This is a genomic window from Paenibacillus sp. LC231, from assembly GCF_001860525.1.
Lineage (GTDB): Bacteria > Bacillota > Bacilli > Paenibacillales > Paenibacillaceae > Paenibacillus_AQ.
Map to the genome: position 1 here is coordinate 228,706 of NZ_JFOM01000015.1, position 461,373 is coordinate 690,078.

Consider the following 461,373-nt stretch of genomic DNA (forward strand, 5'->3'; position numbering starts at 1 on the left):
ATCAGGCGATCAACGTCTTGGAGCGCGCGTAGGCGAGCTTGCGAGCATGAAGAGCAAGCTGCAGGAACTACAGCAGGAATTAACCCAAGTGCGGGACCAGCTGTCAGCGGAAGAAGCGAAGCTGGTGGGCGTAACCGGCGGAATCAGCCAGCAGCAGGAAGAGAGCTTGAAGGGGAATTTACTGGAGCTTATGAACCAAATGGCTCAAGCCCGGAATGAAATCCGTTACGCCGACCAGCAGCAGGAGGCGCTGGATCGGCGGATGAATCGGGCGCAAGAGGAGTCGGGTAAATGGGAAGCCCTGAAAGAGGATCTGCTCCGCCGCAAAGATAGCATCGATCGAAGTATTGAACGCTTCGGTAAAGAGATTGCAGAACTCCGCAGCGGTTATATCAGCGAGAGTGAGCGATATCAATCCCTGCAGAAATTGCAGGAAGAGACGCAGGGAGCCCTTCGGAAATGGGAGCAGAAGCGGGAGGCGCAAATTTCCCGCCGCGATACCATGAAAGAACTTCAGGACGATTTTGACGGATTTATGCTGGGGGTTAAGGAAGTACTGAAGGCTTCCCGCAAATCCGTGCTCCATGGGGTCCATGGTGCGGTGGCCGAGTTGATTCGTGTACCGGAAAAGCTGGAGCTTGCGATGGAGACGGCCCTGGGCGCATCGGTTCAGCATATCGTCATGGAGAACGAGTCCGTATCCAGGCAGGCGATTGCCTTCCTGAAGCAGCGCCAGTTAGGACGGGCAACCTTCCTGCCTTTGGACGTCATTCGTCCACGGAATGTATCCGCTTCGGATCGGCACTTGGCAGAAGGGGAAGCCGGATTTGTAGGCTTTGGCTCCGAGCTGGTGAAGTATGATTCAAGATACAGCAACATCGTCGGCAGCCTACTGGGCAATGTCGTGATCGCCGAGACACTGGAGCAAGCGAACAAGATTGCTGCAAGATTCTCCTATCGCTTCCGTGTCGTCACACTCGAGGGCGACGTGGTCAATGCAGGCGGATCCATGACAGGCGGCAGTCAGCACAAGAAAACGAACAGCCTGCTGGGACGCAAGCGTCAGCTGGAGCAGCTGGATCAGGAAATCACGGAGACCGAGAAGCAGCTGGAGAAGCTGCAGCAGGGCATTGAAGGCGTCCGGAATCAAATGATCGAATCTCAGGATAAGCTGGACGAGCTTCGTAAAGCCGGTGACGACAAGCGAATCGAGGAACAGCAGGCTGCAGGGGACCGCAAGCAGCTTGAGCATGAGCTGCGCCACGTCCTCGAACAAGCCGAGCTGGCAGGCGAGGAGAAGAGCAGTCAAGAGAAGGAAGCCAAAGAGATTCAGGCAAGCCGTGAACGCGCGCAGAAGCTGTTGTCCGAGCTGGAGGAGGAAGAGAAATCAACCCATCTGGCGATCCAAGCTGCAGAATTTGCCCGTAAAGCTAATGAATCGGCGAAGGAAGAGCTTCAGAGTCAGCTGACCAACCTCAAGGTGCGCGAAGGAAAGCTGGATCAGGAAACCTTCTCGCTGGAAGAACAGCTCAAGCGTCTTCAGTCGGATGTCGACAACCACGAGAAGGAGCAGAAACAGAACCGCACGATGCTGGCCTCCGTTCAAGCCGACCTGAATCAGAACGAAAGCGAAAGCGTAAAGCAGATCGAGGATCTGAACCAGTACAAGCTGAAGAAGGAAGAGGCTACGCAGCAGCTGGAATTCAAGCGGGCTGCACGCACCGCGCTTAGCCGGAAGCTGGAGCTGGAAGAGAGCGAAACCAAGGAACAGCGCACGCAGCTGCGGGCCGTGGATGATCAGCTTCGCCAGACCGAGATTGGGGTAAACCGGCTCGATGTTGAGCTTGAGAATATATTGAAGAAATTAAGCGAGGACTATGAGCTGAGTTATGAGCTTGCCAAGCAGCGGTATCCGATTCCGGAAGACATCACTGGCGCTCAGAACGAAGTGCGTGACTTGAAGAGGTCGATAACTTCCCTGGGAGATGTCAATCTTGGGGCCATCGAAGAGTATCAGCGCGTTAATGAGAGATACCTGTTCTTAAGTGAGCAAAAGGCAGATCTGGTTGAAGCGAAGACAACCCTGTACCAGGTCATTAAGGAAATGGACGATGAAATGTCCAAGCGTTTCAAGCTGACGTTTGATGCGATCCGGCGCGAGTTCGGCACGGTATTTACGAAGTTGTTCGGAGGTGGACGTGCCGACCTGGTCCTGATCGATCCGGATCGATTGCTTGAGACGGGGATCGATATCGTTGCGCAGCCTCCTGGCAAGAAGCTGCAAAATCTGCAGCTTCTCTCCGGTGGAGAGCGTGCATTAACCGCTATGGCGCTGTTGTTTGCCATTCTGCAGGTGAAGCCGGTTCCGTTCTGCGTACTGGATGAGGTCGAAGCGGCGCTTGACGAAGCGAATGTGGTCCGGTTTGCCCAGTATCTGCGGGAGTTCTCTGAGCAAACGCAGTTTATCGTGGTCACCCACCGCAAAGGAACGATGGAAGAGGCCGACGTGCTGTACGGCGTCACGATGGAAGAAGGCGGCGTGTCGAAGCTGGTGTCCGTCAAGCTTGAGAATGAGGAAGCGGAGATTGCCTAATTTAACATAACGACATGGAGGGTACGTATGAGCTTTTTTAAGAAGTTAAAAGAGAGCATTTCCAGCAAAACGGAAAACGTAACAAAACAGTTCCGGGACGGACTCGAGAAAACTCGGAAGGGATTTATCGAGAAAGTGTCGGACCTGGTCATTCGCCGGAAAAAGATCGATGAAGAATTTTACGAGGAATTGGAAGAGATTCTGATTGGTGCTGACGTCGGCGTCAATACGGTGATGGATCTGATGGACGATCTTCGTGCCGAAGTAAAGAAACGGCGGATTGAGGACGCTGCCGATCTGCAGCCGGTCTTGTCCGAGAAACTGATGGGACTCCTTCGTGATGACAGCAGCAATGAGCTGAGGGAGAATCCGGATGGAATTACGGTCATTCTGTTTGTCGGCGTTAACGGAGTCGGCAAAACCACCACGATTGGTAAGCTGGCACATCGTTACAAGCAGGAGGGTAAGAAGGTTTTGCTCGCCGCTGGCGACACATTCCGTGCAGGTGCGATTGAACAGCTGGAGGTATGGGGAGAACGGGTTGGCGTTGAAGTCATTAAACAGCAGCCCGGCTCAGACCCGGCAGCTGTTATGTTCGATGCGGTTCAAGCAGCCAAGCAACGGCAAGCGGATGTTCTGCTCTGCGACACGGCGGGACGCCTTCAGAACAAAACGAATCTGATGGAAGAGTTGAATAAAATCTTCCGCGTTATTCAACGCGAAATCCCGAGCGCTCCGCATGAGGTGCTGATGGTCCTTGATGCGACGACAGGACAGAATGCGCTAAGCCAGGCGAAGCTGTTCGGAGAGAAGAGCGGTGTGACCGGCCTCGTATTAACCAAGCTGGATGGCACGGCTAAGGGCGGCATCGTAATCGCAATTCGGCAGGAGTTGAATCTTCCGGTGAAGCTGGTAGGCTTGGGAGAGAAAATGGGCGATCTCCAGACCTTTGACTCGGAGCAGTTCGTTCATGCCCTCTTTGCGGGTTTGATTAAAGAAGAAGAGAATGCCGCAGAACAACAAGGCTAGGCACTTGTCTAGTCGCTATGTATACAAAAGGACCGAAAGTATAACTTTCGGTCCTTTTCCATGTTCGGTTCAATCTACGGGCACATGCATTTTTATGAAGAGACGATTCGAACGAACTCAATCGAACGAAGCGGGATGATGGCAGTATCTGTAGGAGGACCATAGATGATGGGTGGTACTTTTAAGGTGATGGTTCCCTCGCCCACTTCGGTCAGCGTGCCGATGATCACATCTCCCGACACCGTTACTTCTGTTTCCGAGCCGATAAATCCTTGCAGCCAATCCACGTAGCGCATATCGGTTAACCTCCTTGCCGTAATGAAAGTTTGAAGCTGACATTCCGTATCATCTGAAGGAATTACTGAACGGAAGTAATATTGGCAAATGGAATCAGCACAAGGTCGCCCGATGCTTCACGGAGCTGAACACCATCTTCAGCAGTAGCCAGAACGACTCCTTCCAGCGTAACAAACGTTGTGCTGACCCGTACTTGTTGGCCGGTACGGACTTCGAAAAATTGAATCAGCTCCGGATTAATCGTTAAACCCGTGAGAACCTGACTCTCCAGTGACTCTACCCGTTCGGTTAGTTGACTGGTTTCCTGGCTTAGAAGTTCGACCTGCCGTGTTAACATTTTGACTCTGCCGGCAAGTCTTCTGCAGAACAGGAAGCAACACATAGTCATTCTCCTTTCTGTATTACCAACGGTTGTGCTCCTCGATATGGTTCTTTAAATCCAGAAGCGAAGCGGTGCTTTCTTCCTCAGCTGCGCGGATCATGGGCATAATTCGCTCCACATGACCAGGGCCATATTTAAGGAAGGTTTCGGTTTTATCGATCAGCACATCAAGCGGCTGACGATAATCCGTAAAGTACTGACCGAGACGAAAAGAGCTCAGCAGGCTATGCACTTTGCTCATGGTGCTAAGCGCCAGTACAGGCTTGCCGCCGCGTAAAGCGGCTAGCGTCGGGTGAAGCTTGAATGATATCAGATAGTCCACGGATTGTATGAAGCCGTAGGTGAGCTCGATATCCATGAGAAACGGCAGCGTTTCAATGGAAGCGCCAGGGGTCAGCTCCCTTACCTTCTGCTGCAATTGCAGACAGGTGTTGTAATCGGAGTACGCGTTGCCCGGATGATGAATAACCGGAATAAGGACGGCATGATAACCTTTGGCGATAAGATGCCCCAGCAGTTTGGTCATGTTCTCCATCGGGAACGATTCATAGGAAAACACAACAACGCCAACGGTGGGGCGCTTAGAGAATCGTTTCACCGGGATATCGGGCTGACGATAGCCGAATACCATATCAGGGGCGGTTTCAACATTTCGGTGGAAGCCTGCCCGCCTGGCGATGGCCGACGATCGATCATCCCGGAATACCGCGCGGTTTGCCTTGGAGATTATCTCCCGGTAGGCGGATACCTGCTCCTCAGGCCAGGTGTGTTCCGGGTAGGCGTCCACGATGCCGACACCGTAGACCCAGGTAGGCTGTCCTTTGAGCTGCGGAGGGAAGTAATAGGAATTGAATGAGTAGGGTGTAATTAAATCGCCACCACCGATGATAAAGGCATCCGTCTGGCGGGGATCCAATCGGGAGTTCCATGGATAGACGTGATGATCGTGGAATACCTGGCGAAGGGTGTGAAGAAATAAATCATCACCGAAGTTTCCCATTCCATAGTACCCGGAAGCGGCAATATGCATTTACGTATCACCTCCTTTTCAAGCGTTGTCTAGCTCTTGCCTGTTTGCTGACACCAGGCTTCGAAGAGGCTGCGGTTACGCTGGCTGGTGCTGCTGCCATAAAGGACGCGATGATACAAGACGGCATCGACCTGAACCGGTGAGCTGTGCTTAAGAAGCCTGGCGGTGACATCGATATCTTCGAAGATACGCCCGAGACGATCCTCCCGATTCCACCAGCCGCCAATGGCGATTAAGGATGACTTGCGATACATTCGAGGGACAAGCGGGTGCCCATGTTGGGTCGTTCGATTTAAGGAAGCAGACCAGGACGAATAAAGATGGCCGGAATCAACGTTTCTTCTCCATAGGGGACCGAACTGCCTGGTTCGTTCCCAGCATCCATACCGCCCCGTGGCCATCCTGCCGTCCGGATTCTGGTCAAGCGCGTCAGACAGGAGTTCAATCGCATCCGGTGCCAGCCAGTCATCTCCATCCAATTCCAGAATATATCGACCCTTTGCTTCAAATAACAGCCGATTCATCATGATCGCCTTTCCGCGGTTACGCGATTGGGACAGGACCCGGATTCTGCTGTCAAGATAAGCGCAGGCTTCCTCCAGACTGTCGTCCTCCGAGCCGTCATCGCCTATTAGCAGCTCCCACTTATCGCTTGATTGAGCCAACACGGAACGGATGCTCCACCCTAAAGTGTCCTTCATATTATGAATGCTCATCAGAATGGAGATGACAGGCTGCGGAGGAATTTCAGGGGATAAAGCCCCTTTCGAACTGGCGGTTTTCCCTCGCATTCTTGTTGCGGACAGAATAGGGAGAATATACTCCAGATCCTTTTGATACGGAGGATTTTGCGTCGGGTCCAGATGCATCGTAAGGCTTGGATCGGCGGGCAGCAGATCGTAAGGCAGAAATTTAGCAGCCGGAAGCCTGTTATCCCAGCGGGTGAGAGCAGCAAGCAGCCAGGTTTTTCTCCAATACAGAGGGGCGCCGTTCATGCATATACAGGCAATACGATCTGGAATATGGGGTGGTATCGGAATGGAATGCTGTGCGCTTTTATGGGAAAAAGACAAGGTACCGCTCCATAGAATCCACTCATGATCTATTTGTGAGATTTCCTGAATGATGTGTTCACGGTAGGCTGTCGTATCGATGTCCCTGTAGCCGAATGGCTGGGTACGGATTCTGGCATAGGGTTTCAATGGTGGTTCATGCCTTTGTCCAGGATGGCCTGGCGGATCACTTGATCGGCTTTCAATCCGCGTTCAACCCAGCGATTCTCTCTGGCGTAGGCAATGCGGGCCAATTTATGCTCTTCCGTGTCCGGCTGATGGAGCATGGAGGACAGCTTGCCCAAGAAATCATCATGGGTGGTCGCTGTAGTAACATGCGGCTCCATGGCGATGCATTCCGGCAGAGCCGTCGACAATACCCGGACACCGGATGCCAGATACTCGTATGCTTTGACTGGATTGGTTGCCAGCGTAATCGGATGATATTGGAAGGGGATCAATGCAACGTCTATATGAGTCAGATAACGCTTGAGCTCCTGGTGTGGCTTTTCACCAAGTATATGCACATTGGGGAGCTTCGAATAATCGCCGGAGCTGCCGTAAGGAGCTCCAATGGAAACGAATTGGACGTTCGGAAAACGAAGGGCCGCCTTAGCGAACAGCTCATGATCTACCCAATAAGCCCAGGCGCCGATATAAGCGACAACAGGACCCGGAGGGAGATCGGTGGGTCTTTCACTGAATGGAATATGGAAAAATGAAGAGTCTGCGCCATTCGGGATCAGGGTAAGCGGTTTATCCGGATATGCCAGGGACAACCGGGTGTGAATCACCTCTGCGGTACATACGACATGGTCCGCTTCATCAATCATTTTGGGTTCATATTTTGCCCAATGCGGAAATTCATCACAGCAGTCGTAGATGGTGACGTCGGGTTTGAAGAGTGTGGAAATGCGCGTACGGAGCTTAGACCAGGTCGTCCAGACGACAATCGGATGTTCTTTGCGAAGGGCAGGCAGCTTTTTGTGCAAAAAGGTTTTGGTATCTGTGAACAGGAACACATTCGGTTCAATTTCTTTGAATTCCTTATCCAGCGGTGCCAGGTTTTCGAAGAAAACCTGATGACCAAGCGCGCCCAATTGAGCCATAAGCTGCTGCGGTCTCTGTTTCATATACGACCAGTTCATCGTTCTCGGATAAATGATAACAGCCAAGAGGTTTCCTCCTTTCTTTGTACTCGGGATAATATATGCGTTGCTAGCTTCATAGAATTGGACGAATAAGCCGAATCGCAGAAAAATGGTTGATTTCTACAAGCTTGCTCATGACCGGAACGAATCTATCAACTTTCCATATAATGCTTAAGATATGAGGTTTCAGATCTATCTTCTCATATAAAACGAGGGGGAGTGAAGGTTCGTGAAACATAAAAATGTTCTGGTTATATTCGGAACGCGTCCGGAAGCGATTAAAATGGCACCTTTGGTCAAGGAATTGGAGTCAGCCCCGGGATTAACTCCAATCGTATGCGTAACCGCCCAGCACCGGGAGATGCTGGACCAGGTGCTTCGTTTTTTTGAAATCCAGACGCAAACGGATCTGAATATCATGAAGGAAGGGCAATCCTTATACAATTTGAGCGCTGACCTGCTAAAAGGGATGGAGAAGGTATTCCAAGCGAGAAAATATGATCTAGTGCTGGTCCATGGAGATACCACAACGGCATTCATTGGTGCTTTGGCAGCTTATTACGCAAAGGTTCCGGTGGGACATGTGGAAGCAGGGCTGAGGACGTATGACAAATACGCGCCGTTTCCAGAGGAGATGAATCGCGAGTGGATCGGCAGGGTGGCGGATATGCATTTTGCCCCGACGGCGCTGTCGGCAGCAAATCTCAAAGCCGAGAATCGTTCGGCTCACGTGTATGTAACGGGAAACACGGGAATCGATGCAATGAAGTGGACGCTAAAGGCTCCTTTTAAACATCCGATACAGAACAAGTTACGGCAAGATAGCCGCTTAATACTGATGACCATGCATCGGCGGGAGAATTGGGGAGCACCGATGAAAGGGGTATTTGAGGCTGTGAAGCGGGTGATCCAGAAGCACCCTGACATTGAAGTGATATATCCGGTTCATCCGAACCCTGTACTACAGGAGGCGGTCGCGCAAGAGCTTGAGGGGCACGAGCGAATCCACTTGACCGAACCGCTCGATGTCGTTGATCTCCATCATATCATGCAGCGTTCCTATCTGGTCTTGACGGATTCCGGCGGCATACAGGAGGAAGCGCCGTCACTGGGGAAGCCGGTTCTGGTACTGAGGGATAAAACCGAACGCCCGGAAGGGGTCACAGCAGGTACCCTAAAATGCGTTGGTACGGAGTGTGAAGCGGTTCAGGCAGAAATAGAGCGGCTGCTGACGGATAAGGAAGCGTACCACAGCATGGCCAGAGCCCATAATCCGTTTGGCGACGGCACCGCGTCCCGCCAAATCGTCAGCGCCATCCATCGATTCTTTCAATCGCAGAGGGGCTGATATAGGGGACGGCTTTGATTTTGCATGCCCGAAGGGCGTATAATGAAGTATAAGTCGGGTTCAAAAAGTCAGTTTTTTTGAAATAACCTCTATAAGATTTCAAGCGAAAGGATACCTGTTATGGCCAATACTTACACTTATCCACGCAGAGAAGAGATAGCGAATGCAATAACGCATGGCATAGGAGCGGCGCTTAGCGTTGCTGCGCTGGTGCTCCTAATCGTATTTTCAAGTTTGAAAGGCACAGCCTGGCATGTGGTGAGCTTCACGATCTATGGCTCAACGATGCTCCTGCTGTATCTGAGCTCCACGCTCGTGCACGGTTTGAGAGACGGGAAAGCCAAGGATTTCTTTGAGTTTATGGATCACTCTTCCATTTACTTGTTCATCGCAGGGACTTATACGCCATTCCTGCTGGTTGCCATCCGGGGATCGCTGGGCTGGAGTCTCTTCGGGATCGTATGGGGCATTGCGCTATTCGGTGTCGTGTTTAAAGCATTCTTCGTCAAGAAGTTTCTGTTCCTCTCTACGATATTCTACATTGCGATGGGCTGGCTGATCGTTATTGCCTGGAATCCGTTAACGGCGGTTGTAGCGCCTCAAGGGATGAATTTGCTTGCCATTGGCGGCGTGTTGTACACGCTGGGTACCATATTCTATGTGTGGCGGGGCTTCCCGTACCATCATGCTATCTGGCATTTGTTTGTGCTGGCGGGGTCGATCCTCCACTTTTTTGCGATACTGATATACCTTCTTCCTATCGGTTGAACGGGTAGGAAGAAGGCTTCCTGTACATGAAGAAGGATGACAAGGGAAATGGCTTGACATCCTTCTTTGTTTTTTGTATGATAAGGTTCGTTAAGCGAACTGTAAAGTGTTTTTCCTTGACGAGGGGGTGCCCTTAAATGAGTCAGGAGAATCGGCTCGAGAAGACGAACCGGATCAATTTGCTGTTCGATTTCTATGAGCAGCTGCTGACAGAGAAACAGCAGACCTTTTTGAAATATTATTTCCATGATGATTTTTCCCTTGGAGAAATCGCTGGTGAATTTGAGATTAGTCGTCAGGCCGTCTATGAGCATATTAAGCGCGCAGAACAGGTCCTCGAGTCCTACGAAGAGAAGTTGGGGCTCCTGAGCAAGCATGAAACGCGCATCCGGGAGCTGGATAAGTTTCGGGTAATGGTGGAGCGTAGCGACCTAGGTGAACATGATAAGAATGTAATGACCGATATGGTCGAACGATTAAAAGTATGGGATTAAGTATGAACGGAGGTGGCGGATATGGCGTTTGAAGGATTGACCAGCAGACTACAGAATGTGTTCAGCAAGCTTCGTGGTAAAGGCAAGGTGTCCGAGGAAGATGTAACAGCCGCCATGCGTGAAGTCAGACTCGCGCTTCTCGAAGCCGACGTTAACTTCAAAGTGGTTAAGGATTTCGTATCCAAAGTAAAAGAGAAGGCCATCGGCAAGGAAGTGATGGACAGCTTTACGCCCGGCATGGTGATCATTGACATCGTTAATAAAGAACTGACGGAGTTGATGGGAGGAAGCCAAGCCAAACTGGCGAAGAGCAACAAGCCGCCAACAGTTATTATGATGGCCGGTTTGCAAGGTGCCGGTAAGACAACGACTTCGGGTAAGCTGGCCAAGCTGCTTCAGAAGCAGAACAGCCGACCGCTGCTCGTTGCCGGCGATATTTATCGTCCAGCGGCGATCAAACAGCTCGAAGTACTCGGCAGTCAGATCAACGTACCGGTGTTCTCGCTAGGAGACAAGACAAGCCCGGTTGAAATCGCAAAACAGGGCCTCCAGCATGCCAAAGATAACGGTCACGATTATGTCATTATCGATACCGCCGGCCGTCTTCATGTCGATGAAGAGCTGATGGAAGAATTGAAGCAGATTCACAGCGTAGTGAATCCTGATGAAGTCCTGCTTGTCGTTGATGCGATGACAGGTCAGGATGCGGTGAATGTCGCGGAAAGCTTCAATCAGCAATTGACGCTCACGGGCGTCGTACTGACGAAGCTGGACGGCGATACCCGAGGCGGTGCCGCCCTCTCGGTTAAGGCCGTTACCGGATGTCCGATCAAATTCGCCGCACTTGGCGAGAAGATTGATGCGCTCGAACCGTTCCATCCGGAACGAATGGCATCGCGGATTCTCGGCATGGGCGATATGCTGTCGCTTATCGAGAAAGCACAATCGAACATTGATGCAGACAAGGCCAAGGAAATGGAACGTAAAATGCGTAATGCCGAATTTACGTTTGAGGATTTCCTGGAGCAGATGGATCAGGTCAAGAAGCTCGGTCCCCTGGATCAGCTGATGGATATGATTCCCGGCATGGGCAAGATGAAGCAAGCCAAGGATCTCAAGGTGGACGAGAAGCAGATGGGACGCATTGAGGCTATTGTTCACTCCATGACAACTGCGGAGAAGCAGCAGCCTGACATTATCAATCATAATCGTCGTAAACGGATTGCGGCGGGCAGCGGAACCTCGCTGGCTGAAGTGAACCGGCTCATCAAGCAGTTTGACGAAATGCGCCGCGTGATGAAACAGTTCTCGGATATGATGGGTCCTAAAGGCGGCAAGAACAAGGCCATGAAACAGCTGAAAGGCTTGACTGGCGGAAAAGGCATGAAATTCCCGTTTCGTTAAGTCACGGTGATATCGAATGGACATTTTTTGAAGGAGGTGAATTTTCAAATGGCAGTACGTATTCGTCTGAAACGCATGGGTGCTCACAAGGCTCCTTTCTACCGCGTGGTGGTTTCTGATTCCCGTTCCCCGCGTGATGGCCGTTTTATCGAGGAAATCGGTTATTACAATCCGGTTGCTCAACCGGCTGAAGTTAAGATCGATGAAGAGAAAGCACTGAACTGGCTTCAAAATGGTGCGCAAGCATCTGACACGGTTCGCAACTTGCTTAGCAAAGCGGGCGTAATGAAGAAGTTTCATGAGCTGAAGCATCAGAAATAAGACTGATCGCGAGGGTTATCTATGGAAGAATTAGTTCGCGTTATTGCTAAGGCTTTAGTGGATCATCCAGAAGATGTGACTGTGAAGACCGTTGAGAAGGAGCACTTGATTGTATATGAGCTGTACGTGCATCCTGACGATGTCGGGAAGGTCATAGGCAAACAAGGGCGTATCGCCAAATCATTGCGTACAGTCGTAACATCGGCGGCGGTTAAAATGGATAAACGGGTGACCGTTGATATCATTTCTTAAAATATACGAAAGGGGGTTAGGATGCATGTCCTAGCCCTTTTTCGTACATGCTGAAGAAATCAGCCGGTCATGCTAGTGTGAACGTTCATTAAGTGATGCAGGAGGAAGACCATGTCTGAAAAGTTGTTTACTGTAGGGAAAATCGTGAATACGCACGGCATCCGTGGGGAAGTTAAAGTCATGCCGCATACGGATTTTGCCGACCAGCGATTTGCTCCAAAGAGCCAGCTGTACATTGTCCCTGAGAAGGGAAGCAAGATTGAAGTAACGGTGGATACATCCCGTTTTCATAAAAACATGTATATCCTTAAGTTCAAAGAGCTGCACGGCATCAATGATGCTGAGAAATATAAGGGCTCGCTGCTGAAAATTACACCGGATCTTCAGGAGGAGCTTCCGGAGGACGAGTACTATTTCCATGAGATTATTGGCTGCAAGGTGCTGACCGACGAAGATCCAGCCGAGGAACTAGGTACGATCTCCGAAATTTTGACGCCGGGCGCTAACGATGTATGGGTTGTCAGAACGCCTCAGGGAAAAGAAATTCTCCTTCCGGCCATACCGGATGTCGTACTTGATGTAGACAAGGAAGCGAAGCTTGTCCGCGTGCATCTCATGGAAGGGTTGTTATAGTCCATGCGGATTGATGTGCTGACGCTGTTCCCCGAGATGTTCGATGGTGTGTTTCATTCCAGTATTCTGGGGAAAGCGGCCGAAAAACAAATTGTGAGCTTGAATGCCATCAACTTCCGCCAGTATGCGGGAAACAAGCATGGTCAGGTCGATGATACACCATATGGCGGCGGTGGAGGAATGGTGTTAAAGCCGGACCCGATTTTTGCTGCGGTGGAGGATATTCTTGCTTCCAATGGGAATGAGATCGCGAATCATGATGATGTGGCTAATCCTGCAGGGGAGTTACCGGCGGAAGTCTCCGGAACAGCCAAGCCTCCGCGAGTCATTCTGATGTGTCCGCAAGGAGAGACTTTCACGCAGAAGAAGGCGGAAGAATTATCACAGGAAGACCATCTGGTGTTTATATGCGGGCATTACGAAGGTTACGATGAACGAATTCGTGAGTTTCTTGTTACCGATGAGTTGTCCATCGGAGATTATGTGCTCACCGGTGGAGAGCTGCCGGCGATGGTTGCCATCGATTCTGTAGTCCGATTACTTCCGGGTGTACTCGGCAATGAAACCTCGGCGGTCACGGATTCATTCAGCACAGGTTTGCTTGAATATCCGCACTATACACGTCCTGCTGAGTTTCGCGGCTGGAAAGTGCCGGATATCCTGCTAAGTGGCCATCATGCGAATATCGACGTGTGGCGTCGGGAACAAGCGCTTAAGCGGACATGGGAGCGTCGCCCGGAATTGTTAGACAAGCTTGAATTGTCCAAACAGGATCAAGCGTATATAGACAAGCTACAGCGAGAAGCGGGATACTCATAAGTTTTTTTGCTCAATCGAAGAACAGATCTGTGAGCACAGGTCTGTTCTTTTTTTATTCCTTTAACGAACCGGTTTCACGCTTGCACCAGAACAAAATTCGTATGAATTGAATAGTGTGATAAATAGGCGTTTGCGGATGTATGAGATCGTAAGGGGTGAAATCGATTGAGGCAAGAAAGAAGGAAGCGTAGGGACAGCAAGGCTGTCATTCAGGGACTTACACCTGGACGAATCCGTGTAGGAAGGAACCAAGCCACTCGATTCGTTACATTGATCCGTCAATTAACGTCACTGTTACGCGCGTTTGTGGAACAGCCGGTTAACGAGAATTTCACGCTTATCAAAATACAATTGCAGACCCTTAATGACCTGGTCTCGGGAATGAGGTTTTCGCTGCGAGAACGGCGGGGGCTTAGCCAGGCCGTGCAGCAAATTGCAAGGATTTCCAATGCGGACAATCTGGAAGGCATCTTAACAAGATTGAACGAAGTCATGACGTTGTTTCAATCATATGGAGAACGAATTGGAGTCGGGGGCGAGATTGGTACGGATATCGCGGCTTCACAACAAGGTATTCAATATAGGCTGGAGAATGCGGTTCCGAGTGCGGATGCTGTGCCGCTGGTCAATTTAATGAACAATCTGCCTTTTTATATTATGAATGCAACGACGAATCCAGGGGCAGCGTCGCGCCAGCAGCTTGCAGAAGTACTCCAAGGAATTAACCGGCAGGCTGCGAGATTAGGGAGTACCGGACCGCAGTTAAGTAGGCTGCAAGCAGCAACGGATGGAATTCAAGCTTCGCTTCTGAATGGAGCTTCGCCGGAGCTTTTGAATGAACAGCTCACTAATTATACTAATGCTCTTTCAGGAGCGGTATCGACGTCAAACATTCCAGTGACTGTCCAACAAGCTGCCGTTCAATCTCTGGCAGCTGTATCAAGGACGAGCGCTGTGAGCGTTCAGGGTCTCACAATCCAGGAAACCCTAGAAAGCGTGCCGGGTAACAGTCAGCCGGGCGTAACAGGAGCGACAGGACCAACGGGTGCAGCAGGAGCGACGGGAGTTACTAGACAGACAGGTGCAACCGGATCGACCGGGTTGCCTGGCGTGCCGGGGGCAACCGGACCAACAGGTACGGAAGGACCGCCTGGGGCGCCTGGCGGGATTACAGGAGCGATCGGAGCGACAGGTGTAACGGGTGCGACAGGAGGAACAGGAGCCACCGGAGCAACTGGAGTAACTGGTGAAACTGGTGTTACGGGATCCACAGGTGCAGTCGGAGCGACAGGAGTTACAGGTCCGGCTGGAGCAACCGGGCCCACGGGAGCTACAGGCGTGAGAGGAGTAACCGGAGCTACAGGAGGGACAGGTGCAACAGGTCCGACGGGTGCTACGGGAGTAACTGGAGCGACAGGTGTTACGGGAGCAGCAGGAGCAACGGGCGCAATAGGTGAAACTGGTGTTACGGGAGCGACAGGGGCAACAGGAGTTACGGGAGCAACTGGTGAAACAGGAGGCACAGGTGTTACGGGAGCAACAGGAGTCACAGGCATAACGGGAGCAACAGGTCCGGCTGGCGCTACAGGAGTAACGGGAGTAACAGGAGCAACTGGAGAGACTGGAGCAACGGGCGCAACTGGTGAAACTGGTGTTACGGGAGCGACAGGGGCAACAGGTGTAACAGGAGACGCCGGAGCAACAGGTGCAGCAGGAGCAACGGGAGCAACAGGTCCGACCGGTGCTACGGGAGCAACAGGAGAAACAGGAGAAACTGGCGTGACAGGAGTCACAGGAGCGACAGGGGCAACTGGTGAAACAGGAGTCACAGGAGCAGCAGGAGTAACCGGAGCCACGGGTGCAATCGGAGCGACAGGTCCGGTCGGTGTTACGGGAGCAGCAGGAGCAACTGGAGCGACAGGAGGCACTGGAGCAACGGGGGTAACCGGAGCAACTGGGGTAACGGGAGTAACGGGGGTGACCGGAGCAACTGGGGTAACGGGAGCAACAGGAGTCACAGGTGCAACTGGAGAGACTGGAGCAACGGGAGCAACAGGAGAAACTGGCGTGACAGGAGTCACAGGAGACGCCGGAGCAACAGGTGCAGCAGGAGTTACGGGAGCAACAGGTCCGACCGGTGCTACGGGAGCAACGGGGGCAACAGGTGCCACGGGAGCAACGGGAGTTACGGGAGCGACAGGCGTGACAGGACCAACGGAAGCAACAGGAGCAACTGGGGTAACAGGAGCAACAGGTGCAATCGGAGCAACAGGAGCCACTGGAGAGACCGGTGCAACAGGAGTAATGGGAGCGACAGGTGTGACAGGAGCAACCGGGATCACCGGAGTAACAGGAGCTACGGGAGCAACAGGTCCGATTGGCGCTACGGGAGTAACTGGGGAACCCGGAGCAACAGGTTCGACGGGAATAACTGGTGAAACAGGAGCTACAGGACCAACGGGAGCGACGGGAGTATCTGGAGCCACAGGTGTAACGGGAGCCAGAGGTGTAACAGGAGCCACTGGAGCAACAGGAGAGACTGGTGCAGCTGGCGTGACGGGAGAAACTGGTGCAACAGGAGCCACAGGAGCAGCAGGAGAGACAGGTGCAACAGGACCAACGGGTGCAACCGGAGCAACGGGGGCGACTGGGGAGACTGGTGCAACTGGCGTAACGGGGGCTACGGGAGTAACAGGAGCAACTGGTGAAACAGGTGTTACGGGGGCAACAGGAGCCACCGGAGCCACGGGAGCAACGGGCGCACCAGGAGCCACCGGGGTCACGGGAGCGACAGGTGCCACGGGGGCAACGGGAATAGCAGGAGCAACGGGTGTTACAGGAGCCACCGGAGCAATGGGTCTGACGGGCGCAACGGGAGCAACTGGTGAAACAGGAGTCACAGGGGCAACTGGAGCTACTGGAGGGACAGGAGCAACAGGCCCAACCGGAGCAACCGGTGCAGTAGGTGCTACAGGAGTAAGGGGAGCAACCGGAGCGACAGGGATTACTGGAGCCACAGGTCCGGCAGGCCCAACAGGTCCAACCGGTCCAACCGGGTCTACAACCCTTGTGGGTGGTAGTGTCATCTATGCCAGTAACGGAGTCGCTCAAAATGTGGCTACCAATTCACCGGTTACTTTTTCAACAAGCACACTTCAAGGTGTAACCTTTAACGGTACCACGACGCTGACCATCGTGACAGCTGGCTTCTATTACTTTGACTGGCAGATTTCGCTCGAAACGGGTTCGACAGCGCCTAATACTTTCGGAATCGTTGTTAACGGTAATACGACAAATACGGCGAACATGAACTCGAATTCAACCAACGCCGAAGTTTCAGGATCTGCCGTTATCAATTTAAGTGCAGGCAATACCATTGGGCTTTATAATTTATCGCCGGTCAGTAAATCAATAACTGCACCGCAAACCGCTGCAAGAATTTCTATCTTTAGAATCGGCTCATAGCGTCTGTTGTATACTTCAATGTCATTTTTAAAAATGGCTGATGCATCGTCTCCTTTGGTGGGTAATAAGTATTTGGAGAAACACTTGAGAGACTGGGAGGCATCTTGTGATGACAGAACATCGACAACAACAGGAAGCAAAAATAGAAGAAACAAACCATACAGAAGTCCAATTTCAAACGGTAGACGATATTCTTGAGTACTATGGCAAGCGCCACAAAGGTTTGCACGACTCGAAAGAAAGCGTAAATTAAGTAGTTCAGCCTAACCGCTTCCTCGCATGATTTTTCATGCTGGAAGTGGTTTTTTATGAACGAAAGCTCGGTGAAAAGACTGGTTTAACCATGAGGGTGTAAAGATAAAACACTTGATTCGGACTGCGAAATATGTTATTATTTCTTTTGTTGTGAATACGGTGGTCCGCTGCGGATAATGAAGGAAATACATAAAGTTTCCGGAAGATGCAAGAACACCTGTGTGAGAGGAGGGAGTCATAGATGAATATCGTTCAAGCGATTACTCAAGAACAACTTCGTAAAGATATTCCGAGCTTTCGTCCTGGTGATACTTTAAAAGTACACGTTAAGGTTATCGAGGGAACTCGTGAGCGTATCCAGTTGTTTGAAGGTGTAGTAATTAAACGTCGCGGTGGCGGAATCAGTGAGACTTTTACCGTTCGTAAAATTTCTTACGGTGTTGGTGTGGAAAGAACTTTCCCAATCAACTCGCCTAAAATCGATAAAATCGAAGTGGCTCGCCGTGGTAAAGTGCGTCGTGCGAAGCTTTATTATCTTCGTGAACTGCGCGGTAAAGCAGCGAGAATTAAAGAAATTCGTCGTTAATTACAAGGCGGTAGAAAGGGGCTTGTGCGAATATACAAGCCCCTTTTGTATATCCAAAAATCGTTATCATGCGAAAGCGATCTATAGGGAAGGACGGTGGGTTATGGAGAAAGATCAACACCAGGAGGCCATTGAAACCAACGTGGGGAAACCGGCCAAAAAGGCTAAGAACGAGCTTGTAGAATGGCTGAAGGCTCTTCTCATTGCTCTGGTTCTCGTCGTTCTCATTCGCTGGCTTCTCTTTAAACCGTTTATTGTGCAGGGTCCATCCATGGAACCTAACTTTGTATCCAATCAGAAGCTGATCGTCAACGAGATTTTATATGATATCCGCAAACCCGAGCGTGGAGAAGTTATCGTGTTCCATGTTCCTGATGAGGGCAGGGATTTCATTAAACGCGTGATCGCAGTTGCTGGTGATACGGTTAAAGTTGAAGGCGATAAAGTGCTTGTCAATGGGGAGCCTGTGAATGAAACCTACATACAGGAAGCAATTGATCAAGCGCATGCTGAAAACAGATTATACAATAACACGGACTTCCCGAACTCGTTCGTTCAGGACGGCGTTGTGCCAGAGGGCCATGTGTTTGTGATGGGGGATAACCGCTCCAACAGCACGGACAGCCGTATGATAGGATATGTTCCTTTGGGGGATATTATCGGGCGAGCAGACTTGATCTTCTGGCCGATTAAAGACATAGGGCTCATCAACCATTAGCCATGGCGCTATAGAAACGATGAAAGTTTGCAGAGCAAAGTAGAGGTGACGACGTTGACAATACAATGGTTTCCCGGACATATGACCAAAGCGCGCCGCCAAATTCAGGAGAAGCTGAAGCTGATCGATGCTGTAATTGAACTGATCGATGCGAGGCTTCCGCTCTCAAGCCGAAATCCCATGATTGACGAGATTTTGCAGGGCAAGCCGAGGCTCATTATTATGAACAAAGCCGATTTGGCAGATCCTGAGGTAACAAGGCAATGGCAAGCCCATTTCAAAGAAAACGGCTTAACCGCCTTCCCTGTAGATGCATCCACGGGGACAGGTGTTAAGGATATTCCGAATCAGATCAAGCTGCTGCTGAAAGAGAAGATTGACAAACAAATCGCCAAGGGCATGAACCCGCGAGCTATGCGGGTATTGATCGTGGGGATTCCGAATGTAGGCAAATCCACGCTGATTAACCGGCTTGCCGGCCGGAACATCGCCGAGACGGGAGACCGTCCGGGTGTCACCAAAGGGCAGCAGTGGATTAAGGTTGCCGGCGGTGAGATGGAATTACTGGATACACCCGGTATCCTGTGGCCAAAGTTCGAGGATCAGAATGTAGGGTACCGCCTGGCGGTCACCGGCGCCATTAAAGAGGAAATATTGAATGTAGAGGATATTGCTTTTTTTGCGATCAAATATTTCTCCAACTATTATTGGGAATCGATGAGCGAGCGCTTTGAACTTAAGGAGCGCCCCACGGATCTGGATAACCCGGATGAAATTGTCGCTGTCATGGAAGCGATCGGAAAAAAACGCGGCTGTATCGTAAGCGGCGGAAGAGTCGATCTGGAAAAAGCCTCAAGCATTTTCCTGCGTGAGCTTCGCGCAGGTAAACTAGGGCGATATTCCATGGAATCGCCTTATTGAATCGTTAACGGAGAATGGGAGGATGAACTGCCTCTCACTCCAGCTCAACTCGAAAGAACCGTTCTGCCCGAATACCGGGAGAACGGTTCTTTTTTTAATAAAAGGATAAACATCGGAAGCAGGACCACATTATCGGCAGAAAAAACGTTCTTTCATCGTGCTCCGACCTTCTGTGCAAGTATATCGCAGCGTCTTTCTTGTGGGTAAGCGGGAAGTCCATGATGGAGCTTCAAGCCCTTCTCCTTCTGCAATCCCCTAGTCTGTTTTTTCGGTCGATGCCCTGAAGAGCGGTTTTGTTTGGATATGCGTGACTTGATAGGGTAACGCCGGTTCTTTCACCCGGGACAACAGCATGTTGGCCGCAGCAATTCCCATTTCATCGCTATAGATATGTACCGTTGATAAATGGGGTTCAACGATGCGCGATTCAGGCGCATTATCGAAGCCGCATACGGCAATGTCGCCGGGGATGGCGATATGGTTATTCTTCAAGGCTTTCATCACATTGACCGCAATAAAATCATTGGCGCATACAAAAGCGGACGGCATCTGTTTCATCTGTTTCAGCCGCTTCTCCATCCAGTCGGACTCGGAGAAAAACTCACGGTCCGGGTTTAGAACACATTGTTCCAGATCCAGCCGGATCCCCATTTCGGTCAAAGCCCGATTAAATCCCACCCAGCGTTCATTAAAGCTCTTGCAATGATGGATGTCCCCGATAAATCCCAAAGACATGTTGCCCTGCTCAATGAGCCGCCTGGTCATGTGGCAGGTGCTGTGTTCATTCTCCATCAGTAGTAAATCCGCCTGCAAGTCCGGGTAGAACATGTCAGCGGCACAATCGATAAATACGGTAGGAAGGCCGAGGCTTGTGAGCTCCTTGCTGTATTCCATATCAAATAACTCAATACAGATGATTCCATCCACTTTGGAGGATTCAAAATTGTTCGGCAGCGTCCGAGAATTTCGATCGATGTCCCGGACAATATGAATGGACAGGTTATAGCCTTCCGCGCTGATTCGTTTCTCAAGCCCGCTGATTAAGCGCGAGCCAAAATGGGAGGTGCTCGGAAGATTCGCCGTAAGAAGAGCGATGTTTCCCGGGTTTTTAGTCAGCAGGTTGTCCGTCTCCATGAAGGCAAATTGTTTGTATTTCAGTTCGATCGCTTTTTTGATAACCCTGCTGCGCGTCTCGTCCGGAATACTTTCGCTGCCGTTCAAAGCTTTGGATGCCGTATTTCTGGAGATCCCCAGTGCATCCGCAATATCTTGAATTGTGACTTTTTCTTTCGTCATGTATCTGATTTCACCTCAAATGATCAACTTCATACCAGTCTCGTTGTTTCTTCCAGGCGCTATTGACCTGAATATCTTAAATCAAATGTATAATAGATTAGCTAAAATAGCAACCTCAAATTTACAAATGCACAATCGATTTAACATTTAAACAACCGTGATTTAGTTGAAATCGACTTTGTTATTCCATTACATTTGTTAAAACATCATCTAACAAGGATGGAAAGGGTGGGAATCCGTAATTTTACGTAATGAACGACATGGATTCCCCTTGTTTATGACCAATGGATGAAGTAAACGAACAATGTATATTGTCAATTGCACAAATATATTTTTACAAAAACGATTGACTGAAGTTACAACATTTGATAAATTGTAAAAGCAACATTCAACATAAGTGAAAAATGAAAGCCTTTTCTGTAAGCAATATGTAAACTTCTCTAGAAAGAACGGGGGAACAGGTTTGGAAAATTCAATGGAACCAGCTAACCAGGGGGCAGGGATAATCATAGAACGGAGTTCTGCGGGGCGAATGCTCGCTTTCATCAAGAAAAACTATTTCCTGTACATACTGCTAGCTCCAGCGCTTATATTGACCCTTATTTTCAAATACGTCCCGATGTACGGTGCCGTTATCGCATTTAAGGATTTCAGTCCCATTAAAGGGATTCTGGGCAGCGAGTGGGTTGGGCTCAAACATTTTGAAAAGTTTATCACCTCGCCGAATTTTGACGTCATTTTTATGAATACGCTTAAATTGAGTTTTTTTGGTCTGATCTTTAGCTTTCCGGTGCCGATCCTGCTTGCGCTCATGTTAAACCAGGTTCGCAAAGCGACGGTCAAGAAAAATGTTCAGCTGTTTCTATATGCACCCAATTTCATCTCGGTGGTCGTCATTGTCGGAATGCTGTTTATCTTCTTGTCGCCAACGGGGCCGATCAATCAATTGGTCATTTGGATGACGGGTAATCCGCTTATGTTTATGTCGCAGCCGGAATATTTCAGGTGGATCTATATCCTATCGGATATATGGCAGAGTGCCGGGTGGGCCTCCATCATCTATGTGGCTGCTCTTGCGAATGTGGACCCGGAGCTGCATAACGCGGCCAGCCTGGACGGAGCTAACCTGCTCCAGCGCATCCGTAATATCGATCTGCCCACAATTAGGCCCATTATGGCGATCGTCTTCATACTTGCGGCAGGGGGCATTATGTCGATTGGCTTTGAGAAGGCTTATCTGATGCAGACCTCCATGAATCTTCCCACTTCGGAAATTATCGCTACCTATGTATATAAGGTCGGCTTACAGTCAGGCGATTACGCGTACTCGGCAGCGGTTGGTTTATTCAATTCCATCATCAATGTCATTTTGCTCGTGACGGTGAACTTTATTGTCCGAAAACTCAATGAAGGCGAAGGCCTCTACTAGGAAAGGAGACATATTCATGGCCGTTAAACATTCACGCTTCGACCGCTTTCTGTTGTCATTAAATGCAATCTTTTTAACGCTAGCCGTACTGGTCGTGATCGTTCCATTGGTTTACATTGTCGTTGCTTCGTTCATGGATCCCACCGTGCTGCTGAATCAAGGACTCTCTTTTAAAATTTCCGATTGGAGCCTGGAAGGCTATCAGATGATCCTGTCCAATCCTGCGATGCTTCGCGGATTTGGCAATGCGGTGTTCTATTCAACAGCATTTGCACTTCTTACGGTCACGGTTTCGGTCTGTGCGGGATACGCCCTTTCGGAGAACCGGCTGGCCGGACGACACTTCTTCATGACGCTGTTCATTATCACCATTTTTTTCGGAGGCGGACTGATTCCTACGTACTTGCTCGTGAGGGAGCTTGGCATGCTCAATACGGTATGGGCCGTGATCATCCCGGGTGCGGTGAATGTGTGGAATATCATTTTGTCCAGAACCTTCTTCAAAGGGGTGCCGAATGAATTGAAGGAGGCTGCTAATGTGGACGGGGCTTCCGATATGAAGATCTTTGTCCGGATCGTTCTGCCGCTATCCAAGCCCATTATCTTTGTGCTCGCGCTGTATGCTTTTGTTGGCCAGTGGAACGCATTCTTCGATGCCATGATCTATCTGGACGATCCCAAACTGCACCCGCTGCAGCTCGTTCTTAGATCGATTCTGATACAAAACCAGGCTGCGCCCGGCATGATCAGCGACCAGCTTGCGATGGCGGAGCTGAAACGGCTTTCGGAAATGATTAAATATTCCGCTATCGTGATATCCAGCGTTCCGCTATTGATTATGTATCCGTTCTTCCAAAAGTACTTCGAGAAAGGTGTTATGGTTGGCTCTCTCAAATAGCGGGCCGCCTTCAACATAGTAATCCTAATACATGATTTGGGAGGTCATTGATATGAATAAGAAGGGATTCAAGAAACAAAACCGCAAAAAAGCGGTAACTCTGACAGCTCTGGCAGCCGTGCTGCTCTTGTCCGGGTGCGGCAAGGGCGGGGAAGCCTCAAATGAGTCGCCGGACGGTAAGGTCACCCTGAACGTCCTGACGCAAAGCTCGGCGCTGGCTCCTGCCGACCCTAACGAGAAGCTGATCAACAAGCGGCTGGAGGAGAAAACGGGCATTCACATCAAGTGGAAGAACTATACAAGCGATGTATTTGCGGAAAAACGCAATCTGGCCGTCGCGAGTGGCGATTTGCCCGACGCCATCTTTGATGCGGGGTACGGAGATTACGATCTGCTGAAGTTGGCAAAGGACGGAGTTATCATCCCCGTGGAAGATTTAATCGAACAGCATATGCCCAATTTAAAAAAAGTCCTGGAGGAAGCACCGGAATACGTCAACATGATTACGGCACCGGATGGACATATCTATTCTTTTCCATGGATCGAGGAGTTGGGTTCAGGGAAAGAGCGGATTCAATCGGTGGATAACTTCCCCTGGATTAACGTGGAGTGGCTCGACGCCTTGGGGCTTGAGATGCCAACCACCACGGAAGAGCTAAAAACTGTATTGAAAGCGTTCAAAACCCAAGATCCGAACGGCAACGGACAGGCGGACGAAATACCACTGTCCTTCATTAATAAGCCGGGGGGTGAGGATCTGACATTCCTGTTTGCTTCATTCGGCTTGGGCGAGAACTGGGATCACACCGTCGTTACGGATGACGGGAAGGTCGTGTTTACCGCCGCCGACGAGGGGTATAAGGAAGCCATAGCATTCATTCACGAATTATATGAAGAGGGATTAATCGACATCGAAGCATTCCAGCAGGATTGGAATACCTACCTGGCCAAGGGAAAGGACCACCGGTACGGCATGTATTTTACATGGGATAAAGCTAACATTACGGGCATGAACGAAACGTATGATCTGATGCCGCCGCTTGCAGGGCCAACCGGCGAGATCAATGTAACAAGGACGAACGGAATCGGTCTTGACCGGGGAAGATTGGTCATTACCAGCAGCAACAAGAAGCTGGAGGAAACGGCCAAATGGATTGACGCGATGTATGAACCGCTCCAATCGGTTCAGAACAACTGGGGAACTTACGGTGACGATACGCAGCAGAATATTTTTGAGCTGGATGAAGCCAAAGGGATGCTGAAGCATCTTCCGCTTGAAGGCACGGCTCCGGTAGAGCTTAGGCAAAAAACAAGCATCGCGGGGCCGCTTGCGATCCTGGACGAGTATTATGGAAAATACACCACGATGCCGGATGATGCGGCGTGGAGGCTCAAACTCATGAAAGACGTCATGGTCCCGCACATGAAAGCGGAGAATACATACCCGAAAGTGTTCTTCTCCATCGACGAGTTGGATCGCTTATCCACGATCGAAGCGGACTTGTTCCCTTACCTGGAAAGAATGCGCACCGAATGGTACCAGAATGGAAAGGTAGATCAGGAATGGGATGCTTACCTGAAGGAATTGGATCGACTTGGACTTCAGGAGTGGCTGACGATCAAGCAAACGGGATACGACAGAAACATGAAGTAACCGTGTGGAATGCAGCGGCCGCTCATGCATATCGTTGAAGTACGGCCGTAAACCCACATGATAACGATAATGAAGGAGATCACCGAATGACGAACACGGAACAGCAAAACTATCGAAATGCCTACCATTTTTCACCTCAGAAGAACTGGATGAATGATCCTAACGGCATGGTCTATTTTAATGGGGAATACCATTTGTTTTATCAGCATCATCCATTTGGCACCACATGGGGACCCATGCACTGGGGACATGCGGTCAGCAAGGATCTGGTTTCCTGGGAAGAGCTCCCCATTGCGTTAGCGCCCGATGAGCATGGCACGATTTTTTCAGGCAGTGCGGTTGTGGACTGGAACAATTCTAGCGGATTTTTCGACGAAGGGCCCGGGCTTGTGGCGATTTTCACTCACCATCATGATGCGCCGGGCGCGCAGCAAATGATTCAGTATCAAAGTCTGGCGTACAGCAAGGACGAAGGAAGAACCTGGACGAAGTATGAAGGAAATCCGGTCCTTAGCCATGACAGCTATATTGATTTTCGGGATCCCAAAGTGTTCTGGCATGAGCTGTCATCGCAGTGGGTGATGATTGTGGCGTGCGGACAGACGGTATGTCTCTATCGATCTTCCAATTTAATAGAATGGGTATTTGCCAGCGAGTTTGGAGAGGGCTTCGGATTTCATGATGGAGTATGGGAATGCCCCGATCTATTCCCTCTTACTACGGAGGACAATGAAATACGATGGGTCATGCTTGTCAGCATTGGCGATGATTCGGCTTTTGTCGAGGGCTCCAGAACGCAATATTTCATTGGAGATTTTGACGGAACAGCGTTTATTCCGGATAAGCGCTCCAAGGGTGATGTGCGGTGGCTGGATTACGGCAGGGACAATTATGCCGGAGTAAGCTGGTCCGACATTCCTGCAGCGGATGGCAGAAGGCTGTTCATTGGCTGGATGAGCAATTGGAAATACGCAAACTTGACACCAACGGATAGTTGGAGGGGTGCCATGACCTTGGTGCGGGAACTTAAGCTGGAGATGCTGGAAGGTGAGGTCATGGTAACGCAGCAGCCGATTCGTGAAATCGAGAAGTATCGTCATGAGGTGCTTTCCTTGCGTGATATAGCCGTGGATGAGGCTGCTGTCCGATTAGCGGCTGTAAGGCTGGAGAACTTCGAGATCCTTGTCCGCTTTGATCCAACATCTTCGCTTGGTTTGAAAGTAAGGGCAGGATTAGGCCAAGAAACGTTGGTCGGTTGGGATGCAAGGTTAGCCGAAGTATACGTGGATCGCAGCCGTTCAGGGCAAGCGGATTTCCATAAAGATTTCCCCGGCAAGCATGCGGCACCGTTAAAGACACCGGGCTCTATGCTGGAACTGCGGATCTTCGTGGACCGTTCGTCCGTGGAGCTGTTCGCGGATCGCGGGCAGGCGGTGATCACGGATTTAATTTATCCTGATGCTGCTTCAATGGGAATAACCGTATTTGCCGATGATAACCGGAAGGTTATAGAATCCCTCCATATCTATGAGGTTTCTTCATCTGGTGGCCAGTTAAAGTAATATGAATCGATAAGACACAAGGAGATCCGGCAGTATGCGTATTGGAGCAATGGAAGCGGGTGGCACCAAATTTGTTTGCGGTATTGGAAGTGAAGATGGAATCGTCGAGGACAGTTTCAGCTTTCCGACAGGACAGCCGGAAGAGACATTATCCAGAGCCATTTCCTATTTCAAGGATCATGAGGTAGAAGCCATTGGCATCGGGTCATTTGGCCCCATCGATCTGAAACCGGAGAGCCCGTCATACGGATATGTAACGTCAACACCGAAACCTGGATGGTCGCATACAGATGTCCTCGGTAAGATGAAGTCGCATATGGACATTCCCTATGGCTGGGATACGGATGTTAATGCAGCTGCTTTTGGAGAAGCGACTTGGGGAGCAGCGAGAGGGTTGAGCAGCTGCGCTTATTATACGGTGGGTACAGGTATTGGTCTCGGCCTTTATGCCGAAGGACGACTGGTTCATGGATTGGTTCATCCGGAAGGCGGCCATGTTCCCGTTAAGCGCAATCCCGAAGATGCTTTTGCAGGAGCCTGTCCTTATCATGGCGATTGCCTGGAAGGATTGGCAGCAGGGCCGGCGCTTGAAGCCCGATGGGGGTTGAAAGGACATCTGCTGCCGGCCGATCATCCCGCTTGGGAAATCGAAGCCTATTATATAGCGCAATCCATAACCGGACTGATCCTGACGAATTCCCCGGAGAAGATCATACTGGGCGGCGGGGTTATGCAGCAAGCTCAGCTGTATTCCCTCATTCGTGCAGAGGTGAGGCGCAATTTGAACGGATATGTGCTTGCCGACGAAATTGTACACGATATCGAGAATTATATAGTTCCTCCGGTATTAGGCACCCAGTCCGGTTTATGCGGCGCATTGGCTCTGGGAATCCGGGCATGGCAAGATTCGCAATCATAAACAGGTTCGTCATTAGGAGATCAGCCCGAGTGTTCGGGCTGTTCCTTCCTATATAACGTGTGGTAAAGAATCGAAACGAGGTGGATATATGAAATTACCGCAGAATGTACATACCATGTTGCTGCGCACGATGTCTGCGATCACGATGACCTTATTGCTGGCGACAAGCGTCATTCCGGATTCGGCATGGGCGGCGTCAGCGATCCAAGAAGCGAATGCAGCTTTGAAAGGGAAAGGAGAAAACGACATTTTTGAAAGCGCATCCAATGTAAAGACCAACCTCGAAGGGTGGCAGTTGAAGGGCAATGGCAATATGGAACAAACGGCAGAAGGTTTACGGCTTAGCTCCGATTCAAGTGAGAATGCAGCGGCGATCTCCGCAACCAGAGCAGATGATTTTGTCTATGAAGCCGATGTGATGATTACAGATATGCAAGCAGATGCTTCGCTGGTCTTTCGTTCAAGCGTTGACGGCTGGTCATCGTATATGCTGCAAATCGTACCCAGTGCAGGCTTGGTTCGCCTCAAGGATGCCCGCGAAGGGAACGGAAGATTGAAGGTTGAAAAAGCGCTCTCGTTGAGTCAAGGGGAAATCGTTCACCTAAAGGTCAAGGTGGTAGGCAGCAATATCAAGGTATATTGGGGAAACCAATATGAACCGATAATGGAAGTCGATGATACGGCTTATTCCACAGGACACCTGGGTCTACATGTGTGGGATGGTTCCGCCCTGTTTCAAAATATCAAGGTGAGCGAGTGGAAAGGCAACCTGTTCGGACCGGTAAATACGAGCGGGGACTGGCAGCCTGACATCAAAGGGCTTAAGGGATCGGCATCGGAAGGGCTCGATGCCTACAGAATCTATAAGAATGCGGCTGCGGATTATGTGCTGGAAGGCAATATCACCTTAGGGGGACAGGCTGAAGCCGGGTTCTATTGGAGAGGGAACGATCAAGGAACGGAGGGATACGAAGCCATATTCAGGAGAGAGGATGATCAGGTTCGGGTAACGCTGGAAACCTCGGATGGAAAGGTGATCGGCGCATCGAGCCGTACATACCCAAGCCTGCCCACAAGTGCGCATCATGTGGAAATCCACATCTCCGGAGACAGAATTCAAATCGCTGTAGATGGTTACGAACCCGCTGCGATCCGCGTATCCGACGGAAGTTACGCGGGCGGATCGATCGGGATGAAGGTAAAGTCCGGAACGGCTTACTTTCAGGACGTGTACGTAACCCCGATGGCGGATTATTATACGGAGGAATATCGCCCGCAGTATCACTATAGCCCAATCCGAGGCTCGGCAAGCGATCCGAACGGATTGGTCTATTTCGAAGGGGAGTATCATCTCTTCCATCAGGACGGAGGCCAGTGGGCGCATGCGGTCAGCCGGGATCTGCTGCATTGGAACCGGCTGCCGATCGCACTGCCTTGGAACGATCTCGGACATGTCTGGTCGGGTTCCGCCGTAGCCGATACAACGAACGCTTCAGGTCTGTTCGGGGATTCTGGAGGCAAAGGACTCATTGCCTACTATACATCCTTTAATCCTGATCGGCCGGGCGGGAATCAGAAGATCGGACTTGCTTACAGCACCGATCACGGACGGACCTGGACGTATTCGAAAGAACGGCCGATCCTCATCGAGAACCCGGGCAAACAGGGCGAGGATCCCGGAGGATGGGATTTTCGCGATCCCAAAGTGGTTCGGGATGAAGCCAACAACCGCTGGATCATGGTGGTATCAGGGGGAGATCATATCCGCTTCTATACCTCCGGCAATCTGGTCGATTGGACCTTAACGGACCGTTTCGGGTATGGGGAATATATCCGTGGAGGCGTGTGGGAATGTCCGGATCTGTTTCAGCTTGCCGTGGACGGCTCCGGTCAGCGCAAATGGGTGTTGATGATCAGCAGCGGCGCTAATCCGAACACCCAAGGCTCCGATGCGGAATATTTTATCGGCGATGTGACGCCAGACGGCAAATTTATGAATGATCATACGGCGGGGACCGTGCTGAGAACGGATTGGGGCAAGGAATTCTATGCTTCCATGTCCTTCTCCGACTTGCCGGACAATCGAAGAATCATGCTGGCATGGATGACGAACTGGGATTATCCCTTCAGTTTTCCAACTTCAGGCTGGAAGGGGCAACTGACCATCCCTAGAGAGCTGTCGCTCAGAACGACGAGTGAGGGGATACGTCTGCACCAGTCTCCAATCTCTGAGCTTGAGACCCTCCGGAATACGGTCATCCATGTGAACAACAGGGAAGTGACGGAGACCTCGCAGAATGTTCTAAAGGGAATTCAGGCAGGCGCGTTTGAAATCGAGGCGGAAGTCGAGATTCCTTCGGACAGCAGCGAGCTGGAATTCGGCTTCCGTCTGCGGGAAGGCGGCGGACAACAGACGGTGGTTGGTTATAACAACTCTGCGCATCACATGTTCATTGACCGTTCGGCATCGGGAACCACGGATTTCTCCAGTCTGTTCTCGACCGAACAAAAAGCTTTGCTGCACCCCATAGATGGAGTGGTCAAGCTGCGTATTTACGTCGATGAATCTTCTGTCGAGGTGTTCGGCAATGACGGAAACGTTGTATTCTCGGACGTTATTTTTCCGGATCGGGTCAGACGGGGGTTGAGCTTTTACACCCAAGGCGGCCAAGTGAAGCTGAAATCCCTTCAGGTGCATGAGCTGGATTCCGTGTGGAGGCATCTTGATCTATCGGAACCTGCTTCCCGAATCCTGTTGGATTCATACGAGCTGGACCTGTCCCAGGGAGAGACCGAAGCGTTGTACGCAGCCGTGGATCGTGTCCAGGGCAACGGGAAGAAACCTTTGGTATGGTCATCCAGTCATCCCGATACGGTCCGGATTGTTTCATCCGATGAGACCCATGCCGTATTGAAAGCTTTGAATTCGGGAGAAGCCGTCATTACGGCATCAACCCCAAACGGAAAAATATCAGCGAGCACCCGCGTGTTAGTCTCGAGCGGAACGTTCAAAACGAATCTGACGGGATGGAAACCGGATCTCAAGGCCTCGAAGTGGGTCCTTACCGAGCATGGAATCCGGGGCAGCCATTCAAGCGATGCCAATTATATGGCGCAAGAGAAGGCAGGAGACTTCACGTTCGAAGGAGACATGCGGCTTGGAGAAGCAGGCGGTGCCGGGTCCATGCTGTTTCGGGCAAGCGAGGACGGACGAAGCGGATATTATCTGAATCTGGATCCTGGTATGAAGGCGATTCGGCTCTTCTACATGGTCGAAGGGCGATTTGAGGAACGTCAAGTCCTGGCCAGAGTCCCCGGCTTTATCCAAGGAGGAAGAACCTATCACCTGAGAATTGAAGCGAAAGGTCCGCATATTCAAGTCGACGTGGACGGGAAGACGGTAATCGATGTGATGGACGGGACATTTGCCGAAGGGCATTTTGGCGTCAATGTGTTCGGCGGACAAGCTTCCTATCAAAATGTCTACGTCCGTCATTCGTCTGAAGCTCGTCTGACGAAAACCAGCTTCACGAACGAAGCCGTGAACCAGGCAATCTATACCGAGAAATCCGTAAACGGCGAATCCGTTACCGTGAAGGAATCAACGGGTACGGGGAACCCGTTATGGGTATTGGTACCAACAGGAGAGGACGATACGTATTCCATTCGTACACCAGAAGGGAAGGCTTTGGATGTGGATACCGGGCAGAACCGGATTCAGTTATACACATATCTCGGTTATAACAATCAGCGATGGCGAGTGGAACGTCAGGAAGATGATACGGTAACCATCCGATCCGTGCACGATGGCCGGGCGATTGCCGTAAGGGCTGACGGTTCGGGGCTTGAAATGAATGAGCCTGATGCCGGTTCGGATCGTCAGCGATGGCGGCTTGGCCCTGAAGCCGAGGGAGCGATAATCGAATAAGGGGAGAGCTGCCGTTGCCGGCGGCTCTTTTTTTCGTGGGATTATAACCGACAGTTCGGCGATGCACGAACCAATACCTGCCGGGATGCAGGCCGGGATAAAAGGGTGACGCTCCGTGGCGAGTATGATACTCTAGAAGAGTTACTAGATTGATAGAACAGATAGGATACACCGTGTGCACGAATAGGTAACAAACGGTAATTCGGAACCAAAGGGGTTAAACCTATGACAGATTTATTGATGTACGAGCGTGAGTATTGGAGCCGTTATATACATATTGCAGGCATCGACGAGGTCGGCCGAGGCTGTTTGTTCGGCGATGTGGTCGCAGCAGCGGTCATTTTGCCGGAGGGATTAGTGATTGAGGGGATCAACGATTCGAAGAAACTCAGTGCCAAGAAGCGGGAGACCCTCTATGACCTCATTATGGAACAGGCACTGGCGGTCGGCGTTGGTTTGGTGGACGCGGAAACGATTGACCGCATTAACATCAAACAAGCCGCAAGGCTTGCCATGAAGATGGCGATCGAGCAATTGGCTGTTACTCCCCAGTTTTTGCTTGTTGATGCTGAGAAGGTGGAATGCGATATTCCCCAGCGTGCCATCATCAAAGGTGATGCTAACAGTCAGTCCATTGCCGCGGCATCCATTATTGCCAAGGTGACTCGTGACAAATTGTGCGAAGGGGAATGGGAGACGCGTTATCCGGAATATGGAATTGCCGTACATAAAGGCTACGCTACCAAGTTTCACCGTGAACAGCTGCAGCTGCACGGACCTACCGCGATGCACAGAAGAAGTTTTCTGAAAAATATGGAGATTGAGCAATTGTCCCTATTCTAGATTTCGATGCAGCCCGCCCTCGTCAAAAGGCGGGCTGCTGCCGATATATAAGGTATACAGAAGGTGTGGGAGGAACTATCGTGAACATCGGATCGTTGATTCGCGGACTCCTGGGTGAGCAGAAGCCGGGAGACGCCAAGATGTTGGAACTTAAGCCGGGTCAGGTCGTTCGCGGTGTCGTTATGAACGTATCGGAGGACGGGCAGGAAGCTGTGGTGCAGATCCAGGGCGTTCAAGTGAAGGCGAAGCTGGAAACGCCGCTTCGAGCCGGCGAAACCGCTCTACTGCAGGTTCAGCCGCCAGGAGAGGGAGGGACGGCCGTTCTCAAGCCGCTTAGTCAAACGCCAGGACAGCCGCTGTCCCCGTCTTCCATGGCTGAGGTGCTGGATTTTGCCGGTCTTCCGGATACGAAGGAAAACCGCGAAATGATCAAGGGTATGCAGAGCGCGGGAGTCCCGCTGACGAAGGACAATATCGCCATGTTCCGTGAGGCATTGGCCGTGAAGCCTCCGCAGATTCCCGCGGCGGAATGGGCGGAGTCGGCTGCGATCGCGTTTCACCGCGGACTGCCGATTACCCCCGAAAGCGTGAAGGGACTGCATCAGGCGGTATTCGGACCCCAGCTTCATCAACTGCTGCAATCGTTGGAGCAGCAGCTAGCGTCTGTTTTAAGCACAGGTAGCGGAGGCTTGGTGGATGCGGGGAAACAAGCAGCATCCGCTAAGTCTGCTACGGCTGCTGGCGCGGAGGCCTCCGCTGCGGTACCGCAGCAAGGAGCTGCTGCGAATGGCGCAGCCGGCAGTGCCGCACAGGCCGGCTCAGGTCAGCAGGCGCTGCTGACCAAGCTGCAGGGCCTGCTGCAGCAGCTGCGCGGCGAGCTCGCGCAGCCATGGGCCAGCGGCGGCACGGCAGCGCCTGCCGCCGGCCAACCCGCCGCCGTGCCAATGGGGCCGGCGGCAGCTCCAGGCGAAGGGGCCGCAGGCCCTTCGCCAAAGCCGCCCACCCCTGGCGCGGAGCCGTGGGTGGGGCGGCTCTTGAAGCTGCTCGGTGCGGAGCACGAGCAGCAAGGCCTGCGCGGGGCCGGTACGGGCCCCGCGGGCGAAGCGGCGCGCAGTGGCGGCGCCGCAGCACCAGCCGGGCAGCCTGCGGCGGCGCCCGGCAGCAGCACGGCCGCGGGCGCGGCTCCCGGCGCCGCCGCGCCCGGAGCGAGTGCGGCCTTGCCAGCATCGGCAGCTGCTCCAACGGGAGCAGGCGCGGCTGCCCCGCCTCCTGCTGCAGCGCAGCCAACCGCTGCTGCGGCAGCCCAAGCATCCCTGCCCGCCACTCCTGCCCCTGGGGGCAGTGGCACAGCAGCGAGTATGCCAGGGACACTCGCTACGCCGGGGAATGCGGCGAATACGGCGAATGCGAATCAGCAAGCTGTCCCGAATGCTCAGGCCGGTGCCGTGAATCAGCAGGGCTTGACGCAGCCGGTTGTGCCATCCGGCCAGCAGAATTCTGTCCAAGGCGTACAACAGGCTGTCATGGCCTCAACGCAAACGGGTGAATCGGCGCTTGCCCTGCAAGACACACTGAAGGGAGTATTGCTACAGGTGCTATCCAGCCAAGAAACGCCGCCTGCACTAAAGGAAGCGGCACAGCAACTCGTTCAGCATTTGACGGGCCAGCAGCTCTTGCTAAACACGGATCGCACGGCACCGTTTGCGCAGGTCACGATGTTCATACCTCTGCATGGGGTCGATGGGGAACAGACGGCATCCGTACATATTCAATCCCGCAGAGGCCGCAAAGGCGAGCTGGATGCGACCAACTGCAGGCTTTTGTTTGACTTGGACATGAAATTTCTGGGCCCGACCTTGATCGATGTGCAGGTTGTTGACCGGATCGTCAGCCTCAGCTTTCGGAATGATCAAAGTTACGCCGCGGAGCTGTTTGAAGGAAAAAAAGAAGAGTTGGCTCAAGCTGTTTCGTCTATCGGCTACCAATTGCTCAGCGTAAAAACAGAACCGCTGCCCCTAGTTGCCCCGCCTAATTCAGATATGTCCGTGCAGGGAACGGCAGCAGAATACACCCCGCAAACCTATAAAGGGGTGGACATGCGGATATGACCAAGCAAGAGAAAGAGCAAGGGCAAATAACAGCCATGAAAAAGGCAGTCGCCCTGAAATATACGCCCGGCGAGAGCGAGGCGCCGGTTGTGGTTGCCAAAGGGCAAGGGAAATTGGCGGAGTCTATATTAGACAAAGCTAAAGAGCATGGCGTCCCTGTCCAGGAAGATGCAGCTTTGGTGGAGATTCTCTCCAAGCTGGATCTGGATCAGCAGATTCCCGAGGAGCTGTACCAGCTTGTAGCGGAAGTGCTGACATATGTTTATCGTGCGGATCGTCAAGCGAAAGATGGAGGGATGATGCCATAATGAACTCGCCTTCCGGCAAAAAGGACAGCCGCAAGCAAAAAGGAGCCGCTGCCGAAGAGCTGGCGGCTGCTGCCCTTATTGAAAAAGGATACCGGGTGCTGGACCGGAATTGGCGCTGCCGGTTTGGAGAACTGGACATCGTTGCCGAAACAGGGGGGACCCTTGTGGTGATTGAGGTCAGAAGCCGAAGCGGTACGACCAGCTTCGGCACGCCTTCCGAGTCCGTGAACGCCCGCAAAGTGATGCAGGTCCGAAACACAGCCCAGCAGTACGTTCATCATAAGCGTTATTATGAACGGCCGATCCGGTTTGATGTTATCTCCATTATTCTTCGCCCAGATCTGACGCCCGTCTCGATGGAACATATCGAGAATGCATTTTAGATGGATATGATCCAAAGCATCTATAGGAATACCAAAAAGAAGGTGATAGGAGCCGAGCTCCATCACCTTCTTTGCGTAGGACAGATTATTTATTCAATAGGAGCGAACTTCCATTCCGTTGTTATCCAGATCATATCACTCTCCGGCTCCATTTCACAAATGAGTGGTTTCATCGGCGGTGATATATTGGCGATCCAGCTGACGGTATTGAATTGCCTCTGCGACATGCTGGCTCTGTATCCTATTGGATGCTTCCAAATCGGCGATGGTCCTGGCCAGCTTCAGGATTCGGTCATAAGCGCGCATGCTCAGGCCCAGCGTATCGATCGTCGCTTGCAGAAGCTCAGCCGAGTCCTTGTCGAGCACCGCATGTTTCCTCAGGAAGCTGCCGAACAGTTCGCTGTTCCAGCTGAACGGTAGCCTGCTGTAACGTTCCAATTGAATCCTTTGTGCCGCATAAACTTGATCCCGCATTTGCTTGGAGGATACAGGTGTTGTGCTTCCAGGCCATTCCCTTGGCCGAGGCACGTCCACCTGAAGGTCGATCCGATCCATCAAGGGCCCCGATATTCTAGCGCGATATTGAGCAATTCGTGTAACGCTGCACGTGCAGCGTTGATGAGGGTGATCACTGCCGTAATAACCGCACGGACAGGGATTCATCGAACAAGCGAGCATGAAGTGCGCAGGGAAGGTAAATACCGCTCGTGCCCGGCTGATGGTTACTTCGCGATCCTCCAGGGGCTGTCGCAGCACCTCCAGCACATGCCTCGAGAACTCAGGAAGCTCATCCAGGAAGAGAATGCCTTTATGGGCCAGACTGACTTCTCCCGGCTTCGGAATGGTACCGCCTCCGATGAGCCCGCCGGCTGATATGGTATGGTGAGGGGACCGAAAGGGACGTCTGGTCATTAACCCATCGGATGGCTTTAGCTTTCCGGCAGCACTGAAGATTTTCGTTGTGGTCAACGCTTCTTCGTCCGCCAGCGGCGGCAGTATGGTGGGAAGGCGCTTCATGAGCATCGTTTTACCCGTGCCCGGGGGCCCAATGAGCAGAATATTGTGCATGCCAGCAGCGGCAATGGTCAGGGCGCGTTTGATATGCTGCTGACCGATCACATCTCTATAGTCTTCCAACTGCTTGTCCTGCAGGCCGTCCGTTTGTGTTCTGCTTGGATGCGTGGCCCGATCGTATCTGAGCTTTGCCAGCGAAACGGCAGCGATGGTTGCTCCTCCAGTTTCACGGTTATCGATAACTCCATCTGATCCATCCTCGACGAGCTCATTCAAGTGCCTGAGCCCATAAACTTCGATCCCCCCGATCAATGCAGCTTCCGGGGCATTTTCGCTCGGAAGAAGAACTCCGGCGTATCCTTCTTTTTTCGCTTGCTCCACCATCGGTAACACTCCTGTGATGGGTCTCAGCGTACCATCCAGTGCGAGTTCGCCAAGGATCAACATTTGCCCGGCATTCGAAAAGGTCCATTGCTCGCTTGTCAGCAATATGCCGACAGCGATCGCCAGATCGAAGGAAGAGCCCTCTTTGCGGAGATCTGCCGGTGCTAGATTGACGGTTACCCGTTTTAAGGGATAGGTAAAACCGCAGTTTTTAATCGCTGCCCGAACCCGCTCAATGGATTCGCGAATGGAGGAATCGGGCAGACCGATGATGGAAGTTTGGGGCAGTCCGTTCGCCAGGTCTACCTCGACCTGAATGACAACGCCGTCAATGCCGTGCAAGCAAGCGCTATGAAGTTTTCCGTACATAAATGAAAGCACCTCATTTCTGATATCAGTGGATTGAATCGCAAAAGAACATCCAAGATTCGAAATGGGTGCTTCCTCATTTTCGCTGGGTGACTCTAGTCCGTATTGTAAAAGTTTACCTCCTGGCTGTCAATTCGCACTCCTCTTCAAGATATTCCAATCAAGAGACAAGGGCCCAACCGCGGTGCGGGATCTGAGCGGTGAATGTACCATAATTCAGAAAGTTGTCACTTCTTCAGAATCGGAGCTACAGGCAATTACGGGAAGGAATGTGAATAGTCAATGCACGGGTCCGGCTAGTAGAATCGAAATCATAAAACGACATGCTGCTATAAAAAGTAGCTGGCGTTACATCATCATACATAAGGGAGAGGGTTGCGTGAACATTTGGAACCGGAAGCTCGGGTTGGTGGCATTGGCCGCCGTTATAACCGGCACATTATTGAGCGGATGCTCAAAAGAAAACGCAGTAAAAGAGGAGAATCCTGAAAACGCCGACTTAGGCAAAGAAGTCACACTAGAAATGATGACCTTCTCTCATACGAATTGGCCTTATAAGGAAAACTGGCCGATTTACAAGTACTTAAAAGAAGAGACCGGCATCACCTTCAAGGTACAACCCGTGATGAGCGATTATACCACAACGATGAACCTGGCGATATCCTCTGGCGAGATACCGGATCTTATGATGGTCAACAGCTTGAACGCCGCCAACACGCACGGGGAGAGCGGAGCGTTTGTCGACTATTTCGAGCATTTGGAACAGATGCCGAACTACAAGAAGTTTCTCGAGGACCATCCCGAAGTGAAGGCGGCTATTCTGTCTCCAGAGGGAAAGAACTATTTTATGCCGTTGTATGGACTTGAGCAGCAATCCAGGCGGTCATGGCTTTACAGAGACGATATATTCAAAAAACACAATCTGACGCCGCCGACGACATACGACGAACTGTACACCGTCGCCAAAAAATTAAAGGAATTGTACCCGGACAGCTTCCCGATTGCCGTTTTCAACGGTTTGAGTCCACTGGTCAATATGGCACCTGCGTTTAATACCAACAGCAGCTACTATTATGATTTCGAGAAGAATGAATGGCGCTATGGTCCGACAGAGGACAACTACAAGAAACTGGTTGAGTATATGAATAAATTTTATATGGAGGGCTTGGTTGCGCCTGACTTCATGGCACATAAACGCAAGCAATTTAACGATCTGCTGCTTCAGAACAAATCGTTTATCGCCAGCGATTATATCGGCATCATGGATGAATTACCGTTAATGCTTGGGGATAAGGCAGCCGAGTTTAGTCTTAATTATATGGTTCCTCCTGTTGGAACGCCGGATGGCAAGTCCCACAATATATTTGCCGGATTGCAGTCCGACGGCTTTGCGGTGGCGGCAAATTCCAAAGAGCGGGATCGGCTGCTGAAGTACCTTGATTTCTTGTTCTCCCCCGAAGGAATTGAACTGGCAACCTGGGGCAGAGAAGGCGAGACGTTCACAACCGAGAACGGGGTTCGCAAATTCAACCCGGATTACAAAGAGTTCGGCGACTTGAGAACCAAGACGGGCATCGCTACAATCGGAGCGCATACTGTATTGGATATGACGGCTTACGAGCCCATGTATTCCCCAAAAATGCGGGAAGCGATGAAAATCGCTCCAAACCATGAAACGAAACCCCAGCCAAGGCTTGCGTATACGAATGAAGAAAATGAAGTGCTCAGCATGGTCGGCGAAACGGTGAAAAAATTCCATGAGGAGCAGATCGCCAAGTTCATTCTAGGACAGAAACCGATGGATGATTGGGATGCTTACGTGAATGAAGTGAACAAGCTTGGCGTGCAGCAGGTGCTGGATGTGCATAAAAGTGCTTATGAGCGGACGCAAAAGTTCTTAAACGAAACCAAGTAATTGATATCTGCGCGGCATACGGCAAGATGAGCGCACTGCTTTCTTTTCCCGGACCGGCTCTCGGCTAAGTAATGGCTGGTCCCGGTCCTTATGGGGGAAGCGGCCTGATGGATGAGTTTTGAACTAACGGGTAAAGGAGGATACGTTTTTTTGCAACCACAGAAGAATCCGGGTTTCTTGACGAAAGTGAAGCGGGACAAATACCTGCTGCTGCTGCTTCTGCCCTGTGCTCTGTATTACATCATCTTTAAGTACGTTCCCATATTCGGCATTTCGATCGCCTTTATGGACTACAACCTATTTAAGGGGATCACGGAGAGTGACTGGGTGGGTTTCAAATATTTCAGCATGTTTTTTAATACGCCTGATTTCTGGCCTGTTCTCAGAAATACATTCCTGCTGGGGTTATACAAGCTGATCTTCGGCTTTCCGGCACCTATCATCCTTGCTTTACTCATTAATGAAGTGAGCAAGTCGTTTTTGAAACGGTTTGTCCAAACGGTCAGTTATCTCCCGCACTTCATATCCAATGTCGTTGTAGCGGGGATCGCGGTTATGTTCCTGTCCCCGACAGGCGGGGTAGTCAACCAGCTGCTGAGTGCCGTCGGACTCGAACGAATCAACTTTTTGGTTGAGGCCTCCTGGTTCAGGTCGATCTATGTAACGACCGACGTATGGCAGCATATCGGATGGGGGACCATCATTTATTTGGCTGCTTTGACGGCAATCGATCCGCAGTTATATGAAGCGGCACGGATGGATGGGGCTAACCGGTGGAAGCAGGCGCTGAACATTACGCTTCCCGGCATTGCGCCTGCAATCGTGATTATCCTAATACTTGATATCGGAAAAATACTGGAAATCGGCTTTGAGAAAGTATACCTGCTCGCAACTCCCGCCACTTATGAGACAGCTGATATTATATCGACCTACGTGTACAGGGTCGGCTTAACGCAAGGCAACTACAGTTATGCCACGGCGATTGATCTGTTTACCGGCATCATCAGCTTCATCTTCATTATCGCGGCGAATTCGTTCAGCCGGCGGGTTAGCGGAAGCAGCATCTGGTAAAAGGAGGAACATGATGAAACCGAAATGGAATTGGTTTGACGCGCTCAATGCCTTGATCCTTTCCGGGATCGTGCTCGCATGTCTGTATCCGTTTGTTTATATGCTGGCCGTGTCCCTGAGCGATTCCGCATCCATCGCCTCCGGGGAAGTATGGCTATGGCCGAAGGGTTTCAATCTGGATATGTATCAGTACGTGTTCGAGGACGGTCGGGTTCTGAAAGGATATAAGAACACGCTGATTTACGTGATTTCAGGGACCGCCATTTCTTTGATTGTAACGGCACTAGGGGCTTATGCGCTGTCCAAGACCAAGATGGTCATGGGCAAACCGATCCTGATGCTGATCGTCTTTACGATGTTTTTTAACGGCGGGATGATTCCGACGTTTCTGGTCGTGAAGGAGCTGGGCTTTGTCAACACCATATGGGGCATGGTACTGCCCGGAGCGGTAGGTACCTGGAATCTGCTCATCATGCGGACTTTCTTCATGGGCATGCCTCAAGAGCTCGAGGAATCCGGAAAAATAGATGGACTGTCCGAAATCGGGATTTTCTTCCGGATTGTGCTCCCGCTATCCAAGCCGGTGCTGGCCACCATCGGCTTGTATTATGCCGTCGGGATGTGGAATAACTTTATGGGGCCGCTGCTGTATCTGCGGGATGCCGATATGCAGCCCCTTCAGGTCATTTTAAGAAACATCGTGCTGTCGGGGCAATTGACGGGGACGGATGGTCCGGTTGTAGGCGATATCGTGGTGGTGGAGGATGGCTTGAAATTCGCTACCATTATGGTCTCTACCTTGCCGATCCTGCTTGTCTATCCGTTTATACAGAAGTATTTTGTAAAAGGGGCTTTGATAGGCTCGGTTAAGGGTTAGCGTTAAAGGTAAAGCGGTCGGCCGCTCACCTGTGTGTTATCGGATCCAGTTGGTTTTCCGGTAATCACCCGGTGTTTGGCCGGTTATTTTTTTGAACATGCGGATAAAGGAAGTGACATTACGGTAGCCGATCCGGTTGCCAACTTCCTGAATCGGCATATTTGTCGTCTGCAGCAGTTCTTTCGCTTTTGTTATTCGAATCGCATTCAATTGGTCGCTAAAGTTGCTCCCCGTCTTCTCTTTAATATACCCGGACAGATAAGTTGGCGACATGTTGAGTTTAAAGGCGAGCTGCTCGAGTGATATATCTTCAGCGTAATGGGACTCCAAATAATGAATGACATATTGAATGATATCGTAATGTTCCTCCCGTTTCAGACGGATCGCATGGGCTGCATGGGCAAGCTCGTCGAGCAGGATATCCCGGTATTGCGCGGGTGTTACGCTATAAGCAAGCTTTTGTGCGTAATCCGGAAGGGCGTCGATATTGATTTTCAGCAGTTCTACTGTCCTTCTCATGCGGACCGAGACCGATTTGGCAAAGTGGCTTAGTTGATCGGCCGTGGCCTCTTGCCGCTGCAATCGATCCAGTGCGCGCTCAATGAGCGATTGGCAGCTGCTCTCGTTGCCAGCCTGTAAATTCACGTAAAATTCGTGTTCCTGCTCGGCAGTGAATCCTGTTACATCTTCACGGTGTTCCTTCTCCCAGATAATCTGGGTTTCCTCTATCGGCATGGCTTGCTGCAGGAGCGACATGGCTTCTGCATAAGCCCGGTCAAAATCAGAGGTTTGCTGGAATACGGACGAAACTGCAATATTCACGAGATAGGTGCTTTGATCCTGATCAAAAATCTTTTTGAGCTGATTGAGACACTGCTGCAGCATGTCAGATTTTTCTTGTGTATACACAATGGATAAAAACTGCTTGCCCTCCATCTGAAGGGTATGGGATATGGGAAACGATTCTTGGAACTGCAGCGTGATCATATCTTTGATCTTGCCGGTTGCCCTTGTCATTAAGGCATCAAGCTGACGCGAAGGGACGTGCCGGTACCTCAACTGATAAACGATAACCATAAATGCACCCTCGCCGACCCAAAGCTCTTTGGAAGCGTTGGTATCAAGGGCAATGTTTTTGAACTGGGCCAAATAATGGTAGCTTGTCAGCAGCGGTTTGGTATGGTCCATCCATTCCTTGATGATCTTTCGTTCATGCTGCAAACCCTTCAGATGGTTGGAAATGGCGCTGAATTCGGCAATACTCCCTTGATATAGCTCCATCTCCGCTTGGCCCAGACCCGTAACCATTCTCTTGAGCGGCAGGTTGATTTTTCGGGAGAAAACCCATGATGCCAGAATACCAATAAGCAGGGTAGCTGCAAATAAGAGTACAGCCATCCAGTTCATGCGGCTGATGCTTTGATTGAGTTCCTTATGCGGAATAACAGAAACGTAGGTAAGACCGGAGCGGGCGCCTTCTTCGAAAAAGTAATAGGTTCCCTTCTCCATCATCCATTCCGATTGGCCGTCCCATTCCGGCAGTGGCAGGGATTTAGCATCCGGAGCGGATTCATACAGGGTTGTTCCCTCCGAGTCCACCAGCAGAAAACGGGAATCGGCCATTCCTTTATATGATTCATACCAGCTTTTCATATTTACGAAAGCGATGATGCTCCAGGGGCTTCCCTGTACATTGGTAATGAGCGGCATCAGCTGCAATTCACTCTTCTCGGTCCCGATGGTGAACGTGCGGGTGGGAAGCATGTGCAGAAAACCGTTTGCGTGATCTTTACGCTTCCAGAATTCGTATGAATAGGATTCGCTTTTGTAGTAATGCTTAAACATGCGGTGATCATCGACGATGCCATCCCGCTCAAGCAGGAAGGAATGATTTTGGTAGTAAATCATGACATTATTTAAGTGGTAGTAGGGCTGGCTTACCAGGGTCCGAATCTGATCCATCACCGTATCCACCTGCAGATAATTGATGCCTTTCTTTCCCCCGGAATCGGCCTGCCTGCTGATATTGCCGACAAATTCAACGTGCTGAAGGTTAAGGAGAAGACTTTTCCATGTGGAGTATTGTTTCTCAAAATGATCGACGGTGTTTCGAATCAGGGTCAGATTATATTTGACAATTTCATTGTTAACATTGCGGGAGTAGAAAGTCATCGACCATAGATTATAGGAGGAGAGCAGGAAAATCACGACGAGAAAATACACGAGCATTTTGACAAATAATGAATGCAGCGGAAAAAATGACTTCAACCAACTCATGCTGAATCTCCTTATAATTGCGTTCACTAATCTTTCAATCATTCTACCGGATAGCAGAAAAAGGATAAAGAGTTTTATTTTACGACACAGTTTAATGCGAACAAAAAGGGATTTAATGGTATAATAGTAATCAATGTACTAATTATTATGGGGAGGGGAGAGGGGTTCGGTATGACAATATTATGGGAAAATATCATCATTACACTAGTTGCAGGATTGTTTGGCATTGCCGTTGTCGTATTGGGGATTGTCGGCTTGATAAGCTTTGCACGAAAAAATAAATGAATTTTACATAATTCTCCAATTTATATCTGGAAGGAATCATACCCATGCCAAATCGAGTGGATAAACTGTGAACTTTTTAAGGTAAGCGTTTTAAAAACATGTTACAATAGCTTGGGTTTAATATATAAAGGTTGACAGGGTAATCTTTCATAGATTAGTTCCGTGTTAGCCAGCCTTGTTCCAGTCATGTTGATAGGAGGATTCGAGAATGAATATCCATGAATATCAAGGAAAACAAGTACTGAAGCAATATGGAGTAGCTGTTCCGAACGGCAAGGTAGCGTTTACGGTAGAAGAGGCAGTTGAAGCTGCACAATCTTTGGGAAGTCCCGTAACCGTTGTCAAAGCACAGATCCACGCAGGCGGTCGGGGTAAAGCCGGCGGCGTTAAAGTGGCGAAGAACCTGGATGAGGTTCGTGCTTATGCTGAAGAAATTCTGGGCAAGGTGTTGGTGACTCACCAAACGGGTCCGGAAGGCAAGGAAGTCAAGCGTCTCCTCATTGAAGAGGGCTGCGATATTCGCAAAGAGTATTATATCGGTGTGGTCGTTGACCGTGCTACCGGCCGTGTCGTTTTGATGGCGTCCGAAGAAGGCGGTACCGAGATCGAAGAGGTTGCAGCAGCAACTCCCGAGAAGATTTTCAAAGAGGTCGTAGATCCAGCGATCGGACTTCAAACGTTCCAAGCACGGAAATTAGCGTATTCCATTAATATTCCGAATGAACTGGTAGGAAAAGCCGTTCAGTTCATGCTGGCCTTGTATAAGGCATTTGTAGAGAAGGATTGCTCTATCGCTGAAATCAATCCGCTTGTCGTAACCGGGGACGGAAACGTCATGGCTCTAGATGCCAAACTCAACTTTGACTCCAATGCGTTGTTCCGTCATAAAGACATCCTTGAGCTGCGCGACCTGGACGAAGAAGACGAGAAGGAAATTGAAGCATCCAAATACGACTTGAGTTACATAGCTCTGGATGGCAACATCGGCTGTATGGTTAATGGCGCCGGTCTTGCCATGGCTACGATGGACATCATTAAGTACTATGGCGGGGACCCTGCAAACTTCCTTGATGTTGGGGGCGGTGCAACAACGGAGAAGGTAACGGAAGCCTTCAAGATCATTTTATCCGATCCTCAAGTAAAAGGAATCTTTGTCAACATTTTCGGCGGCATTATGCGCTGCGACGTTATCGCTACCGGTGTTGTCGAAGCTGCTAAACAGTTGGGCTTAACTCGTCCGCTTGTTGTACGCTTGGAAGGGACGAACGTAGACCTCGGTAAGCAAATTTTGGCTGAGTCCGGTCTTAACATCGTACCTGCTGATTCCATGGCCGACGGAGCACAGAAGATCGTCTCCCTCGTTCAGTAATATTTCATTCCTGAAGGGGCATGGCACGATGGGCTTTGAAAGCCCTGCCGTGCGGTTGCTTTCATTTTCAAATAACAATAGGGGATGTGAATCAATCGTGAGTATTTTGATCGATAAAAATACAAAAGTTATCACGCAAGGGATTACAGGTAAAACAGCCCTTTTCCATGCAAAAGGCGCCTTGGATTACGGTACACAGATGGTCGGGGGAACTTCACCCGGCAAAGGTGGAACCGAAGTCGAAATTACGCTTGAGAACGGTGAAACCGTCAAATTGCCGGTTTACAACACCGTTGAGGAAGCCAAAGCCAAAACAGGCGCAACCGCTAGCGTAATTTATGTGCCCCCGGCTTTCGCTGCGGATTCCATTCTGGAAGCTGTTGATGCCGAGATGGATCTGGTTATCTGTATTACGGAAGGCATTCCGGTGCTGGATATGGTCAAAGTATCCCGCTATATGGAAGGCAAGAAGACTCGTTTGATCGGACCTAACTGTCCGGGCGTTATTACGCCGGGTGAATGCAAAATCGGCATCATGCCTGGTTACATCCATACGCCAGGACATGTCGGAGTTGTATCGCGCAGCGGTACCCTGACATATGAAGCCGTTCATCAGCTGACTGCTCGCGGCATTGGACAATCCTCCGCCGTAGGGATTGGCGGCGACCCGGTTAAAGGGACGGAGTTTATCGATGTATTGAGACTCTTTAATGAAGATCCTAACACCAAAGCGGTTATTATGATCGGTGAGATCGGCGGTACAGCGGAGGAAGAAGCGGCTGAATGGATCAAAGCGAACATGACTAAACCAGTGGTAGGCTTCATTGGCGGGGCAACGGCGCCTCCAGGAAAACGCATGGGCCACGCAGGCGCGATTATTTCTGGCGGTAAAGGGACAGCCAAGGAGAAAATCTCTGTACTTGAAGCGTGCGGTATCAAGGTAGCTCCTACACCTGCTGAAATGGGCTCAACCCTGGTTAGCGTGCTTGAGGAGAAGGGTCTCCTGGAGTCTTGCACGACTCACTAGATCCAGATTTTTATGCAATTCTAGCTAAGGCATAACTTAAGGTAAGCAACCTTTTATTTCCTAAACAGGAAATGAAGGGTTGCTTTTTTGTTTTTGATTTTATATTTTAAGGAGGTCCCGTTATGAAGGTGGATAGCTTACTGCTGATCGCATTGCATGAAAGCGAAGGTGTCGGATGGAAGACCATTAACCGAATCATATCGAACGGTGAGCTGCATGAGGGGTTGCTGTCTTATGATGCGAATGATTGGAGGGCATGTGGTCTGTCTGTCGAAAAAGCGAACAAACTGGCCAAGGACTTTCCTTCCGATGTCGAAAGAAAGCAGATTAATCTGTCGAATGCGGATGATGCCGGGTATCGGCAACATGAAGCCGGGGTATGGAATTTGACAAACCGTTCAAAAATACGTATTATAACAGCCCTCGATGATATTTACCCGGACACGTTACGATCTTCGCCACAGGCTCCTTGGGTGTTGTATTGCATCGGCGATCTACATCTGCTGTCGAGGCCTGGGATTGCGATGGTAGGTACAAGAATGCCTACGGCATATGGGCGCAAAATTGCAACGATGCTATCCGAGGAGTTGGTACGATCAGGGTTCATGGTTGTCAGCGGCATGGCCAGAGGCATTGATAGCGTAGTCCACGATACGGCTTTGCGAAGCGGGGGACTGACAGTGGCGGTTCTCGGAGCCGGCGTTGACGTTATATATCCACCGGAGAACCGATCGCTGTATGAGGAGATCGCGGCTAAGGGGCTTATCATTTCCGAATACCCGCCAGGCACCAAGGCGCTACCGGGATACTTCCCGCAGCGTAACCGGATTATCGCGGGACTCACGCTAGGTACCGTGGTGGTGGAGGCGGATGCCCGCAGCGGATCGTTGATTACGGCGGATTTAGCCCTGGAGGCGGGAAGGGACGTGTTCTCCGTTCCGGGACCTGTTACTTCACCCAAGAGCAGAGGGACTTTGGATTTGATCAAGCAAGGAGCCAAGATGGTCACGGAAGCAAGGGATATAATAGAAGAATATGATTCCCTGTTGCCAAAAGTGGCCTCCGGTACATACAATAAGGAGCGGCGGGCCCCTCGTCAGGAGCAGCCGGATGAACTAGCCGGGTTGACAAATGACGAACGACAAATATACCATATGCTCGAACAGGGTCCCGGGTCGCTGGATGATATGATCGAGCGAACCCGGTGGGATTTTGGACATTTGCATTCAGTTCTGTTATCTTTAATCATAAAAAAGCAGATTACCCAATTACCCGGTGCTATATATAAGATCATTTAATGGGAAAGTTTGAATGTTGGAGAGGAGGATGAACCTGTGGCGGATTCACTCGTCATCGTAGAATCGCCTGCTAAGGCGAAAACGATTGGCAAATATCTCGGCAGCAAGTATATCGTGAAGGCTTCGATGGGTCATGTTCGCGATTTGCCGAAGAGCCAGATCGGGGTTGAAGTGGAAAACGACTTCAATCCGAAATACATTACGATCCGCGGAAAAGGTTCTGTCTTAAAGGAACTTAAGGATGCTAGCAAAAAGGTGAAAAAAGTGTACCTCGCAGCTGACCCCGATCGCGAAGGAGAGGCCATTGCATGGCATCTTGCGCATGCGTTGGAGCTGGACGATACTCAAAGCCTGCGGGTTGTATTTAATGAAATAACGAAAACAGCCGTGAAGGATGCCTTCAAGACGCCGCGCAAAATTAACATGGATCTGGTCAACGCGCAGCAGGCAAGACGTATCCTGGACCGATTGGTTGGTTATAAGATCAGCCCTATTCTATGGAAGAAAGTGAAAAAGGGACTCTCTGCCGGCCGTGTTCAATCGGTAGCCGTCAAAATCATTCTCGACCGCGAGAATGAGATAAGCGCTTTCGTACCGGAAGAATATTGGACCATTACGGCCAGGCTGGCCATTAAAGGATCTGCATTCGAAGCCAAATTCACGCAGCTTAATGGCGCAAAGAAAGAGTTGACCAATGAACAGGAAGTAAATGAAATTCTCGAAGCGATTCGGGATGCTTCCTTCCAAGTCAGTGAAGTAAAAGAGCGAGAGCGTCAGCGCCATCCGTCTCCACCGTTTACAACGAGTTCCTTGCAGCAGGAAGCTGCACGTAAACTTGGTTTCCGGGCTGCTAAGACCATGTCGGTTGCCCAGCAGCTGTACGAGGGCGTCGAGCTTGGCAAGGAAGGCACCGTCGGTTTGATTACCTACATGCGTACGGACTCCACGCGCATCTCAGGGACGGCTCAAGAAGAAGCAAAAGAATACATCACCGAGAAGTATGGTGATCCGTTCGTTCCGGAGAGCCCGAGACAATACTCGAAAAAAGCAGCCAACGCTCAGGATGCGCATGAAGCGATTCGTCCTACATCGGTGCTGCGGGATCCTGAATCCATGAAGCCGTTTATGAGCCGTGATCAGCTCCGCTTGTACAAACTGGTCTGGGAGCGTTTTGTGGCAAGTCAGATGTCTTCTGCAGTGCTGGATACGCTTTCTGTGGATATTGCCGCAGGCAAGACCGTCTTCCGCGCAACAGGTTCGAAGGTTCGGTTCCCTGGATTCATGAAGGTTTACGTCGAAGGCAACGACGACGGGACGACAGAGGAAGATAAATACCTGCCGGAGCTTCATAGTGGCGACATTCTGGAGAAACAGGATATTGAGCCGAAGCAGCATTTCACGCAGCCGCCTCCGCGTTATACGGAAGCACGTCTAGTCCGGACGCTGGAAGAGCTCGGCATAGGGCGACCTAGTACGTATGCACCGACACTGGAGACGATCCAGAAGAGAGGCTACGTTGCCATCGAAGAGAAAAAATTCATGCCAACCGAGCTCGGTGAACTTGTCATTGAGCAGATGGAGCAGTTCTTCCCGGAAATTCTCAATGTGGAGTTTACGGCTAACATGGAAGAGGACCTCGACCATGTGGAGGAGGGCTCCGAAGATTGGGTCAAAGTATTGGCAGAGTTCTATGAATCCTTTGAAAAGCGCCTTGAAGTAGCAGAGGAAGAAATGAAGGAAATCGAAATCGAAGATGAGGTTTCCGACGAGATCTGCGAAAAGTGCGGAAAGCCATTGGTGTATAAGCTGGGCAGGTTTGGCAAGTTTCTTGCATGCTCAGGCTTCCCGGATTGCCGGAATACCAAGCCGATCGTGAAAGATATCGGCGTGGCGTGCCCGAAATGCAAGGAAGGCCATGTCGTGGAACGACGAAGCAAGAAGGGGCGCGTCTTCTTTGGGTGTGATCGTTATCCCGAATGTGATTTCGTATCATGGGATAAACCGTCGACGAAGCCGTGTCCGAATTGCAGCAGCTTAATGGTAGAGAAGAAAAGCAAGCAAGGCATCAAGCTTCAATGTACTTCTTGTGATTATTCCGAAATGGTCGAGGAACAAGACGACGCAGCAGATTTGTAAGGCATACAGGGGGTAATGACGTTGACAGATTCACAGAGGGTTACGGTTATCGGTGCAGGGCTTGCCGGCAGTGAAGCTGCCTGGCAGATCGCTAGCCGGGGCATACCCGTTACATTATATGAGATGCGGCCGGTCGTTAAGACGCCGGCTCATCATACGGACAAGTTCGCTGAGCTTGTATGCAGTAATTCGCTTCGGGCGAACGGTTTAACCAACGCAGTAGGGGTATTGAAGGAAGAAATGCGGATGCTGAACTCGCTTGTCATCGGTTCGGCAGACCGCAATTCCGTCCCGGCTGGCGGCGCATTGGCCGTTGACCGTGACGGTTTTTCGGGAGAAATTACGGAAACTCTGCATCAGCATCCTTTAATTGAGGTTGTAAATGAAGAAATTCAGCATATACCTGAAGAAGGCATCGTTGTTATTGCTACAGGGCCGCTGACCTCGCCCGCGTTGTCATCACAGATTCGTGAGCTGATGGGTGAGGACTATTTCTATTTTTACGATGCGGCTGCTCCGATCGTGGAAAAAGATTCAATTGATATGAGCAAGGTCTATCTGGCATCCCGTTATGATAAAGGCGAAGCGGCTTATCTGAATTGTCCCATGACGGAAGAAGAGTTCGACGCTTTCTATGACGCTCTTATCAATGCCGAAGTCGCTCAATTGAAAGAGTTTGAGAAGGAGATTTATTTCGAGGGCTGCATGCCGATCGAGGTCATGATGAAGCGTGGTAAGCAAACCGCCTTGTTTGGCCCGATGAAGCCTGTTGGATTGGTGAACCCGCATACAGGCAAGCTGCCGCACGCTGTGGTGCAGCTCCGTCAGGATAATGCCGCAGGTACCCTCTACAATCTTGTCGGTTTCCAGACTCATTTGAAGTGGGGCGAACAGAAGCGGATTATTTCCATGATTCCGGGACTTGAGAACGCCGAAATTGTGCGATACGGCGTCATGCACCGCAACACGTTTGTCAATTCGCCAAAATTGCTGGAACAAACCTATCAGGTGAAAACGCGGCCTAATCTGTATCTGGCGGGACAAATGACGGGCGTAGAAGGATATGTGGAATCGGCGGCATCCGGATTGATTGCTGGGATCAATGCAGCAAGAGCTGCTCAGGGGCAGGAGGGGATCGTATTCCCTCAGGAATCAACCATCGGGAGCATGGCCTACTACATAACCCATGCAGATCCAGATAACTTCCAGCCGATGAATGCGAACTTCGGTCTTCTTCCGAGCCTTGAGAAGCGCATTCGCAACAAGAAGGAAAAAAACGAAGCGCTTGCAAGCAGAGCTCTAGACGGAGTACGCGTATTTATTAATGCTAACGAACTAAATACAATCTAATCTTATTTTCTTAGGGAGGTCTTGCCATCATGGAAATGACTTTTCACGCCACTACAATTTGTGCAGTACGGCATAATGGCACAGCAGCTATTGCCGGCGATGGCCAAGTTACATTTGGTGAAAGTGTAGTCATGAAGCAGACCGCCAAGAAAGTGCGCCGTCTTTACCGGGGACAAGTTGTCGCCGGTTTTGCCGGTTCTGTGGCGGATGCAATCACGTTATTTGAGAAATTCGAAGGCAAGCTGGAAGAGCATCATGGAAATCTGCAGCGCGCCGCTGTTGAACTCGCGAAGGATTGGCGTCAAGACCGTGTGCTTCGCAAGCTTGAAGCTTTGATGATTGTTATGGATAAAACCGGGATGCTGCTGATTTCAGGCGGCGGCGAAATCATCGAGCCTGATGATGATGTGCTGGCCATTGGGTCAGGCGGCAATTTTGCCTTGTCGGCAGGACGGGCGCTTAAGCGTCATGCCGGACATATGGAAGCGAAGGATATCGCCAGAGAAGCGCTTCAGATCGCTTCTGAGGTGTGTGTCTATACCAACAGCAATATTATTGTCGAAGAGCTGTAAGGATGCCATACAGCAACATATAGCCATATCAGGGGTGGAGGTATTCGCGATGAGTAAAGAATCGATGACGCCAAGACAGATTGTATCCGAGCTGGATAAATACATCGTAGGCCAGAAGGAAGCTAAAAAATCGGTCGCTGTAGCACTTCGGAACCGCTATCGCCGGAGCTTGCTTACGGATGACGAGCGGGATGAAATCGTACCGAAGAACATATTGATGATCGGTCCCACCGGCGTCGGCAAAACGGAGATTGCAAGAAGGCTTGCCAAGCTGGTTCATGCTCCGTTCGTTAAGGTCGAAGCGACAAAGTTTACCGAGGTTGGATATGTCGGCCGTGATGTGGAATCCATGGTACGGGATCTTGTGGAAACCGCGATCCGGATGGTGAAGCTGGAACGTACCGAGAAGGTTAAGGACAAAGCCGAGGAAATGGCGAACGAGCGGATCGTTCAGTTGTTGGCGCCTTCAACCAAAGGGCAGAAAAGTCAGCGAAATCCCTTTGAGATGCTGTTTGGCGGTGCGAATAACGATACCCAGACCGAAGAAGAGGATGCGGACGATAAGGACGTTAGTCTCAAAGAGAAGCGGAGACAGGTGCGCTTTAACCTGCTGTCCGGTAAGCTTGAAGACGAAACGATTGAGATTGATGTCGAGGATGCTGCTCCAAACATGTTCGATATGTTTGCGGGGCAGGGCAATGATCAGATGGGCATGAACATGCAGGAAATGTTCGGCAATCTGATGCCAAAGCGCACAAAGCGCCGCAAGCTGTCAGTGAAAGAAGCCAGGAAAGTGCTGACGCAAGAGGAAGCAGGCAAGCTCATTGATATGGATGATGTCATCCAGGAATCCATTCGTCGGGCAGAGCAATCCGGCATTATCTTTATCGATGAGATCGACAAGGTTGCCAGCCAGGGCCGCCAATCGGGTCCGGATGTGTCCAGAGAAGGTGTGCAGCGCGATATTTTGCCGATCGTGGAAGGCTCAACGATTATGACGAAATACGGACCGGTAAAAACGGACTTTGTCCTCTTCATCGCGGCAGGTGCTTTTCATATCGCAAAGCCATCGGATTTGATTCCCGAGCTTCAGGGGCGTTTTCCGATTCGGGTGGAGCTCAGCAGCTTGTCACTCGACGATTTTGTATCCATTTTGACCGAGCCGAAAAATGCACTAACCAAGCAATACGTCAATCTGCTGCGTACCGAGGATCTTGAGGTTGAGTTTTCTCCGGAAGCAATACGGGAGATTGCCCAAATTGCGGCTTCGGTTAACCAGAACACGGAGAATATAGGCGCGCGGAGACTTCATACGATTTTGGAGAAGCTCCTTGAAGACCTGTCATTTGAAGCGCCTGAGTTGACGTTGGACCGCATGGTGATCACGCCGCAGTATGTTCGGGAGAAACTTGCCGGCATCGCCCAGGACCGGGACCTGAGCCAGTATATTCTGTAGTCGCATGCATATAGGTCTATATGCCGGGTATGCGAAAGTAAATAATTGTCGATATTCATCCCACTCCTTGCAGCAAGTTGTCGAAGCGCTTTCGCATGTTGGAAGGGATCGGGACGGATTTCGTAATTTTTTGTGAATTTTATGGTCCCCATCAGGACCTACCCTTCGGGAAAAATCGCTTAAATTTTACAGATTTAGTGATACGATTTGCAATAATATAGAAAAAAACCGGATAAAAATGAACACAAAGCCCTTCTTTTTGGTAAAAGATAGGGCTTTTTTCTTATTGTAAAAAGTCCCAATCTTTAAGAAACTTAGTTTATGTGACATCATGTTGTCTTTTTCTACTTAAGACCTAGGTTAGTTCATACGGATTATATGATTTGTCGAAAAAAGAGGATTTAGCTAGGAAGAGTGGAATACCTTTCTGCAAAGTCCAGTCAGGAGGAATGAGCTAGTGAATCTGTTGAATAATAGTTCTTTTCAACGGCTTCAAAGCGGTTTGGATGCAGCTAATCTCAGAAACAATGTGATTGCAAACAACATCGCCAACGTGGATACTCCTCATTTTAAGAGATCCGAGGTATCCTTTGAGAGTCTTCTGAAAAAAGAAATGGATGGGGCCCAATTGTCATTACAGGGCAGAAGAACAGATCCCAGGCATTTTGTCATTGGTTCAACCGGGGGGATTCCTGAGGCTTCGGTCATGAAGGATGGCAGCAGCTCCATGAATAACAACCAGAATAATGTCGATGCAGACAGAGAAATGTCGCTGCTTGCAGAGAATCAGCTCCGTTATAATTCATACATACAAGCTGTCAATGAGCAGATTCGAATGATGCGTACAGCTATTGAAGGGAGATAGGGTTCATGAATATTAGCAATAGCTTCGGTATTAATGCATCAGCTCTAACAGCACAACGGCTTCGAATGGATGTCATCTCCTCCAACATAGCCAATGCGGAAACCACTCGCGCGCGAATCGAGAACGGCCAATCCGTTCCCTATCGTCGAAAAACGGTAGTGTTACAGCCGCAGCAGGAATCATTTGAAGGACTACTTAGAGCTCAGATGAATGGTCAGAATGCGGGACAAGGGGTAAAGGTTGCGCAGGTCCGGGAAGATCAAACCCCGCTGAAACAGGTATATAACCCTACACATCCCGATGCGAATACGGAAGGCTATGTCTTTATGCCTAACGTGGACATTACGAAGGAAATGGTGGATATGATAGCAGCTACCCGTTCGTACGAAGCTAACGTTACGGCGATCAATGCTTCGAAAGCGATGATTATGAAGGCGTTGGAGATCGGTAGATAACAAGTGGAAAATACATAAGCCCATATTGTAGGAGGAGAGAGAGAAATGATTCAAAATGCAATGTTCAGTGTTCAGGGCGTGCAGCCGCTTCAACTGCAGGAGCAAGTGAAAAATGGTGCGACTCCATCCGAATCGATTCGCGATTTTGGCTCTTACCTGAATGAAGCACTGAACTCTGTGGCATCACAGGAACAAAATGCACATGTCATGAGCGATAAACTAATGATTGGACAGGTAAACGTAGATCAGGCGATGATATCCGCCCAACAGGCTCTGTTGAGCATTCAGCTCACAACACAGGTCCGAAACAAAGTGGTAGAAGCCTATCAAGAGATCATGCGCACGCAAATCTAAATGTTTCTAGCAAAGTTTCGGATGGGGTGACAATGTGAACGAGAGAATGACCCAGTATCGGGAGAGAATGACCCAGTATTGGAACCAATTCAGCAACAAACAAAAAATAATGTTAATCGCTACAATAGCATTTGTTTTGATTGCTCTAATCGTACTAACGATGCAGTTCTCCAAGACGAAGTACGAAGTAGCATTCCGGGATTTAAATTCCAGCGACGCTGCAGGAATTATCAGCCACCTGGAGACCCAAGGGATTTCCTACAAGCTGAGCGAGGATGGCAGAAGCATCCTGGTTCCGAGTACGAGCGCAGCTAAAGTCCAGATTGATGTAGGGTCGCAAGGACTTGTACAGAATGGTACGATCGGATTCGAAACCTTCGAGAAGAACGCATCAGCCATCGGGATGACAGATAACGAATTCGAAGTGAAATATGTAAATGCACTGAATGGCGAAGTAGAACGACTGCTCGAGAAGATGCAGGGCGTCCAGGATGCAACGGTATTATTGAATTTGCCAAAAGAAAGTGTATTTGCAAAAAACGGAAACGAAGATCAAGCCAGCGCTTCCGTAGTTGTGCAATTCAAACCAGGCTACCGGCCTAATCAAGAAGTCATTGACGGGTATTATAACCTCGTGAAGACGGCCATTCCGAACTTACCGGTTGAGAACATTACAATCACCAATGACGAAGTCGAGCTGCTCGCAACAGCTAAAGGCGGTCAAGGCGGATTGATCGGTAAGGTGGAAGAAAACTTCGCGCTTCAGAAAAAATTCGAAAGCGACGTTAGGCAAAATGTTCAGCAGTTTCTCTCGCAGTACATGGGATCGAATAAAGTCAATGTTCTGGTCGCTTCCAAACTGAACTTTGATCAGGTGCAGAGCAAGGAAAACATCGTAACCCCTGTTGATGAAGAAGAAATGAAGGGGATTGAGCTCAGTGTTCAGGAGATCCAGAAGAACTATTCGGGAACCAGTAGTCCAACCGGCGGAGTGGCCGGTGTGGGCGAAGAAGCTGTTCCGGGATATCCAAGCGATTCTGGAAGCGGGGAAACGAACTCGGAAGAGCTCTCCAAAACCGTTAACTATGAAGTTAACCGGATTACGAAGGATATCATAGCAAGTCCATATACTGTTAAAGATTTAACCATTAATGTCTCGGTTGAACCACCTGCCGGTCAACAAACTTTGGATGACGCGACAAGAACGGCAATACAGAACATTCTGGTTAATATCGTGCGTGCATCGCTCTCGGATACAGGCTCTACTTATACAGACGCTGATTTGTCCAAAAAAGTTTCGGTTATTTCACAGGTATTTAATGTAAATGCGGATGAAAATCCGAAAACCGTTCTTTCACAGCCTGTATTATGGGGGATTGGTATCGCTGCGTTGGCGTTAATTGCGGGAGGAACCTATTTCATAATCCGCAGACGCAGAAAGCAGCAGGAAGAATTTGAAGATGATATTCAGCTTCCGCCAGTTACGGAATTCCCATCGATTAATCTCGAAAGTATAACCAATGAAAGCCAGGTTCGTAAGCAGCTCGAAACCTTGGCGAAGAAGAAGCCAGATGAATTCGTGAATTTACTTCGCACATGGCTAGCTGAGGAATAGAGGTGGAAGCATTGGCTAAGGGAAATAACCAAATGTTAAGCGGACGTCAAAAAGCGGCTATACTGCTCATTACACTTGGCCCGGAAGTGTCTGCTCAAATATTTAAACATCTTCGAGATGAAGAAATTGAACAATTGACGCTGGAGATTGCGAATGTTCGTAAAGTCGACAGTGATGAAAAAGATAGCATTATTCAGGAATTCCATCAAATTTGCCTGGCCCAGGAATACATCTCGCAAGGCGGCATTAATTACGCTAAAGAGATTTTGGAGAAGGCGCTTGGACAGCAAAAAGCGATGGAAGTGATCAACAGACTGACGGCAACGCTTCAAGTAAGACCGTTTGACTTTGCCCGCAAAGCGGACCCAAGCCAAATTCTGAACTTTATCCAGAACGAAAATGCACAGACCATTGCACTCGTCTTGTCGTATCTTCAATACGAGCAGGCATCCGCGATCCTATCTTCGCTTCCGCAAGAGAAGCAGGCCGAAGTAGCGCGTAGGGTTGCAGTCATGGACAGTACTTCACCAGAAGTCATCGCCCAGGTGGAACGCGTGCTGGAACAGAAGCTGTCGGCGACGGTTACCCAGGATTACACGAGTGCGGGTGGCATTGAATCCATCGTTCAAATTCTGAACGGTGTGGATCGCGGTACGGAACGAACGATCCTCGATTCCCTGGAAATCCAGGATCCCGAGCTCGCCGAAGAAATCAAGAAGCGGATGTTCGTATTCGAGGATATCGTCAACGTGGACAACCGTTCGATCCAGCGTATTATCCGCGATGTCGAGAATGCCGATCTTCAGCTTGCACTCAAGGTGGCAAGCGAAGAAGTACGGGACGTCATTTTCCGCAACATGTCCAAGCGTATGGCCGAAACCTTCCGCGAAGAGATGGAATACATGGGACCGGTGCGGCTGCGTGATGTGGAGGAAGCTCAGACTCGGATTGTAAGCACGATCCGAAGACTCGAAGAAGCGGGCGAGGTCATTATTGCCCGTGGCGGAGGAGATGACATCATTGTCTAACTTGATCAAATCGTCCCACTATAAACCGATGGATGTGTTGAAAGAGTTGGATCTTGCTCGTCGTTACGCTTCGCCAACCGAGGAAACGGTAGAGGAATATACTCCCCCGACTGCCGAGCCGGCTGTCGTACAAACACTGGCTGAAGCCGAACGCTTAAAGCATGAGATGCTAAAAGATGCTCAGGAGTTTGCCGAACGACAAATCCGCGAAGCTTCGGAAGAGGCGGAACGGCTGTTGGCCGAAGCGCAGCAGCAGATTGAAGCGTGGTGGACCGACAGAAGGCTTCAGGACGAGGATTTGTCCGAAACGCTGAAGATGGAAGGCTTTAATCAAGGATATGCCGAGGGTTCAGCCAAGGCAGAGCTTGAGATGAAGGAATTGATGGAGCAAGCGACATTACAGGCGAGCGAATTGCTTCAGCTTGCCCATCAAGCCAAGGAAGATCTAATTCAGGAAGCGGAGCCTTTTTTGGTGGAGCTCAGCTGCAGCATAGCGGAGAAAGTACTGGATCGTCAGCTTATGATCGAACCTGATTTCACGCTGGAGCTGATTCGAAAGAATCTGGCACGCAAGCGGGAAAAAGGGGTCATCTCTCTCTGCGTAGCTCCTGAACAGTTCGAATTTGTATACGCGGCACGGGAAGAGCTCGGATTATCGATCGACTCTCAGGCAGAACTTCAAATTTTGCCGGATTCCACGGTTAAGGATCGAGGCTGCGTGATCAGGTCTTCTTTCGGAAGCGTGGATGCCCGGATCGATACACAGCTATCCGAGATCAAAAAAGAGCTCGTGCGGTTCGCTCTTGATGACGAGGAACGGAGAAATCAAGATGAAGAAGCTGAATAGCGCGCGGTACTTGGATCATCTGAAACATCTGGACCCCGTTCGCATCAACGGTAAAGTTACACAGGTTATCGGACTGATGGTGGAGTCCGAAGGACCGGATGCAAGCATCGGCGATGTTTGTTATATCTATCCCACGAAGCAAACCAAGCCGCTCAAGGCGGAGGTCGTGGGTTTCAGAGACAATAAGGTGTTGCTGATGCCTCTCGGCGAGCTTCACTCCATTGGTCCAGGCTGTGATGTAGTCGGTACCGGCAAACCGCTGAGCGTGCAGGTAGGTTCGGAACTGCTTGGCAAAGTGCTCGACGGATTGGGACAACCGCTGGACGGATCCATCATTCCGGCGCGCATGCCGCACTATTCAACCCATAATGTTCCGCAGAACCCGCTTAATAGGCCGAGGGTTCAGGAGCCGATCAGCATCGGCGTCCGCGCGATTGACGGATTGCTCTCCATCGGCAAAGGCCAGCGGGTCGGTATATTCGCCGGATCCGGTGTCGGGAAGAGTACCTTGATGGGAATGATCGCCCGAAACACTTCTGCCGATGTCAATGTCATTGCTTTGATCGGGGAACGTGGACGTGAGGTGCTGGATTTCATAGAACGGGATTTGGGTCCCGAAGGGTTAAAACGGTCCGTCGTAATTGTTGCGACCTCGGATCAACCGGCACTCATCCGCATTAAAGGGGCCTTGATCGCTACAACGATCGCCGAATATTTCAGGGATCGCGGCCTGAATGTGATGCTGATGATGGATTCCGTAACCCGCTATGCGATGGCGCAGCGAGAAGTAGGACTGGCCGTAGGAGAGCCGCCGGCCATGCGCGGTTATACTCCGTCTGTATTTGCCAGTCTGCCGAAGCTTCTGGAACGCGCAGGCACAGGGCCAACGGGCTCGATTACCGCCTTTTACACGGTGTTGGTAGATGGTGATGATATGAACGAACCGATCGCGGATGCAGTCAGGGGCATACTTGATGGTCACATCGTACTGAACCGGAATATCGCAAACAAAGGGCATTTTCCGGCTATCGATGTGCTGGCCAGCATTAGCCGGGTTATGAAAGATATATCTCCAGAGGAACAAATCGATGCTTCCGAGAACGTAAAACGACTGATGGCGATATATAAGGACTCGGAGGATTTGATCAATATCGGGGCGTATCAACAGGGCTCGAATGCCGATATCGATGAATCGATTGAATATATCGGGCGAATATGGGATTTCACGAAGCAAAAAGTGAATGAGAAGACAACATTGAATGAGGTTCAGGAACGTTTGATTTCCGAGTTTTCAAGGAGATGACTTTGAAGAATGAAATTTCATTATGCATTCCAGAAAATCGTAGACCTGAAAAGCAACGAGAAAACGCAAGCCGAATGGATGCTGTCAAGCGCCATCGGGAAGCTGCGGGCGGAAGAGAAAAGTCTGAATGAGCTGTATGAGATGCGGGATCAAATGTATCACGCTCAGCAGGAAGCTGCATCACGGTGCGTGCCGGTCGCTGAGATCCGAAACATTCAGGTATATGCAGAGCACTTGGAAGAATGCATTGAGCGTAAGAGGGATGACATACGGATCGCTCATGTCAATGTAACGAAGAAACAAAAGGTATTGTCCGACAAGATGCTAGACGAAAAAGTGTGGCTGAAAGCAAGAGATAAATCCCAAGAAAAGTTCCGGCATGAAAGTCTCCTTCGGGAACAAAACGAGCTGGACGAAATGGCGACGGTACGTTTTGCGATCAAAGCCCGATAAGGTTTGCAAACACCGAAGGGTTATGACCGCGAAGGAGGAATGAGAGTGGCACGAAAAGACATGCCGCTTGATAAGGAAGAATCAGGCGGAGGATTTGAACGGATACTGTTGATTTTGGTACCTGCTATATTCACGATCGTTCTGCTCGGGGCGCTTGCCGTATTTTTTAGAGCCGATGTGCGGGATGGACTAATCGATGTAGCCAATAAAATTCCGGTCGTCAAGAACTGGGTCCCGGATCCGGTGCTGACCCCGGAAGAACAGAAACTCAAAGAAGCGAAGCAGCAGGAAGAAAGCGCGGAAGCAACGATTGTTGAACTTAAGAAGCAGCTTGCCGAACGCGAAGAAACATTAAATGAAGTAACGGAGCAAAAAGCAGCGCAGGAAAACAAGGTGAAAGAGCTGGAAACCCAAATTGATTCGATGCAAAGTACATCGACAAGCGGTGAGGCCGAGGAGGAAGACGCGTATACCAAGCAAATTCGCGAACTGTCCAAGCTCTACGCCGACATGAGTCCAAGCAAAGCGGCACCGATCATGCAAAACCTTACGCTGGAAGAAATGGTGCTTATGCTTAGTCAGATGAAGAGCAGCAACCGGGTTGCCATTCTGCAAAAAATGGATCCGAAAACGGCCGCGGATGCAACCATGATGCTTAAAGATGCCGAGACTTCTGAAGATATGGCCATCGCGGCTCTGCAATCCAGGCTCAAGAAGAACGAATCGGAGGCAGCGCAGAAGAAGACATCCGACAATCTGGATAAAAATCAGTTGAATCAGACTTTTGCCGGAATGACACCCGCCAACGCTGCCGAACTGCTGATGCAAACGTATAAGATCAGCCCTGCTAAGACCATGACCATTCTGAATACAGTGGATGATGCTACTCGTTCACGGATTTTAAATGCGATGTCCTCGAAAGATGCGGAGCTGGCAGCAAAGATATTGAATCGCCTGATGGGCTCTAAATAAGCTCTGAAATGAATCTCCATCCCCAGGAAAGGAGGTGAAATAAGACGATGACAATAACGGTACAAAACATGTCTTCATCCATAAGCAGTCCCTCGGGAAGCGGAAAGGCAAGCGCGGCGGGTCAGACGACAGCGGGTGTATCCTTTGATGCGACACTGGCTTACCAGATGAATAGCAGCGGGAACAGCGCTTCAACAACATCGACGGAAGTCGCTGCCAAGCTGGAATCCTTGCTAACGCAGTATTCTTCGGAAACCGATACATCGCTTGAAGGCTTGATGGAATTGCTTCAAGGTTTGCTGCAGGAGCTGGACACCATGGACCAGGCATTAATGGAGGATCCATCCCTTTTGCAAGAGCTGCAGAACTGGCTCACGCAAGCGAATGTTATGCTGAGCGGAGCTGCTTCCCAGGCACAAGAAAACGCGGGTGGGAATGAGGTGTCCCCATTGGCTTCCAGACCGGAGACTATTCGATTCGCGGTACAGGATACGATCAGCCAGCTGGCATCGATGCTTCCCAAATCTGGTCAGGTTGACCTCCAGACGGAGGCAGCTGTCAAACAGCTTGTCCAGTCCTTCCAAAGTTTGCTTGGTCAAGGAACGGGGACCGGCGAGACTAAAGCAAGCGGCAGCTTTGATCATATCCTTGCTCAAAAGCAGCCGGATGCCGCTCAGCCTGCCGTATCCACGAATAGTTCAGGACAGTCGGCTTCATCTCAAACAACGGGACAGGCGAATGCCAAGTGGTCATCGCTGACGACGAGCGCTCAAGTAGAGGGTACAGCATCTGAGTTCGTGATGAATGAAGGAGATTCGCTGTTGGAGCAAGGAACGGTCACTGCCGGTCAGCTAGCCCTGCGTTCAGGAACACAAGTTGCAGTAAAACCTGCAGCTCCGCCGGTGCCTGTTGAGAATTTCTCAAGCGAAATGACTTCTTTCATTATTAATAAGCTTGAAATCGTGAAACAAACCGGTTTTACGGAAGCGAGAATCTCCTTGAATCCGGAACATCTGGGACAAGTAGATATCAAACTTACGATGCAGAATGGCCAATTAATCGCCCAGTTCATGACAAGGTCGACAGATGCTAAAGAGCTGATTGACCAGCAAATGGCACAACTTCGCAGCGCATTGATTGCACAAGGACTGCAGATCGAGAAAATTGAAGTTACACAGAGCAGCCAGCCTTCCAATGCGAATCTTTATCAAGACGGCCGTCAGCCTGGATCAGGCCAGCAGCAGTCACAGCATCGCTCGAAGGAGAAGGACAGACCATCCGATGATGTCGTGCTGGCAGCAAATCTGACAGAAGAACTAAACGATTGGATTGCCGAGCACCAAGCCGACGATGAACGGGTACAAGCAGGAACATTTACCGCTACAGCCTAAAGTGAGGAGGTGAGCTTGGATGGCAACAAATCCGGTATCTACGAATAATATGTGGCCCAATTATGCTAAAGGGAATGTCAGCAGTAAAAGCGGGAATGGCCAGGAGCTTGGAAAGGATCAGTTCTTGAGCATCCTGATTACGCAATTAAGGCATCAGGATCCGCTTCAGCCAATGCAGGACCGGGAATTTATTGCCCAAATGGCCCAGTTTACTTCCCTGGAGCAGCTGATGAATATCAATACTCAATTAACGGCAATGAGTCAGTCTTTGGGTGCTGCTTCAAGTTTGATCGGTAAACAGATCAGCTGGATGTTCAAGCCCGAGGATGGTTCGGATTCCGTCATGAAGAGCGGTATCGTAGATTCCATCATTGTTCGTGAAGGCGTACATTATGCCAAAGTCGGCGACAGTGAAGTATCGCTTGACCAGATCGTGAAAATCGAGAACGCCGTAACCGAGAATGATCCAGAAGCGTTGATTTCTGGTCCTGCAGTACCTGACACAAGCAGTCCAGGTCCGACAGAACCTGAAATAACAAATCCCGATCCTTCCGTACCCGAAACAGGCAATCCCGATCCGTCAGCTCCTGAGGCCGTAGATCCTGGACAAGGGGGAGAAGAGCCTGGGGGAGTAGCGCCATGAGTGACCGCATGATGATAGGGCATTTATACCCTGGGAAAATACATCCAGCGGCACTTCATAATGAGCGTAAAACGCAAGCTCACGCTAACCCGCCCGCCGGGACGTTTCAGGAACTTTTAAATGAGAATCTGCTTAAAATCAGCAATCATGCGGCGAAGAGACTTCAGCAGCGCGGCATTGAATTAAAGGGCGATCAGCTTGCGCAGATCCAGAGCGCAGTGGATAAAGCTGCCGCGAAGGGGAGCAAGGAGTCACTCATTCTGATGAATGATATGGCTCTCATTGTGAATATTCCGAATCGGACGGTGGTCACTGCAATGGATGGCAACACGATGAAGGATAACGTTTTTACGCAAATAGATAGTGCAGTAATTATTTCATAAATCTGGCTGGCCCGCGAGGAAGCCAGGCGGCCGCTGATCGACAGAAGCGGTCCATAACTGAAGGAGGAAAATCGATGTTAAGATCCATGTATTCCGGTATTTCCGGAATGAGAGGTTTCCAAACCAAGCTTGATGTCATTGGTAATAACATTGCCAACGTAAACACAGTTGGGTTTAAAGCGGGACGTGTGATGTTTAAAGACGTACTAAGTCAAACGATGTCCGGTGTTACGCCGGGAACCGACGATCCATCCGGTGGTGTAAACGCGAAGCAGGTCGGTCTTGGTGTATCGATCGGTTCCATCGATACGCTGCATACGCCAGGCAGTGCAATGATAACTAACTATCCGACGGATCTGAGAATAGATGGGGACGGATTCTTTATGGTGAAGCTTAGCGAGGATCAAGATGTGCCTTTCTTGACCCGAGCAGGAGACTTCCATATAGACGTAGCGCGTAACCTGGTAACTTCAGATGGGATGCTCGTTCTTGATGCAACTGGTGAACCTATCCAGCTGGAGGAAGATGTAACGGCATTCACGATTGCACAGAATGGCGCCATCATTCAGAAGATGAGTGACGGATCAACGGAAGAGGGAGCCATCATCGGCGTTGCTAAAATTCCGAATCCGGAAGGTTTGGAGAAAATCGGCGGCAATATGTATCGTGTGACTCTTAATGCGGTTCCTGATGGCGATCTGGATGCTGTCATGTTCGAAGCTAATAACGCCGAAGAAGGAACTGGCGCTATTATTTCAGGACAGCTCGAAATGTCCAACGTTGACTTGACAGGTGAATTTTCGGAAATGATCGTCGCTCAGCGCGGCTTCCAAGCCAACTCCCGGATCATCACGACTTCGGACGAAGTGCTTCAAGAAGTTGTCAATCTGAAACGATAAGGATGGATAGGGAGGGGCAATCCCCTCCCTGATTAAACAAGGAGGCTGTCCATGATATCGGTAACGAGGTTAAATGGTTCGCAGTTGTGGCTTAACGCGCTGTTGATAGAAATGGTTGAGGAGACTCCTGACACCTACATTACTTTGATTAATGGAAAACGCATGATTGTGCTTGAAAGTGCAAATGAAATCATCGCTTCCGTTAAGGCGTATCATCACGAGGTAGGAATTCATCAAGCTACCATTAAAGTGCAGCAATTGGAGGAACCTTCATGAAAAAGATGCTCCCCTGGTTAATTACGATCCTGTTATCCATTACGCTGATTGTCCTGGCGATCTTCCTATTGTCGGATAAATTGCTCGGCGATAACGGTAAAAGTCAGGCTTCAGCCAATGCAGCGGCTTTACCTAAATTTTCTGCCGATGAGATCGTGGCGATGACATCGGAAATCGCCGGGATCAAGACGAATTTAGCCGAACCAAGCTATATCGCCCAGATGTCCTTTGCTTTCCAGCTTAATGACAAAAAAGCAAAGGAAGAATTCGAAAAAATCAAGAATATCAAGATTAAACCGATTATTATCAAGACGTTGGCCGATACGAAGCCCGAATTACTGAATGATTCGAAGGGGCGCGAACAATTTAACGCTAAGCTGGTGAATCTGGTTAATAAGTCGTTAACGTCTGGACGTTTAATTCAAATTGAAATGACAGATGTTATCGTCACTGAAATCTAGACTGTTCGTCGGACGACCTGTAAGGGGGTGAGTAGATGGTTGATGTTTTATCGCAGAATGAGATCGACGCCTTATTGGCCGCTCTCTCTTCAGGGGAAATGGATGCTGAAGAACTGAAAAAAGAGGAAACGCAAAAGAAAATTCGTTCTTATGATTTTAAGAGGGCACTCCGGTTTTCCAAGGATCATATTCGGAGCTTGACCCGTATTCACGAGAACTTTGCTCGGTATTTGACCACATATTTCTCGGCACAATTACGCACTTTTGTGCAAATTAACGTGGTACAGGTTGAACAGCTTCCATATGATGAATTTATTCGCTCCATACCCAAAATGACAGTTCTCAATATATTCGAGGCGGAACCGCTTGTCGGGCGCATGGTGCTCGAGGTCCATCCCAACATTGCTTACGCGATGCTGGACCGTTTGCTGGGAGGAACAGGCATTGCTCCTACTTCCATCAGCTCGATGACCGAAATCGAGACGATCATCATGGAACGCATTTTCAGCCGGGCATTCGACAGCCTGCAGGAAGCATGGAAAACGGTGCTGGACATCTCACCGCGGCTTGAAGCATTGGAAACGAATCCGCAATTTATGCAGATTGTTTCTCCAAACGAAACCATTGCGCTAATTTCCCTTAGCACCAAAATCGGCGATACCACGGGGATGATTAATCTGTGTATCCCGCACGTGGTGCTGGAACCGATCATGTCGAAGCTATCGGCGCATCAATGGTTTATCTCGGAGAAAAAAGCGAGTGTTCCAGAGGAAGTAGATGCTCTTAAGCAGCGTGTAAGCAAGGCCAAGCTTCCGATTGTTGCCGAGCTGGGCGTTTCACAGCTTACCGTGTCCGAATTTTTAGGACTGAGCGTCGGCGACGTCATCTCATTAAACAAGCCGATGCATGATGGACTTTCCATTAAGGTTGGGGACAGATTAAAGTTTATTGGCAGTCCCGGAACGATAAAAGACCGGGTTGCTGTACAAATCGATGAAATTGTCATCGAAGGAGCTGAAGAATTTGACGAGTAAAGACTATTTATCCCAGGAAGAAATCGACGCTTTGTTAAAACAGTCGGAAATGGCATCACCAGCATCAATTCCTTCGGCGGCGACTGTCGATGATGTATTAACACCTTTAGAGCAGGACGCGCTCGGCGAGATTGGTAACATTACCTTTGGCAGTGCTGCAACCGCTCTGTCTACCTTGCTGGGCAAAAAAGTGGATATCACTACACCCAAAGTGTCGATCATTAAGCGAAGCGAGTTTGAGGAAGAATTTCCGAAGCCGCATGTAGCGGTACATGTTACTTATGTGGATGGATTTGAAGGAATTAACTCGCTAGTCATTAAAACGCGCGATGCTCAGGTCATTGCCGATCTGATGTTAGGCGGGGAAGGCAACCCCGTGGAAGAGGAACTGAATGAGATTCATATCAGTGCCGTTCAGGAAGCGATGAACCAGATGATGGGCTCTTCCGCAACGAGCATGTCGACGATTTTTAACCGGTTTGTCAATATATCGCCGCCAGGCATTGATATTCTGAACATGGCAAAAGGTGAAGGGGTTAACAACCTTCCGCCGGATGAAACACTGATTAAGATTTCATTCCGATTAATTATCGGTGACCTTATTGATTCAACCATTATGCAGCTGCTTCCCGTTCATTTTTCCAAGGATATGGTGCACATGCTTATCAATGGAACGGAAGAGCCTCAGCCTGCGAAACAGGAAGCCGCGCCGGCGGTGGAAGCACCTGTTAGTACCCAGGAACCGGCTCAAGCACCGGCTAACTCTGTGAATGGCAATGATATGGGCCAAGGATACGACTACGGACAAGGCTACGGCCAGCCAATGCAGGGACAGGGAGGGCCGATCCCGCAATCCATGCCATATGGACAGCCGCAGATGCCTTACCAAGCGCAGCCGCAACAATATGGCGGCATGCCGAATCGCAATGTGAATGTACAGCCCGTACAGTTTGCGAATCTGCAATCTGCGCCGTACACCCAGGTGGATGAAAACAATCTGAACTTACTGATGGACATTCCCCTTAAAGTCACCGTAGAATTAGGGAGGACTCAAAAGCAAATTAAGGATATCCTGGAAATGTCGCAAGGTTCGATCATCGAGCTGGACAAGCTTGCCGGTGAGCCTGTAGATATCCTTGTCAATCATAAACTGATTGCCAAGGGCGAGGTCGTTGTCATCGATGAGAACTTTGGTGTACGCGTGACGGATATCGTGAGCCAATGGGACCGGATTCAAAAATTACAATAGCACAAACATTTTAGGGAGGATTTTTATCAATGGCTAACCGAATTCTGATTGTGGACGATGCTGCATTTATGAGAATGATGATCCGTGACATATTGGTCAAAAACGGATTCGAGGTTGTGGGAGAAGCACAGGACGGTGCGCAAGCAATCGAGAAATTTAAAGAACTTCGTCCAGATCTGATTACGATGGATATTACGATGCCGGAAATGGATGGTATCGCAGCGCTGAAAGAGATTAAAAAAGTCGATGCGAATGCAAAAGTGATTATGTGCTCTGCCATGGGCCAACAAGCGATGGTTATTGATGCGATCCAAGCTGGAGCCAAGGACTTTATCGTTAAACCGTTCCAATCGGACAGAGTCATTGAAGCCATCAATAAGACGCTTGGCGTATAAGGATTCTTCTTATGATGATGGCAGCTTCTGATGGATTAGGCTCAAGTAGTACTACCGGGTATTATTTACAGTTATTTTATGTCTTTATCGTACTTGCCATCATCGTTGCGTTGATCGTGTTCCTGATTCGCTTTCTCAGCAGAAAGAATCAGAGCTGGATGCAGGGCCGCTCCATTCGTACTTTGGGTGCGGTTGGGATGGGCCCTAACAAATCCCTTCAGCTCGTCGAAATTGGGGGCAGCATCTATGTGATCGGAGTTGGCGAAGACGTCCGGTTGGTGGACAAAATTTCTGATCCAGCTGAAGTTGCGCTTATCCAAGCTGCATTTGAACAGGATTCTGGAATACATAATGGGGCACTGCCGCCTTTTATAACGAAACTGGCGGCAAAACTCCGTAAAGACAAACCACCGGAAGAAATGGAATTGGACGATACATCTTCTTTCCATGAAGTGTTCGAGTCCAAGCTGCGCAGCGTACCGAACCGGAAAGAAAAGGTTGAAGAATTGCTGCGGGAGGATCATAAAGATTCATGAATAAAAAGATCTCGTACGCCATCGCGATTTTCATATTGTTTGGATTTCTGTTTTCTCATACGGTATTTGCGGATCCGATTCCAAACATCGATATTCAAATCGGCAATGAGGGAGATACACCGGGGACAAGCTCCTTGTCCTTGATACTCCTGATCACCATTCTTAGCATTGCACCGGCGATACTGGTGCTGATGACTAGTTTTACAAGGATTGTTATCGTGCTTGGCTTTGTCCGTACTTCGCTCGGCACACAGCAAACACCGCCAAACCAAGTGTTGATCGGCCTGGCTCTGTTTCTTACCTTATTCGTAATGGCTCCGACGTTGTCTTCAATGAATGATGTAGCGCTGCAGCCCTATCTGAAAGGTGAGATCACCCAAGCGGAAGCACTGGATAAGGCTCAAGATCCCATAAAGAAATTCATGTTCGCGCACACACGGGAAAAGGATCTATTGTTGTTCATGAATTACACAGGCGCAGAGAAACCCGAATCTTATGAGGATATTCCATTAACGGTTTTGGTACCGGCATTTGCCATTAGTGAGCTGAAGACGGGCTTTCAAATGGGCTTTATGATCTTCATTCCGTTTCTGGTCATCGATATCGTGGTTGCCAGCGTGCTGATGGCGATGGGTATGATGATGCTGCCGCCGGTCATGATCTCGCTGCCATTCAAGATTTTGCTTTTCGTTCTGGTAGACGGCTGGTATTTGGTAGTGAAATCCATGCTGATGAGCTTTAACACGTAGCAATAAGCGGCAAGTAATTCGAATACAGGGGGACTTAGCCGTGAGCGCTGAATTTATTATCGGTCTGGCAGGACAAGCGGTTTATATTGTGCTCCAGGTGAGCGCACCGATGCTGGTTCTCGCACTGGTTGTCGGACTAATCATCAGTATTTTTCAAGCGACAACACAAATCCAGGAACAGACGCTGGCTTTCGTACCAAAAATTATTATTGTACTTATATCATTATTGCTGTTTGGTCCTTGGATATTAACGACGTTAGTGGATTTTACCCACGGAATTTTGGACAATCTCTACAAATATATCGGATAGGCTGAGTGTCCATGGAATGGTTGCAGCAAAGTTTACCTGTTTTTATGCTTATATTTTGTCGAATAACAGCTTTTTTTGTAATATCGCCAGTGTTTACTTCACGCGGTATACCCCCTTCTTACAAAATAGGCCTTTCGGCCATCATCGCCCTGATCGTATATTTTTCGTTCGGGATCGGAGAAGTGGTTCCGCAAGATCTGTCTTACGTCATATTAATTGTCCAGGAAGTATTGGTTGGACTGCTGCTTGGTTTCACTGCTTATCTTATTATGACCGTCGTCCAAACGGCAGGCGCATTTATTGACATTCAGATCGGGTTCAGCATGGCAAATGTCATCGATCCTTTTACGGGGACTTCCAGTCCATTAATCGGTAACTTCAAGTATTATCTTGCTCTACTGGTGTTTCTGAGCATGAATGGCCATCACTACCTGTTTGATGCGATTATGTACAGCTATGATTGGATTCCGATTACGGGGGATGTGTTTGGGAAGATTCATGACGGTAATGTGACGGATTTTCTCGTACGGACATTCTCGCACTCTTTTGTATTGGCACTTCAAATGGCCGCTCCGCTGGTAGCCGCTTTGTTCCTGACCGATGTCGGGCTTGGCTTTCTGGCAAGGACGGCGCCGCAGTTCAATGTATTTGTTATCGGTATAATCGTCAAAATCATCGTTGGACTCGTGCTGCTGATGCTGCTCATGCCGATGCTGGTGTCACTATTTGATCATCTGTTTGCCAAAATGTTTGAAGCACTCCGGCAGCTACTCGGCGTTCTTGGCGACGGGCCGACTTAAGGAGGATGGAGGTGAAGCGGATGTCATACCGGTATCCGGTCGACTTACAGCTGTTCGCTGGCGAAAAGACGGAGAAAGCCACACCGAAGAAACGCCAGGATACACGTAAGAAAGGCCAAGTTGCCAAGAGTATGGAGGTATCGGGTGCATCGGTTTTGCTGGCCGCATTCTTTTGCTTGTTAATTTTCGGCGGGTATATGAGAGACCTCACTGTTCGACTGTTTATTGACATTTATATTAATCGGCTCTCCATGGACGTAACGAAAGACAATGTGATGCAGTTATTCGGGGAGTACGGTGTTCAAATCTTGCTTCTGCTGGCTCCGTTGTTTATCTCGATCTTCGTTGTTGCGCTGATCGCCAATTACTTGCAGGTCGGGTTTATGCTGACGGGCGAGACTTTGAAAATGAAGTTCAGTAAAATCGATCCCATCAAAGGGTTCAAGAACATATTCTCGATGCGTTCCTTGGTCGAGTTTTTGAAATCGGTCATTAAACTGACCATCATCGGCTACCTCGTGTACACCACCTTGTGGGCTGCCAGGGAAGGATTATCGTCCTTGTCGACGATGGGTCCCGACACCATTTTTCATTTCGTGGCGGATATCACCATGTCACTGGGTTTTAAGATTGCCATCGGGCTGATCATTCTGGCCGTTTTGGATTACATGTATCAGAAATATGATTATGAGAAAAACATTCGAATGTCCAAACAGGACATCAAAGACGAGTACAAGAAGATGGAGGGCGATCCGCTGATCAAAGGGAAGATCAGGGAACGCCAGCGTCGGATGGCACTGCAGCGGATGATGCAGGAAGTCCCGAATGCCGACGTTATCATCACGAACCCAACCCACTTTGCAGTGGCGATCAAGTATGACGGGTCCATGATGGAAGCTCCGCAGATCATTGCGAAGGGTCAGGATTTCATGGCCTTGCGGATTAAGGAAATAGCGAAGGAACACGGAATTATAACGATGGAAAACAAGCCGCTGGCACGCGCTTTGTACCAACGGTCGGAAATCGGGGATTCGATTCCGGGAGACCTGTTCCAGGCCGTAGCGGAAGTGCTGGCCTATGTATATAAACTAAAAGGTAAAGTGAAATAATTAGGGACCGGAGGCGTCATTGCAGTGAAAATAAAAGATCTATCTGTCCTTGCGGGTGTCATTGGCATCGTACTCATGATGATTCTTCCGATCCCGGTATGGCTGCTCGATGTACTCCTGATTATCAATGTCTCGCTGGCGCTTATTATTTTGCTGGTGGCCATGAATACGAAGGAAGCCCTGGACTTCTCCATCTTCCCTTCCTTATTGCTCATCACGACACTGTTTCGTGTAGCGCTTAACATTTCGACTACGAAGCTGATTCTGTCGGAAGCTAATGCGGGCGAGGTTGTAGCCACGTTCGGTAAGTGGATAGCGAATGGCGAAATTGCGGTTGGGTTCATCGTCTTTTTGATCCTCGTTGTTGTACAGTTCATCGTGATTACCAAAGGCTCGGAGCGGGTAGCAGAGGTTGCGGCAAGATTTACGCTCGATGCGATGCCTGGTAAACAGATGAGTATCGATGCGGATCTGAACGCAGGTTTGATCAATGAGCAGCAAGCCAGGGAGCGGAGAAGAAAAATCGAGCGGGAAGCCGACTTTTACGGGGCTATGGATGGTGCAAGTAAATTCGTTAAGGGTGACGCCATCGCTACGATTGTCATCATGCTGATCAACCTGATCGGCGGATTTATCATCGGGATCTCGATTCACGGAATGTCATTCGGAGACGCGATGAGCACATACTCCATCCTGACGATCGGGGACGGATTGGTCAGTCAGATTCCGGCGCTTTTGATTTCCACTGCAGCGGGGCTGATTGTTACAAGAGCTTCTTCGGAAGGGAACCTGGCGGAGGATCTGACAGGGCAGCTCTTCTCATACCCTCATCTATTGTACATTGTTTCAGGTACCGTTCTGTTGCTAGGGATTTTCACACCCATTCACCTGATTACGACCGCACCGATTGCGCTCATCTTATTTATTGCGGCACGGAGGATGCAGAACAATCTGGATCGCAAGCAGGTCGAGGTGGAGCAGATGGAGGAGGAACAACAAATCGAAGAGGTTCGAAGTCCGGAAAGTGTGATCAACCTGCTTCAGGTTGACCCGATCGAATTCGAATTCGGGTATGGGTTGATTCCGCTCGCAGATGCGCAGCAGGGCGGAGATTTATTGGACCGGATCATTATGATTCGGAGACAATGCGCACTTGAGCTGGGACTTGTCGTACCGGTTATCCGAATTCGCGACAATATTCAACTAAAACCGAATGAATATGTCATAAAAATAAAAGGGAATGCTGTCGGCGGCGGTGAATTATTATTAAATCACTACCTCGCCATGAGCCCTGGGTACGAGGATGATTCCGTAACGGGGATCGAAACGACTGAACCGGCCTTCGGGCTCCCAGCGCTTTGGATAGATGAAGCCATGAAAGAGCGGGCGGATCTTGCCGGATATACCGTAGTCGATCCACCGTCCGTAGTGGCTACCCATTTGACCGAGTTGATTAAGAGACATGCCCATGAGCTGATTGGACGCCAGGAGACTAAGGCATTGGTTGACAACATCAGAGAAAGCTATCCGGTCCTTGTGGACGAGCTCATTCCTTCCGTGCTGACTATTGGAGAGGTGCAGAAGGTATTGGCTAAGCTGCTCCGCGAAAAAATCTCGATTCGGGACATGGTCACGATTCTCGAGACCCTTGCGGATTATGGACATTACTCGAAAGATCCCGATGTCCTTACCGAATATGTAAGACAAGCTCTCTCGCGGCAGATTACCCAGCAATATGCTCAAGAGGGAGAGGCTATGCGGGTCATCACGGTTGGACCGCAGCTTGAGAAGAAGATCGCCGAAAGCGTCCAGCAGAGCGACCAAGGAAGCTATCTTGCCATGGACCCGGCATCGACACAGAGCGTGTTTCAGAAGCTCAGTGAACAGGTTAACCGGATCATTCAGATGGGGCAGCAGCCTGTTCTGCTTACCTCACCGGCCATAAGAATGTATTTAAGGCAGGTTATTGAACGAAGCATGCAGGATATTCCGGTGTTGTCTTATAGTGAGCTGGAGCCGAACGTCGAAATTCAAAGTGTCGGAGTGGTGAACTTATGAGAGTGAAGAGGTATATCGTCGACACGATGCCTGAGGCGATGCAGCACATTCGTACGGATTTAGGTGCGGATGCCGTCATACTGAGTACGAAGGAAACCAAGGTGGGCGGATTCCTGGGTATGTTTACCCGCAAGAAGATCGAGGTAATCGCCGCAGTAGAGCAAGCGGAGAAATCCAAAGGCTCTGCTCCGATGAAGTCCAAAGTTACGCCTGCCGTACCTTCTGGTGCCGTACCCAAGGCCTATCAACGAACGGCTGAAATTTCAAAGCCTGGTTCACAAGCCTCCACGAATTCCGTGAATAACACGGATACAACCTCCGGCGTACAGCAGGAGGATGACTATAGTCGTTTTGCAGAGATTCTTAGCCAGGTTGCTGCTTCCGAAGAGGCCGTTAACAGGCACAAGGATGAAGCGGGTCATTGGCAACAGCCTGCAGCAGCTGTACAAGCCGCGATGCGAAGCGATCAAGCGGAAACGGCTGCATCAGTTGAATCTGTGAAGTCTGATAAGTCATCTCGTGGGGGACAGGAGGATTCATTAAGTTCCCGTTTGGGAATTAGTGAATCCGAACAAAGAGTCCTTGAAGAGCTTAAGGAAATGAAGGAATGGATCGCGCGATTGTCCAGGCAAAATCTCGAAGCGCAGCAGCTTCCCGAGCCGCTGCATTTCATTCGGGATCAGCTGCTTAAGCAGGATCTTTCGGCCAAGCTGACGGAAGAGTGGCTCACTGCCGCTGAAGAAGCCTGGCAAGCCAGTCATATGCAGATGAGCGAGGCCGAGCTGCAGAACGTGATTTACAAGCAAGCCGAGGCGTTCCTTGAGGGACGTATTGGCGGCGGTGTTCAGCCCGAGACCCGGATTGTATATATTGCCGGTCCGACAGGGGTCGGCAAGACAACCACGATCGCGAAGATCGCAGCAGAGCAGCTGTTCCGTAACCAACGCAAGGTAGGTTTTATCACTTCCGATACGTATCGGATATCTGCCGTTGAGCAGCTGCGCACCTATGCATCCATTCTCAATGTGCCGATGGAAGTCGTGCAATCGCCCGGTGATATGCAGCGAGCCCTTCAGAAGCTGCAGGATTGTGATTTGGTGTTGATGGATACTGCAGGTCGGAACTATCGGAATGAGCTGCTCGTTTCCGAGCTTCAAAGCCTGTTCTCCCATTCCGATCAAAGCGAAACCTATCTTGTGCTCAGCCTGACCTCCAAGAGCAGCGATATGATCGAAATCGCGGATCATTTCAGCAAATACGAACTCGATAAGGTCATCTTCACAAAGATGGATGAGACCGGCAGCTACGGCTCCTTGTTTAATCTGATTGATGCCCATAACCTTCGCTTGTCCTATATGACCAATGGTCAAAATGTGCCGGATGATCTGCTGATGGCCGACAACGAGCGGTTATGCCATCTGCTGCTGGGAGAGATTCGTACATGACGGATCAAGCTCAATCGCTCCGCCAGCTGGTTTCTTCTCAGCAATCAGGGAACAGCGTTAAACCAACATCCCCAAGAACCGCCAAGATTATTACGGTCAGCAGCGGTAAAGGCGGGGTTGGGAAATCCAATTTCACGCTGAATTTTGCGCTGACTTTACAGTCGATGGGCAAAAAGGTATTGGTGTTTGATGCCGACATCGGGATGGCAAACATTGACGTTCTTATGGGCGTGAGCTCCCGGTACAGCTTGTATCATCTCATTCGCCGGGAGAAGAGCATTGAAGAAGTAATTCAATACGGACCTGACAAGCTTCCTTACATTGCTGGAGGTTCCGGTTTGGCTGACATGATGTCCCTGTCTGAAGAGGAAATGAATTATTTTATTTCACAGATTGAAATTATTTCCTCGGAAATGGACTATATCATTTTTGACACGGGAGCTGGCTTGTCCAAGGAAAATATGAGGTTTATTACTTCCGCTGATGAATGCCTAGTCGTCACGACGCCGGAACCGACGTCCATCACAGATGCCTATGCCTTAATCAAGGTGGTGCACGGCACGGAATGTCAGGTTCCGTTCAGCCTGATTGTCAATCGTGCGGGAGATGAAGAGGAGGCACGTGAAGCAGCGGGCAAAATTATTTTGACGGCCCAGCGTTTCCTGGATATCGACATCAAGCTGCTGGGTTCGATTGCCGATGATACGCATGTTGTCCAGGCGGTTAAGCGGCAGGTCCCATTTACAGCAGCTTACCCGCGATGTAACGCCTCTAGTGATATCAGACGGATCGCGCTTCGCTACATGACCGTCCCTGCTGCCACAGAGCCTGAAGCTCCGAAGGGAATCAAAGGATTTATGCATCGGTGGCTCAAACGTACGAAATGATTCTTTGCTTGGATTAATGGAAACTGAGGTGGACATCTATGAAGCCTTTTCGTGTGCTTGTCGTTGACGATTCCGCATTTATGAGGAAAATCTTTTCCGATTTCATCGAGCGTGACCCATCATTTCAAGTTGTCGGAACAGCTGATAACGGTCTTGATGCCGTTCGGAAAGTAAAGGAATTAAATCCGGATGTCATTACATTGGATGTAGAAATGCCGGAAATGAACGGCCTTGATGCTCTGAAGCTGATTATGGAATCGGGTCCCCGTCCGGTCATTATGTTGTCCGGCATTAATGAGCAAGGCATGAAAGAGACCATTCTTGCCCTTGAGGCAGGAGCATTTGATTTTATACGAAAGCCTTCCATTTCTAATGCGCTTGATATTGAGCAGGTGCGTTCAGAATTAATGAAGCAACTGAATGCGGCGATGCAGGCTAAACAGCGGAGGGCATTGTGGGAAGAAGAAGAGCAGAGACGACGGAGTGCGGACATAACGGTTCCTCTTTCGCCAAAGCCTTCTGACAAAACGCTGATCAAGAAGCCGCAGGTGATTGAGAAGAGAACAACGGTCAGCCAGACTGACCAACGGAGCAAGCTAAAGGAGTCGCCCCGTATCCCGCCATCTCGAACTGTGGAAAAGAAGGTGTCTACTGCTGCGGAAGGAGCAGAGCACGCTGGACCAAGGCGAAAACAAGCAGATCGCAAGCCGGTTGCAGACTTTGTTCCAGTCGCGCTTCCAGAGAACGAGAGTCTTCAGCTCCGTGAAGCAAAGATACCGCAATCAATGGAATTGACGGATTTGGTTGCGGTGGGCTGTTCGACCGGCGGGCCAAGAGCATTGAAAGCTTTTCTCGAGCCCATTCCCGGTGACTTCTGTGCCCCGATTGTCATCGTTCAACATATGCCGCCGAGCTTTACCAAATCGCTTGCACAGCGCCTGAATTCATTCAGTCAGCTGGAAGTCATGGAAGCTGAACAAGGGATGGTATTGGAACCGGGCAAAGCCTACATTGCTCCTGGAGGCAGCCATATGAGGGTTTGCCGTTCGGACAGCGGCGTTTACCAAATCAGGATCAGTGAGGATGAGGCCCGCAACGGTCACCGTCCATCTGTAGATGTGCTGTTCGAATCCTTACTGCCATTGACCATGATTAAGCGTCATCCGGTACTGATGACCGGCATGGGAAGCGATGGAGCGAGAATGATGAAGAAGCTTTATGATACAGGAGTGACATCCACCTACGCGGAGAGCGAGCAAACCTGCGTCGTATACGGGATGCCGAGATCAGCTGTTGAGCTCGGATGTGTAAGCCACGTTCTGCCACTACATGATATCGCACCTAGAATGGTTCAAGCTGTAAATAACGGAAAGTGAACTTGAAGAGGAGGTGTCTCTCAATGGACATGAATCAATATTTGACAATGTTTATTGATGAGTCAAATGATCATCTGCAATCATTAAATGAAAACATGCTTCAATTAGAAAGCAACCCGGACGATATCGGGATCGTACAGATTATTTTCCGATCGGCTCATACATTGAAGGGTATGGCAGCAACGATGGGATACGAAGATCTGGCTTCGCTTACCCACCAGATGGAAAACGTGCTGGATCTTGTCCGGAACGAAAAGTTAAAGATGCAGGATTTTATCTTTGACACGCTCTTCAAAAGCTTGGACGCTCTTGAATCGATGGTGCAGGATATCACCAACGGCGGAGACGGGAAAGCGGATGTTTCCTCTATCGTGGCATCTTTGCAGGCGATTGTGCGTGGAGAAGGGGCAACACCTGCTGGGGAAGCTGCCGAAGGGGATAACTCTGTTGCGGCCGTTCAGGGCATTGAATTGGATGAGTTTCAATTCTCCGTGCTTGATCAATCGATTTCGGAAGGACATAAGGTTCTATATATCCAAGTGACATTGCGAGAGGATTGCCAACTCAAGGCGGTTCGTGCCTACATGGTATTCGAAACGCTGGAAAGATCCGGGGAAATCGTCAAGACGTATCCGGACGTTCAAGAGATTGAACAAGGTGAATTCGATCGCGTATTTTCGTTGTATTACATAACGCAAAGAGAAACGCAAGATATTGAAAGCCAGATTCTGGGCGTTTCGGAGATCGAGACTACCACGGTTGTGGCGCTCGATCATGAAACTTTGCAGCAAATGGTACAGGAGAGCGCGGCTACAGCAGAAGCTGTCAAACCGCAAGTTTCAGAAGCATCCCAAGCAGCTGCAGCTTCACCGGAAGGCAAAGGAACTTCAGCGCCTGTCAAAGAATCCAAGGCACCCGCCCGAAATGCTGGGGGAGGTAATCCTTCAAGAACGATCCGGGTTGATATTGAACGGCTCGATGTTCTAATGAATCTGTTCAGCGAGCTTCTGATTGATCGGGTGCGCCTTGAGCAGCTGGCCAGCGAGTCCAAGAACCAGGAGCTGACGGACACGGTTGAGCACATGAGCCGCGTAAGCAGCGATTTGCAGAATATCGTCCTGAAACTGCGCATGGTGCCTGTGGACACGGTGTTCAACCGTTTTCCTAGGATGGTGCGGGACCTTGCCAAAACCTTGGACAAAAAAATTGATTTGATTATTACCGGAGCTGAAACAGAGCTGGATCGTACGGTTATTGATGAGATTGGTGACCCGCTGGTCCATTTGCTGCGAAACTCGGCAGACCATGGCGTCGAACCTGTTGCCGACCGTATCGCTGCCGGTAAACCGGAGACCGGTACCGTGCATCTGCGTGCGTTCCACAGCGGCAACAATGTCTTCATTGAGATTGAGGATGATGGACGCGGTATCTACCGTGACAAGATTCTGAAGAACGCGCTGGCAAAAGGCGTTGTGACGGAGGCCGAAGCAGCGACCATGACCGATGACGAGGTCAATCAACTGCTATTCGCGCCGGGATTCAGCACCGCTGAGAAAATTTCGGACGTATCCGGCCGAGGCGTTGGGCTTGACGTTGTTAAATCCAAAATCGTTGCCCTGGGCGGTAACGTCACCATCTACTCGACGCCGGGAAAAGGCACGAACTTCTCCGTTCAGCTTCCATTAACGCTCTCTATCATAGCAGCTATGCTGATTCGGATGGGGTCCGAAAAATACGCGATTCCGCTTTCCTCCATTGTTGAAACGGGCATCATCAAGCGCGGGCAAATCAAACATGTTCACGGCAGCCGCATGATCCAGTTCCGTGAATCGCTGATACCGGTCATCTCGCTTAGCCGTTTGTTTGAAGTTCCAGATTTTGATGAAGAGCTGGAAGAAGAAACGGAGATCGTTGTGATCCGCAAGGGGGATCGTTTAGCGGCACTCACCATCGATGATTTTATCGGTCAGAGTGAAATCGTCATTAAAAATCTCGGTAAATATCTGCCTGCCATTCAGGGAGTATCCGGAGCAACCATCCTCGGGGATGGACAGGTCGCTCTTATCATCGACGCAAATGCATTTATCAAATAAATCGTTGCTATCAAACACGGCAGGCCACACATTTTGAAGGAGGACTTATTCATGGGAGAAGAAATCAAGGTTATTGTCTTTAAACTTGGCGAGGAAGAATACGGCATCGAGGTAGACAAGGTTCAAACCATTGAGCGAATGATGCCCATTACGCGTGTTCCGAAGACTTATGCTTTCGTAAAAGGTGTTATTAATCTTCGGGGCGTCGTCATTCCTGTAATCAATCTGCGCGGCCGTTTTGGATTGGACGAGGTGGAAGCAACCGATCAAACGCGGGTTATCATCGTAGCTGTCAATGACATGCAGGTAGGCTTTATCGTAGATTCCGCTAGTGATGTCATCGATCTGAATACGGACAGCATTGACTCTCCGCCTGAGGTGGTCGGCGGGATTAAAGCGAAATATCTTCGCGGTGTCGCGAAGGTAGGAGAGGAGCGCCTTCTCGTCATGCTGAATCTGTCCGAAGTGCTGAACAAGAGTGAGATTATTCAGCTGGAAGGCCTTGAGGAGTAGACAGTGGAGCTGTTTAAGCATGGCAAGGAAATCAAAATGGATGTTTTGAAGGAAGTAGGAAACATCGGAGCGGGCAATGCGGCAACCGCCCTCTCCCGCTTGCTTAACAAACCTATTGATATGGCTGTACCCAAAGTTCAACTCCTGCCTTTTGAGCAGATTGCCGAAAGTGTAGGAGGAAGCGAACAGCTCGTTCTTGCCGTATTTTTACGGGTGGAAGGCAGTGCGCCGGGCAATCTCTTCTTTATTATGAGTCCGGAAGCCGGGAAGAATTTACTGCAGAATCTGGCGGGCTTTGAAGTGTCGGATGAGGAACAATTCTCCGAGATGGAGCAGTCCGCATTATGCGAGATCGGAAACATATTGTCAGGCTCGTACTTATCGTCGCTTGCCGATCTGACCAATCTGTCCATGACACCTACGGTGCCGGCCCTCGCGATGGATATGGCAGGTGCCATCTTAAGTTATGGATTGCTGCAGTTCGGAGAAATGGGAGACGATGCCCTCTTAATCAACACGACGTTCCTAGAAGGGCAGAACGAGGTGGAAGGCCAGTTCTTCCTGATACCTGATCCACAATCATTTGCTCAAATTTTCGAAGCTTTAGGAGTGCCTTTAGAGCATGATTGAAGAACAAAGCATAGTGAAAGTAGCCATGGCGGATCTGAACGTCGCAGGTCCGAACGGTATTTTGCGTACAACGGGACTCGGCTCGTGCGTCGGACTGACGTTGTATGATCCGGTGACGAAGATTGGTGGAATGGCGCATGTAATGCTTCCATCTTCAGCGATTGCCAGAGAAGGGCAGCTAAACCTGGCCAAATACGCCGATACGGCTCTTCCGATCCTGTTGAATCAGATGAGGAATTTGGGTGCGTCTCCGGCACGTATGGTAGCCAAAATGGCCGGGGGAGCTCAAATGTTTGCTTTTGCCGGCTCGGGTGACACCATGCGCATTGGTCCGCGTAATGTAGAGTCTTGCAAGGCTGGGCTCGAGCAGATGGGGATAACGCTAATTGCCGAGGATACCGGAGGAAATTATGGAAGAACCGTTGAGTTGTACTGTGCAACGGGTAAGTTTACAATACGAAGCGTACAAAAGGGCATAAAGGAATTGTAGCTAATGGGAAAACTCCGTTTTTATCTGATGACTGGAATTGCCGGTTTTGTGTTCACGTTTATATTCTCCATACGTAACAATCTGTGGATGACTAGCATGTATCGGGCTCTCCTTGCATGTGTGATTTGGTTTCTTCTGGCGTTCCTGCTGAATTGGATGTTTGCTGCCATTACGGGTCCGCGAGCCGTTGTTCAAGGGGACGTCGACACGCAGCGGGAGCAAGACCGAGGAACTGTTCTTGATTTATCCACGCCTGATGAGGATCGGGAATTGATGGATTTAATCCATTCCGAATCCAGCAGCAAAGAGAATGGAGACTTTGTACCGCTAAATCCTCCTAAGCTGGTTTCAACGAAAGAACCCGAAGAACTGGCCAAGGCCGTTCGTCACCTTACGGAAAAATAAGGAGGGTGAAGGCAATTGGACGAACGTAAAGCTTCTGTGCTAAACCATGCGGATTTGTGGAGCGCATGGAAGGAAGATGGAGACCATGAAGCGAAGAAGAAACTAATCGAATATCATCTGCACATCGTTGACTATGTTTCAAGCCGCTTGGCTATCGGTCTTCCGAAGAACGTTTCTAAGGGAGATTTGGCCAGCAATGGGGTAATGGGTCTGATTGATGCCATCGAAAAGTTTGATTACAAACGAGGGCTGCAGTTCGAAACCTATGCTTCTTGGCGTGTGCGCGGGGCTATTCTGGACTCGCTGCGCCAAGGGGACTGGGTGCCGCGTTCCGTCCGCGAGAAAGCGAAGAAGATTGAAACTGCATATCAGCAGTTGGAACAGAAGTATTTACGCAGCGTCAGTGATTCCGAGATGAGTGATTACCTTGATGTGACTGAGAAGGAGTTCCGGCACATGCTGCAGGAAGTAGCGGTCATGACATTGACATCTCTGGAGGATCCGATCCGCGAGGAGGAGTCTGAGACCCGAATGTCGCTCCTGGTTGATGAGAAAGCGAAAAATCCGGATCACAAGGTCCATGAATTTTATCTGCGAGAAGCCCTGATGAAGGGTATCGGTAAATTAACCCCGAAAGAGCGGACCGTAGTTTCCTTATTATATTATGAGGATTTATCACTCAGCGAAATTGCTGAGGTGATGTCGCTATCACCTTCACGAATATCTCAGCTTCATTCCAAAGCGATATTGAGACTTCGGGGCGCGCTCGATAAAGATCGGGATTTGCTGATGCAAAACGATTGACGCTTGCCATTTATGAAGGGGGTTCCTGGATTGTCTGTAGATTATGCATTGGATCAGTACTTTAGCGTTACGCTATCGGATGACAAGGTCGTCGCCTATATACAGTTCACCAAGTGGGAGAAGGATTTCTCTTGCTCTGTAGAAGCTCTTGAACAATTTCTGAGAAGTCACCAGGTACGATATGGACTTCAACATGATACGTTGCGGCGAATCGCAGAACATGCGGAGGAATATCAATATAGTAGAACGCCGATTGCCATGGGAACGGAACCTATGCACGGACAGAACGGCAGAATCGAATTTACCGTTAATTTTGGGAATGAGACGAACCTGAAGCCGCTGGAGATCGAAGATGGCAAAGTGGACTATAAAGAAGTGATTCGTTTAAATAATGTAAAGAAAGGCCAGCTGCTGGCAACCCGAATCCCGCCAACAAAAGGAGTCCCCGGAACTGCGGTGACCGGAGAGGAGATTCCGAGCAAACCGGGTAAGGAAGCTCATTTCAAGGTGGGGAAGAACGTCGTTGTTAACGCCGAGAAAACTGCAATGTACGCTGCCCTTGACGGACTCCTCACCAAAACTGAAAAAGGAAAAATCAATGTGTTTCCGGTATATGAGATTAACGGGGATGTTGATTACAGTATTGGCAATATCGATTTTGTCGGTACGGTGGTCATTCGCGGCAATGTGCTTACCGGATTCAGAATCAAGGCAGCAGGGGATATTCGAGTTACCGGCTTTGTGGAAGGAGCCGAGCTGGAGGCTGAAGGTTCGATCGATATATCCGGCGGAATCATCGGTTACAACAAGGGCTATGTAAAGGCGGGCCAGGATGTCAAAAGCTCGTTCATCCAGGATGGAAACGTCATAGCCGGCGCTAGCGTGTTCGTCTCGCAGAGCATTATGCATTCCAATATCCGCGCGGTTCAGAATATCGAATGCAACGGGATGAAAGGACTCGTGGTGGGCGGCATTCTGCAGGCCGGGGAAAAGGTCGTTGCGCGAACGATCGGAAACAGCATGTCGACGGCTACCGTAGTTGAAGTCGGCGTGCTGCCTGAGCTGCGGAATGAACTGGCGGATCTCAGAGCCCAATTGAAGCAATCTTTAGAAAGTATGGATAAAACCGATAAAGCGCTTTATCTTCTGAATCAATTAGCTTCCTCGGGTCAATTGTCGCCAGACAAGCTAGCGCTGCGGATTAAGCTGAATGCGACCAAGAAATCAAACATGGCAGAACAAGCCGATATCAAGGACCGTATGCTGGAAATCGAGAAGATGCTGGAGGATACCGGCAAAGCAAGAGTGAATGTGGTAAAGACGATCTACGGCGGAGCCAAAATTGTCATAGGGCGGTATACCCGCTTTGTTAAGGATCCCACGCAGCGGGTTTCTTTTTACTATCATGAAGGGGATATCACCATGGTGCCGCTCTTGTAGGTCAAAACATACGTTTTAAATGCTTGTGGACATGATCCTATATTATGAGGTGATTCCATTGAGTTTGAAATCGGTTGAGATGCAAATTGCGGTCCCCAGAACCAATGAAGCGGGCAAGATGCATAATGAAACCCAGCAGCGACCGATGAATGATCAGACACTGCTTGCGGGTGAATTAACGAAGAACAGTCGTGCGGAAGCCCAGCGAAGCACGGAAGTGAGTGAGACGGCGGAGACAGCCGTGCGCGATGACGGTAGCCGTCAATCCTCTGGGCAGCAACATGGCCGGGGAGCGGCAGAATCAAGCGAAACAGTGGAGCAGCCGGCTGAGCATCCTTATAAAGGCAAAAATTTCGATGTTTCGCTCTAGATAATTTATAGGCATAAAGGAGTTAATGGATTTGAAACCATGGATATATATCGTGCTGCTTGGCATTGCCGCCGTGCTGTATGCTTTTATGCTGCCGAAACGCCGTGAAGAGACCGTGTCCAGCGAGCGGGTTGTAAAAGAAGTGGAGAACACGCTTGAAGGATACATGGCGGAAATCCAAAATGAGAACGAACAGTTGGTGGAACTGGTTAGCCAGATGAAAAAAGAACTGGATGCCAAGCAGCAAGCACATCAAGAGCAGGTCAGTGATTTGCGGCACCGCATGCTGGCCATGGAGGAGAAGATGACCGATTCGCAAACGCGTCTTCGACTGGCGGAAGAGAAGCTTGTGCAAGCCGCTGCGGCCGTTTCTTTGTCCGCAGGAGCAGCTGCAGCGACTTCCGAAGCTGAACCTGCACCTCCTGTACATTCCATCAAATCCAGATACGCGGAGCTGTTTGATCTATATGAACAAGGAAAGTCCATCGATATGATTGCCAAGACCACGGGTCTTCAGCGAGGCGAAGTTCAACTTATTATTCAGTTGGCCAAACAGGAGGAGTCCGTGTGATCAAGAACCGTACATTTATGATGGGCCTGGGAAGTGGTCTCGTGATCGGTGCAGTGCTGCTTCAGCTGATGTGGATCGGTCAAGGCACAACTGCATCACAGACGCAGGAATTAACGAAGGAGCAGCTGGTTGCTGCAGCGGAAGCTTTGGATATGCAAGTCGTCGAAGGTTCAGACGAGCTGTTGACGGCGGAGCAGTGGGAAGAGAAGAAGCTTGGCAAGGGCGGCGAGTCCGAAGGAGCCGATCCTGCACAGAAGACGGGAACGGAACAGCCGGAAGCACCGGAGCAGCCGAAGAAGCCTGAACCGGGCGAGGAGAAGAAACAGGAGTCCCCCCGGGTAACGAATCCGGCGAAACCGAAAACACCGGCTAAAGCGGAAGCGCAGATTAAAGTAAACATTCCATCTGGAAACAATCTCAGCGATGTAGCAAACAGCCTTATGAATGCCGGCGTCATTGACAATAAACAGGCATTCATCACTAAAGCTACCGAGAATAAAATCAACACCAAGATCCTGAGCGGTACATACTCGTTTACGGCAGGCGAGAGTTACAATTCGATCATCACGAAAATCACGACAAAACCCTCCAACTAGCACTCCGGTTGAGAGAGGTTTTTTTCTTTATAGGAACTCTTCAAGCTCTTGATTGGCTGGACCTGATGAAGTACATAAAAGACATTGCAACCTGCCCATGGTTATGTTATAGTAATTGACGGTGTTAAAACACACGCCAGAGTGATTTCGTTGAGGGTGCTTCCAGGATTGGGAGTCTTAATGAAAAATGATCTCGGCGGAGGGACACACAAAAACCAAACTTAGGAGGTGCGTGAAGATGGCAGTAATTTCCATGAAACAGCTTTTGGAAGCTGGCGTTCACTTCGGTCACCAGACTCGTCGCTGGAACCCGAAAATGGATAAATTTATCTTCACTGAAAGAAACGGTATCTACATTATCGACCTGCAAAAAACGGTCAAGAAAGTTGAAGAAGCTTTCAACTTCGTAAAAAGCGTAGCTGGAGAGAACGGTACAATCCTGTTCGTCGGCACGAAAAAACAAGCTCAAGATTCCGTGAAGGAAGAAGCAGAACGTTGCGGTATGTACTACATCAACCAACGTTGGCTCGGCGGAACTTTGACTAACTTCGAAACGATCCAAAAGCGTATCAACCGCTTGAAGCAGCTCGAAACTTGGGAAGAGGACGGCACGTTCCAAGTATTGCCTAAGAAAGAGGTTATCCTTCTCCGCAAAGAGAAAGATCGTCTTGAAAAATTCTTGGGCGGTATCAAGAACATGAAGGGTCTTCCAAGCGCATTGTTCGTTATCGATCCTCGCAAAGAGCGCATCGCAGTAGCGGAAGCTCGCAAATTGGGTATCCCAATCGTTGGTATCGTTGATACGAACTGTGATCCGGATGAAATCGACTATGTAATTCCAGGTAACGATGACGCGATCCGCGCTGTCAAATTGTTGACTGGTAAAATGGCCGATGCCGTTGTTGAAGCTCACCAAGGCGAAGAAACAACTGCTTAATCGGGATTAAACGTATAAACCATGAATTAAATGAAAAGGGTGGTTGGTAGGTGTATAACCTCTCACTGCCCTTTTTTTAAGATGTTAGAACGGATAACGTGCGAATATTTGTGAAATCCGGAGCCTGGCATCTCAGGGGAAGAACAACTACTTAATGCGGTCTGGAATCTTGGAGAGAACAAAAGAATGATGGTTTTCTTGAGGACCAAACGCAAAACTTCATCATACCAATTTGGAGGGAATTCTAATGGCAGTAACAGCTAGTGCGGTAAAAGAACTTCGCGAAAGAACAGGCGCGGGCATGCTGGATTGCAAAAAAGCGCTGGATGAAACAAATGGTGATATCGACAAAGCGATCGCAGTACTTCGCGAAAAAGGTTTGTCTGCAGCAGCTAACAAAGCTGGCCGTATTGCAACTGAAGGTGTTGTAGAGTCTTATATTCACGGTGGCGGACGGATCGGCGTTCTCGTTGAAATCAACTGTGAAACCGACTTCGTAGGTAAAACAGATCAATTTAAAGAGTTCGCTCGCGATATCGCTATGCATATTGCGGCTGCTAACCCTAAATATGTTCGTCGTGAAGAAGTGCCGACTGAAGATCTTGAGAAAGAAAAAGAGATTTTGAAAAACCAAGCCCTGAACGAAGGCAAGCCTGAAAAAATCGTTGAGAAAATGGTTGAAGGCCGCATCAACAAATACTATGAAGAATATTGCTTGCTTGAGCAATCCTTCGTCAAAGATCCTGACAAAACGATCAACACGCTGCTTAACGAAAAAATCAGCACGATCGGTGAGAACATCTCCATCCGTCGTTTTGCCCGTTTTGAACTTGGCGAAGGTTTGGAGAAAAAACAAGACAACTTCGTTGAAGAAGTTATGTCCCAGGTGAATAAATAAGCCGAATGGGCTAATATAAGTTATAGAAAAGAGTGGAACACACCTGTGTTCCTTCTTTTTTAAGAGATATAAAGGCATAAGAGAGATAAGATTGTTATAAATTCGGAGTAAGGCACCCTTATCTCACAAGAAAGAATGGACTTTAGTCTTGATTAGACGACCAGAAGTTTCTACTTGAGACGGATGTTTTTACCCGATTTTTATAAACCGTCAAGCAGTGCCGGTGTGTCTGTCTGTCGTTTTTCAAACGGGCGTCGTATACTTAGGCGCCGTCTTAAAGTGGAGGGTTATCATTTGGAACAGCCAGTATATAAACGAGTGATATTGAAAGTCAGTGGGGAATCCCTTTCAGGGCAGAATGGATATGGTATTGATGCTGAGACGATCTCATCGATCGCTGAGCAGGTTCGCGAGGTGGTTGAGCTTGGTGTGGAGGTCGCCATCGTATGCGGCGGCGGAAACATCTGGCGCGGTATCGCCGGCAGCGCGAACGGAATCGACCGTGCGACAGCAGATTATATGGGAATGCTGGCTACGGTGATGAACTCTTTGGCTCTTCAGGATGCCTTGGAGCAGATCGATGTGCCGACTCGGGTGCAAACCTCTATCTCAATGCAGCAAATTGCGGAGCCGTATATTCGCCGCAGAGCCATTCGGCATTTGGAAAAAGGTCGTGTCGTAATTTTTGCGGCAGGAACGGGTAACCCATACTTCTCCACCGATACGACTGCAGCGCTTCGCGCAGCGGAAATCGAAGCAGAAGTGATTCTCATGGCGAAGAACAAGGTGGACGGAGTGTACTCCGCTGATCCATTTAAGGATGAAACTGCCGAGAAGTACGAGCAGCTTACGTATCTAGACGTATTGAACAAAAACCTTGGGGTAATGGACTCTACAGCTTCATCGTTATGTATGGACAACAACATCCCGCTCATCGTCTTCGCTATTACGGAGCAAGGTAATATCAAGCGCGTCGTTCTGGGCGAGAAAATCGGAACGATCGTCAAAGGGAGTGTAGATTAATGCCGCAATCGGTGAAAAAGAATGCAGAAGAACGCATGGAAAAAGCGATCTTGTCTTTGAAGCGTGACCTGGCAACGCTGCGCGCAGGACGGGCAGCGCCAGCGCTGCTCGACCGGATCACGGTTGAATACTACGGAGCACCAACCCCGCTGAATCAGCTGGCTAACATCAGCACGCCGGATTCAAGAACGCTCATGATCCAGCCTTGGGACAAGTCGTCCTTGGCCGATATCGAGAAAGCGATCATGAAATCTGATGTCGGATTGACGCCGGCGAATGATGGTAATCAAATTCGTCTCGTCGTACCTGCACTGACGGAAGAACGCAGAACCGAACTGGTGAAAATGACGAAGAAATTCGGCGAGGAAGCGAAAGTGGCCATCCGCAACATTCGCCGTGATGCCAACGACGACATCAAAAAATTGGAGAAAACAGATATTTCCGAGGACGAGTCCCGGAGACATCAGGAAGATATCCAAAAAGCGACGGATAAATTTATCGCAGAAGTCGACAAAGTCCTCGTTGCTAAAGAAAAAGAGATTATGGAAGTATAAGAGACTTGTGGCCCCTCCTGTCAATGGTGGGGTTTGTCTCTTTTTTTGCAGAAAGATGCCTGGAGGAAATGGAATGATCAAACGGGTTCGATCGTGGTTGAATCAGGAGGACAGTCAGCAGACGCATCAGCTCTCTCCGGACAACATCCCACATCATGTCGCCATCATCATGGATGGTAATGGACGCTGGGCGAAACGGCGCGGTATGCCGCGAATCGTTGGCCATCAGAATGGCATGAAGGCTGTCAAAAGAGCGGCCATTGCCGCCGATGATTTGGGAATCAAAATATTGACGATGTACGCTTTTTCGACAGAAAATTGGACGCGTCCGAAGGATGAGGTCGATTTTCTGATGAAGCTTCCGCAAGAGTTCCTGGCTATTGAGCTGGAAGAGCTGATCGAGAAAAATGTCCAGGTCCGCATGATGGGACATCCGGAAGACCTTCCGTCCCATACCGTGTCTGCGATGGAAGAAGCAGTTGCGAAGACAGCCGGCAATGACGGACTTGTGCTTAACTTTGCGCTCAATTACGGAAGCCGGAAAGAGATCACCGAAAGTGTCAAGGCGCTCGGACGAGAAGTGCGCGACGGGATTCTTCGTCCTGAGGATATTACAGAGGAACTGATTGGCCAGCGGCTCCTCACAGGCGAATTGCCGGATCCGGATTTACTGATCCGCACAAGCGGCGAGCTGCGGCTAAGTAATTTTATGCTGTGGCAGCTCGCGTATAGTGAGCTTTGGTTTACGGATGCCTATTGGCCGGAATTTACCAAAGACCATTTGGTGGAGGCCGTAGCCGATTATCAACAAAGAACAAGGCGCTACGGTGGACTTTCGTAGCCGATGGAGGATGGAACGTTTTGAAACAGCGATTGATTACCGGAATTATAGCGGGAGCGGTCTTTTTAGGATTATGTTTCATAGGCGGTCTGTGGTACCATCTTCTGATTCTGGCGATGGCGCTAATCGGTTATTATGAGTTTGTGCGCATGACCAATACGGCACCGTTCGGGGGAACGGCGTGGATTGGATATGCGGGGGTGCTGTTGCTTGTATTTCCATGGGGTCCGCTTGATTTGAATATTCAGATCCCGTGGGAACATGTACTTTGGCTCCTGCTGCTTTTATTTTTACTGGCGACCGTGACGACGAAGAATGTAATTGATATCAAACGGGTTTCCTTATTGTTTATGGCTTCAGCGTATATCGGAATCGGATTTTCCTTTATTGCCGAATCACGACATGCTCCTGACGGCCATGGCGTATTCTGGACTTTTCTGCTTCTGGCCTCGATCTGGGCAAGTGATGCGGGAGCGTATTTTGTCGGACGCGCCATGGGGCGCCATAAACTGTGGCCTTCCATCAGTCCGAACAAAACAGTTGAAGGTGCGCTCGGCGGTGTGGTCATCGCCGTGTTCACATCTCTGCTCTTTTCATTCTTCTCAGATGGATTCCTGACGGCTGGACAAGCGATTCTGATCGGGCTTTCATGCGCTGTTATCGGTCAACTCGGGGATTTGGTGCAATCCGCCTATAAACGGGTGTATGACATCAAGGATTCGGGTAAACTGCTGCCGGGCCATGGAGGGATACTGGATCGATGTGACAGTTGGATCGTTGTGTTTCCGTTTGTACATATATTGAGTCTCCTGCCTTACTGATGAAAGGAAAGATGTTGCATGAAAAAGATCAGCGTACTCGGCTCCACTGGCTCCATAGGTACCCAGACTTTGGACGTTGTGAGGAAACACCGGGAACATTTTCAGATTGAGGGCCTCGCTGCAGGGAGTAATAAGGACCTGCTGCTTCAGCAGGTCAAAGAGTTTTCTCCTCGCAAAGTGTCCGTTGCCACGAAAGAGCTTGCTGACAGCATAAGGCAAGATCTTCCTGCCGGAACCGAAGTGTTCCATGGTCATGAAGGCTTGATCGAGATTGCGGCAGCGACAGATGCGGAAATGGTGGTTACAGCGGTTGTTGGAAGTTTGGGTCTGTCCTCTACGCTTGCAGCGATTGATGAGGGGAAGACCATTGGGCTCGCGAATAAGGAAACGTTGGTAACGGCAGGTCATCTGGTTACGGCCCGAGCGGCTGCCAAAGGGGTAAAACTCTTGCCGATCGATAGCGAGCATTCCGCCATATTCCAATGCCTGAACGGGGAGCGGCATGAAGATATTGAACGGATCACGCTGACGGCTTCCGGAGGCTCATTCCGGGATTACACCCGGGAACAGCTGGTCAACGTTACGGTGGAGGATGCGCTAAAACATCCGAACTGGTCCATGGGTGCCAAAATCACGATTGATTCGGCCACCATGGCCAATAAAGGGCTTGAGGTGATCGAGGCCCATTGGTTGTATGGTATTCCTTATGACAACATTTCTGTGCTGCTTCACCCGGAAAGCATCATTCACTCTTTTGTGGAATTCCGCGATTCGAGTATCATTGCCCAGCTCGGCAACCCGGATATGCGGGTTCCGATTCAATATGCGCTGACCTATCCGGAACGGTGGACTTCGCCTGCACCAAGGCTATCTTTGGCGGAAGCGGGCAAGCTGCATTTCCGGGAGATGGACCTTGAACGTTTTCCTTGTTTAAGGCTTGCTTATGAATGTGGTAGAATGGGTGGGACAGCGCCAACGGTATTCAACGCAGCTAATGAAATTGCGGTCGCCCGGTTTCTCCGCGGCGAAATCTCTTTTCTGCGAATTGAAGAGATCATTGAGGAAGTGCTGCAAAGCCATCATGTTGCGCGGGAACCGGCACTGGAAACGATTGAAGAGAGCGATCGGATCTCACGTGAATTAGCTTCCCGACTATAGGATTTGAAGTGTTTTTGAAATCTCCCTTGAAAAAAAGCGGACAGCTTGTGATTCTCTTGTGGACGACAGGAGAATAATGATAATCTATAGGGACATACTGCGTTCTCAGAGGAAAAGGGGGATGTAAAGAATTGGAAATGGTTCGGGTCGTTTTTTTAACGGTGCTCATGTTTTTTGTGATCGTTACCGTGCACGAATGGGGTCACTATTATTTTGCCCGGCGTGCCGGAATCTTGGTACGCGAGTTCGCGATTGGATTTGGTCCAAAGCTGTTCTCATATAAACGCCATGAAACGCAGTTTACGCTACGTCTTCTTCCATTCGGCGGATATGCCCGTATGGCCGGGGAAGATCCGGAACTTGTCGAGATTCAGCCCGGTCAGACGATTGCGGTTCGATTGAATGCAGAGAATCAAGTGAAAAAGATTTATCTGGATCAACTCGACAACCGTAAAAATGTCATTCGCGGCGAAGTCCAGTTTATGGATATGGTGGATCGTTTGTCGGTTAGGCTTGATGTGGATGGTGAGTTCCAGCAATTCGAAATCCATCCGCAAGCCTTGACGGTAGCCAAAGGTGTCGAGACGCAGATCGCACCGAGAGACCGTCAATTCGGCAGCAAAACCGTCGGCCAAAGAGCGCTTGCGATTTTTGCCGGTCCTGTCATGAACTTCATTCTGGCCTTCGTGCTGTTTGCCCTTCACATTCAAATGGCCGGCATACCGGTTGAGAACCCAACCTATGTGCAGATTGGCGAGATTACGAAAGGCATGCCTGCAGATGAAGCCGATCTGAAAGAGGGAGACATCATCGAGAGCATTAACGGAACCGCCATTGGTGCCGATTATCAGAAGATGATCGAATTGATTGCGGCTTCCAAGGACAAGCCGATGGAATGGACTGTACGCCGGGGTGAGGAATCATTTGATCTGACCTTAACTCCGCGGACGATGGAGGGACAGGAAGGCGGCAAGGTCGGGATTGTTCCTGAGCTTCCTACCCGATCCGCAGGGATTGGGGAGACAATTACCGGGTCCGGGACCGCAATGGTAGATACAACGAATATTATCTTCCAGGGCTTCAGACAGTTGATTCAGAAGTTCTCCATGGATGATCTTGGCGGTCCTGTACGGACATTCGAAGTGACGGGGCAAATCGCCAAGCAGGGTATCGAACAGCTCACCTATTGGGCAGCCATTCTAAGCTTGTATCTGGGCATATTCAATCTGCTGCCGATTCCGGCACTCGATGGAAGCCGGCTCGTATTCTTAGGAATCGAAGCTTTAAGGGGCAAGCCAGTTGACCCGAACAGAGAAGGCATGGTTCATTTTATCGGGTTTGCGATGCTGTTCCTGTTAATGATAGCCGTAACCTACAACGATATTTTGCGTTTGATCAACGGATAAAAACCTAGGGTACGGCTCGGTGCGCCAGCCGCAACGAAAAGCCGTACCTTTTCTATTGTTAGCAGATGTTCATGTTTAACGATATCTAGCGAATGGAGTTACTATAAATACAGGCGGGCTATAGAGCCGCAGCTTGTTCACACATATCGCCAATAACGCCAGTCAAGCCGTTAAACAGGGTTTAGACCATGCGTTTTACTAATGGGAGGCACACGATTTATATGTCTAAGGAATCGAAGGATAAACAATTCGTGACGGAGATTACCCCGCAAGCGGAAGATTTCTCGCGCTGGTATATCGATGTCATCAAAAAAGCGGACCTGATGGATTATTCTCCAGTCAGAGGCTGCATCGTCTTCAAACCGGACGGTTATGAAATTTGGGAGCATATCCAGGAAGAGTTGGATCGACGCTTTAAGGCAACGGGCCATCGGAATGCGTATTTCCCGCTGTTCATTCCCGAGAGCTTTTTCCAAAAGGAGAAGGAGCATGTCGAAGGATTTAATCCCGAGCTGCCATGGGTCACGGAAGCAGCTGGAGAGAAGCTGGAGGAACGTCTGGCGATCCGTCCGACTTCCGAAACGATGTTCGGGCACATGTATTCCAAATGGATTCAATCCTATCGTGATCTCCCTGTGCTGATTAACCAGTGGGCTAACGTGGTCCGCTGGGAAAAACGCACGCTGCCGTTCCTTCGCACGAGTGAGTTTCTATGGCAAGAAGGCCATACCGCTCACGAAACGGAAGTTGAGGCTAGAGGAGAAACCATGCAAATGCTGGATATCTATCAGCAATTCGTAGAGGACTACCTCGCGATTCCGGTAATCAAAGGGCAGAAGACACCTTCGGAGAAATTCGCTGGCGCCGTGGATACGTTCTCGATTGAAGCGATGATGAAAGACGGACGAGCTGTACAGGCCGGTACTTCGCATTATATGGGGACCAACTTCTCGCAAGCTTTTGACATCCAATATTTGAATCGTGAAAATACGCTGGAATATGCTCATACGACATCCTGGGGCGTGAGCACACGTCTCATTGGTTCGTTGATTATGGTCCATGGGGATGACCGCGGATTGGTGCTTCCTCCTAAAGTCGCGCCAACGCAAGTGATCATGATTCCAATTGGTCCGCCGAAGACGAGAGACGCGGTAGTGGGCCGTACGGACGAACTGTTCCGTGAACTGAAATCCGCAGGCATCCGCGTACGCGTTGACGACAATCCGGATGTGCGTCCAGGCTGGAAATTTAATGAGTATGAAATGCGCGGAGTACCGGTGCGTCTGGAGATCGGACCGCGTGACATGGAGAATGGTGTGTGCGTGCTTGTCTCTCGTATTACAGGCGAGAAGAAAATCGTAGAGCAAGCTAATCTGACCCAGGAAGTACAGAATATGCTGGAGCAGGTGCACCAGGAAATGTTCGAGCGCGCGAAGCAGTTCCGTGAGGATCATTTCTATTCGGTGGAGACACTGGATGAAATGAAGGACAGCATGGAGGAAAAACGCGGGTTTACCTTGGCTGGATGGTGCGGTTCGGAAGCTTGCGAAGATACTGTCAAGCAAGAAACCGGTGCTACGAGCAGAAACATTCCATTCGAACCGGCCGAGAAGAAAACCAAGTGTCTCGTATGCGGTGAAGATGCGAAACATACCGTGCTGTTCGCGAGAGCGTACTAGTAAATCGATAATATGAATGACGGGCAAGTTTGGGTGAGGGAGGAGTTCTTCGTCCAGAACCGGGATTCATCATCTGGAGTAAGCTTCCGGATGGCAGTATGGCGGACGCTCTTACTTTTTGGGGCAGGACGAATGAGTGCTGCCGGCGGAAGCTTTATTCTATTTTTCACATCCGCTTAACGCGGTCTGATTTCTGTGGGTGTACGTCGATAGAAGTTTTTCTTATAGCTTTATGTAATGCAGGGGGAGGGAACCATGGGCACAACAGAAGATAAAAGGAAGCGATTTGAACTGCTGATCAAGCAGGGAGAAGTTCCGGCCAATCTGGTGGAACCCTATTTTTTGGATGGTGTGATCGAGCAGGTAGAGACAAGCAAGGCCAGCAAGGACTGGAGAATAACCGTCCTGAAGGAGACCTTGGTCCCAGCTGAGGTCTATCGCACATTTTGTCTGAGAATTCAGGAGAAGATGGGGCATATCGCGAAGATCAAATTTGTGTTCCGATATGGAAGCAGCGTCCCCGAAGCAGATATCGTGCAAGAATACTGGGGTTTGTTTCTAGAATGGGCACATCGGGAGATCCCTTCGGTCAATGGATGGATGACAAGGGCTAAATACGAGGTGGAAGATGGGCAAGTCCTTCTCTCCATGTCGGATGGCATGTCGCTGGAGCTTGCCCGCAAGAAACAGATCGATTCCGCCATTACCCGCTTTTTCGGGCAATATTTCGATCTGACGCTGCGCGTGAAAATGCAGGTCGGCGATAATGGTCAGGCGGCTTACGAGGAGTTCGAGCAGAGGAAGCGGGAAGAAGAACGCGAGGTCATCGAGCAGATCATGAGCAGCATGGAAGCTGAGCTTGATGCCGAGGATGAGGAAGAGGGCGCGGTTCGGCTGCAGGTTGGGTATGATATCAAGGAACCGCCGGTTCCGCTTCAGGAAATCCAAGACGAAGAGAAGAAAATTACGATTCAGGGGACCATCTTCGGATTGGATCGTAAGGAGCTTCGTAACGGAAGTACGTTATTCACATTCTATCTGACGGATTTCAGCGATTCCTTGCAAATGAAAATGTTTGGTAAGACCAAGGAGGACTTGAAGGTACTGAGCCTGCTTGAGAACGGCAAATGGGTGAAGGCACGCGGGCGTGTGGAATATGACCGGTTTATGCAGGTGCCGGAGCTGGTGATGATTCCGTCCGATCTTAATGAAGTGCCGGCGCCGCCATCTCGTAAGGATAATGCAGCCGAGAAACGGGTAGAATTCCACCTGCATACAACGATGAGCACGATGGACGCAGTCACGCCGATCGACCGATACATCAAGACCGCGGCTGCCTGGGGCCATAAAGCGATTGCCGTTAGTGATCATGGCGGGGTGCAATGTTACCCTGAAGCAGCCAAGAACGCAAAGAAACACGGGATCAAAATGTTGTACGGCGTCGAGGCCAACGTTGTGAATGATGCCGTCAATATCGTGGAACAGGCACAGCCGATTGAACTGAGCAGTGCGACTTACGTGGTATTCGATATTGAAACCACAGGTTTGTCCATCACCGCAAACAAGATTATCGAGCTGGCCGCAGTTAAGATGAACGAGGGCAAGGAAATTGGCCGATACGCCACTTTTGTCAACCCGCATGAGCGCATTCCATACCATATCCAGCAATTGACCAATATCAATGATGACATGGTTAAGGATGCTCCTGAACTGGAGCCGGTATTGAAAGAGTTTGTTGAATTTGTCGGGGACGCCGTGCTTGTGGCTCACAACGCTCGATTTGACATGGGGTTCATTCAGGCAGCACTCAAGAATGCCGGGATGGATACGCTGGGCAATCCCTACCTGGATACGCTGGAGCTGGCACGTCTGGTGCATCCGGGACTTAAGAATCATCGTCTTAACACGTTGGCTGACAAGTATAAGGTACTGCTCGAAAGCCATCACCGGGCGATTGACGATACGATTGCACTGGCAGGAATCCTGAACGGGCTCCTTAGCGATGTGGACAAAACCAAAGGCGTCAAGATGCTGGACCGCCTCAATGATTACGTCGGTACGGATCTGTCCAATACCCGTCCTTTCCACTGCGGTATTTATGCTTTGAATATGACGGGCAAGAAAAACCTGTACAAGCTGATCTCCATGTCGCATACCGAATATTTCAAGCGAGTGCCGTGTATTCCTAAATCCAAGCTTCGAGAGATGCGAGACGGGTTACTGGTGCTTTCCGGCTGCGAAAAAGGGGAGTTCTTCGAAACGGTGCTGAACAAAACGGAGGAGGAAGCCGAAGAGATTGCCGACTTCTACGATGTTTTGGAGATTCAGCCGTTGACGATGTATATGCATTTGGTGGACAAAGGCTTGGTAGGCAGTCCCGAAGAGATCAAAACTGCAATTTCCAAAGTCGTGCGCATCGGCGAAAAACTGAACAAGCCGGTCATCGCCACAGGAAACGTGCACTATCTTGAACCGCGGGATAAGCTGTTTCGGGACATTACCATCCATGGGATTACCGGTTTCAGCCCGCTCAAGGATATGCGCAAGCCTGACGCGCATTTTCGGACTACGGAAGAGATGCTCGAAGAGTTCGAGTTTTTGGGACAGAGCAAATGTTATGAAGTTGTTGTGACGAACACTAGCGAGCTGGCCGACCGCTTTGAAGAGTTGGAATTGTTCCCGGACAAGCTGTTTACGCCGATTCTGGATGGCGCGGATGAAGAAATCCGCAACACCTGCTACGACACGGCCAAGTCCATTTATGGCGAGAATTTGCCGGAAGTCGTAGTGGCCCGGTTGGAGAAAGAGCTTGAGCCGATCATTAAATACGGTTTCTCAGCGAACTATTTGATTTCCGAGAAATTGGTTAAGAAATCAAACCGGGACGGCTATTTGGTTGGTTCACGGGGTTCCGTAGGTTCATCCGTCGTTGCCACATTCCTCGGCATATCCGAGGTTAACCCGCTTCCCGCCCATTACATTTGCTTGAACGGCGACTGCAAGCACAGCGAATGGTTCCTGGACGGCAGCGTGCCGAGTGGATTTGACTTGCCGGACAAAGCTTGTCCGGAATGCGGAAACATGATGAAAGGCGAGGGACAGGATATACCATTCGAAACCTTCCTGGGTTTTAAAGGGGATAAGGTTCCCGATATTGACTTGAACTTCTCCGGTGAATATCAGCCGCATGCCCATAATTTCACCAAAGAGATGTTTGGCGAGGAGAACGTATTCCGTGCCGGTACCATCGGCACCGTGGCAGAGAAGACGGCATTTGGCTTTGCCAAAAAATATGAGGAACACAACAACAAGCGCTGGCGGGGCGCGGAATTGAACCGGCTGGCATCAGGCTGTACCGGCGTTAAGCGGAGCACAGGCCAGCATCCCGGCGGTATTGTCGTTGTGCCGGATTACATCGAAGTGGAAGAGATTACGCCGGTGCAATTCCCCGCGGACGATGTCAATGCAGAGTGGAAAACGACGCATTTTGATTATCACGCCTTTGAAGCGAATCTGCTCAAGCTGGATATTCTCGGACACGATGATCCGACGATGATGAGGATGCTCCAGGATTTGACCGGCGTGGATCCAACGACCATACCGATGAACGATCCGAAAGTAATGAGCATGTTTAACTCAACGGAAGCGCTGGGCGTCAGGCCGGAGCAAATACGCTCGCCGGTGGCCACCTTCGGCGTGCCGGAGATGGGTACCAAATTCGTACGTCAGATGCTGGTGGAATCGCAGCCGTCGAGTTTTGCCGACTTGTTGCAAATCTCGGGTCTGTCACACGGAACCGGCGTTTGGCTCGGCAACGCGCAAGAGCTCATCAAGAATGGTACATGCAACATCAAAACCGTTATTGGTTGCCGCGATGATATCATGTTGTTCCTGATTTATAAGGCTGGCATGGACGCGAGCCTCGCGTTTAAAATTACGGAAAGCGTACGTAAAGGCCGGGGATTGTCACAGGAATGGATTGACGAGATGAAGAAATGCAAAGTGCCGCAGTGGTACATTGATTCCTGTCTCAAAATCCAGTACATGTTCCCGAAAGCCCATGCCGCCGCGTATGTTATCTCAGCGGTGCGGACGGCTTACTTCAAGCTTTATTATCCGATCGAATATTATGCAACGTACTTCTCGGTGCGTGCTGAAGATTTCGATATCGAACTATGCTGTCAGGGTTATGAGGCGATTTATCGCCGGATTGAAGAGATTGAGCAGCTCGGCTTCGGAGCAAGCCCGAAAGAAAAGGGTATGCTGCCGATTCTTGAGATGGCGCTGGAAATGACAGCGAGGGGCTTCACGTTCAAGAACATCGATCTGTATGAATCGGATGCGCTCCGATTTAAGGTGGATGGAAACTCGCTCATTCCGCCGTTCTCTGCGCTTGCGGGAATCGGCGATAATGCCGCCCGCAACATTGCTGCCGCGCGTGAATTTGGAGAATTCCTCTCCATCGAGGATTTCCAGCAAAAATCGAAGGCGAGCAAAACCGCCGTGGAGCTGTTAACCCAAATGGGATGCTTCCGCGGTCTGCCGGAGAGCAACCAGTTGTCATTGTTCTGATTCTTGTCATTCATTCATGGCCGTGACGCCTTGACAGTCAAGGAGTCATACTTGTCACTATTACCAGACTATGTTATAATTTTTTTGGTAATCATGGAGATAAAACCGTTGTGTAAAGAGTGGGGCAACCCACTCTTTACTCTTTGGTATATAGGAAATCAACTTGGAGGTTATGTTCTTTGAGCACATCAAAGATTAAAACGACTGTGGAAGAAATGGTGCAGCCGTATTTGGACGAACACGGCTTTGAACTGGTAGATGTGGAATACGTAAAGGAAGGAAGCAACTGGTTCTTGCGCGTGTTTGTTGATAAAGACGGCGGCATTGACATTGACGATTGCGGTTTAATCAGTGAATACCTGAGCCAGAAGCTGGACGAGAACGATCCGATCCCGACAGCTTATTTTCTTGAAGTCTCTTCTCCTGGCGCGGAACGTCCCCTGAAGAAAAAAGAGGATGTTGCGAAGTCAGTCGGCAAGAACGTGTTTGTAACGGTATACGAGCCGATTAACGGGTTGAAAGAGTTTGAAGGCAAGCTGGAATCCTTTGATAACGAGGAGCTAGTCATTCAAACCGTCAAGAAACAGTACGTGATTCCATATGCAAAAGTAGCCAGTGCCAGATTGGCCATCATTTTTTAAACGGAAGTTTTGAAAGGGGGAACCGATTTTCAATGAGTATGGATTTTATTGAAGCGATGAATGAGTTGGAAAGAGAAAAGGGCATCAGTAAGGATGTGCTGTTTGAAGCCATTGAAGCGGCACTGATCTCGAGTTACAAGCGCAATTTCAACACGGCGCAAAATGTACGGGTAGACATGAATCGCAATACGGGTGTTATCAAGGTGTTCGCGCGGAAGCTGATTGTGGAAGAGGTGCTGGATCCGCGGACTGAAATTTCGCTGCATGCAGCCCGGGAAATCAATCCGCATTTTCAGATTGAAGATATAGCGGAAATCGAGGTTACGCCACGTGATTTTGGACGGATTGCAGCTCAAACGGCAAAGCAAGTTGTTACCCAGCGCATTAGAGAAGCCGAACGCGGCCTGATCTACAGCGCTTTTATTGACAAGGAAGATGATATCGTAACGGGTACGCTGCAGCGTCAAGATTTACGTAACATCTATATCGACCTTGGCAAGATCGAAGCGGCTCTGCCGCTTACCGAGCTTATGCCTAACGAGAAGTTCAAGCATGGCGACCGGATCAAAGCGTACATTACCAAGGTTGAGAATACCACCAAAGGGCCGCAGATTATGCTGTCCCGTACGCATCCGGGCCTCTTGAAGCGCCTGTTCGAGCTTGAAGTGCCGGAAATCTTTGACGGCGTTGTTGAAATTCGCTCGGTTGCGCGCGAAGCTGGATTCCGCTCCAAAATTGCGGTGTTTTCCCGTAACGATGAAGTCGATCCGGTTGGCTCTTGCGTAGGACCTAAAGGCATGCGCGTACAGACGATTGTCAATGAGCTTCGTGGCGAAAAGATTGACATCGTGCGTTATTCCGATCAGGTTGAAGAATACGTGGCCAATGCGCTGAGCCCATCCAAAGTACTTGAAGTTCAAGTATTTGAAGATGAGAAGATGGCGCGTGTAATTGTTCCGGATTATCAACTCTCGCTTGCGATTGGGATCAAAGGCCAGAATGCTCGTCTCGCGGCGAAGCTGACAGGCTGGAAGATTGATATTAAAAGCGAAAGTCAGGCGGAGCAGGAATTTGGCAGACCGAAGTCCCAATCAGGTGAAATGCACCAGGATTCCGTCTCTGTCGATTAATTCCAAATGACAGGGGGTTGTCGTCTTGAAACAGAGAAAGATACCGCTGCGTAAATGTGTAGCGTGTCAGGAAATGATGCCGAAGAAAGAGCTTATCCGGATTGTTAGGACTCCCGAGGATGCTGTCCTGATCGATCTCACCGGCAAAAAGTCGGGACGGGGAGCGTATTTATGCGGCAAAGTTTCCTGCTTCAAGCTGGCACACAAAAATAAAGCACTGGATCGCGCGTTGAAACAACATGTGAAGCCTGAGATCTATGAACAGTTGGCACAGGATTTCATCAAGGTGGAAGATGAATTCCTGGCTGCAAAAGAGAGTGCTGCCGATGATGAATAGGGCGCTTTCTCAGCTCGGCCTGGCCATGAGGGCAGGTAAGGTGGTTACCGGGGATGAGATCGTGCTCAAAGCCATCCGGTCTTCTGAAGCAAAATTGGTTATTCTGGCGGGTGACGCCTCAGTGAATACAACAAAGAAGATCCGCGATAAATGCGGTTCTTACAATATCCCTCTGGTAATCGGATTTGACCGGGAAAGTCTGGGCACAAGTGTAGGTAAACCCGAGCGGGTTGTGCTGGCAGTTACGGATCAAGGATTCGCAGAAATGATCTCCAAGAAACTGGAGACAATGTCGGAGGTGGAGTATATTGAGTAAACAGGAAAACAAAGACAATAAACTTCGAGTATACGAATATGCTAAATCGTTGAACATGAGCAGTAAAGAAATCATCACGATCCTTAAACGTTTGAACGTTCCGGTCAATAACCATATGAGCGTAATGGAAAACGATACGGTGTCCAAGGTCGAGCAGTTCTTTAAAGATATCAAATCGAATGCAGCAGCCAAGCGGGATAGTGGCGACGCTTCCCGAACCGAGAATCGTAAACCGGCGGTTTCCGGAGCCAATGCGGCTGCAACTGTATCCAATGCAAAAACAGAAGGCACTTCCGCTAGCGTAAGTGCAGAAGGCAACCGTAATGGGCAGGACGGTATGCGTAATTCAGGACAGAGAGCAACAGGACAACAAGGTCAAAGCCAGCCCAAAAAACAACAGGAAAAGCAGGTAGGTATGAATAGTAGAACGAATCAAAACACTCAGAATGCTTCAGGTTCCCAGCGTCCCCAAGGAGGACAGGATACCCGAAGAAATCAGTCTGGCTCCGCACAAGGAAGTCAGCAGAACAATCGTAGCCAAGCATCCAGACCAGGCGGCAGCACGCAGACCGGATCACGTCCTCAGGGCGGCGGTCAAGGCGGCGCACGTCCGCAAGGCAGTAATCAAGGCGGCGCACGTCCGCAAGGCAGTAATCAAGGTGGATCGCGTCCGCAGGGCAGCAACAACCAAGGCGGCGCACGTCCACAGAGCAAGCCGGGTGGAACCGGAGGCGGATTCACAAGCTCCAATAACAACAACAGTAACAGCCAGAACCGCGGTTCCAGAAACAACAATAACAATCGTTCAGACTCCAAGCGTTTTGATGACAACAACCGTCAAGGTGGATTCCGTGGCAACAATCGCGGTGGAAAGAACAACCGTGGCCGGAATCAACATAATCAGCAGCCGCCTCGTGAGAAAATCGACAACACGCCGAAGAAAATTATCGTCCGTGGCAACATGACCGTCGGTGAAACGGCGAAGCTGCTTCACAAGGACGCTTCCGAAGTCATCAAGAAGCTGATTTTCCTCGGCGTGATGGCCACCATCAACCAGGAGCTGGATATCGATACGATTCTATTGCTCGCTGGCGAATTCGGTGTAGAAGTCGAAGTGAAAATTCCGGTTGAGGAAGATCGTTTTGAGACCGTTGAAGAAAACGATGCTCCGGAAGAACTGAAAGAGCGTCCACCGGTCGTTACCATCATGGGTCACGTCGACCACGGTAAAACGACGCTGCTTGATGCGATCCGTTCCACGAATGTATCGAGTGGAGAAGCTGGCGGTATTACGCAGCATATCGGTGCTTATCAAGTCGAGATCAATAACAAGAAGATTACGTTCCTGGATACACCAGGCCACGAAGCGTTTACGGCTATGCGTGCCCGTGGTGCGCAAGTAACGGATATGACAATCATCGTGGTTGCGGCTGACGACGGCGTGATGCCGCAGACGGTCGAAGCGATTAACCATGCGAAAGCTGCAGGTTTGCCGATCATCGTTGCCGTAAACAAAATCGATAAACCTGATGCTAACCCGGATAAAGTCAAACAAGAATTGACGGAATACGAGTTAGTCCCTGAAGAGTGGGGCGGAGACACCATCTTCGTTAACGTTTCGGCGAAACAGCGGATGGGTCTGGAGGACTTGCTTGAAATGATTCTTCTGGTAGCAGAAGTGAATGAATATAAAGCAAACCCTGACAAACGCGCACGCGGTACTGTTATTGAGGCGGAGCTGGATAAAGGCAGAGGCCCGGTAGCACGCATTCTCGTTCAGCATGGTACATTGAAAGTGGGCGACGCCTTCGTAGCGGGCAACTGCTTTGGTCGTATTCGTGCGATGGTGAACGATAAAGGACGTCGATTAAAAGAAGCGGGTCCTTCAACGCCGGTTGAAATTACCGGTTTGACTGAAGTTCCAGGCGCCGGCGATCCGTTTATGGTGTTTGAAGATGAGCGTAAAGCGCGTAATATCGCTGATAAGCGTGCGATTACCCATCGTCAATCCGAGTTGAACACAAATACCCGCGTGACGCTGGATGATCTGTTCCAACACATTAAAGACGGTGAGATTAAAGATCTTAACGTGATTATCAAAGGTGACGTACAAGGTTCTGTTGAGGCACTGAAAGGTTCCTTGAACAAAATCGAGGTGGAAGGCGTTCGCGTCAAAATTATCCACAGCGGTGCCGGAGCAATCACGGAATCCGATATTATTTTGGCCGCTGCTTCCAATGCGATTGTTATCGGCTTTAACGTTCGTCCGGACGTTCAAGCGAAGCAAACCGCCGAGCAGGAAAAGGTTGATATTCGTCTGCACCGTGTAATATATAATGTAATCGAGGAAATTGAGCAAGCTATGAAGGGGATGCTCGATCCGGAGTACAAAGAAACCGTGATCGGTCATGCGGAAGTCCGCAACACCTTTAAAGTGAGCAAAGTGGGTACGATTGCAGGATGTATGGTGACATCCGGTAAAATTGCGCGTAACGCAGAAGTTCGCTTGATCCGTGACGGCATTGTCGTTCATGAAGGCAAGATCGATTCCCTCAAGCGCTTTAAAGATGACGCTAAAGAAGTGGCACAGGGTTATGAGTGCGGGATTACCTTGGCAAGCTATAGCGACGTCAAAGAAGGAGACGTAATCGAAGCCTTCATCATGGAGACGGTAGAGCGCTAACGAATGAGGTGATCAGACCATGGCAAAAATCAGAACTGGGCGCGTAGGCGAGCAGATTAAAAAAGAGCTCAGCCAACTGATCCAAACGGAGATGAAAGACCCAAGAATCGGTTTTATTACAGTGACCGGTGTTGATGTTACAAATGACCTGTCTCAAGCGAAGGTATACCTGAGCGTGCTCGGCGACGACGAGCAGAAGGCAGCTTCCTTAAAAGGGTTGGAGAAGGCAAGCGGCTTTCTCCGTTCCGAGCTGGGCAAGCGGATTCGACTCCGGCATGTGCCGGAGCTGATCTTCAAATTCGATGATTCCATTGCGTACGGCAGCCATATTGAGAAGCTGCTGACCGAAATCGTGGATCGCGAAGAGAAATAGAGTAGTTCGTTTTTATAAAGGAGAGGGCGAATGCAGACCTATGAACAAGAGCTGCAGCAGGTGAAGTCATTCCTGCTGGAGCACGATGATTATTTGGTTGTGTCGCATGTTCAGCCCGATGGAGATGCAGTCAGTTCCACCCTTGCGGTGGGCTGGCTTCTCTCATGTCTGGGCAAGAAATTCACGATGATCAATGAGGGGCCCATTCCAAAACGCATGAAAATGTTGTGGCATGCAGAAGACATTCTCAATCTGTCTGAACAGCATCCTGGAAGAACGTTCTCACACGTCATTTGTGTGGATTGTGCGGATTTTGCTAGAGTAGGCTATACGAAACAAGTATTTGCCGATCATGCAAGCATCGTTAATATTGACCATCATCCAACGAATGATCGTTATGGGGCCGTCAACCTGGTCGCGCCGGAAGCGGCAGCAACCGCTGAAATCCTTTATGATTTGCTGAATTTGTTTGAAGTGAACTGGGATGCCGATATTGCAACAGCGATATATACGGGATTGTTAACGGATACCGGCGGTTTTCGTTATTCGAATACATCGCCCAAGGTCATGAGTATTGCTTCGGATCTGTTGTCCTATGGCGTCAACGGTCCCGAGATTGCGGAAACGTTACTGGAGGAAATGACGCTTCCACAGATGAAGGTGCTGGTTCAGGCGTTAAACACGTTAAGTCTGTCGGAGGACGGCAAAATAGCCTGGGTGTACGTAACGCCTGAGTTTATGGAATTATGCGGCGCCGTTAGCGAGGATCTCGAGGGAATTGTCAATTACCCCCGCAACATTCAGGGAGTTGAAGTCGGCATTCTGTTCAAATCGCTGCAGTCCGGAATGGTTAAGGCGAGTTTGCGTTCAGCCGGAAAAGTGGATGTGGCGGCATTAGCGCAAATATTTGGAGGGGGCGGCCATGTGCGGGCAGCCGGTTGCAGCATTGAAGGCTCGCTTCATGACGTCATTCCTAGAGTAATAGAGCAGGTGAGATTAAAGCTATGACACAATTAGAAGGCATCTTGGCCGTTCACAAGCCGGCAGGCTGGACATCCCACGATGTGGTCGCGAAAGTTCGGGGAATGGTTCGTTTGAAGCGAATCGGACATACGGGCACGCTGGACCCCGAAGTAACGGGTGTGCTTCCGTTATGCTTGGGGAGAGCCACACGAGTTGTGGAATACCTGCAGGAACTGCCTAAAGAGTATCATGCGGTCCTCCGACTCGGATATTCGACGGATACCGAAGATATTACCGGGAATGTAGTGGAGACGGCAGATGATGTCCATGTGACAAGGGAGGAAGCGCTTGAAGCGCTGCAATCTTTTACAGGCCAGATCTCGCAGATCCCGCCCATGTTTTCCGCTGTCAAAATCAATGGTAAACGATTATACGAGCTTGCCAGAGAAGGGAAGACGGTGGAACGCAAGAGCCGGACGGTAACGATTCATGAAATCGAAATGACGGATTTTGATGCTGAAGGGGATTATACGGAAATTTCTTTCCGCGTATTATGCTCCAAAGGTACATACATCCGCACGCTTTGCGTGGATATAGGGAAGAAGCTCGGCGTGCCATCTGTCATGGTTAAGCTGGTACGCACAGTATCAGCGGGAATCACGGAGGATCAGTGCTTAACCCTGGAGCAAATTGAGCAGTTCATGAAGGATGATATCCTGCACACCCGGCTTATTCCCGTGGATCAAGCGATTGACTATCTGCCGAAGCATACGGTTTCTGAAGAAAAAACCGATGCTGCCCTGCAAGGACAGCGCTTGTCCTCAAGAGCGGTGGAGCCGCCGGTTGACAGCTCGGAGCCTATTCGTTTGTATGATATAAAGGAAAACTTTCTGGGAATCTATAAGCGGCAAGAGGAGACAGGGGCTATCGTTCCTGTGAAAGTATTTTCCTAAGTACGACTGGATTTAGTGAGTGGAGGTGAGTAAGCATGAGGGTTGTTTCTTTATCCTATCCTGTATCTTCTGATATTGTACGAGAAGCTGCCGAGCCGAAGGTAGCTGCAATCGGCCAGTTTGACGGTCTTCACCTGGGACATGCCAGTGTGCTTTCGACGGCTGTTAATATTGCGCGGGAGAATGGAGTGCCGGCTGCACTCATTACCTTTTATCCTCATCCGAAAGACGTCATTGGTAAAGGGAGCTATGAGGGATATCTGACGCCTCAGCCTGACAAGCAGCAGCTGCTTGAGGCAATGGGCATCGATATTTTGTATGTTGTCGAGTTCAATAAGGAGTTCTCCCAGGTGAGTCCGGAAACGTTTGTTGAAGAAATGCTGTTTCCCTTGAATCTGCAAACGGCGGTTGTCGGATTTGATTTCCGGTTCGGCCATAAGGGCGCTGGTGACGCGGTCAAGCTTCAGGAACTCGGCGAAGGCAGGATGTCTGTAGTTACGGTTCCGCCGTTCCTGGTCGATGGCGAGAAGGTAGGAAGTTCATCCATACGGATTGCCTTGAAAACAGGACAGCTGTCGGATGCAAATCGCTGGCTCGGACGGAATTATCATATCCGCGGCACGGTTATTCATGGGGAGAAGCGGGGAAGAAAGATCGGTTTTCCTACTGCGAACCTGGAATTGACGGATCCGTTCGTGGCACCTGCATTAGGCGTCTATGCCGTCCGTGCTCGCACGGATAAGCATCACGACTGGATTCCGGGCGTCATGAACATCGGCGTGAAGCCGACGTTCCACGAAGGGATTACAGAACCGATCTTTGAGGTCCATCTGTTCGATTTTGAAGGGGATCTGTATGACCAGATCATGACGGTGGATATCGTTCAATATATCCGCAAGGAGCATAAATTCGAATCGGTTCAGGAGCTTGTGGAATGGATTCAGCGAGATGCCGTCGAGGCCCGCAAAATATTGAAAGTCAGTGAATAAACGGTTTGGGACAAATTGTTCGCAAACGGATTTTCTTTTTCAGGTAAAGTATGCTATACTCTTAGAGGTCGCCTGAAGATTGGGCGATTTTAACCTTGGCTTGGATGTTCGATCTCACCGTCGGTACCTGGGCCAATGGCGATTATAATGAGGGAGGTGAACAGGATGGCATTAACTCAAGAACGTAAACAACAACTGATTGACGAGCACAAAACTCATGAGTCCGATACAGGATCCCCAGAGGTGCAAATCGCTATCCTAACGGAAAACATTACGAACTTGACTGACCACTTGCGTACTCACAAAAAGGATCATCATTCCCGTCGTGGATTGTTGAAAATGGTCGGCCAACGCCGTAAGTTGCTTGCATACTTGAAAAACAAGGATGTTAAACGTTACAGTGCTTTGATCGAGAAGCTTGGATTGCGTCGCTAATCATCCATAAGATGTGCCGAAAACAGCCTGGTTGTCCACTGTCCTTCTTGGAACGACAGCGGCACAGCCGGGCTCTTTTCTAAGTATTGTACAATTTACCGTTTTCGAGCTTCCCCACAAAGTACTGCGTACGCTTCATAGCCTAAACTCCACTTTGTGGGGTTATCTTAATATAGATTCTTTATAGATTGTAGGCGTGGTCTGTTCGCTGAATTTCGCTTAATGGTATAACCAGGGGCAATCTATACGGAGAATGTTCTATACGGTTCGGGTTGTTCCTGTACATAGGTTTGCGATTTCGACCGTTTGGATGGCTCTGGTTAGGAAATGTGGACAGTGTTTTGCAAAAGACATGCTGATGGTAGAAGGAGATTTCAAAAAAAAATTTATCCCCATGAGGAGGGATTACATGGAAACACGTGTTGAAATGCAGCTTGGCGGAAGACCCCTCGTGTTCGAAACAGGGCGCCTTGCGAAGCAGGCAAATGCGGCTGTGATGGTTCGTTACGGCGAAACGGCAGTCCTGTGTACAGTGACAGCTTCCAGTGAACCGAAGGATTTGGATTTCTTTCCATTGACGGTCAACTATGAGGAGCGTTTGTACGCAGTCGGTAAAATTCCGGGTGGATTCATCAAACGCGAAGGCAGACCAAGCGAGAAAGCGATTCTTGCCAGCCGTCTGACAGACCGTCCGATTCGTCCGTTGTTCCCTGAAGGCTTCCGTAATGATGTACAGGTTCTGAATCTCGTGATGAGCGTAGATCAGGATTGCGAGCCGGAAATCGCGGCAATGATCGGTACTTCCGCTGCCTTGAGCATCTCGGATGTGCCTTTTAACGGCCCGATCGGCGGCGTAGCGGTTGGTCGCGTTGACGGCAAATTCGTGGTGAACCCGAATATTGCCGAGCAGGAAGCGAGTGATATCTATCTGGTCGTCGCTGGCACCAAAGATGCGATCATGATGGTTGAAGCCGAAGCGAACGAGGTTCCTGAGGAAGTCATGCTGGAAGCGATCATGTTCGGGCATGAGGAAATCAAGAAAATCGTAGCCAAGATCGATGAACTCGTAGCCGCTTGCGGTAAAGAGAAAATGGCGGTTAAACTTCATGCGGTCAATGAAACGGTGAATCGTGAAGTGCGCGATTTCGCCGAAGCTCGTCTTGTTGAAGCCGTTCGCATTGAGGAGAAACATGCTCGCCAGGATGCGATTGACGCTATCAATGATGAAGCGTACACCGTATTTGAAGAGAAGTATATCGAGACGCCTGAGTTGTTGAAGGATGTTAAAGAGGTGCTTCACGATATCGTGAAGGAAGAAGTTCGACGTTTGATCACGCATGACAAGGTTCGTCCGGACGGTCGTGGTCTGTCCGAGATCCGTCCTATCGATTGCGATACCAGCCTGCTGCCTAGAACGCATGGTTCCGGTCTGTTTACACGTGGACAAACCCAGGCTCTTAGCGTATGTACATTAGGTGCTCTAGGTGATGTACAGATTCTCGATGGAATCGATCTGGAAGAGACCAAGCGTTTCATGCACCATTACAACTTCCCGCCGTTCAGCGTAGGGGAAGCTCGTCCGCTCCGCGCTCCAGGCCGTCGTGAAATTGGACACGGCGCACTTGGTGAACGTGCATTGTCGAAGGTCATTCCGAATGAAGTGGAATTCCCGTACACGATTCGCCTTGTGTCTGAAGTTATCGAATCGAATGGTTCGACCTCTCAAGCGAGTATTTGTGCAAGCACGCTTGCTATGATGGATGCAGGGGTACCGATCAAAGCACCTGTAGCCGGCGTGGCGATGGGCTTGATTAAAGACGGAGATCATGTTTCCATCTTGACCGATATTCAAGGGATGGAAGACCATCTCGGCGACATGGACTTCAAGGTTGCGGGGACACCTGACGGGGTTACCGCCATTCAGATGGATATCAAAATCGACGGTATTGACCGCGCGATTTTGCAGGAAGCACTGCAGCAGGCCAAAGAAGGACGGATGCATATCCTTGGAAAAATGGCAGAAGCCATTCAAAAGCCAAGAGAAACGTTATCCCAATATGCGCCTAAGATTATTACGATGCAGATCAATCCGGACAAAATTCGCGATGTAATCGGTGCCGGCGGCAAGATCATCAACAAAATCATCGAAGAAACCGGCGTGAAAATCGATATCGAGCAAGACGGCCGCGTGTTTATTGCATCCTCCAACGATGAGATGAACAAAAAGGCTCTTTCGATTATCGAAGGCATTGTGCGTGAGGTAGCTGTTGGCGAAATCTATACAGGTACTGTTAAACGGATTGAGAAATTCGGTGCATTCGTTGAAATCCTGCCTAACAAAGACGGGCTTGTTCATATCTCCCAGCTCTCGACCGAGCGCGTAGCGAAGGTAGAGGACGTGGTTGCAATCGGTGACGTCATTACCGTGAAGGTTACCGAAATCGATCAGCAGGGACGGATTAACCTGTCTCGCAAAGCGGTTTTGACTGCGGAAACCAACAAGAGCGGATCGTAATCCGCGCTTGGTTTAACAGCATATAGATAGAAGGAAAAGAGGCAGAACCTATTATTCTGGCTCTTTTTTTTAATCATTCGGGCATCACTTTGCGGCACATATTTCCTCCTGAACCTACATAAAATGGGACAAAGCTTCTCAAGGGGAGGGTGGATATGCCCATGAATGGAAAAAAGATGGTCGTGCTGCTGACCGGTGCCGCAATGGTGTCGGCTGTTGCTGTGTTCAGCGGGGCCTGGGGATATGTTTCGGGACTGCAGAATAATAAACCGGAGGCGCAGCTCGCAAGCGGTTCAGAGAGGGCGGTAGACCTGGATTTATTGAGTCAAATCGAAGCCGCTGCGGCGAAGTCACGAATTGAGCCGGTGGATGCCAGGGTGGACTCCGTGTGGAAAGCGATACCCGGTTATAATGGACTCGAAATCGATATAGAGGCTACATACCAAGCTGCATCGTCAAAAAAACGAAAAGCCGGAGAAGCCATCCCGTACGTGTACCGGCAAATACCGGCCAAAGTAACGCTGAATGATCTTGGAGATCAACCAATCTATCGGGGCAACCCCAACAAGCCGATGGTATCTCTGATGATTAACGTGGCCTGGGGGAATGAATTTCTGGTGCCGATGCTGGACACGCTGGATGCGGAGAAGGTGAAGACGACCTTTTTCCTGGATGGGAGCTGGTTGAAGAAGAACCCTGAGCTTGCCGGCGAAATTCTGAAACGAGGTCATGAGGTGGAGAATCATGCCTATACGCATCCGAACATGAGCCGTCTCAGCAGGGATCGGGCGGAGCTGGAAATTGCGAAGACGCAGGACCTGCTCAAAGAAAGTTTGGGTGTAGAGAACAAATGGTTTGCTCCGCCTTCCGGCGATTTTAATCAGCAGACCGTATCCATCGCTAAAGCAAGGGGATTGAAGACGGTCCTATGGACGCTCGATACGGTTGATTGGAAGCATCCTGAACCGGATGCAGTCGTTCAGAAGATCTCCTCGAAGGTGGAGCCGGGTTTCCTGATTTTGATGCATCCCACCGATTCCTCGTCCCAGGCGTTAAAGGGAATGATTGACGGAATACGTGCCAAAGGGCTGGAAATAGGAACCGTTAGCCAGACGCTTTCTCCTGAGCGAATCATGCCGAAAGGAAGTTGAGCCGCATGGTAAAGTTTGATAGAATGAATGGATGGCATGAGGCTGGTAATCAGCTTATGTAAGCCTGGATGGAACAGTTAGGGGGGCCCTCGTGAAAAAAATACAATTGTCTAACGGCCTAAGAGTGGTTATGGAGCAAATCCCGACAAGTCGTTCGGTTTCATTCGGTATTTGGGTGAAGACCGGATCCCGCAATGAATCGGAGGACATCAACGGGATTACGCATTTTATAGAGCATATGATGTTCAAAGGGACGGAGCGTTTTGACGCCCGTGCCATTGCGGAGGAATTTGATGCCATCGGCGGCAACGTCAATGCTTTTACGTCTAAGGAATATACGTGTTATTACGCCAAGGTGCTGGATGAGCATTTTCCGATTGCGGTTGACGTGCTGTCCGACATGTTTTTCAACTCGAAGCTGGATGCGGGCGAGTTAGCCAAGGAGAAGAACGTCATTCTGGAAGAGATCGCGATGTATGAGGATACGCCGGATGATCTGGTGCATGACCTGATGTCGTTATCGGCGTACGGCGATCACCCGCTGGCTTATCCGATTCTGGGTACGAAGGAACGGCTTGAATCAATGGATTCACAAGCGCTTAGAGCTTACATGGATAAACACTATACCATTGAGAATACGGTAATCGCCCTGGCAGGCAACATCAATGATGATGTGATTGAATTATTGGAGCGTCATTTTGGCGGCTTTGCCAATCACGGCAGCTCCGAGCCGCTGGCCGTGCCCGCCTTTTTGGACGGCGTTCAGTTCCGCAAGAAGAAAACAGAGCAGAATCATATCTGTATGTCGTTTCCCGGCTGCTCTATCGGAGACGAGCTTCAGTATGCAATGGTCCTGTTAAATAACGCCATTGGCGGCGGCATGAGTTCACGCTTGTTTCAGGAAATCCGGGAGAAGCGCGGACTGGCATACTCGGTATATTCATATCATAGTTCTCACGCAGATAACGGGATGTTCACCATTTATGCAGGTACAGCGCCCAAGCAGACGAAGGAAGTCCTTCAGCTGACGACGGAAATGCTGCATGATCTGGCACAGAACGGGATGACGGAGGAAGAGCTGCGCAAAGGGAAGGAACAACTAAAGGGCAGTCTCATTCTAAGCTTGGAGAGCACGAGCAGCCGCATGAATCGCTTGGGTAAGAACGAATTGATGCTGGGCCGCCATTTCAGTCTGGATGAAATCATTAAGCGGATTGAACAGGTGGATATGAAGGATGTCGACGCGGTTCTTGACCGTATGTTTGGGACTCCATATGCACTAGCGATGGTTGGAACTTCAGATAAAGCACTGAATGTACTTAGGAGGAATGAATTTGTTGCACTACGTTCAAATCAATAGATTGCCAGGTAATGAAGATGTCAAACTTCCCGTGAAAATGTCCGAGCTGGCGGCAGGCTTTGATCTGCACGCAGCAGTTGCGGAGCCGGTGGTTCTGAATCCAGGCGAGCGCCAATTAATCCCGACTGGTTTTGCGATTGCCATGCCGGCCGAACTTGAAGCTCAAATCCGCCCGCGCAGCGGACTGGCTTACAAGCATGGCATTACCTGCCTGAATTCTCCAGGTACGATTGATGCCGATTATCGCGGGGAAGTGAAGGTGCTGCTGGTGAATTTGGGACAAGAGCCATTTGCGATTGAGCGCAATGAACGCATTGCCCAGATGGTGTTCAAGACCGTTCCGGCAGTAGAATTCATGGAAGTTGACGAGTTGTCCGACACCGTACGGGGTGCAGGCGGATTCGGTCATACCGGCAAGTAAACCCATTCATGATCCGTTATCGGTATCCATCATCGTTTTACTAAAGCACACCGCTCCGGCCTAGCCGGGCGGTGTTTTTTGCGTCAGCGTTCACGCAAAATGGATTCGGATCCGGCTTCGCCCATAATAGCGGTATTTATTGCGTTAAGGCGGTAGTTTAATTGAAATACGCTCACCACCCTATAGGCGGCGGCATAAGATGGTTTATACGTTGGTTAGAAGAAAGGAGCGAGGCCTTCCATGCTGACTGGAGTCCGGACCGTCTTTGTTGGAGGAGACGCAAGGCAAATTGAGGTCATACGAAAATGCGCTGAGATGGATGCCTCCGTCATGATCGCCGGGTTTGAGAAATTGCAGGATTCTTTTCAGGGAGTGACTCGCGAGCCGCTCACGCCAGAGCTGTTATCGAATGCCGATGCTCTGATCCTGCCTGTCGTGGGATGTGATGACGAGGGACGTGTCAGCGCGCTGTTCTCAGAAGGGCCATTGCGATTGCAGGAGGAACATATCGCAGCGATGCCCGGACATGGAGTGATCTATACAGGCATGGCGAAACCCTATTTGCGCTCGCTATGTGACAAATATAAGATCAAGCTGGTAGAGATTTTGGAGAGGGACGATGTAGCCATCTATAATTCCATTCCGACAGCGGAAGGTGCGCTGATGATGGCGATCCAAAACACGGATTTTACGATTCATGGATCAACCAGCATGGTGCTTGGCATGGGACGGACAGGGTTCACCATGGCTCGCAGCCTGCAAGGGCTTGGTGCCAAAATCCGGATGGGCGTACGCAAATCGGAGCACTATGCCAGAGCGGAGGAAATGGGCTGGAAGCCCTTCCTGGTAAGGGATCTGGGTTCTTATGTGTCGGATATTGACTTGCTTTTTAACACGATTCCAACTATGATAGTCACAGCACAAATCATCTCGAAAATGCCTCGGGAGGCAGTCATCATCGACCTTGCCTCCGCACCTGGCGGATGCGATTTTCGCTATGCTGAAAAACGGGGTATCAAAGCCATGCTCGCACCCGGACTACCCGGAATCGTGGCTCCAAAAACAGCCGGCATCATTATGGCCAACACGCTGGTGGAGCTGATTTCTGAAGAAATCAAGATTCGGGGGGATGCGTAGATGAATTGGAATGGAATAACAGTGGGTTACGCCCTGACAGGATCGCATTGCACGCTTGAAGAAGTGATGCCGCAGATCCAGCGGTTCAAAGATGGTGGAGCAAATGTGGTGCCGATTGTATCCAGCACCATCATGACAACCGATACCCGATTCGGCACATCGGAGAATTGGCAGAAACAGTTGAAAGATATAACCGGGAATGATATTATTTCTACAATTGTGGAGGCGGAACCGCTAGGTCCATCCAAGCTTCTTGACGTTCTGGTTATCGCCCCATGCACGGGAAACACGACCAGCAAGCTGGCCAATGCGATGACTGACAGCCCTGTACTAATGGCAGCCAAGGCGCAGATGAGAAATTGCAGACCGCTGGTTCTGGCGATTTCTACGAATGATGGCCTTGGGCTGAATGCGGCGAATATCGCTAAGCTGCTTGTTACGAAAAACATTTATTTTGTTCCTTACGGACAGGATAATCCGCAGCAGAAGCCTAATTCGCTTGTCGCCAAAATGGATTTGATTCCGGAAGCGTGTTATGCGGCTCTGGAAGGGAAACAGCTGCAGCCGATGATCGTAGAATATTCGCATTAACCGCGATTTAGCCTTTTGAACAACAAGGGCATCATAGAAAAGTGTGACAGCCGCGGTTTCATTCATGAAGGGGAGTTTAGACAGATGACCGAGCATCTTTATAATGTGGCCGTTGTTGGGGCAACTGGCGCAGTCGGGCAACAGATTCTCAAGCTGTTGGAGTCGCGTCATTTTCCGATTGCTGAGTTAAAGCTGTTGTCCTCTGCAAGATCTGCCGGTAAAGCATTGAACTTCAAAGGCCAAGCGATCCTTGTGGAAGAAGCAACCCCCGACAGTTTTGCAGGAATCGATATCGCGCTGTTCAGTGCGGGCGGCGATGTGAGCAAGGCACTTGCGCCACATGCGGTACGCCATGGAGCAGTATGCATCGATAACACCAACGCATTCCGCATGGATCCGGATAAAGTGCTGGTCGTGCCGGAGGTTAACCCTGAGAAGATTGACGAACATAACGGTATTATTGCGAATCCGAATTGCTCAACGATTCAGATGGTAGCAGCGCTGAAGCCGCTTCATGACGCATACGGCATATCCCGCATTATCGTTTCAACCTATCAAGCCGTTTCTGGCGCCGGACATCAAGCCATTGATGAAATGCTGCGCCAGAGCAAAGAGATTCTTGACGGCCAAAAGGTGCAGCCTGATATTTTACCTGTTGGATCGCTGCCTGTAAAGCATCAAATCGCCTTTAACGCGATTCCGCAGATCGATAAATTTACAGAGAATGGTTATACCTTGGAAGAAATGAAGATGATCCGCGAGACCAAAAAAATTATGGGCGACGAATCCATCGAAGTGACGGCTACCTGTGTTCGTATTCCAGTCGTTAGCGGGCATTCGGAATCCGTGTACGTTGAATTCAAGAATGACTATGATCTGGAAGAAGTTCATCGACTTCTGTCGAATGCGCCCGGTGTTACGCTGGTTGACGATCCAGCTGCACAATCGTATCCGCTTGCTACGGAAGCCGTGGGGAAACCGGATGTATTCGTAGGAAGGCTTCGCCGCGATCTGGGACATAAGCGTGGACTTAACATGTGGATCGTTTCAGATAATCTTCTGAAGGGTGCAGCATGGAATGCCGTGCAAATCGCAGAAATCATCGTCAACAAACGGAACGGCCAGGCTTAGTAGCCGGCCGTTTCAGTCGGTCGGCCCGAAATTTACGTCTCCTGGGCATATACAAACGGAGGAATATTTTATGCGCATCTTAGTTCAAAAATTCGGCGGCACCTCATTATCCACACCGCAAGCAAGAACCCATGTTATTGGGCACATCCAGCGCGAACTGGCTAATCACTACCAATTGGTCGTAGTCGTATCGGCTATGGGACGCCGTGGGGAGCCTTACGCAACAGATACTCTTCTGGACTGGATCAATCATAATGGAAACGCGCTTCCAGACAGAGAGCGGGATTTGCTGCTCTGCTGTGGTGAGATTATCTCAGCTACAACGCTGTGCAGTCTGCTTCAGCATGAAGGGATAACCGCGACGGTGCTGACGGGTGCCCAAGCCGGATTTCTTACAGACGATCACTTCGGAAATGCACGCATTAAGGACGTAAAACCTGAACGGGTTTTGAAAGAGCTGGAGTCTCATCAGGTCGTTATCGTGACCGGTTTCCAAGGACAGACCGATTCGGGTGACTTTACGACGCTGGGGAGGGGCGGAAGCGATACGTCGGCTACCGCGCTTGGAGCCGCGCTTCGCGCCGAAATGGTTGATATCTACACGGACGTTAACGGTATTCTTACGGCGGATCCCCGCATCGTGGAAGATGCGAAGCCGCTCAGCTATGTAAGTTACACGGAGATTTGCAATATGGCTCATCAAGGTGCCAAGGTGATTCACCCTAGAGCAGTTGAGATTGCCATGCAATCCCAAATTCCGGTCAGAGTGCGGTCAACCTTCTCGGATAATGAGGGAACACTGGTTACCCAGCCGGAAGGTTTCAGAGATATACAATCCGGAATCGTGGACCGCTTTGTGACGGGAGTTGCTTATGTAAGCAATATTACGCAAATCTCAGTGGAGTGCGATCGCATGGAAGGTCTTCAACTGAAGGTTTTCAAATCGATGGCGGAACATTCCATCAGCGTGGACTTTATTAATGTTACCCCTACAGGAGTCCTTTATACGGTATTTGACAGCGATTCGGAGAAGGCGATTGAAGTGCTGCAGAGCCTTGATTTGAAACCAAAAAGCTTGTCCGGCTGTGCGAAGGTATCCGTCATTGGCGGCGGCATCAACGGAGTTCCGGGCATCATGGCCAAAATCGTGGAATCCTTGAGCGAGCACGATATTCCGATTCTGCAATCGGCAGATTCGAACACAACGATCTGGGTGCTTGTGAAGAAGGAAGATATGGCTCAAGCGCTGCGCGCTTTGCATCACAAATTCGAACTTCACCGATAAGGACCCGAGATGATCTGTTCGTTAAACGTTTGATAGGAAATACTATATATAAGATTACTTACGAAGAAAGCTTGCCCGCTTGGGACAGCTTTAAGGAGGAATCATTGTGGATTTCGGAAGATTGATTACGGCTATGGTAACCCCATTTGATCAGAACGGCGAGATCAATTGGGACGAGACTGCGAGATTGATTGAGCACCTGATTGTGGAACAGAAGTCGGACTCCCTTGTTATTGCAGGGACAACGGGCGAATCGCCAACGCTTCGCGAAGACGAAAAGCTAGAATTGTTTAAGTTCGCAGTGAAGCAGGCGGATGGACGGAGCAAGATCATCGCAGGTACCGGCAGCAACGATACGGCACATTCTGCAGAATTGACGAAAAAAGCGGAAAGCTGCGGCGTCGACGGTATTTTGCTTGTCGCTCCGTATTATAATAAGCCGAACCAGGAAGGGATCTACCAGCACTTTAAGGCGATCGCTGAGGCAACTTCCTTGCCTGTCATGCTGTATAACGTACCGGGGCGGACGGGCATCAGCCTAAGCACGGCCACTACCTTGCGTCTGGCTGAAATACCGAACATCGTTGCGACCAAGGAATGTGCTTCGATTGACCAGGTCACGGGCATTGCCGCAGGGGCTCCGGACGGGTTCATCGTATATTCCGGCGACGATTCCGCAGCACTGCCTGCTCTGGCCGTTGGTGCTTACGGGATCGTAAGCGTGGCCAGCCATATCGCTGGTGCCCGTATGAAGGATATGATCCAAGCTTATGTGGAAGGAAACGTTAAGGAAGCTGCCAAGCTGCATCAATCCTTGTTTCCGCTGTTCAAGGGCCTGTTTGAGTGTCCTGACCCGCTTCCGAACCCGGCGGCGGTTAAATTCGCTCTGAATGAGCGGGGCTATCAGGTCGGCGGCGTTCGCCTGCCGCTCGTTTCTCCTAGCGAGAATGAGGCTGCATTTATCCGTAAGATGCTGTCATCCTTGTAACCTGCGCACCCACCATACTCAGCCACTGCCTTCGATGAAGGCAGTGGCTTTCTTCGTTTTAAACCCTTCTGTTTCTGGGTATCCTATGGCTCACGAAGGTGGCTGACTTGTGTTTTCACTTTTTCATCATGTATAATGAATTCAAGTGACTGGGTGCGGTATTTTTTTGAAATTTAATATAACAATGGTACGACGTCCAAAACTATAGGAGGGTTAGATACATTTGTCTAAGAAAATAAGCAACGATAAACTATCGATTTTTGCCTTGGGCGGCGTCGGTGAGATCGGGAAGAACATGTATGTCATTCAATATGCCAATGACATCGTTGTCGTGGATGCGGGATTGAAGTTCCCAGAAGAAGATATGCTTGGGATTGATATTGTTATTCCTGATATTAGCTATTTAACGGAGAATCGAGACAAAGTGAGAGGGATTTTGCTGACTCACGGTCACGAGGACCATATCGGCGGCCTCCCTTACGTATTGAAACACTTGAATGTTCCTGTATACGGAACGAAATTGACGCTCGGACTCGTGGAAAACAAGCTCAGAGAAGCGAACTTGCTTGGTGAGACGAAACGGATTCTGATCCATGCGGATTCGGAAGTACAACTCGGAAACACATTGAAAGCGACCTTCTTCAAGACTAATCACAGTATTCCGGATTCCGTCGGAATCTGTATCGAAACACCTGAAGGCAATGTAGTGCATACAGGAGACTTTAAGTTCGACCATACTCCGGTAAATGACCAATATGCGGATCTGCAGCGTATGGCTGAGATCGGGAGCAAGGGAGTATTGGCTCTTCTGTCAGACAGCACGAACGCAGAAAGACCAGGCTTCACACCTTCCGAGAAGAACGTGGGCATCGTGCTGGAAGATATTTTCCGCAAGGCCGAGCAGCGGGTGGTTGTTGCAACGTTTGCATCCAATGTGCACCGCATCCAACAGGTTGTCAACGCAGCTGAATCCACGGGCCGTAAAATTACGGTTATCGGAAGAAGCATGGTCAACGTGGTGTCCATTGCCGCTGAGCTTGGATACTTGTACATTCCGGACGGCATGCTGATCGAACCTGAAGAGGTTAACAAAATGGCGGCCGATCGCGTTGTCGTATTGTGTACAGGCAGTCAAGGAGAGCCGATGTCAGCGCTCACACGCATGGCGCGTTCCACTCACCGCAAGGTGGATATTCTGCCGGGGGATACGGTTATCATTGCAGCGACACCGGTTCCAGGTAATGAAAAATATGTCGGCCGTACGATTGATGAGTTGTTCCGTCTTGGAGCAGACGTGATTTATAGTGGATCCAATTCGGGCGTCCACGTATCGGGTCACGGCAGCCAGGAAGAACTTAAGCTGATGCTGAATCTGATGAAACCGCAATTTTTCATCCCTGTCCATGGCGAATACCGGATGCAGCGCCGACACGCTCTGTTAGCAGAGTCCGTTGGTGTTGATCCCGATAACATCTTTATTACCGATATCGGTGAAATTGTGGAAATTCAAGGCGGCTCGGCCCGCAAAGCCGGCAAAGTTACCGCTGGCAATGTTCTGATTGACGGACTTGGCGTTGGTGACGTAGGAAACATCGTACTGCGCGATCGCAAGCTTCTGTCCCAGGACGGAATTCTGGTCGTTGTCGTTACCTTGAGCAAGCAAAACGGTTCCATCGTATCCGGTCCTGATATTATTTCGCGTGGATTCGTATACGTACGGGAATCCGAAGGGCTTCTGGATGAAGCCAATCGTATCGTTTCCAGCACGCTTCAGAAGCTGATGAGTGAAAACGTGAATGAATGGGCGTCACTGAAGACCAGCGTAAAAGACGCTTTGGGACGCTTCTTGTATGAACAAACACGTCGCAGACCGATGATCTTGCCGATCATTATGGAAGTCTGATACAAGATAACAACATTAATCAGGCACACAGTCGCCCCTTTTTCGCAGGTAATAATTGGACGGTTCCCGCGAAAGAGGGGCTTTTTATAGGTTAATCCTAAAACTTCTCCGAGTCATTTCGGCAGAAGTTTTTTTGTGGTTTATGCAATGTCGACCTCATGCTGAAGCATCAGATAAGCATAAAATAGTCCCGTCATTTGCCATACTAAGGTTTAGCTATGTGTTGGTTGCAGCAGCTAGACATTAAGATAAAGGCAGGGATGCGCAGTGGACAACGATCAATGGATGACCGGCAGCAGAAAAGGAGAATGGACTGGTGAGACGGAGGCTCCTCAGGTCATCCCCACCGAGGAAGCCAAGAAAGCGGCCGTGACGGAAACCATACAGCAGCTGGGACAGACGGGGCTTCCGACCGGTGGGGAATCGAACGTATTTTGCATGACGATAATTGGACAAATCGAGGGCCATATCGTGCTGCCTCCGCAAAATAAAACGACCAAATACGAGCATATGATTCCACAGCTCGTGGCAGCTGAACAAAACCCGCGGATCGAAGGACTCTTGATCATTCTCAATACCGTTGGCGGTGACGTGGAAGCCGGACTTGCCATTGCCGAGATGATTGCATCGCTCAGCAAACCGACCGTAACGGTAGTCATTGGAGGCGGGCATAGTATCGGCGTCCCGATCGCTGTAGCAGCAGACCACTCGATCATCGCGGAGAGCGCGACGATGACCATTCACCCGATACGCATGAGCGGGTTAGTCATTGGCGTGCCGCAAACCTTTGAATACATGGAGAAAATGCAGGAGCGTGTTGTGCGTTTTGTGACGAGCCATTCGAGGATAACAGAGGAACAGTTTAAGGATCTGATGTTTAAAACCGGTGAATTGAACAGGGATATCGGTACCGCGGTTTCGGGTACAGACGCCGTCAAATATGGCCTCATGAACGAAGTGGGGGGAATCGGGCAGGCATTAAGCCGGTTGAACAGTATGATTGCAGAACGTAAAACGATAAGCCCGGGGGGGATAACGCAATGATATGGTACAGCGTCATCCCTTTGGATCCGGCCGGGCTGCTGCAAGGAGAGCAGGCAGTCGTTACGTCCAGGGAAATTCGGGTTGAAGGAATACTGATGGAAGTTGAACCGATGTCAGAGGACCAGGCGAAAATTGTCCGTTTACTCGATTGTGGGCTTCAAGATTACTTGAATCCACGCTATTCTCCAGGGGCAATGATTCGCTATATTCCGACGGTAGAAAATGAGGCTAAAGGCTGAAAACAGAACATAGGTACGCCACCGAATATTATGCTATAATATGGATTCGGGGGTGACACTTTTGGCAAAACGGAAAAGAAAGAAGAAGGCAGCCTTTGCAGCCGTTTTGAAGTATGAAATTTATGGGATTGTATTGATGACACTTTCGGTCATTGCATTATCCGGAGAAGCACCGGTGGGGCGTTCCCTGTCCAAGATGTCGGGATATCTGCTGGGCAAGTATTATTTTATCATCCCCCTAATCGGCATTTATTACGGGTTAATGGTGATGATTCACCGGAAATGGCCCAAACGCTGGAACAGCAGACGCACCGGTGTCCTTCTCTTGGTGTTATCGCTAACTTTAATGAGCAGTATTGCAGGTTTGGAGTCGAAGCTGGCCCCGATTGGACAATTGAATGCGTCAAATGCGATGAGCCAGATACATAGTGATTTGCAAGGCGAGCTTCTTCATGCCGGGGCAGATGATGGACATCATCCCGTCATGGGCAGAGACATCAGTGGCGGTTACATTGGAGCGTTGCAGTTTGCCTTTCTGTTAATGCTGTTTGGCAGCATAGGGGCCAAGTTGATTGTAATTGTCATGCTGGTTATCAGCTTCATACTGATCACCAACCTGTCCTATGTTGATTTAATGCGGATGTTCCGCGTGAGGGTTGTAAAGGCCGGAGAACGGATTCAGAAAAAAGTGAACAGCCACCAGACCAAATCAAGAGCGGCAGCAAAATCAAGCGCGAAGGAACAACGTATGCAGCTGCCGGAGGATCTGGATGAGGACGATGATCTGGATGATATGGAGGGCATGAGGCTGCCGCGCCGCAAGGCACCGCAATTCTTCCAGCTGTTCGGTTCCAAAGGGGGCAAAAGGGACGAAGCAGTGGAAGAGGCCGGGGATGCTGCGGATGAGGCGTCTCCGGTATTTACGGTTGGTAACGGACATGGTGCTAAGGAGAAAGAGGAGGTCGTCCTGTTCAACAGTCAGGTTCAACCGGAGGAAGAAGCGGACGTGATCTCACCTGCAGTGGAATCCGTGCCTTCATCGCCGATTATTCGCGATTTCTTCGAGCAAGTGAAACAAGAAGGCCGCCTGGATGACGAGTACGATGATCACGAAGCGGTGATACCTTCGGCACAAGAGGAATCTCCGGGGAATACCGCCGCGATTCCTGAGCCCCTCGTTGGCAGCCTTGAAGCTTCAAATGGCGAGTTGAGTGGAGTTACACCTGCTGCTGCGGATAACGGAGGGCAGGAGGGAACAGCACCGGCAGCACCGCCGGCTCCCCCACCCAAGCCGTACAAGCTGCCTCCATTCCGGCTGCTGTCCAAACCCAATAACGGCGGTAAGGGTGGAGACCAGAACGATTATATGCAGACAGCGCGCAAGCTGGAAGCGACACTGGAAAGTTTCGGCGTTCGAGCCAAGGTGCTGGAGGTTGTTCGGGGGCCATCGGTAACCCGCTATGAAATTCAGCCGGACATCGGGGTTAAAGTCAGTCGGATCGTCAATCTGACCGATGATATTGCACTTGCACTTGCGGCCAAGGATATTCGGATGGAAGCGCCGATTCCCGGCAAATCAGCCATCGGGATCGAAGTGCCGAACAACGAAGTTTCACTAGTTACGATGAGAGAGGTTATGGAGACGCCGACGTTCCAGGACGCGGAATCGAAGCTTTCGATTGCATTTGGCCGTGATATTTCCGGCCAGACCATTGTCGGTAACTTGGCACGGATGCCCCATCTTCTTGTTGCAGGTGCAACGGGTTCGGGTAAATCCGTATGTATCAACGGCATTATTACCAGCATTCTGTATAAAGCGAAGCCGGATGAGGTTAAATTCCTGATGGTCGATCCGAAGATGGTTGAGCTCAATGTCTACAACGGGATTCCGCATTTGATGGCACCGGTGGTAACCGATCCGAAGCGGGCATCCTTGGCACTTAAGAAAATCGTGGTAGAGATGGAGAAGCGGTATGAGCTGTTCTCCAAATCCGGGACGCGAAATATTGAGGGCTACAACAATCTGATGAAGGATAATTTGCCGGCAGTGTTGCCGTATATCGTCGTTATCGTGGACGAGCTGGCCGATTTGATGATGGTTGCAGCCAACGATGTGGAAGACGCGATCACGCGACTGGCCCAAATGGCCCGTGCTGCGGGGATCCATTTGATCATCGCGACGCAGCGTCCATCAGTCGACGTTATTACCGGGGTCATTAAAGCGAACATTCCGTCGCGCATTGCCTTTGGTGTGTCATCGCAGGTTGATTCCCGGACGATTCTGGACATGGCGGGGGCGGAGAAGCTGCTTGGCCGCGGAGATATGCTGTTTATGCCGATGGGCTCCTCCAAGCCGATCCGCGTCCAGGGTGCTTTCATGAGTGATCATGAAGTCGAGAATATTGTGGATTTTGTCCGTGACCAAGGACAGGCGGAATATGACGAGTCGCTGGTGCCTGAGATAGAGGAATCCGCCGGCGCGGACGAAGAAGAATTGGATGAGTTGTATGAACAGGCGGTGACTATCGTATTGGAAGCTAAGCAAGCGTCCGTATCGCTGCTGCAGCGGAGAATGCGCGTAGGTTATACCCGTGCAGCGCGTCTCATCGATTCGATGGAGGCACGTGGGGTTATCGGACCTTATGAGGGAAGCAAACCGCGGGAAGTGCTGATGTCCATGGAGCAATATCAACAACAGCAGAATCGAATCAGTTAAGGGAGCCGATCCCACAACTTCAAACAAAGGAAGCGAACAACCAGACTGCTGGGTTGATCGCTTCCTTTTTTGTTGGTTCACGTGGTGCTATTCATTTTGCGGTATTTGCTTGCCGTCAGTTTCATAATTTTCTTAAAGGTTCGGTCAAAATGCGTCAGGCTTTCAAAGCCGATGGATTCGGCGATGTCCACGATTTTCAGGTCCGTATCCGTTAGAAGGCGCTGCGCTTCGCGAATACGGGTGAGGTTCAAATAATTAATGATCGTAAAGCCCGTAATTTCTTTGAATATCCGGGACAGGTAGAACGGGCTGATGTAGAAGGTTTCGGCTAATTGCTGCAGCGTGATTTTGTCTGCATAATGGACGTGAATATACTTAACGACGTCCGTGATTTTCTGATGGAGCGGATTCATGGACGTGTGAGCAGGCAGCGAGGCGGAATGGGTTAACCGAGAGGTTTTAATGAGTAACTCCGTAAGCAGCACCTGCAGCATATACTCGTACGAAGCGGCGCTTTCTCGGATTTCATCGGCCATCTTATTCAAAATTTGCATGATGATTGCTTGCTCTGGAACGGTTAAACGCAGCAGTGGTCTATCCTGATTAAACATGTTCAGCAATCCGGATGCCAGCAAGGGATGGCCTTTTCCCAGAAAAGAATCGCTAAAATTAATGACGATACGTTCATGCTCCGGATCGCCTTGTCCCGAGGTTTTATGAACGTCGAATTTATTGATGAGAATGAGGTCTCCCGCCTGGATGGTGTACAATTTTTCTTTTATAAAATAATGACGCTCGCCTGTAACCAAATAGTAGATTTCATAGGTTCCGTGATAATGGTTATTTCGTTCAAAGGGCTTGGTGCGATGAATGCGATGGTAGTAAAATTCCCCTTCCTCTTCCCCGTAGGTTACGGTGTGGGTATCGCTGGATATCATAATCTGCCCCCGCTTCGCTTCAATTCATTCATGATCAGGTTTATTCTAATACTTCAGTATTATTGTACCAACTTTTATAAAGCAAAACAAAGCAAGATATGTTGAATGAGCCTTCAATTTCGCAATAAAAGTGAAGAAATCCAACTGATGATGCTGTAGCATAGTAGGTAAATCTACAGAAATGGACGGTGTTATCATGAGACCTTTTATGGATGAACATTTTTTGCTCAATAACGAGACTGCACGCACCTTATACCATGATTATGCAAAAGACATGCCAATCATCGACTACCACTGTCATCTGAGTCCGCAGATGATCGTTGACAATCACAGGTTCGAGAACTTGACCGAAGCGTGGATTAACGGCGATCACTACAAATGGCGGGCAATGCGAGCCGCTGGAGTAGAAGAGGCATACATCACGGGCGGCCCGGGTGTGAGTGATTATGATCGCTTCTTGGCTTGGACGCGCACCGTTCCGATGACGATTGGCAATCCGTTGTTCCATTGGTCTCATCTGGAGCTGCAAAGACTATTCGGCATTCAGGATATCATTAATGAACAGAATGCTCCGCAGATATGGGAAGCGGCAAACAAGCGACTGCAGGAAAATGATTTGACCACACGGGGATTGATCGTTTCAAGCCGCGTGAAAGTGGTCTGCACAACCGATGATCCGACGGATAGCTTGGAATATCATATCAAGCTGGCGGAGGAAGGCGATGCCGGTTTTCAGATGCTTCCGTCATTCCGTCCGGACAAGGGACTGGAAATTAACCGGGAGACGTTCCTTCCGTGGGTGAAATTGTTGGCGGACCGAAGCAGGATGGAGATTACGGAGTATTCGGCATTCCTGAAGGCACTTGAGCAGCGGGCAGAGTTTTTCCATTCGGTTGGCGGCCTTGTATCCGATCATGCGCTGGATTACGTGCCCTATGAAGAGGTTACCGAGACCCAAGCGGCTGACATCTTCCTGAAAGCGCTTAATGGGGAGCGGGTTTCCCGTCAGGAAGAGGAACAATTCAAAACGTATACGCTGCTTTTTCTGGGTCAAATCTACGCAAGACTCGGCTGGGTCATGCAATTTCATATTAACGCCCAGCGCAACAATAACACCCGGATGTTCCGACAATTGGGTCCGGATACCGGTTATGATTCCATTCACGACAGTCCAATCGCGGTACCGCTTGTAAAGCTGATGGATCGGCTCGATCAAGAGCGGTCACTTCCACGAACGATTCTTTATTCGCTTAACCCAAGCGATAACGATATTCTCGCAGCACTTATCGGCAGTTTTCAAGGCGACGGTATTCCGGGCAAAATCCAGTTCGGTTCCGCCTGGTGGTTCAACGATACCAAAGACGGTATGGTCGACCAGATGAGCAAACTCGGCAATATGGGATTATTAAGCCGATTTGTCGGCATGCTGACCGACTCCAGAAGTTTCTTGTCATATACCCGTCATGAGTATTTCCGGCGGATTCTTTGCAATCTCCTCGGAGATTGGGTTACACGGGGAGAAGCACCGGATGATCTTCCATGGCTCGGGGGAATCGTCCAGGATATTTGTTACAACAACGCCGAGAGCTATTTTCGATTTGGCCGGACGGAAGGGAGATAAGACATGGATGCGAAGACAGATCGTGGCCGGGTATTGAGGTTGGTAGGACGCGATTCTTTACAGATACAACAGCGACATGACCAGGATATGTTGAACCTTCCCGTTAAAGTGCTGCAAATAGGCGAGGGCAATTTTCTAAGAGGGTTCTTCGATTGGATGATATATGAATGCAACCGGCAGGGTCTGTTCCAGGGAAGCGTGGCCGTCAGTCAGCCAAGACCTGGGGGAGCACGCAAGCTGGAGCAGCTTCGGGAACAGGACGGGATATACGGCTTGCTGACCCGAGGCCTGCAGAATGGCCGGAAGATCGAGGAGGAGTTATGGATCCCGGTGTTCTCGGAGATGATTGACCCCTATGCGGAATGGGGGCATTTCTTGAGTGTGGCCGAGCTGGATTCCCTGGAGATCATCGTCTCCAATACAACGGAAGCGGGTCTCGTATATCAGCTTAGTGACTGGAATCCGTCGGAAGCGCCGATGTCATTCCCCGCTAAGCTTACCATGCTTTTATATCGGCGTTATGAGCGTTATGAAGGCTCGCCGGACAAGGGCCTGTTGATCCTCCCATGCGAGCTGCTGGAACGAAACGGGGATATCTTGCGATCGATTGTACTGCGGCATGCGGAGGATTGGGGACTTTCGCCGGCTTTTCGGAGCTGGGTTGAGGAATGCAACCTGTTTCTGAACTCGCTTGTGGATCGGATCGTAACCGGATATCCGGAAGAGGCCGAGCGCTATTTTGACCAATGGGGTTATGAAGACCGAATGTTGAACACGGCGGAGCCCTATTATTTCTGGGCTATTGAGGGCGACCCCTCATTGGAGTCCAGGCTGCCACTCCAGTCGGCAGGTCTTCAGGTAAGCTGGGTGCCTGATCTGACGCCGTACCAGGTAAGAAAAGTAAGAATCTTGAATGGAACGCATACGCTGATGGCTTCCATCGGCTTGCTTCACGGTTTCACTGAAGTGAAAGAAATCGCAGAGAGCATGGAATGGGGAGAAGATATTCGCAGCGGAATGCTGCAAGAAATCGTCCCCTTGGTGCCTCTCCCGCCGGAAGAGGTTACGGCTTATGCCGAAACCGTGTGGGAGCGATTCCGCAATCCTTTTCTTCGGCATAAGCTCCAGGATATTGCCATGAACAGCATCTCCAAGTTCAAGGTGAGGCTTTTGCCAAGCTTAAAGGAATATGTCAGCTCGCACAATACGCCCCCAAGCCTCATAACTCGGGGATTGGCCTCTTTGATCCGTCTGTATCATGCCATACAAGTAGAAGAGCAGTGGTACGGCACGCGTCTTGATGGTGAACGGATGCTGTTAAGAGATGATCCGGACAGTCTGATGACATTCTATCAAGCGTGGCAAAAGGTAGAAGACCGGGAATGGAGTATACGTCAGCTTGTGGCATCCATTCTTGGCGATCAGGCTTTATGGGGCGAGGATTTGAACCGGATACCCAATCTTCATGAAGCGGTAAGCCGTTATATCGAAGAAATGGAGCTGATCGAGACATGAGCGACATCGTCATACTTCATCACAAGGACGACGTCGGTATCGCGCTTCGTCCCTTGTCGGCAGGAGAACATGCCATCGGGCTGCTGAACGGGAAGGAGCATACGATCGAGGTAACCGAGAATGTGCCAAAAGGTCACAAGGTAGCTCTTCGATTGATAGAGCCGGACAGCCATGTTTTGAAATTCGGCTATTCGATCGGATTGGCGAAGGAAGTCATTTTGCCGGGGAGATGGATCCATACCCACAATTTGAAAACCGGACTATCCGGTGAAGTGGAGTATCAGTATAAGCCTGGTGCAGAAGCAGCGGCTCAGGAATCACCGACGGTTATGGAGTCCCCAACGTTCCAGGGGTATATCAGACCCAGCGGTCAGGTTGGGATCCGCAACGAAATTTGGATCATCAACACCGTCGGCTGCATTAACAAAACCTGCGAGCTGTTAGCGCGCATGGCTGGCCAACAGTTCCAGGGGAGAGGCATTGATGGGGTTTATCACTTCCCGCATCCCTACGGCTGCTCGCAGCTTGGAGATGATCTAAGCCATACCCAGCGTCTGCTCTCGTCCCTGGCCCAGCATGGCAATGCGGCAGGCGTGCTTATTATCGGGCTCGGCTGCGAGAACAACCAGATCGATCAAATGCAGGCCATGATTGGCGAGCAGGAAGGGAAACGGATCCAATATATGCGTGCTCAGGACATGGAGGATGAATTGGAGGAGGGGTTGTCCCTCATCTCGGAGCTCGTGGAATATGCCGAGACTTTCAAACGGTCTGCGGTTCCTCTGTCCAAGCTGAAGATCGGACTGAAATGCGGCGGGTCTGACGGTCTGTCGGGCATTACAGCCAATCCGCTGGCGGGCCGAATTGCGGATACTATCACTGCTCACGGCGGTACTGCTCTTCTGACAGAGGTGCCGGAGATGTTCGGAGCCGAAACGATCCTGATGGACCGGGCCGCCAACGAGCAGGTGTTCCAGGATATTACGTTGCTCATTAACAATTTCAAGCAATATTTTGTATCGCACGGACAAGAAATTTATGAAAATCCTTCTCCTGGTAATAAAGACGGCGGCATCACAACCCTGGAGGAGAAATCGCTGGGGTGTACTCAAAAAGGGGGAAACGCCACCGTATCCGATGTACTCCGTTACGGCGTAAGATCAACGAAGCCGGGGTTAAACCTGATCGAGGCGCCAGGCAACGACCTTGTATCGGTTACGGCCCTGGCTGCAGCGGGGGCCCACCTCGTGCTGTTCACGACGGGGAGAGGGACGCCGTTTGGCGGTCCGGTTCCCACCGTCAAAATCGCCACAAATTCCGAACTGGCCGCTCGTAAAAAGCATTGGATTGATTTTAATGCAGGTGCTTTGCTGGAAGGTAAAAGCATGGATGAGCTTCATGAGGAACTCATGCATCGTATCGTCCGATTAGCCTCGGGCGTTGAACAGACGAGAAATGAACGCAATGGCTTCCGGGAAATATCCATTTTTAAGGATGGCGTCATTTTATAGCGTGTGCTGTTGGAACAAGATTAAAAAAGAGGAGGAGCCTATATGTCCAATCCCATTCAGCAGCAAGAACAGTTGACCATGTCACCCCTAGAACTCGGCACCAAGGCTTGCCAATCGATCATGAAAATGTATTCGCCGGAGCAGCTGCCGCCCGCAGGACGGTGGCATTACCACCAGGGTGTATTTCTGGTTGGAATGTCTCAATTATGGAAATTTAGCGGTGAATCAAAGTTTTTGGATTACGTTAAGGGCTATGTCGATCATTTGGTGGATTCCAACGGGAATCTGCTGCTGGAGCGGGGGGAGCTGGATTCCGTTCAAGCGGGCCTGCTCCTGATGGAGCTGGATGCTGTATGTCCCGAACATCGGTACAGGGCTGCCGCGGATAAACTGCTCCGTCTGTTATCTACTTTGAATCGGACCACCGATGGAGGATACTGGCATAAGGATCGCTACCCTTACCAGATGTGGCTGGACGGCTTGTATATGGGCGGCGTGTTCACGATGAAATATGCCCAGCAGTATAATAAACCCCATTTATTTGATGAAGTGCTGTTCCAGGAGAGGTTGATGCGCTCCCATACCAAGGATCAGGCAACCGGGTTATTTTATCATGCCTGGGACGAGAGCAGGACGATGCCTTGGGCTGATCCGGTTAGCGGGCAATCTCCGGAATTTTGGGGACGCGCCTTAGGCTGGTATGCGTTGTCGATCGTGGAGTTCCTTGATTTACTGCCTGAGGACCATCCGGCGAGGGAAGAACTGGCTGTTGTGCTCCGTGAATTAAGCGAAGCGCTGGTGCGTTATCAGGATCCGCTTACCGGACTGTGGTATCAAGTTATAGATAAAGGGGACCGGGAGGACAATTGGCTGGAAACCTCTTGCTCCAGTCTCTTCATATATACCTTGGCTAAAGGGATTCGACTCGGTTATCTGGATTCATCCTTGATCTCCCATGCAAGACATGGATATAACGGCCTGGCTCAATCCGTATATATGGATGGTCAGGGGCATCTGGTCATGCCTAAGATCTGCATCGGTACAGGTGTCGGCGATTATAAGCATTATGTGGAAAGGCAGCAATGCGAGAATGACCTCCATGGTGTTGGGGCGTTAGTCATGGCGTGCGTTGAGCTTGGCAGGATATAAGGATTAATCCTTGGGCGAGCGTTAAATCTATTCTGAACATTAAAGAGCTGTTCCTCTGAGGAACAGCTCTCTTTGTGCTGCGATGATGTGCTGTCTTCGTTCAGTCCTCTCGCCGAACAGGTGCATAGGAAACTGGCAGGCTTGTCATAATAACGGTAGCGAGGCTTGTTAAACCACAAGAGAAAGGTAGAGCGCAGCATGAAAAACTCAAGAATCTGGATTCTAATAAGCATTGCGATTCTGTTGTCTGCCGTTGTCTTCGCTCAGGGAGGCCTGGGAACAGATCATTCGAATCTTCAGGAAGCTTTGCCAACCTTTAGCCAGCAGACCATCAAATTTGGTTCTACCGGCGAAGATGTGTATGAGCTGCAAGGCCGTCTGAAACACCTGGGCTTTTATCACGGGAAAATTGACAGCGTATTTGGCTCCAAAACCCAAGGAGCCGTTAAATGGTTCCAATCGGAGTTTGGCATGAAGGTAGACGGTATCGTAGGACCGAAGGTCAAGCTTAAACTGTATAATGCAACCAAGGATTTCCGTCCGACTGCTCCGAAGGCTCATGAAGGTGGAGGCGGTGCAGCTGCCGGTGGTGGCGGAGGTTCAGCAAACAATGAAAGCGGCAATAACAACTTAGCCTCATCTGATTCAATGGGCCTTTCAGAGAACGATTTGAGAATCATGGCGAATGCCGTATATGGCGAAGCGCGAGGAGAGCCGTTCGAAGGCCAGGTTGCCGTAGCGGCGGTTATTCTCAACCGGGTAAAATCACCAAGCTTCCCGAATACGCCGCATGGGGTTATATTTGAGCCGAGAGCCTTTACCGCGGTAGCCGACGGTCAAATATGGCTTGAACCGAACGAGCAGGCGAAGAAAGCAGTACAGCAGGCGCTGAGCGGCTGGGATCCGACAGGAGGCTGCCTGTACTATTTCAATCCGAAAACGGCCACCTCGCCATGGATTTGGACCCGCCCTCAAGTCAAAACCATCGGTCAACATATATTCTGTATGTAAGCCGTAAACAACAGCAACCGGGGCCTGTCTTCGGTTGCTTCTTCACTTTGCAATGGGTTAGAATGAAAGTTATCGATGAAGTAAATTTTGGCAACGACAATCCATGATGTAAGGGGATATGGACCTTGACGAAAACGGAATTTGAACACGGTACAGTCGGAGGAATTCGGATTCACGTATTACCGACCAACCGATTCAAGACATTTGCGATATCGCTTTACGCCGGAAGTCCGTTAGCAGAAGAAACCGTGACCACGACCGCGCTTACACCTTTTGTGCTGCGCAGAGGGACCGTTTCCTATCCGGAAACGCGAGCTTTCCGAGAACAGCTGGAGCAGCTGTACGGCGCCGGATTTGGATTTGACGTGTATAAGCGCGGCGATTATCAGATCGTGCACTTTCGCATGGATACGATCAATGACTCTTTTGTTAAGAGTCCGGAGAGCCTGCTGCGCTCTTCATTTGCTTTTTTGGGGGAAGCTTTCACCCAGCCCGTGTTAGAGAATGGAGCATTCCGCAAATCTTATGTACAGACCGAGAGAGACACGGTCCGCAAGAAGTTGGAGTCCATCGTCAATGATAAAATTCGTTACGCTGCGGAGCGCTGCATCGAGGTTATGTGCAAGAACGAACCGTATCGGCTGCATCCGTTAGGAGAACGGAAGGATCTTGACGGAATCACGCCGGAAGGCTTGTATGAGTCCTATCAGAACTGGCTTAATGAATCCGTTCTGGATCTGTATGTAGTTGGCGATACGAGTTTGGATGAGGTGAAGAAGCTCGTAGAGGAGCATTTTAAACTGAACAGAACAGCAAGCAAGGATTATGTTCCTTCCTCCACGCGAACGGCAGCGAGCGGGACGCAGACGGTCGTGGAGAAGCTGGACATTAATCAAGGCAAGCTCAACATGGGTCTGAGAAGCACCATTACTTACGGAGATGATGAGTATGCCGCCGCTCTTTTGTATAACGGGATTTTGGGCGGTTACCCGCATTCAAAGCTGTTCGTTAACGTGAGGGAGAAGGAAAGCCTGGCGTATTACGCGTCGTCCCGTTATGACGGCCATAAAGGAATCGCAACCATCCAGTCCGGCATCGAGGTTCAAAATTTCGAGAAGGCTGTCCAAATTATTCAACAGCAGCTTGATGACATGGCCAAGGGTGCCATTACGGATATCGAAATGACCCAAACGAAAGCCATGATCCGCAACGTGATCAAAGAAATGCAGGATTCGGCCTTCGAGATGATTGCGTATGATTTCAACCGCACGCTGTCGGGCCGGGAACGTACGCCGGATGAGCTGCTGCAGCAGGTGGAAGGCATTACAGTGGATGATGTGAAGCAAGCGGCTTCGGCATTTTCGCTGGATACGATCTATTTCCTGAAAGGTCAAAAGGAGGAATAGCCGGTGGAGAGCATTCATTATGACAACCTGCAGGAAACGCTGTATTACGAAGTGATGGATAACGGTCTGCACGTGTATGTGCTGCCTAAACCCGGCTTCCAGAAAACCTATGCGACCTTTGCAACCAAATATGGTTCGGTGGATAACCATTTTAAGGTTGAAGGCGAGTCTGAAACTCGCGTTCCTGATGGCATTGCGCATTTTCTTGAACACAAAATGTTTGAGGAGCCGGAAGGCGATATTTTTGCCAAGTTTGCCTCGAACGGCGCCTCGGCGAATGCCTTTACTAGTTTTGACCAAACGGTGTATCTCTTTTCTGCGACGGAGAACATCCATGAAAATTTGGAGACGCTGATCAATTTCGTGCAGAACCCTTACTTTACCGATCAGAACGTAGAGAAGGAAAAAGGGATTATCGGGCAGGAAATCAACATGTATCAGGACAATCCGGACTGGCGCGTATACTTCGGTCTGATCGAAGCGATGTACAAGGTGCATCCGGTGCACATCGATATTGCCGGTACGGTGGAATCCATCGGAACGATTACGAAGGAAGATCTGTATACGTGCTACAATGCCTTTTATCATCCGAGCAACATGCTGCTGTTCGTGGTGGGCGGCGTAGATCCCGTTGAAACGATGAACCTGATCCGTTCGAATCAAGCCGGAAAATCGTATGAGAAGCAAGGCTCCATCGAGCGTTTATTCGATCCGGAGCCTCAGGGAGTTGAAGAGAAGCGGCGAGAGAGCCGGCTGGCCGTATCCCTGCCGAAATGCCTGTTCGGCTTCAAGGAGAAGCAGGTCGGTTTAACGGCCGAGGAGCAGCTGCGCCGAGATTTGACAACGAAGCTGATGATGGACCTCCTGTTCGGATCCAGTACGGAATTGTATCAGCAGCTGTATGACGATGATTTGATATCCGACAGCTTCGGCCATGAATATAACAGTTCACCCCAATATGCGTTCTCTACGGTTGGCGGAGACACGAAGGATCCGGACCAACTTCTGGAGCGCATCCGCACTGAGGTGGATAAGTTAAAAGCAACCGGATTTCAGGCATCCGACTTTGAACGTGCCCGCAAGAAGAAAATGGGCGGATATTTGCGCATGCTCAATTCCCCTGAAAATATTGCTCATGAATTCACTCGCTATCAGTTCCGCGGGGCGGATTTCTTTAAGGTTCTACCGGTTTATGAATCCATTACCATAGATGATGTAAACCGCCGTCTGCAGGAGCATATCGACTGGGATCAATTGGCCGTATCGATCGTTGTGAGTCCGTAATGAAGCAAGACATGGGAAGAGAATTGAAACCGATCGGGGAAATGACGGTACTGATCACGGGTGCCAGCAGAGGTATTGGAGCGGCTGTTGCCGAGCGTTTTGCTTCGGTACGCATGAATGTCGTTATCCATTACATGAATTCGCATGAAGCGGCCAATGAAGTTGCCCGCCGCTGTATGGCCTATGGTGCTAAGGTGTTAACTGTATCCGCGGATCTTCGCGACAAAGAGCAAATATTGCGCATGAAAGAGAAGCTTCAGAGTCATGATATGGAGCCGGATATCCTGGTTAACAACGCCGGGGTATCCCATTACGGGCTTCTGTCTGACGTGACGGAAGAGGAGTGGGACACTTTGATGTCCATCAACCTGAGAGGGATGTTTCTGTGTTCCCAGGCGTTTATGGGGCGTATGATCTCCCAGCGATTTGGCAGGATTATCAATGTCTCCTCGATCTGGGGGTTGTCGGGTGCCTCCTGCGAGGTATTGTATTCAACAAGCAAGGGTGGCGTTAACGCTTTTACGAAGGCCCTTGCGAAGGAGCTTGCCCCATCAGGCGTGACGGTGAATGCCGTTGCCCCCGGCGCGGTGGATACGTCCATGCTGGGGCATTTGGAATCGGATGAGATCCGCATGCTGGAGGATGAAATTCCGGTCGGCAGATTGGCGCAGCCGGATGAGATTTCATCACTGGTGTATTTTCTGGCGCTGCCCGAGTCGGGCTACATTACCGGGCAAGTGATCAGCCCGAATGGCGGTTGGGTGACCTGATCGTCATTCGTGGTGCAATTCACCACTCATAAGGTATTGGTTACGGGGACATATTACTATTGTTACTTTAAATCTGAATTGCCACCACGCAAAAGGAGGATTTAATTCATGTCATCCGTAATCAAAAACTTTGATTCCTGGAAGAAATTTCTGGGCGAGCGCGTCGTTCAAGCCGAGAAAGCGGGCATGAGTGAAGACACCATTTCTCAGCTGGCTTATGAGATCGGTGATTTCCTCGATGAGAAGGTCGACCCGCAAAACTCATCTAACCGGGCACTGAAAGAATTGTGGGATGTAGGTAACGAGGAAGAACGCCACGTTATCGCGCGTCTGATGGTGAAACTGGCCAAGAACAACGCATAACCCTCTTGCAAAAAGCCCCCCGCGAACGGGGGCTTTTTGTCAAGAAAAAAGAATGTAATTTTCATGTCATCGTTAATACTTGCCTTTCATTTTTATTTTATATATCATTAACGTGACCCATTTTTCATTTGACCTGTTTTTGCGTGCAATTTTCGCTGGAATTTGTCGAATATTGATGGAAAAGAAGTGCAAAGAGGTGTCTTTGTGGAATCGAATCAATGGTACATGGAATACAAGATACATAAGAACCGGCCTGGTCTGCTCGGCGATATTGCTTCCGTATTAGGTATGCTCGAAGTAAACATCCTGACCATTAACGGGGTTGAAGGCCAAACTCGCGGAATGCTGCTGGAAACGGATGATGAAGAAAAAATTATCCTGATGGGCAAAATGTTAAACAAAATGAAAAATATTACGGTAACAGCCTTGAGACCGCCAAAACTGGTCGATATTTTGGCTGTCCGACATGGACGATATATTGACCGGGACTCGGATGATCGTAAAACGTTCCGTTTTACGCGTGATGAGCTCGGTTTACTTGTTGATTTTTTGGGTGAATTGTTCAAAAGGGAAGGTAATCAGGTTATCGGTCTTCGCGGAATGCCCCGCGTCGGCAAAACCGAGTCCATTATCGCCGGCAGCGTCTGCGCGATGAAGCGCTGGACCTTTGTTTCCTCTACGCTGCTCCGTCAAACCATTCGCAGTCAACTCTCCGAGGACGAGATGAATTCGAACAATGTTTTCATCATTGACGGCATTGTGAGCACGATCCGATCCAACGAACGTCATTATCAGCTCCTGCAGGATATCATGGACATGGAGAGCACGAAGGTGATCGAGCATCCGGATATTTTTGTTCGCGAATCCGAATATTCCTATGAGGATTTCGATATTATAATCGAATTGCGAAACAATCCGGAAGAGGAAATCGTTTATGATACGTTCACGGGCTCTTATAGTGACGATTTATAATATTGTTTTTGACTTTGACCACGAATTTCTAAAGTAGGAGGTGATGGCATGTCCGAACTGGGACAGCAATTAAGGGAGGCGCGTCTACAAAAAGGGATGAGCCTTGATGATGTGCAGGAAATGACAAAAATACGCAAGCGATACTTGGAAGCCATCGAGGCAGGGGATTACAAAGTACTTCCCGGCAGTTTTTACGTGCGGGCATTCATCAAAACCTATGCGGAAGCGGTGGGGATTGACCCGGACGAACTGCTTGAAGGCCATAAACAGGATGTGCCAAAATCCGAACCGGAAGCGACGATGGAACCGGTTATTCAAAAACGTGCCGCCAGACCTTCAGCCGAACGGAACATGAAATGGCTGCCTACACTGCTGATGTGGACATTCCCGATTCTGATCGTTGTTGTCATTTACTTGGTGGCCATTAATTCGAATGAGCCTAAGGATGAACCTCCGGTAAGCAATAATGATCAGACGCAGACGGATCAAGCGCAAAAGCCGGAAGACCCGGGCAATACGGATCCCGCCACGCCAGGTGACGGAGCGCAGGGCGGCGACAACACCCCAGACGGCACGGCTAACGAAGGCACGGACGGAGAAGGGACAGACGCCCCGGACGGAACAGATGGCACAGAAGGAACGGACGTCGATGAACCGGGTGATTCAACGCCTGGAGTAGCTACGGTGACGCAGGACCGGACGGAAGGCAAGAACACCGTATTTAAGGTAACAGGCTCGTCTGTGAAGGTTGAGATTGTAGCAACGAGCGACGGTAAGAGCTGGGTAGAAGTGTATCGTGGCTACAATACCTCCGGGGAGAAGCTGGCTTTCCAAATGCTTGAGAATGGTGATTCTCTGAGCTTTGACCTGGATAGCCAGGGACTTTACGTGAAATCAGGGAACTCCGCTGCAACCACTATTACGGTTGGCGGCCAGCCTGTAACGGATGGAAAATCAACGTCGCGCATCTTGCTGGAGCCGGCTGATGGTTCCGCAAGCACGATGGACAACACGGGTACTACGGATGCCACAGGTACTACCACAGATACTACAGGTACATCGGATACCACAGATATCGAATAATTGCCTGTTCTCCAGGCCATCATAACAGCATGCAGCTGCATGCTGTTATTGCACTTCCTGGAAGAGGTGATGCTCTCGTGACGGTCAACTGGATTATATTCGGATTAGGCGTTATCGTCAGCCTCTTGGGCTACTATTTGATTCCAAGTGACTGGGGATATGGCATATTAGGCTTTGGACTGGCACATATTTTGCTCGGTATATTGAGCATGTTCCGCCGTCCGGTGCATGATGAGAAAGCTAGCAGTTGACGGAGCAGGCTTCGTTTTCGCCGGATGTTGGCGATAAGCGGAGTCTTTTTCGTTCACATTTATCCCGCTGATCTCGTAGAGGATTAGACTTGGCTCACGGTTTTACCTATAATAGAAGCATTATCGCCAAATGAAAGGAAGGATTCACCATGGCTTCAGAAAACTCATTTGATATCGTATCCAAAATGGATATGCAGGAACTTAGCAATGCGGTTAATCAGGCGGAGCGGGAGATCGAGAACCGTTTTGACTTCAAGGGCAGCAAGAGCAGCTTGAAGCTGGACAAGGACGCACTGGTCATTGCATCCGATGACGAGTACAAACTCAACGCCGTTATTGATATTTTGCAAACCAAGATGGTGAAACGGGGCTTGTCGCTGAAAAATGTGGAGTACGGCAAGATCGAGCCGGCTTCCATGGGTACCGTTCGCCAGCGCCTGACCTTAAAGCAAGGAATCGATCAGGAAAATTCGAAAAAGATCAACATCTTGATCCGTGATTCCAAGCTGAAGGTCAAGAGTCAGATTCAAGGTGACCAAATTCGGGTAACCGGAAAAAGCAAGGATGATCTTCAGCAGATCATGCAGCTGCTTCGCAAAGCGGATCTTTCTCTAGACCTGCAATTCACGAATTTTAAATAAACGCCGCCACAGGCTCATATAGGATTGGAAGGACAGGTTTGTTTCTTTTGACAGGGCGTGAGCGGAAATATTATACTAAAAAACGATATATAAGGATTAACGTATACATAGATTACTGGGGGATGAATATGACAGACAGCGCTTCACGCTTCGAACCCTTTAGGCTCTTGGGAAGAGCGACCCTATTGAAGTACAGATGGATAACAGTCGCGGGGTCTGCGAAAATTTCAAGACAACCCGTTGCAAGGGAGGTTGCCCCATGAATTTACCCAATCGTATCACGTTGGCCCGCATTTGCTTGATCCCTGTCATGATGATTTTTCTGCTGGTGGATTTTGATTTTTATCCGGCTCCTATTGTGTGGAATGATTTTGTCCTTCCCTACAACCAATTAATTGCAGCATTGATATTCATACTTGCAGCAAGTACGGATGGGATTGACGGATATTTGGCCCGGAAAAACAATATGGTGACGAACCTGGGTAAACTTCTGGATCCGCTCGCGGACAAACTGCTGGTGGCAGCCATCCTCATATCGCTTGTGGAGATGGGCAAATGCGAATCCTGGATTGCTGTAGTCATCATCAGCAGAGAATTCGCGGTTACTGGCTTGAGACAAATTGCACTCCTGGAAGGTTCCGTCGTTGCAGCAGGTCAATCGGGGAAAATCAAGACGGTGATTCAGATTGTGGCGATTGTCGCGCTTCTGATCAATAATTTCCCGTTTGTATTCTTGGGAATTCCGTTTGATGTCATTGCAATCTGGGCTGCCGCGGTGATTACGATCTATTCGGGAATCGAATATTTTGTCCAGAACAGGCACCTTCTCAAAGGTGCCGGGGCATAACGGCAATAGGAGCAATCCTATTGCTTTTTTCTTCCGCAGGGTAAGAACATAGTGAAAGCGGGTATTTGTGAAGAGATAGCAGACACAGGAGGATGGACGAATCATGAAAGCAGAAATCATTGCAGTTGGAACCGAACTTCTACTTGGACAGATTGTGAATACCAATGCACAGTATTTGTCCAGACAGCTTGCTTCAATGGGAATCGATGTATACTATCAAACCGTTGTCGGGGATAACATGGAGAGACTCAAGGAGGCTTTGCGGCTGTCCAGCAGCAGAGCCGATATCGTTCTCCTGTCCGGTGGTCTGGGCCCCACACAGGATGACCTGACAAAGGATGCGCTCGCATCTTTTCTAAATCGGTCATTGCATATTGATCGGATGGCCATGGATCGGATTGAACGCTTCTTCCATGAACGGGGTTCCGTAATGACCGAGAACAATCGGCGCCAGGCCCTGGCCATCGAGGGAGGGACTCCGCTTCCGAACGAAACAGGCCTCGCCGTCGGGAATGCGGTATCCTATGAAGGGACTCATTACATTGTGTTGCCGGGACCGCCGAAAGAGCTGATGCCGATGTTTGAGCAGGAGGCCAAGCCTTGGCTTCTGCAGCATGTGCTTACGGGAGAGCTTCCCATCTATTCGAAGATGCTCAAATTCGCAGGCATCGGGGAGTCCGCGCTTGATAAGCGCCTGGAGGACCTGATTACGGCCCAGACCGATCCGACGATTGCGTTGTATGCCAAGGAGGGGGAGGTCACCGTCCGAATCTCCACGAAGGCAGCCAGCGAGGCTGAGGCCATGGTGCGGCTGAATGAGCTGGAAGCCCGGATCCAGGAGAGAGGCCCGGAATTTATGTATGCTAACGAGGATGTGCCCATTGAGAAGGTCATCGTGGATATGATGGCGGATCATAGCTGGACGCTGAGCGCTGCAGAGAGCTGCACGGGAGGCCTTGTAGCGGAGACGCTGACCTCTATCCCCGGGAGCGCGTCCATGTTCCTTGGCGGGATCATCTGTTATACCAACCAGATCAAGGAGAAGCTTGTGCATATCCCGCATGCGCTGCTTGAGGGGGATGATGCGCCGGGAGCCGTCAGTGCAGAGGTTGCCCAAGCGCTTGCGGATCATGTCCGGATGGTAACGGACAGCGACTTTGGTTTATCGGTAACGGGCGTGGCAGGTCCAGGGTATGCTGAACGCAAGCCTATAGGTCTTGTTTACATCGGATTGTCTCAACGGGGAAAAGAAACGGAAGTGCACGAGCTGCACCTTCAGGGTAACCGTGAAACGATCCGGCTCCGAGCTGCGAAGGCGCTGCTCTACCGGCTTTGGCAGCGTCTTGTTGCCTCTAAACAGGTTTAGGGTTGCGGAATAGGGATATCCGCTATTCGAAAAAAGTAAATAATTTACACCTTGCTTGGCAGCTCTTCTTGAATTAACGAACAGTTCCAAGTATAATGGGAAATACGGAAGAACCGTGGCATATCGTATGATGTTGCCACGGTTCTTGTTGTTTATACATAAGGCATGGAGCATATACGGGAAGGGGTGCCGAATAAAAAAACGAATGTATGTTCGAAAAAAAGCTTGGCAAACGTGTCAAAACAAGGTATGATATGACTATCAACAGTGAAGGGTTGTGGAACAATTGTCAGATCGTCGTGCTGCGCTGGAAATGGCGCTTCGTCAGATAGAGAAACAGTTCGGAAAAGGTTCCATCATGAAACTGGGTGAATCCACCCACATGCAAGTAGAGATTGTGCCGAGCGGATCGTTGGCATTGGATATAGCTTTAGGAACCGGCGGCTTGCCTAGAGGCCGGATTATTGAAGTATATGGACCGGAATCCTCCGGTAAAACAACAGTAGCCCTCCATGCGATTGCTGAAGTTCAGAAGGCTGGTGGACAGGCTGCATTTATCGATGCCGAGCATGCTCTGGATCCATCGTATGCAAGCAAACTGGGCGTTAACATTGATGAATTGCTGCTCTCCCAACCGGACACGGGTGAGCAGGCGCTGGAAATTGCGGAAGCTCTGGTACGCAGTGGTGCAGTTGATATCATCGTTATTGACTCGGTTGCTGCACTGGTACCAAAAGCTGAAATTGAAGGCGACATGGGTGACTCCCACGTAGGTCTGCAAGCTCGTTTGATGTCCCAGGCTCTTCGGAAATTGTCGGGTGCTATTAATAAATCGAAAACAATTGCCATCTTTATCAACCAGCTTCGTGAGAAGGTTGGTGTTATGTTCGGTAACCCTGAGACGACTCCAGGTGGACGTGCTCTGAAGTTCTACTCGACGGTTCGTTTGGACGTGCGTCGAATTGAGAGCATCAAGATGGGGAACGATGTGGTGGGTAACCGCACACGGATTAAGGTTGTTAAGAACAAGGTAGCCCCTCCTTTCAAACAGGCAGAGCTTGATATTATGTACGGTGAAGGCATCTCTAGAGAGGGAAGCCTGATCGATATCGGAACGGAACTCGATATCGTGGATAAGAGCGGCGCATGGTATTCTTATTCAGGTGACCGTCTTGGCCAAGGACGGGAGAATGCGAAGCAATTCTTGAAAGAGAATCCGGAGATCGCTAGTGTTATCGAGAACAAAATTCGTGAAGCGAGCAATCTGACCACGGCTGTTCCTGAGCCTTCCGAGAAGGATAAGGAACAAGAGGAAATAGAAGAGCAAGAGTTGTTTAAAGTAGAGTAGCACATTGCTGGTTATCGATTACAGTGTTGAGGACCGTCCGGTGTTTGTAACGCCAGACGGTCTTCTTTGCATTTATTCAGACTTCCAGATGCAGTCTTGGTTATTTTACTCAGAAATGGTGCGGTAGTGAGAGGAGCGACATATGGAAGAAGAGAATAAGGAAATGTCGGAGCAGGCAGAAGCATCAGGTATAGGACATTTTCCGGACCATGAGGATTTGATTGTAACGTCAGTTGAAATGCTGAAAAAGCCCAAGCACCGATACCAAATCGCGTTTGGTCCGTACCTCATGACCGTTCATGAAGATGTGATGCTGAAATACCGGATGTTCAAGGGGAATGTTTTTCGCAAGGAAGAGCTTGAAGAAATTATCGTGGCCGATGAACGACAGAGGGCTTATGTAGAGGCACTGAATCATCTGTCCAGGAAACCCAGAACAGCCAAGGAGATCACCCAGCGTCTGCAGCAAAAAGGTTTTGAGCCGAGCTGCATAGAGACGACGCTGGAGCGATTGGAGAAGGACAAGCTGATTGATGACGCATTATACGCCAAGATGTGGACAGAGCAGCGAATGACCAGCCACAAGAAGGGACGGCTGTGGGTCAAACAGGAGCTGAGACAGAAGGGAATCGGCACGGAGCTGATCTCCGAGGCTCTGGGCGAGATCAGTGCAGATGCCGAATTGGAGAGCGCGCTTGCCGTGGGACGGAAAAAATGGCAGCAAACCCATGGAGAGATGCTGGATCGCAAACGTAAAACGGGAGCATATTTAATGCGTAGAGGCTTCGGCGGGGATCAGGTGCGTCAGGTGCTCAAGCGTTTGGTTGACGAGGATCAGGAAAAGGGCGAGTGGGACGACGAGCTGGAAGATTTCGAATAAAGGGCAGTTTGGGTACTTTTTCGCGAAAGAAATGGTTTCATTGGATGAAACTGACGTTTACCCATTGCTTTCCCTTGACAATATCTTTTTATAAATACTAAAATAAATATGAATCTTTTTATCATAAATTAGAATCCTTTTTCCTTCCAAAAAAGTGACTACTTTGTGAAAGATTCTTTAATCGCCAATTCATAGTGAAATGTATTCCGCTGGCTAAGGCGGGATTTGCGTACGTGATACGGCGTGCGCAGTATGGACGGCAGCTTCCACTGCCGGAAAATTTTATGTATGAATGAGTAACCTGACAATTGCACATTTCCCAAGGAATGCCTTGGAGGAACCAACGAGGAGGTGATCAGATGGATTCCATTTGGTGGATCATAATCGTTCTCGTTGTAGCCGCTATATTCTTTGGGTTCGGTTATTTTATTCGCAAATCCCTTGCAGAAGCTAAAATTTCCAGTGCCGAGCATGCCGCTTTGCAGATCGTAGAAAGTGCGAAGAAGGAAGCAGAAGCATTGAAGAAAGAAACGGTTCTCGAAGCTAAAGACGAAGTTCATAAAATCAGAGCCGAAGCTGAAAAAGACACTCGTGAGCGCCGGAATGAAATTCAACGGCAGGAGCGCAGATTGTTGCAAAAGGAAGAGTCGCTGGATAAAAAAATAGAATCTTTGGAACGTAAAGAAGAACAAGTGGCGAACAAAGAGAAACGAATAGAAGAGACACAGCAGCAAATCGATGCCATTTACAAGAAACAAACGACAGAACTGGAGCGCATCTCCAATCTGACGATGGAGGATGCCCGCAGCATTATTCTCAGTAATGTTGAGCAGGAAGTTCGTCATGAAACCGCTCAGATGATTAAAGAAATCGAGCAGCAGGCGAAGGAAGAGGCAGATAAGAAATCACGCGAGATCATTACGCTGGCTATTCAGCGCTGTGCGGCTGATCACGTCGCGGAGACCACGGTATCTGTTGTCACTTTGCCGAATGAAGAAATGAAGGGCCGGATTATCGGACGTGAAGGCCGGAATATTCGTGCGCTTGAGACCCTTACAGGGATTGACCTTATTATCGATGATACTCCGGAAGCTGTTATTCTCTCCGGTTTTGATCCGATTCGCCGTGAAATTGCCCGTACAGCTTTGGAAAAGCTTGTGGCGGACGGACGGATTCATCCGGCTCGTATCGAAGAAATGGTGGAGAAATCCCGCAAGGAAGTGGACGAACGCATTCGCGAATACGGAGAACAAGCCACTTTCGAGGTTGGCGTTCACGGCTTGCACCCAGATTTGATCAAAATTCTGGGCCGACTGAAATTCCGTACAAGCTATGGACAAAATGTGTTGAAACACTCCATGGAAGTGGCCTATTTGACTGGCCTGATGGCCGGCGAACTGGGTGAAGACATCGTGCTTGCGAAACGGGCAGGACTGTTGCATGACATCGGGAAAGCGCTGGATCATGAAGTGGAAGGATCGCACGTTGAAATCGGCGTGGAGCTGGCGAAGAAGTATAAGGAACATCCGGTGGTTATCAACAGCATTGCCTCTCATCACGGTGATTGTGAAGCAACTTCGGTTATTGCCATGCTGGTTGGCGCAGCTGACGCATTGTCTGCTGCAAGACCGGGAGCACGCAGAGAGACGCTTGAGACGTATATCCGCCGTCTTGAGAAGCTCGAAGAAATTTCCGAATCCTTTGAAGGCGTTGAGAAATCCTACGCCATTCAAGCGGGACGTGAAGTTCGCGTCATGGTACAGCCTGAGAAAATCGACGATGCCGAAGCATTCCGCCTGGCGCGTGACATTACCAAAACCATTGAGAATGAACTGGATTATCCGGGTCATATCAAAGTCACCGTCATCCGGGAAACCCGAGCGGTGGATTACGCGAAATAGAGTTTGGACCTTAAAAAGTGGCCGCAATCCGGCCACTTTTTATCTTTCAAGTACCGAAAATACAGTTTTGGACATTTATGAATCGGGAACGGTCCTGCCGGGAATCAGGACAAGCATCCCTGAAGGAGTGATTGACATCAACGTATTATTCATCGGAGACATTGTCGGCAGTACAGGGCGTAAAGCTTTGAAGGCTTCTCTTCCAGAGCTGAAGTCCAAATATAATCCGCACATCATTATTGCCAATGGGGAGAATGCTGCTTCAGGGCGAGGCATTACCTCGGCCATCGCCAATGAATTTTTCAATTGGGGCATTCATGGCATCACTTTGGGTAACCACACCTGGGATAACAAGGACATTTTTGAGTTTATTGATGATGAGCCGCGCATGATTCGTCCGGCAAATTTTCCGCCCGGCACCCCGGGGCGTGGATACACAATCATCAAAGCGAACGGCAAACAGCTGGCGATCGTGAATTTACAAGGACGAACCTTCCTGCCAGCCATCGATTGCCCGTTTCGCGCTGCCGATGACATTGTGGATGAGCTTCGCCAGAAGACGAAGTGCATTCTGGTGGATTTCCATGCCGAGGCGACGTCGGAGAAGATTGCCATGGGATGGCATCTGGAAGGCCGCGCCTCGATGGTGGTCGGAACGCACACCCACGTGCAAAGCAATGACGATACCATACTGCCGGGAGGAACAGCTTATATTACGGATACCGGCATGGTGGGCTCCAAGGAAGGCATCCTCGGCATGCAGCGTGATGCGGTGATGTATAAGTTCAAGACCCAGCTTCCTGCCCGTTTCCAGGTCGACGAAGGTAAATGGCAGTTCCATGCGGTATGCGTGGATATGGATGAGGACACGGGAAGAGCCCGGAAGATACAGAAAATCCGCATGTACGAAGACGAATGGCGGATGGATTAAAAAAGGCGGAATCCGTTTAATTAAATTAGGAACGGATGGTAAAAAGCAGGAATTTTTTCCCCTCTCACGAATAACATCTAGTAAGCGGAAGCAAACCATCACTCAACATTCCCAGGGGAGGTACTTACCATGGAAGTATTAAAAGTTTCAGCAAAATCCAATCCTAATTCAGTTGCAGGGGCGCTCGCTGGAGTTCTTAGGGAGCGGGGCGGAGCGGAACTGCAAGCGATTGGGGCGGGAGCACTGAACCAGGCCATTAAAGCGGTAGCGATTGCCCGGGGATTTGTAGCACCGAGCGGGGTGGATTTGATTTGCATCCCTGCTTTTACGGATATTGTGATTGATGGCGAAGACCGGACGGCAATTAAATTGATCGTAGAACCTAGATAAATTTCGAATGTTGAGGTATTAGCCTGTTTACTCTACTTGGTGTAAACAGGCTTTTTGCTGTGACAAGTTCAGAAGGGAGATGAGCGGCGCGATGCGTACGGTTGATTTTCACTGTGATGTTTTGAGCAAAATGTGGGAAGCTCCCCAAGCCTCCTTTGTGGACGACCCGCATTTGGATGTAACGCTGCAGCGCATGGAGGAGGGCGACCTGGCCCTTCAGGTGTTCGCTGTTTTTTTATCGGAGAAATGGGGTAGACCATCCTTTGAACGGGTGCTGGCACAACTCGATACATATCGCAGCCGCATCGTTAAACCGGGACATCTTAAGCCCCTGCTCTGGCGGGAGCAGCTCCAAGAGATCAGACAAGGGCAGCATGGACGGTTCGGCGTTCTGTCCTTGGAAGGCGTTGACGGGCTGGAGGGGAATTTATATTACGTCCAGCTCTTGTTTGAGATGGGCGTGCGTTTGATGGGGGTTACCTGGAATTATGCGAACTGGGCTGCGGATGGAGCATTAGAGCAGCGAAATGGGGGATTCACGGAACGGGGACGGCAGCTGATAGAGCTATGCCATTCGACGGGCATCATTCTGGATGTGTCTCATCTGTCCCAAGCTGGCTTCTGGGAGCTCGTGGAGCTGACCAAAGGGCCTATCATCGCCTCGCATTCCAATGCGTACTCCGTCTGCCAGCATCCCCGGAATTTGAATGATGAGCAGATAAGGGCACTAATTGCGCTAAACGGAATGATTGGAATCACGTTTGTGCCCTGGTTTATCCGCAGCGGAGTAGATCGTGTGAAGCCGGAGGACATATTGCCGCATATCGAGAAGATTTGTGAGCTGGGCGGTGAAAAGCACATCATGTTTGGTTCGGACTTCGACGGGATTGATCAATGGGTTGCCGGGCTTGAGCATCCGGGCCGGTATCCTGAATTTCAGGAGCTGCTGCTTAAACATTACCCGGAATCGATGGTAAAGGGCTGGATGTCGGAGTATGCCCTCCATTTTCTTGAGCAGAATTTACCTTCATTGTCAGCCCAAGCATAGTAACCTTTCGCATAACGACCATGATTCGAGGATAACTTTGACAATCCTGTTGCAGATTGCTCGTGAATCGGAAGAAGGCGGCCTGAATCACCCGGGTTGCCTTTTTATTTTTGGGTAATAGAGAGTATAATAGGTGATGGCATGTACAGCATATAGAGAAAAACAAGGAGTGAGACAGATGAGTAAAACTGTACCTGTGGGTGTATCCGCCCGCCATATTCATTTAACCCAAGAGCATATTGAGGCATTGTTCGGCCCTGGATATCAGCTGACAGAGTTCAAACCATTGTCCCAGCCAGGACAATTCGCAGCCAACGAAACGGTAGCGGTTATTGGAACGAAGGGACAATTCGATAAAGTAAGAATTTTGGGACCTGCACGTCCTGCAACCCAGCTGGAGATTTCCCGCACGGATTCCTTCGCCATCGGTGTGAAAGCACCTGTACGCGAATCCGGAAACATCGCGGGAACCCCGGGAATTACGATTAAAGGTCCGGCTGGTGAAGTAACGGTGGATGAAGGTGTCATCGTAGCCGCTCGTCATATTCACTTCCATACATCCGATGCGGATCAATGGGGTATTAAAGACAAGGACCTGCTGAAGGTACGCTTAGGCGGCGAACGCGGTCTTGTTCTGGAGAACGTCATTGCCCGCGTATCCGACAATTTTGCGCTCGACATGCATATCGATACCGATGAAGCTAATGCTGCCGGCGCCAAAAACGGAGACACTGCTGAAATTATTGATTAATCTATAGCTTCAGTAAACTTCATGAACATACTGTATGTGTCACGCATGTGCTGCTGTTAAGCGTTTTTAGCGACAGCTGGAAGAGCCTGAGTCGATTCATTTCGATTTCAGGCTCTTTTTTGAAATTTTCTACGGGTTCCATGTTTCGGAGGACCTATTTTGAAGGAGAGAGCGTCTGTTAAGGTTTGGACTCATTAATGCCCAAGGTGGTAGCTTAGGCAATAAGATCATGATATAATTTAAAACAGTGCCTAATTAAGATATTTTGTCATGTAAACCAGAGATTTTGCGGATCTAAGGAGTGACCTAGCATGTCCAAAGAAAGTAAGGACTACTCCAAGTATTTTGATTTTTCAGGAGCCAAAGTTCTCTCCGAAGATGAACACGGGAAGAGAATTCGCATCAATGGCCGGGAAATCAACATCCTTTCGGAGCCTAATCATAGACAGGAAAAACAGCGCGGCAAGCAGAGTGTCGAAGTCTTGTACGATACCGAGCTGCCGGAAGCGTTTCGAACCCTTGGGGCTGGCAAGCATTATATCGTGTATACGTACGGATGTCAGATGAATGAGCATGATTCCGAAACGATTAAGGGATTGCTGGAGCAGATGGGCTACCGGGCAACCGAGGATCGGAAGCAGGCGGACATCATCTTGCTCAATACATGTGCCATTCGTGAAAACGCGGAGGATAAAGTGTTTGGCGAACTCGGCCATCTGAAGCATTTGAAGACGGAAAAGCCGGATATGCTGCTTGGCGTTTGCGGCTGCATGTCGCAGGAAGAATCGGTTGTTAATCGAATTCTCCAAAAGCATGGCTTTGTGGATTTGATTTTTGGTACGCATAACGTGCATCGTCTGCCTTATCTTATTCAGGAAGCGCTCTTCAGCAAGGAAATGGTGGTTGAAGTGTGGTCCAAAGAGGGCGACATTGTTGAGAATCTACCGAAAAAGAGAGAAGGTCTCCGCGGCTGGGTCAACATTATGTACGGCTGTGATAAATTCTGTACATACTGCATCGTCCCATATACCCGCGGCAAGGAACGCAGCCGGCGTCCGGAGGATGTCATCGCTGAGGTTCGTGAATTAGCCCGGCAAGGGTATAAGGAAATTACGCTGCTCGGTCAGAACGTGAACGCATATGGCAAAGACTTTGAAGATATCGATTACCGTTTCGGCGATCTGATGGATGATATTCACAAGATCGATATCCCGCGTGTTCGCTTTACCACATCCCATCCAAGGGATTTCGATGATCACCTGATTGAGGTGCTGGCGAAGGGTGGTAACCTGGTCGAGCATATTCACCTGCCGGTACAGTCGGGAAGCACGCAAGTGCTCAAAAAAATGAGCCGCAAATATACGCGTGAGACGTATTTGGAGCTGGCCCATAAGATTAAGAAGGCGATTCCCAATGTAGCATTCACCACCGACATCATTGTCGGATTCCCCGGTGAGACCGATGAGCAGTTTGAGGAGACGCTGTCCCTGGTTCGGGAGGTCGGCTACGACTCCGCTTACACGTTCATTTATTCTCCTCGAGAAGGAACGCCAGCGGCGGTGATGGAGGATAATGTACCGATGGAGGTCAAGAGCGAGCGTCTTCAGCGATTGAATGCCGCCATCAATGAGTACAGCCGCAAGAGCAACGACAGGCTGCTAGGTTCTACGGTGGAGGTGCTGGTAGAAGGAGTCAGCAAGAACAATGATTCCATGCTGTCGGGACGCACGCGCACGAACAAGCTGGTGCATTTCGAAGGCTCGACGGACCTCATAGGCAGCTTCGTAAATGTCCGGATTACGGATACGAAGACCTGGTATATCAAAGGGGATAGAATCCCGGACACGATTCCGGCCTCGGATGCGGTATAATAGAGGAGCAGGCAGCATTCAAATGCAGCATAGAGCCGCGAACAAAAAACCGGCCGGTGCTGCATATTCCCATATAGATGATGAAGAATTGGAGCGATGAACCTTGGCACATGATCATGTTCGTACGAACACATACGGTATGTCAACTTACAACACGCGTGAATTGATTATACGTGACGATATTTTGGCAAAAGCCGGCGAGCTGGCGGAATTAATATCCACCAGTGAAGAAGTTCAGATGTTTAAGCAGGCCGAAGAGAAGATCCAGAACCATGAACGGGTTCAAAACCTGATAAAAACCATTAAGAAAAAGCAAAAGGAAATCGTGGCTTTTGAAACGTTCCAGAACAAGGATATGGTCGCCAAAATCGAACGGGAGATCGAAGAACTGCAAGAGGAGATTGACGGTATTCCGCTCGTGATGGAGTTCCAGCAAAGTCAAAGCGACATTAATTATCTTCTTCAGCTGGTCGTATCCGTGATTCATGATACGGTTTCGGAAAAAGTGAATGTGGAAACAGGAAAAGATACGCCGCCAAGCAGCTGCGGATAGATGAAACGAGGTGCGGAATGGTTCCGCACCTTTTCTATTCTTGTTATTTCATGTACAGAATGAGAATGAATAGGGCATAGTAAACTTATATAAAGGATGGGGTCAGGAAATCCTTGACATCATTTTTAAATATGTCATAATGAAATTATCAAAATAATAGTTATGGTGATGGAAATGACGGATCGCGAACAGGCTCCAAAGAGCAGTGCCAAGAAATACAGAACACCGGATGGTGTGCCCGCTGATATCGTGATGTTTACCTTAACGAAGCGGGAACGGAAAACCTTCACCAAGACATTGCCCATACGAGAGCTTAAGGTGATGCTGATCAGGCGTAGGTCATGGCCATGTGCGGGTATGTGGGCACTCCCCGGCGGATTTTGCCGTGAGAGTGAGTCGATCTACGATGCCGCCAAACGGGAGCTGAAAGAAGAGACCGGGGTGGATGGCGGCCATTTGGAGTACTTGGGCGTGTACAGCGCACCGGGACGGGATCCAAGGGGCTGGATTATCAGCCATGCATTCTACGCGCTGGTAGAAGAATGGATGCTGGAGCACCGCCAGGCTGCCGATGATGCGGAAGAGGTAGGTCTGTTTACGGTCGCGGAAGCTTTGGAAGAGTTGGAGCTTGCTTTTGACCACAGGGATATCATCATGGATGCGTACCGCAAGATTCAGCAGCAAATGCTGCAGACGACGATTGCGCGGCAGTTTTTACCGGAGCATTTTACACTGAGCGAGTTATATCAGGTCATCCAGACGGTTGTGCCCGAGTTCAACGAGCCCAATTTTATCCGTAAAATCACATCGACCCGCAGCAGGCAGGGGATACTGGAAGAAGCACGGGATGAGAACGGCAAGCCGCTAAACTCCAATCAATATTCCCAGCGGCCGGCCCAATTGTATCGGTTTACGGATCATGCACCATTGCTATCGATTTATACGTAGGATGGGATTCACAAGCTGTTATTTTATCGATCACATTAATCATGTCGTAGAGGAGTGTGTCAGATGAAAGCCTTGATCGTGATAGATTTCACGAATGATTTCGTGGATGGCAATCTGCCGGTAGGGAAGCCCGCCATTGACATTCAGAAAAACATCGCGGAGTTGACCAAGTTATACAGCGATCGTGGTGATTTTGTTGTCATGGCCGTGGACCTGCATGAGAGCAATGACGCATATCATCCCGAAACCAAGCTGTTCCCTCCGCATAACATTCGGGGAACCCGGGGTCGGGAATTATACGGTGAACTTCAGCGGGTGTATGAGGAACGAAAAGATGCGATCTATTGGATGGACAAAACGAGATACAGCGCATTTTGCGGTACGGATCTGAACCAGAAGCTGCGGGAACGCGGGATTACCGAAGTCGATCTCATCGGAGTTTGCACTGACATCTGCGTGCTGCATACCGCAGTGGATGCCTATAATTACGGATATCGGATTACCGTTTATGAAGATGCCGTCGCAAGCTTTAATCCGGAAGGGCACAAGTGGGCTTTAAGTCACTTTCAAGGCGGTCTCGGGGCATCGGTAGTGCGAAGTAAGGAACTTCTTAATCAATAGACAGCTTGAACCACCCGGAAGCCTAGATGAACCGGGTAACAGTGGAGGATGATCGTGATGCTGACAGCAGGATTAGCACTACACACGGACAAATACCAGATTAACATGATGTACGCTCACTGGATTAATGGCTCTCATCGTACGCGTGCGGTGTTTGAGGCGTATTTCCGTAAGCTGCCATTCGGTAACGGATATGCCGTTTTTGCCGGTCTAGAGCGGATTGTACATTATATTGAGTCCTTGCGTTTCTCGGATGAGGATATCGCGTATTTGGCCAAACAGGAAGAGAAGTATAAACCTGAATTTCTCGAAGAGCTTCGCCGATTCCGTTTTCTAGGGAATATTCATTCCATGAAGGAGGGGGCGCTGGTATTCCCGAATGAGCCGCTCATTCGAGTGGAAGGCACCATTTTCGAGACACAGTTGGTCGAAACGGCACTCTTGAACTTTATGAACTTTCAAACCTTGATCGCTACCAAAGCGTCCCGTATCCGGCAGGTTGCCAGCGGCGATACCTTGCTGGAGTTTGGTACAAGACGTGCACAGGAAGCGGATGCGGCGGTATGGGGGGCGCGTGCTGCGTATCTGGCCGGTTTCCATGCCACGTCGAATATGCTGGCTGGCGAGAAATTCGGCATCCCGACAAAAGGCACACATGCGCATTCCTGGGTGCAGACCTTCCGGAGCGAGCAGGAGGCCTTTGATATATTTGCCGAGGTTATGCCGGATCAAGTGACGCTGCTGGTGGATACCTTCGATACGTTAAAGAGCGGGATTCCCCATGCCATCGTAACAGCGAAGAAGCTGGAGGCCCAAGGGAAACGGATGAATGCCATTCGTTTAGATAGCGGGGATTTGGCGTACCTGTCGATTCAGGCAAGGAAGATGCTGGATGAGGCCGGTCTTCATTACGTCGGTATCGTGGCATCGAACGATCTGGATGAAGGCACCATTCTGGATCTCAAGGCGCAAGGGGCCAAAGTAGATACTTGGGGCGTCGGTACCCAATTGATTACGGCAGCCGACCAGCCTGCGCTTGGGGGCGTTTATAAGCTGGTGGAGCGGGAGGTTGACGGGAAGATGGTACCGACCATCAAAATCTCGGGCAACCCCGAAAAAGTATCTACCCCAGGCAAAAAAGAGGTATACCGCATCATATCCAAGGGCAGCGGCAAAGCGATCGCCGATTACATCTGCTTCCCGGAAGAAGAGATGCCGCCGGAAAACGGGAAATTAAAGCTGTTTAATCCGCTGCATCCTTACATGCGCAAGAATGTAAAGAACTTTGAAGCGGTGTCCATGCTTGAACCGGTGTTTGTGAATGGCGAACTGGTGTATGAGCTGCCGAAGCTCGAAGAGATTCGCAGCTATCATGATGCTCAGCTGGATCAGTTCTGGCCGGAGTATCTGCGGAAGCTGAATCCGGAAATTTACCGTGTGAATCTGAGTGAAGAGGTCTGGGAAGTGAAACAGCGGATGATGGCCGAGTTCATGGAACAGCATGAAGATTAGGTTATAAAATACAGCAATGAAAAAGACGCTTTCCCAATCTTGCCGCTTGGCAGGAGAAGGGGCGTCTTTTTGTACTCGGCTATAACTCAAGTCGATCCACTATACTTCCGTTGACGTCACGCGCGGTGAGGTGAACCTTGTCCTTGTTCTCTATCGTGTCGGGCTGGCGTTCGTAATACCAGATGTACCAATCTTCACTGACATCAGGCCTCAGTTGTTGGTAGGGTATGGTATGTGCCGGCTGACCATTTACATGAATCTGAATGGGTTCTGTGCTTCTATACAGGCCAAACACGAGTGATGAATCCAGGTTTGTCTCCGAGAATACGGACGGAGAAGCGGGATTCTCAGGAGAAGGGTATAATGTAGTTACGGCGGACCTATACCATCCGAACCATCCTTTGGTATAGGTGGATAATTGCAGTCCCAGTCCAGGTGTACCCACGAAAGCATAAACATTCTCAGAGGTTAATTCGGATTGTATGATTTCAGCATGATCTATGCGGAAAGGTGCTTCAAGAAAAGCATGTTTCTCGTTCAATACCGCCGCTTCTACCGAGCGATGTGTGTTTGTGTATTCGTAGATCCCTGTCATTAAAATGAAGAGGAAGCCGATTAGTACGTACACTTTGAGACCAGGCCAGGTAATTAAAGGGAAAACCCAGAAGACTAGTCTAAACAGCGTAAGAATGAGACCCAAACTCAAAAAGAAAACGAGAAACGAGCCGGCAATGCCCCCTGATTGTGTATGAATACCAAGGAATCCAAAAACCTGGCTGATCGGTTTATGGACGACCGGTAACAGAAGTAGTGTTACCAGCGTGAGCAAGTACGAGAAGCGGAAGGATCTACGTTTAGATCCATAATTAAAATGAGTCATAACGTGGATTTCAACTCCTGCGGATCATTTTTTTGTAAAAGTATTCTTTTTCCATAATAACATAATTCTGATTATAAAGATGATACTGGGTCATTTCTCGGGAAAGCGCATAAGTCGCCATATTCCGAGAGCATGTATAAAGCTTCGACATATTCATAGTGTAAATCCGGATTGTTTTATAGCACCTAAACTAACCCAAGGAGTGATATGTGTGGACAACGAAACCAATTTTCAGGCCTACGTGCTGCGTCAAGATGAGCAAGGAGTTCGCGGCAGTGTGGAGAACCTGAGTTTGAAGCAGCTGCCCGAAGGTGACGTTATTGTGCGGGTATTATACAGCGGGGTTAACTATAAAGACGGGCTGGCCAGCATACCGGATGGAAAAATCGTTCGCAGGTATCCGTTCATACCAGGCATTGATCTGGCAGGAACGGTTGTGCATTCCGCTCATGCTGATTACAAGGAAGGCGATTCCGTTCTTTGTACCGGTTATGAATTAGGCGTATCTCATGAAGGCGGGTTCAGCCAGTATGCACGGGTTAAGGGAGAATGGCTTGTCTCGCTGCCGCAGGGCTTGTCTCCGCGTGATGCGATGGCTATCGGAACCGCAGGTTTTACGGCTGCATTATCGATAGAGGCCTTGATACGGAATGGACTGCGACAGGAACAGGGGGCCGTTCTAGTTACCGGGGCAACAGGGGGAGTGGGCAGCTTCGCAGTGTCCATCCTGAGTCAATTAGGCTATCGCGTGACGGCATCTACAGGGAAATCCAGTCAGAGGGATTGGCTATTACAGCTGGGAGCTCATGAAGTGATATCAAGAGAGGAAGCCGCGGCGGCCTCCAAAGGGGCCATCTCTGCCGAGCGCTGGGCAGCGGTAGTAGATCCGGTCGGAGGAAACCAACTGGGTTCACTTCTGAAAAGCGTAAAATATGGCGGAGGCGTCGCTGTTTCCGGTATGACGGGTGGCGGTGCTTTTGATTCGACGGTGTTTCCGTTTATCCTTAGAGGCATCAATCTCCTCGGAATCGATTCGGTATACTGCCCTATGGCCTACCGCCGATCGGTATGGTCGAAACTGGCGGATGAATGGAAGCCGGCATCCGTGCTACAAGAAGGAATTACAGAATACAGTCTACACGATCTGCCTGAAGTGCTGAACACCATTCTGCAGGGCAGAGCGGTTGGAAGAAGCGTTATCGCTCTATAATATTACCTTGATTTCTCATACGCATAATGTTCCTCATCCTCAGGCATTCTAAGGGAAGGCAACCTCTGACACCTAAGGAAGGGTGAGTGAACATGAATTATCGCAGAATCGTTACCGTTTTATTGCTTTGTTCCATTCTTGCCATATCGGTCGGTTGTTCCAGGCAGATAGCAAGGGACGAGATGCGCCTATATAACATGAGGGCTTACGAGGAAGGTTCCAGAGAGGCCCGGATATCGGGACGGGGTTTGAACGGAAAATTCCTTGAGGATCTCCAAGCCTCGTTTAACCAGGTGGGCATGCCGTTGACCAATGAAACCTATGCGGAGGACAACGTCGGCAATATTACGTATCAATACCGGATCAATTATGATGCAAGCCAGTTTATCACCGTATATGTCTATCAGGATCAAGCGGGCAGGGAAAAAGGGATCAAAGAGATATACGGCGTTACAGAAGGGGATGCCAATGCGGCCGGCGGACATAACCTGATCGTGAGCGACAAGGAAACGTCCATCGTATATACGTCGACGGGCGACAAAACGGATAACTATTATGATCAGGTCAAAAAAATAGCGCCCTCCCTGCTTGCCAAACATCAACGACGTGCCAGCAGTTAGGATACTGCCAAGGCCGGATGCCCATATGCATCCGGCCTTTTGCATGGTCCCTTGCGTTGATTATGATCTGTGTTTATCCAGCTCATATTTGATGTGCCGCAGCTCAGGCAGCAGAATCCGGTTCATCGCAAGCTTGACGGCTCCGCTCGAACCCGGCATGGAGAAGACGGCCGTGTGGCTTAGCGTGCCGCCGATCGCACGGCTCAATATGGCCGCAGACCCAATATCCTCCGTAAAGCTTAGGAAGCGGAAGATTTCGCCGAATCCGGGGAGTTCCTTATCAAGCAGTGAGGATACGGCTTCGTAGGTGGTATCCCGGCTCGATATGCCTGTTCCGCCTGTTAGCAGGACGACATCAATCTCCGGATTGCTGACCGCAGTATAGATCGTTTCGCGGATCGTTTCGTAGTCGTCCTGAACAATGCTGTAAGATACAACGGCATGCCCGGCTTCTTCAAGCAAGCTCATCATCAGTTTGCCGCTCTTGTCCGTGTCCTTGGTCCGCGTATCCGAAACCGTAATCACCTTACAGTTCACAGAAGCGGGGGATTGGTGTTTATGCTCTTGCGATGAATTCATAGAAATGACATCTCCTGTTATAGTTAGTGGCGGCGCGCTTGCAGTAGACGGATGAAATGTAGTACACTCGCTAGCATAATCATGATGCACGCAAAGGAGTATGGAACGTGGAGCACGTAACACCCATTTATATTTTATCAGGTTTTCTTGGCAGTGGAAAAACGACATTGCTTAGCCGACTCATTACCTCCTTCAAGCAGCAGGGATTGCGGCCGGCCATTGTCATGAATGAGATCGGCGAGGTCAACATCGAAGGGCTTGTCGCCGGTGAAGAAGTACCGACGGCGGAGATGCTGAGCGGCTGTATTTGTTGTACCATCCGATCCAATTTATCATCTGAAATCGCGATGCTAATCCAGCGGGAGCAGCCGGATGTCATCGTCATTGAAGCGACGGGGATCGCCAATCCGATGGAAATCCTGGACGCGGCGGCGGAAGCTTCTTTATACATGAGAATCGATGTGAAAAAACTGATCACTGTCGTGGATGCCGCGCATCTGCTGCATTTGAATATAGAGCAGAAAGGGAAAACCTATCGTTTGATGCAGGAGCAGATTCGAGCAGCCTCGGCACTTGTCCTCAATAAGATGGACCAAGTGACGGATCAGGGCAAAGAGACGGTTCAGCAGCTGGTCGAGCGCTGGAATCCGTATGCTCCGATCATGCCTGCGGTGCGCTGCGACATAAAGCTTGAAGATCTGCTGCAGAGCGATCCCCAGGACCGGGATGAGCATTCGATTGCACATAATCGAGAGGGCAGGGATGCCCATGAGCATACAGACAAGAACAAGCAAGCCAACAGCCATGAGCATGGTCATGCTCACGATTCTCATGATCATGTAATGTCCTACACATACTATTTCAGCCATCCGGTAAACAGTGTGGAATTCGAACGATTGATAGCCGGGCTGCCACGGGATGTGTACCGGGCGAAAGGCATTCTCACCTTCAGCGATACGAACAGCCGTTTTTTGTTCCAGTACGCGTTTCGCGAATCCGATTTTATGAAGATTACGCCCCAGGGCCAAGTGCCGGATGTGGTGGTGTTTATTGGGGAGCACTTCCAGAAGTCGCTGCTAAGAGAGCAGCTTGAAAAGCTCGAGGGGAAGACAAGCTGGGCATAAGTCAACCATTTGCCTAGTTAACTTGGGCAATTATACCTTGGGTCTTCTGGCCGGTGTTTGATTCAGAGGGCAGTCGAACGTTTAATACAAAGGCATAGCGTAATAACTACAAGGAGGATCTATCCAATGTTAAATGAACTCAAATATAAAGAATGTATCGAAGCATGTCTCCAATGTATGAACGCTTGCAATGTATGTTATGTGTCCTGCCTGAAAGAGTACGAACTGGCCATGCTTCGCGATTGTATAACCCTCGACAGAGAGTGTGCCGATATATGTGCGTTTGCGGCTCAAGCCATGTCACGAAAAAGCCCTTACGTTAAGGAGATTTGCGAGCTGTGCATCAAGGCATGCCTCGCTTGCGCGGAAGAGTGTGGGAAGCATGAGCACGAGCATTGCAAACAATGCGCAGATGCATGCCGGAAATGTGCCGAAGCATGCCGCGAAATGCTGAGCCACGTTTAAGTTAAACAAACGCAATTGTGCGATATCATTAGGCCTGATTTCCCATGAGGAGATCAGGCTTTTCATTTGCAGACTGAGGAAGGGGTTTTACTAACTCCGAAATTTCCCCTATGATAGATGTGTTAGAGGGCAAGTACAATTATTGGTAAAAGAATGAGGTTGTAACATGAATAATTCCGTTGGAAAGAACAATCGGCATGTCCGAAACCTGAATCGTATCGGCATTATTGCGCTGCTCCGCGACTATGGCAGTTTAACGAAAGCGGAAATCGCAGCCAAGATGAATTTGACGTTTACCGCCGTTAACAATTTGGTGGAAGAGCTGATGAGGGATCGGCTGATTGCTGAAGCCGGGTTTTATGACGAGTCCAGCCGGGGCAGGAAGCCCAAACTCCTCTCCTTGAATTCCGGTGATATTTACGCGGTCGGCGTTCATATCAGCGCCTCCTCCGTAAGAGCGGCAGTCATTAATTTGCAGGGGAAAGCGATGATGGAGAAACGCTCCATCTTCGAAGATAACGCGAATCGCGGCAGCGTGGTGAATGTCATTATTTCCACGATCCAAGCCGTATTGGACGAGTCGGGCCTGAAGTCCCAAATCATCGGCATAGGCGTGGGAGCTCCCGGACCGCTGGATCCGGTCCAAGGCAAGATCCTGTCTCCGCCGAACCTTCCCGGGCTGCATCAGGTGCGATTAAAGGGACTGATCGAGGAGAATACGGAGCTTCCGACCCAAATCGAGAAGGACGCTAACGTGATGGCACTCGGTGAGTTATGGTATGGAAACGGCAGGCATTTCAGCAATTTGGTATACGTGGATGCTGATATCGGAATCGGGAGCGGATTGATCTTCAACCAGAAAATATATCAGGGGTACCCTTTTGGAGCCGGTGAGATCGGGCACTGCACGATCGATATTGACGGTCCGCGCTGCAATTGCGGCAATTATGGCTGCCTGGAAGCGATCGCCTCCGGCATCGCCATCGTCCGCAGGGTCGGAGAAGAGCTGCGGCGCGGAGCTGCGAGTTCTCTTAAATCCTCGTTTGATGGCAATGATCACGGATTGGACGTCACCGATGTGATTACGGCCGGTCTGGAAGGAGATCAATTGGCTGCCAACATGCTGAACGAATCGGCTCGTTATGTCGGCATATCTCTGGCGAATGTCATTAATCTGCTTACCCCGGAGACCATTATCATCGGTGGAGTCCTTGCGAACCGATACCCGGATTTCTTCAAATATGTCAAAGAGACATCCTATAACAGAAGCCTGTCCAGCTTCCACAATAAAATCGTGCTACAGCCATCCGAGCTGGGAGAGTTTGCAGGGATCATCGGTGCCGGAACGATCGTGCTCGAAAAATTTCTGAACGAAATGAGCGAGTAGAGGGGAATGATTACCCTCACCCCCCTTTATTATTAAAGATAGTTTAATAAATTTAGTGAAATCATTAAAAAAATATAGACATTTTATAATGTAAGCGTTTATAATTCCGATATGACTCCTTAATTATTGAATAAGGTTTAATAATTAATGATCGAATGTTCAAATGTTCACTACTACTCATACAGGGGGCCACGATGATGAAGAAGATAAGGCTTGGCACTATGCTTTTAACCTTTGTACTCTTAATGTCAACTGCTTTAGTAGGCTGCGCAGAGACGGACACGAATACATCGGCGAATCCGGCCGATGCCGGGAAAATCACGCTGGAGTTATGGGATTGGTGGGGTGACGGTACGCATAAGGCTGTCATCGAGCAAATTGTAAGTGATTTCAATACTTCCCAGGACAAAATCGTTGTCAAGCATGTCCATTATCCTTGGGGTGATGTGTGGACAAAGGCGTTAGCGGCAACCGCGGCAGGCAATCCTCCAGACATTGTCATTCAGGATATTAACAGCGTTCCAACCCGGGCGGACGCCAAGCAATCGATGGATTTGCAGCCTTATATCGATAAGGAGCCGGGCTTTAAAGATAAATTCTATCCTCAGCTGTGGGATGCAACCGTTCATGAGGGCCATTCCTACGGCATTCCGTTTACCACGGATACAAGGCTCCTGTTCTACGATAAAGATATGTTCAAAGAAGCGGGCCTGGATCCGGAAGCTCCTCCGTCAACATGGGACGAATTGATTGAGACCGCCAGAAAGCTCGATAAGGTGAGTGACGAGGGAAATATCGAGCGCCTGGGATTCTACCCGTTAACCCATGTCGATTGGGACTTCTGGGCATTGAATGCGTCCGGGGGACAGTCTTTCCTCCAACCTGACGGAACTGTAACCGTGAATACGCCTGAGAAGCTGGCAGCCGTGAAATGGGTGAAGGAGAACTATTTTGATTATTACACCAAAAGAAAACTGGATGCGTTTACAGCCGAGTTCGGCAACGGGATGACCAATCCGTTCGTATCCGGCAAGGTAGCGATGATTGCGCAAACGGCTACCGAGTTCACCAAGGTACGCGATTTCGCGCCGGATAAAAATTACGGCATGGCCTTCATTCCCGAGTTCAAAGAAGGCTCAGGGTACTGGTCCTGGGGCGGCGGCTTTACAGCTGAAATTCCGGTCGGGGCCAAGCATCCGGATGCCTCGTGGGAATTCGTCAAGTATTTGACGGATACGAAGGCTCAAACATATTGGGCGACGCAAGTATACGACAGCGTAGCCAACATCGAAGCCGCGGAGAGCAAGGAGGCGCTCTCTCATCCAGTATTCCAAAAAGCGACCGAGAACATGGAGTGGACCGCGCTGACGCCGTTCCCCGTATTCGCGCCAAGCCACATGGACCTCGTGAAACCGAAGGTGGAGGAAGTATGGATCGGCAAAAAGACGCCGGAAGAAGCCATGGCCGAAGCCCAGAAAGCGGTCGAGGATCTCGTGCAGCGAAATAAGAAGTAAGCATCATAACCGTATGATCCGCAAAAGGGCGCGACTCGGTGTTGCACCCTTTTGCGGATATACCACTAACTAGAAGCGGGAAGTGATGAAAATGCGGAATAAGGCAAGAATCGGCTTAAGAAGCAATTTGGAGGGTTACTTGTTTATCTCGCCGTGGTTGTTGGGGTTCTTCGCTCTAACCGGCGGACCGTTGCTGTTTTCCCTGTATGTCTCATTCACCAACTACAATATTACTTCCAGGCGGGACTGGATCGGCCTCAGCAATTATTCCGAAATGTTCTTTCAGGATACTCTCTTCTGGAAATCGATCTCCAACACGCTGTGGTACGTAGCGGTCGGGGTTCCGTTCTCGGCCATCGCGGCCATCGCCGTATCCGCGCTGCTGAGCCAGAAGGTTTGGGGCGGCGGATTTTTCCGGATGCTGTTCTATTTGCCGACCGTACTGGCGGGCGTTGCGATGTATATGCTGTGGATGCAAATGCTTGGTCCCCAGACCGGCCTGATCAATACGGTTCTCCGTTTCTTCGGGATCGAAGGCCCTTCGTGGCTGACGGATCCGGCATGGACGAAGCCTTCGCTCGTGCTGATGAGACTGTGGGGAATCGGGACCAGCATGCTGCTTTACCTATCCGCCATCCATTCCGTTCCGAAGCAGCTGTATGAAGCCGCAGAGATCGACGGGGCGGGAAGAATCCGCCGTTTTTTCAAAATTACGATTCCGATGATTACACCCATCATATTCTTTGACGTCGTCACGACGATGATCGGCGCGTTCCAGGTGTTCCAGGAAGCTTACGTCATGTCAGAGAACGGGGCAGGCGGCCCGGCCTCCTCCCTGCTGTTCTACAATTTGCATTTGTTCAACGAGGCGTTCGTGGACTATAGGATGGGATACGCTTCGGCTATGGCATGGTTCCTGTTCGTCATTGTCATGATCATCACGGTCATCAACATGACCGCTTCGAAATATTGGGTTCATTACGAAGGCGGTGACCATCGATGAGCACTCCCCATTATTCCGTACCTGCACCAGAAGCAGCCGCCAAGTTGAAACGGCTGTCGAGCGTGAAAAAGACCAACCGCATGCTGAAGGCGGTCAACTTTATTCTGCTGTCGTTATTCTCGTTAACCGTACTGCTGCCCATGTGGTTCATGTTCATTACAGCGGTAAAGACATCTCAGGAGGTATTCGCCTATCCCCCGACATGGTGGCCTACGGAATTTGTATGGAGCAATTTCGGTGAAGCCTGGCAGGCGGCGCCGTTTAGCGGCTACCTCGGCAATTCGGTCATCGTCGCCGCCTTTGCGGTGGTCGGATCCGTCTTGTCCAACTCGCTCGTTGCATATGGGTTTGCAAAAATGAGGTTTGTCGGACGAAATTTCTGGTTTGCGGTCATCCTGGCCACGATGATGATCCCGGGGTTCGTAACGATGATCCCGCAGTATATTCTTTATGCGAATATTGGGTGGGTAGGTACGTTTCTGCCGCTGATCGTTCCGCCGTTTCTGGGCTCCGCGTTCTTCATCTTCATGCTGAGGCAGTTCTATATGACGATACCTACGGAACTGATCGAATCGGCTTATATTGACGGGGCCAACAATTTTTATATCTGGCGAAAACTGATTGTGCCCATGTCCGCACCGGCTTTGACCACCGTCGGAGTACTGGCTTTCAACGGCAGCTGGAACGATTTTCTCGGCCCCTTGCTGTACTTGACGGACCCGGCAACCTTTACGCTGCCCATCGGTCTGAAGGTATTCATCGGACAGCTGAACACGCAGTGGAACTTTCTGCTGGCCGCATCCTGCATGGTGCTGCTTCCGATTATTATCGTGTTCCTGCTGTTCCAGCGCTATTTCCTAGAAGGCATGAATCTGAATGGGGCCCTGAAGGGTTGAGCCATCTAGATGACGGTTTTCGCAGCCGTAACCCCCATGCTCATGTCCATGGGCATGGGCATCCAGATGTCCATCCGCTCTTTTCCATGCGAACGGGAACGTTCCCAAAAATAAATATGCAATGCCAACTATGGTATCGACAAGGAGGCACGAACGTGAACAAATTAGCCATTATCCATACGACGGCGGTCACGATCCCGCTGTTGAAAGAGCTGGCTTCGGAAATACTGCCCGGCTGCACACTCCTTCATTGGCTGGATGATTCGATCCTGTCGCAGTTGAGGGAGGGGGATGAGGCAGCCGTCCAGACCGTGGCAAACAAATGGTCCACCTATGCCCGGTATGCGGAAGAAGCGGGGGCCGAATGTATACTGTCCGCCTGTTCCTCCGTTGGCGACATCGCCGAGCGGGCCGCGGGAACGGTCAGCGTGCCCGTGGTTCGCATTGATGATGCCATGGCAGATCTGGCCGTATCGAGGGGCCGGAGGATCGGGGTCGCCGCAACGCTGGAGACGACCATGAGGCCCACCCTAAATCTGCTTCACAGAAAGGCCGCCGATCAACAGGATTCCATCCAGCTCATTCCGCTGGTCGTTTCCGAGGCTTACGCCAAATTGATGGACGGGGACCAGAAGGGGCATGATGAGCTTCTTGCGGAGCAGCTCCAGCAGCTGGCGCAGCAATGCGAAGTCGTGGTGTTGGCGCAGGCATCGATGTCCAGGGTCATACCGGCCTTACCGAAGGAAATCGGATCGCGCATATTAACCAGCCCAAGGTTAGGGATGGAGCGGCTAAAGCAGCTTTATTTTACCTAGACAAAAAGGATAGGGAGAGATGAAATCATGACTCGTACAACCAAGCCGGACAACGTACTTACGCTGAAAAAAGCATTGGAGATTGCCGAGGTCAACCGGTTTGCCATCGGTTCCTTCTCGCCACGCTATACGCCCATGATCGCGGCCGTGCTACAAGGAGCCCAGAAGAGCGGCTCACCGGCAATCGTGCAAATTTCACATAAAGAATTGATCCGTTACGGCATAACACCGGCCGAATTCGCGGATGAATTTTACGAGCGGCTGAACACGGACCGCATCACCGTTCCGGTCGTTCTGCATTTGGATCATACCAAGGAACCGGGACCGATTCAGGAAGCGATAGAGGCAGGTTTCACATCCGTCATGATTGATGCTTCGGAGAAAAGCCTGGAGGATAACATCGCCATTTCCCGGGAGGTGGCGGAGTATGCTCATGCCAAGGGCGTATCGGTCGAGGCCGAGCTCGGCATGATCGGAACGACGGATTTCGTGGAGACGGACAAGGATGAGGAGCTGTATACGGATCCCGAGGAAGCGGCTTATTTTGTCCGGCAGACCGGTGTGGATGCACTTGCGGTTTCGTGCGGTACAGCTCACGGTGTCTACATGGTAAAGCAGCCCAAAGTGGACTATGAAAGGCTCCGGGCGATTCGTACCCTGACTCCCGTACATCTGGTCCTGCATGGGGGTTCGGGTGTGCCGGCCGATATGGTCCAGAAGGCGGTTAAGCTGCCGGATGGCGGTGTCAGCAAGGTGAATATCGCCACCGATCTGGAGCTGGCGCTGCTGGACGCTTTGAACCGGAAGGAACGGATGACAAACAAGGAATGCCTTCGGTTAAGTCCAGCCCAGCTAGCTTTGGGGCGGGAGGCCGTTGCGGAGACGGTGGTGGAGAAAATTCGCCATGTTCTGAACAGCGAGGGTCAAGGACATCATTTTTAGTAGGCTCATTTGCTGAAATCCGGATGCGTTTGAATTATAGATACACATTCAAATCTTTGAACTTACAGGAGGTTCACACATATGAAGCAAAAGCAGAAGCTCCACATGATTGGCAATGCCCATCTGGATCCCGTGTGGCTGTGGCAGTGGCAGGAAGGTTTTCAGGAGACAAAGGCGACTTTCCGTTCGGTGCTCGACCGGATGAGCGAGTATGACGATTTCGTCTATACGTCAAGCTCGGCTGCCATGTACGAATGGGTGGAGAACAACGATCCCGCCATGTTTGAAGAGATTCGGCAGCGCATCTCGGAAGGCCGCTGGGAGATCGTGGGCGGCTGGTGGATCCAGCCGGACTGTAACATTCCGAACGGGGAATCCTTTGTCCGCCAAGGTCTGTACGGTCAGCGATATTTTCTGGAGAAATTCGGCGTGACGGCCAAGGTCGGCTACAACGTGGACAGCTTCGGCCATAACGGCATGCTGCCGCAAATTTTGAAGAAAAGCGGGATGGATTCCTATATTTTCATGCGTCCGATGCCAAGCGAGAAGGGATTGCCCGGCCGGTTATTCCTATGGGAGTCCAGCGATGGGAGCCGGGTTACCTCTTACCGCATTCCGTTCGAATATTTGTCCTGGGGCAAGGATTTGGAGCGGCACGTCAGCCGCTGTATGACAGAGCTTAAGGATCCGCATAACGAGATCATGGTGTTTTACGGCGTGGGCAATCATGGGGGCGGACCGACGAAGGAAAACATCGAGAGCATCCGGAGGCTGAATGACGACGAGTCTTTCCCGGAGCTGGTATTCTCTACGCCGAATCAATATTTTGCGGAGATGGAGAGGCTGGAGGTTCCCCTGCCTGTCGTTCATGACGATCTCCAGCACCATGCCAGCGGCTGTTACGCGGCCCATTCCGGCATCAAGCAATGGAACCGGCAAGCCGAGAACAAGCTGAGCGCTGCAGAGAAATGGTCCGCTCTCGCGGAACGTCTGTTGGGTCAGCCTTATCCGCACGATTACGGAACCGCCTGGAAGAACGTATTGTTCAACCAGTTCCATGATATTCTGGCTGGCACAAGCCTGGAATCCGCTTATGAGGATGCCCGGAACATGCATGGGGAAGCCATGTCGATTGCCGAGCGCAATCTGAATTATGCGATACAGAAGTTCTCATGGAACATCGGCATCGAGCATGAGGAGGGAATGAAGCCGTTCGTGGTTTTCAACCCGCATGCCTGGGCAAGCAGTGTCAATGTCGAGGTGGAGATCGGCGGCTTGAAGGAAGGGGCCGTTTTGGTGGATGAAACGGGAAAAACGATCCCTTATCAGACGGTGCAGCCCCATGCCACGTCCAATGGACGCTACCGTTTGAGCTTCGTGGCCGAACTGCCGTCCATGGGATACCGCGTGTATAAGCTGCTTCAGCTTGCCGGTAGCACCGACGTCAAACCGGAAGGCTTGAAAGCCAGCGACTTCGCGATGGAGAACAAGCGCTTCCGGCTGGAATTTGATCCGGCAACCGGATGTATCAGCAGCCTCTACGACAAGAAGGTCGGCTTTGAGCTGTTTAAGGGTCCGGCTGCTGTGCCGACCGTCATGAAGGACGAGTCGGATACATGGAGTCATGAGGTGCTGCACTTCCAGGACAAGATCGGCGAATTTCGGGCCGTCTCGGTGAAGCGAGTGGAGCATGGTCCGGTGAAGTCGGTCATCCGGGTGACAAGCGAGTACGGCGCTTCGCGTCTGGTGCAGGATTTTACGATGTACAAGGAGCTTGATTACATCGATGTTAAGGTGCACGCGGACTGGCGCGAGCAGTTCAAAATGCTCAAGCTGGTCTTCCCGATGAATCTGATCTTTACCCGCCACAGCTATGAAATTCCGTTCGGTTACATCGAACGCGAAGGAAACGGGGAAGAGGAGCCTGGCCAAAGCTGGGTCGATTTCAGCGGTATTGTACGTGAGGACGAAAGCGTCTACGGGATGTCGCTGATGAATGACGCGAAGTACAGCTACAGCATCCATAACAAGGAGCTGGCCCTTACCGTACTCCGGAGTCCAATATATGCCCACCATGATCCGCATGTGCCGAAGCGCGACGGGCACTATTCCTTCATCGACCAAGGCATTCAGCAGTTCCAATACCGGCTGCTTCCCCATGCCGGAACATGGGAGCATGCCGACACCGTCAAGCGGGCGCTCGAGCTTAATCAACGGCCGACGATTGTCATCGAGACCTATCACGATGGCGAACTGCCGCAGAAGGACTCACTGCTGGAGGTGGATCAGGACAATATCATCGTGAGCGCCGTGAAACAAGCGGAGGACAATGATGATTTGGTGATCCGTTGTTACGAAAGCAACCGGGTCGGAACCGAGGCCGTCATTCGACTGCCGAAATGGAACCGCAGCATCGATGCGGCATTCGGGCCAAGCGAGATCAAAACCTTTCGCATCCCGAAAAATCCGGAAGAGCCGGTGAAGGAGACCAACCTGATGGAATGGGATCTGGAGGAAGGCTCCGGATTGAAATAAATCGGTTGTCGGTGGCTGAATTCAACGGATAAGGAGAGGGTTTGGCATGCTCATGATCGGCATTGATATCGGAACGACCAACAGCAAGGTCGGTGTCTTTGATGATACGGGCAGGATGCTGTCCCAAGCGAGCCGTCAAACCAAGCTTTATGTTCACAGGGATGCCAGTACCTACTTTGACCCGCTCCGCATATGGACCGACGTGGCGGACATGATCAAGGAAGCCGCCGGCAAGGTGGAAGCGGCAAGGATCGTTTCCATCGGAATCACCAGCATGGCGGAGAGCGGACTGCTGCTTGACAGGAGAACGGGAGAGCCCATATCGGAGATCGTGCCCTGGTCGGACAGAAGCTCCGCGCCTCAGGCTCAACTGCTGGAAACGGAGGATGATCCGTTAGCGAGGTTTCTCGCCAGCGGACTGCATCCTTCCTTCAAGCTGAGCCTGGCAAAAATCCTGTGGCTGAAGCAGCGCGATCCGACCGTAATGAGTCATGCGGTATGGCTATCGGTAGCCGGCTACATCGCCTACCGGCTGACGGGCGTGATGGCCTTCGATTATTCGCTTGCGGCCCGGACCTATGCCTTCGATATCCGGACCAGGACGTGGGATAAGGAGTGGCTAGGCCATTTGAAACTGCCGCTGGACCTGTTTCCGGAGGCATTTCCAAGCGGTCATGCGATCGGGCATGTGACCGGCGCTGCGAACCATCTCGGCCTGCCGCGCTCGGCGCTCGTATGCATCGGCGGCCATGACCATCTCTGCGCCTCGCTGGCGGTGGAAGCGTTAAGACCGGGAGACGTGTACAGTTCCATGGGCACCGCAGAAACGCTGGTGGGCGTTATGGAGGAACGAGGGCTCAAGTCGCGCGATTATGATTCAAAGCTTGCCTTCGGACTCCATCCGGTGGAGGGGCGCATGTTCTGGATGGGCAGCAATTCGGCCTCCGGAGGTTCTGTGGAATGGGCACGCTCGATTATGGGCCATCCTCGTCTCACTTACGAAGCGATGGAACAGGAGGTGGTCGGCTGCGGGCCGGGACCGACCGGAATTCTGTACTTTCCGTTTCTGACAGGAAGCGGTCCGCCGGAGCCCGATGCGAATGCCAAAGCTGCGTTCATCGGATTAACCCAAGGCCATACCCGCGGTCATCTGTGCAAAGCGGTGCTGGAAGGGACCTCGTACCAGATGGAACGCGTACGCGAAACGGCAGCGGGCTTGCTGGAAGGGCCGATGGGACGGATCCGCGTGACGGGCGGTGGTGCAAGGCTTGCTTCTTGGCTGCGAATAAAAGCGGCCGTGTCCGGATGTATGCTGGAGGTACCGGATATCCGGGAGGCGTCCATGATGGGAGCGGCGCTGCTCGGCGGCACGGGATCAGGTATCTATTCCTCGCTCCGGAAAGCAGCGGCCAGCGCAAATAACGCAAGGAGCTCTAAGTATATCCCGTTTCGGGAGGAGGAGCATTCGGCTTACCGTGATATTTACGAATCTCAATATATTCCGATCAGCCATCATCTTAGATTACGGAAATGAGCTGGATGAGGAGTGAAGGCTAACATGAATGCAATCATGGAAAATATGCAGCGCAAATACCCGGAGCTTGCGGGCTGCGCGCATGATGTTCTGCGTGCTTTTGAAATTATAAAATCTGCTTTTTATAAAGGGAACAAACTGTTGATCTGCGGCAACGGGGGAAGCGCTTCGGATTCGGAGCACATCGTCGGCGAATTGATGAAGGGGTTCCGGATGACGCGTCCGGTGCCCCTGGCGTTTCGAAGGAAACTAATCGAGGTCGACCCGGAGCAGGGGGATTATATGGCCGATCACCTGCAGGGAGCGCTCCCGGCCATATCGCTCGTCAGCCAACAGGGTCTGATCAGCGCGTTCAGCAATGACGTGGAGCCGTCCATGGTGTATGCCCAGCAGGTATACGGGTACGGCAAACCTGGCGATGTTCTGCTGGGACTCAGCACTTCAGGCAATTCCGTCAACGTAATTCGGGCGGTCCAGGTGGCCAAGGCAGCGGGGATGAGCAGCGTCGTCATGACCGGCAAAAGCGGGGGAGTCCTTAAAACGATCAGCGATGTCACGATTGCCGTTCCTTGGGAAGAGACCTCGGACGTTCAGGAACGGCATCTTCCGGTTTATCATGCCTTATGTCTGATGCTGGAGGAGGCGTTCTTTGCATGACCTATTTGTCCGGTTTCGATATTGGAGGGACGAAATGCTCCGTGTCCGTCGGCAGGCAAGAAGCTGACGGAACGCTGACCATCCTGGCCAAAGAACGCTTTCCGACGCCTCATGAACCGGAGGAAGCACTAACCATCATGATGAATGTGCTTGAGCAATTGCTGCAGCAATTGCACCTGCCCGGCGTTGAGGCAATCGGCATCAGCTGCGGCAGTCCGTTGAACAGCGAGCTCGGGCTTGTCCACAGTCCGCCGAATTTGCCGCATTGGAATGGGATTGATGTTGTGAGTCCGGTCAAACAACGTTTCCGGGTACCGGTCGGCCTCCAAAACGATGCCAATGCATGCGCCTTGTCAGAATGGAGATGGGGCGCCGGCCGTGGCACGAAAAACATGCTGTTCCTGACATTCGGAACAGGCATGGGAGCCGGCTTGATCTTGAACGGTCGGCTGTATACGGGAACGAACGATATGGCCGGCGAGATCGGCCATATCCGGCTGGAGCATGACGGTCCGGTCGGGTATGGCAAAGCGGGATCCTTTGAAGGCTTTTGCAGCGGCGGCGGGATCGCCAGACTGGCTGCAACCCATGCGGAAGCGGTGCTGAACGCCGGAGGTACGACCTCCTTTTGCAGCGATAAAGAACAGCTGGCTTCCATCACGGCCCAGTCGGTCGGCGAAGCGGCCCAGGATGGTGACCCAACGGCCCTGAAGGTTTTTCACCTCGTGGGAGAAGAACTGGGGCGGGGACTGTCCGTGCTGGTGGATATTTTGAATCCCGAGATGATTGTCATCGGCAGCATCTACGGCCGTCAGCAAAAGCTGCTGGAGCCTGTGGCGCTTGAAGTTCTGAAACGGGAAGCGTTACCTGGGGCTTTGTCGGTATGCAAAGTGGTTCCGGCAGCGCTGGGCGAACGGGTCGGAGATTATGCGGGCCTATCGGTCGCCATGCATGCACTGTCCATGCTGGCAGATGCGGAGACAGTTAATCCACGATGATGAAGCAAAGAGGGGGAATATCGGAAATGTCCGCAACCTACACGAATGCAACCAGGCAAGAGCTGCCTCAGCGCAGGTATGTGCTCGATCTGATCCATCAAATGGCGGTTTCCGTCCATGACTATGAACGAGGAATGATTCCCTTGGAGCTCATCGGCGTTCAAGAAATCGGATTCGATCATGACGCTGGTGTGCACAGAGAAGGGAATATACCGGTAACGGTTACAAAAGACACAAGCGTCTCGGAAAAGAGCGTACAGGACGAGGCGGGATCGAATTATACTGCCACGAATCATTCGGGAGCCGCAAACGCAATATGTTGCAACACGGATGGTGGAAGGCTGGACGGTTGTCTTCTCTATGCTTATCGCAGTGCCGATGGAACCGCCTCGGCGGATATTCGAATCGTGATAAAGGAAAAGAGCGTGCTGGCCTATGTGGATGCCAAGCTGGCGAATGATAGCCTGTTTGGCAAACAAAGCTATTTCAAACCGGAAGCGGCCGTCACTATAAGCTTTGGCCATCCCGTTCATGAGGGGTATATGGCGAATTACCGGCATAAGGACTGGTGGACACGTCCGCATTTCGGACCGGGATGGGATACGCTGCCTCGGCGTACCCAGTCGCTGGTGTGGAGAACGGCCCCGGACCAGTACCTGTATCTGCTCCCGGTCTGCGATGACCGATGCCGAACGGATCTGCAAGGGGATGACAGCGGGCTTCAAGCCGTAGTATCGCCTTTGATCCTCGGTCATGATTCGATCAAAGCGCTGGCGTTTTCGCTATCGTGGGGAACGGAGCCTTACGAGGTTGCAGAGAAGGCTTCATCAGATAGCCTTCATGCGTTGAACCGGGAGCATCGTAAAGGGAAGGCATACCCGCCGTTGATGGAGTATATCGGTTTTTGCTCCTGGGATGCCTTCTACCATGAGGTTCATGCGGGCGGAATACTGGAGAAGGCCGAGGAGCTGAAGCTCCTGAAGCTGCCGGTCAGGTGGTTCATGATTGATGATGGCTGGCTCGATGTGTCGGAGATGCGGCTCCAGTCGCTGAAGCCGGACGGGAATAAGTTCCCGGAAGGTTTTCTGCCGGTTACGCGTCAGCTCAAAGAAGATTATGGCGTGGACTGGGTCGGAGTATGGCATACCATTGCCGGCTACTGGGGCGGCATTTCCCAAGGAAGCGACTTGGCGGCGCGGTACGGGGAGTTCCTGCACGAAACTCGGAATGGGCGGCTGATTCCATCTCCGGAACAAAGCAAGGGCTTCGGGTTCTGGGATGTTTGGCACCGTGAGCTTAAGGAACAGGGCATCGATTTCGTCAAGGTTGATGGCCAAAATTCCATTACGAACATGACCATGTACAACATGACGGCCGGCGAAGCAGCGGCAGGAGCCCATGAGGCTTTGGAGGCTTCGGTGTATCAACATTTTGAGGGGAACATCATGAACTGCATGGGCATGGGTTCGGAGAACGTATGGCACCGACCCGTCTCTTCCATGTCCCGGAACAGTGACGACTTTGTGCCGCAGGAGGCAGGCAGCTTTAAGGAGCATGCGCTTCAGAATGTATACAATTCCTATTATCATGGACAGTTCTACTGGGGAGATTGGGACATGTTCTGGACATCGCATGAGGATGCGCTGCAGAGCGCCGTGCTCAGGGCAATCAGCGGTGGACCGGTCTATTTCAGCGATCCCGTTGGGACCACCGACCCGGCTAGGGTATGGCCCATGATCTATCGGGATGGCCGGATCGCGAGAGGAGACCTGCCGGCCCAGCCGACAGTGGATTGCCTGTTCCGCAACCCGAACACGGAGCCGATTCCGTTAAAGGTATGGAACCGGGTCGGACCATCGGGCGTCATCGCCGCTTTTAACATCACGCTGGATGACGCGATTGTGAAGGGCACCGTCCGTCCAAGCGATGTACCGGGCCTTGAGGGCGAAGCTTTTGTACTGTTTGAACCGCTTACGCGGAAGGTGCGTACGCTCCAAAGAGGAGAGGAGCTGAGCCTGCATTTACAGCCGGGTGAGGTTGCGGTTTACAACGTGATCCCGGTTCGGAAATTCTGCACGCCTATCGGTTTGACGGATAAGTTTCTATCCACTCACGCTGTGCTGCAGATTGAAGAGCATCCTCAGAAAACGGCGGTTCGCTTGGTTGAAGGCGGCATCTTCGGGTTTACAGCGGACCCTGCCCGCTCCGTTAAGGCTATAGTCAATGGCTTGGAAGCCAGGGTGGTTCGGAGCGGGGAGCTGTGTGAGATTGATTGCTGCGAAATAGAGGGAGAGCCTGTCATCGAGATTTTCCAAGAGTTCAAAGTTTAAGGCCGAATGCGCCTTGGAGAGGTCGCAGTTGCTATCTGGCAGCCAGGACGGATCAGTTAGAAAACGGCCTTTCCTCGGCGATCCCCGTTTTGGGAACGTTCCCAAAAATTTGCTATTGCATGAGTCTGTTCAGCCATCACTTAGAAGAAGGAGCGTTTATCGCTATGGTTCCTACGATTCATGACGTGGCCAAACTGGCGAATACCTCCAAGAGTACGGTATCCCGCTACTTAAACGGCCAAAAGGTTAAGAAAACGACGCAGGCTGCACTCGACAGGGCGATACGGGAGCTGAATTTTCACCGCAACGCCCACGCCCGCCGTTTGGTAACCAGCAAGACGTTCACGATCGGCATCGCCATCGACGACATCTCCAACGTGTTTTACTCCGGGATGATCAAGGGGATCGAGGACGCTGTCAAAAAAGAAGGCTATAACTGCATCTATTACAGCTGGACATCGAATTTCAACCGGGAAATATCGTTTTTGGATCTGCTGTATGAAGGACAGATTGACGGGTTGATTCTCGTCAGCTTCAGGCGCAGGCAAGAGGAAGAACTGCAGAAGATCCGGGAGTCTCCGCTGCCGGTGGTGCTTATCGGCGACCGTGGCGGGAAGGACGGCATCTTCTCCGTCGACGTCGATAATGCGTTCGGCGTGTCCGAGCTGGTTGCTTACCTGCATTCGATCGGACATCGGAACATGGCTTATATTACCGGACCCGATCATGCAGCTGCCAGCAAATACAGACTGAAGGGATACATCGACACGCTTGGGGCGTTGGGAATTCCGTATCGCCCGGAATGGGTGGTGACATCTGATTGGAGCAATCAGGGAGGGTACGAGGCGATGCTGGAGATCAACGGTTTTGAGGGGATTACCGCCGTTCTCGCCTCCAATGACGAGACCGCCGTCGGCGCCATGCGAGCCATCCAGGAAAGCGGCCGCAGCATGCCGGAGCATATGTCGATTGTCGGATTTGACGACATCTCCATCGCGCAGTGGGTATATCCGGCCTTGACGACAGTTCGCCAGCCATTTTTTGAAATCGGTAACAAGGCGGCGGCCGGCCTGTTCGATAAAATTCACGGCAGGCCGCATGCGGAGAGCGCAAGTCATTTATTAAGACCGAAGCTTATTATTCGGAATTCCTGTGCGAACACGTAAAGGGAGGCACGCCCGGTGAAGACGAAAATCAATAAATCGAATTACGGCTACCTGTTTATTTCACCTTTTTTTATTGGATTCATTATTTTTGGTCTGGTGCCGATTTTATACACCTTGTATCTCAGCTTCACGAAATGGGATGGCTTTGACGATCCCGTGTTTCTGGGCATTGCCAATTATGAGCGGATCCTCCAGGACAGCTTCTTTTATCAGGCGATCGGAAACACGCTGATCATCTGGCTGATGTCGATCATACCGCAGCTGACAATTGCGCTTATATTGGCCATGATCCTGAACGAGAAGTTCATTCGCGGCAAGCATTTTTTCCGCGCGGTCTATTTCTTTCCCCACATCATTACGCCGGTTACGCTCGGCGTCATGTTCAGTCTGATGTTCGACTGGCAGACGGGAAGCATCAACAAAATCATCATGGCGATGGGCTTGGTGGATGATCCGGTCAACTGGTTCAACCATCCTTGGCTCGCCAGGATGATTGTCGCCGGCGTCATCTGCTGGCAATATTTCGGTTACAACATGATCGTCTTTATCGCAGGTCTTCAATCCATTCCGTCCGAGGTGTACGAGGCCGCGGAAGTGGATGGGGCGACGAAGTTCCAAACGGCGCTTCGTATCACGTTCCCGATGCTGCGCCCGGTCTTTCTGTTCACGCTTATTACGTCGGTGATCGGTGGCCTGCAGCTGTTCGATGCGCCGCTGATGCTCGGATCGGGCCCAGGCAACGCGACCCGGACCATGGCGATGTATCTGTACGAAACAGCTTTCCTGAACTTCGATTACAGCTACGGGGCAACGATTGCCTACGCGATCTTCATCGTGATTATGCTGTTCTCGCTGATTACGGCTCGGGCTGCGAGACTGAAGGACTAGGGGGTGCCAGAACTTATGAGAGCTGCAGCGGTTAAACAAAACAACGTCAAGATGATTTTGGGGCGAACGGTGCTCTACCTTTTTCTGCTTGTGATTGCCCTGACCTGTCTCATTCCTTTTTACAGCATGATCATGACCTCGACGCATGCCAATTCGGATATCGCCAGAAGGTTGCTGGTCGTACCGGGAGACCAGTTTCTAGTCAATTATGAGCGGCTGATCGATACGGTCCACATTTGGCGCGGGTTTGCCAATTCGATCATCATTTCCGTAGTATCCACGGCCATTGGCTTATATTTTGCGGCATTGGGCGGCTACGGATTTGCCAAGTACAACTTCAAGCATAAGAACATTCTCTTCGTGGCCGTACTGGGAACGATGATGATTCCGGGACAGCTTGGCATCATCGGTTTCTACAAGCTGATGGATACGTTCAATATGCTGAATACGTACTGGCCGTTGATCTTGCCTTCCATTTCAAGCGCATTCGGCATCTTTTTCCTGCGTCAGATCGCGGACTCTTCGGTGCCGACGGAGATTATGGAATCGGGCCGGATCGACGGCTACGGGGAACTGAGAATTTTCCACCGCCTTGTCATTCCGTTGATGATCCCCGGCATTGCCACGCTCGGCATTTTGAATTTCATCGGCAGCTGGAACGAATTCCTGACCCCGATGATCATTTTGTTCGATAATCAGCTGCAAACGCTTCCGGTGATGATTGCCAGCGTTAAATCCCAGTTCACTTCCGACTTTGGCGCGCAGTACGTCGGCGTTGTGATCTCAACCATCCCGATTCTGATCGTATTTTCGATCATGTCGAAGAAAGTAATCAGCGAAATCGCGGCGGGAGCCGTAAAGGGGTGACGGCCGCAAGGAGTCTGAAAGGAGGGATGCCCTGGCCTAGGCCTGCTTGTCGCTTCTTTATGAAATCATTTCGGATGGGTTTAATCGAGGTTTGTCTAGAAACGAATGAAATGTATAGGGGGAGATTGTTTTGAAAAGGAACAAGTTAATCGGCATGCTGCTGTCCGCCATTCTGTTAACCGGACTTCTCGCCGGATGCTCCGGCGGCAGCGAAGCAAGTCAGGGAGGATCATCTCCGGCCAAGAACGAGAACGGGGAGCTTCAAGGCAAACTGGTGATATGGACATTCTTTGATCAAGTGCAGGACATGGCGGACCAGTTCGAGGTGAAACATCCGGGAGTGACCGTCGAGGTGAAGATGTTCCCGGGCGATCAGTACCAGACGAAGCTGCTGACGGCGCTGCAGACCGGCAAGGATACGCCGGATATCTTCGATTTGGAGCGGGGATACATCGGCAAATTCATCGACTCCAAATTCACGACGGACTTATCGGCGTTGGGCATTGATGAGCTTGTCAAAGATAATATTCCATACGTAACGGAGCTCGGAAGAGGGTCGGACGGCAAAATCCGCGCGGTATCGGATCATTCGTCACCGGGCGGATTCTGGTATCTGCGCGAGACGGCACAGGAATACCTTGGTACCGACGACCCTGACGAAATCAGCGGGATGGTCGACAGCTGGGACAAAATCATCCAGCTTGGAAAGCAGGTCTATGAGGCGAGCGGTGGCAAGATTCACCTGATCGCAAACGCCGGAGACGTATTTGATATTGCTGCCTATAATCTGGAACCATGGGTGAAGGATAACAAGCTTAACGTGGATCCACAGTGGCAGGAATACTATGAGATTCAGAAAGAGATTCGTCAGAACAACGTGGACGCTAAGCTGCCGTTCATGTCGGCGGGATGGGGTAATGCCTTGAATGACGGCAGTGTCGTGCTGACTTCCATGCCGGCATGGGCGGGCTTTATGGTGGATAACAAGGATGGCAAGGCCGAAGGGAAATATGGGGTAGCCAAGACGCCGTTAGGCTTCTACAGCGGAGGCACTTACCGCAGCATATATTCCAAATCCGAGAATCAGGAGCTGGCCTTTGAATTTATTAAATACATCGCTGGACCGGAGTGGCAGCAGCACAATCTGGAGAAGACAGGAAATATGCCGGCTTCCGGCAAAGTTTACGAAGACAACCTGGAACAATTCAAATCCCCGCTGTTCGGTGATCAGAACATACTGGCTCCGTACTATGAAACGGTTAAGCAAATGCCGGGACATACCGCAGACAAGTATGGCGAGGAAATTCTGAGCAAGTGGAGAAAGGTTGCTGGTGAAGGGGTCACCAATAATCGGAGTTATGACGAAGTATTGTCCGATTTTATAAAGGAAGTAAAGAATTCTTTCCCTGAACTGAAAATCGATTAAGCACGTCACATATCATATCTGCGGTTGATGGGGGAGGCTGCTTCCTTCGCGAGGCAGCCTTTTCCTGTCCTTTTTCGTGAAGGATAGACCTTGGATGTAGGAAGAAGACATTGTATAGAGTGGAAGGAGACACCTTGATGAACAGCTTGCAGGAATATGTGCAACAAATCCGTATCATTGACGGGCATGAGCATTTGGCTACGCCGGCCATTAGAAAAAAGGAGAATACCGGTATCTTTGGCTTGCTTCATTACCTGGACTCGGATCTGATTACGGCCGGCATGCCACGGGATATTTTAAGCCCAAGAAGCAAAACCAGCGACGAAGAGAAAGCTGCCGTCTTCCTGAAATATTGGGACCGTACGAATAATACGACGTATGCCCGGATGTTGAAGACCGCCTTAGAGGATCTGTACGGATTCAGGGATTGGAGCGTACAGGGCATCCTGGAATTGGACGGGAAGGTGAAAGCCGCCTCTGCCAACGATGATTGGTACCGCAAAGTGCTGAACGAGCAATCAGGGATCGACGTGGCGTTTACGCTGATTCAGACAACCGAGATGAACACCGAGCTGCTGAGGCCGATCATGTTCCTGGACTTTGCCTTTAAACTGCGAACATTAAAGGATATTCAGGCGGTGGAGCGTTCCGCTGCCGTTACCGTGCATACCTTGGAGGATTACTTGAATGCGGTGGATTCCTTGCTATATAGATACGTTCAGGAAGGGATGGTTGCCACGAAGCTGGGACATGCGTACTGGCGCAGCCTGGCTTGCGGCAAACCGACTCGATTTGAGGCGGAACAAGCTTTTAACCGAATGATGGTCGGGTCGCTGGATGAGCCGCTGAGTCAAACGGATTGTTTGCCTCTTCAGGATTACCTGATCCATTTCATCGTCCGTCGGTCCATTGCCTATGAATTGCCGATTCAGATCCATACCGGCCATCACGAGACCAGCGTCTCCGGCAACGGGAATATCATTACAAATTCCAGGGTGACAGGCCTGCTGCCGCTTCTGCTTGAATACCCGGAAGCCAAGTTTGTGCTTTTGCACTGCGGCCTTCCATACCAGAATGAATATTTGAGTTTAGCGAAAAATTTCCCGAACGTTTATGCGGATTTCACCTGGGTTTACATTATATCGCCGACGGCGGCCAAGCAAATCTTAAGCCAGATGATCGAAATGGTGCCGGGCACCAAAATTCAGGGCTTCGGCGGTGACTACAATTTCGTTGAAGGCACTTATGCCCATCAGAAGCTGGCACGGCAGATTGCCGCGGATGTTCTCCAAGAGAAAGTCCGTGAAGGCTCGCTAAACGAACGGGAAGCGATAACGTTTGCGGATCGAATATTCCGCGATAATCTGATGGAGCTTTATCGACTCTAGCGGCTCTTCCCCGGCTGGATGATGGAACTATAACGAATGATGGAGGCGATATGAATAAATGGAATGGACGACGCAGAATAGAAACGGTGGGACGGAGCTTCATATTCTTGGGGGACAGGCGGGTTCAACCTGTTCCATGCGTTTTGCCGCGCTGTTAAGTTTGCTGGACGATTCCGGTCATGCCGTGGATATTCCCGTTGACCGTGTGATTCCGACGAAGGACGGGTTTCAGGTTGAAGGTAAGCATGAAGATTTCGAGATTGTAAGCCGCTGGGTATTGATTCACGATATCACTTCCTATTACGACGTCCATCTGGAGATGTGTTATACAGGCAGCGTTGAGAAGGAGGCCGGACTTCGAATTGGCTGCGATCTCCTCGGCGGAGGCAAACCTGACTGGATGATTCCCGGAGCCTTTTATAAGGAGAACCGATTTGAGCATAACTTCCGAAAATACCCCAGGTATGATTATCACGGAGGAAAGGCTGCGGAGATGGTATCGGATCATTGGTCATTTCGGAGCGACAGGGCGGCGCTGCCTGCCGTGTTCGCTTGGAATGACGGCATGTGCGGGGCGCTCTGCACGGACGAAGTCTCGGTGATCGGACTCAGTGGTCTCGGCTTCAGAGGGAACGCGGAAGGGACCCAGATTTGGCTCGATTTCCCTTACCGTGAAGAGCCGGTCACCTTCGTCGGAGAGCCGGTTCCGGATCCGGCGGATGTAAACATGCATTCCTTCAAACCAGGCGAGCAGATCCGATTGAAGTTCAAGCTGTATGCTGGAGCGTCGGACCCGCATGCCTACGATCCGTTTGTACGTCAGATGTACAAACTGCACCAGGAGGACCACACGTTGAATCCATGGATCGGTTTGAAGGAAGCAGGCGAATTGACAGCACATGGCCTGTATACGTGGCATTATCGCGAAGAATACGGAATCTTGAACGAAACGGCGGCATTTGACCGGGAATTTAACAACAACGTCAAGCAGCAGGGAGACAGACCCCATATGCATGTCGGATGGGTCAGTGGCGCGCCTTATGCTTATGCATTGCTTGCCTATGGGCGAAAACATGGCATATCTAGATATATTCAGGCCGCGCATTCGGTGCTTTCCAAGGTTGCCTCGGGGATTGCGCCAAACGGTACGTTCTGGGCATCCTGGATAGTCGGCAAAGGCTGGACTACCGGATGGAATCCGAAATCGGACTGGCTGCAGGCGCGTACGATCGCCGAAGCGACGCTGTTCATGATCCGGGCGCTGGTCTTGGAGCAATCCTATGGAGATCAGCACAAGGATTGGGAACAAGCGGTTCTGTCCAATCTGGATTTTGCTGAAGCGCACCAACGGGAAGACGGCAATTTCGGCTCGTATTACCACTGCGAGAGTGGTCGGGTAGAGGAATGGGACGGCGCAGGAGGAATGCTGTGGATTGCCGCATTGCTCGAAGGAGCCCGGCTGTTCGGTAACAGCGATTATAAGGAAGCCGCCGTCGCAGGTGGAGCCTATTATGAGAGCTTCATCATCAATGAATATATTTACGGCGCGCCGGAAGACGTGCATCTGACGCCTACGTCGGAGGATGCTTACAATGCAGTGGTCTCCTACGTTCTTTTGTATGAGCACGACAAGCAGGACAAATGGCTGGACTTGGCAAAAAGCGCTGCGGATTGGATGATGACCTTTCGTTGGACGTACAATCTCGATTTTCCCAAGTTTTCGTTTCTGGGTCAGTATGATTTCAAGTCCCGGGGCGCGGACCAGGCGTCAACCTCGAATCAGCACCTGCACAATTACGGATTGTTCTGCGTTCCGGAGATGCTCAGGCTATGGAGGTACAGCGGGGATGATTATTACAAGGACCGGACGAGAGATCATATTGCCTGCTTCCTTCAGTTCGTGGCCAGGGAAGACGGTGATTTTAACGCATATAAAGGGATGGTTACCGAGCGGTTTTACAACACGAATTGTTTCCAGCCCAAAGGCATGATGCTGACGTTATCCCATGCCTGGTGCGTGGGACTTGTATTGTATGCTTCACAAGAAGCGATGGCATACGCGGCCGATCTGGATCTGCCGTTGTGAAGCATCTGTCTGACCAAGACATGATAACTAGGGGGAAGAGCGTGATGAACGTGTTCATGAATCCGGAAACCTTGCCTGTTCTAGGCAGGAGTGATGTGGTTGTCATCGGCGGGAGTTTTGCGGGCATCGCTGCGGCAATCCGTCTGGCAAAGGGGGGCAAGCAGGTCGTATTAATCGAGTCCCGAACGTACCTGGGAACGGAAATGACAGCCAAGCTGATGCCTTGGATCGAGCTTAACGGGGATACGGATTCGGCATTACCCGAACTCATTAAAGCTGTGATGGCTCAGCAGAATATGGGAGCGCTGCTCCATGAAAGTTATGCGGGCAGCATCAGGGAGGGGCAGGGGCTGGATGATCAGGCAGCAAGCATTTCTTGTATTCCTATGCACCCAGACCGATTAAAACGGGGCTTGGAGGATCTTCTTCTTGAACGTGGAATTGAGTTCGTATATTCCTCCATACCGATTGCGCTGCATCATGAACATGGCCGCCTGAACGGCATCGTGGTCGCCAACAAATCAGGCCGGCAGGTGATACGCGCCGAATGCATCGTGGATGCCACCGAGACGGCCATCACGGCTGCGCTGATGGGAGAACCGCTTGCCCGGTTTCCTCATGGATCGTCGGCATGTTATTATAGGACCTTGGAATTTACAGGAGCCGTGGATGTGCGGTCAGGTGAGATGTTAATACCGGAAGAGCTAGGCTTTCTGGATAACACGATCCGTGTTCGCTTCGGCTGCCGGGGAGAAGGCCATGTTTACGTTACGTTCGGTCTGTCGCTCCAGAGCGGCAACACGATGAAAGCGGACCGCGACAGGGAAGTGTCCGCACGATTCATCGGCATGAAAGTGGCTTCGTATTTGACGAAGCAGGTACCGGGTTTTGGCAAAGCCGTATTGAGCTTTGCTTCCCATGAATTATCTGGTCCTTATGCTTTCGGTCCGGCGGGAGATTTGCACGGATGGGAAGCCACTTCCGCCAATGAATCCATGCAAGGCCCTTGGCCCGGCCTCCTGTGCTTGTACAGGGATGTCTATGTGAACGGAAATGCCCGCTTGTTGAATCCCGTAAGCGCAGCTGCATCAGGAGAGGCGGCGGCTCTCTTGCTGCTGGAAGGAGAAACGTATGCCCTTGGAAGGACGCTGCAAGAAGCCGAAACGGTTATCACCGAAAGCGGGGCTGATCCGGAAAGAGCTTGGATCAACCGGTCGGCCAATTCCGAAGAGGGTGAAAAGAACGATTATGAAATATCGTCCATTTCCTCTTTTCGGAAGGAATGGGCAGGAGAAGAAGCGGAGGTTGCAGCCATGGGGCTGCCTGTGCTCAAAAAAGCAAACGTGCTGGTCGTCGGAGGAGGCTCCAGCGGGGCAAGTGCTTCCATAACGGCTGGCTTTGAAGGTATGGATACCGTTTTGGTGGAGCTTAATCCCGGTCTCGGAGGAACGGGAACCTATGGCGGGGTTGACAGCTACTGGTTTGGCCGCCGGGGCGGCTATGCGGCACGAATTCATGAAGCCGTTCAACAGGTACAGTCTTCCATCGGGTATAGGGGCCATAAATGGAATATCGAAGCCAAGGCATTTGCGCTGCTGCAGCTGACGGAGGAAGCGGGAACGGATGCGCTGTTCAATTGCACGACCTGGGGTACGGTGAAGCAAGGGAACCGGGTATGCGGAATTGCAGCCGCCACGCGCTGGGGACCTGTTGTACTGTTGGCTGACGTCGTGATCGATGCTTCGGGCGACGGGGATGCAGCCGCTTTTGCCGGCGCGGAATATGTGTACGGCTCCAGCAAGGATCACACCGTGATGTGGTATTCCTTATCCCAATACAAGGCGCCTTCCAAACTGCAGAACAATTTTACCAGCATGGTCGATGTTTCCAGCATTCTCGACTATACCCGGGCTATCCTGGCCGGGCGGCGAAGGGGCGAAGAATGTCATGATCACGGCATCTACGTAGCAACAAGGGAGAGCCGGCATATCGTGGGCGATGCCGTGATGCAGCTTCCAGATCAGCTGCTGCACCGGCGTTGGCCAGACGTTATTAATGTTCATTTCAGCAACCATGACATAAAAGGGGTAAGCGGAGCGGATTGGGTCAACATCGGATTGATCCCTCCGAACCTTGAGATCGAGATCCCGTACCGTATGCTGCTGCCGAAAGGGCTGGACGGCATTCTGGTTGCAGGCAAGGCGGTTTCGGCGACGCATGATGCTCTGCCTGCCATACGCATGCAGTCCGATCTGGAGAATCTGGGCGCCGTTTGCGCGCTGGCAGCCGTACAAGCGGTTGGCTGTTGCCGGTCGCCAAGAGAGATTGACATCAAGCTGCTGCAACAACGTCTTGGCAAGGAGGGGCTCATACCGGAAGACGCCGTTACCCGAAAGCTCTCCCCTTACAGGTACACGGATGAAGAATTGTCCCAACTCGTGGACTCCATCGAAGGTGATGTGCCGCTCTATGAATATTCGAATATGCGAATGAACGAGATCTATCGGGGACGCCTGCCGTTTGTCGAGATATGCTCGCTGGGACAGCGGAGCATTCCCTATCTGGAATCGGCCTTAACGAAGGCGTCCGAGCGCAAGAAAATCGTGCTCGCTCAGGCTCTGTCCATGCTGGGTGCAAAGTCGGGAGTCCAGGTGCTGATGGATGCGATTACGAAAGAACTCCAAGGCGGCCGGCTGCCGATGCGTACGGCAGAGATCATGTATGTGCAGCTGCCTCCGGACCACGGAGCAATGCCCGAAGCCGCCAATTGGTTATACTCCCTTGCAGCGGCAAGGGATCCTCGCAGCTTGACGGTATGGCAGCGGGTTGCGGGGTTGCTGCATCCCGGTGAGGAGGATTTCAAGGATACCCTGCAGGGAATCTACTATTATATTGATGCGATATGCCATGGAGCCGAACGGCTAGGGTCAAGGGATGCCGTCCCGGTGTTGTTAAAGCTCCATAACATCCCCGAGCTGCGGGGACAATCCTGCAAAAGGGGAGCGCAGCCCGATTACTTTTTGGAGAGGCGCTCGATGCTGGAGCTGGCGATTGGAAGGGCTCTGGCCCGATCGGGAAGCATGGCAGGATATGAAATTCTGATCGATTACCTGGATGACAGCCGGTCGCTGTTAGGGAGAGGCGCTCTTCTTGAGCTGCACAGACTCAGCGGCAAACGATATGGGAAGTTGGCGAAGGTATGGCTGGAATGGTTGCACCGGCAGGAGAGTCGTCTGACGCCGCAGCCGCTCGCGATATTGCTGGATATCGAGTGTAACAGCGAAGACATGCTGCGATGCATCGATTAGCGCGCGGGGTCAAGCAGGAATACGTTGAAGTAGGAGTTATGCCGATGAAATATATTGGTTTGGATATCGGAACAACGAGCATTTGCGGTGTGGTATTCGATGCCGGACTTGGCGAAATATTGTCCACCGCAGCTGAAGCCAACCGGGCCGCACGAGACGGGGCTTACCCGTGGGAACGGCTTCAAGATCCCGAGGCGATTTGGCTGCAGGCAGAAGCGGTAATGAGACAGCTGCAGCAGGAGCATCCGGATATTGGCGGCATTGGCGTAACAGGCCAAATGCATGGCATCCTATACCTGGATGAGCTTGGCAGAGCGGTCAGTCCCTTGTACACATGGCAGGATCAACGCGGAGCGGAGCGCCTTACACAACAGACTTACGCCGAGCGGCTGTCCGAACTCACAGGATATACGCTGTCAACGGGGTACGGCGTTGTAACGCATTTTTTCAACTGGATGAATCATCTAATCCCGTCGTCTGCATGCCGTGTCTGCACGATCCCTGATTATATCGTGATAAAGCTGACCGGTCGTCAAAATCCGTTGATGGATCCGACGCATGCAGCGGGGATCGGCTGCTATTCGTTGCAAAAACAAGACTTTGATGCTGAAGCGATGGAGCAAGCAGGGATAAATCGTAGCTGGTTTCCTTCCGTTCGGGCTTCGGGAACGATGGCTGGATCAACGTCCGGCGGAATTCCGGTGTTTGTATCGCTGGGTGATAACCAGGCCAGCTTCCTGGGCAGCGTAAAAGACATTCACCGCACGGTACTGCTGAATATCGGAACAGGGGGGCAGCTTTCGATCCATGAACCGACGAATGGCCCCGATGTCCCGGAAGGGTTGGAAGCCAGACCGTTTCCAGGGGGCGGCAGGCTGCTTGTCGGCTCTTCCCTTTGCGGCGGAAAAGCTTATGCAATCTTGGAGCAGTTTTTTCGGAAAGTTATCGCCTCCTATACCGGTGAGCCTGTGTCCGCGGGGCAGGTCTACGCCTGGATGGAGCGACTGGCAGCCGAAGATAGCTTATGTGGTGGCGACAGCTTGTCCGTGAATACGCAATTTCTCGGGACAAGGCAAGAACCCGATCGGCGGGGTCAGATTGTCGGCATTTCTGTAGATAACTTTCTCCCCGAATTGTTGGTTGTAGGCTTCCTCCGGGGTATGGTGGAGGAACTGCATGCGTATTTTGAGCGACTGCCGAGAGCTATTCGTCATAACGTCACTTCTCTGGTTGGAGCCGGAAATGCCATCCGCAGCAACGATAGGCTAAGGGACGAAGCAGTCAGGCAGTTTGGTCTTCCCGTGCATGTACCGACTCATTCCGAGGAAGGCGCGGTAGGCGCTGCGCTAACCGCGGCCGTCGGATCAGGGGAGGTTGTCTCGTTTGAAACCGCGGGTCAACGGCTGGGTTGATTCATTAAGGACGCATCGGGCGGCCGGCAGCATATATTGAAAGCTGGTTGAACATGAAGAGCGACATGATACAAAAGGCGGCCCGCGGGGCCGCCTTTGCATTTTATTATGGATTCGAATCACGAAGGAGTCCTTGAAAGCAGATGCGGGCCATGATATTGTCATGTGAGGTACAAATCCGTTGTACGCTGAGCTTGAGATGTTGTGTTTACAGGTAAATTAGCACTACAATACATACAAACACCAGATTATGTGAACAGGAGTTGAAGTGTTTGCAGGAGCTGCTGGAATTAAACGGAGTACATAAGCGTTTCGGCAAGTATGCCGTCCTGCATGACATCACCTGGAGCATCTCCCGCGCTGAGTGCGTTGCGATAACAGGAAGCAATGGCGCAGGAAAGAGCACCATGCTGCATGTGATAGCAGGGCTTGCTAATCCGTCGGTAGGGTCACGGATCGAACATGGAACATCGCTGCGTGTCGGCTATGTACCGGAACGTTTTCCTGCGCTGCGGTTTCGCCCTTCCGAATATTTGCGCCACATGGCTGGCATTCAGGGCATGGACAAACAAGAAGCAGCGAAGCGGATCGATGCCATGCTGAATGTGTTTCGATTGCAGGACATGAAGATGACGCTATGCTCCAAGGGGATGCTGCAAAAGGTCAATATCATGCAGGCTTTGCTTCGCCAGCCCGATTTATTGGTTCTGGATGAACCTCTGTCGGGATTGGACGAGCCCTCTCAAATGGAGATGATCGGCATTCTAAGTGAAATCAAAAGACAAGGAACAGCGATCGTGATGTCCGTTCACGAGCCGCTGCTTATTGCTTCGCTGGCCGACCGGGAGACGCAACTCCGCGAGGGTCGGATCGAGCGGGACGGCATGCTGGAAACCGATACGGAGATGGGACGGATGAAGCTGGAATTCACACGTGTTACTCAAGACAAAATGCTGGAACTGGAACGCCGTTCAGGGTTCCATTATTGGATATCGAGAGGAAATCCTGCATCGATGGTAGTCTCGCGGCAGGTCGCGGATGAAATGCTGCTGGATATTCTACAGTCAGGCGGATCGCTGACACGGCTGGAGCCTTGGAGCATGGAGAAGGCAGAGCAAGTGCAGCCAAACCTTGGTCAATCCATGGAAGGGGAGGGAGCATAATGGGATCATTGATTCATTACATGCTTGCCAGTTATACGAGATCCTATCGGTATTTCGCGCCGATGGCCTTTATGCTGATATCGGTAGTGTTTATCTACTCTTACCGGCCTAACCCGATCATGGACAGCTATGCCGTAACGGCAGCATTTCTGTTTGTCGGCTCCGCTTGGCTTGGTTTGAACTTTCTCAACCATGATCAAGGGCGTCAAACGATGCTGCTGATTGTTCATAGCGGGAAGGCCATACGATATTATGCCGCCCAGTATTTAACCGTAACGCTTCTATCTATCCTGTTCAGCTTATTTGCTGTCCTTTACCCGATCGTGTATGGAATGTTCGATAAGCCGATTACATTATCCCAGTTTGTTTTGGGTTATCTGGGACATGCTGCTTTGTCCTTGCTCGGCATTTCAATTTCGGTATTTTTTCAGTTTGGCTTTATGGAGAACCAGGGAAGAGCGGCAGGTTTGCTGTTAATCGTTATCGTTATTTCCATAGCCGGACAATCCATCGTTCAGGATGATTTGGCTTATTTGAGAATGATTCCTTATGTGCTGCCTCCCGTCTCTGTAATGATTGATATGCTCATTCATGCTGACGAGCGTTCCCGGGCCATGTTATTCATGACCCTTACATATACGTTCATATACAGCTTCATTTTGCTGGCTGTTTATCTATGGATGGCCTGCCGCAAGGATGCGGCAACCGTGATCCGAAAAGTAGGTTGAAGTAGGAGGTATCTTCCTTTACCATAGGGATATACACAAATAGAAACGGTAAAGACAGCCAATACTAGAGGAGGATACCATGAAACAATCTCGACTGATGGACAGCGACCACTCCAAAGAGCTGTTTGCCTATTTCGGATTAGCGGTGTATTATTCACAGGCGCTTGAGCAGCAGCTGGCGAATCTGTTGATGCTGATCAAGCTTTCCCAGGGGAATGTGCCTTCAGAAGAAGATTTCACCCAATTATATCAGCGGAAATTAAGCAGCTCTCTGGGCCAATTGGTACACGAGATCCAGCATTACTTTCCATTCTCCGAAGAAGAAACACTTCAATTAAAAGAGGTCTGGAAGCAGCGCAACTATATCGTTCATGATTATTTCAAAGAGCGGATTCATGAGACATTCAGCCCGGCTGGCCGATCCCGAATGATTCGGGAGCTGACCGCTTTTAAGGACCAGGCCCAAGCGCTGGAGCAGAAGCTGCAGGGTTATTCCCGCGAAATGTATGTGAAGCTTGGCCTAGACAGCGAAAAAAGCGTGTAAGTGCGTGTTCAAAAAGGTCGATTTTCAGCACCGAGGCTTATGCTTCCGATGTGCGTTTTTTCAAAACGCTTCAGTTGGATGAAGCTAGGGAGTGAGGAGTGGAGCTACACGTTTTCGCAGAAAACGACTTCGAAAGCATCCGCTGTTTTGGGTACGTGAGCACCTGAAATGTTTCCGCAGGAAACATGCTTCGGAAGCTTATACTTAGGCTCGGCTGAATTCAAGATTCGATGCCGAGCTGCTTCCTGATTCGCTTCGTGTTAGATATAGAATTTATGAGTTATCAGTGGAGCTGATGAAATTCTATATCGCAAGAAAACCTACCTATGCATCGCGGTCGCTCATCCTTGAAGTGGCCTCGATAGAGGTTTTCTTATCAAAAGCGGACTTTTTGAACAACCTCTATAAAAGAAATTAGGGCTGAGATGAAACATATTCCAGCACCTCTGCGTCAGAAAGAATAGGAGGTGTAATTATGAAAAAAACTACGAAATTGTTAACTGCATTGCTTGTCACTTCGTCATTGCTCGGTGCCGGCGCCGCCTCTGCTTTCCAGGATGTTCAAGAGGGGAAGCCTTTGCAAATGGTGAAGGAGCTGCAAGCGAAAGGTATAATCCAAGGGGTTAGCGCAGACAAATTCGCTCCGGCCAAAACAATAACGACCGCACAAGCGGTGCAGATGATTGTGAATATCGCCGACCTGAAGGTACAACCGAACTTTACGGGCCGTTCGTTTGACAGTGTGCCGAAGGATGCCTGGTTTGCTGAAGCTGTGAATATAGCGGCTCAGAACGGATTGTCCGTATCCGCAGACATGAAATGGAATGAGCCGATAACGCGTGAAGGGTTCGCGACATTGCTCTCGGAAGCGATTCAGAAGACCGGGAATTATCCCGTGGTTATGATGTATTTGCATGTAGCCGACGAGGATCTGATGAAAGAGGAGAGCCGGGGAGCGGTGCAGTTCCTGCTGTTAACCAAGATCGCTGAACTCGACGTTAACGCCAAGTTCCATCCAACGAAGAATTTAACGCGAATAGAAGCGGCAGAGCTTGCTTACCATTCGTTCCGATTCATTGAGGAGCATCAGAAGAACATGATACCCCAGAAGCCGGGACAATCTGAACCGGATGTAAGTACAAAAGTTGTTAAGGTGGATGAATCGCAGAACAAAGTTACGGTAACCAAGGAAGACCTGCCGAATCCGGGGTACGGCATTAAAATTACGTCGGTCGACTATGTTAGCGATACCGAAGCCGTGATCCACTACAAAGTTCTTCAACCCGATCCGGACAAAATGTACCCGCAAGTCATCTCGAAATCTTCCGATGACGTGCTCGTGCCTTCCAAGTACACCAAAATCACGGTCAAAGCAGAAGGTACAGAAGGTACTCTTGATTCGACAAAGTAATTTTTGCAATATACTGCCAGCATACCATGTTAAAAAGGCTGTTCCCAAGCGAATGTTACATTCGACCGGGGGACAGCCTTCTTGTTTAATCCTACATTTATCTAACGCAGCTGGTACTACACATGACCACCGGCCAGCTTGCTGTTGGAGGTGGCAAGCACCGTTTCCTTGGTCTCTGCAATCGAAGCCGTGCTGCCCTGCTGGAGCTGGTACATTTTAAAATACCTTCCGCCCAGGGCCATCAACTCGTCATGGGAGCCCTGCTCTACAATTTCTCCACGGTGAAGGACCAAAATCTGATCGGCGCTGCGAATCGTGGATAGGCGGTGAGCGATGATAAAGGTCGTGCGCCCACGCTTCAGTACCTCCAGGGCTTCCTGGATTAAGGCTTCCGTCTCCGTATCGATGTTAGCGGTGGCTTCGTCGAGAATCAGTATGGCCGGATTGAATGCAAGAGCCCGGGCAAACGAGATTAACTGGCGCTGTCCTGCCGACAGCGTACTGCCCTTCTCCAGTACCGGCTCATCAAAGCCTTGCGGAAGATGAGCGAGCAGTCGGTCGGCCCCGACGTCGCGAAGCGCCTGCTCCACCTGTTCCCGCGTGATCCCGGGATCACCGAGGCTGACATTCGAAGCAATCGTGCCGGTGAACAGGTACGGGTCTTGCAGCACGATGCCCATATGCTTGCGGAGCCATTGCTTCGGAATATCGGTAACGGGCTGCCCATCAATGGTAATCGTGCCTTTCTGCGGGTCATAGAAACGGAACAACAGATTGATGATGGAACTTTTGCCGGAGCCGGTATGACCGACAAGCGCCACGGTTTGGCCCTGCTTCGCTTCAAATGTAATGTCTTTTAGCACATAGTCCTTCTTGTATGCGAAGGAGACATTCTGAAACTCCACATTTCCTAAATACCGCGGCATGCTGCCGTCCGTTACTTTTTCGCCCGTTTCATCCATCAGCTCGAATACCCGTTTGGCGGAGACGATGGAGGTATCGAGCGCGGCCAGCTGGTTAACCATGCCCGTAATCGGCTGGAACATGCGGCCAAGCAGATCAACGAAGGCGTAGAGGACGCCGATCGATACGATGCCGGCACCGTTCAATGATGCCGAACCGAAATACCAAAGAACGACCACAAAAGATACGTTACGCAGCACATTCACCAGATTGTGCGTGGTGAAGGAGTTCAGATTGAGCATTTTGTTCTGATGGGCCATATAGTCCGCATTCAGGGACTCGAACTCTTCTTGGGTCGCTTTTTGGCGGCGGAATACACGAATGATGGCCATGCCCTGAATGGATTCATTAATAATGGCGTTGATCTCGCTCAGCCGGGAGCGGATGACCGTATTGTATTTGGTTGCGAATTTACGGTACAGGATGGTCCATACAATCAGCATTGGAATAACAAACAAACTGATTAAGCCCAATCTAACGTCCAGAAGGAACAAGGCAACATAGACACCCGTGATATATACGGCGCCAGAGCTGAAGTTGGATAATACCGCAACAAACAGGTCCTTTACCGCTTCGGTATCATTGGTTACCCGGGAAACGACTTTGCCCGCCGGTAAATTATCAAAGAAGTTGACGGGCAGCCGCTGAATATGGGCATATACATCGGTACGCAGCTTCTGAATGACCCGGTTGGCTGCCGATTGCAGCCAGTAGGTTCTGCCGAATACCGTAATCATGGAGATCAGCAGACAGATCAGGAACAGGCCGACGAGCTTGTAAATGCTGGGCAGCTCGGGTTTATAAAATTCAAACAGCTGTTCTTTGGTTAATTTGACGGCCGGATATTGCAATTCTTCTGAGGCATAGGAAATCGTCAATACACCGTCCTGGAAGGAACGGTTTCCTTCCGTTCGGGCTACCGGCTCATTAATGAAATAGAAGCTGCGGCCTGCCTGGACGAGGCGTACTTCCTGTCCTCGCGTCTCGCCTTCTTGAAAGCGATCCTCCCGTTTATAATAAGTTCCATTATAGGATGCAGCACCTTGGGCTTGCGTCGTCTCATAATAGGGACGCTCGATGCCCAGGATATGCTCGTCGATCATCGTTTTTGCGATGAAGGGCCCAGCAAGCTCTGCGGCAACACCGATGGCCAGCAGAATCAAGGCGGTAATGAAGGTGCCCTTGGCCGTTAAGGCATAGCGGAACAGCCGTTTGGCAATTCCGGATTCATTCGAGATGGTTGTATCGTTTGGAGTCAATTAAGACACCTCCTCGGAGGTCAGATTGTTTTCTACCTGCTGGCGTTCGAATTGCTCACGGTACCAGCCGCCGAGCTCCAGCAGTTCATCATGGGTTCCCTGCTCCGTGATTCGGCCGTCCTCCAGCACCACGATGATATCGGCATGCTGAACGGCCGAGAGTCGATGCGTGGAGATCAGCGTCGTTTTGCCGGCGCGTTTGCTCCGGATATTATCGATGATTCTGGCTTCCGTCCGGGCATCCACAGCGGACAAGGAATCGTCCAAAATTAAGATGTCAGGGTCGCTGATAAAAGCTCGGGCCAGTGAGACCCTTTGTTTTTGTCCGCCGGATAACGCCACCCCTTTTTCGCCGACAATGGTATCCAGGCCATCGGACAGGGTAACCAGATCGCGGTCAAAAGCGGCAGTTGTAATGGCATCCATTATCAGTTCGTCGCTGGCATCCTTTTTGCCGAATTGGATGTTCTGGCGCACCGTCTTGGAGAACAAAATCTGCTCCTGGGGAACGTACCCGATCCAGCTGTGGAGCTGATCGGTCGCCAGCATTTCCATGGGGATGTCGGAAATGAGGATTTCGCCGGTTCCGGTAGGGTACTCATGGAGAAGCTGCTTCAAGAGCGTCGATTTGCCGCTGCCCGTGCGCCCTACGACGCCGAGCGTCTGACCTTTTTCCAGTGTAAAGTTAATATTTTTCAAATTATCTATTGTAGAGGTCGGGTAACGGAAAGTGACATCCTTGAATTGAATGGTATCCGGAACCTTCACGTCTACAGGGTTCGCGGCGTCGGTAACATCCGGCGGGGTCTTTAAGGTTTCGTTGACCCGATCCAGTGAAGCGTTTCCGCGCTGCATAATGTTGATCAATTCCCCGATGGCGAACATCGGCCAAATCATCATCCCGAGGTACATGTTGAACGATACGAGATCTCCGAGTGTGATTTGATTCTGGAACACGAGGTACACGCCGTAGGCTAAACCGATGACGTAACTGAGACCAATGGAGAAATTGATGGTCGGTTCGAATAAGGCGTCTACTTTCGCTACCGCCAGATTTTTACGATATACGTCATCCGTAATGTCCTGGAATCGCTGCTGATCGGCGCGTTCTTGTACATATGCACGGACGACGCGCACACCGGCTACTGACTCCAGAACCTGATCGTTCATGTCACCGAAGGCATCCTGCGCCAGTGTGTAGCGCTTATGAATGGCTCTTCCATAGATGACCATGCCAATGGCAATGATCGGCATGGGCAGAATAGCCGCCAGCGTCAGCTGCCAGCTGACAATGAAGCCCATGGCGAAGAGGACGACAATCAAGTATATGGTAGAGTCGGTCATGACGAGCATCCCGAAGCCGGCAGTTGCTGCCACGGAGCGAAGATCATTCGTGGCTTTTGCCATGAGGTCTCCGGTACGGTTGCGTTCGAAAAACGGCGGAAGCATCCGCAGCAAATGGTTCATGTACCGGGTACGGAGCAGGCGTTCCACGAGGTTCGCTCCTCCGAATAAACGGTGCATCCATATGTAAGTGGCGCCGTATACGACAGCAACGATGCCGAGAATCATGAGCAGATATTGAACGAGGGAAGTCCACGTTATGGAACTGCTGACGATATCGTCAATGGCGTTTCCGAGCAGAAGCGGCGGCAGTAGCTCAACCAGTCCGCAAAAGATGAGAAGCGCAAGGCCGATCAAGTAACGCTTTTTTTCTTGCTTGAAAAACCAGCCTAGATTTTTAAGTACGGCAAACACATTATCCCTTCCTTTCGTAGGTCGTTCTGGCATCATATCATCCGCAAAAACCAAAAAAAGCACATCATCCGACGACGGACGATATGCTTCATTAATTTTGAACTTATCATACGCACGGTGATCCTGACTTCCGTGCAACGGTTAGCAGCTTCGTTCAGATCATTCTGGCAACGAATGAACGAGGCTTGATGATGATGAGACAGCACCATTGGGGAGTCGATCCATATTTAATTGTAGGAAATGATGATCAAGATGATCTTGATCCATTGCAAACAGTTTCAACATGTCACTCACCCTTTCTTCGTAATTTACATTTTATTCAAATCGATCTCGTATGGACTGAATTTTATCACCATGAACTGGAATGTGTCAAACTTATTTTTCAGGATCACTCGCAAGATATTCGATAGTGAAGGTAGGTTAGAACCTTATGTCACTATTTTATTATCAAAATGATTTGTATCCTAACGTATGTATGCGTTATGATAATATTGCAGCTAAATATGGATACCGTCCCTAAGATCTCCGGTCTGCTAACAGATTGGGGTCAACATATTATGACGTCTAAGGAGGGTGTACGATACATGCAAATTCAAGTCAGCGATCAGGCGGCACGTTGGTACAAGAAGGAACTTGACCTTCAGGCAGGCACGTTCGTTCGCTTCTTTCCACGATATAGCTCAGGCGGAGGCCTCCATCCTGGCTTTTCGCTCGGTATTTCGGTAGAAGAACCAAGAGAAGCGGGACTGACGGAGTGTTCCGAAGAGGTAACATTCTTTATGGAAGAACAGGATCTGTGGTATTTGAAGGGATATACGCTACGCGTGAAATATGAGGAATCCTTGGATGACATTTCGTATATTTATGAAGAAGAGGGCGCAGTAAATTAACCTGATGAGAGACTGCAGCGCCATCTAGGGAAAGGAGGTTCCCAAGATGAGCGTATATCACCGTGATATTCGCCAATACATCGGCAAACGTTCGGTGGTTCGTGTGAAAGCGGCGGTTCTTGTGCTGAACGATAATGGAGAGATTCTGCTCCTGAAACGGCAGAACAAGGACGAGTGGGGACTTCCCATCGGAACCCTGAAGCCCGGCGAAGCTCTTGAAGACACAGCGTCCAGAGAGCTGTGGGAGGAGAGCGGCCAGACAGCGGATGATATGCGACTCTTGGACCTTGTATCTGGTCCGGAGTATATGAAGAAGCAAATTGGTGGAGATGAAGTGTATTATGTGATAGGTGTGTATGAGGCAACCGGTCTGCACAGTGCCATTCATTTGTCCCCTAATACGGAAGTATCTCTTAAATATTTTGATTTTCAAGCATTGCCCGCAATGGATGCGATCACGGTCCGCTTGCTGGACAAGATTAAAAAGAACAGCTGAGGCTTCGTTAGTGGTGGCAGTTTTATACGCTTTAAATTCCCCGCATGGGGAATTTTTTTCGGTCAACATGAGGAGTCCCTGCCCCATTCAAACCGGGGGGAAGGGACTCCTTTTGCCATGCGAAGGTGTGTACATACGCTCATTCTGACTGCCCGGACAGCGGGACCTCCAATGCAAAGTCAAAATCGTCGATATCATATACCTGAACGGGAAGAGCGCTCTCGACGATACGCTGAATCAGTTCGTATTGATCGGTCAGTATGGGAGCCTCGGCTCTTTGGGATGCCAGGAGCAGCTCAGTTTCAACAGGATCAAAGGATTCCCCATAAGGTGCGGTGTCCATGGTGTTCATGACCGAGACCCGGGTAGTTTCACTAACGGGAATGGTAGGGCTCTTGGACCAGGGAACCTGCAGGGCACGCTCAATTTTCTTTTTGTTCAGCGGCTCTTCAAAATAGGAAATCAATTCGCCGATCTTTATCTTGACGTGCTGGTCATCAGCACTGCTATTCATGAGATGTTCTTCGGTGGTATGAAGCTCATATAATTCCAAAATGGTTGTGTACGGAATGATATACTCGACGGGTTTCGGTGGTACTAACAGCTGACCGTAAATAGCCAGCATGACGGCCTCCGTCACGAAAATTCTGGTCATGACTAAATCCTCCTGCAAGACATGATACAATTCATAAGTTTAGAACTAATAAAGCATTGAAGTTCATAAATGTCAACTGCTCTTCGCCTAACAACCGCGTGGATCTTACTTAACAATAACATCCATCGACGTACTTTCACAGAAGACAGACCGCGGGTTAAAGGTGTTATTCTTGCGATTATTGAATGGATTCAGCTTCGCAGAAAACTCGTAAATTCTATAATCTAAAGAAAGGGGCTTTAATTACCTTTGAAATCATGGAAAATCTATTATCCGTTTGTTAAGCCGTACATGAAGTGGATCATTCTGACCCTTATTATCGGCATGATCAAATTTGCAATCCCGTTATTGCTGCCCATGATCATGAAATATGTCGTGGATGATCTGCTGATCAACCAGCAGATGACGATCGAACAGAAAATTCAGGATCTGATGTGGATTCTTGCCGGGACGCTGGTGCTGTTTGTCGTGGTGCGTGGTCCGGTGGAATACTTGCGGCAGTATTTTGCCCAATTCATTACCAGCCGTATTTTATTCGATATGCGTAACCGGTTATATGCCCATTTGCAGCGCTTATCTCTCCGCTACTATCAGAATACCAAGGTAGGTGAGGCGATATCGCGCTTTATCAATGACGTGGAACAATCCAAGAACCTGGTGGAAGTCGGCATGATGAACATCTGGCTGGATATGTTTACACTGCTGTTCGTGTTAATTGTCATGTTCTTCATGAATCCCGTATTGACGCTGGTTGCCATTTCGATTCTTCCTCTATATGGACTAGCGGTGAATTTGTTGTATAAGCGGCTTAAACGTCTGACTAAGGACCGGTCGCAGGCTCTCGCCGGTATCCAGGCGTATCTGCATGAACGGATTCAGGGGATCTCGGTTATCCGCAGTTTTACTCTGGAGCGTTACGACCAGAAGAAGTTCGAAGGGATCAACGGCAATTTCCTGAAAAAAGCGATGGCCCAGACCCGCTGGAATGCGCTCACCTTTTCCATTATCAACACGCTCACCGACATTGCGCCTATCCTGGTTATCGGTTATGGGGGATACCGGGTAATTCAGGGAGATCTGACATTAGGTACGTTTGTTGCCTTCTTTGGCTATCTCGACAGGCTGTATGCGCCCCTTCGCCGTCTGATCAACTCGTCAACGGTGTTAACGCAGGCTTCAGCGTCGCTGGAGCGGGTCAAGGAGCTCATGGACGAGCCGTATGACATTGTGGACCGTCCGGATGCCAAAACGCTTAAGACAGCGGGACAGATCGAATTCGACCGTGTCTCCTTTAAGTACAACGACGCTGCCGGTTGGGTGCTTCAAGATATAAACTTAACCATTCGGCAGGGGCAGACGGTTGCGTTTGTCGGCATGAGCGGCGGCGGTAAATCGTCTCTGATCGGACTGATTCCGAGATTCTACGATGTACAGCAGGGCGCGGTGAAGATTAACGGTCATGACGTCAGGGATTTGACGCTGGACAGCCTGCGCGGATCGGTGGGCATGGTCCTGCAGGACAACTTCCTGTTCAGCGGCACCGTCCGTGAGAATATTCTGTTCGGCAATCCGGAGGCGGATGAAGAGAGAATCGTCGCCGCTGCCAAAGCCGCCAATGCGCATGATTTCATCACCCAGCTACCGCAAGGCTATGAGACGGAAGTGGGTGAACGCGGCGTCAAGCTCTCAGGAGGACAGAAACAGAGACTGGCGATTGCGCGTGTCTTCCTTAAGGATCCGGACATTCTGGTGCTGGATGAAGCGACGTCGGCGCTGGATTTGGAGTCCGAGCATCTGATACAGCAGGCGCTGCAATCCCTGTCCAACAACCGTACCACATTAATCGTGGCCCATCGCCTGTCAACGATTACGCACGCCGATCAAATCGTTGTGCTGGAGAATGGCAGAATTACAGAGCAGGGAACGCACGGCGAGCTGATGAATCTGGATGGAAGTTATGCCAGACTGTATAACGTGCAGCATCTGGAGACTTAATACGAAAGACCCGTCCTTCTGTGGCATGGTGTTGGGCCATGCTTCAGGGAACGGGTCTTTATTTTAGGGTAAAGGCTTATTTCTCGATATTCTTGAACACCGTGTCATAGGTCATCTGAATATACTCAAGCGTCTGTCCGTGCAATACGATATTGTTCACTAAGGTGATCAGCAGGAACAGGATCATGATGCCGGTCAGAGCTTGTTGAATCCGGAGGTTCTTCGTTTTGGCAATAAACAGCGCTGCAAGCACAAACACGGCAAACAGATAATGTCCTGCGTACAAGTACAGATCGTAAGCGTAAGTAGCCAAACCGAACCCAACGATGATGTGCAGCAGAATCGCGAACAGGATATAGATGGCAAATGCCCAGGTATCGCGGGATCGGATGCCCTTAATGAAGGACAGAATCGCAAGAATAAGCATCCCGATCCCGACGATATGGACATGAATCGGATACGGCTTGGCCAAATTCGTCACGAATGCCGCGATCCCCGGGTCAATCATGGCAAGCTCCGGCGACAGGATCGGGCTTACAAACAGCATGTAGAAGACCCGGGAATGGTGCTCGAATGAAAAAGGAGAAACATAGCTGAGCGCACCGTTTTGTACGCTTGAAAACACGTTCGCGATCCAGGATTTACCTGAGAACAGCAAGTGTTGAAGCAGGGTTACGATAATCACCATCCCCAGAAAAGCCAGTATAATGAGGATGAAGCGTTTAAAGGCATCCTTCCAGCGTCGATCGAACAGGCTGATCAGGAGCGCACCTGCGAACGTTGCCACATTCGTAGACGTGATGCCGAAATTAATCAGGGCTAGGGAGGCATTCGGCATGACGGCATATCGATTCGTAAGCCGGCAATAGTGCAAGTAAGCGGCTGATAAGATGATCATGAACTGCGCATAAGCATAGGAATCCGGTATGAACGCCGTGAACAGCGTATAAGAGCTGATACCGAAGAAAGCCGCCGTTACGAAGGACAACAACCAGCCGGCTCCGCTTCTTCGGACGATATAGTAGACCAGCGCAGCGCTTAAGGCATTCAAGACCGATTGAATCAGAAGATAAGGGAGGTTCGCACTCCCGATCATCGTCGTTAACGGACTGGTCAGGAAATTAATGAATGGATGGATGATCGAGATATTCTCCGGTCCATATTCCATGGAAGGATCGAAGTTGAACAGATTCAATGTGAAAGGCGCACCATAGAACGGGCTGTGCGGCATCAAACCGGCTGCATGATCCTTGATGTAGGTCACGAACGGAAGGTTCATGAAAACATACCATAGGACAAGACAGATACTTAGGCCGATCGCTGTGTAATTATCTTTTTTATGTCGGAATAAATAACTGAAAAAAGTCATGTTTTACGCTCCACCAATCTTTCCATTATATATGTACTGTGAATAGGCTTAAGCTGCGTTCGCTTACCAGATCAGCAGAAGCAATCCGGAAATAATAAAAGCGACGCCGGCGATTTTGCGGATCCCGATGGTTTCCTTGAATACCCATTTGGCAAACAACAAGGCCCACAGGAAAGTCAGTGCATTGGCAGGCATAACCAGCGTATAGGGAAGCTCCCCTAGAAGGTATATGTTTAACAAGGCTCCCAATCCGTAACTAAGGAAACCGATCAGCAGCAGCTTGATTTGTTTGTTTGCGGTATACCCCTTGAAGAATACGCTCCCCAGCGAGCCAAGCAAAGTCATCAGAAGCAGGAGCAAGTATAGGAATCCGTCATTTTTCATAGGACGTTAATGTCACCCCGATTCCGAGCAGGGCGACGGCTGCCAGTTTTTGCAGGGTTAACGGTTCATCCAGAAAAAAGTCACCATAAAACAGAGCCACAATATAGCTGATGCACATTAGGGGATAGGCAACGGACAGTTTCTCCAATGAAAACGATTTGATCATGAGTATGGCTCCGAGGCCGTAACAGATAAAGCCGATTCCCATGTACAGCAAGTTGTCGTGTCCCCATTTCCAGAACAGCTGGCCGGTAGCCGTCAAAAAAGCCGATAAGACCATGAACAGCTTGCCCAAGTGGCGCGGGGCGCTCTGCGCTTTTATCTGTTCCATGTTAATCCCTCGCATCCCTGAGCGGATTTGTGGTTGATCAAATATTTATGTTTGACGAGCCCGAACATCGGGAGGTCGGACAAGGAGTCGGAATAAGCGCAGGAAGCTGCATAGTCAATGGTCAGCTGCCGCTCGTTCAAGTACTGCTGAATCCGGTTCACTTTTTCCTCCCCCTTACAATTGTTCCCTTCGATCATAGACGTAAAGCGTCCGTCCTGTACGGAAAGCTTGGTAGCGATCACCGTGTCGACACAAGCAAGCTCTGCAAAGTATCTCATGTAAGCATCGGGGGACGCCGTTACAAGGAGCACATGATAGCCCTCGCTTTTTTTTCGTTGCATTTCCTTCAGCGCAGCCGGGAAGATCGCAGGTTTCAATTCCGTTTCGTAAAAATGTTTCAGGTCGGCTTCATCCATATGGCGCATCGCATGAAAATAAGCGCTCTTTGCTTTTTCAGCTCCCAGAAGACGGAGCTTGTACAGAACGGAGTGAAGCAGGACTTTCAGTATGACGGGGGCCGTGGACGGTTTTTTTCGTATGCCATACTTTAAAAATTGAAACATGGAGTCCGAGTGGATGACCGTTTTGTCGATGTCAAAGATTGCGAATTTCTGATTCATATCATTTCCCTCAATTTACCGATTCTGTATTATTCAAAGTATACCAAAATTCCGATGACGCAGATGACATAAAGGATCACGGTGACCAGGATGTGAGCGTCCTCCAGGAGCACCCGGTCCGGAGCCCCGCCTTTTTTCTCGATGTGAATCAGATAAAGATAGCGGAACATCCCGTAAATAACGAGCGGTATGGTCCACATGAGATGAACGGTTCTGCCGGACGTAAAAGTAAACAGCGAATAACTGATGATGGTTGCTGTGGTGACAATGCTGCTCATCTGATCCAGCAGATCGAACGAATATTGATCGAGCACCTTGCGGTGAGAGCCCTTGTCATGCTGCAGCAGATGAAGCTCATGCCTTCTCTTGCCGATCGCCAGGAAGAGCGATAACAGCATCGTACAGAGAAGAAACCATGGCGTGAACGGGACGTGGATGACCAGTCCGCCTGCGATGGCGCGCAGCACAAACCCGGCCGCGATAATCATGATGTCAATGATGACAACATGCTTCAGCCGGAAGGAATAAGCTACGTTCATGGCAAAATAGAGCACCAATAATACGGTAAACAGCGGATTGAGCAAATAAGATATGACCAGCGAAGCTGTCAGCAGCAGCGCGCCGAATCCAATAGCCAGCTTAGGAGGAAGAGCTCCCGAGGCCATCGGTCGGTATTTTTTCACCGGATGATTGCGATCCGCTTCGCGATCGGCATAATCGTTCACAATGTAGACGCAGCCGGACACGAATGACAACAGAAAAAAACCGATCAGGGTGTCGAAGAGCACGCCGGGATTCACCCCTTCAAAGGAGAAGAGGGGGGCTGCGAATATGAGCAGGTTTTTGGTCCATTGCTTTGGCCTCAGCTGCCTGAAGAGCAGCAAGGGAAGCTGTTTAAGCGGAGCAGCGACCGATTCGGTATTCGTTGAAGACAATGGTGTTACCTCCTGATACATCATATTTCATAAAGGATTGCGGGAAATAGCGCTAAAACACGATAGCTATCATACCATAAAATAGACTATATATGGTAATGGTCCGTTGGTTGCGAAGCTTACATATAGAACAAATAAACCTCCCCAAGCGTTCACAAACCGGCAGGGAGGTTATGTTTCTACTTAATTAATTGTAAAAAAAGAAGGCAGTATTCGTTTCATCATGATTTGCCGATCAGCAGGGACAGCAGACCAGCCGCAATGAGCGGCCCGACGGGTACGCCTCGGAACAGGGCTACCCCAAGCACCGTGCCAACGAGAAGACCCGCAACCACGGTGGGATTGGTTCCCATCAGAGTGGCCCCCCGGCCGCCTAGATATGCGACAAGCATGCCGACGGCGATGGCCAACAGCGATTTCCAGTTCAGGAATGATTCGCCGATCGTTTGCAGACTCATCTTTCCGCTGGCCAGCGGTGACATGACACCTATGGTGAGAATGATAATGCCGAGTGTCAGACCGTATTTCTCCAGCCATGGAAATGCTTGCTGAAAGCCGGTTACCCGGATGAGAAGCAATGCCAGCATCGCAATGGTCACGGCAGAATTGCTGCTGATAATACCAAGTCCCGCCATAGCCAGCAGGATGAGTGAAGTTACGTCCATGGGGAATCACTCCTTATGTTTAAGATATCAGAAAGTTTAGACTACGAGACGTATGCCTTCCTGATATCGTAAGAAAAACATCATCAAAAAAACCGGTCCGTCCTCTGGGAAAGCACGTTGGTAATCGTTTAAGCGTTCGAGACCAGATGCTCGGCAATCAGACGACCATGTAGTCTGCCTGTCTCAATGAACACCTCATTGGCGTTGCGGCCGGATGCAATGACGCCTGCGACATAGAGTCCCGGAACGTTGGTCTCCATCGTATCCGGATTATAAAGCGGCTTCTCCATGTCTTCATTCAGTTCAACGCCGGAGGAGGCAAGCAGCTTTCGGTCAGGACGGAATCCGGTCAATGCCAGTACAAAATCATTCTCAATGATTGTTTCCTGGCCTTGATTCGAAAGAACGGTAACGGAAGATTCCGCGATTTGTACGACACGCGAGTTCAGGTGAAGCTGGATATGACCTTTTTGCACCATGCTGTCAAACAGAGGACGTACCCAAGGTTTGATGTTTTGTGAAACTTCCTCACCCCGGTATACCATCGTCACCTCGGCTCCGACACGGATAAGCTCCATGGCAGCATCCACGGCGGAATTACTGCCGCCGATGATCGCGGTTTTCATTCCTGCATATGGATGGGCTTCCCGGAAATAATGGGTTACTTTCTCCAAGTCTTCTCCAGGAATGCCAATATAATTCGGATGATCAAAATAACCCGTAGCAATGACTACGTGTTTAGCTTCTCGTATGGACTCTGCACCACCGCGGCGCTGGGTCTTCACCTGAAAGCTCCCGTCGGGCTGCTTGGTTATGGTGAGTGCTTCTTCGTATGGGGAGATTTTCAGATTAAAGTGTCTGGCAACTCTGCGATAATAGGCCAGCGCCTCGTGCCGAAACGGTTTATCATTCGATATGGCGAACGGAACATCTCCGATTTCAAGCATTTCGGCCGTACTGAAAAACTGCATATGTGTTGGATAGAGATAAATGGAATGAACTACATTGTGTTTATCGATGATCTCGCAGCTGAGGCCCTGATTGCGGCATTCAATGGCAGCTGAGAGACCGCATGGGCCTGCGCCGATAATTAAGACGTCGAGCATGGTGAACCTCCTTATGTATTAACCTTGCGTTTAGATCAGCATTATAATCCTACAGCAAATAAGAGGATAAATCCAGATTAGGCGGTATGGAGCCTGGCTGAATTGACTTCAAGCAGAAAGTATTTGACAAACACCATTAATTTGATTACCATCTAATTAGATAAATATTAAATTAGACGGTTATGAAACTTGTGATTAGGAGGGAGGAAGAAAAAAGATGGAAACGACTGCTAGCGAAGCTTATAAAACAACCGTTCTCCGGAATTTTATAGCGAAAGACGGAACGCTGCGCTCCATTCCGGCCCAGTACAAGAAGAAACTCGTCATATTGGAATACCTGGTTGAGCAGCTTGAAGCAGGGAAGGAATATCCGGAAAAGGATATCAATGCGTTTATCAAGCGTTATTATGCGGATTATGCAACCATTCGGCGGGAATTTATCATTCATCAATATATGAGCCGTGATCATGAAATCTATATTCGTAACCCGCGCGAGTTATGGACCCAATGGGAAAAGGTTTAAATGGGATTATCACAAAAAGCCACCTTTCACTGCCTAAGACAGTTGAAGGTGGCTATTGTATATAACGATCCGTGTTATTATTCCGTATAAGTTCGATTAGAAACCGGCAGCAGCCTTTTTAACGAGCTCAAGACCGTTCTGAACGATCATTTCTGCTTCATTAGGGAATTGGTTGTGGCCTTCAATGATCAGGGTTTCGATATCCTGTACGCCCCATTGACGAAGATTGCCCATCACGAAGTTAACAGCCATCTCAGCCGCAGCCATAGGTCCTTCGGAATAGTTGCCGCCGCGCGCATTCAGGATGACGACTTTTTTGCCAGTCACGAGACCTACAACGCCTTGAGGGGTATATTTGAACGTTTTGCCTGCTTGGTTCAGATAGTCGATATACGTATGAAGAACGGCAGGTACGGTCATGTTCCACAATGGGAAAGCAAGCACGATTTTGTCTGCAGCAAGAAACTGGTCAAGATATTTGCTCACATTCGAAGCAGCCGCCTGCTCTTCCGGTGTAGCTTCCAATCCTTGGGCAGCTTTAAACATACCGTTGATGGCAGTGCTATCATAATAAGGAAGATTCTCTGCAAATAGGTCAAGCTCCGTGATTTGGTCTTCCGGATGGCTTTCTTTGAAGGACTCCAAAAACGCGTGGTACATTTTTACGCTGACCGATTGTTCGATGGCTCTGTTGTTTGCTTTGATGAATAGTACATTAGACATGTATGAAAACACTCCTTGTTGTTAGGTTTACTTTATAAAGTATAGTATATTTCATTTTTATCGTTTGTCAACAACGTCTCAATGTACGATATCGATATTACCGGAGTACGTTTCCACTTGGATGGTATCGGTTGTTTCTTTCAGTGACTCCGGCGCCGAGACGGATCCCGACAGTGTCTTAAGGTCATAGAAACCGCGGAATGACGGGTCAGGCTGCACTTTTACGTTGCCGGATCTGCACAGGATATTAACCGATGAAACGCCAAGCAAACCTGCGTTTACGTTACCGGAGGTGACCTCGATGTCCAAGGGACCTTCCATATTTTTCAGCACGACATTTCCCGAATGATTGACGAGCCGGGTGGATGCCCGAATGTCAGAACCGCGAATACTTCCCGAAATGTTCTCAACGCTTAACTGCTCGGCTTGTATTCCGCTCATGTTAATGCTGCCTGACTTCACGGAGATGTCAACCACCTTGGAGGAAGCTCCGCTTACCTGGATGTTATCGGAGATGGTCGACAAATCGAGTTCGTCCAGTTGCGTGCTTGATGGAAGCACGATGGTCAGTGTTCCTTTTGGTGAACGAAAGTCCACACTCATCAACTGGAAAGTAGAAGGTGTAGTCAGATCCAATTCCACCTCAGGGCCTGATGGATTAAAGTTTTTAAGAATATCGACATGCTCCGGTTTTAATTTGCCGTCAAACGCGATATATCCGTTCGAATCGCCGCTGTCCTCAAACGCGAAGCTGATATTCATATTGCTGGCAATCGTTAATTTCTTCAAATTTACGGCATCCTGAAGATCCCATCGATTTTGATAGCTGACAAGCTCTTCACCGAATTTAAACTTGTTCGCAGCCATGCCGACGATTCCTACCAATATAAGTGCGATTGCTAAACTGAACAACCATTTTCTGTTCACTGTGCGTCACGTCCCTTCAATAAACGCGTATTCCATCTGGAGTACCTCAAGGTTAACGATAACAACCCAACCATGGCTGAGCGTGTGGCATATCCGAGGAAGATGCCGATTCCGATCAAAGAAATGGATAAGAATAATTTGGCCGGATAAAACGTTCCGTTTACGATATAGTCAAGCAGAACGAGCACCGGGCTCAGCAAGGTTGCCAGGGCACCCAGAGCAATAGCGACGCCTCCGGACCATAATGCCGCAAGGAAGGGGACCGCCACCAATGCACAGAAGAACAAACCGACTCCTACTGCATATTTTCCAAAAGAAGACGGTCTTCGGATCGCTGCGGGAGCAGGCATATCCATATCCACATACCGGTCGCCTAACGCTTCCTTTGCCATTTCAAAAGGATCTCCCAGTTCACGGGCGATTTCCTCTTCAGTTCGTCCATTCTGCATGCCAATGACAAAATGGGACGCCACATCATGAATGAATTCCCGCCGTTCGTCGGGAGGAAGCGCGGCAAGACGCGATTCCAAAATTGCAATAAACTGTTTTTTAGTCATACAAATTTCCTTCCTCTATCAGATTGGTCACATTGCCCACAAAAGCTTGCCATTCCTTTACCAAGGCTCTCATATAAATCACTCCGCTGGGCGTCAGCTTATAATATTTACGGGGCGGACCCTCGGTCGATTCCTGGAGATATGTCGTACAATAGCCTTCATTAACAAGTCGGCGAAGGAGAGGGTACAACGCCCCTTCGGCTACCTCAATATGCCTCGATACCGCTTGAGCCAACTCGTAGCCATACTGGTCCTTGCGATGGATTAACACAAGCACGCAGAGTTCAAGAACGCCTTTTTTGAATTGAATACTAACATTCATACGGCAGATACCTCCTTTCATAAGTCCATGTTCATGCTGTAAACATGAGGTAGTGATTAATATTCAGTAGTGGTCTACAATAAGATATCACTAAGTACTGATTAATGCAAGGTACTGAATATAAAATGGGTTATTACCAGAGCATCGTCGAATCATAAGAAGCTTTGTGGAACGTAAGAAAGTCTCGTTTAATCTTGAAAAGGTGCGGTTAATAGAAGTTATCAGAACATAGGGTCGTTTTTCCAAGATATGAATGGAGGGATGAACAGTATGTCCATCGATCGGTTTATATTAAAAAAATTGGACAGTTGCCAGGAGATCACAACGCGGAGAAATCTCGTAAAATTGTTTCAAATCCGAATTCAGAGAGCGCAGATAGCCCAGGATCGTCATTACGGGTTATAATGGAGTTAAACAAAAAAAGGGCTATCCCTCTTTTTTAAAAGAGAGATAGCGCAAGAGAGTCGTTTTCGCTTTTGCTGTGAAGAATTGCCTCGGATCCCTCGATTTCAATGCTGATCAGGGAGTTGAGGCATTTTTGCAGCGCCTTTTTGCCGGTTTGAATTTTATGGTCAAGCGCGCTGGTTAGCAGTTTTAATACTTTCTGTACCGGCTGCTTGCTATCCGTTGTAAAGTATACGGGAACCGGCTTATTTTGGAACATGATAAGTGTTTTCATATCAATCACCTCACGAAAGATTTTTCATGATATTTGCATTATAAATTGCCAATCTTAAAATAACCTTAAATTCATAGAATTAATCAGCATCATTTTTCAGAGCGTGACATTTTTGTGAACGGCGTTATTATACCGACGAAAAACCCGGATTTACCCTATAATCAATATATAAATAGTCCCTCAGGACTAACAAACCCGCATGAAAAATAGGAAATAGGAAATATGACACAAATTGACAGAACTGACCCTGGGATGATATTATTACAATAATGTAACTATTTTTTGTAACTATTGAAATAGGTGATTGGACTTTGCATATGGAATTAACATAAGGATTACCATGTTTGGGAAGGCAGGTTGACTAGATGATACTCACCGTGATCAGCGGTCGAAATGAAGATGATTGGTTTGATATCGACGTACCCGATGAGTGCTCCATTGAACGGTTGAATGAGCTGCTGGGGCTACGTCTTTTTCGTGAACCCTCGGGTGAAGGGATTCAATATATATTAGAAGCAAAGTTCCCGGAGGGCTTGTGGTTTACGGTAGGCGGCCATTCTAACCTTGTTGAAGCGGGACTTAGGGAAGGCTCTTATATTCGTTTGCAACGGGCATTCTCAACAACCACCGAGGAAGCTCCTGTCTATGGCAGAAGATCGTTGTTTCAAGAAAGCTGAGATTGGGTAAGTAACCCATTGGTTTTGAATGAAACAGCCAAATACATAATTGTACATTTCAGATGCTCTGGATTAGGAGGAAGTGACTTATGAACGTGTTGTACCAACGTTCGCCGCGTATTAGACCGGCTTTACCGAATGAAGACATGGAGATTCTGAGACCGCCGTCCGAGCCGAGCAAACCGTCGTTTTCGATGATTGCCATCATTATCCCGATTATTATGACGGCTGCGACGGTTGGTTTCTATGTTTATATGAACGTAAGCGGCAAAATGGGGAATCCCAACTACATGATGTTCCAGATGCTCTCCGTCTTTATGATGCTGACATCCTACACGCTGCCGTTCTTCATGTATTTAAGCAACAAGAAGACCTATCAGAAGAATCTGGCCGAACGTAATCAGAAGTACCGGGCACAGCTTGATCTGCATCGGGAAGAACTGAAGGAGCGGCAGGAGGATCAGGTACACATTCTGTTTGAAATCCATGGCGATCCGGACGTGTGTTACAACGTCGTGAAGAACCGTAGCAGCAGCTTATGGGAACGCTCCCCGGAAGATAAGGACTTTCTGGAGATTTGCGTGGGCAAGGGAGAGGTTCCGTTTTACATTAACGTAAAGCCTCCCCGCGCGGATGGGTATGACAAGGACCCTTTGATCGAAGCAGCTGAATTGCTGTCTTCCGAATTTCAGTCCGTCGACGACGCATCGATTGCGCTGCCGTTATTCGAATCCAAGGTCATAGGGATCGTAGGCGGAAGGGAGCGCGTATTAAATATGCTGCGCGTAATGATGGCCCAAACGGCGGTGCGGCACTCACCCGATGAAGTGAAGATCGCCGCGTTCTACGAAGAGAAAGAAGCGAGCGAGTGGCAATGGCTGCGCTGGCTCCCACATACGTGGGATGATGATCGATCCAGCCGCTATCTTGCGGATCGACGGAGCAATGCCCATCAGCTTGCCGATGAAATATTTACTCACCTATACCGGCGTAAAAATAATCGCGCCGAGCATGGGAAGAAATCGATTGAGACACCGGCATACGTGGTGATTTTATCCGCTAGCCAATTAATCGAGGAAGAACCGCTGCTGCCTCTGTTGATGGAAGATGCCGAAGCGACCGATGCGGTTACCATCATCTTGTCCGACCGCAAGGAAAGCTTGCCGATGCACTGCCAGCTTATTGTTGAGGTTGACCGGGAGCAGGCGGCGTATACGATTAAGAAAGCAGATGGCACGGTCTCCAAGCAAACTTTCCAATCCCATCATATTAGCAGGGAGCAAATTGAAGCCTTGGCCCGATACATGGCGCCGATCCGGCTGAAACGATCCTCTGCGTCGGATATCCCAAGCGTTTTGGCACTCTTCGAGATGATGGATATTCAAAAAATCAACGATTTGGATGTACACAGACGCTGGCAGCAGAACCGATATCCGGATTCATTACCCGTTCCGATGGGGGTCCGGGCGGGCGGAAAGAAGATTAATTTGAATCTTCATGATAAAATAGAGCGTCAAGGTCATGGACCGCACGGTCTGATTGCGGGAACGACCGGTTCCGGGAAAAGTGAGGTTATTCAATCCATTGTTGCCTCCCTGGCATCCGAATTCCACCCTCATGACCTGGCATTTATGCTTATTGATTACAAGGGCGGCGGCATGTCGAACACGTTTGTCAATTTGCCGCACGTTGTAGGAACCATAACGAACCTGGATAACAATCTAATCGAGCGCGCGAAGGTGTCGCTGAAAGCCGAGCTGGTCCGCCGCCAGAAAATATTGAACGATGCGGGAAATCTGCAGCATATCGACGAGTACTACAAGCTGCTGCGCAATCGGCATGGCGAACCGCTTCCGCATCTCGTTATTATCATTGATGAATTTGCACAGCTGAAGAAAGACCAACCGGAATTCATGGATGAATTGATTAGCATTGCCGCTATTGGACGAACACTCGGAGTCCACCTGATTCTTGCGACTCAGAAGCCGGCAGGCGTCGTGGACGATAAAATTTGGAGTAATTCGCGCTTTCGGATCTGCCTTCGGGTACAAAGCGAGGGCGATAGCCGTGATATGCTGAAGATTCCGAATGCAGCCTGGATTAACAAGCCCGGACGAGGCTATTTTCAGGTGGGCAGTGATGAAGTGTTTGAAGAAATGCAATTTGCCTGGAGCGGCGCTCCTTACATTGAAGAGAAGGATACGCCTGGCGCAGTGGTTATTCGCGAGGTGCGAATCAACGGGAAGAGTGAGCCTCTGCTTGCATCTAATCCTTCCCTGGGAGCGCATCTGGAGGTACCCAAACAGCTCCAGGTGTTTATCGACCATGTAGCGGAAGTTGCCGAAGAGCAAGGAATCGAACGGCTACAGGGGCCTTGGCTTCCACCGCTTCCGGAGAGCTTGGATCTGGAGAGCATTCAGTCCGGGACCGAGCTGCAGAAGCAGGAGCTGTTCGGCGATTCGGCGCTTGTGTCCTACGTTGGGATGGTTGATGATCTGCCAAACCAATGCCAGAAGCCGTTGATGCTTAATCTCGAGCAAGGCCACTGGGCCGTGTACGGCATGCCCGGACTTGGAAAGACCACCTTTATTCAAACGATGCTGATGTCGTTAGCCAGTCGGTACACCCCGGACTTTTGGCATGGGTATATAGTGGATATGGGCCGAATGATGCGGGACTTTACAGGGCTGCCTCATATCGGAGGAGTCATGACGGCGGAGGAAGAGGATCGCATCAAGCGCCTGTTCCGTTTTCTGACGAAAACGGCGGCGACTCGCAAGGACATGATTGCCGAAGCGGGTGTGAAGACTGTTGCATCCTATCGCCGGGGCAACACAGAACCCGTTCCGCAACTGGTCGTGGTTATTGACGGTTATCTGAATTTCCGGAACTCCTATCCGGATGAGAATGATATGCTTGAATACCTGCTGCGAGAAGGCGGCAGTCTGGGAATAACGTTTGTCATTACGGCGAACCGGATTTCGGATATGTTCGAGAAGGTTCGAAGCAACATTTCGCAAGCAGTGTCGTACGAACTGGCCGATCCTGCTGATTACTACTATGCGGTAGGGCGTCCAACAAGAGCTCCCAGCCAGCTTCCTCCGGGAAGAGGTCTGGTCAAGGGGCAGGTGCCGCCGCTTGAATTTCAGACGGCCTTGCCGGCTTCAGGCCAGGAAGAGGGGGACCGCTCCGCAGCGCTCCGCGATATGATTCGCACTCACCGGGCAGCGTGGCACGGGGAGGAAGCGCCGCGGATTGAGTCACTGCCGGACAAGATTCCGCTTCATCAACTGCTGAAGGTACAAAAGCCTTACGAAACAGCAGGTATGGCGAAGTATCGGGTTCCTGTCGGGGTGGCTACGGACGATCTGACTCCTTTTGCTATCAATTTGGAGGATGGGCCGCATTTTATTGTGGCGAGTCCGATGGAAGGCGGTAAAACGTCATTCCTTCTTAGCTGGATGTTATCACTTGCATATCATACATCGCCGGATGAGCTGGAAATCTATACGGTAGATACGCGCTATGGAAGCAGCGGTCTGAGTCGGATGAATCATCTTCCGCATGTCCGTGGACATGCGGAGAATGAGGAAGACCTGGCTCCGCTCATTTCAGGTCTTTATGAACGGGTTCAAACCCGGTCGAAAGACAGTGAAGACCCGACGATCCTGCTTATGATTGATGACGCTGACGTGCTTAGCAAGCAGCTTTCCGATTTCACCTTGAAAGACCAGCTGTCAGCCATCGTCAGACAGGGGAGGGATCGCCGGGTACACGTTATCGTTGCCGGTGTGCCGGCCGATTTCCCGACGTATGGCGTCGATTGGTTTACTGATATCAAGGCTGCACAAAACGGATTTTTATTCGGAACATTGGATTCCAACGATTTATCGTTCTTCAGAATTCCTTTTTCCGAATCTGCTAATAGTCCTGGAGGACTAAAAATACTCCCGCCAGGACAGGGGTACTACGTAAAACGCAAATTTTCCAGAATAAAAGGCGCAGTTCCGTTTGATGACGAATGGAACGCCCAAAGATGGGTCACAGAAATTCGCGACCGATGGCATGTTGTAGTTTGAGGGGAGGTGGCTCATAATGTTGACAATTCATGCTTCCAAACAAGAAACGATCACGCTGAATGACAAGGAATTTTTCTTCTTGGCTGGAATTATCGGATCGGACCGATTACTTGGTGTTGAAGATCCTTTTGTAGGATACTTAACGGAAGAAATCGCGGTTGAGTGGGAGAAAACCAAACAATCGCTCCTAAGCAAGCAATATTTGATTCAAGAGGAAGGCGGGGAATTGTCGATTCCACCCGAGGTCTTCTCAAGAGTGGCTATTGCCGGACTTGCGGAACGTGCGTGCTGGTTGAAATATGAAAATCAGGATTCGGCGTTTGAAGGATATCTGCATGTTACTGACGAACGGGTAATACAAGTATGCAGAAGCGGCGAAGACAACCGATGTTACCTGCTAAGCGAACTTGGCACGATCGAACAAACCTGCGATCAACTGGTGCAGGATCTGGCCCTAAGCGACCAAAACTGGGGGGATATTCCGGCACTGCTCCTTAGCCGGAAAGAATTCGGAGATATTTACACCTCCGTTTCCGAACAGAACAGCGATGATATCGGCGATCGCTTGGCCAGGTTGACGGATGATGCGGAAGGTTCCATCGCTTTAGCGAAATGTATGAAAAACAAGGTGTCTTCGGGGGAACTCCAGCTGTCGATTTGGAACGGAAACAGCTGGGAAAGTCAAAATGCAGCATTTATAGTGAACGAGTCCATGAATTGGCTGCTGCGTATGAGCCTGGAGGGAGACCAGGACTGGTTAACCGCAGCGCCAGCGACCAAAGAGCAGTTTCGTCATATGCTACTCATGTGGCTGAAACAGTAACAGAGCCTGTATGAAAGGTGAGGACCAATGCGTATTTCTGTCGAGCCGGAGTCTCTCCGGACGTTAAGCCGTCAGCTGCAGCATAGTGGCGATGAATATTTAGCGATTACGAGAACGCTCAACCAAGCTATGGAATCACTCGTTTGGGAGACGTCTCTCAAAGCGGCGGTTATTGATGAGTGGCAGTCTGCCCGGAGTCTTGGAGAGCATCTGGGAGCTCTTCTTGCTCAGCTGGGCAAGCATCTTCAAAGCAAAGCCGATCAATTTCAAGAAACGGATCATCAGTACCATACGATTTTGGAGCATGCCATCGTAAGTACAGTATCACCGACGGCTCTGTTTGCCGCTTCCGGCATGGAGGGGCGCTCATCCATATTACCGGAATATGGCAATTCATCGACGGTTATATCGAACCCGAGTTCGGTAGCCGCTGCCGTGGGCATGACCAGTGGAGACAACGGGGATTCGGCTAAACAAGCCGCGTTAGCCGGGCAAAGCTGGACCTTTACCGATCCGTCTTCGTTTGGCATTGCCAACTAAATCCCTATTCCTTTCGGGAAAATCGGGATGGTAAATGTTTCAAATTGGGACGTATAGGGTAACTGGAAATTAGGTCTGAGGACGCTTTGATAAACTGAGGCTCATGGGCTAAGATGTCAAGTGTCACCAGAAAACGAATTTCTAGGAGGTTACATAAATGGCAGGACGTATTTTAATTACGCCAGAACAAGTTGAACAAGTAGCAAACCAATTTAAACAGAGCGGTGATCAAAGTCAGCAAATCGTTAACAGCCTGACTCAATCGATCAACGGCATGGAAGGTCAATGGGATGGTATGACGAAGCAGCGCTTTTTCCAGGAATTCCAGGAAGCAAGCCGCTTGATGAACTCCTTCGTTCAAACGCTTGACAGCATCAGCAATGAGCTGAAAGCGATCGCTCAGAAATTCCGTATGGCTGACGAATCCCGTTAATATCCATTCGGAGACTTTTGCTTTATAATAGTTTAATAGGCAGAATAAACCGGGTGGTAGACAACCCGGTTTTCTTGCAATTTTGGATGTTTAGAATATAACCATGTGGTTAATAGAGTTATATAGTTAGGTAACGGAGTTAAGAGAGGATGACGTTCATGACATTTCAGCCAAACCCGGGCGATGGGATTGTTGTAAATGGAACGGCTTATACAGTGGGGCAGCATCCCGCAGCGCCAGGCGTAGCCTATGCCCAAGCTGGGCGTCAGGGAATCGTCTACCAGTTGATTCCTGTGGACGGGGAACTGCATGAAGCCAAAGCACTAAAGGTATTTTTTCCTAAGTTCAGAATTCCGGCTATGGTGTATCAATCCGAACATATGGGGAATTATCGCGAGATACCGGGTTTGCAGGTAAGCAGTCGAGAGGTGCTCACTCCCGAAAGAAACGGAGATTTGATAGCGGAATATCCGGATTTGCTCTACGCGGTCATCATGCCATGGATTCATGGATGTACTTGGTTTGACGTTATAAGCGATCAGCGTAATCTGGGACGTTCTGATAGTCTGATGCTTGCCAAGGCATTGGCAGCCATCGGCTCAAGCATGGAGCAGCGCGGATTAGCCCACTGTGACCTGTCTGCGCCTAATGTCATGCTTCCGTTTTTTTCGGAAGTGAAGCTGCCGGAAGGCGCTGCCGCCGTTGAGCTTGTCGATGTGGAGCAGATGTACAGCCCCAAAATGGATCGGCCTGATGTTTTGCTTGCTGGCTCTCCTGGATATGCGGCTCATCGTACGGTGCATAGCGGGTTATGGAGTTCATATGCCGATCGTTTCGCAGGTGCTGTTATCATTGCGGAAATGCTGGGATGGAGCGATCCGGCTATCGTGAATCGGGCATGGGGCGAAAGCTATTTTGATCAGCATGAAATGCAGACCCCGTGCGAGCGTTATTTTTTACTGAAAAAATCGCTGGGTCAGCGTTGGGGCACACGGATTGCGGATCTGTTTGGCAGAACCTGGGACAGTCAGGATTTGAGCAGCTGCCCTACCTTTGGTGAGTGGCTGATTGCTTTATCATCCTTGAGTGAAGAAGAAGTAGTCGAGGAAGCCCAAGCTCCTGTAGCCGCTGCTGCTGCCCATGATGATAAGGCTGATGAAGCCCGTTCTGAAACCGTCCAAGAGGTGCCGGCTGAAATTATGGCATCGCTTGGCATAGAGCCGGGCACCCGAGAGGTCAACGACAATGTGGTTGGACGCTTGTTTCATCAAGCCCGTGATCTGGAGGATGCGGGTAATCTTTCCGGCGCGTTGGAAATATTCCGCTCCGCGTATCATTTCGTAAAGAAGGACAGTCCGCTTGAAGTGGAGCTTGCCGCGGCTATACAGGGGCTCGAAGAGCAGCTGCGTCCAGCTGAAGAATCATCCAACAAAGGCATAAAAGCGCTGTTGTTATCCCGTAAATTCATGCTCTCAACCGCTGCGGCCATCGTCATATTGGCAGGTTCTGCGATTACGGTGAATCAGATTCTGGCGGAGAAGGCAGAGAGCCGTCAGTTGGATGCTCAGAAATTAGCCGAGCAGCAAGCGCAGGAGAAGGAAGAAGCAGCGCGTAAGCAAGAGGAAGAAGCACGGAGGCAGCAGGAAGAGGCTGCCCAGAAAGAGGCAGAGGCTAAGAAAGCGGAAGAGGAGCGCAAGAAGGCTGAGGAGGCCAAAAAGGCTCAAGAAGCTGAGCAGGCACTGAAGGAACAGGAGAAAGCTGAGCTTCAGGCCAAGTATGAGAAGCAGGCGAAGTATGAAGCTTATCTGGCATCACTTGAAGAGAAGAAAAAGAAGCAGGCATTGCAAGAGAAATATGATAATCAGGCCAAGTATGAGGCGTACTTAGCTCAGCTGGAAGAGAAGAAGAACAGGCAGGCACAGGAAGAGGCGGCGGCTAGGGAAGCTGCCAAGGCGGAGGCGGAGCGCCAGGCGCGAGCCAGAGCTGCCCAACAAGCCCAAGCCGCAGCGCTTCAGAAACAGCGTTCCCAAAACGTTGTAGAACTGGTTGCCTTATACAATAAAGCGTATAATGCGCAGGTAGCCGGGAACAAAGACCGTGCTAAGAACGCCGCACGTGAATTCATACAGTTATATAACAAGGATAAGGCCTATTATAAAACCGTTGGTAAAATGAGCAGCCGCCTTAGCAATCTGCAGCAATTCATAAGTGACGACAGCCACTGGATACCTAAACTGTAAGGAAGTAAACATGACGAAAATGCAGGGGTGAATGTTATTCACGATGAACTATACCATTCAAGCATCACAGCGCACGCCAGCGCTTATTATATATCTGATTGATATCAGCGCGTCCATGAACATGCTGATGGAGGACCGGAGGCGGATCGATGTCGTTTACGAGGCCTTGTCCCTGGCCATTCGGCAAATGGTATTTCGGTCCACGAAGGGCAATCGGCTGACGCCTAGATACCGGATTGCCATCCTTGCTTACAGCGATGATGTCTATGATTTGTTAAACGGGATTAAGGGCATTGACGAAATTGCGGCGATCGGATCGCTTCCGGATTTAACGCCGAAGCGTTTCTCCGATTCGGCGAAAGCGTTCCTGCAGGCCGAGAAAATCCTGCAGTCGGAGATTCCGAACATGCAGGATTGCCCTGCCCCGCTTGTGTGCCATATGACGGATGGCGTGGCTACGGGGGAGGATCCGGAACCGATTGCCCGCCGCATCATGAACATGAGTGTTCCGGACGGCAACGTGCTTGTGGAGAATATATTCATATCCGATCATCTGATGAACCAGCCGATATCCGAACCGCGCCGCTGGAAAGGGATTTTGGCCGATACTTCGCTTGAGGATGAACACGCGCGCAAACTTAAAATGATGTCTTCCGTTCTTCCCGAAAGTTATCGAGAAATGCTGGTTGAGGCGGATTATCAACTGAGCCCGGGAGCTTTGATGATGCTTCCAGGCACTTGCTCTGAGCTGGTGTCCATCGGGTTTCAGATGTCAGCTGCCACGCCGGTAAGGTAAGAGGGTCACAAAGATGAAGCGATCATACGCAAGAAGCATGGAATCGTTGGGAATTCGTAAACGGAAGGCTCAGGCAGCATCGTTTTATTACGAGAGCAAGCAGACCGTGGAAGAACCGGTTACGAAGATTAAAGATTTGTTCACATGTCGTTATGCGTATGGCAGAGCGGCAGAATCTGTCATGCTCTCCGAGATGGGTCAGGATTTCATTGCTTTGAAGATGAATGAAGATGTGTGCCATTTTGTATTGTGCGATGGTGTCGGATTGAGTTATCGGGGCGATGTGGCCTCACGTCTGCTTGGCCAAGGGTTAATGAATTGGCTGGAGACGGTTGAGGAACTCACGACCGCATCGCTTGAACGCAGACTGAAGGAGCTTACGCAGGAAGCCGATCGGGAAATGCGGACTCATTCCCTGAGTTCCGAAACGCCCAAGCTGCTTCGCGAAGTGCTGGAAGAGAAGCAGCGCAAGGGAAGCGAAGCTATGTATATTTGCGGCCGCATAGAGCTCTCCTCGGGTTTTCGCCGCAAAGGAAGATTGTGGCTCGCCTGGCAGGGTGACTCCAGGGTACGCTTGTGGCGTAAGGAAGACGAGATTACCTCGGTATTCGGAGATCGTTTCCGGACGTCGGAACGTTGGTCTTCCCGTAGTGGTCCGATCGGAGGCAGTCCTCATGTGTTTTCGTGCAAATTAGATCCGGAGACCGAATATCGGCTTCAGTTATACAGCGATGGGCTCAACGATCTGGATCCGATGAAGGAGCCGATTCCTGATGAGCAAGTGCAAGTATTAATGAATGCTCGCCATACAGACGGTCTGGAAGATGACGCTTCGTTTCTGGAGATTGTATGGTAGGTTTCTAATAATGTAAGATTATGGTAAACAATGGTCGGACCCAAGAGGTCCGGCTTTTTTGTGCAAAAAATTAGAAATCATGATTATAAAACAACTCCTTTTGGGTAATCTTGTGACAGATGAACGCATAACGGATTACGATAATAAGGAGCGTGTTGATAATGAATGAAGGACACGGACGTTTTCATGGGAGAACAGCGATCATTACCGGAGCCGGATCAGGCATAGGGAAGGCAGCCGCCATTCAGCTGGCGAAGGAAGGCGCAAATGTTGCTTTATTCGATCTGTTGGATGACCGAACGAATAAAGCGGAATCGGAGATCAACTTGATTCGCGAAGGTTCCGCCAGAGCCTTTGACGTAGATACTACAGATCCTGACCGGGTGGAGAAGGCGGTCCTCGAAACGGTGGAGATTTTTGGCGGTGTTGATATTGTATTCGCCAATGCAGGGATTAATGGCGTGATGACGCCAATTGACGAAATGAAGCTGGAGGAATGGACCAAGACGCTGAACGTAAATTTGAACGGGACGTTTCTGACGGTCAAATATGCGATTCCGCACCTCAAGAAAAGGGGGCAGGGCAGCATTATCATTACCAGCTCCGTCAATGGTACCCGAACCTTCTCCAACTTTGGGATGAGCGCATACAGCACAACCAAAGCGGGACAGGTGGCTTTTGCGAAGATGGCTGCGCTGGAGCTGGCGAAATTCAAGATTAGGGTTAATGTCATCTGCCCCGGCGCCATATCCACCAACATTGATCAAAGCACGAAGAAGCAGGGAGATCTGGAAGAGATCGTGATTCCGGTTGAATATCCTGAAGGGAGCCAGCCGCTGTCTGATGGACCGGGTACGCCTGAAGAGGTCGCGGATTTGGTGGCGTTTCTCGCTTCCGATCAATCAAGACATATTACAGGGGCACAAATCTTCATAGATGGAGCCGAATCCCTGTTGTAAATGAGATCGGGAGAGTTCTCGACAGTTTCCTGCATTCAGAACTTGGAATATAAACTGCGCTGCTATATGATGAAGAGGACAAAGGGAAAAAGGAGGAGGCTGTGTAATCATGAGCATCTTTTCCAGATTGGCTGAGCAGAAGATCGAAGAAGCGATCCGCAACGGAGAGCTCGATCATATGCCATATGCCGGAAAGAAACTTCCGATCGACGATCTTTCGCACATTCCGGAGGATCTGAGAATGTCTTATCGCATCATGAAAAATGCGGGTTATGTCCCTGAAGAAGTTACGCTTCGCAAGAAATGCGTTCAGCTGTATGACTTGCTCGGTGCTGCCCGCAGCGACGGTGAGCAGGAGCAGCTTCAACGCAAGCTTAATGAAAAGCGTCTAAAACTGCAATTGCTGATGGAACAGCGCGGGCTTAGCGGCAATAGCGCGTTTACGCAGTATGAGTCCAAAGTTAGGGAACGATTAACCCATGAGAAATAACAGAACAGCGCCAGCCTTTCTTCTCTTAGAGGATGAAAGTGCTGGCGCTGCTTGTTTATCAGGATACGAAGGAAATGAAATTTAATAACGCTTATGAATCCCTTATTTCGATGCGTGCATCTAGGATTCAAACAGCTGATTTTTGACATGATCCGTCATTTTGATCGGGACAGAAGATACTTTCGATAAGTCAAACACAGGAATTAAATCGACAGGTCGAACGGGTTCCGGATTGTCCAGGAGACCGGCGGTCCAAGCGAGCCAGCCGATGATGCGCTCGGGCAGGATGCCCTGGCCGCGAAGAAAGGAGAGGCTAAGCCCGCGGGTCCTCTTGGCGAGCCTTCTGCCTTCCGCATCGACCATTAGCGGGGTATGTGCAAACTGTGGCGGCTGATAGCCTAACGCATGGTATAAGAGCAGCTGACGTGGCGTGGAGTCCAGTAGATCGGCTCCTCGGAGTACATGGGTTATGCCCATTAAAGCATCATCCACAACCACCGCGAGTTGATATGAGATGATATCGTCAGCCCTGCGAACCACAAAGTCTCCTCCGTCAGATAGTCGATGGCACTGCACCCCGGCGATGCCGTCGACGAAGGAAACGATGTCTTCCGGTACCTTCATCCGCAGCGAAGGCTTCTTATGAAGCTCTCGAAGCGCCGCTTCCTCTCGAGTCAAGTCTCTACAAGTTCCCGGATAACGGAGGCCTTCCGATGCAATGCCGTGCGGTGCGCTGGCTGCGGCCGTAATATCGGCCCGACTGCAATAGCAGGGGTACAGGTTATTGGCTTCCTGCAGCTTGGTGATTTCCCGCTCATATAACGCTTGGCGCGCCGCCTGATGATAGGGTCCGTAGTCTCCGGCAACACCGGGACCTTCATCCCAATCCAAGCCGAGCCATTCCAGATCTCTCATAATCTCGACGGCAAGCTCCTGCCGGGAACGCTGGACATCGATATCTTCTATACGGAGTATATACTGTCCGTTCATACTCCTCATTTGCAGCCATCCAAGTAAAGCGGTCAACGCATTGCCGATGTGCATCTTTCCTGATGGCGTAGGGGCAAAGCGGCCGCGAAATGTGGCATGCTGCTCCATACATTTCACCTTCCGACTACATGAATCTTGATGTTGACATGGGAATGATGTTCCTATTGTATCGCAATTATATCGATACTTTCCAGCCGTGGCGACAAGCAGCTCCCCTTGACGTACATCGGCTGTTTTATATAATTAAGGGATTATATTGATATTTGATAGGATAACGGAGATGTATCCATGACTGAATTACCGATTCACCGAATACTTCCACAATTGAAAATGGCTTTATCTGCTGGAACCCGTGCGGTTTTGATCGCTGAACCGGGGGCGGGTAAGACAACCCAGGTGCCCTTGGCACTTCTGAATGAACCGTGGCTGGAAGACAAGCGGATCATCATGCTCGAGCCCAGAAGAATTGCAGCTCGCTCGGCTGCGAGTTATATGGCATCCTCTTTGGGAGAGGCCGTTGGTGAGACGATCGGATATCGCGTCCGAATGGACAGCAAGATCGGTCAGAACACTCGGATCGAAGTTGTGACGGAAGGCATCATGACGCGTATGCTGCAGGATGATCCGGAATTAACCGGCATCGGTATGATTATATTTGACGAATTTCATGAACGGAATTTGCAGGCTGATACCGGCCTGGCTTTTGCGATGGAATCCCAGTCGGTGCTGCGGGAAGATTTAAGGCTGCTCGTCATGTCTGCTACCCTAGAGGCTGAGCCAGTCGCGAAGCTTCTTGGCGACGCACCGGTCATCGTTAGCGAAGGGCGTGCTTTTCCAGTGTCTACTCACTATTTGCGCTCATTCTCTCTTGACGAGCTGCATAAAGGTGCAGCGAATGCCATCACGCGCGCGCTCTCCGAACAGGAAGGCGATATCCTTGTATTCTTGCCGGGTGCCCGCGAAATCAGGAGAACCGCTAATGAATTATTAAGAATAGGTTTAAGCCAAGATGTCGTCATTCGGGAATTGTACAGCGCGCTTCCGGCAGACAAGCAGGACGAAGCGATCAGACGCGATTCGAACGGCAGGCGTAAAATTGTACTCTCCACAAGCATTGCCGAGAGCAGTATTACCATTGAGGGGATCAAGACGGTTGTTGACAGCGGTTATATGCGCACGGAGGTGTTCTCGCCCAGAACCGGACTGCCGCAATTGATTACGAGACGGTTATCCAGGGCATCCGCGGATCAGAGAAGGGGAAGGGCCGGGCGCGTATCGGCTGGTGTATGTTATCGCTTATGGAGCGAGGAAGAGCATCGTCATCTGTCGGAAAGCACCATTCCGGCGATCCGCGAATCCGATTTGACGCCGCTGGCCTTGGAATTGGCGGTATGGGGAACGCGTGACCCGGAGGAGCTTGCTTGGCTTGATGCGCCGCCCCGACTAGCTCTTGCGCAAGGACAAGCGTTATTGAAGCAGCTGTCGGCTCTGGACGATTCAGGCAGTATCACACAGCATGGCCGAGCGATGGCGCTTCTTGGGCTTCATCCGAGGCTCGCTCACATGCTGCTGAAAGCACAAGAAATAGGTGAAACATCGCTGGCTATCCGAATTGCTGTACTGCTTCAAGAGCGTGACATCATGAGCAGAGGTGAAGCCATCAGGGATCAGGATTTGCGCTCACGTGTGGAGCGGCTTCTCTTGATTGAACGACAAGGTCAGCGATCGGCTGAACAAGACATGACAAATGAAGCCGTGCTGCAGCGGATGAAACAAGAGATCAGAAAACTGCATGCACAGCTGAATATTGCATATACGACTAGCGGGGACTTGAATCTCTGCGGCCTTTTGCTGTCGTTCGCCTATCCGGATCGGATCGCGAAGAACAGGGGAGGAACCGGTTTTTTGATGCGCAGCGGCAGAGGCGTGAAATTGGTGTCGGTTCAGCCAATGAGCCGCGCACCGTATATTGTGGTCGCTGCCGTTGATGATCAAGGCCCGGACGGGAATGTTCAGCTTGCTTCTGAAATGGATGAATTATGGCTCGATAAGTATTACCATGACGAGATGGAACAGCATAAAGAGGTTGTATGGGATTCAGCTTCCGGCAGCATCAGGGCGAGACTGAAGCTGATGCTTGGAGCCCTCGTTATCAAGGAACAAGCCTATTCGAATCCGACAGGAGAGGAAATAGCGGAAGCCATTCTGCAAGGGATCAGGTTGGAGGGTCTTGGATTGCTGCAGTGGAGCAAGGCGGCATTGCAGCTGAGAGAACGACTGGCCTTCATGTTCCGGCATGATCCCGAGGGGGAATGGCCTGATGTTTCGGACGAAGGCTTGCTGAATCAGGCGGAGGAGTGGCTGCTCCCATACTTGGAAGGGCTGCGGAATCGAAATGATATGAGACGACTTGCTCCGGGAACGCTCTTGGAGCATATGCTGAGCTGGGAGCAAAAGCAGAAGCTTCAGAAGGAAGCGCCGACTCATATTAGGGTCCCGAGCGGGTCCTTGATCCCAGTTAACTACAATGACCCTGAACAACCGTTCCTAGCCGTTCGACTGCAGGAGATGTTCGGACTTCAGGATACGCCGCGAATTGCTGGCGGACGGGTTGCGTTGACCTTACATTTGCTGTCGCCGGCTCAAAGGCCCGTTCAGGTTACCTCGGACCTGTCCAGTTTCTGGCGCAGCGGCTATTTCGAGGTGAAAAAAGACTTAAAGGGAAGATATCCTAAGCATTATTGGCCTGATGATCCCACGGAGGCGACTGCAACCCATCGGACTCGCCCCAAGGCTTAACACGGCAGCGTCACGTTTAATTTCCCCCTCCGTCGGGTAATGTTAATTATGAACGACCACCGATGAGGAGGGTTTATCATGGAGAAGAAAATTGTTGGAGTATTCCGTTCGGAACAGGAAGCAGCCCAAGCAATCGAGCAGCTTCAGCGGCATGGGATTCCGAACGAGGCCATTTCCATTATAGCGAAGGATCAACGCGAAGCAGACATGATAGCCGAGCAGACGGGGACGCTGGCGCCTGAAGGGGTAGCTGCAGGCGCAGCAACAGGCGGCATTCTAGGAGGTACGGCAGGTTTGCTGGCAGGACTCGGGGCTTTGGCTATTCCCGGCATCGGCCCGATACTTGCCGCAGGACCTATAGCGGCGACGCTCGCCGGCGCAGCAGTCGGTGCGGGAGCCGGGGGGCTGGTCGGTGGTTTTGTCGGCCTTGGCATCCCGGAAGATGAGGCAAAAGAATACGAATCCTATATAGAGCAAGGACGGATTCTGGTGCTGGTGGACGCCGATCAAGAAAACACAGGCATCTACGATATATTCCGCGATAATGATTACAGAAACGAGGGCCGTGCGGGAGCAGTTGATCTGGAACGGGACGACACGCTTCCGCCGCGCGGCACTACGCTGCTGTAAGGAAAACAAAACCCGGTTCCGATGGGAACCGGGTTTTTTAATAGAGATCAATCGCATTCTGTCTTGGGTAAAGGTACGATCGACAGGTGTGTTTCTTGATACATAGCCCAATAGAACGTACTTAATAGTGCTGGTAACATCAGAATCAGTAAATAATTGGATTACCCGATCAGGGGCAGTGTCCCTTACAATGAGGTGTGCGCACGAAGTCAGACGAAGGGGGGAGCAGTATGCCCAAAGAAAGAATACCGGAAATCGAGCGCTTACGGGGAATTGCATTTCTAGCCGTGGTCTTGCAGCACTCCATCGCACATTATTCGGTCGCGCCGGGAATGACGACAGGTGATGGTTTGATGATGGCAGTTCTTCTGATGGCGACGAAATTTGCTGTACCCGTCTTTATTTTTATTACAGGCATGGTGCTGTTTTATAACGATAAAGGTCAGCTGCATTACGGAAGGTTCATCAAGAGGCGTTTTGGCGACATCTACGTTCCGTTTGCTGTATGGACCTTGATTACTTTATTAATCAATCATAGGTTTAATCCTGCTGTCATTGAGGATTGGAAATATCTTGGAGAAGTATGGCTAACCGGGAAATCGAGCTCGCATTTTTGGTACATCATTATGCTGTTTCAATTCTATCTGCTGTACCCGTTGTTCCGCTCCGCTATACTAGGAATCAAAGAAAGATGGGGCTGGCAGACGCAGCTTACGATATTGATCTTATCCGGACTATTGTACGTGGGTTTGACAGGAATGATTAACGATATTGGCCAATGGATGGGGAGCTTGAATATCCCGGTATGGAGTGAGCTGTTCACAACCTACGCAGATCGGAACGCACTTTATTACTTCTTCTATTTTGCGCTGGGGGCGGCAGCCGGTTTATACCATGACTCTTGGAAAAAATGGATTCAAAAGGCACGGCCGGTCATATGGCTGGTCTTCGCATTTTTGTTCGGATGGATGCTCATGCAAGCCGTCCATGAAATCCGTTTTGCTGCGAATGGCGCGATTACGTTCTATTCCTTATCGCTGCTTGGCCCGATGATGGCACTTTTCCTGATTAGCTCTATATTGGTCATGTACGATGTGGCCGGCTGGATATGTCGTCATGCCGGAGCGGGTGCGAATGCGCTTTTGTCCTCCATGGGGCTCTATTCCTATGGTGCTTACCTGATGCATCTATTGACACTGCGTATAAGCTATGCAGTCGATGAATCTTTGCTGATCAGCATGCACCCTCTGGTTCGGATCCTCTCTTCATGGATTATCAGCGTGGCCGTGGCTTATGGTGCCACTCGCATGCTAGCCAAGCTGCCGTTCGGGAAGTGGCTTGTCGGAATCGCGGGAGCAGGAAAAAGCCGCGGGGTTCGCCCATACGGCAAATCGCGACCAAGCACAGACACGTCCGCCGGAATGTGAAGAAATTAAACCCACCCTTCAGGGTGGGTTTTTTGTTTGAAACAATCTGAACGAGCCACGCCAACAACCCATAAAACAGCAGATGAAAAATCATATACTATATAATTTCATCATATGAAAAATTCACAATAGAATAAAAGCTGACGTTATTGCATCACATTTATTCAATTAACACCCGACCACGTTTCAATCTACACCTTCTTGGTTTAAAAAGAGGGGGATACTTCCTATTGTGCAAACTGGGAAACTGTGGGTTATAATTAGGTATATTATGGGACAAGTAGCTCGTGAAGGAGGAGGCGTCCAGATGGCATTTATGATCGCCCAGCGTGCTTTTATCAAAGTGTATCTCATTACCATGGTGGAGCAGCAGCGCGGATATGGATATCAGATGCTGGAAGAACTGCGGCAAGAATTCAAGAGCCATGGGTACTCACCGCCGCAAAGCGAAATTTACCGGGCTTTGCATGAGCTGGTGCAGGAGGGTGTGTTATACCGTACCAAGCAGCTGAAAGGGAATGATCCGCGGGTCGATTTTCAAGAAATCGTTCTTTACCATTTTACCGATGACGGTGCGGAGAAAGCCAAACTCTACAAAAAACAGGTTAAAACAGATTTGGATCGGTGTTTAGGGATCCTTCATAAAGCCGTAAACGATAATTTTTAGCAAAATAATCTGAATGGAATGCAGCCAAAGGAGGAATGACCTCGTGAGCAAGAAACTGCGCTTTGGAATTATGAGTACTGCTCGGATTGCAAGAAATTCAATGATACCAGGCATATTGAAATCGGAACGCTGTGAGGTCGGGGCGGTTGCTAGCCGCAACGCAGAAAAAGCAAGTGAGCTCGCCGAGCGATATCATATCGGGAAATACTATGGTTCTTATGACGAGCTTCTGGAGGATCCGGACATTGATGCGGTATATATTCCTTTGCCGAATCACCTTCATAAACCTTGGACCATCAAAGCCGCACAGGCCGGCAAGCATATCTTATGCGAGAAACCGGCAGCCCTGACCGAAGCGGATGTCCGTGAAATGGCTGAGGTTGCTAAAGCACACAACGTGCTTTTTGCGGAAGCCTTTATGTACCGATATCATCCGAAACACGCGCGTGTACGCGAAATCATCGAAAGCGGCGAAATCGGGCAGCTTCGCGGGATTCACGGATCGTTCACCTTCAACAATGCGGAGGATAAAAGCAATGTCCGTTACAGCAAGGACATGGGCGGAGGCTCAATCTATGACGTGGGATGCTATCCCATCTCGGCGGCGCGAATGATTTATGGGCAGGAGCCCAAGGCAGTAACGGCCCATGCTTTTTTCTCTGAGGAGCATGACGGCGTGGACATGATGGTCCACGGGATGGTGGAATTTGAAGATGGATTGGGGCTTACGTTTGAGTGCGGGATGTGGACCTATTCCAAATGCTCTTTAGAGATTGCAGGTACCGATGGCAGGATTGAGCTTCCTTCAGCTTTTGGATGGGAGAGGATGGAGGACATGGCCCAGATCTGCGTTCATACGGCCAGGGGCTCCCGCGAGGAGAAGGTAGGGATTTATAACCACTTTGCACTGCAAGCGGATGCTATGGCAGCGGCCGTAATGGACGGCACGCCGCTGCCCTATGGTCCGGAAGATGCCATCAGCAATATCAGGGCCATTGAAGCATGCCTTCAAGCAGCCAGATCCTCATCGCGAGTGATCATTAAATAAAGAAGCAACTCTGTCATCGTTAGATCGAATAAATCGCCCTGTTGGCGATTTATTTTTTTTGCCTATTGCATTCCTCTTCGAAATCATTAAAATAAACTTAACGATAAAATAATTTTAACGTAATTATTATTTTAACGCACTGAAAAAGTTTAATGTTGTTATCCATTTAACGAAGAGGAGAAGGAAACCATGCAAAATGCCGCTGTTTTGGAAAAGCAAGGCTTTGGTCAGCTCTTGAAAATCCGCCCCTACCTGATTTATTTATCTGCCCAGGTCATTACCCGATTCGGGGACTCCCTGGACTCCATCGCTTACAGCTGGATGGTCTATATGCTCACAGGTTCTGAACTATTAATGGGTACATTGTTCGCCTTTAACTTTCTGCCTGGATTGCTGTTCAGTTTGTTTACCGGGACCTATGTCGATCGCTGGCCGAAGAAACTGGTGCTTGCCTTAACCTATCTCAGCCGCGGCATTGTGGTTTCGCTAACGGCCTTTCTGTATGCTGTGGGGTCTCTAGAAGTATGGCATTTGTTCCTGTTCACGTTTCTAAATTCAACCATGGAATGCTTCTCCAGACCCGCCGAGACTTCCATTGTCCCCCGGTTGCTTCCCAAGGATAAACTGCTCGCAGGCAATTCCTTCTCAACTTCCGTAAGTCGGAGCGCTGAATTAATCGGTTTATCCATCGCTGGTGCTCTCATCGCTTTGGTCGGAATTTCGGGGACGATCCTGATCGATGCCGTAACGTTTCTCATTGCTGCCACCATTATCGCGTTTATGCCGAATCCGGAGGCAGCCGAACAGGCTGAAGCCAAGGAAGCCTCCGCACGGCCTACGACAGAGACGACGAGAACGGTGTTCGGCGATATTAAAGAGGCTCTTCTTTTTGTTAAGCAGCATACGCTGCTCCTCATAACAACGGTGCTCGCCATGATCAACAATTTCTGTTTGGCACCGCTGAATGTACTGCAGCCGGTCTACGTTAAAGAGACCTTGGGTGCCGGAGCCGGAGGTCTGAGCGTACTGGGAACGGCCCTCCTGATCGGCATGATTTGCAGCGGGCTATGGATTGGACGTTACGGGAACAGCTTCAAAAAGAGCACCTTGATCATGTCAGGATCTATCCTGCTCGGAATCGGTTATTTTGCGTTAGGGATTCCAGGACATCTGCCGGCATGGCGGGTGGAGTCTGCAGCGTTCTGCATGTTCATTACCGGTTTTGCCGTCTCTATGCTTACCGCACCTATCTCGACGTATCTGATGGAAGTAACGCCGAGGCATATGCTCGGCAGAATAGGTGCCCTTATGACGGTAGCTTGCACAGCTGCCATTCCTGTGGGGAGTTTGATTACTGGATTTGTAGCGGAGCATTACTCCCCTCCCATTCTGTTTTCGATCATGGGATTCATCATGATGCTCCCCTTGATATTCCTCATTCGGAAGAAGAGTTTCCGTGCCATTTAAATCCTCAGCGTTTTGTAATTTCGACATTCTCGGCCTATAATGAAAAGAAGTGAAAAATAACATGAAGCTGAGGTGTACGGTGTGGAAACGAAGGAACTGACTACACTGGAAGAGATCAAAATATATTCAGATCCATATCGGCTCCAGATTTTGAATGTATTGAATAAGATGGACCGTCCGGCAACGGTAAAGGAAGTCGCGGACAAGATCGGGGATGTGCCGGCTAAAGTTCATTATCATATGAAGAAGCTGGAGCGAATCGGACTGGTCAAGATCGTATCCACGAAAGAGATCAACGGTATCATCGCTAAATATTATGAACCTTTTGTCGGTACGGTAAAGATCAAACGAGGGGCAGATTCCGACGAGCCGGTCATCAAGGAATTAATTCGATCCGAAACGAACAAATTGTTATCTGAGTTGTTTGACCAGAATAGAGACCGTTTCTTCAAAAATATGAGTCAAGAGGGCGAAACGACCTCCATGTTGACTAATACCACCTTGTATATGAGCGAAGATGAAGCGCGCGAGTTTTTTGTTGAGCTGGATAAAATGCTGACCCCTTATAAAAAGAAACGCGGGGAAGGTTACGACGAATATGAGTTTTTTGCTTCCAATGTTCGGACTCGTAAAGAATCCTGATCACGGAAAACAAGCTGGTACCTAACGTGCAGGTACCAGCTTTCCCTTCTATTTTGCTGTACTGGATCATACATTCTTCTTATAATCGTCTTGTCCGGGTTTAATGGACATGCCGGGCGACGTCGACGTTCCGTAATCTTCAACGGCATCCCACGCGCCTGCGTCATCAAATTTGCCGTCGGCCGCTTGGCGGTTGACGCCAGCTCCGGAGGGGGGCGGTGTCATGACATCCTCTTCTACCGGCCGGTTGTTGTTGATATCTTTCCGCGGTGCATGTTCGAGACAATGTGCCGTATATGGCAAAGCTTCCAGCCGCTCATACGGAATTTCCAGGCCGCACACGGCACAGGTTCCGTATTCGCCCTGGTCCATTCGCTGCAAGGCAGAATGGATTTGCTCCAATTCATGCTCTAGGGTTCCCTGGATGGCCAGATCACGCTCGCGTTCGAATACCTCAGTCCCTACATCTGCAGGATGGTTATCGGCAGCACTCAGCTCCCCTGTAGATTCCCGTAGAGAGTAATCCCTGTTGGTTTCATCGCGGGACTCCAGCTGCTCTTCCAATCGTTCTTTATCACTGAGCAACCGCTGTTTAAGTTCGTTGTATTGTTGTTTTGTCATCGTTGTCATAGAAAAGTCGCTCCTCTCTGGGTTGAGTACGTAATATAGCTTCTTATGTACAATCAATACCCGAAATGGATTGGTAACAATCACATGAACCATGGGAACGGCAGCCTCTCGTTTTTGGAACATTCTCCAAAAAAGCCCCGGAGTGTTTTAATCCCAGTGCTTAATATGATATAAACAAAGATAGAGAGAGAAGGCTGAAAAAGTAGGGCTGCACCAATATTTGGAGGTAAATCATTATGGATGAACACATGAAACGCCGATTGGATAAACAGAAAAAGCTATTTCGGCAACTAGGCATTCAACTGGACGCTTTGTCTATCCATGAAAAGAATTTTTCGAATAAACTGCGGGGTTATGATCAGGAGGAAGTGGATTCCTTTCTGGACGAAGTGATTCAAGATTATGAGCGGTTTTATGCCACCATCTCCGATCTTATGGATAAATGGCAGGAGCAGCAGATCACCATTCGCGATCTCAGGGCTGGCGTTAAGCCAGAGGCAGAACGTCCGGCGCTGAACCCGGAAGAGATTGAAGAAACGGTGGCGAAGCTGGAAGCCGACCTGCGTACCCTTAAGAAACAGATCCGCCCTGAACAAAGATTTTATATTGATTGATGTTATACGATCGAAATCATTACATAAAAAGCATCTCTACAACAATAACCACACATGGCCGATCACCGGCTGCGTGTGGTTTTGTTGTTTGGATGCCCGGTTATGAGTAAGGGTGGGGCCGGCAGAGGTCCGCCTGAAACGTCGCTCTCCGTCATTTTATGTAACGGGACAGGTGTTATAAGCGCCTTCGAATGAGGTTTCATGTTCAGGCCATTGCATTGCAGCGCTTCACTTCCCATGAGCGTATTAGCCCAGACTGGCGCAATGTCCATTTGATGTGGGTGCTCGGTGTTATAGATCAACAGCAAGATCGTTCCAGGGGTTAGCGCAGTTACCCAGTGACACCAACCAATGGGAGCGTGAACCACCTGACCGGGTACTACCTGATATACAAGATTCTGATGAGTGTCCGGATCAATTAGGGAATAACTGATTTCACCGTGAATGACATAACACAATTCGTCCGTGTCCGGGTGGCTATGGGGAGAGAGACCCTTACCGCGTTCAAGATGGGTTTCTGACATCATCATGCCTTGCAGAAGGGGCAGCTCCAGCGACGACACATTCGCAACTCCGTGGCCCGCTAAACGCTCTGCCTGTTTCCTGGAATGATAAACATGCCTTGTCAATGCAGTATCCCCGCAAGCGCGCTTAAGGTCATCATATAAGGTACTCTCCTTTTTTAAGAATGAGAACGAAGGATGTTGTACAAGCGTGTTCCTTTATAATATATGCCCAAACGTTTCTAAATCTGACTGCCTACGACTAAAGAATCATTGATGGCTTCAAAACTGGTTTTGCTTGTAAACCATTTTCATAACAATTACTATGAGGATAGGAGCAGACTTAGACTGATAGATGACAAGGGAGGTTAGCCATTTGTCTAACAACCTGAAATTCAACATCCGCAGCAAGATCGTAGTCGGATATTTAATGATATTATTATGTCTTGGAGCTTTTCTCTGGATTGTATCAGACCGCATCTCTTCCCTGCAGCAAGAGGCGGATTTTATAGAGAAGCACGATATCGAAGTACATAATCTCACGCACGAAATTGAGAAGAATTTACTTGAAATGGAGACCGGTCAGAGGGGGTATGTCATAACAGGGGATGATACCTACCTGGAGCCTTTCAATCAAGCGCTGTCGTCTTGGCAGATTAACTATAACAAGCTATACAAGCTTGTTAGCGATAATTCGGAGCAAGCCAATCACCTTGAAAATATTAAGGAGAATATCAAGGAGTGGATTACCAACGCCGGTCAGCCTGCTGTCCAATTGAAGCAGCTCGGACAGGATGAGGAGGCTCTTCATTTCTTTATTAACGATCCCGGTCAGCAGGCCATGAACTCGATTCATGAGTTGTTCCTCTCGTTTCGAAGCAAGGAGAGAGAACTGACAACCAGCAGGATCGAAGAGATGAAGGAGAGCAATACCCATTTATTGTATACGATGTATCTCCTGTGGGCGGGAGCAGCGCTGATTACCATTTGTGCAGCTTTGGTGATATCAAAGAGCATCGTAAGGCCGATCACGCAGGTAACTCATATCATCTCCGATATTGTCAAAGGAGGGAACCTTTCCCAGCGGATTCACGTGCGATCCAATGATGAAGTCCGCCAGTTGGCGGATACAACCAACGAACTTCTTGCACAGGTCGGCAGGCAGAACTGGGCGAAGGATCATATTTCGGTTATGTCGACGCTTCTCCAATCATCCGATCGCGTGGAGACGGCCGTACAGTTTTTCATTCATAAGCTGGCTTTGATCATGAAGCTGCCGTACGGCGCCGTTTTTATAAACCGGGGCGGATCGGAACTGGTAAAGGCCGCTGCTTTTGCCGATCCGGATGGTGAGCCTTGGAATAAGGTCAGAGATCGTTTTTTACCAGGAGAAGGTTTGGTGGGACAATGCATGCTGGAGCAGCGCATGATTATTCTGGACGATATACCACCTAACTATGTGCGGATTGAATCAGGGCTGGGTGATGCTGAGCCTACCACGCTGATGCTGGCGCCTGTTATGTTTGAAGGACAAGTTCTGGGTGTGATTGAATTGGCCAAGTTTAAACCGTTTGACGAGCTGGAAATTCAGCTGATCGAACAACTGAATTTTCAGCTTGGGGTAACATTGAACTCGATTCAAAGCAAGATGGAAATCCAGCAATTGTACCATGAATCCCAAACGCTGAATGAGGAACTTCAGAGTCAGACCGAAGAACTGCAGGCGCAGACCGAGGAGCTGCAGACCCATTCTGCGGAAATGTATATGCTGAACGAACGATTAGGAGCCCAGAAGGAAGCCGCATTAATCGCGGCCAGCGAATTGGAAAAATACGCGAAAGAGCTGGAGAAGAGCTCGAAGTACAAGTCTCAATTTCTGGCCAATATGTCCCATGAACTGCGGACACCGCTGAACAGCATGTTAATTCTTTCCCAGATTTTAGCTGAGAACAAGCAAGGGAACCTGACGGAGGAAGAGCAGCATTACGCTTCTGTCATTCATAATTCAGGCAGTGAATTGCTGAATTTAATCAACGATATTCTCGATCTGTCTAAGGTTGAGGCCGGTAAGATGCAGATCGAAATGGACTTGGTTAATTTGACGGAGCTTCCAGAACTGATGGAAGGCTATTTCTCCAAAAGCGCGGAATCCAAAAATCTGGAATTTGAAATTGAGATGGCCGACGACTTGCCTGACATGATATACAGCGATGGAATGCGGCTTCACCAAATTCTGCGTAATCTGCTCTCGAATGCGATTAAGTTTACGGAGAGCGGCAGCGTTAAACTACGGGTGAAGAAGATGAATTCCATTGTAACCTCGGATTTCGTGATCAGTGGAGACGTCATTGCTTTTTCCGTTGAGGATACTGGCATCGGGATTGCTGCAGAGCATCTTCAACCGATCTTCGAAGCGTTCCAGCAAGGCGAAGAGACTACAGCCAGAAGATTCGGGGGGACTGGTCTCGGCTTATCCATATCGCTGCATTTGGCGAAGCTGCTTGGCGGGTATATTACCGTGGAGAGCGAGGAAGGAATCGGGAGCACGTTTGTTTTATATTTACCGCTGCTAACGGAATACGGCTCCAATGAAAGTTTGTTTATGCTGCCTGAAGTGGCTGCCTCCTCGAGCAGCGCCAGTTGGAGTGATCTCCCAATGGAGGCATTCGACATGGAAGTAACCAGCCGATTGGAGCACAAAACCGTATTGATCGTGGATGATGATATTCGGAATGTATACGGTTTGACCAACGTATTGGAGAAACTCCAGATGACCGTGCATACGGCCCAGAACGGTTTCGAATGCTTGGAGCTGTTATACAAGCATCAAACCATCGATGCGGTGCTGCTGGATATGGTCATGCCGGAAATGGACGGAATCGAAACGATGAAGCGGATTCGCGAGAACCCGGAATGGGCGGAACTCCCCATTATCGTGATGAGCTCCAACACCATGAGGGATACGGATCAGTTTATTGCAGACGGTGCGAATGGATATCTGCACAAGCCCATTCATATCCAAGAAGTGATCCATGCGTTACAACAATGGATTGGGGCTTGAGGAGATTTTTTTACCCGTTGCGGTAGCCTAGCATATTGTCGTTATGTCGTATGTTGACGAATGCAAGCCAATTGTTTTATGATGGATTCATAGCAGGAACATAAGACGGCGTGTTACCTTAACAGGGCATGAGCCAAGAAGAGACAGCTTTCATTTGGGGTCTTTTCTTGGCTTTTTTAATGTTTAGGAGAATCGGTATGCAGCATTACTTCGTATATGAATCCTTCGCCGTTTCTCTGATTAAACTTAAAGGAAAGGGGGAAGTTAATGAGCGGGATCGAGTTGTTTACAGTCGTACGTGTTATTGGTAACAATGTCGTGATGGTCACAGGCGGCAAGAAAGAATCGGAATACGTCATCCTGGGCAAAGGGATTGGCTTTGGCGCCAAAGCAGGCGGAACGATCGCTTCGGACGATAAGCGGATTGAGAAGCTCTTCAGGCTCGAGGATCGGGAGCAGTGGAGTCAAGCTCACCATCTGCTGGAAGAATTTGATCCACTGGTGATGGAGATCACGGATCAGATACTCAATCTCATTGGACAAGAGTTTCCGGGCACATTAAATGACAAGGTGTACCTGGCGCTTCCAAGCCATATTCAGTTTACGATATACAGAATCCGCAAAGGCATGGATATTATTAATCCTTTCCTTGAAGAGACCCGGATCAGCTTCCCAAAAGAATATGATATCGCAGCCAAAGCAGCGGAATTAATCGGTCAGACCTTCGATATCGAAGTTCCGGAGGATGAGATCGGCTTCTTGACCTACCATGTGTATTCCGCCGTCAGCCATGTGCCCGTAGGCCATCTGGTGAAGGCTTCGAATGTGGTGGGAAACCTGGTAAGGTATATTGAGGAGGAGCGGCAGGTCGCTTTTGACCGGGGAAGCATGGATTATGTCCGTCTTCTGATGCATTTGAGGTTCTCGGTAGACCGGATGCTGAATCAAGACATCCAAGTGGATAATCCGTTCGCGGATCAGATCCGTTCCAAGTTCACGAATGAATATGGTCTGGCTACACGTCTCGCAGGCATGATGGAGAAAGAACTCGGCAAGAAAGTACCTGAAGCGGAGGTTTGCTTTCTAGCGATGCATCTATATCGGCTCTTCACAGGCCGGCTACAACAAAAGAATCAACCCAGGGAGGAATCATAACATGTTTGATCGTTGGAAAAAGAAAAAAACAGCTACTGCTATTCAACTCACAGCACCATTGTCGGGTAAAGCCGTGCCTTTATCGCAAGTACCGGATGAGGCATTTGCTGCTGGTCATATGGGCAAAGGCATAGCCATCGAGCCTTCAGAGGGCAAATTAATTGCGCCTTTTGACGGGACGGTTGCGCATGTCATCAAATCCAAGCACGCCGTGATGCTGGAGGATCCGGCGACCGGTCTGCAGTATTTGTTCCATATCGGGATTAATACAGTCGGTTTGAAAGGCGAAGGTTTCACAAGCCATGTCCAAGCAGGCGATCAGGTGAAGTCGGGTCAGACGCTCATCGAATTCGACATGGCCGCAATCCAAGCCGCAGGTTATCCGACGATTACCCCGATCATCGTGACCAATGCGGATGAGGTGGCTTCCAAGGTTGACGGTCAGACCGGCAGTGTCGTGATCGGCCAGGATCCTGTCATGACCATTGAATTGAAATAGATCAATTCTATAGGCGCGAATGATTTAAATATTGGTTATTGACAAACAGGAAGTCGTGAATTAAGATAACAACATCAAATGAATACGTTTTAAGGCGTGTTACCATAAATATGGGCATGAGCCAAGAAGAATCGGACTATAACTTTTATAGTCACCGTTCTTCTTGGCTTTTTTTGTTGGTATGTAATCATGATGGCATCCATGCCGCCTTAAAATGATGAATATATGTACGACCAAGGAGGAGGATTTTCTAAGTCTTTTTTGTTCCTTGAAGGAAGGGAATAAATGGTTATTCATTCGACGCATTATGTAAACGGTTTCAGTAAAAAGCTAAATTATTGAAGTTGAAAGGATGATTGACATGCTGGCTAAATTGCAAAAGCTGGGTAAGTCCCTTATGCTGCCGGTGGCCACCTTGCCTGCTGCTGGGATCTTGCAGGGGCTTGGAATGATCGACTATCAAAAAGATATACCTTTGGGTGCCCTAGGCGCTTTTCTAAATCAATATGTAACTCCGTTCATGACCTCTGGTGCCCTTGCGATTCTGGATAATCTGCCGTTTATCTTTGCGATCGGCGTTGCAATCGGGTTCGCCGGAGACGCCGTTGCGGCTCTATCTGCTCTTATTGGGTACATGGTGCTAACAAGAGTGCTGGAACAAGTACCGCTGCAGATGCCGTTTATACCGGATGACGTGAAGCTCAATATGGGCGTTCTTGGCGGTCTCTTTGTCGGTATGTGGTCCGCATACCTGTATAATAAATTCCACAAGATAAAAATGCCGGATTGGCTGGGCTTCTTTGCGGGTAAACGATTCGTTCCGATTATCACAGCAGCCTCCACGATGGTGCTTGCGGTTCTGATCGGTATGATTTGGAGCCCAATTCAAGATGGCATTTCCGTCTTCGGCAACTGGGTTGTCGGCCTTGGAGGCATCGGATCCTTCATATTCGGTACGGCCAACCGCTTGCTGATCCCTCTGGGTCTTCACCATGTATTAAACTCCATCGCATGGTTTCAGATCGGCGATTACACGAATGCCGCGGGTGAAGTCGTACACGGTGACCTATGGCGTTTCTTTGCTGGAGACCCGACGGCTGGTATGTTCATGTCCGGTTTCTTCCCGATCATGATGTTTGCGATGCCGGCTGCGGCGCTGGCCTTTATGCATACCGCCAAGCCGTCCAAACGCAAGCTCGTCGGATCCATCTTTATCGGTTCGGCAGTGGCATCGTTCCTGACGGGAATCACCGAACCGCTTGAATTCGCGTTCATGTTCATTGCACCTGTATTGTATGTGGTGCATGCGATTTTAACAGGGCTTTCCGGATTGATCATGTATGTCCTGGATGTGCATTTGGGCTTCTCGTTCTCGGCGGGCTTGATCGACTACCTGGTGAATCTGAAGCTGTCTACCAATGCTTGGCTGCTTCTCCCGGTTGGATTGGCTTTCGGTGTCGTTTACTATCTGCTGTTCAGAATCCTCATCATCAAGCTGAACTTGAAAACGCCTGGACGTGAGGAAGATGACGACGTGGATACGATTTCTGACGATGCTGATACAGATGCCCCATCCCCATCCGGCGCAGCATCCAATGAGTCCAAGGCGGCCAAGGTGCTGCAAAACATCGGCGGAGAAGATAACATTGTCAGCGTCGATGCTTGTATCACACGACTCCGTCTGGTTGTTAAGGACGAGAAGGCTGTGAAGGATTCGGAGCTCAAAAAGTTAGGAGCATCCGGTGTCATGCGTCTGGGTCAGGGCGCGGTTCAGATCGTATTCGGACCGCAGGCGGAATCCATTAAGGACGACATCAAGGAAATTATGAAGAAATAAAGAAACAACAAAAAGAAGCAGGCTGATAAAGGTCTGCTTCTTTTTGTTGTTTTCACATTTCAGGTATATGCAGCAGTTCATAGACCCGCGTTCATCGGTTCAAGCTTTTGCGCTGTCCCCAATATCGGAGGTTGACGTCAACTTCAAGCTCAAGAGGCGTTTCATCATTGATTTCCTTTTTCTGATCCACTAGTTTCTTCCAGAGCTTCGGATCCGTTCGGTACAATTGGAGACATAACTCATACGGATCCGCTTGTATCAATGCTGCTTTATGGAAGGTATTATGCATTTCTTTTCGCAGGGTCTCTTCTGTTAACCGCTTCATTTCATTAATTCCAACCTTCTTGTACATTGTCTGTACCGTCCCGGTTACGTTAAGCTTGATTCGATATGAAGCATTGTTGGGTTTGCGGATAACTTCAATCGAAGAGTGCGGGTTCTCCAGTCTTATACTCCCGATGGCTTCGCCATCCGCCTTAACGATGACGGCAGCGTGAGTATTAGCCGATGCTAACCAGCGGGTCCCCAGCAGATCGGAACGTTTAAGCCAGCCCATCAATTCCTTGTTCTTGATCAGAAATCCGCCGTTGACTTCCAGAATCGGATGCTGCTTCAGATTTTCCGACCAGTTCTGCGTTGAAATATGAAGGGAAGGCAGCATAACGGTGGCGGCTTTTTCCCGGTAGAGACGAATAAAGTTCACGAATTGAATCGGACGAATAAACGAGAATTGGACATAGCTTTCCCTGGGTTCATGAAGCAGCGAATGCAGGGGGGAGAGCTGAAAGAACGGAGACACCGTAAAGAGATCCTCCATCTTATCCTTGGTGCCGTAAAGCCATTTCGTATACCGGATTTCCTGCGAACGGTTGGTCAGGTCGAACACTTGGGACAACTGCTTAGGTTGTAATACGGATTCCGTAAGCACCAAGGCCGTGACATGGCCCCAGGAGACCCGCTGCTGACTCGATGTATACAAATCAATAAGGGCCTCAGTCAATGTGGTGCCGGTTCCTCGGCCGACCCAAATTGGCGCTTTTTCAGTTGGCTTGCTGCTTTCTTGCTTGGCAATCGTGGCAAAGTCGAGCATCTGCACATAGATGATATACTTATTGTCCTTGTAATCGATACCCAAAGCGGTGATATAGTTGATATCCTGTACTTCTTTGTTGTCCCAACAGCCGGAGAGCAGCAAAGACAGCATACTCAGGAGCATCAATATCCGTTTCATAGCGCGCCACCCTTTTTTCGCTTACCCGGAAATCGCATGAGGTTTCCAATGATTTTGGAAATGGAGAACGGGGAGAAGGGAGCAAGGTACGGCTGTCCGAAGGGATTATGGTTGGCTGCATACTGAACGATTAAGAAGAGCGATATGAAGAAGCCGAATAACCCAAACATCGAGGAGATGGTTAGGACAAAAAAGCGAAGGATCGTCTGCGTGACAACAAAATCCTGGTTGGAGTGGGTGGAGCCCGCAACGAAGGAAAGTGCACCAATCACCGTCAACGTCGGGGAAAAGAAACCGCCCCGAATGGCTGCGTCGCCGATAATGATACCGGATACAACCGTAATGGTTGACGCGATGGGAGAAGGCATCTGCATGCCGGCTTCTCGCAGCAGGCTGAGCAGAAACAGGATGATGAGCATCTCAAACCCTGTTGGAATAGGAAGCCCGAGCCTGGTGTTTGCCACGGTTGCCAGCAGCGGAAAGGGGATTTGATCCTGATGAAAGGACAACAGCGTTATATAAAATCCTGGAAGGAAAACTGAAAGTATGAAGCCAACCATTCTCAGAATTCTCCAGGGCATGATGAAATAAAACGGCATTTGCGGATCCTCCGCGGCAAACAGAAGTTGCATGAAGCTGGCAGGCGTTATCAATAGCACGGGGCTTCCCTGCATAATAATGATTAATCGGCCGCGAGTTAACGAGTCGTAAGCCAGATCCGTCCTGCCCGTATAATCGAACATCGGGAGCACCGTGAAGCGATACGGTGATAAATGCTCGGCAAGCTCGCCGATGCCCACGGGAGGGTCACCGGAGAAATCATTGAGTTTATCTACGACTGCCTTGACAGTCTCCGGTATCACCTTGTCCTTTAAGTACATGATGCCGACAGAGGTTTTACTCTTGTCGCCCAGCTTAAAGGAGGAATAGACAAGGCCGGGAGATTTCAGCCGTTTGCGAATAAGCGATACATTGATATCCAAATCCTCGACAAATCCGTCACGAGGTCCTTTGACAGAGGTTTCTGTGGCACTTTCTTCAGGTGCACGTCCAATACTTTTGCTTGCGCTGTAAGAATAGAGCATGTTGTCCTTTGGAAAATACAACGCAACATAACCAGAGTAAACAATGTCATCGACCGACTCCATGTTGGACTCGTATATGTCAAGGGTAAGATGATATTCCAGATGTTTTGGATCGAACGGTTGTCTTTGGGAAACCGCCATATTCCATTCTTTACTGATAACAGGCAGCAGAATTTTGGACAGCAGTTGTGAATCGCACATTAACGGACTGTAAACTAGGATCGCCCATGGCAATAAATCGCCTTCCTCACCCGGATAAGACGTAATGTATACGTCATCGGAATCGGTATAACGGTCTCGAAGTTGTTGCTCTGTCAAGGTCATGACTGAGGTTCTCCTTTCGCTGAAGTGGATTTCTGTTGTTGCTGTTGTTGCTCGGGCTTGCGGATCAGGAAGAATAGCAGCAGGCTTAAGATGGTAATATAGATGGCGGACACGGGCAAAAAATAGTCGGCCATCGCATAATACATTTTGAGATTGCTGATCGGGGAGGCGCACAAAATAATGAGCAGCGTGGAAACGGCTAATATGCCGACACTTTGTTTGGACTTGGGAAGCAGGGTTTCGCAGAGCATAAAAATCGAAACCGATATCGAGATGTAAGCACCGCTAAGCCATTGAAAAATGGATAAAAAATCGACATGCTCCACGAATTTGCCTAACTTAACGAGACGCCACTGTTCATAGGCAGGATACCGCTGAAGCTTCATTTCTTCCGGACCAAATTCGGCAAGACCTCCGACGGTGGGTCCGAACGTAAGGAATATGAGGACGATATGGATGAGTAGGATCGTAAGAAAACTAGGCTTTTTCTGAAGATGGGGACGCAAGAATAATATCAATATAAACTGGGATAGCCCTCCGAACATAACGGGGATCCCGCTAATCACCGGCAGGAAGCCGTCCTCCAGCACGGGCAGCAGATAGTTATAGTTTTTTACTTTAACGTTGGATAAGGATACGAAGATCCCCAGCAATACAACAAAAGGAAGCAATATGCCGGCGGACACGCCGATGGTCTTTATGCCGTGATTCATAGTGACAAGACATAACACCATGAGTATCAATGCCGTTGCAATGACGGGAGTTTGGATCATATAGGAGGACTTCGTCCAATCGATAACTTCCTTCAAGGTATAGAAGGCAAAGGCGAAAAAATACAAACCTGACATACTCATCACCAGCAAGCGGAACCCTCTGCCGCTGCTTTCGTCTAACGCCTGCGTAATGGAACGATTGCCGATCTTATTGATGATCCCGTAAATAAGCAGAACCCAGGGCAAGAATAATACGGCGGACACCATAATGGTGATCCAGGCATCCCGTCCGGATTTCTCCAGAAGCACAGGTATGATCATGACATGATTGGTCAAGCCGGCAGTAAGCATCATAATCATAAACGCCTGATTCGTTGGAATACCGCGAACTCCTGACATGTGTGATCCCCCAATTCAGCTTTCTTCCCGTTTATGGTTCACGGAGAACAACCATAATATGCGAAAGAACCCAGCAAGAGGTTAGGACATAGCCTTCTGTTTTTCGAAAAAGGTATTTTTAGGTCAGCCGCCTTGTACATAAAGCACGGACGTTCCCTTCATAATAAGGAAAGTTTTGAACGAACCCATAACAATATTCTGGAGGATTGAACCGTGAACAAAGGGGCGAAGACGGAGGCAGGGAACTTGAAATGGTGGCAGCTATCGCTGTTGGGGGTTGCATCAACGATCGGCACAGGGTATTTTCTCGGATCTGCATTAGGTATCCGGCTGGGAGGACCGGCTTTTCTTCTATCGATAATACTGGCGGCGACAGCCACCTTCTTCGTATTTGATGTGCTGTCAAGGATGACGGCCGAGGACCCGCAGAAGGGCTCGTTCCGAACCTACGCCAAAAAAGCCTATGGCCGATGGGCAGGCTTCTCTACAGGATGGATGTACTGGTGCTCCGAAGTGTTGATCATGGGGAGCCAGATGACGGCGCTTGCGATTTTCTCGCGTTTTTGGTTTCCTGGCATTCCGATGTGGATATTTGCGTCAGGTTATGCCGTATTGGGGCTGTTTGTCATATGGATCGGGAACAAAGGCTTTGACCGGCTGGAGAATGTATTGGCTGTAATTAAGATCGCCGCGATTGTCATGTTTCTCGTCATTGCTGCTGCCGCCCTGATGGGGTGGTTAAAAGGAGGGTCGAAGCTGCAGGTTCCAGGCAGCCTGAACGCAATTTTTCCGGCAGGCGGCATGGGCATGTGGTCGTCCCTGATTTTTGCGTTTTATGCCTTTGGCGGAATCGAAGTCATGGGGGTTATGGCGATTCGCTTGAAGAATCCGAAGGAAGCGCCTAAAGCAGGTAGAGTGATGATTCTGCTGCTATCCATCGTATACGTTCTTTCTATTGGGATGGCGGTGATCATGGTGGCCTGGAATCAATTCTCCACGACGAAAAGTCCCTTTGTGGTGGCGCTAAGCTCCTACCAGCTTCCTTTTATCCCGCATATATTTAATGCTGTATTGATTATAGCCGGTTTCTCGACCATGGTTGCTTCGCTGTATGCTGTGACGACGATGCTGGTTACATTATCCGAGGATAAGGACGCTCCCAAGTTGTTTGCCATGAAAAAGTTTAAGCGGGATACGCCTATATATGCACTATCCCTTACAGCTGTCGGATTGATTGTATCCATTGTGTTGTCACTGCTCATGCCAGGCAAAATTTATGAGTATTTGACCACCGGTGCAGGACTTATGCTGCTGTATAATTGGTTCTTCATCCTCATATCGGCGGGCCGGCTTATAGAGCTTACGGTTTGGGGCAAGATCAAACGATATATCGGAATGCTTCTGATTGCGGCTGCTGTAAGTGGAACCGCACTGCACCCCACGAGTCGGCCGGGGCTCTGGATCAGTCTTGGGTTTATTCTGGTAATCGGTCTGGTGGTACTATGCATGCGCTCCGTGTGGAAGAAATCCGGGCAAGGCCATGCCAGAGAGGCGGACAAGCCCAAGCTTCGTCCTAAGCCGGCCCGTTAGAATATGAGCGGATATAGCAGGGCAAGAGCTCGGATTCCAAAATAAACGCCGAAGATGATCAACGAGATTCCGGATAGAATGGAGACCAGGGAAAGGGCTCTATTGCTCAAATATCGGCGGAATACGCTGCCAAGCGCAGCCATGAACAAATCCCATATCACGACTCCAGCGATAACGGCCACGCTGTAGAGGAACAGATTTCCGGATCCCTCATCCGCCGCAGTTTTGACAAGAATGGAGCCGTAAATGCCAAGCCAGAATAGAATCGTCATCGGATTGGATACGGACATGAGAAATCCGGAGAGCATACTTCTCCATAATGAATCTTCACTACTCTCTTGGCTGATCGTCACTTTTTGGGCATTCAGGATGCTTTCCAGCCCGGAGTAAATAAGAACAAAGGCACCAAACAGCCAAAGGAAGGTCTGCATAAACGGCGTACTCAGAAAGTGAACAACGCCCAGGTAGACCAAAATCATATAAAGGATATCCGCCAGGACCGCGCCGATGCCAAACAACCATGCATGCCAAAAACCTTTCTTGATCCCCTTGTCGAGCTGCGCTGCATTGACCGGGCCTACGGGGGCTGATAGAGAAAGGCCCAGAATCATGTAGCTAATAAAAATACTCATTGACTTCCACCTCTCGTCATGAACATGGATAAGTAAGAAAGCTTGTACCCTCATGCTCGTACATTGTATTCAGCACATGGACAAACTAAAACTTAAGATTGGAAATTTTTTTCTGTCAGGTAACTGACCAGCAAACCGCGCAGCTCACTCTGCGCGGTTTTGTTTGGATTCGATTATTTGGTAGGATATAGATTGGTATTAGAAAGCAGATTTCTCAGCATTTCATATCATGAAGAAGGGGGCCATCAAGATGAGTCATCCATTTCGGATTACGGTATTGTCAGACACTCATATGCCAAGAAAAGCGAAAGAGCTCCCAGCCTCGCTGCTTGAAGATATAAGGCATTCGGATCTTATCCTTCATGCTGGTGACTGGTCCAATTGGGAGCTCTATGAACAGCTTAGTCAATATGCCACGGTGGAAGGTGTAGCCGGAAATGTGGACGATGAGCGGATCATCGAACGGTTAGGTTACAAGAAGCTGGTCGAAATCGAAGGCAAACGCATCGGTATGGTGCATGGGCACGGACAAGGAGGAACAACGCCCTCTCGCGCAAGGAAGGCTTTTGCGGACACGGAGGTGGATTGTATCTTGTTCGGTCACTCCCATATCCCGTTTAAAGAACATGTGCAAGGGGTGCTGCTCTTCAATCCCGGTTCCGCCACGGATAAAAGGCGGCAGCCCCGGTACTCCTATGGAAGGATGCTCATCGAGAACGGAATACTGGAGGCGCATCATGTTTTTTACGATCAGAAGTAAGCATATTTGAAGGCAATGGTAAAATCAGTAAGGTGTTGCCTACTTTTGAAATATCCCGCTTGAGGTTAATTAATAGAAGTCCCCGATATGGTAAATCATGTGGATGAGAGGATTGTTATGTTAAAGGAAGAAAAGTATGAGCATGTAATTCAGGTGGGCCTGTCCGGCTGGGGAGATCATGACAAGCTGTATGATGAAGGGGCGAGGCCTTCGGACAGGCTGGAAATGTACAGCCGGCATTTTCCCCTCGTGGAGATGGACAATTCGTTCTATGCCATACCGTCAGCGGAACAAATGAATAAGTGGGCAGCTGCCGTCCCAGACCACTTCGGTTTTATTGTAAAAGCTTATCAAGGCATGACAGGTCATGCACGCGGCCAGGGCAAGGACAGATATCCTAGCGTCAAAACGATGTTTGATCATTTGCTCACGTCAGTTGAGGAGTTGCGGGCTGCGGACAAATTAAGGACCGTTCTGTTTCAATACCCGCCCTGGTTCGGGTGCGAACGCAAACACGTGGACATTCTGAAGCGGACGCGGGAGTGGATGAAGGATGTGCCCGTAGCCCTGGAATTTCGGCATCAGAGCTGGTATGCGCCGGAGTTTCGGGAGAGGACGCTTGAGTTTATGCGAAGCGAGGGCTGGATTCACAGCATCGCCGATGAGCCGCAAGCAGGTATTGGATCCGTACCGGTCGTTCTTGAGACAACGGGTACAGAAGCTGTGATGATCCGGATGCATGGACGAAACGCCGAAGGGTGGCACTCCAGCGGTCAACCCAACTGGCGCGAGGTGCGATATTTATACCGTTACAGCTTAGAGGAATTGGAGCAGTGGAAGGGATGGATCGAGCAATTGCTTGAGAAGTCGAAGCAGTGCTGGATCATATTCAATAACAATTCGGGAGGCGATGCTTCCGATAACGCCAAACAGCTTCTCCGGCTGCTGGGGATGGATACCGGACCTGAACCGCTGCGGCAGATGGACTGGCTGGAAGTGGATACTTTTTCAGAATAATGACTTTAATTGGAACCCTATACAGAGAAATGGGTGGTTCATGGACAAATCGTCAAAAAATTGACGCAAATTCATCTGTTTCTGAGATCATTATTATATATAAAGGGTATTTTCGGTATTGAGGCCAAGTGTATTATAATGTAATCGTAAGAAAACGTTTATTTAATGTAAAATGCAGTACGTAAAATGTAAAATTAGAAATTCCGTCCTTGAGCAATCAAAATAATCTGACGGAGGGAGTCAGCGATGAAGACCCTTGACAGAATGACAGATGGACCTTGGCAGAAATATCACGGTCCGAACTTGGGGTACATTCAAGATCAGTATGAGAAGTTTTTGCAAGACCCGCAATCTGTGGAGCCAGGATACCGTGAGCTGTTCGCCAGCTGGGGACCGCCTCCATCTTTGGAAAACAATGAAAAGAAAGCGGATTCGCAGGGACAAGGTGTTAGCTACGACCCGCAATTGTTGAAAAAAGGGGTAGCTGCCGGCAAACTGGTATGGAACATTAGAACCTACGGTCATCTGGCCGCCGACATTGATCCGATTGGAATTGGAAACGAAGCTGACACGCGTCTGCTTCAACCAGAAAGCTACCAACTCAGCCAAGCGGATTTGGCAGCCCTGCCTGCAGAGATCGTCTGGGAGGAGGCTCCTAGCGATATCAAGAATGGCTTAGAGGCAATCCAGCGGCTGTTACAACTATATACAGGCTCCATTGCCTATGAATTTAGCCATGTTCACGATGAAGAAGAACGCAAATGGCTCAACGAGCAGGCAGAATCGGGACGTTATTTGTCCGCCATGAGCGTAGAAGAGCGCAGGGGGCTTTTGAAAAAGCTGCTTGAGGCCGAGCAATTCGAGGAATTCCTGCACCGCACGTTCGTAGGTGCGAAACGCTTCTCGGTTGAGGGCAACGAAGCACTTGTACCGCTGCTTGACGAGATTGTTCGCCAAATGGCCGAAGTGGATGTCAATTCCATCCTCGTGGGGATGGCACACCGCGGTCGCTTGAACGTCCTCGCTCATGTACTGGGCAAGGATTACAGCAAGATTTTCTCGGAGTTCATGCACTCTCCGAATAAACATCTCGTTCCATCCGAAGGCTCTATGGGCATTAACTATGGCTGGACAGGTGACGTGAAATATCATTTGGGCGCGGACCGTTATCTGAAGAAGGATGAAGCACGGCAGGTTCGGATTACCCTTGCAAACAACCCGAGTCACCTGGAGTACGTCAATCCGGTGGTTGAGGGCTTTGCTCGTGCTGCTCAGGAGGATCGCAGTGAAGCGGGTTATCCGAAGCAGGATGTAAACAAAGCGCTGAGCATTCAGATTCATGGTGATTCCGCGTTCCCTGGCGAAGGGATCGTACCGGAAACCTTGAACTTTAATAAACTGCCGGCATTCCGTACGGGCGGATCGATTCACATTATCGTGAATAACCGTATCGGATTTACGACAGAAGGCAAGGATTCCAGATCCACTCATTATGCGAGTGACTTGGCAAAAGGATATGAGATTCCGATTATCCACGTGAACGCGGATGATCCGGAAGCATGTATCGCGGTTGCTCGTCTAGCCAGCGATTATCGCAACAAGTTCAAGAAGAGCATTCTGATTGATCTTGTCGGTTACCGGAAATATGGCCATAACGAAACCGATGATCCTGAAACCACCCAGCCGCTGATCTACCAGAAGGTGAAGAACCATCCAACTGTCAGCACGATTTATATGAAGAAACTGGTGGATGGAAACATTCTGACCCAAGAACAAGTGGACGGTCTGAAGAATAGCGTTCTGGAGGTCCTGAAGAATTCTTACGAGAGCGTGAAGTCGAAGGATCCTGTTGATCAGATCCTGCTTGGACTAAACGCTACGGACGGTAAATCCAAGACGGAAGCAGCTACGAATGTATCTGCAGAAGTGCTGCGCGGGATTAATCGCGAGCTCCTGCAGTGGCCGGAAGGCTTTACGGTATATCCGAAGCTTCAACGTATTCTCGAGCGCCGCAGCAACTCGCTCGACGAGGGCGAGAAGGTGGACTGGGGCCATGCCGAAACGCTGGCTTTCGCTACGATTCTTGCCGACGGCAAGCCGATCCGGATTACGGGACAGGATGCCGAACGTGCAACGTTTGCCCATCGTAACCTCGTGCTTCACGATGCGGTTAATGGAGAGACCTTCTGCCCGCTGCACCGGTTGCCGCAAGCTAAGGCATCGTTTGCGATCCACAACAGCCCGTTGACCGAAGCAGCCGTCGTTGGATTTGAATATGGCTACAATGTGTACTCTCCGGAGACTTTAGTGATCTGGGAAGCGCAGTATGGTGATTTCGTTAACTGTGCCCAGGTTATCATTGATCAGTTCATCACAGCCGGCCGCTCGAAGTGGAGACAGAAGTCCAGCTTGGTTATGCTGCTTCCTCACGGGTATGAAGGAAATGGTCCTGAGCACTCCAGTGCAAGACTGGAACGCTTCCTCCAGCTGAGTGGAGAAGACAACTGGACGGTTGCGAATCTGACTTCCGCTGCTCAGTATTTCCATCTGCTGCGCAAACAGGCTTCCTTGACGGAAACGGAAGATGCCAGACCGCTGGTGATTATGGCACCGAAGAGCTTGATTCGTAATCCGCGCGTGGCATCGCCTGTGAACGCGTTCAGTGAGGGCGGTTTCCAGAAAGTGATGGAGCAGCCGGGTCTTGGCCAATCACCGAAGAAGGTGGAGCGCCTTGTTCTGTGCTCGGGGAAAGTTGCCATCGATTTGGAGGATGCGCTGGATAAGCAGAAGGATCAGGATCAGTCCTGGATTCATATTCTTCGTGTGGAACAGCTGTATCCATTCCCTAAAGAAGAAATTTCCCGTGTGTTGCAGAAGTATCCGAACCTGAAAGAGATTCTGTGGGTTCAGGAAGAACCTCAGAACATGGGCAGCTGGAGCTTCATGGAACCAAGAATTCGTGAAATTGCACCTAAAGGCACAGAGGTCCGTTACAGCGGACGTCCTGAGCGTTCCAGCCCTGCTAGCGGCTATCAGGATGTTCATGCTTATGAGCAACAGACCATCATTTCTTTTGCCCTTAATCGTAAAACTATAAATCAAGAGATCTCATTGGGGAGGTAGCGGCTGTGAACGAAATTACTGTACCAGCTATGGGCGAATCCATCACCGAAGGAACGATATTCAAATGGCACGTTAAAGAAGGGGATAGCGTTAACATCGGTGATGTGCTGCTCGAGTTAGAAACGGATAAGGTTAATCTTGAAATTAGCGCAGAGTCTGAAGGCGTTGTGGAAAAAATCCTTCGTCAAGAAGGGGAGAATGTAACGATCGGTGAAGTCATCGGTCAAATTTCTCCGCAGGAAGGCGTTGCAAGCGCACCGGCAGCGAAGGCGGCTGAAGCTCCAGCATCCGCACAAACGGAGGCTGCTCCGGCACCCGCAGCAGAAGCACCGAAGCCGCAAGCTCCGGTACCGGCTCAGAACGAGGAAGGAGCGGGTCTGACTGCATCGCCATCCGCACGCAAACTGGCTCGTGAACGCGGGATTGATCTGGACCAGGTACAGGGCCGCGATCCAATCGGTCGGATTTACCATGATGATGTGAAGAATCATAATGAAGCCAAGCAGCCTGCTGCACCAAGCAAGCCTGCAGCTTCCACTGCCGCACCGGCAGCACAAGCTCCGGCCGCTGAGTATGGCAAGCCGGTAGAACGCACTCGCATGTCCCGTCGTCGTCAGACGATTGCGAATCGTTTGGTCGAAGCGCAGCATACGGCTGCCATGCTGACTACCTTCAATGAAGTGGATATGACAGCGATCCTGGATGTGCGCAAGCGTCGTAAGCAAGCTTTCCAAGAGAAGCATGACGTAGGCCTCGGTTTCATGTCCTTCTTCACCAAGGCGGTTGTAGGTGCGTTGAAGAGATTCCCGCATCTGAATGCCGAGATCGATGGCGATGATATTGTTGTGAAGAAATTCTATGATATCGGTATTGCGGTGTCCGCGAAAGAAGGACTTGTTGTTCCGGTCGTGCGCGATGCAGATCGTCTTGGCTTTGCTGAGATTGAGAAGGAAATCGGCAATCTGGCTGCGAAGGCTCGAAATAATGCGCTGTCCTTGTCTGAACTGCAAGGCGGTACATTTACGATTACGAATGGCGGCGTCTTCGGCTCGCTGTTGTCTACGCCGATCCTGAATACGCCGCAGGTGGGTATCCTCGGCATGCACAAAATCCAGCTTCGCCCGGTAGCGATTGATGCTGAGCGTATGGAGAATCGTCCTATGATGTACATCGCATTGTCTTATGATCATCGGATCGTTGATGGTTCCGAAGCGGTTCGCTTCCTGGTAACGGTTAAAGAGCTCCTTGAAGATCCAGAGTCGCTGCTTCTGGAAGGCTAACTATCCAAGCTTTGCGACACAATCATAATAAGAAGGCCGCATGGACATTGCCATGCGGCCTTCTTATATAAGCGATTATGATTTTGATTTATCGTTATCGTTCGGATCGGGGAGATCCCGAGGGTTCCAATTTTCAGCCTGAGGCTCCACATCCTGATGTTTCTTCACCTTGTCTCTTTGTTCCTGAGAGTCATTCTCCGTATTCTCCTGATTGCGTACTTCCTCGCTGTTGGGTTGTTTCATGGGAATACCTCCTTCAGTCGATATAATACATACATACCCGGTATGGCAAAAGACAAACAGGCAACGGACATCAAGTCATTTGATTTTCATGGGGGTTAAAGTTAACATGGTAACTGATAGTCCATTACATAAATCATGATCATTATAGATAAACGAGAGGAGAGTTAGGCTTTATGGCGAATCCATCCCAGCGTACGCTGCTGTTTACAGGTGCGTATGCGGAAGACAACCAAAGCGGAGTATGCGTATATGAATTTAACGAGGATAGCGGCGAATTGAAGCTGCTTGATGAGGTGTCCGGCATTAAGAATCCGACCTTCCTGAACGTGGACCCGGAAGCCAGACGTTTATATGCCATTGGCGAAATTTCAGAGGATGGCGGTAAGGCTGGCGAGGTCATCAGCTTTGAGATTGACCCTATTGCCGGCAAGCTGACCGAAGGCAGCCGTGTTCGCAGTGTGAGCAGCTCTACTTGCCATATCCAGCGAGATGAAGCGAGTAAGTATCTGATTGTTTCGAGTTATCATGGAGGGTTGGTAGGCCTTCATGCAATCGGTAAGGATGGACAAGCCGGTGAACTGCTGGATGAGAAGAAACATGCCGATCTCGTAACTGTGCAGGGAGATCAGCAATCCAGAGCGCATTCGGCGTTTTACAGTCCGGATGGTCAATACGTGTTCGTACAGGACTTGGGACTGGACAAAATTCTCGCTTACACGGTAAATGAGAATGCCCAAAAATTGAGCTTTCATGGCGAAACCCAGCTGGAAGCGGGCGTAGGCCCTCGTCATCTGGCGTTCCACCCAAGCGGTGCTTACGCATATGTCATCAACGAGCTGAATTCCAGTGTCACGGTGCTTCGCTATATCCAAGACGAAGGTCGTTTTGAGGTGCTGGAGACGATATCGACACTGCCTGCGGATTTTGACAGGGAGAGTTACTGCGCCGAAATCGCCGTGTCGGCGGATGGCAAAACGGTATATGGATCTAACCGCGGACATGACAGCCTTGTTGTATTCAGCGTGCATGAAGATACCGGTCGCTTAAGCCCGGTCCAATATATTTCGACAGAAGGCGGGCACCCGCGTCATTTTACACTCATGCCGGGGGGCAAGTTCTTGGTTGTTGCCAATAGAGATGGGAATAATCTTGTATTATTTAAGGTGAATCCGGAGGATGGCAAGCTTGCCTTTACAGAATATACGGTTTCGCAGTCCAAACCGGTATGCGTAAAACCAGCGGTATTCCAGCTTTAGGTTCGAAAGAACAAGTAATCGCATAGCGAATGAACTTAGAGATCGTTCTTACGGCTCAAGTGGTAAGCTGTTTGCCATGATGAGTCGAGGAGCGGTTTCTTTTTTACCTGACAGGAGATTTCGAGCAGAGAAGAGATTGATTACGTACACGCATCATAACAGCTCGAGGTACCAAGATTCAGACACGGACTCGTTGGGTTATCTATAATCAGGAAAACTTAAACGAGGAGGTTGTGGCAATGTCAACTAATCAACGTTTGGATGGTAAAGTAGCCATCGTTACCGGTGCTGGTTCCGGAATCGGCCAGGCCGCAGCCCTTCTTTTGGCGGAGCAAGGAGCTAAACTGCTGTTGATCGATATTGATCGTGAACGCGTGGAGAAGGTTAAACAAACGATTGAACAAGGCGGGGGCGAAGCGTTAACCGGCAACTGCGATATTTCCAAGGCGGAATCGCTGAAAAATTGCTTCAGCCAAGCTGCTGAGAAGTGGGGAAAGATGGATATCGTGTTTGCCAACGCTGGGATCAACGGGACCAAGGCCCCGATCGAGATCATGGAGCTGGATGAATGGGATGCTACGATCAATACCAATCTAAGAGGAACGTTTGCCACGGTTAAATACGCGATACCCTATTTGAAGGAGCATGGAGGCAGCATCATCATTACGAGCTCCATTAACGGTAACCGGGTGTTTACCGGCTTTGGTTTCTCAGCCTACAGCACCACGAAGGCCGGGCAGGTGGCTTTCATGAAGATGGCGGCTCTGGAGCTTGCACGTTATAAAATCCGGGTGAATGCCATTTGCCCCGGCGCGATTGCCACCAACATTGATGAGAGCACCATCGCGAAGCCAGAGCTGGACGAGGTGACGATCCCTATTGAATATCCGGAAGGAGACCAGCCCTTGGCGGATGGACCGGGACAGCCCTCACAGGTTGCCCAGCTTGTAGCATTTCTTGCATCCGATGATGCTTCCCATATTACCGGCACTGAAATCTACATTGATGGGGCGGAATCCCTCATTCATTGATCATCTACAAAGACCGATTTGACAAATTCGGGCGTTTTCCTCATAATGAATGAACGTATTGTCAAATTGAATAGTGGTGATGAAGATGGGCATGGGGATTGTCGTTGTGGAAATATGCGACAGCAACTTGATGAGTGCTTTGGAACTTGAGCATCTTGAGGAATTGTATCCCGAAATCGCTGTCCTGCGGGCTGATTGCATGAATCTTTGCGGTCTGTGCAAGCTGCGGCCATATGCACTGGTGAATGGTAAACGTGTATTCGCGGCAACGACGGAAGAATGCGTCGAGAAGATCAAAGCTGCTATCGAAGCTGAACTGGCTGTTTTCCATGATATTTAATACGTCTGAATGTAGACGAGATTGTATAGTAAAGGGCAAGGTGCGAGTGATTCGCACCTTGCCCTTTCGTTTGGTTATAGCATTTTATGGGGCTGGGTTGGCTCAGGAAGCATTGTGGCTTGCAGCAACAATCTCTTCACACTCCCCAGAGCAGCAGCTATGATGAAGCTCCTCACACTCTTCGCAGCATACATGCTGCAGGTGGCAAGCGTCATTATCGCAATTGATGTACCGGTCTTCGGGCTTTCCGCAATGGTGGCATTTACCAACGATGACATCCTCGTCCGTTTGATTGATCGGCACGGCAATACGCTCATCAAATACATAACATTTCCCGTCGAACAGACGGCCTTGGACTTCAGGGTCTTTACCGTAGGTGACAATGCCGCCCTCAAGCTGGGCAACGTCTTTGAAGCCTTCCTTAAGCATGAAGCCGGTCAGCTTCTCACAGCGAATGCCTCCTGTGCAGTAAGTCAGGATGGTTTTATCCTTGTGCTCGCTCAGATTCTCGCGAATCCACTCCGGAAACTCACGGAAGGATTGCACCTCTGGACGTATCGCATTGCGGAAGTGGCCGATATCGTATTCGTAGTCATTCCGCCCGTCGATGACGATGACATCATCACGCTGCAAGTGTTCAAAGAATTCCTGAGGAGACAAGCGTTTTCCGCTAATCTCGTTAGGGTCGAGCTCATCTTCCACCCGGAAGGTAACGAGTTCTTCGCGGTGACGGACAAACATCTTTTTGAATGCATGCCCTTCGGAAGGGTCAATCTTAAATACCATGTCCGCAAATAGCGGGTTAGCGTGCATATCCTGCATATATTGCTCAGTTTGTTCAATTGTGCCGGATACCGTGCCATTGATGCCTTCGGAGGCAACCAGAATCCGTCCTTTGAGTCCGAGATCTTTGCAGTATTGCAGATGCTCGTCTTTGAACGCTCCAGGGTCCGGGATTTGAACAAATTTATAATAGAGAAGGATCTGATAGTTCTGTTGCTCTGACATGATTTAATCACCTGTTCTTTTTATATATTCAGCCATACGTGTACCTATAGAATTGTAGTGAATTCACTCCACATAGTCAACTTAAATGTATAGAAAGTTTGGCATGATATGTGAAATTAAGGGGTTTCATGAACGCATGAAAGCGGTTATGATGAAGGGGTGAGCAGGAGAACACTTTCATTATTGGAGGCGTTGAACAGCATGGTACATATCGAACAGAATGCACTCGTATTGTTTCAGGGCGACAGTATTACCGATTGCGGTCGAAATTACGAGGAGTCGGACAGTTTGGGGAACGGATATGCGCTGATGGCTGCTGCCCGGCTAAGCATGGAGCTGCCTTTGAAAAGGCTGCGTTTTGTAAACCGCGGAATCAGCGGTAACCGGGTCGTCGATTTGCGGGGGCGTTGGGAGGAAGACTGTATTGATCTGGATCCGACATGGGTATCCATCCTGGTTGGTATTAATGAGACCGGCAGGAAGTATAACCGGGGGGAAGCAACGTCGGTGGAAGCCTACTATGAAGGGTATCGTGAACTGCTTATCCAAACCCGCGAGTTAACCGGCGCGAATTTTATTCTCATGGAGCCGTTCTTGCTGCCTGTTACGGAAGCGAAGAAGGAGTGGCGGGAGGATCTGGATCCCAAGATTCAGGCCGTTCGGGAATTATCGCGAGAATTTGAGACGTTATACGTTCCGCTCGACGGCATTTTTGCTGCAGCCAGCTCCAAGATCGAGATGGCTTATTGGGCATCTGACGGTGTTCATCCTTCACCGGCTGGTCATGCGCTCATGGCCGAAGCGTGGTTAGCGACGATGCAGGGCCGATCCATTTTGTAGACGTCGATATTTTTTCTACTATATAAATAATACTTCATTTGGCTGACATCCCCGGAAGCGTGTGACATCCGGGGATGTTCTTTATGTAAACCATCATACGCTTTATAAAATCTTGATTGACGAAAACAATTAGGTACATATAAAATGTTCATAATAGACCGTTGTTCAATTGGAACGACCTATTTTTTGACTTTAATGCTTTCGTCGATGAAAGCGGGGAAGCGTTGTCGCTTTATGTAGAAAATTATGGTTTAAGAACGAAGCGGTTAATCAATGAGAGGGGAATCATGATGAAGAGAAAAATGTGGTTATCACTAACACTCTCCGCACTGCTGGTTACGGCGGTAGGATGCGGGGACAAGCCGGAAGGCGGCGGTACGACTCAAACGGGAAGCGGCGGAGAAGCGGAGAAGAAATCCTATAGCATCGCTATTTCGCAGATCGTAGAGCATCCATCCTTGGATGCAACGCGGGAAGGCATTCTGGCGGCTTTAAAGGAAGCCGGAATTTCCGAGGAAGACAATACGCTGAAAATCGACTACAACAATGCGCAAGGCGATCCAGCGAACAACCTGTCGATCGGTCAGAAGCTGAAGGATACGAAATCGGATCTGGTGGTCGCTATCGCAACCCCGTCCGCACAGGCCGTGGCTGAGAACGTAAAGGAGAAGCCGGTGCTGTTCGCAGCGGTGACGGATCCGGTTGACGCGAAGCTGGTGAGCGACCTTCAGAAGCCGGGTGGCAACGTCACCGGGGCATCGGATACTAATCCGGAGGCAGCTAAACAGCTGATGGATTTCATCAGCACTAACTTCCCGGACGTTAAGAAAATCGGCCTAGTCATTAATGAAGGGGAAGCCAATGCAGTGGTGATGGCAAAGACGGCTGAAGAGGCGCTTGCCGAGCACGGCATCGAGCTGGTTAAGGCAGCTGTCACAAACACTTCGGAAGTGAAGCAGGCCGCAGAGTCGTTAGTCGGCAAGGTAGATGCATACTATATCACGTTGGATAATGTCGTGGTCAGCGGCGTTGACGCGATTATCCAAACGGCACAAAAGAATAAAATTCCGTTCTTCTCCAGCGACCGCGATACGGTGGAGAAGGGGGCTTTTGCAACCGTCGGATTTAAGTATTACGACCACGGCTATCAAGTTGGACAAATGGCTGTAGAGATCCTGAAAAACGGCAAAAATCCGGCGGAGATGGAAGTGACGAAGCCGGATAAGTTGGATCTGATCCTGAACACGAAGGTTGCGGCTGACTATGGTATTGAAGTGACAGACGCCATGAAACAGGAAGTCAAGGACCCGGACAACAACATCATCGAGTAACGGTAAGGCGCGGAGATAACAGCCCGCGCCTTACTTCTTAATCCTTAAGGAGGTCAATGACATGCTGGATTTCGTGATGAGGCTGGATGGTCCGATTGAATTGGGGCTGCTGTATGCGCTGATGGCACTTGGCGTATATATTACGTTCCGGATTCTGGATTTTCCGGATCTGACGGTGGATGGGAGTTTTACTACAGGTGCAGCGATTGCAGCGATTCTGATTACCAACGGTGTGAATCCATGGCTTGCGACGCTGGCTGCATTTGCCGGAGGCATGTTAGCCGGTATCTGTACAGGCCTGCTTCATACCAAGGGCAAGATCAACGGTTTGCTCTCCGGCATTATTATGATGATTGCCCTGTATTCGATCAATATGAGGATTATGGGTAAGCCTAATATTTCGTTAAGCCAGGAAGCGAATATCTTCGGATCCATTGATCCGATCTATATTATGTTGGTGATCGTAATTATCGGAAAACTGCTGCTGGATGCATTCTTCCGCACGGATCTTGGTCTTGCACTGCGTGCGACAGGAGATAACAAGCGGATGATCCGCAGCTTTGGTGCCAACACGGACACCACAACCATTCTGGGGCTCAGCATCTCGAACGGCTTGGTTGCCTTATCCGGGGCGGTGGTTGCCCAGCAATCCAGTTTTGCCGACATCAGTTCGGGTATCGGAATGATTGTTATCGGTCTGGCATCCGTTATTATTGGCGAAGCCGTGCTGGGGACCGGTTCGGTATTCCGGACGACGCTGGCTGTAGTCTGCGGTTCGATTATTTATCGGATTGTCGTTGCTGCTGCTTATGAGATCCCATGGCTCGAAGCGTCGGATTTAAAATTGATCACAGCGATCATCGTCATTATCGCTCTTGTGGTTCCGACCATCAATCGGGCGATGAAACAGCGTTCACAGGCACGGAGGCGCTCAACCGAACTGTTAGCTACGCAAGGGAAGACCAATGGAGGTGCGCTCTGATGCTGGAAATGAACCGTGTGTCCAAGCTGTTCAATCCGGGAACCGTGGACGAGAAGATTGCCTTGATGGATATCAATCTTCACTTGAAGCCGGGGGATTTTGTAACGGTTATCGGAAGTAATGGTGCAGGCAAATCCACGCTGATGAATATTATTTCCGGGGTAATGAAGCCCGATGCGGGCGAAGTACGCATTGACGGCACTTCAATTGGCCATCTGCCGGAATATCGTCGCAGCCGCTGGATCGGCCGGGTATTTCAGGATCCGATGGCGGGGACAGCGCCGCATATGACCATTGAAGAGAATCTTGCGATGGCTCATCGCCGCGGCCAGTCCCGTGGACTCAGCATTGGCGTTACAGCTTCCAAGCGCGCGGGCTTCCGCAAGCATTTAGAGCGGCTCGGCATTGGTCTCGAGGATCGGCTCCGAGCCAAAGTAGGGATGCTCTCCGGAGGGGAACGTCAAGCGCTAAGCTTGCTGATGGCGACCTTCACTCAGCCACAAATCCTGCTGCTGGATGAACATACGGCAGCGCTTGATCCGGCACGTGCGGAGCTGATCATCCGAATAACCGATGACATCGTACGCGACATGAAGCTGACCACGCTCATGGTCACACATAACATGGAGCAAGCAATCCGTCTAGGCAATCGCCTCATTATGATGGACAAAGGACGTATCATTCTGGATGTGAACGAAGAGCGCAAGAAATCGCTGACGGTGGAGCAGCTGCTCGGGGAATTTGAGCAGATTAGCGGTCATAAGCTGTCGGATGATCGTTTGGTTCTTGGGTAAGCATCTTGCGTTGAGACGGGAATCATTCTATGAATATAACGCTAAGCCTTCAATCTTGACAGGCTTAGCGTTTTTTTATACGCTAATTTTTTCCTGGTCAGTTATCTATCGAGGCCGGTTAATCATATGACTGGTTTCAGTTCCATCGCTTTTTGCAAGGATTCCTGATAACGTGTTAATGTTGGGTGAGCCACATCTTTAATCGGGAATAACATCAAGATTGTGTTTTGAAAATGCCTGACGACCGCTAAGCTTGAGCTAGCGGACATTTGAATGTAGGAGGCTTATTTCTTCATGGTCGTTCGTAAAGATGATCTGCAGATGAAAATATTATTAGTGGAAGATGATAAAACGATCGCGTCCGGACTGGAATATTCGCTGCAGCAAGATCGCTTTTCTACCGTTCTTTGCTATGATGTCGAATCTGCAAAAAAAGTGCTTACTGAACATATAGATCAATTCGCTCTATGCTTATTTGATTTATCGCTTCCGGATGGAAGCGGTTATGAATTGTGCAAAATGGTGAAAGAACGACGAGATATTCCGGTCATCTTTTTAACGGCGATCGACGATGAGGTCAATGTTGTTATGGGGCTTGATATGGGAGCCGATGATTATATTACAAAGCCTTTTCGTATTCGCGAGCTTCTCTCGCGGATCAAGTCCGTCCTGCGTAGATACCATAAGTCCCCTCAAACCCAAGGGATCATTAACCTGAACCAGGTTCGCATGAATACGCTGGAAGGAAAAGTGTATAAAAACGGAGCCGAAATTTCATTGACCGCTTTGGAGTATCGCTTATTGTTGATTTTTGGTAACCATATTGGGCAAGTTCTGTCAAGAAATCAGCTTTTGGAGCAGATTTGGGACGTGGCAGGCGACTTCGTGAACGACAATACGCTAACGGTATATATCAAAAGGCTACGGGAAAAGCTGGAGGATGATCCGCAGCATCCCACGATGATCAAAACGGTACGCGGTTTAGGATATAAGGTTGGTGATTAGATGCTGCGTAATCGAGAGGTTCAGATTTTATTGTTGATTATGGGTTCCATCAGTTTAGCGGGGGGCGTTGCGGCTGCTTTTATTTCGTCTGTAGCTGCGGCGCTCGTTTTCATCATGTCTATTTTACTTATGGGAAGCAGTCTGTTATTCACGAGATGGAGATACGGCGAACTTGAAAAGCTGTCCGTCTATTTGCGTGAAATTAGCAGCGGTAATTATTCACTTGACGCTCGCGATAATCAAGAAGGTGAGCTTAGCATTTTAAAGAATGATATTTATAAAGTGACGCTTATGCTATCAGAGCAGCGGTCGCTTCTGCAGCGAGACAAAACGGGGCTAACGGATGCCATTTCCGATATCTCGCATCAGCTTAAAACGCCCCTTACCTCCATGACGGTGATGGCGGATTTATTAAGCAAACCCGACCTGCCCCCAGCGAAAAGAACGGAGTTCACTCGCAATATCCGTATTCAGCTTGAACGAATCGATTGGCTTGTTTCTTCCTTATTAAAGCTATCGAAAATCGAGGAAAAGACAATCCAGTTCAAAAAAGATCAGGTATTCGTTAATAAGCTTATACAAAAGGCATTAGAACCGGTGTTGATTCCGTTGGAAATCAAGGACCAAACGGTAACCATCAAAGGCGATGAAAACGTCTGTTTTGTCGGTGATTTCAAATGGACGGCCGAAGCGCTCATTAATATATTGAAAAACGGTGTCGAGCACACGCATGAAGGCGGACGCATAGCCATTTCTTTTTCCGAAAATGCGCTATTTACGGAAATTATCATTGCCGATAACGGTAAAGGAATTCCAAAAGAAGATTTACCTTATATTTTTAAGCGTTTTTACAAAGGGAAAAATGCGAGCGAGGGAAGCATCGGCATTGGTCTTGCGATGGCTTACAGCATTATTGCAAGCCAGAACGGAGTGATCGATGTGACAAGCAGCAGCGACAAGGGTACGCAATTTCGAATTAAGTTTTATAAACAAGTGATTTAACCGTATGTGACTAAATTGTCATCTTGGCAGTCACTTGAAAGTCATTTTGGACAGGTAAAATGATATCCATCAGCAACGAGATGGAGGGTTTGCATTGGAAATTTTAAAAATCGAGCATTTGTCTAAAATATACGGCACAGGCGAATCGGCGGTAAAGGCGCTTGACGATATTTCATTTTCGGTTCAAAAAGGCGAATTTGTCGCGATTATCGGCCCGTCCGGATCGGGGAAATCCACGCTGCTGCATATGCTGGGCGGTGTGGATCGGCCGACTAGCGGCAAAGTCCTCGTAGAGGGTACGGACATGTATAACTTGGACGAAACGCAGTTGGCCATCTTCAGGCGGAGACAAATCGGACTGATCTACCAGTTTTTTAATCTGATTCCCGTCCTGACGGTGGAAGAGAATATTACGCTCCCGCTCTTGCTTGATGACCAAAAGGTAGATCAGAAGCAGTTGGATGGTCTGGTGAAGACTCTGAATCTGCAGCATCGTTTAAACTATCTGCCCAATCAATTATCAGGCGGACAACAGCAAAGGGTGTCGATCGGCAGAGCGCTCATTAGTAATCCTGCCATTATGCTGGCGGACGAACCCACTGGGAATTTGGACAGCAAGAATAGCAGCGAGATCATCGACTTATTACAAATGTTGAATAAAACCTATCGCCAGACATTGATCGTGATCACGCATGACGAACGAATCGCTTTGCAAGCGGACAGGGTCATTTCGATTGAGGACGGAAGAATTGCCAAAGACGAGGTGATTCGTCCTTGAATATTGTCAATAAACTTACCGTCAGACATTTGAGGCAAAACAAGAGACGAACGCTTGTAACCATCATAGGTGTCATGTTGTCAGTTGCCATGGTGACGGCTGTTGCTACGCTTGGTTTTTCTTACTTGGATTTAATGAAAAGGCAAACCATCGCGGATGAAGGGGAATGGCATGTCTTATATCAGGATGTCAACAAGGAACAGCTTGCAGCGATAAAAAACGATGACGCAACCAAGACCCTTGCAATCACCAAGGATCTTGGCTATGCCCCATTCGAAGGGGGACAAAATACAAATAAGCCGTATTTGTTCATCAAGGCGTATGATGCACAAGGTTTAGCGCAATTTCCGATTGAATTGAGCAAGGGGCGTCTGCCGCAAACAGACAAGGAAGTTGTAATTTCTGAAGCTATTGCGATGAATGCCAAGGTGAAGTACGAACTCGGAGATCGTCTTACCCTTCGCGTCGGCAAACGATTCGAGGTAGGGAACGATCAACCGCTGGGTCAAACGGAATCGCTGCGCATGGTAGATAACGAAAAGAACGAAACGCTGCAAAATATAACGACAAGGGATTACACGGTCGTAGGCTTCATCAAATCTCCCGTATGGGAACCGGCGTGGGCCCCGGGGTATACGGCCATTAGCTATGTCAATGAAAACCTCATCGGGGCAAACGATCGAGTCAATGCGGTGGTCGTCTTGCAAAAAGTCAATCAGTCTTTGTTCGCTCATGCTGAAAATTTGGCAGAGAACAACCATATCGAAACAGTCCAATATCATCACGATTTGCTTCATTATTATGGCGTCTCCAAAAGCGAAGCCTCGTACAGCACGATGTTCTCCTTATCGTTGATCCTGATGGCGGTTATTATGATCGGCTCGGTTTCGCTGATCTATAATGCTTTTGCGATTTCCGTCTCGGAACGTTCCCGTCATTTAGGGATGCTTGCAAGCGTGGGGGCTACGAAAAGGCAGAAGAGAAATTCGGTGTTTTTTGAGGGGGTCATTATTGGCTTGATCAGCATTCCCGTTGGAATCCTATGCGGTCTTGCCGGGATCGGCATTACTTTTCAGTTTATTAACGCTACAATTCAAGGAGCATTAGGAATTACTGAAAAGCTAACGGTAATCGTCACGCCGTTATCGCTTTTGATTGCCTGCACTGTTTCGATGTTCACGATTTTCATTTCGACGTATCTCCCGGCCGTCAAAGCATCCCGGATTTCCGCCATGGATGCGATTCGTCAAACTACCGATGTGAAGCTTACGGGCAAAAGCGTGGAAACGCCGAAATGGATTCGAAGGCTCTTCGGAATCGAAGCGGAGATCGGATTGAAAAACTTGAAAAGGAACAAGCGGAGATACCATGCCACCGTGTTTTCGCTCGTGATCAGCATCGTTTTGTTTTTAACGGTATCATTTTTTACCGGTAATCTGAAACAAACCTTGGCTATGTCGCAGGAAGGCGTCAACTATGATATCGAACTATCTTACGGCAATGAAAAAAGAATAGACGATCGGTTGGTTCAATCCATTGCATCCCTTTCGGATGTGTCGGAATACAGCGTAATACATGAGTTGTACAGGAACGCTTGGATCGAAGAAGCGTCCATCGCCGATGAATTGCAGGAGGCGGTCAAGAAGGATCGGAGTATGCTGAAGGACGGAAAATATCCTTATGATATTAAAATCGCTGCATTAAACGATTCGAACCTGCGGGCTTATGCCAAAGCAGTCGGCGCAGATTACGAGCTACTGACGGATCCGGATCATCCCGCCGCCATCGTGATTGATACGATCGATTATAAAGATATGGAGACGGGAAAATACGTCCAAACGAAGGTAATTCATGCGGGTGTCGGGCAAAGTCTCGATTTGACGACGATCCATGAGGAAACGGAGCAAGAAACGGATGTAAGTAAAGTGTACATTGCGGCGTTGACAGATCGATCTCCGATGGGGTTGAACTTAGTCGGAACAGGCGGGCTAAATATAGTCGTTTCGGAACAGGTCCTGAATCAACTGGCAGACGATAAGAGCGGGGAGTTCGTTCAAACCTTTCTCTATCTGAAAAGTGCGGACCCGCTGAAAACGCAGCAGGAAATCGAAGATATGAAAGAACCTAATCTGTATGCGTATAATGTGTATCAATCCAGAAAACAGGAAGAACAGATGATACTATTGATGTCCGTCTTTTCTTATGGCTTTATCGTATTAATTTCAGTGATTTCGATTGCGAATATTTTTAATACGATCTCAACGAGCATCTCCCTTCGAAAGCGGGAATTTGCGATGCTGAAATCCGTTGGAATGACGCCAAAAGGCTTTGCGAAAATGATGAACTACGAAAGTGTTGTTTATGGGGCCAAATCACTGCTGTTCGGGCTTCCTATCAGCTTCATCGTGATGTATGTGATCTATAAGGCATTTGCGAACAAATTTAGCTACGGATTCGTCCTTCCCTGGATGAGTATTCTGTCTGTCATTGCCTCCGTATTTGTCATTGTCGGTTCTGCCATGCTATATTCCAGCGCGAAAGTAAAAAAGGATAACATTATCGACGCGTTAAAGCAGGAGAGTATATAAAAATGACCGACTCTGACTTGAAACTGCAAGGAAAGACAGTGTCAACCATCATTAGAATAAAGTCATAAGGGGGACCTCGTCTTGGGGATCGATGCAATCTATACGAATCTACGTATTTTAATGCTGCCGGTCATATTAATTATCGGGATCGAATTCGTTCTAATCGGGTTATATTATTATCTTTATTATAGAAAACAACAATCAGAGAGAAAGCCAAGGATTCATATGAAAAAGCTTTTTCTTGGCGCCTTGTTCATCGGATATGTTGTATTTGTGCTTGAGCTAACCATGCTCGGGCGCGGCCATTCCCATTTCTTGCAGATAAATCTCCATCCATTCAGCGATTATATCGAAGCGTGGAACAAATATTCCTTACGTGATCTTCAGAACGGCATATTTAATATCATCATGTTTATCCCTATGGGAATATTGCTGCCCTTCATCAGCCGAAAATGTAAAGCGTTTAAGTGGCTTCTTCTAGTCGTGGTAGGTTCTACGCTCTTTATTGAAACCTATCAGACGCTGTCAGGTGCAGGGCTGTTTGAGCTTGCTGATATCATGAACAACACGCTTGGTGGTATTTTTGGATATCAGTTATACAGACTTACTGCTTCCATTGTTGACAACAAAAGAGTAAAAATGAAAAGTCTGCTGGGAAACCTGGCGATCCCTCTAATCATGGGTTTGTTTTTTATCGGTATGCATATTGTGTATTCCCAACAGGAGTTCGGCAATCTGGCCATAAACTCGTATACCAAATGGAACATGACAGATGTTCAAGTGACAACATCCCTTCAGCTAAGCACGGCACCTGCAGTCGCTCCCGTATACAAGAAAATCATTCAGCGGGATGGTGTAGAGACCCTGCTGCAGCAGAAGTTAGGATTATCTGAGTTGAAGGTTAAGGATCTGGGCGGCGTACGTGAGGTTCTAATGGAAGACAAATCAGGAACACCATATACCTTCTATCAATCCCAAGAGGGGAACTGGTCGTTAATCGAGAACAATTATACAGAAGAGCGGGCTTCATTCGCTGACCAAGAACCGATGCTCTCAAAAGCCAAAACCATAATAGCCGATCTTGGCCTACTCCCTCAAGAGGCTCATTTAACAGCATTGGATAGCGGAGAATTTCAATGGTCCCTCCCGGATAAAGCGGGGTTAAACGGAAATTATTGGACTGGCGAACTGTTACTCGGTCTTAAACAAGATGGCAGTATCTATTCAATAAATGACGGGATACAAGAGAATCAATTCATTAAGGAAGTAGATATCCTGTCTCCTGCAGAGGTATATGAGCGTATCAAGGATGGAGAATTTCCTCAAATCAAAAGAAATGCAATATTAAAGCCTGATCAACTCGTCATTAAAAAGGGTGACCAACTAGATATAACAGGAATCGAGCTTACGTTTATATATGACACGAAGGGCTTCTATCAGCCTGTATACAGAGTACACGGTGTATTTAATGGGGATTCGGATTGGTTCACCTTAATTCAGGCAAGAAGGAGCTAGGAGAGGATATAGTAAGTAACGGCCCTGACTTGATTGATGTCAGGAAGGTTTAATCCAACTTTCAAAGCGCTTCCGAAAATTTCGGAGCGCTTTTTCTCATCGTAGTGATCCATATGACGATATATAAATAGTAAAGAAAAGTGCTGAATTTGGCATTTTTAAATTGTATTGGTTATTTTTTGTAAAAAAATGACGTAAATAAGTATTGACCGCTGGAATATTAATCAATATGATTACTGTATAGAGAAATATACTAATATTTGGGTTCGATCCTAGAGGGTGGTGTTAGCTTGGAAAGGACAGCCACGATTCGCGAACAAATGGAAGAGTTTCTACATAAGCACGAAATGACGATTAATCGATTTGCTGAGATATCGGGGGTCAATAGCGGCACACTCAGCAACATTCTGAATGGGAACCGTCCGATTTCCATGCAGCAGTTGGACCGGATTACGTTAGGTATGGGTCTGGAAGAGGGTTATTTTTACGAGTTGTATATAGATGAATGCATCTTTCATGCTACGCCGGATTGGCGTCGGCTGGGTCCGTTTCTTCACCGATGCGCGGAGCTGGGGAAGCTGAATTGTCTGGACAAGGCTGTCCGGATGACGATGGATAATATCTCTTATTCCCCCTTACTCTTTGAAACGGCAGAGCTTTTTTTCAAAGAGGGAAAGCATGAGGCGGCTGTACTGCTGTATAAAAGTGTGGCGGAGAGTGAACGATTTCAGCATTCGGAGCGGTTGGCCCTTTGTCAGTATCGGTTGTTTACGCTTGGGCTTACGGATGATCAGGATGCAAACTTGCAAGCAGCTGTTTATTTTGAGCCGTTTGTGGATCGGTTGGATGAGATGTATCAGTTGGATGCATTAAGACAATTGATTAATATAAATGTATCGCTAAATCGATGGGATAAAGTTGAAGAATTAGCTAAAAAAATGGGTAGTAAAGCAAAGATTCAGTATCAGAATGATGTGAAAATGTATGATCTAGAGGCAGGAGAGGTGAAACCTTTAATTTTCTATATTTTGTACGCTCAATTAATTCAAGCAAATGTTTGTCGAGAAAGAGGAAATTATGAGCAAGGATTATACTATGTATCATTATATATGAATCCTGACTGGGTTACTGAGCCTTCTATAGATGAACTTCGGGTTATCAATCAGTTTAAGGACTGGGGAGAGGCTAATAAATATCTCTACCAGCTTATGGTTGGACAAGTTGAGGTTTTAACTGATTACGTAGAATACATTTCGACTAGAGAGAATGAAATTTTCACTGCACTGTGTAATATAATGATCGCTGCCAACCGTTATGACTTGAACGTAGAACAAATATTGGAACGTTTTGAGGTGTATTTAATACTTAAAGATCAATCAAGTAATATAGGCACCATTAATCGACAAGTTAATACTGAAAGATATACCCGACTTTTGTCTGAATTAGGAATATATTATTTGAATTCAAAAAATTACGACAAAGGTTTACAATTTATATTGGAAAGTTTAGACAAATCTATTACAATAAATAGTAACAGGGGTATGCTAAGATGTATGGGATTATTTGAACAGTTTCGCGATTTTTCTTCGTATGAATGTCAGAAACGCTATAAAACTTTAGTAAGTGAGGTGCAGGATTTAAATGAAAAGAAAATTGGCTTGTCTACTAGCTACATTTAGTATTGTAATGCTAATAACATTACCCGTTATTTCAAACAATGCGGATCTGTTAGATCCGACACATCGGGCAACATTATCACATGATCATGGTGTCGGAAGCTAATAAGTTAGGATACGGTGATAATACTGATACTAAAGATATCTTAAAGAAGATAGTTCCTGAAAAACGAGGGACTATCTTCTTTTTATTAATGTATTTTTCGAATTATAAAAAAAGAGCAATTCATTATCACTATTGACCTAACGATTGTAAAATAATAGCATGTAATTAATTATTTACTATACTAATATTTGGTTTTCCATCTGGGGGTGTTGTTATATGGAGACGACAGCCACGATTCGCGGAGAAATAGTTAGATATTTGCAGAATCATCGTATGACAATCAACCAATTTGCCAGGATATCGGGTATTAACAGCGGGACACTTAGTAATATCCTGAATGGGAATCGTCCCATGTCCATGCACCAGTTAGACCGGATAACCGAAGGGATGGGTCTGGAAGAGGGGCATTTCTACGAACTTTACATAACGGAAAGCATTTTTCATACGACTCCGGATTGGCGAAGGCTTGGACCTTTTCTTGAGCGATGTGCAGAACTGGATAAATTGGATTGTTTGCATAGAGCTGCACGAATGACGATGGAAAACATTAACTACGCACCGATGCTTTTTGATATGGCGGAGACCTTATTCAACGAGGAGAAGCGTGAAGCCGAAGCTTTGTTATACGAGTGCGTTGCCGAGTGCGAAAAATTTCAGTATTCCGAACGGTTAGCTCTTTGCCAGTATCGACTATTCTTAATCAGGTTAGGTGAGAACCAAGAGGAAAATTTACAAGCAGCTGTATACTTTGAGCCTTATATTGATAGGTTAGATGAAATCTATCAATTGGATGCGTTAGTTAAGCTTATTAATTTAAATATATCTTTGCAGCGAATGGATAAAATCGAAGCTCTAGCCAAAAGAATGGAACATCAAGCCAGAATTCATTATCAGCAAAATAGAGATACGTTTGAATCGCTTGAATTTCCAAAGAGACCTCTTCTTTTTTATTTACTATATTCGTACCTAATTCAGGCATTTGTGTATCAAGAACGAGGTGATTACGATCATGCTCTCCACTATGTATCATTGTATGATAAACCAGATTGGGTAATAAATCCGAGCCAAGAGGAATCTCTGATTTTGGAGCAGTTCAGCGAATGGGCTGAGGCTAATCGATATATGTATGGTTTAATGAGTGGGCAGCCAGGTTCTCTGAATCAGTATGTAGATTATGTTGAATCAAGAAATGATGAGATCTTTCTAGCTCTATGCAATATCATGGTCGCAGCTAATCGTTATCAACTTCAGGTTGATCCAATTTTGGAACGCTTTAAAGAGCATCTGCATTATAGATCGCAGCAAAATCAACTTGGAAAGGTTAGCGATCAGGTCACATTAAACCGATACACCCGCCTCCTCGCCGAGTTAGGGATATACTATTTAAATGCTAAACAGTATGATTGGGGGTTATCCTACATCCTGGACAGCCTCGAGTATTCGATCAGAACCAAAAGTGATAACGGGATGCTGCGGTGCATGGGGATCTTCGAGCAGTTCCGTCAGTACGCATCCGAGGAAATACAGAAACGTTATAATGAATTCATTCGTGATGTCCAAAAATTATCCGTGTATGCTTGGAGCCCGCTTGTGTAGGGCTCTATACGTGCGTCTACAGGTTAATGTACAACGCTGAATAGGCGACAGACTGGCCCTATAAGCTGCCATGAAGCTTCCCGAGGCTATAGCCTAATATCCGGGTTTGTGATAAACTCGGATAAGTTTATTTTTACATATCGCTTGAAAGTAAGGAGTTCATGTCATGACATCAAGAACATCAATAGATCAAAACACAACTTCCGCCGGGCGTACATGGATGATGTTTGCAGGTATTATCCTGATTGCCATTAACCTGAGAGCGGCGATTACATCGGTTGGCCCGCTGATCGGGATCATCCGCGACGATACGGGAATCTCGAACACGTTGGCGGGTATGCTCACTACACTGCCGCTACTAGCCTTTGCTTTATTGTCGCCAATGGCACCGGCCATGGCTAAAAAATGGGGGCTGGAGACTACTCTTTTACTAAGTATGGTGGTGCTGACATTCGGCATCGGCATCCGCTCGATATCATCCCCTTATACGCTGTTAATCGGTACCGCATTTCTCGGAATGGCTATAGCCGTTGGGAACGTGCTGCTTCCAAGTCTGGTCAAGCGGGATTTCCCCCGGCATATCGGATTGATGACGGGGACATACTCTGCTTCGATGAACCTGCTCGCCGCGATCGCATCCGGGATCAGCGTTCCGCTGGCTACCCAAGCTGGGCTTGGTTGGCAAGGGTCCCTATTAATCTGGGGTTCGTTATCCGTCTTGGCTCTCATCGTATGGATCATCCAGCGCCGGAGCTCCGGAAGAACCGCTGAGGTAAGTTCGGCTGCTACCAAACATCAGAGTGTGCTGAGGTCACCGCTTGCTTGGTACATTACTTTATTCATGGGTCTTCAATCGTTTACGTTCTACGTGAACATCTCATGGCTGCCCGAGATTCTGAGAAGCCAAGGCATGGATTATAGTGCCGCGGGCTGGATGCTCTCGATTCTCCAATTTGTCAGCCTGCCATTCTCTTTCATTATTCCTGTTCTGGCTGGCCGGAATCCCAATCAGCGCATGCTGGTGACGATCTCTGCCTTGTCTATGCTGACCGGATACGCAGGCTTGTTTTCTGGTCTGACTTCATTAAATCTGCTATGGGTGATGCTGGTAGGTATTTCAGGCGGGGCCAATTTCAGTTTATCTCTGATGTTCTTTACCCTTCGTACGAAATCGGCTCAAGAAGCTGCCGCTTTATCCGGTATGGCCCAGTCGCTGGGTTATTTATTGGCTGCAGTAGGTCCGCTGCTCATTGGTTTCCTGCATGATGCAACAGGGGGATGGAAGGTGCCTCTGGCGGTACTATCCGCCATTGTCGTTGTATTGTTCATTTTTGGTTTTGGCGCTGCGAAACCAGGGTATCTCTCCGTGCCGAACGAAACGAAGCCGGAGGTTTAACGTTATATCAGTCACATTATAGTGACGCATACATTGAATAGGAACATAAGAGCGAACCATGGACATAAGTTCAGTTGGGTCGTTCTTTTTTTAGTACATGTACCGGAATTTCACACGATATCACTCAAAATTCTTTAGATTTTACATAGCGTTTACATAAATGGGTAGATTGATCATGAGAGTTTGGTATACTCTGAAATTTGATAAAGATGACCTGTATACTTAAGGGTTAACGGGTTTACGATTTCTATTACATGACACTAAGCATATGGGGAGCGATGAATATTGAATCCGGAGACAGACAAAGAACAAGTTCAAGTTCAAGTTGGCAATAGGCAGCCCTCTGGTAGGTGGCGTGCCCTCGGCGAAACCTGGTGGACCGCTCTGCAACTGGGGCTTACATCGTTTGGCGGACCGATCGCACATCTTGGATACTTCCACCAAACTTATGTGCGCCGCAAGCAATGGTTGGACGAAAAAAGCTATGCGGATCTGGTGGCCCTGGCCCAATTTCTTCCCGGTCCCGCCAGCAGCCAGGTGGGTATTGGAGTTGGGATGATGCGAGCGGGCATCTGGGGCGGCATCGTCGCCTGGCTTGGCTTCACATTACCGTCCGTGCTCATGCTTATGATCTTCGCCTATTTGATGCAAACCTTCGATCCCGGCTCGGCAGGCTGGATTCAAGGGCTGAAAATTGTCGCAGTGGCCATCGTGGCGCAGGCGGTTCTGGGTATGGCAGGAAAGCTGGCCTCAGGCCCTGTAAGGGCGGCTATAGCTTTAATAGCCATGGCAGTCGTTCTGCTGTGGCAGAGTCCCATTTCTCAAGTGACGGTCATTGCTCTTGCCGGCATATCAGGACTGTGGTTGTTCAAGCGTCAAGCGAACGAAGAAGCAGCACCCGAGATAAAGATGCCGATCGGACGGAGAGCCGGACTCTTTTGCTTGGGCCTGTTTGTTGTGTTATTAGTGGGTCTGCCGCTCCTTAAAGGGCTGACCGATAACGGTTGGGTAGCCATGGTGGACAGCTTCTACCGAGCCGGATCGCTTGTATTCGGCGGAGGGCACGTCGTTCTCCCGCTGCTGGAGAGTGAGACGGTGCTGAACGGATGGATGTCTAAAGAGGATTTCCTGACGGGTTACGGAGCCACACAGGCAGTACCCGGTCCGTTATTTACTTTTGCCGCTTACCTCGGGGCCTTGATTCAGGGGATTCCTGGAGGTATCGTGGCTACACTGGCTATCTTTTTGCCTGGATTTCTGCTTATCGTAGGGGCCATGCCTTTCTGGAACAGCATCCGCAGAAACCCTAAGCTGCAAGGCTTGCTGACAGGCATGAATGCGGCAGTGGTCGGGATTTTGCTGGCTGCTCTGTACCATCCCATCTGGACATCCTCCATCCACAGTCCGCTTGAATTTGTGATTGGTGCGGGTCTGTTCGGGATGCTGATGTTCTGGAAGAGCCCTCCGTGGCTTGTTGTGATTGCCGGTGCATTAGCCGGACAGCTTCTCCTGTAATTCATTGGTTTGGACCTCGGCGCTGTGTGCCGGGGTCTATTTGATTTTTCAGGAGTAAATCACGGCAGATTGGTTAAATAATTAGGGTGTACCTCTCTTCTTGAAGTATATCTTGAAGCAAAGAGTTCCTGCGCTTAATTCGATATAGAAATGAGTGGATAAACCTACATGTTGGATACCGAAGTGAAGGATTGCATTATCATTGGCGGCGGAATTGCAGGTCTGCAGGCGGCTATACAGCTGGGGCGGTATTCTGCCTATGATGTCCTGGTGATCGACCGGGGAACGGGGCGGTCCACCATCTGCAAGAGCTACCGCAATATCCTTGGATGGCCGGATGGGGTCTCTGGTGAAGAGCTCAGGGGGCGGGGGCGCCTGCAGGCGGAATCTGTCGGCGTTACGTTTGCAGCCGATGATATCCGGAAGGCGGAACGGGATGAATCGGAGTATTTTGTGTTAATTGGTAAAGATGGAGTTCATTACAGGGCCAAAACCTTGCTGCTCGCAACAGGCGTGATGGACCGTTTTCCCCAGCTGCCAGGCCTGATGTCTACGCTGGGCACATCCGTTTTTGTATGCCCTGATTGCGATGGATATGAAATTCAGGATCGCAAGACCGTCGTGATGGGATCAGGAGATCCCGGTGCCAGTATGGCTGTGCTGCTATCGGAGCGAACCCGGGATATCATCTACATCAATCATGAGGGGGAGCCGGCTTCTTCCGAGCATATGTCCCAATTGGCGGATCTCGGGATTCCGTATATAGAGAAAAAGGTGTTGGCAATTCGCGAGGAGGGCGGCATCCTATCGGCCGTTGTGTTGGAGGATGGGAGCATCGTGCCTGCGGAGCGGGGGTTCCTATCTTTTGGCGGGAATATGATCTATTCCGAATTGGCCGAGCAGCTGGGGGCAGAGCTGGAGCACAACCGTCATGTCAAGACCGATCCAAGGTCCAAAATGACGAGTGTCGAGTCACTCTGGGCCGCGGGTGACCTGGGCGTCCATTCCGAATTAACCACCGTGGCGATGGGGGAAGGCGCAACGGCTGCGATCTGGATTAACAAGACACTGAAGAAGATGACTAGCGGAGCCGTTACATGAGGTTATGAAAAGAGAACAGAACAATTCGAAAACTCGGTACGATCCAGTCGATGAAATAATATGAATAACCGCCTGATCAACACGGCAAGTCGTGAGAATGGCCGTGGGACCCAGGCGGGTTTTGTAGTCTTCTGAAAGAGTAAGCCGATCCGCGTTTACAGACCGAAGCGGGTGATATGTTCTTCGAGCCTATACTTATGCAGTAATTCGGTTTGCTTGGGACCGATCAGATCAAAATGCGGGTAAGGCAGACGGTAATGGATATATTCCGGATTAAGTCCGTTGGATACACACCAGTCTTCCAGGCGCTGGATGTTCGAGCAGCCTACTTTGGTTACGGTATTAAACTCCGGAAACCGCTTGTCGTACCAATAATGAGTCAAAAAAGCGATGTCTCCTTGTGCGACCCTCTGCTTCCATTGCTGCAATTCCTGTCTCGAGATGCCGAATGCCATGTTTGTCTCATCCTTATAAGTGTATTCATGCTTCTCATTATATCAGCATATACTTGACTGCACCTACTTGTTTTCCTAGGATGGCGCTGCCATATACAAGCGTTACATTTTACCGTTGATCGGATGGATATCGAAGAGGGGGATACGATATGATACTGGAATCAGCGATACTTTATATCAAACCGGGGCTGGCAAGCGAGTTTGAAAGTGCTTTTCGGGAAGCTTCCGGCGTTCTGTTATCGAAAAAGGGATATGTAAGCCATGAGCTTAACAAGTGCGTGGAGAACCGGGATGAATATATATTCCTTGTCCGCTGGAGCGGGATTAAGGATCACCTGATCGGCTTCCGCGGGCATCCGGACTATAAGCTGTGGAATGCGTCTCTGGAGCCGTTTTATGCAAGGCCGCCTGAGGTTAAACATTATATCGATATCCGGATCGATCGTCGCGAGCAGGCTGAAGCGGAGCTGACCAAACTATTGATTCCAGAAAGCAGGACGGATTTGACTTCTTCCCAGGAAGAAAGGACGGCAGAATAATCAGATTTTTAAATATCGGATGATCCGTCCATAGGGTGCACTTTCGGAAGCTGTCCTTGGACAGCTTCTTGCCGTATTTGAAAGGACGGGGGAGCCGAATATCCGGCAATTGATCTTATTTTGTCCCGAATAACAGGAATTATGGGATGTCATGACGAACTTTGTTGTAAAGTTAAACTACATAAGGAGTGGTTACAATTACTATAGATTATCATGGCGTTCGCCGTCTTGCCGACGACATTCGAGCAAACGTTTCCAAAGTTATGGTAGGTAAAGAGCAGCTGATTGACAGACTATTTATTGCCATGGTCACTTCTGGTCATGTTCTGTTGGAGGATGTGCCGGGCACAGGCAAGACATTGCTGGCCAAATCCATCTCGAAGTCGATTGATTGCACGTTTAAGAGAGTACAGTTCACGCCGGATTTGCTGCCGTCGGATCTGAGCGGCATCTACTTCTATAATCAACAATCCGCGACGTTTGAATTCCGTCCGGGTCCTCTGTTCACGAATATCCTTCTAGCCGATGAAATCAACCGGGCGACACCTCGTACGCAGTCCAGTTTATTGGAGTGCATGGAGGAACGCCAGATCAGCATTGACGGTGTAACCCATCAGCTGAAAGAGCCGTTTTTGGTGATCGCGACGCAAAATCCACTGGAACAGCAAGGAACGTTTCCACTGCCGGAGGCGCAGCTGGACCGCTTTCTGTTCAAACTGAATATGGGATACCCTAGCTCAGAGGAAAGTGTGAATATTCTGAAGCGATTTAAAGATGATCAACCCTTGGAGTCTCTAATGGCGATTGCAACGTCTGAGCGGATTGTACAAGCCAGGCATATCGTCAGCAAAGTACATGTCAGTGATGTGATATTATCCTATATCGTTGCGCTTTCCGAGCATTCAAGACGGGATGAGGCGGTTGCCTCGGGCGTAAGCCCAAGGGGCTGCCAAGCCTTATTGAAGGCGGTGCAAGTACAAGCCGTCCTCAAGGGCAGGGAGTTTGTTACCCCTGATGATGTGAAGGAATTGGCTGTGCCGACATGGGCGCATCGGCTGAAGCTTCGAGGGACGCTTCACAGCCGCGGCGGTGCGGCCGCGGCGGAAGAAGTGATCGAACGGCTGCTGCAGCAGGTTCCCGTACCGACAGAAGAAGGCATTTCGTCGTAGGGGGCGGATGGCGATGGGAGCCTATTGGATATTGTTAATCGCCGCTGTGGTCATCGTTGTGCAGGGCAAGATTTTCAAACGGACGGCACTCAAAAAGCTGAACTACAGCCGTTCCTTCAAGGTGTCGACCTGCTATGAGGGAGATTCCGTGGAATTGATCGAAATCATTGAGAACCGCAAAGCGCTGCCTGTGCCCTGGTTAAGAGTAGAATCCCAATTCCGCTCGGGGCTGGCATTTGATAATCAATTGAACCTGGATATCAGTGAGGGGCAATTCAATCAGAACCACAAGAGCTTCTTCAGTCTTCTGCCATGGACCAAGATCCTTCGCAGACATCGGATTACCGCTAAGCGCAGAGGTCTGTACAAGCTGGGTACGGTATCGATGACGACGGGGGATCTGGTCGGAATGGAGTCGATTGTCCAGAGCAAGACGTTGTCCGGTGGCATTATCGTGTACCCGATGCCGATGGATGTGACGGACATGGCCCTCCCGGTCCAGACCTGGATGGGCGAAATGCTGGTGCGAAGATGGATCTTGGAGGATCCTTTCCTGATATCAGGCGTACGCGAATATCGGGACGGCGATCCGCTGAAGGATATTCAATGGAAAGCGACCGCACGGACGGGCATCTTGCAGGTCCACAGGCGGGATACCACTGCGGACAGCCGACTCTTGATCTATCTGAATATAGAGGATCATGAGCAGATGTGGAGCAAAGCGACGCGGCCCGAGCCGATCGAGTATGGCATCCGACTGGCAGCGGGCATTACAGCTCATTTATTATCGCAGGGCATGGAGATCGGAATGGGAACAAACGGAACGCTTGGCGAGGATTCAACCGATGAAGCATTCGTCCCGGTTGCAGGCGGCATGACACAGCAGCATCTGATATTTGAAATGCTGGCGAGACTGGAGCTTACTCGAAAGGCTTCTTTTCATGATTATTTGGCCTCTGAACTGTCCCGGCATGAAGAGGCTAGAGATATCCTCATTCTAAGTACTTACGTCAGCCCCAGGCTGGAAGAGATGTTTCAGCGTTTTCGGGACCATGGGCACACGATTCAGGTATTTCCTCTCGGTGAAGCGCCGTCTCCTGCGAAGGAGGTGTCTGCATGACCTCTCGAGACACTGGATTTATAAAAACGTTCTTGCAGGGATTCGTGGAATGCGTGCTCTATTTTCCGGTACTCTTTATTCCGGCATTCTATCTGCTGCCTGAATCGCACCGATGGGTATGGCCTGCCCTAGTATTAGGCGGGTACTTACTTGGCTACACAGGTGCGCGATGGTTCAAGCTGGACCGTCAGTTTAAGGCAACCTTATGGGCGTGCCTGGTTTCCATTACGGCAGCCATCACATTTGTAGGCGTTGATATTACCCTTGCTTATTTCATCCCCCTTATATTTATTTCCAGTTATCGTGGCAGCCGAATGGAGCAGGCAAGCTGGAATCTGATGTTTCCGGGGACGTATTTCTTAATAGGATTGATTTTGTTCGGGGTCAGCAGTTTTATATTAAGTTTTATGGATTCATTCCAGGGTGGTATATCCTCTCTGACCTGGATGGGGGCAGCGGCGTTAGGATTGACTCTGTTGCTTGTCAATCGGCAGTTGGTGTTGGATGAAACACTGCCAGGCAACGATCAGCCCGTGTTGGAACGGCGGGTTCTGCGCTACAATCGCTGGTTTATCCTCGTATTGCTGCTTCTGGTTGCGGTGGTCGCCTTCTTGCCGCAGCTGCAGCAATGGGTTTCTGATATGGCGAGAGGGATCGCTGCATGGATCTCCGGATGGTTCAGCTCCGGTGCGGAGCAGACTCCGGAACCGCCTTTGTCGTCGGAGCCTCCTCCCGAAATGTCGTTTCTTGATGAAGAAACCAAGCCGCCGAGCCCATGGATGAAAGTATTGGAGCAAGTGCTGATCTATGGCGTGTTCACCGTGATCGGGATCGGAATGATATATGTTTTGTTCAGGTTTAGCAAAGTACTGCCTAAACTATATAGAAGATTCTCTGCATGGATGAACAGGAGGATGAACAGACAGAACGTTCAGCCCTCGTTAGGTTATGAAGATGAAGTGGAGAATATTGACCCGGCATCCAAACGACTAAAACGGATGTTGTCCGGTATTCGTATCGGCGGAAAGTTTCGGGCGGGAGAAGGATCGGAGCATTTGAATGAGAAAATTCGCCGAATGTATCGGATGATACTTTCCCGAAGTATCAGGGAAGGCTATAATTGGAAAGCATCGCTAACGCCGCGGGAAACCGAAAGCGATCTTAAGGAATGGAATGGAAGGAAGGATCGTATTCCACAATCCTTGATTGAGCTTTACGAGGAAGCCCGATATGGTACCCGTACCATTACGGAGGAAGAAGTTGAACGGATACAATTGGATAGGAAGCATACATGAGGAGTGAACATCTTGTCGGTACAAAAAGAAAGCAACGCTGCTATTCACTACGGAGATCCCGCGGTCACCGGGGGAGTCTCCGTCTTTGATAAGGAATTTGACAAGCAATTTTATTATGATGGAACGGATCTGGGTTTAACCTACCAACCTGAAGAGTCCACGTTTCGACTATGGGCACCGACGGCTAGCGAGGCATACGTTCTGCTGTATCCGGATTGGCAGGCAGCAGAAGCCCGGCGTTTCGCGATGACTCGTGATGTGAAGGGAACTTGGCTGCTGAAAGTAGGAGAGAATCTTCAAGGCAAGTTCTACACCTACCAGGTCCTTATCGGGGATCAATGGAACGAAGCTGTCGACCCTTATGCTGGCGCCGTAGGCGTCAACGGGGATCGTGCTTACATCTTGGACATGGCCTCGACCGATCCTAAGCACTGGACAGAAGACAAACCGCCGCTTCATAGTCCTCTAGATGCCGTGATCTATGAGCTGCATGTTCGTGATTACACCATTCATCCGGACAGTGGAGTGAAACATAAAGGCAAGTTTAAAGGTCTGGCGGAGACAGGTACCCGAGGTCCCGGAGGGATTCGTACAGGGCTTGATCATATTGTTGAGCTTGGGGCTACGCATGTGGAGCTGCTCCCGATCTACGATTTTGCGACGGAAAGCGTGGATGAAACCAGGCTTCATGAGCCGCAGTACAATTGGGGATACGACCCGAAGAACTACAATGCTCCCGAGGGCTCGTATTCTACGGATCCGTATGTGCCGGAGGTTCGGATTCGTGAATTGAAGGAGTTGATTCAGACATTCCACGATCAAGGCCTACGGGTCATCATGGATGTGGTGTATAACCATGTATATGACGGGTATCTGGTCAATTTCACGAAGCTGGTACCCGGTTATTACCTGCGTTATACGAAGGACGGCAAATTTTCCAACGGATCCGGGTGCGGTAACGATACGGCATCCGAGCGTCCGATGATGCGGAAATTCATTGTGGAATCCGTTCTGCATTGGGTGAAGGAGTACCGGGTTGACGGTTTCCGATTCGACCTGATGGGATTGCTGGATGTGGAGACGATGAATGAAATCAGGACGCGCCTGGACGAGATTGATCCGTCGATCATCACGATCGGCGAAGGCTGGGTCATGAATACCGAGCTGGATGAGAAGAAGCGAGCGAATCAGCAGCAAGCAGCCATGATGCCTCGAATCGCGCATTTTAACGACGGTTTCCGTGATGCGGTTAAAGGAGATATTTTTCATTTTGAATATAAAGGCTTTGTGAGCGGCGGCAGTGGATTACTTCATAAAGTGAAGCAAGGCATCGTGGGCGGCATTCCGTATTCCAAAGATGTTAAGGCGTTTGCTTCTGAGCCGGATCAGTGCGTAAATTACGTGGAGTGCCATGATAACCATACCCTATGGGACAAAATTATGCTGTCGACCAAAGGGGAAAATGATGCGACACGTCGCGATATGCACCGGCTGTCATCGGCCATGATTCTAACCAGTCAAGGAATCCCTTTCCTGCACGCCGGTCAAGAGTATTACCGCTCCAAGAACGGAGTGGAGAACAGCTATAATGCTAGTGATGAAGTGAATCGGCTGGACTGGGGTATGGCATCGGAGCACCAGGATGGAGTGAAATACATTCAACGGCTCGTTCAGCTCCGGAAGAATCATCCGGCATTCAGATTGAGGGATGCCGCGTCGATTCGTAAGCATTTTCGGTTTGAACCATGTCCTGAGCATGCTGTCGCTTTCACGCTTCGTGATCATGCGGGCGGTGATCCAGAGAAACATATCTTTGTGCTCTATTATGCCGGACGGAAAGAGTCCTCCCTTGCTTTACCTGAGCTGGGCGAATGGAAGATTCTGCTTGGCGAAGAGCATATTACGCGTTTAACCCGGGATTCCCTTGTTGTAGAAGGGATCGGTGCGGTTATCTTATCCTGTTAAATCTATACCGGCAGCGAATATTACCAAGAAATGAATAATGCCTGATTCTATGATCATCTGATATGCTGATGGTATCAGATGATAGAATAGAATCGAGGTGTCCCTTTGAAGAAATATTTCCTGTCACTTTGTTTGCTGTTGTCATTTTCATCGTTTTTTGGCCATTTTCAGGCATCAGCGGCTCAAGCTCCAAGTCCGACCGATTTTCACGATATCTCGGCAAGCTTTGCCAAAGACGCGATCCAGCGTCTGGCCAAGAGAGGTATCGTAAGCGGGGATGGCACAGGAGCTTTTTTGCCGCGAAATCCGGTTACCCGGGCTGAATTTATTGCCATGATTGCCAGAATGCTCAAGATGGAACCCGTTCCAAATGATTTGTCCGCGTTTCGGGATGTTTCCAAATCCGCATGGTACTACGGCTGGATTCATGCAGGACTTAATCTATCCATTGTTGAGGGGAATGGTTACCGGTTCTACCCGAATGCTTCCATAACAAGGCAAGAGGCTGCCGTGATGGTGATTCGTGCTATGAAAGAAAATGGATACTACAACGGAAATACGACCAACTATTATACGGATTCTGCTTCCATCGCGGAATGGGCTTGGAATGCGGTGGGTAAAGCGACGGATACAGGCTGGCTGCAGGGAAGCAAGGGACAGTTCAGACCACAGGACGCAATCACCCGGGAAGAGACGGCAATGCTGCTGGACCGGGTCTTGCAGTCGGGAAATGTGCTGACCCAAATTAACCTTCAAACTCCTGCAAATGTTCATATGGGCTGGTTGTATAATGGTACGACCCAGCAATACATCACCTATGCCAAACGGGCCGGCTTGAATGTTCTGGTACCGCGCTGGTACTACATGGAGGCAAACGGTAAGGTGACGGACCATACCGACAAGGAGCTGTTGAATTGGGCTCGCAACAACAGTCGGCAGGTGTGGGCTATGGTGGGGAACCGCGGGAATGCGGAAGGAACTCACCAAGTACTGAGCAGCGCTCAGGCCCGGAAGTCTGTCGTTGATCGTATTGCAGCGAATGTATCCCGGTATCGATTGGATGGGATCAATATTGATTTTGAGAACGTCATGCCTCAGGACCGGCAGAATCTGACGGCCTTTATCACGCAATTATCCATAGAGATGAGGCGGCTCGGAGCCAAGCTATCCATCGATGTTTCACCTGATCTGAATACGGATTGGACGGCTGCATTCGATTACGCAACCCTTGGCACACAAGTGGACTATATGGTGCTCATGAGTTATGACCAGCACTGGGGCGGTTCACCCAAAGCGGGCTCCGTTTCCTCGCTCCCTTGGAGCGAATCCGGACTGAGCAAGCTGCTGACCCAAGTTCCGGCGAAGAAGAGCATCATCGCGTATCCGCTGTACACGAGAGATTGGAAGATCGCTTCGTCGGTATCCTCGCAGGACATCAGTTTGGCTGAGCAAGGACATCGTATTCGCCTGAACAAGGCTTCATTCACATGGAATGAGAGCGTGGCGCAGTATGAAGCAGCTTATAACAGCGGCGGCATTCCGCATCGTATATGGACCGAGGAATCACGCTCTTTATCGATGAAACATCTCATGGCCGCCAAATATCAGATTGCCGGTTATGCCTACTGGTATCCGGGCGCTGAGACGACGGACGTATGGCAGGCCATTCATAACGCGGAGCGTTATGCTTATTATTCGTTCCGGATCTAAACATCAGACATGTTGGAATTAAGACCAGCCTCGAAGAGTGAGGTTGGTCTTTTTTTTACTTGTAAAAGGGTCATTCCGTGATACAATAGTTGAAATTTAGATAGAATATATTTCCTGTAGGAGTGATCACATGACCGTTCATGCCGAGGAACGTTTGAAGCAGCTGGGTATCAGCCTGCCTAAAGCAGGCTCGCCAGCAGCCAAGTATGCCAACTATGTTATCGTTAACGGGTTGATGTATGTTTCAGGTAAGGGTCCCTCAGGACAGCCGAGAGGGAAGCTCGGAGAGCATTACACAACAGAGCAGGGGTATGAATATGCCCGTCTGACCGGGATTGAAGTTCTGGCCGTATTAAGAGAAGGGCTGGGATCACTTGATAAAGTGAAGCGCGTGGTCAAGGTGCAAGGCTTCGTTAACGCAACAACCGACTATGAGGAGCATCATAAGGTGTTGAATGGATTCTCGGACTTGATGCTTGAGGTGTTCGGGGATCAAGGAATTCACGCCAGATCCGTATTCGGAGCCGTATCCTTACGGGATCAGCTGCCTGTCATTGTAGATTCGATCTTTCAAGTGGAGGAATAGGCATGGGACTCGTATTATATTGGTTATACGATAACGACAAGCCCATAGGATATGGTAAGCTGAGACATCGCTTGAATAACAATCTGCTAGAGCTAGGGGGACATATCGGGTATGTCATCCGGCCGTCGGAACGAAGGAAAGGATATGGCACGCGGCTGCTGGCGGAGTTGGTCAAGAAAGCCAATGAGAAGAACATAAGCCGGGTCCTTCTGACCTGCGATGAAGCCAATCTGGCTTCCCGCAGCATCATTGAATCGAATCACGGTGAGTTAAGTTCCATTACGAACGGGACCTGTAAATACTGGATTGAAACGGCTGCTGGGCACAACTAGGCCGAAGAAATGCCAAACAAATCATGTGCTTGGAGAGAAATAAGTAGAAGGAGAGGAGCGCTCATCAATTTCTACTTATCTCTTCAACCAGTCGAACATTCGGTTGATCGCCGCTGCATGCTGCGGCGATGGGAAATGATGCCCAAGCCCTTCGTACAGATGGGCTTCCGGCTGGTGCCCCTGTTCTTGAAGCTTGTCCAGCATCCGGTAACTATGCTCCACCAGAACCTGCTCGTCCCGCGTCCCATGGACAAGCAGGACGGGACATCGGATACGGTCTGCATAATGGATCGGTGATCGAAGAAGATACTGCTCAGGTACTTTGGCAGGCGTTCCGCCAATGACGCGTTTCATCATTCTGCGCAGATCTATCCGTTCTTCGTAGGTTTGTGCCAGATCGGAGACGCCGCTCCAGAGAATCATTTTGGATACATGTGGTGACAGAGCGGCAGCCACGGCAGCATTGATTGCACCGCGGGAAAAGCCCAACAGATGAATACGACGGTTATCTATCCAGGAAATGCTCGATAGCCATTCAATTGCGGAGATCACATCCATCGTATCGGCACCGCCGAATTCATCCCTGCCCTCGCTGCCTTCATTCCCGCGATAGGCCGGAGCAAACACGGCATATCCTTGCGCAGCGAATTCTTCAACCCACTTCAACCTTACAGCGCCAACCCGTCCAATGCCGCCTCGGCAATACAGGACCAAAGGAAGCTTAGGCTCAATTACTGGCTTAGGTGGTTCGTGTGAAAAAGGATCCAAGTTCAAGGAGCATGCCAGCGTGCCGGTTATTGTAACGCCGTGAATTGCGTTGAACGCTTTGGACATCTCATGGGCGACCGAACGGGGCAGTTGCGGCGGCAGACCAAGATACCCCATGACATGCAATCCCTCTGAGACATAGTCAATATGATAGATCATCGATGTGCTTCCTCCCGTGCTTACATCATCATGTTGTATCGAATAAGGGCGCTATTATCTGATAGTTGGGATCAAGTAAGTATAGTATGTTCTTTCCGTTGAAATCAAGAATAGGATGTAAGAAATTACAATTTGCCAAACAGCTTAATATCTGATAAATTATTATCTCGGGCATATCCATTGCTCATTGTCATGGCGGTCGTGGCGAAGGGGTTAACGCACCGGATTGTGGCTCCGGCATTCGTGGGTTCAAGTCCCATCGATCGCCCTCAAAGTAAGTATACATAATGAGAAGGAGAGCCGAGAGGCTCTCTTTTTTCGTGGTTATCACCAAGCAGATATAGATGCCAGGTCCTTCATAAGATGATATAATAATGTGCAAATCGAGGTGAATGAACATGGCAAAAAAGAAACAAAAGTCCCCCTTGCCGCGAACCGAGGCTGCCGATAAACCCGCGACTTTAAAGGATATGCTGGACCCTCAAGTTCTGGCGAAGTTGAAGGCAACAACCGAATCCTTGAAAGCCAATGAAGCCGAGCGGCTTGAGAAGGAAAGGCAGGAACGGGAAGCTGTGCGCAAGGCTGAACAGAAGCGGCGCGACAATGATTTTGAATATTTACTGGAACATAGCGAGATGGATTGGAAAAAATACAAGTGACAGGCAGCGTTATGCTGTCTGTTTTTTTATTATCGCGGTCTGTCTTCTGTGATCGTACGGCGGGAACGGGAGATGTTGTTCTGTAACGCAGGACCTTTCAACTTACTTGGATCGGTTGTATAATAATGGAACCTATACATTGGACATACATACGGAGGAAGATGAAAGGATGGATATGGAGCATAGGCAGACTTTAATGATCGGGATTGGCGGAGGTTCGGGGAGCGGCAAGACAACGCTAAGTCTTAAGCTCAAGGAGAGGTTAAGCGAGTACCGGGTGGCGATCTTCCATATGGATAAATATTATAAGTCCATTAGACCCTTGGCCAAAGCGCCCTTCACCAATCAAATATTTGAGGATTTTAACCATCCGGATGCAGTCGATATCGAGCGTCTGACCGAGGATTATAATCACGCCGTCCATAATGGCAAATACGACATAATTGTCATTGAAGGATTTCTCCTGTATCAATTCGAATCCCTTCGGAACTCACTTGATTTGAAGCTGTTCGTAGATTGTCCCGCGGATGAAAGAATGCTTCGCAGAAACCGGTGGTTTATAGAAAAGGGGCATAGCGAGGAAAGTGTGCTTCAGGAATATTTGCAGCTTGTGAGATACAGGCACGATGAATATGTTGAGCCTACCCGTTGGCATGCGGATCTGGTGTTGAATAGTTCCCTGAAGGGAAATCATGGTTTTGAGGTTGTGACGGATTGGATTCTTGCCAGATTAGAGGAGAACACCAAACCCGCTTAGATAACCGGCGTGTTTGTACTCGGTATCCTGAACATTCTTGCAAGACCTTTCCATATTCATGTGAAGTGTTGATGTCATGCTGAAAGCGGGTTACAATAAGTAAGTTAGCATTAATGCTCGCTAGGAGGCGAAAAGAATGAAAGTAGAAATATGGTCGGATTTTATGTGTCCGTTCTGTTATATTGGTAAACGCCGTTTCGAATCGGCTTTGGAGCAATTCCCTAATAAAGATCAAGTTGAAGTGGTTTATCGCAGCTTTGAGCTTGACCCCGGTGCATCGTATAAAGCCGGGGTTTCCATGGACGAGATATTGGCATCCAAATACGGCATGAGTATCGAACAGGCCAAGGCTGCGAACGCCAACGTGACCCAGCAAGCGGCAAGCGTCGGGCTAACTTATCACATGGATCGCGTCATCCCGGCCAATTCGTTTGATGCACACAGCCTGGTTCATTTTGCATCCGGGCATGGTAAAATGAAAGAAATGACGGAGCGGTTGTTCCGTGCACACTTTACAGACGGCGAGAATCTTGGTGATAAGAATCGATTGGCCGATCTGGCGGCTGAAGTCGGCCTTGACCGCAATTTGGCTGCGGCCGCGCTCGAGAGTGACGATTTCCAGTCCGAAGTAAGGGCAGACGAAGCAGCTGCAGCAAATTTGGGAATTCGGGGAGTGCCATTCTTCGTGTTGGGAGGCAAATACGCCGTGTCCGGTGCGCAGCCACTGGAAGTGTTCACAGACGCTTTAGATAAAGCTTATCGTGAAGCGAATCCGCTAGTGATGGTGAATGACTCCGACAGCAGCGACGGCATGTGCGCCGATGGCTCTTGCGATCTGCCGGGCAGCGCGAAATAAAACATACACAGCAAGTAAGAGCCCGAAGCATCAGTAAGCGATCTTCGGGCTCTATTTATCCAGTTAAGAATGCACTAGTTATAATACATAGGAGGCAATATGCGGCATCTTCCATCTGAGGAACTTATCCAACGAATTCAAGCTTCGGAAACGGATTATATGTTGAATCGAATGAAAGCAATCGAAGGTCGGACCGGAAATCCCGAAGGGATCGAAACGAAGCGCTTCGGCCATGCGCTGTGTTTGTACAGCAAGACGATGCCTTGGCTTTCTTTTAACACGGTGAAAGGACTGCGTTCAGAGGATCTATATAACTTGGACGATATCATCGACTTTTATCAATCGAAGGATCGCAAATTCCAGTTCGAAATCGTACCCGGCCTGGTAAATCAGGAATTCCTGGCTGCGCTTGCCGAACGCGGATTCTATCAATCTGCTTTTCATAATTCAATGTATATGAACCCGCAGGAGCTGGAGGGGGTGCAAGGTAATGGAATTGTGATCAGAGCAATAGACAAAGATGAATTTGAGGATTATGCTAAAGTTCATTGCCGTGGAACAGGATTGCCTGATCAAGGAATTCCATCTGTAGCCTCGAATAACCGTGTATTGTATTCACGGCCGGGATGGAGCTTCTATATGGCTTATGTAGAAGATGAGCCGGCCGCAGCTGGCGTTATGTACGTAAATCAATCGACAGCGTCACTAACATTTGCCGCAACACTCCCGGAGTATCGTAGACAAGGCTTGCAGCTGGAGCTGCTTCGCAGGAGAATACGGGAGGCGAAGCTTGCAGGGTGCGATCTTGTTGTCTCGCAGTGCGCTTTCTTATCACAGAGCCATCGTAACATGGTATCGGTCGGCATGAAGCTGGGCTATGTTCGGACGACGTGGACCGAGCGCTAACCTGTAAGTTCAGAGGAGTGAGGCAGGTGGAGACAGCTATGCAAGAAAACATGGATTTTCTTAACTTGGAATACTTACGTCTGGGCTCCGATAAACAGAAGCAAGCAGCCATGGTTATAGACGAGCTTAGACTATGGGATCATCTGAAACCCTATAACCCGATATTGGTGGGCACGATTCCTATCGGGATTGACATCGAATCAAGCGATCTCGATATCATATGCCATGTGACGGATTTTGCCTGCTTTGAACGAGAGCTCAAGACGCGTTATATCGAAGATGTTACGAATTTCACGTGCTCATCCCGTACCGTCAACAACGTGGATCGATCGGTAGCGCGATTTCGGTACAAAGGATGGGAATTCGAGGTTTTTGCACAGCCATTACCTTCAACGAGTCAGAATGGTTACCGTCATATGATTGTCGAATACAAGCTTTTGAAGCGGCTCGGTGAAACTGCAAGACAAGGGATTATCGAGCTGAAGAGGTCGGGTTATAAGACGGAGCCTGCCTTTGCGAAGCTGTTGCGTATCACGGGCGATCCTTATGAGGAGCTGCTCCAGATATATCATTGGCCGGAGGATCGACTTGATGCCTATATTAAATCTTATATGGACAAGGAGAATGGATATGAGTGACAAACAGCAGCTGCTGAATGAGTATTCCGCGTGGATCGGCAAAGTGAGAGAGTTCGCGGTACAGGAAGAGGGATTCTGGAGCACCCCGATGGCAGAGGGGAAATGGACCGTACGTGATGTGGTGTGCCATATCATGCGGTGGGATGAGTATTTTTACAATGAAGCCATTTCCAAAATTTCCACAGGGGATGTTTTGACTGTCCGCCATATAGATTATGACACTTTCAATGAAGAGTCGAGGCAATATGCCAAGACGTTATCGACAGAAACGCTGGTGGATCAGACGATAGCCGCAAGGGAGAAACTGATTCGAGCGATCGAAGCCTTGCCTGAAAGGGCATACGAGATGCGGTATACGGACGGGGACGGGCATCCCTTTGAGGTGGCGCAATTTATGCGGGATTTCATCTGGCATGACAACCACCATCTGGCTCAGCTGAATCAGGTGCTTCAGGTCGGCTAGTCGGCAAACTTAGCAGAAATGGGTGAAGTCATTGATTGGCTACTTGGACATCATGTCTTACTTTACAGAGAGCAACCTGGAATGGTTATTGGACCAATTTAGAGCATTAGGCCCGCTGCCGGGCATCCTTCTGACGTTCCTGAAATCCTTCATTCCACCGATGCCCACGATCGTGATCGTGGGTGTGAATGCGGCGGTGTATGGGCTTTGGGCAGGGTTTCTTTACTCCTGGATCGGTATGGTGGCAGGATGTTTAACGACCTTTCTCATCGTGCGCAAAATATCCGGTGCACCCCTGATCGAACGCTGGGCAAAAAAACCTAAAGTTCAGCGTGGTATGCGCTGGATTCAGCGCAACGGTTTCAGTTACGTTTTCCTGCTTGGCATACTTCCCGTTGGACCGTTTGTCGCGGTCAATGTGGCCGCCGGGCTGGCCAGAATGAACCTGATGTCCTATCTGATGGCTGTCACCTTGGGCAAGGGGATTATGGTGTTCTGTGTCTCTTACATCGGTGCCAACCTGTCCGATTTTATTGCGGAACCTTTTAAATTGTTCGGAGTCCTTGCCTTTATCGTACTGTCCTTATGGGTCAGCCGGAAGCTGGATTCATACTTTATAAGAAAACAATCGGTACACGATCAACAAGCAGAGCTTGAGTCCAGTTGAATAGCATGATTGAAAAGGAGCAAGCGTTATGACCAAATTGGCCTCATCCATTCTGGAAATGATTCGAATGATGATCATTATGATGATCTTTGTCATGGTTCTGGGCAACATAGAACATCAAATACTGAAGAGCTGGATACCCTGGAATGGACTATATTGGCTGTTCCTGTTCGCGGGGAATGTATTGTGGTTTCTTGTACTCTACCGGAATCGCCTGCAGTTCAGCGGTTGGTATCGTTCAGCCGCGACCCAGCACAAGCTGTCCAGAAATACGACGAGGATTGTCATGGCGATGGGCATGGTCCTTATCGGTTCGCCCATAATGATCACGTGGTTCATTGAAATAGTTTTAATCCATTGGTCATAGGTTAAAACGTTCGGATATAAAGGGGCAGTTCCAAAGGTGTATCGACCTTTGGAACTGCCCTTGTTTGATAATTACAGCCTTTTTCGTTTATACAACGTCACGAAGAGACAAGAGAGAAGCAGCAGTACGATTGATACGCCGGCGTACAAGGCCTCCTTGGCACTTCCTTGTTCCTCGGCAGCCCTGTTTGACCCCTCGCCCGGCCGGCCCATTCCTGGGCCTCCCTGCATTTGACCGCCAAACTCGCCGCCGAATCCGTTCCCCATCTGCCCCTGAGGGAAATCCTGCATCTGGCTTTGCCCATTCTGGCCGGGAGTCTGAGGCATGGTTGGTTGATTGTCATCGGAAGGGGGCTGCTCCGACGATTGGGTTTGATCTTCAGGGAGCTCCGCTGCATTTGGTGATGGTTCCGTAGTTACGGCTGGAGCAGAATCAATCGCTGTTTTTTCGTTGGAACTGCTAGTGCTCGATCCGACAGCCGATACGACGGACAAGGAAGGTTCATCCCCTTCAAGCACGGTGTCATGATCTTCCTCAGCTTTGCCGGAGGTAACGTTGACGCTGCTTCCCGACGCGTCGTCAGAAGAATCAGGGGCAGCACTGTCATTGTTGGTAGGCGTGTACCCGCCAGAGATGCCTCCGGCCGGGGCATCGTTAGGGGGAAACGATCCGGCTCCATTCGTCTCGCCGCCAGGTCGCATGCCGCGACCACCGCCGGGACCCATACCACCACCGCTGCCGCTTCCATCGCCAGCGGAGGGGAGCGTTCCATCCAGCTGCTGCTGGAGGTTATCCATTGATTCTTGAACGTATGAGGTGAGTGTCGGGATGGATTGCTCATACTCCTCATAGGAATAGAAAGGTCGTGGGTCTTGCTTTACGTGCTCGGAAATCAAGTCTTGTAATTGCGCAACTCGTTCATTGAATGTTTCCTGCTGCATGTAGCCCTCCAGCATCTCCGAGAGGATGGCGTGATAGCGTTCCTTATATTCGTCAACCTCGAGCAGCTTGGCAATCAGGGGCCGTTCCGCCAAAGCCCCCTGGGTTGGCTCGTCAATGAGGATGCTGGAGCCCCCAAGCCCCCCGAATGCCATATTATAATCCCAAGGCAGGACGGAGAAAATGCCGTTGTTCTCATATAAATAATAGTTCTGTTTGTTCGATCCCAGATAACTGTCCATATTGGAGGCAACCACATTCAAGGCAACGTACTTGAGCACATTATCGACATCCAGCACCTTCTCATAATCGGTGCCGTTATTAAGCTCATCCAGCATGTCGATCAATATATCGTCATTGGATGATTTGGATTTCATGACAAGCCCGGTGTAGGAATCGGGATCATTGCCAAGCCACGTCAGATCGCTGCCTGCCCCGGTCATTTCTGCCTTGTACAACGCGCCGTAGGAATTATCGAAACGACGCTGCAGATAGGAGTCGCCAATCTGTTCAATCGCGAGGTAGAACCCCCATAATTCATCGTTAACATATACGTTGACGTAGGAAAAGCCGGGCGTCGGCAGTCCTACGGAATCCGCCAGCTCGTAGGTCAGGAATTCCCGCATATACGAGGCGTCGCTGTAGTTGTTGTTCAGATTGATTTTGCTGATTCCATTCAAGGTCTGATTAAGGTATTCGTCAAAGGATATTTTGAAGCTGTAGCGGTCGGAGTCCGAATTCACCACGCTGCGCAAGCTTAAATTGCCTTTGGTGCGAATGCCGACATGATCAAATTGCATGCCGTTGTAATTGACGGATGCTTCTTTATATTCTTCAGCGCTGGCGTTGTCCAGCATATCCTGAAAATCAGCTTCGTCAATCGTGATTTTTACATCAATAACCTTATCTTTCGGAAAAACCGTTGAATCCATTTGCTGCTCCTGCTGAGCATCGCTCTCGGTGCTGCTTACCGTCCCGGCAGCCGTGGGTGTCCACTCGCAGCCTGAGATTAGTAGGATTATGGCCATCATGAGGAACAGTTGGCCCGTCATTCTTTTTTTTATCATCTCTGACCACCGCCTGACTTAGGATACATAGTCGCCACTGTAACTGATCAGAACTGCGTTATGAACACCTGGCAGCTGGGACAGCTTGTTCACGAACTGGCCTTCGGCGTCGCGCAGCCTTACTTCCAGTGTCAGCTCGATGCTGCCTGGGGTCACGGTTTTTTGCTTCAGATTATAACGCTTCACGGCTTGACCGATTTGCTCTTTTACGGCTTGCTCGCTCTGTTCATTCTCGCAATGAATCACGAGCAGATAAGGCGTATCCACCGTTGCTTTTTTAATGAAGAAGAACAGGATCAGACCGACTACGATGGAGCCCATGGCAGCCAGCGTGTAGAACCCGGCTCCGGTTACGATCCCGGCAACTGCGGCCCAGAACAGGAAGATCAGATCGGTTGGGTCCTTGATGGGCGTACGGAAACGGACAATGGAGAGTGCGCCGACCATACCGAGTGAGAGCACGAGATTGGAGTTAATGGCTATGATGACAACGGCCGTGATCATGGTCATCCCGATCAGAGACACGTTAAAGCTTTTGGAATACAGCACGCCGCTGAAGACTCTTTTATAGAGCAGATAGATGAATAACCCGATAACAAAGGCAACGGCCAGCGTAATCAGAATTTTGGCGATGCTGATATCGGATACGAAATTTTCCATCACGGATTTCTTGACGATATCCGAAAAATTGGTGGTGCTCGTATTGCTTGAAGTCGATGTGGTATTCATGAATTATTGATCCTCCCATGTGTTATATTTCAGAAATTTACGGCACATCACGTATTTGGAGGCCGATTGACGGCCCAGTCCTTCCAGCTGCAGTGCGATTTTGATGTAATCCGGGATGTATTCGTCATATTTGACCTCGAGTATAATCAGATTCTCATCGATCGCCCGGATGGGCAGCAGATTCCGATTGAACAGATCCGTGGAGTGCAGGCCGGTTCGAAGCTCCTTGTCAAACGTAATCCGGACATTTCCGTTGGCGCAGACATACGGCTCGCGGACATAATCGACAATGACCTTGGGCCGCAGCAGCTTATGCTTCATCTCGTGATACAGCTCCATCATCAATGGCTTGTCCGGCTGATAGAGACATTCGTATTGACCGGCCATGATCTGATCGGCCGTCTCCCTTGTGAGCGGCTCCTTCAGCTTGGCAATGTAATCCCGGAATTTGATTTTTTTCTCAAAATGAATGGTGCTGTCGGTTACGTTGTAGATACGGATGCGGTATTTGACCCGGTCCCGAACCCCAGCCAGCTTCTCGTATAAGGCTTTGTTGTTGATATCGTCAAAGTACAAGCTTCGAATGTGATATTCCCCGCCGGGGCCTGCGTGCTGATCGTAGGTCACCAGATTTCTTAATCGTTGACGGATGATTCGGTACTGGTGAATATTCACAAAAAACTTAAGCTCGTTCCGGTATTTCAATTGGGTTGTCATGATTCCACCTCGTTTCTCTCTATCATTCGTGTGCTTGATTGCTTACGAAATCTATCCTATCAATCGTTCCTGATAGCTTTCTTAAATACGGCTGAATGTAAACTGAATGTTTTCGCTATGTAAAAATCGAAGTGTCGAAGCAGGATGAATTTCATGATTCGATGGATCCGACTTGTTCGCTGAAGGCAAGCTAAGAGGTCCCGCTGCTGTAACAATTGTGGTAGGATGAAACTATATTCGCGAAGAGAATGGACGATGCGTCATGATATATTATGTGGTAGCGCTTTGGAGCGCGGCGGCTGTGCTGCTGTTCAATCAGCCTCGGAGCGAGGTGAACCGCTGGGCTGCTTTTTTTCTGTGGAGCGCAGGAATCGGCGGCTTGACAGATTTGCTTGTGCCTGCGGGGTTTATCGCGGGGCGGTACGAGCCGTGGATTCAATTTCTCAACCATACGTTGACACCGTACGGCGTGTTAATATTTTGCATGGTGTATACCCGGAGGCCCGAGGATCATAAGAGAATGCGCGATTTCAAATTAGGTTTGTTTCTGCCGGTGCTCGCGATGCTGGCCCAGGTGCTTTTGACGGAAGCTTACCGAATTCATTATGGCTGGTTATTCGTGTGGACGGTTCCCTATTATGTGGCCGCATGTGCCTTGCTAATTCGCGCGTTGTCGCACGAGATGAATCCGCAAAAACGCAAAGGCATGTGGATCACCACCTGGATTATGGTGCCTACCCTGCTCGGCGTGATGCTGCTGATTAATGTGGGAAATCTGATCTCGCCCGGTTATGATTCATTCCGGTACGTGTCCCTGTTCATTCTGTATTCGCTGGGCGTTGCCGTCATTTGTACCTTAGTGTACGGCGTCCTGGGTGTACGCCTGAAATTCGAGCGCGATCCGCTGGATCGCACGATGCAGGCTGTCAGCTCGGGGACATCGATGCTGAATCATACCATTAAGAACGAGATCGGGAAGATTGCGATGAGCACGGAAAATGTAAAGCGGCTGCTGCCACAGGACAACGGCGTTGCCATCGAACAGCTTGAAGTCATAGCGAATTCATCCGAGCATCTGCTTGCCATGGTGGGACGCATGCAGCAGCAGATGAAGGCGTTTAAGCTGGTGGAACAGCCAGTCCGCGTGGATCAGCTGCTTGCAGAACTGCAGCTCCGCGAGCAGGATCTGCTGCGCAGGCATGGCGTCGAATTGAACGTAATCTGCCGCCAGCGGCCGTGGCTGCTCGCGGATACCGTCCATTTGAAGGAAGCGATCAGCAATCTCATTCGCAACAGCGTGGAGGCAATGCCTGAGGGTGGGCTGATTACGATAACGATAACGGCTGACCGCAAAGGAGCGGCGATTACCGTTAAAGATAACGGGACCGGCATTCCAAGAGCGCAGCAGGAGCTTGTGTTTGAACCTTTTTACAGTACCAAGGGCCACAAGAAAGATAACTTCGGGCTTGGTTTGTCGTATGTTTATAACGTGATGAAGAAAAGCGGTGGTTCCGTAAGTCTGGAGAGCCGCGAATCGGTTGGTACGGAGATTTCGTTATATTTTCCGCGTAGTAAAATCATTCGTTTATCCGGGAGGGAAGAAGCTTGAACCGCATACAAATCTTCTTGGTAGAGGATGATCCGGATTGGGTTAAATCGATGACCGTTTTTCTGAATGCGCAGGAAGACATGATCGTTGTCGGCACGGCCGAGTCGCCCGAACAAGCGATTGCGATGGCGCAAATTCTCTCCTTTGACATCGTGCTTATGGATATTCAGCTGACTGCAGGCCGACTTGACGGGATATACACAGCCGCGGAAATTCTTGAGCGTAAACCGCAGGCCAAGGTCATCATGCTGACCTCGCTGGGGGACGAGCTGGTGATCATGCAATCCTTTACGGCTGGAGCCGTCAATTATATTGAGAAGCCGAGGTTTAAGGAGCTTCCGGCAGCGATCCGAAGCGCCGTGCTTCATCCGGGGTCGATGGAGGTGCTGCTCAAGGAATTTGCCCGCCTCAAGCGCGAAGAGCAGCTTCGCGGCTTAACGCCTGCGGAGCGTGAGGTGTTTGATCTGTTGGATGAAGGGTACACCCATTCCCAAATGGAGCAGAAACTGTTCAAAACCGAGAGCACGCTCAAGAACCAGATCAATAAAATTTTAAAAAAGCTCGGGGTAAGAAGCAGCAAGGAAGCCGTGGAGAAGGTCCGCCGGAAAGGGATTGTAAGAGAGAACGACAACTAGCACAGGTGCGGATTAAGACTGGATCATATCGAAGGATCGGAAGAGGTACTACGAAACGTAGTACCTCTTCTTGGTATGTTCTACAAAAGTGAGGTCTAACGGCGAGTCCCCGGCGGCTGTAAAATGACTTGTAGATAGAGAGGTGTCCGGCTTTAGAAACTAGGGGACATCCCGAGGGGAGCTAAGCGCATGAAGAGAAATCCGATCTATGTTGAACTCGATATCCAGACGGATATGGATAAGCTGTGGACGTTGACGCAAAAGCCTGAGCTGCATCAACAGTGGGATCTGCGATTTTCCGAGATTCATTATGTACCGGAGGCTGATTCGAATATTCAGCGGTTTTTATATAAAACCCGCATTGGGTTCGGACTGGAAGTGACAGGGGCGGGAGCCACGAAAACGGCTGTTCACCCGAAGACGGGGAAACGGATCTCGGTGCTGCGATTCGGCTCGGATCAGCGCAGCTCCCTCATTCGGGAGGGAAGCGGCTATTGGAAGTATGCGGACAAGGGGAGCGGGGGCATACGTTTCTCTACCCAATACGATTACAAAACGCGGTTCGGCCTGGCGGGCGCCTGGTTTGACCGTTTGTTGTTCCGGCCTTTATTCGGCCTGGCGACGGCTTGGAGCTTTGATGTGCTGCGATTGTGGGCAGAGAAGGATATTCCGCCCTCGGTAACGATCCGGAAGGCATTCATCCATGCCTTGAGCGTGATGATGCTGGTCGTTCTATGGTGTTATGAGGGGCTGGTACCGAAGCTGTTGTTCCCGGAAGCCGGGGAGCTTGATCTGTTGAGGCAGTCGGGCTTGGCTGGAGAGCTGGAGGGGGTGGTACTAACCCTACTCGGCATTGCCGAGATCGGGTTCGGCTTATTGACGCTGCTCTTTCACAAGAGTCGGTTGTGGTACAGGCTGCTGATGAGCTTGCTTGCGATCTTGATGCTTGGCGCATGGATAACAGACCCTCAGTTAATGAAGGCCCCGTTCAATCCGTTAACGCTTAGTGGATCCATGATGGGGTTTTGCTTGATGGCTTCGCTGTCCGCTGCAGATTTACCAAGCGCCTACCGCCCGGCACGAAAACCCGTCCCCGGGGATAAATCCCGCAAAAAAGGAGGGGAAAGACGTGACCTCGATCTATGAACAAGCGCTAGGCTCGCAATTTCAAATGCTCCATCCCAAAATTCGGGAGCGGTTCGGGTTTGACAGCAAGGATCACATCGCTTCGATTGGCGAAGGCGTCATGGAAGAGATCTGGTACGCGCCTTGGGCTGCACTGCCTCTCTATATCGGCACGATGCGGCATATTATGTTTCCGAATCGAGGGAAAGGGATCCCGTTTCGGATTGAGAATTATGCTTATCGTGACGAATGGGGAAGAGAAACGGTTACTTGGTGTCGCAGCTTTGATTTTCCGGGTGTCCAAAGGCGGTTTGATGCCACGATGATCTATAGTACGCAGCGGAGCCGAGTTGTGGATTATTTAGGGAATAAACAGCACTTGGCGGTCGATCTCCGGATAGCCGCGGGGGAGAGCAGCGGCATTTGCATTCAATCGGGGGAGCAGAGATTTTATGAGGGGCTCTTGCAGTTTCGATTTCCCCGGTGGTTCACCGGAACAGCCGATGTAAACGAATGGTATGATGACGGGAATCAACGATACCGGATATCCGTTGAGGTGCGCAATCCGATATTGGGGCCTGTCTTCCGGTATAAAGGAAGTTTCCAGGCCCGGACTATTGCTGTAGCCGATGGAGCTGTTCCGCTCCATGTGAAACCTCTGCGGGTTGAGGCTAGAGAGTAGCGGCGGTATCGGAGGAGGAGAGACTGCTGCTCTTACGCTCACGGAACATTCGGTAGTATAGAAACGAAGATACAACATAAAGCGTTCCGGTAATGCAAAATGTGATCGCATACCCCCAATAGCTGCCGTAAGTGGTGACGAGTTTGGATTGTACGGGTCCCATGGTGGCCCAGCCCAGCATGAAGGCCGTTTGCGTAACCGAATTGGCGATTCCTCTTCGGTGATCCGGTACACGGTCGATCAGAATCGAGGATTGTATCGGATTGGCGGCATTCATCAAGGCTTGGCGGAACAGGAAGCCGACCGATGCAATGAGGAGTACGTTCGTGAACCCGGTTAACAGCAGGAAGGGCAAGGATAGGACTTGAAAGAGCACAACGGCCCTGACGGCTCCCACCCGATTCACCAGCGTTGGTCCGATCAGCATCGATACAATCGTCATGACTTGTCCGAGTGATATCAGAATGCCGACTGCCGATAACGATACCGAGAAGCGGTTGGTAAAGTACAAATTCAAATAAGGCACGACAAGCCCTGAGCCCAGGCCGATTAATAATTGGGCAAGCGCGAACTGCCCGATGATTTTGTAATCCCCCAAACCGGAGGCGTTTACTGCTCTTCCTGCCTGAGCCGGTTGATGATCAGGAAGCGGTGCATCCAGTGCCTGTATGTCTTCGGCCTTCTGATCGGCTGTGAATAAGAGCGGGATAAATGCCGCCAAGGTAGCCAGGCCGCCTATGAATAGCGCGGTTTTCAAGCTGCCGATCTTATTCATACCAACGGCCTGCAGGGCATCCGCCAAGAATCCGCCTCCCATGCTGCCGAGCACTTGAGAAGCAAGGACAAGCGAGGCGTGAATGCTGAAGATCCGCATGCGAGCCGATTTCGCCGTGTTTTCCGCTAGAAAGGGGATAGCCAGCACCTGAAAAAAGGATGCGAACAGACCGGTATATACCGCAAGACCAAGCAAGCTGAACTCGCTCTCCAGAAAAGAGCGCGCGATCAGCCCCGCACCGCTTAACAATGCCCCCAGGACGAGGATTCGCTTACGGCTGCCGCGGTCTCCGATCAGGCCAATCGGAATGAACATTAATGCCGTTGCCAGGGATTGAATACTGACCACTGTTCCATTCATGGAGTCATTATACCCAAGACCTTGTATGTACAAATTGTAGAGCACGCTAAACATGCCGGTACCGATCTGATACAGCACGTTGGCTAGAAAAAACAGCTTGATGTTGCGCGGCCAAGAACGCATTTCTTTTGCCGACTGTTGGATGAAACTCATGATGATACCCCCTAAATTTTACAGCAGCAACCTCTATTCTAGCAGGTTCTACAGAAGGGAGGAAGAAATAATATATCGAAATGAAGTGTGATTGACATGTTATAGACAAAAATATAAAATGTCTATATAAATTACTAATTGAAAAGTGGTGTTTGCATTGGATCCGAACGAGCGTTTCTGGAATGCTTCTATAGATGAACTTAAGCAAGGTTATATCGACGAAGGTCCCGTATGGGTATGCCTCCTGTGCGGCAAGACGATCGAGAAAGGGATCATCTATCCGGACCAGGATGTGTTATATGAGTCAGAACGATACATGACCATTCATATCCGCCGGGAGCATGGCTCCGTATTTCAGTATCTGTCAGGGCTCGATAAGAAGCTGACTGGATTAACCGAGCATCAGAATCGATTGCTGCAGCTCTTCTATCAAGGCATGAACGATAAAGAGGTGCAACAGGAGCTCGGCATAGGCAGTGCTTCGACGATTCGCAATCACCGGTTTGCCTTGAAGGAGAAGGAAAGACAGTCCAAAGTACTGCTGACTTTAATGGAGCTGCTGAAGGAAAAGGATGACCATGCACCGGCATTTGTGGAGATTCCCAAGCGGGCCAAGATGGTGGATGAGCGCTACAATGTCACCGAAGAAGAGCGGCAAGCGATCCTGGCCAAGGTGTTTCCTGAAGGGACCGATGGTCCGCTGAAGACATTTAAGCTCAAAGAGAAGCAGAAGTACGTCGTGTTGCGAGAAATCGCAGCTCGTTTTCAACCGGACGTCAAATATACGGAGCAAGAAATCAACGATACGATCGGGAGGGACCATCCCGATTATGTGACGATTCGCCGGTATTTGATTGAATATGGTTTTTTGGATCGCAAGGATGATGGAAGCGAGTACTGGTTAACGACGTAAACGCTAAGATTAGGAGGGTTTAACGCGATGAATCGCAGACAGGAACTAAATCAAATGTATAAGGAAATCAAGATCGAAGCAGGCGTGTATCAAATTCGAAACACAAAGAACGGCAAAGTGTTTGTGGCCGGAACGAATAACTTGAAGACCATGAACGGCAAACGATTCGAGCTGCAGATGGGAACGAGCTACAATAAGACGCTTCAGCGGGAATGGAATGAGTATGGCGAGGATGCTTTTGTCTTCGAGATTCTGGAGACCATAGAACCGAAGGAGGATCCGTTCTATGATCTGAAGGGCGCGGTCAGCAAACGGGAGGCATATTGGATTGAACAGCTGGAACCTTTTGGAGAAAAGGGATATAACGCAGAGCGAAAATAAGGCTTTTGTGTGGCGAACCGATGTGCAGCCATGAAATCACAATCCTTTCGTTTGCAATACGCTGTAAGGGTAAGATATGATGAATTTAGCGGCTTTAATCGCTTCCTTTCCTACTTCTTACTACACGAAAGCGAGACGTGAACACGATAATGAGATCCATAGCATGGGTAACCGACAGCACGAGTACGATTGATCCTGACTTCGCCAAGGAAAATCATATTTATATTGTACCTTTGAGGTTGATACTTGGACAGGAGGAGTACAGGGAAGGAATTGATATTTCAGCTGAGGCCTTTTATGAAAGAATGAAAGATGAACCGAAAGTCAGCAGTTCACAGCCTCCAATCGGTGAATTCATCGAATTATATGAATCCTTGAAAGTGAAGTATGATGATATCATCGCCATTCACTGTTCATCCGAGCTCAGCGGTACCTTGAATTCATCTATGCAGGCGGCAGAGATTGCCGAGGTACACGTGGTTGGCATCGATTCCCAAGCGGGAGCGTTTCCGGTACGCGAAATGATCATGTCCGGGATTCACTGGCATAGCCAGGGGGATACCGTGCAGGTGATAAAAGATAAAATCCAGTCCATGGTGCAAAATATGTCGTTCTACCTTATTCCGGCAAGCCTGCACCGGCTTCATAGCAGCGGCCGGGTATCCGGCACCCAGCTTCTTCTCAGCAACCTGCTCCGAATTCATCTGCTGCTCCGTTTTGATGAAGGCAAGGTCATTGTGGAAGAGAAAATCCGGACGTTCAAGAAGGCCAAGTCACGAATGCTGGAGCTTATGAAAATGGATTTGCAGAAAATTAAAAAGGTCTGCATCATGCACGCCAACAACGTAGAAGAGGCCGAGGAAATCCAGAAGGAAATCAGCGGAGCTCATCCGGCGTTGAAAACCGAAATTATGACCTTTATTCCCGTTGCGGGCATCCATGCCGGCGAAGGCACCATTGCCATGGCGTGGATTAAATATCATCCTGCTTATTCCTAGTTATAGTACAGATCCTGCCTGCAGATACTATCTGCAGGCTTTTGCTTGTGATTCGATTCGATATGACCTTTGATGGTTGTATATGTAGTAGGAGTTGATTCCAAGGAAAGGAATGACGTTAACATGAAGGTGATTATCACGCAAGCTGAGGCGATGCAAAAGAATATATGGGATGATATCATGCTGATGTTCGGAAGAACGGATGAGGATGAAGTGTGGGACACAGAGCAGTTTATATTAACAGAGGGGCAAGCCCGTAAGCTGGGCCTGCTTAAATAGGCGAAGAAGGGTCGCTGTTGACGCGGCTCTTTTGTACTTCAAGCGGGCAGCTTCAGCTGGTTTGGACTGTATCGAAATCATGTTATGATGGAAGGACTCTGTGGAACAGAGGACGAATATATGTAGTGTGAATTTGAAGGAAGGTGACAATGTTGAGGCGTAAGACAAAATGGATGTGCTTAACGATGCTGGTTGTCATCTTGCTATTGGCTGTGGCAGGTTGTCGGGGCGGAGCCGAACCGGGCAACCCCGGGGACAACGGACAAGGAGCTTCGCCGTCGGAGGAAATACAGGACCCGCAGACTCCGTCTCCAGCTGATGAAGACGGGACACCTGCTCCATCTGGCAGCTCGGACAACAAAGGCGAGGAAGGGAATTTGCCCGAGAACGGGACTGAAGATGCGGTAACGGAGCTTCTGAATAGCATGACCGTCAAGGAGAAGATCGGTCAGCTGGTGCTGGTTGGAATCGAAGGGACTACCATGGATGATACTTCGCGCAGATTGCTGAAGGATTACCATGTAGGCGGTATAATCCTTTTTAAGGATAATATCGAGAACGCCCGGCAGTCGGTAGACCTGCTGAATGAGCTGAAAAAAGCAAATGCTGCGAATCCGGTTCCGCTCTGGCTGAGCATTGATGAGGAGGGCGGACGGGTTACCCGTTTTTCTGATGAATACGTGAAGCTGCCGTCAAGCGGTAAAATTGGGAGGAGCGATGATCTTACGCTGACCAAGCAAGTTGGCGGTCTTATCGCGCAGAAGGTGTCGGGAGTCGGAATCAATATGGTTTTTGCTCCGGTGCTGGATATTGATAGCAACCCGAACAATCCGGTCATCGGCGATCGATCCTTTGGCACAACGGCCGAAACCGTAAGCACGCATGGAATCGCCTCAATGAAGGGGATACAGGAGAATGGTGTCGTTCCTGTAGTGAAGCATTTCCCTGGGCATGGCGATACTTCGGTCGATTCCCATCTTGGGCTGCCCGTTGTTGACCATGATCTGAAGCGACTGCATGAATTGGAGCTGGTACCGTTTCAACAAGCGATTGATGAAGGAGTCGATGTGGTCATGGTTGCGCATCTGCTGATGAAGAGCATCGATCCGGATACGCCATCCTCCTATTCGAAACCCGTTATCAACGATTTGTTAAGGGAAGAAATGGGGTTTAAGGGTGTCGTTATAACGGATGATATGACAATGGGGGCGATTTCCGGCAGCACAGACGTAGGAGAGGCTTCCGTGAAGTCCGTCGTAGCAGGGAGCAACATGATTCTGATCGGACATGAATATGCATTGGAAGAAGCCGTCATTCAGGCATTAACCGAGGCTGCCCATAGCGGCGTGATCCCGGAGGAGATGCTGAACGACCGGGTGAGGGCAACGCTTGAACTAAAGCACAAATATCAGCTGAGCGATGAGCCCGTGAAGGCTCCCGATGTGAAATCGCTGAATCAAGAAACGAAAGCGGTACTAGATCAGCTTAAGTAAACGTAGCATATGTAGTGTAAGAAGATGAAGCATATAAAAACCCGATCTCAGCCTGAGATCGGGTGAACAGAACTAGAATATATTAGAAGTTGATATAGTGTGAAAAATATGCTAGAATGAAGGATAAATAACTATTGGCTTAATGTCATAATAACCTAATGCTAGATTAGCATGAAAATATGGGATTGTCAACAGGGGGGCATAGAATGGAGAACCGTCAAAGTGCGGATTTTGCATTGGAACGAGAGGTTACGGAAACAGAGAAAGCGGCTAATTCTCCGACAGAGGATTTTTCGGTTCATGACGATCTCTCACTTCCACCAGGCATCAAGATTAGCGATCCGGTTCGCATGTACCTGAAAGAAATCGGTCGTGTTCCCCTCCTTACAGCCGATGAAGAAGTGGAACTGTCCAAACGAATAGAGGAGGGAGATGAAGAAGCGAAACGCCGTCTGGCCGAAGCGAATCTTCGTCTCGTTGTAAGTATAGCAAGACGCTATGCTGGCCGGGGAATGCAGTTCCTGGATCTGATACAGGAAGGCAATATGGGCCTGATCAAAGCGGTGGAGAAGTTCGACTACTCCAAGGGATTTAAGTTTAGTACGTATGCCACTTGGTGGATTCGCCAGGCGATTACCCGCTCGATTGCTGACCAAGCAAGAACCATCCGGATTCCGGTGCATATGGTAGAGACGATTAATAAGCTCGTACGTGTCTCCAGGCAGCTCCTTCAGGAGCTGGGACGCGAACCGACACCGGAAGAAATCGGTAAAGAGATGGATATCTCGCCGGAAAAAGTACGTGAGATCCAGAAGGTATCCCAAGAACCTGTGTCTCTGGAAACGCCGGTCGGCGAGGAAAGCGACTCCAACCTGGGTGATTTCATTGAGGATCAGGACGCATTGGCGCCGGCAGATGCCGCAGCGTTTGAGCTGCTGAAGGAACAGCTGGAGGAAGTGCTGGATACGCTCACCGAGCGAGAAGAGAATGTGCTCCGGCTGCGCTTTGGACTTGAGGATGGACGGACCCGCACCCTGGAGGAAGTAGGCCAGGTATTCGGCGTTACGCGTGAACGCATCCGGCAGATCGAGGCGAAGGCGCTTCGTAAATTGCGTCATCCGAGCCGCAGCAAACGTCTCAAGGATTTCCTTGAATAAATCCTGGGGGACAAATAAAGAGATGATGAATGAATCCTTGGTTACGGTCTACGGGCTGTAATCCAGGGATTTTTTGCTATTTCGCCAGGAGTCTGCTCCAGATTGACACCACCTAAGCAGTTGGATCATAATGATGTAACATCCCCACATTTAGTAAGGAATGTTGTGCCTAATGTGAAGAATAGGGAGTGACATGTCTACGATGACTTTACATACATCTGCTATCGACCGAATGTGCAAGCGCAATGTGGAGCTGTCTGCTTTTTCGACGTATGGGATCGGCGGCTCAGCCAATTATCTGGCCATGCCTGAAACGGCAAATGACCTGGCGGATCTCCTGCAGGACTGCAGGAAACGCGGGATGCCATGGTACATCTTTGGAATGGGCTCCAATATTCTGTTTCCGGATGAACCGAAACATGACCTGGTGTTTATATCGCTCAAAAACCTGGTGGAGCTGCGGGTGTCGGCTGATAAATGGTACGTTTCATCCGGCGCGCCGATGTCGTTGTTGTCCTTGATGGGGTTAATGGGTGGAACGGATTTGCTTGATTTTACTTTTTTGCTGCCAGGCTGCGTAGGGGCCGGCATCTATATGAACGCTAAATATAATGCACATCAAATCTGCGATATTCTGGACACCGTCTATTATATCGATACGACGGATCCGAGCTTAAAGGTACGGTCCATTCCCGTAGCGGACTGTTTATTTGCATACAAGCAATCCATCTTCCAGCAGCATCCGTGGATCATAGTAGGGGCCGATCTTAATATTCCGGTCAGTTCGGAGGAACAGATCAGCATGACGTCTGAACTTCTCACGGAGTGGAAGACTCGCGGAAGCCATCCATCCTCATTGCCATCGTTCTTCTCATTCTTTCTGGGCGAGGTGCACGCGCTGGCAGGAAGGGGAATAGAGACGCCACAGTCGATGCTTGACATCATCAAGTACCGGACGAGTAAACGCCATTTCGACTACCCGTCCTGCGGTTCCGTATTCAAAAATAATTATGATTATGGAGTAGCCGTCGGCTCGCTCGTGGATCAGCTGAATATGAAAGGAACCGAATATGGCGGCGCGATCATCTCTCCGCATCACGGCAACATGATTCTGAACCAGAAACATGCGAAGGCAACCGATATCCTCTACTTGATGAATCTGATCTCGGAGTCGATTAACAACCATTTTGGATTCGTTCCGGAACCGGAAATTGTATTGGTATAAACACGGTCTGAAAATAATCTCTGTAAAGGAATTGGAATAAGTAGAATTTAACGATATAATCAGATAGGTGATCATCTGTTTATTGATATAAACGATGAAATTTATGTTGCGAGAGGGGCATTATATATGGCAAAAACATTAATTTTTGGACACAAAAATCCGGATACGGACACAATCTGCTCTGCTATTGCTTATGCTGATTTGAAGAACCAGCTCGGCCTTTCCGCCGAGCCCGTGCGTCTTGGAGACGTTAACGGTGAAACGCAATATGCGCTCGATTACTTTAAGGTCGAAGCTCCTCGTTTCGTTGAGACGGTTGTAAACGAAGCCCAAGACGTTATCCTCGTGGACCATAACGAGCGTCAGCAAAGCGCAAGCGACATTGATCAGGTTCGCGTGATTGAGGTTATCGATCATCACCGCATCGCGAATTTTGAGACAAGCCACCCATTATACTACCGTGCGGAGCCTGTCGGCTGCACAGCTACCATTCTGAACAAGATCTACAAGGAAAAAGGTATCGCCGTTCGCAAAGAAATTGCTGGCCTGATGCTGTCCGCCATCATTTCGGACTCCCTGTTGTTCAAATCCCCAACCTGCACAGACGAAGATATCGCAGCAGCTCGCGAGCTGGCTGAGATCGCTGGCGTGGATGCAGACAGCTATGGGTTGGAGATGCTCAAGGCAGGCGCCGATCTGAGCGACAAAACCATCGCGCAATTGATCTCCCTGGACGCCAAGGAATTCCAAATGGGCGGAGCCAAAGTGGAAATCGCACAGGTTAACGCGGTGGATACCAATGATGTATTGTCCCGCCAAGCCGAACTCGAAGATGCAATTCAAGCGATTATTGCCGACAAAAACCTGGACCTGTTCGTCTTCGTAGTGACAGATATTCTGAACAACGATTCGATCGCTCTTGCACTCGGTAAAGAGTCCAAGGCCGTTGAGAAAGCCTACAATGTGTCCCTGTCGGAGAACAAGGCTCTTCTTAAAGGCGTGGTTTCCCGCAAATCGCAGATTGTTCCTGTCCTGACCGAAGCATTCAATCAATAATATTTGTGTGAATCTAAACAAGCCTGACCATCGACTGAGGAATCAGCGGGGAGGGCTTGTTTTTTATTTGGGACGTTTCCCGGTTCGACATAGCGTACGATCCTTCATCGTCCCGTATTTAAGCGCTTACGAAGATTGAAATATTGTAACGAATTTACATCAAATTGACATCCATTTTACCTAGTGGGTCCTTATAATAAAGTTATGAATGATAAAATACATATACGTTTCAAATATCCAGGAATTGGGTTACTAATATTTAATGCGCGATAAGCCGGGTTGGGTTCACGAGCTGAATCCATTTAATAGAAGATGAAGAGGGAGCGATGAGAAGATGAAGAAGTCGGCTTGGAAATTGGGAGCAATGATGCTGCTGGTACTGATCATGATGACAACCGTTGGCGTAGCCTCAGGCAACAATTATGAGCCGGTTCCGAAAGCTTCGAATCAGGAAGCTGTCTATATTAACGGGCTTGAGATCAGAGACGGCAAGGTCTATCTGCAAGTAGATCCGATTGAATGGTACGAGGGCGAGGAAGCAAATCAGGTATTCCGCGAACAGGAGCAGGACCCTGAGATGACGGAAGCACCGGATGGTTATTATATCGTAAATGGTACGGAAGAACAGATTGAACTTCCTGTGGCAGATGATGCCGAAGTGCTGCTTCAGTTGTACGATCATACCGGAAGGTATGAGGATGCTCAGATTTCCTGGAACCAGATGGTGAGCCTGGACAAATTCACGAATATCTACGAAAAGGATGATATCGTAGACATGAAATGGTTTCCATTTCATATCACCGTCGAAGATGGCGTCGTAGTGAAGATGATCCAGCAATACGTGCCTTAAATGGATGTTAAATAGAATAAACGGACGATAAAGAGCCGCTTCATGGGTTATTCCCCGATGGAGCGGCTCTTGTGTTTAGAGATAAGAAAGTATAAACATCCGAGGCTTAGCATCCTTATCTCGCAAGATTAACTTCCGCATAAATGCGGTCTGTCTACTGGGAAAGTACGTCGATAGACGTTTTTCGTTTTCAATGACAAAAGGTTATGCGTTAAGCGGGCACTTTACCGGCTGTGTTTCATCGGTTTGAGTTTACCATTCACCACATCGCTCACGAACGGAGCAATTCTGGATTTGCGCTCCTCGTATTCTTCCTTCGTCAGTTTGCCTTCGGTCAACTTCTGATCCAGGCGCTTGGTGAGTGCCTGAACTTGTTGATCAATGACGGACTGGACAGGCACGTCTTGCTCCTTCGCGATCTGTGCCAGCGATTTTCCGGATTGGAGCGACTGCTTGAGTGCTTCCGGCGTCGTCCTCAGAAGTTTGGCCAGCTCGTCGCTATCCGAGATCAGCCGGCCATGACGATGATGCATCCGCTGCTTCTGCCACCCGCCTTTGGCATCAAGCAGCTTGTCCGCGGCAGCGGAGTAATCGATGGATTTGCCCAGCTGCTTCGGATGCGAGGAGATTTTATCCTTCAACAGCTCAACGATCTTGGCTTTTACGGCCTCTCTGGATACACCTTGTTCCTTGGCTATTTCCGCGAGTGTCGAGGTTTTGAGTTTATCTCGAAGAACTTGCGGTTCCAGCTTCAGAAATTCGGAGATTGCCTTGAACATATGACCGGGTTTATGTTGCCCGCGTTCGTCCTGGGAAGAAGGAACAGCCGATGATTCTGTTTGCTGTCCGATCGGTTCCGCCGAGACCGAGACGGGAAGATAAGCGAGGCCCATGACTACAGCGATGGCGACAAGCACCAGCCGCTTCACTGACTTCAAGTGGGTTGTCATTGTTGTTTACCGCCTTTCTTGATGTTGGTCTTACAGTCCATCATTCTTTCCCGCTAAACTGAATTCATCCTTAAAATAACCTTAAAATAGGATGAAAATACATAAATTTCATATCATGCGATGAAAATTGACCATTCTATGAAACTATCGACTCTTCTCTGCTAATATGGTATCATGGAGTCTTGATAACGTACTAAAGCGAAAAAGCAGTATTTGCATCTGATGCGAATTCCTTTGCATCCAGAATATAGCTGCGTTTAATGTCTACAAGGGGGATTTTTTGGTGAAAAAGATAGCATCAGTATTAGCAGGTTTCATGCTGTTATTAACCGTAGTCGGCTGTTCAAGCTCAGCAAGCGGCGGCAATGAGCTGGTTGTCGGGATCGATGACAAGTTCGCGCCCATGGGCTTTCGTGACGAGAGCAATGAAATTGTCGGCTTTGATATCGATTATGCCCGTGCAGCCGCTGAGAAGATGGGCAAGGAAGTCAAGTTCCAGCCGATTGACTGGAAATCGAAGGAGTCCGAACTTAGCAGCGGCCGCATTGACTTGATATGGAACGGCTATACCATCACCGATGAGCGCAAGGAGAAAGTGTTGTTCACCAAGCCTTATCTGGAGAACAGTCAGGTCGTCGCCGTGCTGGCTGATTCGGATATAACTTCGATCAGCGATTTGGCAGGCAAAGAGATCGGTTTGCAGTCGCTGTCCTCGGCTGCCGATGCGTTAAGCGCCAACGAGATTCACACGCAAGTGAAGAAGATCATTGAATTTCCTGACAATATGCTGGCTCTGAGCGATTTGAAGAATGGACGCTTAGAGGCTGTGGTCATAGATGAAGTGGTGATGAAATACTTCATGTCCAAGGAAGAGGGAATATACAAGATTCTCGAGGAATCTCTGGCACCGGAGCAGTACGGGATCGGGGTTAAAAAAGGCAACGAGGAGCTGCTTCAAAGCCTGCAAAAAGCACTGGACGAAATGAATGCCGATGGTACGGCAGCCAAGATTTCCGAGAAATGGTTTGGCGAAAACAAAGTGTTGAAGTAAGACGTTCCACAAGGATGGTTATTCATCCTTCCATAGGTATTCCAAGAAACCGGACTTTGACCAAAGGCTCCGGTTTTGTGTTCCCTGCCTTGGGTCTACGATATTTTTGAAGAACTTCAAGCAACTCAAGAAGTTTTTCCATTAGGAGTTAAGCGTATATGAGTATGGATTACATTGTTCAAATCGGCAAACCGATGCTGGAGGGTGCACAGACAACGATACTGTTGTTTTTAATTGCTATCGTGGTCTCCATCCCGCTCGGGTTTGTGTTCACGTTAATGGTTCGAAGCGCAATCAAGCCGCTGGCTTGGTTGGCCAATGCCTATATTTATGTGTTTCGTGGTACCCCGCTGCTGCTGCAGCTGTTGTTCTTTTGTTTCGGGCTCCCAGTGCTGCCGGTGATCGGAGAGTATCTCGTTCTGGACCGTTTTGTAGCCGCAAGTCTGGCATTTGTGCTGAACTATGCCGCTTATTTTGCGGAAATCTTTCGGGGAGGCCTCTTGGCGATTGACAAGGGTCAATATGAAGCGTCCAAGGTGCTGGGCCTGAACCGCTGGCAAACGACCACGAGAGTGATTCTGCCCCAAATGTTTCGCGTAGCTCTGCCGGCGGTATCCAACGAATCCATTACGCTGGTAAAAGATACGGCGCTGCTGTATGCCGTAGCGGTTCCGGAGTTACTGCACTTCGCCTATACGGCGGTCAATCGCGATGTTACGATTATGCCGTTTTTCATTGCAGGCGTAATATACCTGCTAATGACGCTCGTGTTAACCATGTTATTTAAGTTTCTGGAACGCCGATTTAAATATGAATAGAAGGACTGTCGTGTAATGGCAATTATCGAAGTAACCCATGTAAAAAAATCCTTCGGCCAGCTGGACGTGCTGAAGGACGTCAGCTTTGAGATTCAGAAGAATGAAGTGATTGCCGTCATCGGACCTTCCGGATCGGGGAAGAGCACCATGCTCCGGAGCCTGGTGCATCTGGAGGAGATTAATGGCGGATCGATCAAGCTGCAGGATCAATATCTCGTGAAGGATGGCGTATATGCCAGCCCGCCGGGGATCAAAGCGATCACATCCCGGATGGGCATGGTATTCCAGCATTTCAACCTGTTTCCTCATCTCACGGTACAGGAGAATCTGGGACTGGCACCTAAACATGTGAAGAAACAGTCAAAGGAAGAAGTCAGGTTAAACAGCGCCGCTCTGCTGAAGAAGGTCGGTTTATCTGATAAAGCAGATGTATACCCCGGGAATCTGTCGGGCGGACAGAAACAGCGTGTGGCCATTGCGAGAGCACTGATGATGAATCCGGACATCATGCTGTTTGACGAACCGACATCGGCGCTGGATCCCGAGCTGACCGGCGAGGTGCTGGCGGTTATTAAGCAGCTGGCCGAGGAGCATATGACGATGGTGATCGTCACGCATGAGATGAGTTTTGCCAAAGAAGTGGCGGACCGAATTATCTTCATGGATAACGGACAGGTCGTCGAATCCGGCACGCCTGATCAAATATTTAATCAACCGAAGGCAGAGCGAACCCGGGAATTTTTAATCCGGGCGACGCGTTGAAGAGAGACTGGCTCAGAGCCCGATCGGAAGATCGGCTTGGGCCGGTCTTTTTTTTGGTGAAAAATAAGGCTATTTCGTGAAAGCGTTTAAATTACGGGTTGACGGAATCCGGTTTGGCCGATATCATTGTTTTAAAGATTATTAAACTGTTTCATATAAACATCTATAAAACAACGGTGAGGAGCGGAATAAGTCATGAGTCATGTTATTACCATTCATTCGGATTTATCCAAAGGCAAGATCAACCGCAATATTTATGGTCATTTTTCCGAACATCTGGGTCGCTGCATTTATGAGGGCATATGGGTGGGAGAGGATTCACCGATTCCGAATACGGAGGGGATCCGCAATGATGTACTGGAGGCGCTGAAACAGCTTAACATACCGGTGCTGCGCTGGCCTGGCGGTTGTTTTGCCGACGAGTATCACTGGAAGGACGGCGTCGGTCCACGAGAGAATCGGAAGCAAATGGTCAATACGCACTGGGGCGGCGTTGTAGAGAACAACCATTTTGGCACCCACGAATTCCTCCGTCTTTGCGAGCTTCTGGGTTGTGAACCATACATATCGGGCAATGTCGGCAGCGGCACCGTGCAGGAAATGTCGGAATGGGTTGAATATATGACCTTTGATGGCGTGTCGCCGATGGCCGCATGGCGCCAGGAGAATGGCCGCGAGAAGCCATGGAATGTAAAATATTTTGGCGTCGGGAACGAGAACTGGGGCTGCGGCGGCAATATGCGGCCGGAGTATTATGCGGATCTGTACAGACGCTATCAGACTTATGTTCGCAACTATGGCGATAACAAGATTTACAAGATTGCCTGCGGACCGAACGTGGATGATTACCGCTGGATGGAAACCGTGATGAGAGAAGCACATCCTTTCATGGATGCCATCAGTCTTCACTATTACACCATTCCTGGCGAATTCTGGACAGGCAAAGGCGCTGCTACCGGATTCAGCGAACAGGATTGGTTTACCACGATGAAGAAGGCGCTTCATATGGATGAATTGATTACGAGACATTCGGCAATCATGGACCAGTATGATCCTAACAAGCGGATCGGCCTCATTGTAGATGAGTGGGGGACCTGGTTTGACGTAGAGCCTGGCACCAATCCGGGCTTCCTGTATCAGCAGAATACGATCCGTGATGCTCTGGTGGCGGGTTTAACGCTGAATATCTTCCACGAGCATAATGATCGGGTGGTCATGGCGAACATTGCGCAGATTGTCAATGTGCTGCAGTCCGTCATTTTAACCGAAGGCGAGAAAATGATTCTTACTCCGACTTATCATGTGTTCGATATGTATAAAGTTCATCAGGACGCAGAACGTTTGGCTACCAACTACAGCGGCGCTGATTATGAGATGGACGGCGAGAAGATTCCGCAAGTATCCGTAACGGCCTCGAAGGATCAAGCCGGCAAGATCCATGTGAGTCTGTGTAATGTAAGTCATGCGGAGCAAAGTGACGTGACGATTCAGCTTCGGGGATTAAGCGGAGCGGTGTCCAAGATCGTAGGCCGGCAGCTAGCCTCCGATTCGCTGGACGCTCACAACACCTTTGAATCGCCGGAGACTTTGAAGCCGGCTGATTTCCATGCTTTTGAACAGGAAGGCGACGTTCTGCGTGCCAAGCTGGCACCAATGTCCGTTACCGTCCTCGAGATTACGGCAGGATAAACGAAGGGGATGTCGGATAATCGGTGCAAAGGTTGTCATGACGATTACCGGGTTAACGAGGAACAAATTACGCGCGTCCTATCTTCTCCAATGTTTACGTCTGACCGTTGCGTGCCGGATGGTGAGTATGATGCCCGTCTGCGTGCGTGCTTCTCTTGTCCAAAGCTGCAAGGGGACACGACATGCACGCTGTGCGGCTGCATCGTACAGATCACTGCAAAGCTGAAAGACAAGCGATGTCCTTATCCGGGGCAGGACCGTTGGTCGGTTGCCCATAGCGCTTCATAGCCGAGTTATAGTAAGTCTGCTCTCATGGATGGATCATGGGAGCAGGCTTTTTTTAGTATGGGGGAACTTCCGTTATCTTTACAGAAACTCTCAACCTATGTTATGACTATTAGAAAAAAGATCAGCAGAACAGGGTGTGGACATGAAACGAGGAGGCTTTCTATACTACTGGACCGCGCATTCAAGCATTTCGCTTGCAGGCGTTGTCTACATCATGGTACTGACTACCTTTATGTATCAAGAATCCGGATCGGCCTTTATTGCCGCGTTATTCCCGCTGTTTAACGCAGTCGCACGGTTAGTCGCCGGCCTTACGGCTCCGCTTGTGATGGAGAAATTCGGCTTCTCCAAGCTTCTGGTGAGGCTTCAAGTCATGAAAGCCCTGTTGTTAACCGCATTGGTTATCGCATTTCCCTATATATCATCTCAGGTTTCCGTGCTGTGTATGTTTATCTTGTTCATTGCTTTTACCGAAGGATGGGGAAACCCGCTCATTCAGTCCATGGTTCCGAGAGTAGTTGCACCTGACCGGCTGGTTAAGGCTAACAGCTCTCTATCCGTGACCAGTCAATCCTTGCAGATTGCAGGATATACCTTCACGGGCTTTCTCGTTGTACAGTTTGGACATATGCCGACGTTAATCATGAGCTGCGTACTCATCTGGGTATCCGTGTTGTGCCTTTGGATCGCAGCACGCTCCATGAAGGAGAAGGAACCGGCTGCGGCGGGAGGAGCGAAACCAGGCTGGGAAGTGATTCGTGAAGGCTGGTTCTACCTGTGGCGAAATCCGACATTAAGAATCGTCACGATGATGGATATGATTGAAGGGATCGCGGGAACCATCTGGGTGGGGGCGATCACGCTGGTGTATGTCAAGGAAGTGCTGCATCAAGGCGAAGCTTGGTGGGGATTCATTAATGCCAGTTATTATATAGGCGCCATTGCGGGTGGGCTGCTGATGCTGCTCCTGTCTTCCTTTATCCAGAAAAATCTGATTCCATGCATGGCGGTAGGATCAGCGGTGTTCAGTTTGCTTACCCTGTGGTATGGCCTAAACAGTATCCCGATCATGGCATTGATCCTATGCATTTCAATGGGACCAGCCTATCAGCTGCGGGATGTGGCGCAGCAAACCGCGCTCCAATCCAGTGTGGATCAAGAGCTGCTGCCGAAAATCTACGCTTCGCGTGATATTTTGCTGTCCACGGTAACGAGTTTATCGATTGCGTTCATGGGTCTAATTGCGGATACACTCGGTATTCGCATGGTGTACATTGCAGGCTCCATCTGTATTGCGATATCCGCAGGGTTGTCGTTCGCGCTTCTGAGACTGCAGAGGAAATCGGCTTTAACGGCAGAAACGGGCGGCAGCAGCTTTTCATAACATGTAAAAAAAGAGCCGTACCACTGGATCAGGATCTTGGGAGACTGATCGTCAGGTGCGGCTCTTTTTATGTTCTAAGATATCAGAAAGTATAAACTTCGGAGGATGTGCTGCCTGATATCGCAAGAAAAACTACCGTTAAACGCGGTCTGTTTTATATGAGAGTACGTCGATTGACATTATTCTTACATAAGGTCGTCGCCTGGATTACCGGCAAACCTTTGCGTATCCTTTAGGCTTTGTTTTTCTTGCTAAACAACGAATCGACCGAGAGCAGGCTGCTGCCGCTAAGGGCAAGATGAACGGCCATAGCCAACAAGGCAATATCCAATTCATAGCCACCCAGGAAGCCCATGCCGAGCTTGGCCTGAAAAATAGCTACGACAAGCACAACGCCAAGAACAAGGGAGGCAATTCTCGTTCCCAACCCAATAATCAATGCAATACCACCCACAATTTCGATAATGGCCACAACGGTCGCCATGAATGCGGGGATTCCCAAACTGGCGAAAAAGCCCTCGATGTTGCCGATGCCGCTCTGGAATTTATCCAAACCGTGAGCCAAAAAGATGACGCCCAGAATAACCCGAATAATGAAAGTACCCATAGAAGAATAGCTACGCATGAATGGTAACAGCTCCTTATTTTTAAGTGGTTATCAACTAACTTTTATATAGCTGAAACTATAGAATGTATCATACTCAATTATGCTTTTGATTGTCAAGTAACTTACTAAAAATAATCAGGTTTCACGACTTAGTGTCTGGGACGGTATTCTGTCGGCGACTGCCCGGTCCAGCGGCGGAATTGCCTTGAAAAATGGCTGGCTGAGCGAAAGCCGAGTTTGTCGGCAATCGCCGTCATTGGCAGATGGGTCGTGACCAGCAGCTCTTTGGCCAGGGTGAGCTTTTGTCGGCTGATATATTGTCTTGGCGATATTCCGTAAACTTGGCGAAACAACTTGCTGCATTGGCTGCGGCTTAAATTCAGCTCTTTGGATACGGCTGCGACAGAGATCTCTTCTGTGAGCCCTGATGACAGCTTCTCTTCAATGGCATGCGCCGCATCGGCTGCAAGCAAGGAAGACGGCTTGTGGGAGCCTGATACTGCCTGTGTCAATGAAGGCAGCTCGACCTCATCCTGCACCTTCAGGAGAGAAAGCACATCGTGGATGATGAGCAATGTATAGGATTGGAGCAGCAGTCTGTCTTCAAAAGTGAGATTGTATTCAGCCCTCGGGTTCTCAGGTTGAAGCGAATGGGCTTCCGGCTGACTGCGTCGAACGATTCCCTCCAGCTCTTGAACGTATGCCTTCAGATTGCTGTGCGCGCTTTCCTGCTGGAGAATGTGGCGGTAAGGGGCAGCGGATAATGAGCTTCGAATTTCCTGATCATCGAGATCAAAATGAACATTAAAGTATCCATATGGTCCGCTCGCCAGATTCGTGGTTTGATGGGGGACTCCGGATTTGATCAGAAGCCATTCTCCTTGCCGCAGCGTAAAAGACTCCCGATGAATTTCCTGCAGGACCTCGCCTTCCAGACAGTACAGAAGCTCAAACAGGTGATGATGATGCCTCGGATAACTCCAGCCGGGCGGCTGGGAATCAAAATGGCATCCCGTTACTTGAAGCGTGTGAATTATATTGGGAAAGCGAAAAGCGGTATCCATAATGGCCATGCTCCTTTTGCTTCGAAAATTCCAATGATTATGCCATATATTGTATCATAATAGGTTCTTCTCGATTCTGAATATTCGGCACAAAAGGTATAAAGAATGCTCCATTTGGAGATTGAGCAGCACGAGCTTTTGATAGATGATGACAATAGCAAGCAAAATGATACGAGCAGGGAGGAAACAGGAAATGAAAGCTCAATTGAAAGCGGTTAATCAACAGTTCGTGCTCGGGGATGAGCCGATCCAGATTCTGTCGGGTGCCGTACATTATTTTCGGATCGTACCGGAGTATTGGGAAGACAGACTAATGAAGCTGAAAAGTTGTGGATTAAACACCGTGGAAACCTATATACCCTGGAATTTGCACGAACCCAAGGAAGGACAATTTACGTTTGATGGCATCGCCGACTTGGAAAGATTCGTCCAAATCGCCGGTGATCTCGGGCTGCATGTGATCCTTCGGCCAAGCCCTTACATATGCGCAGAATGGGAATTTGGCGGGCTGCCGTCCTGGCTGTTGCAGTATCCAGATATCCATCTGCGATGCATGGATTCGTTGTATCTGGAGAAGGTTGACCATTATTATGATGAACTGATTCCGCGGCTGGTTCCGTTATTAACCTCCAATGGAGGCCCGGTGATTGCAATGCAAATCGAGAACGAGTACGGGAGCTACGGAAATGATACGGCATATCTGGAGTATTTGAAGGATGGCTTGATCAAGCGGGGCGTAGATGTATTGCTGTTCACCTCGGATGGTCCCACCGACGGGATGCTGCAAGGGGGAACCGTTCCAGGCGTGCTTGCCACCGTTAATTTTGGTTCAAGAACGGAGGAGGCATTTGCTAAACTGCGGGAATATCGGGCCGAAGACCCTCTGATGTGCATGGAATACTGGAATGGATGGTTTGATCATTGGCTGAAACCTCATCATACCCGGGACGCGGAAGATGCTGCCGCCGTATTCAAAGAGATGCTGGACTTGAATGCATCCGTGAACTTCTACATGTTACATGGTGGAACAAATTTCGGATTTTATAACGGGGCGAATTATCACGAGAAGTATGAGCCGACGATCACCAGCTATGATTATGATGCCCCACTCTCAGAGTGCGGGGATGTAACAGCTAAGTACGAGGCTATTCGCAGCATGATTGCGAAGCATCAGGGAAAAGAGCTCTCTGATTTTCCAAGTTTGCCTCAGCCCGTCAAGAAAAAAAGCTATGGCTCGGTTCGCATGACGCATTATGCCGACTTGCTGGAGCATCTGCCGACGCTATCCGAGGCGGTGAAACGTACAACACCTGTACCGATGGAACTGCTGGGTCAAAGCTATGGCTTCATCGTTTATGCAACGGATATTTCCGGACCTCGCCAGGGAGAGTCGTTGCATCTGCAAGAGGTGCATGACCGGGCACAGGTATTCCTGGACGGTAAGTATCAGGGGACGGTTGAACGCTGGAATCCCCAAGCCCTCCAGTTCGATGTTCCGGCAGCCGGCGCCAAGCTTGAGATCGTTGTCGAGAATATGGGGCGTATCAATTACGGCCCGAAGCTGAAGGACTATAAAGGAATCACTGAGGGAGTCCGGATGAACAACCAGTTCCTGTATGACTGGAGCATCTATCCTGTGCCGCTTGACAATCCCAATGCGGCACCGTTTCAACCGCTTACGGGTCCGTTTGAACAGCAGGATCGCCCTACCTTTTATCGGGGTGAATTCTCGGTGGATGACATTGGAGATACATTTATCCGCTTGGACGGATGGGGAAAAGGGGTTGTTTGGGTCAATGGCTTCAACCTGGGGCGTTACTGGGAACAAGGACCGCAAGCAGCGCTTTACCTGCCTGGACCCCTGCTGAAGCAGGGCCGCAATGAAATCTTGGTGTTTGAGCTGCATCATACCGAAACAGCAAGCATCGAACTTGTTGATCAACCCGACTTGGGTTAATTAGGGTGTGGGTAGGCAAACGATCATAATCAATAAAAGGGAGCCCTCTTGTACTTATAAGAGGGCTCCCTTAGTGTTCAATGAATCATAGGATTAGACCAACTGCTTACGGACTTTTAAATAACGGTACAGAAGGATGCCAAAGAGCGAGCATAGGATGGCACACAATCCGATGAAACCATAACCCGCCTGAAGCCCGCGCAGCAGCCCGAGCTCTGTTCCGCTGCCGTACATTTGCTTGAAGCCGTTCGTGATCGCTCCGATCGCGTAATTGCCGATAACGCTGCCGATTCCCATCATGGTGACGATGAACGTAATCGCGGTGTCGCTCTCTTTCGGATATCTTTTGGCAATGAGCGCCATGACCGTCGGATAAATCGGAGCAATTCCAATGCCTGCTGCCGCGAACAGGAACGCATAGGATTCTCCGCCAAAGATTGCAATAAACGTGCATACGCCAGTCAACGCGGACAGGATGATGATGGACAGCGTGAAGCCGATCCGGTCCGTTATCGGGCCGAGCAGCAGGCGTGCTGCCGAGAAGCAGAGGAAGAAGGCGGACAGCATCCCGGCAGCAGCCGTAGGTTCCCATTTGTACGATTTTTCAAGAAAGTTTACGAGCCAACCGCCAACTGCCATCTCCGATACGACACCGAAGGATAGAATCATGACGACCAGCCACAGTGCAGGATCTTTAACTAACAACTTAAGCGGGGTTCGTTCCGTTTCGGATAGATCGTCCCCGGGAAACTTGCTCATGAGTGCCGGGATCATTGGCAGCACGGATAACATCAGCATGGCCAGATACATGCCCCGCCAGTCCAGCGTGTAATTAAACACGGTTACGGTCATGAGGCCGGATGCAATCATCGGTGCCACAGTTGAGCTGATTCCGTAGAAGAAATGGGACAGGTTCATCATCGTGCCTGTGTTTCGCACAAAGATCCGGGCAGCCAATATGGCGAGGCCGATCTCCAGCATACCGTTTCCAATGTACATAAAGAAATAGGATGCGGTAAACATCGGGTAGCTGTGCGACAGGAAGATCAACACACCCGAGATAGCCATCGAACCGAAGGCGGCCATACTGACCCACTTGATCCCGATCTTCCGCGTTAACAGCGCAGTGAAAGAGCAGGCAATCAAGTACCCGAGCGCGTTCAGGGATAGCAAGGTGCCGATCTGCATTTCATCCAGGTGGAAATCGAATTGGATCCTTGGAATGGCGGGTCCCTTAATGTTTTCCGATATTCCAAATATGATAAAGCCCAGAAAGATGGTTGCCAGATGAAGGGTGTAGTCTTTGCTGAATTTAGGTTTTGCTTTCGTTTGAAGGTCTGTATTCACGGTTATTCCCCAATCGTCATCGTTGAATTTTACATTGCACTTGTATCGGATATCATCATATCCAGAGCAAGCCGCTGCAGGCCGGCTATATAGTCATGCTCCCACTCGCGAAGCAGCATTTCGGGCAGATGGCGCTCGGGTACGTAGGCGGAAGCCCGGTCTTTAATGGAGAGCAGGGTGGAGGGCAGGAGGTTATGCTCACACCACAGAATGGCATCCGGATTGAGAATCGCGGTGAAGGCGGCGCTTAATCGGCTTAACGCATCAATTTGCTCCTCATCCGGCTCGATAAGACTGCTCATGACGGCACTTTTACGCTCCAATACATCTTGAAAATTGTTGTCTTTGCTCATCGGTACATAACCGATCTCACCCGTAAAGAACGACTTGCCCCGAACGACGTTTCCATTGATCAGCAGCCCCGCCCCCGGTCCATTGTGTCCGAAATACACGTATACAAGAGAAGCCTCCTCCGTACGGCTCAGATTCTGATAGCCAAGCACGGCCGCATTCATGTCATTCTCCACGATGACAGGAATGGAGAACAGGTTCTCCAGGTAAGATTTGAGGTCGTAATCCTGGAATGTCCCGTACAACGGCACGTGAAAAACGACGCCATCACGAACCGCAGCCGGCATGCCGACCGCAATCGAGCGGATTTTCGGATAACGGTGGATCCAGCTTCTTAGCTGGGAAGCCAGCGCTTCCGGTCCAAGCTGGAGTATGCCGTCTTCAGTTTGTCGTTCGACCAGATCGCCGTTCCAGTTAAAAATGGTGTATACGCTCCGCTCCTTCTCATAATAAACGGCGAGACCCAGCATATAGTCCGGGTTAAAAGCGTAGCGGTTTGCACGTCTCCCGCCGCTGGACTCATCCAGCCCGAGCAGGGTAACTTCGCCTTCCTGCGCCATCTGTTCCAGCACTTTGCTCACCGTTGGAAAGCTGATGCCGAGCCTGTCACTAAGCTCCGCTTTGGTTCCGCTGCCGAGCTCCAGTAGGGAAGCGCGGAGCGCGCGCCGCACGGCGTATTTCATGGATTGCGGTGTGGGTAAAGGTTCTTTGCGCGTATCCATCACCACTCCCCTTCCTTTTTAAATAGGTTTAATAAGTATCTGGTGAAGATTATTGCACATCTGAAATAAGGGTGCAAGAACAATTTTGCTGGTTAAGACGGTTGACAACTGCAAGGCTCCATGAGAAAATGTACGCGCGTACATAAATTGCAGGAGGCTTGATGAATATCGCTAGTCGTAAAGAGGTAGCACAGCTTGCCGGCGTTTCGGAAGCGACGGTATCCCGTGTATTGAACGGGGTCGGACCTATCAAGGAAGAGACCAAGCAGCGGGTGCTGGAAGCGGCGGATCGGCTTGGGTATACCCCGAGTGCGCTTGCCCGAAGTTTTGCCCGCCGAAGAAGCGGTAACCTGGGCGTTGTCATGCCCTACCTGCCGAAAGCCCGCATCTTCTCCGCTTATTATTTTTCCGAAATATTAAGCGGCATTGGCAGTAAGGCGCTGGAAAGCCAATATGACCTATTGATGCTGTTCCGTGAGCCCGGCGGTTCAATGGACTACTTGAATCTGTTCCGCACCCAGAAGGTAGACGCTTGCATTATTCTTGGTGCCCGGGATGATGAAGGCGAACGTGCGGCCATCAAACAGCTGAGCGAAGCGGATCACCCTTATTGCCTGATTAATCAATACTTTGACGGCGAGGCGTTTCACGTTATGGATGCCGATCATGTGGATGGCAGCTATCAAGCCGTTCATCACTTGACGCAGCAGGGATTTCGGAACATTGCTTTTCTTAATGGGCCGCCTCAGTATTCCAACAGCCGCGATCGGTTGAAGGGGTACAGCCGGGCACTGAATGAAGCGGGAATCGTGCTGGATGAAACTTTGCTGTTCGAAGGTAACTTCAGCCGCAAAAGCGGTTATGCCGCTGCCGAGCAGGTCGCCGGGAAGCTGGACTGTATTGAAGCCGTATTTGCCGCCAATGACCGCATGGCGATTGGACTTCAGCAGGGGCTGCGTGCGCTAGGCATTTCAGAGGAGCGAATGCCTGCTTTTGTCGGGTATGACGATTCGGAAGCCGCCGAGCTGTGCACGCCGCCGCTTACCAGCGTGAGGGTTCCGTTCTATGAACTGGGATGCCTTGCAGCGGATCATGTGCTTCGTATGCTGGACGCCTCCGATCTGCCAGAAGGCAGCGAAACGAACGCAGTGCTCCATCGCCAGCTGCCAACTCGCCTGGTAATCCGTGCATCTTCGCTTCATCGAAATGAATAACTCTTATTTAAGGAGGAATGAAGGATGAAACAATTACGTGTCGGCATGATTGGTTATAAATTTATGGGGAAAGCCCACAGCAATGCTTACCGGAGCCTGCCGATGTTTTTCCCGGAGGCGCTGAAGCCTGAAATGGTGGCGATCTGCGGCCGCAATGTGTCGGCCGTGCAAGCAGCTGCGGATCAATTGGGCTGGAGTGAAAGCGTTACCGATTGGAAGGAGCTTGTCAATCGGGAAGATATCGATCTGATCGATATCAACGCCCCAAGCGATGCCCATAAGGAGATTGCCATTGCCGCGGCGAAGGCGGGGAAGCATATATTTTGCGAGAAGCCGCTTGCCTTGACCTTGGCGGATGCCAGAGAGATGCTGCAGGCGGCGGAAGAAGCGGGAGTTACCCATATGGTTGGGTTTAATTATAGATTTTCGCCAGCTGTAAGACTGGCCAAGAAGCTGGTTGAGAGTGGAAGATTGGGTCAGATTTATCATTTCCGTGCTTGGTTTTTGCAGGATTGGATCATGGACCCGCAATTCCCGCTGGTATGGAGATTGCAGAAGGAAGTGGCCGGATCCGGATCGCATGGGGATCTTGGTGCCCACCTGATCGATCTCGCGCATTATCTGGTCGGTGATATGCAGGAAGTGATCGGAATGAGCGAGACCTTTATCAAGGAGCGTCCCATTGCCAGCGAGATGACCGGGTTAAGCGCAAAAGGAAGCACAGGCGGTCCCATGGGGAAAGTGACGGTAGATGACGCCACGTTGTTCATGACCCGCTTCGAGAACGGGGCGCTTGGCAGCTTTGAGGCGACGCGCTTTGCCGCAGGGCACCGCAGCACCAATTCCTTTGAGATCAACGGCAGCTTGGGCAGCGTCAAATTCGATTTTGAACGAATGAATGAGCTGGAGGTTTACTTTACGTCCGACGATGAGGATGTTCAGGGCTTCCGCCGCGTACTGGCAACCGATCCCGTTCACGATTATATGGAGGCATGGTGGCCGCCGGGACATACGATCGGTTTCGAGCACACCTTTACGCATGAAATCCTGGAGCTATCGACCGCTATTTCCGAGGGAAGGCAGCCTGTGCCGAATTTCGAGGATGGCGTGAAATGTCAGGCTGTGCTGGAAGCCGTGGATAAATCCATTGAAGAACGCCGCTGGGTGCGGTTGTCGGAAATGTAATCAAGTCATTTGGCCAATTCTGGCCGGACACATAAAAAAGGAGTGCTACACATGAAAAAGGCTTTGATCGTATGGGGCGGCTGGGACGGACATGAACCTGAGCAGGTTGCCGGCATTTTCGCGGAATTGCTTCGGGCTGAGCAATATGAGGTTGAGGTATCCGACACGCTGGATGCTTTTAATGATGCAGAGAAACTTCAGGCCTTGGATCTGATCGTGCCGGTATGGACGATGGGAGAAATATCGAAGGAGCAGGTGGGCAACGTATCGCTTGCCGTGCAGAAGGGAACCGGCTTGGCGGGCTGTCACGGCGGCATGTGCGATTCGTTCCGCAACAATGTGGATTGGCAGTTCATGACCGGAGGTCAATGGGTTGCGCATCCGGGTAACGATGGCGTGAAGTACCAGGTTGAGATTAAATCGAGCTCCAGCCCGCTGGTGGAAGGGATGCAGGATTTCACGGTGGTCTCCGAGCAGTACTATCTGCATGTGGATCCGGCCGTTGAAGTGCTGGCAACCACTCGCTTTCCGGTTGTGGCCGGACCGCATCTGCTGAACAAAGCGGTTGATATGCCGGTAGTATGGACGAAGCGCTGGGGATATGGACGGGTCTATTACAATTCCCTCGGCCATCATGCCGACATCGTCGATATGCCGCAGGTGAAGGAAATGATGCGCAGGGGACTGCTCTGGGCTGCTGAAGGAAAAGCATTATATTCGGGTTCGGACATGAGTGTGTTTACGGAAGGTCAAGGCTACACAGGCATGGGAGACAGCCAATAAGGCAGAAGGAGACTTGGATCATGAAGAAAGTAAAGGTTGGCATCATTGGCTGCGGAAAAATCAGCGGCATCTATATGGAAAACTGCCATAAGTTCGATATCCTGGAGCTGACGGCGTGTGCGGATATCGATCGTGCCCGTGCCGAGGAACAGGCTGCCAAGTATCATATTCCGAATGTATACACTACCGATGAGCTGCTTGCAGATCCCGAGATTGAGCTGGTCATTAATCTGACGATACCTGCACTACACGCGCAAATTATGCTGGATGCACTGCAAGCCGGCAAGCATGTGTACGTGGAAAAGCCCCTTGGGGTAACCCGTGAAGAGGGTAAAGCGGTGCTGGATATGGCTGCGTCCAAAGGACTACTCGTCGGATGTGCTCCAGAGACATTTCTTGGAGCCGGTATCCAAACGGCACTGAAGCTGATTGAAGACGGGCGCATTGGCAAGCCGATTGCAGCGACCGCATTTATGATGAGCCGCGGACATGAGCATTGGCATCCCGATCCGGAATTTTATTACGCCGCCGGTGGTGGTCCGATGTTCGATATGGGGCCTTACTACCTGACGGCGCTGGTTCAGCTTCTGGGACCGATCCGTCGTATTAGCGGCATGACCGGAACGGCCCTTACGGAGCGGACGATTACCAGTGAGAAAAAACAGGGTCAGAAAATTCAAGTGGACATTCCTACTCACGTGGCTGGACTTATGGAGTTTCATAACGGCGCGATTGGCACGCTGATTACGAGTTTTGATGTATTTGGAGGCAGCACGCTTCCTAATATTGAAATCTACGGCACTAAGGGCACGATGCTCGTCCCGGATCCCAACGGCTTTGGCGGCTCGGTTCAATATCGATTGACCGGAGAAACCGAGTGGACGGAAGAGCCGCTGCTTCCCGGGTATAACGAGAATACAAGAGGGATCGGCCCGGCGGATATGGCCTACGCCATCCGCAGCGGAAGAGCTCATCGTGCGAGCGGCGAGCTTGCCTATCATGTGCTTGAAGCTATGTGGGGCTTCCATGATGCTTCCGATGAAGGCAAGCGCTATGAGATGGTCAGCACCTGTGACATCCCGGCGCCGCTCCCGCTTGATTTGCAGAAATACACCCTTGATCAATAAGTAGGATGATTTAAGAAAGCGGCTTAACCCGAAAGGTCCAAGCGGACCACGGAGTAAGCCGCTTTATGCTGTGCACGTATATACGTTCCCCTGTAAACGAACGATCCTGATTATATGTGCCAAGTATAACTTAAGGTCATTCTTTCACGACAAGACCGAATATTTTGGTTAACGGGATGGCTTGATGCGGCGATATGATGCATCCTTGAAGATCTTCCAGGGTCACGCCAATGTTATGAAAGTCCGTTCGGCTTAAGTCGATTCCCGCAAGCTTCGTGCCGGAGAACTGCGACTGGTCGATCTGGCAATCCACAAATTCCACCTTGCTTAATTCGGAATGATAAAAATCCGATTTTATGAGCGAGGTGGATTGGAAGGACACCTGCTTCATGTTAGCAAAACGGAACGTAGCGTAGTCGCCCGTACAATGATCGAATACGACATTACGGATGGTAGCTGCCGTCAAGTCGAGCCCCAGAATTTTGCAATGATTGAATTGTACGCGGTACATAATGGCCTCACTGAGATCGACGTTGGACAAGTCGCAGTGGTTAAACACAAGATCCGTTAGTTCGGCATGGTGGAGCGTGACGTGCTGGAACGTAACATTATGGAATATCATTTGATCGAATTGAACCTTGTCGGCTGAAATATAAGACAGGGTCTCGTCCTGACAAGAGGACTGAATGAATGAGGATTCATCGTCAACACCGGCATCGGATAGAATCATAGGCTCAAGCTGCTTGGGGAGCTTGGGTTTCACGATTTTGACTGGGGATGATGGAGTGGCTGTATTGTTGTTAGAATTGCTTTTGCTATTGGATGACATGAATTCTCCTCCAAAAATAGAAATAAGTATAGAGATGATCCTATCGAGTCTATCTACGTTCTTTCTCCGATGACAGACCGCGTATAGCGGGAGTTTTGAAATGACCCGGTTTTGTTGTATAGAAGTATATCATGTCCTTATCCGATTGTCCGGTCCCTGGAATTGATGGCTGCGTCCAAGGTTCCGCCGAGCCGATTCGGAGACCATGCCAGCAGACTGACACGACCATTGCCCGTCAGATCGCCAAGGAAAGGTGTCATCCGTTCTCCGGCAACCCAGGGCCCAAACCGTTCTTCCTGCCGCCCGAAGGCGGTCCCGGAGCTATATAGAACGAACCAGTTCCCTGCGGTGTGTTCAACGAGAATCAAATCTTTCAGCCCATCCCCATCCACGTCGCCAAGTATCATGGATATGGATGAACCCATTGGACTCTTGGAGGAATACCAATCTCCCGCGTCCACGAGCTGTTTCCCGGTGCTTAACCAGACCTGGCATGTGCCTGAGTCGGAATTCCACACAACCAGGTCATCCAGCCCATCGCCATTCACATCTCCTATGGAGAGTATCATGCCTTCACCCCGTACGGAAACCTCATGCTGAATTAGGGGAGAATTAAAATCACGCCCGGAGCTATAAGCAATGGCGGCTTTCCCTGTAACAGGGTCCCATAAAAATAAATCATGTCTGCCGTCCCCGTCAAAATCTCCCGTAAGAGCTTTCCAGTCCACGGCTCCAGATTCACAGAGCCAATGACCCGAAGGTACTAAACGGCTGCCTGAGCCCAATGCAACCTCACATATCCCAAGCTCCGCATTCCATACAGCCGCATCGATGCTGCCATCTCCATCATAATCGCCAGCCATCGCAGTTCCACCCGGGTATAGCGGCCAGTCTGCCAACATGGGGCGTATATATCGTATGCCATTATGGATTTTCATGGGGAACCCGACCTCAAGAGCAGCGTCGTACCATAGGTTGTTGGTCTCGTCCCGGACGATCCATCGATCCGGCAGCGCTTGTCTCTTGGCTTGCAGAAACTTAGGGTCTTTCATGGCCATCCTGTCCAGCAATCGGGTTTCCCTGAAATCCGGTATGAAGGGCATGATCGAGGTTATGGACACAAACGTTTTAGACTCTCTCTTGAAGGCTTGAATGATTCTTCTGAGCGGTGAATGCTCGTCATAATGCACAGTGCCATCAGCAAGGAAGCGGATATAGGGAAATTCGAGATAGGGGTGGTAAAAGAATGAAGCCAGTTCGCGAGGACCTGTGAAATCCTGCAATGTCCGTTCCATCCGAGTGACTTCTTCCTCGATCTTATCACCTGCCACATAATAAAGCGGAGTGGGAACGTAGATCGTCCCGTTCGTTAACGGATCGTCCGGGATGTGCTGTAGTGCGGCTGTCCTTGCATCCGGGCTGGAAGGCGGTGATTCATAGAGGATGCCGTTACAGATCTCGATAATATGCCTCTGGACAGATGAAGCGGTATAATGAGGAGTTTCATACCAAACCGCCGGAAGACCAGCTCTTTGAAACATCTTATGAGCCTGCTGTATCCGCTGATAAGCATAAGATTGCTGCAGCTGACGGAGCGAATGGACCGTTTCGGGCGGGTCATCTGGAGGACAGTCGGCGCTGCATTCGGAATAAGCAAATTCGAATCCGTCGCCGCTAACCGATCCCCCGTACTGATGCGTATATCCATGAATACCAATCGAGGCGCCAAGGTCTACCATCGTCTGCAGCAGCCGGACAAATCGAAGGGAAGCTCCATCATGCTGATCATCTATCGACCGATCCACATGATGTGCCGGATCTACATACCGCGGAATGACGGCCAGATGAAAGGGAATCTGCAGCTGATGCAGGAACTGTGCGATTACCAGCAGCTTTGCCTGTTGTTCTTCCGTCTCATACCAGCCGCCCGGACCGATATCTTCAAGCCGTATCAATGCCTTATTCAATCAAGATGCGCTCCTTCCAATGCCAGCTGTTTTCGAGATAGCGATATCCGGATATATTTATGCCGGGAATGGGCATTTCGTCATCGGGGATGAAGCGTTCACGAAGAAAAAAGAGGATCGCGGAGCGTGTCCGAGAATATATAGGGATTAAGATATGGACAGGAGGAAGTTCATGCATATTAGACACGCAAATGAACAGGATGCAGCAGGCATCGCTAACGTCCATGTGAACAGCTGGAAAACGACATATAAGGGGATCGTGGAAGATCGCTTTTTAGAAAATTTGTCTGCTGCGGATCGGATTGAAGGCTGGCGCCGTAAGCTTGCCAATATGCCGGAGGACGAACAACTTCTGGTCATTGCCGATGAAGATGGCAAGGTATACGGGTTCATGTCTTACGGCATGGAGCGTGAGCAGAAGATTTCTGATGAAGGAGAACTCTACGCGATCTATCTCCTGAAAGAGATTCAGGGGATGGGCTGGGGACGGGAGTTGTTTGCGAGGCTGAAGGAGTTTCTGCAAAAGAATGGGTATCGTTCTTTACTGGTCTGGGTGCTGGAAGGTAATTCCGCTGAGCATTTTTATAAACATATGGGAGGCCAGGAACGGAGACGAAAAAAAATTGTAATCGGCGGAAAAACGCATACGGAAGTGGCTCTGCTGTGGAGTTCCATTGACCGGATTGGCTCCTTCTCCTAAAAAATGCCCCGCTTGAGTTTACATTAGAGAGGGAATCTACTATGATGAGGATATACCCCGGTGGGTAATTGTTTTGCCGACCTGAGGAGGTTTGCATTTGAGTATAATTCCGATAGGTTCTTTTATGATGAGGGCCGACATCGTGATTTTTCTGATCTGTGCGGCAGCCGGATTTGCTGCGCTTCGAATTCGTTTGCGTCAGACGCCGCAGCGGGAATGGATCCTGGACACTTATTTATCTGTACTTATCATCGGTTTTATTTCATGGAAATTCGGGATGCTGGTGTTCGATCCGATCCGCACCATTCAGCATCCCGCCTCGCTTATTTACATGACCGGCGGCACGAAGGGAATATGGCTTGGGGCCGTTCTAGCCCTGGTCTACGCAGCTCTGCGCTGGAACAAAAAAAGGGAGAATTCAGGATTGCTGCTGAAGTCCGCACTGTTGTCGGCATTTGCAGGCGGATGGGCCGGGTATGTATTCCAGTGGTTGTGGGCGGACGGGGCCGCTGTAAACTCTTCATTATTCTATATGCTATTATTCGGCATATTGCTCACGATGAGCTGGCTTCAATTCCATTTTCCGCTGTCCCGCTTTCTTACTCTGGGATTAGGAAGAAATGGAGCGGTGCTGCTCATCATGGGGGCTCTTTTCGTGTGGGTAATCTATGACTTTGCTTTCACCTCGGGCAGCGAGCGAGAAGCGAACATATCTCCGAATGTGGAAGGCAATCCAGAAACCATTGCTGAAGGGTTAAAGCCCGGACTTCGCGCACCGGATTTTTCGCTGATGAATCGGGAAGGGCAGGAGGTCAAACTGTCCGATTATCGGGGGAAAACCGTTCTTCTGAACTTCTGGGCCTCCTGGTGCCCGCCATGCAAGGTAGAAATGCCCTATATGCAGGATTTTTACGACAAATATCAGGATGAGAATGTAATCATTCTGGCTGTCAATATGACGCATTTGGAAAATAGCATGAGTGAGGTGCAATCTTTCGTCGAGAAAAATGGCTTAACCTTCCCTGTCCTATACGACCAGAGCGGAGCAAGCACGAGACGATATGAGGTGGTGGCCTATCCGACCACCTACGTCATTAAGCCGGATGGTGTGATATCAGAGCGGTTCCAAGGCGCTATCGATGAAGATTTAATGGTTAGGGCCTACCGTAAGGCTAGTGATAAGTAAGGTTCAATTGCGGATTTTTGGTGACGTGGACATCTATCTCTGCCGCCTTCTCTCCACGGGGAATATAATACACAAACGCTGGGGAGGGGGAGATAGAGTGCAGCCAATACCAATTTCGGCAGAAGGATGCAAAGGTTACGTCGGCAAAACCGTTTGCGCTGTCATGCGTGATGGAACGGAAGTCGTGGGGACCATACGCGGTGTACATGATCGAGGCCTTGAACTCGAATTTGCGAACCCATCCGCATATATATTGTCCACAAAAGGCAAGAAGGGCAAAAAATCTTCGAAGTCTACTAAAGGCGGTGCGCACACGTCCGCATTCGGACCTTACGGTTACGGCGGATACGGCTGGGGAGCCAATGTGTTTGCTTGGGAAGCCATAGCGCTGTTGTTCCTCATTCCGTTTTTGTTTATTTAAGCGGTCAAAAAGGCTTTAGATTACGGGCGCAGTGTTTTTATAGAAGAGACAGGCGGGGAAATCCCCGGTACTGTCTCTTTTTTTTTAGATATCAGAAAGTATAAACTTCGAAGCATGGGCCTTCCTGATACCGCAAGAAAAACATCCTATAAACGCGGTCTGTCTTCTGAGAAAGTTCGTCGATAGACGCTATTCTTTCTTGTGCTAGCCTTATACATTACGAGTGGAGTGGGCATTGTGGATGGGTTCAACGGATGTATTCGATTGACTGAGCAGCCATATAACCGGTGTGAATGAGACAAGAAAACAGCTGCCCGCCAGAATCGGAAGCAAAGACCATTCGGCGATGGAGTATCCAAGAAACGTCTGCCATCCGATGGCGATTAATCCGAGCAAATACGCCAAGCCGCTAATATGGATCAGTATCGGTTTAACCGCAGGATTGACGGATTTTCTGATGGACAGCCACGCCATAAAAGGGATCGCCTGCAGAGCATGGAACCCTAGACCGTGCAGCCAGATGATATTGCCGTCGATCCCGGTATAGCGTCCCGCATTGATGGAAATCCATATGCCGGCTGCAAAAGATACCAGCACCGCGATCATGGCATAACGAATGCCGAGTCCGAGTTCCGGATGGGCTTGCATTACACGCTTGCGGAAGTACTGGGCGCCAAGGATCAGGTAGAATACGATAAGCAGAATCGCAACAGCAGGGAAAATAGCCGAGATGACATGATCAAAGGTCGAGCCGTTCTGTACGAACCGCGGATCGACACCGCGGAAGTTTTGAACGGTTTCGGCGAAGTAGGAGAACAGAACGAGCGGAATATAACACCAGCGGTAGATCGATTTGCTTTGAGGCCTCATACCGGAAACCGGTAAAATGATGGCGGTTGATATGATAAAGATCCCCAGGGCCGCGTTGAAGGAAAACGCTTTGGAGATATCTCCATCAGGCGAGACAGGTCCTCCATTCAGCAATACCCATATCCCGCATATTCCGGCTAACAAAAACCCGAGCAGCCCCGTCAGCAAAAGCCAAGTCTCCTGCTTATACAGCTTGATCGCCCGGTTCGTCGCTTCACGTGCAAGTTGATTCATATGAATGACACCCTCTCCGTAAAGATGAATTGTCTATAATCTACAGGAGAATGGGGGTGACTTTAACGGGCTGGGGATGTAAGGGGACCCTGTACGCCGGAATGATTTCAAGGCTGGACTAAAGCCGGGGATGAAGCGAGTGTTAATCAGGACGGGAGAGAAACGGAGCCAGTTCTTTTTTACTAGATTAGGCACTAAGAAATGAACCTCTCGCTTGATTGCCCCTTTCCTGTATACCTACTAAAATTGAAAAATGTGGTTATTCACGAGTTCGACCGGTTAATGGGTTTATGGAATTGAAATTTGCATTTAGACTGCCTGAAGAGCAGAGGCAAAAAAGACAGAAGGGGCGTCCGTATTTATGTCCAATCGAATTTTAGTTACACCCGAGCAGTTGGAGCAGGTATCCACGCAATTTGCGCAGTCAGGGCAACTTAGCAGCGATATGGTGGAGCGGCTCCAGCGAAGCATTCATGAAATGGAAGGCCAGTGGCAGGGGATGACCCGTGAGCGGTTTTTCGGGGATTACCAGCAAGCCAGGGCAACCATGATCAAATTCGTAGAGTGCTTACAATCGATATCCACCGAACTGAAGCAAATTTCCGTCAAATTCCGTTCCACGGATGAAATGGTGAACGGTGCTTCCGCTGGAGGAGCAGTTGCCGGTGCAGGTATTCTGGCTGGAGCAGCCTCCGGAACCGGAATCGCCACGGCAGCTGCAGCAGGCTCTGCAACCATGGCTTCCGGTGTTTCTGCAAAATCTTCAAGTAACCCGCTGGATGCAGCACTTAAAGGTGTAAATGTGGAAGGCAGCGTAATCAAGCATGAAGAGAATGGGTTATTTGCCAAAGCCATAACAGGCAGCGCAGGGGCCAGCCTTACCGAGGGAGCGCATGCCAGCGGGGCCGTTGTAGAAGCAGGCTATGCTAATGATCATGTCGAAGGATCGGTTAGCCTGGTTAAGGCCGAGGTTGAGGCGGCCGTTAAGGATGGCACGCTCAGTGTTGGGGCTGAAGCTACATTAAACAAGTATGAAGGCGGCGTGAATATTCCGCTTCCATGGACGGATAAGGAGCTGCATATTGGGGGTTCCGCTTCACTGGGCGTACTCGGCGCATCCGCTGAGGTGGGGAAAAGCGGTTTAAAGTTCCACGTGCCGTTAGGACCTGGAGCAAGCCTTGTCGGGCTCGGAGGAGCGATTACGGTAAAATAGAAGGGGGAGCACCGCCGATGAGCGATAAACAAAAACGGTTCAAATACATAATGGTGATCATTGCTGTTGTCGGTGTACTGGGCACCGTGATTCCCAATCTGCTTGACACAAGTTACGCAGCTGCGGAAAAAGCAGTCATTTGCCTATCCTTTCTCATTGGAGTACCGCTCGTTGTGTCGATTGTATATTGGATCGGTAAAAAAATATTGAAGGGTTGATTAACATGGAACAGCAAGTGCAAACGGAACAGAAGCTGCTGCCAATCGGATCTGTAGTCAAGTTCAAGGAATGGGACCAGACGCTGATGATCTATGGTCGAATGCAGAACGACTCCAAGACATTGAAGCGTTGGGATTACGTGGCCTGCTTCTACCCTCACGGGAATCTGACCGCGGATTCCAATATCTTTTTCAACCATAAAGACATTTCGGAAATTGTATTTATGGGTTACGTCAATGAGGACGAAATTGCGTTTCGTGATGCATTGATCGAAGGAATTGCGAAGGCGGATCAAATGGCAGCCGCAGGCCCGGACAAATCATAGGTTTATCATATAGCAGCATAGCAGCTCTGTTCAGAGGTAACTCTGGCAGGGCTGCTTTTTTGTTTGTAACAGATTCACAGTGCGTAATCAAAAATAAACAAATATAAATCTGTGTTTATTTTTGAGAATATACTATTCAAAGATAAACGGGCGTGATATTATGAGAAACAAATGAAAGCAAATTCATATGGTCAATCGGAGGGGAAACTTCATGGTTCAAAGCTTATGGGAACAGTCAAAGGCACAGCAGGCACAAAATACATTGGATGAGCTGGTCTACCGTTCGAATTTAATCGGGTCCGACCGGCGTGTATGCAACTGGGGCGGCGGCAATACATCCAGCAAAACAACGATTCAGGATTTTCGCGGCAAAGACATAGAGGTTATGTACGTAAAAGGCAGCGGATCGGATCTGGCTACCATGAAAGCGGGCAATTTCACAGGCTTGCGGATGGAGGACATCCGCCCATTATTCGAAAGGGATTCGATGCCGGATGAAGAGATGGTGGCTTACCTGGGTCACTGCATGGTCGATTCGAAGCACCCGCGCGCATCCATTGAAACGCTGCTGCACGCGTTCTTGCCGTTTCGACATGTGGACCATACACATCCGGATGCCATTATCAGCTTATGCTGCGCTCATAACGGCAAAGAATTAGCCCGGGAGATTTTTGGCGACCGATTTGTGTGGGTACCATACGTTCGCCCTGGATTTACGCTGTCTAAGATGATTGCCGAAGGGGTGTTGGCTAATCCGAAAGCCGAGCTTGTGCTTATGGAGAAGCACGGGCTTGTCACTTGGGGCGATACATCGGAAGCCTGTTACGCACAAACGATTCGAATCATTAGTGAAGCGGAAGCCTTCATCGAAGCGCGAGTGAATAACGACAAGCTGTTCGGTGGCCGGAAGTTCGCCCCACTGGCCTCGGAAGTGCGCCGCAGCATTGCCGCCGAAGTGATGCCCGCGGTCCGCGGTGCCGTCAGCGATGTGAAGAAGATGATCCTGTCCTTCGACGATCAAGAGGATGTGCTGGACTTTGTCGGCGGTATCGATTCGCCGAAGCTGTCCCAAGTAGGCGCAGCTTGCCCCGATCATCTGGTTCATACCAAGGTAGTTCCTCTCTTCATCGACTGGACACCTGATGCTGAAGATGTCGAAGGCCTTAAGGCAAAGCTGATCGAAGGCATTGCAGCATACAAAGAGCAGTATCAAGCTTATTTTGATCGCAACCATCATGAAGGCGATATCATGTTCGAGGCGGCTCCGCGCGTCATTCTTATTCCGGGCATCGGCATGATCAACACGGGCAAGAGCTGGGCGATGTCGCAAGTCAGCGGCGCCCTGTATCACCGGGCGATTGCGGTCATGCGCGGCGCGACGGCCCTGGGCGATTTTGTATCCCTGAGTGAAAATGAATCCTACAACGTGGAGTATTGGCCGCTGGAGCTGTATAAATTGAGTCTCGCACCAGCCGAAGCGGAGTTTTCGCGCCAGATCGCTTTTATCACCGGGGGAGCAGGCGGTATCGGAAGTGCCACGGCCCGCAGGCTGGTAGCTGAAGGCGCACATGTCGTTTTGGCGGATTTGAACCTGGAAGGCGCACAGCAGGTAGCCGAGGAGATCAATGCAAAATACGGGGAGAATCGGGCATTTGCTGTTAAAATGGATGTAACCGACGAAGAGGCCGTGAAACGCGCCTATCGAGAGACCTCCATCACTTATGGCGGTGTTGACATTATCGTCAACAATGCGGGCCTTGCGACATCCAGCCCGTTCGACGAGACATCGCTGAAGGAATGGAATCTGAACATGAACGTGCTGGGCACAGGTTATTTCCTGGTTGCGCGGGAAGCCTTCTCGTTGATGAAGACACAGGGCGTTGGCGGAAGCATGGTGTTTGTGGGATCGAAAAATTCGGTCTATGCCGGCAAAAACGTGACTGCATACAGCTCCGCAAAAGCACTGGAGGCTCACCTGGCTCGCTGCATTGCTGCGGAAGGCGGAGAATACGGCATTCGAGTCAATACCATTCTTCCGGATGCCATTCTGCAAGGCTCCGCGATCTGGAATTCGAACTGGAGAAACGAGCGGGCAGCAGCTTACGGGATTGAACCGGATCAGCTTGAAGAGCACTATCGTAAACGCACGACGCTTCTTGTCAACATCTATCCGCAGGATATTGCCGAAGGCATCGCTTACTTTGCATCATCAAGATCTTCGAAGACAACGGGCTGCATGTTGACAATTGACGGCGGAGTGCCTGCTGCGTTTACTCGCTAAATCGAATGAAGATATGACGCATCTACCGCAAGAAATCAAGATTTCTTATTAAGATGGGAAGCTGGGTCAGAGATGACCTAGCTATCCTTATCATACGGGAGGTTATGGGATGAGGCAGGATGTTGCAAGGAACTTTGAAGAAGCGAAAAAGCTCTATGGGCAGCATGGCATCAACGTGGACGAAATTTTGACGGAACTTGAACGCATCAAAATCTCCATTCACTGCTGGCAAGGAGACGATGTCCGGGGATTCCTGTTCCGCGATCAAGAGCTGTCCGGGGGCATCTCCGTGACCGGGGAATATCCAGGCGCTGCAGGAACGCCGGAACAGCTGCGGGCCGATCTGGAAAAAGCGATGTCGCTCATTCCGGGATCCCACAAGGTGAACCTCCACGCGATCTACGCGGATACCGACGTGACCGTTGATCTGGATCAGCTGGAGCCGAGGCACTTCCAATCTTGGGTGAACTGGGCCAAGGAGCAAGGAATCGGACTCGATTTTAATCCGACCTGCTTCTCCCATGACAAATCGAAGGATGGGTTTACGCTGAGTCATGCCGATCCGGCAATCCGTCAATTCTGGATTGAGCATTGCAAGGCATCACGAAGAATCGGGGCTTACTTCGGCGAACAGCTGGGTCAAACCTGCGTGACGAATATCTGGGTTCCGGACGGTTATAAGGATATGCCGGTAGACCGAATGGCGCCGAGGCAGCGGCTGAAGGAAGCGCTGGATGAGATTTTTGCTGAAGATATTAATCCGCAATGGAACCTTGATGCCGTCGAGAGTAAACTGTTCGGACTGGGCTCAGAGGCTTACGTTGTGGGTTCGCACGAGTTCTACATGGGATACGGCATTCAGAACAACAAGCTGATCTGCCTGGATGCGGGTCACTTCCATCCAACCGAGAGCATTGCCGGCAAACTGTCAGCGCTTGCCCTTTTCACCGATGGACTTCTCCTTCATGTCAGCCGGCCGATGCGCTGGGACAGCGATCATGTCGTCGTCATGGATGATGAACTGACCGAGATTGGACGCGAGCTGGTGCGCAATAACCTGCTGGATGTTACCCATATTGGACTGGACTTTTTTGATGCCAGCATTAACCGCATCGCCGCGTGGGTTATCGGTACCCGAAATACGATAAAGGCGCTGCTGCGTGCCAAGCTGGAACCTGTCGATCGGCTGAAGCAGGCCGAACTTGAAGGCGATTACACGACCCGCCTGGCGTTAACGGAAGAGTTTAAATCCTATCCGTTTGGAGCGGTGTGGGATTATTACTGCGAACGTATGGGCGTACCTGTTAGAGAAGAGTGGCTGTCCGAAGTGAAACAGTATGAACAGGATGTATTGCTGAAACGTACGCAAGCATGAGAAGAGATTGAATATCACTCGGGCTCGTGCTTGAATCGTTGATTATGATCTGACAAGGAGGCTGGGGAGCGTTGAGCGTTCTTGCATTTGATTTGGGCGCAAGCAGTGGCAGGGCCATGCTGGGCCAATGGAACGGCCGAACCATCGACGTAACGGAAATTCACCGGTTCCCGAACGATCCGGTTCGAATCGGCGACCGTTTCCAATGGGATATATTGCGGATCTACCACGAGATGAAGCAGGGCTTGCTCCGATTGAAGGGACAGCATAGCCTGCCGACGAGCATCGGGATTGATTCCTGGGCCGTGGATTTCGGGCTCCTGGATCGGAACGGGGAGCTGCTCATGAATCCGTATCATTATCGGGACACGCACACGGATGGCGTGATGGAACAGGTCTTCCGGGATGTGCCGCCTGCCGAGATCTTTGATCGGACGGGGATCCAGTTCCTCTCATTCAACACGATCTATCAGCTGGCTTCCTTGCAGCGGAAGAACCCCTACTTGCTTCAAGAAGCCGAGCGTTTTCTTATGATTCCCGATTTGCTGCGCTACTTCTTGACCGGCGAGATGGCGAATGAATTTACGAACGCTACTACAACGCAGCTGTATAACCCGCTTTCGGCGAGCTGGGATGATCATCTCTTGAAATCATTGAATATTCCTCATAAGTTATTTCATCCTGTTTCTCAGCCCGGTACGCATGTTGGGGCTCTGAGATCTTCCGTCACGGAGGAACTGGGGATCCCGCCGATCCCGCTCTATACGGTTGCAGAGCATGATACGGCTTCCGCCGTGGTCGCGGTTCCGGCTATAGAGCGTTCGTTTGCTTACTTGAGCTGCGGAACCTGGTCGCTGATGGGAACTGAAGTCGATCAGCCTGTCATTCATGAACGGGCCAGAGAGCTGAACTTCACGAATGAGGGAGGAGCCTACGGCACGTACCGACTGCTCAAGAATATCATGGGACTTTGGATTCTGCAGGAATGTCAGCGGACCTGGGGACGAGAAGGGTTAACGTACTCCTATCCCGAATTGGTTAAGATGGCGGATGCGGCGCCGGCATTTGCTTGTTTTATTGATCCCGACGATCCCGTATTCCTCCCAGCCGGTGATATGCCGAAGCGTGTAGTGGAATATGCGGCGCGCACAAACCAGAGCGTTCCGCAGGATGCAGGCGCTCTTGTACGCTGCATTATGGAGAGCCTGGCCATGCAGTACCGTTATGTGCTGGAGTTGACCGAGGAATTGTCGGGGCAAAAATTTCAGGGCTTGCATATGGTGGGCGGTGGCATTCATAATGAAACATTATGCCAGTGGACTGCGAATGCGATAGGGAAACCCGTATGGGCTGGACCTGCGGAGGGCAGTGCCATCGGCAATATGGCCGTGCAGTGGATTGCGCAAGGCGAGTTGTCCGATATATGGGAAGCACGCGCAGTCATTAGAGAGTCCTTCCCGGTCAAGACCTACGAGCCGAAGGAAACTTCCTTATGGGAGGAGGCCTACGGGGTGTTCGGTCAGCGGACCGGGAAGAGATAGAATATACGAACAGTAAGGATGGGCGGTATGATGCTGGTTGCAGAACGATATGAGAAAATAGTACAGTTGGTCAACGAAAGAGGGAGCATCCGAGTCTCCGAGCTGAGTCAGCTCTGCGGTGTAACGGAAGAAACGATTCGCCGCGATCTTGACAGGTTGGAGCAAGCAGGGCGCCTGCGCCGTTCCCATGGCGGAGCGGTTAGCGTGAAGGATCAACCGGAAATTCAGCGGTCGCAGCCGGAAATACCGTATGCTGAGCGGGAAATCATGCATGCGCTGGAGAAGCAGCGGATCGCGGAGGAAGCGGTCAAGCGAATCCATCCGAATGATCGCATCTTGCTGGATGCAAGCTCTACGGCTTGGTACATGGCAAAAATCATACCGGATATTCCGATTACCGTGCTGACGAATTCGATTAAGGTGGCCGCTGAGCTGAGCACCAAGGAAAGGGTTCAGGTGATTTCCACAGGCGGCATTCTGGCTCATCGTTCCCTGTCCTTTGTCGGTCCGCTTGCGGAACGCTCGCTGGATGCTTACTACGTGGATAAAGCCTTTCTATCCTGCAAGGGTGTGCATATCGAGCGGGGCCTTAGCGAATCCAATGAGCTTCAGGCGAGAATCAAGCATAAAATGATTGGAATGACAGATGAGACCATTCTGCTCGCCGATGCCAGCAAATTCGGCACGCAGGCTTTTGCGCAGGTTGCCGATCTATCCCAAGTGAATCTGATCATTACCGATCGCCGATTGACGGAAGAGGAAGCAGCACCTTATCGAGCTTTGGGCATCAAGATCGAATCTGTATAGAGCAAACTTCGATAACATATCAACATGGAATCCCCCCGTTCCGGGGGGTTCTTGCTAGAGGCCGATTCTTCGGTCCATATCCTGATGATTAGCGGGGTGAAGATGTTGAAGATTTCATTATTTGTCACTTGTCTCAGCGATGCCTTGTTCCCACGGGTAGCTGAATCGATGGCAAGATTGCTGGCAAGGTACGGCGTGCAGCTGGAATTTCCGGAAATCCAGACCTGCTGCGGCCAACCGGCCTACAACAGTGGTTATTGGGATGATGCTCGCATCAGTGCCAAGACGATTCTGGACGCTTTTGACGATAGCGACTTTGTGGTGTCTCCTTCCGGCTCCTGCACGTATATGATTCATCATTATCCGGATTTGTTCAAGGACGATCCCATATATTTGGATAAAGCGAAAGCGCTTCAATCCAAATGCTATGAGTTTACGCAATTCCTGGTTGACGTGCTGGGCGTGACCGATGTTGGCGCCGTCTATCCACACAAGGTAACCTATCATCCCTCCTGTCACGGAAGCCGCCTGCTCGGGGTGAAGGAGCAGCCAATGAAACTGCTTAGCCAAGTCAAGGGACTGGAACTTGTTCCCTTGCCATTCGCCGAGGATTGCTGCGGGTTCGGCGGAACGTTTGCCGTGAAAATGGCGGATATTTCAGGCGCGATGGTAACGGAGAAAAGCGATCATGTGCTGGAGACCGAGGCATCCGTGCTTGTCGGTCTCGATATGGCCTGCCTTATGAATATTGCCGGCAATCTGCGCCACCGGGGCGAGAAGGTTCAGGTCAAGCATTTGGCCGAGCTGTTGTATGAGGGGGTGAGCGTACATGAGCTCAGCTGAATCGAAAGCGCAAACGGTTAAGGAACGTGCAGGTTACGCTCTCAATAATGATTTTCTGCGCAATGCGGTGAAGTTTACGACAGAGCGGCTGCGGCTCGGCAAGAAGCTCGCGTCGGAGGAGCATGGCAACTGGGATGCGTGGAGGGAACGGGGACGCCAAATCCGGCTCCATACTATCGCTCACCTGGATTATTATTTGAATGAGTTTGCTGAGCAGGCCAGGGCGAACGGAGCCCATGTCCATTTTGCGGAGACGGCGGAAGAAGCCGTCGCGATCTCCCTTGAGATTGCGGAGCATAAGTCGGCCAAGTCCGTCGTGAAATCAAAATCAATGGTGTCCGAGGAGCTGCATCTGAACAAGGCGCTCGACTCGATCGGAGTGGAGGCCGTCGAAACGGACCTCGGCGAGTATATTATTCAGCTCGCGGATGAGACGCCTTCTCATATCATCATTCCCGCCATCCATAAGAACCGTTACCAGATTGCGGAGCTGTTGTCCGCAGAGGCAGGCGAAACGCTGCCGCCCGATACGGCGATTATGGCAGGTTTTGTCCGCATGAAGCTGCGAGAGAAGTTCCTTGAAGCGGACATTGGCATGACGGGGTGTAATTTTGCGATTGCCGAGACGGGCTCGATGGTGTTGTTCGAGAATGAAGGCAATGCCCGCATGGTGACGACGGTGCCAAAGACACAGATTACCCTGATGGGCATGGAGCGAATTATTCCGTCATGGGCGGATCTCGAAGTCATGGCTACCTTGCTGCCGCGTTCGGCGACCGGTCAGAAGCTGACGGTATATATGTCCGGTATCAGTGGTCCGAAGAGAGAACTGGATGCCGATGGACCGGACGAGATGCATATTATCATCATTGATAACGGCCGTTCTCTTCAGCTCGGGGACCCCGAATTTCAGGAGCTGCTTAACTGTATACGCTGCGGCGCCTGCCTGAATGCCTGTCCCGTATATCGCCATATTGGCGGGCACGCTTATGGGGGCACGTATAGCGGCCCAATCGGTGCCGTATTAACGCCTGCCTTGAACAAGAACGTCGCGGAATGGGACGATATTGCGAACGCATCCAGCCTGTGCGGCGCTTGTTATGAAGCATGCCCCGTGAAGATTCCGCTGCATGATATGCTGGTATCCCTGCGCCGCCGGAAGATTGAAGCCGGACGCGGTGACAAGCTGGAAGCGATGGGCATGAAGGGCTTCTCGGCGATCATGGGGAATGCCAAGCGTTATCGCAGCGTGGTATCCCTCGGAAAGTGGGGCCAGAAATTAGTGGTTCAAGGCGGGGAGATTCGAACGCGGATCGGACCTTTGAAGGGGTGGAATTCATACAGGGTAACCCCAAGTCTCCCCAAGCAATCCTTCCGTGACCGATGGTCGGAGATGGAGCAGGATATTCGCGGAACCTCCGGGACAATGGACCCTGAAATCGCCAACCGATTGAAGGAGCGGCTTCAGCAGCAGAAGTTCGGAAAGGGGGAGAAGGCCCATGACTAATGAAACCGATCGCAGCTGGCTGAGCCGTCTTGAAGAACAGTCCCGCAAAAAGCAGGAGCAGTTCATGGATGGAATTGCCGCGAAGCTGGGCAGAAGCCGGGTTCGCACCGCTCCGGAGCATCCTTTCCGCGGTGCCCCCGATTTCTGGAATGAGTTTGAGTGGCCGCTTGAGGAGAGGATTACGCAGTTTACCGCCAACTTTGAAGCGGCAGGAGGCCATGTGGTAAGGCTGAGCCACCGCGAAGAGGTCAGCCGGTTTATTAGGGACAAAGCGATGGAGATGAGTGCGGCTACGATTCTTCGTCAGCAGGAAGACGCGCTGGACCGCCTGGGGCTGGAAGAGAGCTTGCCGGAGGCGCTTGTTCTCTCCTGGAATGAGGCAGCGGACACGGACTGGAGGGCTGTCGCTGCCAGAGCTGATTTTGGTGTCGTCATGGCGGATTATGCTGCGGCTTACACCGGTTCGATTACGGTGAAATCGACCCCGCATAAAGGACGTTCGGTCAGCCTGCTGCCGACCGTGTTGATAGCCATTATTCCAATAGAGCGAATGGTTACCCGACTAGGCGAGATTCTGGTTCAGTTTGATCAGGCCGGACGCGAGCAGCTGCCGGCGGGAATCCATTTCATCTCGGGCCCGAGCCGTTCCGCCGATATCGAGAACGATCTTACGATTGGCGTTCACGGGCCAGGCATCGTGTACGCCCTGCTGGTCGATTCCTATGAGAATTAACGAATAACACAGGTTACAGGATTAGCCCCAAGCAAGAGCAGTTACGGCATGCTCACTGGCTTGGGGCTAATTTTAGATAAGGGAATATTTAAGTTTGCAGTGAAACTGATAATCGATAAGTTTCCTCTGAATGCAGTCTGTCAACTGTGGAAGCACGACGATAGATGTTTTTCTTAAGTATGGGGTTATTTGCCCCTGCGTGTCAGTTCGGCCAGCCGATCCCATTGCTCATGGGTCACTTCCGCCAGGTCGTTGAATTGTCCCGCACCCTGCAGCCATTCACCGCCATCGATGGTGATCACGTCACCATTAATATAACCGGCATAATCGGAAATGAGATACGCGGCGAGATTAGCTAATTCCTCTGCATCCCCTACGCGCTTTAGGGGGATGCGGTCGATCATCTTTTGCTCCAGCTCCGGCGTGGGCGATAATCTTGACCATGCGCCTTCAGTCGGGAATGGACCCGGGGCGATCGCGACTTGTCGGATCCCGTAAGGGGCCCACTCCACCGCGAGGGAACGTGTCAGCGCAAGCACGCCCGCTTTTGCGGCTGCAGATGGGACCACATAGCCAGAGCCTGTTGAAGCATATGTTGTGACGATGTTGAGCATCGTTCCGCTTTTGCCCTGCTCAATCCAGCGTTTGCCGACTTCAAGGGTTGCGTAGAAGGTGCCGTGCAGCACGATGTTCAGCACGGCATCCACAGCCCGAGGAGAGAGGCGCTCGGTGGGGCTGATGAAGTTCCCGGCTGCATTGTTGACAAGCACGTCAATACCTCCATAATGCTGCTCTGCCGCATCAACAAGAGCCGATATCTGCGCAGGGTCTCGAACGTCGCAGCTTTTGTACCATACCTCGCAGCCTTGCTGTTTTAATTCTTCAGCGGTCTGCTGAAGAACTTCCTCCCGGCGTCCGCATATGGCGAGTTTAGCGCCAAGCTGCGCGAACTTCTCTCCCATGGCCCGACCAAGGCCCGTGGCCCCTCCCGTAATCAATACGACTTTATTTTGAAGCAAATCGTCCGTGAACGGTCCCATCGATGGTTCTCCTTTCAATCAAATATGGAATAACGGAGCGGATTCTCGAAACGCGTCCTATATTCAGCAGGCTGCATCAACCATTTCAAAAAAATGCAACCGCTTACTTCCAGCGTAACATGGTTAACACTTCCAGTCATCACATTCTTGTTTCAGAATGCCCTTGCTTGGTTAGGTTAATAAGAAATGCAGGTTAAAACGATACATAGTCGTAAATTCTACATCTTATATATCACACTGCCACCTGACCCTGGGATTTTGATTACATCACGAGATGAGGAACTTGACATGATTCTGAAATCACTGACGGAGCGGCTGATTCTTAAGACGATAACGGGCAGCACTTCTGTGGATATCACGAACCTGGATACAGATTCAAGAGAGATCCGGCCTGGCGGCCTGTTTGTCTGTGTTCCAGGCTTTCACGTGGACGGTCATGACTATGCCCTGCAGGCGATACGTAACGGCGCTGTTGCCATTGTGGCTGAACGGGAGCTGCCGGGACTACCAGGAAACGTTACACATATAACGGTACCGGATACCAGAAGAATTCTGCCGATTCTTGCAAACGCCTTTTTTGGAGATCCCACGCAGCGATTGAAACTGATCGGAATTACCGGGACAAACGGCAAGACAACGACAACCCACATGGTAGAAAAGATTCTGAACGACGCTCACCGCAAAACGGGCATTATTGGCACACTGTATATGAAGATCGGAGATCATATGGAGAAAACGCTGAATACGACGCCGGATACGATTCAGCTGCAGCGTTATTTTCATACGATGGTCACCCATGGCGGAGACTATGCCGTATTGGAGGTGTCCTCGCACGGATTGGATATGGGGAGAGTGCGCGGATGCGATTTTCAGACTGTTGTCTTTACGAATTTGTCGCATGATCATCTGGACTTTCATCAGAATATGGAGAGCTATCGCAATACGAAGGAGCTGTTGTTCACCCAGTTGGGCAACAGTAATCGTGACATGCTGAAGAAGGCGATCCTGAATGCCGACGATGAAGCATCGTCCTATTATGCAAAACGGACATCCGCACAGATCGTAACCTATGGCATTCGTAACGAGGCCGATGTTCGGGCAACGCATATTCAAAACATGCCGGAGGGCTGCAAGTTTCATGTAGAAACGCCATGGGGACACGGCGACTTCAGTCTGAAGGTGCATGGTGTTCACAACGTGTATAACGCGCTTGCCGCCATGACCACTTGCTTGCTGGAAGGGATACCGCTTGAAGAAATCTGCAGAAGTCTTCAACATTTTGCAGGGGTTGATGGACGATTTCAAGAAATAGAGACGGGACGAAGATTTCGCGTGGTTGTGGATTATGCGCATAATCCGGATGGACTTAAGGCAACATTGCAATCGGCCAAGGAAATAACAGCGGGCAAAATGATATGCGTGATGGGCTGCCGGGGCGAAAGGGATCGGTTGAAACGTCCGATCATGGCGGACATTGCAGCTTCATATTCGGATTATGTGTTGTTCACGACGGACAATCCATTCTCGGAGGATCCGGAGCAGATTTTGGCTGAGATGCTGGGAGGCTTAACCTCACATGAGGCAGGGAATTGGGAGGTTATCCTGAACCGTAAAGAAGCCATTCAACGAGCTGTGGAATTGGCCGGTGACGAGGACAGGATCATTATTACCGGACGAGGACATGAGACCCGGTATGTAGCAGGCAGCCAGATCGAATCGTTTAGCGATGAGGATATTGTGATGCGTTCATTACAGGACATGGGGCAAGGCATCCAGATGATGACACCGGAGCTATAAAATTACCCGGGAGGTGCTGGATTTTGAAACGAAAGGGACTTGGCGCTGCGTTAACCGCGGTTGTGCTGCTTCTTGCTGCTTGTACACAGACACCCCCTGCTAAGGAAGAAGGGAGGCAGGAAGACCACCGGGAAGAGAAAAATGATTCCTCGTATCATGTGCTTGCAGAGCAGTTGAGGACACCTTGGTCGATCGATTTTGACGGTGATACGATATATGTCAGCGAGCGGGAAGGAAACATCGTTCAGATCAAGGACGGCACATTAACCAGGCAGTCGGTACAAACGGAGAAGCCGGTTGCCCATCAAGGAGAAGGCGGATTCCTGGGCTTTGCGTTAGCCCCGGATTTTCAGGATTCCGGCAAGGCCTTTGCCTACCACACCTATGATCAGGATGGAAAGGTTATGAACCGGTTGGTTCTTTTGAAGCAGGACGGGAATCAATGGACAGAGTCGCAAGTCTTCCTGGAGCGTATTCCCGGCTCTAATGTGCATAACGGAGGCCGAATTGCAATCGGACCCGACGATATGCTCTACGTAACGACAGGAGATTCGGGAGAAGGAGAGCATGCGCAAAATCAGGAAAGTTTAGCAGGCAAAATCTTGCGATTGACGCTGGATGGCAAGGTCCCGGCGGATAATCCGACTGCAGGCTCTTATGTCTATACGCTAGGGCATCGGAATTCGCAGGGCTTGGCCTGGAATTCGGAAGGTGAATTGTACAGCTCAGAGCATGGACCGTCAGGTACGCCTGGCGGACACGATGAGATTAATGAGATCACGGCTGGCAGCAATTACGGCTGGCCCGAGATCTATGGCGATGATAGGTTAGAAGGCATGAAGCTCCCGATTTACCATAGCGGCGAAACGGCAATCGCACCTTCCGGCATCGCATTTGATGAGCAGGACCGCTTGTACATGGCGACTCTTCGCGGCCAGATACTGTACCAATTTCGGCGGGAGAACACCTCGCTTGAGGTCGTATTGGAAGGTGAAGGCAGATTAAGGGACGTCAAAGTCCATGACGGCAAAACCTATGTCATTACCAACAATACGGATGGCCGGGGTGTGCCTTCCGATCAGGATGATCGACTGCTGGTGCTGAAATAATTCAAAGAATTGTACATGTCTTGCGATTTAAGAGAATAAATATAGGACAAGTACACTAAGAAAAACGTCTATCGACGTACTTTCTCAGAAGACAGACCGCATATAGCGGAAGTTTTTCTTGCGAGATAAGGTGGGTAAGCCTCTGAAGCCTATACTTTCTTATCTCTTAACAAAAATGGCCCCTTCCCGTATGGAAGGAGCCTGATTCGGCAATAACAGATATTATGTTTGCTTGGCTTCGGTTTGTTTTCGAATACGGTATACACATTTTTTGTCGCCCTTGGCAAGGCATTCGGTCCGTTCCACATCCGCTTCCAGCAAAGATTGAAACAGGTCAAGCTCACAGCGGCATGCGTGTTGGAACCGGTTGGCTACCTGGGATATAGGGCAATTCAGTTCCTCGAGGAGATATTCTTCCTCGGTGACTTTTTTGTAATCCACCATATATCCGTTGTCATTCTGAATCTGAGCAAGGGCAGCAACCCGATCTTCTAGAGCATCGGCTTTCACCGTAGGCGTATACTTGTTCAGCAATGTATCCTTACGCTTGTCGAACAGCCGTGAAATCATTTCGTCACCGGCCTCATCCTGCAGCTCGTTCAGCAGATCGAGTGCAAGCGCATGATAGTTCTTAGGGAAAAAATCCTCTGCGGATTCCGTAAGACTGTATAAGGAAACGGGTCTTCCCATCGGCTGTTTCACGGTTCGATAGGTGATGTAACCCTCACTCTTCAAGCTTTCCAGATGGCGCCGGACGGCCATGCCTGTTATTCCCAGTGCCTCGGTTATGGATTTTGTGCTGAGTTCACCATTTATTTTTAACATTTGCATGATATACTCGCGGGTACTGTATGCGACTTCTTGATCCACTATAATCACCGCCTTGTTTCTCGATGAATGCTTTCTTTTTCAACTAAAAAGGTTAAAAAGCAATATGTCTCATCTTATGTCTTTACCTTCTATAAGTCAACCGGAATGGCAGTTTTTGAGGCTATCAACACGCGGTTTATTGACAATTGGCATGATTAACCACATAATTATTATATATGTTGGTATAAAAAGTATAGAAAGCAAGGAATGGATAAAGATCGAGCTTTTGCAATGATAGCCAGTCGAAAGATTATTACAATCGGGAAGGTGGAATGACGGATGTATGTTATTGGGTCAGCTTGTATCGAAGAGAAAGCGGGAGAATGCGTTGACGTTTGCCCTGTGGATTGTATAGAAGAAGGAGATGACCAGTTCTACATCGATACCGATATTTGTATCTCCTGTGGGGCTTGCGAAGCGGCTTGTCCGGTGGCGGCCATTTTCTATTTTGAGGATCTGCCGGAAGACCAAAAGCATTATTTCGATAAAGCGGTTGAATATTACAAGAACAAGTAAGGCGCTCGGGCGCTCCGGTTTGAGTCGCTCCGGTTTGAGGCTATCCGCTCTGTTGTCCGCCCGTTTCGGGAATGGAATAGGCAAGGTAGAAACGGACTCCCAAAGGATCCGTGCGCTCCGGTTTGAGTCTATCCGCTCTGTTGTCCGTCCGTTTCCGGAATGGATATAGGCAAGGTAGAAACGGACTCCCAAAGGATCGGCTATCCTCAAACCTCCGCTGGGTGGTAAAGAACAAAAGGAAAGATCAAAAGACTAAAGATAAGAGATTAAAGATTCAATGATTAAATTTAGAAGAGCAAGGATTACAAGTTGTAAATCTATATGCGATCAAATAAAAGCGGCTACGATTAATAGTCGGAAAATAGAGCGATGTTCAAGCTGCGCTCATGCGTTAATCAAAATACGTGTTCTCCATACATAAGCCATCCGGGATATTCGAGGCCCCTCGAATTAATTTCTCGGGTGGTTTAATTCGTTATGGGCGGATCAAGCAAGGAAGCACCTGAAACCTAGGACCCTACCGAAATTATGGCATATTTCCATCCTTTTGAAGCCATCCGGGATGAAGAATGTTCCAATCATTCTTTTCTTGGGTGGCTTTATTCATGAGTTGAAAGGGCGGTGTTATCTACATTTTAGAAGTTTCTGCGTCAAGTTGATGTCATATTGTGCGCGCAGCGTGGTCATTTGTATGTATACACGAGATTGAATTTCTTTCGCAAAATAGTGAAACACTTACATTTCCAGAAACAAAAAAATAATAATTTAAATGTGTCATATATATTGACACATTTACAAAACACGTTTTATTATTAATATCACTGGAGAATAAAAATAATAAACTTGATAATAATCACGGTTTTTTGATGATTTCGGATCGTTTTATTTGAAAAAATGATCTTATTAATCTACTGGTGAAATTAAATAGGGGATGTCTTCATGAAAAAGCATGATCAAGACTTTATGAAGCGGCAGAACAGACTCACAGTATTCCAAATCATCAAGAACGAACAGCCGATTTCAAGAGCAGCTATTGCCAAACAGACGGGAATGAGTCCGACAACGGTCAGCCGGATCGTATCGGAGCTGACGGAAGAAGGGTACGTTCACGAAACCGAAGAACAAGCCTCGGCCGGACGCGGAAGAAAGTCCTCCTTAATAAGACTGCTGGATACGGCGGTCATCTCGATTGGCGTTGAGCTTGATCGCCATCAAGCCAATATTGGATTCATCGATGTTCAGGGAAGCGTATTGTGCAGCGGCAGTTTTCCGAGATCGCCGGAAGATACGGCAGAAGCCACAGTAGCCCGAATTGCGGACACCATTGAAGAACTCATCTCGGAATGCGATATCGATCGCAGACGGGTGGTAGGGATTGGCGTGGGACTGCCGGGCATTATCGATGTTGATGCCGGAGTGGTCAATTTCTCGGTACAGCTTGGTTGGAAGAATGTGAGGCTTGCCGAGAGACTCAAGGAATTAACCGGGCTTCAATCGGTCGTAGACAATGAGCTGAAGGTAAAGGCATTGGCGGAGCAACTTAAAGGATCGGCATACGGCTCCAACCGGACGGTCCTCCTTGGGTTTGGTAATGGCGTAGGCTCAGCACTGATCCTGGAAGGGGAGATTTACCGCGGGGTGACCAACAGCGCAGGGGAAATCGGACACACGACGGTGGACCCTGAAGGTATGATGTGCGACTGCGGAAAAGCCGGTTGCCTCCAAACCTATATCAATATACCGTCCTTGTTGTCGGAAGCCAGCAAGATTAAACACGTTCGTACGATTGAGGAACTGTTCGCAGAAAGACGGGCTGGAACACGATGGGCGACCTATTTAATCGATAGAGCCCTTGCGTATATGGCGATTACGATTAATAACGTCGTCAGCATGTACAATCCGGACAGCGTCATATTGAGCGGCGAGATCCTGGACAAGTTCCCTGAAGTTTACGAAGAGATCACCGATCTGTGCTACTCACAGTATATCTGGGAACCGCTTCAGGATTCCTTTACGATTGTCCGCTCCGAGCTTCACGAGCATGGGGTCATCATCGGATCGGGACTTGTCGCGCAGGATCGTTATTTTCAACTGAATTAATTCATCTGGAGATCGGGGGAGCAACATCATGGGATTTGTGCCATTGGTAGAGGAATATCGCGGGAATGTACTGGAGAACATCCACTACGGAGCGATCAGTGTTGTAGACGAGAACGGTAATGTGGTTTACGCAGCGGGTGATCCGCATCATATGACTTTTCTGAGATCAGCGGCTAAGCCGTTTCAAGCCATACCTGTGATGAAACGCCGGATTGACGAAGTGTATGGACTAACTGGGGAAGAAACGGCATTGTTTGCTGCCTCCCACCGTGGTGAAAGCTTCCACATTGATGCACTGGAATCTATTTTGAAGAAAACCGGGATTCAGGAAGAAGCGCTTCACTGCTGCGCAACTTATCCACTGAACGAGGAAGCCAAGGCGCAGCGCCATCGTGATCATGAGGACAAACGTCGGATCTTCCATAACTGCTCGGGCAAGCACAGCGGCTTGATTGCCCTAAGTAAGCATATGGGCTGGGACGAGAGCACGTATTACAAGCCGGAGCATCCGGTTCAGCAAGAGATCATTGAGACGCTGGCTTATTTTGCCGAGGTTCCGGTTTCCTCGATCCCGCAAGGCATTGACGGCTGTGGCCTTCCCATCTTCGCGCTTCCGCTGGACCGTATCGGATACAGCTTCCTTAAGCTGGCTTGCCCGGATTTGATCGAGGACGCAGAGACGGCGGAAGCAGCTGCCAGAATGGCAAAACGGATGAATGAGTATCCGGATATCATTGCAGACACCAAGTTTGTGTGCTCAGCCTTGCTCCGGGACCACAATCTGACTGCCAAGGGCGGCGCCAAGGGCGTGTACGGCATCGGTCTTCGGAAAGAACGCTTGGCGATCTCGCTTAAAGTGTCCGATGGCTCCGAGCAAGTCTGGCCATGCATCATCGCTTCTATTCTGGAGCGCCTGGGTTACAGCGATCAGTCTACGATCGACCGCTTGTATGCGCTGGTTCCGAATGAGATTTTCAATGATGGCGGTACGCTGGTTGGGAAGCGACGCGCGGTGTACGAATGGAATGTTTAAGCTGTGAGGAACTCAAGGCGATCGGCAGGAAGTTATATGCTGAAGCGGCGAGTGAATCTATAGATATTCACTACATCAAAGGGGGAGTAAAACAATGAGATTCAAAGGTAGAACATGGTCACTGCTCATGCTGCTGCTCGCATTTACGATGGTTGCGGCAGGCTGCGGCGGAAACAGCGGAAGCGGCAAAGGGGCAAGTGAAGGCGGCGGAGAGAGCAAGCCGGTGACAAAAGATAACAAAGATGTTGTCATTGCGATTAACGCCAACTTCATTACGCTTGACCCTCACAATGCCGGAGACACGCACTCCATTTCCGGTGCACGCACGATGTACGAAGGTTTGATGGGCTTCAACGAGAAGATGGAACTCGTTCCTGTACTGGCTGAAGACTACAAGATCAGTGAAGACGGCCTGACGTACACATTCAATCTGCGCCAGAACGTGAAGTTCCATGATGGAACGGATTTCAACGCAGAAGCCGTAAAAGCCAACCTGGATCGCATCATGGATGAAAAGAACAACCTTAGAATGCGTAAAAGCTTCTCTGCCGTCGCCGATGTTCAAACTCCGGATGACCACACGGTTGTCATCACCCTTAGCCAGCCGTACAACGCTTTCTTGAACAAGACCGCGATGGCGCTGATGATCAGCCCGAAAGCGCTCAAAGAAAGTGCTGACATCACGAAGAATCCTGTAGGTACGGCAGCATACAAGTTCAAGGAATGGATTCAAGGTGACCGCCTTGTTGTTGTAAAGAATGAGGATTACTGGCAAGAAGGTCTTCCGAAGGTGGACAGCATTACGTTTAAACCGGTACCGGAGAACGGTTCCCGGATCGCGATGCTGAAAACGGGCGAAGCGGACTTTATTTATCCTATGCCAACGGAGCAAGTATCTGAAGTAGAAGGCGATTCCAATATCGTCATTGACAAGATCGATTCCACGATCGTTCGTTATATCACCCTTAACACCATGAAGAAGCCTTATGACGATCTGAAGGTTCGTCAAGCCATCAACTATGCAATCGATAAAGATGCTTACATTAAAGTTGTTAAATCCGGACTGGGCTCGAAGTTGAAGTCTTCCATGTCTTCCATGACACAGCACTATTCCGAGCAATCCGGTTATGATTACGATCTGGAGAAAGCAAAATCCCTCTTGGCGGAAGCAGGCTATCCGGACGGATTCGAAGCAGAGCTCTGGGGAGAGAATGATTCCGAAACGATGAAAGGCATGCAGTTCATTCAGCAGCAGCTGGCTCTTGTCGGAATCAAAGTCGACGTGAAATCGATGGAGGGTGCAACCCTGTCCGATCAGATTAACTCGGCTACGCCGGAAAACGCAAAAATTCAAATGTGGTATGTAAGCTGGTCACCTTCGTCTGGTGATGCTGACGGTGCAACCAAAGGTCTGTTCAGCAGCGAGTTCTTCCCTCCGGCTGGTTCCAATACCGCTTACTATAAGAACGACAATGTAGACCAATGGATCAAGGATGCCAACGCATCCGTCAAAGCTGAGGATGCAAAAGAAATCTATGCCAACATCCAAAAGCAAATCTGGGAAGATGCTCCTTGGGCATTCCTCGGGGTCGATCAGGTCATTACCGGCAAGAGAGCTTATCTTGAAGGCGTTAAAGCCCTTCCGGACGGATCGATCAGTGTGATCAACGCAGAAGTCAAATAATCAGGCAGCGAAGAGCTTGCTAAACGTATACCTTGTGGTGGGCCGCCTCTTGAATCAATAAGGAAGCGGCCCATCGTATTTTAAAAGCAGGCATGTTGAAAGGAGGCACATCCTTTGGGAAGATATGCAATTCAGAGGCTGCTGGGTGTTATCCCGCTGTTGTTCGTTGTATCCATTCTTGTATTTATGTTCATTCACCTTATTCCTGGAGATCCGGCACGACTTGTTGCAGGTAAGGATGCCACCCTTGAGGAGATCAACGGGATTCGAGAGCAGCTAGGCTTAAACTTGCCGTTATGGCAGCAGTATGTGAACTACATGAGTGATCTGCTGAAGGGTGACTTGGGTGTATCCGTTACTTCCAATCTGCCGGTAACGGACATGTTGGAAAGCCGGTTTTTCCCGACCATTGTCCTGACCTTTACCAGCCTTGGCTGGGCATTGGTTATCGGTCTGATCATTGGTATCATATCTGCCGTCAATCGCGGAAAATGGCCGGACTATATCGGAATGTTGACTGCGATATCCGGTATTTCCCTGCCAGGATTCTGGCTTGGTCTTGTACTGATTCAAATTTTCTCCGTTGAGCTGGGTTGGTTTCCAACAGGCGGTGTTGACAGCTGGCAATCCTATATTCTGCCTTCTTTTACGCTAGGGGCCGGGATTATGTCCATGCTGGCAAGATACTCCCGTACGTCGATGCTCGAAACGATGCGCGAGGATTATGTCCGGACCGGACGCGCGAAGGGTCTGCGGGAATTCGTCGTTGTCGGAAGGCATGCGCTGCGCAATTCCTTGATTCAGGTCGTAACCGTTGCAGGGCTGCAGTTCGGATTTTTGCTGGGCGGTTCGGTTATGGTTGAGACCGTATTCAGTATTCCGGGCATGGGGCGTCTCTTGGTAGATTCCATCGCGTTCCGGGATTACACCGTGATTCAAGCGCTTCTATTGCTGTTCGCAGCCGAATTTATCCTGATTAACCTGATTGTTGATTTATTGTACGGTGTACTGAATCCAAAAATCCGGTATGCATCGAAATAGGAGGGGGAACCCATGAGCGACAATTCAACAGTGACGGTCCATTCCTCCGTACCGGAGGATATGCTTGCGAAGAGTCAGGCAACTGGCAAATTCAGAGCGTTTACATCTAAATTCATGAAGCAAAAGCTTGCCGTAATATCAAGCGGATTTATCTTGTTACTACTTGTGCTGGCGGTGATCGGTCCGCATATCGTTCCGTATCCTCCGAATGAGCCCAACTACGATGCGATGATGCAAGGCCCGTCGGCTGCCCACTGGGCGGGCACGGATGAGTACGGCCGCGATATTCTGAGCCGCTTGATTGACGGAACCCGGTTGACCATGGCGGTCAGCTTAAGTGCTGTATTCATATCCGCAGTTCTTGGCACGATTCTCGGCCTGATCAGCGGCTATTATGGCGGCTGGATCGACCGTCTCATTATGCGGGGCAGTGACGTTATGTTTTCCTTTCCCGACCTGCTGCTAGCCATTGGAATCGTAGCGATTTTGGGGCCGGGATTATCCAATGTGGTGATCGCGGTGGCGGTCTTTGGCACACCGTCGTTTGCCAGAATCATCCGAAGTGTAACACTCTCCGCGAAGGAGTCTTTATATGTAGAGGCGGCAAGATCGATGGGGGCCAAGCATAACCGGATTATATGGAAGCATATTTTTCCCGAGACGGTTCCCAGCATCATCGTCAACGTGTCGATGCGAATCGGCGGCGCCATTCTGGCAGCTTCTTCGTTAAGTTTCCTCGGACTCGGGGCCAAGCCGACAGAACCGGACTGGGGCGCTATGCTCAGTATGGGACGCGATTACTTAAGCATTGCACCGCATATCGTGTACTACCCGGGACTTCTGATATTCCTGACTGTGCTTGCATTCAATCTGATCGGTGACGGACTGAATGATGCCCTTGATCCGAAGACCAAAAACTAATAGGGGGGATAGATCGTGACGCAAACATTGCTTGAAGTAAAGGGTCTCAAAACCGAATTCAAACGCGATGGCTCATCGGTGCTTGCCGTAGCAGGGGTCGATTTTCACATCAATAAAGGCGAAGTGCTTGGACTCGTGGGTGAATCCGGATGCGGCAAAAGCGTGACCTCCCTGTCCATCATGAGACTTCTTAAGGATACGCCCGGCCGAATATCCGGGGGCTCAGTAAGTTTTGAGGGCAAGGATCTCGTACAAATGTCGGAAAAAGAAATGCGCCGTTATCGCGGAAACGAGCTGGCCATGATCTTCCAGGAACCGATGACATCCCTGAATCCCGTCCTTCGTATCGGGAAACAGCTGGAGGAATCCATCATGCTGCACTTGGGATATAGCCGCAAGAAAGCGCGGCAGCATGCCATCGACTCGCTCAAACTAGTCGGCATTCCGCGGGCGGATGAGGTCGTGGATGACTATCCGCACCAATTGTCCGGCGGTATGCGGCAGCGGGTCATGATTGCGATGGCGATGTCCTGCAATCCGAAGCTGTTGATTGCCGATGAGCCGACCACGGCCCTTGATGTCACGATTCAAGCTCAGATCCTGGATCTGATGAACCGACTCAAGACCGAGCAGGAAATGGGCATGCTGCTCATTACCCATGACCTTGGCGTCGTGGCCGAAATGTGCGACCGGGTGGTTGTCATGTATGCAGGCAGGGTCGTGGAAGAGGCAACGGTTGAAGAGCTGTTCGAGAATCCTCAGCATCCATACACCAAAGGGCTCATTCATTCAGTGCCTAAGCTTAGACAAAAGGTACGCCGTTTGGAATCCATTCCAGGGAATGTGCCGGATCTGCGGAACATGCCGCAAGGCTGCAAGTTTGCTCCGCGATGTCCGTTCGTAATGGAGCAGTGCCTCTCCCAGGAGCCGGAGCTTCTCCCTGTCGCACATGATGAACATCGCAAGAGCCGCTGCTGGCTGACACAGGAAGGTCACACGAAGGGAGGAGAAACCGCATGAAAGAAACACCTCTATTAGAAGTAAAGAATTTGCAGAAATCATTCACGGTGAAAAAAGGATTCTTCGGTACATCCAAGCAGCTTCGTGCCGTGGATGGAATCTCCTTCGCGATCCATAAAGGCGAGACCTTCAGTCTGGTTGGCGAAAGCGGCTGCGGCAAATCGACCACCGGCCGCCTGGTGACCCGTCTGCTGACGCCGAATAGCGGCGAGGTGCTGTTTAACGGAACGGATATTAGCGGATACAACGAGAATCAGATGCGCCCGCTGCGCAAAGACATGCAGATGGTCTTTCAGGATCCGTACGCCTCTCTTAATCCAAGGATGAAAGTCAAAGAACTGGTAGCGGAGCCCTTGCTGATTCATACCAAGCTGAGCACCAAAGAGCGGGACAAACTGGCCTGCGAGCTTCTGGAAACGGTCGGATTAAACAGTTTCCATGCCGAGCGTTTTGCTCATGAGTTCAGCGGCGGTCAGCGGCAGCGGATCGGCATTGCCAGAGCGCTGTCCGTGCGTCCGAATCTAATTGTTGCCGACGAGCCTGTGTCCGCGCTGGATGTTTCCATCCAATCGCAGGTGCTGAACCTGCTGCAGGATCTTCAAGAGGAATACGGCCTGACTTATCTGTTCATCTCCCATGATCTCAGCGTGGTTGAGCATATCAGCGACCGAATCGGCGTCATGTATTTGGGAGCGCTCGTGGAGACCGCCGATAAAGATACGCTGTATGATCGCCCGCTGCATCCTTACACTCAAGCGCTGCTATCTTCGGTACCCGTTCCGGATCCGAAGCAGAAGAAGGAACGGATCATTCTGAAGGGTGATCTGCCTAGTCCGGTGAATCCTCCGACAGGCTGCCGCTTCCATACACGCTGTCCTTCCTGCATGGAAGTGTGCAAACAGATTACGCCGGTCTATCGTGAGGTTGAGCCGGGCCATCAGGTGGCATGCCATTTATATGACGATGAAATCACGAAAAACGCTTAACAAACGCTTAACAGCGATGATTCTCTTATAGAGGAGGGAAGGCTCGATGAACATCACAATAGATGAAGCTCACCTGGCAGATACTTCGATTTATGTGGTTTATGAGGGCGAGGAGTCTCATTTTCGTTTAACGGAATCTCGAAAGCAGCGCATGACGCTGACGTGGTTCTTTGGCCGCTCCGATCAAGAAGCGGATGATCTAATTGTCGGCATGGGGCAGCGTTCAAATCTGACGTTGGAGCAAGTGCGCAGAACAGGCGCATCAGCTGCGAGAGCATTGCTCAAGGAGAATAAAACAAGCGCAGCGCTGATTCGCCCCTCAGTCCGCGGCGTCGGGGCATCTTCCCGGATTTCGATAGAGGATGAACTCCAGGCGTGGGTTGAAGGCTGGATGTATGGACTATATCAATTCAATAAGCATCGCGGGGTCACGGCCAATCTGCAATCCCTGTCTCTTCATCTTCGACTGGAAGACTGGGAGGGGCTCTCCCGTGAAGATCTGGAAGCCATTATACAGACGGCAGAAATCCGGATCGAAGGGACGCAGTTCACCCGTGACCTGGTGAATGAGTCTCCGGAAACGTTAAATCCGGAAGCGTTCGTAGCGGTTGTTGAGGACCGTTTCAAGAAGGCACCCGTTCAGCTACATGTGTATCGCGGACAAGAGCTCCATGATCGGCAGATGAACGGTCTGATCGCCGTGGGAGCCGGCAGCAAGCATGAGCCTGCCATGATTGAGATTGCCTATAATGGGGCGGGTTCCGAGAAGGAGAGCCCTCATATTATACTCATCGGCAAAGGTGTAACCTTTGATATGGGCGGTATGAACGTTAAAATCGGCCGAGACATCAGCGATGCTCGTATGGATATGGGAGGCGCTGCAGCGGTCGTGGGTGCCATGGATATTCTGGTATCGCAAAAAGCTCCGGTACGCGTAACGGCGCTGATCGCCGTTGCGGATAATTTATCGGGACCGGATGCGATGCTACCATCTTCCGTCGTTCATTATCCGAACGGTTTAAGCGTTCAGGTCGCCAATACGGATGGGGAGGGCAGATTGATCATTGCCGATGCACTGCTGCATGCAGCGAATCTTGGCGCAGATAAAGTGATTGATATCGCAACCCTCACCGGTAATGTCGGAGCCGCATTGGGCTTGGAGATTGCGGGCATCTGGGGCGACCCACAGATTACGGCCGATTTGGTTGAGATCGGTGAGCGTAATGGAGAGCGCGTATGGCCTATGCCGCTGATGGACGAGTACGAATCAGAGCTTAGAAGCGATTATGCCGATCTGAAAAATGTCGGTACGTCCACTTTGGCTGGTGCTATAACGGCTGCGCTGTTTATCCGTCATTTTGTGGCGGATTCCATGGAATGGGTGCACATCGATATGGCGGGCACGGTCCAGTATAAACGGGAATTCCCTCATTCCGCAGCGGGTGCTACCGGATACGGCGCGAGATTGCTCGCGGATTATGTGGAGAAGCAGTTTTCCCATGCATAAAGAATCAACTTCAATAAGGAGTGACGATGATGCTGCTTGAAATAATCGCAACATGCGTGGATGATGCCATCACAGCAGAGCAGAATGGCGCGGACCGCCTGGAATTGATCACGGCGATCACCGAAGGCGGGCTTACGCCGGGAATCGGGCTTGTAGAAGAGGTTGTGAAAGCCGTTCAGATTCCTGTTCATGTCATGGTCAGACCTCATAGCAGATCCTTTGTGTACAACGAACATGATATAGCTACCATGATCGCGGAGGTGAAGGCGATCCGCAAGGCAGGCGCAGCTGGCGTAGTAATCGGCATGTTGACTCCGGAAGGAAAGATTGACGAGGTCTCCTTAGTCAAAATGCTGGAATGGACAGGGGATATGCAGGTCACGTTCCACCGGGCTTTTGATGAATTGGAGGATCAGTTCGAAGGGCTTCGTACATTGCAGAAATACCGGTCGGTTACCCGCGTCTTAACGTCTGGCGGACCGCAGTCTGCACCGCAAGCCATCCCGAGAATTCGGGAGCTCGTAGAACATACGGCAGGAAGCGAGCTTAAAATATTGGCAGGCAATGGCCTGAAGTGGGAAATCATACATGATTTTATCGACCAGACCGGCGTGAGCGAGGTGCATTTCGGCTCCGCTGTCCGGTATGGCCGATCAGGGCTGAAGCCCATTGATCCGGTTGAGCTGCGATCATTGGCTGACAGCTTACATCAATAGAAGTAGCAAACCTATCGGAAACAGGTGAACAAAAATTGCAAACCGTATTGAATAAACAGCAAGAATTTGTGGTTGGCGTTGACCTTGGGGGTACGAAGATCGCGGCAGCGCTCTTTGATTCCGAAGGACAGCTGCTGAACCGGGAGCAAATGGAGACGGCAGGCGCCCGTACGGCCGAAGAAGTGGTTACGAGAATTACGAATATGATTCGCAGCGTCTCGGGCGGCCAATCGCTCCGAGGGATTGGCATGGCTTCGCCGGGAACGGTTAACAGCCGGGAGGGCATTGTCATTCACGGGACGAATCTGCCGCAATGGACGAATGTTCCCCTCAAAGCATGGATGGAACGTGAGCTGCATACGGAAGTTCAGGTGCTGAATGATGCTAATGCAGCCGCATGGGGAGAGTATGTAAGAGGTGCTGGAAGAGGGGCGACGAACATGGTGTACGTGACGCTGAGCACCGGTATCGGCTCAGGCATCGTGCTGGATGGGAAGCTGTTCCTGGGCAGCAGTTCCTTTGCTGGGGAACTGGGACACCATATCATTGATCCCAGCGGTCCGCAGTGCAATTGCGGCAGCCACGGCTGTTGGGAGGTATTTGCTTCTGGAACAGCCATCGGACTCGCAGCATCCCAGCGAATGCTTACCCAGCCAAGTGTCATCTCAGAACTGGCTGCAGCTGATGCGGGAGTGAACGCCAAGCATGTATTCGAGGCCAAACGTCTTCAAGACCCCGTTGCAGTGGAGGTCATTGATCGTGCCATCTATTACATGGCGCTTGGACTGGTTAACGTCATTCACAGCTTTAACCCGGATCGCATCGTCATTGGCGGGGGTGTGAGCAGAGCAGGTGAGCTGTTGTTCCCGCAGCTGCGGGAAATGACGGATAAGCTGGTCATGCCGTCCTATTTAGGGACGTACGAGATCGTTCCTGCAGGACTTCGGGACGATGTTGGTCTGGTTGGAGCTGCGGCTTTGTTCCAGTAGCATAGGCCTGAAGAGAATGATACGAATAGGATCAATGATAAATAGATACCAGAAAGAGCGCTCGGAATGACGACGTAGTATCAAGTTACCTAGCTAAAGAGAAATCAACAAAAGCCGCCCTTCTGAGGGCGGCTTTCCAATTATTTATAGAGAGAGCGGGAAACGGAGCGATCATTTATTTGCGTCATAAGTCCGTAACAAGTAACAAGTGATAGGCGTGAACCGTAAACCGTCATCCGTTTGCGCTGGAGTCGATTTTTTTGGTTTCTGGTTAGGTTTGTTTGTATCCGACAAACAATAAACGGTTGCTCGCACTTTCCCGCCCGCCGGCGGAAACCGCCGGCTCCAAACCCGCACGTGGGGTGACCTGCAGGCTTGGAGCCGGCGGCTGTCGCTATTCCATGTACTTGGATGCGTCAAACGTAATCAGAGACGTATGATTGGCATGCTCAATCAGCGAAGAGAGCTTGGTTACCTCGCGTTCCTTCTTGCGGGCTTGCGCCTGATATGCCTCCGGATCATATAAGGCGACGTTGAACAGCGTTATGGCACCGTCTCCGCTGCCACGGCTGCTCTGGCGCTCCAGCTTCTTGCGGGAGCCGAGATGGGCAAGCTGTCCGATATCGCTGCGTATTTGTTTGGCCAGCTCGATCGCTTCCATGATCGTAATGTCGGAGCCGTTCCAGGGAATAGTCTGCGTGGTATTGGAGATTGCCATCAGCAAATCCAGCTTCCTATAATCCGCTGCGGCCGCTTCGATTTCTTCCGTAATGGCATCCACGCTGCGCGTAGGGTATTCCGCCGTCTCCCCTTTTTCAATGATCGTGCTGCTATTGTTCAAGCGTTCCGACATCAACTGATTGATGAGACGGTTAATTGCTGCCCGGACAGCTAGTGCTTCTGCCATCGTTATTTGACTCATAAGTGAAGGATCACCTCTTTAATTTCATTTCTATTATGTAAACGTAAAGATTTGTAAAAAGTTGCTAGATTAATAAAAAAAGCAGCGCGAGAAGAAAAACAGAGTTACATAATTGTCATGACTGAGTGAGAGGGTTAACTAATATCCGACCGAAATTCTTCATCTTTACGACAGCTCCGAACATAAAACGATAGATTTTTAGGATATGATTGACAGCATCCTTGCTTGTATACTATATTAAGAGAAGGTTACAAAACGTTAATGAATTTTGCCGAATTTCGTTTGTGAAAACGGGGGAACCGTCTTGGGTGAATTACTCTTGTATAGAGAGTATAGGGAACCTTCAACCGAACCCTTAGCTAACTCCGTAGGCATCGAAGGAGAGAACATATTTTGAAGAAGTTTGTCATCACCTTGCTAGGGTCTGCAATTATTTTTTCTTCTGGTGCCGTTTCAGCATTTGCTGATCAACAACCGAATTTTCAGTATCAAGTGAAGCAATTGGTAGGAACTCCATACAAATGGGGCGGAACAACTACCAGCGGGTTTGATTGCTCCGGATTTATACTGTACATGTTTAGAAATTTCGATATTGATCTTCCGCGCACTTCCCAAAGCCAGGCTAAAGCGGGCGAACATGTGGATCGTGAAGATCTGCGGGTTGGAGATTTGGTATTCTTCAATACAAGCGGTAGCGGAATTTCCCATGCAGGCGTTTACATTGGTGACGGACAATTTGCACATGCTTCCAGCAGCAAGGGAGTCAGAATCAGCAAGCTTAGCGATTCCTATTACGAGCCGCGTTATGTCACGGCACGTCGTGTTTTGAGTCAAGAAAACTATGCGAAGCTGGTAGGAAGCGCAAGCTAATTGGATAACGCAGCCATTTAGGGTACGATACATAACCAGAAAGCCTGACAAAGGGATGACCTTGTCAGGCTTTCTTTTTTTAGATATTGGAAAGTATAAACTTCGAAGCTTGTGACTTTCTGATATCGCAAGAAAAACTTCTACTAACTGCGGTCTGTCATCTGTGAAAGTACCTCGATAGACGTTTTTCTTACTATAAGTCGATCATCCCACAAGGGGTGTTCGGTTACTCCTTAACAACAGAGGCATTCACGGCAGCTTCCATTCCATTGTTATAGAGGCGGAACAAGCCTAGGCGCCAGAAAGCAGCACCTTTCAGGTCATAACGTTTGGCCAAGCCGAGTTTATCGTCCACGGAAGTGGCGGTTTCGCTGCTTAAACTGATGCCAAGCAAGAGCTTCTGCTTCGGGACGCCTGCTTGGAGTGCCAACTGAATCGCTTGGTCCACGAGACTGTTCGGTTCGGGAACCTGAGATTTGGTTCCGACCGGATTGTACTGATAAGCCATAACAATCAAGTCATCAGCGATGGAGGCCAGCGTCTTGTAATCATATCCTTTATAAGCGCTGTTCAATGGCGGCACCGCTAAAGACAGGGCAACGTCATTCGGCAATGCCACTTTCAATTGCTTGACGTAATCATTGAGCAGCTTCTGCTGCTTCACGGCATCCAGTTTAAATCCGAGCCCTTCAAAATCAAGCACAACTCCGCCGAATCCGTTCTCCGCTACCGCGGCTGTGATGCCTTCAATGGACTTTTGGCGCAAACTGCTGTCGCTCAAGACTTTGGTTAATTCGCCGTTTCCATCCAAGGCATAGACCATGAGGTACGGTTTAATCTCCTGGTCTGCAGCATCGGCAACAATTGATTGCGGCGTAACGTCGCCGGCCGAAGCGGGAAGGCGGTACTCATCCCCTTGAAGCGTGAACTGACCCTCGCGATCGATACGGCTCCAGCCAAAGGCGACAGAATTCATGGATTCCACGAGATCCCGTTCTTGGAACGATTGTAATGCATAGAAAGCTCTCAAATGCATGTCGCGCTGCGGCGATACCAGGGAGACTGTACGAGTCGCCTGGTTCCAGCCCACATCAACGCCGAATTGGCTGCTGAACGAGCTGAGCGGGATCAGCACACGGCCTTCCTTTTGGACTGGCGGAGCTGCAAGCTTCACTTTTTTACCGTTGACGGTTGCGTTCGTGCTCCCCACTTGAAGTAATACTTCGGTCGATTGGCCTTTCACGCTGCCAATGGCCTTCACGGTTTGCGTCTTGCTATTCCACGTGATTTGAATGCCCAGTGCTTCTCCAACCGTCCGGAATGGAACGTAGGTGACCCCTCTGTCAACCCGCGGAGCCGCATCGAAGGTTAGCGTAACGTCATCCAGCTTTACCGATATGGCAGGCTCTGCATGTACCTGGCTAACATGGGGGGTGGTGCCGAGCAGGGATAAGGCAAGAACGGCAGCAGCAGCTGTTTTTCCTATTTGTTTGTGCAGCATGCTTATGTATTTCCTCCGATCCATTAAAATAATAGAATGATTTCATAGAATATGGAATTGGGTCTAGCATACGTTAGTATAGCAAAATTTTCATAGAGTTCCAATTCCATGATGTCAATGTCATAGAATCGATAAGAGTAAGCATGTTGAATTTTTAAACTTTCCAGTATAATAAATGAAGGATTTGATACATAACCTGATGATGACATGCATAGGGGGATAATACGGGTGTTTAAATTCTGGAAGAAGAAAAAGGGCGGGGATAGCGGAGACAAAGCCTCGATCCCTGCAGCGGAAGAGATGATGGAAGCCGTACCGGATCCGATCATTGAACTTGCAGGCCGTGAGGTTCGCCGCAGCGTGGCGCCTGTTCTTGGCATGACGGTGCTTGATCTGGCCGAGCGGAATGAGGTGGACTGGAACTCTTTTTGCAAAAGAGGAACTTGTGCGCGCTGCCGCTGCATGGTGGTGGAGGGAATCGAATATTTGTCCGAGCCCAGTCTGGCCGAAGAGCGGCGCCTGGATCCAGAAGAAATCGAAGAAGGCTACCGACTGGGATGCCAGAGCAAGATCGAAGCTGTCGGTCCCATCAAAATCAAGCATGCCCCATACTTTTGACGACATCGAAGGCAGATTGCCGTTCATATTTAAAAAGCAGGCAGCCGTACCACAACGGCTGCCTGCTTTGCGGGAAAGATAAAATTGCAATCCCTTACTCCGTACCCAGTTTGCTCTGTTCCCGGAACGAGCTCGGCGTTTGACCGGTAATTTTTTTGAATAACATCGAGAAGTACTTATCATTGCCGTAACCGACTTGTGAAGCAACCTCATGTACCGGCATTTCGGAATCCGCCAGCAGGCGCTTGGCCTCTTCAATCCGGCGGGATATCAAGTAATTGAAGGGGGAATCTCCGACTTCTTTTTTGAACAGATGGGATAAATAATGCTGACTGACATACATGGTATCGGCAATGTCCTTGAGACTGATGCTCTGGGTATAGTTGGTGTCGATAAAGTGTTTGGTCCGCAGCGCGATTTCGTTCTTGCCCTTCAAGGACTGGAATTGGTGTTTAACGTCCACAATGCGATAGATTACGGTAATCAATGACATCAGCAGGTTGGTGCTCAGCGTTTCATACCCCAGCACCTGCGAATCGCATTCACGGAGGATCTCGGAAAGATAGCTCTCCACTTTATAGGCGTATTTCTCACAGGATATGACTGGCTCCACATAGGCCGGGAGCAGCATTCCCTGGGGAACCCCTTCAATGTGAAGCGAATCCACGCCGCAGTAGATCACCTTGAAAGGTCCGTCCGTGATGGATCTTTCCTCATGAGGAATGCCGGGGTTATATATCGCGACATCGCCCTTGTGGAGTTCGTATATTTTTCCTGCAATCGTGAATTCTCCGCATCCTTCTACAACATAGATGATCTCGCAGAAATCATGAATTTGTGGCGGTCCATAAAAGAAGTCCTCGTCCACGACCTGCCCGGCAAAGAGCAGCTCCGGATTTTTGATGAAGCGGAAATGATCGCTTTTGCTATGCGAGATTTCAATCTTTGGCACGGTCTTGTCCCTCCTGGAAAGCAACATCCTCTACCTATTATAATGCAAAACGCCCTTTCATGCGGAAATCGTTTACATCTGCTATTCGGGATGGTTCACTGTCTTGCTGAAATTAGGATCCGATATAACAAAATAGTGGGTTATCTCTTGCACCGAATCATCTTACAATGATGTCATAATCCTTATAGGGAGGCGTGACATACATGACAATTGAAAACGATTACAGATGGCGGGACGGATTTCCGAGAATCGGGATTCGCCCTACGATAGATGGAAGACGGAGAGGGGTTCGCGAATCTCTCGAGGAACAGACCATGAATCTGGCAAAGGCCGTCGCCGAGATGTTGACGAAGGAGCTCAAATATCCGAACGGCGAGCCGGTTGAATGCGTGATTGCGGATACGTGCATTGGTGGAGTGGCCGAAGCGACTGCAGCCGCCAAAAAATTCAAAAATGCCGAAGTCGGCCTAACCATAACCGTTACGCCTTGCTGGTGTTACGGCACCGAGACGATGGATGTCGATCCTTCGCGTCCAAAGGCGGTATGGGGCTTTAACGGAACAGGGCGTCCAGGCGCGGTTTACCTGGCTGCCGTACTGTCGGCCCATGCCCAGAAGGGGCTTCCTGCATTCGGCATCTATGGCGAAGACGTTCAGGATGAAGGGGATACCCGTATTCCGGACGACGTTCAAGAGAAACTTCTGCGTTTTGCACGGAGCGGTTTGGCTGCAGCGTACATGCGCGGACAATCGTATTTGTCCATGGGCTCGGTGTCGATGGGTATCGCCGGCTCGATCGTGGACGACAGCTTCTTCCAGGAGTATCTGGGCATGCGGAACGAATATGTAGATATGAGCGAGTTTACGCGCCGCTTGGAAGAGGGCATCTATGATCCTGAAGAATATGAACAGGCGCTTGCTTGGGTGAAGGAGAACTGTACGGAAGGACCGGATAACAATCCGGATCATCTCCAGAACAGCCGGGAGCGCAAAGATCTGGAGTGGGAAACCGTCGTCAAAATGACGCTGATCACCCGCGATTTGATGATCGGTAATCCGCGCCTGAAGGAGCTTGGCTTTGAAGAGGAGGCGCAGGGCCACAGCGCTATCGCTTCCGGATTCCAAGGTCAGCGGCAGTGGACGGATCATTCCCCTAACGGTGACTTCCTGGAGACGATCCTCAACTCCTCCTTCGATTGGAACGGCAGACGTTCGCCGTATATCGTGGCAACCGAGAATGACAGCCTGAACGGAGTCGGCATGCTGTTCGGATACCTGTTAACCAATACGGCACAGATTTTCGCGGATGTGCGTACTTACTGGAGTCCGGCTTCGGTAGAACGGGTTACCGGCTATAAGCTTGAAGGAAAAGCAGAGAATGGCATCCTGCATCTGATCAATTCCGGCTCGGCTGCACTGGATGGAACGGGTGAGCAGGAGATTGACGGCAAACCGGCAATGAAGCCATTCTGGGAGATCACGGATGAAGAGGTCGAACGCACGCTGAAGGCCACGCAGTGGAGACCGGCTAACTTGGAGTATTTCCGGGGCGGCGGTTACTCGACCGACTACTTGACGCGCGGCGGCATGCCGATGACGATGTTCCGTCTTAACCTGGTAAAAGGGCTTGGTCCCGTGCTGCAAATTGCCGAAGGCTATTCCTTGGATCTGCCGGCGGAGGTACACGACACGCTCGACAAGCGTACAGACCCGACATGGCCAACGACCTGGTTTGTGCCGAACCTTACGGGACAGGGTGCGTTTTCAAGCGTTTATGAGGTCATGAACCAGTGGGGCGCTAACCATGGCGTAATCAGTTACGGACATATCGGAGCGGATCTCATCACCCTAGCCTCGGTCCTGCGTATTCCGGTCAACATGCATAATGTGCCAGCCCAAGAGGTGTTCCGCCCACGCGCATGGGGAATGTTCGGAACGACCGATCCGGAGAGCGCAGACTTCCGCGCTTGTCAGAATTTCGGCCCTCTATATAAATAAGGTTAACGAGAGGAGTAGGAGAACATGCTGAACATGGAAACGAGAAATGAACTCTGCAAGTATGCCAAAAAAATCGTCGACAGCGGACTCGTTGTAGGACCGGGAGGAAACATCAGCGCGAGAGCCGGAGACAAAATGTATTTGTCCCCGAGCGGTTTTGCGCTGGAGGAGATTGAACCGGAGCAATGGATCGAAGTCGATATCCCGACCGGCGATATTACCGATATAGGATTACGGCCTTCGTCCGAAGTGCTGATGCACCTGTATGGTTACCGGAGCAACCCCGATATCGGGGCGATGGTGCATACACATCCATCCCACTGCATTGCCTTTACGCTAGTTGAGAGGGAGCTGCCTGTGATGTTTCCGGACCAGGCGGCATTGGTTGGACGTACGGCATACATCCCTTACATCATTCCTACGACAGATTTGCTGGCAGATGCCGTCGCGGAGAAAGTAACGACGGCCAGTTCCATCCTGCTTGGTAACCATGGACTGGTTACAACCGGCCGGAATCTGCGTGAAGCGTATTACCGAACCCAGGTAGTTGAGGAGAGCGCCAAAATTTATCTGAGCGCTAAGGCTGCCGGCACACCGGTGCCGCTGACAGATCAGGAAGTGGATGATATCGCTGCGCTGGAGAGCGAAGATTATCGTATTCAGCTCCTGCAGAAGATGAAATAGAAAGATTGTGGGTCAGATCCGGTTGTTCAAACTCGGATCGGTATAGTACTAAGGTGAGAAAGGATGCGGCTTATGAGCAATTCATCCGCGGTGCTTGCGTTTGACTTGGGGGCCAGCAGCGGCCGGGCGCTGCTGGGCGAGATCAGCTCTGCTGATCATGAATCGCCCGGCATGCTGAAGATTACCGAGATTCACCGCTTTGCCAATATACCCGTCCAGATGGGACAGCATTTGCACTGGAATTTCCCGATGCTGCTGCAGGAGGTTAAGCATGGCATCCGTAAAGCGTTCCAAGCCGGCTATCAACCGGTTAGTTATGGCATCGATTCATGGGGCGTCGATTATGGACTGATTGACCGTAACGGGGAGCTCATCGGAGTTCCTTATCATTACCGGGATCTGCGGACGGAAGGCATGGTGGAGGAAACCTGCGAGCAGGTCGGGAGAGAACGTCTGTTTCAAGAAAGCGGACTGCAATTCATGCCGTTTAACACGATCTTCCAGTTAAATGCGATGCTCAAGTCAAACTCTCCGATGCTTGATATTGCAGATAAGTTCCTACTCACTCCGGATCTTCTGAACTATTATCTGACGGGGGTCCAGGCGTGCGAGTTCACCATGGCCACCACGACTCAGCTCTATCATGTTACAGAAGGCAAGTGGAATGAGCCCTTAATGGAGGAGCTGGGGCTTTCCGCATCCCTGTTCATTGAACCCGTACAACCGGGAACCGTGATTGGAAGGCTGCAGGATGCCGTGGCGCAAGAGCTGGGCGTTCCGGCGATTAAAGCGATTGCCGTGGCATCACATGATACGGAATCCGCCGTGGTAGCCGTTCCTGCAAACACCTTCCGATTTGCCTATCTTGTATGCGGTACCTGGTCGCTTCTCGGAACCGAGCTTCCGGAGCCGCTTGTCCATACGGACGTGCTGGAAGAAGACTTCTCCAATGAGGGTGGAGCTTATCAAACCTTTCAATTGCTGAAGAATATCATGGGTCTTTGGATTCTTCAGGAGTGCAAGCGTCAATGGGAGAATCAAGGATTGACGTATTCATTTGCAGAGCTGGTCGAACTTGCTCAGGACGCGGAATCGTTCCGCAGCTTCATAAACCCGGATGACCTGCGCTTCATGAATCCGGCGGATATGCCGGCTGAAATCCGGGATTATTGCCGGGAGACAGGGCAGCCCATTCCTCATAGCACCGGAGAGTATGTCCAGTGCATACTGCAAAGCTTGGCTATGAGATACCGGGAAGTGCTTGAGCGAATGGAGGTTCTGACAGGGTACCATTACGATGGGCTCCATATGGTTGGCGGCGGCATTCAAAACGAGCTGTTGTGCTGTTATACGGCCAATGCCATGGGCCGAACAGTGTGGGCCGGACCGATTGAGGCAAGTGCCATCGGGAATATGCTGGTTCAATTTGTGGCGAACGGCACATTGCGCAATCGGGAAGAGGGAGTGGAACTCGTCAAGCGGTCTTTTCCGCTTGCCTGGTACGAGCCTGAGTCCAACGAGGATTGGGAGGCAGCATTCCAGCATTACAAGTCATTGTCGAACAACAGCAGATACAACCGTAAGGTTAAGGAAATCTTAGAGAATGACGTCTCCTAACATATCCAAGCCTTATATCCAAATTCGATAGAGAAGGATGTCATATCATGCTAAAAGGCATATCTCATGTGCTCTCGCCTGAGCTGTTGAAGATTCTGATGGAGATGGGGCACGCGGATGAAATTGTGCTCGGCGATGCCAATTTTCCGGCAGCCAGTCATACACAGCGGTTGGTCCGGGCAGACGGACACGGAATTCCTGCGTTATTAAACGCGATATTGCCGTTATTTCCGCTCGATACGTATGTTGAGTCCCCGGTAGCGCTGATGGCTGTGACGCCAGGGGATACCGTAGAAACTCCGATCTGGAATGAATACCGTGAGATCGTGAAGCAGTTTCATCCCGTTCCCGTCCAGTTTGATGAGGTAGAGCGATTCTCGTTCTATGAGCGGGCGAAGAATGCTTATGCCATCGTGTCGACCGGCGAAAAAGCGCTGTACGCAAATATTATCCTCAAAAAGGGCGTAGTCGTTTAGAATAATTGATTCAATAGTTAAAGATAAGATCGCTGCGGCGGTCTTTTTTTCGGTTTCAGTTTGGGCTTTCATTAATATTGCTTCATTAATGACGCTTTCCAGACGGACCATGGACAAAACCATGACATGAAAGGGCTACAAAAAGAAGAGACAACCTGAGATCGACAAACAATCGAAAGATTTGCTGATACCTACATTCCAGCCATTTTGGTTATGTTTACAACACTGATTCAGGTACTTAGGTGATGGCACCATAAAGACAAACAGGCAGCCGGTTAGACCGGCTGCCTAGGAACTTCAAGAATTTCAAGAACTTTCAGAAAACTACCGGTTATACCACCACTGCTGTTCCGCTGACGGCCACCATCAGCATTCCCTCACGAATGACCTCATAGTCGATGTCCACCGCTACAATAGCGTTGGCCCCCATTCGCTCAGCCTTGTCTTTCATCTCGGTAAACGCTACATCCCTTGCTTCCTGCAGCTTGTTCTCGTAGGCACCAGAGCGCCCACCAACAAAATCGGTAATGGAGGCCATAAAGTCCCTCACTACATTAGCGCCCATAATGACTTCGCCGTTCACAATGCCGATATACCTTTTAACCGGGTAACCTTCAATGGTAGATGTCGTTTTAATAATCATTTGATCTTCCTTCTTTCAAATAATTTTTAAATGCGTTTACGAAATAAAAGCACCTTTCACCTGATGCTGATGCTGATTTGGATTGCAGTACTAGGAAGTATACGATCATCTACCAGCGTGAGTGCTTTCTTTTAGTACGCCGACAGAAGAGGATTGGTTTCATGAATGGGCGTAAGAAGATAATTATAAGATGGAAAATGCTTATTGAAGTTGCAAAACAGGTGGTCGAATAGGCGGTTGTTTCCTAATATATAGTAGTCACGCAAACAAATCTTGCATTGAAACCTGTAAGCCTGGATAAAGTTTGGATTCCGCAAAAGAGTCTTGGGCTTGGGAGAAGTAGTTCACATCCGCGATCTCGCCGTCGGACAAGGAAAAGAGGATAACTTGAGCTTTCATCGGATCAACGATCCAATACTCTTTTACGCCGCACTGTCGGTATAGATCAAGCTTCGGAATCATGTCCTTGCTGCGCGTAGACGGAGACAACACCTCGATGACGAGGTCAGGCGTACCCATATAATTCCCCTTCTCATTGATTTGATCTTTATCGCATATGACGACCAGATCCGGTTGCACGACACAGATATTTGTCTCCTCCTTCTTCAATGTAATATCAAGGGGAGAAGTCAGTGGTGTACAGGGTTTTCCTTTAAACCAATTGTAAAATGTGCCATGCAGTTCATTAACTGCATGTTGGTGGTTGTATGAAGGGGAAGCCATGTTATACACGACTCCGTCGATCAGCTCGTGGCGCTGTTCCGAGCCTTCGGTTAGTTCCAGGAAATCCTCGTAAGTGACTTTGTCATTGTCGGCTGTATACTTCACAGCCCCTTCTCTCAGGACAAGTTCTGTGCCAGCATAGACTATTAATTTGGCAACATCTTTGCCGTTTCTCGTCACGATGATTTCCTCGCCTGCCTCAGTAAACTTAAGATACTTTCCGAAATTGTTTTGCATATCGGTGGAAGGGACTCTCATAAAATTCACCTCGGTTTAGCTAATTTTATTATATCATAGCTAAATATAAGGTGCGTTTCAATTAAAATAGCTAATTTATTAGTATAATTAATGTGCTGACTTGGGTGAAACCCGGCTACATGAAATCGTTCGAAAGTACATCAAGCTGGAAATGACAAGCTGCCCAGACATATAACTTACTTATTTCAATGACAAAATATATTACAGCTCACACCCCGCTGCCCGGCTGCAGCGGGGAGCTTTGCTCACCGTTCAAGCCCCCACCTGAACGGTGAGATACAAAACCTCCAGCAAGATCGGTGTGCCGGGCAGGAGCATATCACCGGGAGAATGCAAGGTTAGTGCTTCCGGCGTGAGGGTGTAGATTCGGCCTTCCTGAATCATGCCGTTGATATAAACCGTTGAGGAGGTATTCGGACCGACCGCAATGCTCTGAAATGTATGATTTCCGTCATCATCCGTAAATTGATCAGCAGATACGACAAAGGGAGCATCCAGATTAACCTCGGACATCAATACATAAAAGTACCGAAGCGTGGTCGGCAGTACAATGATCTCCGGCACGATTACGCTTCCGGGTAATCCTTGGATGCCCTGTGGACCAGGGGGACCGGGAGGACCCGGAGGACCTTGAGAACCTGGGATGCCCTGCACCCCGGGAATGCCTTGAATCCCCGGAAAACCAGGCAGCCCTTGGGGACCCGTCTGACCCGGAATGCCAGATGCTCCGGCGGGGCCCGGTAGACCTGGCGCGCCTGGAGGCCCTTGAATGCCAGGATCACCTTGCAGACTTGGATTACTTGGCTGTCCAGGCAATCCAGGTAATTCAGGTAATCCTTTAGAGCTCCTTATCGGTTGTGTTTCCGACCATTCAGATGGAATGATGGCCGGATAATCGGATCTGGTCTTGCGCGGTCGGAACCTTTTTCTATTGCTAGGTGATACGACACGTTTACATTGGCGCTTCTTGAGGTTTCTGTGTTTGTGATGCCTAGAGGATTTTATTATTGGAGACCGCTTCCGTTTAATCACGGGAGTTTTCAGTCTTATCACCGCCCCGGATGAATGTATGTACTTAGTTTATGTCATCGGTGGGGGAGTCGAGTGGACATATATCCTTTGCTTACGGATATATTGACCGGATCATACGTCATTCTCTCATTTATTTTTGCTTGAATAGGGAGAATGCCGGGATCAAAACTTAAAAACTATCATTTAATGATAATATGGCAAAGAGTCATAGTTGCAACATCCCTAATTAGGAGGAGTGATGATATGCCCGTTATTAAACCTATCATTACCGCTATCGCAACGGTTCCCGTTGCAACTGGCGGAACGATCACCACAACGGTAACGCCAGCGGTAACCCGTTATTTTGCACTGATCGCCGAGGGTATGATTGGAGCAGACTCGATTACCATGCCGGCAACGAGTTTTGTCGATGATGCCGAAGCAGCCGTGACAGCATTCCCCGCGTTGACAGGTTCAGAATACTTTAATGTGTATATCAACGGCATGCTTCAACAACTTTCCTTATCGACATTAACAACTGCCAGCTTGGTGCTCGATACGACGGATGTTCCGGTGGGCATACCGGTGTTATTGGAAATCGCCAGTTTCACGAACACAGCATCCGCTATCACGACACAGCCGACGATATCAGCGCCGGTCATTACGATCATAAGTTAATCGTCAAGGAAAGGGTTGCCCTGATCAATAAGATTAGGGCAATCTTTTTTAAAAAAAGGAGCGGATCAAGAAGTCATTCTTGGTCCGCTTTAAAGTCTGATAACATGCAGGTAGTGCTCGCGAGTACGCATTAATAAGAGGGATTTTGTTCCTATATCCCGAATTACATATAGGATCCTGAAACGTTTGGAGGCTAAAATATGAAACATTAATCCCCACCATCTACCGTAAGTTCAGAAAGATAAGTCAGGGGGACTATATATATGATCAAGGATAAAAAAGCATGGATTGTGGAAGCAACCATTTCGGATATGCAGCATGCAATGGCAGAGGGGTGGATGACTTCAGTAGAGTTGGTTCAATTGTATCTGGAGCGGATCGGGTTATATGATGGAATTCTCCGATCAATCCTTGAGGTAAACCCTGAAGCGCTGCAAATTGCCGAGGAGCTGGACCTGGAGCGCAAGGACCAGGGTGCAAGAGGATTGCTTCACGGGATTCCAATCCTGCTTAAGGACAATATCGACACCGGAGATCGGCTGCATACGAGTGCCGGCTCCATCACCCTTGCGGATTCGTTTGCTGCCAAAGATTCCTTTGTTGCTGCGAATCTGCGTAAAGCGGGTGCTGTTATTTTGGGTAAGAGCAACATGACCGAATGGGCGAACTTTATGTCCCCGACCATGTGGGCAGGATATTCGTCAAGAAACGGTCTTACATTAAACCCATACGGTCCAGGGGAAATGTTTGTTGGTGGTTCAAGTTCAGGCTCTGGTGCTGCGGTGGCGGCGAATTTGGCCGCAGCGGCCATTGGGACGGAAACATCAGGATCGATTATCAGTCCTTCCAGCCAGAACAGCCTGGTTGGCATTAAGCCGACGATTGGACTGGTAAGCCGTTCAGGTATCATACCTATCACTCACACACAGGATACGGCAGGTCCAATGACCAGAACGGTGCAAGATGCAGTGATTCTGCTTAGCGCGATCGCGGGAGCTGATGATCTGGACGAAGTGACCAAGATCGATTCTCAAAAAAGGGTGGAGGACTACACGGAGTATCTGGATTCGAGTTATTTGAAGAAAGCCCGAATCGGGATCCCCCGATACTACTATAAGCACCTGGATCGGGATAGACTAGATATTGTAGAGTCCGCCATTGAAGTGCTGCGGAATCAAGGAGCTACCATAATTGATCCGGTGGAGCTGCCTTGCCAGGATACCAAATGGGACGCCAATGTCCTTCGCTATGAGTTCAAAAAATATGTCAATGATTATTTGGAGAACGTAGATGCGTCTCTGCCTGTTCATTCGCTAGCCGAGGTTATCGCTTATAATGAGGCACACGCCGAGGTTGCCTTGAAATATGGACAGGGCACATTGATTTGGGCCGAGGAAACGAGCGGCACATTGACCGAAGCAGAGTATCTTAAGAGCAAGCAGAAGAATAAAGAAATGGCGGGAGCGAGAGGGATTGACCATGTTTTGCAGGCGTATCAGCTGGACGCCCTGCTGTTTCTGGGTAATGAATATGGACCGGATTTGGCTGCCCGGGCAGGGTATCCATCGGTAACCGTTCCTGGCGGCTATGCCGAGAATGGCGTCATTGCGCCGGGAGGATATATTACGAAGGGGCCACAGGGCATTACGTTCATCGGGACGGCATATAGCGAGCCCGTGCTGATCCAATTAGCCTACGGCTTTGAGCAGGCTGCCCAGCATCGCGTGCCACCGAGGTTTTCATCCCCGTCATCAGAGTAAAAGAGAGGTGAAGTTCCATCATGCCGCGTAATTTGGAGTATGTTCCTTACGGTTACGAGCCCCCAAAGCCGACAACCAAAGGAACCTTAATATTCTACGACCTCTTCGAGCAGGTTCAGGAGGATTTGGAGCAGGCCGCTGCCATTTTAGAAGAACGGTCATTTGTAAAACTGGTGTTGTATCCGCTGCATGAAGAGACAGCGAAGCGGATGTTCAAGGAGCCGGTCAGCCCTTATTACAAGCGGGAGAAACAGCTTCAGGAATGGATCGAAGATCATGCAGGATCATCGGTTGTGATTGAACCTTTCGAGTCGAAACGAAAAAAATACACGCCGATCGATACCGCGCTTCGTCATCTGGCAGAGAAATACGGAAGTCCCCATTTTCTTGTTCTGACACCTGAGATGGCAAATGCGTTTGCCTCCTTTTCCTCCTTCGAGGAATGGATTGTGAAGCTGAGGCTAATCCTCTTGTCGGAGCCGCCGTATCTGCACCCGCGATTGGAGAAATTTCGCCATCGTTGGGATGTTGCAGGGGATAAGGGGGAAGAACGTTAGGGTATAACAAATGCCCGACTGTAGATTCGTCTACAGTCGGGCATTTTCTGTTATGTGGTTCGTTCATATAAAATGGAAAGGACTGCGCCCCAAGGGAACAGTCCTATGTTAATCCGTGAGCAGACCGTTAAATCTCATCGATTTTAGGTCCCTACGCGGGTAAGTTTACTTATGATCTTGCGCACGCTTTCTCCAGACAGGAAGTAGGTCCGTTCCAATTCCTCAATGGACCGTCCTTTGCAATAAGCGCGATACATTTCTTTATTTCGACTTTCGATGCGTTGTTTGGAACCGCTTAACTCTCCCCAGCCGGCTCTTTGCTCGCTCTGTTTCGGTATGTAGAGTAATTCTCCATCTATATACTGTTGAATTTGCTGCAGCAGCTCGGGGGGAAGCACTTCTCTTCCGTTCTTGTAATGGCCCATCGATGCCCTCCTCTTTCTGTATACATATTTAAGCTATCGCTGAGTTTCAAAACAATTGCATTGATCATGCTTGCCCTCCTCCTTTCGTGATATTGGTTTTTTTGGATTTTTTGAATTATTGGATTTAAAAATAGATATAGGGAGCCCGCAGCGGGCTCCCATTTTAACGGATATTCGCTTTACGCGAATACCACCTCACGGATCTGAATCATTGCAATCAGCCTCCTTTCAGCTCATTTCGTCGGCCCCGACTTCTATATTAAGCCATATGTAGGTGGGAATTTGCAAGAGATAAAACAATATTAATTGTTTTTTACCAAAATTCATGGGGTGAATGATTTGAGAAACGTCCGAAGGGCTCCATAGGCGCATTTTGATGGTGTGTGACAGGATTATATAATATAGTTACTTCAGAATGCAAAAAAGAAGGAGCTTTCATGTATGTCCAATCACGATCCGCATATTCAGGAGTTAATTACGCTGAAGACGATCGCAGAAACATTGAACGAGTCCAATGAGCTTGGCCCCATGCTGGACGTTGTTATTGCCAAGCTGTTGGAACTAACCGGACTTACGACCGGTTGGCTGTTCCTGGTGGAAGATCGGGGAACGCATGAATTCGTAGCCAGCCGGAATTTGCCGCCTGCCCTGAGCCGGAACGATAACGAACCTATGAGATGCGGCAGCTGCTGGTGCCTGGAGCGTTACGATGACGGACGTCTGAAAAATGCCGTGAACATATTGAATTGCAAACGTCTGGATAACGCCGTTCGGTATCAGTGGGGGGATACGGAAGGCATAACCCACCATGCAACCGTTCCGCTGCGATCCGGCAGCCGCAGGTTCGGCGTACTGAATGTGGCTGCACCCGGGAAGCTGCATTTCACTAAAGAGGAATTGGCGCTGCTGGAATCGGTTGCCTACCAAATCGGCAGCGCCATTGAGCGCATGCGGCTATATGCAGCGGAGCAGCGCCGAGCGGATTTGTTTGCCCGGCTTGGGGAATATAGCAGCGCACTCGGTGCTTATGCTTCCCAAGCGGTTAACCGAGCTGAATTAACGAAGCAAGTCATGAGTTTAATGGGCCGTTACTTTGACTGGCCGGTTGCCGCATTGCTGGAGCCTGTCGGCAGCGAAATGACGCTGCGTGCCCTCTACAGCAGAGGGCAGACGACGCTGCCCCATGCCGAATTTTCGCTTGCTGAAGCCGCACGAATCCGTGCTGGCAAGGGAGAGGTCAATCCGAACCCGGTGAGTGCAGAAGACGCACAGCGGCTTGCAGATCTTTTGGTTGAACAGGGATGGATATCCTCCATCTCCCGAGCGGTTGCGGTTCGGCTGGCGGCTGCCGGGGACACCTCATTTGGACTGCTTTTGGTAGGGTTCGATCATTACGGCGATTCGTACCGGGCGGATATCGAGGTGATCGAGGCACTGGCTGAACATATCGGCATGACCCTTCAACGCATCCGTCTGGAGGAAAACCGGCGGGAGCTCGCAAGAATGGATGAACGAAATCGTCTCGCTCGGGACCTGCACGACTCGGTAAGTCAAACCCTGTTCTCGCTGGTGATGATGTCCAAGGGAGTGGGGGGAATGCTTGCCGCAGAGCCGCATGAGCAGACAAGTGTGCTGCAGGACACCATCCATGATATACAGGTTCTGTCGCAAAGCGCGCTTAAGGAAATGCGGGAGCTGATCATGCAGCTTCGCCCACCCGGACTTGAAGAAGGGCTTATGACAGGCCTGAAACAATACGGCGAACGATTGAAACTTCATGTAAGCTCACATATCAACGGGATACGGGACCTGCCCCGGATCGTGGAAGAAACATTGTGGAGGATTGGTCAAGAGGCGCTGAACAATGTAAGCAAGCATGCGGATACAAAGGAAGTAACGGTAGTATTAACCCTCCGGGAAGATGAAGTTGAACTTCGGATCGAAGATCATGGCCGCGGGATTTCCAAGCAACGATTGAACGAGCTGACAAGACATTCGATTGGGTTGTCCAGCATGCGGGAACGGGCGGAATCGCTCGGAGGACAATTCCGTCTATACAGTGTGTACAGAGAGGGAACCATTATTGAGGTTTCGCTGCCCTTAAGGTTGAGATCAATAGAGAATGGGGGGATCACCGATGATCCGATTGTTGATCGCTGACGATCATGCCATGGTACGACGGGGATTGCAGGTTTTTCTTGCTACGCAGCCGGATATCGAGATGGTTGGCGAAGCCGCGAATGGCGAGGAAACGTTAGAGAAGGCCAATCAGCTAAATCCCGATGTCGTGTTAATGGACCTGAATATGCCGATTCTCAATGGAATCGATACGACCGCACGGTTAAAAAAAGAACAGCCTCATATTAAAGTCATCGTGCTGACCTCGTTTATCGATTATGACCATGTGCTGCCAGCCATTCGGGCGGGCGCACGCGGCTATCTCCTTAAGGATATTGAGCCTGAGGATCTGGTGGCTGCGATCAGACGCGTGTATGAAGGCCAAGTTGAACTGCATCCGGATGCGGCAGGCCTGCTCATGACGCATGTTACATCACCGGCGGGGACGGATGAGACCGGCGGATCCGGCCATCAGGAAGAGACTGCGCAGGTGGATAAACTTACCCGCCGGGAGCAGGAAGTATTACAGCTGATTGCATCAGGGATGAATAACAGGGAAATCAGCGAAGCGCTTTACATTACCGAGAAGACAGTTAAAACCCATGTCAGCCATCTGCTCGATAAGCTGGGGGTTGCGGACCGGACTCAGGCGGCCATTTATGCGCTCAAGCATGGCATCGTATAAGGATTGCTGTATCCGTCGTACATAACGATCATATCTAAGACTATAGTTGTAGAAGCTCTCAGCCGAAGGCATGAGAGCTTTTGCTTGTAAAATCACTCTTAATGTTGACGATTTCCGTGGCTTGCCTCCTCTACAATGTACTTAACAAAACCTTTGATACCCATAAGGGAGGAAGTACTATGAAAATCGTGATTATAGCTGGCAGCAATCGCAAGGAAGCCACAAGTACCGTTCTGGCCAAAGCCCTGGAAGCGCAAATGAATACGTTGTTCGTGGAAGTGAAGCTGTTTAATCTGTATGAAACACCGCTTCCTTTCTATTCACCAGACGAGATATTCAACCGCCATGATGGCGTGCGCGAGCTGCAGCGTCTGTTGATGGAGGCGGATGGCATTATTTTGACGACACCAGAGTACCACGGAGGGATGAGCGGAGTCTTGAAGAACGCATTGGATCATTTGGGACAGATGCATTTCTCAGGTAAACCGGTTCTTTCGGTAAGCTCTGCGGGAGGGGCGGTCGGCGTGAGTTCACTGCAGCAAATGCAGGCTACCATCCGTAATTTGCACGGGATCAATAGTCCGGAATGGATATCCATTGGCGGTTCTCAGCGGACCATTTACGAATCCGAAGCGGCAGAAGGCACGATTGTACTGGATTATCGGGCTAAAGAGGCGCTGTCCATCTTTATGGAACTGGTCAAGAAGATCAGCGGTAAAGAGGAGGTTGAGACCTCATGATCACTCATTTTGCCGGACTGAAATTAAAGACGGTATCCATTCAGGGTGTAAAACAATTCTACCACGGGTTACTTCATTTCCCGGTAGCAAGCGAAAGCGAGGTGGAGATCGTATTTCAGCCTACACCGGATTTCACGCTCGCTTTTGAAGAAGCGTATGAATCTATAGCTCCTGCTCATATCGCGTTTGAAGTGCCTTATTCACAGTTTGAATTCATGGTCCAGAAGCTTGCAGAGCAGGTACCTTTGTTGAAATGGCCTGACGGTGAAGTGGTTGAGCGCTTTGATTCCGGCGTGAACGTATACTTCAAGGATGGCGATGGGAACTTGCTTGAGTTTATCGCACACGAAGATCTGAAGGAAGGGGTGCTTGCGCCGAACGGCACCTATGGCATCCTGTACTTGCGGGAGGTGGGATTGCCTGTGGAGGATCCGGTAGCCGCAAGATTATGGATGAAGCGGACGCTCGGATTAACAATCGCCAAGGAGTCGGAGCAATTCGCTTTTGCCATTGGAGGAACGGCTCATGCCGTTGTTGTATCAACAAAGCGCAAATGGATTCCGATCGCCATGAATGCGCTGGCACCATCCTTGGAGATCACTTACGGAGTAACGGACGAACGGTTTCTGGACCGGGTTCGCTCCACTCTGGATCGGCGGATGATGGTTTCGGATAACGAGGATGGTTTGCATTTCAGAATGTATGGTTACAGCATCCGAATGAAAATAACAAGCTTGCCCAAAGACATTGCAGCCAGGCTGAATCTGCCGAGTGCAATCGAAGGGAAGGAGGTGAATTCGGTCATTAGTGACCGGTATTTGGAGGATGGTCTTACGGCCTTGAGCCGCGGCGGCGAGGTTGGGTGGTTTGAAGGACATGTTGGCGGGGCGTATTTGGCGGCTTATTACATGCAGAAGGAGTTTGATTTGCCGCAAGATGTACTGCAGGGCCTGGCCGCCAATTGCCTGCATTTGCGTATTCAGCATGAAGATTGGTTTGAACCCTATCCTCCCGAGCCTGCGCAGCCTGAATTAATGAATCAACTCATTGAAGGACTGCTGCCTAACCTGACGAATCTGAGTACCTCCGGACACGGGGTGACCCTGGCCGTCTTGGGACTGAAAGCATTACGGGACCGTCCGGACTTTCTGACGCCATCTATCGTGCGAGGCATTCTCAAGCTGATGGAAGATGCAGCAGTAGAACACAAGCTTGCAAGGTATTATGGCATTGAAGATTATACGCAGCTGGATCTCGCGGAAATCTCACTTTCGGAAATACCTCCTTACCGGAATGCATCCGATTTGGCAAGCCGTGCACTTTCCGAGCTGGAACTCGTGCTGCCGGATCAGCACGTTGATGGCAAATATTATTTTTTTGCCGGTGAGCTTGAGCATGGCATTACCCACGCACACGCACTGATTGAGCTGGAGCGGCTCGGATACGGTCAGCTTGCCAAGCTTGGGCAAAGCAATCACCGGCTGCAAATGAAACTCAACCGTTTAAAGCCACAATTGCTTTCGAATCAGGGAGTTGATGCTGCCGAAGGTGCGTCGATTACGGATTCAGCCTATTGGAGCAAACGGTATGAAGATCCGCATGCCATCAAAGTGCCTTATGCCGCACTGGCTCTGCTCCAATATGTACCGCCGGAACAGAGAGAAGACATGGAGCGCAATGTGTGTAAACTGCTCTCGTTGATGAAGTAGGACAAACGAGATTTTGACATTGGTAAAATATGGTGTTAGGCTGTGTATAGTTGTGAAAAAATGGAATGAAATGTGCGCAGAAAGCATAGAACTGGAGGGTATTATGAACGTTGCAATCGTTGTAGGAAGCATTAGAAAAGAGTCGTACAATATGAAACTGGCGGAATATTTAAAGCAGCGCTACTCGGATCAGATCACGTTTGAAATTTTGGGGCTGCGCGATCTTCCGTTTTACGATCAAGACATTGAGCTGGACCCTCCTGCGGCCGTCAAGGATTTCAAGGAGCGGATTGCTGCCGCTGATGCGGTGTTGTGGATCACGCCGGAGTATAATTACTCCATACCGGGCGTGCTCAAGAACGCGCTCGATTGGTTATCGCGCGTTGATAAGGTTATGAACGGGAAGCCTTCATGGATCATGGGGGCGTCGATGGGACAGCTTGGAACGGTGAGAGCTCAGGAGCATCTCCGGGATATTCTGTTTTCTGTCGGCATTACTTCGCCGCTGCTCCCTAACAATGAGGTATATATCGGGGCAGTACATGAGAAGATGGATGAGTCCGGCAAGCTGATTCATGAGCCGACAATCGGTTTTCTCGATATCGTGGTGAACAATTTCATTACGTGGATGAACACCCGTAAATAAATATAAACTCATGGAGCCCTTTGGCAGTTGCCTGCCAAAGGGCTTTTCCTGTATATTGACCTCGTAACACGATATAACCTAAGCAAATGGGAATTGCTTTTGAACGGGGGAGGCTTTGATTGTATACGATTCTTATTGTGGACGACGAACCGATTGTAAGAGAAGGGATCCGAAACCGGATTCAGTGGGCAGATCATGGCTTTGAGTGCATCGGGGATTGCGAGAACGGCAGGGATGCATTGGAGGCTGTAACCCGCCATCAACCCGATGTGGTGTTAACGGATATCAACATGCCGTACATGGATGGCCTGGAGTTGTCACGACATATTACGGATCGTTTTCCCAAGACAAAGATCATCATCCTTACCGGGTTTGACGATTTCGAATATGCCCAGCAGGCGGTGAAGCTGCAAGTCACGGATTTTATTTTGAAACCGGTTACGTCAGCGGAGTTAAGGGAGATGCTTGGTAAACTCAAGCTGGAAATGGATGAGGAGCGCGGACATACGGAGCACTTGAAAAGGCTCAAACATCAGTTGAATGAGAGTTTGGTCCTGCTTAAGGAACGATTTCTTGAACGACTGGCGTCGTCGCCGATGAAGCGATCCGAGATCGAGAGCAAGCTTGCATATTTTGATATTCGGCTTCCGGGGCCTCTTTATATCGCGATGGCAGCGGATATGGATGAGCTTCGTACGGATGAGCAGCATGTCGATAATGAGCTGTATGCATTTGCTTTATACAATATCATGCAGGAGATTTTGGCGGGTGAGCCCGGTACAGCTATTTTTAGGTACAAGGAGAACAAAGTTATGACCATCCTGTCGGGCTCCGGCGAGGAGGAGCTGCACGCTCGGGCGCAGGAGCTGGCGGAGGACATTCGCGCATCTACAAAGCAGTTCATGAAATTCACGGTTACGCTCGGCATCGGAACGATTTGCCGCGAGCTTCAGGATATCCGATACTCCTGCAGGGCTTCGGAAGCTGCACTGGAATACCGTCTCCTGATCGGCCGCGATCAGGTGGTTCATATCACGGATCTTGAAAAGCGGGGGGACGCTCCTCTCCAGGATGGGATCGAAACCGAGTCAGCGCTAATCTCCGCAATTCGGGCCGGTACGGACTTAGAGGTAAAGGCGTGCATCCGGCGGCTGATCAGCGAACTTGGAAGCGCTTCAATTTCAATCGAGCTCTGTTACGTGCGGGTCCTTCGGGTCATGCTTGCCGTGCTTCAAACTGTGATGGAAATCGGCAGCAATGGGAACGAGCTGATCGGCAAGGAGAAGAGGCTGCTGTCCGATCTGTATTCTTTTCGGTCCTTGGAAGAGATCGAGCGCTGGTTTAACGAGGTGTGCGAGCAGGCGTTAAGGGACGTTGCCAAGGCGAGAAAGGATATTACCCGCACCCAGATGCTGGAGGCGGTCGATTTCATCCAGCGGCATTATGAGGATGCCGAGTTATCGATCAAGACCGTATGCGGCCGGATCTTCATGAGCACGAGTTATTTCAGTGCTTTATTCAAGTCGCATACCGGGAAGACCTTCGTTGAATACGTAACGGAAGTCCGCATGGAGAAAGCAAAGGAACTTCTGAAGCATTCCTTGTTGAAAACTTATGAAATAGCGGCGAAAACCGGTTATCAGGATCCTCAATATTTTAGCGTGCTGTTTAAGAAATATACCGGAGATACCCCAACGGAGTACCGGAATAAAATGACGTCAGGCGGGGTAAGGCCATGATGGCTCCGCAGCGTATCAAAAGCATTCAGTCCCGCATTGCCAGCTCATTCGTGATGCTTGTATTGTTTACGGCGCTGCTGTTGATCTTCATCTCCTACCGGCTGTCCGAATCGGCTGTTCGCGAAACGGCGGAGAGTTACACCTCCGAGCTGATCAATCAAGTGAATGCGAATATCCAAACTTACATCACCGGGATGAAGGACATCTCACTGGCGACGATGAACAACCCGAACGTGAGGGAATACCTCGTCTCGGCAGATGAACTGCAGCCTGCGGAACTTGCTATATTGAAAGCGAAGATATCGGAATATTTCCACTCGATTCGGGTTTCGCGCAAAGATATTGCGTCGATTAATATTTTTGGAGCCGGCGGCTCCTTTATCTCCGATCGGGCGGAAGCCGAACCGAATCCTTATATTGTGTTATCGGAGCAGCCCTGGTATCGGCAGGCGAAGGAAAACAAGGGACAGACGGTGATCTCCTCGTCGCATGTACAGCCGGTTATCAAAGGAGAGTACCGCTGGGTTGTATCACTAAGCCGCGAGCTCAGCGGCATGAATTCTTCCAACGGGCTCGGCATTCTGTTGATCGATCTCAACTTCAAGGTGATTAACGATATGCTCAGCAAGCTCGATCTGGGGAACCGGGGTTACGTGTTCGTGATTGACCGTCAAGGCCGGATTGTGTATCACCCGCAGCAGCAGCTGCTCTACAGCAATTTGAAGACGGAGAGATTAGAGCAGGTGCTTCAGGACAAGCAAGGAGGTTTTGTCGTGAAGGAGGGCGGAGCAAGCCGGATTTACAGCATCAAGGACACGGATTTCGGCTGGAAAATCGTCGGCGTTTTTTACGAGAATGAGCTGGTGGACAATAAGAAGCAGATGCAGCTTTCTTTTGCTATAGCGGGGGTGTTATGCCTTGGGGTCGGCGTGCTGTTCTCCGTCGTTATCTCCCGCAACCTGACGCGTCCCATCAAGAAGCTCCAGGATAAGATGATGGAAGTGGAGAAGGGGAATTTCGATATCCGGGTTCCTGTAGGGCATTCCAGGGAAATCTCCGGCCTGGCCCGCAGCTTCAATGTGATGGTGCTCAAGGTCAAGGAATTGATGGACCAGATCGTGATAGAACAGGAAATTAAGAGAAAAAGCGAATTGAATGCCCTGCAAGCCCAAATCAATCCCCATTTCCTCTACAATACGCTGGATTCCATTATATGGATGGCCGAGAGCAAGAAGCATGATGAGGTGATTCTGATGACATCGGCTCTAGCAAGGCTGTTTCGAGCTTCGCTCAGCAAAGGGAGGGAAATGATCCCGATTGCTACCGAGGTGGAACATATAACGAATTATTTAAAAATACAACAAATGCGATACCAGGATAAAATCCGGTTTACTCTGGATATGGACCGCGAACTTTATCCTTATCTGACGTTGAAGGTGCTGCTGCAGCCTCTGGTGGAGAATGCCATTTATCATGGCATCAAGAACAAGGAAGGGCCGGGCACGATCACGATTACGGGGAGACTTCAGGATGATCGGATTCGGTTTCAAGTGATGGATGACGGCATCGGCATGGATCGGTCCAAGGTTGAGACATTATTAATCTCTACAGGGAGCCAACATTCGAGAAACAGCGTTGGGATAGCGAATGTCCACCAGCGGATTCAGTTATATTTTGGAGCGGAATATGGTCTTAGCTATACGAGCGAGCCCGGAGCGGGGACAATCGTCACGGTGCTTATTCCGGCCGTTCATCCGGATGAATGGAGGAGCATGAAGGGGGAGGTGCCATGAAGTCGTACATGAGACCGCGATATGTTTTACTGCTGCTGATTCCGGTATTCATTCTGGGTTATGCCGTTTATCAGTGGTCCAAGGATGACCCCGGTCCCAAGAAGATTATCGTCGGCGTTAAAGCACTGGACGAAAATGAATTTTGGCGGGTGTTGATTGAAGGGGTGCACACGGCTTCCCGTGAATTCGGCGTGGACGTCTCGGTGGTAGGACCGACTCAGGAAATCGAAGTAGACTTGCAGATTCAATTGCTGGAGGAAGCCATCAAGCAGAAGCCGGATGCGATTGTTTTGGCCGCCGGCGATTATAACCGCTTGGTTCCCGTTGCAGAGTCGATTCGTAAGGCTGGCATCCCGCTCATTATGATTGATTCCGCCGTGAATGGTGAATATGCGCAGAGCTTGATCGCTACCGACAATGTGAATGCGGGACAGAAGGCCGGCAGGGAGCTTTCGTCACGGCTGCCGGAACAGGCCAAGGTTGCGATCATCAGTTTCGTGCAGGGCACCTCGACGCAGATCGAGAGGGAACAAGGGGTTCGAAGCATTCTGGAGCAGCGCAGCGGCACAGAAATCGTGGGCACTTACTACAGCGAGGGCAAGGAGGAGCGTGCCTATGACATCACGAAGAAACTGCTGTTGGAAAGGCCTGACCTGAATGGAATCGTGGGGCTGAATGAGCCTTCTACAGTCGGGGCAGGAAGAGCGATCCGAGAACTGGGGCTGGCGGGCAAGGTTAAGCTGGTCGGATTCGACAGCTCGGTGAAGGAAGTCAAGCTGCTCGAAGAGGGGGTTCTTCAATCCACCATTGTTCAGAAGCCCTTCAACATCGGCTATTTGGGCATCAAAACAGCCATATCCATCATCGAAGGAGACAAGGTGTTACGCAACGTGTACACCGATTCCGTTGTCATCAACAAAGACAATATGTATACCGAGGAGAACCAGAAGCTGCTCTTTCCCTTTGTGGAAGAGTAGCTTCTTCCTTTATGGGGTCCTGTTAACAGATCATAGATTATTCAACATGGATCAGAGAATATTCCATTCCTCCATCGGAGACCGATTTGTACAATGATTCATAAATGGTGCCAGCTAGAGAGGTGAGGGTCTTTGAGCGAAGTATTGATACAAATGGAAGGAATCACGAAGGAATTTCCTGGCGTGCTTGCATTAAATCATTGCCGATTCGAGCTGCTGCGCGGTGAAGTCCATGCGCTAATGGGTGAGAACGGCGCCGGCAAGTCAACGATGATGAAAATATTGACCGGCGTTTACCAGAAGGACGAAGGTACGATCAGGTACAAAGGGCAGCCCGTAGAGTTAACGAATCCGAAAGCGGCTCAAGACGCCGGGATCAGCATGATCCATCAGGAACTGAACTTGGCGCCTGATCTGACGGTTGCTCAGAACATATTCATCGGGCGAGAGCCGCGCAGAAAGCTCAGGTTGTTTCTGGACAATCAGGCGCTAAATCGGCAGGTGAAGGAACTGTTCGAGCGGATGGGGCTGGACATGGATCCATCCATCAAGGTTTCGGAACTAACGGTTGCCAAGCAGCAGATGGTGGAGATTGCCAAGGCATTGTCTTATAACGCCGACGTGCTGGTCATGGATGAGCCTACTGCAGCTTTAAGCGAAACCGAGATTGAGGATTTGTTCCGCATCATTCGTCAGCTTCGAGAAGGTGGAGTTGGAATCGTTTACATTTCCCATCGGATGGATGAGATCAAGCGAATTACGGATCGCATTACGGTGATGCGTGACGGACAGTATATCGATACGGTTTCAACGGATGAAGTCACCACACAGGACATTATTTCCAAAATGGTTGGCCGTCAGATCTACGAGACCTCGAAACCGGAGAAGAGCGCAGGTGAACGTGAGACGATATTGGAGGTTAAAGGACTGAATCAAGGCCGAATTTTGAAGGACATTAACTTCACTCTGAAAAAGGGAGAAATCCTTGGCATTGCAGGCCTGGTTGGTGCGGGGCGGACCGAGCTTGCCCGAGCGATCTTCGGTGCCGACCGCATTCAATCCGGCGAGATCCATGTTCATGGCCGCAAGATAACGATCAAGGGCCCCCATGATGCGGTGCGCCAAGGGATCGGTTATTTATCCGAGGATCGCAAGCGCTATGGATGTGTCGTCGATCTGGATGTGAAGAGCAATGTGGCTATCGCCTCATACCGTAACTTCCTGGGGCCAGCCGGCTGGATGAATACGACCAGGATTCGCAAGCAGGCGGAGGATATGGTCGAACGATTGAAGGTCAAAACACCGCATGTGGACCAAGAGGTCAAATTCCTCTCCGGCGGTAATCAGCAGAAAGTCGTTATCGGCAAATGGCTGACCCGAGATTGCGACATTCTGATCTTCGATGAACCGACGCGCGGGATCGATGTAGGGGCCAAGAGCGAAATCTATCGCTTGCTGAACGATCTTACGGCACAGGGTAAATCGATCATCATGATCTCCTCAGAGCTGCCTGAAATTTTACGGATGAGTCATCGGGTTCTCGTGATGTGTGAAGGCCGGATTACGGGCGAGCTGGATCAAGCAGAGGCGACCCAAGAAAGCATTATGCATCTGGCTACAGCAAGGATGTAAGCCGTTATCCATACACGTTAGGAGGAGTAAGCAGATGAACATTCAAATCAAATCGGGCGCACTTCAGCAAGTGCTGGCCTTAGCCAGCTTGGTTGTTCTCATACTATTCTTTACATTCTCATCCAGCAATTTCTTTCAATTCTCCAATATCGTGGGCATTCTTCTCTCGACCGCGGTGATCGGCGTTCTTGCCTTAGGATCTACCTTTGTCATCATTACCGGCGGCATTGATCTGTCTGTCGGAACGGTCATGACACTAAGCGGCGTTATGACCGGCGTCTGCATCACCTTCTGGGGATTGCCGGTTCCGGTCGGCATCCTTGGGGGGATCTTGACGGGCGCGCTGTGCGGGCTGCTATCCGGTACGGCGGTGGCGAAGATGAAGATCCCGCCTTTTATCGCAACGCTGGCGATGATGATGATCGCTAAAGGACTGGCACTGATTATCTCCGGAGCCAAGCCGGTCTATTTCAACGACGCCGAAAGCTTTGCCGAGGTGTCCCAAGGCAGCGTGCTGGGCTGGCTGATACCGGGCCTCGATATTCCGAATGCGGTCGTTATTTTCTTCATCGCAGCGGTTGTGGGCTACCTTATCTTATCGAAGACCATCATCGGCCGGTATAACTTTGCGCTAGGCAGCAACGAAGAGGCGACCCGATTGTCGGGTGTTAATGTGGGCTTCTGGAAGATCGTCATTTACACCCTAACCGGCGCCTTTACCGGTTTGGCGGGTGTCATGATGGCATCGAGGCTGAACTCGGCGAACCCGGCGCTGGGGGCCGGTTATGAGCTGGAAGCCATCGCGGCGGTCGTGATCGGGGGTACTTCGCTCAGCGGCGGGAAGGGTACCATCATCGGCACGGTCATCGGCGCATTGATCATGAGCGTGCTGACGAATGGATTACGTATTCTGTCCGTGCCGCAGGAGTGGCAAACCGTTGTCGTAGGATTCGTCATTATACTCGCGGTGTATGCGGATATTTTGCGCAGACGCAAAGCGTAAGTCCTCTGTTAGAACTGCGATCCGCGCTCGGTTAGCCGTGTGCTAGCTTAATCTGGATAGAAGCTTCCTTGGATGGAAGTTCTATAGATGTACTATTTTGATAAACAAGGGGAGATGGAGATTATGAAAAAGCTTTCCGTATTGGCTCTGATTCTCATGCTGACTGCAAGCCTGCTGGCGGCTTGCGGTTCATCGGGCAAGAGCGCTTCAGGAACCGACAGTCCAAGCGAGGGCGGATCCGGCTCAGGCTCCGGTTCGGCTGCCGAAGGGGAAATCTATATTCCGATCATTTCCAAAGGCTTTCAGCATCAGTTCTGGCAGGCGGTAAAAACCGGTGCCGAGCAGGCAGGGGAAGAGCTTGGCGTAAAGATTACCTTTGAAGGACCAGAGACGGAATCCCAGGTGGATAAGCAGATCGAAATGCTGCAGGCAGCACTCGATAAGAAACCAAGCGCGATCGGTTTTGCTGCACTGGATAGCCAGGCCTCCATTCCTTATCTGAAAAAAGCCCAGGAAAACAACATTCCGATCATCGCCTTCGATTCGGGCGTGGAAAGCGACATTCCGGTAACGACGGCATCGACGGACAATATGGCTGCATCCGCGCTTGCGGCGGATAAAATGGCTGAGCTCATCGGGAATGAAGGCAAAATCGCCATGGTGGTCCATGACCAGACCAGCGTGACCGGGGTTAGCCGCCGTGACGGCTTCAAGAAGCAGATCGAAGAGAAGTACCCGAATATCGAAATCGTTGACATCCAGTACGGAGGCGGGGATCACTTGAAGTCGACGGACTTGGCCAAAGCGATGATGCAGGCGCATCCGGATTTGAAAGGGATATTCGGGGCGAATGAGGGTTCGGCGGTCGGGGTCATTAATGCGGTAACGGAGATGAAGAAGGAAGGTCAGATTATCGTGGTCGGGTTCGATTCCGGAAAAGCGCAGATTGACGCAATCAAGAATGGAACGATGGCGGGAGCCATCACGCAGAATCCGGTCGGCATCGGATATGAGACGGTAAAAGCCGCCGTGGCGGCCATCAAAGGTGAGAAGGTTGAACCGCAGATCGATACGGGATTTTACTGGTATGACAAAAATAATATCGATAGCGACGAGATCAAAGCTGTGATCTATGAGTAAAATGAAATGAAGGGGAGCCCTATAGAGGGCTCCCCTTAACGTGACATCCGCTTACGCAGATGCCACCTCCATATTCTGAATCAATTCGTTCAGCCTCCTTTCCGATCATTTGGTCCAGCCGGACATCTATATTAAACCACGGCCGGCGGCAGGACTGAAGTGAATAAACAGGCTTAATTGTTTTTTATCAGGAATTCTTGTCATGAATGATACCGGGTTTATGTTAACGGATCTGCCCCTCGTTCCATATCCGCTTCCAAATCTCTTGGGCGGTCTCATCCGGAGATAAATCGGAGGTATCCAGCCACATGCCGATTCTCGGCGTTTCGTCGTTCAAACGCCGGTTCAGCTCATGGATGGTCCATACCCCGTAGCCTTTTTTGTTACGAATCTGCTCGCGTGCGCTGATGGCATTCTCAGATGGGTTCAGCACAACGACGTAAACGGGAAGGCCGTTTAGCATTTCGGTTATTTGCAGCAGCGCGGGGCCGAGAATGACGTCCTGGAGGACGACATGAAAACCCGCTTCAGCATAGGTTCTGGCAGTGGAGGCCGATAATCTGTAGCGCAGGGCGAGCTGCCGTTTTGCTTCGTCTGAAGCATCCGGAAGCATTTCTTCCCTGCCCTTAACAATCATTCTCCGATACGCGTCTCCCCTCAAGTGGACTCCGCGTTCAAATTTCTCGGCCAGCAGCTGGGCTACCGTCGATTTACCGGAAGCCATGACACCAGAGACAATAATAACGGCTGGTTCACATGAATGTGACATAATCATATCTCCAATGCTATCGGATTGTAAATGAAAGGGAGCCCTATAACGGGCTCCCCTAAACGTGACACCCGCTTATGCGGATGCCACCTCCATATTCTGAATCAATTCGTTCAGCCTCCTTTCCGATCATTTTGTCCGGCCTGACAACTATATTAAACCACAGCCGAATGCGAGCCGAAAAGTGAATAAATGGGCTTAATTGTTTTTTACCAGCGTCTTGGAGCAGTATGCATTGCTAATTAAACGGAGCCCATAAACCCTTGTCCCGCCGTATTACTTACTTCCACGTAAGTATCTCACTTCTAAGTACGTACTTCCGGAAAGTAAACTATCTGCTCTACAATGGGCGTAGTCATTAACCATTACGTTCATAAGGAGAGAATAACAATATGGAACTTCAATTGGCATTGGATTTAGTAAATATTCCTGAAGCAAAACAAGTGGTGGCTGAGGTAGCCGAGTTTATCGACATCGTGGAGATCGGAACGCCGGTTGTCATTAACGAAGGACTTCATGCCGTAAAAGCAATCAAAGAGGCTTTCCCGCAGCTGCGTGTGCTGGCCGATCTAAAAATTATGGATGCGGGCGGTTATGAAGTAGCGAAGGCATCCGAAGCCGGTGCGGACATTATTACGGTGTTAGGCGTATCCGACGATGCTACGATCAAAGGCGCGGTAGCGGAAGCCCTCAAGCAAGGCAAGCAAGTGATGGTCGACATGATCAATGTGAAGGACATTGAGAGTAGAGCAGTGGAGATTGACGCTTTGGGCGTGGATTACATTTGCGTTCATTCCGGCTACGACCACCAAGCGGAAGGCAAGAATTCATTCGAGGAATTGGCTGCGATCAAACGTGTCGTGAAGCACGCCAAGACGGCGGTTGCGGGAGGAATCAAAATGGAGACGCTCCCTGAGGTGATCCAAGCGAATCCTGATCTCGTGATTGTCGGAGGGGGAATCACAGGTCAATCCGATAAAAAAGCGGTTGCGGCCCAGATGAACCAGCTTGTTAAGCAGGTCTAAGTTACGATGAGTCAAAAGATATTTCAACATGCAGCTCTCATTGCCGAGGAGATCTCGGCATCCGTGCAGCAGATCAATGCTGGTCAGATTGAGGAGTTGATTGCACGGATCGTGCAATCCGATGCCATTTTCTTAGCGGGGGGCGGCAGATCCGGTCTGATGATTCGAGCTTTTGCCATGCGATTAATGCAGATGGGGTATAAGGTTCATGTCGTGGGCGATACGGTAACTCCGGCCATCGGCGCGCGGGATTTGCTAATTATCGGTTCAGGCTCCGGCGAAACGCAGAGCTTGGTGTCTATGGCTCAGAAGGCCAAGGGTATAGGCTCTGCCGTAGCGGTGGTAACCGTGAATCTCGAATCACGTATCGGTAAGCTTTCGGATGCGATCGTTCGGCTACCGGGCACAACGAAGGAGCAGAATCAAGGATCTCTTGTCACCGTTCAACCGATGGCCTCTTTATTTGAGCAAACGATGCTGATCGTCTTGGATGCCGTCATCTTGAGATTGATGGAGATGAAGGAACTTCACTCGGAAAATATGTTTGGGCTGCACGCCAATTTGGAATAAGAAGTCAAGGTGTGGGTATAGTTGCCGCTTTGATGATATAACCGCGACCGTTGTATACTGTAGGGAAGAAGGGGTGATGCATTATGGCAAGTGAAGTCAAGCAGCGAATCAATCTGAAGGAAATAAACTGCCATAAGGAGTTAACCCTGGCGGTCATCGGCGGCAAATGGAAGCTGATCATCCTATGGCATCTTGGTTTAGAGGGCGTTAAGCGCTTCGGTGAGCTGAATCGAATGATTCCTCATATCACGCAAAAAATGCTGACCAACCAGCTTCGTGAATTGGAGGAGGATCAGCTCGTTCATCGTGTGGTTTACCCCGAGGTTCCGCCTCGGGTCGAATATTCGCTCACGCCTTACGGGGAGAGCTTAATGCCGATCTTGAAGCTGATGTACGATTGGGGAAAAGATTACGGCGAACAGGTCGTCTGGAAAGACGGCGAGCTGTCTGAGCATAAAGACGATGGACAGGCAGCGGAGCAACCAGTCGCACAGAAGCTGTAATTTCTCGAACCATGCATGCGAATGCATTAGCAAGGCGATCGGGCAGGGGGTTTTTCGAGTAAGAAGGTGCTGAGTTCTAAAGCATTAAAAAACGGCGAGCCAATAGGTTCGCCGCCGCTGGTTTGTGCTTCCTTGATCCATGTTATTATTGCTGGCTTTCAAGGTATTGCGCGAGTTGATTAAAAGTTCCGCCAAATCCTTGTTTCACCATCGGAGCCATTCCATCAAATGCTGCTTGTTCTTCTGCAGTTGCGTTGACAGGGCCTCCCTGCATGGTATGATTGGTCGACCTTTAACAATCCGCTGCCATGGATGGCTATCGAAGAGCTATCGCTGTAAGGTTTAGGATATGTTCCCCCTTTTGAGTAGACTGTGCTGAAGAAGACGCTACAGACCATACAGTTTACTTAAAGGGGGCTTTTTTATGGGAGAGTTTATAAGATAGAATCCGAAGAAAATAGGGATATAATTAAAAAAAGCCAAACTCGTCTGAACGAGTTGGCTTTTTAAACGTGACTGCAGTCTGTTCATTATTTGTTTATCGGTTGGCCTGCATATGCTTGCACATTTAGCGGAGCTGTCAGGTATTTTGGAGCTTTAGCTACAAATGCCTGAAAATGGCTGCTCGCATTGTGGAGCCCCACAGCTTCCTGGTCTTTCCACTGTTCAATCATGAGATACGTGTTATCCTGCTCCGTATCTTTAAGCAGCTTATAAGATTCATTTCCTTGTTCCGCGCGGGATGCCTCAATAAGATCTTTTACGGATTCCAGAAATTCTGCCTCTAGTTCACGGTTTACTTTCATTTCTGCATGAATAATAATCATCGCTATGACCTCACTTCCACTCTGCAATACGATCAATAGGAAGACGGGTCGTCAAACGCGCTTCTTTGGCAGCTTTACCTACAGAGATGAGCATTACCGGCACATAACGTTCTTTCTCCATACCAAATGCCTCTGCAATTCGGGATTTGTCGTATCCGCCAATGGGGTTCGTGTCATATCCACGGGCACGAGCAGAAAGCATAAGCTGCATGGAAACCAAGCCGCTATCGATAAGGATCATTTCACGGAAAGACTGTGCCGGAATACGTGCGAAGAGATCGGTATAGTTTGCCATCATCTGATCTTTAATCTCTTGTGGCAGATAACCGCGTTCCACGGCGCTACCCATAATTTCATCTGCATTGTCGAATGCGTTCATATCTCCAAATACAGCAATGACAGCGGAAGAAGTTGAAACTTGCGTTTTGTTCCCTGGTGCAAGCTCTTCAAGCGTCGCTTTACCTTCTGGGCTATCAACGACAAGAAATCTCCAAGGCTGAAGATTAACGGATGACGGAGCCAAAGTCGCTTCTTCCAAAATTTCAGTCATTTCTTCACGGCTGATTTTGACCGATGGGTCGTATACCCGCACAGAGCGACGGGAAGTAATAATTTCTTTATAATTATTGTTTAGGGAAGTTACAGTCATGATATTCTCTCCTTTAATCTCTATAAGTTAATTGGTCTTACTTGGTTCTTTCATTAGTTGAATCTTGCTGTTCAATTTCTGTAGAGTTTGAACAAACGCAAGTCGTTCTGATTCCGTGAGGTCTGCCTGCAGTTCCTCCATAAAACGATCTTTCTCTGCCTTAAACGCTGCTACTTTACTTTTGCCCACTTCAGTTAGCTGAACCAACGTAATCCGGTTGTCATTCTCACATCTGGTTCGGAGAAGTATTCCTTCCGCTTCCAACTGCTGAACATGACGGGTCACCGCAGCTGGATCAATAGACACTGCCTTCTGCAAATCCGTTTGGCTAATTTGGCCCCCCGTTAATTTGCATAAGAGTTCGAGCCGATTGGGACTAACTCCAGCACATCGTTCAAACCGGGTCGAAATATGCTTGTTTAAATGCATTAGCAAGTACAGCAAGTCTTCCGTATGGCACGTAGCGATTATAAAGACCCCCTTCAATTCATTGACTCATCAATGTTTGATGGGTCAATCATATACCTTTGTTTTCTGAAAATCAAGTCTTTTGCATAAAAAATTGAATCGGATTTCATGTATAATAGGAAGTAGATTCCTAATTCATAGATTTGAGGAAAGATTAGTTTTTCATGGAGAATGTAATGCTAACGCATGAACAACATAAATCAGGAGGACAAGGTTATGGCAAAAGCAAGAGTTCCAAAGAGACCCACTAGAGATGAGTTTGTACTGGAAGAGCTCGGAAATCAGCTTACGGAAGCTTACCAGGAGGAATCGGTCATCGTACTGACGGTCTGGGGATGGGAAGAAGCAGTCCGCGGACAAATCGATCAAATGGACTCCCGCACAGGGAAGGTGCACATGAAAGAAAATGGCGTCATTAGGAAGGTTCCCTTTATGGATATTATGGAAGTGAATTATCCCAGGGACTAATCAGAATTATACTGAAAAAGGAGATCCTGCGAGGATCTCCTTTACTTTATCTCTGTCTAATTATAACCATCCATTCAGCTGTCATTGTACCACGCCACTGAGCAAGCTTTCCCACTCCTGAATAATGCGATTTTTATTCAGACGATGGCCGATCAGCGTAAGATATCCGCGTTGCAGCTGCAGCGTGCTTGGCTTACATTCAAGCTCTGACCCCGCCCACTGAACTAGAGAGGGACCCGTCGAGAGATGGATGTAACCTTTGGTCCGAATCAGGCTGGAGCCCAGTGCACCGAGAAAAGTTTCGATCGCGCTCAACTGAAGCGGGAAGGGGGATGGAGCAGATAAGGTCAAGGTATCCATGCCCGTGAAGGATGTGCTGCTGTGTCCGGACTCTTCTCCGTGCAGATGGCTATGGTGGTCATTGGCAGATCTCTCTGGCTGGTGGTGCGCATGCTTGCTGTGATTTTCAGTCAACGGTTTGTCTTGCGAATGATCCGCAAGATCTCCTGGCTTCCATTGCGAAGTTGGAAACGAATGGCTCGGGTCCTTAGAGGCCTCAAGCTGAAGCTGAAGCGTCGAAAACACTTCATTTTCATCCAAACGGCTGTAGTCGGTTACGGACAGGCTTGCCGTCGTGTTTATTTTTCTAATGGAGGTCATGACTTTGTTGATCTGTTTATCGTCGCAGTCCCCGGCCTTGTTAAGGATGATCATATCCGCGAAGCTGATTTGTCCCCGCAGGGTACGCACCAGCTCACGACTGGATGCAAAGAAGCTGTTGTACTCGAGAAATTTGCTGCAGTCGGCCAAGGCAATTTTGTGCTGGATTGAGATTCGATCAGCCAGGGACGGATCCTGCAGATCCTCAAGAATCTGTTCAGGATTCGCCACGCCGGTCGTTTCGATGAATATGAGATCCGGCTTCTGATCTAACAGGGTTTGCAATGCTTGACCCAGCTCGTCTCGCCGGGTGCAGCAGATGCATCCGTCGAGCAGCTTCTCAATCGGAAGATCGGGGATTTGGTTGGAGACCGTATCACCATCCACATCTTGTTCGCCCATCTCATTCATAAGCACGGCGGTTCTCCACTGCCGCTTGGCGGCATATTCCAGCAGTCTGAGCAGCAGCGTGGTTTTGCCGCTTCCCAAAAATCCGCTAATCAATACAACGGGTATCTTGTTCATTAATTGATTTCCTCCTTGGTCTCGTTATCATTCGAATACAGCTGGTCAAACTCCGCGACGGAGTCCGGATTCGTGAAAATGTAAGGGGATGCCGGCTGCTCGACCGGCTGAATCTGCTTCGCTTGAATTTGCAGCGTCTCTTTACCATTCAAGGTGGCGACCTGGATCGTGCCATCAATCTGGACCCACGTATCATTAGCGAACGACGCAGCATTCGTGCCCCGCACAAGAACCCCGAACGGTACGGCGTCTGCCGTGCAGCACATCACGAGGAATCGGCTGACGGCAAAGGTATCCTCATTCATATGTCCGTCGCGGAAGACGAATCCTTGCACCGAGATGGTTTTTCCTTGAAAATGCTCTTTGTACATATCCATGGCCCCGACGGTTTCCGAGAAAATGTCCGGTTCCACCTTAATGACGGGCAGCGTATATAAGCGCTTGGCAAGCTCTGCAAACTCCACACTATAGATGTCCTTGGCAACGAATCGTTCGTTCAAAGCGATATTTTCTTCTGCTCCTTGATCCATGCCGGGTAATCGCTTATCCGTGCCTGAAAAGGCGGACGTGTTGCGGTCATCGGTTTTACGCCGTACATCGGGATTCGGATAGGTGTAGATCATTCCTTTTTTGGCTGCCATATCGCTGCCCAGGGCTTGGTCCGGCAGGAGCAGGCCAAACAGCAGCGGCACCGTGAATAACCCGTATACAGTTACGTTTTTGACAAGGCCGGCAGGCAGGGGATGCTCGCAATCACACACCTCTCCGGAATCGCCCGCAAGGGAATGCCACATCATCCCGAATGCAATGAACAACAACGGAACCGGGCAGAGAAGCAGCAGGGTCTGCATATGAGGCGCTAGGTAATATTCGAGCGAATCTGAAGCATTCAGATGCATGATATAAGCGGCGAGAGCCGCAACAAGCAGCGACCGGAGCGTATAGTGAATCCGTATCCTCAAACTGGACTTCATCCTCCCAATCACCTCCAATCTCAAGCGGATACCTGATGATCCTAAACGGTCCCGGTAGTCTCGTTTGGTTTTTCGTCAATCTTTCATCCTTAGGCAGCTATCCACCCAAAAGAGCGTTGACGGCTACAGAGCCGATGAAGACAAGCGTCATCACCAGCAGGCTTAAACCGATGACGAATTTAGTCTTGAAGGTAGCCGACAGCATGAGCAAGCTTTTGAAATCCAGCATCGGGCCGAGCACGAGGAAGGATACGAGCGGACCTACGGTGAAGGTGTGCGTGAACGCCGATGCCACAAATGCATCCGAAGTCGAGCAGAGGGATAGAATGAAAGCAAACCCCATCATGAACAGGTAAGAAGCGGTGGGACCGTTCCCCAATGCCAGCAGCTCTTCTCTAGGAATGAAGGATTGGATGCAGGCTGTCAGGAATGCGCCAAGAACCAGGTATTTGCCCATTTCGATCAATTCGTCTCCGGCGTGGACAAACAGGCTTCTCCAGGTTTTGGGATGCTCGTGCAGCTTGCGTTCACCAACGGCGGAATCTTGTTCGGAAAACTCTTGTAAGGAACGCTTGAGCGGGTTGTTCCTTGAAAAAACATAGACAAGCAAACCTACCGTTACCGCGACTGCAAAAGCCAGTCCCATCCGGCCGATCGTCACTTCGGGATGCGAACGGAAGGCCATGATCGTCGCAGCGAACACAATGGGGTTCAGGATAGGTCCGCTGAGAATAAAGGTTACAGCGATGTAGGCAGGCATCCCCTTAAGCATCAGCCTTCGGACGACCGGGATCATCCCGCATTCACAGATGGGAAACACGATCCCCAGCATGGAAGCGAACAGGACGCCGATGACCGGATTTTTGGGCGTGATCCGACGCACCCACTGTTCTTTAACGAACAGCTGAAGAAGGGACGACAGCAGAACTCCAAGCAGTACAAAAGGAAGCGCCTCAAGGAAAATGCCTGTAAAAACCGTTTTTACCTGCTGTATGTCACGGCTAGATATTAGACTTGTATCGTTCTGCAGCCTTATCGTCAAGACCGGTATCACGAAGACAAGCGGAATCATGAAGGGCAGCATTTTGAAGATTACCGGATATTTCATTCAGGCCTCCTGGAGCGAATTGTTCTTAAGACATTCTATGCTTGTACCATCGGCAACATACTAGATTCTTGCAAATTAATCAAAAAGATTACGATTTAATACGTGAACTTCATGACCGGTAGCGCGAAGTCCAAAGTCGTGATATATTTAAAAAAAGTTTTCTGTGTGTTACTGGCGTAGCTTGGGGTACCAAGAGGGAGCACATAGGATCATATGCCGTACGCCTGGGCAAGAGGTAAGGAGACGATCAGTCGCCTTGCCTCTTTATGTTTTTAATACAATGGCGAAGGAGCGGATTAGCATGAGTAAGGAACCCGTAATTTTGGATGGAAAAAAGGTATCCGATGATATTAAGGCAAAGCTGGCGGTGAAGGTACAGGAATTGAAGCAGCACGGGATAACGCCTTGTCTGGCAACGATTCTGGTTGGCGATGATCCTGCTTCTGCGACCTATGTGCGGATGAAGGGAAATGCTTGCGAGCGGCTTGGCATCATATCCAAGAAAGTGGTGCTGGAGACATCGACCTCGACCGAGGAGCTGATCGCCGCGATACAAGAGCTGAACGAGGATCCGAATGTCCACGGTATTCTGCTGCAGCATCCGGTGCCGCATCATATCGATGAACGGGCGGCTTTTGATGTCATTGCCATTGAAAAAGACGTGGATGGAGTAACCACGCTCGGCTTCTCGCAAAATGCGTTTGGTTTTGCCGATTATCCTTCTTGTACGCCTGCCGCGATTATTGCGATTATGGATTATTATGATCTGCCGATCGAAGGGAAGCATGCCGTGGTGGTCGGACGCAGTCCGATTCTGGGTAAGCCGGTATCGATGATGCTGCTCAATCGCAATGCTACCGTTACGATCTGCCACTCGAGAACGAAGAACCTCGGGGAGCTTGTGTCCCAGGCGGATATCGTGGTTGCGGCCGTAGGCAAACCTAATTTCATTCAAGGGAGCTGGATTAAGCCGGGTGCCGTTGTATTGGATGCCGGCTACAATAAAGGGAATATCGGCGACTGCGATTATGAAGCCTGCGCGAACGTGGCATCTGCGATTACACCGGTACCGGCAGGTGTCGGCCCCGTTACGATTGCTACATTGCTGAAGCATACCGTCGAGTCGGCCGGGCGAACCGTGCAAGCCTAAAGGAAAGCCACAGACCATTTGCATATGAATGAAGGTGCGCCCATGAAATGCTCGATGAGGTTCGCTCGGAAGTGAAATAAGCCCATAGAAGAAGTCCGTCTGCACAAGGCGGACTCTTTTGTTGTCGTTAGATAAGAAAATGACGGCAAATTGCGCTTATGTAAAATACCACAGAAACCGTGCTCCAGCGCGGGTTTTTATGCACTATCGGGAAGTGTTCGAACGACCTTGCTGAAATAATGGCTTGCTCTGAAATGCTTTTCATCATTTACAATATGGTTACTGGCTAGAATCTACGGAAGAGGGGCGAGTTTCATTGAATAAGAAAATCATATTTTTTGATATCGACGGGACGCTGCTGGATCATGAAAAGAAAGTTCCGGCTACAACGAAAGAGTCCATTCAGGAGTTAAAGGATGCCGGGCACATCGTCGCTATAGCGACAGGGCGCGCTCCCTATCATTTTGAAGAGCTGCGGGAGGAGCTCGGTATCAATTCCTATGTTTGTATGAACGGTCAGTATGTGGTTCATGAAGGCAAACCGATCTATGGAAATCCATTGGCGCAAGATGCCTTGCAGAAGCTGACGGAGCAGGCCGTTGAGTTTGATCATCCGATCATATATGCCGGCAGTGAAGCCATGAAGATGAACGTAACCGAGCACGTTCATATCGATTCCAGCTGGGGGGAACTGAAACTCACGATCCCTGAATATGATCCGGAATATAACTTGGGCAGAGATATTTATCAGGCCATTGTATTCTGCACGGAGGATGAGGAAGCGGCTTACGTGAACAATTTCGCAGGCCGGTTCGATTTCGTTCGATGGGGTCCTTATGGAATCGATGTGCTGCCGTCCGGGGGATCCAAAGCCGAAGGGATCAAACAATTGATTCAGCTGCTGCACATCGATCTGGAAGATACTATTGCCTTTGGCGATTATCTGAATGATCTGGAGATGCTGTCGTACGTGGGCCACGGTGTGGCGATGGGCAATGCGCCGGAAATCGTCAAGAAGGCGGCCAGGCATATAACCAGGGATGTTGATCAAGACGGTATACAGTACGGCCTCCGTCTGTTGGGTCTACTGGGTAAGGAACCGCAGGAAATCGTGTAGTTATTTTACGATAAAAAGTCATGAGCGTGTCAGTCTTCGTTCCTGAGGGACGATAAGGACTGACATGTTTTCGGTTTGAAGTGCATTTCGAGAAGCGCAGTTTTGACGATGGAATGAGGGAACAACATCGCTGTGAGATGAGAGCATTTAAGAAGGTTATCTTATGACCTGGGACAATCCCGGCCATAGGATAACCTTTTTTAGATGAAAGTGCAGGTCTTCACGCAGCCTGCTTCCTGGTTTAGCAGCCTTACAACAAGTATAATCAAAAAATAATTGTAAATAATTATTAATTGTCTATATACATTAGTGTGCGTCGTACAGTATAATGATTACAGGAGTTGATGATATGTCAGAGGATCAAGATATTCTGAACAGTTTGGTGCAGGAGCTTCGGCGAGGAACGATCATACTTGGTGTCCTCAGCCAATTGTCGGAACCTCAGTATGGATACTCATTGGTGACCATATTGCAGGAGAAGGGTATCAGCGTGGAAGCGGGTACTCTGTATCCCTTGCTGCGGCGGTTGGAGAAACAAGGCTTGCTGGATAGCGAGTGGGACACGAATGAAGCTCGTCCGAGAAAATATTACATCATAAGTCAGACAGGGAAAGAAATATATCGGCAGCTTTACCATGAATGGAAAGTTATGATGACAAGTCTTGAAGGGCTTGTTGATGACAAGGGGGACGTTTAGTAATGGATCTGATTAACAGGTATATTTATGCAGTGACGCAGAAGCTGCCCGAATCACAAAGAGCCGATATTGAAAAGGAACTTCATGGACTCATCGAAGATATGCTGGAAGACAGGGGAGCAGGCGTCGGGATTGCAAGCACTGAAGATATAGAACAGGTGCTGCTCGAGCTTGGGCCACCCGGAGACATGGCAGCTAGATATAGAGGAAGAGAACGGTATCTCATTGGACCCGGTTTGATCGACAGTTATTGGTCTGTCCTGCGGATTGTATTGTACTCGGTCGTCATCGCTCTTGGCATCGCGTACATGGTTGATTTCTTTACAAGCTCGGATCCTACCGCCGAGAAGCTTCTGGAGTACTTTGTCTCCTTGCTGAGTGTGGCTATTCACGGGTTCGCATGGGTTACCGTTATTTTTGCCTATATCGAATATCGCGGTGCTCGGCAAGTTTCTAAGGACGCTTGGAAACCATCGGATTTGCCTGTAATTCCGGAACCAGCCGTTCGGATTAAACCGATCGAGCCGGTGCTGGGCATTCTATTTTCCGTGCTGTTCTTCGTCCTGTTCACGTTTTCCCTTAATCTGATCGGTGTTCATCGATTTGATGAAAACTCGATCGCCATTCCGGTGTTTGAACAGGCTTCCTTTGCCAAGTATTTGCCGCTGATATGGCTTCTTACCGCCTTCAGCATATTCAATGAAGCAAGGAAATTAATCACAAGAAAGTGGACGCCGCAGCTTGCCGTCATGCATGTCATATTTAACGTTGCTTCCGTTATCGTTGCGGTGATTCTGTTCTCCGATATGGCGATTTGGAATCCGTCTTTCATGGAGCAGCTAGCACAGACGGGTTTCGTAACACCGGGAAGTGAATCGTACGACATCGTAAAATCAATTTGGGATCGATCCAGAGATGGTCTTATTTACGTCATCGTGATCATTACCCTTATTGATACCGTGTCCGTTCTGATGAAGAGGTTTCGGCGGAAGGAAGGAAATACAGCGTTAACCAAATAAAGACATAAGTGTTGAAGTAAAGGGTGTCCCAAAAGATCTTGGATCTGGCGGGATGCTTTTTTTTTGCTATTAGGAGGACAATCCGTATACGAATCGTTCCAGGAACGACACGCAGCTTGTTGGATAAGCATAGGATAAGGAACGAAGCAAATAATTTTTTTGACAAAAATGTGAATGATATGTGTCAAAATTATGTACAATGGTGTTATAATAAGGTAAGAGTTAAATGAAAACCCTTACAGAATGAACGGAGCTGATTATGATGAAATACGCAATCCATTACTCTACGAGAATGAAAGACGTTATTTTATTTTCCTTTGTCATTAGCATTATCCTGTTTCAGGTAGCTACCTTGACCCAATATTCCTATCCTGTCCTATTCTATATGCAGATGGCGGTGAATGTCGTTGTTGTTGCGGCACTAGCAATTGAAGGGTATGCCCGATTGGTGAAACGGGAAGTGAATATTCAGGAGAATTCGGATATGATTACCATCAATGGCGTAGAGATTCATGCCGATCAGATTCGTGAGATCAAGGTTTCCGGATGCCATAAAGCCGCATTCCAGATAAACCTCAAGAACAAGAACGTGAATCCGATGTATTGCTGCTTTAAATTTGAAGAGAAAAATTGTGAAGGAATTCGGAGTCTCACGCGTTGGGCCGAGCGGAACCAGATTTCCGTGCGTAAGGTAGGACCGCAAACCCGTTCCGGGTTGGTACTCACATCAAACCACTAGTTAGCCTAAATTATATTATGAATAGAAGCATCTGAACCTTGAAGAATGGGTTCAGGTGCTTTTTTGATGTAGTTGTAGAGGAAAGGGGGGGGCGGGCATTTGTACCTATAGGAACTGAAATTTTAACCCATGTTAAGATCCTGTTTCAATGCAGGTTAATTTCGTCAGAGATCCAGCTAAGAATGAGAGTTACTTCGCGTTTGGAGAGGAGATTCAGGTTTGGCGATATCAAGGTAAGACGAGGCCAAGCTGTATACGGCGGGGTTTGAACGCTGGATAAAACCAAAAGCATGGGCCTGAATTCTCAGTTCCATGCTTTTGTTCGATTCATTATAAACAGGCGTTGTCGTAAAGTTTGTAACTTAGCTGCTGCAGCCGCCGCCACAGCCACTCCCGCAAGAGGATCCGCTGCTGCAGGATGAACCGCTGCTGCAAGAGGATCCAGATCCGTCGCCTGAGGATCCATCACCCGAATCGGATCCGCCGGACCCGCATGCCGAGGCGTAGGTGCATGAGGAGCTGCTGTTATTTTTATGAAGCTCGTGCTCATCAGGGATCATGTGGTCACCAAATTGTTCCGGTGCGTTCCAGGCAAAAAAGACGGCCGCTGCCAGGAGCATATCGCTATTTTGGAAATTGACCGACTTCTCTTGTCGCGCCGGCTTCTCTTGGGCGGTTCGAACCCGATCCTGCAGATCCTGGATGATCGCATCAATCGCCGTGCGGGCTGCAGGAATCTTCTCATAGGTCCAGGCATTAAAGCGCTTCTGGCCATGATTCACGGTGAAGTGGCGGGAAGTTACGGCCTCCAGTTCTTCGCGCGGCAGCGGGACGCGGAAGAAAGCCCCCCATAGCTCGGCGCTGTATTCATGCCAGCCGAATAATTGTACATATACCGTATCAAACCACGCACGTTCATTCGGAATAGGCACATGCTCGATTCCGGTGTTTGGAGCGTGGTGAAGCATTTTGCCAAGAAAGCGTTCCGAGAATTGCTGGTACTCGTATGTATACATCAGCATTTCATGCCATACTTCATCCACGTCTTTGCTGAACATCGGGACACGATCCAGCACCGCGCACATGATAAAGAACCGTTTAAGCTCCTGCCATCTCCATTCGTACTCCTGTTCGGACAGATTCGGATGCTCACTCATCACTCGTTGCTTCAGCAAGTTTTGATAGGTGTAGGGGAGCGCAGCCTCCAGTCTGCCGACAAGCTCACTCGCCGGGCTTCCTGCCTTGACGATCGGCGGCAGCTCGGGTAGTTTCCCGCGTCCGTGCTTATTGCCTTTTGGGAGCTGCTGACCGCTGTGTTTACGCAACGAGCGTTTCACGAAATAAGAAATAATCCATACATCCACCGCAACAAATAAAATAATCAGAATCCAGGTTGTTGTGTTCATTACATGTTCCTCCTTCTTTATCGTGTTCGGAGGTCGGCTTATTATTTCTCTCCTGAGTAAATTATGGCAAATGTGATGCGTGTTGGCAATTGAAATTGGAGAAGATCATAACTTGAATTTAGGGGCTTCTTTATGATACATTCCGTGTGTGTCAAGCGAGTGTTTGATCATGGAGCCATGATCTCGAAGGATGGCAATTTACGTTTACTTTAGGAGCATACATATGTTAACAGGTTGGAGACTATCCGTATTAGGTATTCTTGTTGTAGGCATTACCGGCATCGTTGCGTCTGTTACCGGTCTGATCGAGCCCGGCCGGGCGATAGCGCTTTTCGTTGTATTCGTACTCTTTATTGGGGCGCTGGAGCTGCTGGAACGAATCAAGAGCCGCAGAAAGAAGAAGGGGGAAGTGCGATCTTCCAAATAAAAATGCACAGACAGCAAGGAGGGAGCTTGTGAATTGGGTAGCTGTACAGCCGTACTACAAAATCAACCGAGTGGTGGATGGTATCGAACAACGGACGGAAGAGCAGGGGCGGGAGATGTTCCTGTACGAGGATCGAATCGTAACGAAATACCGGGAGTTCCCGATCAAGCAGGTCTTTGATCTGTCGTATCGGCCTATGGGAGACGGCGGTGGTTTCTTATATTTGCACACCCAGCAAGGCGTGTATTCTTACACGGTGAAGGATGATCCGGGTTCTTTCATATCGGCATTTAAAAATCTCTAATGGCATGATCCATAAATAAAACTGGTCTCAGGTCCAGTTCATATCCTCGCCTGCAGCATGTTTGCGAAAGCCACGTTGTCATATAAGCTGATACTATATTCTAGGGACGGATTAGGGGGACAGGAGTGGATACGCTATTAGATTTTATTGAACAGATCGGGCACTACGCATTATTCCTCGTATTGTGCCTTGGCTTGGTCGGTCTTCCTGTGCCTAATGAAGTCGTGGCAATGACAGGCGGAGCGTTAGCGGCATCCGAGATTTTAACGCCGGTTCCGTCTTTTATCATGACGTTTCTTGGCGTGTGTTCGGGATCGACGGTAGGTTACATGCTTAGCCGCTTTACCGCGAGCAAGCTGTTAAACCGTGTAGGGGAAAAGTCGAAGATACGCCAGTTTCTCGATGTATCCGAACGTCTGACCCGTCAATATGGCAATTACGCCATATGTATCAGCGCTTTTTTGCCCATTCTGCGCAACGTCACTCCTTATGCGGTTGGCATGAAGGGGATGCCGTATCGCAGATTTGCGGTGTATTCGTATTCCGCCTCCTTTGTATGGACCATCGGTTATTTCTCTTTGGGCATGTTTGTCGGAGATCAGGTCGTCGATCATATTGGAGCCCTGATTGACCGGTATGGATATTATGCGGCGGGAATTGTCGCGGTGCTGGCCATCATTCTGATCATTTCATGGGTAATTCGAAGAAATAAACGAAGCAAGGAGAATAAAGAAATTCAGTTTCACGGATAAATGCCGTATGCCTGTTTAATTAGGGCTCATCCGGCAGGGGCTCGGGTGACGTTCGAATGATTTTTACGTATTCTCGGGGTAAGAACCATGGGGGTTCTTGAATTTGATAAACTCTGGTTGTCGAGTTGTCTTGTTGATATCCGGGATGCGTACGTATATTCGTTAAGATGGCGGCTGCCAATATTGCAAGAAAGATGAAAGCGCAGACAGCCGCTTTTTTGATCATCATGGGAATCACTCCTTTACATACAGTGATTTCCCAAAGGTCCTCTTTTCATTCCAAGATACCTTTGACAAAGCTTTGATCTCAAGATATACTGATTTTCAGTGTGATTCGAAAAAATACCATATGGTTTTACCTGGAGGAGCCTGCCATCAACGGGCTCTTTTTGTGTTTTTTTGGAGTTATACCTAAATAATGGGGAAATACTACTTATGAAGGAAAAATCGGACTATAGGAGGAGTAGACTTTGTCTTTGCTGCACATCGCCGTCATGGCACCTTTTATTGTAGCGCTTGTGGTTATGTTGACCTACAAGCTCATTGGCCGTGTCCACACCGGATGGGTCATTTTGCCGGTACCGGTTGTCCTGTTCGCCTATTTTTTAGGACTTATCCCAACCATTCAGGGAGGTGAACAGCTTCAAGCGGTCCTGGAATGGATTCCGAGCGTGGGAATAAACTTTACCGTTTATTTGGATGGACTAAGTTTAATTTTTGCACTATTAATATCTGGTATTGGTTCACTCGTTGTACTGTACTCCATCTTCTATATGGATAAGAACAAGGAAGCCGTCCATAAATTCTACATTTATCTGCTTCTGTTCATGGGCGCCATGCTTGGTGTCGTGCTCTCCGATAACCTGATGGTGCTGTACGGTTTTTGGGAACTGACAAGTATCTCGTCTTTCCTGCTGATTGCATTCTGGCATCATCGCGACCGCTCCAGATACGGAGCTTTAAAATCCATGCTGATCACCGTATTCGGCGGACTTGCCATGTTTGCAGGGTTTATTCTCCTTTATGTCATGACTGGCACCTTTAGTGTGCGGGAGATCGTAGCTAATGTGGGGAGCATTTCGGGAGACGCGCTGTTTATTCCGGCCATGATTCTGATCCTGCTGGGAGCATTCACCAAATCCGCTCAGTTCCCGTTTCACATCTGGCTGCCGGATGCGATGGAAGCACCGACTCCGGTTAGTGCTTATCTTCACTCCGCTACGATGGTTAAGGCCGGAATCTATCTGGTGGCCCGTTTTAGTCCGGTGTTTGCGGGTCAAGCTTCCTGGTTCTGGATCGTTGCGATTACGGGCTTGACCACGCTGATCTATGCTTCGATCCGAGCGATCAAGCAGACAGATCTGAAGGCACTGCTGGCATTCTCCACCATCAGCCAATTGGGACTGATTATGAGCTTGCTGGGTCTTGGCTCTGCCGCAGCTTATTATGGAGGCGGCGTGGACACGCTGCTCTATACGAAAGCAACGACAGCGGCCATCTTTCATCTGATGAATCATGCGATATTTAAGGGCGCTTTGTTTATGGTCGTCGGCATCGTGGATCATGAAACGGGCACCCGTGACCTGCGGAAACTCGGAGGTTTAATGTCGCTCATGCCGATTACGTTCACCGTGGCCGTCATTGGCGCATTTTCCATGGCCGGTCTGCCTCCGTTTAACGGATTCCTGAGTAAAGAGATGTTCTTTACGGCGGTCCTTCAAGCGTCTCAGATGAATTTCTGGAATGCCGAGACCTGGGGTGTGCTGATACCGGTCGTTGCCTGGATCGCCAGCGTATTTACGTTCCTGTACAGCATGATCCTGGTTTTCAAAACCTTCACCGGCCGCTACCAGCCTGAAAAGCTGGAGAAGAAGCCGCACGAAGCACCGCTGGGGATGCTGATTCCCCCGGTTATTCTGGCATCGCTGGCCATCGTGTTCGGACTGTTTCCGAACCTGCTGTCTCATGCACTGATTGAACCGGCGATGGCCGCCATTCATCCGGGGCTGCTCGTGGCAGAGGACCGGTTCCACGTGCATATCGAGATGTGGCACGGCTGGACAATGGAAATTTACATGACCATCGGAATCATTGTTCTCGGTACCGTTCTGTACAAGCTTCACGGCAGAGTGCGTATCTTGAACACAACGATTTTCAAGCGATTTACATTGAACAATCTGTATGACGGGGGATTGCGCGTTCTCGAAAAAGGCGGCAAATCGCTGACCTCAACCTACATGACAGGTTCGCTGCGTCACTATGTGATCTATATCTTTGTGTTTTTCATAGCCGTTCTTGGCGGAGGTCTCCTGCTGGTTGATCATATCGGATTCGATATGACGGACTACGCACCGATGTCCTTCTATGAGGCCGTTGCCATACTCGGCCTGGTCATTCCGGTCATTGTGCTCCCGTTCGTACGGACACGATTGATGGCGATCATATTAACCGGGGCTGCGGGTTATATGGTGACCTTGTTCTTCGTCCTGTTCCGGGCTCCGGATTTGGCGTTGACCCAGATGGTTGTCGAGACCGTTTCCGTCATGCTGTTCCTGCTCTGTTTCTATCATCTGCCGAAGCTGAAGCGGGAGAAGGTGTCAATGAGCCTGAAGTGGAAAAATCTGCTGATATCTATAGGCGTGGGTGCTGTCGTAACCTTGATCGCGCTGGCCGCAAGCAGCGGCAGAACCTTCGACTCCATTGCGGATTACTTCATTAAAGAGAGCTACCGCTCGGCCGGCGGTAAAAATATCGTCAATGTCATTCTGGTGGACTTCCGCGGATTTGATACCTTGCTGGAAATTATGGTTCTCGGCATTGCGTCCCTCGGAATCTATGCCTTGATAAAAGTTGATTTGGGTGAAGGGGTTATCGGTGAACGGGATCGTTATGAAGGTGCGTATTTGCCTAATAGCAATGATGTTATCCTGCGAACCATATCCAAGGTGGTCGTCTTTATCGTCGTAACATTCTCGTGGTTCCTGTTCAACTCGGGACACCATGAGCCGGGCGGAGGATTTATCGGGGGGCTGATGACTTCAGCCGCACTGGTTCTGTTATCAATGGCTTTTGGCATGGACATGACCCGCAAAATCGTGCCTTTCGAATTCCGGAAGGTTACGGCTGCAGGCCTTGCCATCGCCCTGCTTACAGGGATTGGTTCCTTTGCCTTTGACGCACCGTTCTTAAGTCATTCCTTCGATTATTTCAACCTGCCATTGCTCGGGGAAACCGAGCTGGCTACAGCGGTTCTCTTCGACCTCGGCGTCTATTTAGCCGTCGTTGGCGTGACGATGACCATCATCAATTCGATTGGGAGGGATAACTGACCATGGAACTATATATGTCACTTGCCATCGGAATTATATTCGCGGTTGGGATTTACCAGATCCTATCCAAAAGCTTGCTGCGGATCATTCTCGGTACATCACTGTTAACCCATGGTGTCCATCTGCTGCTGCTCACGATGTCTAGGCTGAAGACCGGTGCTGCTCCGCTGCTTGGCGAGAAGGCTTCATCCTATGTTGACCCCGTTCCACAAGCGTTGATCCTGACGTCCATTGTCATCAGTTTTGGCGTCACATCGTTCTTCTTCGTACTGGCGTACAAAGCGTATCAACGCTTGGGCACGGACAACATGGAGGAGCTAAGGGGGATGGATGATGAATAATGTAATTGTTCTGCCTCTCCTTATTCCGTTAGTTACTGCCGTTATTCTTATTTTTTGCTCCAAATACGTTCGTGTTCAGCGCTGGATCAGTGTGGTCAGTGTCATACTGAACCTGCTTGTGGCGTTGTTCATCGTGAATCAGGTAAACAACGAAGGCATCCAAACGCTTCATATGGGCGGATGGCTGCCGCCTTATGGGATCGTGTTTGTAGCCGATATGCTCGCGGCACTGATGGTGCTCACGACGTTGATTGTGGCTGCTGCCTGTCTGTTCTATTCCTTTCGGAGCATCGGGGAAGAGAGAGAGAAGCATTACTTCTATGCCTTTTTTCAATTTTTGCTGGCTGGTGTGATCGGATCGTTTCTGACAGGGGATCTGTTTAACCTGTTTGTCTGCTTTGAGGTCATGCTGATCGCTTCCTATGCACTGATTGTGCTGGGGGGCACCAAGCGGCAGCTGAGAGAAACCCTGAAGTACATGCTGATTAATATTATTTCATCCACCTTGTTTGTTGCAGCCGTTGCTTATTTGTACGGCACGGTCGGCACGCTGAATATGGCGCATCTGTCCCTGCGCGTGGCAGAAGTACAGCAGGATGGAATATTATCGGTCATCGGCCTGTTGTTCCTGATTGTATTTGCCTTGAAGGCGGGCTTGTTCCTGTTCTTCTGGCTGCCCGGATCCTACAGTGCACCACCGGCGGCAGTTACAGCTTTGTTCGGCGCGCTGCTTACGAAGGTTGGATTATATGCGATTATCCGTACCTTTACACTGATCTTCCATCACGATACCGGCGGCATCCACGCCGTCATCGGCTGGATGGCCGCGGCCACGATGATTTTGGGAAGTTTGGGCGCAGTTGCGTATAAGGATCTTGGACGAATCCTGAATTATAACATTATTATCAGCGTCGGCTTTATCGCCTTCGGCATAGCGTCAGCATCTTCAGATTCCTTGAACGGGGCTGTATTCTACTTGATGCATGACATGATTGCAAAGGCGCTGCTCTTTATTCTTGGCGGAATCATCATTGCCAGTGCAGGTGCTAACAAGCTGAGTGATATGGGCGGCCTGATGAAGCGCCATCCCTTGGTGGGGTGGATGTTCTTTATCGTTGCATTGGCTCTGGTCGGCATCCCGCCCCTTAGCGGATTCCTTGGCAAGGTTCTTATCGTCCGCGGTGGTTTGAGCGAGGGGCATTATTGGTTGACGGGACTGGCACTGGCATCAAGCCTGGCGGTATTGTATTCCCTGATCAAGGTATTTATGGGGGCATTCTGGGGCGAATCACCCGGGCATACGGAATCGCAGCCAGTCAGAATCCATCGGACAGCTTATGTGGCAGCTATTGGACTAACGGTTATGGTGATTGTCCTTGGGGTGGGTTCGGAGTGGATTTATTCCTACACCTCTCAAGCAGGCGCCGTATTATCCGATCCATCACTATACATTAACGCTGTACTAAAGGAGTAGTGGATATGGGCCATCAAATCCTGTTAAATATCATCATTGCCGTTGTCTGGATGTTCCTGAACAATAACTGGTCCCCCCAGCATTTGATAGTCGGCTATCTGATCGGTATGTTGCTGATTTATCTGTTGCGCCGCTTTTGGCCAAACGATTTCTATTTGCGTAAGCTGTGGTCTATTCTGATGCTGCTGCTTTTGTTTCTAAGAGAGCTGTTTAAATCAAGTATCACCGTCATCGGTCAGATTATAAGACCGAAGCTGAATGTCCGCCCCGGCATCTTCGCCTACGATACGGAGCTTAAGTCCGACTGGGAGATTACGGTCTTATCGTGCCTGATCTGCTTGACGCCAGGAACGCTTACCCTGGAAGTCTCTCGCGATGGTCAGACGCTGTATATCCATGCGATGGATATCGAAGATGTCGAAGAGCTGTCGAATCAGATCCGCGGTACCTTTGAACGCGCGATCAAGGAGGTGACCCGCACATGATCCATGGCATGCTGATAGCCTCATTGGTGATTTTGTCGCTTGCTATTCTGGGCTGCCTGTACCGATTAATCAAGGGACCTTCCATGAACGACCGGATCATGTCGCTGGATACGATCGGAATTATCCTGTTGTCCATGATCGCTGTCCTGTGCATGCTGTTCCGGACATCCGTGTATTTTGATATCATTCTGCTGATCGGAATTCTTACGTTCATCGGAACAACCGCGCTTGCCAGATATATTGAGAGGGGTGATGTCATTGAACGCACAAACGATGAGTCAGATCGGTGAGTTTCTGATCGCGCTGATGGTGCTGCTCGGCGCTTTGCTGGGTGCATTGAGTGCATTCGGCCTTATTCGTCTGCCGGATGTTTACATGAGGTCCCATGCAGCTACGAAAAGTGCCACGCTGGGCGTCCTCTTGATCCTTGCCGGCGCATTTCTGTATTTCACCTTCTACCTGGAGCATGTCAGTGCCAAACTGCTGCTGGGAATCGTATTCGTATTTATTACGGGGCCGGTAGCGGGTCACTTGAACGGGAGAGCGGCGTATCGATCAGGCGTGTCCATGTGGGAGAACAGCGTTCACGATGACCTCAAGCCTGAACTGAAGCGCGAACGTGAGCGGATGCGAGCTTCCCGGAAGGGGGAGCATTCCGAGAAGGGATGACCGTCAACCGTAAACAAGGTCCCGATTGAATGATCGAGAAGATGAGATGGGCTTTCCAAGCATATGGGAAGCCCATTTCGTGTTTCATGTTTGGCTCACGGGTATCATCTCGTGGTAAAATTGACCAAAACAGGTTCGAGGAGCCTTTGGAAATCACGCTAGGAAAGCTGATTCTGAACAAGGAGAATGTGTACAGATGGTATTGGATACAGATCAAACGAAATTAAGAGAGCTGTCTTCCTTTCTTGCCCGAATGAATGGAGATCGTCATCATCATGTCGGATATTGCGGCGAACAGGAAGGGGAGGTCTACAGCACGCTGCTGGAAAATTTTTCGGAAAATGGCCGGCTGAGCAGCCAGCGATTTACCGTGATCTATGATCAAGATCAGATGGTGGGCGCATTGGGATTCGATGTGGACGAAGAAGAGGGAACTGCTGAAATATGGGGACCTTTTATCGATGTGGAAGGCGAGCTTTGGCATCGATTGGCGAAGGAGCTATGGGTTGATGGAACAATGAAGCTGAATGGCAGCGTAACACGCTATTTCGGATTTTATAATGTAGCTCATCCGTCTGCTGCGAGGTTTATGGAGGACAAAGGGGGAAGAAAGACAGGTGTGCATCATGTACTGAAAATCCAAAAATCCACCTTGTTAGCGAATGCCGCGCCTGGATTGCAGGATATCACGCCCGAATATTGGGATGAGTTCGAGAATCTGCATGGCACCGCCTTCCCGAATACCTATCTCAGCTCGGAGTCTATTTTGCAGAAGCTGGATGAGTATCACCGGCTCTTCATATTTACGGAAGAAGGCCGTTTCGTCGGGTATGTTTATGTGGAGGGAGACCCCGATTTCCAGGAAGGAAATATTGAATACATCGCGGTATCCGAACAATTCCGGCGCAAAGGCTATGGCGGGCTCCTGATTGATCAAGCTCTCCATTATTTATTCCAAGTCCTGCAACTGGAAGAAATCTCGTTATGCGTGAACCAAGACAATGCAGGAGCGCTCCAGCTGTATCATCGTGCGGGCTTTGAGACGGTGCATAAACTGGCGGCTTACGTATTGGAGTGAACATAATGGTTTCCATCACGACCCGCCCATGCATAACAAGACCCGCCCATCCCAGCAACCGGGATCGGCGGGTCTTGTTTATACATCTAACGCTTCGTCTTTTTGCTGCTGATCACGACACTTCCCGGCTGATCTTCATGATGGTAACGGTTTTCCATCTTTTTGCCGGCCAGCCACAGCAGCCAGAGGACGATGGCCGCGATAAGAATGCGCCAAGGCTGCTGGATAAAGGCTTGCCAGTCATGTCCAATGAATGCCACCATAAAAATCATCACGGATTTACCTGCCATAACGGCTATCGTGAACGTCGTTGCCGATATCGTGCTGATGCCGGATGCGATATTGATCAGTGAGGAAGGCGTAAAGGGGAAGCAGTACAGGATGAAGATCGGCGTAAAGCCCTTTTCTTCAATCCAATGGAAGAAGCGCTGGGATCCCGGCATTCTTTTTTGGATAAGCAATCCAAGCTTGCCTCCCAGCTTACGAACAATCCAGAACACCGTAACGGATCCAAGGCAAACGCCGATCCACGACAGCAAGAATCCCCACCATAATCCATAGGCTGCGGAGTTCCCCATCACCAGTACGATAAGAGGCAGAAAGGGAAGGAACGCCTCTATAAATGGAAGCAAAATACCCGGGATGGGACCCAGCTGCGAGTACTGCTGAAGCCATTCCTGCACTTGATCCATGTCAATTTCTTTCATATGGGTCCACAAGTTCTGAAGCCATTCCAACATGATGAGTAAATCCTCTCCCTGCCTAGGGTAAAATTATGTATTTTCCGGTCGATCACGGATGAAATATATTATAGCATAACCAGAATCAATATTATAAATTGCAAGTATTGAACCGGGGAGGGATACAGGAAAAACTCAAACTCCCCTAAAGCCATGGTGAGTTTGAGCTATATCCTTTATCGGTTCTTATACAGATTGGGCGGGCAGCGCTTCCTTGGTTTCAGGATTCGAATCCGGCGGGAGATCCGGCTCGATCCCGTTCCAATCGATTCGGTTCTTGCTCCGCAGCGACCAGACGATCAATAGGATGATCCCAATAATGACCGAACCGATCGTTACCATATAATTGCCCCAGACCGAAAGGTATTCGATCTCGATGAATGCATATTGGGAGGGTACCACAACGTACCGGACCATCTCCAGCCAGGCCAGGTGAAAGCCGATGCTCATCCACAAATTGTTGGATACGATGCGGGACAGCTGCAATACCGTACCAAAAGCAACTAAATTGATGATATACTCCACCGTAATCAAATCCCATGTCCCTATTCCTATGGCCACCATGAATGCCGTTACAGCGATAGGCGCAAGCACGAACATTACGACCTGAAGGACCAAAGCAAGCCAGCGCGGAAAACGGGTGTTTAAGTTCCGGTACACATAACCGCGGAAGGTGATTTCTTCTGGAAAGGCTTCATAAAAAAATGCAATCGGGACATTGATGAGGATAACGAGCATCGTAACGATTGGGAAATGGAAATCCACGATCCGGAGCCATCCGGCGGCGCTGCCGATCAGCAAGGCTGCTGCCGTGACCAGGGCAAGGAAACCGATGCCGAGAAGGAAATAACGAAAACCGGAAGGAACAGAGCTAAGACCAAGTCCGTTCCAGGGCCGCTGATCGACATAACGCCTAAGCAGATAAATCAGCGGCACGGATATACTTGTTGTAACGACGGCAAGGAGGATTTGGAGCCCGAGCGTGGGGATCTCGTATGAACCCGCTACCGTGGCTATCACAACTGCTAGTCCGAGCCCTGCAACAAAAGCCAGCCACCCAAGGACGACACGCCAGAACAGGTTTAAACGGCCCTCCCGATCACGGAATGCCCGAGAGACACCATGCTTAGCCTTCGATTCAGTTAATGTGCGAATGACGAACTCGCTCCTCTCTTAAGAACACGCTGCCCGTGTTCCTATTCTTTTTGACATTAATATATATAGTATTGCTTCTATCAAGGTGTTCCATAGAAAGAACCTATTTTTACGAAGGTAGGCATTAAAGAAGCAAATAAAAGAGGCTGAAATGTTGATTATGGTACGTTGTATTAAAAAAAACCGGAAGTGTATAATGGGATTATGCCGAAAATCGTAGATCATGATAAACAAAGACAACGGGTCGCTGAGGCTGCCCTGCGGGTGATTCAGAGGGGTGGACTCGAAAAAGCGACGGTTCGCAATATCGCCGAAGAGGCGGAGTTATCCGTAGGTTCGCTGAGACACTATTTTACCAGCCAAGCTGAGTTGTTGGCTTTTTGTATGAACCTGATGATCGAGAGGATTGAAGAACGCTTTTCTACTTTATCCTTGAAGGGACCCGTGTTTGAGGATGTAAAACAAGTATTGATGCAATTTCTGCCGATGGATGAGGATAGGACGATGGAAATGGAGGTGTGGATGTCGTTTGTTGCCAAAGCGCTAGTCTATCCCGAGTTAAGAATAATGACCGATCATATGTATGATGGATTAACCAAGGCGTGCCACTATGCGGTGGATACCCTGGTCGCACATAAGCTGGCTAAACCGGAGCTGGATCTTGATTATGAGAAGGAGCGCATATACGCATTGGTAGATGGATTAGCGATTCATCATATCATGAAGCCACAACAACTTGCCAAAGAAAAGATCGAGTGGATTCTCGAGCAGCATCTGCGTTCCTTATGTCTGGATGACAAGGCAATAGACTAAAAGACCCATGTCACTTAGCGTGTCAACATTGACATGCCATTCCTTTTTTTAATACAATGGTTCTTCGACAGGCACTTCGTGTGAAAAAAGATACAAAAGGAGAATGGCATGGTCAAAAAACACAAAAATCTGACAGTCGGCGAAATTCTGAAACGGTTCATCTTTATTACCATCGGTGCAGTTCTGATGGCCGTGGCGCTAGAAATATTCCTGGTGCCCAACGAAATTATCGACGGGGGTATTACCGGTATTTCCATCGTATTATCATCGATTACGCCCATCAAACTGGGTGTGTTCCTCTTCATTATCAACTTGCCGTTTCTGTTCATCGGTTATAAGCAGATCGGCAAAACGTTCGCATTTTCCACACTGTACGGGATCGTGGTATTGTCGGTGGCGACAACATTCCTGCATCATGTAGACCCGTTTACGAACGAGAAAATTTTGGCGGTGCTGTTTGGTGGTTTGATCCTTGGTCTGGGTGTAGGTCTTGTTATCCGTTACGGCGGAGCTCTTGACGGTACGGAGATCATTGCTATCCTGCTGTCCAAAAAGCTGCGCATGCCGGTCGGGCAGATCATCATGATTATCAACGTGTTTATTTTTATTACGGCAGGGTTTGTATTCGGTGCAGATTCGGCCATGTATTCGATTTTTTCATACTACATAGCGGCAAAAGTGATGGATATTGTGGTAGAGGGCTTGGACGAGTCCAAATCCGTTACGATTATATCCAATGAATATGAAGAAATCTCAAGTGCCATCATGCAGCGTCTGGGCCGCAGCACGACGATGATTTATGCCAAGGGCGGATATTCGAAAGAGGATACGCAGATGATTTATTGCGTCATCACCCGGCTGGAGATTGCGAAGCTGAAGACGGTTGTGCAGGAGATAGATAAGAACGCATTTATTTCGATTCAAAATGTCGCGGATGTGCTGGGTGGGAGTATGGCGAAGTCAGATATTCACTAGGTGCACGTACATGCTTTTGATGTGATAGGTTGATTAACGAATGGCGGTTTTTTGCAGATCCTTTTCTGCAGAAGGCCGCCTGTTTATTTAGGAGATAAAAACAAGTAAACCATTAAAGTCTTACCATCCTTACCTCGCAAGAAACATCTGCTATATGCGGACTGTATGCTGAAAAAGCACTGATCGAGGAGAAGGGATTGCCTGAGTGTCTGATCGAAGCTCCATGAAAGCCGTCAATCTAAAAGCGCTCAGGCCATCCATCTATCATTTCCGTACTTCAAAAAATTCGCATTCATCCCGCTTATGATAGCCGAGCGAACTGACGCTGGATTGCGTAATGACGGTTTCGTCGGTGAATCGGATGACGAGACTGCCGGAGTCAATCAGATGATTATCCTTGAAGATGCGTATACGGATCTGCTGCTCCATAACTTCCTGAAAGTCCTGGTCGGTTAATAGCGGTCTGACTATCGGCATGGGTCATCCTACTCCTTACGTTTTGAATGGTGGGTTGTTCGTAAAAGTCCTATGATAAAGGGGGATTGGTATGACATTTGCGGCAAACAGGGAAGTAGGTATCATTCCCTCCGATCAGGATCTGCTCGCCGGCATATACGGGTTTACCGTCAATGACGCGAAGGTTCATGATCGCTTTACGCTCGCAGAACCAGCAGATCGTCTTCATTTCCTCGATTTTATCGGCGTAAATCAGCATCCAGCGGCTGCCTTCAAACAACTCGTTCCGGAAATCATTCTTCAAGCCGAAGCCCATGACAGGCACGTTAAGCTCATCTACGATCCGTACGAGCTGCAGGATGCTGTCCTTGGACAGGAACTGGCATTCGTCAACCAGAACGCAGTATGGCTTAGTCTGATGCTCCTTCACAATCCCGTAGATGTCGGTCGTATCGGATATAGGTATCGCTTCGCGTCGCAGGCCGATTCGCGAGGATACATACCCAACGGCATCCCGGTCATCGATAGCGGATGTAAAAAGGAGCACCGGTTTGTTCTGTTCTTCGTAGTTATGGGCGACTTTCAAAATTTCGATGGATTTACCACTGTTCATGGAGCCATACTTAAAAAATAATTGAGCCATGCTTTCGTTCCCTTCCTATAAGTGCAATGTTGCTTCTTTGAGTGTAGTGGTACAAATTCGTTATTCTTACTATATAAGATATGACATGCAGAGTATATTGTCGCATTATTGGGCGTCTTTTGTCCATTGCCTGTATGGACTATATTCTGACATATATGACTTAATCGCGGAATGAAAAAAAAGGGACAGGACTTCGCCGCGAAATCTGGCGAGGTTACTTCGTATCATGGCACCAGACTTAATCAAAAAAAGGTATAATCTTTTTCAATTACGTTGTCAGAAATGACGAACTTCTCTGGTCATATAAGTAGTCAACGATACGAAAGAGGGTTTGAGCAGTTGGAAACGACAGCGGACAGAACGGTCCAGTGGGATGAGATGGAAGATCAGGAGTTGGTGAAATATGCCCAGGCAGGGGAGCGGGAAGCATTCGGGGAGCTTGTTCGGCGTCATCGGTCCAAGGTTTATGGCTATGCCAGAGCTATAACCCGGGAGTCCTACCTGGCAGAGGACGTTGTACAGGATGCATTGGTCCGGGCATTTTTGCACTTGGGCAAACTGGTCGATACCCGGCGTTTCCTGCCCTGGGTGCAGCGGATCGTACGGAATCAGGCCTATACCCGGCTTAAGGGAAGCTCCGCGATGAAAGAACAGACATTCACTGAGCTTGAAGGCAGGGGAAGGTATGATAGTGCCGGGAGTGCAGATCAGTGGAATAATCTGGACAGCATTCTGGGAAGGCTCCATCATTCTTCAGCCAAAGCGGCCGCAGGATTCAACGTACCGGAGGAACGAATCGTCCAGCAAGAGACGCTGCGTGTTATAACGGACATCATTCAACGCCTGAAGCCACGCGAACGGCTTATTTTCGAATCTCATTTTTTCGATCAGCTGTCCCCGCAAGAAATTGCTGACTTGTTCCAGCTCTCTTCGGCCAATGTGTATCAGATTATTTCGAGATCACGGAAGAAAGTGATCCAAGAAAAAATTCGCGTCACCGTTGACTCTTATATTAAGACGAGAAGGGACTTGGGAATTATGAATAAGAAGATTCTACAGTACGAAGGATCGTTGAAAGAAATCAAAACTTGGACAACCGCAGCGGATGCCATGTATAAAATGCTGCAATTTACAGATCGGAAGCTATCCCTGCCGATGGTTATGGGGCTTACAGGTCATGCATTCCGAATTAACATCATTCCGGATCAGGTTCACATTGCAGGTCCGACCGCGTATTTTTTTGGTGAAGTATTATCCCGGGGTCTTCATAATATCGGCTTCCATTCCAAATTCATCGACGGCATGTCGGACGGCATCGGTACCAATGCCAATCTGCTGGATCCATCTGCCTTGGAGAAGAGTGCCATGAGCAAGCGCAGCATTCATCAGGAGCTGCCAAGGGCCCTTGATTTGATTCATAGCTCGCTGGACCGAGGATACCCTGTGCTGGCATGGGATATTTTCTTTCCCGAATTTGGTACGCTGTATGGCTATGACGATGAAACCAGAACCCTCTACGGGGAAGTATGCGGAAAAGCGGATACGCTCCCTTATGAGAATCTCGGAAGGAGTGTGATGGGAGAGCTGTTCGTTCTGGCCATTGAGGGATCGGTCGATTTAACGCTTCAGCAGCAGCTTCGACTTGCGCTTGATACCGCCATCGATCAATATGAGGGGAAAGAAAGCGTGGTTCCGACGGCAGTGAAGGGGATTGCGGCATACGATGCTTGGATCGAATCGCTGCAGGGGCGGAAGATCGAACCGAACGGCCATGCATACAACATCGAGGTATTAAGAGATGCCCGGTATTACGCTGCTGAGTTCTTCAAGGAACTGATAGCAGCATGGCCGGATGCGAATACCGAAGGACCGGAGCTCACGCAGCAGTTTAAAGAAGCCAGCGTGTTATATACGGGAATGTGCGAGAAATTCAGTGTCCTGCATCAGATGTTCCCATTTCCGGTAGGCGGAGAGCCTAATTCGGAGGATCAAGCAACGACGGCGATAACACTGGTAGAGGATATTAAAGCTCTGGAGATCGAAGCCGTTGCTAAATTGAAAGAGATTTTTGCAAAGTTGTCTTCTTAATTAGTGGTTGGTATTTACAATGTTGAGGTTTTGTCTTAAGATAAGACCATAATTCAATATCAAACAGAGTCAACTCCACTTTTTACTGTTTTCTGGATTCCAAAACAGTGAAAGTGGGGTTTTTGTTGCGTAAGGGGGAGTTTCACGTTGTTGCATTTGTTGAAAAATTCATTCTTCGTATTTTTGGGAGCATGCTGTTTCGGAATTCTGTCAACGGTTGTAAAGCTTGCTTACCAGGAGGGGTTCCTATTTCAGGAGGTAATGATCAGCCAATTCGGGACAGGCTGGCTCATGCACATGTCTTACAGGCGTCACATATTACCTTGCCCTTCAGAGCATTCCGGCATCGATCGCCGTCGTTCTGTTATTTCAATTCACCTGGATCGGCGTCATTATCGAAGCTGTTGTGAAACGGCAATGGCCGGATAAGTCCACGGTCATCTCCGTTATCATCCTGTTCGTCGGGACGATGATGGCCGGGGGGATGTTGGGTGCAGGCGAGATTCAATTGAATTGGAAAGGGACATTATTGGGGCTGACCGCGGCTTTGATGATGGCTTTGTTTGTCTTCTTCAGCGGCCGGGTCGAGACGCAGATGTCACCCATTACGCGGAGCTTTTATACCTCAACGGGTGGCCTTATTCTGCTGACGATCCTGTTCACGCCGAAAGTGTATACGGAGATATCCCTGTTTGACAACGGATTATGGCTGTTCGGCTTAATCTTAGGCGTATTCGGCGTTGTTCTTCCAGTTCTGCTATTCGCACTCGGTGCGCCCAAAATCAGTACGGGATTGGCAACCATTCTTGGGGCCGGAGAGCTGCCCGTTGCCGTTATTGCTTCGGTGCTGGTGCTGAGTGAGCAGGTGACTGCGCTGCAATGGATCGGGGTTATCGTGATCCTGCTGGGCATTGCGTATCCGCAGATAGCGGCGCAGAAGCGGGGCGGGGTGCCAGCGGTACAAAGATAAGATTCTGAAGAACATAATAACGCTGATAGGAATGTAGGGGCTGCTTGCAGTCCCTTTTTGTGTGGGGAAACAGGTCCATGTATCAATCATCTAATGATCTCAATTCCAAAATCGACCAGCTGCTCTCTTCCCATGATGTTCATGCACACTTTAGCGCGCTTTTTATGCTTATCGACTTTTTTTATAAGGCTTTCCATTCCCTTCAACGGACCCGATTTAACGATGACATTGGACTCCTGGAACGTGACTTGGGAATACTCGATAACTTCACTATCACTGATCAGTTTGAGAACGATCAGCATTTCATCTCTGGGGATCTCTTTGAAAAAATAAGACTCGTCCGGTTTATGAGAGGGCAGGTGGACTTGCTGCGCATCCGATGGGAGGAATCCCTTATCCTTGTTATTAAGATAGTTTAGTGAGCTGTAAATGAAGGGATTCTCTTTTAATGTATAATATATGGAAAAATTCATTTTTGTTTCAACAAACACATAGCCGGGGAAAAGTGTTTTTATAGCATGGTATTCCTGGCGGTCTTTCTTCTCTGGTACTTTTCTTCTGGGAATCACGCTGGTTAGCAAACTATTATCGAATCTGGCATCAAGCCATTTTTTAATGGAAGACTCGTATCCGGTTTTAACAAATAAGGCATACCATGACATAAATTGCTCCCCCACTTCCTTTTGATGAACAGATAATACCAAATAACTCATGAAATTAATGTCGAAATAGGGAATTTAAAGAAAAAATAAACAACTAAACATATAAGATTAATAGTTTACAAAAAAATATTTATATAATAATATATTGGTAATGAATGACTTAAATTAACAAAAACTTAAACTGGCTTAATCGACGTTTCGGCGCGTTAAGAACATTTAAGGGCCATAATGATACGCGTATTTCGTGTGAATGCTTACGAAGACTCCAGTTAGTTGGAGGACCTCGTAGGCATTTTTATGTTCAATTTCAAAAAAATAAGCAAACGCAGGATAGCTTGTGCCTTAGCAGCTAAAGGCAAGTATAAGGATCCTTAGACAGTCTCTATTATGAGTTAAAACCATCAGACAGGAATTAAGTGGGAGTTAAATACACTAATAATTATCTATTTGGGAGGATGGTACAAGCCTATGCTAGCCTATGTATTTCCCGGCCAAGGTGCCCAGAAAAAAGGAATGGGCGAGGAGCTTTTCGACGAGTTTGAAGAGTGGACTGCACAAGCGGATGATATTCTAGGATATTCGATCAAACAATTATGCTTGGAAGATCCTGATTTTAATCTGAATAAGACTCAATATACCCAACCGGCATTATATACCGTAAATGCTTTAAGTTATTTCAGCAGGATTAAGCATTCGGCCATAACGGTAGATTTTGTTGCGGGACATAGTCTGGGGGAATATAACGCTTTGCTGGCCGCGGGGGCCTTTGATTTTGCTACAGGTTTAAGACTTGTACAAAAGCGAGGGCAGTTAATGAGCCAGGCTGCGGGTGGCGGCATGGCGGCAGTTATCGGGCTAACCGAGGAACAAATGGCAGAGGTGCTGCAGGAACATAGACTTGAAAGCATCGATATTGCCAATCTGAATAGCCCTCATCAGATCGTAATATCCGGAGCGAAGGAAGACATGGATCTCGCCAAGCAGGTCTTTGAATCGCTTAAGGATGTCATGATGTTTATCCCTTTGCGAACGAGCGGTGCCTTTCATTCTCGTCATATGGAGGGTGCGGGCAGAGAATTTGAAGCTTTTCTCCAGAAGTTCACGTTCCATGAATTGCGTATTCCGGTTATCTCCAATGTGTATGCCAGGCGGTATCAGACGGCCTCTATCAAACGGAATCTGGTTCAACAGATTACAAGCTCCGTTAGATGGACGGAAAGTATTCGATATTTGATGGGGCTTGGTGTTATCGATTTTGAGGAGATTGGTCCGGGAAGGGTTTTAACCGATTTAATAGGGAGAATCAAGAACGAAGCAGAACCTCTAATTGTGGATGAACCTGCGCTCGTTGCTGAAACCGTGATTGAAACCGTGTTTGAGGAGATGAACGAAAGCCATTTAGAGATACCTAACAAGTCTGAATCTATAGCTATCGAACAAGTGCATACATTCGAAATTAAACCAGATTCGCTGGGAAGCGCAGCATTCAGGAGAGATTACAATCTTAAATTCGCCTATATGACAGGCGCTATGTACCGGGGAATTGCCTCCAAGGAAATGGTTGTAAGAATGGGCAAGGCAGGAATGATGGGTTTTTTTGGAGCTGGAGGTTTAAAATTACCCCAAATTGCAGAGGCGATTCAATACATACAGCAAGAACTTTCTGAAGGTCAAGCTTACGGCATGAACTTGGTGCACAATCCTTCTGAGCCGGAAATCGAAGAACAAACGGTGGACATTTTCCTTCAGAGCGGTGTAAAGGTTATGGAAGCAGCTGCTTTCATGAATATCACTCCAGCCCTGGTCAAATACCGAGCCAAAGGTTTAACCCGCGATGCCGATGGAAGGGTTGTCTCGATAAATAAAATGATTGCCAAGGTATCGCGGCCGGAAGTTGCCGAAGCGTTTCTTAGTCCAGCCCCCGAGCGAATCATTGCAAAACTGCGCGCAGAAAACAAGATTACGCCGGAAGAAGCTCTTATGCTCAGAGAAGTACCGGTTGCTGATGATATTTGTGCCGAGGCCGATTCCGGTGGTCATACAGATGGTGCCGTGGCCTATGCCTTAATGCCAGCCATGATTAAATTACGGGATGAGATGATGCAAAGGTATTCATATCCTACAAGAATTCGGATAGGTGCCGCAGGTGGGATCGGCACCCCGGATGCCATATCGGCGGCTTTTACGTTGGGTGCGGATTTCATTGTGACAGGCTCGATTAACCAATGCACTGTCGAGGCCGGGACTAGCGACGAAGTAAAGGATTTGCTCCAGCAAATGAATGTTCAGGATACGGAATACGCGCCTGCCGGGGATATGTTTGAGATGGGGGCTCGGGTGCAGGTGCTGAAAAAAGGACTTTTCTTCCCGGCACGCTCCAATAAACTGTACGATTTATACCGTCAGTACAATTCTATTGACGAAATTGACGAGAAGACAAAGGCGCAGATCCAAGAAAAATATTTCAAGCGCAGCTTTGAGAGCGTATACGAAACGGTCCGAACGCGCTACCCGCAAGTCGTCGAGAAGGCAGAACGGAATCCAAAATACAAGATGGCTATGATATTCAGGTGGTATTTCAGTTACAGCACGCGCTTGGCTCTGCAAGGGGATCAGGAGAATAAAGTAGACTATCAAATTCATTGCGGGCCAGCCTTAGGCGCGTTTAATCAATGGGTAAAAGGAACGAAGCTCGAGGATTGGCGGAACCGGCATGTAGATGAGATTGCCGAAACACTGATGACGGAAACGGCTGCACTGTTGAACCGGAGATATAACAGCTTTCGAATGCCTTCGAAGGAACCTGACATGCCAGATCTTCAGGACATTCGAAGCGCTCAAGAGGTTTATTAAAAGTGAGGTGTACCATATAAATGAAAAATGAAATCGCGATTATCGGTATAGCTTGCCGGTTTCCGGGAGCACAGAACTATGAAGAGTTCTGGGACAATCTGAAAGAAGGCCGTTCAAGCATTCAGGAGATTCCCAAGGAGCGCTGGGATTGGAAGGAGTATTGGGGCGATCCGCAGGCTGACAACAAGAGTAACAGCAAGTGGGGCGGCTTTATTCAAGATGCAGACGCCTTTGATCCGGGCTTTTTCGGCCTTTCGGCAAGGGAAGTAGAAGCGACCGATCCCCAGCAGCGGATCATGCTGGAATTATCATGGTCCTGTTTAGAAGACGCCGGGATCCTTCCTTCCCAGATATCAGGGGATAAAATCGGCGTATACATGGGGGTTTTTAATTTTGATTATAAAGGGTTACAAGAGCAGGCGAACCAGATAATTGAAACCTATCATTCCATAGGAACGGCATCTGCCGTCATAGCGAACCGAATCTCCCATTTCTTTAACTTGAAAGGTCCGAGCTTTCCGATAGACACAGCATGCTCAAGTTCCTTTAACGCGATTCATTCGGCGGCCCAGTCCATACTTCTCGGGGAAAGCAATATGGCTCTCGCAGGAGGGATCAGCCTTATTCTTACCCCCTCACGTCATATCTCCTTTTCCAAAGCAGGGATGCTGTCCCCGACCGGCTCATGCAAAACCTTCGACGATAGTGCAGATGGCTATGTGCGCAGTGAAGGGGCCGGGGTCGTGTTGATGAAACCCTTAGAACAAGCCCTTGAAGATGGGGACTCCATCTATGGCGTCTTAAAGGGAACTGCCGTGAACCATAGTGGAAGAACCCATACACTTACTTATCCCAACCCTGAAGCCCAGGCAGATGTTATAGCTGAGGCCCATAAGAAAGCGGACATCCCCGTGGAAAGCATCAGTTATATTGAAGCTCATGGGACGGGAACTCCAAAAGGAGATCCGATGGAGTTTCAAGGATTGCTAAAAGCTTTTCAACTACGATCAAAAAAGGATCAAATGCTTTCCAATAATTATTGCGGCCTGGGTTCAGTGAAAACAAATATCGGGCATTTGGAATCTGCCGCTGGGATTGCCGGACTAATCAAGGTCCTGATGTCCATGAAGCATAAACAGCTGCCTGGACTGCAAAATTTCAAAACATTGAATCACCGTATTTCAATGGAAGGAAGTCCGTTCTACATGGTAGACAAGCTGCAGGAGTGGAAGCTTCTGGAGGGGGAAGATGGACAGAGCTTTCCGAGACGTGCAGGTATTAGTTCTTTCGGGTTCGGAGGAACGAATGCGCATATCGTCCTCGAAGAAGCACCCGCGTTAAAGAAAAAAAACGCCAAGAAGCTTCCCTATTACCTGATCTGCTTATCTGCTAAAACAGAAGAATCATTGCGGCAGGGGGAGCGGAATCTAGCACAGTGGATCGATAGGAATGGGCGTGGGATCAGCCTGACGGATGTAAGCGCAACTCTCTTGCTCCAGCGGGAGCATTTCGGAATAAGATCTGCCTATGTGGTTAAGGATGTGCAGGAACTTCGGGAGAAATTAAATCAGGTGTTAGAGAATAGTAAACCGGATGGCTATTGTAAAGATCAAATTCCGTTAATCGGGAAGAAGCAAGAGCCGCTCCTTGAACATCTGGGTAAAGTGTTAATAACAGAATTACAGTCCCTCCGGAGGAGCGATGTACAGGAATACGGCAGCAAATTGGAGGCATTAGCAGAATTATATGTAAAAGGACAGGAAGTGGATTGGAAGGCCATATTTCCGAAAGGAAGGATACAGCATGTGCATTTGCCCACCTATCCTTTTGCAAGGGAGCGGTATTGGATCCCAGTGGAAGGGGTCTCGGATCAGGCTGTTACAGCTGAGAGGGCTGAGACCTCCTATGTTCATCCGCTGCTGCATCAGAATACATCCGATTTTTCAGAACAACGCTACAGTTCTACCTTTACGGGTGCAGAGTTTTTCTTGAGGGACCATCTTGTGAAGGGTCGCCAGGTGCTGCCGGGCGTAGCGTACCTCGAAATGGCACGGGAAGCGGTTGAAAAGGCATCCGTGATTTCATCTAATGCTGATTCAGCAATTCGTCTTCAACATGTGGTGTGGGCCAAGCCGGTCATCGTTGGGAAACATCCGGTTCAAGTCCATATTGCGCTTGTTCCAGGCGAAAACGGTGACGTTAGCTATGAAGTTTACAGCCAAACAGAAAAGGGACGCGGGGAATCGATTATACACAGCCAGGGTTATGCTCAGATTTACACAGATCTGGATGGCGAAACGACCCGCGTGAATATGGATCGATTGAAGGGACAACTAACCAGGGCAAACGATACGGTGAAGTATTTTTATGAGACTTTTCTGCGCTTGGGAATCCATTATGGTCCAGCCCACCAAGGGATTGAAGAGGTATACAGCGGAGGTGGCCGTGTACTGGTCAAGCTGGTGTTACCCTCCTTGATCGAGAGTACAGCAGATCGATATATTCTGCATCCCAGCCTGCTGGATTCGGCTTTACAAGCCGCAATGATTCTGATGCTTGGTTCGGAGAAGCAAGGCACTTCCAACGGTAAAGTTTCATCACGGCTTTTTCTCCCGTTTGCACTTGAACAACTCGATGTGTTACAGAGATGCTCTTCAGTCATGTGGGCACATGTTCAATACAGCGATCAAACTACCCCTGGAGGACAGTCAAAGAAAGTGGATATTGACCTGTTTGATGAGCAAGGAACGTTATGTGTGAGGATGAGAGAATTATCCTGGAGAGAACGAAGTGAAGAGGAAAGCTTGCTCCAATCGCAGACGGATTCGGACACGCTCATGATGCACCCCATTTGGAAAGAACAGGATATTTCCAGGGATATGAAATACGCGAACGATCAAGACTATTGTATCGTGCTATGCGAAATGGACGACGTGGTGAAGAAGCGCATGGAAACCGATGTTGACGGGGCACGTATTCTATCCTTGCAATCCAACCGGAACGGGATGAAGGAGCGGTTTCATGACTACTCGGTAAAGCTGTTAGAGGAACTTCAAAGCATTCTTAAAGGCGGAACGAGGACAAAAGCGTTTATGCAAGTCGTATTCTCCAGGCAAGGAGATCAGCAGCTAATGTCCGGTTTGGCGGGACTTCTTAAGACGGCCAGACTCGAGAATCCAAAACTCGCGGCCCAGATGATTGAGGTCGATTCGGGAGAAACACCAGAAGAGCTTGCATTCAAGCTGAAAAGCAATCTTCACACCCGGGATTTCCATATTCGGTACGAGGCAGGGAAGCGATTGGTCAAAGGCTGGGATACGGTTGAAGCTTTGCAGGCAGAAGTTAGCCATCCGTGGAAAGACACAGGGACGTACTTGATCACGGGTGGGATGGGCGGTCTCGGTCTCATCTTTGCCAATGAGATTGCCAAACACTCGAAGGGTGCGACGTTGATTCTAACCGGCCGTTCTGCGCTCAGCAACGAGATGGTGACTCAACTGGAGGAAATAAGAGTACGTGGAGTACGAGTGGAATACATGCAGGCAGATGTCACGAGTAGCAAGGAAGTAGATGACCTAATCCAGCGTGTTACAGCTGAGTTTGGTGGTCTTAATGGAATCATTCATAGCGCTGGAGTGATTAAAGACAGTCTCATTCTTAACAAAACTGTCGAGGACCTGCAGGCTGTATTGGCACCGAAAGTGGAAGGGATCGTAAATTTGGATCAAGCGAGCAAGGAATTGAGGCTTGATCTATTTGTCGTTTTTTCATCGATCTTCGGCGTCGTGGGCAACCCGGGTCAGGCGGACTATTGCTCGGCTAATGCCTTTATGGATGCTTATGTCACGTACCGAAACGAGCTTGTGCGTTCGAAGGAGCGAAGCGGGCACACCCTGTCCATGAATTGGCCATTATGGAAAGACGGCGGGATGCACGTCGATGAAAAGACCGAACAGATGATGATGCAGCAGTTAGGCATGGCGGCTATCGATACAGACTCGGCTGTCCTTGCTTTCTATCAAGCGTGGGCTTCCCGTAAAGATCAGGTTCTGGTCATGGAAGGTGATTTGGAGCATTTTCATACAAAACTAACAGAAAAACAGATTGTGGAAGATACGCCAATTGAGGCGAATCAAGGGATAGGACATGAAGATCATGAGCCCTTCCCGGGTATGAGCGAGGACGATTTTACCGAAAAAGCAGTTAGCTTCGTGAAAAAACAAATCTCGACCGTGTTGAAGCTGCCCGTACAGCGCATTGAAACGGATGCCCCGATGGAGCATTACGGCATTGATTCCATCATGACCACCCAATTGACGAATGAATTGGAGAAAACGTTTGGCTCGCTGTCCAAAACGTTGTTTTTTGAATACCAGAATATCCGGGAATTGACCGGGTATTTCATTAAATCCTACCGTGATAAGTTGGTGAGCGTGCTGGGAGAGGGTTTGTCTGCAGAACCCCTAGTTCAGCTAGCCGCGCCTTCCGCTTCAACGAAAGGGCCGGATGTATCTCATCCTGCAAGCCTTAGACGTTCGCGTTTTGTGCAGCCAACCATGAAGCAACCGGATGAACATGCAACCCAGGCGATGGATATTGCCATTATTGGGATGTCCGGGCGTTATCCCGGCGCCGATAATATTCGGCAGTTCTGGGACGTACTGAAGAATGGCAAGGATTGCATTACGGAAATACCGAACGATCGCTGGGATTACAATTTATATTATGACGAGGATCGCAACAAACCAGGAACAGCCAACAGTAAATGGGGGGGATTTATCAGAGGGGTCGATCGATTTGATCCCTTGTTTTTTAATATATCCCCTCGGGAAGCGGAGATGATGGATCCGCAAGAACGCCTGTTTCTGCAATGTGTCTATGAAACCCTTGAAGATGCGGGATATACCCGGGAAACCCTGGGTTTATACAGCGATTTTGGCTTGGAAGGCAGTGTAGGCGTTTATGTCGGTGCCATGTATCAGGAATATCAGCTCTATGGTGCTCAGGAGCAAGCAAGGGGCAATCCCCTGGCACTACCCGGACTGCCGGCATCCATTGCCAATCGGGTATCTTACTTCTTTAACTTCCATGGCCCAAGTATGACCATAGATACGATGTGTTCTTCATCCTTGACGGCCGTTCATCTGGCTTGTCAAAGCTTGCTGAGGAGAGAATGCAAGGTATCGATCGCGGGCGGGGTTAATGTCTCGATTCACCCCAATAAATATCTGTATCTGTCACAGGGGAAGTTTATTTCCAGCAGAGGAAGATGTGAGAGTTTTGGCGAGGGAGGAGAAGGATACGTGCCTGGTGAGGGAGTGGGAGCCGTTCTTCTTAAACCGCTGTCCCATGCCATTGAGGATCGGGACCAAATTTATGGAATTATTAAGGCGACTGCAATCAATCATGGGGGGAAGACCAACGGATACACGGTACCCAATCCCAAAGCCCAGTCAAGCGTAATTGGGCGAGCTCTCAAGAAGGCGGGGATTGAGCCGCGTGCGATCAGCTATATGGAGGCGCACGGAACGGGAACCTCGCTGGGGGATCCGATTGAAATTACGGGATTACACAACATCTTTCAGGAATATACAGGGGATAAGCAGTTTTGTGCGCTCGGTTCTGCTAAATCGAATATTGGGCATTGTGAGAGTGCGGCTGGAATCGCAGGCTTGACCAAAGTCCTGCTTCAGCTTAAATATAAGCAGCTGGCGCCTTCATTGCATTCGCGAGTTCTGAACCCAAACATCGACTTTAGCCAGACTCCATTTATTGTTCAGCAAGAGCTCGCGGAGTGGAAAAGACCTGTCCTCGAGCTGAATGGAGTAATGAAGGAGTACCCAAGAATTGCAGGCATATCGTCCTTTGGTGCGGGAGGGTCCAATGCCCACATCATCATTGAGGAGTACATCCCTGGAGACAAAGAGTCTCCTCCCATCATCCGGGAAGGGCTCAATCCGGTCATCATTGTGCTGTCGGGCAAGAGCGAAGAACAGCTGAGGTTACAGGCGCAGCGTCTTCTCGCGGATATCAGCGACCAACCGCTTGAAGAATTCAGCCTGATTGACATGGCTTACACTCTACAAGCAGGACGGGAAGCCATGGAGGAACGATTGGCTGTGATTGTATCCACGATGAAAGAGCTGAGCGAGAAACTAAAGGAATATATCCAAGGCCGCGATCATGTGGACGGTATCTATTATGGTCAGGTTAAACGGAACAAAGAAGCGTTAGCTGTATTTGCAAGAGACGAAGAGCTGCAGGAAGCCATTGCTAAATGGATTCAGCGTAGAAAATATGACAAGCTCGCAAGTCTCTGGGTTAAAGGTTTGGATGTGGAATGGAGCCGGCTTTACGGGGATACGAAGCCACGTCGAATCAGCCTGCCAACCTATCCGTTTTCCGAAGACCGCTACTGGGTTCCCGAACCGAGTAACGGTCAGGCGTGGAGTAATCCGGAGCCGAAGCGAGAACGGGCCGTCCCTAACCAGAAAAAAAGTCCAGTTGAACGTAACGTGTGCTATTTGAATAAAAAGTGGGAACTGGCTGCCATAGATGGTTCTGCTGACCGAAACATGTCCGTAACGAATGCCATTGCGATATTGACTACGCAGGAAACGATGGAATTAGCTATGCACATATCCAGCTACTTTAAGAGCGGCCGGATCATTGATATTCAGGATATGGCACGCGAGTTTCATCAGACTGAACAGGTTTGGAAGCAATATGGCGGATGTATCGACGTTGTAGGCTGCGGCTTGAATACAACAGGGCTGACCGGATGGATACCCTGGCTCCAGAAATGGATTGAGCATGCTGACGCAGACGGCCTGACACTGCTTGGGGTAACGAAATGCCTGGAGTCATTCCAGAATGCTGAAGTCAACATGTCCGGTGCCGAACGCGCCGGACTGTACAGAATGCTGCAAAGTGAATACAGCCGCCTGAACTCCCGGCATGTGGATGTGGATGCTGAGACGGATGTTCAGATCATTGCTGAACAGATCGTTAGCGAATATGCTGCTGAAAGTCGGGACACGGAAATCTGTTACCGGAGCGGTAAGCGATATCGGGCTTCGCTGGAAGAATTACAGGGGATACATCCCGATCAAGAAGCGTTCGCTTTCCCCGAGGACCATGTGCTTTGGATTACAGGAGGAACAAGGGGGATCGGTTACCTATGCGCCAGACATTTTGTACAGAAATATGGCGTTAGGAAGCTGGTTCTGACCGGACAGGAGATATTGCCTTCACGTGAAGAATGGAGTTTCTATAAAGGGCAAAATACGCCGATAGCACAGAAAATTCAGGCGATTCAGGTATTGGAAGAACTTCAGGCAGAAGTGAAAATCTTGTCGGTCTCATTATCGGATGAGCAGGCTGTTCGGCAGAGCATGGAGTCGGTCAAAAGGTTGATGGGGCCAATCGGAGGCGTTATTCATTGTGCGGGACGAATGGATACCCATAACCCAGCGTTTATTAGAAAGCCCGTTGAAGGAATCGAGCAAGTATTTGAACCGAAAGTATCTGGCCTTCGGGTACTCTACGAGTGCTTCCGAAATGAATCTTTAACGTTCTTTCTGCTCTTCTCATCGGTTTCGTCCACGATTCCTGCTTTAGCTTCCGGACAGAGTGATTATGGAATGGCGAATGCCTATATGGACTATTTTGCGGAGAGAGCAAAACATACGGTACCCATTACCAGCATTCAGTGGCCTAGCTGGAAAGAGGCGGGAATGGGCGAAGTGAGAAGCAGAGCTTATGAGCAGACGGGTTTGTTGAGCATAACCAATGAAGAGGGCTTACAGCTGTTGGATCAGATTCTTTCCAACCGAATACAATCAGTGGTTTTACCGGCGGTGGTCAATCCCGAATTATGGAATCCCGGCAAGCTTATGCAGATTGCCAGCGAGGGGAGCCTGCAAGGCAGGATGAGGCAAAGCGGGCCAAAGCCGGAGTCCAATTCGAACAAGAGTCCCAAATGCTTGTTGAATCAGACGCAAGCATGGCTTACGGAGCTGCTGGCTGAAGAATTGAAAATTACTGTTTCGAAACTGGAGCCCGATATAGCATTCCAAGATTATGGAGTAGATTCAATCATGATCGCTCAATTGCTTCGCCGAATTAATCAGCTGGCCGGATTGGATTTGGAGCCTACCCTGCTATTTGAATATCCGACCATAGAATCATTGGCCGGATGGATGATCCATGCTCATTCTGCTGCGGTATCGCAGGTGCTGGAGACTTCGAATATTGAAGAATCCATGTCGGAAGTAAAGGTATCATCCCCTCGGGCGCCGATGGCTTCGTTAGAAAGCGGCGCGTCAAGGAAAGGACTTCAAGGCAAACCTGCCACGGATATAGCGGTGGTTGGATTGTCATGCCGATTCCCTGGTGCCGATTCACTTGAGGACTATTGGAGGATATTGTCCGAAGGGAAATCGGCCATTCGGCAGGTTCCGTATGAACGGTGGGGGCACTCCACCCCATATTACGCTGGCATACTGGATGATATCTCAAGCTTTGATCCGTCATTTTTCCTGATCCCGCATGAAGATGCCAGAGCCATGGATCCGCAGGCGCTGTTGGTGCTGGAAGAAAGTCTGAAGCTGATATGTCATGCCGGTTATTCGCGACAAGAGTTAAAGGGCAAGTCGATGGGGGTCTATATTGGAGCCAGAACGCAGCATCAACCGGAGGAATCCGACCTATTCCAAGCGCGTAATCCCATTGTGGCGATTGGTCAGAACTATCTGGCCGCCAATATTTCGCATTTCCTTGACCTTCGCGGTCCAAGCGTTGTAATGGATACGGCATGTTCTTCGGCGCTGGTAGCGATGAACATGGCGGTACAAGCTCTGCGAGCAGGTGATATCGATTCGGCGATTGTCGGAGGCGCTAGTCTGCTAACCACTGACCGTGCACACAAGATTTTTGCAAAGCGCGGGATTTTAAGTCCGGTGCAGGACTTCCATATGTTTGACAAACGAGCTGAAGGTATCGTGCTGGGAGAAGGCGCAGGTATGGTTCTCTTGAAGACGGTGGAGCAAGCTCTTGCTGATGGCGATCAAATCTATGCTGTCATTAAGGGCTTGGCGGTTAATAATGACGGACGAACGGCGGGGCCGTCAACTCCGAATATTCAAGCGCAAAGGGAAGTATTACAGACTGCCTTGCGCAAGAGTGGAAGGCAGCCCGAGGAGATCCGTTATATTGAAACGAATGGCTCGGGTACCACGGTGACCGATTTGCTGGAGCTTAAAGCGATTCAGTCGATTTATCGGGAATCGAGCACGGTTCCGTTGGGGCTGGGATCGATGAAACCTAATATCGGACATCCACTTTGTGCAGAAGGCATTGCCAGCTTTATTAAAGTGGTGTTAATGCTGCATCACGGGCAATTCGTTCCTTTTTTATCTGGCGGAGAAGCCATGGTTCACTATGATATGGAATCATCCCCGTTCTATTTTAGCAGAGAAAAAACCGAGTGGACGCATACATCGAGAGTGGCGGCAATTAACTGTTTTGCGGACGGAGGAACTAATGCTCATGTGATCCTAGAGGATGGCACAGATGAGTCACTTCAACGTGATCGAAGGCAGCCTTTACCGGTTCCGGTTTTAAATAGGCGGCAGTTATGGGAGACACAAACTCATTCTAAAATCGGATCAAGCGGCAGTAAAACAGCAGCAAACGTTCCGCAGGGCATTTTTTGGGAAAATTTCGACTAGGAGGGAGTAAACGTGATGTACGAACAGTTTAACCTGTCCGCCAAGAACCCGATTATTAGCAACCATAAGGTATACGGGCAAGAATTATTACCCGGACTGGCCTATATTGACCTTATCTACCAAGTGTATAAGAAGCATCACTATGCATTCGACAAACTTGAGCTTCGCCATTTAAGTATTTATAAACCGCTCATAGTCGGACGGGATGTTACGGTAAGGCTTGGCATTCAATGTGATGAGGTTTCTCCTGGTATATGGAAGATTCGGTTGGAAGAACAGAATCGGCGTAACGGTGTGGAAGAACCAGAGCAAACGCTTTATGCCACGGCCGAGATGCATGCAAGAGATCAAGTCTCATACTCGGAAACATTGGATTTAGGCTTCGTGAAGGAGGCGGCAAACCGTGTGCTCCCCATCCATGACATTTATGAACAGTACCGAAGCCAGGATTTGGTGCATACCGGATTTATGAAGGCTGAAGGCCAGATTTATGAGATGGATACAGCAGCCATTCTGGATCTTTCTATTAGTCAGGAAGCGCTGGCCAGCTCGCAAGAGTTTTTATTCCATCCTGCCCTGATTGACGGCAGTGGCGTAGGGGGTGGAAGAATATATACTCCTTCGGCTCAAGTGGAACAGCGCTTGTTCTTGCCTCTGAGTTATGCTGTTTTTAATGCATCAGAACCGCTCCAGCAACGGTGTATTACAAGGGTGCAGAGCGCATCTGTCGTTCATAAGAAGGAGCTGATGTTCTGGACGATGGAGTTTTTTAACGGGGACGGAAAAATAAAAAACTTATCTACGAAGCTGGTTCGCGATGCCGGGTTAATCAATCCGGATCGAAAATGGTCCCTTTCATCATCTCCGATCATGGAGCAGCGCAATCCACCTCGGCTCAGCTCCAATAAGCAGGTTCACATAACGGGTGCCAACGAAACGGCACCTGTTATTTCCATCGAATGGTTTCTGCGGCAACTCATGGCGAACACGCTTAACTGTAAGGTGGAAGATATCCATCCTGAAACCGGATACTACGAGATGGGACTGGATTCCGCCGGTTTGTTAGGGATTGTGAGGGAAATTGAGACCAGCATCAATATCGCCTTATCACCGACTTTGTTGTTCGAGTACACAACCATTGCTGAGCTTACTTCTTACCTCGAAGAAAACTATGCCTCAAAATTCAACCAATCCGAGGTTGCTTCGGTAATATCCTTACCTGATAACGCTACAGATTTGGAAATTGAGAGTTCGTCTAAGCACTCGTCTCCCGGTTCCACTCTTTCTGACCATCCAGCAACAGAAGGAGACATTGCCATTATCGGTATGTCCGGTCGATATCCCCAAGCAAGAAACCTTCACGAATTTTGGAGGAATTTGCAGGAGGGAAAGGACTGCATAAGCGAGATTCCACAATCCCGCTGGGACTGGAAGACGATGGACGGTATAAAATCAGCTGGTGGGAAAGCAATGTCCAGATGGGGGGGATTCATTGATGATCCGGATTGTTTTGATCCGAAATTCTTTAGAATATCCCCTCGTGAAGCAGAAACGATGGATCCCCAGGAAAGGTTGTTCCTGGAAACTTGCTGGGAAGCCATTGAGGATGCTGGATATACACCTAAATCATTAGTTCCGCCCCGAGGTAAAAATAACAGGCGGAAGGTAGGCGTCTTCGCCGGGGTGATGCATAAGGATTATTCGCTGGTGGGCGCAGAGGCTTCTTCCCAAGGGGAAGCATTTCCGCTCTCACTGAATGCAGGCCCCATTGCCAATCGGGTTTCTTATTTCTGCAATTTCCATGGCCCCAGCATGACAGTGGATACGCTATGTTCATCTTCCCTCACTGCCGTTCATCTGGCGATGGAGAGTTTAAAACGTGGAGAAAGCGAAGTTGCGTTGGCCGGTGGGGTAAATTTATCTCTGCACCCGTCGAAGTATATGACTTACGGATTGTGGGGGATGCATTCAAGTGACGGTTATTGCCATACCTTCGGCGAAGGAGGAGACGGCTATGTTTCAGCTGAAGGTGTTGCAACGGTCCTCTTAAAACCATTAAATACGGCAGTCCGAGACAATGACAGAATCTATGCGGTTATCAAAGGCAGTGCAATCAACCATGTAGGGACTGTGAGCGGCATTATGGTACCTGGCCCAGTGGCACAAGGGGAAGTGATCGCCGATTGTCTTGAACAATCGGACATAAACCCGCGAACAATCGGTTATGTTGAAGCTCATGGTACAGGCACCTCGCTGGGGGATCCTATCGAGATCGAAGGATTGATGAAAGCCTTCGAGTCGTATACCCAAGAGCGGCAGTTTTGCTCCATTGGTTCAGTAAAGTCCAATATCGGCCATGCGGAGTCCGCCGCGGGGGTTATCGGCCTTCAGAAGGCTGCGCTCCAAATCTATCACAAAACGCTGGTTCCTTCCCTGCATTCCGAGCAATTGAATCCCTATATTGATTTTGAACATTCTCCATTCTATGTACAGCACACCAAGGAGGAATGGAAACAACCTGTGATCATGGAAGGCATGCGCAAGGTTAGCTATCCGCGGAGAGCTGCGTTAAGTTCTTTTGGAGCCACTGGTTCCAATGCCCATATGATACTAGAAGAATACATAGGTGCAAAAGTACGCGGTACAACGAAGGTGAACCATGGATTTGACCGACCTGTGATTGTTCCTGTTTCGGCTAAAAATGAAGAAAGGCTCAAAACCTACGTTAAAGAGCTGCTCGATTATCTGTTAGGCTTGCCTGACAGCGAGCCGGTACAGGAGGATAAAGAACCGCGATATACAGCCGACCTACAAGGTAAATTAAGAGAACTATTAGCTGATATCCTGCATGTTCACGGAGCACTCATTGAACCAGATGTTCCGTGGAGTGAATACGGAGTCGAACCTGTTCATATTCGATTATTAAATGAAAAAGTTCAGGATGAATTTCTTCTTGAGATCGATGATCAGGAATGGGGGCAGAGAAGCACAATTGCTTCTGTAACTGCTCATCTTCTGAGTGAGCACCCAGAAGTGATGGGGGCTCATAACGTTGGAACTGAGTATGATGACGGACCCGATGATCAAGACAAGCGGGGACAGAACCGCTCGATAATCCCCATCGAAGATGTGGCTTATACACTGCAAGTCGGACGCGAAGCCATGGAAGAACGAGTTGTGTTTGTCGCCCAGGATATCCTCGAATTGATTCAGGGGCTTGAAGCTTTTCTGGAGAATAAAGAACTTAAACATGGCTTTAGAGGCAAGGCCAAGTTCAGGAAGGAGATAGTTGTATCTTCCTCAGCAGGTAATATGAATAAGCAGTCCGTCAGCCAATGGATCCAAGAGGGGGATTGGAATAAACTGGCGGAAGGATGGGCTTCGGGCATGGAGTTAGATTGGAATTTATTATACGGCGAGAGCATCAGGCCTTCCCGGATCAGTTTACCGACCTACCCGTTTGCACGGGAGCGTTATTGGGTACCAGCTGCCGGAAAACCGATCGTTGCTGCGGCTGCGGAAGCAGGCATACACCCTTTGCTGCACAAAAACATATCCGATTTTACCGAGCAGCGATTTAGCAGCACTTTTAGGGGAAATGAATTTTTCTTAACCGATCATGTCGTGAGGAAGCAGAAGATATTACCGGGTGTTGCCTATCTGGAGATGGCGCGTATGGCAATCATGGAATCCCTAGGCAGCCGAGCGGATTATCAGACGGGAATTCGGCTGAAAAATGTGGTTTGGATTCGGCCTGTTTCCGTTGGGGAGAACTATGCAGCAGTGAATATCCGGCTGCTTCCCGCTGAGCATGGAGGGATCGTTTACGAAATATACAGTCATGTTCAAGAGAGCACAAATGCAGAGCCTGTTGTACACAGCAAAGGCAGTGCGGAGCTGCTATCAGCTGGAACGAAGGATGTCTTGAATATTGAAGATTTGAAGAGGCAGTGCGGCGAACAGTGCTTGTTATCCTCCGAATTCTACGAGGTCTTTCATGAGATGGGGATGGAGTATGGTCCGGCCCATAGGGGAATAGAGAAAGCATATGTAGGAGCGGGACAAATATTGGCTAAGTTATCCTTGCCATCAACCGTTTCCAATACCTTGATGGAGTATGTTCTTCACCCCAGCCTGATGGACTCAGCTTTACAGGCCACGATCGCTTATGCTATGAATTCTGGCGGCATGTCCCCGGTTTCGGTGAAACCGGTGATGCCTTTTGCCCTTCAGGAACTGGATATTCGGGGAGGATGTACGCCGAATATGTGGGCATGGATACGAAACAACGATAAGGATGAAAAGACAGGCATAACTCCCAAGCTGGATATCGATATTTGTGATGATCAGGGCAATATTTGTGTACGTATCAAAGGATTCTCAACAAGGGTGCTGGAAGGGGCGCTCGAGGCTAGCAGTCGGTCTAATGAGGTTCAACAAGAGTCAATGGTTCAACCGCCTGTCGGAGATATTCATCTTGTGCCAGCCTGGGAGGCCGTCCCGGCAGAGAAAGGCACAAGGCAGGCGCATGACTCCGATCACGTAATATATGTCGGTGAGGAAAAGAATAGGAGCATGATCCAACAGATGTACCCGCGGGTGCATTTTTTTGAGATGAATTCAGCAGATACGATTTCAGAAATCACTGCAAAACTAGAAGCTTTCGGCATAGTTGATCATATTGTGTGGGTAGCTCCTGCAGATCCGTCAACTTCTGTAGAAGATGAAAAACTGATGGAACGACAGGAGCAAGGCGTTATCCCATTGTTTCGTGTGATTAAGGCATTCATTGGATTGGGTTATTCTGCCCGCAGCTTGGGATGGACAGTGATCACATTTGACACGCAGGAGGTTAACGAGTCTCGCAAGGTCGATCCTTCGCATGCCGGAATTCACGGTCTGGTAGGTTCGATGGCAAAAGAATATCCGAGCTGGAATATCCGAATGATCGATTTGGAGGCAGGCTGTCAGTGGCCTGTATCCGATATATTCGCTCTCCCTGCTGATCGGCGTGGACACCCTTGGGTGTACCGGAAACAGCAGTGGTACCGACAGCAGCTCATACCATGGAATACTTCTGCAGCGGCGGAATCAGGCTTCAAGCATGGTGGCGTATATGTCGTAATTGGAGGAGCTGGCGGTATCGGTAAAGCGTGGAGCGAATATATGGTTCGTGCTTATAGAGCTCACGTGGTATGGATCGGCCGCAGACAGATGGATGAACATATCGGGGCAGATTTGGAAAGGCTCGCTCGTTTTGGACCCAGACCCGTCTATATCTCAGCAGATGCAACCGACTATGAAGAACTCCGAGCAGCTTATGAAGGAATCAAGCAGACCTATTCGCGAATTAACGGCGTCGTGCATTCGGCGATGGTGCTGTCGAATCGAAGCCTTCTGGACATGGAAGAGGATCAATTCAGAGCAGGACTCTCTGCCAAGATTGACGTGACCGTACGGATGGCCCAGGTTTTCCGTAAGGAGCCACTGGATTTTGTTATGTTCTTCTCTTCCTTGATCGCGTTCATTAAGAATCCAAAACAGAGCCACTACGCATCAGGCTGTTCATTCAAGGATGCGTTCGCACATCAGCTTTCGCATGAGTGGCCGTGCAAGGTGAAGGTGATGAATTGGGGGTATTGGAGCAGCGATGACGCTTCTTCTTCAGAGGATGTACAGCAGCTGTCCCGGATCGGGATGGGGCTTATTGAGCCTGAGGCTGGCATGGAAGCTTTGGAACGATTGGTTTCCAATCCGATTCATCAAATGGCGATGATAACAACGACCAAACCACTTATCGTTGAAGGCATGAATCCTAAAGAGCGCATCGAGATCCGATCGGATAGCACACCGGCTCTGATCAACAAAATAAGGAATTATAACTCGGGACCAGCAGACCCGTTTCAGAACATGAATGAAGCGCAGAATTTAAATCAGGAAATGATCATCCTTCTATCAAGAATGCTGCTAAGTGAGCTATCGTCAATGGATTTATTGGAAAAGAATACGAAATCTGTAGAGAGCAACGCCCGTCATGGAATAATCCCAATGTACGAAAAGTGGTTTGAGGAAAGCATTCGCGTCCTTGTGCAGAATCATTACCTCTATCAGGATGGCAAAATGTACAAAGTAACGGATCCGTTATCCGTTGATAAGGCCTTGTTATGGAAGGAATGGGAGCGCAAAAAAGTGGAATGGCTGGAAGATCCGAGTTTAAGGGCATGGATGACACTAGCCGAAGAGATCATGCGTGCATTGCCTGATATTCTGACAGGTAAACGTCTGGCTACCGATATTATGTTTCCGAATTCGTCCATGAACCTGGTGGAAGGCATCTATAAAAATAATCCCGTCGCCGATTATTTCAATGAAGTTCTTGCCGATACCTTATTGGCGTATATGGAGGAACGGATCAAGGAATCTCCTGCCGTAAAAATCCGGATTATTGAAATTGGTGCCGGTACGGGAGGTACAAGCAGCAGGCTTTTCCAAAAATTAAAGCCTTACCATGATCATATCGAGGAGTATTGCTACACCGATATTTCCAAAGCGTTTTTATTATTTGCTGAGAAGGAGTACGGCCCGCACAACCCTTTTTTGACTTATAAAATATTGAATGTTGATGCGCCCGCTGCCGGCTCGAACACTTCTCCGGGTGAATTCGATATTGCAATTGCAACAAATGTGCTTCACGCGACCCGAAATATCCGCCAAACTTTACGCAATACCAAGTCCGTTCTGAAAAAGAACGGTTTGATTCTAATCAATGAGCTGAGCGATAACCGAATATTTACACATTTAACCTTTGGACTTCTGGAAGGCTGGTGGCTTTATGAAGATGCACCTTTACGCATTCCCGGTAGTCCTGGTCTGTATCCCGAAACCTGGAAGGACGTGTTGGAGTCTGAAGGGTACGAATCGGTTTTCTTCCCGGCAAAAGAGTCACATGAATGGGGACAGCAGATCATTGCGGCAGGTAGTAACGGGGTGGTTCGAATAAAACAGGTACCCCATTCAGACAGAGTCGAAACGGAGGTCAAACGTTCGTCTAATGCCAAACCATTCGATACGAAGGACAGGTACGAATCAATTGCCACAGTAGAGGAGCAGCCTAGAGTAAAGAACGCAGCCGCTAAACAGGCGAACACGGTTATGACCGAACAGATGCTGGAAGAACATGTGAAGGAGACCATCATTGAGAAGCTTTCCGAGGCATTAAAAGTAGATAGGAACGAAATCGAATTGGAGGAGTCCTTTGCCGATTATGGTCTGGATTCTATTATCGGGGTTCATCTGGTACAAGTTCTTAATCAAGCCTTACGCATCGAACTCGATACCACGAGCCTCTTTGATTACAGTTCAGTTAAGCAGCTTACAGCTTATATTTTATCGGATCACAGGGATGCAGTCACTGGCCTGATTCGGGAAAGTTTAAACAAAAGAGTCGTCTCTGAAGACAATCGGTCGGTTATATCTGAATTAGATGAAATATCATCTTCCAGCCGGTTTATCGACAAGGGATATTTACCGATCAATCAAACTGCTCATTTCGTTAAGCATGAGGTCGCTCCTATAACACCGATGAACAAAGAATCGATTGCCATTATCGGAATGAGTGGAAAGTATGCTAAATCAGCAAACGTGAACGAACTATGGACGCACTTGTCCAGTGGGGCAGAACTTATTGGAGAGTCTCCGCGTTGGGATCTCTCGGCACATTATCAGACAGAGGCCCAGTATTGCGATCGCGGAGGTTTTGTAGAGAATATCGATCAGTTTGATCCATTCTTTTTTAATATTAATGGTCTGGAAGCCAACTATATGGATCCTCAGCAAAGGATATTTATGGAGGAGTGCTGGAAGGCACTGGAGGACTCAGGTTATGCCGGATCCAGGATTCAGGGCCGCGAGTGCGGCGTTTATGTCGGCTGTCTTGGGGGTGCGGGCGATTATCAACAGCTATTTGGAGATGATGCGCCGGCGCAAGCATTCTGGGGCATAGCAGGGTCGGTCATTCCGGCACGGATTGCATATTATCTCGATCTCAAGGGGCCGGCCATCGCCATTGATACGGCCTGTTCCAGTTCGTTAGTCGCTGTCCATATGGCATGTCAGGGGTTATGGTCAGGCGAGACGGAAATGGCACTGGCAGGAGGTGTGTTTATCCAGTCTACGCCTTGGTACTACTTGAGCACTAACAAAGCGGGAATGCTCTCGACAACGGGCCACAGTTATACTTTTGATGAGCGTGCTGACGGATTTATTCCGGGTGAAGGGGCCGGCGTTCTTGTGCTGAAGCGTCTTCAGGAAGCGATACATGACGGGGATCATATTTATGGAGTCATCCGTGGATCGGGAATGAACCAGGACGGAACGACGAACGGTATAACGGCGCCAAGCGCCATCTCTCAAGAACGCCTGGAACGAAACGTATACGATGCCTTTCAAATTGATCCCGGCGACATACAGGTTGTTGAAGCTCATGGAACGGGCACGAAGCTGGGAGATCCGATCGAGTATCAGGCACTGACGAAGGCTTTTAGAAAATACACCGACAACAAGGAGTACTGCGCGATCGGCTCAATCAAGACCAATATCGGGCATGCTGCTCATGCGGCTGGTGTCGCGGGTATCATTAAGGTTTTACTGTCTTTGAAGCATAAGCAAATTCCGCCTACGCTAAATTTTGAAACAGGTAATTCGAATATACAGTTCGAAAGCAGTCCCTTTTATGTAAATACGAGCCTCAGGGAATGGGAGACAGGACGGAGTGGCAAAAGACGCGCAGCGGTGAGCTCCTTCGGATTCAGCGGCACGAACGCCCATATCGTGATCGAGGAGGCGCCGGAATTAACAGGACATCATACCGACAAACCGGGATATCTGATAGTGTTATCTGCACGTACGCTTGAGCAGCTGCGCAAGCAGGCGAATCAACTGCAGGATTACTGCCAGGATAACAGGCAAACGGACTGCGGAAACCTTAGCTATACCTTGTTGGCGGGAAGAAAACATTTTAACAACCGGTTAGCCTGCGTAGTTCGGAGTTTGGATGAGTTAATGACGTTTCTTGGTAAATGGCTGGCCAGAAGCAAGGTACCGCAGGTTTATGTTTCGGAACTGAATGAGAATGATCGCCGGGAACAGCCTTCCTTAAAGCGATACGGAAACCAATGCATCCAGGAATGCCATTCGGTTGAACCCACCGAATATGTAGAGCGGCTAACAACCATTGCTGAGTTATATATTCAAGGATATGGGCTTGATTATGAAGCGTTGTTCACGAATGAACGCTATACCATCATATCTTTGCCAACCTATCCTTTTGCGTCTGAACGCTATTGGGTACCGAATGATAAAAGCAAAGGCAGCTCCTCTAAATCAGCCCCACGAGGGCAGGACATACTGCACCCTCTGCTTCATCAGAACACATCGGACCTTTCCGGAGTCCGCTACAGCTCGACTTTTAACAGAGGCGAACCATTACTGGCTACAACGGATATCCCGGGAAGAAACACGCTCTCAGGGATGATATATCTGGAGATGGCTAGGAAAGCAGCGGAGTTGTCGGGAGGAGTTTTCCTTGGCCCCGATGAAGGGATCCTAATCAAGGATGTAGTTTGGTCCCAACCGGTTGAAATTGTGAAAGAAGACTTGCAGCTCCATATGGATATCTTCCCGGATGAGGGAGACCTTTCGTATGAAATCTACAGTACAGCGGATAAGAACAGCATGGATCCAGTTATACACAATCAGGGACGGGTGTCGACAACTGCTGTACAAAGCACAGCATCGCGGGCTGAGATGAGTCTTGTTCAGGCACAATGCAATGTGAAATATTTCTCGAAGAATGAATGGTACAAGGTACATGTGGAAGCAGGAATAAGTCATAGTCCTCAACAGCAGGTGGTAGAGGAGATGTTTATCGGACATCACCAGCTGCTCGCGAAGCTTTCTATGCATAATGCTATGCGGGATTCATTCCATCATTTCATATTACATCCAAGTATAACCGAGGCAGCTATGCAAGCGCTGATAGGCCTCTTGCCAGATTGGGATGAGCAAATGGGTAGCGGTATCGTGAGTTCTGCACAGCCAATATCCTTACAGGAGGTTCATATGATCGGTAAGCCAACGCCATTGTCATGGGCTCACGTACGAAACAGTGCGTATGGCTTTCAAGGGAGTAATATCAAGGTTGATATTGACTTTTACGATCATCACGGAGCATTATACGCAACCATGCGAGGACTTACAGTACGATTGGAGAGCAACGGACAGCATGCCGTAAAACACGCCAAGGTTGGAGGAGGATTACAAATATGAGAAATCAGGATACTCTTTCAAGTTCAAAAAGATCAGTTTCTGCTCACGCGGTCCAGTTGTTTACACCGATCTATAAAGAATCAGAGACCATGAATGGTGACCATCCTCCGAGTTATGTCCGACATCTAGCAATCTTTTGTGAGATGGACCATTTACCCTTCGAAAGTCTGCAGAGCATGCTCACAGGCATGGAGTGCCTGATGCTTCAATCACCTCCTTCCCTGGAGATTAATCAACGCTTCCAATCTTATGCACAGCAGCTTCTTGACCTCGTAAAAAAGATAATGGAACAGAAAGTGAACGGCAAGGTGCTTATTCAACTTGTGGTGCCAGTTCAGGGAGAGATGAAGCTGTTCACCGGACTTTACGGACTCCTAAGAACGGCCCATATGGAAAACCCGAAATTATGTGGTCAACTGATAGAAGTTGAACCGGATGCAGAGCCGTCAAAACTCGTGCAGAGGCTTAACCAAAGCAAGGGGGCGGAAGTAGATAGCATACGCTTCAATCAAGGAAAAAGGTGGGAGGCCGCGTGGAATGAAGTTATTGTTCCGCCGGGGGAGGCGAGCATTTCATGGAAAGACAACGGGGTTTATCTGATTACCGGGGGCGCAGGTGGACTCGGACTCCTGTTTGCGGAAGATATTATTCGGCGAGTTAAAGCTCCAGTATTGATTCTTACCGGTCGTTCAGGACTATCTATGGATAAAGAAGCCAGACTTCATGAGTTGAGAGCGGAAGGAGCAAGAATCGAATACAAACAAACGGATGTGTCTCTTAAGGACCAGGTAGAACCACTGATTCATGACATCCTGAAGGAATTTGGAAGCCTGCATGGGATCATCCATGGCGCAGGCGTCGTTTGTGACAATTTCATACTTAAGAAGACCGGGGATGAATTGGAGCAAGTGCTGAATCCCAAAGTGTCAGGGACTGCATATCTAGATTCGGTCACCAAGGATTTGCCGCTGGATTTCTTTATTTTCTTCTCGTCGATCGCAGGCTGTTTCGGTAATCCGGGACAAGCGGATTATGCAGCTGGGAACGCATTTATGGATGCCTATGCGGAGTATAGAAACGGTCTCGCAGCATTCGGACTGCGCCAAGGCCATGCGTTGTCCATCAACTGGCCATACTGGAAGGATGGTGGGATGGAAGTTGATGAAATAACGGAGAAATCGATGATGCAAAGCTGGGGGATGACGGCACTGGACACGAAAAGCGGTATACTGGCCATGCATCAAGCCCTGGCTTCCGGTCATGATCGAGTCCTCATCCTGTCAGGTGAAGTAGATAAGATCAGAGAGAGGCTGCTACCAGGTCCCACTCCTAAATCACCAGCTTCTGAACCAACGAAGCGTCACCAAGTCGATGAGGGTTTGTTAAGGGACAGAACAGGCCGTCAACTCAAAGTCCTCTTCGGAGAAGTGACACGACTCGAGGTTACCCAATTAAGTGTTAATGAACCCCTTGAGCGTTATGGAATCGACTCCATCATGATCAACCAACTGAATGCAAAAATGGAAGGGATCTTCGGGGAGCTTTCCAAAACGTTATTCTACGAGTACCAGACATTAGGTGAAGTCCTTGATTATCTGATTGCCGAACACACGGAACGATGTGTATCGTGGACAGGGCTTGGAGAGCAGCGTGATGAGGGATCTGCAGGTCCATCGGTAGATTCGCGTTCGAGTGAACCTTTTCCGGTTCTCGTTTCATTCCGTAAAGAGAAGAACCGTTCCACTCGATCTCCAATCCGTCAACCTGAGCATAAATCGCGAGAACCCATTGCAATTATCGGTATAAGCGGACGGTATCCTTCTGCCCGCAATCTCAACGAATATTGGGAAAATCTTAAGGCAGGCAGAGATTGTATTACCGAAATACCTGATGACCGCTGGCCAATGGAAGACTTCTTCGATCCGGATCCACAAGAAGCGGCAGCGAAAGGCAAGAGTTACAGTAAATGGGGAGGCTTTTTAGAGGGCTTTGCGGATTTCGACCCTTTGTTTTTCAACATTTCTCCCCGTGAAGCCATGATGATGGACCCACAAGAGCGCTTGTTCATCGAATCCTGTTGGGAAGCGTTAGAGGACGCGGGTTATACACGGGAGCTGCTGGCAATCAAGCATAACCGCCGGGTAGGCGTTTTTGCCGGAATCACGAAGACGGGTTATGATCTGTACGGCCCGGGTTTGTGGGAGCAGGGGGAACATGTTAACCCATACACCTCCTTTAGCTCAGTTGCCAACAGAGTTTCGTACTATCTGAATTTACAAGGACCGAGCATGCCGATTGATACGATGTGCTCTTCCTCTCTAACCGCGATTCACGAAGCCTGTGAGCATCTTCATCTGGGTGAGTGTGAAATGGCGATCGCGGGCGGTGTGAATCTGTACTTGCACCCCTCCAATTATCATTGGCTGAGTGTACAACAAATGCTCTCGAAAGATGGCAGATGCAAAAGCTTTGGCCAGGGCGCGAACGGTTTTGTTCCTGGCGAAGGCGTGGGTATCGTACTTCTGAAACCTCTTTCACGTGCAATTGCGGATGAAGATCAGATTCATGCAGTGATTAGAAGCACCAGTACGAATCATGGCGGTAAAACCAACGGCTATACGGTTCCCAATCCTGTCGCGCAGGGGGAACTCGTCCGTGCTGCACTGGACAAAGCAGGCATAAATGCAAGAGCGATCAGTTATATCGAGGCACACGGAACAGGAACCGATCTTGGCGACCCCATTGAAATTACGGGGCTTACCCAAGCATTCTCCAAAGATACACGGGATACAGGGTTTTGCTCCATCGGTTCAGCCAAATCTAATATCGGCCATTTGGAAGCGGCAGCCGGCATGGCCGGTCTTACCAAAATCGTTTTGCAAATGAAGCATAAGATGCTGGTACCCAGTCTGCATGCCCAGGAACTGAATCCGAACATAAACTTTGCCAACACTCCTTTTGTCGTCCAACAAACGCTTCAAGAATGGCAAAAACCGATGATTCATATGGATGGAGAGCGTGTAGAGTTTCCTAGGATAGCGGGTGTCTCTTCCTTTGGAGCAGGCGGTTCTAATGCCCATGTTATCTTGGAGGAATATACGCCTGAGGAGACGTATCGCCGGGCCACGTCTTCTCAAGATGGTCTTCCTGTAGTTATTCCGTTGTCAGCCAAAAACCAACCATGCCTTATCGAGAGAGTGAAACAGCTTTTGGAGATTATGGCTAAGGAGAATGTATCGGATCGCCAGCTGCTTGATATGGCGTACACGCTTCAGGTTGGGCGAGAGGCCATGGAAGAACGGATTGCAGTCGTTGCGGAATCGATACAAGATCTTCAAGCAAAGCTAACGCGTTATGTGACGGGCCACAATGATATGGATGGACTTTACAGGGGGCAGATGAAGCCGGGTAAAGAGCAACAGCGTATAGAAGAAGCGGATTCATCCATGGAGAAGCTGGTCCTGGAGCGGAATTTTCATGGCATCGCGATGATTTGGGTTCAGGGCCTGCCCGTGGATTGGAATATCCTGTATAGGAATGGCGTTAAACCACGCCGGCGCAGTCTTCCCGTCTATCCTTTTGCGAGGGAACGATATTATATTGCAGAGAAACAACTGAATCATGAAGGAGTTGTTTCATCAACCCGGAAGTCGATCGAGGGCACGGCGGATGCGAATGAGTCTGTAAGGATGGAGATGGATGGAAGCTCCATGGAAACAAACCACGCGGCAAGTCATCGAAGAGCTGTATCAGGTAAAGGCCGGCGAAGAGAAATGAGAGACATGAGCACGAAGCAGTGCATTGAATGGGATCTGAAGGAGCAGATCGGTCTATTGCTCCAAATTCAGCAGGGTAGGCTGGACAGTGAAATCAATCTTGCTGACTTTGGCTTTGACTCTATAAGTTTAACTCATTTGGCGGCCATGCTGTCTAAACATTATGGGGTAGAACTAACGCCTTCGGTATTCTTCAGTCATTCCACGATAAGTAAAGTAACGGAGTATATGATGAAGGAGCATCAAGAAGCACTTGCTGAGTTCTACTATGAGGCTGATGAGCACAGGCCTGCAAAGATCGTTCCCAAAGCAAGCCCAATCGCACAGTTAAAGGTGAAGCTAAGCAGCAATTTATCTAGTGATGCCCATGAGCCCATCGCCGTTATCGGCATGAGCGGACGATTCCCGCAAGCGAGAAATGTTGAAGAAATGTGGACGATTCTGACCGAGGGAAGGAACGCGGTGAGAGAAATTCCCGCAGACCGGTTCGATTGGCGTCATTACTACAGTGCTTCAGGGAAGGCTCCTCACAAGACAGACAGTAAATGGTGTGGTTGCATCCCGGGTGTTAGTGAATTCGATCCGTTATTCTTCGAGATTTCACCTAAGGATGCGGAATCAATGGATCCGCGGCAGCGCTTATTGCTGGAAGAAGCCTGGAAGGCGTTGGAGCATGCTGGCTACGGAGACAAAAAAATCAGAGCTGGAAAAATTGGCATGTTTGTGGGTGCTGAGCAAGGGGATTACCAGCAGCTAGTTAGAGGAGAGGCAGGGATTACCTCCAACCACAATGCGATTCTGGCGGCAAGGCTGTCTTATTTTCTGAATTTGAATGGGCCTGTACTTACGGTGGATACGGCATGTTCTTCTGGGCTGGCCGCAGCACACCAAGCCTGTCTCAGCCTTCGCAATGATGAGTGTGATACGGCCATGGCAGCGGGTGTCAATCTGATGCTTACTCCTGATCCGTATGTAGGAATGAGTCAAGCTGGGATGCTCTCCAAGGACGGTACCTGTTTTGCTTTTGACAAACGGGCGAACGGGCTTGTCCCCGGCGAAGCGGTGACCGTGGTTGTGCTTAAGCGTTTATCCAGGGCAGAAGCCGATGGGGATTCGATCCTGGCGGTGATCCGCGGCAGCAGTATGAACTATGACGGCAAAACAAACGGAATCACAGCTCCGAGCGGAGTTGCGCAAACCGAGCTTGTAAAAGCCGTTTATGAACAGTCCCGTGTTAACCCGGAGGATGTCGAATATGTCGTAACACACGGGACCGGAACGAGACTGGGGGATCCGGTAGAGGTAAACGCTCTTCAAGATGCATTCAAAGCCTATACGGATAAACAGGGATATTGCGCGATTACTTCGAATAAAACGAATTTTGGGCATACCTTCGCCGCTTCAGGGTTAGTGAATATGATCAATCTGATACAAGCTTTCCGTCATGAAACGATTCCAGCAAGTCTGAATTTTGAGCAGGAGAATGACTTTATCCATTGGACGGAAAGTCCTTTTTATGTCAACACAACAAACAAACCTTGGCCAGCCAGTGGCAATAAAAAGCGTCTGGGTGCCGTAAGTGCGTTCGGGATGAGCGGAACGAATGTTCATATGGTTTTGGAGAGCTACGTCTCAGCTTCAGTAGAAGAGCCAGCAGGCATTGCCCCTTATCATTTGCTTACGTTCTCTGCCAAATCGAAGGAAGTTTTGGAAGAGAAGATTCAAGATATGGTTGTCATGCTAGAAAAAGCGGAGGTATCACAGGAATCGTTAAGCAGAATAAGTTATACCTTGTTGGAAGGACGACAGCATTTTAACCATCGTATGGCAGTTGTAGTTCGGGACAAACAGGATGCTGAATATATATTATCGGCAAACGGGGACAACATACGGCTGCCCAATCGCTGTGCTGGTAAAGTTCCTCGTGATTTTGAAGGCCAAGTTTTGATCCAGCAGTACGTCAACGATCTACTGAGATCTGCCCAATCTCTGAAGGAAGATCCGGATAAATACCGGGAAACACTCAATGCATTAGCCGATTTGTACTGCCAAGGGTATGAGATCAGCGGTGATGATTTATATGACAGTGCACTGGCCCAGTTGATAGAGCTTCCGACTTACCCATTCGCCAGAGAGCATTATTGGGTATCTGTCCAAGACATGACCACTGGCGTTCCAGAACCGAAACCCGGGCGCTTCCGAATCGTAAACAGGCCCCAAAGAGAAGCACATTATGGGCATTCTATGGGACAAGATCAGCTTCGAATAACAGAAAGCGCAGCGCCGCAAGAAGGTTACGAATTGTTGACATTCGAAGAGGTCTGGGAAGAAGAGGCTTTAAAGGATATCCAGAACGCCAATATGAAGACGCTGGTTTGTTTCCTAACCGAAGAGGAGAGCAAACAGATCGTTACGGATAAAGCTACAGCCTTGGGTGGAGACACGCAGGTTATTTTTGTTTCGCGAAGTACCGTCTTTGACAAGAAATCCAGGCATGATTACAGTATTCCCGCGGCGACTAGGGATTCATATCTACAGGCGCTGTTGAGTATCCGCAATGATTTCAAAGAAATCGATGCCGTGCTGTATTTATGGCCTATTGAAGATGCTGCATACATCAAAGATTATTCCAGCATCGTTCACATGGTTCAGGCTATCGCTGCCGCAAAATTAAAACCGAAGCAGCTATTGCTTGCCGGTCAATTCGCGAATTCGATCGAGCGATGTTATATGGAATCATGGATTGGCTTTGAGCGATCTTTAGGTCTCGTACTGCCAAATGTTAGCGTAAGTGTCGTTTCTATTGACTTGCAGGCCCGGGAGCAAACGGAGTCTCTGTTAGTCCCGATTGGGAAGCTGTGGGCGGAACTTCGAGCAAACCCATCAGGAAGTGTACTGTATCAGGACGGAAAACGGTATATTTGCCGAGTCAAGCCCACCGTGCTGGAGGATAATTCTATCACGTTGAAGCAAGGCAGAACCTATCTAATTACTGGCGGATGCGGCGGCTTGGGGCTTCTTTTTGCCAGACATATCGCAAGCCGATACGCTGCAAATTTAATACTTACAGGGAGATCCCCAATGAATGATGAAATTCGGGCCGCCATCAAGGAGCTGGAGGACCTGGGCAGTCAAGTTCTATATGTCCAATCCGATATTTGTCATGTAGAGTCTATGCGTAAAGGTTTGATTGCTGCAAAGGCTCGTTTTGGACCTATACATGGGGTTATCCATGCCGCAGGCATGTCAAGCCGTCAACATATACTTGAAAAAGAGCTGGATGACTTCCATAAAGTGCTCGCTCCTAAAGTGGAAGGGACACTAGCACTGGATGAAATACTTCAGGAAGAGCAGCAGTTGGATTTTATATGTTATTTCTCATCCACCTCGGCTGTGATCGGCGATTTTGGTTCTTGTGATTATGCCATCGGAAACCGGTATCAGATGGCATATGCGCGACATCGGAACGAGCAGAACCGGGCTGGCCGCTCCATCGTGATCAATTGGCCGCTTTGGAAGGAAGGCGGGATGGGCTTTCAGGATCAGGATAATACCGAGATGTATTTGAAATCCAGTGGTCAGCGCTTGCTGGAGACCGAAGAGGGCTTACAGGTATTTGAGCGCATTCTTTCTCACAGCCTATCGCATCATCTGGTGCTGGTTGGTCAGCGGAGCCGGGTGCATCGATTCCTGGGGCTTGCCAACAACGAGGAATCATTGGCAGCGAAAAGACAAACACCAAATAACGTAAATGCGAATGCTGCTCCCGGCAGGGGATGGCGGAATGAAATGAAGGGGTTGAGCCTTGCGCAGTGCCTGGAATGGGATATGAAGGAAATGATAAGCCAGTTGCTTAAAATTCCTCGCGATAAGCTGGATTTAGACGAAAATCTGGCGGAATTCGGCTTTGATTCCATCAATCTTGCACAGTTCGCAACTGTGCTGACTGAGCATTATGGCTTGGAGATCACACCTTCGTTGTTCTTTGGGCAATCCACGATCGGTAAATTAATCGATTATTTTATGGAAGAGCATAATGAAATGACGACAGAATTTTATCGAGAAAGTCAGATTTCAGATATGAAACCGCCAAACTTCCCGGACACAACAGCAGCTGAGCCAAAAGCATTCAAGAGAGTGAGGGTGCAGGAACGAATGGCTTCATCATCATCAAACCTCCATGAGCCTATTGCAATCATTGGCATGAGCGGACGATTTCCGGAAGCCCGAAATATCGATGAGATGTGGACGATCCTGGCGGAAGGCCAAAGTGCCGTGTCGGAAGTTCCTGCAGAGAGATTCGACTGGCGGCGATACTATGGGGATAGCGAACAGGAAGCGGAGCCAATCTATTGTAAATGGTGCGGAACCATTCCGGGCGTCCGCGAATTTGATCCGATGTTTTTTGAAATTTCGCCTAATGAGGCAAAAACAATGGATCCGAGGCAGCGGTTATTACTTCAGGAATCCTGGAGGGCGTTGGAAGATGCCGGGTATGGGGAGGATAAGCTCGGCGGATGCAAGATCGGGATGTTTGTTGGAGTCGAAGATGGCGACTATCATCTGCTTGTGAAAGACAAAGGGAATATAACCTCCAACCATAATGCTATTCTGGCAGCGCGATTATCCTATTTTCTGAACTTGAGCGGGCCGAATATGGCTATTAATACAGCATGTTCATCGGGATTGGTTGCAGCTCATCAAGCGTGTATGAGCCTTCGTAATGGAGAGTGCGATACGGCCATCGTGGCTGGGGTCAATCTTCTGCTTACACCCAATGCATACGCTGGCATTAGTCAGGCAGGCATATTATCTGCAGACGGCAAGTGTTATGCATTTGACCAACGGGCTAACGGAACGGTTCCTGGTGAAGCCGTTGCCGCTTTGGTATTCAAACGCTTGTCACAAGCCGAAGCGGATGGGGATCCCATCCATGCGGTTATTCGCGGCAGCGGAGTTAACTATGATGGGAGAACCAATGGGATCACAGCTCCTAGCGGAATTGCCCAGACCAATCTGTTAAAAGAAGTTTACCATCAATATCAGATCAATCCAGCAGAAATAGAGTACATTGTAACCCATGGCACCGGGACAAAATTAGGCGATCCTGTAGAAATCAATGCCTTGAACGAAGCGTTTAAAGCGCATACCGAGAAACAAGGGTACTGTGCGCTTACTTCTTCTAAGACAAATTTCGGCCATACCTTTGCGGCTTCCGGACTGGTTAGTCTGATTAATCTCGTGATGTCCATGCGTCATGAAACGATTCCGCCAAGTCTTAATTTTGAGCAAGAGAACGATTATATCCGCTGGGCGGAAAGCCCGTTCTATGTAAATAAGAAAGCGAAGGCTTGGGGACAAGTTAACGGAGCATCCCTAAAAGGTGCCGTTAGCGCTTTCGGAATGAGCGGGACTAACGCGCACATGGTTGTCGAGAGTTATTCGAGAAAAAAAGTTGCTGAATCCACGGAGCGACCGCCGTACTATATACTGGCACTTTCAGCCAAAACGAAGGAAGCGCTCGAGGAAAAAATCCGGGATATGCTTCATGCACTCGTTAACGAGAAGTGGGATGAAGAGGATCTTCAGCATATCAGCTATACGCTGCTTAATGGCCGCGTTCATTTCAGTCATCGCTGCGCCGTTGTCATACAGGATTTAGGCGATGCTGTGTATGTAATGAAGCAGGCTGGGAACAGCGAGAAAGTACCGAATCTTTTCGAGGGCAGGATTCCCCGCGATTTTGTCGGACAAAAAGCAATGCAGTCGTATATACAGGAACTTCTTGCGAAGAGTCGTAGCCAGCATCATAGCAGAAGCCAATATCAAGAGACGCTTTATGCCCTGGCGGACTTTTATTGTCAGGGTTATGAAATCGAGTGGGGGCAGCTCTTTGGCCAAACTCGGCCTTACAAGGTTAAGCTGCCGGCGTATCCCTTTGAACGGGGAAGCTATTGGGTGAATACGGTTGAAGCAGACATTGGTGAGCAAACAATCAGGAGGGTCGATGACACAGAACCTCATCCTGCAGCAGAAGTCGAGGTGAGTCCGTTAGTTGGCCGCATATATGATGGGGAGATTAAAGCTAATGTTGAGGTTCCACATCATTCTGCCGAAATGGATTCAGAAGCGCTGGTGTCGTCAGTTTCTGCTCAACTAAGAACTCTGTTGATGGAGGTAACCGGGATTCCCCATGACAAATTGGAGAATGCAGCTTCCTTTGAAGAATTGGGACTGGATTCCCTGATGATTCATGCGTTAAATAAAAAAATCGAGTTATGGATTGGACAGTTGGACGCCACTCTTTTTTATACGTACAACAGCATCCAAGCATTAGCCGCTTATTTGGCACAGGAATATCATGAAATGGTTTACAAGCAAGTGGAGATGTCTGTGAATGGGGCATCTCTGAAAAACTTAAAGCAGGTTGAGCAGGTGGAACCGGCCCCAAAACAGTCTCTTCAAGCGTCTAATTCAGCAGCGATACCTTCAAGCCGCACTATCATATTAACGGATCGGCAGCCAAACGCCTCGAACGATATTGCCATAATCGGGTTAGCTGGCCGTTATCCGAAGGCAGATACGCTGCAGCAGTTCTGGAATAATCTTTACGCAGGAAAGGACTCGATCGAAGAGATTCCGTCGAGCCGCTGGTCATTAGACGGCTTCTATGAACCGGACCGGATCAAAGCGGTAGCGAAGGGTTTAAGTTATAGCAAGTGGGGAGGCTTTTTGGACCGCGTTGAATATTTTGATCCATTGTTTTTTAATATCTCGCCGAGAGACGCTATGTACATGGATCCGCAGGAACGCTTGTTTCTTGAGGCTGCCTGGGCATGTATGGAGAATGCGGGATATACCCGGGAGTCGCTGAAGCAGGAAGGGTATGGAAATCAAATCGGAGTTTTTGTCGGTGCTACTTTTAACAACTATCAGTTGTTTATGGCCGATGCAGCTGGGCAAGCCAATAGAGAGATGTATTTGGCGACTAGTCAGATGTTCTCGATAGCAAACCGTGTGTCTTATATCATGGATTTTACAGGTCCAAGTATGACGGTGGACACAGCATGTTCTTCATCCCTGTATGCAGTTCACTTGGCTTGTGAGAGCATCCGAAATGGGCAGTCCCGGATGGCAATCGCCGGCGGTGTAAACCTTTCGCTCCATCCCAGCAAGTATATTACATTGTGCCAGGGACAATTCAGCGCTTCCGACGGCAGATGCCGCGCTTTTGGCGAAGGGGGGACGGGTTATGTGCCGTCTGAGGCGGTAGGCGCCGTCTTTATGAAACCTTTGCAGGAGGCAATCAGAGATCAGGACTCTATTTATGGGGTCATAAAAGGGACCGCGGTTAGCCATGCGGGCAGGACGAACGGTTATACGGTACCAAGTCCAGTGTCTCAATCTCAGGCGATTGAAAAGGCGCTTATCCAAAGCGGAATTGATCCAAGAAGCATCAGTTCCATTGAAGCTCACGGCACCGGAACGTCGCTCGGGGATCCGATTGAGATTAAAGGCTTGACGGATGTATTCGGCAAATATACCGGAGATACAGGATATTGCTCCATTTCTTCTGTCAAATCAAACATTGGACATGCAGAGGCAGCGGCTGGGATTGCGCAGCTTACCAAAGTACTGCTTCAGTTGAAGCATCAAACTTTAGTGAAAAATGTCATGCACGGACATGAATTAAACCCTAATATTGACTTTGATCGTACGCCATTTGTTGTGCAACGTGATACCGCTCATTGGAAACGTCCAATAATTGACGGACAGGAAGTTCCTCGCCGTTCCGGTATTTCGTCCTTCGGAGCAGGGGGAGCTAACGCGCATATCATAGTTGAAGAGTATGTCCCGGTGAACGATCAACGAGCTCGCATTGCCGTCAGTTCGCAGAGTCCCGCGTTGATCCTTTTATCGGCTAAAAACGAAGACAGGCTCCGGGAACAGGCCAGGCAGTTATTGTACGCTCTCACGGAAGAACAGTTCTCGGATGCTGCGCTTCCTGATATTGCCTATACACTTCAAGTGGGGCGAGAAGCCATGGAAGAACGATTGGCCTGGATTGTGGGGTCCATGGACGATCTTAAGCTGAAGTTGGAAGGATTCATTGAGGGGCCTGGTCATATCAAGGATATGTTCCGGGGACAGGTCAAACGCAATAAGGAGACGTTGTCAGTCTTCGAAGCGGATGAAGAGTTTCAGGAAGCCGTTGTCAAATGGATCCAACGCGGAAAATACGCCAAACTTCTCAATCTTTGGGTAAGAGGATTGGGCGTCGACTGGAACCAGATTTACGGAGGCGTAAAACCGTGCCGCATCGGCTTGCCAACTTATCCATTTGCTGGGGAACCTTACTGGATTCCGGAGACCGAGAAGGATGCCGAAGCAACAAAATCTGCTGGAGATCCGGCCATATCTGTTATTCATCCTTTACTTCACCGGAATATCTCCGATCTTTCGGGGCTGCGTTTCAGTTCGGTTTTTACTGGAAACGAGTTTTTCCTAAAGGATCATGTTGTGAAGGGCCAGCGAGTTCTGCCTGGAGTGGCTTACCTTGAAATGGCGCGAACGGGGATAGAACAAATGGCCGGGGAAGCGCTGGAGCAGGGTCGTACAGGGATCCGGCTTAAAAATGTCGTATGGGCTCGGCCCATTGTGGCGGTAGATCAACCGGTTCTAGTCCATTTGGATCTATACTATGAGGACAATGGTGAAATTGCCTATGAAGTATACAGTGAGCAGGAAGCGGAACCGGTGCTGCACAGTCAGGGAAGTGCGGAAGTATGCAGCTTGAATGATCATGCTTCGTTGGATATTGAATCGCTTCTGGCTGAATGCAATCTGGACATCATTTCATCAAGCAAGATTTATGAAACCTATAGCGCAATGGGTATACATTACGGTCCAGCACATCAAAGTATACAAAAGGTCTATCTGGGCAGTGGCCAGGCGTTAGCGAAGCTGTCTCTTCCACCCGGGGTGACCGACGCAGCTTCTCCTTTTACGCTGCACCCCAGCCTAATGGATTCTGCTCTGCAGGCCACCATATCCATGATGATGAGCTCTGATTCAGCGGCGAGCGTTTCGTTGAAGCCGGGACTTCCGTTTGCTCTGCAGGAGCTGGAGATTTTCGGCAAATGTCCTTCCGAGATGTGGGCACGAATCCGTTACAGTGCCGGAAATAAACCAGAGAGTAAAGTGCAGAAACTGGATATCGATCTATGTGATGCTAAGGGTAAGGTTTTTGTAAAAATGAAGGAGTTTTCAACTAGGGTGCTTGACGGCGAAGTGAAATCATCGATGGTTTTGGAAACGCCGGGCACCCTCATGCTGGAGCCGATCTGGAGGGATCAGCCAGTTGCTCGGATTGGCAGTAGCCCGGAGTATGCCAAGCACTTGGTGTTCCTGTGTGAGATCGGTTCGGGCATGCAGCAGAGTTTAAACGATCAATTGAGCCGGGCCCACTGCATTACGCTGGAATCCTATCAGGAACGAATAGAAGAGCGGTTTATAACGTATTCAGCCCGAATCTTTGAGGAAATTCAAGCGATCCTGAGAGACAAACCCAAAGATAAAATCCTTATCCAGGTGTTGTCACTCTCTCAGCAGGATCAACTGTTGTTATCGGGGATCTCCGGCTTGCTGAAGGCTGCACAGTCGGAAAACTCCAAGCTTGTATGTCAATATATCGAAATAGAATCCATTGATTCTGATATAACGGGTGTACTAATAGAGAACAGTCAATATCCAGTGGATCAACGTATTCGGTATCGGGACGGCCAACGTTGTGTTGCCGGTTGGGGTGAACTTCATGCTGACGTTATGAAGGCTGCTGCTCCCTGGAGAGACCGGGGCATTTACCTGATTACAGGTGGTGCAGGAGGTCTTGGCATCATCTTTGCCAAAGAGATTCTCAATAAAGCGAAAGAGGCTGTATTGATTCTTACCGGACGCTCGTCACTGCATGAGGGTCCGCATGCCGAACTGGATGAATTGCGGGCTCTTGGAGCCAAGGTTGATTATCGACAAGTCGACGTGACAAATAAGCAGCAGGTTACCTCCTTGATTCAGAGCCTTCATGAGGAATACGGAAGGCTGAACGGCATCATTCATGCGGCGGGTATTATCCGGGATAATCTGATTCTTAGAAAAGATGTCGAAGAACTGGAAAACGTGATGGCACCCAAAGTAAGGGGACTCGTATATCTGGACGAAGCCAGCAAAGACATCCAACTGGATTTGTTCATTGCGTTTTCTTCTGTCGCGGGGGCAACGGGTAATCCGGGACAGACGGATTATTCCGCTGCTAATGCTTTTATGGATTCCTACGCGGAGTATAGAAATGCGCTTACGGCTTCCAGGCAAAGGCATGGGCGCATGTTATCCATCAATTGGCCGCTCTGGAAAGAAGGCGGGATGCGTGTTGACGAGGAAGTCGAAAAAATCATGATGAAGAGCCTCGGTACTGTCCCAATGCAGACATCGACAGGTATCCAAGCGCTGTATCAGGGGTTTGCCTTGGGAAGGAACCAGGTGGTAGTAATGACGGGCATGATGTCCCGAGTGAAGTCTAGAATGCTGCCGGCAGCCCCGACAGTTCAGCATGAGAACATGCCAGCAATCGTTGTTAAGTCAGATGATACCAACTTGCCGGCAAGGGTAGAAACTGCCTTGGTCCAGACCGTATCCAAGCTGCTAAAGGTCAAGCTGGAAGACATCGATATGCATTCGGAGTTAAGCGAGTATGGCTTTGATTCGATCTCGCTAACGCAATTTGCCAATCAGTTGAATGAGGAATACCATCTTGAATTGACGCCTACCGTGTTTTTTGAATATACAACGTTGGACAGCTTTGCCGAGTATTTGTTAGCGGAACATCGTGCCGCCTTTGATGTAACGGCTGCATTAACCGCTCAGCAGGATATATTCGTGCCGAAGACAAGGGGGGTGGAGGAAGAAGCAGGGATTCCCTTGAAAAAATCACGTTCTAGGTCGGTAAGGATGACAGTCCGGCCTGAGTCGCCGTCTTCGGAACCAGAGGACAGCGATTTTCAATCTGAGCCAATTGCGATTGTGGGCATCAGTGGACTGTTTCCGATGGCAAAGGATGTAGATGAATTTTGGAAGAATATCGTGGAGGGCAAGGACTGTATAACCGAAATACCAAAAGAACGCTGGGATTGGAGAGAATGCTTGGACAATCCTTCTAAAGACGAAGAGCAAACCAGTCTGAAATGGGGAGGCTTTATTGAAGGAGTGGAAGAGTTTGATCCGTTATTTTTCGGTATTTCTCCGAGAGAAGCCGAAATGATGGATCCCCAACAACGTCTCCTGCTGACTCAGGTTTGGAAGGCGGTTGAAGATGCCGGCATTTCGCCGAGCAAGCTCTCGCAACATCCTACAGGCGTTTTCGTAGCTGCAGGTCCAGGCGACTATATGAATGTCACTTCGATTTCACAAGGGAATCCACAAGCGATGACGGGCGTGGTCCCATCTCTGATTCCGAACCGTATTTCATATGCATTAAACCTGCAAGGACCCAGTGAATACTATGAAACGGCTTGTTCTTCTACATTAGTTGCGTTACATCGAGCGATTCGTTCCATATATAGCGAAGAATGCGAACAAGCAATTGTAGGCGCTGTAAACCTGCTGATTTCCCCTATAGGTTTCATAGGCTTTGATGCTATGGGATATCTTAGCCCGGATGGAAAAGCTAAATCCTTTCAGTCTAACGCGGACGGATTTGTCCGGAGTGAGGGTGTTGGAGCAATCATCATCAAGCCGTTGTCGAAAGCGATTGAGGACAATCATTTAATTTATGCTGTAATCAAAGGGACCGGTGTGTCCCATGGGGGCAAGGGAATGTCATTGACCTCACCGAATGCGGCAGGGATGAAGGCAGCCATGGCCCAAGCATTTAAAGGCACGGGAGTTAGCCCCCGGACGATATCCTATATTGAAGCCCATGGTATCGCGTCGCCTATCGCCGACGGTATCGAAGTCAATGCATTGAAGACGGGTTATCAGGAGATAGCTTCTAATGTTCCATCTTCATCTGATTCATTAGGAGAGAGTGCTTGTTATATCAGCACGCTGAAGCCTTCGCTGGGTCACGGCGAAGTTGCCTCAGGCATGGCTTCGTTGATCAAGTCTATTCAGGCGATAAGACACAAACTTATCCCTGGAGTGAAACGATTTACGAGTCCAAGTCAGCATATTTCGCTGGAAGGAAGTCCGCTTCGAATTTCTGCAGAGCATCATGAATGGGAGCCGTTAACCGATGTGCATGGTAAGGTGCTGCCGCGACGTGCGGCGATAAACAGCTATGGCATCGGCGGTGTGAATGCTCATGTCATCCTGGAAGAGTATGTTCCGGTGCCTGCCGGTAAGCATCAGGAACCTTCGAGGAAACCTCAGATCGTAGCTCTTTCAGCAAAAAGTACAGAGCGACTGGAAGAATATGCTCGGCACATGCTTGAATATGCAGAACGTGCACCGGAATTCTCTTTATCGGATTTCGCATACACCTTGCAGATAGGCAGAGAACAGATGGAATCCCGGCTAGCTTTCGTTGCAAGCAGCCGCGAGGAGCTGATTCGTGGTTTCAGGCATTTCCTGAAAACATCGCAAGTCGTCCCGATGGCGAAAGATTCGCATCCTGTCATTTTTATAGGAGAGACAGTTAATTCCAAGTCCAAAATGGATTCGGATGCTGTACTAACATTATTTGCGGATAACAGCCTGACGGATATCGCTCTCCAATGGACTAGAGGCGGCGTATTTCCTTGGGAAACACTTCACGATGCAAAAGAAGTTTGTAGAATGTCACTGCCTGTCTATCCATTTGAGAGAAGAAGGTGTTGGCCCGATCTTGATGGCGATAGTGCACGAGAGCTCCATGCGGGACAGGTTAAACGTGCAGGTTTACCCCACCGTTTAACTGATATCACAGCGGTAATGGCTGAGACGGACCCGATTGTGAGCAGCCGTGTTATCGATATCGTATCGAAAATACTGGGACTAGCCCCCCATGAGTTGAGTCCAGACCTGCCTTTGGATCAATATGGACTTGACTCCATTCTATTGATGCAGCTCTTGCAACAATTGCAGAATCAGCTGGCCTCGGCGGTGGATCTCGTTAAACTTCAGGAATGCAGGACACTCCTGGATATCATTACCATGATCGAATCGCTGAGCAAAGTGGATGGATCACGCATCATCAGCCGACAAAGCAAGTCCGAAGTCCCCGGGAGTTGGCCGCAGTTTCCCGAGCTAATCCTTCTAAACAATGGCGCACAAGGATCGCCAGTATTTTGGTTTCATGGCGGCTTGGGTGGCGTGGAAATGTATCAAAAACTCGCGCAAAAGAGCAAGCGGCCATTTTACGGAATCCAGGCAAAAGGGTGGTTAACTGATCGATCTCCATTAAAAGGCGTGGGGTCGATGGCTGCGTACTATGCGCATATTATTCAATCCGTTCAGCCTAATGGGCCATACGATCTGGGAGGTTACTCTTTAGGCGGGGTACTTGCGTATGAAGTGACACGTCAATTGCAGGAGCTTGGACATATGGTGAATTCAGTTGTGATGCTGGATTCACCATATGGAAAAGAGTTTCAGCAAGGAGCCGTTTCCAGAAAGACGGCCGTATTGCAAGCCGTTAATTTGGCCCTTGCTTCAAAGAATTTTCAAGAACCGGATCAATTTATGCAGACGCTTATCCATCGGAATGAATTGGATCTGAATGTTCAGGAAGAGGAATTGTTTGAACAGTTAATTAAGCTTGGAAACACACGAGGACTCACCAAGACGGAAGATCAAATCATGTCGATGATTGAAGCGAATATCAAAATACAGCATGCATACCAATTTGATCAGTTTTCGGTGATGCCGTTATCCGCCCCCGATGCGGTAACCTGCTACTATTTCCGCAATAAGGGTGGACTCCTCTTTGGAGAACTGGAACCCTATTTCTCTACAACCGAAGATTCTTCCGCGCTGGACCATGCAACCTACTGGGAGGAATGGGAACGTCAATTTCCTAATCTGCATGTAATGGATATAGATCCTTCCAATCATATGGTGCTGTTATCAGAAGCCAAATCCTATGAAACGATTTTTGCGTTTTGCGAAGAGTTATACTCTGAACATGGCATGACCAAAGAGTTTCTCCGTAAGTTTAAAGAGAAGGCGAAGGAATTACACGGAGTCAAGGCATGAACGAACGAATCCCGGTTAAGCTGCAGTAAACAGCGCTTAGCCGGGAGTTTTTTTAATGCCTGATGTGATAGGGGAGGAATCATGGTTAATTACGAAGTGTTTGTACTGCGAACGGTTTCGCATCCCTTTATTAATTATAGCTATATTGTTCTTGATAAAAGCAGCCGCTCTGCCATTATTATTGATCCTTCATGGGAACTTGATACCATCATAGGCAAGCTAAACGATTTAAACGCAGATGTAAGAGGGGTTATGCTGACCCATTCTCACTACGATCACGTAAATTTGGCATCCGTGTTAACCGAGATTTATGAATGTGAGGTATTCATGTCGAGCGTGGAAATTGAAGACTATGGTTTCAATTGCCGAAATTTGACAAGTTTATCCGATAATGAGGTCGTCATGTTCGGAGAGACGAATGTGACAAGCTTGTGGACGTCCGGGCATACTTCGGGAAGCATGTGTTTTTTGCTTGAAGACTGTATTTTTACGGGAGATACACTTTTTATTGAAGGCTGCGGGGGATGCAATTTCAAAGGCGCATCCGCTGAGGCGATGTATTATAGCATTCAAAAAATTAAATCGTTTGCGGCTCCGGACCTGCGGGTATTTCCTGGTCATTCCTATGGAACCCCTCCTGGTCAAACGATAAGTATGTTGTATGATCAGAACATCTATTTTCAATTGGATTCGCTCAAGCATTTTGTCAATTTCAGAATGAGGCCCAATCAAGAAAGGCTATTTAATTTTCGATAAAATGGGAGTGAATGAAAGTGGGGAAATCCATCGTATTTTTGTTCTCGGGGCAAGGATCCCAATATTACCAAATGGGCAAGGAGTTATACCGGGATCAGCCGGTATTCCGTCATTGGATTCAGAAGCTGGATCAATATTATTATCAAATCTCCGGGAAATCGGTAACCCGCGAGCTTTACGAGAATGATTATCCAATCAGCCGGCCCTTTGATTCATTACCATTCACGCATCCCGCAATATTCATGAGTGAGTATGCCTTAGCTCAGGTGTTTATGGAATATCAGATATTCCCTGATTATGTGTTAGGCACAAGCTTGGGGGAGTTTGCTTCCTGCACGGTCGCAGGTTCCATGGATTACCATTCAGCGCTGGAGCATGTGGTTAGTCAAGCTGAAATCATTCAGAATCATTGCAAACCCGGGGGCATGATCGCTGTTCTTGATCAGGTATCCCTATATCGCAGCGAACCGACACTTTATCAGAACTGTGAAATTGCATCGGTTAATTTTGATACGCATTTTGTCATTTCTGGAGGAGCTGCGGCTCTTTCCGAAGTGGAGTCTTATTTAAGAGATCGTAATATCATGGCTCAGCGATTGCCCATTCATCGTGGTTTCCATTCCAAGTGGATTGACTCGGCAGGCTCATATTATAAGCGTCATGTAAGCTCTTTAGCTTTAAAGCCCCCCCATACGACCGTAATTTCATCATTTAGTGGGCAGAAGGTGGCTGCTTTCGAACCCGAATACTTATGGAATGTGGTGAGGGAACCGATCCGATTTCGAGATGCATTGAAATCTTTGATGCCCCTAAAAGATAAGATTTTTGTAGATTTAGGCCCTGGAGGAACTCTTGCCTCCTTTATTAAGCATAATCATCAATTGGTTGGCTCACATGAAATTCAAAATATACATTCTGTTCTAAGTCCTTTTCATAAGGATATCCACAGATTGGAACAAGTCATATCGAAAATAAAAATGGAGCGAGTAACCATATAAATTATATTGAGAATTCGATGTCGAAACCATGAGTATTTTGCGATTGCCCGAGAAATAATAACACGTTCATGAACCGTATAGATAATATAATACGAGCCATAAACGCCTTGCAAGATATGGTTTATAATAACGATATCAAGCAGCACGATGCTGGCATAGGATAAAGGACGTTGCGACCTTCTGGTTGCAGCGTCTTTTTGACGTTACAACACTAAAGTTGCAGTTGCACCTCAATATCAACTACTATTTAAAGAGGGGACAGAACTTCTGGAATGTTAGCAGCGTGTTTTGTTTTTATTTATCACTCGAGTCATCACGGCTCTGAATCACACAATCGAAAGGAAGTATCCCATGAATTCTTTGCAAATCGAACAGCTCAAAATCATTCGGAATGAAATTACCCGATTCATGATGAAATACAAATTCGCGTTAGATGAGATCGAAACCAAAATGGAGATATTAAAAGAGGAGTTCCAGGCTCTTCATGATTATAGCCCGATCGAACATACGAAATCCCGCCTGAAGTCACCGGAGAGCATCATGAAGAAGCTGCTCCGAAAAGGCGGAAACATCTCTCTTAGCTCCATAGAAGATAATATCAAAGACATCGCGGGCCTAAGAATCACCTGCTCATTCATAACCGACATTTACAAAATTAGCGACATGCTGCAGAAGCAGAGCGATTTAACGGTGTTAAACGTCAAGGATTATATCAAGAACCCGAAGCCGAACGGATACCAAAGCCTGCATCTCTTAGTCGAAGTGCCTGTGTTTTTCTCCGACCGGGTGGAGAAGGTATGCGTTGAAGTCCAAATTCGAACCATTGCCATGGATTTCTGGGCGAGTCTGGAGCATAAAATATTCTACAAATATAATAAGTCCGTTCCTCAGCATCTGCTGGAAGAGCTTAAGAAGGCTGCGGATACGGCTAACGCGCTGGACCGCCAGATGGAGCAATTGCACCACGAGGTGCAGGCCATTAAGGACTCGGACAGCGATGATTCGCTGCTGGAGGAACTGAAGAGCATTCAGATCAACAACCGCAAGTATGAGCTTCCGGCGGGCTTGCTTGAAGTATTGACCGAGGATAAATAAAGTTCCTGGCGCAGCAAAAAAAGAATGATACAACTGTTTCACCATCCATGCACCGGGTATATATATCCTAAGTGGGAAGTGGAAACACACATCAACACCAGACGGATAACAAGACGTTAAGTCGGAATTACCGAAAGGATTTGATACCCATGTACAACATGACGAGGAATAAGGACGACACAATCTGAATTATTCCAAAGTACACCTTAAGCAATGGAACGATGGCGTTAGAATAGATAAGACCGCTTCCCACGAAAAAAACTCTGCGAGTGATCTCGCGGGGTTTTTTGCTGTCAACAACCATCCAAGCATGCTCCTGGACTCCGTACGTGCACTAAGGGAGCAGTACGCGTGATGTACTGATGGTGGGTTTTCTCGCGGGACGGGAAGTCGGTAGTTAGGTGAACGGTTCTGTTCACAATATTGAGGGAATGGCGTCCCTCGGAAGCACGCGCTCTATGATATACTTAGAAATTGGATACAATGGTAACAATCATGATTAAGAGGTTATGAACCTACATAATAGAGGTGTATGTACAGTGACAACTATCGTAGTCATCGGCGGCGGCATTACCGGACTTTCGACCTTATACTATCTGCAAAAAGAGTTGAATCACCATCAACAGAATATGGAACTGGTGCTTATCGAGGCAAGTGAAACGCTGGGAGGCAAAATCCGCACCGTTCAGAACGGTGAATTTATTATGGAAACCGGAGCGGATTCGATCGTATCCCGGAAAACGAATGTGGCACCACTTCTGGAGGAGCTTCAGTTAACAGACCAGGTTGTGTATAATGCCACGGGAACTTCTTTCATATATACGACTGCAGGTTTGAAAAGAATCCCGGATGAGAGCTTATTCGGCATACCGCTTAGCCTGAAATCCTTGGCCGAAAGCGAGCTGGTGTCTGCCGAGGGGAAGGTGGCGGCGCTCAAGGACTATTACACGCCGAATGAAACGTTTACCAAGGATGATTCTTTGGGGGAATTCCTTGAAGCCTTCCTTGGCAAGGAAATCGTTCAGAATCAGATCGCTCCGGTCATATCGGGCGTCTATTCCGGAGAGCTTCATGACCTGACCATTGCATCCACGTTTCCCTATTTGCTGGAGTACAAAAATGCGAACGGCAGCATCATGTGCGGTTTGGCCGAGAATAAACAGAAATTCCTTAGCACGGGCAATAAGAAATTTCTTTCCTTCAAAGACGGAGTCTCGGTTGTGATTGACGCACTGGAACGGACCGTGATTCAAGCAGGCGCGAAGATATACAAAGGCGTTGCCGCAGAGAAGCTGGAGAAAACAGCCAGCGGCTACGGGGTGATGCTGGCAAATGGCGAAAAGCTTGAAGCTGATTTTGTTGTTTTAAGCACGCTGGGATCCGCCGCGAAGGATTTGCTACAAGATCCGCTGCTTAATGAGGACTTTGACCAGCTGTATACCAAATCGCTCATCAGCGTGTATCTTGCCTATGATATTCAAGATGAAGAGCTTCCCTATGATGGAACGGGATTCATTACGGCCAAGGGAACCCGGTTGAAGTGTGATGCTTGCACCTGGACGAGCCGGAAATGGGAGCATACCTCCGAGAACAAG

396 protein-coding genes, 1 tRNA gene and 2 riboswitches (2 of these 399 cut by a window edge) are annotated in these 461,373 nt (G+C 49.6%); of the genes, 325 read left to right on the top strand and 72 right to left on the bottom strand.

From position 1 onward, the window contains the following. Both smc and ftsY read left to right on the top strand, forming a co-directional pair. Window positions 1–2,593, top strand: partial view of a chromosome segregation protein SMC gene (gene smc / locus AK95_RS11185; protein WP_071220045.1) — the 3' portion only. Its footprint begins 977 nt before the window's first position; only the last 2,593 of its 3,570 coding nucleotides appear in the window; its start codon lies beyond the left edge, outside the window; the stop codon is at window positions 2,591–2,593. Between the two features lie 27 nt (window positions 2,594–2,620). Continuing rightward, window positions 2,621–3,622 carry a signal recognition particle-docking protein FtsY gene (ftsY, locus tag AK95_RS11190; protein ID WP_071220046.1) on the top strand — a complete coding sequence of 334 codons (1,002 nt, stop codon included), beginning with the start codon at window positions 2,621–2,623 and terminating at the stop codon, window positions 3,620–3,622. A gap of 92 nt (window positions 3,623–3,714) precedes the next feature. Here ftsY and AK95_RS11195 read toward each other — a convergent pair whose 3' ends face one another. The 5 genes from AK95_RS11195 to AK95_RS11215 form a co-directional block, all read right to left on the bottom strand. After that, window positions 3,715–3,918: a hypothetical protein gene (locus AK95_RS11195; RefSeq protein ID WP_071220047.1), complete on the bottom strand. Its 204-nt coding sequence runs from the start codon at window positions 3,916–3,918 to the stop codon at window positions 3,715–3,717. Between the two features lie 62 nt (window positions 3,919–3,980). Beyond that, on the bottom strand, window positions 3,981–4,301 hold the full coding sequence (locus AK95_RS11200) for a hypothetical protein (RefSeq protein ID WP_071220048.1): 321 nt from the start codon (window positions 4,299–4,301) through the stop codon (window positions 3,981–3,983). Window positions 4,302–4,320: 19 nt separating this feature from the next. Beyond that, a complete protein-coding gene (locus AK95_RS11205; RefSeq protein ID WP_071220049.1) occupies window positions 4,321–5,331 on the bottom strand; it encodes a polysaccharide pyruvyl transferase family protein in 1,011 nt (336 codons plus the stop codon). Window positions 5,332–5,360: 29 nt separating this feature from the next. Then, window positions 5,361–6,533 carry a glycosyltransferase family 2 protein gene (locus AK95_RS11210; protein ID WP_071220050.1) on the bottom strand — a complete coding sequence of 391 codons (1,173 nt, stop codon included), beginning with the start codon at window positions 6,531–6,533 and terminating at the stop codon, window positions 5,361–5,363. Further along, window positions 6,530–7,558, bottom strand: coding sequence for a glycosyltransferase family protein (locus AK95_RS11215; protein ID WP_071220051.1), 1,029 nt, complete (start codon window positions 7,556–7,558; stop codon window positions 6,530–6,532). The genes AK95_RS11210 and AK95_RS11215 overlap by 4 nt, the downstream gene beginning before the upstream one ends. 205 nt (window positions 7,559–7,763) lie before the next feature. On the opposite strand from AK95_RS11215, the gene wecB reads away from it, so the two are divergent. The 13 genes from wecB (at window position 7,764) to ylqF (ending at window position 19,518) form a co-directional block, all read left to right on the top strand. Then, window positions 7,764–8,882: a non-hydrolyzing UDP-N-acetylglucosamine 2-epimerase gene (gene wecB, locus AK95_RS11220; protein WP_201259376.1), complete on the top strand. Its 1,119-nt coding sequence runs from the start codon at window positions 7,764–7,766 to the stop codon at window positions 8,880–8,882. Window positions 8,883–9,002: 120 nt separating this feature from the next. After that, entirely contained in the window at window positions 9,003–9,650 is a 648-nt protein-coding gene (trhA, locus tag AK95_RS11225; RefSeq protein ID WP_071220052.1) for a PAQR family membrane homeostasis protein TrhA, read from the top strand. A 137-nt stretch (window positions 9,651–9,787) separates the two neighbouring features. Continuing rightward, window positions 9,788–10,144 carry a putative DNA-binding protein gene (locus tag AK95_RS11230; RefSeq protein ID WP_071220053.1) on the top strand — a complete coding sequence of 119 codons (357 nt, stop codon included), beginning with the start codon at window positions 9,788–9,790 and terminating at the stop codon, window positions 10,142–10,144. 21 nt (window positions 10,145–10,165) lie between these two features. Further along, on the top strand, window positions 10,166–11,548 hold the full coding sequence (ffh, locus tag AK95_RS11235) for a signal recognition particle protein (RefSeq protein ID WP_071220054.1): 1,383 nt from the start codon (window positions 10,166–10,168) through the stop codon (window positions 11,546–11,548). Window positions 11,549–11,596: 48 nt separating this feature from the next. Further along, window positions 11,597–11,869: a 30S ribosomal protein S16 gene (rpsP, locus tag AK95_RS11240; RefSeq protein ID WP_006211361.1), complete on the top strand. Its 273-nt coding sequence runs from the start codon at window positions 11,597–11,599 to the stop codon at window positions 11,867–11,869. 21 nt (window positions 11,870–11,890) lie between these two features. Beyond that, window positions 11,891–12,121, top strand: a complete 231-nt coding sequence (locus tag AK95_RS11245; RefSeq protein ID WP_006211360.1) for a KH domain-containing protein — start codon at window positions 11,891–11,893, stop codon at window positions 12,119–12,121. A gap of 111 nt (window positions 12,122–12,232) precedes the next feature. Then, a complete protein-coding gene (rimM, locus tag AK95_RS11250) occupies window positions 12,233–12,754 on the top strand; it encodes a ribosome maturation factor RimM (RefSeq protein ID WP_071220055.1) in 522 nt (173 codons plus the stop codon). A 3-nt stretch (window positions 12,755–12,757) separates the two neighbouring features. Further along, the gene (trmD, locus tag AK95_RS11255) at window positions 12,758–13,573 is read left to right on the top strand and encodes a tRNA (guanosine(37)-N1)-methyltransferase TrmD (RefSeq protein ID WP_071220056.1); all 816 of its coding nucleotides are present in this window, start codon (window positions 12,758–12,760) and stop codon (window positions 13,571–13,573) included. Window positions 13,574–13,738: 165 nt separating this feature from the next. Beyond that, complete coding sequence (locus AK95_RS33825) at window positions 13,739–17,038, top strand: collagen-like repeat preface domain-containing protein (RefSeq protein WP_162487567.1); 3,300 nt, start codon at window positions 13,739–13,741, stop codon at window positions 17,036–17,038. Between the two features lie 109 nt (window positions 17,039–17,147). Then, window positions 17,148–17,291, top strand: a complete 144-nt coding sequence (locus AK95_RS34490; RefSeq protein ID WP_162939111.1) for a hypothetical protein — start codon at window positions 17,148–17,150, stop codon at window positions 17,289–17,291. A gap of 243 nt (window positions 17,292–17,534) precedes the next feature. Next, window positions 17,535–17,879, top strand: coding sequence for a 50S ribosomal protein L19 (rplS, locus tag AK95_RS11265; RefSeq protein WP_015736355.1), 345 nt, complete (start codon window positions 17,535–17,537; stop codon window positions 17,877–17,879). Window positions 17,880–17,982: 103 nt separating this feature from the next. Further along, on the top strand, window positions 17,983–18,597 hold the full coding sequence (gene lepB / locus AK95_RS11270) for a signal peptidase I (RefSeq protein ID WP_036663956.1): 615 nt from the start codon (window positions 17,983–17,985) through the stop codon (window positions 18,595–18,597). A gap of 54 nt (window positions 18,598–18,651) precedes the next feature. Continuing rightward, window positions 18,652–19,518, top strand: coding sequence for a ribosome biogenesis GTPase YlqF (ylqF, locus tag AK95_RS11275; RefSeq protein WP_071220057.1), 867 nt, complete (start codon window positions 18,652–18,654; stop codon window positions 19,516–19,518). 255 nt (window positions 19,519–19,773) lie between these two features. Here the strand turns inward: ylqF and AK95_RS11280 are convergent, their stop codons facing one another. Beyond that, the gene (locus tag AK95_RS11280; RefSeq protein ID WP_071220058.1) at window positions 19,774–20,814 is read right to left on the bottom strand and encodes a LacI family DNA-binding transcriptional regulator; all 1,041 of its coding nucleotides are present in this window, start codon (window positions 20,812–20,814) and stop codon (window positions 19,774–19,776) included. A 532-nt stretch (window positions 20,815–21,346) separates the two neighbouring features. On the opposite strand from AK95_RS11280, the gene AK95_RS11285 reads away from it, so the two are divergent. From AK95_RS11285 to AK95_RS11330, 10 genes are all read left to right on the top strand, one after another. After that, window positions 21,347–22,243 (top strand): ABC transporter permease, encoded by an 897-nt coding sequence (locus AK95_RS11285; RefSeq protein WP_235613102.1) that lies wholly within the window; start codon window positions 21,347–21,349, stop codon window positions 22,241–22,243. Between the two features lie 16 nt (window positions 22,244–22,259). Then, window positions 22,260–23,141 carry a carbohydrate ABC transporter permease gene (locus AK95_RS11290; protein ID WP_071220059.1) on the top strand — a complete coding sequence of 294 codons (882 nt, stop codon included), beginning with the start codon at window positions 22,260–22,262 and terminating at the stop codon, window positions 23,139–23,141. 52 nt (window positions 23,142–23,193) lie between these two features. Continuing rightward, on the top strand, window positions 23,194–24,795 hold the full coding sequence (locus AK95_RS11295; RefSeq protein WP_071220060.1) for an ABC transporter substrate-binding protein: 1,602 nt from the start codon (window positions 23,194–23,196) through the stop codon (window positions 24,793–24,795). An 86-nt stretch (window positions 24,796–24,881) separates the two neighbouring features. Further along, window positions 24,882–26,357: a glycoside hydrolase family 32 protein gene (locus AK95_RS11300; RefSeq protein ID WP_071220061.1), complete on the top strand. Its 1,476-nt coding sequence runs from the start codon at window positions 24,882–24,884 to the stop codon at window positions 26,355–26,357. A gap of 34 nt (window positions 26,358–26,391) precedes the next feature. Continuing rightward, a complete protein-coding gene (locus AK95_RS11305) occupies window positions 26,392–27,276 on the top strand; it encodes an ROK family protein (protein ID WP_071220062.1) in 885 nt (294 codons plus the stop codon). An 88-nt stretch (window positions 27,277–27,364) separates the two neighbouring features. Further along, window positions 27,365–31,204, top strand: coding sequence for a GH32 C-terminal domain-containing protein (locus AK95_RS11310; RefSeq protein WP_071220063.1), 3,840 nt, complete (start codon window positions 27,365–27,367; stop codon window positions 31,202–31,204). Between the two features lie 225 nt (window positions 31,205–31,429). Beyond that, window positions 31,430–32,047: a ribonuclease HII gene (locus AK95_RS11315; RefSeq protein WP_074961831.1), complete on the top strand. Its 618-nt coding sequence runs from the start codon at window positions 31,430–31,432 to the stop codon at window positions 32,045–32,047. Window positions 32,048–32,127: 80 nt separating this feature from the next. Next, complete coding sequence (locus tag AK95_RS11320; protein WP_071220064.1) at window positions 32,128–34,155, top strand: hypothetical protein; 2,028 nt, start codon at window positions 32,128–32,130, stop codon at window positions 34,153–34,155. Then, window positions 34,152–34,463, top strand: coding sequence for an EscU/YscU/HrcU family type III secretion system export apparatus switch protein (locus tag AK95_RS11325; RefSeq protein ID WP_071220065.1), 312 nt, complete (start codon window positions 34,152–34,154; stop codon window positions 34,461–34,463). Before AK95_RS11320 ends, AK95_RS11325 begins: the two co-directional genes overlap by 4 nt. After that, on the top strand, window positions 34,463–34,846 hold the full coding sequence (locus AK95_RS11330; RefSeq protein ID WP_071220066.1) for a YraN family protein: 384 nt from the start codon (window positions 34,463–34,465) through the stop codon (window positions 34,844–34,846). The genes AK95_RS11325 and AK95_RS11330 overlap by 1 nt, the downstream gene beginning before the upstream one ends. Window positions 34,847–34,999: 153 nt before the next feature. On the opposite strand, the gene AK95_RS11335 is transcribed toward AK95_RS11330, so the two are convergent. After that, window positions 35,000–36,613, bottom strand: coding sequence for a YifB family Mg chelatase-like AAA ATPase (locus AK95_RS11335; protein ID WP_071220067.1), 1,614 nt, complete (start codon window positions 36,611–36,613; stop codon window positions 35,000–35,002). Window positions 36,614–36,992: 379 nt separating this feature from the next. Between AK95_RS11335 and AK95_RS11340 the strand changes: the two genes are divergently transcribed. From AK95_RS11340 to AK95_RS11350, 3 genes are all read left to right on the top strand, one after another. Beyond that, window positions 36,993–38,528, top strand: a complete 1,536-nt coding sequence (locus AK95_RS11340) for an ABC transporter substrate-binding protein (protein WP_235613085.1) — start codon at window positions 36,993–36,995, stop codon at window positions 38,526–38,528. Between the two features lie 111 nt (window positions 38,529–38,639). Next, window positions 38,640–39,599: an ABC transporter permease gene (locus AK95_RS11345; protein ID WP_071220068.1), complete on the top strand. Its 960-nt coding sequence runs from the start codon at window positions 38,640–38,642 to the stop codon at window positions 39,597–39,599. Window positions 39,600–39,612: 13 nt separating this feature from the next. Further along, on the top strand, window positions 39,613–40,476 hold the full coding sequence (locus tag AK95_RS11350) for a carbohydrate ABC transporter permease (RefSeq protein ID WP_071220069.1): 864 nt from the start codon (window positions 39,613–39,615) through the stop codon (window positions 40,474–40,476). A 36-nt stretch (window positions 40,477–40,512) separates the two neighbouring features. On the opposite strand, the gene AK95_RS11355 is transcribed toward AK95_RS11350, so the two are convergent. Further along, on the bottom strand, window positions 40,513–42,753 hold the full coding sequence (locus tag AK95_RS11355; RefSeq protein WP_071220070.1) for a helix-turn-helix domain-containing protein: 2,241 nt from the start codon (window positions 42,751–42,753) through the stop codon (window positions 40,513–40,515). A gap of 493 nt (window positions 42,754–43,246) precedes the next feature. Between AK95_RS11355 and sucC the strand changes: the two genes are divergently transcribed. The 77 genes from sucC (at window position 43,247) to AK95_RS11740 (ending at window position 123,241) form a co-directional block, all read left to right on the top strand. After that, window positions 43,247–44,407, top strand: coding sequence for an ADP-forming succinate--CoA ligase subunit beta (sucC, locus tag AK95_RS11360; protein WP_006211339.1), 1,161 nt, complete (start codon window positions 43,247–43,249; stop codon window positions 44,405–44,407). Between the two features lie 97 nt (window positions 44,408–44,504). Beyond that, window positions 44,505–45,434, top strand: coding sequence for a succinate--CoA ligase subunit alpha (gene sucD, locus AK95_RS11365; protein ID WP_071220478.1), 930 nt, complete (start codon window positions 44,505–44,507; stop codon window positions 45,432–45,434). Window positions 45,435–45,556: 122 nt separating this feature from the next. Next, a complete protein-coding gene (gene dprA, locus AK95_RS11370; RefSeq protein WP_071220071.1) occupies window positions 45,557–46,732 on the top strand; it encodes a DNA-processing protein DprA in 1,176 nt (391 codons plus the stop codon). Window positions 46,733–46,768: 36 nt separating this feature from the next. Continuing rightward, window positions 46,769–48,868 (top strand): type I DNA topoisomerase, encoded by a 2,100-nt coding sequence (gene topA / locus AK95_RS11375; protein ID WP_071220072.1) that lies wholly within the window; start codon window positions 46,769–46,771, stop codon window positions 48,866–48,868. Between the two features lie 15 nt (window positions 48,869–48,883). Continuing rightward, entirely contained in the window at window positions 48,884–50,218 is a 1,335-nt protein-coding gene (gene trmFO, locus AK95_RS11380; RefSeq protein WP_475484346.1) for an FADH(2)-oxidizing methylenetetrahydrofolate--tRNA-(uracil(54)-C(5))-methyltransferase TrmFO, read from the top strand. A 29-nt stretch (window positions 50,219–50,247) separates the two neighbouring features. Next, window positions 50,248–50,790, top strand: a complete 543-nt coding sequence (hslV, locus tag AK95_RS11385; protein WP_006211334.1) for an ATP-dependent protease subunit HslV — start codon at window positions 50,248–50,250, stop codon at window positions 50,788–50,790. Window positions 50,791–50,839: 49 nt separating this feature from the next. After that, window positions 50,840–52,246, top strand: a complete 1,407-nt coding sequence (gene hslU / locus AK95_RS11390) for an ATP-dependent protease ATPase subunit HslU (RefSeq protein ID WP_071220074.1) — start codon at window positions 50,840–50,842, stop codon at window positions 52,244–52,246. A 457-nt stretch (window positions 52,247–52,703) separates the two neighbouring features. Further along, window positions 52,704–53,111: a flagellar basal body rod protein FlgB gene (gene flgB / locus AK95_RS11395; RefSeq protein WP_071220075.1), complete on the top strand. Its 408-nt coding sequence runs from the start codon at window positions 52,704–52,706 to the stop codon at window positions 53,109–53,111. 5 nt (window positions 53,112–53,116) lie between these two features. Next, on the top strand, window positions 53,117–53,566 hold the full coding sequence (gene flgC, locus AK95_RS11400) for a flagellar basal body rod protein FlgC (protein ID WP_071220076.1): 450 nt from the start codon (window positions 53,117–53,119) through the stop codon (window positions 53,564–53,566). Between the two features lie 45 nt (window positions 53,567–53,611). Then, window positions 53,612–53,920 (top strand): flagellar hook-basal body complex protein FliE, encoded by a 309-nt coding sequence (gene fliE / locus AK95_RS11405; RefSeq protein WP_071220077.1) that lies wholly within the window; start codon window positions 53,612–53,614, stop codon window positions 53,918–53,920. A gap of 34 nt (window positions 53,921–53,954) precedes the next feature. Further along, window positions 53,955–55,535, top strand: coding sequence for a flagellar basal-body MS-ring/collar protein FliF (gene fliF, locus AK95_RS11410; protein WP_071220078.1), 1,581 nt, complete (start codon window positions 53,955–53,957; stop codon window positions 55,533–55,535). A gap of 11 nt (window positions 55,536–55,546) precedes the next feature. Then, window positions 55,547–56,563 carry a flagellar motor switch protein FliG gene (fliG, locus tag AK95_RS11415; protein WP_071220479.1) on the top strand — a complete coding sequence of 339 codons (1,017 nt, stop codon included), beginning with the start codon at window positions 55,547–55,549 and terminating at the stop codon, window positions 56,561–56,563. Continuing rightward, window positions 56,556–57,410 carry a FliH/SctL family protein gene (locus AK95_RS11420; protein ID WP_071220079.1) on the top strand — a complete coding sequence of 285 codons (855 nt, stop codon included), beginning with the start codon at window positions 56,556–56,558 and terminating at the stop codon, window positions 57,408–57,410. The genes fliG and AK95_RS11420 overlap by 8 nt, the downstream gene beginning before the upstream one ends. Beyond that, window positions 57,394–58,713 (top strand): flagellar protein export ATPase FliI, encoded by a 1,320-nt coding sequence (gene fliI, locus AK95_RS11425; RefSeq protein WP_071220080.1) that lies wholly within the window; start codon window positions 57,394–57,396, stop codon window positions 58,711–58,713. Before AK95_RS11420 ends, fliI begins: the two co-directional genes overlap by 17 nt. Window positions 58,714–58,722: 9 nt before the next feature. Further along, the gene (gene fliJ / locus AK95_RS11430) at window positions 58,723–59,166 is read left to right on the top strand and encodes a flagellar export protein FliJ (RefSeq protein ID WP_071220081.1); all 444 of its coding nucleotides are present in this window, start codon (window positions 58,723–58,725) and stop codon (window positions 59,164–59,166) included. Between the two features lie 39 nt (window positions 59,167–59,205). Continuing rightward, on the top strand, window positions 59,206–60,138 hold the full coding sequence (locus AK95_RS11435; RefSeq protein WP_071220082.1) for a MotE family protein: 933 nt from the start codon (window positions 59,206–59,208) through the stop codon (window positions 60,136–60,138). A 47-nt stretch (window positions 60,139–60,185) separates the two neighbouring features. Then, the gene (locus AK95_RS11440; RefSeq protein WP_071220083.1) at window positions 60,186–61,529 is read left to right on the top strand and encodes a flagellar hook-length control protein FliK; all 1,344 of its coding nucleotides are present in this window, start codon (window positions 60,186–60,188) and stop codon (window positions 61,527–61,529) included. Window positions 61,530–61,548: 19 nt separating this feature from the next. Then, a complete protein-coding gene (locus tag AK95_RS11445) occupies window positions 61,549–62,172 on the top strand; it encodes a flagellar hook capping FlgD N-terminal domain-containing protein (protein ID WP_071220084.1) in 624 nt (207 codons plus the stop codon). After that, window positions 62,169–62,555 carry a TIGR02530 family flagellar biosynthesis protein gene (locus AK95_RS11450; RefSeq protein WP_071220085.1) on the top strand — a complete coding sequence of 129 codons (387 nt, stop codon included), beginning with the start codon at window positions 62,169–62,171 and terminating at the stop codon, window positions 62,553–62,555. The genes AK95_RS11445 and AK95_RS11450 overlap by 4 nt, the downstream gene beginning before the upstream one ends. Window positions 62,556–62,629: 74 nt before the next feature. Continuing rightward, window positions 62,630–63,454 carry a flagellar hook-basal body complex protein gene (locus tag AK95_RS11455; protein WP_071220086.1) on the top strand — a complete coding sequence of 275 codons (825 nt, stop codon included), beginning with the start codon at window positions 62,630–62,632 and terminating at the stop codon, window positions 63,452–63,454. Between the two features lie 51 nt (window positions 63,455–63,505). Beyond that, window positions 63,506–63,730, top strand: coding sequence for a flagellar FlbD family protein (locus AK95_RS11460; RefSeq protein ID WP_009594749.1), 225 nt, complete (start codon window positions 63,506–63,508; stop codon window positions 63,728–63,730). Then, window positions 63,727–64,191, top strand: a complete 465-nt coding sequence (locus tag AK95_RS11465) for a flagellar basal body-associated FliL family protein (protein WP_071220087.1) — start codon at window positions 63,727–63,729, stop codon at window positions 64,189–64,191. The genes AK95_RS11460 and AK95_RS11465 overlap by 4 nt, the downstream gene beginning before the upstream one ends. A 35-nt stretch (window positions 64,192–64,226) precedes the next feature. Further along, window positions 64,227–65,225 (top strand): flagellar motor switch protein FliM, encoded by a 999-nt coding sequence (gene fliM, locus AK95_RS11470; RefSeq protein ID WP_071220088.1) that lies wholly within the window; start codon window positions 64,227–64,229, stop codon window positions 65,223–65,225. Beyond that, complete coding sequence (gene fliY, locus AK95_RS11475; RefSeq protein WP_071220089.1) at window positions 65,215–66,474, top strand: flagellar motor switch phosphatase FliY; 1,260 nt, start codon at window positions 65,215–65,217, stop codon at window positions 66,472–66,474. Before fliM ends, fliY begins: the two co-directional genes overlap by 11 nt. Before the next feature lie 29 nt (window positions 66,475–66,503). Continuing rightward, window positions 66,504–66,869 (top strand): response regulator, encoded by a 366-nt coding sequence (locus AK95_RS11480; protein WP_006211317.1) that lies wholly within the window; start codon window positions 66,504–66,506, stop codon window positions 66,867–66,869. 11 nt (window positions 66,870–66,880) lie between these two features. Beyond that, entirely contained in the window at window positions 66,881–67,405 is a 525-nt protein-coding gene (locus tag AK95_RS11485; protein ID WP_071220090.1) for a FliO/MopB family protein, read from the top strand. Then, entirely contained in the window at window positions 67,402–68,154 is a 753-nt protein-coding gene (gene fliP, locus AK95_RS11490; RefSeq protein WP_071220091.1) for a flagellar type III secretion system pore protein FliP, read from the top strand. Before AK95_RS11485 ends, fliP begins: the two co-directional genes overlap by 4 nt. A gap of 40 nt (window positions 68,155–68,194) precedes the next feature. Continuing rightward, window positions 68,195–68,464: a flagellar biosynthesis protein FliQ gene (gene fliQ / locus AK95_RS11495; protein WP_071220092.1), complete on the top strand. Its 270-nt coding sequence runs from the start codon at window positions 68,195–68,197 to the stop codon at window positions 68,462–68,464. Between the two features lie 11 nt (window positions 68,465–68,475). Then, window positions 68,476–69,264, top strand: a complete 789-nt coding sequence (gene fliR, locus AK95_RS11500; RefSeq protein WP_071220093.1) for a flagellar biosynthetic protein FliR — start codon at window positions 68,476–68,478, stop codon at window positions 69,262–69,264. Between the two features lie 20 nt (window positions 69,265–69,284). Further along, window positions 69,285–70,373 (top strand): flagellar biosynthesis protein FlhB, encoded by a 1,089-nt coding sequence (flhB, locus tag AK95_RS11505; RefSeq protein WP_071220480.1) that lies wholly within the window; start codon window positions 69,285–69,287, stop codon window positions 70,371–70,373. A gap of 24 nt (window positions 70,374–70,397) precedes the next feature. Then, window positions 70,398–72,431 (top strand): flagellar biosynthesis protein FlhA, encoded by a 2,034-nt coding sequence (gene flhA, locus AK95_RS11510; RefSeq protein WP_071220094.1) that lies wholly within the window; start codon window positions 70,398–70,400, stop codon window positions 72,429–72,431. Continuing rightward, the gene (gene flhF / locus AK95_RS11515) at window positions 72,428–73,876 is read left to right on the top strand and encodes a flagellar biosynthesis GTPase FlhF (protein ID WP_071220095.1); all 1,449 of its coding nucleotides are present in this window, start codon (window positions 72,428–72,430) and stop codon (window positions 73,874–73,876) included. Before flhA ends, flhF begins: the two co-directional genes overlap by 4 nt. Continuing rightward, the gene (locus AK95_RS11520) at window positions 73,873–74,763 is read left to right on the top strand and encodes a MinD/ParA family protein (RefSeq protein ID WP_071220096.1); all 891 of its coding nucleotides are present in this window, start codon (window positions 73,873–73,875) and stop codon (window positions 74,761–74,763) included. Before flhF ends, AK95_RS11520 begins: the two co-directional genes overlap by 4 nt. 38 nt (window positions 74,764–74,801) lie before the next feature. Further along, entirely contained in the window at window positions 74,802–76,139 is a 1,338-nt protein-coding gene (locus AK95_RS11525; RefSeq protein ID WP_071220097.1) for a protein-glutamate methylesterase/protein-glutamine glutaminase, read from the top strand. A 23-nt stretch (window positions 76,140–76,162) separates the two neighbouring features. Then, window positions 76,163–78,232, top strand: coding sequence for a chemotaxis protein CheA (locus tag AK95_RS11530; RefSeq protein ID WP_071220098.1), 2,070 nt, complete (start codon window positions 76,163–76,165; stop codon window positions 78,230–78,232). A gap of 51 nt (window positions 78,233–78,283) precedes the next feature. Then, window positions 78,284–78,745, top strand: a complete 462-nt coding sequence (locus tag AK95_RS11535; RefSeq protein ID WP_071220099.1) for a chemotaxis protein CheW — start codon at window positions 78,284–78,286, stop codon at window positions 78,743–78,745. A gap of 36 nt (window positions 78,746–78,781) precedes the next feature. After that, a complete protein-coding gene (locus AK95_RS11540; protein WP_251035541.1) occupies window positions 78,782–79,375 on the top strand; it encodes a chemotaxis protein CheC in 594 nt (197 codons plus the stop codon). After that, window positions 79,368–79,865, top strand: a complete 498-nt coding sequence (locus AK95_RS11545; RefSeq protein WP_071220101.1) for a chemotaxis protein CheD — start codon at window positions 79,368–79,370, stop codon at window positions 79,863–79,865. Before AK95_RS11540 ends, AK95_RS11545 begins: the two co-directional genes overlap by 8 nt. Window positions 79,866–79,868: 3 nt before the next feature. Further along, window positions 79,869–80,270, top strand: a complete 402-nt coding sequence (locus tag AK95_RS11550) for a hypothetical protein (protein ID WP_071220102.1) — start codon at window positions 79,869–79,871, stop codon at window positions 80,268–80,270. Between the two features lie 15 nt (window positions 80,271–80,285). Then, window positions 80,286–81,074, top strand: coding sequence for a FliA/WhiG family RNA polymerase sigma factor (locus AK95_RS11555; RefSeq protein ID WP_071220103.1), 789 nt, complete (start codon window positions 80,286–80,288; stop codon window positions 81,072–81,074). 30 nt (window positions 81,075–81,104) lie between these two features. Then, complete coding sequence (locus tag AK95_RS11560) at window positions 81,105–82,514, top strand: DUF342 domain-containing protein (protein ID WP_071220104.1); 1,410 nt, start codon at window positions 81,105–81,107, stop codon at window positions 82,512–82,514. Between the two features lie 58 nt (window positions 82,515–82,572). Then, window positions 82,573–82,884: a hypothetical protein gene (locus tag AK95_RS11565; RefSeq protein WP_071220105.1), complete on the top strand. Its 312-nt coding sequence runs from the start codon at window positions 82,573–82,575 to the stop codon at window positions 82,882–82,884. 25 nt (window positions 82,885–82,909) lie between these two features. Further along, window positions 82,910–83,455, top strand: a complete 546-nt coding sequence (locus tag AK95_RS11570; protein ID WP_071220106.1) for a hypothetical protein — start codon at window positions 82,910–82,912, stop codon at window positions 83,453–83,455. Then, window positions 83,452–84,051, top strand: a complete 600-nt coding sequence (locus AK95_RS11575) for an endolytic transglycosylase MltG (RefSeq protein ID WP_071220107.1) — start codon at window positions 83,452–83,454, stop codon at window positions 84,049–84,051. The genes AK95_RS11570 and AK95_RS11575 overlap by 4 nt, the downstream gene beginning before the upstream one ends. Before the next feature lie 238 nt (window positions 84,052–84,289). Continuing rightward, a complete protein-coding gene (gene rpsB / locus AK95_RS11580; RefSeq protein ID WP_071220108.1) occupies window positions 84,290–84,988 on the top strand; it encodes a 30S ribosomal protein S2 in 699 nt (232 codons plus the stop codon). 247 nt (window positions 84,989–85,235) lie between these two features. After that, window positions 85,236–85,886 carry a translation elongation factor Ts gene (tsf, locus tag AK95_RS11585; protein ID WP_071220109.1) on the top strand — a complete coding sequence of 217 codons (651 nt, stop codon included), beginning with the start codon at window positions 85,236–85,238 and terminating at the stop codon, window positions 85,884–85,886. A 294-nt stretch (window positions 85,887–86,180) separates the two neighbouring features. Then, entirely contained in the window at window positions 86,181–86,909 is a 729-nt protein-coding gene (pyrH, locus tag AK95_RS11590; RefSeq protein ID WP_006211297.1) for a UMP kinase, read from the top strand. Beyond that, window positions 86,909–87,463: a ribosome recycling factor gene (gene frr, locus AK95_RS11595; RefSeq protein ID WP_071220110.1), complete on the top strand. Its 555-nt coding sequence runs from the start codon at window positions 86,909–86,911 to the stop codon at window positions 87,461–87,463. The genes pyrH and frr overlap by 1 nt, the downstream gene beginning before the upstream one ends. A 73-nt stretch (window positions 87,464–87,536) precedes the next feature. After that, a complete protein-coding gene (locus tag AK95_RS11600) occupies window positions 87,537–88,304 on the top strand; it encodes an isoprenyl transferase (RefSeq protein ID WP_071220111.1) in 768 nt (255 codons plus the stop codon). 20 nt (window positions 88,305–88,324) lie between these two features. After that, a complete protein-coding gene (locus AK95_RS11605; protein ID WP_071220112.1) occupies window positions 88,325–89,125 on the top strand; it encodes a phosphatidate cytidylyltransferase in 801 nt (266 codons plus the stop codon). 18 nt (window positions 89,126–89,143) lie between these two features. Next, a complete protein-coding gene (locus AK95_RS11610) occupies window positions 89,144–90,283 on the top strand; it encodes a 1-deoxy-D-xylulose-5-phosphate reductoisomerase (protein ID WP_071220113.1) in 1,140 nt (379 codons plus the stop codon). 137 nt (window positions 90,284–90,420) lie between these two features. Next, window positions 90,421–91,689, top strand: coding sequence for an RIP metalloprotease RseP (gene rseP, locus AK95_RS11615; protein WP_397376666.1), 1,269 nt, complete (start codon window positions 90,421–90,423; stop codon window positions 91,687–91,689). Window positions 91,690–91,910: 221 nt separating this feature from the next. Further along, window positions 91,911–93,368: a proline--tRNA ligase gene (gene proS, locus AK95_RS11620; protein WP_071220115.1), complete on the top strand. Its 1,458-nt coding sequence runs from the start codon at window positions 91,911–91,913 to the stop codon at window positions 93,366–93,368. A gap of 255 nt (window positions 93,369–93,623) precedes the next feature. Then, on the top strand, window positions 93,624–97,940 hold the full coding sequence (locus AK95_RS11625) for a PolC-type DNA polymerase III (protein ID WP_071220116.1): 4,317 nt from the start codon (window positions 93,624–93,626) through the stop codon (window positions 97,938–97,940). Between the two features lie 179 nt (window positions 97,941–98,119). Continuing rightward, window positions 98,120–98,581: a ribosome maturation factor RimP gene (gene rimP, locus AK95_RS11630; RefSeq protein ID WP_071220117.1), complete on the top strand. Its 462-nt coding sequence runs from the start codon at window positions 98,120–98,122 to the stop codon at window positions 98,579–98,581. A gap of 32 nt (window positions 98,582–98,613) precedes the next feature. Further along, a complete protein-coding gene (gene nusA / locus AK95_RS11635; RefSeq protein WP_071220118.1) occupies window positions 98,614–99,711 on the top strand; it encodes a transcription termination factor NusA in 1,098 nt (365 codons plus the stop codon). Between the two features lie 25 nt (window positions 99,712–99,736). Then, complete coding sequence (rnpM, locus tag AK95_RS11640; protein ID WP_053492673.1) at window positions 99,737–100,048, top strand: RNase P modulator RnpM; 312 nt, start codon at window positions 99,737–99,739, stop codon at window positions 100,046–100,048. Continuing rightward, window positions 100,041–100,364, top strand: a complete 324-nt coding sequence (locus tag AK95_RS11645; RefSeq protein WP_181469797.1) for a YlxQ family RNA-binding protein — start codon at window positions 100,041–100,043, stop codon at window positions 100,362–100,364. The genes rnpM and AK95_RS11645 overlap by 8 nt, the downstream gene beginning before the upstream one ends. Then, the gene (infB, locus tag AK95_RS11650; RefSeq protein ID WP_071220120.1) at window positions 100,357–103,047 is read left to right on the top strand and encodes a translation initiation factor IF-2; all 2,691 of its coding nucleotides are present in this window, start codon (window positions 100,357–100,359) and stop codon (window positions 103,045–103,047) included. The genes AK95_RS11645 and infB overlap by 8 nt, the downstream gene beginning before the upstream one ends. Before the next feature lie 19 nt (window positions 103,048–103,066). Continuing rightward, on the top strand, window positions 103,067–103,420 hold the full coding sequence (gene rbfA, locus AK95_RS11655; RefSeq protein WP_071220121.1) for a 30S ribosome-binding factor RbfA: 354 nt from the start codon (window positions 103,067–103,069) through the stop codon (window positions 103,418–103,420). Between the two features lie 30 nt (window positions 103,421–103,450). Next, entirely contained in the window at window positions 103,451–104,428 is a 978-nt protein-coding gene (locus tag AK95_RS11660; RefSeq protein ID WP_071220122.1) for a DHH family phosphoesterase, read from the top strand. Further along, window positions 104,425–105,336: a tRNA pseudouridine(55) synthase TruB gene (truB, locus tag AK95_RS11665; protein ID WP_071220123.1), complete on the top strand. Its 912-nt coding sequence runs from the start codon at window positions 104,425–104,427 to the stop codon at window positions 105,334–105,336. Before AK95_RS11660 ends, truB begins: the two co-directional genes overlap by 4 nt. Window positions 105,337–105,371: 35 nt before the next feature. Next, window positions 105,372–106,325, top strand: a complete 954-nt coding sequence (locus AK95_RS11670; RefSeq protein WP_071220124.1) for a bifunctional riboflavin kinase/FAD synthetase — start codon at window positions 105,372–105,374, stop codon at window positions 106,323–106,325. A 165-nt stretch (window positions 106,326–106,490) separates the two neighbouring features. Continuing rightward, window positions 106,491–106,760, top strand: coding sequence for a 30S ribosomal protein S15 (gene rpsO, locus AK95_RS11675; protein ID WP_006211281.1), 270 nt, complete (start codon window positions 106,491–106,493; stop codon window positions 106,758–106,760). 409 nt (window positions 106,761–107,169) lie between these two features. Next, the gene (gene pnp / locus AK95_RS11680; protein WP_071220125.1) at window positions 107,170–109,275 is read left to right on the top strand and encodes a polyribonucleotide nucleotidyltransferase; all 2,106 of its coding nucleotides are present in this window, start codon (window positions 107,170–107,172) and stop codon (window positions 109,273–109,275) included. 155 nt (window positions 109,276–109,430) lie between these two features. After that, window positions 109,431–110,426, top strand: coding sequence for a polysaccharide deacetylase family protein (locus AK95_RS11685; RefSeq protein WP_071220126.1), 996 nt, complete (start codon window positions 109,431–109,433; stop codon window positions 110,424–110,426). Between the two features lie 91 nt (window positions 110,427–110,517). Next, window positions 110,518–111,786 (top strand): M16 family metallopeptidase, encoded by a 1,269-nt coding sequence (locus tag AK95_RS11690; protein ID WP_071220127.1) that lies wholly within the window; start codon window positions 110,518–110,520, stop codon window positions 111,784–111,786. Next, window positions 111,761–112,207 (top strand): dUTP diphosphatase, encoded by a 447-nt coding sequence (gene dut / locus AK95_RS11695; protein WP_181469793.1) that lies wholly within the window; start codon window positions 111,761–111,763, stop codon window positions 112,205–112,207. Before AK95_RS11690 ends, dut begins: the two co-directional genes overlap by 26 nt. Before the next feature lie 240 nt (window positions 112,208–112,447). Continuing rightward, window positions 112,448–113,344: a dipicolinate synthase subunit DpsA gene (dpsA, locus tag AK95_RS11700; RefSeq protein WP_071220128.1), complete on the top strand. Its 897-nt coding sequence runs from the start codon at window positions 112,448–112,450 to the stop codon at window positions 113,342–113,344. Further along, window positions 113,345–113,935 (top strand): dipicolinate synthase subunit B, encoded by a 591-nt coding sequence (locus AK95_RS11705; RefSeq protein ID WP_071220129.1) that lies wholly within the window; start codon window positions 113,345–113,347, stop codon window positions 113,933–113,935. A gap of 84 nt (window positions 113,936–114,019) precedes the next feature. Further along, window positions 114,020–115,066, top strand: a complete 1,047-nt coding sequence (locus AK95_RS11710; protein WP_071220130.1) for an aspartate-semialdehyde dehydrogenase — start codon at window positions 114,020–114,022, stop codon at window positions 115,064–115,066. A gap of 70 nt (window positions 115,067–115,136) precedes the next feature. Then, window positions 115,137–116,351, top strand: coding sequence for an aspartate kinase (gene dapG / locus AK95_RS11715; protein WP_071220131.1), 1,215 nt, complete (start codon window positions 115,137–115,139; stop codon window positions 116,349–116,351). A 106-nt stretch (window positions 116,352–116,457) separates the two neighbouring features. Then, window positions 116,458–117,339 (top strand): 4-hydroxy-tetrahydrodipicolinate synthase, encoded by an 882-nt coding sequence (gene dapA / locus AK95_RS11720; RefSeq protein WP_071220132.1) that lies wholly within the window; start codon window positions 116,458–116,460, stop codon window positions 117,337–117,339. A gap of 223 nt (window positions 117,340–117,562) precedes the next feature. Next, window positions 117,563–119,242 (top strand): ribonuclease J, encoded by a 1,680-nt coding sequence (locus tag AK95_RS11725; RefSeq protein WP_071220133.1) that lies wholly within the window; start codon window positions 117,563–117,565, stop codon window positions 119,240–119,242. 285 nt (window positions 119,243–119,527) lie between these two features. Then, window positions 119,528–120,286 (top strand): ClpP family protease, encoded by a 759-nt coding sequence (locus AK95_RS11730; RefSeq protein WP_397376667.1) that lies wholly within the window; start codon window positions 119,528–119,530, stop codon window positions 120,284–120,286. Then, window positions 120,283–120,525 carry a YlzJ-like family protein gene (locus AK95_RS11735; protein WP_071220135.1) on the top strand — a complete coding sequence of 81 codons (243 nt, stop codon included), beginning with the start codon at window positions 120,283–120,285 and terminating at the stop codon, window positions 120,523–120,525. The genes AK95_RS11730 and AK95_RS11735 overlap by 4 nt, the downstream gene beginning before the upstream one ends. A 61-nt stretch (window positions 120,526–120,586) precedes the next feature. Then, window positions 120,587–123,241: an FtsK/SpoIIIE family DNA translocase gene (locus AK95_RS11740; protein ID WP_071220136.1), complete on the top strand. Its 2,655-nt coding sequence runs from the start codon at window positions 120,587–120,589 to the stop codon at window positions 123,239–123,241. Window positions 123,242–123,318: 77 nt separating this feature from the next. Here AK95_RS11740 and AK95_RS11745 read toward each other — a convergent pair whose 3' ends face one another. Continuing rightward, complete coding sequence (locus AK95_RS11745) at window positions 123,319–124,179, bottom strand: helix-turn-helix transcriptional regulator (RefSeq protein WP_071220137.1); 861 nt, start codon at window positions 124,177–124,179, stop codon at window positions 123,319–123,321. A 196-nt stretch (window positions 124,180–124,375) separates the two neighbouring features. Here AK95_RS11745 and uxaC point away from each other — a divergent pair, with 196 nt between their 5' ends. The 27 genes from uxaC to AK95_RS11875 all read left to right on the top strand — a co-directional run bounded on the left by uxaC (window position 124,376) and on the right by AK95_RS11875 (window position 152,723). Next, window positions 124,376–125,800, top strand: a complete 1,425-nt coding sequence (gene uxaC, locus AK95_RS11750; RefSeq protein ID WP_071220482.1) for a glucuronate isomerase — start codon at window positions 124,376–124,378, stop codon at window positions 125,798–125,800. A gap of 3 nt (window positions 125,801–125,803) precedes the next feature. Continuing rightward, window positions 125,804–127,315: a tagaturonate reductase gene (locus AK95_RS11755; RefSeq protein ID WP_071220138.1), complete on the top strand. Its 1,512-nt coding sequence runs from the start codon at window positions 125,804–125,806 to the stop codon at window positions 127,313–127,315. Beyond that, window positions 127,312–128,826 carry a UxaA family hydrolase gene (locus tag AK95_RS11760; protein ID WP_071220139.1) on the top strand — a complete coding sequence of 505 codons (1,515 nt, stop codon included), beginning with the start codon at window positions 127,312–127,314 and terminating at the stop codon, window positions 128,824–128,826. Before AK95_RS11755 ends, AK95_RS11760 begins: the two co-directional genes overlap by 4 nt. Window positions 128,827–128,868: 42 nt before the next feature. Then, window positions 128,869–129,975: a glycoside hydrolase family 88/105 protein gene (locus tag AK95_RS11765; RefSeq protein ID WP_071220140.1), complete on the top strand. Its 1,107-nt coding sequence runs from the start codon at window positions 128,869–128,871 to the stop codon at window positions 129,973–129,975. Between the two features lie 198 nt (window positions 129,976–130,173). Then, entirely contained in the window at window positions 130,174–130,986 is an 813-nt protein-coding gene (gene sleB / locus AK95_RS11770) for a spore cortex-lytic enzyme (RefSeq protein ID WP_071220141.1), read from the top strand. Window positions 130,987–131,111: 125 nt separating this feature from the next. Continuing rightward, a complete protein-coding gene (gene yfmF, locus AK95_RS11775) occupies window positions 131,112–132,392 on the top strand; it encodes an EF-P 5-aminopentanol modification-associated protein YfmF (protein ID WP_071220142.1) in 1,281 nt (426 codons plus the stop codon). Window positions 132,393–132,395: 3 nt separating this feature from the next. Then, window positions 132,396–133,676: an EF-P 5-aminopentanol modification-associated protein YfmH gene (gene yfmH / locus AK95_RS11780; protein WP_071220143.1), complete on the top strand. Its 1,281-nt coding sequence runs from the start codon at window positions 132,396–132,398 to the stop codon at window positions 133,674–133,676. Beyond that, window positions 133,676–134,446 (top strand): elongation factor P 5-aminopentanone reductase, encoded by a 771-nt coding sequence (ymfI, locus tag AK95_RS11785; protein ID WP_071220144.1) that lies wholly within the window; start codon window positions 133,676–133,678, stop codon window positions 134,444–134,446. The genes yfmH and ymfI overlap by 1 nt, the downstream gene beginning before the upstream one ends. A 108-nt stretch (window positions 134,447–134,554) precedes the next feature. Further along, window positions 134,555–134,809 carry a DUF3243 domain-containing protein gene (locus AK95_RS11790; RefSeq protein WP_009589302.1) on the top strand — a complete coding sequence of 85 codons (255 nt, stop codon included), beginning with the start codon at window positions 134,555–134,557 and terminating at the stop codon, window positions 134,807–134,809. Between the two features lie 204 nt (window positions 134,810–135,013). Beyond that, window positions 135,014–135,781: a DUF3388 domain-containing protein gene (locus AK95_RS11795; protein ID WP_071220145.1), complete on the top strand. Its 768-nt coding sequence runs from the start codon at window positions 135,014–135,016 to the stop codon at window positions 135,779–135,781. 48 nt (window positions 135,782–135,829) lie between these two features. After that, window positions 135,830–136,864, top strand: coding sequence for a helix-turn-helix domain-containing protein (locus AK95_RS11800; RefSeq protein WP_071220146.1), 1,035 nt, complete (start codon window positions 135,830–135,832; stop codon window positions 136,862–136,864). 77 nt (window positions 136,865–136,941) lie between these two features. After that, complete coding sequence (locus AK95_RS34115; protein WP_146746999.1) at window positions 136,942–137,115, top strand: DUF4175 domain-containing protein; 174 nt, start codon at window positions 136,942–136,944, stop codon at window positions 137,113–137,115. 149 nt (window positions 137,116–137,264) lie between these two features. Then, entirely contained in the window at window positions 137,265–137,756 is a 492-nt protein-coding gene (locus tag AK95_RS11805; protein WP_071220147.1) for a YajQ family cyclic di-GMP-binding protein, read from the top strand. Between the two features lie 259 nt (window positions 137,757–138,015). Beyond that, window positions 138,016–138,603 carry a CDP-diacylglycerol--glycerol-3-phosphate 3-phosphatidyltransferase gene (gene pgsA / locus AK95_RS11810; RefSeq protein ID WP_071220148.1) on the top strand — a complete coding sequence of 196 codons (588 nt, stop codon included), beginning with the start codon at window positions 138,016–138,018 and terminating at the stop codon, window positions 138,601–138,603. Window positions 138,604–138,706: 103 nt separating this feature from the next. Then, window positions 138,707–139,969 carry a competence/damage-inducible protein A gene (locus AK95_RS11815; RefSeq protein ID WP_071220149.1) on the top strand — a complete coding sequence of 421 codons (1,263 nt, stop codon included), beginning with the start codon at window positions 138,707–138,709 and terminating at the stop codon, window positions 139,967–139,969. Between the two features lie 286 nt (window positions 139,970–140,255). Beyond that, window positions 140,256–141,317 (top strand): recombinase RecA, encoded by a 1,062-nt coding sequence (gene recA, locus AK95_RS11820; protein WP_071220150.1) that lies wholly within the window; start codon window positions 140,256–140,258, stop codon window positions 141,315–141,317. A gap of 142 nt (window positions 141,318–141,459) precedes the next feature. Continuing rightward, window positions 141,460–142,197 (top strand): regulatory protein RecX, encoded by a 738-nt coding sequence (locus AK95_RS11825; RefSeq protein ID WP_071220151.1) that lies wholly within the window; start codon window positions 141,460–141,462, stop codon window positions 142,195–142,197. A 359-nt stretch (window positions 142,198–142,556) separates the two neighbouring features. After that, the gene (gene rny / locus AK95_RS11830; RefSeq protein ID WP_071220152.1) at window positions 142,557–144,098 is read left to right on the top strand and encodes a ribonuclease Y; all 1,542 of its coding nucleotides are present in this window, start codon (window positions 142,557–142,559) and stop codon (window positions 144,096–144,098) included. 136 nt (window positions 144,099–144,234) lie between these two features. Next, complete coding sequence (locus AK95_RS11835) at window positions 144,235–145,029, top strand: TIGR00282 family metallophosphoesterase (protein WP_201259382.1); 795 nt, start codon at window positions 144,235–144,237, stop codon at window positions 145,027–145,029. A 129-nt stretch (window positions 145,030–145,158) separates the two neighbouring features. After that, entirely contained in the window at window positions 145,159–145,419 is a 261-nt protein-coding gene (locus AK95_RS11840; protein ID WP_006211249.1) for a stage V sporulation protein S, read from the top strand. Between the two features lie 91 nt (window positions 145,420–145,510). Next, a complete protein-coding gene (locus tag AK95_RS11845) occupies window positions 145,511–146,467 on the top strand; it encodes a dipeptidase (protein ID WP_071220153.1) in 957 nt (318 codons plus the stop codon). A gap of 178 nt (window positions 146,468–146,645) precedes the next feature. Next, window positions 146,646–147,218: a phosphate propanoyltransferase gene (gene pduL, locus AK95_RS11850; RefSeq protein ID WP_071220154.1), complete on the top strand. Its 573-nt coding sequence runs from the start codon at window positions 146,646–146,648 to the stop codon at window positions 147,216–147,218. Between the two features lie 311 nt (window positions 147,219–147,529). Next, window positions 147,530–149,089: a tRNA (N6-isopentenyl adenosine(37)-C2)-methylthiotransferase MiaB gene (gene miaB, locus AK95_RS11855; RefSeq protein ID WP_071220155.1), complete on the top strand. Its 1,560-nt coding sequence runs from the start codon at window positions 147,530–147,532 to the stop codon at window positions 149,087–149,089. Window positions 149,090–149,192: 103 nt separating this feature from the next. Continuing rightward, the gene (locus AK95_RS11860) at window positions 149,193–149,642 is read left to right on the top strand and encodes a YlbF/YmcA family competence regulator (RefSeq protein ID WP_071220156.1); all 450 of its coding nucleotides are present in this window, start codon (window positions 149,193–149,195) and stop codon (window positions 149,640–149,642) included. A 162-nt stretch (window positions 149,643–149,804) separates the two neighbouring features. Continuing rightward, the gene (locus tag AK95_RS11865; RefSeq protein WP_071220157.1) at window positions 149,805–150,590 is read left to right on the top strand and encodes an NUDIX hydrolase; all 786 of its coding nucleotides are present in this window, start codon (window positions 149,805–149,807) and stop codon (window positions 150,588–150,590) included. Window positions 150,591–150,653: 63 nt separating this feature from the next. Continuing rightward, entirely contained in the window at window positions 150,654–151,211 is a 558-nt protein-coding gene (locus tag AK95_RS11870; RefSeq protein ID WP_071220158.1) for a cysteine hydrolase family protein, read from the top strand. 57 nt (window positions 151,212–151,268) lie between these two features. Further along, window positions 151,269–152,723, top strand: coding sequence for a nicotinate phosphoribosyltransferase (locus AK95_RS11875; protein WP_071220159.1), 1,455 nt, complete (start codon window positions 151,269–151,271; stop codon window positions 152,721–152,723). Window positions 152,724–152,802: 79 nt separating this feature from the next. Here the strand turns inward: AK95_RS11875 and AK95_RS34760 are convergent, their stop codons facing one another. Further along, window positions 152,803–153,264 (bottom strand): hypothetical protein, encoded by a 462-nt coding sequence (locus AK95_RS34760; RefSeq protein WP_235613086.1) that lies wholly within the window; start codon window positions 153,262–153,264, stop codon window positions 152,803–152,805. Between the two features lie 550 nt (window positions 153,265–153,814). Between AK95_RS34760 and AK95_RS11885 the strand changes: the two genes are divergently transcribed. Then, the gene (locus tag AK95_RS11885) at window positions 153,815–154,813 is read left to right on the top strand and encodes an NADPH:quinone oxidoreductase family protein (RefSeq protein WP_071220161.1); all 999 of its coding nucleotides are present in this window, start codon (window positions 153,815–153,817) and stop codon (window positions 154,811–154,813) included. A gap of 92 nt (window positions 154,814–154,905) precedes the next feature. Beyond that, the gene (locus tag AK95_RS11890) at window positions 154,906–155,433 is read left to right on the top strand and encodes a hypothetical protein (RefSeq protein WP_071220162.1); all 528 of its coding nucleotides are present in this window, start codon (window positions 154,906–154,908) and stop codon (window positions 155,431–155,433) included. 60 nt (window positions 155,434–155,493) lie between these two features. Here the strand turns inward: AK95_RS11890 and AK95_RS11895 are convergent, their stop codons facing one another. Next, window positions 155,494–156,012, bottom strand: a complete 519-nt coding sequence (locus AK95_RS11895) for a MogA/MoaB family molybdenum cofactor biosynthesis protein (RefSeq protein WP_071220163.1) — start codon at window positions 156,010–156,012, stop codon at window positions 155,494–155,496. A 107-nt stretch (window positions 156,013–156,119) separates the two neighbouring features. Between AK95_RS11895 and AK95_RS11900 the strand changes: the two genes are divergently transcribed. The 25 genes from AK95_RS11900 to AK95_RS12020 all read left to right on the top strand — a co-directional run bounded on the left by AK95_RS11900 (window position 156,120) and on the right by AK95_RS12020 (window position 188,599). Then, window positions 156,120–157,136 (top strand): CobW family GTP-binding protein, encoded by a 1,017-nt coding sequence (locus AK95_RS11900; protein WP_071220164.1) that lies wholly within the window; start codon window positions 156,120–156,122, stop codon window positions 157,134–157,136. A gap of 126 nt (window positions 157,137–157,262) precedes the next feature. Continuing rightward, window positions 157,263–157,601 carry a four-helix bundle copper-binding protein gene (locus tag AK95_RS11905; protein ID WP_071220165.1) on the top strand — a complete coding sequence of 113 codons (339 nt, stop codon included), beginning with the start codon at window positions 157,263–157,265 and terminating at the stop codon, window positions 157,599–157,601. Between the two features lie 166 nt (window positions 157,602–157,767). Continuing rightward, on the top strand, window positions 157,768–158,988 hold the full coding sequence (locus tag AK95_RS11910; RefSeq protein WP_071220166.1) for an ROK family protein: 1,221 nt from the start codon (window positions 157,768–157,770) through the stop codon (window positions 158,986–158,988). Between the two features lie 194 nt (window positions 158,989–159,182). Next, window positions 159,183–160,502: an ABC transporter substrate-binding protein gene (locus AK95_RS11915; protein WP_162487569.1), complete on the top strand. Its 1,320-nt coding sequence runs from the start codon at window positions 159,183–159,185 to the stop codon at window positions 160,500–160,502. An 85-nt stretch (window positions 160,503–160,587) separates the two neighbouring features. Continuing rightward, window positions 160,588–161,505, top strand: coding sequence for a carbohydrate ABC transporter permease (locus AK95_RS11920; protein ID WP_083397595.1), 918 nt, complete (start codon window positions 160,588–160,590; stop codon window positions 161,503–161,505). Next, a complete protein-coding gene (locus tag AK95_RS11925; protein WP_083397596.1) occupies window positions 161,502–162,401 on the top strand; it encodes a carbohydrate ABC transporter permease in 900 nt (299 codons plus the stop codon). The genes AK95_RS11920 and AK95_RS11925 overlap by 4 nt, the downstream gene beginning before the upstream one ends. A gap of 155 nt (window positions 162,402–162,556) precedes the next feature. After that, on the top strand, window positions 162,557–163,216 hold the full coding sequence (locus AK95_RS11930; protein ID WP_083397597.1) for an aspartate/glutamate racemase family protein: 660 nt from the start codon (window positions 162,557–162,559) through the stop codon (window positions 163,214–163,216). A gap of 27 nt (window positions 163,217–163,243) precedes the next feature. Beyond that, window positions 163,244–164,158 (top strand): class II fructose-bisphosphate aldolase, encoded by a 915-nt coding sequence (locus AK95_RS11935; RefSeq protein WP_071220169.1) that lies wholly within the window; start codon window positions 163,244–163,246, stop codon window positions 164,156–164,158. Window positions 164,159–164,239: 81 nt separating this feature from the next. Beyond that, complete coding sequence (locus AK95_RS11940) at window positions 164,240–166,693, top strand: alpha-mannosidase (protein ID WP_071220170.1); 2,454 nt, start codon at window positions 164,240–164,242, stop codon at window positions 166,691–166,693. 46 nt (window positions 166,694–166,739) lie between these two features. Continuing rightward, window positions 166,740–168,227 carry an FGGY-family carbohydrate kinase gene (locus AK95_RS11945; RefSeq protein ID WP_071220171.1) on the top strand — a complete coding sequence of 496 codons (1,488 nt, stop codon included), beginning with the start codon at window positions 166,740–166,742 and terminating at the stop codon, window positions 168,225–168,227. A gap of 24 nt (window positions 168,228–168,251) precedes the next feature. After that, the gene (locus AK95_RS11950; RefSeq protein ID WP_071220172.1) at window positions 168,252–168,884 is read left to right on the top strand and encodes a D-sedoheptulose-7-phosphate isomerase; all 633 of its coding nucleotides are present in this window, start codon (window positions 168,252–168,254) and stop codon (window positions 168,882–168,884) included. After that, the gene (locus AK95_RS11955) at window positions 168,881–169,882 is read left to right on the top strand and encodes an ROK family protein (RefSeq protein WP_071220173.1); all 1,002 of its coding nucleotides are present in this window, start codon (window positions 168,881–168,883) and stop codon (window positions 169,880–169,882) included. Before AK95_RS11950 ends, AK95_RS11955 begins: the two co-directional genes overlap by 4 nt. A 26-nt stretch (window positions 169,883–169,908) precedes the next feature. After that, window positions 169,909–172,212 carry a Sip1-related alpha-galactosidase gene (locus AK95_RS11960; RefSeq protein WP_071220174.1) on the top strand — a complete coding sequence of 768 codons (2,304 nt, stop codon included), beginning with the start codon at window positions 169,909–169,911 and terminating at the stop codon, window positions 172,210–172,212. 164 nt (window positions 172,213–172,376) lie between these two features. Next, entirely contained in the window at window positions 172,377–173,378 is a 1,002-nt protein-coding gene (locus AK95_RS11965) for a LacI family DNA-binding transcriptional regulator (RefSeq protein WP_071220175.1), read from the top strand. A gap of 15 nt (window positions 173,379–173,393) precedes the next feature. Continuing rightward, a complete protein-coding gene (locus AK95_RS11970) occupies window positions 173,394–174,266 on the top strand; it encodes a carbohydrate ABC transporter permease (protein WP_071220176.1) in 873 nt (290 codons plus the stop codon). 15 nt (window positions 174,267–174,281) lie between these two features. Beyond that, the gene (locus tag AK95_RS11975; protein ID WP_071220177.1) at window positions 174,282–175,133 is read left to right on the top strand and encodes a carbohydrate ABC transporter permease; all 852 of its coding nucleotides are present in this window, start codon (window positions 174,282–174,284) and stop codon (window positions 175,131–175,133) included. Window positions 175,134–175,263: 130 nt separating this feature from the next. Next, the gene (locus AK95_RS11980; protein ID WP_071220178.1) at window positions 175,264–176,559 is read left to right on the top strand and encodes an ABC transporter substrate-binding protein; all 1,296 of its coding nucleotides are present in this window, start codon (window positions 175,264–175,266) and stop codon (window positions 176,557–176,559) included. Window positions 176,560–176,696: 137 nt separating this feature from the next. Beyond that, the gene (locus tag AK95_RS11985; protein WP_071220179.1) at window positions 176,697–177,947 is read left to right on the top strand and encodes an amidohydrolase family protein; all 1,251 of its coding nucleotides are present in this window, start codon (window positions 176,697–176,699) and stop codon (window positions 177,945–177,947) included. Window positions 177,948–178,005: 58 nt separating this feature from the next. Further along, a complete protein-coding gene (locus tag AK95_RS11990; protein WP_071220180.1) occupies window positions 178,006–180,033 on the top strand; it encodes a YyaL domain-containing protein in 2,028 nt (675 codons plus the stop codon). 44 nt (window positions 180,034–180,077) lie between these two features. After that, on the top strand, window positions 180,078–183,341 hold the full coding sequence (locus tag AK95_RS11995) for an FAD-dependent oxidoreductase (protein ID WP_071220181.1): 3,264 nt from the start codon (window positions 180,078–180,080) through the stop codon (window positions 183,339–183,341). A gap of 44 nt (window positions 183,342–183,385) precedes the next feature. Next, complete coding sequence (locus AK95_RS12000) at window positions 183,386–184,753, top strand: sedoheptulokinase (RefSeq protein WP_071220182.1); 1,368 nt, start codon at window positions 183,386–183,388, stop codon at window positions 184,751–184,753. A gap of 272 nt (window positions 184,754–185,025) precedes the next feature. Continuing rightward, a complete protein-coding gene (locus AK95_RS12005; protein ID WP_071220183.1) occupies window positions 185,026–185,916 on the top strand; it encodes an ATP-binding cassette domain-containing protein in 891 nt (296 codons plus the stop codon). After that, window positions 185,916–186,644 (top strand): hypothetical protein, encoded by a 729-nt coding sequence (locus AK95_RS12010; protein ID WP_235613087.1) that lies wholly within the window; start codon window positions 185,916–185,918, stop codon window positions 186,642–186,644. Before AK95_RS12005 ends, AK95_RS12010 begins: the two co-directional genes overlap by 1 nt. Before the next feature lie 79 nt (window positions 186,645–186,723). Then, window positions 186,724–187,188, top strand: a complete 465-nt coding sequence (locus AK95_RS12015; RefSeq protein ID WP_071220184.1) for a hypothetical protein — start codon at window positions 186,724–186,726, stop codon at window positions 187,186–187,188. A gap of 475 nt (window positions 187,189–187,663) precedes the next feature. Next, the gene (locus tag AK95_RS12020; protein WP_071220185.1) at window positions 187,664–188,599 is read left to right on the top strand and encodes an S-layer homology domain-containing protein; all 936 of its coding nucleotides are present in this window, start codon (window positions 187,664–187,666) and stop codon (window positions 188,597–188,599) included. A gap of 116 nt (window positions 188,600–188,715) precedes the next feature. Here the strand turns inward: AK95_RS12020 and AK95_RS12025 are convergent, their stop codons facing one another. Both AK95_RS12025 and AK95_RS12030 read right to left on the bottom strand, forming a co-directional pair. Then, entirely contained in the window at window positions 188,716–190,821 is a 2,106-nt protein-coding gene (locus AK95_RS12025; RefSeq protein ID WP_071220186.1) for an ABC transporter ATP-binding protein, read from the bottom strand. Then, the gene (locus tag AK95_RS12030; RefSeq protein ID WP_071220487.1) at window positions 190,822–192,579 is read right to left on the bottom strand and encodes an ABC transporter ATP-binding protein; all 1,758 of its coding nucleotides are present in this window, start codon (window positions 192,577–192,579) and stop codon (window positions 190,822–190,824) included. A 584-nt stretch (window positions 192,580–193,163) separates the two neighbouring features. Here AK95_RS12030 and AK95_RS12035 point away from each other — a divergent pair. Together AK95_RS12035 and AK95_RS12040 are read left to right on the top strand one after the other, a co-directional pair. Then, window positions 193,164–193,469, top strand: coding sequence for a HesB/YadR/YfhF family protein (locus AK95_RS12035; protein ID WP_071220187.1), 306 nt, complete (start codon window positions 193,164–193,166; stop codon window positions 193,467–193,469). Window positions 193,470–193,515: 46 nt separating this feature from the next. Further along, window positions 193,516–193,965 (top strand): NUDIX domain-containing protein, encoded by a 450-nt coding sequence (locus tag AK95_RS12040; RefSeq protein ID WP_071220188.1) that lies wholly within the window; start codon window positions 193,516–193,518, stop codon window positions 193,963–193,965. 139 nt (window positions 193,966–194,104) lie between these two features. On the opposite strand, the gene AK95_RS12045 is transcribed toward AK95_RS12040, so the two are convergent. Beyond that, window positions 194,105–194,620 (bottom strand): ADP-heptose synthase, encoded by a 516-nt coding sequence (locus AK95_RS12045; protein WP_071220189.1) that lies wholly within the window; start codon window positions 194,618–194,620, stop codon window positions 194,105–194,107. A gap of 249 nt (window positions 194,621–194,869) precedes the next feature. On the opposite strand from AK95_RS12045, the gene AK95_RS12050 reads away from it, so the two are divergent. Next, the gene (locus AK95_RS12050; RefSeq protein ID WP_071220190.1) at window positions 194,870–196,615 is read left to right on the top strand and encodes an ABC transporter ATP-binding protein; all 1,746 of its coding nucleotides are present in this window, start codon (window positions 194,870–194,872) and stop codon (window positions 196,613–196,615) included. Window positions 196,616–196,691: 76 nt separating this feature from the next. Here AK95_RS12050 and AK95_RS12055 read toward each other — a convergent pair whose 3' ends face one another. The 7 genes from AK95_RS12055 to AK95_RS12085 all read right to left on the bottom strand — a co-directional run bounded on the left by AK95_RS12055 (window position 196,692) and on the right by AK95_RS12085 (window position 202,025). After that, window positions 196,692–197,984: a DUF6080 domain-containing protein gene (locus AK95_RS12055; protein ID WP_071220191.1), complete on the bottom strand. Its 1,293-nt coding sequence runs from the start codon at window positions 197,982–197,984 to the stop codon at window positions 196,692–196,694. 63 nt (window positions 197,985–198,047) lie between these two features. Next, entirely contained in the window at window positions 198,048–198,368 is a 321-nt protein-coding gene (locus AK95_RS12060) for an EamA family transporter (RefSeq protein WP_071220192.1), read from the bottom strand. Then, window positions 198,358–198,699 (bottom strand): EamA family transporter, encoded by a 342-nt coding sequence (locus AK95_RS12065; RefSeq protein WP_071220193.1) that lies wholly within the window; start codon window positions 198,697–198,699, stop codon window positions 198,358–198,360. The genes AK95_RS12060 and AK95_RS12065 overlap by 11 nt, the downstream gene beginning before the upstream one ends. Then, a complete protein-coding gene (locus AK95_RS12070; protein ID WP_071220194.1) occupies window positions 198,687–199,319 on the bottom strand; it encodes an HAD-IB family hydrolase in 633 nt (210 codons plus the stop codon). The genes AK95_RS12065 and AK95_RS12070 overlap by 13 nt, the downstream gene beginning before the upstream one ends. A 29-nt stretch (window positions 199,320–199,348) precedes the next feature. After that, a complete protein-coding gene (locus AK95_RS12075; RefSeq protein WP_201259385.1) occupies window positions 199,349–200,275 on the bottom strand; it encodes a decaprenyl-phosphate phosphoribosyltransferase in 927 nt (308 codons plus the stop codon). Window positions 200,276–200,475: 200 nt separating this feature from the next. Next, the gene (locus AK95_RS12080; RefSeq protein WP_071220196.1) at window positions 200,476–200,919 is read right to left on the bottom strand and encodes a DUF441 domain-containing protein; all 444 of its coding nucleotides are present in this window, start codon (window positions 200,917–200,919) and stop codon (window positions 200,476–200,478) included. Between the two features lie 128 nt (window positions 200,920–201,047). Continuing rightward, window positions 201,048–202,025, bottom strand: coding sequence for a YpdA family putative bacillithiol disulfide reductase (locus AK95_RS12085; protein WP_071220197.1), 978 nt, complete (start codon window positions 202,023–202,025; stop codon window positions 201,048–201,050). Window positions 202,026–202,242: 217 nt separating this feature from the next. Between AK95_RS12085 and AK95_RS12090 the strand changes: the two genes are divergently transcribed. After that, window positions 202,243–202,548 carry a DUF2087 domain-containing protein gene (locus AK95_RS12090; protein WP_071220198.1) on the top strand — a complete coding sequence of 102 codons (306 nt, stop codon included), beginning with the start codon at window positions 202,243–202,245 and terminating at the stop codon, window positions 202,546–202,548. Between the two features lie 96 nt (window positions 202,549–202,644). Here the strand turns inward: AK95_RS12090 and AK95_RS12095 are convergent, their stop codons facing one another. The 5 genes from AK95_RS12095 to AK95_RS12115 form a co-directional block, all read right to left on the bottom strand. Beyond that, window positions 202,645–203,271, bottom strand: a complete 627-nt coding sequence (locus AK95_RS12095; protein ID WP_071220199.1) for an FMN-dependent NADH-azoreductase — start codon at window positions 203,269–203,271, stop codon at window positions 202,645–202,647. A gap of 78 nt (window positions 203,272–203,349) precedes the next feature. Then, on the bottom strand, window positions 203,350–204,198 hold the full coding sequence (locus AK95_RS12100; RefSeq protein ID WP_162487570.1) for a DUF4097 family beta strand repeat-containing protein: 849 nt from the start codon (window positions 204,196–204,198) through the stop codon (window positions 203,350–203,352). Beyond that, on the bottom strand, window positions 204,195–204,755 hold the full coding sequence (locus AK95_RS12105; RefSeq protein WP_071220201.1) for a DUF1700 domain-containing protein: 561 nt from the start codon (window positions 204,753–204,755) through the stop codon (window positions 204,195–204,197). The genes AK95_RS12100 and AK95_RS12105 overlap by 4 nt, the downstream gene beginning before the upstream one ends. Continuing rightward, window positions 204,748–205,077 (bottom strand): PadR family transcriptional regulator, encoded by a 330-nt coding sequence (locus AK95_RS12110; protein WP_071220202.1) that lies wholly within the window; start codon window positions 205,075–205,077, stop codon window positions 204,748–204,750. The genes AK95_RS12105 and AK95_RS12110 overlap by 8 nt, the downstream gene beginning before the upstream one ends. A gap of 439 nt (window positions 205,078–205,516) precedes the next feature. Continuing rightward, window positions 205,517–205,756 (bottom strand): hypothetical protein, encoded by a 240-nt coding sequence (locus tag AK95_RS12115; protein WP_006211206.1) that lies wholly within the window; start codon window positions 205,754–205,756, stop codon window positions 205,517–205,519. A gap of 365 nt (window positions 205,757–206,121) precedes the next feature. Between AK95_RS12115 and AK95_RS12120 the strand changes: the two genes are divergently transcribed. From AK95_RS12120 to AK95_RS12165, 10 genes are all read left to right on the top strand, one after another. After that, window positions 206,122–206,433: a hypothetical protein gene (locus AK95_RS12120; protein ID WP_071220203.1), complete on the top strand. Its 312-nt coding sequence runs from the start codon at window positions 206,122–206,124 to the stop codon at window positions 206,431–206,433. An 89-nt stretch (window positions 206,434–206,522) separates the two neighbouring features. Then, window positions 206,523–210,512, top strand: coding sequence for a type VII secretion protein EssC (gene essC / locus AK95_RS12125; RefSeq protein ID WP_071220204.1), 3,990 nt, complete (start codon window positions 206,523–206,525; stop codon window positions 210,510–210,512). 16 nt (window positions 210,513–210,528) lie between these two features. Further along, window positions 210,529–211,335, top strand: coding sequence for a hypothetical protein (locus AK95_RS12130; RefSeq protein ID WP_071220205.1), 807 nt, complete (start codon window positions 210,529–210,531; stop codon window positions 211,333–211,335). Window positions 211,336–211,362: 27 nt separating this feature from the next. Then, window positions 211,363–211,875 carry a WXG100 family type VII secretion target gene (locus AK95_RS12135; protein WP_071220206.1) on the top strand — a complete coding sequence of 171 codons (513 nt, stop codon included), beginning with the start codon at window positions 211,363–211,365 and terminating at the stop codon, window positions 211,873–211,875. A 157-nt stretch (window positions 211,876–212,032) separates the two neighbouring features. After that, window positions 212,033–212,308, top strand: a complete 276-nt coding sequence (locus AK95_RS12140) for a WXG100 family type VII secretion target (RefSeq protein WP_006211202.1) — start codon at window positions 212,033–212,035, stop codon at window positions 212,306–212,308. A 158-nt stretch (window positions 212,309–212,466) separates the two neighbouring features. Beyond that, the gene (locus AK95_RS12145; RefSeq protein ID WP_071220488.1) at window positions 212,467–214,548 is read left to right on the top strand and encodes a hypothetical protein; all 2,082 of its coding nucleotides are present in this window, start codon (window positions 212,467–212,469) and stop codon (window positions 214,546–214,548) included. Window positions 214,549–214,591: 43 nt separating this feature from the next. Continuing rightward, complete coding sequence (locus tag AK95_RS12150) at window positions 214,592–215,344, top strand: vWA domain-containing protein (protein WP_071220489.1); 753 nt, start codon at window positions 214,592–214,594, stop codon at window positions 215,342–215,344. 13 nt (window positions 215,345–215,357) lie between these two features. Next, window positions 215,358–216,200, top strand: a complete 843-nt coding sequence (locus AK95_RS12155) for a hypothetical protein (RefSeq protein WP_071220207.1) — start codon at window positions 215,358–215,360, stop codon at window positions 216,198–216,200. Window positions 216,201–216,361: 161 nt separating this feature from the next. Then, window positions 216,362–217,159, top strand: a complete 798-nt coding sequence (locus tag AK95_RS12160) for an SDR family oxidoreductase (RefSeq protein WP_071220208.1) — start codon at window positions 216,362–216,364, stop codon at window positions 217,157–217,159. A gap of 109 nt (window positions 217,160–217,268) precedes the next feature. Next, entirely contained in the window at window positions 217,269–217,649 is a 381-nt protein-coding gene (locus tag AK95_RS12165) for a DnaJ family domain-containing protein (protein WP_071220209.1), read from the top strand. 120 nt (window positions 217,650–217,769) lie between these two features. Here the strand turns inward: AK95_RS12165 and gluQRS are convergent, their stop codons facing one another. Further along, window positions 217,770–218,747 (bottom strand): tRNA glutamyl-Q(34) synthetase GluQRS, encoded by a 978-nt coding sequence (gluQRS, locus tag AK95_RS12170; RefSeq protein WP_071220210.1) that lies wholly within the window; start codon window positions 218,745–218,747, stop codon window positions 217,770–217,772. A gap of 180 nt (window positions 218,748–218,927) precedes the next feature. On the opposite strand from gluQRS, the gene hrpB reads away from it, so the two are divergent. The 7 genes from hrpB to AK95_RS12205 all read left to right on the top strand — a co-directional run bounded on the left by hrpB (window position 218,928) and on the right by AK95_RS12205 (window position 227,319). Continuing rightward, window positions 218,928–221,438, top strand: a complete 2,511-nt coding sequence (hrpB, locus tag AK95_RS12175; protein WP_071220211.1) for an ATP-dependent helicase HrpB — start codon at window positions 218,928–218,930, stop codon at window positions 221,436–221,438. A gap of 78 nt (window positions 221,439–221,516) precedes the next feature. Then, the gene (locus AK95_RS12180; protein ID WP_071220212.1) at window positions 221,517–222,068 is read left to right on the top strand and encodes a general stress protein; all 552 of its coding nucleotides are present in this window, start codon (window positions 221,517–221,519) and stop codon (window positions 222,066–222,068) included. A 230-nt stretch (window positions 222,069–222,298) separates the two neighbouring features. Continuing rightward, window positions 222,299–223,495 carry an acyltransferase gene (locus AK95_RS12185; protein WP_071220213.1) on the top strand — a complete coding sequence of 399 codons (1,197 nt, stop codon included), beginning with the start codon at window positions 222,299–222,301 and terminating at the stop codon, window positions 223,493–223,495. A 307-nt stretch (window positions 223,496–223,802) separates the two neighbouring features. Then, a complete protein-coding gene (locus tag AK95_RS12190) occupies window positions 223,803–224,162 on the top strand; it encodes a replication termination protein (RefSeq protein ID WP_071220214.1) in 360 nt (119 codons plus the stop codon). Between the two features lie 43 nt (window positions 224,163–224,205). Then, window positions 224,206–225,210 (top strand): Gfo/Idh/MocA family protein, encoded by a 1,005-nt coding sequence (locus tag AK95_RS12195; RefSeq protein WP_071220215.1) that lies wholly within the window; start codon window positions 224,206–224,208, stop codon window positions 225,208–225,210. A gap of 189 nt (window positions 225,211–225,399) precedes the next feature. Further along, complete coding sequence (locus AK95_RS12200) at window positions 225,400–226,677, top strand: MFS transporter (protein WP_071220216.1); 1,278 nt, start codon at window positions 225,400–225,402, stop codon at window positions 226,675–226,677. A gap of 81 nt (window positions 226,678–226,758) precedes the next feature. Then, a complete protein-coding gene (locus AK95_RS12205) occupies window positions 226,759–227,319 on the top strand; it encodes a winged helix-turn-helix domain-containing protein (protein ID WP_071220217.1) in 561 nt (186 codons plus the stop codon). A gap of 66 nt (window positions 227,320–227,385) precedes the next feature. Here the strand turns inward: AK95_RS12205 and AK95_RS12210 are convergent, their stop codons facing one another. Beyond that, entirely contained in the window at window positions 227,386–227,949 is a 564-nt protein-coding gene (locus AK95_RS12210; RefSeq protein WP_071220218.1) for a TraR/DksA C4-type zinc finger protein, read from the bottom strand. Window positions 227,950–228,185: 236 nt separating this feature from the next. On the opposite strand from AK95_RS12210, the gene AK95_RS12215 reads away from it, so the two are divergent. Next, entirely contained in the window at window positions 228,186–228,563 is a 378-nt protein-coding gene (locus tag AK95_RS12215; protein WP_071220219.1) for a DivIVA domain-containing protein, read from the top strand. A 62-nt stretch (window positions 228,564–228,625) separates the two neighbouring features. Here AK95_RS12215 and AK95_RS12220 read toward each other — a convergent pair whose 3' ends face one another. Continuing rightward, window positions 228,626–229,192: a cupin domain-containing protein gene (locus AK95_RS12220; RefSeq protein WP_074961832.1), complete on the bottom strand. Its 567-nt coding sequence runs from the start codon at window positions 229,190–229,192 to the stop codon at window positions 228,626–228,628. Window positions 229,193–229,442: 250 nt separating this feature from the next. On the opposite strand from AK95_RS12220, the gene AK95_RS12225 reads away from it, so the two are divergent. From AK95_RS12225 to nagE, 4 genes are all read left to right on the top strand, one after another. Next, entirely contained in the window at window positions 229,443–232,127 is a 2,685-nt protein-coding gene (locus AK95_RS12225) for a CHASE3 domain-containing protein (RefSeq protein WP_071220220.1), read from the top strand. A gap of 267 nt (window positions 232,128–232,394) precedes the next feature. Beyond that, the gene (locus AK95_RS12230) at window positions 232,395–233,282 is read left to right on the top strand and encodes a PRD domain-containing protein (RefSeq protein WP_071220221.1); all 888 of its coding nucleotides are present in this window, start codon (window positions 232,395–232,397) and stop codon (window positions 233,280–233,282) included. A gap of 1 nt (window position 233,283) precedes the next feature. Then, window positions 233,284–233,781 carry a PTS sugar transporter subunit IIA gene (locus AK95_RS12235; protein ID WP_071220222.1) on the top strand — a complete coding sequence of 166 codons (498 nt, stop codon included), beginning with the start codon at window positions 233,284–233,286 and terminating at the stop codon, window positions 233,779–233,781. Between the two features lie 361 nt (window positions 233,782–234,142). Then, window positions 234,143–235,618: an N-acetylglucosamine-specific PTS transporter subunit IIBC gene (gene nagE / locus AK95_RS12240; RefSeq protein WP_071220223.1), complete on the top strand. Its 1,476-nt coding sequence runs from the start codon at window positions 234,143–234,145 to the stop codon at window positions 235,616–235,618. Between the two features lie 91 nt (window positions 235,619–235,709). On the opposite strand, the gene AK95_RS12245 is transcribed toward nagE, so the two are convergent. The 3 genes from AK95_RS12245 to AK95_RS12255 are packed head-to-tail and all read right to left on the bottom strand — an operon-like array spanning window position 235,710 to window position 239,370. Further along, the gene (locus AK95_RS12245; protein WP_071220224.1) at window positions 235,710–236,849 is read right to left on the bottom strand and encodes a Ger(x)C family spore germination protein; all 1,140 of its coding nucleotides are present in this window, start codon (window positions 236,847–236,849) and stop codon (window positions 235,710–235,712) included. Further along, window positions 236,846–238,258 carry a spore germination protein gene (locus tag AK95_RS12250; protein ID WP_071220225.1) on the bottom strand — a complete coding sequence of 471 codons (1,413 nt, stop codon included), beginning with the start codon at window positions 238,256–238,258 and terminating at the stop codon, window positions 236,846–236,848. The genes AK95_RS12245 and AK95_RS12250 overlap by 4 nt, the downstream gene beginning before the upstream one ends. Continuing rightward, entirely contained in the window at window positions 238,255–239,370 is a 1,116-nt protein-coding gene (locus AK95_RS12255) for a GerAB/ArcD/ProY family transporter (protein ID WP_071220226.1), read from the bottom strand. Before AK95_RS12255 ends, AK95_RS12250 begins: the two co-directional genes overlap by 4 nt. A gap of 213 nt (window positions 239,371–239,583) precedes the next feature. On the opposite strand from AK95_RS12255, the gene AK95_RS12260 reads away from it, so the two are divergent. Continuing rightward, window positions 239,584–240,960: an amino acid permease gene (locus tag AK95_RS12260; RefSeq protein WP_071220227.1), complete on the top strand. Its 1,377-nt coding sequence runs from the start codon at window positions 239,584–239,586 to the stop codon at window positions 240,958–240,960. Here the strand turns inward: AK95_RS12260 and AK95_RS12265 are convergent. Beyond that, a complete protein-coding gene (locus AK95_RS12265; protein ID WP_071220228.1) occupies window positions 240,957–241,592 on the bottom strand; it encodes a LysE family transporter in 636 nt (211 codons plus the stop codon). The genes AK95_RS12260 and AK95_RS12265 overlap by 4 nt on opposite strands. A gap of 250 nt (window positions 241,593–241,842) precedes the next feature. Between AK95_RS12265 and AK95_RS12270 the strand changes: the two genes are divergently transcribed. The 4 genes from AK95_RS12270 (at window position 241,843) to odhB (ending at window position 247,772) form a co-directional block, all read left to right on the top strand. Further along, window positions 241,843–242,352 carry a metallophosphoesterase family protein gene (locus tag AK95_RS12270; RefSeq protein WP_071220229.1) on the top strand — a complete coding sequence of 170 codons (510 nt, stop codon included), beginning with the start codon at window positions 241,843–241,845 and terminating at the stop codon, window positions 242,350–242,352. Window positions 242,353–242,469: 117 nt separating this feature from the next. Beyond that, window positions 242,470–243,369 carry a DUF72 domain-containing protein gene (locus tag AK95_RS12275; protein ID WP_235613088.1) on the top strand — a complete coding sequence of 300 codons (900 nt, stop codon included), beginning with the start codon at window positions 242,470–242,472 and terminating at the stop codon, window positions 243,367–243,369. 246 nt (window positions 243,370–243,615) lie between these two features. Beyond that, window positions 243,616–246,492 carry a 2-oxoglutarate dehydrogenase E1 component gene (locus AK95_RS12280; protein ID WP_071220231.1) on the top strand — a complete coding sequence of 959 codons (2,877 nt, stop codon included), beginning with the start codon at window positions 243,616–243,618 and terminating at the stop codon, window positions 246,490–246,492. A gap of 5 nt (window positions 246,493–246,497) precedes the next feature. Beyond that, window positions 246,498–247,772 carry a 2-oxoglutarate dehydrogenase complex dihydrolipoyllysine-residue succinyltransferase gene (gene odhB, locus AK95_RS12285; RefSeq protein WP_071220232.1) on the top strand — a complete coding sequence of 425 codons (1,275 nt, stop codon included), beginning with the start codon at window positions 246,498–246,500 and terminating at the stop codon, window positions 247,770–247,772. A gap of 75 nt (window positions 247,773–247,847) precedes the next feature. Here odhB and AK95_RS34495 read toward each other — a convergent pair whose 3' ends face one another. Then, window positions 247,848–248,015 carry a hypothetical protein gene (locus AK95_RS34495; RefSeq protein ID WP_201259378.1) on the bottom strand — a complete coding sequence of 56 codons (168 nt, stop codon included), beginning with the start codon at window positions 248,013–248,015 and terminating at the stop codon, window positions 247,848–247,850. A gap of 173 nt (window positions 248,016–248,188) precedes the next feature. Between AK95_RS34495 and AK95_RS12290 the strand changes: the two genes are divergently transcribed. The 3 genes from AK95_RS12290 to AK95_RS12300 all read left to right on the top strand — a co-directional run bounded on the left by AK95_RS12290 (window position 248,189) and on the right by AK95_RS12300 (window position 250,642). Continuing rightward, complete coding sequence (locus AK95_RS12290) at window positions 248,189–249,271, top strand: lactonase family protein (protein WP_071220233.1); 1,083 nt, start codon at window positions 248,189–248,191, stop codon at window positions 249,269–249,271. Between the two features lie 239 nt (window positions 249,272–249,510). After that, a complete protein-coding gene (locus AK95_RS12295; protein WP_071220234.1) occupies window positions 249,511–250,302 on the top strand; it encodes an SDR family oxidoreductase in 792 nt (263 codons plus the stop codon). Window positions 250,303–250,393: 91 nt separating this feature from the next. Continuing rightward, a complete protein-coding gene (locus tag AK95_RS12300) occupies window positions 250,394–250,642 on the top strand; it encodes a YuzB family protein (protein WP_015736210.1) in 249 nt (82 codons plus the stop codon). A 102-nt stretch (window positions 250,643–250,744) separates the two neighbouring features. On the opposite strand, the gene trhO is transcribed toward AK95_RS12300, so the two are convergent. Then, window positions 250,745–251,650 carry an oxygen-dependent tRNA uridine(34) hydroxylase TrhO gene (trhO, locus tag AK95_RS12305; RefSeq protein WP_071220235.1) on the bottom strand — a complete coding sequence of 302 codons (906 nt, stop codon included), beginning with the start codon at window positions 251,648–251,650 and terminating at the stop codon, window positions 250,745–250,747. A 201-nt stretch (window positions 251,651–251,851) separates the two neighbouring features. Here trhO and AK95_RS12310 point away from each other — a divergent pair, with 201 nt between their 5' ends. The 14 genes from AK95_RS12310 (at window position 251,852) to AK95_RS12375 (ending at window position 269,875) form a co-directional block, all read left to right on the top strand. Then, complete coding sequence (locus AK95_RS12310) at window positions 251,852–252,490, top strand: SGNH/GDSL hydrolase family protein (protein ID WP_071220491.1); 639 nt, start codon at window positions 251,852–251,854, stop codon at window positions 252,488–252,490. Window positions 252,491–252,780: 290 nt separating this feature from the next. Next, complete coding sequence (locus AK95_RS12315; RefSeq protein ID WP_071220236.1) at window positions 252,781–253,821, top strand: ABC transporter substrate-binding protein; 1,041 nt, start codon at window positions 252,781–252,783, stop codon at window positions 253,819–253,821. A gap of 61 nt (window positions 253,822–253,882) precedes the next feature. After that, window positions 253,883–254,803, top strand: a complete 921-nt coding sequence (locus AK95_RS12320; RefSeq protein WP_071220237.1) for an ABC transporter permease — start codon at window positions 253,883–253,885, stop codon at window positions 254,801–254,803. Further along, window positions 254,803–255,597, top strand: a complete 795-nt coding sequence (locus AK95_RS12325) for an ABC transporter ATP-binding protein (RefSeq protein ID WP_071220238.1) — start codon at window positions 254,803–254,805, stop codon at window positions 255,595–255,597. The genes AK95_RS12320 and AK95_RS12325 overlap by 1 nt, the downstream gene beginning before the upstream one ends. Window positions 255,598–255,918: 321 nt before the next feature. After that, window positions 255,919–256,602 carry a response regulator transcription factor gene (locus tag AK95_RS12330; RefSeq protein WP_071220492.1) on the top strand — a complete coding sequence of 228 codons (684 nt, stop codon included), beginning with the start codon at window positions 255,919–255,921 and terminating at the stop codon, window positions 256,600–256,602. Further along, a complete protein-coding gene (locus AK95_RS12335; RefSeq protein WP_071220239.1) occupies window positions 256,603–257,604 on the top strand; it encodes a sensor histidine kinase in 1,002 nt (333 codons plus the stop codon). It begins immediately after the preceding gene. Window positions 257,605–257,698: 94 nt separating this feature from the next. Beyond that, window positions 257,699–258,382 carry an ABC transporter ATP-binding protein gene (locus AK95_RS12340; RefSeq protein WP_071220240.1) on the top strand — a complete coding sequence of 228 codons (684 nt, stop codon included), beginning with the start codon at window positions 257,699–257,701 and terminating at the stop codon, window positions 258,380–258,382. Then, the gene (locus tag AK95_RS12345; protein ID WP_071220241.1) at window positions 258,379–260,970 is read left to right on the top strand and encodes an ABC transporter permease; all 2,592 of its coding nucleotides are present in this window, start codon (window positions 258,379–258,381) and stop codon (window positions 260,968–260,970) included. The genes AK95_RS12340 and AK95_RS12345 overlap by 4 nt, the downstream gene beginning before the upstream one ends. Before the next feature lie 81 nt (window positions 260,971–261,051). After that, entirely contained in the window at window positions 261,052–262,485 is a 1,434-nt protein-coding gene (locus AK95_RS12350; protein WP_071220242.1) for a VanZ family protein, read from the top strand. Window positions 262,486–262,775: 290 nt separating this feature from the next. Next, on the top strand, window positions 262,776–264,164 hold the full coding sequence (locus tag AK95_RS12355) for a helix-turn-helix domain-containing protein (RefSeq protein ID WP_071220243.1): 1,389 nt from the start codon (window positions 262,776–262,778) through the stop codon (window positions 264,162–264,164). A gap of 319 nt (window positions 264,165–264,483) precedes the next feature. Then, the gene (locus tag AK95_RS12360; protein WP_071220244.1) at window positions 264,484–265,863 is read left to right on the top strand and encodes a helix-turn-helix domain-containing protein; all 1,380 of its coding nucleotides are present in this window, start codon (window positions 264,484–264,486) and stop codon (window positions 265,861–265,863) included. A 166-nt stretch (window positions 265,864–266,029) separates the two neighbouring features. Beyond that, window positions 266,030–267,259 (top strand): CynX/NimT family MFS transporter, encoded by a 1,230-nt coding sequence (locus tag AK95_RS12365; protein WP_071220245.1) that lies wholly within the window; start codon window positions 266,030–266,032, stop codon window positions 267,257–267,259. 285 nt (window positions 267,260–267,544) lie between these two features. After that, entirely contained in the window at window positions 267,545–268,774 is a 1,230-nt protein-coding gene (locus AK95_RS12370) for a chromate transporter (RefSeq protein ID WP_071220246.1), read from the top strand. 168 nt (window positions 268,775–268,942) lie between these two features. Then, complete coding sequence (locus AK95_RS12375; protein ID WP_071220247.1) at window positions 268,943–269,875, top strand: NAD(P)/FAD-dependent oxidoreductase; 933 nt, start codon at window positions 268,943–268,945, stop codon at window positions 269,873–269,875. A 155-nt stretch (window positions 269,876–270,030) separates the two neighbouring features. On the opposite strand, the gene AK95_RS12380 is transcribed toward AK95_RS12375, so the two are convergent. Further along, window positions 270,031–270,330 carry a hypothetical protein gene (locus AK95_RS12380; protein ID WP_071220248.1) on the bottom strand — a complete coding sequence of 100 codons (300 nt, stop codon included), beginning with the start codon at window positions 270,328–270,330 and terminating at the stop codon, window positions 270,031–270,033. A 149-nt stretch (window positions 270,331–270,479) separates the two neighbouring features. Here AK95_RS12380 and AK95_RS12385 point away from each other — a divergent pair, with 149 nt between their 5' ends. The 8 genes from AK95_RS12385 (at window position 270,480) to AK95_RS12420 (ending at window position 279,046) form a co-directional block, all read left to right on the top strand. After that, on the top strand, window positions 270,480–270,869 hold the full coding sequence (locus AK95_RS12385; protein WP_071220249.1) for an antibiotic biosynthesis monooxygenase family protein: 390 nt from the start codon (window positions 270,480–270,482) through the stop codon (window positions 270,867–270,869). A 188-nt stretch (window positions 270,870–271,057) separates the two neighbouring features. Beyond that, entirely contained in the window at window positions 271,058–272,038 is a 981-nt protein-coding gene (locus tag AK95_RS12390) for an AAA family ATPase (protein ID WP_071220250.1), read from the top strand. 13 nt (window positions 272,039–272,051) lie between these two features. Then, window positions 272,052–273,158, top strand: coding sequence for a DUF58 domain-containing protein (locus tag AK95_RS12395; protein ID WP_071220251.1), 1,107 nt, complete (start codon window positions 272,052–272,054; stop codon window positions 273,156–273,158). Further along, window positions 273,155–274,453 carry a DUF4129 domain-containing protein gene (locus tag AK95_RS12400; RefSeq protein WP_071220252.1) on the top strand — a complete coding sequence of 433 codons (1,299 nt, stop codon included), beginning with the start codon at window positions 273,155–273,157 and terminating at the stop codon, window positions 274,451–274,453. Before AK95_RS12395 ends, AK95_RS12400 begins: the two co-directional genes overlap by 4 nt. A gap of 12 nt (window positions 274,454–274,465) precedes the next feature. Beyond that, window positions 274,466–276,418 (top strand): type I pullulanase, encoded by a 1,953-nt coding sequence (gene pulA, locus AK95_RS12405; RefSeq protein WP_071220253.1) that lies wholly within the window; start codon window positions 274,466–274,468, stop codon window positions 276,416–276,418. Window positions 276,419–276,523: 105 nt separating this feature from the next. Then, window positions 276,524–278,128 (top strand): S-layer homology domain-containing protein, encoded by a 1,605-nt coding sequence (locus AK95_RS12410; protein ID WP_071220254.1) that lies wholly within the window; start codon window positions 276,524–276,526, stop codon window positions 278,126–278,128. Between the two features lie 130 nt (window positions 278,129–278,258). Then, window positions 278,259–278,714 (top strand): RidA family protein, encoded by a 456-nt coding sequence (locus tag AK95_RS12415; RefSeq protein ID WP_071220255.1) that lies wholly within the window; start codon window positions 278,259–278,261, stop codon window positions 278,712–278,714. 2 nt (window positions 278,715–278,716) lie between these two features. Next, window positions 278,717–279,046, top strand: a complete 330-nt coding sequence (locus tag AK95_RS12420; RefSeq protein WP_083397603.1) for a GNAT family N-acetyltransferase — start codon at window positions 278,717–278,719, stop codon at window positions 279,044–279,046. A 75-nt stretch (window positions 279,047–279,121) separates the two neighbouring features. Here the strand turns inward: AK95_RS12420 and AK95_RS12425 are convergent, their stop codons facing one another. Further along, complete coding sequence (locus tag AK95_RS12425) at window positions 279,122–279,973, bottom strand: alpha/beta hydrolase family protein (RefSeq protein ID WP_071220256.1); 852 nt, start codon at window positions 279,971–279,973, stop codon at window positions 279,122–279,124. 195 nt (window positions 279,974–280,168) lie between these two features. On the opposite strand from AK95_RS12425, the gene AK95_RS12430 reads away from it, so the two are divergent. The 9 genes from AK95_RS12430 to AK95_RS12470 all read left to right on the top strand — a co-directional run bounded on the left by AK95_RS12430 (window position 280,169) and on the right by AK95_RS12470 (window position 285,286). After that, window positions 280,169–280,241: transfer RNA gene (locus AK95_RS12430), tRNA-His, on the top strand. Window positions 280,242–280,371: 130 nt separating this feature from the next. Then, complete coding sequence (locus tag AK95_RS12435) at window positions 280,372–280,632, top strand: YqkE family protein (RefSeq protein WP_071220257.1); 261 nt, start codon at window positions 280,372–280,374, stop codon at window positions 280,630–280,632. A 169-nt stretch (window positions 280,633–280,801) separates the two neighbouring features. Next, window positions 280,802–281,389, top strand: coding sequence for a uridine kinase family protein (locus tag AK95_RS12440; RefSeq protein WP_235613089.1), 588 nt, complete (start codon window positions 280,802–280,804; stop codon window positions 281,387–281,389). Between the two features lie 136 nt (window positions 281,390–281,525). Beyond that, window positions 281,526–282,245 (top strand): DsbA family oxidoreductase, encoded by a 720-nt coding sequence (locus tag AK95_RS12445; protein WP_071220258.1) that lies wholly within the window; start codon window positions 281,526–281,528, stop codon window positions 282,243–282,245. Between the two features lie 99 nt (window positions 282,246–282,344). Next, window positions 282,345–283,151 carry a GNAT family N-acetyltransferase gene (locus AK95_RS12450; RefSeq protein WP_071220259.1) on the top strand — a complete coding sequence of 269 codons (807 nt, stop codon included), beginning with the start codon at window positions 282,345–282,347 and terminating at the stop codon, window positions 283,149–283,151. A gap of 38 nt (window positions 283,152–283,189) precedes the next feature. Then, window positions 283,190–283,789: a DUF4269 domain-containing protein gene (locus AK95_RS12455; protein WP_071220260.1), complete on the top strand. Its 600-nt coding sequence runs from the start codon at window positions 283,190–283,192 to the stop codon at window positions 283,787–283,789. Further along, entirely contained in the window at window positions 283,782–284,252 is a 471-nt protein-coding gene (locus tag AK95_RS12460; RefSeq protein ID WP_071220261.1) for a DinB family protein, read from the top strand. Before AK95_RS12455 ends, AK95_RS12460 begins: the two co-directional genes overlap by 8 nt. Window positions 284,253–284,304: 52 nt before the next feature. After that, entirely contained in the window at window positions 284,305–284,919 is a 615-nt protein-coding gene (locus AK95_RS12465) for a TVP38/TMEM64 family protein (protein ID WP_071220494.1), read from the top strand. 28 nt (window positions 284,920–284,947) lie between these two features. Continuing rightward, entirely contained in the window at window positions 284,948–285,286 is a 339-nt protein-coding gene (locus AK95_RS12470; protein ID WP_071220262.1) for a hypothetical protein, read from the top strand. Between the two features lie 71 nt (window positions 285,287–285,357). On the opposite strand, the gene AK95_RS12475 is transcribed toward AK95_RS12470, so the two are convergent. From AK95_RS12475 to AK95_RS12485, 3 genes are read right to left on the bottom strand one after another with little or no spacing between them, the layout of a single operon-like run. After that, window positions 285,358–287,292 carry a CotH kinase family protein gene (locus AK95_RS12475; RefSeq protein ID WP_071220263.1) on the bottom strand — a complete coding sequence of 645 codons (1,935 nt, stop codon included), beginning with the start codon at window positions 287,290–287,292 and terminating at the stop codon, window positions 285,358–285,360. An 18-nt stretch (window positions 287,293–287,310) separates the two neighbouring features. Beyond that, the gene (locus tag AK95_RS12480) at window positions 287,311–288,021 is read right to left on the bottom strand and encodes a DUF4956 domain-containing protein (protein WP_071220264.1); all 711 of its coding nucleotides are present in this window, start codon (window positions 288,019–288,021) and stop codon (window positions 287,311–287,313) included. A gap of 3 nt (window positions 288,022–288,024) precedes the next feature. Continuing rightward, window positions 288,025–288,738 (bottom strand): polyphosphate polymerase domain-containing protein, encoded by a 714-nt coding sequence (locus AK95_RS12485; protein ID WP_071220265.1) that lies wholly within the window; start codon window positions 288,736–288,738, stop codon window positions 288,025–288,027. Between the two features lie 262 nt (window positions 288,739–289,000). Between AK95_RS12485 and AK95_RS12490 the strand changes: the two genes are divergently transcribed. The 4 genes from AK95_RS12490 (at window position 289,001) to AK95_RS12505 (ending at window position 292,789) form a co-directional block, all read left to right on the top strand. Then, the gene (locus AK95_RS12490) at window positions 289,001–290,347 is read left to right on the top strand and encodes a sensor histidine kinase (protein ID WP_071220266.1); all 1,347 of its coding nucleotides are present in this window, start codon (window positions 289,001–289,003) and stop codon (window positions 290,345–290,347) included. Beyond that, entirely contained in the window at window positions 290,344–290,982 is a 639-nt protein-coding gene (locus tag AK95_RS12495) for a response regulator transcription factor (RefSeq protein ID WP_071220267.1), read from the top strand. Before AK95_RS12490 ends, AK95_RS12495 begins: the two co-directional genes overlap by 4 nt. Window positions 290,983–291,171: 189 nt before the next feature. After that, window positions 291,172–292,128: a DoxX-like family protein gene (locus AK95_RS12500; protein ID WP_071220268.1), complete on the top strand. Its 957-nt coding sequence runs from the start codon at window positions 291,172–291,174 to the stop codon at window positions 292,126–292,128. Next, the gene (locus AK95_RS12505) at window positions 292,112–292,789 is read left to right on the top strand and encodes a DUF4166 domain-containing protein (RefSeq protein ID WP_071220269.1); all 678 of its coding nucleotides are present in this window, start codon (window positions 292,112–292,114) and stop codon (window positions 292,787–292,789) included. Before AK95_RS12500 ends, AK95_RS12505 begins: the two co-directional genes overlap by 17 nt. On the opposite strand, the gene AK95_RS12510 is transcribed toward AK95_RS12505, so the two are convergent. After that, the gene (locus AK95_RS12510; protein WP_071220270.1) at window positions 292,779–294,077 is read right to left on the bottom strand and encodes an MFS transporter; all 1,299 of its coding nucleotides are present in this window, start codon (window positions 294,075–294,077) and stop codon (window positions 292,779–292,781) included. The two genes, AK95_RS12505 and AK95_RS12510, sit on opposite strands and share 11 nt — an antisense overlap. 157 nt (window positions 294,078–294,234) lie before the next feature. Between AK95_RS12510 and AK95_RS12515 the strand changes: the two genes are divergently transcribed. The 9 genes from AK95_RS12515 to AK95_RS12550 all read left to right on the top strand — a co-directional run bounded on the left by AK95_RS12515 (window position 294,235) and on the right by AK95_RS12550 (window position 302,429). Then, window positions 294,235–294,990, top strand: a complete 756-nt coding sequence (locus AK95_RS12515; protein WP_071220271.1) for a DUF2087 domain-containing protein — start codon at window positions 294,235–294,237, stop codon at window positions 294,988–294,990. A 27-nt stretch (window positions 294,991–295,017) separates the two neighbouring features. Continuing rightward, on the top strand, window positions 295,018–295,371 hold the full coding sequence (locus tag AK95_RS12520; RefSeq protein WP_071220272.1) for a GIY-YIG nuclease family protein: 354 nt from the start codon (window positions 295,018–295,020) through the stop codon (window positions 295,369–295,371). A gap of 149 nt (window positions 295,372–295,520) precedes the next feature. Beyond that, the gene (locus tag AK95_RS12525; RefSeq protein ID WP_071220273.1) at window positions 295,521–296,369 is read left to right on the top strand and encodes a DegV family protein; all 849 of its coding nucleotides are present in this window, start codon (window positions 295,521–295,523) and stop codon (window positions 296,367–296,369) included. 123 nt (window positions 296,370–296,492) lie between these two features. After that, window positions 296,493–296,648 carry a hypothetical protein gene (locus tag AK95_RS34500; protein WP_201259379.1) on the top strand — a complete coding sequence of 52 codons (156 nt, stop codon included), beginning with the start codon at window positions 296,493–296,495 and terminating at the stop codon, window positions 296,646–296,648. Between the two features lie 149 nt (window positions 296,649–296,797). Beyond that, window positions 296,798–298,141, top strand: coding sequence for a beta-N-acetylhexosaminidase (gene nagZ / locus AK95_RS12530; protein WP_071220274.1), 1,344 nt, complete (start codon window positions 296,798–296,800; stop codon window positions 298,139–298,141). A gap of 206 nt (window positions 298,142–298,347) precedes the next feature. Continuing rightward, window positions 298,348–299,298 (top strand): RNA polymerase sigma factor RpoD, encoded by a 951-nt coding sequence (rpoD, locus tag AK95_RS12535; RefSeq protein WP_071220275.1) that lies wholly within the window; start codon window positions 298,348–298,350, stop codon window positions 299,296–299,298. Window positions 299,299–299,500: 202 nt separating this feature from the next. Then, window positions 299,501–300,523, top strand: a complete 1,023-nt coding sequence (locus AK95_RS12540; protein WP_071220276.1) for a UDP-N-acetylmuramate dehydrogenase — start codon at window positions 299,501–299,503, stop codon at window positions 300,521–300,523. A 126-nt stretch (window positions 300,524–300,649) separates the two neighbouring features. Next, complete coding sequence (locus AK95_RS12545; RefSeq protein ID WP_071220277.1) at window positions 300,650–301,579, top strand: manganese-dependent inorganic pyrophosphatase; 930 nt, start codon at window positions 300,650–300,652, stop codon at window positions 301,577–301,579. Window positions 301,580–301,913: 334 nt separating this feature from the next. Continuing rightward, window positions 301,914–302,429, top strand: a complete 516-nt coding sequence (locus AK95_RS12550; protein ID WP_071220278.1) for a hypothetical protein — start codon at window positions 301,914–301,916, stop codon at window positions 302,427–302,429. A 224-nt stretch (window positions 302,430–302,653) separates the two neighbouring features. On the opposite strand, the gene AK95_RS12555 is transcribed toward AK95_RS12550, so the two are convergent. Next, entirely contained in the window at window positions 302,654–303,379 is a 726-nt protein-coding gene (locus AK95_RS12555; RefSeq protein ID WP_071220279.1) for a hypothetical protein, read from the bottom strand. 283 nt (window positions 303,380–303,662) lie between these two features. Between AK95_RS12555 and AK95_RS12560 the strand changes: the two genes are divergently transcribed. From AK95_RS12560 to AK95_RS12580, 6 genes are all read left to right on the top strand, one after another. Beyond that, window positions 303,663–304,430, top strand: coding sequence for an amino acid ABC transporter substrate-binding protein (locus AK95_RS12560; protein WP_071220280.1), 768 nt, complete (start codon window positions 303,663–303,665; stop codon window positions 304,428–304,430). Window positions 304,431–304,588: 158 nt separating this feature from the next. Next, complete coding sequence (locus tag AK95_RS12565; RefSeq protein WP_071220281.1) at window positions 304,589–305,248, top strand: amino acid ABC transporter permease; 660 nt, start codon at window positions 304,589–304,591, stop codon at window positions 305,246–305,248. A 15-nt stretch (window positions 305,249–305,263) separates the two neighbouring features. Continuing rightward, window positions 305,264–306,010: an amino acid ABC transporter ATP-binding protein gene (locus AK95_RS12570; protein ID WP_071220282.1), complete on the top strand. Its 747-nt coding sequence runs from the start codon at window positions 305,264–305,266 to the stop codon at window positions 306,008–306,010. Window positions 306,011–306,205: 195 nt separating this feature from the next. Further along, on the top strand, window positions 306,206–307,699 hold the full coding sequence (locus AK95_RS12575) for an alpha-N-arabinofuranosidase (RefSeq protein ID WP_071220283.1): 1,494 nt from the start codon (window positions 306,206–306,208) through the stop codon (window positions 307,697–307,699). Between the two features lie 9 nt (window positions 307,700–307,708). Further along, window positions 307,709–307,987, top strand: coding sequence for a DUF6171 family protein (locus tag AK95_RS33420; RefSeq protein WP_074961833.1), 279 nt, complete (start codon window positions 307,709–307,711; stop codon window positions 307,985–307,987). Between the two features lie 142 nt (window positions 307,988–308,129). After that, window positions 308,130–309,371 carry an MFS transporter gene (locus tag AK95_RS12580; RefSeq protein ID WP_071220284.1) on the top strand — a complete coding sequence of 414 codons (1,242 nt, stop codon included), beginning with the start codon at window positions 308,130–308,132 and terminating at the stop codon, window positions 309,369–309,371. A gap of 232 nt (window positions 309,372–309,603) precedes the next feature. Here the strand turns inward: AK95_RS12580 and AK95_RS12585 are convergent, their stop codons facing one another. Both AK95_RS12585 and AK95_RS12590 read right to left on the bottom strand, forming a co-directional pair. Continuing rightward, window positions 309,604–309,996 carry a DoxX family protein gene (locus tag AK95_RS12585; protein ID WP_071220285.1) on the bottom strand — a complete coding sequence of 131 codons (393 nt, stop codon included), beginning with the start codon at window positions 309,994–309,996 and terminating at the stop codon, window positions 309,604–309,606. Window positions 309,997–310,127: 131 nt separating this feature from the next. After that, the gene (locus tag AK95_RS12590; RefSeq protein ID WP_071220286.1) at window positions 310,128–311,042 is read right to left on the bottom strand and encodes an AraC family transcriptional regulator; all 915 of its coding nucleotides are present in this window, start codon (window positions 311,040–311,042) and stop codon (window positions 310,128–310,130) included. A 193-nt stretch (window positions 311,043–311,235) separates the two neighbouring features. Between AK95_RS12590 and AK95_RS12595 the strand changes: the two genes are divergently transcribed. Continuing rightward, a complete protein-coding gene (locus tag AK95_RS12595; protein ID WP_071220287.1) occupies window positions 311,236–312,999 on the top strand; it encodes a glycoside hydrolase family 35 protein in 1,764 nt (587 codons plus the stop codon). A gap of 93 nt (window positions 313,000–313,092) precedes the next feature. Here the strand turns inward: AK95_RS12595 and AK95_RS12600 are convergent, their stop codons facing one another. Both AK95_RS12600 and AK95_RS12605 read right to left on the bottom strand, forming a co-directional pair. Next, window positions 313,093–314,346 (bottom strand): MFS transporter, encoded by a 1,254-nt coding sequence (locus AK95_RS12600; RefSeq protein ID WP_071220288.1) that lies wholly within the window; start codon window positions 314,344–314,346, stop codon window positions 313,093–313,095. A 29-nt stretch (window positions 314,347–314,375) separates the two neighbouring features. Continuing rightward, on the bottom strand, window positions 314,376–315,419 hold the full coding sequence (locus tag AK95_RS12605; RefSeq protein WP_071220289.1) for an ROK family transcriptional regulator: 1,044 nt from the start codon (window positions 315,417–315,419) through the stop codon (window positions 314,376–314,378). Window positions 315,420–315,580: 161 nt separating this feature from the next. Between AK95_RS12605 and AK95_RS12610 the strand changes: the two genes are divergently transcribed. From AK95_RS12610 to AK95_RS12625, 4 genes are read left to right on the top strand one after another with little or no spacing between them, the layout of a single operon-like run. Further along, window positions 315,581–316,633, top strand: a complete 1,053-nt coding sequence (locus AK95_RS12610) for a LacI family DNA-binding transcriptional regulator (RefSeq protein WP_071220290.1) — start codon at window positions 315,581–315,583, stop codon at window positions 316,631–316,633. Between the two features lie 24 nt (window positions 316,634–316,657). Further along, on the top strand, window positions 316,658–317,818 hold the full coding sequence (locus tag AK95_RS12615; RefSeq protein ID WP_071220291.1) for a Gfo/Idh/MocA family protein: 1,161 nt from the start codon (window positions 316,658–316,660) through the stop codon (window positions 317,816–317,818). Window positions 317,819–317,869: 51 nt separating this feature from the next. Beyond that, window positions 317,870–318,601, top strand: a complete 732-nt coding sequence (locus AK95_RS12620; protein WP_071220292.1) for a ThuA domain-containing protein — start codon at window positions 317,870–317,872, stop codon at window positions 318,599–318,601. A gap of 20 nt (window positions 318,602–318,621) precedes the next feature. Then, the gene (locus AK95_RS12625; protein WP_071220293.1) at window positions 318,622–319,728 is read left to right on the top strand and encodes a Gfo/Idh/MocA family protein; all 1,107 of its coding nucleotides are present in this window, start codon (window positions 318,622–318,624) and stop codon (window positions 319,726–319,728) included. 136 nt (window positions 319,729–319,864) lie between these two features. Here AK95_RS12625 and AK95_RS12630 read toward each other — a convergent pair whose 3' ends face one another. Continuing rightward, window positions 319,865–320,557 carry a pentapeptide repeat-containing protein gene (locus tag AK95_RS12630; RefSeq protein WP_071220294.1) on the bottom strand — a complete coding sequence of 231 codons (693 nt, stop codon included), beginning with the start codon at window positions 320,555–320,557 and terminating at the stop codon, window positions 319,865–319,867. Between the two features lie 137 nt (window positions 320,558–320,694). Further along, on the bottom strand, window positions 320,695–322,524 hold the full coding sequence (locus AK95_RS12635) for a DUF2334 domain-containing protein (RefSeq protein ID WP_071220295.1): 1,830 nt from the start codon (window positions 322,522–322,524) through the stop codon (window positions 320,695–320,697). A 172-nt stretch (window positions 322,525–322,696) separates the two neighbouring features. On the opposite strand from AK95_RS12635, the gene AK95_RS12640 reads away from it, so the two are divergent. The 3 genes from AK95_RS12640 (at window position 322,697) to AK95_RS12650 (ending at window position 324,831) form a co-directional block, all read left to right on the top strand. Continuing rightward, window positions 322,697–323,224 (top strand): GNAT family N-acetyltransferase, encoded by a 528-nt coding sequence (locus AK95_RS12640; protein ID WP_071220296.1) that lies wholly within the window; start codon window positions 322,697–322,699, stop codon window positions 323,222–323,224. A gap of 97 nt (window positions 323,225–323,321) precedes the next feature. Continuing rightward, window positions 323,322–324,410 (top strand): peroxiredoxin family protein, encoded by a 1,089-nt coding sequence (locus tag AK95_RS12645; protein ID WP_071220297.1) that lies wholly within the window; start codon window positions 323,322–323,324, stop codon window positions 324,408–324,410. Window positions 324,411–324,507: 97 nt separating this feature from the next. Further along, complete coding sequence (locus tag AK95_RS12650; RefSeq protein WP_071220298.1) at window positions 324,508–324,831, top strand: hypothetical protein; 324 nt, start codon at window positions 324,508–324,510, stop codon at window positions 324,829–324,831. Between the two features lie 210 nt (window positions 324,832–325,041). Here AK95_RS12650 and AK95_RS12655 read toward each other — a convergent pair whose 3' ends face one another. Further along, window positions 325,042–325,935, bottom strand: a complete 894-nt coding sequence (locus tag AK95_RS12655) for a hypothetical protein (protein WP_071220299.1) — start codon at window positions 325,933–325,935, stop codon at window positions 325,042–325,044. A 361-nt stretch (window positions 325,936–326,296) separates the two neighbouring features. Between AK95_RS12655 and AK95_RS12660 the strand changes: the two genes are divergently transcribed. From AK95_RS12660 to AK95_RS12705, 10 genes are all read left to right on the top strand, one after another. After that, window positions 326,297–327,148 carry a WXG100 family type VII secretion target gene (locus AK95_RS12660; RefSeq protein WP_071220300.1) on the top strand — a complete coding sequence of 284 codons (852 nt, stop codon included), beginning with the start codon at window positions 326,297–326,299 and terminating at the stop codon, window positions 327,146–327,148. Window positions 327,149–327,165: 17 nt separating this feature from the next. After that, on the top strand, window positions 327,166–327,366 hold the full coding sequence (locus AK95_RS12665) for a hypothetical protein (protein WP_071220301.1): 201 nt from the start codon (window positions 327,166–327,168) through the stop codon (window positions 327,364–327,366). Window positions 327,367–327,371: 5 nt separating this feature from the next. Continuing rightward, window positions 327,372–327,692, top strand: a complete 321-nt coding sequence (locus tag AK95_RS12670; protein WP_071220302.1) for a DUF4176 domain-containing protein — start codon at window positions 327,372–327,374, stop codon at window positions 327,690–327,692. Between the two features lie 211 nt (window positions 327,693–327,903). Next, complete coding sequence (locus AK95_RS12675) at window positions 327,904–329,973, top strand: bifunctional aldolase/short-chain dehydrogenase (RefSeq protein ID WP_071220303.1); 2,070 nt, start codon at window positions 327,904–327,906, stop codon at window positions 329,971–329,973. 109 nt (window positions 329,974–330,082) lie between these two features. Next, on the top strand, window positions 330,083–331,348 hold the full coding sequence (rhaA, locus tag AK95_RS12680; protein ID WP_071220304.1) for an L-rhamnose isomerase: 1,266 nt from the start codon (window positions 330,083–330,085) through the stop codon (window positions 331,346–331,348). A gap of 71 nt (window positions 331,349–331,419) precedes the next feature. Further along, window positions 331,420–332,889, top strand: coding sequence for a rhamnulokinase (locus AK95_RS12685; protein ID WP_071220305.1), 1,470 nt, complete (start codon window positions 331,420–331,422; stop codon window positions 332,887–332,889). A 30-nt stretch (window positions 332,890–332,919) separates the two neighbouring features. Then, window positions 332,920–333,696 (top strand): DeoR/GlpR family DNA-binding transcription regulator, encoded by a 777-nt coding sequence (locus AK95_RS12690; protein WP_071220495.1) that lies wholly within the window; start codon window positions 332,920–332,922, stop codon window positions 333,694–333,696. Between the two features lie 105 nt (window positions 333,697–333,801). After that, entirely contained in the window at window positions 333,802–334,539 is a 738-nt protein-coding gene (locus AK95_RS12695; RefSeq protein WP_071220496.1) for a (Fe-S)-binding protein, read from the top strand. Further along, a complete protein-coding gene (locus AK95_RS12700; RefSeq protein ID WP_071220306.1) occupies window positions 334,526–336,046 on the top strand; it encodes a LutB/LldF family L-lactate oxidation iron-sulfur protein in 1,521 nt (506 codons plus the stop codon). The genes AK95_RS12695 and AK95_RS12700 overlap by 14 nt, the downstream gene beginning before the upstream one ends. Continuing rightward, window positions 336,039–336,779, top strand: a complete 741-nt coding sequence (locus tag AK95_RS12705; protein WP_071220307.1) for a LutC/YkgG family protein — start codon at window positions 336,039–336,041, stop codon at window positions 336,777–336,779. The genes AK95_RS12700 and AK95_RS12705 overlap by 8 nt, the downstream gene beginning before the upstream one ends. A gap of 185 nt (window positions 336,780–336,964) precedes the next feature. Here AK95_RS12705 and AK95_RS12710 read toward each other — a convergent pair whose 3' ends face one another. Further along, window positions 336,965–337,819, bottom strand: a complete 855-nt coding sequence (locus AK95_RS12710) for an SDR family oxidoreductase (RefSeq protein ID WP_071220308.1) — start codon at window positions 337,817–337,819, stop codon at window positions 336,965–336,967. 288 nt (window positions 337,820–338,107) lie between these two features. Here AK95_RS12710 and AK95_RS12715 point away from each other — a divergent pair, with 288 nt between their 5' ends. Continuing rightward, a complete protein-coding gene (locus tag AK95_RS12715) occupies window positions 338,108–339,616 on the top strand; it encodes a UDP-N-acetylmuramoyl-L-alanyl-D-glutamate--2,6-diaminopimelate ligase (RefSeq protein ID WP_071220309.1) in 1,509 nt (502 codons plus the stop codon). A 23-nt stretch (window positions 339,617–339,639) separates the two neighbouring features. Next, the gene (locus AK95_RS12720; protein ID WP_071220310.1) at window positions 339,640–340,725 is read left to right on the top strand and encodes a PQQ-dependent sugar dehydrogenase; all 1,086 of its coding nucleotides are present in this window, start codon (window positions 339,640–339,642) and stop codon (window positions 340,723–340,725) included. Between the two features lie 222 nt (window positions 340,726–340,947). Here the strand turns inward: AK95_RS12720 and AK95_RS12725 are convergent, their stop codons facing one another. Continuing rightward, window positions 340,948–341,595: a helix-turn-helix transcriptional regulator gene (locus AK95_RS12725; RefSeq protein WP_071220311.1), complete on the bottom strand. Its 648-nt coding sequence runs from the start codon at window positions 341,593–341,595 to the stop codon at window positions 340,948–340,950. 279 nt (window positions 341,596–341,874) lie between these two features. On the opposite strand from AK95_RS12725, the gene AK95_RS12730 reads away from it, so the two are divergent. From AK95_RS12730 to AK95_RS12780, 11 genes are all read left to right on the top strand, one after another. After that, window positions 341,875–342,111: an indolepyruvate ferredoxin oxidoreductase subunit alpha gene (locus AK95_RS12730; RefSeq protein ID WP_015736133.1), complete on the top strand. Its 237-nt coding sequence runs from the start codon at window positions 341,875–341,877 to the stop codon at window positions 342,109–342,111. Between the two features lie 939 nt (window positions 342,112–343,050). Next, entirely contained in the window at window positions 343,051–344,211 is a 1,161-nt protein-coding gene (locus tag AK95_RS12735; protein ID WP_071220312.1) for an ROK family transcriptional regulator, read from the top strand. Between the two features lie 28 nt (window positions 344,212–344,239). Next, on the top strand, window positions 344,240–345,244 hold the full coding sequence (locus tag AK95_RS12740) for an asparaginase (RefSeq protein WP_071220313.1): 1,005 nt from the start codon (window positions 344,240–344,242) through the stop codon (window positions 345,242–345,244). 94 nt (window positions 345,245–345,338) lie between these two features. Then, on the top strand, window positions 345,339–346,928 hold the full coding sequence (locus AK95_RS12745; protein ID WP_071220314.1) for a glutathione ABC transporter substrate-binding protein: 1,590 nt from the start codon (window positions 345,339–345,341) through the stop codon (window positions 346,926–346,928). Window positions 346,929–347,042: 114 nt separating this feature from the next. Beyond that, complete coding sequence (locus AK95_RS12750) at window positions 347,043–347,969, top strand: ABC transporter permease subunit (RefSeq protein WP_071220315.1); 927 nt, start codon at window positions 347,043–347,045, stop codon at window positions 347,967–347,969. 12 nt (window positions 347,970–347,981) lie between these two features. Beyond that, window positions 347,982–348,890 carry an ABC transporter permease gene (locus AK95_RS12755; protein ID WP_071220316.1) on the top strand — a complete coding sequence of 303 codons (909 nt, stop codon included), beginning with the start codon at window positions 347,982–347,984 and terminating at the stop codon, window positions 348,888–348,890. Window positions 348,891–348,905: 15 nt separating this feature from the next. Beyond that, complete coding sequence (locus AK95_RS12760) at window positions 348,906–349,910, top strand: ABC transporter ATP-binding protein (protein WP_071220317.1); 1,005 nt, start codon at window positions 348,906–348,908, stop codon at window positions 349,908–349,910. After that, window positions 349,907–350,896: an ABC transporter ATP-binding protein gene (locus tag AK95_RS12765; RefSeq protein WP_071220318.1), complete on the top strand. Its 990-nt coding sequence runs from the start codon at window positions 349,907–349,909 to the stop codon at window positions 350,894–350,896. The genes AK95_RS12760 and AK95_RS12765 overlap by 4 nt, the downstream gene beginning before the upstream one ends. Window positions 350,897–350,942: 46 nt before the next feature. Further along, on the top strand, window positions 350,943–352,403 hold the full coding sequence (locus AK95_RS12770) for a leucyl aminopeptidase family protein (protein WP_071220319.1): 1,461 nt from the start codon (window positions 350,943–350,945) through the stop codon (window positions 352,401–352,403). A 29-nt stretch (window positions 352,404–352,432) separates the two neighbouring features. Next, complete coding sequence (locus AK95_RS12775) at window positions 352,433–353,119, top strand: copper homeostasis protein CutC (protein ID WP_071220320.1); 687 nt, start codon at window positions 352,433–352,435, stop codon at window positions 353,117–353,119. Between the two features lie 35 nt (window positions 353,120–353,154). Next, on the top strand, window positions 353,155–354,108 hold the full coding sequence (locus AK95_RS12780; RefSeq protein WP_071220321.1) for an ROK family protein: 954 nt from the start codon (window positions 353,155–353,157) through the stop codon (window positions 354,106–354,108). Between the two features lie 394 nt (window positions 354,109–354,502). On the opposite strand, the gene AK95_RS12785 is transcribed toward AK95_RS12780, so the two are convergent. Then, on the bottom strand, window positions 354,503–355,030 hold the full coding sequence (locus AK95_RS12785; RefSeq protein ID WP_071220322.1) for a hypothetical protein: 528 nt from the start codon (window positions 355,028–355,030) through the stop codon (window positions 354,503–354,505). A gap of 259 nt (window positions 355,031–355,289) precedes the next feature. Further along, window positions 355,290–355,420, top strand: a riboswitch (cyclic di-AMP (ydaO/yuaA leader). A 3-nt stretch (window positions 355,421–355,423) separates the two neighbouring features. On the opposite strand from AK95_RS12785, the gene AK95_RS12790 reads away from it, so the two are divergent. Continuing rightward, the gene (locus tag AK95_RS12790; protein ID WP_071220323.1) at window positions 355,424–355,900 is read left to right on the top strand and encodes a C40 family peptidase; all 477 of its coding nucleotides are present in this window, start codon (window positions 355,424–355,426) and stop codon (window positions 355,898–355,900) included. A gap of 226 nt (window positions 355,901–356,126) precedes the next feature. Here AK95_RS12790 and AK95_RS12795 read toward each other — a convergent pair whose 3' ends face one another. Continuing rightward, window positions 356,127–357,401 carry a stalk domain-containing protein gene (locus AK95_RS12795; RefSeq protein WP_071220324.1) on the bottom strand — a complete coding sequence of 425 codons (1,275 nt, stop codon included), beginning with the start codon at window positions 357,399–357,401 and terminating at the stop codon, window positions 356,127–356,129. 228 nt (window positions 357,402–357,629) lie between these two features. On the opposite strand from AK95_RS12795, the gene AK95_RS12800 reads away from it, so the two are divergent. Then, entirely contained in the window at window positions 357,630–358,019 is a 390-nt protein-coding gene (locus tag AK95_RS12800; protein WP_083397606.1) for a 2Fe-2S iron-sulfur cluster-binding protein, read from the top strand. Window positions 358,020–358,113: 94 nt separating this feature from the next. Here AK95_RS12800 and AK95_RS12805 read toward each other — a convergent pair whose 3' ends face one another. Beyond that, window positions 358,114–358,971 (bottom strand): AraC family transcriptional regulator, encoded by an 858-nt coding sequence (locus AK95_RS12805; RefSeq protein WP_071220325.1) that lies wholly within the window; start codon window positions 358,969–358,971, stop codon window positions 358,114–358,116. 203 nt (window positions 358,972–359,174) lie between these two features. On the opposite strand from AK95_RS12805, the gene AK95_RS12810 reads away from it, so the two are divergent. The 4 genes from AK95_RS12810 (at window position 359,175) to fucU (ending at window position 363,745) form a co-directional block, all read left to right on the top strand. Continuing rightward, complete coding sequence (locus tag AK95_RS12810) at window positions 359,175–360,968, top strand: L-fucose isomerase (RefSeq protein ID WP_071220326.1); 1,794 nt, start codon at window positions 359,175–359,177, stop codon at window positions 360,966–360,968. A gap of 24 nt (window positions 360,969–360,992) precedes the next feature. Continuing rightward, a complete protein-coding gene (locus AK95_RS12815; protein WP_071220327.1) occupies window positions 360,993–361,652 on the top strand; it encodes a class II aldolase/adducin family protein in 660 nt (219 codons plus the stop codon). Between the two features lie 72 nt (window positions 361,653–361,724). After that, entirely contained in the window at window positions 361,725–363,269 is a 1,545-nt protein-coding gene (locus AK95_RS12820; protein ID WP_071220328.1) for a rhamnulokinase, read from the top strand. Between the two features lie 47 nt (window positions 363,270–363,316). After that, a complete protein-coding gene (gene fucU / locus AK95_RS12825; RefSeq protein ID WP_071220329.1) occupies window positions 363,317–363,745 on the top strand; it encodes an L-fucose mutarotase in 429 nt (142 codons plus the stop codon). A 331-nt stretch (window positions 363,746–364,076) separates the two neighbouring features. Here the strand turns inward: fucU and AK95_RS12830 are convergent, their stop codons facing one another. The 3 genes from AK95_RS12830 to AK95_RS34765 all read right to left on the bottom strand — a co-directional run bounded on the left by AK95_RS12830 (window position 364,077) and on the right by AK95_RS34765 (window position 366,185). Continuing rightward, window positions 364,077–364,388 (bottom strand): YbjQ family protein, encoded by a 312-nt coding sequence (locus AK95_RS12830; protein WP_071220330.1) that lies wholly within the window; start codon window positions 364,386–364,388, stop codon window positions 364,077–364,079. 258 nt (window positions 364,389–364,646) lie between these two features. Beyond that, on the bottom strand, window positions 364,647–365,369 hold the full coding sequence (locus tag AK95_RS12835) for a type II toxin-antitoxin system prevent-host-death family antitoxin (protein ID WP_071220331.1): 723 nt from the start codon (window positions 365,367–365,369) through the stop codon (window positions 364,647–364,649). 252 nt (window positions 365,370–365,621) lie between these two features. Beyond that, window positions 365,622–366,185 carry a DUF4183 domain-containing protein gene (locus AK95_RS34765; protein WP_083397607.1) on the bottom strand — a complete coding sequence of 188 codons (564 nt, stop codon included), beginning with the start codon at window positions 366,183–366,185 and terminating at the stop codon, window positions 365,622–365,624. A gap of 459 nt (window positions 366,186–366,644) precedes the next feature. Here AK95_RS34765 and AK95_RS12850 point away from each other — a divergent pair, with 459 nt between their 5' ends. The 3 genes from AK95_RS12850 (at window position 366,645) to AK95_RS12860 (ending at window position 369,375) form a co-directional block, all read left to right on the top strand. After that, on the top strand, window positions 366,645–367,058 hold the full coding sequence (locus tag AK95_RS12850; protein WP_071220334.1) for a DUF4183 domain-containing protein: 414 nt from the start codon (window positions 366,645–366,647) through the stop codon (window positions 367,056–367,058). Window positions 367,059–367,321: 263 nt separating this feature from the next. Then, window positions 367,322–368,818 carry an amidase family protein gene (locus AK95_RS12855; protein WP_071220335.1) on the top strand — a complete coding sequence of 499 codons (1,497 nt, stop codon included), beginning with the start codon at window positions 367,322–367,324 and terminating at the stop codon, window positions 368,816–368,818. A 20-nt stretch (window positions 368,819–368,838) separates the two neighbouring features. After that, complete coding sequence (locus AK95_RS12860; protein ID WP_071220336.1) at window positions 368,839–369,375, top strand: hypothetical protein; 537 nt, start codon at window positions 368,839–368,841, stop codon at window positions 369,373–369,375. 143 nt (window positions 369,376–369,518) lie between these two features. Here the strand turns inward: AK95_RS12860 and AK95_RS12865 are convergent, their stop codons facing one another. Continuing rightward, the gene (locus tag AK95_RS12865) at window positions 369,519–369,800 is read right to left on the bottom strand and encodes a CD3324 family protein (RefSeq protein WP_006211013.1); all 282 of its coding nucleotides are present in this window, start codon (window positions 369,798–369,800) and stop codon (window positions 369,519–369,521) included. A 441-nt stretch (window positions 369,801–370,241) separates the two neighbouring features. Here AK95_RS12865 and AK95_RS12870 point away from each other — a divergent pair, with 441 nt between their 5' ends. The 11 genes from AK95_RS12870 to AK95_RS12920 all read left to right on the top strand — a co-directional run bounded on the left by AK95_RS12870 (window position 370,242) and on the right by AK95_RS12920 (window position 383,982). After that, window positions 370,242–371,960: a GAF domain-containing sensor histidine kinase gene (locus tag AK95_RS12870; RefSeq protein WP_071220337.1), complete on the top strand. Its 1,719-nt coding sequence runs from the start codon at window positions 370,242–370,244 to the stop codon at window positions 371,958–371,960. After that, window positions 371,938–372,603 carry a response regulator gene (locus tag AK95_RS12875; protein WP_071220338.1) on the top strand — a complete coding sequence of 222 codons (666 nt, stop codon included), beginning with the start codon at window positions 371,938–371,940 and terminating at the stop codon, window positions 372,601–372,603. Before AK95_RS12870 ends, AK95_RS12875 begins: the two co-directional genes overlap by 23 nt. Window positions 372,604–372,782: 179 nt before the next feature. Next, window positions 372,783–373,343, top strand: coding sequence for an NADPH-dependent FMN reductase (locus AK95_RS12880; RefSeq protein ID WP_071220339.1), 561 nt, complete (start codon window positions 372,783–372,785; stop codon window positions 373,341–373,343). Beyond that, window positions 373,340–375,052 (top strand): VOC family protein, encoded by a 1,713-nt coding sequence (locus tag AK95_RS12885; protein WP_071220340.1) that lies wholly within the window; start codon window positions 373,340–373,342, stop codon window positions 375,050–375,052. The genes AK95_RS12880 and AK95_RS12885 overlap by 4 nt, the downstream gene beginning before the upstream one ends. Window positions 375,053–375,155: 103 nt before the next feature. Continuing rightward, entirely contained in the window at window positions 375,156–375,698 is a 543-nt protein-coding gene (locus tag AK95_RS12890) for an NADPH-dependent FMN reductase (RefSeq protein ID WP_071220341.1), read from the top strand. 119 nt (window positions 375,699–375,817) lie between these two features. Further along, window positions 375,818–377,437 carry a response regulator gene (locus AK95_RS12895; RefSeq protein ID WP_071220342.1) on the top strand — a complete coding sequence of 540 codons (1,620 nt, stop codon included), beginning with the start codon at window positions 375,818–375,820 and terminating at the stop codon, window positions 377,435–377,437. Next, window positions 377,434–379,230 carry a cache domain-containing sensor histidine kinase gene (locus AK95_RS12900; protein ID WP_071220343.1) on the top strand — a complete coding sequence of 599 codons (1,797 nt, stop codon included), beginning with the start codon at window positions 377,434–377,436 and terminating at the stop codon, window positions 379,228–379,230. Before AK95_RS12895 ends, AK95_RS12900 begins: the two co-directional genes overlap by 4 nt. Next, complete coding sequence (locus tag AK95_RS12905; RefSeq protein WP_071220344.1) at window positions 379,227–380,207, top strand: substrate-binding domain-containing protein; 981 nt, start codon at window positions 379,227–379,229, stop codon at window positions 380,205–380,207. The genes AK95_RS12900 and AK95_RS12905 overlap by 4 nt, the downstream gene beginning before the upstream one ends. Before the next feature lie 132 nt (window positions 380,208–380,339). Beyond that, the gene (locus tag AK95_RS12910; protein ID WP_071220345.1) at window positions 380,340–381,839 is read left to right on the top strand and encodes a sugar ABC transporter ATP-binding protein; all 1,500 of its coding nucleotides are present in this window, start codon (window positions 380,340–380,342) and stop codon (window positions 381,837–381,839) included. A 34-nt stretch (window positions 381,840–381,873) separates the two neighbouring features. Further along, complete coding sequence (locus tag AK95_RS12915) at window positions 381,874–382,842, top strand: ABC transporter permease (RefSeq protein WP_071220346.1); 969 nt, start codon at window positions 381,874–381,876, stop codon at window positions 382,840–382,842. A gap of 114 nt (window positions 382,843–382,956) precedes the next feature. After that, window positions 382,957–383,982, top strand: a complete 1,026-nt coding sequence (locus tag AK95_RS12920) for an ABC transporter substrate-binding protein (protein WP_071220498.1) — start codon at window positions 382,957–382,959, stop codon at window positions 383,980–383,982. Window positions 383,983–384,205: 223 nt separating this feature from the next. Here AK95_RS12920 and AK95_RS12925 read toward each other — a convergent pair whose 3' ends face one another. Further along, entirely contained in the window at window positions 384,206–384,751 is a 546-nt protein-coding gene (locus AK95_RS12925) for an AAA family ATPase (RefSeq protein WP_071220347.1), read from the bottom strand. A 392-nt stretch (window positions 384,752–385,143) separates the two neighbouring features. On the opposite strand from AK95_RS12925, the gene hxlA reads away from it, so the two are divergent. From hxlA to AK95_RS12940, 3 genes are all read left to right on the top strand, one after another. Then, a complete protein-coding gene (gene hxlA, locus AK95_RS12930; protein ID WP_071220348.1) occupies window positions 385,144–385,776 on the top strand; it encodes a 3-hexulose-6-phosphate synthase in 633 nt (210 codons plus the stop codon). A gap of 6 nt (window positions 385,777–385,782) precedes the next feature. Then, window positions 385,783–386,346 (top strand): 6-phospho-3-hexuloisomerase, encoded by a 564-nt coding sequence (hxlB, locus tag AK95_RS12935; RefSeq protein ID WP_071220349.1) that lies wholly within the window; start codon window positions 385,783–385,785, stop codon window positions 386,344–386,346. An 83-nt stretch (window positions 386,347–386,429) separates the two neighbouring features. Next, a complete protein-coding gene (locus tag AK95_RS12940) occupies window positions 386,430–386,849 on the top strand; it encodes a winged helix-turn-helix transcriptional regulator (RefSeq protein ID WP_071220350.1) in 420 nt (139 codons plus the stop codon). A 530-nt stretch (window positions 386,850–387,379) separates the two neighbouring features. Here the strand turns inward: AK95_RS12940 and AK95_RS12945 are convergent. The 3 genes from AK95_RS12945 to AK95_RS12955 are packed head-to-tail and all read right to left on the bottom strand — an operon-like array spanning window position 387,380 to window position 388,754. After that, entirely contained in the window at window positions 387,380–387,676 is a 297-nt protein-coding gene (locus tag AK95_RS12945) for a putative quinol monooxygenase (RefSeq protein ID WP_071220351.1), read from the bottom strand. Between the two features lie 10 nt (window positions 387,677–387,686). Then, window positions 387,687–388,325: a nitroreductase family protein gene (locus tag AK95_RS12950; RefSeq protein WP_071220352.1), complete on the bottom strand. Its 639-nt coding sequence runs from the start codon at window positions 388,323–388,325 to the stop codon at window positions 387,687–387,689. Between the two features lie 27 nt (window positions 388,326–388,352). Continuing rightward, entirely contained in the window at window positions 388,353–388,754 is a 402-nt protein-coding gene (locus AK95_RS12955) for a MarR family winged helix-turn-helix transcriptional regulator (protein ID WP_235613105.1), read from the bottom strand. Between the two features lie 255 nt (window positions 388,755–389,009). On the opposite strand from AK95_RS12955, the gene AK95_RS12960 reads away from it, so the two are divergent. After that, on the top strand, window positions 389,010–389,261 hold the full coding sequence (locus AK95_RS12960; RefSeq protein WP_071220354.1) for a YolD-like family protein: 252 nt from the start codon (window positions 389,010–389,012) through the stop codon (window positions 389,259–389,261). A gap of 81 nt (window positions 389,262–389,342) precedes the next feature. On the opposite strand, the gene AK95_RS12965 is transcribed toward AK95_RS12960, so the two are convergent. The 3 genes from AK95_RS12965 to AK95_RS12975 all read right to left on the bottom strand — a co-directional run bounded on the left by AK95_RS12965 (window position 389,343) and on the right by AK95_RS12975 (window position 392,528). Beyond that, a complete protein-coding gene (locus tag AK95_RS12965; RefSeq protein WP_071220355.1) occupies window positions 389,343–390,446 on the bottom strand; it encodes a CobW family GTP-binding protein in 1,104 nt (367 codons plus the stop codon). Beyond that, window positions 390,446–391,420, bottom strand: a complete 975-nt coding sequence (locus AK95_RS12970; RefSeq protein WP_071220356.1) for a TIGR03943 family putative permease subunit — start codon at window positions 391,418–391,420, stop codon at window positions 390,446–390,448. The genes AK95_RS12965 and AK95_RS12970 overlap by 1 nt, the downstream gene beginning before the upstream one ends. A 97-nt stretch (window positions 391,421–391,517) precedes the next feature. Next, entirely contained in the window at window positions 391,518–392,528 is a 1,011-nt protein-coding gene (locus AK95_RS12975) for a permease (protein WP_071220357.1), read from the bottom strand. A gap of 157 nt (window positions 392,529–392,685) precedes the next feature. Continuing rightward, a riboswitch (ZMP/ZTP riboswitch) is annotated at window positions 392,686–392,765 on the top strand. 64 nt (window positions 392,766–392,829) lie between these two features. On the opposite strand from AK95_RS12975, the gene AK95_RS12980 reads away from it, so the two are divergent. From AK95_RS12980 to AK95_RS13000, 5 genes are all read left to right on the top strand, one after another. Continuing rightward, complete coding sequence (locus AK95_RS12980; RefSeq protein WP_071220358.1) at window positions 392,830–393,678, top strand: bifunctional 5,10-methylenetetrahydrofolate dehydrogenase/5,10-methenyltetrahydrofolate cyclohydrolase; 849 nt, start codon at window positions 392,830–392,832, stop codon at window positions 393,676–393,678. Window positions 393,679–393,994: 316 nt separating this feature from the next. After that, window positions 393,995–394,795, top strand: coding sequence for a Cof-type HAD-IIB family hydrolase (locus AK95_RS12985; RefSeq protein WP_071220359.1), 801 nt, complete (start codon window positions 393,995–393,997; stop codon window positions 394,793–394,795). A gap of 349 nt (window positions 394,796–395,144) precedes the next feature. Then, window positions 395,145–395,492 (top strand): PadR family transcriptional regulator, encoded by a 348-nt coding sequence (locus AK95_RS12990; RefSeq protein WP_071220360.1) that lies wholly within the window; start codon window positions 395,145–395,147, stop codon window positions 395,490–395,492. Window positions 395,493–395,494: 2 nt separating this feature from the next. Next, window positions 395,495–396,511: an HAAS signaling domain-containing protein gene (locus AK95_RS12995; protein ID WP_071220361.1), complete on the top strand. Its 1,017-nt coding sequence runs from the start codon at window positions 395,495–395,497 to the stop codon at window positions 396,509–396,511. Window positions 396,512–396,770: 259 nt separating this feature from the next. Beyond that, window positions 396,771–397,250, top strand: coding sequence for a hypothetical protein (locus AK95_RS13000; RefSeq protein WP_235613090.1), 480 nt, complete (start codon window positions 396,771–396,773; stop codon window positions 397,248–397,250). A gap of 362 nt (window positions 397,251–397,612) precedes the next feature. Here the strand turns inward: AK95_RS13000 and AK95_RS13005 are convergent, their stop codons facing one another. Next, on the bottom strand, window positions 397,613–398,656 hold the full coding sequence (locus AK95_RS13005) for a glycine-rich domain-containing protein (RefSeq protein WP_071220363.1): 1,044 nt from the start codon (window positions 398,654–398,656) through the stop codon (window positions 397,613–397,615). A gap of 223 nt (window positions 398,657–398,879) precedes the next feature. Between AK95_RS13005 and AK95_RS13010 the strand changes: the two genes are divergently transcribed. The 3 genes from AK95_RS13010 (at window position 398,880) to AK95_RS13020 (ending at window position 400,139) form a co-directional block, all read left to right on the top strand. Then, window positions 398,880–399,083, top strand: coding sequence for a hypothetical protein (locus AK95_RS13010; RefSeq protein ID WP_071220364.1), 204 nt, complete (start codon window positions 398,880–398,882; stop codon window positions 399,081–399,083). 28 nt (window positions 399,084–399,111) lie between these two features. Continuing rightward, the gene (locus tag AK95_RS13015; protein WP_071220365.1) at window positions 399,112–399,387 is read left to right on the top strand and encodes a hypothetical protein; all 276 of its coding nucleotides are present in this window, start codon (window positions 399,112–399,114) and stop codon (window positions 399,385–399,387) included. A 125-nt stretch (window positions 399,388–399,512) separates the two neighbouring features. Continuing rightward, a complete protein-coding gene (locus AK95_RS13020) occupies window positions 399,513–400,139 on the top strand; it encodes a DedA family protein (protein WP_071220366.1) in 627 nt (208 codons plus the stop codon). 19 nt (window positions 400,140–400,158) lie between these two features. Here the strand turns inward: AK95_RS13020 and AK95_RS13025 are convergent, their stop codons facing one another. Further along, a complete protein-coding gene (locus AK95_RS13025) occupies window positions 400,159–400,368 on the bottom strand; it encodes a hypothetical protein (protein ID WP_071220367.1) in 210 nt (69 codons plus the stop codon). A 241-nt stretch (window positions 400,369–400,609) separates the two neighbouring features. On the opposite strand from AK95_RS13025, the gene AK95_RS13030 reads away from it, so the two are divergent. The 7 genes from AK95_RS13030 to AK95_RS13065 all read left to right on the top strand — a co-directional run bounded on the left by AK95_RS13030 (window position 400,610) and on the right by AK95_RS13065 (window position 407,515). Continuing rightward, window positions 400,610–403,468: a Na+/H+ antiporter subunit A gene (locus tag AK95_RS13030; protein WP_071220368.1), complete on the top strand. Its 2,859-nt coding sequence runs from the start codon at window positions 400,610–400,612 to the stop codon at window positions 403,466–403,468. A 2-nt stretch (window positions 403,469–403,470) separates the two neighbouring features. Beyond that, complete coding sequence (locus AK95_RS13035; RefSeq protein WP_071220369.1) at window positions 403,471–403,809, top strand: Na(+)/H(+) antiporter subunit C; 339 nt, start codon at window positions 403,471–403,473, stop codon at window positions 403,807–403,809. Further along, entirely contained in the window at window positions 403,802–405,283 is a 1,482-nt protein-coding gene (locus AK95_RS13040) for a Na+/H+ antiporter subunit D (protein ID WP_071220370.1), read from the top strand. Before AK95_RS13035 ends, AK95_RS13040 begins: the two co-directional genes overlap by 8 nt. A 5-nt stretch (window positions 405,284–405,288) precedes the next feature. Then, a complete protein-coding gene (locus AK95_RS13045; protein ID WP_071220371.1) occupies window positions 405,289–405,768 on the top strand; it encodes a Na+/H+ antiporter subunit E in 480 nt (159 codons plus the stop codon). Next, window positions 405,765–406,058, top strand: coding sequence for a Na(+)/H(+) antiporter subunit F1 (locus AK95_RS13050; protein WP_071220372.1), 294 nt, complete (start codon window positions 405,765–405,767; stop codon window positions 406,056–406,058). The genes AK95_RS13045 and AK95_RS13050 overlap by 4 nt, the downstream gene beginning before the upstream one ends. Beyond that, window positions 406,042–406,437 (top strand): monovalent cation/H(+) antiporter subunit G, encoded by a 396-nt coding sequence (gene mnhG, locus AK95_RS13055; protein WP_071220373.1) that lies wholly within the window; start codon window positions 406,042–406,044, stop codon window positions 406,435–406,437. The genes AK95_RS13050 and mnhG overlap by 17 nt, the downstream gene beginning before the upstream one ends. A 196-nt stretch (window positions 406,438–406,633) precedes the next feature. Further along, window positions 406,634–407,515: a GNAT family N-acetyltransferase gene (locus AK95_RS13065; protein ID WP_071220375.1), complete on the top strand. Its 882-nt coding sequence runs from the start codon at window positions 406,634–406,636 to the stop codon at window positions 407,513–407,515. 86 nt (window positions 407,516–407,601) lie between these two features. On the opposite strand, the gene AK95_RS13070 is transcribed toward AK95_RS13065, so the two are convergent. Then, on the bottom strand, window positions 407,602–408,255 hold the full coding sequence (locus AK95_RS13070) for a TVP38/TMEM64 family protein (RefSeq protein WP_071220376.1): 654 nt from the start codon (window positions 408,253–408,255) through the stop codon (window positions 407,602–407,604). Window positions 408,256–408,441: 186 nt separating this feature from the next. Beyond that, window positions 408,442–409,275 (bottom strand): CPBP family intramembrane glutamic endopeptidase, encoded by an 834-nt coding sequence (locus AK95_RS13075; RefSeq protein WP_343225161.1) that lies wholly within the window; start codon window positions 409,273–409,275, stop codon window positions 408,442–408,444. A gap of 339 nt (window positions 409,276–409,614) precedes the next feature. On the opposite strand from AK95_RS13075, the gene AK95_RS13080 reads away from it, so the two are divergent. Both AK95_RS13080 and AK95_RS13085 read left to right on the top strand, forming a co-directional pair. Continuing rightward, window positions 409,615–410,223, top strand: coding sequence for a TetR/AcrR family transcriptional regulator (locus AK95_RS13080; RefSeq protein WP_071220378.1), 609 nt, complete (start codon window positions 409,615–409,617; stop codon window positions 410,221–410,223). Between the two features lie 108 nt (window positions 410,224–410,331). Then, window positions 410,332–411,198: a YitT family protein gene (locus AK95_RS13085; protein WP_071220379.1), complete on the top strand. Its 867-nt coding sequence runs from the start codon at window positions 410,332–410,334 to the stop codon at window positions 411,196–411,198. Window positions 411,199–411,462: 264 nt separating this feature from the next. On the opposite strand, the gene AK95_RS13090 is transcribed toward AK95_RS13085, so the two are convergent. Together AK95_RS13090 and AK95_RS13095 are read right to left on the bottom strand one after the other, a co-directional pair. Continuing rightward, entirely contained in the window at window positions 411,463–411,675 is a 213-nt protein-coding gene (locus AK95_RS13090) for a hypothetical protein (protein WP_071220380.1), read from the bottom strand. 49 nt (window positions 411,676–411,724) lie between these two features. After that, window positions 411,725–412,297 carry a thymidine kinase gene (locus tag AK95_RS13095; protein WP_071220381.1) on the bottom strand — a complete coding sequence of 191 codons (573 nt, stop codon included), beginning with the start codon at window positions 412,295–412,297 and terminating at the stop codon, window positions 411,725–411,727. A gap of 339 nt (window positions 412,298–412,636) precedes the next feature. On the opposite strand from AK95_RS13095, the gene AK95_RS13100 reads away from it, so the two are divergent. Further along, entirely contained in the window at window positions 412,637–414,385 is a 1,749-nt protein-coding gene (locus AK95_RS13100) for an RNA polymerase sigma factor (RefSeq protein ID WP_071220382.1), read from the top strand. 406 nt (window positions 414,386–414,791) lie between these two features. Continuing rightward, complete coding sequence (locus AK95_RS13105) at window positions 414,792–415,355, top strand: EamA family transporter (RefSeq protein ID WP_083397609.1); 564 nt, start codon at window positions 414,792–414,794, stop codon at window positions 415,353–415,355. An 86-nt stretch (window positions 415,356–415,441) separates the two neighbouring features. Here AK95_RS13105 and loaP read toward each other — a convergent pair whose 3' ends face one another. After that, window positions 415,442–416,017: an antiterminator LoaP gene (gene loaP, locus AK95_RS13110; RefSeq protein ID WP_071220383.1), complete on the bottom strand. Its 576-nt coding sequence runs from the start codon at window positions 416,015–416,017 to the stop codon at window positions 415,442–415,444. 468 nt (window positions 416,018–416,485) lie between these two features. Here loaP and fabD point away from each other — a divergent pair, with 468 nt between their 5' ends. The 8 genes from fabD to AK95_RS13150 form a co-directional block, all read left to right on the top strand. Then, entirely contained in the window at window positions 416,486–418,870 is a 2,385-nt protein-coding gene (fabD, locus tag AK95_RS13115) for an ACP S-malonyltransferase (RefSeq protein WP_071220384.1), read from the top strand. 20 nt (window positions 418,871–418,890) lie between these two features. Continuing rightward, window positions 418,891–428,601, top strand: coding sequence for an SDR family NAD(P)-dependent oxidoreductase (locus AK95_RS13120; RefSeq protein ID WP_071220385.1), 9,711 nt, complete (start codon window positions 418,891–418,893; stop codon window positions 428,599–428,601). Window positions 428,602–428,616: 15 nt separating this feature from the next. After that, window positions 428,617–438,927, top strand: coding sequence for an SDR family NAD(P)-dependent oxidoreductase (locus AK95_RS13125; protein ID WP_071220386.1), 10,311 nt, complete (start codon window positions 428,617–428,619; stop codon window positions 438,925–438,927). Beyond that, window positions 438,924–456,929: an SDR family NAD(P)-dependent oxidoreductase gene (locus AK95_RS13130; protein ID WP_071220387.1), complete on the top strand. Its 18,006-nt coding sequence runs from the start codon at window positions 438,924–438,926 to the stop codon at window positions 456,927–456,929. The genes AK95_RS13125 and AK95_RS13130 overlap by 4 nt, the downstream gene beginning before the upstream one ends. 81 nt (window positions 456,930–457,010) lie before the next feature. Next, a complete protein-coding gene (locus AK95_RS13135) occupies window positions 457,011–457,685 on the top strand; it encodes an MBL fold metallo-hydrolase (protein ID WP_083397610.1) in 675 nt (224 codons plus the stop codon). A gap of 11 nt (window positions 457,686–457,696) precedes the next feature. Then, window positions 457,697–458,683 (top strand): acyltransferase domain-containing protein, encoded by a 987-nt coding sequence (locus AK95_RS13140; protein WP_071220389.1) that lies wholly within the window; start codon window positions 457,697–457,699, stop codon window positions 458,681–458,683. 351 nt (window positions 458,684–459,034) lie between these two features. Beyond that, the gene (locus AK95_RS13145) at window positions 459,035–459,778 is read left to right on the top strand and encodes a GTP pyrophosphokinase (RefSeq protein ID WP_083397611.1); all 744 of its coding nucleotides are present in this window, start codon (window positions 459,035–459,037) and stop codon (window positions 459,776–459,778) included. A 539-nt stretch (window positions 459,779–460,317) separates the two neighbouring features. After that, window positions 460,318–461,373, top strand: partial view of a protoporphyrinogen oxidase gene (locus AK95_RS13150; RefSeq protein ID WP_071220390.1) — the 5' portion only. It continues 342 nt past the right edge of the window; the window shows 1,056 of its 1,398 coding nt (coding positions 1–1,056); the start codon lies at window positions 460,318–460,320; its stop codon lies off the right edge, out of view.

Bases quoted from the DNA above. Each gene is read 5' to 3' on its own strand.
- AK95_RS13140 (WP_071220389.1), top strand. From the start codon at position 457,697: ATGAAAGTGGGGAAATCCATCGTATTTTTGTTCTCGGGGCAAGGATCC.
- AK95_RS12705 (WP_071220307.1), top strand. From the start codon at position 336,039: ATGACTAATGAAACCGATCGCAGCTGGCTGAGCCGTCTTGAAGAACAG.
- rimM (WP_071220055.1), top strand. From the start codon at position 12,233: ATGTCTGAAAAGTTGTTTACTGTAGGGAAAATCGTGAATACGCACGGC.
- AK95_RS13070 (WP_071220376.1), bottom strand. From the start codon at position 408,255: ATGTTGGAATGGCTTCAGAACTTGTGGACCCATATGAAAGAAATTGAC.
- AK95_RS33420 (WP_074961833.1), top strand. From the start codon at position 307,709: ATGTCGGATAATCGGTGCAAAGGTTGTCATGACGATTACCGGGTTAAC.
- AK95_RS11480 (WP_006211317.1), top strand. From the start codon at position 66,504: ATGGCTAACCGAATTCTGATTGTGGACGATGCTGCATTTATGAGAATG.
- AK95_RS11280 (WP_071220058.1), bottom strand. From the start codon at position 20,814: ATGACGAAAGAAAAAGTCACAATTCAAGATATTGCGGATGCACTGGGG.
- AK95_RS11600 (WP_071220111.1), top strand. From the start codon at position 87,537: ATGATCAAACGGGTTCGATCGTGGTTGAATCAGGAGGACAGTCAGCAG.
- AK95_RS12545 (WP_071220277.1), top strand. From the start codon at position 300,650: ATGGCAAAAACATTAATTTTTGGACACAAAAATCCGGATACGGACACA.
- AK95_RS11445 (WP_071220084.1), top strand. From the start codon at position 61,549: ATGGCAACAAATCCGGTATCTACGAATAATATGTGGCCCAATTATGCT.
- trhA (WP_071220052.1), top strand. From the start codon at position 9,003: ATGGCCAATACTTACACTTATCCACGCAGAGAAGAGATAGCGAATGCA.
- AK95_RS11905 (WP_071220165.1), top strand. From the start codon at position 157,263: ATGTTAAATGAACTCAAATATAAAGAATGTATCGAAGCATGTCTCCAA.
- AK95_RS12625 (WP_071220293.1), top strand. From the start codon at position 318,622: ATGAAGAAAGTAAAGGTTGGCATCATTGGCTGCGGAAAAATCAGCGGC.
- AK95_RS11870 (WP_071220158.1), top strand. From the start codon at position 150,654: ATGAAAGCCTTGATCGTGATAGATTTCACGAATGATTTCGTGGATGGC.
- AK95_RS12035 (WP_071220187.1), top strand. From the start codon at position 193,164: ATGCAAATTCAAGTCAGCGATCAGGCGGCACGTTGGTACAAGAAGGAA.
- AK95_RS34495 (WP_201259378.1), bottom strand. From the start codon at position 248,015: ATGAAACAACCCAACAGCGAGGAAGTACGCAATCAGGAGAATACGGAG.
- AK95_RS12925 (WP_071220347.1), bottom strand. From the start codon at position 384,751: ATGTCACATTCATGTGAACCAGCCGTTATTATTGTCTCTGGTGTCATG.
- AK95_RS34490 (WP_162939111.1), top strand. From the start codon at position 17,148: ATGACAGAACATCGACAACAACAGGAAGCAAAAATAGAAGAAACAAAC.
- AK95_RS12140 (WP_006211202.1), top strand. From the start codon at position 212,033: ATGGCAGGACGTATTTTAATTACGCCAGAACAAGTTGAACAAGTAGCA.
- AK95_RS12950 (WP_071220352.1), bottom strand. From the start codon at position 388,325: ATGACTGTAACTTCCCTAAACAATAATTATAAAGAAATTATTACTTCC.
- AK95_RS11200 (WP_071220048.1), bottom strand. From the start codon at position 4,301: ATGTGTTGCTTCCTGTTCTGCAGAAGACTTGCCGGCAGAGTCAAAATG.
- AK95_RS11570 (WP_071220106.1), top strand. From the start codon at position 82,910: ATGGATTTGAAACCATGGATATATATCGTGCTGCTTGGCATTGCCGCC.
- rny (WP_071220152.1), top strand. From the start codon at position 142,557: ATGGATTCCATTTGGTGGATCATAATCGTTCTCGTTGTAGCCGCTATA.
- truB (WP_071220123.1), top strand. From the start codon at position 104,425: ATGACACAATTAGAAGGCATCTTGGCCGTTCACAAGCCGGCAGGCTGG.
- AK95_RS11535 (WP_071220099.1), top strand. From the start codon at position 78,284: ATGGGAGAAGAAATCAAGGTTATTGTCTTTAAACTTGGCGAGGAAGAA.
- AK95_RS11455 (WP_071220086.1), top strand. From the start codon at position 62,630: ATGTTAAGATCCATGTATTCCGGTATTTCCGGAATGAGAGGTTTCCAA.
- AK95_RS11925 (WP_083397596.1), top strand. From the start codon at position 161,502: ATGAGCACTCCCCATTATTCCGTACCTGCACCAGAAGCAGCCGCCAAG.
- AK95_RS12970 (WP_071220356.1), bottom strand. From the start codon at position 391,420: ATGAAGTCCAGTTTGAGGATACGGATTCACTATACGCTCCGGTCGCTG.
- AK95_RS12875 (WP_071220338.1), top strand. From the start codon at position 371,938: ATGATCCGATTGTTGATCGCTGACGATCATGCCATGGTACGACGGGGA.
- AK95_RS12425 (WP_071220256.1), bottom strand. From the start codon at position 279,973: ATGATCTATCATATTGACTATGTCTCAGAGGGATTGCATGTCATGGGG.
- AK95_RS11840 (WP_006211249.1), top strand. From the start codon at position 145,159: ATGGAAGTATTAAAAGTTTCAGCAAAATCCAATCCTAATTCAGTTGCA.
- AK95_RS13035 (WP_071220369.1), top strand. From the start codon at position 403,471: ATGGAACTATATATGTCACTTGCCATCGGAATTATATTCGCGGTTGGG.
- hslV (WP_006211334.1), top strand. From the start codon at position 50,248: ATGGAAATGACTTTTCACGCCACTACAATTTGTGCAGTACGGCATAAT.
- AK95_RS12775 (WP_071220320.1), top strand. From the start codon at position 352,433: ATGCTGCTTGAAATAATCGCAACATGCGTGGATGATGCCATCACAGCA.
- pgsA (WP_071220148.1), top strand. From the start codon at position 138,016: ATGAATTTACCCAATCGTATCACGTTGGCCCGCATTTGCTTGATCCCT.
- AK95_RS13000 (WP_235613090.1), top strand. From the start codon at position 396,771: ATGATGAAATACGCAATCCATTACTCTACGAGAATGAAAGACGTTATT.
- AK95_RS12835 (WP_071220331.1), bottom strand. From the start codon at position 365,369: ATGAGAGTCCCTTCCACCGATATGCAAAACAATTTCGGAAAGTATCTT.
- AK95_RS11845 (WP_071220153.1), top strand. From the start codon at position 145,511: ATGCGTACGGTTGATTTTCACTGTGATGTTTTGAGCAAAATGTGGGAA.
- AK95_RS12075 (WP_201259385.1), bottom strand. From the start codon at position 200,275: ATGTATCAGGAGGTAACACCATTGTCTTCAACGAATACCGAATCGGTC.
- AK95_RS12010 (WP_235613087.1), top strand. From the start codon at position 185,916: ATGGGATCATTGATTCATTACATGCTTGCCAGTTATACGAGATCCTAT.
- AK95_RS12500 (WP_071220268.1), top strand. From the start codon at position 291,172: ATGAAGAGAAATCCGATCTATGTTGAACTCGATATCCAGACGGATATG.
- AK95_RS12905 (WP_071220344.1), top strand. From the start codon at position 379,227: ATGAAGTCGTACATGAGACCGCGATATGTTTTACTGCTGCTGATTCCG.
- sucC (WP_006211339.1), top strand. From the start codon at position 43,247: ATGAATATCCATGAATATCAAGGAAAACAAGTACTGAAGCAATATGGA.
- ymfI (WP_071220144.1), top strand. From the start codon at position 133,676: ATGAAGCAAGACATGGGAAGAGAATTGAAACCGATCGGGGAAATGACG.
- AK95_RS12420 (WP_083397603.1), top strand. From the start codon at position 278,717: ATGGGACTCGTATTATATTGGTTATACGATAACGACAAGCCCATAGGA.
- dprA (WP_071220071.1), top strand. From the start codon at position 45,557: ATGAAGGTGGATAGCTTACTGCTGATCGCATTGCATGAAAGCGAAGGT.
- AK95_RS11955 (WP_071220173.1), top strand. From the start codon at position 168,881: ATGACCTATTTGTCCGGTTTCGATATTGGAGGGACGAAATGCTCCGTG.
- hxlA (WP_071220348.1), top strand. From the start codon at position 385,144: ATGGAACTTCAATTGGCATTGGATTTAGTAAATATTCCTGAAGCAAAA.
- AK95_RS13010 (WP_071220364.1), top strand. From the start codon at position 398,880: ATGTTAACAGGTTGGAGACTATCCGTATTAGGTATTCTTGTTGTAGGC.
- AK95_RS13045 (WP_071220371.1), top strand. From the start codon at position 405,289: ATGGGCCATCAAATCCTGTTAAATATCATCATTGCCGTTGTCTGGATG.
- AK95_RS12710 (WP_071220308.1), bottom strand. From the start codon at position 337,819: ATGGGACCGTTCACGGACGATTTGCTTCAAAATAAAGTCGTATTGATT.
- AK95_RS12060 (WP_071220192.1), bottom strand. From the start codon at position 198,368: ATGAAAAATGACGGATTCCTATACTTGCTCCTGCTTCTGATGACTTTG.
- AK95_RS12675 (WP_071220303.1), top strand. From the start codon at position 327,904: ATGGTTCAAAGCTTATGGGAACAGTCAAAGGCACAGCAGGCACAAAAT.
- AK95_RS12885 (WP_071220340.1), top strand. From the start codon at position 373,340: ATGATCACTCATTTTGCCGGACTGAAATTAAAGACGGTATCCATTCAG.
- AK95_RS12290 (WP_071220233.1), top strand. From the start codon at position 248,189: ATGGCGAATCCATCCCAGCGTACGCTGCTGTTTACAGGTGCGTATGCG.
- AK95_RS11990 (WP_071220180.1), top strand. From the start codon at position 178,006: ATGGAATGGACGACGCAGAATAGAAACGGTGGGACGGAGCTTCATATT.
- AK95_RS11325 (WP_071220065.1), top strand. From the start codon at position 34,152: ATGACCAAGCAAGAGAAAGAGCAAGGGCAAATAACAGCCATGAAAAAG.
- AK95_RS11760 (WP_071220139.1), top strand. From the start codon at position 127,312: ATGAGCGACATCGTCATACTTCATCACAAGGACGACGTCGGTATCGCG.
- AK95_RS12520 (WP_071220272.1), top strand. From the start codon at position 295,018: ATGAATCGCAGACAGGAACTAAATCAAATGTATAAGGAAATCAAGATC.
- ffh (WP_071220054.1), top strand. From the start codon at position 10,166: ATGGCGTTTGAAGGATTGACCAGCAGACTACAGAATGTGTTCAGCAAG.
- AK95_RS12055 (WP_071220191.1), bottom strand. From the start codon at position 197,984: ATGACTTTTTTCAGTTATTTATTCCGACATAAAAAAGATAATTACACA.
- AK95_RS11520 (WP_071220096.1), top strand. From the start codon at position 73,873: ATGACGGATCAAGCTCAATCGCTCCGCCAGCTGGTTTCTTCTCAGCAA.
- AK95_RS12245 (WP_071220224.1), bottom strand. From the start codon at position 236,849: ATGAAACGGATATTGATGCTCCTGAGTATGCTGTCTTTGCTGCTCTCC.
- AK95_RS12580 (WP_071220284.1), top strand. From the start codon at position 308,130: ATGAAACGAGGAGGCTTTCTATACTACTGGACCGCGCATTCAAGCATT.
- AK95_RS12665 (WP_071220301.1), top strand. From the start codon at position 327,166: ATGAGCGATAAACAAAAACGGTTCAAATACATAATGGTGATCATTGCT.
- AK95_RS11330 (WP_071220066.1), top strand. From the start codon at position 34,463: ATGAACTCGCCTTCCGGCAAAAAGGACAGCCGCAAGCAAAAAGGAGCC.
- AK95_RS12360 (WP_071220244.1), top strand. From the start codon at position 264,484: ATGGAGACGACAGCCACGATTCGCGGAGAAATAGTTAGATATTTGCAG.
- AK95_RS12200 (WP_071220216.1), top strand. From the start codon at position 225,400: ATGCAAAATGCCGCTGTTTTGGAAAAGCAAGGCTTTGGTCAGCTCTTG.
- AK95_RS11525 (WP_071220097.1), top strand. From the start codon at position 74,802: ATGAAGCCTTTTCGTGTGCTTGTCGTTGACGATTCCGCATTTATGAGG.
- flhF (WP_071220095.1), top strand. From the start codon at position 72,428: ATGAGAGTGAAGAGGTATATCGTCGACACGATGCCTGAGGCGATGCAG.
- AK95_RS12280 (WP_071220231.1), top strand. From the start codon at position 243,616: ATGAAGACCCTTGACAGAATGACAGATGGACCTTGGCAGAAATATCAC.
- AK95_RS12605 (WP_071220289.1), bottom strand. From the start codon at position 315,419: ATGGATACGCGCAAAGAACCTTTACCCACACCGCAATCCATGAAATAC.
- AK95_RS11540 (WP_251035541.1), top strand. From the start codon at position 78,782: ATGGATGTTTTGAAGGAAGTAGGAAACATCGGAGCGGGCAATGCGGCA.
- AK95_RS11965 (WP_071220175.1), top strand. From the start codon at position 172,377: ATGGTTCCTACGATTCATGACGTGGCCAAACTGGCGAATACCTCCAAG.
- AK95_RS11435 (WP_071220082.1), top strand. From the start codon at position 59,206: ATGAGAGTGGCACGAAAAGACATGCCGCTTGATAAGGAAGAATCAGGC.
- AK95_RS12590 (WP_071220286.1), bottom strand. From the start codon at position 311,042: ATGGATACCGCTTTTCGCTTTCCCAATATAATTCACACGCTTCAAGTA.
- AK95_RS13095 (WP_071220381.1), bottom strand. From the start codon at position 412,297: ATGGCTCAATTATTTTTTAAGTATGGCTCCATGAACAGTGGTAAATCC.
- AK95_RS12755 (WP_071220316.1), top strand. From the start codon at position 347,982: ATGAGCGACAATTCAACAGTGACGGTCCATTCCTCCGTACCGGAGGAT.
- AK95_RS12540 (WP_071220276.1), top strand. From the start codon at position 299,501: ATGACTTTACATACATCTGCTATCGACCGAATGTGCAAGCGCAATGTG.
- AK95_RS12820 (WP_071220328.1), top strand. From the start codon at position 361,725: ATGAGCAATTCATCCGCGGTGCTTGCGTTTGACTTGGGGGCCAGCAGC.
- AK95_RS11915 (WP_162487569.1), top strand. From the start codon at position 159,183: ATGATGAAGAAGATAAGGCTTGGCACTATGCTTTTAACCTTTGTACTC.
- AK95_RS11755 (WP_071220138.1), top strand. From the start codon at position 125,804: ATGGATGCGAAGACAGATCGTGGCCGGGTATTGAGGTTGGTAGGACGC.
- AK95_RS11550 (WP_071220102.1), top strand. From the start codon at position 79,869: ATGGGAAAACTCCGTTTTTATCTGATGACTGGAATTGCCGGTTTTGTG.
- AK95_RS11975 (WP_071220177.1), top strand. From the start codon at position 174,282: ATGAGAGCTGCAGCGGTTAAACAAAACAACGTCAAGATGATTTTGGGG.
- pduL (WP_071220154.1), top strand. From the start codon at position 146,646: ATGAGTAAAACTGTACCTGTGGGTGTATCCGCCCGCCATATTCATTTA.
- AK95_RS11800 (WP_071220146.1), top strand. From the start codon at position 135,830: ATGTCCGAACTGGGACAGCAATTAAGGGAGGCGCGTCTACAAAAAGGG.
- AK95_RS13090 (WP_071220380.1), bottom strand. From the start codon at position 411,675: ATGCCGATAGTCAGACCGCTATTAACCGACCAGGACTTTCAGGAAGTT.
- AK95_RS12335 (WP_071220239.1), top strand. From the start codon at position 256,603: ATGCTGCGTAATCGAGAGGTTCAGATTTTATTGTTGATTATGGGTTCC.
- AK95_RS12475 (WP_071220263.1), bottom strand. From the start codon at position 287,292: ATGATAAAAAAAAGAATGACGGGCCAACTGTTCCTCATGATGGCCATA.
- AK95_RS12440 (WP_235613089.1), top strand. From the start codon at position 280,802: ATGGATATGGAGCATAGGCAGACTTTAATGATCGGGATTGGCGGAGGT.
- AK95_RS12810 (WP_071220326.1), top strand. From the start codon at position 359,175: ATGACAATTGAAAACGATTACAGATGGCGGGACGGATTTCCGAGAATC.
- AK95_RS13135 (WP_083397610.1), top strand. From the start codon at position 457,011: ATGGTTAATTACGAAGTGTTTGTACTGCGAACGGTTTCGCATCCCTTT.
- AK95_RS12000 (WP_071220182.1), top strand. From the start codon at position 183,386: ATGAAATATATTGGTTTGGATATCGGAACAACGAGCATTTGCGGTGTG.
- rseP (WP_397376666.1), top strand. From the start codon at position 90,421: ATGGTTCGGGTCGTTTTTTTAACGGTGCTCATGTTTTTTGTGATCGTT.
- AK95_RS13130 (WP_071220387.1), top strand. From the start codon at position 438,924: ATGAGAAATCAGGATACTCTTTCAAGTTCAAAAAGATCAGTTTCTGCT.
- ftsY (WP_071220046.1), top strand. From the start codon at position 2,621: ATGAGCTTTTTTAAGAAGTTAAAAGAGAGCATTTCCAGCAAAACGGAA.
- AK95_RS13120 (WP_071220385.1), top strand. From the start codon at position 418,891: ATGAAAAATGAAATCGCGATTATCGGTATAGCTTGCCGGTTTCCGGGA.
- AK95_RS11685 (WP_071220126.1), top strand. From the start codon at position 109,431: ATGCCCATGAATGGAAAAAAGATGGTCGTGCTGCTGACCGGTGCCGCA.
- AK95_RS13080 (WP_071220378.1), top strand. From the start codon at position 409,615: ATGCCGAAAATCGTAGATCATGATAAACAAAGACAACGGGTCGCTGAG.
- rbfA (WP_071220121.1), top strand. From the start codon at position 103,067: ATGGCAAAAATCAGAACTGGGCGCGTAGGCGAGCAGATTAAAAAAGAG.
- AK95_RS12415 (WP_071220255.1), top strand. From the start codon at position 278,259: ATGACCGTTCATGCCGAGGAACGTTTGAAGCAGCTGGGTATCAGCCTG.
- AK95_RS12715 (WP_071220309.1), top strand. From the start codon at position 338,108: ATGATTCTGAAATCACTGACGGAGCGGCTGATTCTTAAGACGATAACG.
- AK95_RS11815 (WP_071220149.1), top strand. From the start codon at position 138,707: ATGAAAGCAGAAATCATTGCAGTTGGAACCGAACTTCTACTTGGACAG.
- uxaC (WP_071220482.1), top strand. From the start codon at position 124,376: ATGAGACCTTTTATGGATGAACATTTTTTGCTCAATAACGAGACTGCA.
- AK95_RS12130 (WP_071220205.1), top strand. From the start codon at position 210,529: ATGTTGACAATTCATGCTTCCAAACAAGAAACGATCACGCTGAATGAC.
- trhO (WP_071220235.1), bottom strand. From the start codon at position 251,650: ATGTCAGAGCAACAGAACTATCAGATCCTTCTCTATTATAAATTTGTT.
- fliJ (WP_071220081.1), top strand. From the start codon at position 58,723: ATGAAATTTCATTATGCATTCCAGAAAATCGTAGACCTGAAAAGCAAC.
- AK95_RS12310 (WP_071220491.1), top strand. From the start codon at position 251,852: ATGGTACATATCGAACAGAATGCACTCGTATTGTTTCAGGGCGACAGT.
- AK95_RS12770 (WP_071220319.1), top strand. From the start codon at position 350,943: ATGAACATCACAATAGATGAAGCTCACCTGGCAGATACTTCGATTTAT.
- AK95_RS12630 (WP_071220294.1), bottom strand. From the start codon at position 320,557: ATGTCATCCAATAGCAAAAGCAATTCTAACAACAATACAGCCACTCCA.
- AK95_RS12860 (WP_071220336.1), top strand. From the start codon at position 368,839: ATGCCGCGTAATTTGGAGTATGTTCCTTACGGTTACGAGCCCCCAAAG.
- AK95_RS11465 (WP_071220087.1), top strand. From the start codon at position 63,727: ATGAAAAAGATGCTCCCCTGGTTAATTACGATCCTGTTATCCATTACG.
- AK95_RS12445 (WP_071220258.1), top strand. From the start codon at position 281,526: ATGAAAGTAGAAATATGGTCGGATTTTATGTGTCCGTTCTGTTATATT.
- AK95_RS12855 (WP_071220335.1), top strand. From the start codon at position 367,322: ATGATCAAGGATAAAAAAGCATGGATTGTGGAAGCAACCATTTCGGAT.
- AK95_RS12785 (WP_071220322.1), bottom strand. From the start codon at position 355,030: ATGAGTCAAATAACGATGGCAGAAGCACTAGCTGTCCGGGCAGCAATT.
- fliM (WP_071220088.1), top strand. From the start codon at position 64,227: ATGGTTGATGTTTTATCGCAGAATGAGATCGACGCCTTATTGGCCGCT.
- AK95_RS11875 (WP_071220159.1), top strand. From the start codon at position 151,269: ATGCTGACAGCAGGATTAGCACTACACACGGACAAATACCAGATTAAC.
- AK95_RS12735 (WP_071220312.1), top strand. From the start codon at position 343,051: ATGAAAAAGCATGATCAAGACTTTATGAAGCGGCAGAACAGACTCACA.
- AK95_RS11865 (WP_071220157.1), top strand. From the start codon at position 149,805: ATGGTGATGGAAATGACGGATCGCGAACAGGCTCCAAAGAGCAGTGCC.
- AK95_RS12105 (WP_071220201.1), bottom strand. From the start codon at position 204,755: ATGACTAAAAAACAGTTTATTGCAATTTTGGAATCGCGTCTTGCCGCG.
- AK95_RS12160 (WP_071220208.1), top strand. From the start codon at position 216,362: ATGAATGAAGGACACGGACGTTTTCATGGGAGAACAGCGATCATTACC.
- AK95_RS13040 (WP_071220370.1), top strand. From the start codon at position 403,802: ATGAATAATGTAATTGTTCTGCCTCTCCTTATTCCGTTAGTTACTGCC.
- AK95_RS11805 (WP_071220147.1), top strand. From the start codon at position 137,265: ATGGCTTCAGAAAACTCATTTGATATCGTATCCAAAATGGATATGCAG.
- AK95_RS11910 (WP_071220166.1), top strand. From the start codon at position 157,768: ATGAATAATTCCGTTGGAAAGAACAATCGGCATGTCCGAAACCTGAAT.
- AK95_RS12550 (WP_071220278.1), top strand. From the start codon at position 301,914: ATGAAGAAGTCGGCTTGGAAATTGGGAGCAATGATGCTGCTGGTACTG.
- AK95_RS11290 (WP_071220059.1), top strand. From the start codon at position 22,260: ATGGCCGTTAAACATTCACGCTTCGACCGCTTTCTGTTGTCATTAAAT.
- AK95_RS12670 (WP_071220302.1), top strand. From the start codon at position 327,372: ATGGAACAGCAAGTGCAAACGGAACAGAAGCTGCTGCCAATCGGATCT.
- fliE (WP_071220077.1), top strand. From the start codon at position 53,612: ATGATTCAAAATGCAATGTTCAGTGTTCAGGGCGTGCAGCCGCTTCAA.
- AK95_RS11305 (WP_071220062.1), top strand. From the start codon at position 26,392: ATGCGTATTGGAGCAATGGAAGCGGGTGGCACCAAATTTGTTTGCGGT.
- AK95_RS12250 (WP_071220225.1), bottom strand. From the start codon at position 238,258: ATGACCTTGACAGAGCAACAACTTCGAGACCGTTATACCGATTCCGAT.
- AK95_RS12655 (WP_071220299.1), bottom strand. From the start codon at position 325,935: ATGAATCAACTTGCACGTGAAGCGACGAACCGGGCGATCAAGCTGTAT.
- AK95_RS11660 (WP_071220122.1), top strand. From the start codon at position 103,451: ATGCAGACCTATGAACAAGAGCTGCAGCAGGTGAAGTCATTCCTGCTG.
- AK95_RS12095 (WP_071220199.1), bottom strand. From the start codon at position 203,271: ATGTCTAATGTACTATTCATCAAAGCAAACAACAGAGCCATCGAACAA.
- AK95_RS11890 (WP_071220162.1), top strand. From the start codon at position 154,906: ATGAATTATCGCAGAATCGTTACCGTTTTATTGCTTTGTTCCATTCTT.
- hslU (WP_071220074.1), top strand. From the start codon at position 50,840: ATGAGTAAAGAATCGATGACGCCAAGACAGATTGTATCCGAGCTGGAT.
- AK95_RS12315 (WP_071220236.1), top strand. From the start codon at position 252,781: ATGAAGAGAAAAATGTGGTTATCACTAACACTCTCCGCACTGCTGGTT.
- AK95_RS11995 (WP_071220181.1), top strand. From the start codon at position 180,078: ATGAACGTGTTCATGAATCCGGAAACCTTGCCTGTTCTAGGCAGGAGT.
- AK95_RS12690 (WP_071220495.1), top strand. From the start codon at position 332,920: ATGCTGGTTGCAGAACGATATGAGAAAATAGTACAGTTGGTCAACGAA.
- AK95_RS12135 (WP_071220206.1), top strand. From the start codon at position 211,363: ATGCGTATTTCTGTCGAGCCGGAGTCTCTCCGGACGTTAAGCCGTCAG.
- AK95_RS12870 (WP_071220337.1), top strand. From the start codon at position 370,242: ATGTCCAATCACGATCCGCATATTCAGGAGTTAATTACGCTGAAGACG.
- AK95_RS11710 (WP_071220130.1), top strand. From the start codon at position 114,020: ATGACCGAGCATCTTTATAATGTGGCCGTTGTTGGGGCAACTGGCGCA.
- AK95_RS12085 (WP_071220197.1), bottom strand. From the start codon at position 202,025: ATGCTCGACGTCTTAATTATCGGCGCAGGCCCATGCGGTCTCTCAGCT.
- AK95_RS11670 (WP_071220124.1), top strand. From the start codon at position 105,372: ATGAGGGTTGTTTCTTTATCCTATCCTGTATCTTCTGATATTGTACGA.
- AK95_RS12900 (WP_071220343.1), top strand. From the start codon at position 377,434: ATGATGGCTCCGCAGCGTATCAAAAGCATTCAGTCCCGCATTGCCAGC.
- AK95_RS11985 (WP_071220179.1), top strand. From the start codon at position 176,697: ATGAACAGCTTGCAGGAATATGTGCAACAAATCCGTATCATTGACGGG.
- AK95_RS12460 (WP_071220261.1), top strand. From the start codon at position 283,782: ATGAGTGACAAACAGCAGCTGCTGAATGAGTATTCCGCGTGGATCGGC.
- AK95_RS12485 (WP_071220265.1), bottom strand. From the start codon at position 288,738: ATGACAACCCAATTGAAATACCGGAACGAGCTTAAGTTTTTTGTGAAT.
- AK95_RS12215 (WP_071220219.1), top strand. From the start codon at position 228,186: ATGGATGAACACATGAAACGCCGATTGGATAAACAGAAAAAGCTATTT.
- AK95_RS11355 (WP_071220070.1), bottom strand. From the start codon at position 42,753: ATGAGTTGGTTGAAGTCATTTTTTCCGCTGCATTCATTATTTGTCAAA.
- AK95_RS12920 (WP_071220498.1), top strand. From the start codon at position 382,957: ATGGAGATTATGAAAAAGCTTTCCGTATTGGCTCTGATTCTCATGCTG.
- AK95_RS12230 (WP_071220221.1), top strand. From the start codon at position 232,395: ATGAGCGGGATCGAGTTGTTTACAGTCGTACGTGTTATTGGTAACAAT.
- nusA (WP_071220118.1), top strand. From the start codon at position 98,614: ATGAGTATGGATTTTATTGAAGCGATGAATGAGTTGGAAAGAGAAAAG.
- AK95_RS12330 (WP_071220492.1), top strand. From the start codon at position 255,919: ATGAAAATATTATTAGTGGAAGATGATAAAACGATCGCGTCCGGACTG.
- AK95_RS12020 (WP_071220185.1), top strand. From the start codon at position 187,664: ATGAAAAAAACTACGAAATTGTTAACTGCATTGCTTGTCACTTCGTCA.
- nagZ (WP_071220274.1), top strand. From the start codon at position 296,798: ATGTTGAGGCGTAAGACAAAATGGATGTGCTTAACGATGCTGGTTGTC.
- AK95_RS12795 (WP_071220324.1), bottom strand. From the start codon at position 357,401: ATGCTGCACAAACAAATAGGAAAAACAGCTGCTGCTGCCGTTCTTGCC.
- AK95_RS12045 (WP_071220189.1), bottom strand. From the start codon at position 194,620: ATGACCAGAATTTTCGTGACGGAGGCCGTCATGCTGGCTATTTACGGT.
- trmD (WP_071220056.1), top strand. From the start codon at position 12,758: ATGCGGATTGATGTGCTGACGCTGTTCCCCGAGATGTTCGATGGTGTG.
- AK95_RS12090 (WP_071220198.1), top strand. From the start codon at position 202,243: ATGGAAACGACTGCTAGCGAAGCTTATAAAACAACCGTTCTCCGGAAT.
- AK95_RS11895 (WP_071220163.1), bottom strand. From the start codon at position 156,012: ATGAATTCATCGCAAGAGCATAAACACCAATCCCCCGCTTCTGTGAAC.
- AK95_RS12435 (WP_071220257.1), top strand. From the start codon at position 280,372: ATGGCAAAAAAGAAACAAAAGTCCCCCTTGCCGCGAACCGAGGCTGCC.
- AK95_RS12300 (WP_015736210.1), top strand. From the start codon at position 250,394: ATGGGGATTGTCGTTGTGGAAATATGCGACAGCAACTTGATGAGTGCT.
- sleB (WP_071220141.1), top strand. From the start codon at position 130,174: ATGAAAAACTCAAGAATCTGGATTCTAATAAGCATTGCGATTCTGTTG.
- AK95_RS12015 (WP_071220184.1), top strand. From the start codon at position 186,724: ATGAAACAATCTCGACTGATGGACAGCGACCACTCCAAAGAGCTGTTT.
- AK95_RS11450 (WP_071220085.1), top strand. From the start codon at position 62,169: ATGAGTGACCGCATGATGATAGGGCATTTATACCCTGGGAAAATACAT.
- AK95_RS12850 (WP_071220334.1), top strand. From the start codon at position 366,645: ATGCCCGTTATTAAACCTATCATTACCGCTATCGCAACGGTTCCCGTT.
- AK95_RS11960 (WP_071220174.1), top strand. From the start codon at position 169,909: ATGTCCGCAACCTACACGAATGCAACCAGGCAAGAGCTGCCTCAGCGC.
- AK95_RS11245 (WP_006211360.1), top strand. From the start codon at position 11,891: ATGGAAGAATTAGTTCGCGTTATTGCTAAGGCTTTAGTGGATCATCCA.
- tsf (WP_071220109.1), top strand. From the start codon at position 85,236: ATGGCAGTAACAGCTAGTGCGGTAAAAGAACTTCGCGAAAGAACAGGC.
- AK95_RS11935 (WP_071220169.1), top strand. From the start codon at position 163,244: ATGACTCGTACAACCAAGCCGGACAACGTACTTACGCTGAAAAAAGCA.
- AK95_RS12110 (WP_071220202.1), bottom strand. From the start codon at position 205,077: ATGAATGTTAGTATTCAATTCAAAAAAGGCGTTCTTGAACTCTGCGTG.
- fucU (WP_071220329.1), top strand. From the start codon at position 363,317: ATGCTAAAAGGCATATCTCATGTGCTCTCGCCTGAGCTGTTGAAGATT.
- AK95_RS12070 (WP_071220194.1), bottom strand. From the start codon at position 199,319: ATGAATCAGAAATTCGCAATCTTTGACATCGACAAAACGGTCATCCAC.
- AK95_RS11940 (WP_071220170.1), top strand. From the start codon at position 164,240: ATGAAGCAAAAGCAGAAGCTCCACATGATTGGCAATGCCCATCTGGAT.
- AK95_RS12890 (WP_071220341.1), top strand. From the start codon at position 375,156: ATGAACGTTGCAATCGTTGTAGGAAGCATTAGAAAAGAGTCGTACAAT.
- AK95_RS12185 (WP_071220213.1), top strand. From the start codon at position 222,299: ATGCCCAAAGAAAGAATACCGGAAATCGAGCGCTTACGGGGAATTGCA.
- AK95_RS12700 (WP_071220306.1), top strand. From the start codon at position 334,526: ATGAGCTCAGCTGAATCGAAAGCGCAAACGGTTAAGGAACGTGCAGGT.
- AK95_RS12955 (WP_235613105.1), bottom strand. From the start codon at position 388,754: ATGCATTTAAACAAGCATATTTCGACCCGGTTTGAACGATGTGCTGGA.
- AK95_RS12555 (WP_071220279.1), bottom strand. From the start codon at position 303,379: ATGACAACCCACTTGAAGTCAGTGAAGCGGCTGGTGCTTGTCGCCATC.
- AK95_RS12395 (WP_071220251.1), top strand. From the start codon at position 272,052: ATGGGAGCCTATTGGATATTGTTAATCGCCGCTGTGGTCATCGTTGTG.
- AK95_RS12365 (WP_071220245.1), top strand. From the start codon at position 266,030: ATGACATCAAGAACATCAATAGATCAAAACACAACTTCCGCCGGGCGT.
- fliP (WP_071220091.1), top strand. From the start codon at position 67,402: ATGAATAAAAAGATCTCGTACGCCATCGCGATTTTCATATTGTTTGGA.
- AK95_RS12640 (WP_071220296.1), top strand. From the start codon at position 322,697: ATGCATATTAGACACGCAAATGAACAGGATGCAGCAGGCATCGCTAAC.
- AK95_RS11825 (WP_071220151.1), top strand. From the start codon at position 141,460: ATGGAAGAAGAGAATAAGGAAATGTCGGAGCAGGCAGAAGCATCAGGT.
- loaP (WP_071220383.1), bottom strand. From the start codon at position 416,017: ATGTCATGGTATGCCTTATTTGTTAAAACCGGATACGAGTCTTCCATT.
- AK95_RS11745 (WP_071220137.1), bottom strand. From the start codon at position 124,179: ATGATATCCAGCGATACCCACACCGTAACCTACGGGGAAGAGGAAGGG.
- AK95_RS13065 (WP_071220375.1), top strand. From the start codon at position 406,634: ATGGTATTGGATACAGATCAAACGAAATTAAGAGAGCTGTCTTCCTTT.
- AK95_RS12190 (WP_071220214.1), top strand. From the start codon at position 223,803: ATGGCATTTATGATCGCCCAGCGTGCTTTTATCAAAGTGTATCTCATT.
- AK95_RS12375 (WP_071220247.1), top strand. From the start codon at position 268,943: ATGTTGGATACCGAAGTGAAGGATTGCATTATCATTGGCGGCGGAATT.
- AK95_RS12210 (WP_071220218.1), bottom strand. From the start codon at position 227,949: ATGACAACGATGACAAAACAACAATACAACGAACTTAAACAGCGGTTG.
- AK95_RS12450 (WP_071220259.1), top strand. From the start codon at position 282,345: ATGCGGCATCTTCCATCTGAGGAACTTATCCAACGAATTCAAGCTTCG.
- AK95_RS12980 (WP_071220358.1), top strand. From the start codon at position 392,830: ATGAGTAAGGAACCCGTAATTTTGGATGGAAAAAAGGTATCCGATGAT.
- AK95_RS12385 (WP_071220249.1), top strand. From the start codon at position 270,480: ATGATACTGGAATCAGCGATACTTTATATCAAACCGGGGCTGGCAAGC.
- AK95_RS11485 (WP_071220090.1), top strand. From the start codon at position 66,881: ATGATGATGGCAGCTTCTGATGGATTAGGCTCAAGTAGTACTACCGGG.
- AK95_RS12585 (WP_071220285.1), bottom strand. From the start codon at position 309,996: ATGCGTAGCTATTCTTCTATGGGTACTTTCATTATTCGGGTTATTCTG.
- AK95_RS13025 (WP_071220367.1), bottom strand. From the start codon at position 400,368: ATGATGATCAAAAAAGCGGCTGTCTGCGCTTTCATCTTTCTTGCAATA.
- gluQRS (WP_071220210.1), bottom strand. From the start codon at position 218,747: ATGGAGCAGCATGCCACATTTCGCGGCCGCTTTGCCCCTACGCCATCA.
- AK95_RS12180 (WP_071220212.1), top strand. From the start codon at position 221,517: ATGGAGAAGAAAATTGTTGGAGTATTCCGTTCGGAACAGGAAGCAGCC.
- AK95_RS12615 (WP_071220291.1), top strand. From the start codon at position 316,658: ATGAAACAATTACGTGTCGGCATGATTGGTTATAAATTTATGGGGAAA.
- AK95_RS11950 (WP_071220172.1), top strand. From the start codon at position 168,252: ATGAATGCAATCATGGAAAATATGCAGCGCAAATACCCGGAGCTTGCG.
- AK95_RS12945 (WP_071220351.1), bottom strand. From the start codon at position 387,676: ATGATTATTATTCATGCAGAAATGAAAGTAAACCGTGAACTAGAGGCA.
- miaB (WP_071220155.1), top strand. From the start codon at position 147,530: ATGTCCAAAGAAAGTAAGGACTACTCCAAGTATTTTGATTTTTCAGGA.
- AK95_RS11945 (WP_071220171.1), top strand. From the start codon at position 166,740: ATGCTCATGATCGGCATTGATATCGGAACGACCAACAGCAAGGTCGGT.
- trmFO (WP_475484346.1), top strand. From the start codon at position 48,884: ATGACGTTGACAGATTCACAGAGGGTTACGGTTATCGGTGCAGGGCTT.
- AK95_RS12295 (WP_071220234.1), top strand. From the start codon at position 249,511: ATGTCAACTAATCAACGTTTGGATGGTAAAGTAGCCATCGTTACCGGT.
- rpsB (WP_071220108.1), top strand. From the start codon at position 84,290: ATGGCAGTAATTTCCATGAAACAGCTTTTGGAAGCTGGCGTTCACTTC.
- fabD (WP_071220384.1), top strand. From the start codon at position 416,486: ATGCTAGCCTATGTATTTCCCGGCCAAGGTGCCCAGAAAAAAGGAATG.
- AK95_RS12480 (WP_071220264.1), bottom strand. From the start codon at position 288,021: ATGAATACCACATCGACTTCAAGCAATACGAGCACCACCAATTTTTCG.
- hrpB (WP_071220211.1), top strand. From the start codon at position 218,928: ATGACTGAATTACCGATTCACCGAATACTTCCACAATTGAAAATGGCT.
- AK95_RS11920 (WP_083397595.1), top strand. From the start codon at position 160,588: ATGAAAATGCGGAATAAGGCAAGAATCGGCTTAAGAAGCAATTTGGAG.
- AK95_RS12740 (WP_071220313.1), top strand. From the start codon at position 344,240: ATGGGATTTGTGCCATTGGTAGAGGAATATCGCGGGAATGTACTGGAG.
- dapG (WP_071220131.1), top strand. From the start codon at position 115,137: ATGCGCATCTTAGTTCAAAAATTCGGCGGCACCTCATTATCCACACCG.
- hxlB (WP_071220349.1), top strand. From the start codon at position 385,783: ATGAGTCAAAAGATATTTCAACATGCAGCTCTCATTGCCGAGGAGATC.
- AK95_RS13125 (WP_071220386.1), top strand. From the start codon at position 428,617: ATGTACGAACAGTTTAACCTGTCCGCCAAGAACCCGATTATTAGCAAC.
- fliI (WP_071220080.1), top strand. From the start codon at position 57,394: ATGAAGAAGCTGAATAGCGCGCGGTACTTGGATCATCTGAAACATCTG.
- AK95_RS12610 (WP_071220290.1), top strand. From the start codon at position 315,581: ATGAATATCGCTAGTCGTAAAGAGGTAGCACAGCTTGCCGGCGTTTCG.
- AK95_RS12270 (WP_071220229.1), top strand. From the start codon at position 241,843: ATGAGTCATCCATTTCGGATTACGGTATTGTCAGACACTCATATGCCA.
- AK95_RS13085 (WP_071220379.1), top strand. From the start codon at position 410,332: ATGGTCAAAAAACACAAAAATCTGACAGTCGGCGAAATTCTGAAACGG.
- AK95_RS12830 (WP_071220330.1), bottom strand. From the start codon at position 364,388: ATGATTATTAAAACGACATCTACCATTGAAGGTTACCCGGTTAAAAGG.
- rpoD (WP_071220275.1), top strand. From the start codon at position 298,348: ATGGAGAACCGTCAAAGTGCGGATTTTGCATTGGAACGAGAGGTTACG.
- flhB (WP_071220480.1), top strand. From the start codon at position 69,285: ATGTCATACCGGTATCCGGTCGACTTACAGCTGTTCGCTGGCGAAAAG.
- AK95_RS11735 (WP_071220135.1), top strand. From the start codon at position 120,283: ATGATATGGTACAGCGTCATCCCTTTGGATCCGGCCGGGCTGCTGCAA.
- pnp (WP_071220125.1), top strand. From the start codon at position 107,170: ATGGAAACACGTGTTGAAATGCAGCTTGGCGGAAGACCCCTCGTGTTC.
- AK95_RS13145 (WP_083397611.1), top strand. From the start codon at position 459,035: ATGAATTCTTTGCAAATCGAACAGCTCAAAATCATTCGGAATGAAATT.
- AK95_RS11440 (WP_071220083.1), top strand. From the start codon at position 60,186: ATGACAATAACGGTACAAAACATGTCTTCATCCATAAGCAGTCCCTCG.
- AK95_RS12065 (WP_071220193.1), bottom strand. From the start codon at position 198,699: ATGGAACAGATAAAAGCGCAGAGCGCCCCGCGCCACTTGGGCAAGCTG.
- AK95_RS12320 (WP_071220237.1), top strand. From the start codon at position 253,883: ATGCTGGATTTCGTGATGAGGCTGGATGGTCCGATTGAATTGGGGCTG.
- AK95_RS12565 (WP_071220281.1), top strand. From the start codon at position 304,589: ATGAGTATGGATTACATTGTTCAAATCGGCAAACCGATGCTGGAGGGT.
- AK95_RS12525 (WP_071220273.1), top strand. From the start codon at position 295,521: ATGAGATCCATAGCATGGGTAACCGACAGCACGAGTACGATTGATCCT.
- AK95_RS11610 (WP_071220113.1), top strand. From the start codon at position 89,144: ATGAAAAAGATCAGCGTACTCGGCTCCACTGGCTCCATAGGTACCCAG.
- AK95_RS11730 (WP_397376667.1), top strand. From the start codon at position 119,528: ATGACCGGCAGCAGAAAAGGAGAATGGACTGGTGAGACGGAGGCTCCT.
- AK95_RS12510 (WP_071220270.1), bottom strand. From the start codon at position 294,077: ATGAGTTTCATCCAACAGTCGGCAAAAGAAATGCGTTCTTGGCCGCGC.
- AK95_RS12880 (WP_071220339.1), top strand. From the start codon at position 372,783: ATGAAAATCGTGATTATAGCTGGCAGCAATCGCAAGGAAGCCACAAGT.
- AK95_RS12765 (WP_071220318.1), top strand. From the start codon at position 349,907: ATGAAAGAAACACCTCTATTAGAAGTAAAGAATTTGCAGAAATCATTC.
- AK95_RS11300 (WP_071220061.1), top strand. From the start codon at position 24,882: ATGACGAACACGGAACAGCAAAACTATCGAAATGCCTACCATTTTTCA.
- AK95_RS12380 (WP_071220248.1), bottom strand. From the start codon at position 270,330: ATGGCATTCGGCATCTCGAGACAGGAATTGCAGCAATGGAAGCAGAGG.
- AK95_RS11765 (WP_071220140.1), top strand. From the start codon at position 128,869: ATGTCCAATCCCATTCAGCAGCAAGAACAGTTGACCATGTCACCCCTA.
- AK95_RS12265 (WP_071220228.1), bottom strand. From the start codon at position 241,592: ATGAGTATTTTTATTAGCTACATGATTCTGGGCCTTTCTCTATCAGCC.
- AK95_RS12660 (WP_071220300.1), top strand. From the start codon at position 326,297: ATGTCCAATCGAATTTTAGTTACACCCGAGCAGTTGGAGCAGGTATCC.
- AK95_RS11705 (WP_071220129.1), top strand. From the start codon at position 113,345: ATGAATTGGAATGGAATAACAGTGGGTTACGCCCTGACAGGATCGCAT.
- AK95_RS12730 (WP_015736133.1), top strand. From the start codon at position 341,875: ATGTATGTTATTGGGTCAGCTTGTATCGAAGAGAAAGCGGGAGAATGC.
- AK95_RS12150 (WP_071220489.1), top strand. From the start codon at position 214,592: ATGAACTATACCATTCAAGCATCACAGCGCACGCCAGCGCTTATTATA.
- AK95_RS12975 (WP_071220357.1), bottom strand. From the start codon at position 392,528: ATGAAATATCCGGTAATCTTCAAAATGCTGCCCTTCATGATTCCGCTT.
- mnhG (WP_071220373.1), top strand. From the start codon at position 406,042: ATGAGTCAGATCGGTGAGTTTCTGATCGCGCTGATGGTGCTGCTCGGC.
- AK95_RS11345 (WP_071220068.1), top strand. From the start codon at position 38,640: ATGAGTTTTGAACTAACGGGTAAAGGAGGATACGTTTTTTTGCAACCA.
- AK95_RS11335 (WP_071220067.1), bottom strand. From the start codon at position 36,613: ATGTACGGAAAACTTCATAGCGCTTGCTTGCACGGCATTGACGGCGTT.
- AK95_RS12570 (WP_071220282.1), top strand. From the start codon at position 305,264: ATGGCAATTATCGAAGTAACCCATGTAAAAAAATCCTTCGGCCAGCTG.
- AK95_RS11790 (WP_009589302.1), top strand. From the start codon at position 134,555: ATGTCATCCGTAATCAAAAACTTTGATTCCTGGAAGAAATTTCTGGGC.
- AK95_RS11460 (WP_009594749.1), top strand. From the start codon at position 63,506: ATGATATCGGTAACGAGGTTAAATGGTTCGCAGTTGTGGCTTAACGCG.
- AK95_RS12275 (WP_235613088.1), top strand. From the start codon at position 242,470: ATGTTAAAGGAAGAAAAGTATGAGCATGTAATTCAGGTGGGCCTGTCC.
- essC (WP_071220204.1), top strand. From the start codon at position 206,523: ATGAACGTGTTGTACCAACGTTCGCCGCGTATTAGACCGGCTTTACCG.
- AK95_RS12865 (WP_006211013.1), bottom strand. From the start codon at position 369,800: ATGGGCCATTACAAGAACGGAAGAGAAGTGCTTCCCCCCGAGCTGCTG.
- AK95_RS34500 (WP_201259379.1), top strand. From the start codon at position 296,493: ATGAAGGTGATTATCACGCAAGCTGAGGCGATGCAAAAGAATATATGG.
- AK95_RS12255 (WP_071220226.1), bottom strand. From the start codon at position 239,370: ATGTCAGGAGTTCGCGGTATTCCAACGAATCAGGCGTTTATGATTATG.
- AK95_RS12575 (WP_071220283.1), top strand. From the start codon at position 306,206: ATGAGTCATGTTATTACCATTCATTCGGATTTATCCAAAGGCAAGATC.
- AK95_RS12115 (WP_006211206.1), bottom strand. From the start codon at position 205,756: ATGAAAACACTTATCATGTTCCAAAATAAGCCGGTTCCCGTATACTTT.
- AK95_RS12470 (WP_071220262.1), top strand. From the start codon at position 284,948: ATGACCAAATTGGCCTCATCCATTCTGGAAATGATTCGAATGATGATC.
- AK95_RS12995 (WP_071220361.1), top strand. From the start codon at position 395,495: ATGGATCTGATTAACAGGTATATTTATGCAGTGACGCAGAAGCTGCCC.
- AK95_RS12960 (WP_071220354.1), top strand. From the start codon at position 389,010: ATGGCAAAAGCAAGAGTTCCAAAGAGACCCACTAGAGATGAGTTTGTA.
- AK95_RS12145 (WP_071220488.1), top strand. From the start codon at position 212,467: ATGACATTTCAGCCAAACCCGGGCGATGGGATTGTTGTAAATGGAACG.
- AK95_RS12745 (WP_071220314.1), top strand. From the start codon at position 345,339: ATGAGATTCAAAGGTAGAACATGGTCACTGCTCATGCTGCTGCTCGCA.
- AK95_RS12490 (WP_071220266.1), top strand. From the start codon at position 289,001: ATGATATATTATGTGGTAGCGCTTTGGAGCGCGGCGGCTGTGCTGCTG.
- AK95_RS12815 (WP_071220327.1), top strand. From the start codon at position 360,993: ATGCTGAACATGGAAACGAGAAATGAACTCTGCAAGTATGCCAAAAAA.
- AK95_RS11230 (WP_071220053.1), top strand. From the start codon at position 9,788: ATGAGTCAGGAGAATCGGCTCGAGAAGACGAACCGGATCAATTTGCTG.
- AK95_RS13005 (WP_071220363.1), bottom strand. From the start codon at position 398,656: ATGAACACAACAACCTGGATTCTGATTATTTTATTTGTTGCGGTGGAT.
- proS (WP_071220115.1), top strand. From the start codon at position 91,911: ATGTCTAAGGAATCGAAGGATAAACAATTCGTGACGGAGATTACCCCG.
- AK95_RS12595 (WP_071220287.1), top strand. From the start codon at position 311,236: ATGAAAGCTCAATTGAAAGCGGTTAATCAACAGTTCGTGCTCGGGGAT.
- AK95_RS11315 (WP_074961831.1), top strand. From the start codon at position 31,430: ATGACAGATTTATTGATGTACGAGCGTGAGTATTGGAGCCGTTATATA.
- AK95_RS11310 (WP_071220063.1), top strand. From the start codon at position 27,365: ATGAAATTACCGCAGAATGTACATACCATGTTGCTGCGCACGATGTCT.
- AK95_RS12325 (WP_071220238.1), top strand. From the start codon at position 254,803: ATGCTGGAAATGAACCGTGTGTCCAAGCTGTTCAATCCGGGAACCGTG.
- AK95_RS11205 (WP_071220049.1), bottom strand. From the start codon at position 5,331: ATGCATATTGCCGCTTCCGGGTACTATGGAATGGGAAACTTCGGTGAT.
- nagE (WP_071220223.1), top strand. From the start codon at position 234,143: ATGCTGGCTAAATTGCAAAAGCTGGGTAAGTCCCTTATGCTGCCGGTG.
- lepB (WP_036663956.1), top strand. From the start codon at position 17,983: ATGGAGAAAGATCAACACCAGGAGGCCATTGAAACCAACGTGGGGAAA.
- AK95_RS12455 (WP_071220260.1), top strand. From the start codon at position 283,190: ATGCAAGAAAACATGGATTTTCTTAACTTGGAATACTTACGTCTGGGC.
- AK95_RS12120 (WP_071220203.1), top strand. From the start codon at position 206,122: ATGATACTCACCGTGATCAGCGGTCGAAATGAAGATGATTGGTTTGAT.
- dpsA (WP_071220128.1), top strand. From the start codon at position 112,448: ATGCTGACTGGAGTCCGGACCGTCTTTGTTGGAGGAGACGCAAGGCAA.
- AK95_RS11645 (WP_181469797.1), top strand. From the start codon at position 100,041: ATGAATAGGGCGCTTTCTCAGCTCGGCCTGGCCATGAGGGCAGGTAAG.
- flgC (WP_071220076.1), top strand. From the start codon at position 53,117: ATGAATATTAGCAATAGCTTCGGTATTAATGCATCAGCTCTAACAGCA.
- AK95_RS12400 (WP_071220252.1), top strand. From the start codon at position 273,155: ATGACCTCTCGAGACACTGGATTTATAAAAACGTTCTTGCAGGGATTC.
- AK95_RS12915 (WP_071220346.1), top strand. From the start codon at position 381,874: ATGAACATTCAAATCAAATCGGGCGCACTTCAGCAAGTGCTGGCCTTA.
- AK95_RS12165 (WP_071220209.1), top strand. From the start codon at position 217,269: ATGAGCATCTTTTCCAGATTGGCTGAGCAGAAGATCGAAGAAGCGATC.
- AK95_RS13050 (WP_071220372.1), top strand. From the start codon at position 405,765: ATGATCCATGGCATGCTGATAGCCTCATTGGTGATTTTGTCGCTTGCT.
- AK95_RS11625 (WP_071220116.1), top strand. From the start codon at position 93,624: ATGGGCACAACAGAAGATAAAAGGAAGCGATTTGAACTGCTGATCAAG.
- fliR (WP_071220093.1), top strand. From the start codon at position 68,476: ATGGAATGGTTGCAGCAAAGTTTACCTGTTTTTATGCTTATATTTTGT.
- AK95_RS12620 (WP_071220292.1), top strand. From the start codon at position 317,870: ATGAAAAAGGCTTTGATCGTATGGGGCGGCTGGGACGGACATGAACCT.
- rplS (WP_015736355.1), top strand. From the start codon at position 17,535: ATGAATATCGTTCAAGCGATTACTCAAGAACAACTTCGTAAAGATATT.
- AK95_RS12990 (WP_071220360.1), top strand. From the start codon at position 395,145: ATGTCAGAGGATCAAGATATTCTGAACAGTTTGGTGCAGGAGCTTCGG.
- AK95_RS12040 (WP_071220188.1), top strand. From the start codon at position 193,516: ATGAGCGTATATCACCGTGATATTCGCCAATACATCGGCAAACGTTCG.
- AK95_RS12965 (WP_071220355.1), bottom strand. From the start codon at position 390,446: ATGAACAAGATACCCGTTGTATTGATTAGCGGATTTTTGGGAAGCGGC.
- AK95_RS11530 (WP_071220098.1), top strand. From the start codon at position 76,163: ATGGACATGAATCAATATTTGACAATGTTTATTGATGAGTCAAATGAT.
- AK95_RS11545 (WP_071220101.1), top strand. From the start codon at position 79,368: ATGATTGAAGAACAAAGCATAGTGAAAGTAGCCATGGCGGATCTGAAC.
- AK95_RS11350 (WP_071220069.1), top strand. From the start codon at position 39,613: ATGAAACCGAAATGGAATTGGTTTGACGCGCTCAATGCCTTGATCCTT.
- frr (WP_071220110.1), top strand. From the start codon at position 86,909: ATGCCGCAATCGGTGAAAAAGAATGCAGAAGAACGCATGGAAAAAGCG.
- AK95_RS12235 (WP_071220222.1), top strand. From the start codon at position 233,284: ATGTTTGATCGTTGGAAAAAGAAAAAAACAGCTACTGCTATTCAACTC.
- AK95_RS11285 (WP_235613102.1), top strand. From the start codon at position 21,347: ATGCTCGCTTTCATCAAGAAAAACTATTTCCTGTACATACTGCTAGCT.
- AK95_RS11295 (WP_071220060.1), top strand. From the start codon at position 23,194: ATGAATAAGAAGGGATTCAAGAAACAAAACCGCAAAAAAGCGGTAACT.
- AK95_RS12155 (WP_071220207.1), top strand. From the start codon at position 215,358: ATGAAGCGATCATACGCAAGAAGCATGGAATCGTTGGGAATTCGTAAA.
- AK95_RS12940 (WP_071220350.1), top strand. From the start codon at position 386,430: ATGGCAAGTGAAGTCAAGCAGCGAATCAATCTGAAGGAAATAAACTGC.
- AK95_RS12080 (WP_071220196.1), bottom strand. From the start codon at position 200,919: ATGGACGTAACTTCACTCATCCTGCTGGCTATGGCGGGACTTGGTATT.
- rpsP (WP_006211361.1), top strand. From the start codon at position 11,597: ATGGCAGTACGTATTCGTCTGAAACGCATGGGTGCTCACAAGGCTCCT.
- rhaA (WP_071220304.1), top strand. From the start codon at position 330,083: ATGAGGCAGGATGTTGCAAGGAACTTTGAAGAAGCGAAAAAGCTCTAT.
- AK95_RS11195 (WP_071220047.1), bottom strand. From the start codon at position 3,918: ATGCGCTACGTGGATTGGCTGCAAGGATTTATCGGCTCGGAAACAGAA.
- AK95_RS12465 (WP_071220494.1), top strand. From the start codon at position 284,305: ATGTCTTACTTTACAGAGAGCAACCTGGAATGGTTATTGGACCAATTT.
- rpsO (WP_006211281.1), top strand. From the start codon at position 106,491: ATGGCATTAACTCAAGAACGTAAACAACAACTGATTGACGAGCACAAA.